Raw genomic sequence first — 452,625 nt, 5'->3', positions numbered from 1 at the left:
TCGACCCGAGCCAGGTGATGCTGGTGCGCGAACCCGGCGGCTATGACCAGTATGGCAATTGGACGGGCGACCAGTACGTGCTGCGCCTGCTCGGCTCGCACGACGAGCTGCGCTTCAACCCGGGCTCGATCCAGGAAATCCAGTTCGGCGACGGCACGGTGTGGGACCAGTTCGCCATCGACCAGGCCGTATGGCAGACGCAGCTGCAGCAGGGCACTGCGGGCAACGACTGGCTGTCGGGAACCGAGGGCCAGGACGTGCTGCTGGGCGGCGCGGGCAACGACCAGCTGATGGGTAACGGCGGCAACGATGTGCTCGACGGCGGTGCCGGCAACGACAAGCTCGAGGGCGGCGCGGGCGCGGATACCTACGTCCTCGCCGCAGGCGGCGGCTCCGACACGATTGTCGACGGGGCCTCCTACTGGATGGAGTCGAACCGCATCCTCACCGGCCCGACCATCGACCCGAGCCAGGTCATGCTGGTGCGCGAGCCCGGCGGCTACGATGCGTTCGGCAACTGGACAGGCGACCAGTACGTGCTGCGCCTGCTCGGCTCGCAAGACGAGCTGCGCTTCAACCCGGGCTCGATCCAGGAGATCCAGTTCGGCGACGGCACGGTGTGGGACCAGTTCGCCATCGACCAGGCGGTATGGCAGACGCAGCTGCAGCAGGGCACGGCGGGCAATGAGTGGCTGTGGGGGACCGAGGGCCAGGACGTGCTGCTGGGTGGGGCCGGCGATGACCAGCTGATGGGTCACGGCGGCAACGACGTGCTCGACGGCGGCGCGGGCAATGACAGGCTCGAGGGCGGCGCGGGCGCGGACACCTACGTCCTCGCCGCAGGCGGCGGCTCCGACACCATCTTCGACGGACCCTACTGGATGGAGAACAACCGCATCGTCACCGGGCCCACCATCGACCCGAGCAAGGTGATGCTGGTGCGCGAGCCCGGCGGCTATGACCAGTATGGCAATTGGACGGGTGACCAGTACGTGCTGCGCCTGATCGGCTCGCAAGACGAGCTGCGCTTCAACCCGGGCTCGATCCAGGAAATCCAGTTCGGCGACGGCACGGTGTGGAACCAGGTCGCCATCGACCAGGCGGTGTGGCAGACGCAGCTGCAGCAGGGCACGGCGGGCAACGACTGGCTGTCGGGCGCGGACGGCCGGGACGTGCTGCTGGGCGACGCGGGCAACGACCAGCTGATGGGTCACGGCGGCGACGACGTGCTCGACGGCGGCGCCGGGAACGACCGGCTGGAAGGTGGCGCGGGCGCGGACACCTACGTCCTCGCCGCAGGCGGCGGCTCCGACACCATCATGGATGGAGGCGCCACCTGGATGGAACAGAACCGCATCGTCACCGGGCCGACCATCGACCCGAGTCAGGTGATGCTGGTGCGCGAACCCGGCGGCTACGACGCGTTCGGCAATTGGACGGGCGACCAGTACGTGCTGCGCCTGCTCGGCTCGGATGACGAGCTGCGCTTCAATCCCGGAACGATCCAGGAAATCCAGTTCGGCGACGGTACCGTGTGGAACCAGTTCGTCATCGACCAGGCGGTGTGGCAGACGCAGCTGCAGCAGGGCACGGCAGGCGATGACTGGCTGTCGGGCGCGGACGGCCAGGATGTGCTGTTGGGCGGCGCGGGCAACGACCAGCTGATGGGTCATGGCGGCAACGACGTGCTCGACGGCGGCGCGGGCGACGACCGGCTTGAGGGCGGCGCCGGTTCGGACACCTACGTGCTCGCCGCAGGCGGCGGCTCCGACACCATCATGGACGGCGGCGCCACCTGGATGGAACAGAACCGTATCGTCACCGGCCCGACGATTGACCCGAGCAAGGTGACGCTGGTGCGCAAGCCTGGCGGCTACGACTCGTACGGCCAGTGGACGGGCGACCAGTACGTGCTGCGCCTGCTCGGCTCGCACGACGAGCTGCGCTTCAATCCCGGCTCGATCCAGGAAATCCAGTTCGGCGACGGCACGGTGTGGGACCAGTTCGCCATCGACCAGGTGGTATGGCAGACGCAGCTGCAGCAAGGCACGGCAGGCAATGATTGGCTGTGGGGCACGGAAGGGCAGGACGTGCTGCTGGGCGGCGCGGGCGACGACCAGCTGATGGGCAACGGCGGCGACGACGTGCTCGACGGCGGCGCCGGTAACGATCGACTGGACGGCGGTGGCGGCTCAGACACTTACGTGCTCGCCGCAGGCGGTGGCTCCGACACCATCTTTGACGGGCCCGCCAATTGGATGGTACAGAGTCGCATCGTTGTCGGCCCGACCATCGACCCCAGCCAGGTGATGCTGTTGTATCGTCCCGGCACCTTCGATCCGTACATCAGCGGCCCCCAGTCCGAGCAATATGTTCTGCGTATCGTCGGCACCAACGACGAACTGCGTTTCGCGCCGGGCGCAATGCAGGAGATCCAGTTCGGCGACGGCACCGTGTGGAACGCGCAAACGATGTCGATGATGGCCGTGACGGACGTCAATGACGCGCCGACCGGCGAGGTCACGATCGGCGGCGCTCCGGTGCAGGGCGAGACCCTCGTTGCGTCCAATACCCTGGCGGACGCCGACGGAATCCGCGAGCTTCATTACCAGTGGAGTGCCAACGGCGTCGCGATCGACGGTGCGATCGGAGACAGCTACACCCTGTCGCAGGCTGACGTGGGCAAGAACATTACCGTGACCGCCACTTACGTCGACGGCTTCGGGATGACCGAGAGCGTCACCGGCTTCACGATGTCGCCGGTGGCGAACCTGAACGATGCGCCCACCGGTGAGGTTCTTGTCGTTGGCGAGGCAATCCAGGGACAGACGCTCGCGGCCTTCCACACCCTTGCGGACGTCGATGGGCTAGGCGCACTTGGCTACCAGTGGAGTGTGGACGGCGTAGCAATCGCAGGTGCCAACGGGATCAGCTACACCCTCAAGCAGGGTGACGTGGGCAAGAGCGTTGTGGTCACCGTGAGTTATGTCGATGGCTTCGGCGCTGCCGAAAGCGTTGCGAGTGCGCCGACGGTTCCCGTCGCCAACGTCAACGACCAGCCGACCGGAGAGGTGGTCATCGATGGAACCGCGATGCAGGGCCAGACCCTGACCGCGACCAGCAACCTGGCGGATGAAGACGGAGTCGGGCTGCTCAGCTACCAGTGGAGCGTCGATGGTGCCGCAATCGCCGGCGCGACCGGAAGCAGCTACACGCTCGCCGCAAGCGACGTGGGCAGGACCATTTCCGTCATCGCCAGCTATGTCGATGGCTACGGTACGACGGAAAGCGTCAACAGCCTCGCCACGGCCCCCGTGCTACCCATCCCGAATCTCACCCTGACCGGATCCGGCGGCAACGATACGCTCTACGGCGATGGCGGCCACGACAGCCTCACCGGCCTTGGCGGAAGCGACACGCTGTACGGGCTGGACGGCAACGACATGCTGGATGGCGGCGCGGGGACGGACAAGCTGCTGGGCGGGGAGGGCTCCGACCTGTATGTGATCAACCTCGCGTCCGATCACCTGGCAGCGGAAATCTCCGACACGGGTGCGACCGGTACGGATGAAGTCCGCTTCACGTCGGCCTCCGCGAGCACCTTGAAGCTCTATGCGTCGGACACCGGCATCGACAAGGTCGTCGCAGGCACGGGCACGGGAGCCACGGCAAACACCTCGGGAACGACGGCCCTGAATGTGGACGCATCGGCGGTCCTGAACGGCCTGACGCTGATCGGCAATGCCGGCGCGAATACCCTGACCGGCACCGCCTACAACGACACACTCGACGGAGGCGCCGGCGCGGACAGGTTGACCGGCGGCAATGGAGATGACACGTACATCGTGGACAACGTCAAGGACGTGGTCTCCGAGGGCAGCGCGTCGGGAGGCTCGGACACGGTCGTGTCGAGCATCGGCTACACCCTGGGTACAAACGTCGAAAACCTCGTACTGACCGGGCAGACTGGCCTGAGCGGCACGGGGAACGCGCTGGCGAACCTCCTGTCGGGCAGCGACGGTGCGGACACCCTGAAAGGGCTTGCCGGCAACGACGTGCTCCGGGGCGGAGCCGGGAACGACGTGCTGGTGGGTGGTCTGGGGCTCGACGAACTGACAGGAGGCGCGGGCGCGGATGTCTTCCGCTTCGACAGCACCCTGGGTGCGACCAACATCGATACGCTGACGGACTTCGACGGCACGACCGACACGATCCAACTGGAGAACCAGATCTTCAGGAAACTCGCCGCGACCGGCAGCCTCTCGGCCGCGAACTTCGTCTCCAGCGCGACGGGCGAGGCCGCCGATGCCAACGACTACGTGCTCTACAACACGAGTACCGGCGGCCTTTACTACGACGCCGACGGCATTGGTGCGGGAGCAGCCGTTCAGATCGCAACGCTGACCGGCACGCCGACCCTGGAGGCCGGGGATTTCATCGTGACGTGATGTGCGGGACGCGGTTCGCCGGCCGAAACCGGTCGGCGAACCGCCATGTTACCGCGGTTACGCACACTGCCCCTGCACGCGGCGATGATGGCGGAGGCTCACGGCAAGAGCATCAACCAATGGGCCGCCGAGGTTCTTGCGCACGCAAGCTGAGTGCGCGGTCGGGTCTTCGATATTCTGCAGCGCCGCGTTTTCAAATTCTCGCCGACGAGCAGATCGTCAGGATCTTTCACTCCCGACTCGCTACGAGTAAAGGCCCGTAATTCGACCGCCGCTCACCACGCCGATTTCCTACTCTCAGGACTGTCCGCGTGCGTGCTGAGGTATTCGCGCAGGTGTTCGACGAAGAACGACACCTTCGCCGACAGGTTCAGTCGCTCCAGATACACCGCATAGATGTCCGCCGCCGGCGTCTCGTAGTCGGCGAGCACCTGCTGCAGGCGGCCGCTGCGCAGGTACTCGGCGATGTCCCAGTCGGAGCGCATCAGGATGCCGTGCCCGTCCAGCGCCCAGTTCAGCGCCACCTCGCCGTCGTTGGTGCTGAGCTTGCCGTGCACCTTCTCCGCCTCGCCCTCCTTGCCGCGCGCCAGCCGCCACACGCCGCACGCCGATTCGTTCTGCCGCACCACGATGCAATCATCGCGCCGCAAATCCGCCGGGACGTCGGGGCGACCGCGCGACTTGAGATAGGCGGGGGAGGCACAGAGCAGGCGGCGGTTCAGCCGAGTCTGATTCTCGACTTTATCGCGTAACACCATTGACGAAAATGCGAGGAAAAATGTATCGTTTGTAAAAGCTACTGTTGGAAATCAAACAAATGTGTCGGGACTCTCGCTCTCCTGCAGACAACAACGACCGGGCGCTTCGCCTGGTCGAAGCCGAGGCGTTTGTGGTTGCCATCGAAGGGGCGGTTGCCTGGCTCCAGCCCGAGCAGCGCAGCGGTTGCGGTGCATGCGCGGCGGCCTCGCTGTGCGGCGCTGCGACGCTGGCGCGTGCAGCGGGGGGCGGGCGGGCAGGGCGCCTGGCGGCGCGCTGCGTCCCCGTCGCGGCGGATCGGCTTGCCGTCGGTGACAGGATCGTCGTCGGGCTGCGCGACGATGCGCTGGCGCGGGCCGCGCTGACGGCGTACGCGCTGCCGTTGGCCGTGATGCTGGGGGCGGCGCTGCTGGCGGACATGGCGGGCGGCGGCGACCACATCATCGCCCTGGCGATGGCGGGCGGCCTGGCGGCGGGCCTCGCACTTGCACGTTGGGCCGGCGTGCGGGCGGCGGAGGGACCACGGGTACTGCGGCACGCAAGCGCGCTTGCGGGTGACACTGGCGGACAGAGGAACGCGGCATGAACGAATACCTGCTGCTGCTCCTGTCGACCGCGCTCATCAACAACGTGGTGCTGGTGAAGTTCCTCGGCCTGTGCCCGACGATGGGGGTTTCGAAGAGCATCGATGCGGCGCTGGGGATGGGGCTGGCGACCACCTTCGTGATCACGCTCGCCGCTGCGGCGAGCTGGATGCTCGAACACTGGCTGCTGGCGCCGTTCGAGCTCGGCTTCCTGCGCATCCTAAGCTTCATCCTGGTTATTGCCGCCGCGGTGCAATTCACCGAGATGGCGATCCGCAAGACGAGTCCTGCACTGTACGAGAGCCTGGGCATCTACCTGCCGCTGATCACGACCAACTGCGCGGTGCTGGGCGTGGCGCTGCTGAACGTGCAGCAGGGTTACGGATTCCTCAAGAGCGTGCTGTTCGGCTTCGGCTCCGCGCTCGGCTTCACCATCGTCCTGCTCATCTTCGCCGGCCTGCGCGAACGTCTCGCGCTCGCCAGCGTGCCCGCAGCCTTTTCGGGCGCGCCCGCGGCCTTCATCACCATAAGCCTGCTGAGCCTCGCCTTCATGGGCTTTTCCGGGCTCATCCCGGCCTGAGGAGAACACATCATGCTTGCCGCCATCCTCAGTCTCACGATCCTCGGAGCGGTGCTGGGCGCCGTGCTCGGTATCGCGAACCGCTTCTTCCATGTGGAGGGCAATCCTCTGGTCGAGGAAATCGAGGCGCTGATGCCCGGTTCCAACTGCGGTCAGTGCGGTTTTCCCGGCTGCGCCGGAGCGGCGGCGGCGATCGCGGCGGGGGACGCGTCTCCGGCGTGTTGCCCGCCCGGCGGGCGATCGCTCGCGGTGACGATCGCGCAGCGTCTGGGCGTGAGCGTCGAGCTCGGCGGCGCGGACGATCCGGGGCCGCTGGTCGCGGACATCGACGAATCGATCTGCATCGGCTGCACGCGCTGCATCCGCGCGTGCCCGACCGATGCGATCCTGGGTGGGCCGAAGCAGATCCATAACGTGCTGCGTGATGCGTGCAGCGGCTGCGCACAGTGCATCGATCAGTGCCCGACCGAGGCGATGGTGATGCAGCCGCTGCCGGTGACGCTGCAGCAGTGGTTCTGGCCGAAACCGGCGTTGCGAGCCTGAGGAGGAGCAGGGTATGGGCATTCTAGATCGATTCCTGCGCGCGGCGCATTTCAGCGGCGGCGTGCATCCGGACGACCACAAGCGTCCCGCCGCCGACGCTCCGTTGCGGGTGATGCCGCCGCCGGCCCGCGTGTACGTGCCCCTTGCGCAGCACATCGGCAGTCCGGCGCGTGCCATGGTCGCCGTCGGCGATCTGGTGAATAAGGGCCAGCGCATCGGCGAGCCGCAGGGCGCGGTCTCCGCGGCGATCCATGCGCCGACGTCCGGACGCGTGGTGGCGATCGGCGACATTACCGCGCCGCATCCGTCCGGCTTGCCGGTGCGCGGGATCACGATCGCGAGCGACGGCCGTGACGAGTGGTGTGAGCTGGAAGGCTGCGACGATCCGTTCGCGCTCGACCCGGCAGAGATCGGCCGGCGCGTCGCGCGGGCGGGTGTGGTCGGATTGGGCGGCGCGGCGTTTCCGTCGGCGGTGAAGATCTCTGGCGGACTCGGTGCGCGCGTGGAACTCCTGATCATCAACGCCAGCGAGTGCGAACCCTTCCTGTCCTGCGACGACCGCCTGATGCGCGACCGTGCCTCGGAGGCCGTCGATGGCATCGCGATCATGCTGCACGCGACGGGCGCGCGCGAGGCGCGGATCGGCATCGAGGACAACAAACCCGAAGCGATCGCCGCGATGCGGGCGGCCGCTGCCGGGCAGCCGCGCGTCCGCGTCGAGGTGATCCCGACGCGCTATCCAATGGGCTCGGAAAAGCATCTGATCCTCGTGCTGACCGGGCGCGAGGTGCCGGCGGAGGGGCGCCCGTCGGATATCGGCGTCGTCGTCCATAACGTCGGCACTGCGGTGGCGGTGCGCAACGCGGTGCGGTTCGGGCGTCCGCTGGTGTCGCGCATCGTCACGGTTAATGGCGCCTGCGTCCGCGAGCCGGGGAACGTCGAAGTGCCCATCGGCACGCTCGCCGCGGAGGTGCTCGCGTTCTGCGGCGGGATGCGTGCCGATCACGGCGGGCCCGCACGCCTACTGCTGGGCGGGCCGATGACCGGCATGCAGGTGCCGACGCTCGAAGTGCCGGTGATCAAGGGCACGGGCGGAATCCTGGTGCTCGACGCTGCGGAGGTCGGGGAGCGCGAAAGCGGTCCATGTATTCGCTGCGGCGATTGTGTGCGCGCCTGCCCGGTTGGCCTGCTGCCGCTCGAGATCGCTGCGCGGGTGCGTGCCGGCGAGGTCGACAAGGCGACGGGCTTCGGCCTTGCTGACTGCATCGCCTGCGGATGCTGCGCCTACGTGTGTCCGTCGCGCATCCCGCTGGTGCAGTACTTCCACCATGCGAAGGGAGAGCTCGCCGCGCGGGCGCGCGGCACGCAGCGCAACGAGACGATCCGCACCCTCACGCGGGCGAAAACCGAGCGGATCGAGCGCGAGGAACGCGACAAGGCCGACGCGCTTGCGCGGCGCGCGGCGGCATCCCTGGCGGCGGCGACACAGGCCGCTGCGGTCGTGGAGAAGGCTGCCGAACGCAAGAGCGAGGAATCCGGAGTCTGCGCATGAGCGGCCGCGAATTTTTCACGCCGGCACCGGCTCCGCATGCGCATGTCGGGGCGGATGTCGGGCGCACGATGCGGCGCGTGCAGCTGGCGCTGCTGCCCGCGACCCTGTTCGGCTTGTGGATCTTCGGTTGGCCGGCGGTGCATCTGTTCCTCATCACGATTGGGGCTACGCTCCTCATGGAAGGTTTCTGCCAGCGTCTGCGCGGCTGCGAGAGCCGGCTGTGGGACGGTTCGGCGCTGCTCACCGGCTGGCTGCTCGCGCTGTCCCTGCCGCCCTGGGCGCCGGGTTGGCTCGGTGCGCTCGGGGGCGTCATCGCGATTGCTATCGGCAAGCAGGTTTACGGCGGGCTGGGGCAGAATCTCTTCAATCCGGCGATGGTCGCGCGCGTGGCGCTGCTCGTGTCCTTCCCGGTGGCGATGACCAACTGGGTCGCCCCGGTTCCGCTCGGGTCCGCCGGTGCGCCGGGTTTCATGGATGGATTGCGCATCACGCTCGGCGCGATGCCCGTGCCCGACGCCGTTAGCTCGGCCTCGCTCCTCGGTCATGCCAAGACCGAGCTGTCGCGCGGCATCGACCTTGTGCAGGCGCTCGACGCGGCCGGGACGCTTTCGGCATGGCACGGCGCCCGACCGGGCAGCCTGGGCGAGACGGGGGCTTTGCTGCTGCTTCTGGGCGGACTCTACCTGGTCGCGCGCGGCGTGATCGGCTGGCACATTCCGATCGGCGTAATGGCCGGGGTCGCGCTCCCCGCCGCGATCGCGCACGCGATCGACCCGGCCCACTACCTTCCCGCGACGACGCATCTCGCCTCCGGCGCGCTCGTCCTCGGCGCGTTCTTCATCGCGACCGATTACGTCACCTCGCCGAACACGGCGTCCGGGCAACTGCTCTACGGCCTCGGCATCGGCCTGCTGACCTGGATCATCCGCAGCTGGGGCGGCTACCCGGAGGGGATCGCCTTCGCGGTGCTGCTGTTCAATGCGCTGACGCCGGTCATCGACCGCTATTGCCGCCCGCGGATCCTGGGGCGGACGCGCCGCGGTGCGCCGATCCGGGCCACGCAAGGGAGTGCCGAATGACTGCCCTGGAGAGACCGCGCGGTATCGCCGCGATCCGCGAGCGGCTCGGCTATCAGCCCGTCCTGCTCGCCGCGGCAGCCCTGCTGGCGGGCGCTGCGCTGACGTGGGCGCATGGCGCGACGAAGGCGCCCATTGCGGCCGCCGAAGCGAGCGACCTGCGTAGCACGCTCGCGCAGGTCATGCCCAAGGGTTTCGCCGACAACGACCTGTTGGCCGATGTGGTCGAGGTCGACGGCGCGCGCGGGCCGGTGCGGGTGCACGTCGCCCGGCGCGCGGGCGCTCCGGTCGGCGCCGTCTTCCGCATGGCCGAGCGCGGCTACGCCGGCGAGGTGGCGCTGCTGATGGCCGTCGATGCGGACGGGCGCGTCCTTGGCGTGCGCGTGCTGAAGCACGCCGAGACGCCGGGGTTGGGCGACAAGATCGATCGCGCGAAGTCGGCGTGGATCGACGGTTTCACCGGAAAGTCGCTCGCCGAGCCGGCACCTGCGCAGTGGGCCGTGAAGAAGGACGGCGGCGTTTTCGATGCCTTCGCGGGGGCGACGATCACGCCGCGCGCGGTGGTGAAGGCGGTCCGCGCCGGGCTGGAATTCTTCTCGGTGCAGCGCGCCGCAATCCTGGGAGGTCGCTCATGAGTCACGCACGCATCCTGCGCGAGGGGCTGTGGGGGAACAACGTCGTGTTTTCCCAGATGCTCGCGCTGTGCCCGACCATGGCGGTGACGACTACCGGCACCAATGCCCTCGCGATGGGGCTGGCGACCACCGCGGTGCTGGTGGTGTCGAACATGCTCGTCTCGATGATCCGCGACGTCGTCAGCACGCAGGTGCGCATCCCGGTCTTCGTCGTGCTGATCGCGACGCTGGTGACGATCGTCGATCTGGCGCTGAACGCGTGGGCGCACGAGCTGTACAAGGTGCTGGGCCTCTTCATCGCGCTGATCGTCGTCAATTGCGCGATCCTAGGGCGCGCGGAAGCGTTCGCGAGCAAGAACGGCGTCGCGGCTTCGGCCGTCGACGGCCTGGCGACCGGGCTCGGCTTCACACTGGCCCTGACGGTGATCGGCCTGATCCGTGAGCTGTTCGGCGCCGGGACGTTGTTCGCCCAGGCGAGCCTGCTGTTGGGGCCGGGTTTCGCGTTCCTGGAAATGCGCGTGCCGGCCTATGAGGGCGCCTTGCTTTTGATCCTGCCGCCGGGCGGTTTCGCGGTGCTCGGCTTGCTGCTCGCGGCGAAGCGTGTGTTCGAGGGGCGGCGGGCGCGGGCGGCCGCAGCGGTGCCCGTGGCGCAAGGCTGAAGGAGCTTGTCGATGCAGATCATGGTGGCGTATTCGGAACCGGGCCAGCAGGTATCGCTGCTGGTCGAATTACCCGAAGGCAGCAACGTCAAGGACGCCATCGAGCGTTCCGGCATTCTCGGGCTGTTCCCGCACATCGACCTCAAGCTGCAGAAGGTCGGCGTCTATGCGCGGGTGGTCAAGCTCGACGCCGCCCTCAAGGACGGCGACCGCGTCGAGATCTACCGTCCGATCACCTGCGACCCGAAATCCGTGCCGACGCGCAAGACGCGCAACAACGCGGAGGGGCCTGCGGCGGCCTGAGCACGCGCCTCTCGAGGGTTCCTCGCGCAGGGACCTACCTCAGTTGTTCTGCCCCGTCGCGAGCTTGGCCTGCGTGCGGGTTTCGAAGTCGCTCGCGTCGTGCCGCTCGTGAAGCTGCTCGCCGGGTTCGCCCCAGGTGCGATTGACCTTGCGCCCGCGCTGCACGGCCGGGCGCTCGGCGATTTCCCGCGCCCAGCGCAGCACATGCGTGTAGGTGTGCGCCTCGAGGAATTCCCCCGCCTCATACACCTGGTTCAACACCAGCCCGCCGTACCACGGCCAGATCGCGATATCGGCGATCGTGTAGTCCTCGCCGGCGACGTAACGTCGTTCGGCCAGCTGGCGGTTCAGTACGTCGAGCTGGCGCTTGGCCTCCATCGCATAGCGGTTGATCGGGTACTCGTACTTCTCCGGGGCATAGACGTAGAAATGGCCGAAGCCGCCACCCAGGAAGGGGGCGCTGCCCATCTGCCAGAACAGCCACGACAGGCACTCGGTCCGCCCAGCGAGCGTCTTCGGCACGAAGGCGTCGAACTTCTCCGCGAGGTACAGCAGGATCGCACCGGACTCGAACACCCGCTGCGGCGGAGTGACGCTGCAGTCGAGCAAGGCGGGAATCTTGGAGTTCGGATTCAGCGCAACGAAACCGCTGCCGAACTGGTCGCCTTCGGAGATGCGGATCAGGTGGGCATCGTACTCGGCCCCGGCGATCCCGCATTCGAGCAGTTCCTCCAGCATGATCGTGACCTTCACGCCATTCGGTGTCGCCAGCGAATACAGCTGCAAGGGGTGCTTGCCGACCGGGAGCGGCTTCTCGTGCGTGGGGCCCGCGATCGGGCGGTTGATGTTGGCGAACTTGCCACCACTGGGGGCCTCCCACTTCCAGACTCGTGGTGGTGTGTAGGTGTTGTCGCTCATCGGGATCTCCTTCGACGTTCAATTCTGACGCTGAAGTCTTGCGCAACTTCGCATTTAGAATATCGAACCCTCATCGACCCGGTGCTTCCATGAAAATTCCTTCGTCCGCTTTTTTCGTCCTGTTGCTGTGTTCGGCGTCCGTGCTGGCGCAGACGACAACCGCCGCGAAGCCCGCATCGATGCGCATGGCGCCAGTGCCGTTCAAGGGAACGGATTACAGCGGTGTCTATGACTGCCGCGGCATGGACAGCCATGAAGGGCCGTACAACGGCGTCGTGACCCTGGAGCTCGTGCCGTCGCAGAGCAACGGCGAGCATGGCGCCTATCGCTTCAAGCTCGAGGTGCCCGGATATGGCGAGTACCCCGGCCACGCTGCGGCGAAGGGCAGGGAGATGGGCATCTTCTTCGCGAACACCGATCCGGCGCCCAAGGATTACGGCACCGGGCTGGCGTCGTTCGCAAAGGGCAAGAACGGCAAGTGGACGTTCACGAAGTATTACTACCAGCCCGAATTCAAAGGCGGAAACTTCGGAAACGAAACCTGTTTCCAGCGCTAGTGCTCTGCGGCGCATACGGAAAACCGGGGCGAGGGCCCGCCCCGGTTTCGCGTCGCGCGGTGATTGTCGCGCGTCAGCCGGCCTTGACCGCGAGCACGGGGCAGTCCACCTTCAGCAGGAGATCCTGCGCGGTGCTGCCAAGGAACAGCTTGCCCACCGGCGAGCGTCTGCGCAAACCGATGATGACCAGGGATGCCTGCAGCCTTTCGACCATTTCCTCGATTTCCTCGACTGCGCTCTTGCCGCGCACGAACTGCTTGAATTCCGAGTCGATGCCGGACGACGCGAGCATCTTCTCGATGTCCTCCGCGTCGGCGGAATCGGCGAGCGAGGGGTCGGTCGCAGTGCCGCCCGGGCCGGCATTGACGACGACGAGATGCTCCTGGAAACGGCGCGCGAGCTCGATTCCCTTATCGAGGGCGGCGCGGCCTTCCGGGCGAGGGGCATAAGCGACGATGATGGTCATGGTTATTCCTCGTATCGTGTAACGGCAGGGTTGCCGGCCGGACCGCGGCGGGCGCGCCGGTCGGATTGCAAGCATCGTACAACACCGCATCGGAAACCGTATTCCTTTGTCGCGGGTCCGAAGCGATACGTATGCACCTTTTTTTCTCCGTTTCACCGTTTCACGATGAAAGCTTCTGCGACCATGACAATCAAGCAACTCTCCTGCGGCCTGCTGGTCGTCAATGAGCGCTCCGAGTTGCTTCTCGGCCACTCGACGGGAAGCAGTCACTGGGATCTGCCCAAGGGGCTCATCGAGGCGGGAGAAGCGCCGGCGAGCTGCGCACTCCGGGAGGCACGCGAGGAATTCGGTCTCGAGTTCGCAGCCGATCGCCTCGTCGATATCGGTCGCCACTTCTACTACCGGGGCAAGGACTTGCACCTGTTTGCGGTCGGCGCCACGTCGAACGAAATCCGGCCCGAGCTTTGCCGGTGCACCAGCTACTTCGCGCACTACGAAACCGGCCGGCAGGTTCCCGAGATCGACGCTTTTGCCTGGACCGCCGATGCGCAGTTGCCGTCCGTGCTGGCAAACAGCATGCGGCGACTGCTTCTCGATAGGGGGCTGCTTGCTCATGCTCGAACGCTGCTCAGGTCGAGCGGATGAGTTGAGCTCGAGCGCCTGTCCCGGACGCCCGGCGAAGTAAGGCCGGGCGCGTCTCTCAGGTCGTTTGCTTCCGGAGCAACAAATCGGCGCCTAGTGCATCGTCAAGCAATGGGAACAAACGGCGGGCGATAGTCCCACCGGTTTGTCCTCCGGGCGAACCGGTCCTTCGAACAGTGCGAGAAAGAAGTTCCCGAAGCGCTTGTCTCCGGTGATCTCCTCTCCGATCCAGGAGGGCAGGGCAATTTTCTGCCCCACGTGCGAGAGCTCGAGTTCGGCAATGACGAGCCCGGTGTGGCGGCCTTCGAACACGTCGACCTCGAACAGATGGTCGAGGTATTCGATCAAATATCGCGTCTTCTGAATGATGCGATTGCCACAGTGCTCGAGCAGGATGTGCCAGGCATCGTCGGTGGGGATCGGGTACTCGAATTCGTCGCGCACGAAGCCCTGGCGTGGACCCTTCAGCGTGAGATAGGAACGGTCACCGTGGATCCGCACGCGCGTCGTCATCGCACCGGATTCCTTTGCCACGTAGCCCTGGACGATGCGCTTGCCGACTCTGCCATCGAGGATCTGCGGATCCCGAACGAGAAACCGGCGCTCGATTTCTTGCCCCATGCCCTCGATCCCCCTTGCGATAAACCGGAATTCTAGCAAAGAAATACACCTTCATTGGTGCATTGCAATATGGTCGCAAATTGAATTCGGTTCGCGTCGTCGGCAAGTGTGCGACGTTTCCTGGTTCGCTCGAACAGCGCACGTTTGAAATCGGGGATCGGCGAGACGACGATGTCCGGTCCCGTTCTCGCCGGGGGCTGCCGAAGCCGCTTCACGCACGGGCCGTTTGCGATCCGGATGAAGGCATGCAGGAACTCGAGTTGCTGCGCCTGCCGATCGATGCGCACGTCGGGCGTTGGCAGGAGAGTCTGCAGCAAGGCGTGCCTCCGCGGGTACAGGTACGCCTCGAAGCGTTCGCGGTCGTCTAGGGCCATGCCGCGGACTGGTCCTCGGCGAATTCGTCGGAGCGAACCCGCCAGGATATGGCGTGAGCGGGGGTGCCTTGTTACATCGGTCAATCCCGCATAATGTGTTTATACGGTTTTCAACGGTTGCGAGTGAGGTCTTTGATGAAAGTATCTTCCGGCGCACGAGGCCGCAGCCGCGCCGATCGGGCCGCAGCACCAGATGTGCGTTCGAGTGGGAAGGGCGTGGAAGGGATCCCGGCCCCCGTCGCGGCGAGCGGTACGCCGACCGCGGCCGTTGCGGACGAGGCGGCGGCAAAGGAAGGGAAAGGCAAGAGGAACGGCCTCAGGAAACCGAAGCTGGTGCGTGACAGTTTCACGTTTCCCGAAGCCGATCATGCACGGCTCGGCGAACTCAAGCAGCGTGCACTCAAGTCCGGTCGCGAAATCAAGAAGAGCGAACTGTTGCGGGCGGGGCTGGCTGTCCTAGTGGCGATGCCGGACGCGGCCTTCCTCGCGGCGCTCGATGGCGTGGAGCGGATCAAGACCGGGCGCCCGGCCAAATAGCGCGTGCTGCCGTTGCGTTCCTGCCGGCGACGTTTCCGCGCAGGCTCTACGGTGCGAGCACGCGCACGACGATGTCTTCACCGAAGCCGTTGCGGAACAGCCTCTCGGTGACAACCGCCCGCTCTATCGGTGTGAGTGCCTGCGCGAGGGATTGCCCGACGTTGAAATGCCCCGCGCGAACGTGTTGTTCAATGTGACGAGCGGTTTCGAGGATCTTCTGGTGGCGGTTGGCAGGGCGCATTCCCGCCCCGTTGCCGTCGATGACCGTGAGCATCATTTGCGTGTGGAACCGCGGCCAGCCGGCCGGGGAGGTCGGGCCGCGACGGCAAGCCGCCGAAGCCTTTGCAGACGCCTCGTCACACCCTCCTTTACCGTCTGCGTCTGGTTGCTGAGATCAACCCTGTCCTGCGCGCGCTTCATCGTCCCGGTTGCATCGTCCGGCTGATGGCGGTTTATATCGTTAAAACAGTTTATACGCTTTTATCGCGAGATCAAGGGCGGTCGTCGTGACATTGCGGCGCAGACGTGTAGTGGGGATTCTCCGAGTTCGGCGAAAAAAATCCCTGCGCACCACCATCGGGTGCGCAGGGATCGACGTGAGCACGGTCAGTGGTGCCCGGGAAGCTTGCGGGTGGTTACCGCCTCAGACGGTGAGCGGTGGATGGGATCGTGCCCTATGCCGATTTCCTTGCCCGGCGCGAGCTTTCCTCATTCGATTCGGTCGGGCCTTCGCTGGCCGGTTCGCTCGCGCCGGTCGCACGCTTGGCGAGCTGGAGTGCGGACATCACGGCGGCCAGGGCGAGGTCCGTGCCGGCGGGTGCGGAGCGGGCCGCGTTGTCGATGCTGGTCGCGAGTTCGCGGTTGAATTCGGCGATTCGCGGCTCCATGAGCTGCAGGATCGCCTGTTGTCCCTCGCTGACGATTTCGTAGGCGCCGCGGACGCACGCGGTCGCATTGTCGATCGCCGACTGGCCAAGCCCCATGTCGTGCGTGAGGAGTTCGCCCGCCTTCTGCGGATCCAGCATCGTGGTGACCCGGCTGGCGCCATCCTGCAACAGGGTGCGAGAAGTCCCGAGGTTCAACGCCATCAGACGGGCGCTGGTGTCGAAGGCGATGTTGAACACGGCGGTCATCGTGTCGAGACCGGCCTTGCCGGAATCGACGATTTTTTCTGCGGTGGCGATCATTGCTTACTCCAGTGGCAATCGGTGGACAGCAGGTGGGAACCCCGGTGCGAGCCTGCGACGCAGGTGCACGTCCGTCTAGATAGCAGACCGATGTTATGGATTTGTTGTCGTCGGTCGGGGCGATACTTTCCAGGGGCCGCAATTCACGTCCCCCGGGGTATTGGTAGCCGCGATCATTGCGAGGCCCCGGAGCTGACGGGGTGGGGCTGGTTCATGTGGATTGTTCCGTCACCCTTGCGCGTGCACGGAACCGGGCGCTCGGAGTTCATCCATCGGAGGGGCACGACATTCCGCTGCATGACGGCCCGTGGGCTGCTGGCCAATTGCAGCAATGGGGGGAGGGGGCGTGGCCGGAGTCGATGTGCCTGAAAGCCTTGGCGCCGCCCGTTTGTAGCCCTCGCCAGGACCTTCATCGGCGTTCCGGAGGCCGGGAGCCCCCGGAACGCCTTCGCCGAATCACTTCACGTCGAAGCGGTCCAGGTTCATCACCTTGTTCCAGGCCGCCACGAAGTCGCGCACGAACTTCTCCTGCACGTCGTCCTGTGCATAGACTTCCGCCAATGCGCGCAGCTGCGAGTTGGAGCCGAAGACCAGGTCCACGCGGGTGCCTGTCCATCTGGGCACACCGGTCTTGCGGTCACGCCCTTCGAAGCAGTCGCCTGCATCCGAGGTCGGTTTCCACTCTGTTCGCATGTCCAGGAGGTTGAGGAAGAAGTCGTTGGTCAGCACCTGAGGCCGCAGGGTAAATACGCCGTGCGGCGAATTTCCCGCATTGGCACCCAAGACACGCAGGCCGCCGACCAGCACCGTCATTTCGGGGGCGCTCAGGGTCAGCAGTTGCGCCTTGTCCACCAGCATCTCCTCGGCCGACACCGTGCAGGCCGGCTTCCGGTAGTTGCGGAAACCATCGGCGAACGGTTCCAGCACGGTGAACGATTCCGCATCGGTCTGCGCCTGCAATGCGTCCCCGCGGCCCGGGGTGAATGGCACGTCCACCGGATGCCCGCCAGCCTTGGCCGCTGCTTCGACAGCAGCGCAGCCGCCCAGCACGATCAGGTCCGCCATCGAGACTTTCTTGCCGTCCGTCCGGGCGCCGTTGAACGTTTGCTGGATCCCCTCGAGCGTTGCCAGGACGCGGGCCAGCTGATCGGGCTGGTTCGCCTCCCAGTCCTTCTGCGGTGCCAGACGGATGCGCGCGCCGTTCGCGCCGCCGCGCTTGTCCGAGCCGCGGAAGGTGGACGCCGAGGCCCAGGCGGTGGAAACCAGTTCGGCCACCGACAAGCCCGAGGCCATGATCCTGGCCTTCAGCGCGGCGATGTCCGCGCTGTCGATCAGGGGGTGATCGACGGCGGGAATCGGATCCTGCCAGATCAGGTCTTCGGCCGGCACCTCGGGACCGAGGTAGAGGGCCTTCGGCCCCATGTCGCGGTGGGTCAGCTTGAACCATGCGCGCGCAAACGCGTCGGCGAAGTCCTGCGGATCCTGATGGAATCGCCGCGCGATGGGCTCGTAGATCGGGTCGAAGCGCAGCGACAGGTCTGCCGTGGTCATCATCGGCGGATGTTTCTTCGCCGGGTCGTGAGCGTCCGGAATCATGTGTTCCGCCTTGACGTCCTTCGCCACCCACTGGTGGGCCCCGGCCGGGCTCCTGGTCAGCTCCCATTCGTAGCCGAAAAGCATGTCAAAGTAGCCGTTGTCCCACTTGGTCGGATTCGGTTTCCACGCGCCCTCGATGCCGCTGGTGGTGGTGTCGCCGCCCTTGCCGGAACCGAAGCGGTTGATCCAGCCCAAGCCTTGCGCTTCGATGGGGGCTCCTTCGGGCTCGGGGCCGACGAGGGCCGGGTCGCCGGCGCCATGGGCCTTGCCGAAGGTGTGTCCGCCGGCGACGAGCGCCACGGTCTCCTCGTCGTTCATCGCCATGCGGGCGAAGGTCTCGCGCACGTCGCGACCGGAGGCCACCGGATCCGGGTTGCCATTCGGGCCTTCCGGGTTCACGTAGATCAGGCCCATCTGCACCGCGGCGAGCGGATTAGCCAGTTCGCGGTCCCCGCTGTAACGCTTGTCGCCAAGCCAGGTGTCCTCGTTGCCCCAGTAGATGTCCTCCTCGGGCTGCCAGATGTCGGCGCGTCCGCCGCCGAAGCCAAAGGTCTTGAAGCCCATGGATTCGAGCGCGCAGTTCCCCGCCAGGATCATCAGATCGGCCCAGGAGATCTTATTGCCGTACTTCTGCTTGATCGGCCAGAGCAGGCGGCGTGCCTTGTCCAGATTGCCGTTGTCCGGCCAGCTATTGACCGGCGCGAAGCGCTGGTTTCCGGTGCCGCCACCACCCCGGCCATCGGCGGTGCGATAGGTGCCCGCACTGTGCCACGCCATGCGGATGAACAGGCCGCCGTAGTGCCCCCAGTCGGCGGGCCACCAGTCCTGGGAATCCGTCATCAGTGCGTGCAGATCCTTCTTCAGCGCGCTCAGATCGAGTTTCCGAAACTCGGTGGCGTAGTCGAAGTCGGCGCCCATTGGGTTGGAAGCCGGTGCGTGCTGGTGAAGGATGTTCAGGTTCAACTGGTTCGGCCACCAGTCCCGATTCGACCGAACGCCAACCGTTGTACGTCCGCCATGCATGCCGGTAAAGGGACACTTGTTCTCGTTGTTCATGCGTGAGTTCTCCTTGCGACGGTGAGTGGGGCAGAAGCGTTACTCACCTTAGCCGCCCAGCATTGCACTTTCTATCGATTTCTATGCATCGGTGCGATAGTTTCAAGTCATCCCGGCCAAGTATGTGCCGCGCACGCGTCGGATGTATGGGGGGTGTCCTGAGAGCGCGGAGCGCTAGTCGCTCGCGCAGGAGGCGAGCACCGTCCGCAATGAGGGGAATCGCGGCTGAGGAGAAGCTCGGGAGGGGCTCGCCGTGAGCACTGTTCCGTTAGCGGAACGGACAGGCGGCAGGAGCAGGGGCCTTGCCGTTGAATCGGCTACGCCCGAAAAGACGAAGGCCCGCACGAGTGCGGGCCTTCGATTTGTTTGGTTGCGGGGGCAGGATTTGAACCTGCGACCTTCGGGTTATGAGCCCGACGAGCTGCCAGACTGCTCCACCCCGCGTCGGAGAAACAGAACTATAGCCAACTTCATCCCCGTATGCAAGAATTTTTTTGCGACGATCTTTTCGGCGATGTGCGCCGGTTGTCGCTTCGGGGGAATTGCCGGATAGTGCCGTGGCTTGGTGCGGAAGCTTGATTGTCCGCAATTTGAGCGGTTTCGGATGCCTGTGGGGGAGCTTCGATGCTGGCGCGGTTGTTGTTGCGTCTGGCGGGCTGGCGCGTGGTGCTGGTGCCGCCGCCCGGCCCGAAAGGGGTCGTGATGGTGTATCCGCACACGTCCAACTGGGACTTTCCGATCGGCGTGCTCGCACGTTCGGCGTCCGGTTTGAGGATCTCGTACGTCGCCAAGGATTCGCTGTTTCGTCCGCCGTTCGGGGCGCTGTTCCGCTGGCTAGGCGGCATTCCCGTGAATCGGCGCGTGAGCACGGGGTTCGTCGGGCAGTTGGTGCGTCGCTTTGCGGAGTCCGAGAGCCTCCTGATTGCGATTGCGCCGGAGGGAACGCGCGGCCATGTGCCGCACCTGAAGTCAGGGTTTTATCACCTGGCTCTCGAGGCGGGCGTGCCGCTCGGATTGGTGTTGATCGACTACGACCGGTGCGAGGCGGGCATCGGGGCGTGGGTGACGCTCACTGGTGATGTGGAGCGCGATCTTGCCGTGATCCGGGAGTTCTATGCAGGGCGGCGGGGCAAGCACCCCGAGAAAGCGGGGGAGATCCGGTTTCGCGACGGGCAGGGCTGAATCGCGTCGCCCATGAAGAAGGGCGACCGCCTTGCGGCTGGTCGCCCTTTTCTCTCGGTGGGGTTGGTTCTTTTCTTAGTTCAGTTGCTGGATGCCCGCGACTTGCCAGCCCTGGGTGCCTTCGACCGGCTTGGTGAGGTGCCAGAACTCGTCGAAGTTGACCGGAGTGGCACCGGCCTCTTCGCGGATCAGGCCGCGGAAGCGCACCGCGACGCGGTACCGGCGGTTTTCCTCGACGCATTCGACGACTTCGGCGTTGAGCTCCATCACTTCGGTCTGCTGCGGAGCCGTGCCGCGTTCGCTGATCTGCATCTGCAACTCGGCAAACATTTCCGGAGTCACGAATTCGCGCAGATCGTCGAGGTTGCCGGCGTCGTTGGCAGCCTGCAGGCGGATGAAATTCACCTTGGCCTGACGGGCAAAGCCTTCTGCGTCGAAACCTGCCGGCAGGGCGTTGCTTGCGGGCGCGGCGGCGGGCGCGGCGCTACCGTAGGCGGGTTGCGCTTGCGACTGCATCGGGATGCTGCCGCCACCGGCGCCCATGCCCGCGTACTGCATGGCGGGCTGCTGCGTGCGCTTGCGCATCAGCAGGCGGAAGACGGCGATCGCGGCGATCACGAGCAGGCCGATCATGAGCATGTTGGCGAACTCTTCGCCCATGCCGAGGTGCGACGCCAGGGCGGCCAGGCCGAGACCCGCGGCCAGGCCGGCGACGGGGCCGAGCCACGAGTTCTTGCGCGGGGCCTGGCCTGCGGCGGCGGCCGTCGGTGCGGTCGGGGTGTCCGCCGTGCGGGCGGTGGTGGTCGACGATTGCGCAGTGCTGCTCTGCGTGCCGATCGACTTGCCGCCGCCGAGGCGCTTGGCTTCGGCGTCGTTCGCCGTCAGGCCGACGCTCAGGACGAGCGCGCAGACGGTGAGCAGGAGTCGGGTGAGTTTCATAAGGGCAGGGCCTCCTTTGAGTGTTTGCAATCCTTGTCCCGCGGACTCCCTGAAGGGGCGCGGTCCGCCGCACCGGAGGGTGCATGCGACGCGTGCAGGATACGGGCACTTGCACTTCCGCGGAAGATGAATTTAAAGTATGTTTAGTCAGAAAAAAAGGAAGTTAAATGCAACCGCTCAACTATCGTCACCTTTATTACTTCTGGGTCGTCGCGAAGGAAGGGGGGATCGCGCGGGCGGCAGAGCGGCTCGAGATGGCGGTGCAGACGGTCAGCACCCAGGTGCGGGAACTGGAACGTTCGCTCGGCTACGCGCTGTTCAAGTCGGTGGGGCGGGGGATCGAGCTCACCGATGCGGGGGCGACGGCGGCGCACTTTGCCGAGCAGATCTTCCAGCTCGGCGAAGCATTGCCGGCGGCCGTGCAGGAGGCGGCAAATGCCCAGGGCGTGCGTCTCGCGGTGGGGATTGCCGATGCGTTGCCGAAGCCGGCGGTGCGGCACCTGCTGCAGCCGGCAGTGCAGACGCCCAACCTTCGGCTGCAGTGCCAGGAAGGCGATTTCGATGACCTTCTCGCCGATCTGGCCCTGCATCGCCTGGATGTCGTGCTGGCCGACCGGCCTGCTCCGGCGAATCCGAACCTGCGCGTGTTCAGCCACCGGCTCGGGAAGTCGTCGGTTGCGTGGTACGTGCGGGCCGACATCGCCGAGAAAATCGAACGCGATTTTCCGGCATGCCTCGCCGAGATGCCGCTGCTGTTGCCGACACCGGATTCGGCTGTGCGCAGCCGCCTGGACGACTGGCTCGCGCGTCATGGTATTCGGCCGCGTATCGTCGGCGAATTCGAGGATAGCGCCTTGCTGACAACCTTCGGCGAGAGCGGGCTGGGGGCGTTTCCTGCGCCGGAACTCTCGTCGGACGAGTTCACGCGCTCGCGCGGCCTGGCGCTGCTGGGGCGCTGTCCGGACGTGGTCGAGCATTTCTATGCGATCTCCGCACAGCGCAAGGTCGATCATCCGGTGATCCGCAGCCTGCTCGCCGGCGCGGAGCATACCACCGCATGAGTGCCCGCATCGGTGGGATCGCGATGGCCGGTCAGCTTGTCGTACTTATCCGGATGGGCTAAAAGGGATCATCGAGCGGGAGCCGGGGCGATGAGCAGCTGGGTGCGTTACTGGATGGCGGTGCTGAAGAGGACCGTGCGGCTGTGGCTGGATGCCCAGGTGTTCGTGCACGCGGCGGCGCTCGCCTTCTTCACGGTATTTTCGGTGGCCCCCGTCGTGATCGTGGCGGTGACGATCGTCGGCCTGGTATTGGGCGAGTCGGCGGCGCAGGGCCAGATGGCGCAGCAGCTGGAGGCGGCGATCGGCCCCCAGGCGGCACAGGCGGTGCAGACGGCTGTGAAGGCCAGCCGCATCCAGCAGAGCGGCATCCTTCCGACCCTGGCGGGTTTCGGTGCGATGCTGTTCGGCGCGACGACGGTGTTCGGGCAGATGCAGACTGCGCTCAATGCGATCTGGTGTGTGGCGCCGCGGCCGACGCGCAGCAGCATCTTCATCTACGTGAAGGGGCGCCTGCTGTCGATGACGATCGTGCTGGCGATCGGCTTCGTGCTGCTGGTGTCGCTGCTGCTGAGCGTGGCGGTGCGTGCGGTGGTCGAGTTCGCGAGCGATTGGGTGCCGATTCCGCCACCGCTGCTGATCGGGCTCGACTGGGGGGTGTCGTTATTGGTCGTAACGCTTTTGTTCGCGACGATCTTCCGCGTGTTGCCGGACGTCGTGCTGCGCTGGCGCGACGTGTGGCTCGGGGCGATGGTCACTGCGCTGCTGTTCGCGGTGGGACGCAGTCTGATCGCCCTCTACCTGTCGACGACCGCGACCGCGTCGACCTACGGGGCGGCCGGTTCGCTGGTCCTCTTGCTGATGTGGGTGAACTACTCGTCGCTGATCCTGTTGCTGGGCGCAGCGTTCACGCGCGCGAACGTGGAAGCGCGCGGGCGGGTCATCCGGCCGCGGATCACCGCGGTGCGCGTGCATCGCGAACTGATGCAGGACGATTGAAGCGGACGGGGTAATCTTCGCAGGGATCAATTCCCTTGCCGATGGGGCGCGCTAAGATCATCAAATGCCCTCCGACCGCCCACCCGTTCCGGATCTCCACTGCCGCCTCGTTCGCCTCGTTGCAACGCTGGAGCACGGTCTCGTCGAGCGTTCCCATGTCGTGCGCCTCGCGCTGCTCGCGGCGCTCGCCGGCGAACATACCCTGCTGATCGGCCCGCCGGGCACCGCGAAGAGCGAGCTTGCGCGCCGACTGCATCTCGCCTTTCGCGACGCGCGCTACTTCGAGCGTCTGCTGACGCGCTTCTCGGTGCCGGAGGAGCTCTTCGGGCCGTTGTCGATCCAGGCGCTCGAGCAGGATCGCTACGAACGCCACACGGCGGGTTTCCTGCCCGACGCGTCGATCGCCTTCATCGACGAGGTGTTCAAGGCCAACAGCGCCATCCTCAACGCGCTGCTGACGCTGCTCAACGAGCGTGAATTCGACAACGGCGCGGGGCGGCAGCGCTGTCCGTTGATCAGCGCGATCGGCGCGACGAACGAAGTGCCCGAGGATGAGGTCGCGGAGGCGTTCTTCGACCGCTTCCTGCTGCGGGTGACGGTTGCGCCGGTGAGTGCGGACGGTTTCACGGAGTTGCTGGGTGCCGATCCGTCGCGGGCCTGGCAGGCGCCAGGGCATGCGGAGGCGCTCGGCGCCGCCGATCTCGCCGCGCTCGATACCGTGGCAGGGCAGGTGGTGCTGCCTGCCGAAGTGACGGCGATGTTCGCCGAGTTGCGCGCACATCTTGGCGCGGCAGCGGTGTACGTGTCGGACCGCCGCTGGGTGAAGGCGGCGCGCCTGTTGCGCGTCGCTGCGGCGAGCGAGGGGCGGGGGGCCGTGTCCTTGTGGGATCTGCTGTTGCTGCCTTGGTGCACGGCGCCGGACGCGCCGCGCCAGGCCGCGCTGGGTGACTGGCTGTGCGCGCGGCTCGGGGTACGCGAGGCGTTCGCGCCGCCGCGCGTCACGCGCGTCGTCGAGGCCTTCGAGGCGCAGCTGCAGGCCGAGCGCAATGCCAACGACCTCGACTACGACGAGAGCGGCCGGCTGCGATTCTCCGCAGGCGATCTCGCCGACGAGATCGGCGACGCCAAGGGCGGGGCGCAGGCGCTGCGCCTGACGCACACGCGGCAGCGCCGCTACGGGCCGGCGCATATCGGCGCACGCACGCGGCAGATCGACGAACTGGTCGCACGCCTCGATGCATACGCGGCGGAGCTCGCCGCGCGGCGTCGCGACCTGGCCGAATACCGATCTCGCAGCCTGTGGCTGGATGCCGGGCTCGCAGGGCGTGCGGACGGGAGCCTCGCGGGGACGGCGCGCGTGCTGGCGGATCTGCGCGAGCGGATTCTCGCGGCACGCGCCGGCTTCGAGGCGCTACCGCGTCTGCCGGCGGGCGAAGGCGGCGAGGTTCCTGCGCCCGTGCCGCACGAACCGCTTCCTGCCGCGTGAAGTGCGCATGAACGCTCCTGCCGGTCCCGCGCCGCTGCTCTTTGCGCTGCAGGAAAGCCGGCTCGCGGCGCTGGACGGACTCGTGCGCGGCTTGTGGCTGGGCGGATTGACGAATGCGCAGGGCAGCGTGGAAGCGCGGCTTGCGGCCCTTGCGGAGCTGCGTGCGGCGCTCGTCTCGGGGCGGCTGCCGCCGTTCGAGGCGTGGCGCTGGCCGCCGCCCGCGATCGCGCGCGGGTTGGTCGAGGCGATGCAGGGCCTCGACCTCGCGCGCTATTGCCGGGATGAGGGCGAGCTCGCCGACACCGTGTTGATGAGTATCCTCTTCCATGTCGATTTCATCGTCGATTATCTCGACCGCGGTGCGGACGAGGCGCGGGCGGTCGGGATGGCCGTCGACGCCTTTTCCGCCGACTGGCAGGACCGTTGCGGCGACATGGACAAGCTGGCGGATGTCTTCGGCATGATCCCCGACGACGCCAAGAGCACGCGCTGGGACCGCATCCGCGGGCTGCTGCGCAGCGAAGGCTGGCAGGAGGTCGTGCGCATCCGCCGGCTGCTCGAGCGCCTGCCCGAACTCGCGGCGCTGATCCGGCGCCTGGGGCGCGCGGCGGAGACGGACGAGCCGGACGAAGCCGGGCGCGTCACCGTGCAGGAGATCGAGCAGGCGACCGCCCATTGCGCGGAACGCAGCACCGTGCGCGTTCCCGACATGCCCGGCGAGACGCGTGGGATCCACCGCGCCGATCGCATCGCGCGCATGTTGCCGGCCGAGGCGATGCTGCTCGGACACCCCCGCCTGCGGCTCGTCTGGCATGCCCGGCGCGCGGAGCGGACGCTGCTGTGCTACGAGGACGACGACCGCATGCAGGAGATCCGTCGCCATGAAGAGACGGTGCGGCGTCCGACGCCGCGTCCGCAGCCGGCGAAGCGCTTCGAGATGGGGCCGATGCTGCTGTGCGTCGATACCTCGGGCTCGATGCGCGGCGGCGCCGAGGCGGTCGCGAAGGCGGCGGTGCTCGAGGCGGTGCGCACGGCCCACACGCAGAGACGCGCGTGCCACGTATTCACCTTCGGCGGTCCGGGCGAGCTGGTCGACATGACGCTGCCGGTCGACGCGGACGGCATCGGGCGGCTGACGCGTTTCCTCGGCCAGGCGTTTCGCGGTGGCACGGACGTGTGCGGGCCGATCGAGGCTGCGCTGGCGAAGCTGGAGGAGGCGCGCTGGCAGCAGGCTGACCTGGTGCTCGTGTCGGACGGCGAGTTCGGGGCGACGGCTGATGTTGCCGCGCGCCTGCGGACGATGCGCCGCGAGCGCGGGCTGCACGTGCAGGGCGTGCTGGTGGGCGACCGTGAGACGATCGGTTTCCTCGAAGTGGCCGACGACATCTTCTGGGTGCGCGACTGGCGCCGCTATGGCGGCGTCGACACGGATTCGCCGCTCGATTCGAACAGCCTCACCGCCCGGTTCTTCCCCGGGGCGCTGCGCACGCAGGCGAACCGCGATTCCACGACCTCCGGGGCGACGGCCTCTGCCGCAGTGCGCGCGGGCCGGCACCGAGACGACCCTCAGCCGGAGAATTCCGCATGAACTTTGCCGAAACCTACCTCGCACAACTCGAACGCTTTGCGGCGTGCGGACCCCTGCCGCGGGTGCGTGCGCTGCATCTGCCGCCGGCCACCGTCGATCCGCTCCCGGGGGACCGCGGGGAGTTCTGCGCGCTGGAGCTCGATGACGGTTCGCTGGGGCTGTCCTACGTGCTGCTCGACGATACGCTGGCGCGCATGCGCGCCGGGGAGGGCGGCTTTGCCCTCGCGGGCGCCGATGCGCTCGAACTCGCCCGCGCCTATGTGGGCGGCAGCGGCATCATGCGTACGCTCGGTTTCGCCGCCGCGAATGCGCTGACGCGCTGCTTCTTCGACCGCGCCGGCTATCGGCCGGATACCAGCGCCGATTCGATCGGCGGGCTGGATCCGCAGCCGGGCGAGCGCATCGGCATGATAGGCCTGTTTACGCCCCTCATCGGCCGCATCCTGAAGTGCGGCGCGCAGCTCACGGTGGTGGAGCTGAAGGCGGAATTGGCCGGCGACCGGGATGGCTACCGCGTGACGCTCGACCCGGCGGAGCTGGCGGGCTGCGGCAAGGTGCTGTCGACGAGCACGCTGCTGCTCAACGACACGCTCGACCATATGCTGGGCTACTGTCGCGATGCGCGCTGGTTCGCGATGATCGGGCCGAGCGCGGGCTGCCTGCCGGACGCGCTGTTCGCCCGCGGCGTGACGCTGCTGGGCGGGAGCTGGGTTCATGACCGCGCGGGCTTCGTCGATGCGCTGCGCAGCGGCGGCGAACGAGGCGAGTACGCACGCAAGTTCGCCATCGCGGCGAACGCCTATCCGGGATTCGAGACCTTGCTGGCGAGAATCTAGCGGCCGTCGCTTTCCAGCGCCCGCGGGCCGGATTCGGACATCAGGCTGGCGATCAGGCTGCGCAGCCAGCGATTGCCCGGGTCGTGGTGGAAGCGCGCGTGCCAGTGCTGCTTGATCGTGTAATCGGGTAGCGGGAAGGGCACGGGCAGGACGCTGAATTCGCCGCGACCGCGCAGCAGCTCCCCCAGCCTGCGCGGCACGGTCATCAGCAGGTCGGTGTGCTCGACGACGAAGGCCGCTCCGAGGAAGTTCGGGATGTCGAGCACGATGCGGCGTTTGATGCCCTGGCGGGCGATTTCCTGCTCGATCACCTGGTGACCCGTGCCGGTGGTGCGGAAGACGGCGTGGTCTTCCGCCTCGAACTGTTCGCGCGTCAGACCCCCATGGATGCGTGGGTGGTCGGCGCTGGCGAGACACACGTACTGCTGGCGGAAGAGCGCCTGCTGATAGAAGCCCGCTTCCAGCGCGGGAATGAAGCCGACGGCAAGGTCGGCTTCGCCCGCCTCCAGCTTGCGGCCGGTGTCGTCGTCCAGCGGCGAGATCTGGATCCGGATGCCCGGCGCGGTGGCGCGCAGTTGGCCCCACAGGCGAGGCAGCAGCACCAGGTGGGTGATGTCCGTCATGCAGATGCGGAAGCTCCGCTCCGACGTGGCGGGGTCGAAGCTGCTGCGGTGGCCCAGCGCCGCGTCGAATGCGTCGAGCGCATGGCGGATCGGCTGCACCAGCTCGTCGGCGAGCGGCGTCGGCTCCATGCCGCTCGAGGTGCGTACGAACAGGGGATCGGAGAAATGCTCGCGCAGCTTGCCGAGCGCGATGCTGACGGCGGGTTGGCCCAGTTCCAGCAACTCCGCGGCACGGCTCACGCTCCGGGTCTTGTGGATCGCATCGAAGACTTGCAGCAGGCGAAGCTCGGGGGTGTTCATCGCGCGATGATTATTCGAAATTCGAATTCATATTATTCCATGCATTGCCTCGACGGAATATTTATCGATCGATAAATTGCGCTCCATCACAACGAATCGCTGCACGCTTTGATTTAGCGCAAAGGTTTTTCACCTAGCCGGCGGCGATATCCCGATGGAGGAGTCAGGAATGCAGGAACTTGGTCGTCTCGAAGATCTGCCGCTCGCCTACCGCGAGTCCCTCGGCGCACAGAACCTGGTGCCGCTGTGGCCCAGCCTGCGCGCGGTGCTGCCCCCGGGCACGCCTTCGCGTCGCACGCAGCCGGTGATGTGGTCATACGAGGCGTTGCGCCCGCTGCTGCTGCAGGCTGGCGAATTCACCCCGATCGAAAAGGCGGAGCGCCGCGTGCTGGTGCTCGCGAACCCCGGTCACGGTCTGGAGAAGATGCAGGCGAGTGCGGCGATCTACCTCGGCATGCAGCTGCTGCTGCCGGGCGAGTGGGCGCCGTCGCACAAGCATACCCCGAACGCGGTGCGCATGATCGTCGAAGGCGAGGGCGCCTATACGACGGTCGATGGCGAGAAGTGCCCGATGAGCCGCGGCGACCTGATCCTGACGCCGACCGGCCTGTGGCACGAGCATGGCCACGACGGCAAGGAGCCGGTGGTGTGGCTCGACGTTCTGGACCTGCCGCTGGTGTATTACACGGAAACCTCCTATGCCGTCGAAGGCAAGGAGCAGCAGGTGACCGGCACGCGCCTCGAGCGCAGCTACGTCCGCGGCGGTATCGTGCCCTCGCCGGTGTTCTCGCGCGGCAGCGCGCGCCGCTACCCGATGCTGCGTTACCCCTGGGCCGATGCCCGCGCCGCGCTGCTGAGCCTGGCCGAGTCGCAACCGGACGTCGAGGCTGTGCAGGTCGCCTATGTGAATCCTGAGAACGGCTCCGACTGCCAGAACATCCTCGGTTTCTCCGCCCTGATGCTGCGCCCGGGCGAGACGCTGAACCTGCCCGCGCGCTCGCCGGCGATGGTGTTCCACTTGATCGAGGGCAGCGCCGAGGTCGCGATCGAGGCCAGCCGCTTCGCCCTGTCGCCGGCGGATACCTGCTGCGCACCGGGCTATACGCCGGTGACGCTGAAGAACCGCTCCGCGAGCGAGCCGGCCTTCATCTTCGTGGCCGACGAAAGCCCGCTGCACAAGAAGCTGGGCGTCTACGAAGTGCGCGCCTGATGGATTCCGTTGCCGGCCGTGTTCCTCCCCCATGAAGGGGAGGGAGCAGGCGCGCAGCGCTCCAACTTTCTTAATTGCAACCAGGCTTATCGAAGTCCTGACATCGAGAGACTAAACAAATGTCCGACACCCAATACCTCTTCCCGCCCTCGCCGGTCTATTCCCTGCCGGTAAAAGGCATCGAAGCCCGCTACCCGGTGAAGCGCATCTTCTGCGTCGGCCGCAACTACCACGCCCATGCGGTCGAGATGGGGCGCCCGGTCGACAAGGCCACCGCACAGCCCTTCTATTTCACGAAGGCCGCCTCGACGCTGGTGCAGAACGGCGCGACCGTGCCTTACCCGACCGGCACCTCGAACTACCACTACGAGATGGAGCTGGTCGTCGCGATCGGCGCGCCGGGCTTCCGCGTCGCCGAAGCAGATGCCGAGCGCCTGATCTACGGCTACGCCGCCGGCCTCGACATGACCCGCCGCGACCTGCAGCTGGTGGCCCGCGAGCAGGGGCGTCCGTGGGATCTGGGCAAGGACTTCGAGCTGTCGGCGGTGTGCACCGAGATCGTGCCGATCGGCGACCTGGGCGTGCTCACGAGTGGCGCGATCAACCTGCAGGTGAATGGCGAGACCCGTCAAACCGCCGACCTGTCGCAGCTCATCTGGAGCATCCCCGAGCTGATCGCCGACCTGTCGAAGTTCTATCACCTCGAGCCGGGCGACCTGATCTTCACCGGCACCCCCGAGGGTGTCGGCGCCGTGAAGAGCGGTGACCGCATCACCGGCCACGTCGACTGCGTCGGCGACATCCAACTCACGATCGGCGCCGCCGAGTAAGGAATCGCCGGCGGAGCGGGTGCCGCTCCGCCGCCACTGAACGAGATGGAGGAGACACACATGACCGAGCAACAGCTTCCCGTAATCGTCGCCGGCGGCGGCATTGGCGGCCTCGCAGCCGCGCTCGCGCTGGTGCGCCAGGGCTTCCAGGTGCTGGTGCTGGAGCAGGCAGCCGAGATCGGCGAGATCGGCGCCGGCATCCAGCTCGGCCCCAACGCCTTCCACGCCTTCGACGCGCTGGGCGTCGGCGAGAAGGCGCGTGGTCGCGCGGTGTATACGGACGAGATGGTGATGCACGACGCGCTCGACGAGACCCTCGTCGGCCGCATCCCCACCGGCGAAGCCTTCCGCAAGCGTTTCGGCAACCCCTACGCGGTGATCCACCGCGTGGACGTGCATCTGTCGCTGCTCGAAGGCGCGCAGGAAACCGGCCGCGTCGAATTCCGCACTTCGACCCACGTCCAGCGCGTCGAGCAGGATGCGAACGGCGTCACGGTGTATGACCAGCACGGCAACGCCTTCCGCGGCGTCGCGCTGATCGGTGCGGACGGCGTGAAGTCGGTCGTGCGGGCGCAATACGTCAATGACCCGGCGCGCGTGACCGGACACGTCGTGTATCGCGCCGTGATCGACAAGAAGGATTTCCCCGAGAACCTGCAGTGGAATGCCGCGAGCATCTGGGTCGGCCCGAACTGCCACCTCGTGCATTATCCGCTGCGCGGCGGCGAGCAGTACAACGTCGTCGTGACCTTCCATAGCCGCGAGAAGGAAGAGTGGGGCGTCACCGAAGGCAGCCGCGAGGAGGTGCAGAGCTACTTCCAGGGCATCTGCCCGAAGGCGCGCCAGCTGATCGACCTGCCGAAGAGCTGGAAGCGCTGGGCGACCGCCGACCGCGAGCCGATCGGCCAGTGGTCTTTCGGTCGCGTGACCCTGCTGGGCGACGCCGCGCATCCGACGACGCAGTACATGGCGCAGGGCGCGTGCATGGCGCTGGAAGACGCCGTGACGCTGGGGGAGGCGCTGCGCGTGAAGGGCAACGAATTCGAGAAGGCGTTCGACCTCTACCAGCGCTCGCGCATCGCCCGTACCGCGCGCATCGTGCTGTCCTCGCGCGAGATGGGTCGTATCTACCATGCCAAGGGCGTCGAGCGCCTGGTGCGCAACGATCTGTGGAAGGGCCGCACGCCTGAGCGCTTCTACGACGCGATGGAGTGGCTGTACGGCTGGAACGTCGACAACTGCCTCGCCAAGGACTGAGTGGGGAAATGTCGATGAAGCTCTACAACTTCTTCCGCAGCGGCACCTCGCACCGCCTGCGCATCGCGCTGAACCTGAAGGGGATCGCCTATGAGTACGTGCCGGTCGACCTGCGCACCGAGGAGCACCTCGGTGCCGCCTTCAAGGCGGTGAATCCGCAGGCGCTGGTGCCGGCGCTAACTGAGGGCGACCTCACGCTGATCCAGTCGCCGGCGATCATCGAGTGGCTCGAAGAGCGTTACCCGACGCCCGCGCTGCTGCCGGGTAACGCGGAGGAGCGCGCCCGCGTGCGCGCGCTGGCGGCGATCGTCGGCTGCGACATCCATCCGATCAACAACCGCCGCATCCTCGAATACCTGCGCAAGACCCTGGGCTGCGACGAGGCGGCGGTGCTGGCGTGGTGCGGCACCTGGATCACGGCCGGCTTCGACGCCTTGGAAGCGCTGCTCGCGGCCGACAAGGCGCGCGGCGCCTTCTGCTTCGGCAACGCACCGACGCTCGCCGACGTGTATCTGATCCCGCAGGTCGAGAGCGCGCGGCGCTTCAATGTCGACCTGACGCCCTATCCGAACATCGTCGCGATCGACCGCGCCTGCGGCGAACTCGACGCCTTCCGTCGCGCTGCCCCCGCCGTGCAGCCGGACGCGAAGTGAGCCCCTTATTCCGATAACGAGCAGTTACAGCAGTTACCCCGAGGAGACTGAAATGCAAATCAAGAAGATGGTTCGCGCTCTGGTGGCCGGCGTCACCCTGTCCGTCGCAGCGGTCGGTGCCCAGGCCCAGGCGCTCAAGCTCGGCCACATCACCCCGCCGACCCATGTGTGGCACCAGGTGTCGGAGAAGATCTCGGCCGATCTCGCGACCGCCTCCGGCGGCAAGATGAAGATCGCCGTGAGCCCGCTGCAGAAGCTCGGCAACGAGGGGCAGATGATCAACCTGATGCAGGCCGGCGCGCAACAGTTCGGCGTGTTCACCGTCGGCGGGCTCGCCAACCGCGAGGAGTCCTTCCTCGGCTGGTCGCTGCCCTACGTGTTCAAGGACGTCGCGCACGCCACGCGCGCGGCGAAGACGCCCGCCGCGAAGGAGATGCTCAAGCGCCTGGAACAGCACGGCCTGATCGGGCTCGGCTACACCTTCGCCGGCATGCGCCACGTTTTGTCGGTGCAGCCGGTCGCCTCGGCGAAGGATCTCGCGAACAAGAAGATCCGCTCCTTCCCCAGCCCCGTGTACAACGACTGGTGGAACGCCAACGGCGCCGCGCCGACGGCGATGCCGCTGTCCGAAGTCGCGCCGTCGCTGACCACCAAGCTGCTCGATGCGGTCGACATCGACCTCGACGCGCTGGTCGGCCTCAAGTTCCACCAGCAGGCCCCGAACCTGACGCTCACCGGCCACATGGCCTTCCCGGCCGTGATCGTGGTATCGAAGAAGTGGTGGGATACCCGCAGCCAGGCCGAGCGCGACATGATCGCCAAGGTCGTCGCGGAGGCAGAGCAGTGGGGCTACAAGACCGCGATCGACGCCGACGTGGCCAACCTGGCGAAGGCAAAGGCCGACGGCGCGAACATCGTGAAGGCCGACATCGCCTCCTTCCAGGCGGTGGGCGGCAAGGTGCGCGACCAGTACGTCGCGAAGAACCCGCTGATCGCCGACTTCTACAAGCAGGCGAAGGATCTCTGATCCGCTCCTCCGGGACACTCATCGACATCACATAGCGACGCGCGGAACCGCCCGGGAGGGCCGTTCCGCTTCGCCGCGCCCCACACGGGAACCCATCCGATGTTTGCTCACATTCAGAAGGCCGACAAAGGCCTCGCCGCGATCGAGCGCGGCCTGGTGATCGCGCTCACGGCCACGATCGCCTGCATCATGGTCGCGCAGGTGTTCATGCGTTATTTCTTCAGTGCCCCGATCTTCTGGGCCGAGGAAATCTCGGTGCAGCTCCTCGTCTTCGCGACCCTCTTCGGCCTGTCGCTGCTGGTGCATCACGGCCAGCTCGTCACCATCGACTTCCTCCCGCAGGCGCTACGCCCGCGCGCGCGTCACGCGCTGCTCGCCGTGCTGGGGCTGGTCATGCTGGGCCTGTTCGCCTTCGTGTGCTGGCTCGGCCTCGACTGGGTCAGCCGTCCCGAGGTGCGCGTCGAGCTTGGCGCGACCACCCAGCTGCCCCGCTGGTACAACTACTCGGTGCTGCCCGCTGCGATGGCGGTGATGGCCTGGCACCAGTTCGCCGCCATCCTGCGCGACGCCCGCGCTGCCCTCAAGGGAGCCGTCAAATGATCACCCTGATCGTCTTCTTCGGCCTGCTCTTCGCGGGCCTGCCCATCGTCGGCACCATCCTCATCGCCGCGGTCGTGTTCATGGCCACCAACGACCTCGCGGTGCTGTACGATTCGATCCCCATCCAGCTCTACGGCGCGCTCGAGATCAACAGCCTGCTCGCGATCCCGCTGTTCCTGCTGGTCGGCGAGATCATGAACAAGGCGGGCCTCACGCAACGCCTCATCGCCGTCGCCGAGGTGCTGGTCGGCAGCATGAAGGGCGGGCTGGCTTACGCCAACCTCTTCACCAACGCGATGGCCGCGTCCATCCTCGGCTCGGCGGTCGCGCAGATCGGCGTGATGAGCAAGGTGATGATCCCGGCGATGGAGCGCACCGGTTACAACCGCGCGTTCTCCGGCGCCGTCACGGTGTCGGCGGGCCTGCTGGGCCCGATCATCCCGCCGTCGATGCTGATGATCATCTACGGTGTGGTCGCGGTGCAGCCCATTGCGCCGCTGTTCATCGCCGGCATCCTCCCCGGCCTTCTGATCGTCGCGGCGCTCGCGCTCGTAATCATGTGCTTCGGCATCTTCGGTCCCGGCCTGCCCGCGGGCGAGCGCGGCGATCGCTCGGCCTCGGTGAAGGTTCTGCTCGAAGGCCTGGTCCCGGCGCTGATTCCGCTCGTCGTCATCGGCGGCATCATGGCCGGCGTGATGACGCCGACCGAATCGGGCGCCATTGCCGCGGTCATGGCGCTTGTGTTGGGCTTCGTCTATCGCGAGATCGGCGTCCGCGATCTGGGCAAGATCCTCTTCGACGTCGGCACCAACACCGCGACCATCACCGGCCTCATCGCCGCGGCCTCGGTCCTGAGCTGGGTGCTCGCCTTCCAGGGCGTGCCCGATCTCGTCGTCGAGTATATGAAGAACCTGACCGATTCGCCCTTCGTGTTCCTGCTGCTGGTGATCGTGCTGATGCTGGTTCTCGGCATGTTCCTCGAGAGCATCAGCGTGCTGATCGTCGTCGTGCCGCTGCTGATGCCGGTCGTGACCAGCCTCGGCATCGATCCGATCCACTTCGGGGTCGTGTGCACGGTCGCGACGGTGATCGGCCTCGTCACGCCGCCGGTCGGCCCGGGCCTCTACATCGCCATGGTGCAGGCCGACATCCGCATGGGGGCGCTCTTCGCCGCGACGATTCCCTTCCTTGCAGCGGTGATGATGGTGCTCGTCGCGATCGCCGCCGTACCTGAGATCTCGACCTGGCTGCCGGCCATGATGAACGGCAAATGAGCCGCCTGACGACACAACGAACACAGGGGATACCCACATGACGACCCCGTCTGATGCTGCCAAGAAGGAACCGCTCCACGACTTCTCCGATTGCCACTCCGGCATCCTGAAGAAGCTGGACATGCTGGGCGAGCTGCCTGCACTGCTCGATCCCGCCGCCCGCGCGCGGGAGATCGCCGCGACCGCGCTGGAATTCTTCCGCGAGGCGATCTTCGAGCACCATCTCGATGAAGAGCGCGAGCTCTTCCCGGCGGTGCTGCAGAGCGCGGAGAAGGGCGCCGAGCACGACAAGGTGCAGGCGCTCGCGAAGCGCCTCACCGACGAGCACCGCGAACTCGAGACGATCTGGAAACGCCTCGAATCCGAGCTCAAGCGCGTCGCGAAGGGGCAGGACAGCCACCTCGACGCTGCCGAGGTCGAGCGCCTGGTGACGCGCTACCGTGCGCATGCCGACTTCGAGGAGAAGGAGTTCCTGCCGCTGTCGCAGACCATTCTCGGCCGCAACTCGCTCCATATGGCCGCGCTGGGGCTGTCGCTGCACATGCGCCACGCACCGAAGAAGCCCGCGACCTACATCTGAAAGGCCGGGCAGCGGCGGCGTATCGCGCCGCCGCTGCCCGGGAGCTGCCGGCACCTCAGCCGATGTGCTCCCACAGCGCCTTCTCCTCCTCGAAGCGATCCAGCTCGAGGCCTTCGAAATCCGAGCGCGCGACGATCGCGATCACCTTTCCCTTTTCCACGACGGGAAGGTGACGGAAGCCCCCGTCGCTCATCAGTCGCAACGCGTCGATCGCGTGGGCGTCTGGCCTGATCGTCGCCGGGCCCGTCGTCATCACCGCGTCGAGGTGGGTGTGCGTGGCGTCACAGCCCCGTCCCAGCGCGCGCACCGCGTCGCGTCCCGTGAAGATGCCGAGCAGGTGATGCGCCCTGTCGGCAACCAGCACTGCACCGACGTGACGCGCGCACATGCGCTCGCAAGCCTGTGCGACCGACGCATCGGGCGGCAGCATCAGCGGATCCTGCTCGCGAACGATCTCGGAAATGTAGCGATTGGTCATGGCGATTCTCCTGCAACTGGCAGTGAAGGCTCCCTCTGATTCAATCTAGCAGGTGAGGCTGGGGCCGCGCTGGCATGATTTCATTCAGTTTGTGTTCATCTTCAGAGGCATAGGGTAAGGGCCTGAACACTCAGGAGATCACCCATGCGCCCGAACCTGGTCGTGCCTGCCGTCGCCACGGCGCTTGCCCTTGCTTCCAACGTCGTCGCGGCCACATCTGGTTCCGCAGCGTTCGTCCCCGCATACCTCGCTCCCATCACGGCCGAAGCCGCCCGCAACTGGCGCCCCGACGAGCGTGTGCGTAGCGGCATCGATGACATGCGCGCCGCGATTGACGCGAACGCGTCGCCGCGCACGCAGGCGGCGATGGACGCGGTGCGGCTAGCCGAGCTGGGTCACACGCTCGAATTGCGCGTCGCCGCGATGATCGCGTGCTGCACAAAGGATGGAGTTGCATCGCGCCACCTGCACATGCTGCTCGTGGAAATGGCAGACGGCATCGCGCTGATGCAGCGTGCTGCCCACGCCGATGCGCGCCGCATGGGGCTGCTTAAGGTCGTCCAGGCACTGAATCTGTACGGGACGATGTTCGCCCATCCGGGGTGGCGCGCATTGGACGAAACGCTGGAAGTTTCGGCGCGGTGACGGGTTTGTCGCGCCAATTGGCGGACGCCGTCACGACCGTGCGGGCGTCCGCAGTATCCGGGCGGCGGGATGCCGCGCAATTCAATCAAGGATGTTAAATGAGGATTCGGATGATGAGGACTGTATCGGCAAGAGGACTATTCACCGCCTGCGCGATCACCGCCGCGGCACTGGCCGGGGCACCCCAGGCGTTCGCTGCGGACGCCCACAACCACGGCGCGAACGCGCCGGCGCTCAAGCTCAATGCGGGCAGCAAATGGCAGACCGATGCACCGCTGCGCGAGGGGATGGTGAAGATCCGTGCGAACGTCGAGCCGAAGCTCCACGCGATTCACGGCGGCCGGTTTACGACGGCGCAGTACGAGGCGATGGGCAAGGCGGTCGACGAGCAACTCGCCTACATCGTCGGCAACTGCAAGCTCGCGCCGGAAGCCGACGCGGTGCTGCACAACGTCATCGCGGAGCTGGCGGACGGCGCCGGAGTCGTCGGTGGCAAGCAGGCTGCCGGTGACCGCAGCAAGGGCGTCGTCCATATCGTCAATGCCCTCAACAACTACGGCCAGTACTTCGACCATCCGGGCTGGAAGCCCGTCCAGGCCGGCCACTGAGCGACGCTATCGCCCGGCCGTGCCGGGTGGCATGCTGAACCTCCCTCCGCCGCGGCAATCGAAGACGATGCCCGCGGCGGTTTGCCTGCTGCGCCGGACAAGAACGACAGGGAGGAAACAGCATGCTGATATTCCGGCAACTCTTCGATGCGCCGTCCTCGACCTACACCTACCTGCTGGGCGATGCCCTGAGTGGCGACGCGCTCCTCATCGACCCGGTCTTCGAGCAGGTGCGGCGCGATGCCGCGCTGCTCCACGAACTGCGCCTGAGCCTGCGCTGGACGCTGGAAACGCACGTGCATGCGGACCACGTGACCGGCGCATGGCTGCTGCGGCAGCGCACCGGCAGCCGCATCGCCTTGTCCTGCCGCAGCGGCGCACACGGCGCGGACCGGCTGCTCGAACACGGCGATCGCATCGCGTTCGGCGGGCGCCATCTCAAGGTGCGTGCGACGCCCGGGCACACGAACGGCTGCCTCACCTACGTGCTGGACGACCAGTCGATGGCCTTCACCGGCGACTGCCTGCTGATCCGTGGCTGCGGCCGCACCGATTTCCAGCAGGGCGACGCGGGGACGATGTACCGCTCGGTGCACGAGCAGATCTTCTCGCTGCCCGGCCGCTGCCTGCTGTATCCGGCGCACGACTACCGCGGGCTTACCGTCACCAGCGTGGACGAGGAACGCAACTGGAACCCCCGCATCGGTGGCGACAGCAGCGCGGACGATTTTGCGGGCTACATGAAGAACCTCGGGCTGCCGCACCCGAAGCAGATCGACGTCGCCGTGCCGGCCAACCTGAACTGCGGACGTCCGGCTGAAGGCCTGGTCGGTGCGGGCGATCCGACGTGGGCGCCGCTCACCTTCACCTTCGGCGGCATCTGGGAAATCCAGCCGCACGTGCTGGAGGAGGCGGGGGCCAGGGTGCAGGTGATCGATGTGCGTCAGCCCGACGAGTTCGACGGCTCGCTCGGCCACATCGGCGGTGCGAAACTCATTCCGCTCGATCAGCTCGCCGCACGCAGCGGCGAGATCGACAAGGCGCGGCCCGTGGTCGCCGTGTGCCGCTCGGGCGCGCGCTCGGCCCAGGCCGTCGTGCTGTTGCAGAGGGCGGGATTCGGCGAGGTGGCCAACCTCGCCGGCGGCATGCTGCGGTGGCGCGCCGAAGGCTGTCCCGTCGAGGGTGGGGCGGCCTGAGGCATTCGTCCGCGCCACCGGCCCTTTACGGGCTCAGCTTTTGTTGTGCTTGGTCTCGGTCTTGACGTTGGTGCCGTCTGCTGGGTTGAGATAGATCTCGACGCGGTCGCCGACGGTGTTCGTTCCCTTCAGTTCGTAGCAGTCACTCTTGGTGACCTTCGCTTTCTGGAACTTGAAGCCTGCATCGACCAACGTCCGCATCGAGTTTGCGGCGGGCTGCGGATCCTTCGCGGCGGCCGTGCACGTTGGGTCGGCGAAAGCGCTGGTTCCGATCAGCAGGGCGGCAGCGGCGAGGGTGAAGTGACGGATGTTCATGGCGGTCTCCTGTTTCCGATGCATGCCGGGGTGGCATGGGACACATTCTGCGAAAGCGAAGGTGAACCGTTCCTGAAGTCCGCGGCCCTGGGCCGTGGCCACCGCAAAACTTGTCCGGAAATGCGACAAGAGACGCAGGTGTGATACGGGAATTGTCCGGAAAATGTACGATTGCTCATTGCGCATGGAATCGGATGATGCATGTTGCAGTGCAGCGTGCATTTGAGTGCAGTTTGTGCACAATGATGCATGTATTGATTGGCGCGTTCATACGCACGCTTTTCCCGAGACAGGAAGGACGCACTTGAAACCGACCGACATCAGCAACCCCGATTACCTGCACAAGGTCGTCGACTGTCAGTGGGCCTGTCCGGCCCACACGCCCGTGCCTGAATACATCCGGCAGATCGCCGCGGGTGATTTCTCCACTGCGTACATGATCAACTGGCGCTCCAACGTCTTTCCGGGGATTCTCGGACGGGTGTGCGACCGTCCGTGCGAGCCGGCCTGTCGGCGCGGGCGCGTCGACAAGGAGCCGGTCGCGATCTGTCGCCTCAAGCGTGTCGCGGCCGACTTCAAGGATGACATCCACGACCGCCTGCCGCGGCCGCCCGAGAAGAAGAATGGCAAGCGCATCGCGTGCATCGGCGGCGGGCCGGCCTCGCTGACGGTGGCGCGCGACCTGGCGGTGCAGGGCTACCAGGTCACGGTGTTCGACAGCGGCTCGTCGCCCGGCGGCATGATGCGCAGCCAGATCCCGAAGTTCCGCCTGCCCGACAGCGTCATCGACGAGGAGTGCGGCTACATCGAGGCGCTGGGCGTCGAAGTGCGCCGCAATCACTGGATCGGCAGCCTGCGCGAAGTGCTGGCGCAGGACTGGGACGCCGTTTTCGTAGGCACCGGCGCCCCTCGTGGGCGCGACGCCGACCTGCCGGGACGCAACCAGGCCGCGGCGCACATCCACGTCGGCATCGACTGGCTTGCGAACGTCGCCTTCGGCCACGTCACCTCGATCGGCAAGCGCGTGATCGTGCTCGGCGGTGGCAACACCGCGATGGACTGTTGCCGCTCGGCGCGCCGCCTCGGTGGCGAGGACGTGCGGGTGGTGGTGCGCAGCGGCTTCGAGGAGATGAAGGCCTCGCCGTGGGAGAAGGAGGACGCGCTGCACGAAGGCATCCCCATCCACAACTTCCTCGTGCAGAAGGCGTTCACGTATGGCAACGGGCGCCTCACCGGCGTGCTGTTCGAGAAGGTGCGCGCCGAATACGACGACCAGGGCCGTCGTTCGCTCGTGCCCACGGGCGAGCCGGACGTGCATATGGAATGCGACGACGTCCTGATCGCCATCGGCCAGGAAAACGCCTTCCCGTGGATCGAGCGCGACATCGGCCTCGACTTCGACCGCTGGGGTCTGCCGGTGCTGAATCCGCAGACGCTGCAATCGACGCTGCCGCGCGTGTTTTTCGGCGGCGATGCGGCGCTCGGGCCGAAGAACATCATCACCGCGGTCGCGCAGGGCCACGAGGCCGCGATCTCGATCGATCTCTTCTGCCGCAAGCTGCCGCTGACGCAGCGGCCGCCGGCGACGATGAACCTCGTGAGCCAGAAGATGGGCATCCACGAGTGGAGCTACGACAACCAGGTGTCGGAAGACGCGCGCCGCAAGGTGCCGGTGAGGTCGATCGAGGAGGCATTGAAGGACATCAAGTCGGAGTTCGAACTCGGCTACGACTTCAAGCTCGCCTGTGCGGAGACGGCCCGCTGCCTCAACTGCGACGTCGCCACCGTGTTCAAGCCCAAGCTGTGCATCGAATGCGACGCCTGTGTCGATATCTGTCCCACCGAATGCATCACCTTCACGCAGAACGGCGAGGAAGACGAGCTGCGCGGCCGCCTCAAGGCGCCGTCGCGCGAGCGGGAGCAGGCGCTGTACCTCGCCGAGGGGCTCAAGACCGGGCGCGTGATGGTCAAGGACGAGAACGTCTGCCTGCACTGCGGCATGTGTGCCGAACGTTGTCCCACGGGCGCCTGGGACATGCAGAAATTCGAGGTGAACATCGCGCAAGCCGGCGCGGAGGTTTGAGATGACTACCCCAGCGATTCAACATACCAACGACTTCGTGATCAAGTTCGCGAACGTCAACGGCTCGGGCTCCGCCTCGGCCAACGAACTCTTCGCGCGCGCGATCATTCGCATGGGCGTGCCGGTGGCCCCGCGCAACATCTTCCCGTCCAACATCCAGGGCCTGCCTACGTGGTACGAGGTGCGCGTCTCGGAAGCCGGCTGGCTCGGTGCGCGCGGCGGTTGCGACATGATGGTCGCGATGAACCCGCAGACCTGGGACCGCGACCTTGCCGCGATCGACCGCGGCGGCTATCTCTTCTACGACTCGACCAAGCCGCTCCCGCCGTCGAAGTTCCGTGAGGACATCACCGTGCTGGGCATCCCGCTCACCGCGATGTGCAATGCGGAATACGAGGACGCGCGCCAGCGCCAGCTGTTCAAGAACATCATGTACGTCGGTGCCCTGATCGCGCTGCTCGACATGGAGTTCGCCGCGGCTGAGCAGCTCATCGTCGACCGTTACCGCGGCAAGGACCAGCTCATCAAGGCCAACGTCAATGCGTTGCGCCTGGGCTACGACTACGCGCGGCAGCACCTGCCGTGCCCCATCGGGCTGCGGGTGAAGCGCGCCGACGCGGTGGGGGATCGCATCATGATCGACGGCAACAGCGCCTGCGGCCTCGGTGCCGTGTTCGGCGGCGCCACCGTTGCGGGCTGGTATCCGATCACGCCCTCGACCTCGGTCATCGAAGCCTTCTCGAGCTACTGCCGCAAGTTCCGCACCGATCCCGACAACGGCCGAGCACGCTACGCCATCGTGCAGGCCGAGGACGAGCTCGCCTCCATCGGCATGGTCATCGGTGCCGGCTGGAACGGCGCGCGCGCCTTTACCGCGACCTCGGGGCCGGGCATCTCGCTGATGCAGGAATTCTTCGGTCTGGCGTACTTCGCCGAGATTCCCGCGGTGATTGTCGACGTGCAGCGCGGCAGCCCCTCGACCGGCATGCCCACGCGCACGCAGCAGTCGGACCTGCTCAATTGCGCCTACGCCTCGCACGGCGACACGCGCCATGTGCTGCTGTTCCCGCAGGACGCCTACGAGTGCTTCAGCCTCACCGCGCAGGCCTTCGATCTGGCCGAGCGGCTGCAGACGCCGGTGTTCGTGATGTCGGATCTGGATATCGGCATGAACGATCAGCTCTGTGCTCCGTTCGACTGGGACGACAGCCGGCGCTACGACCGCGGCAAGCTCATGACCTACGACGAGCTCGAGGCCGGCAAGGACTTCGGCCGCTACCTCGATGTCGACGGCGACGGCATTCCGTACCGCACCATCCCGGGCACCCATCCGACTCGGGGCGCGTACTTCACGCGCGGCACCACGCGCAACCCGTATGCGAAGTACAGCGAGGTCGGCACCGACTACGTGTACAACATGGAGCGCCTGCGCCGGAAGTTCAACACGGCCAAGGATCTCGTGCCGGCGCCGATCCTGACGAAGGCGGAGCAGCCCACACACGTCGGCGTCATCTACTACGGCTCCACGGCGCCCGCGATGGCCGAGGCCAGCGCGTTGCTCGCGGCCGACGGCATCCACGTCGATACGCTGCGTGTACGCGGCTTCCCCTTCAGCGACGCGGTGATGCAGTTCATCGCCGAGCGCGACGCGGTGTTTGTCGTCGAGCAGAACGAGAGCGCGCAGCTGCGCACGCTGCTGGTCAACGAAGGCGAGATCGATCCGAAGAAGCTCGTGCGCGTGCTGCACTACGACGGTTCGCCGATCACGGCGCGCTTCATCGCCGGCAAGATCGCCGACGCCCTGAACGACCGCAAGGTGAGCCCCATCGGACAACCCCAGCGCAAGGTGGCCTCATGACCTATCTCGCCAAACCCAAGCTCCTCGCGGCCGATGCGCCGCGCAACGCGCTCGGCTACACCCGCCGCGACTACGAGGGCGCGATCTCGACGCTGTGCGCCGGCTGCGGCCACGACTCGATCAGCGCCGCGGTCGTGCAGGCCTGCTTCGACCTCGACATCGAGCCGCACAAGGTCGCCAAGCTCTCCGGCATCGGCTGCTCGTCGAAGACGCCGGACTACTTCCTCGGCAACTCGCACGGCTTCAACTCGGTGCACGGGCGCATGCCCTCGGTGCTTACCGGGGCGGCGCTCGCCAACCGTAACCTGCTGTACCTGGGCGTCTCCGGTGACGGCGACTCGGCCTCGATCGGCATCGGCCAGTTCGCCCACGCGATGCGCCGCGGCGTGAACATGACCTACATCGTCGAGAACAACGGCGTGTACGGCCTCACCAAGGGCCAGTTCTCCGCGACCGCGGACAAGGGCACGAAGAGCAAGAAGGGCGTCATCAACAGCGACAACCCGATCGACCTCGCCGCGCTCGCGCTGCAGCTCGGCGCCACCTATGTCGCGCGCAGTTTCTCCGGCGACAAGGAGCAGCTCGTGCCGCTCATCAAGGGCGCGTTGCGCCACGGCGGACCGGCGTTCATCGACGTCATCAGCCCGTGCGTCACCTTCAACAACCACGCCGGTTCGACGAAGAGCTACGACTACGTGCGCGAGCACAACGCGGCGGTGAACCGGCTCGACGTGATCCTGCCCAAGGCGCAGATCGAAGCCTCCTACCCGCCGGGCAGCCTGCGCCGCGTCGTGCAGCACGACGGCTCGATCCTGCACCTGCGCAAGGTGGGCGTCGATTACGACCCCTCGGACCGCATCGGCGCGATGAACCACCTGCAGGAGCGTCAGGCGCTGGGCGAGATCGTGACCGGACTGCTGTACGTCGACAGCAGCGGGCAGGACATGCACACCCACCTCAATACGGTGGAGAAGCCGCTGAACCAGTTGGGCGATGCCTACCTGTGCCCGGGCAGCAAGGCGCTCGAGGCGCTCAACGCGATGCTGCGCTGAGCGGCGTCACCGGTGGCATAAGGCCGCAGTAGCGGCCGTGCCGGAGTAACTTCCTGCGAGGCCCCGTCCGTGGGAGCGGCTTCAGCCGCGAATGGGGCCTCACTTCCGGCGGAAACGCTGCTTCGCGGCTGAAGCCGCTCCCACAGGGAAAATCGCCGCCGCGCTGACGGCGTGGCGATTGATGCTCGGTACGCTCAGTCGGCGACGACTGCGTGCTGCTGGTCGCCCAGCCCTGCTATCGACGCGTCGACGCGATCGCCCGCACGCAGGTAGCGCGGCGGCGTCATGCCCATGCCGACACCAGCGGGGGTGCCGGTGAAGATGAGGTCGCCCGGCTCCAGCGTCATCACGCCGCTGACGTAGCTGATGATCTGCGCGGGGCTGAAGATCATGTTGGCGGAATGGCTGTCCTGCATGCGCTCGCCGTTGACCGTGAGTTGCATCACCAGCTCGCCGGGGCTGCGGAGCTCGTCGGCGGTTGCGAGCCACGGGCCGATGGGTGCGAAGGTGTCGAAGCTCTTGCCCTTGGTCCATTGCCCGCCGCGCTCGAGCTGCCAATAGCGCTCGGACATGTCCAGCCCGGCCAGGTAGCCGGCGACGTGGCCGAGAGCGTCGCCGACCGCCACGCGTCGCGCCGTCGTGCCGATCGCGATCACCAGTTCGAGTTCCCAGTCGGTCTTCTCCGAGCCGGGTGGCAGGACGATCGCGTCGTTCGGGCCGCAGATCGCGGTCTGCGCCTTCATGAACATGATCGGTTCCTGCGGGATCGGCAGGTTGGCTTCGCGCGCATGGTCGGCATAGTTCAGCCCGATGCAGACGATCTTGCCGATGCCCGCGAGCGGCGCACCGAGGCGGGTGCCCGCAGGCACCACGGGCAGGGTCTGCGGATCGAGTCCGCGCAGCCGCGCGAGGCTGGACGGCGACAGGGCCGCGCCGTTGATGTCGGGCAGCACGCCCGACAGGTCGCGGATCCTGCCTTCGCCGTCGATCAGACCGGGGAGCTCCGTGCCGGGAGCTCCGAAGCGAACGAGTTTCACAGCCATTCTCCTTGAAGGGCGAGGAGGCTGCGCGCGTCCGCGCGGCGGGCCTCACTCATGGTTGATCCAGCGTGCGAGGGGCTCGGCGATGCCGATGCAGGGCTTGGCTCCGGGGCGTGCGAAGGTGCCTTGCACGGCCTTGCGCGGATTCAGCGCGACCAGCGTTTCCGCCTGCTTGACCGCAGCCTCGACGCAGTCGACGACCGGCACCGGGATGCGGTCGCGCACGCGGCGGGCGAGCCCCGCGAGCGGCGCACCGGCGAGCACGACCACGTCGGCGCCGTCCTCGTTCACCGCCTGCTGCGCGAGTTCGACCAGCAGCGCTTCCTTCTCGTCCTGTACGTCCGAGATCGAGCGGAAACTGCCGCCCAGTGCGCGCACGCCGGCGCAGCGTTCGCGCAGGCCGTGCCACGCAACGCATTCGTGATACCAGGGTTCCAGCGACTGCGAGAAGGTCACGATCGCGAAGCGCTTGCCCAGCATGCACGCGGTCAGCATGCCCGCTTCGGCCAGTCCGATCACCGGGATCGGGAAGAGTTCGCGTGCGCCGCCGAGGCCGGGGTCGCCGAAGGCGGCGATCACCGCCGCGTCGACGCCGGTGTGCATCTCGGCCAGCATCTCGAGCGCGACGGCGCCGCCGATCACGGCTTCGGCGCGGGTCGCGATGTAGGGCACGCCGCGCGGAGCGGTCGCGGTGACGAGTTCGGTGCGCGCGCCGGCCACCCCCTTCGCCGCGTTGGCGATGCGGTCGGTGACGCTCTGCGAGGTGTTGGGATTCAGCAGCAGGATTTTCATTTTCGATTCATCCGATTTCACTTTAGGCCACTTCGCGGAACAGGCGACCCCAGCCCTTGATCGTGCGCGTGTCGATGCCGGCCATGCGCAACTGCTTCCACACGACGGTCGAGACCGTGTCGTAGAGCGGGATGCCGGTTTCGGCTTCGAGCTCGTCGGCGAGCTGGGCGGCGCGCAGGTTGGTGCAGAAGGTCGTGATCGCTTCGGGGCGGGATTTGGCGACTTCGCGCACCATCGTGCGCAGCGTGTCCTCGGCGACTTCGGCGAAGTCGAAATTGACGCTGATGCCGAGGTGCTGCTCGGACGGCACCTCGATGCCGAGCGTCGCGTAGTTGGCGACGATGCGCGCCTGCACATCGGGCACGTAGGGGGTCGCGAGGCCGAGCTTCTTCGTGCCGGTCTTGGCGAGGATCTCGTTCAGCGCGAGCACCGAGGTCGTCGCGGGGATGCCGGTGACTTCGGTGATGCGGCGGCACAGCTGCACGTCGCGCTCGAAACCGAGCCAGCCGGAGGATGTGCCGCTCCAGCCGATCGAGTCGACATGGGCGTCGGCGAGCAGCTTCGCCGCTTCAAGGATCTTCGTGTCGTCGAACTGGCCGAGGGCCTGGTCCTTGAGCGAGATCTCGGTGACGGTGAAGCGCGAGAAGTGGGCCGACACGCCGGGCACTTCGGTGACGATGGCGCTGGTCAGCGGTTCGAGGGAGGTGTTGGAGGAGGGCGTCAGCACGCCCAGGCGGATGCGTTTGCTCATGGGAATCCTCGTTGGCGTCCGGTCGGGGGGCAGGGAAGGGTGGGGCGCCGCGGCGGGCAATCACCGCGGCACCCCGGGGGAGATCAGACCGGAATCTTCTTGTCGTAGTCGATTAGCATCGTCGAGCAGATGAACAGGCCGGCACCGGCGGCGGCGAACAGCATCAGCGCCATGTAGTACGAGCCGGTCGCCTGGACGATCAGGCCGACGAGGATGGGTACGCCGATGCCCGCGCAGTTGCCGCCCAGGTTCATCACGCCGCCGAGGAAGCCGACGCGGTTGCGCGTGCCGAGGATGGACGGGACGCACCAGAACAGGCCGCACCAGCGCAGGAAGAACAGCGTGACCGAGAGCATCACGACGACGGTGACGGGATCGGTGATCTTCGCGACGCTGTAGATCGACACGGTGGCGATGATCGAGGCGATCCCGAACAGCGTGCGCAGCACCTTGCCCTGCGAGGCACCCTTTTCCTTCCACGTGTCGGCGATCCAGCCGCCGATCAGCTCGCCGACGAAGCCGGCGAAGAACATGATGAACACCGCGCCGCCCATCTGCTTGATGTCGAAGCCGTGCTGCTTGGACAGGTAGTTGGGCATCCAGGTCAGCAGGCCGTAGAACAGCGCGTTGAAGCACATCCAGCCGAAGAACATGCCCCACACCGAGCGGTAGCGGAAGAATTCCATGATCTTGCCGCTGGTCACCTTCGGCGATGCCGCGAGTTCCTTCGCGTGCGCTTCCTCGATGTAGTCGGCCTCGGCGTCATTGACCCCCGGATGCTCGCGCGGATGGTTGCGGATGTAGGACCAGGCCCAAAAACCGGCGATCACGGTGCCGACGCCGGCGATCACGAAGGCTGCGCGCCACGATCCCATCACGGCGATCAGGCCCGAGATCAGGATCGCGCCGAGCGCCGCGCCCAGCGGGGCGCCGCCGTCGAGCAGGGTCGCGCCGCGACCGCGTTCGTTCTGCGTCATCCAGATGGCGTTGAGCTTGCCGCCCGCAGGGTAGATCGGCGCTTCGGCGGCGCCGAGGCCCAGGCGCGTGATCAGCAGGCTGACCCAGCCGGTACAGACCCCCGCGATCGCCTGGAAGAAGCCCCAGCCGAGGGTGGCGCCCGCAATGACGTGGCGCGGGCCGTACTTGTCCGCGAGCATGCCGCCCGGGATCTGCATGAAGGCGTAGGTCCAGAAGAAGGAGCTCAGCAGCAGGCCCTGCGTCGCGGGCCCGATGTCGAATTCCGCGGCGATCATCGGCATCGCGACCGACAGCGAGGCCCGGTCGATGTAGTTGATCGAGATGAGGAACAGCATCATCAGGAAGATCCGCCAGCGGACCTTCGTCTGCGTTTCCGGTACGGCTGCCGCCCGGTCGAGGGCGATTTCAGCTTTCATGTGGTGTCTCCTTTCCACAGCTTGGATGAGTTTTGGCTATCCCGCCACGACCATGTGACCGTGCCGGCGCCTCCAAAGGGCTTGATGCCGCCTACGGGGAGCGAGTGCCGGATCGCGGCCTCGCACCATTTCTTTTTCTGGTTGCCGGTTCAGGCCCGAAGTGTCGACCGGATAGATCGCCGTTCGGGAATGACTCGTTACCGTCGTGCGATGAACTATAGGGCTGCTGCCAACATGAAGTCAACGAATTGTCGACAAAAAAGTTTATAGTTCGCTAACAATGAATTTGCGCCCGATGAGAGGGCGGAATGGGGGCTCGACAGATGGTTCAGAATGGTTCGGGCGCGCGAGAGCGCCCGCAGGACGTCCGCGACGCGAAGGTGGTGCGTCTCGGGCAGGAGCGCCGGTCGAAGGCAGCAGCGGGTGCGGACGCGGAGGCGATCTATCGCCGCATCCTTGCGGCGATCATCGAGCATCGCCTCGCGCCGGGCCGCAAGCTCGTCGAGGAGCGGTTGGCGGCGGTGTTCGGCGCGAGCCGGGCGATGATCCGGCAGGTGCTGGCGCGCCTGTCGCACGAGATGGTCGTGACACTGGTGCCGAACCGCGGCGCCTTCGTCGCCGAGCCCACGGTGGAGGAGGCGCGCGAGGTGTTCGAGGCGCGGCGGCTGATCGAGCCGGCGCTGGCGCGCAAGCTGGCCTTGTCGGCGACGCCCGTGCAGCTGGCGCGGCTGCGCGAGCTGGTCCTTGCCGAGGAGAAGGCGCGCGCGCAGCGCGATCGCCAGCTGGTGATTCGGCTGTCGGGCGAATTCCACCTGGAGATCGCGGAGATGGCCGGCAACGCGATCCTCGCGCGGCAGATGCGCGAGCTGACGCTGCTGACCTGCCTGATCATCATCCTGTACGACTCGCCCGTGGGGCGGGCGTGTCCGGAAGACGAGCATCGGCGCCTGGTGGAAGCCTTTGCGAAGCGCGACGGGGAAACCGCCGCCGCGCTGATGCTGCATCACCTCGACCACGTCGAGCAGTCGCTCGACATCAGTCTCGCCGCGCAGGAGGACGACGACCTGGAGCGGATCTTCTCCTGACGGGGAAGCGAACTCAGCCGGCCAGCGCGGCTTCCAGGTCGAGTTCCTCGGGGCGGCCGCGCGAAAGGTCGAGGCAGGCCTCGACGTGCTCGAGATGCTCGGTCATCAGGCGGATCGCGGCGGCCTCGTCGCCGTCGGCGAGCGCCTGCGTGATCTCGGAATGCTCCTGGTCGCGGCAGGCGGGCACGGAAGGGGCGTCGTAGAGGAAGATGATGAGGCAGGTGAGGGACGCCAGTTCATGCATCAGGCGCGCGGCCAGGGTGCTGCCGGAGAGCTCCGCGAGCAGCACGTGGTATTCGCCCGAGAGGCGGATGATGGCGCGGCGGTCGCGCGCGGCGCGGGCGGCTTCCTCGGCTGCGACGTGGGCGCGCAGGCGGGCGACGATCGCCGGGTCCTTCTTCGCGACGATGCGGTGTACGACCAGCGCTTCGAGCGGGCGACGGACTTCGAAGACCTCGCGCGCTTCCTCCACGGTGGGCTCGGCGACGAAGGCCCCGCGGTTCGGGTGCAGCACGACCACGCGCTCCAGCGCGAGGCGCGCGAGCACCTGGCGCACGCGTGCGCGGCTCGCGCCGAAGATCTTCGCGAGCTTGTCCTCGCCGAGCTTGGTGCCCGGCGGCAGGCGGTGCTCCATGATCGACGTGATGATGCGCTCGTAGATCTCCTGGTCCGACGCACCGCCTTCGCCCTCGTTCGCCGGCCGTTCATCGTGCAAGGGGGCGGGCGACGATGCGCGGCTGCCGCGCTGTTTGACCGTCTTTTTTTCCATCCTGTCGTCCTGCGCCTGAGGGGCCCGCAAAGCCGGGCCGAAGCTCGAATTCTACGATTCGCGCGGATGGAGCGGCAAGAAAAGCCCACGGCCTGTCTGCATTTCGAAGCTATTGAGTCGACGTTCGAGCTACTGGCTTCCTTGTGCGCAAGTCCGATCTGCCTTGTCTGGGTCGGTCGTGGTCGATGAGTTTTGCTTGCATGTCTAATAAAACATCGATAGATTGTCGACAAAATATAGATTTATATTGGACAGGCGTGTCGTTCCCAACAGTGGAGATCGCATTCGCCGGCCAGACCCCGATAAATATGGAGACAACAATGGACAGTTTCGACCTGGTGGTGCGCAACGCCCACGTCGTGACGGCGGCGGATGAGTTCGATTGCGACATCGGTGTACGCGACGGTGTGATCGCCGCGCTGGGCAGGAATCTGCCCGCCGGTCGCGAGGAAATCGACGCGGCCGGACGCTACGTGATGCCGGGTGGCATCGACGGGCACTGCCACCTCGACCAGCCGATGAGCGACGGCACGAAGATGGCGGACGACTTCTACAGCGGCACGCTCTCGGCGGCCTGCGGCGGCACGACGACGGTGCTGCCCTTCGCGTGCCAGTTCAAGGGCCAGTCGCTGCGTGCGGCGGTGGATGACTACCACGCGCGCGCAGGGGACAAGGCGGTGATCGACTACGCCTTCCACCTGATCGTCAGCGACCCCACCCCCGACGTGTTGCAGCGCGAACTGCCGGAGCTGATCAAGGAAGGCTACACGTCGTTCAAGATCTACATGACCTACGACGACCTCAAGCTCAACGACCGCCAGATCCTCGAGACGCTCGCGGTGGCGCGGCGCGAGGGGGCGATGGTGATGATCCACGCCGAGAATACCGACTGCATCGCGTGGCTCACCGAGCAGCTCCTCGCGGCCGGCCACACCGCGCCGCGCTTTCACGCGGCATCGCGGCCGATGCTGGTCGAGCGCGAGGCGACACATCGGGCGATCTCGCTGTCCGAGCTTGTCGACGTGCCGGTGCTGATCGTGCACGTGTCCGGCCGCGAGGCGGTCGAGCAGATCCGCTGGGCGCAGGGACGCGGCCTGCAGGTGTACGGCGAGACCTGCCCGCAGTACCTGTTCCTGACCAGCGAGCACCTCGAGGGCGACGACCTGCACGGCGCGAAGTGCGTGTGCAGCCCGCCGCCGCGCGACAAGGCCAACCAGAAGGTGGTGTGGGACGGGCTGGAGAACGGCGTGTTCCAGGTCTTCTCGTCGGACCACGCGCCCTTCCGCTTCGACGATCCGCAGGGCAAGAAGGCGGCGGGCGAGGATGCGTCCTTCGACCAGATCCCGAACGGCATCCCGGGGCTGGAGACGCGCATGGCGCTGCTGTTCTCGGAGGGCGTGCTCACGGGGCGCATCGATCCGCAGAGCTTCGTCGCGCTGACCTCGACCAACGTCGCGCGCCTGTATGGCCTGTATCCGCGCAAGGGCAGTATCGCGGTGGGCTGCGATGCGGATATCGTGATCTGGGACACCGATGTCGATGTGACGGTCCGCAACGAGATGCTGCACCACAACGTCGATTACACGCCCTACGAGGGCATGCATCTGAGGGCTTGGCCGGGCGTGACGATCTCGCGCGGCGAGGTCGTGTGGGTGGGGGGCAGGGCGCAGGCGCAGAAGGGACGTGGACGCTTCCTCGAATGCTCGAAGCCGCTGCCGGCGCGGCCGAAGAGCGAGCGCAGGCTGGTGCGGGAAGGGTGAGCTGCAGCCCGGCGCGCGCGATTCATCGTCGCGTGCCGCGCGTGGAGCGTTCCGTATCATGATGGACGACTGGCAAGCAAAGTCCGCCTCCGGTATCGTGGGGCGGACTTTTTTGCTTTGGGAACGGGCGCGATGCCGATGCGCAAACTCTACCGGGGCGGCGATCCGCGTCGCGCCCAGAATATCGTCGAACTGCGCGCGATGGCCGCGGCGCGCATCCCCAATTTCTGTTTCGAATACCTCGACGGCGGCGCGGATGACGAAGTGACGCTGCGCCAGAACCGCGCGAGCTTCGACGCGGTGACCTTCCAGCCGCGCACGCTGGTCGACGTGTCGGAGCGCGACCTCGGCTGCGAACTGTTCGGCAGCCGCATCGCGATGCCGGCGATCATCGCGCCGACCGGCTTCAACGGCCTGCTGTCGCACGAGGGGGACCTGATGCTCGCCGAGGCGGCGCGCGATGCCGGCATCCCGATGTGCCAGAGCATGGTGTCGACGGTGTCGCTGGAGCGCATCGTCGAGTCCGGGGTGCGCCACTGGATGCAGATCTATCCGTTCAAGGATCGGGAGAACCTTGCCGGGGTCGTGAAACGCGCCGAAGTTGCGGGCTCCGAGGCGATCGTGCTGACGACCGACGTCGCGGCCTTCGGCAATCGCGAGTGGGACCGGCGCAACTACCGCGCGCCGATGAAGCTCAACGTCGACAACCTGGTCGATGTCGCGACGCGCTGGCGCTGGCTCTTCGACGTGCTGATCCCGCACGGCATGCCGCGCTTCCGAAACCTGGGCGATTTCCTGCCGCCGGGGCAGGACAGCGCGCGCAACGCGGCGACCTTCCTGTCGAGCCAGATGGACCCGTCGCTGAACTGGGACGATGTGGCGTGGCTGCGCGAGCTGTGGCCGCGCAAGCTGCTCGTGAAGGGCATCCTGCGCCCGGACGACGCGCTGCGCGCAAAGCAGCTGGGCGTGGACGGCCTCGTCGTCACCAATCACGGCGGCCGCCAGCTCGACACCTGCGTTGCACCGATCGAGGTGCTGCCCGAGATCCGCGAGGCGGTGGGGCCGGAGATGACGCTGGTCATCGACAGCGGCCTGCGGCGCGGCAGCGATTTCGTCAAGGCGCGCGCACTGGGGGCGGATGCGGCGATGTCGGGACGGGCGACGCTGTACGGCCTCGCGGCGGCGGGCAGGCCGGGCGTGGCGCGGGCGCTGGAGATCCTGCGTTCGGAGATGGATCGAACGTTGGCGCTGCTGGGCTGCCCGGAGATGACACGGATCGGGCCGGACAGCGTGCGTTTTCCCCCGCGCTGAGGCGGTAGGGGGCGCTTGCGGCGCTCGCAACTTATTGGCGCCGTGCGCGCTCCGAACGCTTACACTCTCGCCCTTGCCGAAGGTCTCTGGCGTCTGCCGCGCTCTTCCGCATCGCGGCCGTTGTACGCTGCGCTCCTCGCCGATTCATTTCCCCGCCGCTTCCCAAAGGTATTCGATGCACCCGCTTCACGATATTGACGCACTCCTGTTGCTTGCCCTGGCGCTCGCTTCGAAGCGGCGCCCCGCCGAGCTTGTCGAAGCCATCGCCGCAGTCGATCTGCTGCAGGGGGCGATTCCGTCCGAGGCGAAGCTGGCCGAGTCTTTCGAACGCCTGGCGACGAACGGCCTCGTCTGCGCGGAGGGGGGACGCTTCACGCTGAGCGCGGCCTCGCAGGCGATCGTCACCGGCTTGCCGAAGAAGGCCGATACGGCCGAGCGTATCTTCGAAATCAGGCAGCGGCTCGGTGCGCATGTCGCGCAGGGCGAGCCGGCCGCCGTGGCCGTGCCGACGGCCGAGCAACTGAACGCCGCAATCCTGGCGCATCGCGCCTCGGGGCAGGGGGCGGGCAAGAACCTGCTGATGCCCAAGCCCAAGATCGCCGAAACCGAGAGGAAGCGCGCAGGGCACTGGCGCAAGCCGGCCGGCGCCGCGCGTCGGCGCAAGGGCTGAGGCGCGAGGTGAGCATGAGCGAATCGACCCCGCCGCAGGCGGATGCGGCCGCCCCGGACCCGACCACGGCCGCGCCGGGGCCGACGCTAGTAGGGCGGCCGTTCGGCGAGTTGCCGCTGTCGCCGGCGCTGCTGGCGACACTGGAGCAGCTCGAATACCGGACGATGACGCCGATCCAGGCCGCGAGCCTGCCGCTGGCGCTTGCCGGCCACGACCTCATCGCGCAGGCCAAGACCGGCAGCGGCAAGACCGCGGCCTTCGCGTTGACGCTGCTCACCAACCTGAACCCGCGCCGCTTTGCGGTGCAGGCGATGGTGCTGTGCCCGACGCGCGAGCTGGCGGACCAGGTGACGCAGGAGATCCGCCGTCTCGCGCGCGCTGCCGACAACATCAAGATCCTGGCGTTGTGCGGCGGCACCACCATGCGCCCGCAGCGGGCGAGCCTGGAGCACGGTGCGCACATCGTCGTCGGCACGCCGGGGCGCATCATGGATCACCTCGATCGCGGCAGCCTGAGGCTGGATGCGCTCAACACGCTGGTGCTCGACGAAGCCGATCGCATGCTGGACATGGGCTTCTACGACGACATCGCGTTCGTCGCCAGCCAGTGCCCGGTGCGGCGGCAGACCCTGCTGTTCTCCGCCACCTATCCCGAGGGGATCGAGCGGCTCGCGCAGCAGTTCCTGCGCAACCCGCAGCAGGTGAAGCTCGCCGAGCAGCACGAGGGCAGCAAGATCCGCCAGCGCTTCTACGAGATCAAGCACGACGAGCGACTGCAGGCCGTCGGCACCTTGCTCAAGCACTACCGCCCGGTCAGCACGCTGGCGTTCTGCAACACCAAGCAGCAGTGCCGGGACCTGGTCGAGGTCCTGCACAAGCAGGGCTTCCATGCGCTGACGCTGCATGGCGATCTCGAACAGCGCGAGCGCGACCAGATGCTGATCCAGTTCGCCAATCGCAGCTGTTCGGTACTCGTGGCCACCGACGTGGCCGCGCGCGGGCTTGACATCGCGCAACTCGAGGCGGTGATCAACGTCGACGTTACGCCGGATCCGGAAGTCCACATCCACCGCATCGGCCGCACCGGTCGTGCCGACGAGGACGGCTGGGCGCTGACCCTGTGCAGCCCGGCTGACAAGCGCCGCGTGGCCACCATCGCGCAGGTCACGGGCATCGAGCCGGAGTGGCATGGGCTGGGTTCCCTGCAGGGCGGCGACGAATCACCGCTGGTGCCGCCGATGGTGACGCTGCAGATCCTCGGCGGCCGCAAGGACAAGATCCGCCCCGGCGACGTGCTCGGCGCGCTGACCGGAGAGGCGGGCTTCACGCGCGAGCAGGTCGGCAAGATCACCGTGACCGACCAGACGACCTACGTCGCGGTCGTGCGTGACATCGCGCGCGAAGCCGTGCGACGCCTGTCCGCGGGCCGGCTCAAGGGCAAGCCGGTAAAGGTGCGCGCGCTGGGCGACTGACGCGTGTCAGGCGGCGGCCGACCACAGCGGTCGGCCGGTGGCGTCGAGGTGGCAGAGGTAGGCGCGCACATCGAACTCCAGCTGGTGGTAATCCGGCTCCATGTGCCGGCACAGCTGGTAGAAGGCCTTGTTGTGCTCGCGCTCGCGGATGTGCGCAAGCTCATGCACGACGATCATGCGCAGGAAGGCTTCCGGCATGTCGCGGAACACGGTCGCGACGCGGATCTCGCATTTCGCCTTGAGCTTGCCGCCCTGCACGCGCGAGACGCGGGTGTGCGTGCCGAGGGCGTGCTGGATCACGTGCAGCTTGCTGTCGAAGGCGACCTTGCTGAGTTGTCCCGCGTTGCGCAGATGGCCGGTCTTGATGTCCTGGACGTAGTCGTACAGCGCCTTGTCCGTTCGCACCTCGTGTGCCTGCGGGTACTTGCGCACCAGCAGGTCGGCGAGGCGATCCTGCGCGATCATGTCGCGCACCTGGGCGGCGAGGGTGGGCGGGTAGCCGGCGAGGTAGTCGGGGGCGGTTCGGGGACGCATGGGCTGTCGGGTGTCGCGAAGGCGAGATTGTACCGGTGACGCGGTCCCGCGCCTTCTTCTCCGGCAAGCTTACGAGCAACATGCTGCCGCCGGACCTTTCGCCGCGTTGCTTCAGCCTTGAGTGGAAGGGAACCGTACGGCGCTGTCCGTCAGCGCCTGCTGCATCGACGGCGCGAAGGGACTGTGCCCCGCGTCCGCGACGATCCGCAGCCGACTGCCTGGCACGGCATGCTGCAGGCGCCGCGCATTCTCGACCCGGCATACGAGATCCTTCTCGCCGTGAAGGATCTCGACCGGAAGCCCGCCGAGCCTTGCCGCGAGTTCCAGCAGGTGCGGCTCGCCAAGGAAGCAGTGGCGGCGCAGGTAATGCGCCTGCAACCGGTACTTCGCAAGCAGCGCCGCCTGCGCGTCTGCGTCCGGAAACACCGGCAGCGGGGCAGGGCAACCGCTGTCGAGTGTCGCCTCCCACTGCATCCAGCGTCGCACCGCTTCGGCCGCGACGATCGCATCGTTTCCCTGCACCGCATCGAACAGGCGGTCCGTCAGGGGAAGCTGCCGATCCCCGGGGGTGGCCGCATCGAGTGCTTGCCAGACTTGCGGGAACAATGCACCGGCACCGACGAAGAACCATTCCAGATCCGCAGGGCCGGTCAGGAAGATGCCGCGCAGGATCGCACCGAGGCAGGCTTCCCGATGCGCCGCGGCATAGGCGACGGCAAGTGCTGCCCCCCACGAGCCGCCCGTCACGAGCCAGCGCTCCACGCCAAGATGCCCGCGCAGCCGCTCGATGTCGGCGACGAGATCGGCCGTGGTGTTGTGCGCGCATTCCCCGCGCGGGGTGCTGCGTCCGCAGCCGCGCTGGTCGAACAACACGATGCGGAAGCGCGCGGGATCGAACAGCTGTCGCATGCGCGGCGAGCAGCCGCTGCCGGGGCCGCCGTGCAGCACGACCATGGGGAGTCCCTGCGGATTGCCGCATTGCTCGAAGTGGATCGAATGCCCGTCACCGACCGGCAGGCAGCCGCTTTGCCACGGTTCGATGGGCGGGAAAGGCGGCGATGCTGCGGGTCCGGAGGGCGGGTTGATGGCTTGCATGCACGGGATCCTAGCGCATTCCCCGAGCCTGGAATGCGCCCGGGCCGGGACGCGCCGGGGGCTGCCTTGGGTCTCATGAAAATCGCTAGGTGAAATTCCCCACTTTTTGGATTCGCGACTGCGAGGAGGTGGAGCATCCTCTGCTTCGACCCGGCAACAAGGCTGCGGTCGCTTCCTCGAACCACAATCGACGACACAGGAGACACATCATGAAATGGGAAACCCCCTCGGCTTGCGATTTCCGCTTCGGCTTCGAAATCACGATGTACATCGCGACGCGCTGAGCGTCCCCGGCATGGCCCGCGCATGCGGGTTCGTGCCGTCGCAGGAGGAGGTGAGAGCGTGAAGATCAGGGTGCTCGGTTCGGCGGCAGGGGGCGGATTCCCGCAATGGAACTGCAACTGCCGCAATTGCGACGGCCTGCGGCGCGGAACCGTGCGCGCCAGTGTACGCACGCAGTCGTCCATCGCGGTGAGCGGCGACGACGAGAACTGGGTGCTCTTCAATGCCTCGCCCGACGTCCTGCAGCAGATCCGAGCGTTCCCCGCGCTGCAGCCGGGGCGTGCGCTGCGCGATACGGCGATCCGCGCGATCGTGCTGATCGATGCGCAGATCGACCACACGACAGGGCTGCTGATGTTGCGCGAGCACCGCGCCGCGCACCAGCTGTGGTGCACCGCCGCGGTGCGGGAAGACCTCTCGGCCGGCAATCCGCTCTTCAATGTTCTGTCGCATTACTGCGGCCTCGACTGGAGGGAGGTGCCGCTTTTCGGTGCCTTTGCGATGCATGGCGTGCCTGGCATCGGTTTCGAGGCGCTCCCGCTCACGAGCAACGCGCCGCCGTATTCGCCGCATCGCGACCGTCCGCGGCCCGGTGACAACATCGGCGTGACGCTCGTCGATGCCAGGAGCGGGCGGCGGGTGTTCTACGCGCCGGGGCTGGGCGAGATGGAGGCCCACGTGTGGGCCGCGATGCAAATGGCCGACTGCGTGCTCGTCGACGGCACCTTGTGGACCGACGACGAGATGATCCGCCTCGGTGCCTCGCAGAAAACCTCGCGCGCGATGGGGCACCTGCCGCAGTCGGGGCCGGGCGGGATGATCGAATGGCTCGACCGTCTGCCCGCGCGTACCCGCAAGGTGCTGATCCACATCAACAACACGAACCCGATCCTCGATGAGGACAGTGCGGAGCGCGCGCAGCTCGCGGCGCACGGCATCGAGGTCGCCTGGGACGGCATGGAACTGTCGTTCTGAGCGTCTGTGGAAGGAGAGAGAAGCATGGATTTCGACGTCGCGATCGAGGATGCCGCCGCCCGTACCGGCATGGCCAACGAGCCGCCGCTGAGCCGCGAGGAGTTCGAGGCCCGACTGCGCGGCAAGAGCACGAGCTACCACATCCATCATCCCTTCCACGTGATGATGGCCGAGGGGAAGCTCACGCGCGCGCAGCTGCAGGGCTGGGTCGCGAACCGTTTCTACTACCAGATCGCGATCCCGGTGAAGGACGCCGCGATCATGTCGAACTGCCCGGACCGCGAGATCCGGCGCGAGTGGATCCAGCGCATCCTCGATCATGACGGTTACGAGATTGGCGGTATCAAGGATCCGGGCGGCATCGAGGCCTGGATCCGCCTGGGCGAGGCCGTGGGGCTCACGCGCGACGACGTCACGTCCTTGCGCCACGTCGTGCCGGCGGCGCGCTTCGCGGTCGACGCCTACGTCAATTTCGCGCGTCAGCGTTCGTGGCAGGAGGCGATCGCGTCGAGCCTGACCGAGCTCTTCGCGCCGCACATCCACCAGCAGCGCATCGACACCTGGCCCGACATGTATCCGTGGGTGGATACCGAGGGGCTGCAGTACTTCCGCAACCGCCTCACGCAGGCGCGGCGCGATGTCGCGCACGGCCTGCGCTTCACGCTCGACTACTTCAGCCGCAGCCGTGCGCTGCAGGAGCGCGCGCTGGAGATCCTGCAGTTCAAGCTCGACGTGCTGTGGGCGCTGGCGGATGCGATCATGCTGAGCGAGTGCAGGGTCGAGATCACCGGGCCGAAGGCATGAGCGCCGCCGAAGCCGGCCCGCGCGTGTCGCGCCGCTTCCGCCTGCAGTGGGAAGAGGCACAGAATGCCTGGGTGCTGCTCTATCCTGAAGGGATGGTGAAGCTCAACCAGAGCGCGGGCGAGATCCTGCGCCGCTGCGACGGCAGCCGCACGGAGGCGGCGATCGTCGCGGAGCTGGAAGAGGCCTTCGGCGCGAGCGGGCTCGCCGACGACGTCGCGAACTTCCTCGCGATGGCGCGCGCCCAGCAGTGGATCGAAACGTAGTGGAGGGACTCGCGATGTCCGGACCGAATGCCGCGCCGCAGCCGGGCCCGCCGCTGTGGCTGCTGGCGGAGCTGACCTACCGCTGTCCGCTGCACTGCGCCTTCTGCTACAACCCGGTCGATTTCGCGACGAGCGGGCCGGAGCTGTCGACCGACGACTGGCTGCGCGTGCTGCGCGAGGCGCGTGCCGCCGGCAGCGTGCAGTGCGGCTTCTCGGGCGGCGAGCCGATGCAGCGTGACGACCTCGAAGTGCTCGTTGCCGAGGCGCACCGACTGGGTTTCTACACCAATCTCCTGACCTCCGGCGTCGGCCTCACGCCCGAACGTGCGGCGGCGCTGAAGGCCGCGGGCCTCGACCACATCCAGCTCTCGTTCCAGGATTCGACGCGCGAGTTGAACGACTTCCTGTCGCACACCCGCACCTTCGATCTCAAGCAACGCGTCGCGGCGATGATCAAGGACAACGGCTGGCCGATGGTGATGAACTGCGTGATCCATCGCCTGAACATCGACTACATCGACCGCATCATCGAGATGGCGGTCGAGCTCGGCGCGGAATACCTGGAACTCGCGAACAACCAGTACTACTCGTGGGCGCTGCTCAACCGCGATCAGCTGCTGCCGACGCGCGAGCAACTCGAACGTGCCGAGCGCATCACCAACGAATACCGCGAGAAATACGGCGATCGCATCCGCATCTTCTTCGTCGTGCCCGATTATTACGAGACCCGCCCGAAGAAGTGCATGAACGGCTGGGGCAACGTCTTCCTCACGGTGACGCCCGACGGCACCGCGCTGCCGTGCCACACGGCGAAGATGCTCCCCGGGCTCGCCTTTCCCAACGTGCGCGAGATGGGCGTGCGCGAGATCTGGTACGAGTCGGAAGGCTTCAACCGCTACCGCGGCGATGGCTGGATGAAGGAACCCTGCCGCACCTGCCCGGAGAAGGAAAAGGACCTCGGCGGCTGTCGCTGCCAGGCCTGGATGCTGGCGGGCGACCCGGCGGCGGCCGACCCCGTGTGCGACAAGTCGCCAGCCCACCACCTGGTGACGGAGGCGCTGGCGAGAGCCGAGCGGGGCGAGGGCACGGCGATGCCGCTGGTGTTTCGGGATCCGGCCGCGTCGCGCCGCCTTGCCGCGGGCGAGGGATAAAGGCTTAGCGGCGTTCGCGATAGCGCCAGGAACCGTCGCGGTCGCTCCAGTAGCGGTGGCCGCCGTCATGATGGCGTTCGCCCCAGGAATGGTCATGGTGGCGGTAGCCGCCGTGGCCGACGGGGAGCACGATACAGCCGCCGAGCAGCGTGGCAACGAGGATTGCAGTAAGTAAGCGAGCCATGATTGACCTCCTTGTGAGTGGTCAACGCGCCGCCGGCAGGCACCGTGCACCGTCGCGCACGACTGCTTTGTAAGACTCTGTGTGAAGCCGCGGCCCGGGCGCGCGGCTTCGCGTCGTGCGGCGCCTATGCCGCGGACCGGGCGGGGCGATCGCCGCGTGCGGCGCCCAGCGCTTCGAGGTAGTCCAGTTCGGGGCCGACGGGAACGATGCCCGTGGGGTTGAGCGCCTTGATCGAGTAATAGCCCGCCTTGATGTGGTCGGGGCGGACGCTCGCCGCGAAGGCCGGGATCGCCAGCAGCCGCACGAGGTAGGCACGTACAGCCGGGTAGGCCGAGAGCGGGCGCAGGTTGCACTTGAACAGGCTGTAGTAGGCGAGCTCGAAGCGCACCAGCGTCACGAAGGCGCGGATGTCGGTCTCGGTAAGCCGGTCGCCTACCAGCCAGTCCGCCCGTGCGAGGCGGCCTTCCATCCAGTCCAGCGACGCGAACACGTCGGCGACCGCTTCCTCGTAGGCCTTCTGCGTGCCTGCGAAGCCTGCCCGATACACGCCGTTGTTGAAGCTCATGTACAGGCGCTCGTTGACCGCGTCGATCTCCTTCTGCAGTTCCGGCGGACAAAGATCGACGTCTCCGGTCGCAAGGGCGCCGAAGTCCTTGTCGAAGATGCGGACGATGTCGGACGACTCGTTATTGACGATGGTGCGGGTCTTCTTGTCCCACAGCACCGGCACCGTCGCGCGGCCGGTGTGCGTCGGGTCGGCCAGCGTATAGATTTCGTGCATGTAGCTCGCGCCGTTGACGGGGTCGAGGTCGCTGTCGTCGCGTCCGGTGAAGGCCCAGCCCTGATCGCCCAGGCGCGGGTCGACCGCGCACACGTCGATCGCGTTCTCGAGTCCCTTCAGGTGCAGCGCGATCAGCGTCCGCGATGCCCACGGGCAGATGTAGGCGACGTACAGCTGATAGCGGCCCGCTTCGACGGCGAAGCCCTTCGCGCTGTCGGGGCCGATCCGGTCGCGGAAACCCGAATGCTGGCGGATGAAGCGCCCGTCGGCGTCGCTTTGCTGCACCGGCTGCCACTTTTCCGCCCATTTGCCATTCACGAGCATGTTCTTGTCCTCTCTCTGTTGTGGGCATTGCCCTATGGGCGAAAAGGTATGGGATGCGCCGTGGAAGATAAACAGCGACGAGGGGGCATGACTGTTGCCCGAACAAGAACAAAACGTACGCATTGATGACGAATGCGGGTGCTTCGCGGACCTCGTTCTCACAAGATTATTGTTGCAAATAATGGAACATAAATTCGCAATTGGAGCTATTTAACTCAACTGTCTCGCCGCGTACAGTTCGTTCCACGGTCAGCAAGCGGTACGAAGACATGCGGCCATCCCCAACCCCAATCAATGGAGAAAGAAAATGAGCAACGGTTTCGTCAATCGCCTTCTCGCCACCAAAGCCGGCTGGGGTCCCCTGGCGCTGCGCATTCCGGTCGGCATCATCTTCGCAGCGCATGGCGCGCAGAAACTCTTCGGCTGGTTCGGCGGCTACGGCCTGCAGGGCACGGGGCAGTGGATGGAATCGATCGGTCTTGCACCGGGCCAGCTGATGGCCCTGCTGGCGGGCGGCGCGGAGTTCTTCGGCGGCCTCGCGCTGATCGTGGGCCTGCTCGTGCGCCCCGCGTCGGCCGTGCTGGCGTTCGCCATGCTGGTCGCGATCTTCAGCGTGCATGCGGCCAACGGGCTGTTCATGAAGAACAACGGCTACGAATTCGGCCTGGCGCTTCTCGCGGTCTCGATCTCGCTCGCGTTCAGCGGCGCGGGCCGGGCCTCCCTCGACGCCGTGCTGGCATCGTCGGACGGCAAGCACTGATTCCTTCCCGCAGCTGAACCGGGACACAAACATGAACGACGATACCGTCCTCGTCCGGAAACCGGCCGCCGCGCGGCGGCTGGTGCTGCTGTTCCACGGCGTCGGCGCGACGCCGCAGAACCTCCTGCCGCTCGCCGACGCCATTGCGCACGCCGATCCCTCCGCATGCGTCGTGAGCGTGCGATCGCCGGATCCGTGTGATTTCGGCATCGGCTGGCAGTGGTTTGCCGTGCGTGGCGTCACCGAGGAGAACCGCCTCGAACGTGTCGCCGCCGCGATGCCGCGCTTCGTAGAAACCGTGCGTGACTGGCAGAAACAATCCGGCGTCGGGCCGGACGCGACGACCCTGATCGGCTTCTCGCAGGGCGCGATCATGGCCCTCGAATCGACCCAGACCGCCGATCGACTTGCTTCGCAGGTGATCGCGATCGCCGGGCGTTTCGCGCAGCCGCCCAGGGTTCGGCCCGTGGCGGCCGTGCAGCTCATTCACGGCGAGGACGACACGGTAATCGAGCCGCGCTACAGCATCGCCGCGGCGGACCGCCTCGCGTCGATCGGCGCCGAGGTCGGACTCAACCTGTTGCCGGAGGTCGGGCACACGATCGACGCGGACGTCGTCGATCTCGTGTGTGCGCAACTGCGCAAGGGGTGACGGTGTAGCTATTGGTCAGCACCGTGTGCTCCGGTTGAAGCGCTTTACGTACAATCCAATAATCGTTAGATTGTGCGTATGAATCAGGCTGTCACCAAGTCATCCCTCTACGAGCACGTTGCCCGCATCGGCAGGGCGATCTCCAGCCCGAAGCGCCTGGAGCTCATCGAATTGCTGGCGCAGGGCGAGAAGACGGTCGAACTGCTCGCAGAACAGGCCCATATCGACATGCGGCTGGCCAGTGCCCATCTGCGTGCGCTGCGCGAAGCACGCCTGGTGGAAACACGCCGGGAGGGCAAGTTCATCCATTACCGGCTGAGCGGTCCGGACGTCGCTCGGCTCTGGCTTAACGTCCGTGAAGTGGCCGAGGAGCATCTGGTCGAACTGCGCGTGGCGCTGGAGCGGATGGCCGCCGCCCCCGATGCGCTCACCTCGGAGAGCCGGGAGTCCTTGCTTGCCAAGGCCCGCAGCGGCGACGTCGTGGTCATAGACGTCCGGCCGGAGGCCGAATATGCCGCCGGGCACCTCCCGCATGCCCGTTCGATGCCGCTCGCCGAACTCGAAAAACGGCTGGCCGAGCTGCCGGCCGGGAAGGAAATCGTCGCCTATTGCCGCGGACCGTTCTGCCTGATGTCGGACGAAGCCGTCCGACTGCTGCGGCAGCGCGGTTTCAGTGCGCACAAGATTTCCGATGGGGTGACCGAGTGGAGCGCAAACGGCTTGCCTGTCGAGAACTGAACTCAACGCAGAAGCCAGGGGGTTGCCATGAACACCTTGTTCATTCTCAACGATGGACCCTACGGAACGGAGCGCAGCTACAACGCACTGCGCCTGGCCCGTACGCTGGGCAGGATGGAGGGCGAGACGGTTCGTGTGTTCCTGATGGGGGACGCGGTCGGCTGCGCCAAGAGCGGCCAGAAAGTGCCCGACGGGTACTACAACGCCGGCGACATGGTCCGCATGGTGGGGGGCGAGGTGGCGCTGTGCGGCACCTGCATGGACGCTCGCGGCCTGGGCGACGACCAGCTGGTCGAAGGCGTGCGGCGCAGCACCCTGAAGGAACTCGCCGAATGGACGGCCGCTGCCGACAAGGTGCTGGTGTTTTGAGCGGCGCGAGCCAAGCATCGAAGGTCGAGCCATGAAAGGACGCGAAAGCGGCATGCCCGACGAGGCGTACTGGGCTTCGTTCTTCGACCCCGTGCGCATCCTGGATTGCCTTCTGCCTGCCCCGGGGGATGGCCGCAACCTGGTGGAGTTCGGTTGCGGCTACGGTACCTTCACCCTGCCTGCTGCCGCCCGGACACGGGGCCTGGTAACCGCACTCGACATCGAGCCGGGCATGGTGAGCCTGGTGCGACAACGCGCGCAGAGTGCCGGTCTATCGAACATCCGGGCGGAGCTGCGCGACTTCGTCGAGCACGGCACGGGCGTACCGGATGGCTCGCAAGACCATGCCATGCTCTTCAACCTGCTGCATATCGAAGACCCCGTCGCCTTGCTGCGCGAGGCTTATCGAAGCCTGCAGCCGGGCGGCGTCCTGTCCGTGATTCACTGGCGCAGCGACATCGAAACGCCGCGGGGTCCGCCCCTGGCGATTCGTCCTCGGCCGGATCAGTGTGCCGCCTGGATGGTCGAGGCCGGGTTCGATGCGGTCCGGCCGGTCGCGCTGGGCGACGCCGCGCCGTACCACTTCGGGATCCTGGCGCGGCGGCCGGCGCATGAGTAATCCGGCAATTGAATACTTCCGTTCGCCCTGAGCCCTTGGGCTGGGTTCAAGCCAGGCTGGTCGAAGGGCGGTGGCAATGTTCCGGGAAGCTCAACCCGCGCGCGGATCCGCCCCGCGCCGTCGATAAGTTCCGGGTGGTGTTCCCGTCCACTGCCGGAACGCCCGGTTGAATGCGGCCGGGTCGTCGAAGCCCAGCTCGGCCCCGATGTTGGCGATGGATTCATCCGAGCGCGAGATGCGCGCGATCGCCACGTCGCGGCGCAGCGCGTCCTTGATCGCCTGGAAGTGCGTGCCTTCGGCGTCGAGGCGGCGGGCGAGGGTGCGCGGCGAGATGTGCAGGGCGCGGGCGACGTCCTCCACCGTTTGTGGCGTGCCGAGGCGCGCTTCGAGCAGGTCGCGCACGCGGTGGGTGACCAGGCGTTCGCTCACCGAGACGTGGATCCAGTCCATCGGGGCGCTGCGCAGGAAGGCGGCGAGGGAGGCCTTGTCCTGGCGGACGGGGGCATCCATGAAGATCGGGTCGATGTGGAGCGCCGTGAGCGGGCGGTCGAAGCGCGCCGGGCCGGCGTACATGTTGATGTATTCGCCGGCATGCGGCGGGGGCGGGTAGGCGAGGTCGACGCGGGCTAAGAGAAGCTTGCGGTCGATCATCCACGACGCGATGCCCTGCACGAGCATCAGCATGAGTTCCAGGATCAGCACCCGTGCCTCGCCCAGGTCGGTCCGCTCGACCAGCGCGATGCGCGTGAGGCCGTCATCGTCGTGCATCTCGAACTGCAGGTCGTCCAGCATCAGCCGGAAGAAGCCGCAGAAGCGGTGCAGCGCGACGCGCAGGTTGGCGGCGTCGATCAGGCACAGGCACAGGAATTTGAGCGTGCCCGCGCGCAGGGGGCGCGAGAAGAAGAGAGGCGTTTCGTCATCCAGTTCGACCGCGAGCGTGCGGTAGAAGAGCGCGAACTGTTCGACGGTGACGCGCGCCGATTCCTGTTCGAGCAGCGCCGGTGCGATGCCGGCGCGGGCGATGCAGTCCCAGGCGAGCGCCCGGCGCTCTCCGAGCCGCTCGACGAGCTGTCCGATCATGTGGATCGGAACGGTGACGGATGGCCGGTTCATGCTTTCGTGATTCCACTTGAGTTGGCGAATTGGTGGCAGAAAATGTCAATCGATGGGCGTTTTCTGCCATCTACAAACGTCACCATACGCAATAGTATGGATCACAAATCGAGACATCTGAAACATTTAAGCCGTTGCCGGTGCGGCGATTGACGCGACGATGCGTCACGCTCTGGCAATTAAAGCACAGATGCGCCCGCCGCCCGCGAGGGGGTGGTTTCGAGGAGAGATCATGGATTTTCAGTTGAACGCGGAGCAGCGCGAGATCCGCGAGCTTGCGCGGCGTTTCTCCGACCGCGAGATCGTGCCGCGTGCGGCCGAGGCGGACCGCAGCAAGGCCTTCCCGGTCGAGGTGCATCAACGCGCGCAGGAGCTGGGCCTGCTCGGCATCAATCTGCCGGAATCGGTCGGGGGCGGCGGTCTGGGCTGTCTCGAGCTGGTGCTGGTGACCGAAGCCTTCTGCCGCGGCTGCCTCGGCATCGGCACTGCCTTGTGCGTGAATGCGCTGGCGACCGAGCCGATCGTGATTGCGGGCACCGAGGCGCAGCGCAGGCGTTATCTCGCCGCGGCGGCGCAGGGGGCGCTGGCGAGCTTTGCGATGACGGAACCGGGAGCGGGGTCGGATGTGGCCGGTATCCGGACGCGCGCCGAGCGCGTGTCCGGCGGTTACATGCTGACGGGCAGCAAGATCTGGATCTCGAACGCCAACCTCGCCGAGTTCCTTGTCGTCTTCGCCAAGACCGCACCGGATGCGGGCCACCGGGGCATGACGGCCTTCATCGTGCCGCGCGCAAGCCAGGGGCTGTCGGTCGGCGAGCCGCTGGGCAAGCTCGGGCAGTGCGCCGCGCCGACCTGCGAGGTCTTCCTCGACAAGGTGTTCGTGCCCGAGGACCACCGGCTGGGCGAGGAGGGCAGCGGCTTCGAGCTTGCGATGGCGGTGTTCGATCACTCGCGGCCCATGGTCGCGGCCTTCGGGGTCGGGCTCATCGAGCGCTGCATCGACGAGGCGCTGGCCTACGCAACGGAGCGCCGCAGCATGGGCAGGCGCCTGATCGAGCATCAGGCGGTCGCACACAAGCTCGCCGAGATGCGCATGAAGCTCGAGGCGGCGCGCCTGCTCACCTACCAGGCGGCGTGGCTGCTGGACCAGGGGCGGCCGAACACGATCGAGGCTTCGATCGCCAAGGCCTTCGCCGCCGACGCGGCGATGTGGGCCGCGACCGAGGCGGTGCAGATTTTCGGCGGCATGGGCTACTCGACCGAGTATCCGGTGGAAAAACTCTTCCGTGACGCCAAGGTGCTGCAGATCTACGAAGGCACGAGCGAGATCCAGCGCAACATCATCGCCCGGGAAATGCAGCGGGCTTGAACGACAGGAGCAATCGATGACCCAACCCTACCCCAACGAAGCGCTGATCCTAGGCGCCGTCCGCACCCCCTTCGGCCGCCGCGGCGGCGCGCTGCGCGAGACCCGTCCCGACGAACTGCTGGCGACGGCGGTCGGCGGCGTGCTGCAGCGCACCGGCTTGCCCGCCGATCGGGTCGGCGACGTGCTCGCGGGCTGCGTGAGCCAGGCGGGCGAGCAGGGCGCCAACATCGGCCGCCAGGCGGCGCTGCTGGCAGGCCTGCCGGCCGAGGTGCCGGGCGTGTCGATGAACAGGATGTGCGGCTCCAGCCAGTTCGCGGTGCATGCCGCGTCGCAGGCGGTGGCGGCGGGCGATCTCGATTTCGCAATCGGCTGCGGCGTCGAGAGCATGAGCCGGGTGCCGATGTTCCTCGACCTGACGCTGGGCAAGGGCGATTTCCGCGGCTTCGACGGCCTGCATCCCGACATCCTGCGCCGCTACGCGATCCCGCATCAGGTGGAGAGCGCCGAGCGCATCGCCGAGCAGTGGAAGTTCTCGCGCGCCGACATGGACGAGTTCGCGATCGAGAGCCATCGCCGCGCCGAAGCCGCGCGCGCCGCGGGCCTGCACGCCGAGATCCTGCCGGTGAAGGGCGTGGACAAGGATGGGGCCGCGATCACGCTGGCTCACGACGAAGGCATCCGCGCATCGATCGACGTAGACCGCATGCGCGGCATGGCGCCGGTGTTCCGTCAGCCGGGCGAAGGTGGGGTCACCGCCGCGAACGCGAGCCAGATGTCGGACGGCGCGTCGGCGGTGCTGGTGGGGCGTCGCGCGGCCGCCGAGGCGCTCGGGATCAGGCCGCGGGCGCGCTTCCGTGCGCGGGTGGCGATCGGCTCGGATCCGGTGATGCAGCTCACCGGCGTGATCCCCGCCGCGCGCCGCGCGCTGGAGCTCGCCGGGCTGTCGATCCGCGACCTCGACTGGATCGAGCTGAACGAGGCCTTCGCCAGCGTCGCGCTGTGCTTCGCACGCGAGTTCGCACCGGAACTCGACAAGCTCAACCCGTGGGGCGGCGCCATCGCCCACGGCCACCCGCTGGGCGGCACCGGCGCGGGCCTGATGGCGAAGATGCTCGCCGGGCTGGAGCACCGCGGCGGCCAGTTCGGCCTGCAGGTGATGTGCATCGGCCACGGCATGGCGACGGCCACGGTGATCGAACGGATCTGAAGCGACGACGCAAGTAAGCACACGAACGGGGGCGCAGCCGAGGCCCCGGTACAAGAATGGAGACGAGAGGATGAGTGCCGTGAAAATCGACGACCTGAACCTGAACGTGCGCCGGGCGGCGCGCAACCTGATCGGCGATGCATTCGCGCGATCGGTGCGCCGCAACCCGCAGCGCGAGGCGCTGCGTTTCGAGGCGCGCAGCTGGCGTTACGCCGAGCTCGACCGCGCGGCCAATCGCGTGGCCAACCGGCTGCTGGGGCTGGGCCTCGTCGCCGGCGACCGCGTCGCGGCCTACGGGCGCAATTCCGATGCCTACGTGCTGCTGTGGCTGGGCTGCGTGAAGGCCGGCCTCATCCACGTGCCGATCAACTACGCGCTGCTCGACGCGGAGCTGCGCTACATCGTCGACCAGTCGGGCGCGCGTGCGCTGTTCTGCGATGCCGACATGGCGGTGCACGTCGAGGCGCTCGGGCCGACGCTGGGCTGCGAATGGCGCGGGACGCTGCACGGCGGCAGCGGGCGGGACGTGCTGGAGTGGTCGCAGGGTGCGGGGGATGACGTGGCGCCGCACATCGACACGACGGACGAGGACATCGCCCAGCTCTTGTACACCTCCGGCACGACCGCCGCGCCCAAGGGGGCGATGATGAGCCATCGCGCGCTGCTGGCCGAATACACGAGCACGCTGCTCGCGACCGACATCCGCGGCGAGGACGTCTCGCTGGCCGCCTTGCCGCTCTACCACTCGGCGCAGATGCACGTCTTCCTGATGCCGCAGCTGCTGGTCGGCGGCACGACGCGGCTGGTGCAGGCGCCGCAGCCGGACCGCTGCTTCGAGCTGATCGAGCGCGAGCGCGTGACGTCCTTCTTCGCGCCGCCGACGGTGTGGATCGCCTTCCTGCGTCATCCGGGTTTCGACGCAGCGCGCCTCGCCTCGCTGCAGAAGGGCTATTACGGCGCGTCGATCATGCCGGTGCCGGTGCTGCAGGAGCTCGCGTCGCGCCTGCCGGGGCTGCGGCTCTACAACTGCTACGGCCAGAGCGAGATCGCACCGCTTGCGACCGTGCTGCGTCCCGAGGAGCACGCAGAGCGCCCGGCCTCGGCGGGGCGGCCGATCTTCAACGTCGAGACGCGCATCGTCGATGTAAACATGCAGGACGTCGCGCCCGGGGAGATGGGCGAGATCGTGCATCGTTCGCCGCAGCTCATGAGCGGCTACTGGGACAAGCCGGAAGAGACGGCCGGCACGTTTGCCGACGGCTGGTTCCGCACCGGCGACGTCGGCTACCTCGACGAGGGCGGCTATCTCTACATCACCGACCGCATCAAGGACATCATCAAGACCGGCGGGGTGGTGGTGGCGAGCCGCGAGGTGGAAGAGTGCCTGTACACTCACCCGGCAGTGGGCGAGGTCGCGGTGATCGGCCTGCCGGACGAACGTTGGATCGAGGCCGTCGCGGCGGTGGTTGCCTTGAAGCAGGGCGCCACGGCGAGCGCCGACGAGCTGATCGCGCACGTGCGCGAGAATCTGGCCGCGTTCAAGGTGCCCAAGCGGGTGTACTTCGTCGAGGACATGCCGCGCAACGCGTCGGGGAAGCTGCTGAAGCGCGAGTTGCGGGAGCGGTTCCGGACGTAATCGGGCGGCGGGTCCCGGGACGGAACGAGCTGCGCATTCGGCGGATGAAGCCGCTGCGCGGCTCATCCGCCCTGCTTTCTTGTGCGCTATCCGATCGAGTCGAGAAACTCGGCCACCAGATTGAGCACAACCGCGGGGCGCTCACGGTGGGGCACATGGTAGGTGTCTGGCAGGATCTCGACGCGCGACGGCCCGGAACTGAGGTTGCCGATCATTTCCGGATGGGTCGTGGTGCCATATTCGTCGTGGATGCCGTGGATCGCCAGGACCGGGCTGGTCACGCGCGGCAGCACGCCTTCGAGCGTCCATGCGGCGAACTCCGGATGCAGCCAGCTTTCGGTCCAGGCATCGACAACCCATCTCGCCTTGTCGCCGTGATAGCGCTCGAGCCGCTTCAGTTGCGTGTCGTCCCGGAACTGCTCCTTCGCCTCGGCGATGCTGCTCAGCGTCCGCTCTTCGGGAAAGACCTGCGCCGATTCGGTGATCAGCACTTCGCACTCCGCGCCGAAGGCGGCCGCGCAGTTCACGGCCATGCCGCCGCCGACGCTGTGCCCGAACGCGACGAATCGCCCGATACCGAGCTGCTCGCGCACGATGGGGAAATAGCTTGCTGCTTCGTCGGCGACGAAGTCCAGCGCCGGCAGGTCGCGGCGTGGATCGGAACGGCCGAAGCCCAGCCGGTCGTAGGCGAGGACCCGGCGTCCGGTGGCGGCGCTGAGTGCGGCGGGAAAGTCGCGCCAAAGCTCGACACAACCGAGGGAATCGTGGAACAGCACGATCGGGCTTTGCGGTCGGGGGTTGCCCGCCGCGCCCGGTGGCGTCCAGGAGCGGGCGAAGATCCGTCCTTGCGGATGCTCGATCCAATGGTCGCAGGAATGGATGCCGGGGGTGTTCAGGTCGGTCATTTAGAGGGCTCTCTCGGTTGGGCTGGTTGGGTGCATTCCGCGGACGACCGGAGGTGAATCCTGAGTCGCCGTGCCCCGCGTTGTTTGTTCCGATGATTGTAATTACGTTGACGTAAACGTCAATATATTGGTGCGATCGCTTGTCGGCTGCTCGTCAAGCCCACAGATGACGCAGAGCGCCCCTCGTGACGATGCCGATGATTTCATGCGCCGGGCTGCGCAGCTCCGTCCTTGTCGCGCCCGATCTCGTCGACGATCGCTTCGATATACGGATCCCGCAGGCCGCGGTCCGCCAGAGCGGTGTCGAGCGCATGGACGTAGTCGGCATTGGAGCCGACCACGCCGGCGGCATCGGCGACGATCCGGGCGACCGACGCAACCGTTGCATCCGGCTCGTAGAGCGGCTGCGTCGGATTGACGACGAAGACGATCGCCGTCACCGTGCGGCCGTCGTCGAGGAGGAGCGGCGCCCACAGCGGACGGTAGACGCCGCTGCACATCTCGCGCGCCCACAGCAGGCGCAGTTCGGTGGCGGCCTGGTCCTCATTCAGCCGCAGCGCCATGCCCCGGACTTGTCCGCCCGGCTCCAGCGCGAGCACCCGACCGGGCCGCTCCGGCGTGCCGCGATAGGAAATCGAGCGCACGCAGAAGCTGCGATGCCAGCCATCGAGCGTCGCGATGCGCTGCTCGTCGAAGGCGATGAGCGGGTTCCACATCAGTGAGCCATAGGCGAAGATCCACATCGCGCCACCGGGCCGCGCCTGCAGGGTCGTGGCGAGCGATCGATCGAGCTCGGCGTCGCTCCAGGTGAGATCGGAGGGCATGTCGAGGCCGTTGCGGAAGCTGCCATCGACGAGCTTTTCGCGGGTCAGGATCGTCATGGGCGGACGTTCCGGCATCGGGCCCTTGAAGTCAAGGGACTCGGGCGGGTTCGATGTCGAGCGTGATGAGCGGGCGGTCGAGGCGTGTGGGGCGGGGCAATCGGCGTCATCAAGCGGCGCCGGTCGGGGCGGTCATCTCCGCAGTCTGGAACCCGGCAGGGCGTCGGTGGCCGCATCTGCCGTGTCCGGGTCGGCAGTCAGCATCTGCGCGATGTCCGGATCGCGGCTGAACGCTTCCGAAAAGTAGTTCACGAAGCTGTTCACCTTCAGCGAAGGGCGGCGCGCGGGCTGGAAGACGACGTTGAGCGGCAGCGAGGGCGGGCGGTAGCGGGTGAGGATGGCTCTCACGCGGCCGGCGCGCAGGTCCTCGCCGAAGGTCCATAGCGGCGAGTAGCTGATGCCTAGCCCCTCGCACGTCGCCTGACGGATCGCTTCCGAGCTGTTCGACTGGAAGTTGCCGTCGACACGGATGGCGTGCGGCCGCTCCTCGGCGTCGCGGTAGTTCCATTCGTTGAGCGTAGCCAGTCCGGTGTAGATGAGGCAGTTGTGCTGCGCGAGCTCGTCCGGGTGCTGCGGTTCGCCGTGGGCTTCGAGGTAGGCGGGCGAGGCGAGGGTGGCGCGGTGGGCGGTGCCGATGCGGCGGGCGACGAGGCGGCTGTCCTTGAGCTCGCCGACGCGGAAGGCGACATCGATGCCTGCGGTGACGAGGTCGGTGAAACCGTCGTCGAGCTGCAGGTCGAGCTTGAGGCGGGGGTAGCGCGCGTAGAACTCGCGCAGGCGCGGCACGATGTGCAGCCGCCCGAACGCGGCCGGGGCGGCGACGCGCAGCACGCCGCCGACTTCATGCTCGGTGCGGCGCACCTCGATGTGCGCTTCCTCCAGCGTGTCGAGCACCTGCCGGCAGCGCTCGTAGTAGAGCTGACCGGCCTCGGTGAGCGAGTGGCTGCGCGACGAGCGCACGAGCAGCGGCGCGCCGACGAGCGCTTCGAGGGCCTGCACCTGCTTGCTGATGGCCGACTGGGTGGTGCGCGCCTCGCGCGCGACGGCGGAAAAATTGCCCGTCTCGACGACGCGGACGAAGGTTTCCATCAGGCGCATGCGGTCCATCGCGGCTCCGGTGTATTCCTGTAGGGAATAGATGCTATCACTACTGCTGGCTACTCCATCGGGTCAGGCATGGACATAATCGCAGCAAGTCGATCAGGCGACTGATCCGGTTTTCGATTGCAGTCAACGAAGGACATCCCCGCATGAACGCTCCGCACCCGCAGGCCGCCCGCAACGGCGGCGAATCCGATACCCGCAAACTGTTCCAGCCCGCACGCATCGGCGACATCGAGGTCGCCAACCGCGTCGTGATGGCGCCGCTGACGCGCAGCCGCGCCGATGAGGCCGCCGGCGACATTCCCGGCAGCCCGATGAACGTCGAGTACTACCGCCAGCGCAGCAACGCGGGCCTGATCATCAGCGAAGGCACGCAGGTCTCGCCCGTGGGCAAGGGCTACATGGCAACGCCAGGCATCTACTCGGACGAACAGGTCGAGGGCTGGAAACCGATCACCCAGGCGGTGCATGAAGCCGGCTCGAAGATCGTCGCGCAGATCTGGCACGTCGGGCGCGTCACGCACCCGGATCTCACCGGTGGTGCGCAGCCGGTCGCCCCCTCGGCAATCAGGCCGAACGTCGTCGCCTACACGCGCAACGGCAAGATGGAAGTGCCCGTGCCGCGTGCGCTGAGCGTCGCGGAGATCGCCGAAGTCGTGCAGGAATTCCGCCGCGCCGCGGCGAACGCGATCCGCGCGGGTTTCGATGGCGTCGAGATCCACGGCGCGAACGGCTACCTGGTCGACCAGTTCCTGCGCGACGGTGCCAACCAGCGCACCGACCAGTACGGTGGCTCGGTCGCGAACCGCGCGCGCTTCGCGCTCGAAGTGATCGACGCGGTGGTCGCCGAGATCGGCGCGGGCCGCGTCGGCATCCGCCTGTCGCCGGTCACGCCCGCCAACGACCTGTCGGACAGCAAGCCGCAGGCGGTCTTCGGCTATCTCGTCGAGGAACTGAACAAGCGCGGCATCGCCTTCATCCATTTCGTCGAAGGCGCCACCGGCGGCCCGCGTGACGTGCCGGGCTTCGACTTCGCCTGGGCGCGCAAGGCCTTCAAGGGCACCTACATCGCGAACAACGGTTACGACCGCGCGATGGCGATCGACGCGGTCGAGTCGGGCAGGGCGGACGCGGTGGCCTTCGGTCGCCTGTTCATCGCGAACCCGGATCTCGTGCATCGCCTGCGGCACGACACGGTGCTCAACGCGCCGAACCCCAAGACCTTCTACGCGCCCGGCCCGGAAGGCTACATCGACTATCCGGCGTTGGAGGCGATCGCGGCCTGATCCGCGTTTGCGGCATGGACGGGCCCGGGACGCGCACTCGATCGAGACTGCGCGCCCGGGCCCGTCGGCCATTGTGGCGTATGCTGCGGTAGATCGAAATCCGCCCGCCGGTCGTTTCGCGATCGAGATCGCTGCACGGGTCCGGCGGCGGCCAGCCTGGATCCATGACGGTGCCCTGCGAATGATCGAATCCCTGCTCCTGACGACCGTGCCCATCGTCACCTTCGATCGGCAGCGGCCGCTGACGAATGCGAGCGGGTTCTTCTTCGCGATGGATCAGCGCTTGTTCGTCGTCACCAGCCGCCACGTGCTGTTCGACAAGCCGACCCGGCACTTCCCGGACCGCATCGAACTCGAGCTGCACAACAATCCCGACAACCTCGCGGAATCGACGGGCTTCTCGATGCCGCTGTACCGCAACGGTCGAGCCTTGTGGCGCCAGGGATTCGACGCCGCGGGCAATATCGACGTGGCAGTTCTCGAAGTCGAGCGTGGGGCGCTCCCCGCACAGCTGGTTTACCGCGCCTTTATGCCCGCGCATCTGCCGGGGCTGCTCGACCGCGTCGAAATCGGCACTACGCTGCTGGTGGTGGGCTTCCCGCTCGGCTTTCACGACACCCTGCATCACATGCCGGTGGTGCGCCACGCAGTCGTCGCGTCGTCGTTCGGACTGCGCTTCAAGGGCGAGGGTTATTTCCTGACCGATGCGCGCACCCACCGCGGCACCAGCGGTGCGCCGGTGGTGATGCGAGTGGCCAATCCGCCAGCGAGCTATGGCGATCTGCCGTGGATGTTGCTCGGTGTGCATTCGGCGCGGCTCGACGTCGGGACGCGCGATCTCGCTCAGGACGAGGCGCTGGGCCTGAACTGCGCCTGGTACGCGGATATTCTGCTAACGTTGATCAAGTCCTGACCCATTGCAGCCGCAGGCGGGTAGTCCGGACCGGCCTTTGTCGCTCGACGTCGAGGGGCAATCATTGAGGGGGAACTGCGATGGCACAGGGACCGGCGGAGAGCTCCGTGGTGCTGCGACGTCTCCTTGCCCTTGGACGTGATTTCCTGCAGGCATCCGACCTCGGGGAAGTCCTCGAACTTGCGGGGCAGGCCATCCCCGATCTTCTCCATTCGGACGGGAGCCTCTTGGTCGTTCATGACGGCGAGCGCGAGTTCGTCACGGAATTCGGCCATCACCGACGGCCCATGCCGACGCAGGAAGCGTCGGCCTTGCTGCGGATTGCGCGACGCGCAATGGCCGACCGGACACCGATCCTGCTTCCAGAGATTGCACCGGATTCCGGCATGCGCGAGGACGAACTCGCTGCGCTTGGCATCGCAAGCCTGATCGCATATCCGTTCCCGCCCGTCAGGCCGATGGGGGCGCTGGTGTCGGTGTGGTATCGGCAGGGGTACCGCAAGGAACTCGCACGGCTGGTTCCGACCTTGCGCCTGCTTGGTGAGATCACGGGAGCCGCACTCGGCAACGTCAATTTCCGGAAAACGCTCGAAGACCGGATCGAGACAAAGTCGACCGAGATTGCAGAAGCCGCCCGTCTTCATGCGGTCGAGTTGCTGAGGCGGGACTCCGTGGAAGAGGAAATCCACAGGATCTCGGTGACCGACATGATGACGGGCCTCCTGAACCGGCGCGGCTTCTTCCTTCACGCCGAGCGCAGTTTCAAGCTTTCCCGTCGCCAGCGGGTGCCAAGTGCTCTCGTCTTCATCGATATCGATCGCTTGAAGGCGATCAACGACGCATATGGGCACGATGTCGGCGATGATCTCATCGAAGATGTGGCGCGCATACTGCAGCGGTGCTTTCGCGATGCCGACGTCCTTGCCCGCATCGGCGGCGACGAATTTGCCGTGTTCACGATCGATACCTCGCAGCCCGACGTGCTCCAGGCCCGGATACGACAGAGCCTCGCAGACTTCACGCCGCGGCCGGATTGTTCCTACCGGATCTCGTTCAGCACGGGGATCGTGCAATGTGATCCGAGCTCCGAACTGAGCCTGTCGGAGTATCTCCTGCGTGCGGATCAATTGATGTATGAGCAGAAGCGGAAACGAGTCTCCGACACTTGAGCTTGCCGCGGATTCGATCGTCTGCCGGCGTTACAAACAAATGGTGGACTCGCAGTAGTAAAGGGCCATACTCGATTTATCCCCCAAATCCGCCGCAGGCATCCGCCAGCGAGTGGCACATCCCGAGCAGCAGGATCAATGACAAGTCATATGTCAGGGTTGCTTGTTGCCGGAAGATTCAAGAAAGGAATCACAATGACCACCAAACCCCACACCAGCATTGAGCGATCCTTCGCGAACACGGTCGACGCCTTCATGGCATCGTCCCGCGTCTATCTGGATTGCACCGAGCATCTCACTCGCAGCACCCTTGCGGTTTCGCGTGCAGCGCTCGAGGAGTGTGTTGCGGCGACGAAAGCCGCCGCAAGCGGAAAACCCGCCGCTGACCCGGCCGGCTTGCCACTGGCGTTAGGGCAGTCGCTGTTGGAGAAGACCTTGGCGCTTGCCAAGGATAGCTACGAGACGGTGACGGCCGCACAACTCGAGTCTGCGCGACTGCTCGGTTATCAGCTTGCCATCCCCGCGATGACGTTCCCGGCGCCGGAAGCCTGGAAAGGGGCGTTCAATCTCTTCGAGCGCAGCTTGAGGGATCTTTCCGCAGCCGCGGTGGGATCATTCGGCGAAGCCGGTGAGGCCTGGACATCGTCCGTTGCGAAGTATCGCCACCTGAACAAGGCGGCCTGAGTCGGAGTTTGCGCGGCACGATCCGTTCCTGGATCGGGCCCGCGTCCGAAGTCCCGGCTGCACACGCAACATCCTCCGATTTGCCTCCGCGCCGTCGGAGGTCAAAAGCGCATCCTTGCGCCCGGACTGCCGCGACGAAGGTCGTGACCGCGTCCGGTGCCGGCGTCCTGCCGCCAGTCGGTGAGAGACGCTCCGTCTCCCTCTCCCTGTGTTACCCGATACCGCTGATCACGTTACAACAGTGATCGGCGTTCGCACGTCCTCGAGCGGACAGTGGGAGCACGAGTCAGCGGTGACTGCATTCTGCGATTCGATAATACCGAAGCAATTGACCATAGACGAATTTGTGTCTAGGATTCAAATCGTCCCCCACACCCACAGAGACCCCAAAACCATGACCACCAAGAAATTCGCCTCGCAGGCCGACCTCGAAGAAAAGAAGATCAGCTGGGACAAGCTCTCGGACAACGCCTATGCCTACACGGCCGAGGGTGACCCGAATACCGGCGTGATCATCGGCGACGACGGCGTGATGATCATCGACGCCACCGCGACCCCCGTCGCCGCGCAGGGCGTGATCGCCAAGGTGCGCGAGATCACCGACAAGCCGATCAAGTACGTCGTGTTGACGCACTACCACGCGGTGCGCGTGCTCGGCGCTTCGGGCTACAAGAACGAAGGCCTGGAGCAGATCATCGCGAGCCGCGACACCTGGGACCTGATCGTCGAGCGTGGCCAGCAGGACATGGATTCCGAGATCGGCCGCTTCCCGCGCCTCTTCCAGGCCGTCGAGAGCGTGCCGGGCCTGACCTGGCCGACGATGACCTTCGAAGGCGAGATGACCCTGTGGATGGGCACGCTCGAAGTGAAGATCAAGCAGCTCGGCCGCGGCCACACGAAGGGCGACACCATCGTCTATCTGCCCGCGCAGAACATCTGCTTCTCGGGCGACCTCGTCGAAGCGGACGCCGCCTGCTACACCGGCGACGCCTATCTCGCCGACTGGCCGCAGACGCTCGACAGGCTCGCCGCGATGAAATTCGACAAGCTCGTGCCGGGCCGCGGCCCCGCGCTGATCGGCCGCGAGGCGGTCGATGCCGGCCTCGCCTACACGCGCGACTTCGTCTCGACGCTGTACCGGAGCGCGCAGGAAGCCGTCGCGCAGGGCTTCGACCTGAAGGCGACGATGGCGCACACGCGCAAGAACATGGACCCGAAGTTCGGCCAGGTCTTCATCTACGAGCACTGCCTGCCCTTCGACGTGACGCGTGCGCACGACGAGGCGAGCGGCATCCGCGACCCGCGCATCTGGACCGCCGAGCGCGACCAGCAGATGTGGCACTCGCTGCAGGAGTGATCCTGCCGGAGCGGTCCGATCACTGGCCGCTCCGGGTTCCCTATTGAGGTGGCTGAACGATCAGCCGATCAGAGTTGCGCCCGCATGGGCGCCGGACTCCGGCCCAACGCACGTCCAGAGGCGGCGCCGGAGCGATGAAACACATGGAGGAGACACCCGTGCTGAGCACGTTCCAGTACCCGAAGTTCGAATACGTCCGCCCGCCGGAAATCGCCGAAGGGCGGGAGGGACACTACCCGGTGGTGATCGTCGGCGCCGGCCCGGTCGGCCTCACGGCCGCGATCGACCTCGCCCAGCAGGGCCAGAGCGTGCTGCTGCTCGACAACGACGATACGGTGTCGATCGGCTCGCGTGGCGTGTGCTACGCGAAGCGCACGCTGGAAGTGTTGGACCGCCTCGGCTGCGCCGAGGAGATGGTGCAGAAGGGCGTATCGTGGAATGTGGGTCGCACCTTCTTCCGCGAGGAGGAAGTGTTCAACTTCAACCTCTGCCCCGAACCGGACCACCACCGGCCGGGCATGATCAACCTGCAGCAGTACTACCTCGAAGACGACCTGATCAAGCGCGCGCGCCAGCTGCCGAATCTCGAGATCCGCTTCAAGAACAACGTGATCGGTGTGACGCCGGCCGAGGACCGCGCGACCCTGCGCGTCGAGACGCCGGACGGCGCCTACACCGTGCGCGCCGACTGGCTGATCGTCGCCGATGGCGCACGCAGCCCGATCCGCACGATGCTCGGCCTGGACATCGACGGCAAGATCTTCATGGACCGCTTCCTGATCGCAGACGTCGTCATGAAGGCGGATTTCCCGACCGAGCGCTGGTTCTGGTTCGACCCGCCTTTCCATCGCAACCAGTCGGTGCTGCTGCACCGCCAGGCGGACAACGTGTTCCGCATCGATTTCCAGCTCGGCTGGAACGTCGATCCGGAGGTAGAGAAGAAGCCGGAAAAGGTGATCCCGCGCATCAAGGCGATGTTGGGTGATGATCGCGAATTCGAGCTGGAGTGGGTCAGCGTCTACACCTTCCAGTGCCGTCGCATGAACAGCTTCAACCACGGCCGCGTGCTCTTCGTGGGCGACGCCGCGCACCAGGTCTCCCCCTTCGGTGCGCGCGGCGCCAACTCCGGCATCCAGGACACCGACAACCTCGTGTGGAAGCTCAAACTCGTGATGGACGGCAAGGCGCCGGCGACGCTGCTCGACACCTATTCGGAGGAGCGCTGCTACGCCGCCGACGAGAACATCATGAACTCGACGCGCTCGACCGACTTCATCACGCCGAAAAGCACAGTGAGCACGACCTTCCGCAATGCGGTGCTGGGGCTGGCGGAGCAATTCCCGTTCGCCCGTGCGCTGGTCAATTCCGGGCGCCTCTCGGTGCCGAGCTTCCTTGTCGGTTCGCGCCTGAACACGGCCGATAGCGATGTCTTCGCCGGCACCATGATCCCCGGAGCACCGATGGACGACGCCCCCGTCGCGATGGCCGACGGCACGCAATGGCTGCTCCGCGCCGTCGGGAACCGCTTCCAACTGCTGCATTACATCCCGGACGCAAGCGCACTCGACGCGCCGACTGCCCAGGCCCTGCGCAGCCTCGTCGACGCGCAGATCCCGGTCGAGGCGATAGTCGTCGCCGAGCGTGGAACCGCGCCGGCCGGCCTGAAGACGCTGATCGACGCAAAGGGCCGTGTGCGCGAGCGCTACGACCTGCGCGAAGGCACGAGCTACCTACTGCGCCCGGACCAGCACGTGGCCGCCCGCTGGCGGGTGCTGGACGTCGCCCGAGTGCGTGCCGCCGTGGCGCGCGCCACCTGCAACGCCTGATGGAGACTGCCATGGCCCTAAACACGCAACCGAACCTGCACGAACCCGGCAAACGCCATTTCCGCGCCTTTTCGCCCGGCGACGATTTTTACGAGGCACTGATCGACACGCACCGCGATCTTACGGACGAGCAGAGCGCGATGGTGAATGCGCGCCTGATCCTGCTGCTCGCGAACCATATCGGTGACATCTCGGTGCTGCGCGAGGCGATGCAGATCGCGCGCGAAGGCGCCTGACAAACGCTACGGAGACCGGAATGCTGATCCAGAAGATCCACCACGTGGCCTATCGCTGCCACGACGCGCTCGTAACCGCACGCTGGTACGAGAAGCACCTCGACATGAAGCTGATCCTGTCGATCGCCGAGGATGCCGTCCCCTCCACGGGCGAGGCCGACCCCTACATGCACATCTTCCTCGACGCCGGCATGGGCAACGTGCTCGCGTTCTTCGAGCTGCCGACCCGTCCACGGATGGGGCGCGACGAGAACACCCCGGCGTGGACGCAGCACCTCGCGCTGCAGGTCGAGTCGATGGATGTGCTGATGGCCGCCAAGGCACGCCTTGAAGCCGCCGGCATCGAGGTGATCGGACCGACCGACCACGCACTGTTCAAGTCGATCTATTTCTTCGACCCGAACGGCCACCGGCTCGAACTCGCCGCCAACACCGGTTCGCCGAAGATGCTGGAGGCGCTCGACAAGGTCAAATGGGACATGCTGGAAGAATGGGCGCAGACTAAGCGCGCGCCGAAGCACGCCGCCTGGATGCACGACGGACGCTACAAGGAGATGTTCAAGTGAAACTCGCGACCCTCAAGCAAGGCGGGCGCGACGGCACCCTCGTCGTCGTCAGCCGCGATCTCGCCCGCTGCCGCGCCGTTCCCGCGATCGCCCGCACGCTGCAGGCGGCGCTCGACAACTGGTCCGACTGCGAGCCGCAGCTGCGCCAGGTGTATGAGGCGCTCAACAGCGGCGCCGTCGATGCGCAGCCCTTCGACGAAGCCGCGTGCCATTCGCCGCTGCCGCGCGCCTACCAGTGGGCAGACGGCTCGGCCTACCTGAACCACGTCGAGCTCGTGCGCAAGGCGCGCAACTCGGACGTGCCGGAGAGCTTCTACACCGACCCGCTGATGTACCAGGGCGGCTCGGACAGCTTCATCGGCCCGCGCGACAAGGTCGTCGCCGACGAGAGCTGGGGCATCGACTTCGAGGCCGAAGTCACCGTCGTGACCGGCGACGTGCCGATGGGCGCGACGCCGGACGAGGCCGCGAAGGCGATCCGTCTCGTCATGCTGGTGAACGACGTGTCGCTGCGCGGCCTGATCCCGAACGAGCTCGCGAAGGGCTTCGGTTTCTTCCAGTCGAAACCGGCCTCGGCCTTCTCGCCCGTCGCGGTGACGCCCGACGAACTGGGCGATGCCTGGCGCGACGCGAAGGTGCATCTGCCGCTCGTTGTGCATCTCAATGAGCGCCTCTTCGGCAAGCCGAATGCCGGCGTCGACATGAGCTTCAACTTCGGCCAGCTCGTCGCGCACGTCGCGAAGACGCGCGAACTTGAAGCCGGCTCGATCATCGGCTCGGGCACCGTCTCGAACAAGGCCGGCAACCTGTGGGGCTCGTCGATCGAGCACGGGGGCGTGGGCTACTGCTGCCTCGCCGAAGTCCGCACCTGGGAAACGATCGAGCAGGGCAAGCCCGCAACGCCCTTCATGCGCGACGGCGACACCGTGCGCATCGAGATGTTCGACGCCGCCGGCTGCAGCATCTTCGGTCGCATCGAGAACACCGTCGCGAAGCTCGTCTCCTGATCGGGTGCGGTGCAATCAAGGCGGTGATCAATCACCTTCGTTCGTCCTGAGCCGCGTCGAAGGGCTCAGCCCGCAAGGTATTTGATCGCCGGGATAATCAATGTGATGCTGCAAGGATAGAATGGAGTGACACTAAAACGGATGGTGCTTCCCATGACCGACAAACTTGCCGCTCCGCTCTGGACCCCTTCCGCCGAACGCATCGCATCCGCCGGCGTCACGGCCTTCCGCCTCGCCGCCGAGAAACGCTGGGGGCGGTCGCTGCCGGACTACGATGCGCTCCATGCCTGGTCCGTCGCTTCGCCCGAGGAGTTCTGGGTGAGCGTCTGGGAGGGTGACAAGACCGGCGGTGGCGTGATCGGCGAGCGCGGCGAACGCGTGCTGGTGGATGGCGACCGCATGCCCGGTGCAAAGTGGTTCCCCGACGCGCGCCTCAACTTCGCGCAGAACCTGCTGCGCTCGCGCGACGCTCACGATGCGCTCGTGTTCTGGGGCGAGGACCGCGTGCAGAACCGCATGACCCACGGCGAGATGTACCGTGCCGTCGCCCATTTCGTCGCGGCGCTGCGCGACATGGGCGTGCAGAAGGGCGACCGCATCGCCGCCTACATGCCGAACATGCCCGAGACGGTGATCGCGATGCTGGCCGCGGCGAGCATCGGTGCGATCTTCACGTCCGCATCGCCCGACTTCGGCGTGCAGGGTGTGCTCGACCGCTTCGGCCAGACGGCGCCCAAGGTGCTGATTGCCTGCGACGGCTACTTCTACGGCGGCAAGACCATCGACATCCTCGGCAAGCTGGGCGACATCGTGCGCCAGTTGCCATCCGTGAAGCATGTGGTGGTCGTGCCGTACGTCCACGCCGAACATGATCTGAAGGGCATCCCGCATGCGCATATGTGGGCGGAGTACATCGCGCCGTTCCATTTCGTTGACGACATCGCCTTCGAGCAGCTGCCCTTCGATCATCCCCTCTACATCATGTACTCCTCGGGCACGACCGGGGTGCCGAAGTGCATCGTGCACTGCGCGGGCGGGGCGCTGCTGCAGCACCTGAAGGAGCATCGCCTGCACGCCGACGTCAAGCCCGGCGACCGCCTGTTCTACTTCACCACCTGCGGCTGGATGATGTGGAACTGGCTCGTGTCGGGCCTCGCCGCGGGGGCGACGCTGCTCCTCTACGACGGGTCGCCCTTCGCGTCCGACAACCAGATCCTCTTCGACTACGCCGACGCCGAGCACATGACGCACTTCGGCACCTCGGCGAAGTTCATCGACGCTGCGGCGAAGTTCAATCTGAAGCCGCGCGAGACGCACAGCCTCGCCTCCGTGCGTGTGATGATGAGCACCGGCAGCCCGCTCGTGCCGGAAGGCTTCGACTACGTCTATCGCGACATCAAGGCCGATCTGCAGCTCGCTTCGATCTCCGGCGGCACCGACATCATCTCGTGCTTCGTTCTCGGCTCGCCGGTGCTGCCGGTGTGGCGCGGGGAAATCCAATGCCGCGGGCTCGGCATGGCGGTCGACGTCTGGGACGACGAGGGCAGGCCGCTGCGCGAGGCCAAGGGAGAACTCGTCTGCACCAGGCCCTTCCCGGTGATGCCGATCGGTTTCTGGGGCGACGCGGACGGTTCGAAGTACCACGCCGCCTATTTCGACCGCTTTCCCAACGTGTGGTGTCACGGCGATTTCTGCGAGATCACCGAGCATGGCGGTCTCGTCATCCACGGCCGTTCGGACGCGACCCTGAACCCCGGCGGCGTGCGCATCGGCACCGCCGAGATCTACCGCCAGGTCGAGCGCCTGCCGGAAGTCGTCGAGTCGCTGGTGATCGGGCAGGACTGGCCGCCGCAGAACCCGAACGACGTGCGCGTGGTGCTGTTCGTGAAGCTGCGCGAGGGGCTCGTGCTCGACGACACCCTCGTCGCGCGCATCAGGCAGACCATCCGGGACAACACCACGCCGCGCCACGTGCCGGCGAAAGTGCTGCAGGTCGACGACATCCCGCGCACCAAGAGCGGCAAGATCGTCGAACTCGCGGTGCGCAACGTGGTGCATGGCCGGCCGGTGAAGAACCTGGAGGCGCTCGCGAATCCGGAGGCGCTCGGGTTCTTCCGCGATCGGGTCGAACTGACCGAATAGCGGCAGCAGTCGCTCCCCCGTTGCCGCCGTGCGGCGGTAACGGGGGCAGCTGATCGCCGTTCAGTGCTTGACGAGGGGGCAGCCGCCCTCGGCGAGCGGCTTGAATGCCTTTTCTGCGGGAATGGTGCGCAGGATGCGCAGGTAGTCCCACGGGACGGTGATCTCGGCCGGCTTCTTCACTTCCATCAGGTAGGTGTCGTGCACCATGCGGCCGTCCTCGCGCAGACGGGCGTTGCGCACTATGGGGTCGCGGATCGGTAGTTCGCGCATCTTCGCCACCACGGTCGTGCCCTTGTCGCTGCCGCTCGCCGCGACGGCCTTGAAGTAATGCGTGAGGGCCGAGTACACCCCGGCCTGCATGTCGTTCGGCATTGCCCCGGTGCGCGCGCGGAAGCGCTCCGACCAGGCGCGCGCCTCGGCGTCACGGTTCCAGTAGAAGGCGTGCGCGAGCTTGAGCCCCTGAGCCAGTTGCGGCTTCATCAGGTGCACGTCGTTGAGCGTCGTCGCGACCGCGGCGAGCGCCGTCTGGCCCTTGCTGACGCTGAGCAGGTCGTAGCTCTGGCGCACTGCGCGGATCATGTCGTCGCCGGCATTGACCAGTGCGATCACGTCGGCGCCCGACTGTGCGGCCTGACGGAGCTGGGCGAAGAGCTGCTCCTGCCCGAGCGCGTGCCGGGTTGCGCCGATCACGTGTCCGCCGTTGGCCGCGATCACTGCGGTCAGGTCGGCCTGCACGTTCTGGCCGAACGCGTTATCGACCGTGACGAAATACCACGAACGCGCCCCGCGCTGCGTGAGCTCGCGCCCGATCGCGGTCGTGAAGGCGTAGCCGTCGTACATCCAGTGAATGCCGGTGGGGGCGCAGGCGGAGCCGGTGAGGTCGGAAGTCATCACGCCGTTGTAGAAGACTACCGCGCCGCGCGAACGGTTCAGCTCCTGCACGGCGAGCGCTGCGGGCGAGGCGACAACGTCGGCGATCACATCCACGCCGTCGTCGTCCAGCCAGCGGCGGGCGGTTTCGACCGCCTGCACGACTTCGTTTCCGTGGTCGGCGACGACAAGCCTGATCGGCCGGCCGGCGACCTGCCCTCCGGCATCCTCGATCGCCATCCGTGCGGCTGTCTCCGAGCCGTGGCCGGAAATGTTGGCGTAGATGGAGCTCATGTCCGCGAGGAGTCCGACGCGCACTTCGTCGTCGGAAATCGCGGCCGTGGCCGGCCCCGCGTTGCAGCAGGCCATCGCACCAAAGGCTGCGGCGGCGAACAGGCCGATGCGGCGCGGCGGGCGCAGGGGCTTCGCGAGCTGAAAACTGGCGCCGCGCGTATTGTCCATCCGGGTATCCTGAGCGGAAAATAGCCGCGATGATAAAAGGGGTTTCCCCCGGGTACAACCTGCGAGCTGCTCGCCTGCCCGGAACATGAGGGATGTTCAGATTGAAGGACGATTCGAAGGGCGCGCAGCGCCTGCCGCTCATCATCTACATCGTGGCGGTGCTGGCGGGCGTGATGCTGATCATCGGCTTCGCGCGATTCAATACCCTGCATGAGGAGTTTCTCGGCGCGAACTTCAATGCCGTGCACGGTGCGCGCACCCTGCTGAAGGCGCGTTACTTCCTGGGCCATGCGCAAGAGCGCATCGAGCGTACCGAAGACGACGTCCTGAAGCGCAGCCAGCACCTGGCCCGTGCCGCGGAAGCGCTCGCGCTTGCCGAGAGTTACGGGGCGGAAGGCCTGGATGCAGCCCCCGGATTGCGTCGCGAGCTGCTTGCCCGGATCAGCCCGATCCACGAGGCGGTATCACGCGTCGCGCTCCTCGATCGCAATTCCGCAGACCAGCAGCTCGCCAAAGTCACCGTCGAGGTGCGCCGTCTTGCGGACGATTTCGAGGCGGCCGAACTCGACCGCTGGGGCATGCTGTCCTCCCTGAACGCGCAACTCGCCGAACGGATGGACGGCATGCGGCTGATCATCGGCGCGATCATCGCGGGTTTCGCGCTGCTCATGTGGGTGCTCGGCTGGGCCCTGCTGCAGGCGCGCCGGGCCGAGCTCGGCCTGCGACGCGCCAAGGACCAGCTCGAGGCCGTCCAGCAGACCACCCTGGATGCGGCCGCCGTCGGCATCGCCTACGTGGACGCGAGCAATCCTGCTGACCGCCGCATCACCCGCGCGAACCGCCAGATGGCCGAGATCTTCGGCCATTCGGAAGGCGGCCTGATCGGCCTCAGGACGGCGGACCTGTTTCCCGATGCGGCAACCCACGAACAGGTTGCCAGCCGGGCGCTGCCCGGGCTCATGGCAGGCGAAGTGCTGCGAATGGAAACGCAGATGCGGCGTCGCAGCGGCGAGGTGTTCTGGTGCGCACTGTCGTGCAAGGCGATCGATCCCGCGGATCTCGGTCGCGGTGTGGTATTGACCTTCGACGATGTCACCGAGCGCAAGTCCGTCGAAACGGAAGTGCGCGGTGCGCGCGAGCGAGCGGAGGCGTGCAGCAGGGCAAAAAGCGAGTTTCTCGCCAACATGAGCCACGAGATCCGCACCCCGTTTACAGGCATCCTGGGCGTGCTCGATCTGCTGCGTCACACTTCCCTGACCGACACGCAGGACCGGTACGTCCGCCTGGCAAACGACAGCGCCCGGCAGCTGCTCGACATCGTCAACGACATTCTCGATATTTCGCGCATCGAGGCCGGCAAGCTCGCGATCCGGCCGGAGAGTTTCGAGCCGCGTTCGCTGTTCGGCGACGTCGCGCTGATCCATGAGGCTGCTGCAGGGCGGAAGAACCTGCGCTTCAGGATCTCCTGGAGCGGGGACGTCCCACCACTGCTGCAGGGCGATCCGGTGCGGATACGACAGGTGGTCGACAACCTGCTGGGCAATGCCGTGAAGTTCACCCCGTCCGGCGGCGTGACCCTGAACGTCGGGTGGCAGTCGGAGGATGCTGCCGGCGGACGGCTCCGGGTGGAGGTGCGCGACACCGGGATCGGGATCCCGAGGCATTGTCAGGAGCACATCTTTGAAAAGTTCGCGCAGGCCGACGCTTCGACCAACCGCACCTTCGGCGGCAGCGGCCTGGGGCTGACGATCTGCCGCCAGCTGGTGGGACTGATGGGCGGCGAACTCGGAGTCAATAGCCGCGAGGGCAGGGGCAGCACATTCTGGTTCGAGCTGCCTCTGCTGCCGGGCGATCCGCTTCCCGCGCCCGTGCCGCGAGCGGTGCCGCACGCGGTCGCCACGCGACTGGCGGGTGTGCGCGTCTTGCTCGCGGACGATGTCGAAGTGAGCCTGGAGGTGCTCGGCGAATATCTGCGTGCCGGCGGCTGTGTCGTGCAGGCGGCCCGCAACGGCGACGAGGCCGTTGCGCTGGTGCATGAATGGAGGCCGGATCTGGTCCTGATGGACTGCCAGATGCCGGGTACGGACGGCTACGAGGCGACGCGCCGCATCCGTCTGGTCGAGGATCCGGCGCGCCGCACGCCGATCATCGCCCTCACCGCGTCCGCGATGACTGGGGATCGCGAAAAATGCATCGAGGCCGGCATGGACGACTACCTGTCGAAGCCCGTCGATCGCGACGTCCTGCTCGCGACGCTCGTCAGGTGGCTGCGGCGCGAGGCGGTGAAGTCGCCAGCGGTGGCGGAGTTCACCGGGCGGGTGCTGCTCGTCGATGACGATCCGGGTATCCGCGAAGCGAGCTGTGGTCTGCTCGAAGCGCTGGGCTGTGAGGTCAAGGTGGCCGCGTCGGGGCAAGAGGCGCTCGCAGTCGCACGCAGCGATGCAAATCTCGATCTCGTGCTGATGGACTGCCGCATGCCCGGCATGGACGGCTGGGAAACCAGTCGTGCATGGCGCGAGCACGAGCGCGAACGCGGCCAGACGCCCACGGCGATCGTCGCACTTACGGCCGGCGAGCGCGACGAGAGCCTGCAACGCTGTCGAGAGGCTGGTATGGACGACTTTCTCGGCAAGCCGTTCTCGCCCGACGAACTGAACGGACTGCTCGGGCGCTGGCTCGCCCGCGCTTGATCACCCGGGGCCGTCCGGCGCTTGCGCGGCTGGCCCGCGCCCGGCCCTGCCGGGTGCTATGGTGAAATGGATGGCCGCGCCCGCAGGCATCGTTCACGCATGACGACATGGCGCGGCCCCATATCGGGGAGGCGAGACATCATGAATCTGATAGCAGTCAGGATCGACAAACCCGAACCGATCAACTTCATCCTCGGCCAGACGCACTTCATCAAGTCGGTCGAGGACATTCACGAAGCCCTGGTCAATGCCGTGCCCGGCATCCGCTTCGGACTCGCGTTCTGCGAGGCATCGGGCGACTGCCTGATCCGCTGGTCGGGCACCGACCACGCAATGGTCCTGCTGGCCCAGACCAACGCCCACGCCATCGCCGCGGGTCACAGCTTCATCGTCTTCCTCGGCGAAGGTTTCTATCCGGTCAACGTCCTCAACGCGATCAAGCAGGTGCCCGAGGTGTGCCGCATCTTCTGCGCGACCTCCAATCCGGTCGAGGTCCTGCTGGCGGAGACGGGGCAGGGGCGGGGCATCATCGGCGTCGTGGACGGCTCGCCGCCGCTCGGGATCGAGGACGAGCAGAAGATCGACGCGCGCAAGAAGCTGCTGCGGCAGATCGGCTACAAGCTCTGAGCGCGGTAACGGCGGCGATCGCGCGCCGCGGTGGCTGTGGTCCGCGGGCCATTGCCGCGATGTGGTCGCATCAACCTTGCGGCGCACGAAGTGTCTAAATCTGGCGCTGATCCGCGAATGGGCGGCCAGCGGCTGACAGGGGCGTGCCATGGCGATGGACGAGCAATTGTCGGAGAGGGAAGAGATGCCGCCGACGCTTCCTTCGGCGGCAGGGTCGGAGCCGAGCGGCGCCCTGACCGTGCTGCGCGTGACACACGCCGCCGTGCAGGCCGCGATGGACGAGCCCGGACTGGTGCGTGCTGTCTGCCAGGCTATCGTCGATGTGGCCGCCTTCCGATTCGCGGCGATCGCTCGAGCCGATGCGGAGTGCGGCACGCTGCAGCGCGTCGCATCCTCCGCGCCCTTGCCGGACGACGTCGGGGAGAGCGGCTCCCCGCAGCTCGACGATTCGCCGTGGGGCCTTGCCGCGCGTGAAGCCCTGCAGGCCGGACGACCCTTCCTCGTCGCGGCCGGGCAGGCGTCGATTCTTGCACTGCTGCCGCTGCGTGATGCGACGCAGGTGCTCGGCGTGCTGCAGATCGCGTCCGCGCGCGTGGGCGACTTCACTGCTGGCTCCGTCGACCTCCTCCAGGAGGCGGCGAATGCACTCGCCTACGGCATGGTCGTGCTGCGCCGGGCCGAGCGTCACGCCGCGGTGGAGGAGGCCCTGCGCCGCGTCGACCGCGCACGCAAGACGCTCAGCGAGGCGAACCGCGCGCTGGTGCGCGCCACCGAGGAGCAGGGGCTGCTGCAGGACATCTGCCGGATCATCGTCGAGGATGGCGGTTACCGCTTCGCGTGGGTCGGCTACGCGCAGCACGACGAAGCGAAGAGCGTCGCGATCATGGCCTTTCACGGCATCGATCGCGCCTTCCTCGAATGGCAGCGTCTCACATGGGGGGAAGGCGAACGCGGACATGGTGCCACCGGCGTGGCGATCCGTACCGGCCAACCCAGCATCGGCCGCAGCATCCGCAGCGACGCAGCGCTGGCTCCGTGGCGTGACGAGGACCTGCGGCGCGGCATTGCGGCAGTCAGCGCATTTCCGTTGCGGCACGGAGACGAGATCCTGGGCAACCTGACGATCGCCGCGACCGAGGAGGACGCATTCGACGAGGCCGAAGCCAGCCTGCTCGGCGAGCTGGCGGAGGATCTCTCCTTCGGCATCGCCACGCTGCGCCTGCGCGAACGGAGCCGCCAAGCGCAGGAAACGATCAAGCGCATGGCCGAGGAAGACGCGCTCACCGGTCTGCCGAACCGTTGGAGGCTGCGCATGCGCCTCGGCACCGAAATCGACGCCGCGAAGTCGCACAGCGGTCCGTTGGCGCTGCTCGTGCTGGGTGTGAATCACTTCCAGGAGGTGAACGAAACCCTCGGCTACCAGCAGGGCGACGCGATGCTGTGCGAGGTCGCCACCCGCATCCGGCGCGTCGTCCAGGACGCTTCCGCCATCGCCCGCGTCGGCGAATCGGAGTTTGCGATCCTGCTGCCCCGTTCGGATGCCGCCGCCGCGTCGCGCACGGCGCAACGCCTGCTGACCGAACTGCTCGAGCCCGTGACGATCGGCGAGATCATGCTCGACGCGGGCGGCAGCATCGGCATCGCGGTGTTCCCCGGCCACGGCACCGAGGCCGACGCACTGATCCGCCGCGCCAACGTCGCGATGCACCAGGCGCGCCAGCAGGGTCACGGGCACGCGCTCTACACCGGTGGCCGCGACCGCGAATGTGCGCGCCGGCTCGCACTCATCGGCGACCTGCACCGCGCGATCGACAACGGCGAGATGCGCCTCTACTGCCAGCCCAAGGCCAGGCTTGCCAGCGGCGAACTGTGCGGCGTCGAAGCGCTGGTACGCTGGGAGCATCCCCAGCGCGGCACCCTGTGGCCCAATGAGTTCATCAGCCTCGCCGAACACAGCGGACTCATCAGCCCGCTCACCGACTGGGTCATGCAGGCCGCCTTCCGCCAGAGTTACGTCTGGCGCCAGGACGGGCTCAGCGTGCCGGTGGCCGTGAACCTCTCCGCGCGCGACCTGCGCGATCCCAAGCTGATCGAGCGCGTGCGCAACCATTTCGCGACCTGGGGCGCCGAGCCCGAGGACATCCAGTTCGAACTCACCGAAAGCGCGCTGATGCAGGACCCGCAGGGCAGCCTGGAGTGCCTGCAGCGCCTGAAGGATCTCGGCACCGCCCTGTTCATCGACGACTTCGGCACCGGCTACTCCTCGCTCGCCTACCTTCAGAGGCTGCCCGTCGACGCGATCAAGATCGACAAGTCCTTCGTGCAGGACATGCTGTCCAACACCGACTCGAACGTCATCGTCCGCTCGACCATCGATCTCGCGCATGACCTGGAACTGGAGGTCGTCGCGGAAGGGGTCGAGGATCGTGCCGGCTGGGAACACCTGTCGGCGCAGGGCTGCGACGTCGCGCAGGGCTACGTCATCAGCGAGCCGCTCCGCGCCGAGGCCTTCGCAGCGTGGCGCTCGGAACGCGCCCAGCGCGTGCAGCAGCGGCACTGAAGTGAAGACCTCAAGCCGGCCCACGGGCCCCGGAAAGCAAAAAGCCCGATCAAACTGACCGGGCTAACGCATTGACTTGATTGGTGCCGACAATCTGACTCGAACAGATGACCTACCGCTTACAAGGCGGTTGCTCTACCAACTGAGCTATGCCGGCGCGGGCCGGATTATAGCGTAACGATGGCGTCCTGAAAGCGCTGATAGATCGCTTCGACTTCCTCGCGGCAGTCGAGCAGGGCCTGTACCGCGGGCGCATAGAGCTGGGTGCCTGACATGCGTTCGATTTCCTGGAAGGCGTTCTCCAGCGTCCAGGCGGGTTTGTAGCTGCGCGCGCAGGCTAGGGCGTCGAAGACGTCCGCCGTGGCCACGATGCGTGCTTCGAGCGGGATGGCGTCGCCGGTGAGGCCGTGCGGATAGCCGCTGCCGTCCATGCGCTCGTGATGCGCGATGACGATGTTGCGCAGCATGTCGATGTTCGACAGCGAGGCGAGGCCGAAGTCGTTGATCAGCCGCTCGGCCATCTGCAGGCCGACGATGACGTGCCGGCGCATCTCCTCGCGTTCGGCGTCGTCTAGCTTGCCGGGCTTCAGGAGGATGCGGTCGGGCACTCCGACCTTGCCGATGTCGTGCAGGGCGGAAAACAGGAAGATGTTTTCCGCGTAGTCGTCCGTCTTGCCGTGGGAAGGCCCGATCTCGCGGGCGACGAGACGGGCATAGCGCGCCATGCGGTCGAGATGGGCGCCGGTCTCCAGGTCGCGCACGTGGGCGAACTGGCTCGCCAGGCGCAGCCCGCCCACCAGCATCTGCACCGTCGCCAGCTCCTGCGTCACGATCATGCCGATGAGATGGCCGTAGAGGAGGAGGTCGGCGACCACGGGATCGGTGAAGACGTCGCGTTCGCGTGCGTCGAAGAACAGGAAGCCGAGCAGCTGGTCGCTGCGCCGGATCGGCAGGGTGAGGCTGGACAGGAAACCTTCGTGATGCAGCCAGCGCGAGTGTGTCGTGTCGGATACGGGCAGCTTGCTGAGGTCGTTCACGACGCGCGCTTGTCCGCTTTCTGCAATCGCCAGCAGCGAGGGGACGCTGTCGATCGGACATTCGTAGCCGTTCAGCGGCGAGATTCCCGGGTCGTTGCTGGCGACGAAGGTCTTGAGGCGCCGCATCTCGGGGTCGTAGAGCGCGACGGCGATGCGCGCGATGGCCGGGTAGCGCTCGTGGATGCGCTGGTGCAGTTCGCGCACCTTGTCGCTGACCGAGGCGACATGCAGGTTTCCTGCCTGCCTAGCGGCGGATGCGGCGAATTCCTGCCAGCTGTCGGTGACGCTCATGATTTCCGTGTCTGCGGGAACGGGAATCAATTATCAGTTACGACCTGCGATGCCGCTACTACTTTTGACACATCCCCCTGCGCTGTCGTCCGGTGCCGCTGCGGTTCAGTAGCGGGCGCTGGTCGTGCGCAGCCGCTCGATATCCGGGATGTGGATCGTGCGCCCTTCGACGACGATGAGGCCCGCTTCGGCCAGCTCGTGCAGGATGCGCGAGAAGTGCTCCTGCGTGAGGTTGAGGCGCGAGGCGATCGTGCCCTTGCTGGTCGGCAGGCGGATCGATACGCGTCCGCACAGGCCCGGTTCGCCGCTGCTTTCCTCCTCGCGCAGCAGGTAGCCGACGATGCGTTCGCGGCCGGAGAGCAGCGAGTAGGTCTCGACGTCGGCGATGAGGTGATGCAGGCGCTGCGACAGCCCGGCGATGATGCGGCGGCAGAAGGTGGGGTCGCGGTCCATCTCCTCGAACACCACGCTCTTCGCGATGTGCAGCAGTCGGCTTTCGGTGAGCGCCTGCGCCATCACGAAGTAAGGCTTTTCCATGAACATCACCGCCTCGCCGAAGCTCTGGCCCGGGCGCATGATCTCGATGACCTTCTCCTGGCCTTCGGCCGACGTGAATGCGAGCTTGATCTGGCCGCACAGCACGAGGTGGAAGCCGTGGCAGGGGTCGCCGCGGTGGAAGAGCACATCGCCCTTGTCGACGTGCTGCTCGCGCACGCCGCGGGCGAAGCGTGCGAGTTCCTCGGGGGCAAGTCCCTCGAGGAGGGGCACATGAGCGAGCAGACGGCACACGTGTCCGGTGTCGTGCTCCTTGACGGTGAGCGGGGCCGACGTCTCGCGCTCGGTTGTGGTCACGGGCATGGCATCATCGTGTCAGTTGGGCATAGAACATCGGCAGGCGCGCGGGGAGCTCCTCCGGCTTGCGGATCACCGCGAAACCGGCGGGACCGAAGAGGTGCGGCAGGTAGCCTGCGCCCTCGCGGTCGATCGTGACGCAGAACGGCACGAGCCCTTGTTTGCGCGCCTCGGCGATGGCAACGCGCGTGTCCTCGATGCCGTAGCGGCCTTCGTAGAGGTCCAGGTCGTTGGGCTTGCCGTCCGACAGGATCAGCAGGATGCGGCGCGCGGCCGGTTCGTCGGCCAGCAGGGCGCTCGCGCGACGGATCGCGGCGCCGAGGCGCGTGTAGTAGCCCGGCTTGATGGCGCTGATGCGACCGCGGATGCGGTCATCGAAGCGGTCACCGAAGTCCTTCAGGCGATGGAAGCGGACCTGGCTGCGTTTTACCGACGAGAAGCCCGCGATGGCGAAGCGGTCGCCGGTCGCGCCCAGCGCTTCGCCGAAGAGCAGCAGCGCGTCACGGATCACGTCGATGACGCGGGCCTCGCTCGACACCCAGCTGTCGGTGGACAGCGAGAGGTCGGCGAGTACCATGCAGGCGAGGTCGCGTTCGCGCTTCTCCAGCGACAACCAGAGCTGGTCTGACGGGTGGCGGCCGACGGCGCGGTCGGTCTGCGCACGCACGATGGCGTCGACGTCGAGCTCGGCGCCGTCGACCTGCGCCTTGATCCAGCGCCGGCCTGGCTGTAGCGCTGCGAATTGCTGGTGCAGGCGCTTCGCGGTGCGGCGCAGGTGCTCGGGCAGGGGGCAGGGCTGGGCGTCGCGTGCGGCGAGTTCGACGAGGCGGACGTGATCTTCCAGCAGAACGCCCTTGCGGTAGTCCCATTCGGGCAGCGGCAGCCCGTCGCCGAGCACGACGTCGTCCTCGGCCGCGGAGGGCAGGTCGAGGTCGAAACGCACCTTGGAGGCGACGCGCTCCTTGTCCTGCGACAGCGACAAATGGTCGAGGTCGCGCGCCGCGTCGGCGGCGTTGGGATCGGGGTCGTCGTCGGCCGGGCGGTTGATGCGCAGGAATTCCGCAATCGCAAGCAGGCTCTCGGCGCGGAACATGAGCAGCAGGCCGTTCTTCTCCTTCGGCATGTCGACCTGCTCGGCGCGATGGGCGCGGCGTTCCGACTCCTCGAAGGCGGGCGGGCCGCCATCGGCGGTCTGTTCCGGATCGGCGCTGCCGCGGCGGGTCGCGCTGCTGGCCGGGGCGAGTGAGCCGGTGAGCCACAGCAGCACGGGGTGTGCGGGTGGCGTGCCCTGCGGCACGGCCGGGAGCGCGAACACGGTGCCCGGCGCTTCGAGTGCGCGCCGGATCGCGCGTTCGCGCTCGGCCTCCTGCGGGGGCAGTTTCTCGGGCTTTGGGCGCTTGGGTAGATAGGCTTCGACGAGCCGCCGGTAGCGCGGTGCGAGCCCCGGCCAGGCATGCAGCGCGGCACAGGTCGCGAACTGGTTGCGGCGGAAGTCGCGGTCGGCTTCGTCCTCGCCGTCGGCTTCGAGGCCCTCGTGCGCGGCGGCCAGCGCCGCAAGCCACAGGTAGAGGTCGCGGTTCAGCGACTTTTCGGGAAAGGCGTCGATCTCGGGCGGCAGCCGCAGCGTTGACGGATCCATCCGCGCGCGCGCGGTCCGGTCGCCCGCGCCGGCGATGCGCGCGAGAAAGCCGCGCCGTGCGCCATGCTCATCGTTGGTTGCCGCGGCCACGCGCAGGCCCGGATCGCCGCCCAGTGCCCGGAAGAACACGCCCGCCGTGCGTTCGATGTCCTTCAGCCGCACGACCGCATCGGGGTGGTTGCCGATCGCGGCGCGGGTGATCAGACGGTGCCAGATCTTGCCTACGGCTTCTTCCATGTCCTTGTCCTGGCTAGCGTTGCTTGCCGGAGCGGAATCCGGCCTCGTTCTGGCGCGCGGCCTCGTTGGTGACCCAATGCAGCAAAGAGCCCTGCGGATTGTCGCGCTGGCTCTGCTCGCAGGCCTCGACGCACTGCGCGCACTGCGTGCAGGTGAACATCAGGCGCTTGATGTTGCGTGGAGTGAGCCGCATCGGGCACACCGCGTCGCACGCCGACTGGCGGTCCGGCAGGCAGCTCGCGCAGTCGGCCGCGCGCTTCCGCTGGAAGCCGACGACCATCGCGTTGCGGTTGCTCATCCACGCGAGGCTCTGGAACAGCCCGACCGCGCAGGCATAGCGGCAGAAGAGGTGGCGCGCGAAGAGGAATTCGAGCGTCAGCACCGAGGTGCCGGCGGTGAGGAAGATCGTCTGGTTGCGCGTGAGCGCTCCGCCGAAGAGATTGCCGTAGACCTCGGCGGGAGGCAGCAGATAGGTCAGGAACACCACCGCCCACAGGAAGGCGAAGAATACCGCCGCGGGAACGACGACCAGCCACCAGCGCGCATCCGCGCGCCACGGCGTGCCGTCCGCCTTCCATGGCGGCAGGGGTTCCCTGACCCACACGCTGGGCTTGCCCGAGGCCTTCTGCATCAGCTTGTTGATCGTCTCGACCACGGAGAAGTGCGGGCACAGCCAGCCGCAGTACAGGCGCCCCCATTTCCACGCGACCCACAGGAAGGCCGCCGCGCCGACAAGGATGGGGACGAAGAGGCGGAACATCACATTCGCGCCCGCTTCGAGCGCACCGATGCGCCCGGCGAGGAAGTCGTCCAGGCCGAGCCGCCACTCCATGCCGAGCAGCCAGGCATGGCCCGCGTCGAGGTCGTAGCGGAGGATGTCGAACACCGGCGCAAGGACGAACAGCGTGAAGAAGCCGATCTGGAAGGCGATGCGCTTCTTCTGCGTGCGATTGTGCCCCATCGGCTTTGCGGTCGCGATGGGGATAACGCGCCGTGCGGGTCTGGTGTCGTCCCGTGGTGTTACGGGCAAGGGGGAGGGGAGCGGGGCGTTCATGGACTTACTCGTACAGATCCGGGCCGATGAAGGGGTACTGCCAGCTGCGGCCGAGAATCGCGTGATTCAGTCCGACGACGCCGAAGATCACCAGCGTGGCGTGAAAGGAAACGAAATACAGGATGCCGAGCACCCACGACCACGGGTCGTCGAATCCGCCCAGCAGGAAGATCCCCACGCTCACGCCAACCAGCATCGCACCGCCATAGAGGCTCGCAATCACCGTCTGCCGCAGGTGGTTGCGCACGACCAGCGAGGCGTCGTCGCGATGGCGCCGCCACAGCACGAGCAGGACGAGGAAGGCGAGCCCCGGCGCGACCAGTAGGTTCGCGAGGAACAGCGCCTCCGCGACAACCGCGAGTCGCGGCCCGGGCATCTGTTCCTTGAGGAGATCGGTTTCCTGGTCCGACATGGTCGCAGGCCGACTGACCCGGGGAAGTGTGTCAGCGCCCGAAGGTGGCCGACACGACCTCCATCAGTGCGTCGGCGACTTCCGGGTCGTCGGTGAGGCTCTCGACGATCGCCGCGCGGCACGCCGTCACCGGATCCATGCCGTCGCGCACCAGCAGCGCTGCGTACACCAGCAGGCGCGTGCTCGCGGCCTCCTCGAGATCCTGATCCTTCAGCGTGCGTAGCGCATGCGCGATCGAAACGAGGCGTTTCGCCAGGTCGGGGGCGCAGCCCGATTCGCCGACCAGGATCGCCTCCTCGCGTTCGCTCGCGGGGAAATCGAAGCGCAGGCTCACGAAACGCTGCCGTGTCGAGGGTTTCATGCCCTTCAGCAGGTTCTGGTAGCCGGGGTTGTACGACACGACCAGCATGAAGGACGGCGGCGCCGCAAGCAGCTCGCCGGTGCGGTCGATCGGCAGGATGCGGCGGTCGTCGGCGAGCGGGTGCAGCACGACGGTCGTGTCCTTGCGCGCCTCGACGACCTCGTCGAGGTAGCAGATGCCGCCTTCGCGCACCGCGCGCGTCAGCGGGCCGTCGCACCAAACCGTCTGGCCGTCGCCGATCAGGTGGCGGCCGACGAGATCCGCCGCGGTGAGGTCGTCATGGCAGGCCACCGTGTACAGTGGCAGGCCGAGGCGCGCGGCCATGTGTGCGACGAAGCGCGTCTTGCCGCAACCGGTCGGGCCCTTGATGAGCAGCGGCAGGCGGTTCTTCCACGCATGCTCGAAGACGTCGATCTCGTCGCCGGCCGGTTGGTAGAAGGGAACGTCGAGGTGGGGAGTGTCGAGCATCATGCGGCGAGTCCTTTCCAGTAGGCAATGCCGATCAGGGCGCACACGAGCGTCATCCACCCGAGCGCGAGCAGCGGCCACATCAGCGGGGCGCGGCGAAGCGCCATGTAGTCGAGGATGATCAGGGCCCCCTTGCCGAACGCGATCGCGAACAGCAGGCCGACGACGGCGGGGCCGGAACCGCCGTTCTCGCCGACGCTCCAGGTCACGATCGTCGCGGCGATGAGCACGACCCAGATCACCGTGGCGCGCAGCGGCGTGCCATGATCGGAGTGGTGCAGGGCGCGGGTCGGGGATTCATGGTTTCGCATGGTAGTCACAGCCCTCAACGCATCACATAGACCAGCGGGAACAGGATCAGCCACACCAGATCGACCATGTGCCAGTACGCGGCACCCGTCTCGATCCCGTTCATGTCGCCCGGACCGTAGCGCCCCTTGCGCGCTCCGTTCCACAGCGCGGCGAGGATCACGAGCCCCAGGATCACGTGCATGAAGTGGAAGAAGGTCAGAATCAGGTAGAACATGTGGAAGGTGCTCGACGACAGGCTTACGCCGGCCGCGAACTTCGCCACGTACTCGAACAGCTTCACGACCACGAAGCCCGCACCGCAGGCGAATCCGCCGGCGATCCAGGTCGCCGCGCGGCGGCTCTGGCCGGCCTCTGCAGCCTGCACCGCGCGTACGACGAGGTAGCTCGAAGTCAGCAGCAGGATGGTGTTGAGCGCCCCCGCATTGCGGTCCAGCGCCAGCTGCTGCTCGTTGAACAGCTCGACGTTGTTGGCGCGGGCGAAGGCGTAGGCGAGGAAGAAGGCGCCGAAGGCGAGCAGTTCGGCGAGGATGAAGAACCAGATCGCCAGGTCGCCGGGCAGGCGCCTGGCGGAACCGTCGGACGCGACGGCCGGGGCGGCAGACGGGCTCACGAGTGTTTGGACGCATGTATTCATGTGTCCCAGTCTAGGGAGAGTGCTAACGCCGAACCTTGATTCTGGTTAACTCACGGATTGGGCGAAAGAAAGAGTGGGGAATATCACCCAGTGCCCGTCCAAAACAAAAAAGGGGCGGCCGAAGCCGCCCCGCAACCGCTTCACGGCCCCGCGGAGGGCCGGAAGCGAGGATCCATCATGCATGGATCAGGGGTTTGCTCTCGCCCTTGACGAAGAAGCTCGCCAGGTAGGTCACGAGGCCCGCGGCGAACACGACGCCCGCCCACAGACGCATCCAGTAGAACAGCGAGACCTGGTCCTGCACCGCCATGAAGGGCATCGGGGTGTCGGAGACGCGCTGCAGCCAAACTTGCAGGATGCCGGCCGCGGTGAGGAACAGGGTGATGAAGACCATCGAGATCGTCATCAGCCAGAAGCCCCACATCTCGCACACCTGGGCACGCTCGTCGTTGGCGGCACGACCGCGCAGCAGCGGCATCGCGTAGCTGATGATCGTCAGCACCACCAGCACGTAGGCACCGTAGAAGGCCATGTGGCCATGCGCCGCGGTGATCTGCGAACCGTGCGTGTAGTAGTTCACCGGAGCCAGGGTGTGCAGGAAGCCCCACACGCCGGCGCCGAGGAAGGCCATCACGCCGGTGCCCAGTGCCCACAGCACGGCAGCCTTGTTCGGATGCTCGCGGCGGCGACGGTTCACCATGTTGAAGGCGAACACGGTCATCGCGAAGAACGGGATCGGTTCGAGCGCCGAGAACACCGAACCCAGCCACTGCCAGTATTCCGGCGTGCCGATCCAGAAGTAGTGGTGGCCGGTACCGATCAGGCCGGTGACGAGCGCCAGGGTGATGATCACGTACAGCCACTTCTCGATCACTTCACGATCGACGCCGGTCACCTTGATCAGCACGAAGGCCAGGATCGCCGCCATGATCAGTTCCCACACGCCTTCCACCCACAGGTGCACAACCCACCACCAGTAGAACTTGTCCTTGACCAGGTTGCCCGGGTTGTAGAACGAGAACAGGAAGAAGATCGCCAGACCCCACAGGCCCATCAGCAGCACGATGCTGATCACGGTCTTGCGGCCCTTCAGCATCGTCATCGTGATGTTGAACAGGAAGGCCAGCGCCACGATCACGATGCCGATCTTGGTCAGCAGCGGCTGCTCCAGGAACTCCCGTCCCATCGTCGCGAGGATGTTGTTGCCGGTCATCTCCGCGAGCGTCGAATAGGGCACCAGCAGGTAGCCGAGGATCGTCGCCGCGCCTGCGACAAGGAAGATCCAGAACATCAGCAACGCGAGCTTCGGGCTATACAGCTCGGTTTCCGCCTCCTCGGGAACGAGGAAGTAGGTGGCGCCCATGAAGCCGAACAGCAGCCACACGATGAGCAGGTTGGTATGCACCATCCGCGCCACGTTGAACGGAATTTCCGGGAAGAGGAAATCGCCGACGACGTACTGCAGACCCATGACAAGGCCGAAGATGATCTGTCCCACAAAGAGGCCGATGGCCGCTATGAAGTACGGCATCGCGACCGATTGCGATGAATATTTCATGGTTATGTATTCCCTTGAAGTTGTCGATCCGATGCGCTCAGCCTTCGATGTTGGGAGGCCATTTCTGGGTGTCGATTTCCGAGGTGTATTTCAGGAAGGCGACGATGTCGTCGAGCTCCTGCTCGGTCAGGTTGAAGTTCGGCATCTGGCGGCGTCCCGGCGTGCCGGTCGGCTGCGACTTGATCCACGCCTTGATGAACTCGGCGCCGCGACGCGGATAGACGTTGCCCAGCTCCGGAGCGAAGTAAGCGCCTTCGCCCAGCAGCGTGTGGCAACCGATGCAGTTGCGTGTTTCCCAGATATGCTTGCCACGCAGGACCGACTCCGTCAGGTTCGCACGGTTGTCGGATTTCGGCAGGCCGCTCATGGTGTCGAAACTCAACGCCACCAGCAGCAGGAAGAAAAACACCGCGCCACCATAAAAGATGTTGCGGGCCATCGCCTTTGTGAAGGTACCGCTCATGGTTTGTCCCTCATTGTTTTGTCATGCGTCCGAGTGATTGAGAAATAACCCGAAGGTTGCAGGCATTCTCGGCAGCGGGAGGGGAGCGCTCCATGATTTGAATCAATTTCGGGAATTCGGTCGGTTTATCCTCTCGAAGAATGGAAAACGGGGCCGGGACTGCGGGCGGAGGGTTGTCCTCCCGCGATCCCGGCCCCGCCGGAGCCGTGCAAACCGGATGACGCTCAGTACGTGTAGCCGACCATCATGCCGCCGCCCCAGTCCGGGCTGTTGTCGGAAAAACCCTTTACCCCATACACCTGCAGCTTCCATGCGGGGCTCAGCTTCTGGCTCAGGAAGAGGGAAGCCTCGCGAATCGGATCGCTGCCCGAACGCAGTCGCGCGCGCCAGTCGTAGGCTGCGCCGACGGTGGTGGCGGGGGCGAGCTTGTAGCCGAACCCGAGGGATGCGTAGAAGGGATTGCGCAGGTCCGAATCGCCCATGTCCTTCCAGCCCGCAGTGCCGAATGCGGTCACGGCGCCGAAGGACTTGGCTGCGTCGAACTGCAGCGCATAATCTGTCTTGTTGTTGCCCAGGCACTTGCTCTCCGCCGTGGGCATCTTCACCTTCGCCACGGCGTCGACCAGCAAACCGTTCGCGCTGCCGTCCAGCAGGTTGTAGCCCGCACTCGCAGTGATGTCGCCGAGTCCGGTCTCGGTGCCGGAGCAGTCGGTGCCGCGGATCGGATCCCCGTCCGGGCTCACCACTGCGTTCGTCACCCGCAGGTACGGGATCGTCATCTTGTAGGTCATGCGGCCGGTCTCGTACTTTGCCGCGATCGGCACGTACCACATCTCGCTGGTGGTATCCGTGCCGTAGTCGCCGGTCGAGTAATCCAGCCCGGTCGTCACGCTCAGTTTGCTGGCCTCGGTGCCCGTTCCGGCGTCGGTACCGGCGGCCACAGCGCTGCCGGACAGCAGCAGGGCCAGCAGGATGCGCTTGTGCTTCATTGGACTCTCCTCATTGTCGGGGGTCTTGTTCCTGGTGTGCTTCAGTCGTGTTCGGGGCGTTCGATACGTTCCGGCCGTTCCAGTTTCTCCGGCCGCTCCACGCGCTCGATGCGATCCGGCCGTTCGATACGCTCGATACGTTCGATGCGCTCGACCCGGCCGCTGCCGTCGAAGCGTTCGATGCGTTCGCGAGTCTCGATACGGTCGCCCGAGGTGCGTGTCTCGATGCGCTCGCGCAACAGCAGATCCCCGCTCGGGCTCACCTCGGTGCGTTCGATCCGCTCGCGTTCGATTTCGCCCGAGGGCGACAGCTCCCGCTCGATGCGCTCGCGCCCCGATTCGTTTTCGGTCTCGATGCGTATCCGCTTCTCGTCGATCTCGACCCGTGCCTTTCGTCCGCCGCGGTCCTTGTCGTCATCGTCCTTGCCGGATTTCTTGCCCGACCGGGCGCCTTCGCCGGCCTCGGCGACCCCGAAACCGTCGCGCACGATTTCGATGCGCGTGGCCTTGATCTTGCGCTCGCCGGTGAAAGTGCCGTGCACCCGGACGCGCGCGTCCTTGTCGGGCGTGCCTGCCGTGCGGTCCGCGAATTCGGTTCCGTCAGCCAGTTCCACCTCGAATCCGCTGATGTCCATGCGCCTGTCGGCGCGATCGAGCACCAGCCCTTCCACGAGCGCCTTGCGCACGCGTCCGGCGAAGGGGATCGTCGGATTCGCGCTCGTGTGCGACACCGCCAGCGCACTTCCCGTCCACGTGCCGCGAACCAGTGATTCGGTTACACCGTCCCCATCATCGCCCCGATGGCCGCCCAGCGCCAGGCCGCGCAAGGTGCCGTCGCGGTCGAGCGATCCGATGGCGCTCGCCTCGCGCAGCTGCGGCGCCCGCTCGACGCGCGTGGCAAGCACATCGCCGGACGCATTGCGGAATCCGCTCACCCGCACCATCTCGCCGACGTGCAGGCCCGCGTCGACCTTCGCTCCCTGCACGAGACGCACCGGCTGACCCATCACGCGCAGCGGTGCCCGGGCACTCAGGGTTCCCGTGACGGGACCCTCGTAGGCGTGGACGATCGCGATGGTGCGCGCTTCGAGGCCACGAGTCGAGCTGCCGGTCTCCATGGCGACGACTTGCCCGACCGCCAGGCGCGACACGCTTCCGCCGATACCGTTTTCGGTGACCGGGACCGAGTCGTCGTAATGCACCTCCACGCCATTCACGCAAATCGACGCAAAACCCGTGATCGTGCCCACGATACCCGTGCCCCCGGTTCCACCTTCGCGGGCCGGGGCGCCGGTCCCGCCGACCCCGCCCTGGGCGAGCGGAGCGCCGGTGCCCCCGATTCCCGATGCAAGCGGTGCTCCGGTGCCGCCGATGCCGGATGCCGCCGGGGCTCCCGTCCCGCCGACGCCGGATGCGGGCGCTCCCGTGCCGCCGATACCGCCTTCGCGCCGTGGCGCGCCCGTACCGCCGATGCCGCCGGGGTCAACGCACACCGGCGCACCAAAGGTCGGGACAATGCCGCACAGCGCGAGCGCGAGGCCCGCCGCCAGGTGACGCAGCAAATGGACGCGATCGCTCATGCGGGAATCTTCGGCGCGGCGTCTTCGGATGGCACCGTGGCCGCAGTCGCCTCGCTGTAGAAATACAGGCCTATCGTCACGCGCTGCCGCGCATCGGCGCTTCGCGCATCCTGCGCTTCGAGATCCGCAGCCAGCGTGTTGAAGGCAAGCAGCGCCTGCATCCCTTCGCTGGAGACGGCGTCCCGCAGGCGCGCGATGCTGGCCGCGGACAAGGCGTCGTAATGGACGCTGCGCTCGAAATACGGTGCCCCCTCGGTCGTCAGGTTATGCACCGCTGCGCAGGCATGGTCATGCACGTTGTGGCCGAAATACGCCGCCTTCTCATCGAAGCCTTTCTGTGGGACGAAGGCCGCAGTCTCAAGATGGACGTGGTCGTGTTCATCCACTCGCGCGATGCCGAGTCGCAGCCATTCGTCGAGCACCACGCGCGCCCGGATGTCCTTGCTGACGCGGGCGACGAGCGCGTCGAACGAACGCTCTCCGCCGGTGCTCGCGAGTCGCGCCAAGGGCGCGGGGTCGCCCGGTCGGGTGCAGAACGGCGGGGTGGTCTGCCAGGTGCTCACGAGGTGGGCTCCCAGTGATACGGCTGCGGGCAGATCGTCTCCCACATCCGGCGACTGGCTGCGCAGGCGCTTCACGTCCTTGCGATGCACGCCGGTCAGGAGGCTGATCCTGCTGTCGCTCGGCGCATTGGCGTCCAGGCGGAACTCCTGCTCGGCCACCTCGACGAAGACGCCCTTGAGCATGTCGGAAAAATAAGTATAGGTCACCCCCTTGCGCACCATCAGTCGCACCAGCGGCCGCATGACGCGCCTGAGCGCTTGCAGCAGCGAGGTCGGCGGAGTGGGGGAATGCATGAGGGCGTTTCTTCCGGGGTCAGGCGTTCATAGTGTAATCGGACGTGGGAAAAATTTCCATGCAATGCGGGGTTCGCTTCCCATCCCCGCCGCGGACTTGGGCCTGACCCCGCATGTGATCGCCCGGCGTGCCCCGACCGTGGTACGGGGAGCACGCGGGCATCCGATGGCGATCCCGATCAGTCGCGTACGCGACGCTCGATGCGCTCGAGCCGCTCGGGCTTCTCGGGGCGCTCCACGCGTTCGAGCCGCTCCAACCGCTCGAGCTTCTCGGGGCGCTCGGCGCGGGCGATGCGCTCCGCGTTGTCGGGCCGTTCGACCGCGGCACGGTGCGAGTCGCTGCGCGTGCGCGCGACTTCGCCCTCGGCGGTGGTCCGGCTGGAACTGCGTTCGCTCAGCACCGTGCCGTCTGCAGCCGTGCGCACCTCGGTGGTCGTCTGGCTCGCGAGGCCGCCGTCGGCGTTGAACGTCATTTCCTTGGTGCGCACGCGGGCCGGTGCGGCACCGGTGGCGCTCAGGGTGCGCGTGCGGGTCACCGTAGTTGTGCCATCGGCGTTGAGGACGGTCTCCACGCTGTGCTGGGGCATGGCGCCCTGCGTGCGGGAAACCGCTGCGCTCGCGGTAGCGTCCGTCGACACGGTGGTGTCGGTGGATTCGACTTCGGCGGCTGTCGTGGCGGTAGCCGTGACCTCCTGTGCGGAGGCGGGGCTGGTATGCAGCCCGAAGGCGAGGGCTGCCGCGGCGTAAAACGAAACGGAAATTCCGGGATGAAGTTTCATCGCTTTCTCCTCAGGTTTGCAGGTGGGAAAAAATCCCACATGTCCGAACTTTAGGGGCCGGTGGCCTTGAAGGTCAAGCGCGTGAAGGGCTGCAGATGTATCGGGATGTGATGCACGTCGACTGCGAGGACGAAAAAAAGCCCGATCGCGTGAGCGGCCGGGCTTCGCGAGCTTGCTGTCCGCGCGCGGGTCAGGCGGTCGCGAGCGGGATCTTGCCGATCTTCACCTGCCACTCCTTCGGGCCGGTGTTGTGCACGCTGGTGCCGTTGGAGTCGACGGCGACGGTCACCGGCATGTCCTGAACGTCGAATTCGTAGATCGCTTCCATGCCCAGATCGGCGAAGCCGACGACCTTCGCGCTCTTGATCGCCTTGGCGACGAGGTAGGCCGCGCCGCCGACCGCCATCAGGTAGGCCGACTTGTTGTCGCGGATCGCCTCGATCGCCGCCGGGCCGCGCTCGGCCTTGCCGACCATCGAGATCAATCCGGTCTGCTCGAGCATCATGCGCGTGAACTTGTCCATGCGCGTCGCGGTGGTGGGGCCGGCGGGACCGACGACCTCGTCACGCACCGGGTCGACCGGGCCGACGTAGTAGATCACGCGGTTGGTGAAGTCGACCGGCAGCTTCTCGCCCTTCGCCAGCATGTCCTGGATGCGCTTGTGCGCGGCGTCGCGGCCCGTGAGCATCTTGCCGTTGAGCAGCAGCACCTGGCCCGGCTTCCACGACGCGACTTCTTCCTTCGTCAGCGTGTCCAGGTTCACGCGCGTGGCGACCTTGGTGTCGGCCTGCCAGGTCACGTCCGGCCAGTCCTCCAGCTTCGGCGCTTCCAGCTTCGCCGGACCCGAGCCGTCGAGCTCGAAATGCACGTGGCGGGTCGCCGCACAGTTCGGGATCATCGCCACCGGCAGGCTGGCCGCGTGCGTCGGGTAGTCCATGATCTTGACGTCGAGCACGGTCGTCAGGCCGCCCAGGCCCTGCGCGCCGATGCCCAGCGCGTTGACCTTCTCGTAGAGCTCGAGGCGCAGTTCCTCGACGCGGGTCAGTGCCGCGCCCGAGGCGGCCTTGTCCTTCAGCTCGTGGATGTCGACCGGCGCCATCAGCGATTCCTTCGCCAGCAGCATCGCCTTCTCGGGCGTGCCGCCGATGCCGATGCCGAGGATGCCCGGCGGACACCAGCCGGCGCCCATCGTCGGCACGGTCTTCAGCACCCAGTCGACGATCGAGTCGGACGGGTTCAGCGCGTAGAACTTGGTCTTGTTCTCCGAGCCGCCGCCCTTGGCGGCACAGATCACCTCGACGTGGTCGCCCGGGACGATCTCGTAATGCACGACGGCCGGGGTGTTGTCCTTGCTGTTCTGGCGCTTGCCGGCGGGGTCGAGCAGCACCGACGCGCGCAGCTTGTTGTCCGGGTTGTTGTACGCGCGGCGCACGCCCTCGTTGACCATGTCCTGGACGCTCATCTTCGCGTCCCACTTCACGTTCATGCCCACCTTGAGGAACACCACGGCGATGCCCGTATCCTGACAGATCGGGCGATGGCCTTCGGCGCTCATGCGCGAGTTCGTCAGGATCTGCGCGATCGCATCCTTCGCGGCGGGGCTCTCCTCACGTTCCCACGCTTCGCCCAGAGCCTTGATGTAGTCGAGCGGGTGGTAGTAGCTGATGTACTGGAAGGCATCCGCGACGGACTGGATCAGGTCTTCTTCGCGAATCACGGTCATGGCGCATCTCCTGGTAAGGCCGGGTCACTCGGTAGGGGCGCAATTCTAGCAGCCCGCAGCCGGTGAAGTCCCACCGGAATGGGCAATGTTCCACGGCGGACGGGTGTAAGTCCTGTGTAAGATACACAGCCTTAAATGCCGACCAGATCGCGAAAGCAGCATCTTCAGCGAACGACTAACAAGACCGGCTCGACCGGTCGGCCCGGCAGGGCGCTTCAATTACTTTGAATAGTTGAGGAGAGGTCAGTATGTCGAACGAACAGCAGCCCCGTCTGTATTACCCGTCGGAAGAGATGGTCAAGAACGCCGCGGTGTCGGGCATGGACGCCTACCGCGCGCTGTGCAAGGAAGCCGAGGACGATTACGAGGGCTACTGGGCGCGTCAGGCCCGCGAATTGGTCGAGTGGAAAAAGCCTTTCACCCAGGTCCTGGACGAGAGCAACGCCCCCTTCTTCAAGTGGTTCGCCGACGGTCAGCTGAACGTCTCCTACAACTGCCTCGACCGCAACGTCAATAACGGGCTCGGCGACAAGGTCGCGCTGATCTTCGAAGCCGACAACGGCGAAGTCACCCGCGTCACCTACAAGGACCTGCTGGCGCGTGTCTGCAAGTTCTCCAACGCGCTGCGCGACATGGGCGTCAAGAAGGGCGACCGCGTCGTCATCTACCTGCCGATGTCGATCGAAGGCGTCGTCGCGATGCAGGCCTGCGCCCGTATCGGCGCGACTCACTCCATCGTCTTCGGCGGTTTCTCCGCCCAGGCGCTGCGTGACCGCATCAACGACGCCGGCGCCGTTGCGCTGATCACCTCCGACGGCCAGTTCCGCGGCGGCAAGGCGCTGCCGCTGAAGCCGATCGCCGACGAAGCGCTCGGCATGGGCGGCTGCGAGTCCATCAAGAACGTCGTCGTCGTCCAGCGCACCGGCGGTGCCTGCACGATGGTCGAGGGCCGCGACAAGTGGTTCCATGAGGTCTGCGCCAGCCAGGCCGAAACCTGCGAGCCGGAATGGGTCGATGCCGAGCATCCGCTGTTCCTGCTCTACACCTCTGGCTCCACGGGCAAACCGAAGGGCGTCCAGCATTCGACCGGCGGCTACCTGCTGCACGCGATCCTGACCATGAAGTACACGTTCGACATCAAGCCGAACGACGTCTTCTGGTGCACCGCGGACATCGGTTGGGTCACCGGTCACACCTACATCACCTACGGCCCGCTCGCCTGCGGCGCGACCGAAATCGTGTTCGAAGGCGTGCCGACCTACCCGGACGCCGGCCGCTTCTGGAAGATGATCCAGGACCACAAGGTCAACATCTTCTACACCGCGCCGACCGCGATCCGCTCGCTGATCAAGGCCGCGGAGAACACCCCGACCGTCCATCCGAAGAACTACAACCTGTCGAGCCTGCGCATCCTCGGCTCGGTGGGCGAGCCGATCAACCCGGCCGCGTGGGAGTGGTACCACGAGAACGTCGGCGGCGGCCGTTGCCCGATCGTCGATACCTTCTGGCAGACCGAAACCGGCGGCCACATGATCACCCCGCTGCCGGGCGCGACGCCGCTGGTGCCGGGCTCCTGCACGCTGCCCTTCCCGGGCATCATCGCCGCCGTGGTGGACGAGACGGGTACCGAAGTGCCGAACGGGCAGGGCGGCATCCTCGTCGTCAAGCGTCCGTGGCCGTCGATGATCCGCACGATCTGGGGCGATCCCGAGCGCTTCAAGAAGTCCTACTACCCGGACGACTTCAAGGGCCAGCTGTATCTGGCCGGCGACGGCGCGATCCGCGACAAGGAAACCGGCTACTTCACGATCACCGGCCGCATCGACGACGTGCTGAACGTCTCGGGCCACCGCATGGGCACGATGGAAATCGAATCGGCGCTCGTGGCACACGAGAAGGTTGCCGAGGCCGCGGTCGTGGGCCGTCCGGACGACCTGACGGGCGAGGCCATCGTCGCCTTCGTCGTGCTCAAGGGGGCGCGTCCGACCGGTGAAGACGCCAAGGCGATGATCAAGGACCTGCAGAACTGGGTCGGCCACGAGATCGGACCCATCGCCAAGCCCAAGGACATCCGTTTCGGCGAGAACCTGCCGAAGACCCGTTCGGGCAAGATCATGCGCCGGCTGCTGCGTCAGCTGGCGAAGGGTGAGGAGATCACCCAGGATACGTCGACCCTCGAGAACCCGGCGATCCTGGACCAGCTCAAGCAACCTGCGGGCTGACCCGGCATGACGGGAGACCGGTCCGCAAGAGGCTGGCTCCGCATAAGAATAATTGAGGCAAGCCGGCGCGAGCCGGCAGTGGGAGGAGGAGAAGGCGCGCGCAAGCGCGCCTTTTTTTTCCCGCCCGGAGGGACTGCATCCCGGGGCGCCCGGCGGGCAACGGTATACTTCGGGTAGCCATCGTCATCATGAGGGAGACATGATGCGCAGAGGTCTGGCTGGTCAGCGGCTCGTTGCGACGTTCCTGGGTGGGGCGTTGCTGTTCAATTATCCCGTGTTGTCCCTGCTCGACAGGTCCGAGCCCTTTTTCGGCATGCCGATGCTGTGGGCGTGCCTGTTCATCGTTTGGGCGGCGCTGATCGCGGTGGTTGCCTGGATCGCGGAACGTGGCGCGCGTTGAGGAGGCGGGGATGCTGTCGGGCACCGTCGTAGTCGCCGCATCGTTCGCCTACCTGCTGGTGCTGTTCGCGGTGGCCTGGTACGGCGACCGGCGGGCGGAGCAGGGGCGTTCGATCATCGCGAATCCGTGGACCTACGCGATGTCGCTCGCCGTGTACTGCACGGCGTGGACCTATTTCGGCAGCGTCGGGCGTGCGGCCTCCGGCGGGGTGTGGTTCCTGCCGATCTATCTCGGGCCGACGCTCGCGATGAGCCTGTCGTGGGTGGTGCTGCTGAAGATGATCCGCATCTCGCGCACCTACCGCATCACGTCGATCGCCGACTTCATCGCCAGCCGCTACGGCAAGAGCCACCTGCTGGGCGGCCTCGTGACCATCATCGCGGTGGTCGGCATGGTGCCCTACATCGCGCTGCAACTGAAGGCGATCTCCAGCGGCTATTCCGTGCTCACGGGCAGCGACAACAGTGGCGTCTTTCCTTTTGCCGCGGCGAGCTGGTTCAATGACGGCACGCTGTATGTCGCGCTGACGCTCGCGCTGTTCACGGTGCTGTTCGGCGCCCGCCACCTCGACGCCGCAGAACGCCACGAAGGCATGGTTGCGGCGATCGCGTTCGAGTCGGTCGTCAAGCTGCTGGCCTTCCTCATCGTCGGCGGTTTCGTCACCTGGAGCGTGTATGAAGGATTCGACGACATCTTCGCGCGCGCCTTCGCCGACCCCGAGCTCGCGGCCCTGCTGAGTCTCAGGACCGCGAGCTCGGCGGGCTACGGCGGCTGGTTCGCGCTGACGCTGCTCGCGATGCTGTCGGTGATCTTCCTGCCGCGCCAGTTCCAGGTGACGGTCGTCGAGAACGTGAACGAGCAGCACCTGCGTCGCGCGACCTGGCTTTTTCCCGGCTACCTGCTGCTGATCAACATCTTCGTGCTGCCGATCGCGCTGGGGGGACTGCTGTATTTCGGCCGGGGCACCGTCGATCCCGACACTTTCGTCCTTTCCCTGCCGCTGGCGCATGGCGAAAGCGCACTCGCGCTGCTGGCCTTCATCGGTGGTCTTTCCGCTGCGACGGGCATGGTCATCGTCGAGACGATCGCCGTGTCGACGATGGTGTGCAACGACCTCGTGATGCCGCTGCTGCTGAGCACGGAGCGCTTCAAGCGCAGCGACCATCCGGACCTCACCGGACTTCTGCTCGGCATTCGTCGCGGCGCGATCGTCGTCGTGCTGCTGCTGGGCTACCTGTATTTCCGCCTCGCCGGCGAGGCCTACGCGCTGGTGAGCATCGGGTTGATCAGCTTCGCCGCGGTCGCGCAGTTCGCGCCGGCGATGCTGGGTGGCATGTACTGGCGCGGTGGCACCCGCGAAGGCGCGCTCGCCGGCCTGCTGGCGGGCTTCGTCGTGTGGGCCTATACCCTGATGCTGCCCTCCGTGGCGAAGTCCGGCTGGCTGGACCGGGCCTTCCTCGACCAGGGACTGTTCGGATTCGATTACCTGCGCCCCGAACAGCTCTTCGGCCTGGCAGGGCTGGACAGCATCAGCCATGCGCTGTTCTGGAGCCTGACCGCGAACATCGCATGCTACGTGCTCGTGTCGCTCGCACGCGTGCCCACGGGGCAGGAGGCGACGCAGGCGACGCTCTTCGTCGACGTCTTCAGCCGCGGACAGGACGCCCCGGCGACCTTCTGGCGCGGCAGCGCGCAGGTTCAGGACCTGCAGCCGCTCGTGGCGCGCTTTCTGGGCGCGGAGCGGGCTCGTCGGATGTTCGAGTCGTACGCGCGCGAACGTGGTGTCGCCAGCATCGCCGAACTGAAACCCGACGCCGGGCTGGTGCAGTTTGCCGAAACGCAACTGGCCGGCGCCATCGGCAGTGCATCCGCGCGCGTGATGGTGTCGTCCGTGGTGCAGGAGGAGCCGCTCGGGCTGGACGAGGTGATGGATATCCTCGACGAAGCCTCGCAGGTGCGTGCGTATTCGCACGAGCTGGAGGAGAAGTCGCAGGCGCTGGAGGCGGCAACCGCCGAACTGCGGGCCGCCAACGAACGTCTGCAGGAGCTCGACCGGCTCAAGGACGATTTCATGTCCTCGGTGACGCATGAACTGCGCACTCCGCTTACCTCCATCCGCGCGTTTTCGGAGATGCTGCTGGACGACCCCAGGATCGACCTCAAGGACCGCAAACGCTTCCTCGGCATCATCGTCTCCGAGACGGAACGCCTGACGCGGCTGGTGAATCAGGTGCTGGACATGGCGAAGATCGAGTCGGGTCATGCCGAATGGCACAACACCGACATCGACATGCGCGAACTGGTGGCGCATGCCGTGGAGACCACCGAGCAGTTGTTCCGCGACCGCGGGGCGTTGCTCGAGCTGGACCTTCCCGACAGCGCGCCTCGCCTGCGCGCCGATCGCGACCGCTTGCTGCAGGTCCTGTTGAACCTGATTTCCAATGCGGCGAAGTTCGTGCCGACCGATGCCGGCGTGGCGCGTGTGCGGCTGACGTGCGATGTGGGCCAGGTCCGCGTGGATGTGACCGACAACGGGCCGGGTATCGCGCCGGAGCAGCTGGGGGTGATCTTCGAGAAGTTCCGCCAGGGCGGCGACGAGCGCTCGCGTCCGCAGGGCACCGGGCTTGGATTGCCGATCAGCCGGCAGATCGTCGAGCACTTCGGCGGCAGGCTGTGGGTGCAGTCAAGACCGGGAGAAGGTGCCACGTTCAGCTTCGTCCTGCCGCTGTCGCCCGAGGCCGGCAACGGCCCGGACCGCGCAATGACTTAGAATACGAGGAAGGAAAGGGGAGAGCATGGCCAAAAAAATACTGATTGCCGACGACGAACAGAACATTGTCATTTCACTCGAGTTCCTCATGAAGCGCGAGGGCTACGAAGTGAGCATCGCCAGTGACGGCGACGAGGCGGCGCGGCGCATCCGCTCCGAGAAGCCCGATCTCGTGCTGCTCGACGTGATGATGCCGAAGAAGAGCGGTTTCGAGGTGTGCCAGGAGGTTAAGTCCAATCCCGAGCTGCAGTCGGTGCGCATCCTGATGCTGACCGCCAAGGGGCGCGACACCGAGGTCGCGAAGGGGCTGGCCCTCGGGGCGGACGCCTACATGACCAAGCCGTTCTCGACCAAGGAACTCGTGGAGCGCGTACGCAGCATGCTCGCGGAGCACTGACGGATGACCGCTCGTGCGCGTTTCATCCTCGCGGTGTGCATCCTCGCGTTGCTGATGACGGGCCCCTTCGTGCTGACGGCCGGGTTGGTGTGGCTGGAAGCGGGCGAGGCCGACCGCGGGCGCCTCATCGACGCGGTCGTGCCGCACCTGCCGCTGGGTACGCTGATGACCATCGCCGGTTTCGCGGTCGGCATGGCGGTCGTGCGCAACCTGTTCCGGCAATATGTCCAGGGGCTCCTGCGCATGGAGGAGCACCTCAAGCTGATGCTCGGCGCGAATCACGAATTCCGCGTCAAGCCCGAGGGGCCGCCCGAGGTGCAGGCGCTCTCGCAGGCCGTGAACGCTTTGGCGCAGCAGCGCGACGAGTTGCTGCAGGATGTCGAGGCGCAGATCTCGCAGGCCAAGCACTCCGTCGAGGAGGAGAAGAACCGCCTCGCGGCCCTCATGTCGGAGCTCACGCAGAGCGTAGTCGTGTGCAACCTCGATGGCCGCATCCTGCTCTACAACCACCGCGCGCGGCAGCAGTTCCGCGCCTTGTCCGACGCGCCGGCAGTCGCCGGCGGTGGCGAGTTGATCGGGCTCGGGCGTTCGATCTATGCGGTGTTCGAGCGCAATCTCGTCAATCACGCGCTGGAAAGCATCCAGCATCGGCTGCGGCGCAGCGCGACCCAGCCGGTCGCGAACTTCGTCACGACCACGCGTGCCGGCCAGCTGCTGCGGGCGCAGATGGCGCCGGTGCTTTCCGTGACGCAGGGGGAGGGTGGCGAGCGGGCCATTACCGGCTTCATCCTCATGCTCGACAACATCACGCGCACCTTCGAGACGGAATCGAAGCGCGACCAGATGCTGCATACGCTCACCGAAGGCAACCGCGCCGCGCTCGCCAACGTGCGCGCCGCGGCCGAGATGCTCGAGTATCCCGATCTGCAGGAAGACCTGCGCGAGCGTTTCCGCACCGTGATCCGCGACGAGGTGCGGGCGATGAGCACGCGGCTCGACGAGACCGCCAACGAATTCGCCGACTCCCTCAAGGCGCGCTGGCCGCTCGAGGAGATGCTCGGGGCCGACCTCATCGCCGCCGTGCAACGCCGCATCGAGAACGTCGTCCGCTTGCCGACGAAACTGGAAGAGGTCGACGAGACGCTGTGGGTCAAGGTCGACAGCTTCTCGCTGCTGCAGGCGCTGACGTACCTGGCGAACCGCCTCTCGGACGAGTTCGAGGTGCGCGAGGTGCGTTTCCGCCTGAGCGCAGCGGGTCGCCTGGTCCACCTCGACCTCATCTGGTCCGGCCAGGCGATGAGCACCGAGACCGTGATGAGCTGGGAACTCGAGCCGATGCGCTTTGGCGACGAGAACAGCCCCCTGACGGTGCGCGACGTCATCGAGCGTCACGACGGCGAGATGTGGCTGGAGCGCGAGAAGGTCCGTCACCGCGCGTTCTTCCGCATCCTGCTGCCGGCGGCCGTGCCGCAGGAGCAGCTCGATGAGGCGACGATCCTGAAGGGCGAAAGCCGGCCCGAATACTACGACTTCGACCTCTTCAACTGGTCCGACAAGTCGCGCGCGCTGGACGACCGCCTGCTCACCGAGCTGACCTACACCGTTTTCGACACCGAGACGACCGGACTCAACCCCTCGCAGGGCGACGAGATCATCCAGATCGGCGCCACCCGCATCGTCAATGGCAAGCTGCTGCGCCAGGAGTCGTTCGAGCAGCTCGTGGATCCGTGCCGTTACCTGTCGCCGGAGTCGGTGCAGATCCACGGCATCACCCAGGACATGCTCAAGAACCAGCCCACCATCGAGGCCGTGCTGCCGGCATTCCATGCGTTCGCCGAGGACACGGTGCTGATCGCGCACAATGCGGCATTCGACATGCGCTTCCTGCAGCTGAAGGAGAAAGCGACGAGCATCCGCTTCGACCAGCCGGTGCTCGACACCTTGCTGCTGTCCGCGGTCATTCACCCGAACCAGGAATCGCACCGTCTCGAGGCGATCGCCGAACGGCTCAACCTGCCCATCCTCGGGCGGCACACCGCCCTGGGCGATGCGATCGTCACCGCAGAGGTCTTCCTGAAGATGATCCCGCTGCTCGCGGCAATGGGCATCCGCACCCTGCGCCAGGCGCGCGAAGCCGCGGAGAAGTCGTACTACGCGAGGGTGAAGTATTGAAGGCCGAACCCTCGCGGCGTGAATCCTCGGGATCTGCGTTGCGCCGCCCGAACGGACGACTGCCCGCATGACCGGACCGTCGCCCTTCGCGCGCCGCCTGCGCCGGTACTACCTTTGGTATACGCTCAGTTTCATCGGCTTCGTCGGGGTGCTGGCGATCGGCGAGCAGATGGGCATGTCGCCGGGCGTGATCGGGCATGTCTTCCTGTTCGCGACCATCGCGATCTACGCCGGCATCGGCGTGATGAGCCGCACTGCCGACGTGTCCGAGTACTACGTCGCGGGGCGCCGCGTGCCTGCCATGTTCAACGGCATGGCGACAGCAGCCGACTGGATGAGCGCGGCCTCGTACATCGGCCTCGCCGGCACGCTGTACTTCTCCGGCTTCGAGGGGCTTGCCTTCGTCACCGGGTGGACGGGCGGCTTCGTGCTCGTTGCGCTCCTGCTCGCCCCCTACCTGCGCAAGTTCGGTCAATACACGATTCCGGACTTCCTCGGGGCGCGCTACCAGGGCAACGCCGCGCGCGTCGTGGGCCTGGTCGCCGCCGTCATCGCCAGCTTCGTCTATCTGGTTGCGCAGATCTACGGGGTCGGCCTGATCACCAGTCGCTTCGTCAGCGTCGAGTTCGAGATCGGACTCTTCGTCGGCCTCGCAGGCATCCTCGTGTGCTCCTTCCTCGGCGGCATGCGGGCTGTGACCTGGACTCAGGTCGCCCAGTACGTGATCCTGATCGTCGCGTACCTCGTGCCGGTCACGATCCTTTCCTACAAGGTCACCGGCATACCGGTCGCGCCGGCCATGTACGGCACGGTGCTCGGCAATCTCTCCGAGAAGGAAAGCGAGCTGCTCACCGACGACGCAGAGGTGGCGGTGCGCAAGCAGTTCAAGCAGCGTGCCAGTGATTACGTTGCCAAGATCGAGCATCTGCCCGATTCGCTCGACGCGGAGCGGCGCGAGCTCATCGAGCGCCTCAACGCATTGCGCCTGAACAACGCCCCGGCGCGCGACATCGCACACATGGAGCGTGCGCTGCGCGATCTCCCGCGCACGCCCGAGCAGGCTCGCCAACTCTGGGAGCGGGCGCGGGTCGACGCGATAGAGCGGTCGCGCCCCCCGCCGCGGCACGCCCAGGCCCACCCTGGCGATACGCCGGAGCGGCGCGAGGCCGCACGCAACAACTTCCTCGCTCTGGTCTTCGTGCTGATGGTCGGGACCGCCGCGTTGCCTCACGTGCTCATGCGCTACTACACCACGCCCGGCGTGGTCGAGGCGCGCAAATCGGTTTTCTGGGCGCTGTTCTTCATCTTCCTCCTGTACGTCACGGCGCCGGCCTACGCGGTGTTCGCGAAGTGGGAGGTGTACAACAACCTCATCGGCACCAGCATTGCGATGCTGCCGAACTGGCTCGTCTCATGGGGCAAGGTGGGCATGGTGAACATCGAGGACATCAACGGCGACGGTATCCTCCAGTTGGCCGAACTCAGCCTCAACACCGACGTGATCCTGCTCGCGACGCCCGAGATCGCCGGCTTGCCCTACGTCATCTCGGGTCTCGTCGCCGCGGGCGGCCTGGCTGCCGCACTGTCAACCGCCGACGGCCTCCTCCTTACCATCTCCAATGCGCTGTCGCACGACCTCTACTACAAGGTCATCAACCCGGGTGCCAGCACGCAGCGCCGGCTGGTCATCGCCAAGTCGCAATTGCTGGTGGTCGCCGTGGTGGCCGCGTGGGTCGCCTCCTTGCGCCCGGACAACATCCTGTTCATGGTCGGGCTGGCCTTTTCGATTGCCGCGGCGGCCTTCTTCCCCGCGCTCGTGCTGGGGATCTTCTGGAAGCGCGCGAACCGGCCCGGTGCCGTTGCAGGCATGCTCGCGGGGCCGGCCGTAACCATCTACTACTTCGTCCGCACACACGCCTTCTTCGGCGGCTCGATGGAGAACGCGTGGTTCGACATCAGCCCGATTTCGAGCGGCGTGTTCGGCGTGCCGCTGGGTTTCCTCACGATCGTCCTCGTCAGCCTGCTCACTCCGCCTCCGCCGGCAGAGGTGCGGGCGCTTGTCGATTACGTGCGCTACCCGCGCCTGCCGGCCGATGATCCAGGCATCTTCACGGAGTCGAAGTAAGACCCGCGCGCTGCGCCTGCCCGGGGGAGTAGGGGAGATTTGCGGCGGACGGGAAATGATGGCGAAAGTGGGGTTTCTTATCGCGGGCGTTCTGCTACAATGCGCGCCTTCCACGGAGAGATGGATGAGTGGTTTAAGTCGCACGCCTGGAAAGCGTGTTCAGGGTAATACCCTGACGCGGGTTCGAATCCCGCTCTCTCCGCCAGAACAAAAGAAAAAGCCCTTGATTATCAAGGGCTTTTTCTTTTCAGGCGTCATCCGGTATGCCACTCAGTGTGCCATGGCAGGCTGGCTTCGGTTGAACGTGGTTGGATGTTTATGGACAACTGCCGTGAGTCTTTGTTGGGTGGCGAGTCCATTGGCTTGACCATCTTCAAGGGCGGCTTCTGCGACCTCGTCGGCATGGTGCGCGCCGGCATTGCGGACCCTGACTTCGCCAACAAGGCACGCGACGGCCGTCTCGGCGAAATCCGTCGCTGCATCGGCTGCACACGCTGCATCGACGAAGCGTCCGAGCCCGCGTATATCCCGTATACGCCGACCTGTTCGATCAACCCGACGATCGGCAACGAGCTGCAGTGGGAGGCCGACTTCCGTGCCGCCGACAAGCCCGGCCATGTCGTCGTGGTGGGCGGCGGCGCGGCCGGCTGTGAAGCCGCGCGGATCGCCGCCTTGCGTGGCCACAAGGTCACGCTGCTGGAGCAGGGCAAGCGCCTCGGCGGGCAGCTGCTCCTCGCCGCCAAGGCGCCCGGGCGCGATTCCTTCGGGACCAGGTGTATTTCGAGGAGAACTCGCTCGCGCGCCTCGGTGTCGACGTCCGCCTCGAAACCGCCGCCGACCTCGGCGCGTTGAAGGCGCTGCAACCCGACGCGGTGATCGTCGCCACCGAAATCGCCCGCTACTCCATCGGCATGGTGCTGAAGCGCATGGAGCGCTGCGGCGTGAAGGCGCACCCAAACCTAATCCTCCGCCGCATCGCGCCGGACGCGCGCGAATTCGTCTCCAGTTGGGGCGACCAGACCTATCGCATGGAAGGCTTCGACAGCGTCGTGCTGATGTACGGTACGGTGCAGCAGCCGCAGCTCTACGATGCGCTGAAGTCGGACGGCAGGGTCCTGCAGGTCTTCATCGCCGGTGGCGCCTGGGTGCCGCGCCGGCTGGCGGAGGCGACCCGGCATGGGGCGGCGGTGGGAATGATGGCATGACGCGCGTTCCGGCGCGAATCACGGAATCGCGCCGAGCGTCTCCCACACCCGCCGGATGCCCGCGGCGAGCCGGTCCACGTCCTCGTGCGTGTTGTACAGCGCGAAGGATGCGCGTGCGGTGCCGGTGATGCCGAGGCGCTGCATCAGCGGCATCGCGCAGTGGTGGCCGGCGCGGATTGCGATCCCGCTATCGTCGAGCAGCGTGCCGATGTCGTGGGGATGGATGCCGTCGAGCGTGAAGGACAGGATGCTGGCCTTTTCCGCAGCGCGCCCGACGATGCGCAGTCCGGGAATGTCGGCCAGCCGTTGCGTCGCGTGGTGCAGCAGTTCGCGTTCGTGCGCCGCGATGTGTTCGAGCCCGATGGCGCTCACATAGTCGAGCGCCGCGCCCAGTCCGACGACGCCCGCGATGTGCGGGGTGCCGGCTTCGAGCCGGTAGGGCAGCTCGTTGTACTCGGTCGCGTCGAAGCTCACCGACCGGATCATGTCGCCGCCGCCATGGCACGGCGTCATCGCCTGCAGGTGCTCCGTCTTGCCGTACAGCACGCCGATGCCGGTCGGGCCGTAGAGCTTGTGCGCGGAGAACGCATAGAAGTCGCAGTCGAGCGCGCGCACGTCGACCGGCAGATGCGAAATCGCCTGCGCACCGTCGAGCAGCACCGGTACGCCGCGGGCGTGGGCGAGGTCGATGATGCGCCGGACCGGCGTGATCGTCCCGAGCGCATTCGACAGGTGTGTCACGGCCACGAGGCGGGTGCGACCGTTCAGCAGCGCCGCATACGCGTCGAGGTCGAATTCGCCGGCGTCATCCACGGGGACCACGCGCAGCACCGCGCCTGCGCGCCGGCACGCCATCTGCCACGGCACGATGTTGGAATGGTGTTCCAGCGCGCTGACGACGATTTCGTCGCCGGCGGCGAGGCGCGGCTCGGCGAAGCCTTGCGCGACGAGGTTGATCGCGTCCGTGGCGCCGCGCACGAAGATGATCTCGGCATCGGCGTGCGCATTGATGAATGACCTGACCTTGTGGCGCGCCGCCTCGTGGGCGTCGGTGGCGCGTTGGCTCAGCGCGTGCACGCCGCGGTGCACGTTGGCGTTGGCAGTGCGGTAGAAGTCTGCCTCGGCGTCGACGACCGCGTCGGGTTTTTGCGTGGTCGCGGCATTGTCGAGGTAGGTCAGGGGCTGGCCGTTCACGCGCGTGCGCAGGATGGGGAAATCGGCGCGGAACTGCGCGAGATCGCGGCGGGGGGCGGTTTCGTCGCGGTTCATCGTGACCGTCGTCATCGCCTGTCCCTCCCGCGTGTCATTGCAGTCATCGGCCCGCCGCAGCGGCGCCGCTCCGTTCGGCCGTGCTGCGGATGAACGCCAGCACCTCACCGAGGAAGGAATCGCCGTCCGGCATGGCCGGGAAGTCCAGCGTCTCGGCGCAGCGCCGGGCGGGAAACGGAATGCCGGCCACGTCGGTGTCGTCACCCTCGGCATCCATCACCGGGACCATCGGATCGTATTGGGAAGCCATGGCGTTTCTCCTCGTGTGAATCGACGCAGCGTCGATGCGGTGGTACGTGAGCCGACTATAGCCACGCGCCGCCGTCGGCGTCCCCCCCATGCGGTATGGGTGGCCTCGCGCCGTTCGCATTCGCCCCCGCGGCGAATTATCCGAACTCCGGGGATAGGCGCCGTACGCGCCGGATAGCCGTCACGGGTCCGCCGCCGTTTCAATACGCGGATGCGCGGTCCATCCGTGCCGTGCGATCCACCCTGCCTGCATCTCGCGAAGGAGTGACTTCATGAGCAGTCGAATATTGCCGGATTTTGACCTGTTGCTTCCTCGGAGCATCCCCGAGGCGGTCGAGTTGCTGTCGACGCACCGTGAGCGGATCACCGTGATGGCCGGAGGTACCGACGTCATGGTTGCGATGAAGTTCGCGCAGTCGCCCGCCAAGCTGCCGGAATTCGTGATGAGCCTGGAGAACGTTCCGGGTCTCGGCTACGTGCTGTTCGACCCCGAAAAGGGCCTGCGCATTGGCGCCAAGGCGACCGTCGCCGAGCTGCTCGCGGACCCGGATGTGAAACGGCATTACCGCGCCCTGTGGCATGCCGCGCAGACCTTCGCGACCGGGCAGGTGCGCAACACCGCCACGGTGCTGGGCAACCTGCTGCGCGCGTCGCCCGCCGGCGACTGCAGTTGCGCGATCTACGCGATCGGCGGCGTCGTCGTGCTGCACGGGGCGTCCGGCCGCCGCGAGGTCGATATCGATGACTTCTGGCTGTCGTACGGCGTCACCGCACGGCTGCCGGACGAGCTCGCCGTCGAACTGATCCTGCCGCCGCCCGCAGCCGGTTCCCGCTCCGCCTTCAAGCGCATGACCCGCACGAGCGAGGACCTGGCGAAGCTCAACGTCGCGGTGCGGCTCGAGATGGAGGGCAACACCTGTGTCGACGCCCGCCTCGCGATGGGCTGCGTCGCGCCCACGCCGCTGCGGCTGACCAAGACCGAGACGTTGCTCAAGGGCCATGAACTCACGCCGGAGGTGCTGCAACGCGTCGCCGCGTCGGTGCCGTGGGAGATCAGCCCGATCGACGACAAGCGCTCCACTGCCGAATACCGCAAGCAGGTGTCGGGCGTGTTGCTCAAGCGCGCGATCCAGGAAGCCTGCGGCGCCGCCTGAGCCCGCGGCCGAAGAAGACGAGGAGACCAGAATGAAGAACCGGGACATCACGCTCCATATCAATGGTGAGGAGTACAGGCTGAACGTCGCCGTGAATCGCACGTTGCTCGACGTGCTGCGCGACGAACTCGGCATGACGGAGACGAAATACGGCTGTGGCACCGGCGAATGCGGCGCCTGCACGGTAGTCGTCGAGGGCAAGGCGATCAATTCCTGCCTGACGCTCGCCGCGACGATGGACGGCAAGCGCATCGCGACGGTCGCGGGGCGGGCGGACTTCGGCCGGCTCGACCACATCCAGCAGGCCTTCGTCGACGAGGCTGCGATCCAGTGCGGCTACTGCACGCCGGGCATGGTCATGAAGACGGCGAGCCTGCTCGCGACGAACCCCGACCCGAGCGAGGCCGAGATCCGGCATGCGCTGGAGGGCAACATCTGCCGCTGCACCGGTTACGAGAAGATCGTCAAGGCGGTGAAAAAGGCGGCGCAGACGATGCCGGGCCGTGCCGTGGCGGTCGAGCCCTGCAAGGAGGTCGTGCAATGAGCGAGCAAGCGATCGTCGGCACCAACGCGCCGCGCGTGGACGTGCGCGACAAGGCGACCGGGCAGGCGCAGTACGCGGCGGACATCCAGCTGCCGGGCATGCTGTACGGCAAGGTGGTGCGCTGCTGGGAACATGCCCACGCGCGCGTGAAGCGGCTGGATCTCTCGGCGGCGGCGGCCTCGCCGGGCGTCGTGCGCGTGATCGGGCCGAAGGACGTCACGGCCAAGCGCTACAACTCGTCGGTGCTCGACCTGATGGTGTCCGAGTCGATGCACGACATGCTCGGCGACATCGACGACCAGCCGATATTTACCGAGCATGTGAAATTCCAGGGCGATGCGATCTGCGGGATCATCGCGCGCTCCGAAGAGGCGGCCGAACGCGCCGCGGCGAGAGTGATCGTCGAATACGAGCCGCTGCCGGTGTACCTGACCGCGGAGGCGTCGCGGGCGCCCGGGGCGGTGCAGTTCACGCCGGAGAAACCCGGCAACCTGGCGTTCCAGCTGCCCGAGGCGATGTTCCCGAACCACGCGCTGGGCGGCGGCGATGTCGAGGGCGCGATGCGGGACGCGGACATCGTGGTCGAGGACGCGTTCTACGTCCCCAAACAGAAGCAATGCCAGATGGAGCCGCACGCCTACGTCGCGAAGGTCGACAGCGGCGGGCGGCTCACGTGCTGGACCTCGTCTCAGATGCCCAAGCTCGTGCAGCGCAAGCTCGCGAAGCTCTTCGACCTGCCGATGAATCTCATGAAGATCGTCCCGACCGTGATCGGCGGCGGCTTCGGCACGCGCCTCGGCATGATCTCGGAGCCGCAGGTCTGCGCGATGGCGCTGGCGGTGCCCGGCCATCCGGTGAAGCTGCAGACGCTGCGCGAGGAGGACTGGGTGATCTCGCCGAGCCGCCACCCGGGCAAGTACTGGATGAGGATAGGCTTCAAGCGCGACGGCACGCCGCTCGCGTGTGACGCGCGCTTCGAGAACTACAAGGGGGCCTACTACCTCGACGCCTCCGGCACCGCCTTCACGGCCGGCGCCTGGCTCGGGGGCATGTACCGCTTCCCAGCGCTGCGCTACCGCGGCGAGTCCTACTTCACGAACCAGGGGCTGACCGGCGCGTACCGCGGCTATGGCAATCCGCAGACCAACTTCGTGCTCGAACAGCTCATCGATCGGGGATGCGCCGAGCTCGGCGCCGATCCGGTCGAATGGCGCAAGAAATGGCACAAGGGTGTCGGCGACGACGGCTGGTGCCCGGGCGTGACCTATCCGTCGTGCGCGCTGGACGAGTGCCTCGACCGCGGTGCGGCGGCGATCGGCTGGACCGAGAAGCGGCGCAAGTACGCGAAGCAGGAGGGGACGATCCGGCGCGGCGTGGGCGTCGCGGTGATGAACCACACCAGCGGCGCGATGCCGATGCTGCTGGAGCACACCGCCTGCACCGTGAAGCTCAACGAGGACGCGACCGCCGAGGTCCTGTTCGCCTGCTCGGACATGGGGCAGGGCTCGCACACGGCGCTGAAGCAGATCGCGGCCGAGACGCTGGGCTTTCCGTTCGAGCATGTGCAGCTCTCGGGCGGCACGTCGGACGTCGCCGGCTTCGACATCGGCGCGCATGCGAGCCGCACGATCTACGTGGGCGGCGCGGCGGTGAAGAAGGCCTGCGAGGAGGCGAAGCGCCAGCTCTTCGAGCGTGCGTCGCTGCAGCTGGGCGTTCCCGCCGACGAACTCGACATCCGTGACAAGCGGATCTTCGTCAAGGCGGACCCGGCGCGCGGCATTGAGGCTGAGACAATCACACGCGCCGGCGTGTATCACTTCGTCGACCCCATGACCGGCGAACCGGGCGGGGTGCCAGGGCAGATCCAGGGCTACGTGAGCTTCTTCGCCCCGCACAACTCGCCGCCCTTCGGGGCGTCGTTCGCGGAGGTCGAGGTCGACACCGAGACGGGCGAGGTGCGCGTGATCGAGCTCGTCAATGCGCACGACATCGGCCGCGCGATCAACCCGGCCGCGGTCGAGGGGCAGCTCGAAGGGGGGATCCAGCAGGGGCTCGGCTTCGTGCTGAGCGAGGAGATGGACTACGACGCCAAGGGACGGGTGCAGAACAACAGCTTCACCGACTACAAGATGTTCGGCCCCGAGGACATGCCGAAGATCACGACGATCCTCGTCGAGGACGCCGATCCGGTCGGCCCCTTCGGCGCGAAGAGCGTCGGCGAGTCGGGTCTGGTGAGTCCGATCGGCGCGGTGGCGAACGCCATCTTCCACGCCATCGGGATCCAGTTTACCGAGGCGCCGATCACGCCGGAGAAGGTGTTGAAGGGCATCCTGGAGAAGGGCGTCAGGGATTACGCGAGCATCCGCCGCCGCTGAAGGCCTGCGTTCCGCCGGTGCACGGCCGCCTTCGGGCGGCCGTTTCGTTTCCATGACCCTTGACGCGCCGCAGCCCCCGATGCGCGCGCGAAACGATCCGTAGTCCGCGGATAAGCGCCGCAGTCCCCGGATAGCGGCCCCATCCCCTAAATCCTTACCTTTCCGATGTCGCGCGACGTCGGGAGGTGACCCCGATCTCAGAGCCGGAAGCGGAATCGGCCGAGTCGCAGATGCGCCGGCGCGCGGGTGTCGTGCGCGTCGGGACATCCAACCCCAGCCCAAGAGTTCGCCGCCCCCGTGCAGGGGGTGTCATTGCTGATCGCAAGGGGACTTCATGACTGGGATTGACCGCATCCGTACCTGGCTTCTGCCGTTCGCGCTCGCGCCGTCCGCACTGCTCGGCTGCAGCGCGTCGGCCAACCTCGCGGAGCTTGCCGAGACGCAGTCCGCACCGGTGTTGCGCTCCGACCAGTTCCAGGCCGCCGTCGCGAATCCGGGCGTGCTCGTCGCGGTCGGCGCGAACGGCGTCGTCGTGTCGTCGGCCGACGGCGGCAAGAGCTGGCGGCGCCAGGTCGTCGATGCCGGCGCATCGCTGATCGGCGTCGCGGTGTGCCCGGATGGTGGCTTCGTCGCCCTCGATTTCGGCCGCCGCGTGTGGATCGGCGACGCCGCGGCGACCACCTGGACGGCGCGCCCGATCACGAGCGAGGCGACGCCGCTCGCGGTCGCCTGCGACCCCACGGGGCAGCTGTGGGTCGTCGGCAGCGAGAGTTCGATCCTGTCGAGTGCGGACCGCGGCGCGACGTGGCGCGATGCGTCGCTCGGCGAGGACCAGATGTTCACGACGGTGCAGTTCGTCGATGCGCAGAACGGCGTCATTACCGGCGAGTTCGGCAGCTTCCTGACGACGCAGGACGGCGGCGCGAGCTGGCAGGCGGGCACGCCGATCCCGAACGACTTCTACCCGTATGGCGCGCTCTTCACCGATGCGCAGACCGGCTGGGTCAGCGGGCTCGCGGGCACGATCCTGCACACCAACGACGGCGGCGCGAGCTGGCAGAAGCAGCCGAATCCGACCGGCGCACCGATGTACGGTCTCGCCCGCCACGACGACCGCGTGTACGCGCTCGGCGCGAACGGGCTGGTGCTCGCGCTGGCCGACGGGCAGTGGCGCCCGGTGGAGGGCCGGCCCGCGCCCTACCTGCGCAGCGGCTTCTCGCTCGCGGGGCGCGGGCTGCTCGTCGCCGGCGGCGCCGGCACGCTCGACATCGTTTCCCTGACCCCTGCGACCGCGAAGTAAGGAGAGGCCGTGCGACACCAATTCACCCACGCGCTGCACGAACTCGAACTGAAGGTCTTCGCCTTCCCGCGCCTCGTGCTCGCGGTGATCCTCGCGGTCACGGCGTACTTCGCGCTGCAGATCCCGGCGCTGAAGATGCACACCGAGTTCGCCGACCTGCTCCCGCAGGGCCACGCCTTCATCCGCCTGCACAACGAGATCCGCGACACCTTCGGCGGGGCGAACCAGATCGTCGTCGCGGTCGAGGTCGAGGACGGCACGATCTTCACCAACGACACGCTGGCGCGCATCCACCGCGTCACGCAGGCCGTGGACAGCCTGTCGGGCGTGAATCACAACCTCGTCTCCAGCCTGACGCATAGAACGTCGCGCAAGATCTGGCTGACCGAGGACGGCGAGATGCGCTCGCAGCCGTATTACGACCCGCAGCGCCCGGCGCTGTCGGCCGACGAGCTCGAGGCGCTCGGCAAGGAGGTCCGCGCCAACCCGCGCATCTACGGCCTGCTCGTGTCGCCCGACGCCAAGGCGGCGCTCGTGAAGGCGCAGATGAACGAAGCGGGCGAGATCGACTACGAGAAGATCTTCGGCGAGCTGCAGGCGGTGCGCGCGAAGGAGCAGGCTGCCGGCACGCAGATCCACGCCACCGGCCAGCCGGTGCTGATCGGCTGGGTCTACACCTACCTGCCGCAGATCCTGCAGATCTTCCTTTACACGATGCTGCTGATGGTGGCCCTGCTGGTCGCGTATTTCCGCCGCTTCTACGGCGTCGCGCTGCCCCTCGTCGGCATCGCGCTGTCGTCGATCTGGGGACTCGGTTTCGTGTCGAAGATGGGCTGGAACCTCGATCCGCTGTCGCTCGTGATCCCCTTCCTGATCGCCGCGCGCGCGATGTCGCACAGCATCCAGCTCGTCGAGCGCTACTACGCCGAGCTGGCGACGTGCCGCGACGGCCGCGTGGCGGCCCGCGCGGCGTTCGAGGACCTGTTCCGGCCGGGCTCGCTCGCGATCACCGTCGATGCGATCGGCATCGCCGTGCTAGCGCTCGGCGCGGCGCCGATCAACACCAAGCTCGGCTACTACGCCGGTTTCTGGGCGTTCTCGGTGTTCTTCACGGTGCTTCTGGTCGTGCCCTTGCTGTTGTGGCTGCTGCCCGCGCCGCGCAATACCGAGAACCGGCGCGGCTGGGCGCATGCGGCGGTCGAGCGGGTGTTCGGCGCGGTGGCCGGGCGTCGCGCGGCCGCTTCTGTGCTGGCGGTCGCCGCGGTGCTGCTCGTCGTCGGCGGCGGCCTCGCCGCGCGCGTCAAGATCGGCGAGGCCGAGGCCGGTTCGCCGCTGCTGTACCCGGACCACGACTACAACGTGTCGTCCCGCGCGATCAACGCGCGCTTCCCGGGCTCCGAGGAGCTCTACATCGTTGCCCGAACGGAAGAGAAGGGCGGCCTGAAGCGGCCCGAGGTGCTGCGCGCGATCGAGCAGTTCCAGCATTACATGCTGCTCGATCCGGCGCTCGGTGGCACGAAGGCGCTGCCGGGTCTCGTGCGCGCGGTCAATGGCCTGATCCACAACACCGACCCGCGCTGGAACCAGATCCCCGAGTCGGCCTCGGCGGTCGGCGGGCTGCTCTTCGCCTACATGGCGGCGAGCCCCATTCCCGGCGCGCTCGCCGAGTTCCTCGACGCCGACGAGCGCGATGCCAACCTCGTCTTCTACTACAAGGACAAGCAGGCCGACACGATCCGGCGCGCGGTGCACGTGGCCGAGCAGGGCATCGCCAAGGTCGGCGCGGTCGAGGGTTTCGAGCTCCGCCTTGGCGGCGGCGCGATCGGCGTCAATGCCGCGATCAACGACGCGGTCGACGACGACAACCGCCTCATCGTGCCGCTCGTGCTCGTGCTGGCCTTCGTCTTCGTGACCTTGTCCTACGGCTCGCTCCATGCCGGTTGGCTGATGGTGCTGCCCATGCTGTTCGCCACGGTCATGACCTACGCCTACATGGGCGCCATGGGCATCGGCATCAACGTCAATACGGTGCCCGTCATCGCGGTCGGCATCGGCGTCGGCATCGACTACGCGATCTACATCATGAACCGCATCCGCGAGGAGATGGCCGTCTGTAACGACCTCGGGCGGGCGGTGCGCACCGCGGCGGGCACGACGGGCTTCGCGGTGGTGTTCACGGCGGTAACGCTGATCGCGGGCGTGATCATGTGGGTCCTCCTGTCCGATCTGCGCTTCCAGGCGGATTCCGCGCTGCTGCTGACGCTGATGCTGGTGCTCAACGCGCTTGCCGCGATGCTGCTGATGCCGGCATGGGTCGTGATGTTCAAGCCCGTCTTCATCACGAAGGCGCGGCTCGACGAAGACGGTGTGCTGCAAGTCGCGTGAGCGCAGCGGCCGACAACAACGAGGGGAGGACGAAGGTGAGGAAATCCGCAAAGAAGGATAGCCGCAACGCACCGCTTGCGGCGGGCATGCTGACGCTGGCCGTCGGCGTCGCGCACACGGGGGGCGCCGCAGCGGGCGACATGCCGAACGAGGAGGCGCGCGTCGACGTGGTCTACGAGAACGCGACCTTCGCGCGCCGCGACGTCGGGCTGTCGAAGTTCCGCAACACGCTGAAGATCGACATCGACCGACAGCTCGGCCGGCGCGGGGCGTTCGACGACGTGGGTGTGAATCTGAAGCTGCGCGGCACGTTCGACGGTGTCTATCGCCTCAACGAGGACACCTATGGCAACAAGGCTGGCGGCGCGGTACGGCTCGAGAACACCGTGGGCATTCCGGGGTCCAGTGTCGCGCACGGCGAGGGCCTCGGCAGTCCGACGAATCCGCTCACCGCGGGACTCGCGGGCCTGCCCGGCGGCGGCGCCTTTGGCTTCAACTCGACCGATCCCTCGGCGCCGCGCTACAACCCCAACGAGGGGATGGTCGTGCTCGGCGAACACCTGCACCGCACCGACGGAGGAGTCGCCTTCGCGGTGCCGGTGCGCCCGTGCGACAAGGACTCGCGCGGCTGCATCAAGGACTATCTCGATGCGACGCGCCAGGAACTGGAGTCGCCCGAGTTCAACGATCGCTGGGACTTCATCCGCGAGGCCTACGTCACCGGCTCCGTGCCCTTCGACGACGGTTCCAGCCTGTTCATGAAGGTCGGCAAGCAGCAGGTGGTGTGGGGGCGCACGGATCTCTTCCGCGTGCTCGACGTCATCAACCCCGTCGACTACTCGCGCAACAACATCTACGACGAGCTCCAGGACATCCGCATCCCGATGTGGATCATGCAGGCGGAGTACCGCGCGGGGGCCACCGAGACCTTCGACGACCTGAACTTCGCCGTGGTGTGGAACTTCGACAAGTTCCGGCCGCACAACATCGGCCAGTGCGGCAGCCCGAACGTGATCCTCGACGCGGGCTGCTTCATGCGCGGCATGAAGAACCTGTGGGACAACGGCGGCACCGTCGCGAACTTCGCGAACCTCGGTCTGCCGGGGCTCGCGGCGACCGACTTCGGCCCGAACCAGATCGGCATCCGCAAGGCGCATCTGCCGAGCTGGTCGCTGGCGAACACGCAGCTGGGCGTGAAGCTCGAAGGCCAGAAGAGCGGCGTCGGCTTTTCGCTCAACGCGCTGACCTACCGCTCGCAGCTGCCTTCGCTGCGCGGCGGCATCCCGGCGCGCAATCCCTTCGACCCCGTCGGCGCCGTCGACACGCAGCCGCAACCGCATCCCTATCCCTACCTGATCGCGTTCGACCTGCATTTCCCGCGTGTGAACCTGATCGGCGGCTCGATGGACCTGCAGGTGGATGCGATCAAGTCGGTGTTCCGGCTCGAGGCCGCACTGACCGAGGGCGAGGAGTTCCCGAACGGCCTGCGCAAGCGCCTGTTCTCGGAATCGCGCGTGTTCCGCTACGTGGTCGGCTGGGATCGGCCGACCTTCATCCCCTTCCTCAACAAGAGCCGCGCCTTCCTGATCTCGGCGCAGCTGTTCGGCCAGCACCTGCTCGATCACGAGCTGGAGGACCGGCCCTTCGGCAAGGTCGGTATGCCCGACTGGAAGGACAACAACATCTTCACGCTGCTCCTGAAGGGCTTCTACCTGAACGACCGCCTGAGCCCGCAGGTCATCATGGCCCACGACTTCCGGGGCGAGGCGACCACGATCGCGCCGTCGATCGACTGGCTCGTCAGCGACAACCTGAAGCTCACGATCGGCGCCAACGTCAAGGTCGGCCGCGGCGCGCGCAAGTTCGACGACTGCCGCACCTGCAACCCCTTCCATCCCTTCTCCGCCTCGCCGGGGCAGGGGCCGAACGACGGTTCGCTGGGCCTGGGCGGGTTCGAGCCGCTCGGCCGCTTCCGTGCCGGCCCGATCGGCATGGCGCAGGAGGAAGACGAGTTGCAGTTCGTGATGCAGTACAAATTCTGATCCGGAGGAGGACGACAATGACGATGAGGACAATGACATCGATGCTGCTGGCGGCCGGCGCGATCGGCACGGCGCAGGCCGCGACCGAGGCCGACGTCGACAAGAGCTTCGGCCCGTACAAGGCCGGCGTGCCCGCAGTGGCGGGCGTCAAGCCCGGCATGGTCATCGACAAGGGCAACGTCGAGGCGGCCAAGGCGGCGCTGATCCCGAGCATGGCGCAGTTCATCAAGAGCGGGCAGACCACTCTCGCGGTGGGCGAAACCTACTCGTTCGGCATCAGCAAGAACTACATCGACGCGACACGCAAGAACCTCAACAAGGTATCGCTGGGGAGCAACGTCGGCGATCTGGTCGGTTTCGTCGCCGGCCGACCGTTCCCGCAGGAGCCCGACGCGAAGGACCCGCGCGCCGGCGAGAAGGTGTTCTGGAACTTCCAGCACAACAACCGCATCGGCGACAGCTACACGATCTGGCCGTGGTACATGGAATACAAGAACATGGCGAGCGGCAAGGTCGAGCGCACGCTGAAGCAGGAGTACCACATCATCCAGTGGAAGCACCGCGTCGACCAGGAGCCGCGCCCGGAGGTCGAGCCGAACCCGTCGCAGCTGCTGCGCTCGGGCTACCTTAAGGTGCACGAGCCGCAGGACCTTAAGGACACGCAACTCCTGATCAGCCGCTTCTCGGACGACGCGAAGCTCGACGAGGTGTATCTGTACCTCGGCTTCCAGCGCCGCGTGCGCCGCCTCGCGTCGAACCAGGTCACCGACCCCTTCCTCGGCTCGGACCTGATGGTCGAGGACTTCGAAGGCTACAACGGCCGCATGCGCGACATGAAGTGGGAATACAAGGGCACGCGCGACCTGCTGGTGCCGTTCTACGCCCACAACAAGCAGAAGCTCGCCGAGGAGCCGAAGGAGGCGGACGGCTTCAAGTTCATCGACTTCGGCGGCGAAGGGGCGTGCTTCCCGAACGTGACGTGGCAGCTGCGCAAGACCTACGTGATCGAGTCGGTGCCGGTCAATCCCGACCACGTCATCAGCAAGCGCGTGCATTACGTCGATGCCGAGACCTATGCGCTGAGCCTGAACGAGATCTACGACCGCAAGGGCGAGCTGTGGAAGACCTTCATCATCGCCTACACCGATTCGGAGAGCCACATGCCGAAGAACGCCGGGCGCGGCGTGGCGATCAACGACGGCTTCAGCATCATCGACGTGCAGGCGAAGCACTGCTCGACCGGCAAGTTCAAGGTGCATCTGGACCAGGAGATGAGCCCGACGAAGCTCTTCTCGGTGCAATACATGCGCGGCAGCTGAGGCCGCGGCACGAGACCGAAAGGGGGCGCCGGGGGCGCCCTTTTTTCTTTGCAACGCCCCCGCCCGCAGCCCGCGCAAACATCTCGACAGTCCGGGGATAGGCGTCGTAATCGCGGGATAGTTCGGCGGGCGGGCGTGCCGTAACTTCAATGCTCGAAGCAGGCGCGCAATTCCACCGAGGAGCGGTAATGGAGACTCTCACGCAGCCCGTGCAGAACTCGATGAAACCGGGCAAGTGGCTCAATTCGAGCTGCAAGATGTGCATTCACTCCTGCATCACGCGGGTCCACGTCACCGAAGACGGCGTCGTGAACAAGATCGAGGGCAACCCGACGAGCCCGAGCAACAACGGACGCCTGTGCCCGAAGGGTAACGCGGCGATCCTGCGTCACTACGATCCGGCGCGCTTCCGCACGCCGCTGCGGCGCACGAACCCGGAGAAGGGGCCCGGCGTCGATCCGAAGTGGGTGCCGATCGGCTGGGACGAGGCGCTGGATCTCGTCGGCCGCGAGCTGAAGAAGACGCTGGACGAGGACCCGCGCAAGCTGCTGCCGGCGATCAACGACTTCCAGAAGCTCTTCCTGTGGGCCTGGCCCGCGGCGCTCGGCAACGCGAACTACCTGTCGTCGGTCGGCAACTTCTGCGGCGGCGGCTACCACCCGATGAATGGGTTCATCCATTCCGCCTTCGCCGCGGCGAACGACGTCAATTACTGCAACTACTGGATCAACAACGGCGGTGGCGACGGCTTCTCCTCGCACCTGCATACCGCCGCCCAGGCGAACCACGTCGCGAAGGCGCGCGTCGAGCGCAACATGCGGGTCGTCGTCGTCGAGCCGCGCCTGTCGATCGGCGCCGCGAAGGCGAACGAGTGGGTGCCGATCCGCCCGGCGACCGATCGGCAGTTCGCGCTGGGCCTCGCCCACGTGCTGGTCGCCGAGAAGCTCTACGACGTGAAATTCCTGAAGAAGGACACCAACGCTCCCTACCTCGTCGGGGCGGACGGGTACTTCGTGCGTAACGGCGAAGGCAAGATCTACGTGTGGGATGCGGTCGACAACTGCGCGCGGCTGTGGGACGACCCCGAGATCAAGGACTTCGCGCTCGAAGGCACTTACACCGTCGAAGGCAAGCCCTGCCGGCCGGCGTTCCAGAAATTCAAGGACATCCTCGCCGACTGCTCGCCCGAGCAGATGGAGGCGCTGACGACCGTGCCGGCGGCGACGACGCGGCGCATCGCGCGCGAGTTCGCGAAGGCTGCGCAGATCGGCTCCTATATCGAGATCGACGGCCGCATGCTGCCGCTGCGCCCCGCCGCGTACAACTACTATCGCGGCGCGCAGGGCCACAAGTACAGCGCGATGGCGAACCAGGCGTTCAAGCTGGTGAACTTCCTCGTCGGCGCGATCGACACGCCGGGAGGACACGTCGGGGTCACGCTGGATGACCAGATGCAGGACATCCGCGGCGGCTGCGGGCAGATCCAGGCCGGCGAGAACGGCATGATGCAGACGATGCCGCACCAGCTCCATCCCGAGGTGCCGTTCTCGTGGCCGCCGAACGAGACGCACCTGATGGGCTTCTTCCCGATCGGCGTCGATCCGGGGCACCTGACGCAGCACACGCTCGCGAACGCCGAGAAGTTCGGCCTCGACTACCGGCCCGACACGCTGCTGATGTGCCACTCGAACCCGCTGTGGAACCTGCCCGGCGACCGCGAGCAGTGGTACGCGCTGCTGCGCGAGATGCGCTTCATCGTTGCGATCGACATCCTGCCTAACGAATCGAACGAGTGGGCCGACGTGATCCTGCCGTCGCACGATCTGCTCGAGTCATGGAACATGACGATGATCGAGCCGCCGCACCACGAGGGCATGTGCCTGCGCCAGCCGGCGACGCCGCCGCTGTATGACACGAAGAGCGAGGAGGAGATCTTCTACGAGATCTCCGAGCGGCTCGGCCTGCTCGAGACCTGGAACGGCATCCTCAACTTCGTCAATGGCTTCCACCAGAAGCCGGAGCTGCTGCTCGAACCGAACCGCAAGTACAGCGACCGCGAGATCGCCGAGCGAAAGGGCAAGCTGTGGAACGGCAAGGATCTCGACTGGTACGTCGAGCACGGCCACGCGGTGACGCCGCGCCGCCCCGACAAGTGGTACCGGCCGTGGGACGGGCTGCGGTTGCATTTCTACATCGAGGACATCGTGCGCGCGCGCGACACGCTGCGCCAGAAGATGGAGGTGGCCGACGTGCCGTTCCGCCACGAGTGGGAGTGGGGCGACTACCAGCCGCTGCCGACGGCGGTGCCCGATCCGGTGCACCTGGAGCCGGCCGACTTCGACCTGTATGCGATCACCTTCAAGGACATCCAGATCAACTTCGGCGAGAGCATCGGCAATCCGTGGATCAACGACATCGTGTTCAAGGACCCGGTGCATACGGCGGTGCTGCTGAACCCGAAGACGGCGCGCGAACGAAAGCTGGACGAGGGCGACATCGTGCGCATCGAGTCGCCGTACGGCGCGATCGTTGCGAGGCTCGCGCTGTCCGAGGGCGTCCATCCCGATGCGGTGTGCGTGTCGAACGCGCTGTCGCGCGTGGCGACGCAGAACACCGGCGTGCGCCACGGCGGCGGCAACTTCAACCAGCTGCTGCCGGCGAACCTGCGGCACACCGACGCGTGCAGCGGGCAGCCGGAGACGGTCGCGAAAGTGAAGCTGACGAAGCTCGCTTCGGTGCCCGCGGAGGTCGCCGCTGGCAACTCGGTGTTCACCAAAGGGAGGGCGCACTGATGGCCACGTGGGGGATGGTTTTCGATCTGCGCCGCTGCATCGGATGCAATGCGTGCGCGGTCGCGTGCAAGCAGGAGAACAGCCTGCCCGACGGCGTGTTCTTCACCAAGACGCTGTCGGAGGAGGTCGGCGAGTATCCCGACGTCACGCGCAGTTACGTGCCGACGATCTGCAACCACTGCGAGGACGCACCGTGCGAGCGCGCGTGCCCGACGGGCGCGACCTACACGCGTCCCGACGGCATCGTCATGGTCGATCGCGACAAGTGTATCGGCTGCGGCACCTGCATCGTCGCGTGCCCGTACGACCAGCGCACGCGCCTCGAGCCGGAGATGCTCGACAAGGGGCTTTTCGGCGACGGGCGGCTGACGCCTTTCGAGGAGCAGGGCATCGGGCGCTTCACCGTGGGCACCGTCGTCAAATGCACGTTCTGCCATGAGCGCGTCGATGCCGGCCAGTTGCCCGCGTGCGTCGCGACCTGTCCGACCGAGGCGCGCATCTTCGGCGACCTCGACGACCCGACGAGCCGCCCGCGGCAGCTGATCCTGGAGCGCCGCGGGCGCCAGCCGCTGCCCGAGAAGAACACCAACCCGCGCGTCTTTTACATCGACTGAAGGGGATGCACATGATTGCGAGCAACCGGATCGCGGACGGCAGTTTCCGCGTCGGCGTCGGCCTGCAGAAGGCGTGGGGCGTGCAGATGGCCACGGCCTTCTTCTTCGGGGAAGCCGGCGCGGGCCTGTACTTCGTCGCACAGTTCTTCGACTTCGTGCTCGGCATGACGGCCGGGCTCCTCATGGTGCTGTTCGGCAAGGCCGGCGGGCACGTGCTGCACCTCGGGCAGCCCTTGCGCGGCTGGCGGGCGCTGACGAAGGTGCGCACCTCGTGGGTGAGCCGCGGGCTCGCGGCGATCGTGCTGTTCATCGTCGCTGGCGGGCTGCACATCATCGACGTTCGCGCCGGGCTGCTTCCCGCCGGCGTGTCGCAGCTCGTCGCCGCGCTTGCGCTAGCGGCGTGCTTCGTCATCATGATCTACCAGGGCTTCGCGATGTCGCATTCGTCGGCGATCACGCTGTGGAGCAGCGGCTTGATGCCCGTCGCGAGCCTGACCTATGCGCTGCTGAACGGCGTTCTGCTGACGCTGGTGTTCGGTTTCGGCGAGCCCTTCCTCGCGGATCGGCCCGACATCGTGAGGCTGCTGCAGGTGCTCGCGGTCGCGCTAATGCTCTACGGGCTGGTCACGGTGCTGAGCCTGCTGCACGGCGCGCGCCATGCCTCCGAAGGGGGGCGGCAGTCGGTCGCGCTGCTGCTGCAGGGCGGCTTCGCGCGCTGGTTCGTGCCGCTCGTGATCGGCGCGGGCTTCGTCGTCTCGGCGCTGATGATGCTGGCCGCGCCGCCGGACTTTGCGTGGATGCTCGCGGTCGCGGGCCTCGAACTCACCGGCTACTACGCCTTCCGCGTGCTGGTGTTCAAGGCCGGGGGCTACGATCCTGCGCTGAGCCTCGCGTACCGGTTCCGGCACTGAGCCGCGGCAACGGAGACGGCCGATGCATACGAGCATTGCCCGGATGTGGCGCGCGAGCGGCAGCCGCGCGGTGTCCGCGCTGCGCCTGACCGCCGGGGACGCGCGCGGCGAGGCGACCTGCCGCGTCATCGACGAGGACGCGCTGACGATCGACGTCGAAGGCGTCGGACGCTACACGCTGATGTGGACGCCGGCCGACGGCGACGACGACGGCGCCGCGGGCTTCGTCGCCGGGGAGGGGGTGCTGGGTGACGCGCTGGTGTCCGAGAGGGTGCCCGAGCGGCTGGCGCTCGCGGCGGGCTTCGCATATTCGGAAGGGATCATCGGCGGTCTCGCCGATATCGCGACGATGGCGGTCTGTCCCGACCGGCGCAAGGTCGTGCGAATACGGCTCCACGCGCCCGAGCGCGTCGCGGTCAAGCGGCGCGACGTGGTGGTCGCGAGCTCCTGCGGCGTGTGCGGCGGCCGCGAGGCGATCGAGGATGGCTTCGACGACTTCGCGCCGGTCGCGGCGCGGCTGCGCCTCGCGGCATCGGAGCTGACCGCCCTGATGGCGGCGATGCAGCGCCGGCAGCGCCTATTCCGCACCACCGGCGGCGCGCACGCCGCCGCGGTGTTCTCGCCGCAGGGCGGCATCCTTGCCGTCGCCGAGGACCTCGGCCGCCACAACGCCCTCGACAAGGTGGTCGGGGAATGCCTGCTGCGCGAGGTGCCGCTCGCCGGCTGCGGCGTGGTGCTGTCCTCGCGCCTGAGCTACGAGATGGTCGCGAAGGCCGCGCGTGCGGGCTTCGAGCTCGTGGCCGCCGTGTCCGCGCCGACCTCGCTCGCGATCGAACTCGCCGAACGCGCCGGCATCACCCTGTGCGGCTTCGTCCGCGGCGCTTCCGCGACCGTCTACACCCATCCGCAACGCATCCGCGACGGCGCCGGCGGGCACGAGTCCGCCCGCGCAACGGGCGCCGCGGTAGTGCCCTTCACGCTTGACGACTGAGGAGAGAAGCATGACCGCCAATGGCAACGTACTGACGCAGCTCGCCGCGGAGCTCGCCCGCGGCGCGATCAGGGTCGTCGACCTGACGCAGCCGCTCGGCCCCGATACGCCGGTGCTGGGACTGCCCCCGCCGTTCGCGAACTCGCCCGGCGTGAGCTTCGAGACGATTTCGCAGTACGACGACAAGGGCCCCGCGTGGTACTGGCGCACGATCCGCATGGGCGAGCACACCGGCACGCATTTCGACGCGCCGGTGCACTGGGTCAGCGGCAAGGACCGCGCCGACAACACGCTGGACACGATCCCCGCCGAGCGCTTCGTCGGCCCCGCCTGCGTCATCGACATCAGCCGCGAGGCGGCCGCGAACCCGGACTACCTGCTGACGCGCGACACGGTGCTCGCGTGGGAGGCGAAGCACGGGCGCATCCCGCCGAAGTCATGGGTGCTGCTGCGCAGCGACTGGTCGAAGCGCGTCGGCGTCGCCGAATTCCTGAATTGCCGCGAGGACGGGCCGCATTCGCCGGGCTTCGACCGCGGCGCGACCGAGTTGCTCGCATTGGAGCGCGACGTGCTGGGCGTCGGCGTCGAGACGGTGGGCACCGACGCGGGCCAGGCGCACAGCTTCGATCCGCCGTTCTGGACGCATCACATCATGCAGGGCAACGGCAAGTTCGGGCTCGCGAGCCTCGCGAACCTCGACCGCCTGCCGCCGACCGGGGCCGTCGTCGTCGCCTCGCCGCTCAAGCTCGTCGGCGGCTCCGGCAGCCCGCTGCGCGTGCTCGCGCTCGTACCGGCCTGACGGAGGTCGCATGTTCGAGGTGCGATTGCACGGACGCGGCGGCCAGGGGACGGTGCTCGCCGCCGGAATTCTCGCGAAAGCGCTGGTCGCCGAGGGCAAGCACGTCGTCGCGGTGCCGCAGTTCGGTTTCGAGCGCAGGGGCGCGCCGGTCGCGGCCTACCTGCGCGCGTCGGAGACGCCGATGCGGGCGATGACGAACATCTACGCGCCGGACTGCGTCGTGTGCATCGACTCGTCGCTGCCGCGCGTCGTCGACATCTTCGCCGGCTTGCGCGCCGGGGGCACGCTGGTGCAGGCGAGCCGCCTCGCGCCGCAGGACATCGCGGTGCCGGCATCGGTCGGGATGGTCGCCGCGTGCGATGCGGTGGGCATCGCGCGCGAGGTCTTCGGACGGCCGATCACCAATACCGTGATGCTCGGCGCGTTCGCCCGCGCGACCGGCCTCGTGTCGCTCGAGGCGCTCGAACGCGCGCTGGAGCAGACGAGCTTCCGCGACGGCGGCCTGGTGCAGAACCGGCGGGCGCTGGCGCTGGGTTACGAGCGCACCGTCGTCCAATCCATCTCCCGGCGGGAGGCGGCATGAAGAAGCAGGCGGTGCCGCTTTTCGACGCGAGCGCGATCCCGAAGACCCTGTGCCCGATCGCGACCGAGTACAGCCGCATGCTGCCGGGCGACTGGCGTTCGCTGCGCCCGGTCGTCGACCGCCGCAAGTGCGTGAAATGCGCGGTGTGCTGGCTGTACTGCCCAGTGCAGTGCGTCGTCGAGCGCGCCGGCTGGTTCGACATGATCCTCGCCACCTGCAAGGGCTGCGGCATCTGCGCGCGCGAATGCCCGCACGGGGCGATTGCGATGGTCGCGGAAGAGGAATGAGTCGAGTGTTGACGTAGGGCGGGAGAAGCGAAGCGCATCCCGCCAGCCACGGGTGGAGAGGAGTTCGACCGCTGTATGGCGGGATTCGCTTCGCTACTCCCGCCCTACATTCGTGCGGCATTTGCGCGCGAGGGCCAAACGGCACGATTTCGAAGATTCAAGAGAGGACCAACTGAGGGAATGACATGAGCGAGGTCATGGAAAAGACGGTTCCGACGGCGGATACGGCGGTTGCCAAGAAGGAACCGAAAATCCTCGTCTGCGACGGCAACGAGGCAGCGGCCTGGGGCGTCGTGCTGTCGCGGCCGGACATGGTCGCGGTGTACCCGATCACGCCGCAGTCCTCGCTCGCCGAATACGTCGCGCAGTTCGTCGCCGACGGCGTGCTCGATGCCGAGCTCGTCGAGGCGGAAGGCGAGCACAGCGTGTTGTCGGTGCTGCACGGCGCGGCGCTGGCCGGTGCGCGCACCTACACCGCGAGCTGCGGCCAGGGTCTCGCCTTCATGTTTGAGCCGTACTTCCGCACGCCCAACCTGCGCCTGCCGATCGTCATGTCCATCGTCAACCGCGACGGCATCACGCCGCAGTGCGTGTGGGGCGGCCAGCAGGATGCGATGACGGTGCGCGAGGTCGGCTGGGTGCAGCTCTTCTGCGAGACGGTGCAGGAGGTGCTCGACACCATCGTCATGGCCTATCGCATCGCCGAGGACCGCTCGGTGATGCTGCCGGTCAACGTCAATCACGACGGCAACTACCTGTCGAACGGCATCGTCCGCATCGAGCTGCCCGATCAGGCCGAGGTCGACGACTTCCTCGGCACGCCGGACGTCAATTGGCACGCGGCGCTCGACCCCGACCGGCCGATGGGCGTCGATCCCCTTACCGGCGGGGCGACGGGGCCGGGGCCGGCGCTCTTCGTCGGTTACCGGCGCGGGCATTGCGAAGGCATGCAGAACGCGCTGCGCGTGATCGTCGAGGTGCATGAGGAATGGGCGCGCCGCTTCGGTCGCCGCTACGCGCCGCTGGTCGAGGAATACCGGCTCGACGGCGCCGATCACGCCCTCGTGACGATCGGCAGCATGGCGGGCGCCGCGAAGGATGCGGTCGATGCCGCGCGCGACCGCGGCGAGCGCGTCGGCCTCATCCGCATCAAGACGCTGCGGCCGTTCCCGCTCGACGCGATGGTCGCGGCGCTCGACAAGGTGCGCGCGGTCGGCGTCGTGGACCGCGCCGTGTCCTACGGCTGGAACAGCGGCCCCGTGCATCAGGAGACGCTGGCGGCGCTGCAGCACTGTCGCCACCGCGTTCCCTGCCTGTCGCTGATCGGCGGCCTCGCCGGGGCCGACCTGACCCAGACGCATTTCGAGCGCGCGATCGCCGAAACCGCGAAGCTCCTGGACGCCCCCTGTCCGCGCGAGCCCGTGTGGCTCAACGCCGAGGATCGATGAATGGAACAGTTCGACTATGTCGTGCTCGGCGCGAGTCACGCCGGCCTCGAGGCGCTGCGGGCGATCCGCGCGCACGATGCGGACGGCAGCATCGCAGTGCTTGACCGCGAGGCGCGCCTGCCGGTGTCGCCGACGGTGCTGCCCTACGTGGTGTCCGGCAAGTGCGCCGAGGATCGCATCGCGCTGCGCGAGCGCAGTTGGTTCGACGCGCAGCGCGTCGACTACCGGCAGCAGGCGGCAGCCGCCGCGCTCGATACTGCGAATGGTCGGCTGCGCCTCGCCGACGGTCGCGAGATCGGCTACGGCAAGCTGCTGCTCGCGACCGGCGCCGCGCCCGCGCTCCCGCCGATCGAGGGCCTGTCGGACGTGCGCTATCACGTGCTGCGCACGCTAGCCGACGCGCTCGCGCTGCGGGATGCTGCAAATGAGGTTGCAAGCGTGGCGGGCCGTTCGGCGGGCCGGGCGGCCGTCCTCGGCGCGGGGCTGGTCGGCATGCACGCGGCCGAGAACCTCGTGCGCGCAGGCGCCCGCGTGACGATCGTCGAGATGCGCGGCCAAGTGCTGCCCGGCTACTTCGACGCGACGGCCGCGGCGCGTATCGAAGCGGTGTTCCGCGACAAGGGCGTCGAGGTGCTGACCGGCCGTCGTGTCAAACAGGTCGCGCGGCGCGGCGAGGGCTGCTCGGTGCTGCTCGACGGGGGCGAGGCGCGCGAAGCCGAGCTGCTGCTTGTCGCCGCAGGAGTGCGGCCGGAAGTCTCGTATCTCGCGGGCTCGGGCGTTGCGGTCGAGCGCGGCATCGTCGTCGACGAGTTCATGCGCACCGCCGCAGCCAATGTCTGGGCGGCGGGCGACGTCGTGCAAACCCCCAGCTTCTTCGGCGACGGCACCCCCGCGGGCGGCATCCTGCCGGACGCCGTCGAACAGGGCCGCACCGCCGGCATGAGCATGGCGGGCGATCCCGCGTTGCGTCCCTATCCCGGGGGCGTGTCGCTGAACACCTACGGCTTTTTCGGTCATCGTGCGCTGTCGGTGGGGCGCGACGCGCCCGCGGCAGCCGGGCCGGATTGGGAAGTGCTCGTGCGCGGTGGGGAGGGGGGCGACGCCTACCTCAAGCTCGTGCTGCGCGATGGCCGTCTCCAAGGCATCTTCGGCGTCGATGTGCTGTTCGACCCGGGGATCATGTGGGAGCTGATCCTGCGCCGCGTCGAGATCGGCACGCGATGCGATGCGCTGCTCGAAAACCCGCAAGACGCCGCGCGGGCGTTGATGTCCGGACTGTGGAGATGAGCCGATGAGCGCAACCCCGACCATCTCCTTCGACCCCGCGCGCTGCGACGGCTGCGGCGACTGCATGAGCGCCTGCGCGAGCGCGAAATCGACCAACGGAAACACGGCTCAGTCCCGCATCCGCATCGTGCGCGACGACGAGGCGGGCCACTGGGGCGTCGCGCAGTGCCGCCAGTGTGGCGACCCGCGCTGCGCATCCGTATGCCCGGCCGCCGCGCTCGCGAAGGGCGACGACGGCATCGTCGCGTGGGACGCCGAACGCTGCGTGAACTGCCTGATCTGCACCGCCGGCTGCACCTTCGGCGGCATCGCGTTCAGCGCCGACGAGGGCCACGTCGTCAAATGCGACCAGTGCAGCGACCAGCACGCCGGCGCCCCGCAATGCGTCGCCGCCTGCACGCGCGGCGCACTGCGCTACGTGACCGCGGCGAAGCTCTACAACCGCTGGGGCGAACTCGAAGACCTGTTCGTGCCGGGCCTGGGCGGCTGCCAGGGCTGCAACACCGAACTCATCATGCGCCACACGCTGCGGCGCGTCGGCCCGAACACCGTGCTCGCGACCCCGCCGGGCTGCATCCCGGGCATGGGCTCGGTCGGCTACAACGGCATGCTCGGCTGCAAGGTGCCGGTGTTCCATCCGCTGCTCACGAACACCGCGTCGATGCTCACCGGCATCCGCCGCCAGCACAAGCGCAAGGGCCGCAACGTCACCGCGCTCGCGCTGGCGGGCGACGGCGGCGCGGGCGACGTCGGTTTCCAGTCCCTGTCGGGCGCGGCCGAGCGCGGCGAGCAGATCCTCTTCGTCTGCGTCGACAACGAGGGCTACATGAACACCGGCGCGCAGCGCTCGGGCAGCACCACCTACGGCGCGTGGACCGCGACGACGCCCATCGGCGACAGTGCCCGCGGCAAGGCGCAGGACGCCAAGAACCTGCCGCTGCTGATGATGTGGCACGGCTGCGAATACGTCGCGACGGCCTCGACCGCGTTCATGGAAGACTTCTACGCGAAGCTGGAGGCGGCGCTCGAAGCGTCCGAACGCGGCTTCGCCTACCTGCATCTGTATTCGCCCTGCACGTCGGGCTGGCGCTTCCCGTCGGCGAGCAACATCGAGGTCGCGCGCACGGCCGTCGAGACGAACTTCGCGGTGCTGTGGGAGTACCGCCGCGAGCAGGGGCTGACGCTCTCGCGCGACATCGACGATCCGCTGCCGGTCACGGATTACCTCGAGCTGCTCGGCAAGTTCCGCCACCTCGACGCCGCGCAGATCGCGCACATCGAGCAGCACGTCGCGGAGCAGGCACAGGTGCTTCGCGAACTGGCCGGGATGCGACCGCGTGAGGGGAAGCGGATAGTTTGCCATCCATCAGACTCGATGGCAGTTGACCTGGATCAGTAACGGCCGACCTGCTTGGGCCTACTATGCACAAGGTCATATAGGGATACTGTATACAGTGTCCCGACGACCTCGCATGCACCTGCGTCCAGTGGGCGCGGCCCAATCACCCGAAGGAACAGGAGGTTCGACGACAGACGCTGACCAGGATGCGATGACGGCGCAGACCGCACGCGTCCGCACTCGTTCCGATGCCTTGCACCGACAAAAAGGCACGGAACCCACACCGGAGGAGAACCATGACCCAGGCGCTGATGACGTCGCTGGGAGGGCGCGATGCACTCTCCCGCTTCACGCTTTTCCACACGCAGGATCTCGACGAGGCCCGGAACCGCGTGGCGGGCGTGTTCTGCCCGCATGACCTGAAGTTCGCCGGCTGCGACAGCCGCGTAAACACCCGCATGCAGCACGCGCCCATACGCGGCGTGTCGGTAAACCGCCTCGGTTACGGGGCGACCGTCGCGATCGACGCGGGATGCCTGAACGATTTCCTGCTCGTGATGATGCCGATGTCGGGTCACGCCGACGTGTGCTGCGGGGGGCAGAAGATCCACTCCACGCCGGACCTCGCATCGGTCGTCACGCCGACGTTGCCGCTGACCGAGACCATCTATGACGAGTGCGACCAGCTCATGGTCAAGATCGACCGTCAGATGCTGGAAAACGTCTGCGCGCAGCATCTCGGCCACCCGCTGCGCAAGCCGCTCGAATTCGGGCTCGGCCTGACGATGTCGAGCCAGGGCGGCGTGAGCTGGCAGGCCCTGGTGTCCTACCTCGTGTCGGAACTGGAGCATCAGTCGCCGATGCTCGCCTCCTCGCTCGCCGCGGCGCAGATCGAGCACCTGCTCGTCACCACGCTGCTGATGATCCAGCCGAACAACTATCGCGACGAACTCCTGAGCCCGTCGCAGTCGATCGCGCCGCGCCATGTGCGTCGCGTCGAGGAATACATCGACGCGCACGCCGACCAGGACCTGACCGTCGGCGATCTCGCCGCGCACGCGAACGTCAGCACGAGCGCGCTGTTCGCCGGTTTTCGCGAGTTCCGCAACACTACGCCGATGGCCTACCTGAAATCGGTGCGCATGCAGCGCGTGCATGACGAGCTGCGCGATCCGGCGTCCGCCGACAAGACCGTGACCTGTATCGCGACGCGCTGGGGCTTCCACCACCTCGGTCATTTCGCCAACGCCTACAAGGCGAGGTTCGGAGAGTCGCCGTCGCGCACGCGGGAGAGGGCGCTGGCCTGATCCGATCCTGACCGCCTGAACATGCAATAAGACTTGCCCGCGCATGCGGGAGGAGTGCGCTCGTGCGCGTGAATCCGATGCTTTTCGCATCTACCGAATCCGCCTCGTCCGACCCATACCGGGTGGGGGGGGATTCGCCGGGAACGTCCCGCTACATTGACTCCACGTACAACGGCTCCGGCGATCCGGGCCGATTCGTTCGAGGAGAACAACATGACAGCACTGGGAAATGTGATGGCATTGGTTCAGGAGCTCCAGGAAGAGGAGGCCTCCATGACGGGAGAAACCTCGGAGCGCAGCGGCTTCGTCTTTCCCGCCGCCTGTTCCTGCGTGTGCGCGTCGTCGCTCGGCGACGTGCTCGGGTACATCCGCGAGATGCGGGGCGAGAGCCTGCGCGACTTCATCGCGACGCTGCCGCCGGTGCAGGCGCCGCGCAGCGCGGTCCCCGCCTGAAACGGCCGACCGACGATTGAACAACGATCAGAACGACCTTCCAGCTACACCAAATTGACGAGGAGACGACGATGAAGCGACCCGGCGAGCTCAAGCTGCCCCACCTGTTCAAGCCCGGCAAGATCGGCAAGTACGAGACCAAAAACATGGTCAAGTACGGCGCCTGCTGCGTGTCCAACTACAACACCCGCGACGGCTACATCACCCCGCGCGAGCTCGCCCGGACGCGCGTCATCGCCGGCACCGGCGCCGGCATCATCACCAACCAGGGCGCCTATCCCGATCCGCTCGGCGAGGGCAAGGCCTACTTCCGTCAGGTCGCGATCTTCGACGACAAGTTCTTGCCGCAGTTCGAGACCATCGCGCAGTACATCCATGACAACGGCGCGGTCGCGATCCAGCAGATCCTGCACGCTGGCCGCTACGGCGGCATCGACCTCGGCTACTGCATCCAGCCGTCCGTCGTGCCGCAGACGCTGCCGCACTTCCGCCCGCCGCGCGAGCTGACGAAGGAGCAGATCCGCGCCATCATCATGCAGCACGCCGACGCCGCCAAGCGCGCGATCCGCGCCGGCTTCGACGGCACCGAAGTCACGAGCTTCATGGGCTACCTGCTCGCGAACTTCAACTCGCGCTTCACCAACCAGCGCACCGACGAATACGGCGGCTCCATCGAGAACCGCGGCCGCTTCATGCGCGAGCTGATCGACTCGATCAAGCAGGCCACCCCCGAGCATCCGCTCGTCGTGCGCCTGAACGGCGCGGAGCTGATGGACCGCTGGGGTGGCAACAGCGAGGACGAGTGCTTCGAGCTGATGCAGCAGGCGGTCGACTGCGGCGTCGACATGATCTCGGTGACGGTCGGCTGGCAGGAGGCGCCCGAGTCGTCGATCGGCCGCGACGTCGCGCCCGGCCACTGGAACTACCTCTCGGCGAAGGCGAAGAAGCTCTTCCCGAACACGCTGATCACCTTCGGCAACCGCCTGCCCGACCCGGTCATGGCGAACCAGTGCATCGCCGACGGCGTCTTTGACTACTGGGAAGTGTGCCGCCCGATGCTCGCCGACCCCGAGCTGCTGCACAAGGCGGCCGAGGACCGGCTCGACGAGGTGCGCCGCTGCATCGGCTCGCTGAACTGCCTGTCGCGGCTCTTCCGCGATCTGCCCTACACCTGCGCGATGAACCCCACGCTGGGCCACGAGGTCGAGCCGGAGTACCACGTCACGCCCGCGGCGGTGAAGAAGAAGATCATGATCATCGGCGCCGGTCCCGCCGGCATGGAGGCCGCGATCACCGCGAAGCGCCGCGGCCACGACGTGACCGTGTTCGAGAAGGGCGATCGCATCGGCGGCAGCCTCGTCGGCTACGCGTCGAACGATCTCGCGCGCCCCGACGACCTGATCTCGGTGATCAAGTACTACGAGACGATGGCGCGCAAGATGGAGATCGACGTGCGCTTCAACACCGAGGCCAATGCGAAGTTCATGCGCAGCATCCTGCATCAGTTCGACGTGTGCATCGTCGCCGCCGGCTCGCGCACCGACATGAACGCGTACCGTCACCTCCCGGGCCACGAAAAGCTGGTCGATGCGCTCGACGTCGCGACCGGCAAGGCGAAGCCGGGCAAGCGCATCGTCATGGTCGGCGCCGGCAAGATCGGCCTCACGCTCGCCGAGTCGCTGTGCAAGCAGGGCCACGAGGTGGTTATCGTCGAGGAGGACAAGCGCATCGCCGGCGACGTCATGCCGTCCTTCAAGTGGCGCCACTCGGCGTGGATCGAGGAGCTCGAGATCCGCACGCTGACGTCGTCGATGCTCGTCGGCGTCACCGGCGAGGGCGCGATGATCCGCAACGCGAAAGGCGAGGAGACCTTCGTCGAGGCCGACACGGTGCTCGTGTCCGGGCCGCGCAAGGCGAACCACGACCTCTTCCACGAGTTCCAGTGGATGGTGGACGAGCTGCACGGCGCCGGCGACGCGGTGATACCGCGCGGACTCGACGCATCGATCCACGAGGGGTATCGGCTGGGCGTGCGGATCTGAGCACTCGATGAACAAGCGGCCGCCGGATGGCGGTCGCATCACCCCCAACACCGAGGAGAACGAGACATGCAATTCCTGCAACCGCCCGGCTGGGTTCGCCCGAAAGGCTATTCGAACGGTGTCGTCACGAGCGGCCGCATGGTGTTCGTCGCGGGCCAGGTCGGCTGGGACGAGAACGAGAAGTTCCAGACCGACGACCTCGTCGGCCAGGTCCGCCAGGCGCTCACCAACATCGTCGCGATCCTCGCGCAGGCCGACGCGCAGCCGTCGAACATCGTGCGCATGAACTGGTATCTCGGCGATGCGGCGGAGTACAACGCGCGGCTGGCTGAAATCGGCGCGGTCTATCGTGAGCTGATCGGCAAGCACTTCCCGGCGATGACGGCCTTGCAGGTCGCCGGCTTCGTCGAGCACGGCGCGAAGATCGAGATCGAAGTGACAGCGATGTTGCCGGCCTAGGAGCACGCGATGGAAACGGCCGTTGAGGTGCTCGACTGCACGGCGTGGAAGGCGATGCTGGATCGCGAGGGGCTCGCCGCGGCCGAGGCGTCCGTCGGTGTGCTGACGAAGGACGATTTCTCCGCGCGCAGCGGCCGGGTCCTCGTCTGGCGGGGCACCGCGTGCGGCGCCAGCGTCGCGCTGCGCGACTTCCGCGGAGATTTCGATGCCGACGTCGCGATGCTGCTCGTCGCCGATGGCGATGCCTTGGCTGCGGTGTTGGAGCAGGGCCTCGCGGAGGTACCCCAGCTCGTGCGTCGCGGCCGGCTCCATCCCTACATGCTGAGGTCCCTCGACGGGCTGGAGGCCGCCGGCCTCGCGGACTTCGTCGAGGACTTCGGACTCGTCTTTCCACGCCATTGAGCGGGGATGCGGGCGTGTCCGACGCAAACCATCGATCCGCCGCAAGGAGACTTCCCCCGCCCATGCGCCAGTGCAAGCGAATGCCGACCTCCCACTGATCGAGACCTGCCCATGCCCCCGCCGCCCAGCCCGGACTTCGATGCGATCGCCGCCGGCTCCCGCCCGGCGCTCGCGCGCGCATTGACCGCGATCGAGAACGATCTCCCCGGTGCCGACGCCTTGCTTGCGTCGCTCGCCGGCAGGGTCGGGCGCGCGCACGTCGTCGGCATCACTGGGGCGCCCGGCGCCGGCAAGTCGACCCTGATCAGCGCCTTGCTCGGCGAGCTGCTCGCGCGGGACAGGCGCGTCGCGGTCGTCGCCGTCGATCCCTCCAGCCCGGTGAGCGGCGGCGCGCTGCTCGGCGACCGCGTGCGCATGGGCACTCACGGCAGCGACGAGCGCGTCTTCATCCGCTCGCTGTCGTCGCGCGGCCAGCTCGGCGGCCTGTCGCGGAAGACGGCGCACGCGGTGGACCTCTTCGACGCGGCCGGCTTCGACGTCGTCGTCGTCGAGACCGTCGGCGTCGGCCAGTCGGAAGTCGAGATCGCCCGGCTCGCCGACACCCGCGTCGTCGTGTGCGCGCCGGGACTCGGCGACGAGGTGCAGGCGATCAAGGCCGGCGTGCTCGAAATCGCCGACATCCTCGTCGTGAACAAGGGCGATTCGCCGGTCGCCGCGGCCACGGTGCGCGACCTCGAAGCGCGCGGCGGTGCACGCGGCGAAGGCTGGGAGGTCCCCGTGCTGACCACGGTGGCGTCGAGCGGCGAGGGCGTGGCCGCGCTGGCGGACCGCCTCGCTTCCCATGCGCAGGTGGCGGGCATCGGTCGGCGCCTCAAAACCAGCAGCGCTGCGCCGGCGCCGTCGGCACCGTCGGCGCCGGCGACGGACGACCAGATCTTCGCGCAGGTCGAGCGCTGGCGGGCGGAGAGCCGCGGCGTCGCTCTCGCGACCGTCGTGCGCACCTGGGGCTCGTCGCCGCGCCCCGAGGGCAGCCACCTCGCGGTGGAGGAGGGCGGCGCCTTCGTCGGCTCGGTCTCCGGCGGCTGCATCGAGGGTGCGGTCATCGGCGAGGCGCAGGATTCGATCGCCGACGGCAAGGCCCGACTGCTGGAATTCGGCGTCAGCGACGAGCAGGCGTGGGAAGTCGGGCTGGCGTGCGGCGGGCGTGTGCAGGTGCTCGTCGAGCGCGTCGATGACGAGCTGTTTGGGCCGCTGCTGACGGCGCGGCGTGCGAAGCGGCCGGTCGCGCTCGTCACCCGGCTCGCCGACGGCGCGCATGCGCTGGTCTTCGACGACGCCGTCGCAGGCGAGCTCGCGCTCGATGACACCCAACTCGCCGAAACGCGCGCCCGCGTCGCGGCCAATCGCAGCGGTGCGCTCGCCGCGGGCAAGCACGCGAACGAGGAGCCGCTCTTCGCACGCTGCCACGTCGGCGCCCCGCGCATGATCATCGTCGGCGCGGTGCACATCACCCAGGCGCTCGCGCCGATGGCGGCCATCGCCGGCTTCGACGTCGTGGTCGTCGACCCGCGCCGCGCGTTCGCGACGCCCGAACGGCTGCCGAACGTCGAAGTGTCGACGGAGTGGCCCGACGAGGCGCTCGAACGCCTGCAGCCCGACGCCCAGACCGCCGTCATCACGCTCACGCACGACCCCAAGCTCGACGATCCCGCGCTGACGATCGCGCTCGCGAGCCCCGCGTTCTACATCGGCTCGCTCGGCAGCACGCGCACGCACGCGAAGCGCGTCGCGCGGCTCACGGAGGCGGGACTTGGCGAGGCGATCCCGCGCATCCGCGCGCCGGTCGGCCTCGACCTCGGCGGCCGCGCGCCGGCCGAGATCGCGGTCGCGATCCTCGCCGAGGTCATCCAGACGAGGCACCAGAAATGATCTTCGACGAATTTCCCCTCGCCGCCGCCCAAGGCGTGATGCTCGCCCACACACTGAAGCTCGGCGGGCGGACGCTGAAGAAGGGCCGCGTGCTGTCCGCGCTCGATCTCGATCTGCTCGACGACGAGGGTTTCTCGACCGTCACCGGCGCACGGCTCGACCCGGACGACGTCGCCGAGGACGCCGCAGCGGAGGAACTCGCTGCCTTGCTCGTCGGCCCCAACACGGAGACGCGCGCGCCGCGCGCCGGCCGCTGCAACCTGCACGCGTCTGCATCCGGCGTGCTGCGCATCGACGCCGAACGCATCGACCGCATGAACCTGCTCGACGAGGCCATCGCGATCGGCACCCTGCCGCGACATGCGGTCGTGCGTCCGAGTCAGGTCGTCGCCACCGTGAAGATCATCCCCTTCGCCGTGCCGCGACGCCTGCTCAACGCCTGCCGCGAAATCGCCGCCGGCACGCCACCGATCACCGTGACCGAACTCAAGCCTTGCCGCGCCGCGCTGATCCAGACCGAACTGCCCGGTATGAAGGACTCGATCTTCGCGGCCACGGTGAAGGTCACGCGCGAGCGGGTCGAGGCGCTCGGCGGGCGGCTCACGCTCGCGCTGCGCGGGCCCCACCGGCGCGACGCCCTCGAATCCATGCTGCACCAGGCGCTCGCGGCCGGCTGCGAGCTCGTGATGGTGTGCGGCGCCACTGTCGCCAAGGACCGCAACGACATCGCCCCCGCCGCGGTCACGGCGGTCGGTGGCACGATCGAGCACTTCGGCATGCCCGTCGAGCCCGGCAACATGCTCGTGCTCGGTCGCATCGGCGCCGTGCCCGTCGTGATCCTGCCCGGCTGCGGCCGCTCGCGAAAGAGCAACGGCCTCGACCTCGTCCTGCCTCGGCTGATGGCGGGCATCCCCCCGACACGCGAAGACATCATGCGCATGGGCGTCGGCGGGCTGATCCGCAGCGCGCCCGAGGAGGGCGACGACGCGAAGCCCGACAATGACGGGGCCCGCGGCCCCGCACGAGCTGCCGCCCACGTCGTGAACCGAAGCGGGACGTCTACAGTCCGATGATCGAAGCCCTCTACAACAAAGGCATCCGCGAGCTCGCCGACGCCGCCCACGGCGCCGGCCGGCTCGCTGCACCGACGGGTTCGGCGCTGCGCGACAGCCCGATGTGCGGCGACCGCGTGCGGATGGACGTCGAACTCGTCGACGGCCGCATCACGGCGCTCGCGCACGAGGTCAAGGGATGCCTGCTGTGCCGCGCGTCGGCATCGCTGATCGGCCTGCATGCGGTCGGCAGCACGCCGGCCGAGGTCGAACGGCTGCGCGCGCGCATGGCGGCGATGCTCACCGCGGGCGAGGTGTCCGGAATGCCCGAGGGCGCCGACGAGATCGCGCTGTTCGCGCCGGTGCAGGGGTACCGCAGCCGGCACGGCTGCGTGATGATCGCCTTCGAAGCCCTGACGATCGCCCTCGCTGCGGGCTGACACGCCCCTTCTGTTGCGGGATGTCCTGCACATTCCTTTCGGCGACGTCTTTCTCGTCGACGGCGCTTGCTGTGGTCTGCGTGGCTTATGCCCCGTTCCCCGCGTGCAGCTCAGCAAGAATGTCCAGGAAAAGCTCTGCGCGACGTGTGAGCGGGCGTGAGGCCTCGGTAATGGCACAGATCGAATTGCGATAGGACGGGCTATCGGGAAGGGCGCGCATTGGGTACCTCTGGGCGACGAGGTCCGCATAGTGCTCCGGCAGCAGTCCGGCATAATTGCCGGTGGCCACCAGCAGGCCAATCGCTTCCAATCCGCCCGCATCGGGGCCGCGCGCGAAGCCGTGGTCCGCCAGTGCCGCCTCGACAAACGGGTGGGGGCGGTACACGAGGGGCCGATCCTCGCGCCGCTCGGGCGCACTTTCGGTCGCAGCGTAGACGCGGTGAGTCTCTACGAACAGCGCCTGGTAGTCGAACATTCGTTCCTTCGCGTACATCCCTCGGATCGCGATCTCGACGCGGCGCTCGCGTAGCGCTTGGTTGAGATTGGCGAAGGTCATCACCGTCACGTGCGGTCGGACGTCTGGAGCCCGGCGCGCAAGCTCGCGCAAGGCTTCGGGGATCCGGCAGTCTCGGTGTGTGATCAGGTGTTCCACCATGCCTATTTCGAGCGAGCCCGATAGCACTCCGCGGACTGCATCGATCTCGGGCCGAATGCGCTCGAGCGACTTCAACGCGTTGGAGGCGAGCTCGAGCGCGACCATCCCAGCGGAGCTCAGCTTGAATCCTGAGGGGCCACGTTCGCACAGACGCACGCCGAGTCTCTCCTCGACCTCCCGCACATGCCGGCTGATCGAGGCTTTCGACATGTTCAGGCGATCCTCGGCGGCTGCAAAGCCGCCGGCCTCGGCCACGGCGCAGAAAACGCGCAGCGAGCGCAGGTCTCGTTCGGTGAAGGGCGGTCTGGGCATGGCATGAGAAAAGGTATTGAATTTTGAAACCATACCACTATAAAAATCATTTTTCATTGCCATTTGCGGCGACTAAAGTCACTTTCGTCGGCAGACCAATCACTAGAAGGAGGAGACGATGAAGATGATTTCAAGCAGGCGCCGCGCAATGCAGGGGGCGATCGCTTTCGCCGTCATGGCCTGTGTCCCGGCGATGGGCTGGGCAGAGGGCGGATCCCTCACGGATATCAAGAAGCGGGGGCAGCTGACCGTGGGCACCGAAGCTGCATATGAGCCCTACGAGTTCGTCGAGGACGGGAAGGTCGTTGGCTATGGTCGTGACATTCTCGAACACATGGCTGGCAAGCTCGGCGTGAAGCTCGTGCAGCTGAACCTGCCCTTCCAGGGCCTGCTGCCGGGCCTGATGTCGCGCAAGTTCGATTTCGTGGCGACCAGCGTCGGCATCACCGAAGAGCGCGCCAAGCGCTTTGCGTTCAGTGCGCCGGTGGGAATCGTGCACTCCATGCTCGCGGTAAAGGCGTCGAATGGCGCGATCGCGAAGCCGGAGGATGCGGTAGGCAAGACGGTCGGCACGCAGATGGGCTCGATGGCGCAGCCGATGATCCAGGATTTCGAGCGCGAGCTGAAGGCGAAGCAGGGAAAGGGCTTTGCCGAGCTGAAACTGTTCCAGGGCTATCCCGACGTCGGCGTGGCGCTGAGCAACGGTACGCTCGACATCGGCGTCGTGCCGTCGAACGTGTTGTCCGTACAGATGCGCCGTCAGCCGGGCGTGTTCCGCACGATCGGCGAGGTCGGGCAGCCGCGGCTGCTCGCGTGGGTCGCACATCCCCAGGATCCGGAAATCCGTACTTTCATCAACCAGACGCTCGCGGAACTTCGGGAGAGCGGCAAGCTCGCCGAACTGCAGAAGAAGTGGTTCGGCGCGCCCCTTGACCTGCCGACGACGGGCTACCTGCCTGCCGGCGCACTCTGAGCGGTGCCGTCATGATTGACTGGCTTACCGCGGACAGCGCCCTCATGCCGTTCTTCGACGGTCTGATCGAGGGTGCGGGCAACACCCTGCTCTCGAGCGGGGCCGCCTTCGCGATCGGACTCGCGCTGGGCGTCGTGGTGCTCGCGCTGCGGGTGGCCGGCGGGCCGCTCGGGCGCGTTGCCGTCATCGTGTACGTCAGCGCGATGCGCGGCACGCCGCTGCTGGTGCAGTTGCTGATCGCGTACTACGTGCTGCCGTCGCTGCTCGGGATCTCGATCTCGCCGCTCGCGGCGGGCGTCCTGGCGCTGGCCCTAAATACCACGGCCTATGTCAGCGAGATCCTGCGCGCCGCGCTGTCGACGATCCCCGCAGGCCAGACCGCGGCGGCGCGCGCGCTGGGCATGCGGCCGTGGCAGTGCTGGCTGCACGTGCTGTTGCCGCAGATGTTCCATCGCGCGCTGCCGCCGCTGACCAACGAGTTCACGGTGCTCCTGAAGGCGTCGTCGCTGTTGTCCCTGATCGCCGTGTCGGAACTTGCGACCGTTGCGCGCAACGCGACGCTGCAGAGCGATCTGCCGCTGCAGGTGTTTGCCGCGACCGCGGCCGTCTATTTCCTGATGCTGTGGTGCGCCTCGACGATCTCCCGCAGCGTCGAGCGCCGCTTTGCGAGACTTCTCCCCAATGTCCATTGATTTCGACATCGTCGCGCAGGCGACACCCGCCTTGCTGCAGGGCCTGAAGGTGACGGCGACAGTCAGCATGGTCGGCATTCCGCTGGGCATCCTGGCCGGCACGGTCGCCGCTTATATGGCCGATTCCGCGTCCAGGCCGCTGCGCATGCTGGCGCTCGGTTACGTCGAGCTGGTGCGCAACATCCCCTTCCTGATCCTGGTGTACCTGTCGTTCTTCGGCCTGCCCAAGCTGGGGCTGCTGGTGTCCGCATTCGGCATCGCGATCGGGGCGACCGCGTTCTACACCGGCGGCTACTTCTGCGAAATCCTGCGTGCCGCCTTACGCAGCGTGCCGCGGGGGCAGGTCCGTGCGGCCTTGTCGTTGGGCATGACCGGGTGGCAGGTGCAGCGCCATGTTGTCGTGCCGCAGATCTTCGGCTTCCTCATACCGCCCTCGGTCAGCCTGACGATCATGATGTTCAAGGACTCCGCCGTGTTCTCGGTGATGAGCCTGCCCGAGCTCACCTACCAAAGCAACCTGATGACTGCCGACACCTTTGCCTACCTGGAAGTCCTCACCACCACCGCGCTGATCTACTGGGGCTGCAGTGCAGTCTTCGACGCCTTCGGCCACGCGATGGAAACGCGCGTGCGTCGCTGGAGCCATCGCTGAGCGCCGCCCCTCACAACCCCGACAGGAAACCAAACATGGAACAATTGACCGTAGCGCCTCGTAGTGGGCACAAGACCTTGCTCTACTCGGAACTCGTCACCGACCTGAGTGGTCTGCGCGCCGACATTGCCGTACTGGGCATGCCGTTCGGCTCGGCCTACGGGCCGCGCGCCTTCACCAACGACCAGAGCAATGCGCCGCAGGCGATCCGCGAGGTCACCGACCGTATCGTGCGCGCCCCCGAGCACTTCGATTTCGACATCGACGGCCCGCTGCTGCAGGGGCGTTCGGACATCCGCTTCGTCGATTGCGGCGACGTGCTGCCCGACCTGGCGAAACCCGGCGACCACTATCGGCGCGTAGAGCTGGCTGTGCGCCAGATCCTCAATGGCGGCGGCCTTCCGATCGTGCTCGGGGGCGATCACGGCATCACGACGCCGGTGCTGCGTGCGTTCAGCGAGGTGGGGCCGATCACGCTCGTGCATATCGACGCGCATCTGGACTGGCGCGACGACGTCAACGGCGTGCGCGAGGGCCTGTCGAGCCCGATCCGCCGCGCCTCGGAGATGCCGCATGTGGCGCGCATCGTGCAGATTGGGCTGCGTGCGCAGGGTAGCGCGCGGCCGGAGGAATTCGAGGTCGCACGCCGCTACGGCGCCGAACTCGTGACCGCCTATGAGTTGCACGAGGTTGGCATGGACGCGGTGCTCGAGCGTATCCCGGACGGTGGGAACTACTACCTGACGATCGACGCCGACGGCCTCGACCCCACCATCATGCCGGCGGTCGATGGCCCGGCACCGGGCGGCGTCACTTTCGTGCAGGCGCGCAAGCTGATCCACGGCCTCGTGAGGAAGGGGCGCGTGGTCGGCATGGACATCGTCGAGATCCAGCCATCGAAGGACAACGCCTCGAAGCTCACCTGCGTCACTGCGGGACGCCTGATCGTGAATCTGATCGGTGCCGCGATCCGCGCAGGCTATTTCGACAAATGAGCGGACATGTGGAGGAGACCGCCGAGATGATTCAGATCAACAACATCGGCAAGTGGTACGGCAATTTCCAGGTGCTCGACGGCTGCACCACGCGTGTGCGCAAGGGCGAGGTCGTAGTGGTCTGCGGGCCGTCGGGTTCCGGCAAGAGCACGTTGATCAAGACCGTGAATGCCTTGGAGCCGATCCAGCAGGGCGACATCGTCATCGACGGTATTGCGATATCGGACCGCAAGACTAGACTACCCCGGCTGCGCGCGCAGGTTGGCATGGTGTTCCAGCACTTCGAGCTTTTCCCGCACCTGAACGTCACCGAAAACCTGACGCTCGCGCAGGTCAAGGTGCTGGGGCGCGACACTGGTGAGGCCAGGGAGCGCGGGCTGCGCATGCTCGACCGTGTCGGCCTGCTTGCCCACAAGGACAAATTTCCGGGGCAGCTCTCCGGCGGCCAGCAGCAGCGCGTCGCCATTGCACGGGCGTTGGCGATGGACCCGATCGTGATGCTGTTCGACGAACCGACCTCGGCGCTCGACCCCGAAATGGTCGGCGAAGTGCTCGACGTGATGGTGCAGCTCGCGGACGAAGGCATGACGATGATGTGTGTCACGCACGAGATGGGCTTCGCGAAAAGAGTCAGCGATCGGGTGATCTTCATGGATCAGGGCAAGATCGTCGAGGACTGTCCGACGACGGACTTCTTCGGCGAGTCCGAGGCGCGCTCGCCGCGGGCGAAGGAGTTCCTGTCGAAGATCCTTCAGCACTGACCGGGAGCTGACCGTGAGCGAGCCAAGAAGGGATCGGAGGTCGACGGGCGGACGCCCTCGCGTGGTGGTGCTGGGCACTGGCGGTACGATCGCATCATCTGCCGACAGTGCGACGCAGTTGCACGACTACCGCGTGACCGCGGGGGTGGAAGACATGTTCACTGCGATACCCGAACTGCATGCGCCCGCCGACCTGCGCGCCGTGAATTTGCTGCAACTCGACAGCCATGCGATAGACAGTGCGGCACTGTTGACGATCGCCCGCCGTGTCGCCAAAGAGCTCGCAGACCCCGAGGTGGATGGCCTGATCGTCACCCATGGCACCGACACGCTGGAGGAAACCGCCTACTTCCTCAACCTTGTGCTCAAGAGCACGAAGCCCGTCGTGGTGGTCGGGGCCATGCGTCCCGCCAGCGCCCTGAGCGCCGACGGTCCGCTCAACCTCTACAACGCGGTGCGCGTCGCCCTTGCGCCCGCCGCGCATGGCAAGGGGGTTCTGGTCGTGATGAACGACCGTTTGTTCGCCGCGCGTGACGTTGCAAAGGCGCATACCACCGCAGTCGAAGCCTTCGAGGCGGCTGAGGAGGGATGCCTGGGAAGGATTGCCTGCGGCGGGATCCATCTCTTCCATGCGCCGCTGCGTCTGCATACGGCAGCGACGTCGTTTTCGCTCGACCGACTCGCGGAGCTTCCGATGGCGGACATCATCTTCGACCATCAGGGCGCGGGGATTCACCACTACCACGCCGCGATCGACGCGGGTGCCCGAGGTATCGTCCTCGCCGCCACGGGGAACGGCAGCCTGTCACCGAGCGCCCGCTTGGGGGCCGAATTGGCAGCCCGTGCGGGTGTCGCCTTCGTTCGGTCAAGTCGGGTCGGCCGAGGGATCGTCACCCCGTCATTCGATGATGAAACCCTCGGGATGATCGCAGCTGGATCGCTCAATCCGCAGAAGGCTCGCATCCTGCTGATGCTCGCATTGACTCAGAGCCACGAGCTTCACCACCTGCGCTCTTGTTTTGAGCGCTATTAACGCAGTGTGTAGCCAAGTGCTGGGGAGTGTCGCGTCCTAGGGCGTGCCGGTCTTGCGCGGGAGGCTGGGCCTCGCCAGCAGCGCTCCGAACCTGGACAAGTAGGTCGCGAACGCCGCCGCCCACAGCAGCGCGGCCGCTGCGATCGCCAAGGAGCGGACTTGGGGCATCGACAGCGTGAGCCGCGCGATCGCTGCGGCGAACACGAGCGCGCAGGCGACGCGCATGGCCGTCGGCAGCTTGAGCGGGCGGCCGGTGTGGCGCAGGCTTACGCGGGTCATCAGGCCGAGCATCATCATGCCGAGGCTGCCGACCGTGAAGGCGTGTAGCCATGCGGTGTCGGAAACGAGGCCGGTGAGCGCCGCGAGAGCCTTGAGCGCGAAGGCGAGGATCAGCCAGGCGAAGCCGAGATGCATGACGAGGAGGAGGGGGACGTCGGCCACGCGCCAGCCTTGCCAGCGGCCGACGCGCCAGGCATGGGCGAGGGTGCAGGCGAGGGCGGCGAGGCCGACCCATCGGGCCGGCGCGCCGGCGAGGTCGAGCGCGGCGAGCGCGACGACGAGGCCGACGGCGGTGACGTCGAGCCACATCCGGAACGGCGCCTGTTCCCCGCGCCCTTTTTCGCGCAGCGCGTTGCCGGTGAAGACCGGCGTGAGCACGCCGCCCTTGAGCACGTAGAGCGTGAGAATCGTATAGACGCCGCCGTGCAGGGCGAGCGTGGCGAAGGCCGGATTGCCTGCGCTGATGCTGAGATGAAAGGCGAGGTTCGCGGCGAAGAAGGCCGCGAGAACCGGCAGCAGCAAGAGGTACAGGCGGTTCGCCGCCCGCAGCAGTTGCGGCGCGACGGTCGTGAACACCAGCGGGAACAGCAGGCAGTCGGCCACGGCCGCGACGCCGGCGGGCAGCAGCGGCAGTGCCCAGAAGGCGAGCCGGCCGGCGAGCCATGCGGCGACGATGAGGGCGAGGCGGGTGCCGTGGATTTCCTCGGTGCCGGCCCAGCTCGGCAGCGCTGTGAGCACGATGCCAAGGATGATCGCGGTGGAGAAGCCGAAGATCATTTCGTGACCGTGCCACAGCGCAGGCGGCATGTCTCCGACCGGACCGCTCCACCAGCCGGACCAGGCGCCGAGCCAGGCGCCCATCAGCAGCGGGGCATATAGCGTGCCGAGCAGGAAGAAGGGGCGGAACGCGCTCACCCATAGCGCTGCGGGAAACACGCGGGATGCGGTCGCGGACATTTCGTTGGCCGTGAAATTGTTTGGACCGCTTCAGTCTAGGGTCGATACGGGTCGAAGTTTCTGTCCGGCGTCAAAGGTGGGGAGGGTTGCGGCGGAGATTTCTTCAGGATTTGCCCGGCCGGAAGACGACGGGCCCGCGCACGGTGGTTCCGTGACGCGGGCCCGTTGCGGCCGTTTCGCGGGGCGAGGTCGGGCGGTGGCTTACTTCGCCAGCGTCCAGGCGCCGTCCCTGACGGCGATGAGCACGCGGCCGCGCTCGTCGAAGCCGCTGTGGTCGGTCGCGCTCATGTTGTAGATGCCTTGGGTGCCGACGAGCTCGCGGGTCTGTTCGAGGCTGTCGCGCAGCGCGGCGCGGAACTCCTTGGTGCCGGGTTTGGCGACCTTCGCCGCGGCCGGGATCGCCTGCTGCAACAGCAGGCCGGCGTCGAAGACGTTGGCGCCGAAGGTGGCGGGCTTGGTGCCGTGCGCCTTCTCGTAGGCCGCGATGTACTCGCTGGCGATCTTCTTCGACGGATGGCTGTCGGCGATCTCGGGCAGCACCAGCATCAGGCTCGCGGCGAGGATCGTGCCTTCGACCTTCTTGCCGCCGAGCTTGAGGAAGTCGGGCAGTGCGGCGCCGTGGGTCTGGTAAATCTGGCCCTTGTAGCCCTGCTCGACGAGCGTGGTCTGCGGCAGCACCGCGGGTCCGCCGGCGGCGGCGACGAGCACGGCGTCGGGTTTGGCGCTGAGGATCTTCAGGCTCTGGCCGGTGACCGACGCATCCTGGCGCTGGAAGCGCTCGTTGGCGACGATCTTCATGCCGTTCTTGTCGGCCAGCGCCGAGAACACCTTGTACCAGTTCTCGCCGTAGGGGTCGCCGACGCCGATGAAACCGACCGTCTTCACGCCGGACTTCACCATGTGGCCGACCAGCGCCGTGGCGATGATGTCGTCGTTCTGCGTGGTCTTGAACACCCACTTCTTCTTGTCGTCCATGGGCGTCACGACGGCGGCGGTGCCCACCGGCGCGAGCAGCGGCACGCCCGCGTCGGCGACGAACTGGATCACCCCCATCGCGTTGGGTGAGCCGGAGGGCCCGATGATCGCATCGACGTTCTGCTCCGAGATAAGCTTCTTCACTGCGGTGACGGAGGCGGTGGGGTCGCTCGCGTCGTCGAGCGGGATGTACTCGACGGTGAGATCGCCGATCTTCGCCGGCAGCAGCGGCACGGTGTTCTTCTGCGGAATGCCGACCAGCGCGGTCGGGCCGGTCGCCGACGACACGACGCCGATCTTCACCTGGGCGAGGGCGGATTGCGACGCGAAGGCGGCCAATGCGATGGCGAGGGTGGTGGCAGCTTTGTTCAGCTTCATCTTTCGTCTCCGTGGGGGCGGTGCTTGGGGTGAGGGCGCCTTACGGCGTCTGGTTATGGGGTGGCATCAGATCGTCAGCGTGCCGACGCTCGCGCCGCCGCAGACGTACAAGGTCTGGCCGGTCACGAAGCTGTTGGCGGGGTCGGCGAAGAACATCACGGCGCGGGTCACGTCGTCGGGGCGGCCGATGCGTCCGACGGGGATGTTCGCGGCGAGTTTCTGCTCGCGCTCGCTGCCGGCGGGGACGACGTCGTGGAACATGTCGGTGGCGATGGGGCCGGGTGCGACGACGTTCACGGTGATGCCGTGCGGCGCGAGTTCGAGCGCCCAGGTCCGCGCCATGCCGATCATGCCGGCCTTGGTCGCCGAATACGCGGTGCGCGTGGCAAGCCCCAGCGCGCCGCGCGAGGACATCAGCACGACGCGGCCGAAGCCGCGCGCCCGCATGCCGGGCAGCGCCGCCTGCATCAGGCTGATCGCCGCGCCGAGGTGGATCTGCGTGAGGCCGTGCAGCTCGTCCTGCGTGACGTCGGGCAGGAGCTTCGGCCAGATCACGCCGGCATTGTGGATGAGGTGGCTCACCGGGAAGTCGCGCGCGATCTCCTGCGCGGCGGCTTCGGTCGCGGCGGCGTCGAGGAGGTCGACCTGGACGTTCGTCAGCCGCGGGTGCGTCCAGTCGGCGGCGCGGCGGGCGACGGACACCACCTCGTAGCCCTCGTCCAGCATGCGCCGGCAGATATCGGCGCCGATGCCGGCGCTCCCGCCGGTGACGATCGCGACACGTCTTTCGCTCATCGTCATGTCCTCAGGTGCGCGGGGTCAGCGCGAGCACGCGCAGGGGGCTGCCGGAGCCGTTGCGGATCTTCAGCGGCGCGGCGAGGATCAGCGCGCCCTGGGGCGGCAGCTGGTCGAGGTTCGTCAGGCACTGCAGGCCGTACCGGTTGTTGCCGTGCATGAAGTAGTGGCACGGGTAGGGCGGGTTGAGGTGATGCGCCTGGCCGGCGTCGGTGCCGATGGATTCGGTGCCGAAGCCGTGCACGTTGCGTTCGCGGATCAGCCACGGGACGACCTCGGCGTCGGGGCCCGGCGAATGCGCGCCGTCCTCGGCCATGTTCAGGTATTCCTTCGCGCCGCTGCGCTTGGACCAGTCGGTGCGCAGCAGCACCCACGAACGCTCGGGGATGCGGCCGTGCTGCGCCTCCCACTTCTCGACGAAGTCGATCGTGAGCAGGAAGTCGGGATTCGCCGCGGCCTCGGCGGAGACGTCGATGACGCAGGCGGCGGCGATGAAATTGTCGACCGGGATGGAGTCGACGGCGTTGTTCGGCTGGTCCTTGCCGGTGATCCAATGCACCGGGGCATCGAAGTGCGTGCCGGTATGTTCCGAACACGAGAAGTTGTTCCAGTACCAGGCCGGACCGCGCTCGTCGTAGCGCGAGATCTCCTCGATGCGGAAGGGCCAGGCCTGGCCGAGTTCCGGCGGCAGGACGATGGTCGGGAATTCCGGGGTCAGGGTTTGCGTGAGGTCGACGAGTCGGATGCGGCCGGACAGCAGCTCGGCCATGAACTGCGCGAGGATGGCGGTGCTCACGGGGGGTCTCCTTCGGTGGGTGGGGTGCCCTTACGGGTCTGTCGTTGTGTGTTGTGGCGCGATCAGCCGCCGAGTTCGCGTTCGACGGCCTTGTGGTTGTCGCGCAGGCGCGCCCGCAGCTCCTCGGCGACGTCGCCGACGTAGAGGTCCTCGACGCCGTCGCGCAGCCCGCGGACGACCGCGGCGGCGACCGTGGACGGCGCGAGCTTCGGGGGCGGGGTCAGCTGCTCCCATTCATCGTCGATGGGGCCGGGGAAGACGTTCATGACCCGTATGCCGGCGCCGCCGAATTCGGCACGCAGGGTCAGGGCGGCGGACAGGGCGGCGGCCTTCGACGCCGACCACGCGCCGCGCGCGGGCAGGGCCGCGAGCGCATGTATCGACAGCAGGTTCACCCAGGCGACCGCGCCGTGCGTGCCGTCGGCTGCGCGGAAGCACATCGTCGGGCCGAAGGCCTGCGCGAGCCGCATCAGGCCGAGCACGTTGACGTCGAAGGCGTCGCGCGCGAGCCCGACGTCGCGCGCGTGCATGACCCCGCCGTCGCGCAGGTGGTCGGCGGTGTTGATGAGGATCTCGACCTTGGCGCCGATCGACGCGGCGAGCCGGTCGACCGAGTCGGTGTCGGTGACGTCGAGCGCGACCGGCACGAGGCGCGGATCGGAGGCGACAAAGGCGTCGAACCCGGCATCGGCCTTCCACGTCGCCGGATCGCCGACGAAGACGGTCGAGGCACCGGCGTCGAGCAAGGCCTTGACCATTGCGCGGCCGAGCGTGGAGCGGCCGTCGGTGACGAGCACGCGGCGGTGCTTCGGGTCGCAATGCGTCTCGCGCAGTTGGGGCGAATCGTTCATGTTCGGGGTGTCCTCCGCGGGCAGCGCGTGCAGCACGGCCTGGCCGCTACGGTCGAGTTTCAGGGCGAGGCGCACGCGGCCGGCTTCGTGGCAGTCTTCATGCACGTGGGCGACCACCGAGGGGCCGGCATCCATCTTCACGGTGCCGACGCGCCACGGCAGGCGCTCGCGGAAATACGCATCGTTGCTGTGGCGCAAGGTCGTCGTCGCGATCAGCGTGCCGCCGTTGGCGACTTCGCGCCAGTCGAGCCGTTCGGACAGGCAGCTGCCGCAGACTTCGCGCGGCGGGTATTGCACCGCGCCGCAGTCGGCGCAGGCCTGCATCTCGAAGCGCCCTTCGGCGGCGGCGCGGGCGAGGCCGAGGGCGGCCCGGCTGCGCGATGCGGGCGGCAGCGTGGGCAGGCGCGTGCGCGCGACGGGGTTCTTCCGTTTCGGTTTCGGTGCGGCGTCGGTCACTGGACTACGCTCCATTCCTTGAAGCTTGTCGGGCACGCAGAACGTAGGGCGGGAGGAGCGAAGCGCATCCCGCCGGACGAACGTCGGGGATCGTCAAACGCCGTTCTGGCGGGATACGCTGGCGCTCCTCCCGCCCTACGGAAACCATGACACCGGTCGGAGGAAGGCAGGGCGGAAAAACCGAAGGCGGGGAGGTGATATATGGCGGAAGGCGCCGCGCTTTTTCGCCCTGCGGCGCTATGGGTAATGCCCGTCATGCCGTCCCCCGTTCGAGGAGCGCCGCGCCGGAGCACAGGCCGCGGTCGTAGTTGATCATGCCGAAACCGGACACGAGTCCGATACGCGCGTTCGCGACCTGCATTGCGCCGGCGGCGTTCGTGAGCTGGCGCAGCGCCTGCACGAGCCCGAGATAACCGCCCGCCGCGCCCGCCTGGCCCACCGAGAGCTGCCCGCCGGAGGTGTTGAACGGGAAGGAGCCGTCGATCGTGAAGCCGTGTTCGCGCACGAAGGCGGGCGCTTCGCCCTTCGCGCAGAAACCGAGGTCCTCGAACTGCAGCATGTTGATCACCGGGTAGTCGTCGTAGGTCTCGACGAAGTCGACCTCCGCGGGCGCGACGCCGGCGTGCTCGTACAGCGCATCGCGGTCCATCGCCCAGCCGCCGCGGAACTGGATCGGGTCGTCGGGGTAGGCGTTGTGGCGCTCGATGGTCGAGCGAATGCGCACGCCGGGCAGCTTCAGGGCGCGCGCCCGTTCCTCGGTCATGACGAGGAAGCCTTCGGCGCCGGCGCAGGGCATCACGCAGTCGAAGAGATGGATGGGGTCGGTGATCGGCCGTGCGTCGAGGTATTGCGCGAGCGTCAGCGGTTTCTTCATCAGCGCATGCGGGTTCCTCAGCGCGTTGTCGCGCTGCGCGACGCAGAGCTTGCCGAAGTCCTCGCGCGTGGCGCCGTACTGCCGCATGTAGTGGTCGGTCAGCAGCGCGAAGCTCGCGTTCGGGCCGCCGGCGCCGTAGGGGTAGACGGCGTCCTGTGCGAAGCGCGAGAACTGGCTGACGGTGTGGCGGAAGGAGTCGACATGGTTGGTGTCGCCGGCGATGCAGGCGATGATTTCCGCGTCCCCGGCCTGCACCGCGCGCGCCGCGCGCCGCAGCGCCACCACGCCGGACGCGCCGCCCATCGGGATGTGGTCGAGCCAGCGCGGGCTCATGCCGAGGTGCTGCATCAGGCCGACCGCGGTATCGGGGCCGAGTGTGAAGCTCGAGACGCACACGCCGTCGATGTCGGCCTTGGCGATGCCCGCCTCGCGGATCAGCGCGGCGAGGGCGCGGCCGAGCCACCAGTGCGCGGCGTGCGTCGAGTAGCGCGCATAGGGCACGGTGACGGGCACCGCGGCGACGACGCCGTCGTAGGCGAGGCGTCGGCTCATGTGGCAGTCTCCTGGCGCTTCTTCAGCGCGCAGGTATCGACGCACTCGGGCGCGCCGACGAGCGTGGGCGCCAGCGCCTTCAGTTCGCCGCGCTGGATCTTGTTCGTGACCGTCAGCGGCAGGCTGTCGACGAAGGCGACATGGCCCGGCGCCTTGTAGTACGCCAGTTCGCCGAGCGTCCAGCGCACCAGTTCCTCGGCGGCGGCCTCCATCGCGCGACGGTCGGCGAGCGGCTGCTGGGGCACGATGCAGGCCATGACTTCGTCGCCGCGCACGGGGTCGGGCACCGCGGCGACGGCGACCGCCTTCACGAGCGGATGCTGCTGCAGCACGCTCTCGACCTCGACCGCGGCGATGTTCTCGCCGCTGCGGCGGATGACGTTCTTCTTGCGATCGACGAAATGCAGATGGCCGTCGGCGTCGCGGCGCACGACGTCGCCGGTATGGAACCAGCCGCCGGCCCAGGCTTCCGCGGTCGCGGCCTCGTCCTTCAGGTAGCCGGCGAGGAAGCCGTAGCGCGGGTCGTCGCCGGCGTGGCGCACGAGTAGCTCGCCGGGTTCGTCGATGGCCGCTTCGCGCCCGTCTTCGAGCATGACGCGGACTTCCACGTCGGCCTCTTCGATGCCGAAGCAGCTCGTGCCGACCTTGCGAGGTTCATGGTTCGCGATGACGACGGCGCCCGCGCCGGTTTCGGTCATCGCCCAGGCTTCGAGCAGGGGGAAGCCGAAGCGCGTTTCGAACGCGGCGTGCAGCGTGCGATCGACGCCCGCGCCGAAGCCGAAGCGCACCGAATGGGCGCGGTCTTCGGGCGAGGCGTCGGCCTTCATGAGCATCGCCGGCATGACGCCGAGGTAATGCACGACGCTCGCGCGCGCCTCCCGGACGTTGGCCCACCAGCGCTTGGGGTGGAAGCGGTCGAGGGGGACGAGGCAGCCGCCGGTGAGGAGCATGGCCATCGTCGAATACGCCATCGCGTTCATATGCACCAGCGGCAGCGGCGTGATCATGCGCTCTTCGCCGGGCATGAGGCGCGCGAGGCCGCCGATGTTGGCGTACCAGCGGCCGGCGTGCAGGAAGTAGCGGTTGGGCAGCATGCAGCCTTTGGGGCGGCCGGTGGTGCCGGACGTGTAGAGCAGGGCGCATTCGGTGAGTTCGTCGGGCACCGTGCCCGCGAGCGGCGCGGGGAAGGCGGCGGGCGGCGGCGTGTCGCCGTCGCTCATGATGCGCAGCGGGCGGCCGGCGCGTTCGGCTGCGGCGGCGAGATCGGCGTGGCGTTGCGGCAGGGCGACGGCGAGGGCGATTTCGGAGTGGCCGATGAGGTATTCGAGTTCGGCGGCGCGCAGGTCGGCGTTGATCGGGACGACGGAGACGCCGAGGGCGTTCAGTGCGAACCAGTGCAGGAAGAACGCCGGGCGGTTCTCGAGCAGCAGGCCGACGCGGTGGCCGGGGCCGTAGCCGGCGGCGGCGTAGGCGTCGCGGAGCGCGGCGATGCGCAGTGCCGCGTCGCGGTAGGCGAGTTCGCCGGGGGCGATGCCGTAGGCCGCGGCGGTGTCGGGCAGGGTGCTCAGGAAGGGGCGTTCGCCCCATTGCCCGGCGGCCGCTTTGAAGGCATCGAAGACGGTGGTGGTCACGAGGGCACTCACATGAAGAGCTGGATGTTGCCGAACGCGGCGTCGCAATTGACGAGGTCGACACGCTTGAGGCGGATCTTCAGCGCGCCTGCGTCTTCGACGAGGTGGTGCGTGGTCCAGCCGGCGAAGAGGGTCTGCTGGTCCTGGCGGGTTTCGACGTAGTGGAAGGCGGTGCGCACGATGTGTTCGCCGCCGGGGGCGGACGATTCGACTGTCGGCGCTTGCAGGAGGTGGTGGCAGCGGCTCTTGGGCTGCTGCGAGAAGGTGCGCTGGCCGGCGAGGCGTTCGACGCGCACGCGCAGCAGGAGTCTGTCTTCGTACATCAGCGAGGTGTGCAGGCGGGGGTCGGTCTGGCCGTGGGCGAGGGGCATCCAGTAGTGGCCGTCTTCTGTGAATAGGTTCAGCCAGTCCTCGAAGCGCTGCTCGTCGAGGAGACGGGCTTCGGCGTAGATGAAGTCGGTGAGGGTCTTGTGGGTAATGTCGAGGGTGGTCATTGGCTTGTTCCTCGTTCTGTTTGCGCTGTTTTCTTCGGGGCGAGGGCGGGAGGTGCCGCTAATCGGGCCGGCCGGGGTATTTGCTCCGCGGGCTGCGGAACTCGCTTAGGGCCGCGCTTCCGCGACCCTCGCTCAGACAGTCCTCGCCCGCTCCGCAAACACCCCGACCGTCCCTGAGGGCTGGGGTGCGGTCCCGTTTGCTTTGGTTTCTGCTCTACATGCTTTCCGTCATGAACTTTGCCCAGGCGCGGAACTGGTTGCGCATCTGCCATTCGTTGGTGCCGTTCGTCGCGACGTTCTTCTGTTCTTTCTCTGCGGGGTCGAATAACCTTGCGACGTTGATCCAGTCGCGGCCGCGCGATTGCAGGGCTTCCTGTGCGCGTTCGTACATTTCCAGGTCGTCGTGGCCGACGACGGAGGTCGGGGCGTTGATCAGGCGGTTGTACATGAGCGTGCGTTCGAGCAGCAGGTCGGGCGCGCCGACAAGGCGGAAGGTCCAGGATTCGACGAGGGTCTTGTTCGCGGCGATCGGCTTGAACAGGCGCAGCGTCTGGATCGGGCCCTTGACCATGATGTTCGGGAAATAGACGGTGTTGTGCCGTGTGTCGCCGAGGATGTGTTTGGCGCGTTCCTCGCCGTAGGCGGCGACCATCTGTTCCCAGTAACCGGGGGCGGGCGAATAGGCGGCGTGGATGGAGTCGGCGACGCCGGTGTGGCCGTGGCCGTTTTCCCACACGCGGATGCCCATGTTCTCGAAGAACTCGTAGGACGAGACGAAGGGCGCGAAGAGTTCGACCGCCATCGGCTTGGGCGTGCCTTCGGGCGCCTCCTGCCACACCTTCACCGCGGTTCCGGCGGAGGATTCGTGCGCCACCATCGGGTGACAGGTGTCGGTCTGGTTGTCGACGAGCATCTTCCAGTTGCAGTTGTGCATGTAGCGCAGCACGCCGCCGGCGACTTCGAGGCGGCCTTCGGGCGAGCGGTCGACCATGTTGTCGATCGTCGACAGCGATTCGCCGAAGTAGTCCTCGAACGAGATGCCCTGCGGGTTGAGCCGGCAGAACACGAAGTCGCGGTAGACCTTTACGTTCTCGACCGCGGCCATGCCGTGCTTGGCCTCGCAGGACTCTAAGCCGGTGTTCTCGTAGCCTTTCTTCAGCGGCACCGCGAGCAGGCTGCCGTCGGTCTTGAAGGTCCACGCGTGGTAGGGGCAGCGGAAGAACTTTCCGGTGTTGCCGCAGGTCTCGCCGGCGACCTTGACGCCCTTGTGCGGGCAGCGGTTGTACAGCACGCGGATCGAGTCGTCGGTGTGCCGCACCATCACGACCGGTTCGGTGCCGACGGTCGTCGTGTAGAAGTCGCCCTTGTTCGGCACCTGGCTGGCGTGGCCGACATAGACCCAGGTGTTCGCGAAGAGGTGCTCCATTTCGAGCGCGAAGACTTCCTCGTCGATGTAGGTGTCCTTGTGCACTTCAAGGTCGCGCACCAGTGCGCGCACCGCGTCCGGATTGCCCGTGTAGCGTTCCATCGTCTCCTCCTGCGAGTTTTCTCGTCTGTGGTCGTTCAGAGATCGAGCACCAGCCGCGCGCTCTTCGCACGCGAGATGCAGATCTGGATCAGCTTTCCTGCGGCCTTCTCCGAGTCCGTCAGGAAGTAGTCGCGGTGGTCCGGCACGCCTTCGAGGACGGTCGCGGTGCACACGCCGCATTCGCCGCGTTTGCAGTCGAACATCGGGTCGCAGCCGGCTGCCTCCATGACTTCGACGATGGTCTTGTCGGCGGGGACCGTGAGGATGCGGCCGGATTGGCGCAGTTCCAATTCGAAGGGCTGGTCGCCGGCGACCGGCGCCGCGGTGGCGAAGAGTTCGAAATGCACGTGCCCGGCGGGCCAGCCGCGCGCTTTGGCGCCGTCTATGGTCGCGTCGATCATGCCTTTGGGGCCGCACACGTAGAGGTGCGGGGCTTCGCCGCGCGTCGGTTTCACCGAGTCGAGCAGCGCGCCGACCTCGAGTCGGGTCATGGGGTCGTCGTCGGCGTGCAGCACGAGCGCGTCGCCGGCCAGCGCCGCGAGTTCGTCGACGAAGGCGAGCTGGTCGCGGCTGCGGCCGCTGTAGTGCAGTACGAAGGGGCGCCCGGCTGCCTTCAGGGCCGCCGCCATCGAGGCGACGGGCGTGATGCCGATGCCGCCGGCGAGGAGCACGACCGGGGCCTCGCCGGACGCGGGTGCGTGCAGCGGGAAATCGTTCTTCGGGCCGGTCACCGTGACGCGGTCGCCCGCCTTCAGCGCGTGCATGAAGCGCGAGCCGCCCCGGCTGGCGTCCTCGATGCGCACGCCGAGGCGATAGCGTGTCGGACGGTCGAATGCCGCAGCGTCGGGCGCAAGCTCGATCAGCGAATAGCAGCGCGGTTCGGCGAGCCCCGGCACCGCTATCTTCAGGTGTGCGCCGGCGCTGAAACCGGGTAGGGCGGCGCCATCGGGTGCGGCGAGTTCGAATGCGCGGATCAGCGGGGTTTCCGCGGTGACGGCGCGGACTTCAAGTTCGAATGTGCGCATGGGAACGCTCCTCGATAGGGTCACGGCTCAGGCCGCGACGCGGGGGGTGTCGATTCGTGCGCGGCCTCCGGCAGGAGGCGTGGCGCGGGCCCGCAGCAGCTGAGCGAGCTGTGCGTCGAGCGCCTTGCCTTCCTCGTCGGCGAGCGCGGCGTCGCGCAAGGATTTCAGCGTTGCCGCGGCCTCGGGCTGGCCGAGCAGTTCGTCGGCGGCCTGCATCAGCCGCGCGAAGCGGCGGTCGCCGCGGTCGTGCGTGCCGCTGTAGCCCTTGATGAGCCGCCGGCAGGCGAGCACCTCGACGGCGAGGGCATAGTCGGTCGCGACGATGCGGGTCGTGCGGGCGAGCCAATCGTCGATGTGCGTCGTCTCGATCGCATGGCGCAGCGTGCCGCGGCGGAAGCGGCGCAGGCCGGCGAGGCAGTACAGCCCGACGAACCACGTCAGCGTGCCCGTCTTCACGCGCCGGCCATGCTCGACGCGGCGGCGGATGAAGCCGCCGAGCGTCTTCGAGTTCTCGAGCCAGCGACCGAGCCGCAGCGGCAGCGTGCCGCAGATCTCTTCCAGGCGGGGGTGCATGAACTCGGTCGTGTAGACAAGCTGGTCGCTCTTCGCGCCGACTTCGCTGCGCACGCGCTCGAAGCGGCTGCCGCGCGTTTTCAGGTCGGCGACGCGGATCACATCGTCGTAGCTCATGGCGACCGCGACGTAACGGGCCGCCGCCTGCGTCAGCGCCCAGTCGCGCGCGTCGCCGCCGGCCTTCGCGTCGAGCGCGCGCAAGCCTTCGAGCGTGCGCAGATAGTCCTCGGCGTAGGCGACGTCCTGGTAGTCGATCAGTCGGCGCAGGCCCGCGACGAGCAGCGGCTGCGCGGCCTGCGGGAACTGCTTCACCGTGTCGAGCAGCGCCTGCACGCGCGGATGCGCGGCGCGATCGGGCACGGCGGGCAGCGGGCGCGAGGTGTCGATGCGCGCGGGCGCAGCAGGGGCCTGGGCCGCGGCGTCGAAGCCGAGCGCGAAGGCCTTCAGGCTCGCCTCGACGCCGACGCCGCCGTGGCGGATCGTCGCTTCGAACGCGTCGCGGGCGAACGGTAGCGCGCCGCTGCCGGCGATCGCACCGAACAGGCTCGCCGAGATCACGCTGCCGGCGCGCTCGGCCATCTGCTGCAGGTCGAAGCACAGCATGCGCTTCGCCGCTTCGCGTCCTGCATCGAGGACCTTGTTGGGATCGGCGATGCCGTTGCCCGGCGCCGCCTTCTCGGCGACCGCGTAGCTGCGATGCGTCGAGGCGATCAGCGTCGTGCGATCCGGGGAGACGAGGCCGCGCTGCATCGCGCGTCCGGCTTCCATCAGCTCGGCCGCGACGACGAGGTCGACGTCGCCAGGCGTGGGCATCATCGCGAGCACCGGCGGCCGCCCGGCGGCGTGCGCGGCTGCCTCGGGCAGCAGTTCGACGTAGTAGATCGTCGCCCCGGTGCGCTGCGCCACCCCCGGCACGGAGGTCGTCTGCGCCCACCAGCCGCCCGCTTCGGCCATCTCGACGATCCAGTCGGCGAGCACGCCGCCGCCCTGGCCGCCCATCGCGAGAATTGCGATCTTGATCGGCGTGCCGGAATGAAGGGTCACTTGGCTCATCGGAATCCTCACAGCGCGTGGCGTGCGAGCCGCGCCGCGCGGCGCCGCTGCAGCCAGCCGATGACCGCGCCGCGCACGCGCGCCTTGATGCGGTCGGCCGTCGTCGGGTTATGGATGATGTCGGCGCGATAGAAGGACGGGCACAGCACCGCGGCCTCGGCGACTTCGCCGCAGTTGCCGCAGCCGACACAGCTGTTGTCGACGTGAGCCACCGGGTCCTCCTTCAAGGGGTCGCCGCTGTCCTTTACCGACAGCGACGGGCAGCCCGACAGGCGAATGCAGGCGTGGTCGCCGCTGCACACGTCCGGATCGACGCCGAAGCGCTCCTTGACGACCCGCTCGCCGGCCTTCACCGCCTTGTTGAACAGCGGCTTCACGCGCCGCTGCTTGTTCAGCATGCATTCGGACTGGGCGATGATGACCTTGGGGCCGTCGGTGCTCGTCGTCAGCGCCTCTTCGAGCGTGTCGCGCAGGCGGGCGACGTCGTAGGTGCGGTCGATGGTGCGCACCCACTTGACGCCGGCGCCGCGGATCGCGGCCTCGATCGGATGCTTGGTCGCGCGGTTCGGGTTGTCCGCGCGCGACGACGGGATGTCCTGCCCGCCGGTCGCCGACGAGTAGAAGTTGTCGACGATGACGATGACGCCGTCGTTCTTGTTGAACACCGCGTTGGCGATGCCGGAGGTCAGGCCGTTGTGCCAGAAGCCGCCGTCGCCCATCACCGAGATCGAACGCTTGCCCGACTTCACGTTGAACGCCGAGCTCGACGCCGCGCCGAGCCCGTAGCCCATCGTCGTCGCACCGAGGTTGAACGGCGGCAGGATGGAAAACAGGTGGCAGCCGATGTCGCACGAGATGTGATGCTCGCCGAGATCGGCCTGTGCGAGCTTCATCGCCGCGAAGATCGGCCGCTCGGGGCAGCCGGTGCAGAAGCCCGCGGGCCGTGGCGGCACGACCGCGGCGAGATCGCGGATTCTCGGATGGAAGGTGACCGGCACCGCGGCGGGGGCCTGCGCCGGCACCGCCGCGGCCGGCGCGTGGGGTGTCAGGAAGGCTTCGATGCCGTCGCGCATGACCTGCGTCGTGTATTCGCCGGCCATCGGCAGCACGTCCTTGCCGCACAGCGCCGTCGTCACGCCCGCCCGGCGCAGGATGGTGTTGAGGTTCTGCTCGATGTAGTCGGGCTGCCCTTCTTCGAGCAGCAGCACTGCGCGCTTGTCCTTGCAGAAGGCGAGCACCTCGTCGTCGATGACGGGGTAGGTCACGTTCATCACGTACAGCGGGATGCGGCTGTTGCCGAACGCATCGGCGAGGCCGAGCAGCTGCAGCGCGCGGATCACGCCGTTGTAGAGGCCGCCCTGCAGGATCAGGCCGAGGTCGGCGTGGGCGTCGTCGCCGTCGAAGAACTCGTTGAGTTTCCGCTCGCGGATGAACTGCACGGCGGCGGGCCAGCGGTCGCGGACCTTCTCGTGCTCGTGCGCGAAGGAGGCGGGCGGCAGCACGATGCGGCCGGTGTCGCGGCGCGGGTTTTCGAGGGCGTCGGCGAGACTGAACGCGGGCCGGCGGTTCTCGCGCGTGATGAAGCGGCCATGCACGTGGCACGAGCGGATGCGCATCTCCAGCATCACCGGCGTGTTGCTCGCCTCCGACAGTTCGAAGCCGTCCTCGACCGCCTTGACGATGGATTCGAGATTCGGGCGCGGATCGAGCAGCCACATCTGCGACTTCATCGCGAACGCGTGCGAGCGCTCCTGCATGATCGACGAGCCTTCGCCGTAATCCTCGCCGATGATCACCAGCGCGCCGCCGGTGACGCCGCCCGACGCGAGGTTGGCGAGCGCGTCGGACGCGACGTTGGTGCCGACCGTGGACTTCCACGTGACCGCGCCGCGGATCGGGTACATCACCGACGCGGCAAGCGTCGCCGCCGCGGTGGCCTCGGAGGCGCTCGCCTCGAAATGCACGCCGAGCTCGTCGAGGATCTCCTTCGCGTCGGCGAGTACGTCCATCAGGTGCGAGATCGGCGAGCCCTGGTAGCCGGCGACGTAGCCGACGCCGGACTGCAGCAGGGCCTTGGTGACGGCCAGGATGCCTTCGCCGCGGAACTCGCTGCCGGCCGGCAGCCGAAGCTGCTCGACTTCCTTCGCGAACGAGCGCTCAGCCATGACACGGCTGTCCAGCGCTGGGGATGCGGGCGTCGCCGCACGGCCGTACTGAACGGCGCACGAGCGACGGCCTGACTGTTGGGGTCGGGGCCATCTTGTCTCCTCCGGTTTTCACCCGGTCCGGCGTCGCGTTGCCTTGATGCCGTCCGAAGCTTTGTTGTGGAATTTACTTTAGGTATGAAGCTTTCCGTTGTCAATGAAAATATGAAAATTCATGGAAAACGGAAATTTCCGTGACAGGGCAGGGATTTGCGCGATGCAGCAAACGCGGCGTTGGCGCGGAAAGGGTGCAGGAATGCACCGCACATGTGCAGGATCCACGGCGAGCTGACGCATAATCGACCCGAACATCGGCGGCGCATTCGTGTCTGCCGCGCCGGGCCGAGCCGGGAAGGATCCGGCGGTGAAGGGAGCAGCGATGACTGACGGGACAACAACGGAAAACCAAATTTCGACGCACGCCTCGTCACCCTTCGTCGACGGCTATCTCGCCTACCTGCTCGCGCAGGCCAGCAGCCGCATCTCGCGCGAGTTCCATCGCGAGGTCGAGGCGTCGGGCCTCTCGGTGACGGAGTGGCGCGTGATCGCGAGCCTGGCGGGCAGCGACGGTGAGAGCATCGGCACGCTCGCGCAGCTCGCGCTGACCAAACAGCCGACGCTGAGCAAGGTGGTGCAGCGGATGGAGGCCGAGGGACTCGTGGAGCGCAACGGCGCGCGCCGCGATCGCCGTCAGACGCTCGTGCGCCTTACGCGCAAGGGGCGGGAACTCGCCGATTCGCTATGCGCGCGCGCCTTGCGCCACCAGCAGGCGGTGCTCGAACCGTTCGGTCACGACAACGCGGCGCTGCTGATCGGCATGCTGAAAGACCTGATCGCGCTGCACCCGCCGGCGCCGCCGCTTGGCGACGGCGGGTAGCGGCGGCGGGCCCGAGCACGTTGTTCCTCCCCTTGAAGGGGAGGGAGCAAGCGTGCAGCACTCGACCGGCAATCACGTAATTGCCGGCCGATTCATCAATGCACGTTGCCGAACAGCTCGCGAAGCTTCGCGACGTACTGCGGGCTCGCCTGTTCGATGCCCTTCCAGCCCGAGTCGTAGGCGCGGGCGCGGAACTGTCGCACCTCGGCCTCGGGGATCGCGATGGTCTCGATCTTCGCGCCGGCCTGGCGCGCCTTCTCGGCCTCGGCTGCCTTCAGGTCCTTGACGTTCTCCGCTTCGACCCACGCGATCTGCTTCTCGAGGAACGCGCGCTGCGCCTCGTCGAGCTTCTTCCAGGTGTTCTGGTTCATGTAGAGGCCGACCTCGACGTTGTAGAAGCCCGGTTCGACGCGGTATTTCGTCTTCTCCTGCCAGCCGAGGTCGAAGATGCCCACCGACGGCCAGCCGTAGCCCTCGACGACGCCGCGCTCGAGCGCGGTGAACACCTCGCCCGGCGGCACCTGCAAGGGAGTGGCGCCGAGCGCCTGGAAGAATGCGCGATAGACCGGCACGCTCCTGAGTTTCATGCCCGAGAAATTGCCCGCGTCGACCTTCTTGTTCGTGTAGATGTGGTACTGCAGCCCGTCGGAGACGCGCGCGAGCCACACCATGTTGGCCTTGTCGCGGTGGATGCGGTCGAGCAGCGCGTAGCCGCCGTTGGCGCGAAGCTCCGCCATCGGCTTCTCGGCGAGCGAGCCGGCGAGCGCCTCGGGAACGAGGTTGGCATGGAAGACGCCGGTGGTGTTCGCCAGATCGACGACACCCGTGCGCACTGCATTGCCGACTTCGAGCGGCGGGATCGCCTCGGGGCCGCCGACGACCTGGATCTTCATGATGCCCTTGCCTTCGGCATTGACCTTGTCGACGAAGGTCCGGAAGCGCTGGTTGAAGAAGGTGTCGTGGCCGAACGCGCTGACGGCCTTGAGCGTGATTTCGGCGGCGCTCGCGCCGCTGGAGAGCAGCGCGATCAGTGCGGCAAAGGCGAGCTTGCGGACAGGGGTCTTCATCTCCTCGTTCTCCTTGTGTGGGTAATGCGGGTAGTGCATGAGGGAAGGCGGACTACTGCATCAGCCGTGGCAGCCCGACGGCCAGCCAGGGCAGTGCGACGATGAGGGCGAGCACGCCGATCTCGATCAGCACGAAAGGCGCCGCGGCGGCGTAGATCTGGCGCAACTGGATCGGCGGTGGCGCGACCGACTGCATCACCATCAGCAGCAGGCCGAAGGGGGGTGTCAGCAGGCCGAGCTCCATCGCGACCAGCATCAGCACGCCCAGCCATACCGGGTCGATGCCGGCGGCGTTGGCGAGTGGCATGAAGAACGGCAGCGTGATCATCATCATGCTGATCTGGTCGATGACGCAGCCGAGCACCAGCAGGATCGCCAGCATGCCGAGGACGAGCATCAAGGGCGAGAGTTCGAGAGAGCGGATGAGGCCCAGCGCGCCGCTCGTCGCACCCGAGAAGCTCAGGATCTGCGCGAAGGTCGTCGAGGCGACGAGCACGAACAGGATCACGACCGACACGCGCGCGGTCTCGATGAGCGACTTCCTGAGGGCGGCGAAGGTGAGTGCGCGGTAGCAGACGGTCGCGAGTACCGAGGCGACGGCGCCGATCGCGGCCGACTCGGTCGGCGACGCCCAGCCGGCTAGCATGCTGCCGACAACCGCGGCGAAGATCGAGAACAGCGGCACGACGTCGCGCACGAAGGGCTTCCAGCGCGTCCAGGCGTCGGGCGCGCGCGGCGCCTCGTCGAGCGGCGCGAGGCCCGGATCGATGCGGCAGCGGATCATCACGTAGGCGAGGAAGCAGACCGCCATCACGAGGCCGGGCAGGATGCCGCCGACCAGCAACTGGGCAATCGAGATGCCCGCGAGACTGCCGAGCATGACCGCGAGCGCGGACGGCGGGATCAGCATCGCGATGCCGCCGACCGCCATGATCGGCCCCATCGCGAGCGTCGGGTGATAGCCGCGCTTCAACATCTCGGGCAGCATCACGCCGCCCATCATCGCGGTGTTCGCGATCGTCGAGCCCGACAGCGCGGCGAAGGTCGTGCCGCCCAGCACCGACACCACCGACAACCTCCCCGGCAGCCGCGCGATCAGCCGCTCGATCGCCTCGATCGCGCGGAACGCGAGCCCGGTGTGGAACAGCACCTCGCCCATCAGCACGAACAGCGGGATCGGCGTGAGCGAAAAGCTCGTCACCGCGCCGACCGAATTCCTCACGAGCTGCGCGAGTCCGGCTTCGCCGCCGAGGAACACCCAGGCCCCGACGAGGTTCACGCCGAGGAAGGTGAACGCGACCGGTAGTCCGACCCCCATCAGCCCGAACATCAGGCCGAGCATCAATGCAAGCGCCCAGTACCATTCCATCTCAGTGCGCCTCCCGCGTCAGCAGATTGATGAAGCGGCGCGCGAACTCGACCGCGAGCAGCGCGCACGAGAACACCATCGGCAGGTTCAGCCACCATTCCGGGAACACCAGCACCTTGAACACGAGGCTGCCCTGGGCGGCCGTGTCATGTGCCACCGCAATGGTCTGCCACGCGAGGACCGCGCAGATCACGCAGCAGGCGAGGTCGGTCGCGAGCTCGAGACGGCGTCGCATCGGTGCCGACAGCGCGCGCAGCACGACGTCGACGCGGATATGGTCGTTCAGGTACAGCAGCCATGGCGCCGCGACAAAGGTCGCGACCATCAGGATGTATTCGGTCGCCTCGACGGCCCATGCGATCGACCCGAGGCCGACGTTGCGCATCACGACGTCGGCGCACACGAGCAGCGCCATGCCGCCGAAGAGCAGCGCCGCGAGCGTGCCGCAGGCGTTCATCAACTGGTGGTAGAACCGTCCGGGACGGGATCGGATCGTGACCCCGGTTCCGATTGCCGCTTGCTGTATGGCCATGCCGAACTCCCGCGAGTAGAGTGGAGCGAAGATATATCAGGCTTAAAATATTCAGTCACGAAGTTTTATTTCTGCGGTGCAGCAGCCGTCACCGCAGGGCGTCGGGGAATAGTGCGTGTTCGCGACGCACCGCACCTCCCCCACATGGGGGGGTCAAAGCGTCGGCCGATGTGGGGTAATACACCCAACGCGGAGCAGTTCGCAGCCCCGACGATCCGAAGCCTTCGGGTGCGCACTGGGCCGGCGTTTGACTAAGTACTTTAAGTATGAAATATTCGCGACTAAAATAGAGCGACACGACGCCCGGGGGTGTAGCCGGGCGTCCAGATGGAGGAGACCTGAGATGCGTATCGTCTGTATCGGTGGCGGGCCCGCGGGGCTGTATTTCGCGATCCTGATGAAGAAGCTGAACCCGGCGCACGAGATCCGCGTGATCGAGCGGAACCGCCCCTATGACACCTTCGGCTGGGGCGTGGTGTTCTCGGACGCGACGATGGACAACATGCGCGAGTGGGACCCCGAGACGGCCGACGCGATCCAGGTGGCGTTCAACCACTGGGACGACATCGAGCTCCATTTCAAGGGGCGCACGATCCGCAGCGGCGGCCACGGCTTCGTCGGCATTGGCCGCAAGATGATGCTCAACATCCTGCAGGCGCGCTGCGAGGAACTGGGCGTCGAGCTGGTGTTCGATCGCGAGGTCGAGTCGGACGCCGAGTTTCCCGACGCCGATCTCGTCATCGCGTCCGACGGCATCAACTCGCGCATCCGCAACAAATACGCGGAGGTGTTCAAGCCCGACATCGTCACGCGGCCCAACCGCTACATCTGGCTCGGCACGACCAAACTCTTCGACGCCTTCACGTTCTTCTTCGAGAAGACCGAGCATGGCTGGTTCCAGGCCCACATCTACAAGTTCGACGACAAGACGACGACCTTCATCGTCGAATGCCCCGAGCACGTGTGGAAGGCGCACGGCCTCGACACCGCCGACCAGGAGCAGTCGATCGCCTTCTGCGAACAGCTTTTCGGCAAGCACCTCGACGGCCACCGCCTGATGACCAACTCGCGCCACCTGCGCGGCTCGGCGTGGCTCAACTTCCAGCGCGTGAAATGCGAGCAGTGGCACCACTACAACGGCAAGAGCCACGTCGTGCTGATGGGCGACGCCGTGCATACCGCGCATTTCGCGATCGGATCGGGCACCAAGCTCGCGCTGGAGGACGCGATCGAGCTCACGCGGCTCTTCCGCGACGAGGGCGATACGCGCGAACACATCCCCGCGGTGCTGGAGCGCTATCAGGCGGCGCGCAACATCGACGTGCTGCGGCTGCAGAACGCCGCGTGGAATGCGATGGAATGGTTCGAGGTGTGCGGCGCGCGCTACTGCGATACCTTGGAGCCGGAGCAGTTCATGTACTCGATGCTGACGCGCTCGCAGCGCATCTCGCACGAGAACCTGCGCCTGCGCGACGCCGGCTGGCTCGAAGGCTACGAGCGCTGGCTCGCGCGCAAGGCCGGCATGACGGTGCGCGACGACGAGACCCCGCCGCCGCCGATGTTCACCCCGTTCAAGCTGCGGGGCCTGACGCTCGCGAACCGCATTGTGATGTCGCCGATGGCGATGTACTCGGCCGAGGACGGCGCGCCGACCGACTTCCACCTCGTGCATTTCGGCTCGCGCGCCTTGGGCGGCGCGGGGCTCCTGTATACCGAGATGACCTGCGTGTCGCCCGATGCGCGCATCACGCCGGGATGCGCGGGCATGTACAAGCCTGAGCACGTGAATGCGTGGAAGCGCATCGTCGATTTCGTGCATGGCAATTCGGATGCGAAGATCGGCATGCAGCTCGGCCACGCCGGCCGCAAGGGCGCGACGAAGCTCGCGTGGGAAGGCATCGACGAGCCGCTCGACGTGGGCGCCTGGGAGCTGATCTCCGCCTCGCCGCTGCCCTACCTGCCGCACTCGCAGGTGCCGCGTGCGATGACGCGCGACGACATGGAGCGCGTGCGCAACGACTTCGTTCGCGCCACGCGGATGGCGGCCGAGGCGGGCTTCGACATCCTGGAGCTGCACTGCGCGCACGGCTACCTGCTGTCGAGCTTCCTGTCGCCGCTGACCAACCGCCGCACCGACGAGTTCGGCGGCGATCTGGAGAACCGCGCGCGCTTCCCGCTTGAAGTGTTCAAGGCGATGCGTGCGATGTGGCCGACGAACCGCCCGATGTCGGTGCGCCTGTCGTGCCACGACTGGTTCCCGGGGGGTAATACTGCCGACGACGCCGTCGCGATCGCGCGCCTCTTCAAGGAGGCCGGCGCCGACATCATCGACTGCTCGTCGGGCCAGGTGTGGAAGGGCGACCAGCCGGTGTACGGCCGCATGTACCAGACGCCGTTCGCCGACCGCATCCGCAACGAGGTCGGCATCCCGACGCTCGCGGTGGGTGCGATCTCCGAGGCCGACCACGCCAACAGCATCATCGCCGCGGGCCGCGCGGACCTGTGCGCCATCGCGCGGCCGCACTTGGCGGACCCGGCGTGGACGCTGCACGAAGCGGCGAAGATCGGGTTCGGCGACGTCGCGTGGCCGAAGCAGTACCGCTCGGCGCGCGGCCAGTACGAGACCAACCTGCAGCGCGCCGCGGCCGCGGTCGCGGGCGGTAAATGATCAGGGGACTACCACGATGACAACCACCCCCGATCCCAATAGAGAAAAGACCGCCGCGCCGCTCGCCGGCCGGCATGCGCTGGTGACCGGTGCCGGCAGCGGTATCGGCCGCGCCTGCGCGCTCGAACTCGCGCGGCTCGGCGCAACCTTGACGCTCGTCGGCCGGCGCAGTGCAGCGCTCGAGGCGACTTGCGCGGAACTCGAAGGCAACGGTCATGGCCTTGCGGCTGCCGACATCACCGACTTCACCGCTGTGCGCGCCGCCTTCGACGCAGCTGCGGCAGCGCGCGGCCCGATCGCGATCCTCGTGAATAACGCGGGCGCGGCGAAAAGCGCGCCCTTCGGCCGCACCGATCCCGAGCTGTGGAGCGAGATGCTCGCCGTGAATCTCACCGGCACCTACCACTGCACGCATGCTGTGCTGGCCGGCATGCAGGCCGCGGGCTGGGGGCGCATCGTCAACGTCGCGAGCACCGCGGGGCTCGTCGGCTACGCCTACGTCGCGGCGTATTGCGCCGCCAAGCACGGCGTCGTCGGCCTCACGCGCGCGCTGGCGCTGGAGGTCGCGAAGCAGGGGATCACCGTCAACGCGGTGTGCCCCGGTTACACCGACACCCCGCTGATCGAAGGCGCCGTCGACAACATCGTCGCCAAGACCGGCCGCAGCACCGACGACGCGAAGGCTGCGCTCGCAGCGCGCAACCCGCAGGGCCGGTTGGTGCAGCCCGAGGACGTCGCGGCGACCGTCGGTTGGCTGTGCCTGCCGTCGAGCGACGCGATCCACGGTCAGTCGATCGCGGTCGCCGGCGGCGAAGTAATGTGCGGCTGACAAGCCGTTCCACCCATATAAGAACTATTCCGCGCGCGGATTTCGCGCGGGTCACCAAAGGAGAATGAGATGGCCGAACTGTCGATGCAGGACCACAAGCACCCCTTCAAGGACTATGCGGCACGCCATTTCCGCTGGGAGTGCTCCGACGACGGACGCGTCGCGACGATCACGCTGAACCGCCCGGAGAAGAAGAACCCGCTCACCTTCGACTCGTACGCCGAGCTGCGCGACCTGTTCCGCGGACTCGCGTATGCGAGCGACGTGCGCACGGTGGTCATCCAGGGGGCCGGCGGCAACTTCTGCTCCGGCGGCGACGTGTTCGAGATCATCGAGCCGCTGACGAAGATGACAATGCCCGAACTGCTCGCCTTCACGCGCATGACCGGCGACCTCGTCAAGGCGATGCGCCGCGCGCCGCAGCCGATCATCGCGGCGATCGACGGCATCTGCGCCGGCGCCGGCGCGATGGTCGCGCTCGCGGCCGATTTCCGCCTCGGCACGGCGGAAGCAAAGACCGCTTATCTCTTCACGCGCGTCGGGCTCGCCGGTGCCGACATGGGCGCCTGCGGGCTGCTGCCGCGCGTCGTCGGGCAGGGCAAGGCGACCGACTTGCTGATGACCGGCCGTGCGATGGGGGCCGACGAGGCGCTTGCCTGCGGCTTCTTCAGCGCCGTGCATGCGCCCGCCGAACTGCTCGGCAAGGCCCAGGCCCTTGCGAAAACCCTTGCCGACGGCCCGTGGTTCGCGCACACGATGACGAAGACCATGCTGAACCAGGAATGGGCGATGGGCATCGAGGAGATGATCGAGTCCGAGGCCCAGGCCCAGGCGATCTGCATGGTGACCGGCGACTTCGGGCGCGCGTTCCAGGCCTTCGCTGCGAAGGAAAAGCCGAAGTTCGAAGGCTGCTGAGATCATGGACCGCAGCTTCCTCGACCTGCCGTTCTTCGGCCCCGAGCACCGCGCGCTGTCGGACGCGATCTTCGACTGGGCGGCCGCGATGCCCCCCATCGATCATCACGACACCGACGCCGCGTGCCGACGCCTCGTCGCCGCGCTCGGCCGCGCCGGTTTCCTGCGCTACTGCGTGCCGGCCGCGTTCGGCGGCGCGCTGCCGGAGCTCGATTCGCGGGCGCTGTGCATTGCGCGGGAGACGCTCGCGTACCACGACGGGCTTGCCGACTTCGCGTTCGCGATGCAGGGGCTGGGCTCCGGCGCGATCACGCTCGCGGGTTCGCCTGAACTCCAGCACCGCGTTTTGCCGAAGGTCGCATCCGGCGAGTGGATCGCCGCCTTCGCGCTGACCGAGCCGGAGGCTGGTTCCGACGTCGCCGCGATCGCGACGACCGCGCGGGCCGACGGCGACCACTACGTGCTAGACGGCGAGAAGACGTGGATCTCGAACGGCGGCATCGCCGACGTGTATTGCGTGTTCGCGCGCACCGACGATGCGCCGGGCACGCGCGGGCTGTCGGCCTTCGTCGTGACGCCGGACATGCCCGGCTTCGAGGTCGCGGAGCGGCTCGACGTCATCGCGCCGCACCCGCTCGCGCGGCTGCGCTTCAAGGGCCTGCGCGTGCCGGCCGGGAACCGCCTCGGCGCCTCGGGCGAAGGCTTCAAGATCGCGATGCGCACGCTCGACATCTTCCGCGCCTCCGTCGCCGCGGCCGCACTCGGCTTCGCGCGCCGCGCGCTCGACGAGGCGCTCGCGCACGCGAAGGGTCGCGCGATGTTCGGCCACACGCTCGCCGACTTCCAGCTCACGCAGGCGAAGCTCGGCGAGATGGCGACCGACATCGATGCGGCGGCGCTGCTGACGGCGCGTGCCGCGTGGCAGCGGGACGTTGCGAAGCGCCCGACGACGCGCGAGGCGGCGATGGCGAAGATGACGGCGACCGAGAACGCGCAGCGCGTCATCGATGCCGCGGTGCAGATGCACGGCGGGCAGGGCGTGAGGGTCGGCGTCAAGGTCGAGTCGCTGTACCGCGAGATCCGCGCGCTGCGCATCTACGAGGGCGCGACCGAGGTGCAGAAGCTCATCGTCGCGCGCGAACTCATGAAAGAGCCGGCGCCGACTACGGCACGAAAGGCATCCCCCGAAGGAGACAAGCATGGTTCATAAGGTGATTCAGCCCGAGGGCTGGGCCGCGCCCAAAGGCTACTCGAACGGCATCGAGGCGCGCGGCCGCCAGATCTTCGTCGGCGGCCAGATCGGCTGGGACGCGCAATGCCGCTTCCCGAGCGACGACCTCGTGCAGCAGGTCTTCCTCGCGCTGAAGAACGCCATCGACGTCGTGCGCAGTGCCGGCGGCGGACCCGAGCACGTCACGCGCATGACCTGGTACCTCGTCGACAAGAAGGAGTACGTCGCCCGCTTGAAGGAGATCGGCCAGGCCTACCGCGAGGTGATGGGGCGCAACTTCCCGGCGATGACGGCGGTGCAGGTTGCCGATCTCGTCGAGGACGCCGCGAAGGTCGAGATCGAGGTCACTGCGGTGATCCCGGACTGACCCGTGTGCAGGGCGATTTTGCTTGAGCTCGAATTAATTCATGAGTAAAGTATTTTTGCCGATCCGGCCCCTTCCCGTTGTTTCCCCGACTCCGAGCCCGCATGTCCACGCCCGCCACCGCCCGCCCTTCGACCGATGCACGCGACGCCGAGCACGAGGCGCTGCGCGTCTGGCTGCGGCTGCTGACCTGCACGAACCTCGTCGAGGCGCAGCTGCGCACGCGGCTGCGGACGAACTTCGATTCGACGCTGCCGCGCTTCGACCTGATGGCGCAGCTCGACCGTCATCCGGAAGGGCTGAAGATGAGCGAGCTTTCGCGCCTGCTGATGGTGACCGGCGGCAACGTGACCGGGCTGACCGACAAGCTGGCCGAGGAAGGCCTCGTGGAGCGGCACGACGATCCGCGCGATCGGCGCTCCTTCACGGTGATGCTGACGCCCGAGGGGCAACGCCAGTTCGACCGGATGGCGCGCGAGCACGAGCAATGGGTCGTCGGCCTGCTGGCGGGGCTCGACCATGCCGAGAAGCGGCAGATGCTGAAGCTGCTCGATCGTCTGAAGGCGCATCTCTCGACGATGTCCGACTGAGGGCTGGCGCGCCGGCGGCGGCCCCGCCGCGACAGCGCAAGCGAAGCGGCGCAGCGCACCGCTTGCGACGGCCCTGCTGCGCCGACGCCGATCCGGCGTCCGCGTTTCTCCCCCTCATGGGGGGGCGCAGCGTGGCCGGAATCCGCCACCATCCTGAATTCACCTCATCAGGGGAGATGCCATCGTGACCAGTCACGTCGATACCTTCGCCCGCGACCGCCTGCCGCCGCCCGAGCAGCAGCCGGAATTCCTCTTCGAGCTGCCGTCGCTGCAGTTTCCTCCCCTGATGAACTGTGCCGTCGAGCTGCTCGACCGCCGCGTGGTCGGCGGCGAGGGCGAGCGCGTCTGCCTGCGCGCCCCCGGCGGCCTGTGCTGGACCTACCGCGACCTGCTCGGGCACGCGAACCGCATCGCCAACGTGCTCGTGCATGAGCTCGGCGTTGTGCCGGGCAATCGCGTCCTGTTGCGCGGGCCGAACAGCCCCATGTTGGCCGCATGCTGGTTCGCGATCATGAAGGCCGGCGCGATCGCGGTCGCGACGATGCCGCTGCTGCGCGCGAAGGAGCTCGGCCAGATCCTCGACAAGGGCCGCATCACGCATGCGCTGTGCGCGCACGCCCTGCGCGGCGAGCTCGACGAGGCGGTGGCGACGCGTCCGTCGGTCGCGCACGTGGTCTCCTTCGGCGACCCGTCCGGCGCGGGCCTCGAAGCGGCGATGGCGCGTCAGCCCGACGAGTTCGACAACGTCGCGACCGCCTCCGACGACACCTGCATCCTCGCGTTCACGTCGGGCACCACGGGACAGCCGAAGGCGACGATGCATTTCCACCGCGACGTCATCGCGGCTTGCCGCTGCTGGCCGCCGCACGTTTTGCGGCCGCAGCCGGACGACGTCTTCATCGGCAGCCCGCCGCTCGCGTTCACCTTCGGGCTGGGCGGCATGCTGCTGTTCCCGATGAGCGTGGGCGCATCGACGGTGCTGCTCGAACAGGCTTCCCCGCCACAGCTCCTCGACGCGATCGGCGAGTTCGGCGCGACGATCCTCTTCACCGCGCCGACCTCGTATCGCGCGATGGCCGAGGGCGCCCGCGAACGCCGGCTCGGTGCACCCCTGGGCGGACCGCTGGTGAAGTGCGTGTCGGCGGGCGAAGTGCTGCCCGCGGCGACACGGGCGCTGTGGAAGGACGCGACGGGCATCGAGATCATCGACGGCATCGGCGCGACCGAGATGTTCCACATCTTCATCTCCGCCGACGAGGAACACGCCCGCCCCGGCGCGACCGGCACCGTCGTGCCGGGTTACCGCGCCCGCATCGTCGACGACGAAGGGCGCGAAGTGCCCGCCGGCACCGTCGGCCGGCTCGCCGTGAAAGGGCCGACCGGCTGCCGCTACCTCGACGACTCGCGCCAGCGCAACTACGTCGGCGACGGCTGGAACTACACCGGCGACGCGTACTACATGGATGCGGATGGTTATTTCCACTACCAGTCGCGGCTCGATGACATGATCGTGTCGGCCGGCTACAACATCGGCGCGCCGGAAGTGGAGGATGCGCTGATGCAGCATCCGGCGGTCGCGGAATGCGCGGTCATCGGCGTGCCGGACGAGGAGCGCGGGCAGATCGTCAAGGCCTTCGTCGTGCCGCGCCCCGGCTACGGGGCAGGGGAGCTGCTCGTCCGCGAGCTGCAGGACTTCGTCAAGCGCACGATCGCGCCGTACAAATATCCGCGCGCGATCGAGTTCCGCGATTCGCTGCCGCGCACCGAGACCGGAAAACTGCAGCGTTTCCGGCTGCGCGAGGGGAAACCCTGATACCGGCAATCGCCGGATGAGAAAATCATAGCTGTCCGCAATCGAAGTTTGATGCGAACACATTAAAAGACTGGAGGAGACGAGAATGACCAGGAAGAAGGGAGCCAAAGTGGTCCGCAGCATTGCCGCCGTAGCGCTCGGCACGCTGACGCTCGGTGCGGCGCAGGCGGCCGAGAAGGTCAAGGTCGGGCTGATGCTGCCCTACACGGGAACCTATGCCGCGCTCGGCACCGCGATCACCAACGGCTTCAAGCAGTACGTCGCGGAGCAGGGCGGCACGCTGGGCGGGCGCGAGGTCGAGTATTTCGTCGTCGATGACGAATCCGATCCGGCCAAGGCGACCGAGAACGCCTCCAAGCTCGTCAAGCGCGACAACGTCGACGTGCTGGTCGGCACCGTGCACTCGGGCGTGGCGTTGGCGATGGCCAAGGTCGCGCGCGACACCAAGACGCTCCTGATCGTCCCCAACGCCGGCGCCGACGAGCTCACCGGCCCGCTGTGTGCGCCGAACGTGTTCCGCACCTCGTTCACGAACTGGCAGCCCGCGTACGGCATGGGCAAGGTCGCGGCCGAGCGCGGACACAAGAACGTCGTCACGCTGACGTGGAAGTACGCGGCCGGCGAACAGGCCGTGGGCGGTTTCAAGGAGGCCTTCGAGAAGGCGGGCGGCAAGATCGCGAAGGAACTCTACCTGCCTTTCCCGAACGTCGAATTCCAGGCCTACCTGACCGAGATCGCGAACCTGAAGCCCGATGCCGTGTTCGTGTTCTTCGCCGGCGGCGGGGCCGCCAAGTTCGTGAGGGACTACGATGCGGCGGGCCTGAAGAAGACGATCCCGCTGTACGCGTCGGGATTCCTCACCGACGGCACGCTCGATGCGATGGGAGGCGCGGGCGAAGGGCTGCTGACGACGCTGCATTACGCCGACGGCCTGACCAACGCGAAGGACACGGCCTTCCGCACCAAGTACGCGACGAGCTACAAGATGCAGCCCGATGTGTATGCGGTGCAGGGCTACGACGCCGCCCAGCTCCTGCGTGTGGGCCTGGATGCGGTGAAGGGCGGCAAGCTAGAGCAGCCGGCGATGATCAAGGCGATGGAAGCGGCGAAGATCGACAGCCCGCGCGGCGCGTTCACGCTGTCGAAGGCGCACAACCCGGTGCAGGACATCTACCTGCGCAAGGCCGAAGGCCGCGACAACAAGCTCGTCGGCGTCGCAGAGAAGGCGCTGGCGGATCCGGCGCGCGGCTGCCGCATGTAAGGCACCCGACCTTTCGGGACGAGCAAGGGGGGCGCGAGCCCCCTTCTTGTTTTCCAAGCGTGCAAACGACCCGTAGGGCGGATGAGCCGAAGGCGTTATCCGCCGCATGGCGGTGCACGACGGGCGGCATTCGGCGGAAGACGCAGCGCTTTTCCGCCCTACGGGTTATGCGACGACCGATTCGCGGCTTACTTCGCCAGCGTCCAGTTGCCGTCCCTGACGGCGATCAGCACGCGTCCGCGCTCGTCGAAGCCGCTGTGGTCGGTCGTGCTCATGTTGTAGACGCCCTGGGTGCCGACGAGCTCACGGGTCTGCTCGAGGCTGTCGCGCAGCGCCGCACGGAACTCCCTGGTGCCGGGTTTGGCGACCTTCGCCGCAGCGGGGATCGCCTGCTGCAGCAGCAGGCCCGCGTCGAAGACGTTGGCGCCGAAGGTCGCGGGCTTGGTGCCATTGGCCTTCTCATAGGCGGCGATGTAGTCGGCGGCGATCTTCTTCGACGGATGGCTGTCGGCGATCTCGGGCAGCACCAGCATCAGGCTCGCGGCGAGGATCGTGCCTTCGACCTTCTTGCCGCCGAGCTTGAGGAAGTCGGGCAGGGCGGCGCCGTGGGTCTGGTAGATCTGGCCCTTGTAGCCCTGCTCGACGAGCGTGGTCTGCGGCAGCACCGCGGGGCCGCCGGCGGCGGCGACGAGCACGGCGTCGGGTTTGGCGCCGATGATCTTCAGGCTCTGGCCGGTGACCGACGCATCCTGGCGCTGGAAGCGCTCGTTGGCGACGATCTTCATGCCATTCTTCTCGGCGAGCGCCGAGAACACCTTGTACCAGTTCTCGCCGTAGGGGTCGCCGACGCCGATGAAGCCGAGCGTCTTCACCCCGGACTTCACCATGTGGCCGACCAGCGCCGTAGCGATGATGTCGTCGTTCTGCGTGGTCTTGAACACCCACTTCTTCTTGTCGTCCATCGGCGTCACGACGGCCGCGGTGCCGACCGGCGCGAGGAGCGGCACGCCGGCGTCGGCGACGAACTGGATCACGCCCATCGCGTTGGGCGAGCCCGAGGGGCCGATGATCGCGTCGACGTTCTGCTCCGAGATCAGCTTCTTCACCGCGGTGACCGAAGCGGTCGGATCGCTCGCGTCATCGAGCGGGATGTACTCGACGCTGAGATCGCCGATCTTCGCCGGCAGCAGCGCCACCGTGTTCTTCTGCGGAATGCCGACCAGCGCGGTCGGGCCGGTCGCCGACGACACCACGCCGATCTTCACCTGCGCGTGTGCGGACAGCGATGCCGCCAGGACGAGTCCGGACAGCGCCAATCGAATGCCAAGCATCTTCATGTTCTGATGTCTCCTACGGTGTGCACCACAAGGACCTCTGGTCGCGCGTGCGGATCGGGTCCGCGCGCTCCTCTCGCCGTCGATGGTTTCCGGGGTTCGTGAATCGAAAGCGGCGCCCCTCCCGGTGGGGCGCCGCGTGACGCTTGGGCGCCTCCTGTCAGCCCGCGACGATTCCGCGTGAGTGCAGCAGCGCGATCTCGTCCTCGCTGCATCCGGCCTCGCGCAGCACCGCGTCGGTGTGCTGGCCGTAACGTGGTGCAAAGGGCAGCTCGCCGCCATCGGCACCGGCGACGTCGACCGCCATCGGCTGCATATGCACGAGCTTGCCGCCCGGCATGCGTGTGGTCGTCAGCCGCCGGCGGATCGCCTCCATGTCGCGCACGGCGGGGATGTCGTGGATGGGTGCGTGCGGGATCGTCGCGTCGCGGAAGTCCGCGACGATCTCGGCGGTCGGATAACGCTGCGTGACCCCTGCGACGTCGCGGTGGATCGCGTCGCGCTCGCGGTGGCGACCTTCGTTCGTCGTGCGCGTGGCGCTGCCGATCGACGCGAACTTCGGGATCTCGCACAGGCGCTTCCACTGCACGTCGCTGCCGATCGCCATGTAGATGAATCCGTCGGCGGTCGGATAGACGTTCGTCGGGATGAACTTGCGGTGCTCGTTGCCACAGCGCGTGATCTCGGACGGCTGGCAGTCGAAATCGAGCAGCGGCAGCGTCGTGATCAGCCACGACGCCGCGGCCTGCAGCATCGACACGTCGATGCGCGTGCCCTTGCCGCTCTCGGCGCGTTCGACCAGCGCCATCATCACGTTCGCATAGACCTCGTCGCCCGCCTTGAGGTCGATGATCGGCACGCCGGCAAGGGTCGGCGGCCCGTCGGCGGCGCCGGTGAGCTCCATGTAGCCTGCCATCGCCTGAATCACCGGGTCGTAGCCGGGCGCGTCCGGGTAGTCGGGGCCCATCGCCGAGATGCCGGCCCAGATCAGATCCGGATTTGCTGCGGCGAGCGTGTCGTAGTCGATGCCGAGCTGCTTGTAGCGGCGCGGCACGGTGTTGCAGCAGAACACGTCGACGTCGAGCTCGACGAGGAGGCGCCTCAACAGCGCCTGGCCGTCGGGCTCCTTGAGGTTGAGCGCGATCGCCTCCTTGCCGACGTTGGGCGCGATGAAATAGGTGCGCCGGTCGTCGTCGGCGACCTTGCCGCCGATGTAGCGGTTGGGATCGCCGGGCAGGCCGTCGCCGGCCGGCGTCGATTCGATGCGTATCACCCGCCAACCGAGCTGGGCGAAGCGCAGCGTCGCGTAGGGCATCGACAGCGCCTGCTCCATCGAGAGTACGGTGCGCGGCTTCATTCGGGTTTCCACGCGGGCCAGTGGGGTTTCGGCGCCGCGCCGCGCAAGGCCCGGTACACCGCTTCCGGCGTGAAGGGCAGGGCGAAGATGCGCACGCCGGTCGCGTTGTAGATCGCGTTCGCGGCGGCCGCGGCGATGCAGATCGCCGGGGCTTCGCCGACGCCCTTGGCACCCTGCGGACCTTCGCCATCCATCGACTCGACGAAGGTGATGTCCATCTCCGGGATCTCCGGCGCGGTCACGAGTTTGTAGTCGCGGAAGTTCGGGTTGCGCGTGACGCCGTTCTCGACGATCAGGTTCTCGGTCAGCGCGTAGCCCTGGCCCATCACGACGCCGCCCTCGATCTGACCTTCGAGGCCGAGGCGGTTGAGCACGCGGCCGACGTCGTGGGTGCCGGTGACCTTCGTCATCTTCACGATGCCGGTGTCGGTATCGACCTCGACTTCGACGACCTGGGCGGCCCACGCGTAGGCGGCTGAGACGTCGCCCTTGAAGGCCTTGTCCTGATGCACGCTCGGCGGCTCGTAGTAGAAGGTCGTCATGACGAGCTCGGCCTTGTCGGAGAAGTGCAAATTCCGCATCAGGCGCGCCAGCTCGACGACCGGTTCGCCGGTCTCGCCGACGACGACGAAGCCGCCGCGCAGATCGAGCGCTGCTTCGTCGCAGCCGTGCTTCTTCGCCGCCGCCGCGAGGATCTTCGCCTTCGCCTTGCGCGCCGCGCCGATCGCCGAGTTGCCGGCGATGAAGGTCGTGCGGCTCGCATGCACGCCGACGTCCCAGGGCGTGATCGCGGTGTCGTTATTGACCACGGTGACCGCCGAGATCGGCAGCCCCAGCTCCTCGCAGACCAACTGCGACAGGACCGTTTCCGAGCCCTGGCCGATCTCGGACGCGCCGGTGATCAGCGTGACGTTCGCGAAATCGTCGAGCTTCAGGATCGTGCCGCAGCCGTCCGACGGATAGATCTTCGCGCCGCCGCCGACGTGCAGCATCGACGCGATGCCGATGCCGCGCTTCACCGGTCCGGGTGCGTCGCGGTTGGCGAGGTTGTCGGCGTGCTTCTTCCGGTAGTCGCTGCGCTCGGCCGCGGTGGTCAGGCATTCCTTGAAGCCGCAGCTCTTGAACGTCATGCCCTGACCGGTGACTTCGCCGGCGTCCTGCGCGTTCTTCATGCGGAAGTCGAGCGGGTCCATGCCGATCTTCTCGGCCAGCATGTCCATGTGCTGCTCGATGGCGAAGGTCGCCTGCAGGTTGCCGTAGCCGCGGAAGGAGCCGGCGTACGGGTTGTTCGTGTACACCACCGTCGTGTGGTAGTCGCAGGCCGGCACGCGGTACAGCGACGAGAAGGTCTGCATCATCACGAAGGGCGTCGTCGCGCCCCAGGACGTGTAGGCGCCGTTGTCGTGCAGCGTGTGCACCTGACGGAAGGTCAGCGTGCCGTCCTTCTTGCAGCCGGAGCGCAGCGTCAGCAGCACCGGCTGGCGCGTGGGCGAGGCGAGGAATTCCTCTTCGCGCGTGAACACCATCTTCACCGGGCGTTTGGCCGCGCGCGCGAGGAAGATGCAGATCACCTCGAAGGGGTAGATGTCGAGCTTGGAGCCGAAGCCGCCGCCGATCGGCGGCTGGATGATGCGTACGCGGCTCGGGTCGATGTTCAGGTATTCGGCGAACTCGCGCTTGTGCAGGAAGGGCACCTGCGTGTTGGAGTACATCAGCAGGTTGCCGGAGGCGTCGAACTCGGCGATGACGCCCGACACGCCCATGCAGCAGTGCGTCACGTAGTGCAGCTGGAAGCTGTCCTCGACGACGACGTCGGATTCGGCTTCGGCCTGGGCGATGTCGCCGTGCGTGTAGTCGAAGCGCATCGCGATGTTGTCCGCCTTGCCGGCGAACGCGATCGGCGTTTTCGGCGGCAAGGTCTTCGGCTTGCCGTCGGCGTCGAGCGGGGCGGGGTGGAGCAGCGGCGCGTCCGGCTTGATCGCGTCTTCCGGTCCGGCGACGATCGGCAGGTCCTCGTATTCGACGCGGATCAGTTTCAGCGCGGCTTCGGCGATCTCGTCGCTGTCGGCGGCGACCGCGGCGATCTCGTCGCGCAGGCTGCGCACGCGTTCGCCCTTCAGCGGCAGGTGGTCGCGCGCGACGCCGATCGGCTGCTGGTCGGGCACGTCCGCCGCGGTGAGGACGACATGGACGCCCGGTAGCGCCTTTGCCGCCGAAGTGTCGATGCTCCTGATCTTGGCGTGCACGCGCGTGGAACGCAGGATCTTCGCGTGCAGCATGCCCGGCACGATCATGTCCTGGATGTAGCGCGTCTTGCCGGCGGCCTTTTCGGGCGCGTCCTTCTTCTGGATGCGCTGGCCGATCAGGGATTCGGCCGTGATGACGGGTTTTTCTGCGACGTTCATGCTGTCGTTCTCCTCATCGCCCGCCGCAGCAGGCGGATTCGACTGCGTCGACGATCTTCTTGTAGCCGGTGCAGCGGCATAGGTTGCCTTCGAGGCCGCGCTTGATTGCTTCCGCGTCGGCGTCGGGATGCGTGTCGAGGATGTGGGACGCCTGCATCACCATGCCCGGCGTGCAGAAACCGCACTGCACCGCGCCGTGTTCGACGAAGGACTCGCGCAGCGCGTCGGCCTTCGGGTCGGCCGCCAAGCCCTCGATCGTGACGATGTCGCGGCCGTCGAAATCGACGGCGAACATCAGGCAGGAGTTGCGCGTCTCGCCATCGACGCGGATCGTGCATGCGCCGCACTCACCCTCGCCGCAGCCGTACTTCGTGCCGGTTAGGCCGACGACGTCGCGCAGCATGTCGAGTGCGTTCATCGTGACGTCGATGGTGAGCTTTTTCGTGACGCCGTTCAGCGTGAATTCGATGTCATGCGTGAGCAACATGGTCGAGCATCCTTCTGGTCATGTTGTGGATCAGTTCCTTGCGGTACCACGCGCTCGCGCGCACGTCGTCGATCGGGCTCACCTCGTCGCGCGCGGCGTTCGCGGCCGTCTCGATCGTGTCGTCGTCGAGCCGGCGGCCTTCGATCGCCGCTTCCGCGCTACGGCCGCGCACCGGTGTGGCCGCGACCGCGCCGTAGGCGATGCGCGCCTCGGTGAGCGCACCGTCGCGCTTGATGCCGGCGATGCCGATCGAGATCGTCGAGATGTCCAATGCGGGGCGCGTGCCGAACTTGTAGAAGCGCGCGACGTGACCCGGTTTCGGCAGCGGGATGCGCACGGCGGTCAGCAACTCGTTCGCGGCGCGCTTCGTCCTGCCCGGTCCGGTGAAGAACTCGGCGAGCGGCACGCGGCGCGTCGCGACGCTGCCGTTGGGCTTCGACGCGAGCTCGACCTCGGCGTCGAGCACGATCAGCGGCACGAGCGTGTCGCCTGCGGGCGAGGCGTTGTTGATGTTGCCGCCCAGCGTGCCGGCGTTGCGGATCTGGTCGCTCGCGAAGTGATCGCAGGCCTCCGCGAGCACCGGCGCGTGCTGCGCAATGAGCGGATCGCGGAGGAGCTCGCTGATCGTGGTGAGCGCGCCGATGCGCAGGTGCTCGCCGTCGAGCGTGACGCCCTTCAGCCCCGCGATGCGGCCGATGTTCATCAGCGTCGGCTTGAACGCGATGCGCCCGGCTTTCGTCTGCGGCATCAGGTCGGTCCCGCCCGCGAGTATCGTCACCTCGCCCTGTTGCAGGATGCCGAGCGCCTCGTCGAGGTTCTGCGGCGCGGCATATCTTTCGATTGCTGTCATTGATCGTTCCTCAGAAGCGGATCGGTTCCTGGTACCGTCCGAACACTTTCACCAGTTCCTGCGTGATCTCGCCGACGCTCGCGTAGGCCTTCACCGCCTCGACGATCGCCGGCATGACGTTCGTGCCCGCCCGCGCCGCATCGCCCACCGCGGCGAGCGCACGAGTCACCCGTGCCGCATCGCGCTCGGCGCGCACGCGGTTCAGCGACTCGATCTGCACGCGCGCGTCGTCCTCGTTGTAGGGGTGGAATTCGACCGGATGCTCGTCTTCCTGGTCGTTGCGGTAGCAATTGACCCCGACCTTGGGGAACGCGCCGCTCTCGATGTCGCGCTGCATCTTGTACGCCTGCGCCGAGACCTTCGCCTGGATCGCGCCCTCGGACACCAGCTTGACGATGCCGCCCTGCGCGTCGGTCTCGGCGATGATCTCTTCCATCTTCTCGCGCATCTGGTTCGTCATCGTCTCGACGTAGTACGAGCCGCCGAGCGGATCGACCGTCTCGGTGAGGCCCATCTCGGCGATGAGGATCTGCATGGTGCGCAGCGAGATGCGGGCCGAATACTCCGTGGGGATCGTGTAGGCCTCGTCGTACGAGCACAGCGCCATCGTCTGCGTGCCGGAGAGCGCGCTGATCAGCGCGTAGTAGGCGCCGCGCACGATGTTGAGCTCGGGCTGCTCGAAGGTCAGCCCGCCGCCGCCGCCCGCCGCGATCATGCGCAGCCACATCGAGCCCGGTTTTTCGGCCTTGTACTCCTCCTTCATGATCTTGGCCCACAGGCTGCGCCCCGCGCGGAACTTGCAGACCTGCTCGAAGAGGTTGCCGAAGATGTTGAAGTTGTACGACAGCCGCCCGGCGAACTCGTCGACGTGGAGTCCCCGCGCGATCACCTCGTCGGCATAGGCGCGGGCGATGCAGAAGGCGTAGGCCATCTCCTCCGCCGGCGTCGCGCCCGATTCGCGGATGTGGTAGCCGCACACCGACACCGGGCTGTACTTGGGCGCGTGCTCCGCGCAGTACTCGATGGTGTCGCCGACGAGCTTGATCGACGGTTCGACCGGGAAGATCCACGTGCCGCGACCGATGAACTCCTTCAGGATGTCGTTCTGCGCGGTGCCGCGCAGCTGCTTCACGTCGTAGCCGCGCTTCTCGGCCATCGCGAGATACATCGCGATCGCGATTGCCGCGGCACCGTTGATCGTCATCGACACGGTGATCTTGTCGAGGTCGATGCCGTCGAACGCGATCTCGAAATCGCGCAGGGTGTCGACCGACATGCCCACGCGGCCGATCTCGCCCTGGGCGAGCGGGTCGTCCGAGTCGAGGCCGATCTGCGTCGGCAGGTCGAAGGCGACGTTGAGGCCCGTCTGGCCGTTCGCGATCAGGTACTTGAAGCGCTGGTTGGTGTCGGACGGATTGCCGAAGCCTGCGTACTGCCGCATCGTCCACGGCTGTTTGCGGTACATCTCGCGATGGATGCCGCGGGTGAAGGGATATTCGCCGGGCTGGCCGATCATCGCGTCGCCGCCGCTAGCCGCGACGTCGGCCGCGGTGTAGAGCGGCTGGACCTCGAGCCCGGATTCGTTGATGACGCGTTTCAGCGTCGGTTGGGCGCGGTCGTTCATGCGGCGTTCTCCCGGATGCTCTCGCGGATGCTTTCACGGATGTACGCGGCGATCGCGTCGAGCTTCGAGCCGGTGGGGAAGATCCCCTTGAAGCCGAGCTCGCGCAATGCGTCGTGATCCTGCGCCGGCAGGTTGCCGCCGATCATCCACAGCTTGTCGCCGAGGCCGTTCGCTTCGAGCAGCGGCTTGAGCTTCCTGCAGAAGGGCAGGTGCGAGCCCGCCATCGATGAGAGCGCGATGACGTCGACGTCCTCGTCGAGCGCGATGCGGCTCACCTGTTCCGGCGTCTGCCGCAGGCCGGTGTAGATGACCTCGAAGCCCGCGTCCATCATTGCCCGGGCGACGACTTTCGCGCCCTGGTCGTGGCCGTCGAGGCCGGGCTTCGCGAGCAGTACGCGGATGCGGCGTTGTGCGGTGTCGTTCATGCGCTCACCTCCTTCGCAATGACGAGTTTGAGGATTTCGCTGGTGCCGCCGCCGATCAGCGTGAAGCGCACGTCGCGCAGGTAGCGCTGCACCGGGTATTCCATCGCATAGCCGTAGGAGGCAAGCACGCGCGCGGCCTGGTCGCAGATCGAGGCGGCGGTTTCGGTCGCGAAGAGCTTCGCCATCGCGGCTTCCTTGTGGTGCGGACGCCTGGCGTCGCACAGCCACGCGGCGCGGTGGACGAGGGCGGTGGCGGCCTCCAGCCCGGTCGCCATCTCGGCGAGCTTCAGCTGGATCGCCTGGAAACGGTTGATCGGCTTGCCGAACTGCTGGCGCTCGCCGGCGTAGCGCACCGCCTCGTTGAGCGCCGCGCGCGCGATGCCGAGCGCCATCGCGCCGGTGATGATGCGGATCTCGGCGAGCGTCTTCCTCAGGTGCCCCTCGCCGTCGCCTTCCTCCTTCGACAGGCGGTGGCTGTCCGGCACGAAACAGTCGTTGAAGGCGACTTCGGAAGTCGGCAGCGCCCACACGCCCATCTTGTGGATCTCGCGGCCGACGCCGAGGCCCTTGAACTCCTTCTCGACGAGGAAGATCGTCAGCTTCTTCTCGTCGCCGGCGCGGGCGAACACGGTGAAGAAGTCCGCGACCGGGGCGGAGGTGATCCACGTTTTCTGGCCGTTGAGGACGTAGCCGCCGTCGACCTTCGTTGCGGTGGTCGCGATCGATTCGAGGTCGGAGCCCGCGTTCGGCTCGGTCATGCAGATCGCGCCGATCCTGTCGCCGCGAAGCGCCGGCTTGAAGAGGCGCTCGATGATGTCGGCGTTGCCGAGGAGCTGCAGGAATTTCGTCCCCATCAGCGACTGCATCGCGACTGCGCCGGCGAGCGACATCGAGCCGCGCGCAACCTCGGTCAGCGCGAGACAGAACTCGGTCAGCGCGAGCCCGGTGCCGCCGACCGATTCCGGATAGCGCATGCCGAAGAAGCCGAGCTCGCCGAGTTCGCGGAACAGCGCCCTTGGGAACGCGTGCGCCTCGTCGAGCGCCGCCGCCTGCGGGGCGATGCGCTCGTCGCAGAAGCGCGCGAACGTGTCCCGGATCGCGCGTTGTTCGTCGGAAAGATCGAAATCCATCACGCGACCTTTTCCGGCTCGTAGCCGTACAGCTCGCGCGCCGCCGTTTCCGAGATCACGCCGTTGCGGATCTCGTCGGCGAGCAGCTTGCGGTCGCGCCGCTTCGGATCGCCGTAGCCGCCGCCGCCGCTCGCGACCTGATGGTAGATCGTGCCCTTCGGCACGCCGGTGATCAGATCCTTGTTTTTCGGCACGACGGTCTGGCCGTCGGGGTAGTGCAGGCGGATGAAGTTGAGTCCGCCCTCTCCGCCGCCGAAGAGGCCGAACGCCGGCTCGAAGTCGCCGTCGCCGAAGGTCACGAGCTGCGTGTCGTCGGAGCCGATCTCGAAGATCGTCTCGACGCCGAGCCCGCCGCGCCATTCGCCGGCGCCGGCCGAGTCGGCGAGCAGCTCGTGGCGGATCAGCCGGTGCGGCGTCTGCTGCTCGAACATCTCGTAGTCCTGGTCGAGCACGCCGCCCGAGGCGTCGATCATGCCGATGTGGTCGTAGCCGTCGGTGCCGAGCATCGCGCCCGAGCCGCCCTTCAGGCCCATGAAGCCGATGTCGACGTATTTCTCGCCGGTCTTCGGATCGATGCCGGTCGTGAGGCTCGCGAGCAGGTTGTTCCAGCCGGCGGTCACGCGCTCAGGCATCACCGGGGCGAGCGCGCGCTGGATAGCGTCGGCGTTGGGTGGGCACAGGTGGTTGCCGAAGGTCGTCGCCTTCGGGTAGGCCGCGTTGAGGATCGTGCCTTCCGGGATCACGATCTCGATCGGCTGCACCATGCCCTCGTTATGCGGGATGTCGGGGTTCACCATCTGCAGCAGGGTCAGGATCGTCGCCGACGCGCTCGACGTGAAGGTGCCGTTCACGAAGCCGTTGGTCTGCGCATCGGTGCGCGAGTAATCGAAGCGGATGGCCTTGTCCTGCACCTCGATGTCGACGCGGATCGTGAATTCCGAGCCGACGTGGCGCCCGTCGTAGAACACCTTGCCTTCGCCCGAGTAGCGGCCGTTCGGGATCTTCGCGATCTCGGCCTCCATCATCCGGCGGGTGGCGTCGAACAGTGCCTGCTTGTGCGCGTCGTAGCTCGCCACGCCGTACTTCGAGATCAGCTCGAGAAAGCGCCGCTCGCCTACGGTGCAGGCCCCCATCTCGGCCTTCATGTCGTGCTGCACGATGTCGAGGCGCACGTTGGCGAAGATCAGGTTCCACACGTCCTTGCGCAGCTTTCCTTTCTCGACGACCTTCACCGGCGGGATGCGCAGCGCCTCCTGCCACACCTCGACCGCATTCGGGTTGTAACCGCCGGCGACATTGCCGCCGATGTCGGCCTGGTGACCCTTGACCGCAGTCCAGGCGACCAGCTGGCCCTCGAAGAACACCGGCTTGAACACCGCGACGTCGTTGTTCTGGTTGCCCAGGCTGAACACGTCGTTGTGGAAGATCACGTCGCCCGGATGGAGGTCGTCGCCGAAGTAGTCCTTGATGTACTTGCACACCGGCGCCAGCGAGAAGGCGAGGATCGGCAGGTTCTCGGTCTGCTCGAGCATGTTGCCGTCGCCGTCGTAGAGGCCGGTGACGTAGTCCTTGGCCTCGCACAGGATCGGCGAACGGGTCGTCTGCTCCATCGAGATGCTCATCTCGTCCGTGATCGAGCGGAAGGTCCGGGCGTACACGGACAGCAGGATGGGATCGATTTTCGCGTTGCTCATACCAGCGCCTCCTTCATGTCCTTGATGCACGACGCCACGAGGTCGGCACGGCCTTTCTGGAACAGTGCGAACGAGCCGAGCGCATCGACGACGCAGTCGAAGGACGCCGACACGAAGATCGCCGTCGTCTCCTGCTCGATCATGGCCGGCCCGTCGATGCGGTTGCCGTGCCGCATGAGGTGACCGTCATAGACCGGCACTTCGCGGAATTTCCGCGTCTCGGGGATATACACGGCGCGCCGGCCCTTGAGCGCGTGCGCCGCGTCCTCGCCCGCCCAGGACTCGTGGCGCGCGACCGGCTTGTCGGTGACGCCGATCGCCTGCACGCGCACGTTGATGATCTCGACCGGCGTGTTCTCCGCTTCCAGCGAGTAGCCGTACAGGCGGTTGTGCTCGGCGTGGAACGCGCGCGCGATGCCCTGCGCATCGGCGGCGGCGATCAGGGCCTGCGGCACGACGAAGGAGACCTCGTGGTACTGCTTCACGTAGCGGCAGTCGAGCTTGACGTCGAAACGGCGGCGTCCTTCGGGGATGCGCTCCTCGTCGAGCTGACGGGCGCCTTCGACGGCCATCGCGGCGATGATGCCCTCGAGCTTCGTCCAGTCCGCCGCATCGAGCCGCGACACGAAAGTGCGCACGAAATCGTGCTTGAGCTCGCTCATCAGCATGCCGAACGCGCACAGCACCGAGGATTCGCGCGGCACGATCTGCAGCGGGATCTCGAGCTCCTCGCAGATCAGGCACGAATGGATCGGGCCGGCGCCGCCCGCGGGGATGAAGGGGAACTCGCGCGGATCGAAGCCGCGCTTGATCGTCACCTCGCGCACCCCCTGCGCCATGTTGTTGCACGCGACGCGGTACATGCCGGCCGCGGCCTCCTCGATGCTGAGCCCCATCGGCTGCGCGATGTGTTCGTCGATCGCGGCGCGCGCGGCGGCCACGTCGAGCTTCATCTTCCCGCCGGCGAAGAACGCCGGGTCGAGGTAGCCGAGCACGACATTCGCGTCGGTCGTGGCCGGCAGCCGGCCGCCCTTGCCGTAGCACGCCGGGCCCGGATCGGCGCCCGCGCTTTGCGGCCCCATGCGCAGCAGGCCGCCTTCGTCGAGCCAACCGATCGAGCCGCCGCCGGCACCGATGGTGTGGATGTCGAGCATCGGCAGCGCGATCTTATGCCGCGCGATCTCGCCGTCGTTCTTGATCATCGGCGCATCGACGGCGACGGACGCCTCGAAGCTCGTGCCGCCCATGTCCGTCACGATGCACTTGTTCTGGCCGTGGATGCGCACGTAATGCAGGCCCGCGCCCGGGCCGCCGGCGGGGCCGGACAACAGCGTCAGCGCCGCCTTTTCGCGCGCGAGTTGAGGCGAGATCACGCCGCCGTTCGACTGCATGATCAGCAGCAGCCCGTCGAAGCCGATGCCCTTGAGTCGCCCGACGAGCTGGTCGAGGTAATGGTTCAGCTTCGGACCGACGTAGGAGTTCAGCGCCGTCGTGCTGACACGCTCGTAGAAGCGGATCGATGGCAAGAGATCCGTCGATACCGACAGGTAGGCGCCGGGCAACTCGCGGCGCACGAGTTCGGCCGCGGCCTGCTCGTGGGCCGGGTTGGCGAAGGAGTTCAGGAAGCAGATCGACACCGCCTGCACGCCTTCGCTGCGGAAGAGTTCGATCGCGCTTCGCACCGCGTCGAGGTCGAGCGCCGCGGCCTCGTTGCCGTCACGGTCTACCCGCCCGGGGATGCCCGCCCGCAGGTAGCGCGGCACCAGCGGCTTCACGTTGGTGTAGCGGTTGTTGTATTGCTCCTCGCGCACGCCGCGGCGCATCTCCAGCGCGTCGCGCACCCCTTCGGTCGTCAGCAGGCCGCTCTTCGCGCCTGTGCCGGTCAGGGTCGCGTTGGTCGTCACTGTCGTGCCGTGCACGATCGTGTCGATCGTCGGCGCGAACGCTTCGAGCGTCATCGGCGGATGCATGCTCGCGGCGATCTCGGCGAGCCCGTTTACCACCGCGATCGAGGGGTCGGACGGTGTCGACAGCGTCTTGAAGATCGCCGGCTCGGCGCCGTCGCGGGTGACGACGAAATCGGTGAAGGTGCCCCCGACGTCGATTCCGATTTTCAATGTCATCAGATGTGCTCCATGAACGTTTTGCGCGCGACCAGACGCCGCACTTCGTCCTTGCGGACCTTGCCCAGTGCGGTGCGCGGGAGTTCGTCGACGAACAACACTTCCTTCGGCAGCTTGTAGCGGGCGATGCGGCCTTCGAGGAGCCCGAGCACGCCGTCCGCATCGAGCGTCGAGCCTGCGTGGGTGACGATGACCGCGACGACGGATTCGCCCCAGCGCTCATCGGGGCGGCCGACGATGGCCACTTCGGCGATGTCGGACGACTCGGCGAGGAGGTTCTCGATCTCGGCCGGATAGATGTTTTCGCCGCCGGAAATGATCATTTCCTTCTTGCGGCCGTCGACCCACAGCCAGCCGTCGGCATCGAAATGGCCCATGTCGCCGGTGTGGAACCAACCGTCCCGCAGCGCCTCGGTCGTCGCCTGCGGGTTGTTCCAGTAGCCGGTCATGACGTTCGGACCGCGCACGAGGATCTCGCCGCTCGCGCCCGTCTTCGCGTCGGTGCCGCCTTCGCCCGCGACGCGAACGCTGCAGTGACGGGCAGGGCGTCCCGCCGAACCCGCGTGCGTGAAGGCGTCGGCGGCCTTCACGTAGGCGGCGATCGGGCTGGTTTCGGTCGATCCGTAGATCTGCACCAGCGGGATGCCGCGTTCGTGCACCGCGCGGAAGAGCCGGTCCGGCACGATCGTCGAGCCCGTGGTGATCATGCGCAGGCTGGAGAGATCCGCCTTCGGCCAGCGCGGGTGCGCCATCATCGCCTCGATCTGCGCCGGCACGAGCACGGTCAGCGTGATGCGCTCGCCCTCGATCGCGTCGAAGGTCGCATCGACGTCGAAGCGCGGGTGCAGGACGACGGTGCAGCCGCGCGACAGGGCGGGCGTGGTCTGGTTGTTGAGCCCGCCGACATGGAACAGCGGCAGCGTCGTGAGGATGCGGTCCTCGGTGACAAGGCCGTGGAGGTCGGCGCTGTTCGCGGCGTTCCACGCCAGCGCGTCCTGCGTCAGGAGCGCGCCCTTCGCCCTGCCGGTCGTGCCCGACGTGTAGCAGATCAGCAGCGGCGTATCGGGGCCGACGCGCGGGTCCTGCGGCACGGGCGCATCGCCGCGCCGCATCAGGTCGTCGAAGGCGATCCAGCCTCGCGGCGGTGCGCCGAACGCGACGAGCGTCACCGCGCCGAGTTCATCGCGGAAGGCGTCGATCTGCTCGGTGAAGCGCGGCTCCGCGAGCAGCACCTTGGGCGGGCAGTCGGCAAGCAGTTGCCGGTGCTCGGGGCCGGCGAGCCGCCAGTTGAGCGGCATGAAAAGCGCACCCAGACGCGCACAGGCGAACAGCGCGGCGAGCGTTTCCGGGCGGTTGTAGCCGAGAAACGCCACGCAGTCGCCGCGCTCGACGCCGGACGCGTGGAGTGCCGACGCGAGTCGCTCGATTTCCGCGGCGAACGCCGCGTACGTCAAGTCGCGCTCCGGGAAGCGAATCGCCGTCTTGTCGGGCGCGAGCCCGGCCTGACGGACGATCCATTCGGACAGGTCCATCCCCATTCCTCCTCCAAGTTCGGTCACGGGCGCTTTGCGCGCCTCTTCTGACTCGTTCGAATCCGGTTGGGGATGCTGCGTCCGGGCGCTTTGCGCCTCTCGTGTCTCCCCCGGAGGGGGAGTGATGCCGCGTGCTGCGTTGGTCCTAATCCGGCAATCAAACATATGACGTCTGCTCGATCCACCTTGTCCCTCCCCCTTCAAGGGGGAGGTTAGGAGGGGGATGGGTTTCTGCTACCTCTGTTTAACCCATCCCCACCCCAGCCCTCCCCTTGAAGGGGAGGGAGCGACCGTGCAGTACTCAACCTGCTATCACGCAATTGCTTGCCGGTTTAATGAAGCGGTGTTCCTTACCGGTCGCCGACCTCGACGACGACCGCCATCGCCGTGTCGCCGGCGGCGCAACCGGTGAAGAGGCCGTAGCCGCCGCCGCGCAGCGCGAGTTCCTCGACGAGCTCGATGATCGCGCGCGTGCCCATCGGCGCCTGCGGATGACCCCACACGAGCGAGCAGCCGTAGTTGTTCATGGCGTCGAGCTGCGCGCCGGTCTCGCGCGCAAAGACAATGTCGTTCACCGCGAACGGGTTGTGCGTCTTGATGGCGGTCATGTCGGCGATGCCGCGGCCGGCCTGGTCGAGCGCGCGCCGCGCGGCGGGAATCATCGCCTCGGGCATGTACGCGAGTTCCGTGCGTGCGAGTCCGAAGCCGTGAAGCCGCACGGCGATCGACGGATCCTTCGACAGCGCTTTCGCCCGCTCGGGCGTCGTCACGAGAATTCCAGCGTTGCCGTCGGCCGGATGCGTCTGGGCGCCGAACGTGACCGTCCCGCCCTCGGCGGCCGGCTTCAGTTTCGCGAGGCCCTCGGCCGTGGAGCGCGATGCACCCTCGTCGCCGTCGAGCGTGCCCGCGATCTTGCGGAAATCGCCGCTCGGCACCTCGAAGGGCAGGGTCATGAAGCGGCGCAGGAAGGCGGAATCGTCCTTCAGGGCGTCGTCGTATTGCGCTTCGCGTCGCAGCACGAGCTCGTGCTGCTGCGAGGTCGTGACGCGATGCTTTGCGGCGACGTTCTCTGCCGTCTGCACCATCGAGTGGCCGCCGAGCGGGTCGCAGCCGAAGTTGTCGAGCACCCAGTCCTCGGATGAGCCCGTGCCGCCGGCCCCGCGCGGATTCGGGTAATAGAGGTGGGGGCCGTTCGAGGTACGGTCGCAGTTCACGATGAGTGCGACGTCGGCCATGCCGGCCTCGATCTCCTGCGCAGCGGCGAGGAGCGTACGCACGCCGGTCGCGCAGGCCTGCATCATCGTCGGCCCGCCCGCGCGCGTCGCGCCGACGAGGCCGGTGAGCCACGGCAGTCCGTAGAACGCGTGCTGCTGCGGCACCGAAAATCCCAGGACGCCGTAGTCGATCGTCTGAGGGTCGATGTTCCTTTTCGCAAGCTCGTTCTTCGCCACATGTGCGGCGAAGCGCACGCTGTGTAGCGACGCGAAGCTGCCCTGCCAGCGCGCGAAGGGCGTGCTCCAGTAGGCGCCGTACGGAATTTCGGCCGTGTAGCGGGTCATCGTCTGTGGTCTCCGGTATTTTTTCTTCTAGCGCACGAACGGCCGAATGACCCGGGTCAGGCCTGGCCGTCGTCGGTGAGGCCGACGGCGGCGATGAACGCCCGCTTCGCCTCGACGAGGTGTTCGAGCATGGCCGTCGCGGCGGTGTCGCCGTCCCCCGCGGCCAGTGCGGCCGAGATGCGGTTCAGGCCGCGCAGCACGATTGTGCGGATCTCCGGGTCGTCCAGCGTCAGCGTGCGGATGCGCTGCATGTGATCGGCGTACTGCTCGACGATGCGCACGAGTCGCGGATTCGGCACCAGGGCGAGCCACGCCGCACGGAAGCAGATCGTCGCCTCGCGGAACGCCGCGGCGTCGCCGGCCTTGTGTGCGCGGACGATCGCCGCGAGCGCGTCCTCGATGCCGCGGCGGTGCTCGGCTGAGCGCGTGAGCGGGGCGATGCTGCGGATCGCGGCCGGTTCGATGAGGAAGCGGATCTCGTAGATGTCGTTGACGTCCTGCAGCGTCAGCGCCGGCACGACGAAGCTTCGGTTGTCCGAGACGAGCAGGCCTTCGCTCGCGAGGCGCCGCAGCGCTTCGCGTACGGGGGTGCGCGAGACGCCGAGCTTTTCGGCGAGCTGGACTTCCTGCAGCGGCTGGCCGGCGAGGATCTGACCGCTGCGCAGATGATCGCGCAAGGTGTGATAGACCCGTTCACCGAGAGCGAGGGGGCGTTCGACGGGCTGAAGCGTGGAGACCATTTTCGGAGCCTTTGATGTTCGTTGTTTGCAGCGGCTTTCGAGTTGATGTGTACTGTATACAGTATTTTTTAGGGTGTAAAGTACATCCTGTCTTCTCGGGTGGAATCGGCTGCGACACCGACTTCGTCGATCCCGCATTCGAAATTGTCCGCCACCGAAAGCCGCTGCAGCAGTTTGCCGGCACGGCGGCGCCTTGGCTATGATGGATATCCAATCAATTAGGTGACGCGCATGAGTCCTGATGCCAGCCATGAAGAAGAGCGTCGTGTCCCGGACGTCGAGGCCGCGATCCTTCGACTCGCGCGCGACGAGCCCCAACTGGGCCAGGCGGCGGTGTCGGCCCGGCTGCGGCGCGACGGATTCGTGGTTTCGCCTTCGGGAGTGCGCTACATCTGGCAGAAGCACGATCTCGAGACCGCGGTGAAGCGCTTGCGGGCGATCGCGCAAGCGTCATGCGAGGGCGTGGCGGCGCTCACCCACACGCAGCGCGGCTTGCTGGAACGCGGGGCGCTCGCCGCGCAACTCGTCACAGGCGACGCCGCGACGGACGGTGAGCCGCTCGACCGCCGTCAGGTGATCCTCGACGCGGCAGCGGCGCTTTTCGCCGAGCAGGGCTACGACAGCACCTCAATTCGCGACATTGCCGGCCGGGTCGGGCTGTTGCCGGGGTCGATCTACCATTACTTCGCATCCAAGGACGAGCTCTATCTCGCCGTGCATGGGGAAGGCTTCCGGCGCCTGATGGCCGCCGTTGCAGAGGCGCTGACGGCTTCCTGCGACCCCTGGGAGCGGCTCACTCGCGTCTGCCAGGTGCACATCGCCGCGATCACCAGCGGCAGCTACATCGACCGCGTCACCGGCCACAGCCTTGCGATGACCGGCAACCCCGAACTCTTCGCGAAGATCCGGCCGATGCGTGAAGCCTATGAGAATGTCTACCGTGGGCTCATCGACGAGTTGCCGCTCGCACCGCATGCCGACCGCAGCCTGCTGCGGCTGATGCTCCTGAGTTTCCTGAACTGGGTGCACGTCTGGTATCGCCAGGGCCGGCGTTCGACCGACGAGATCGCCGCGGCCATGGTGGACACGCTGCGCCGCGGTGTGGAGTCGCCCGGCCTTGCATCGAAAGTTCAGCCCTCTTCCTGAAGTTATCCGTCGATCTCGGTGGCGTCGTTCCATTACCGGCGCCCGGAGTGGTTGCTTTTTTTCTTCAGTGCACAGGATACTGTATACATTAAAACGAAACGGCGGCTAATGTCCGCCGATCGCCCTGAACGGGTGCCCCAGAGGAGTTCGCCGGCCGGCGCCGTGTGGCCGGCCGATAAGGATGCGCGCCGCACCGACGGCTCGCCGCTTGAGACTACCGAAGGAGGCTCCCTGATGGTCACCCGTTTCGCCAATCCGCTGCTCGCCACGCCGCAGCGCCCGCTGCCGCGCACCGTCGCGATTATCGGTGCCGGCACGATCGGCCCGGATATCGGCTATTACCTGAAGAGCGCATTGCCGGGCCTGAAGCTGATCCTCGTCGATGTCGCCCAGGCGGCGCTCGACCGTGCCTTGCAGCGCTTCGCCGATTACGCGGCGAAAGCGGTCGCGAAAGGCAAGATGAGCGAGGCCGAAGCTGCGGCGGTCACCGCCGGCGTCGTTGGCACGCGCGACTATCGCGACCTCGCGGAAGCGGACTGGGTGCTCGAGGCAGCGACCGAGAACCTTGCGCTGAAGCGGCGCATCTTTGCCGACGTCGAGGCCGTCGTCCGCGCGGATGCGCTGATCACGTCGAACACCAGCTCGCTGCCGGCCGCGCAAATCTTTTCCGACTTGAAACACCCCGAGCGCGCGACCGTCACGCACTTCTTCGCGCCGGCCTGGCGCAACCCGGTCGTCGAGGTCGTCCGTTGGGCGCGCACCGATCCGGCCGTCGTCGAATACCTGCGCTGGGTATTCTGTACGACCGGCAAGGTGCCCCTCGTCACCGACGACGTCGCGTGCTTCATGCTGGATCGAATCTTCGACAACTGGTGCAACGAGGCCGGATTGCTGCTCGACCGCGCAACTGCGGCGGAGATCGACAGCGTCGCGGGCGAGTTCGTGCACGCCGGGCCGTTCTTCGTGCTGAACCTCGCCAATGGCAACCCGATCATCACCGAGACGAACACGCTGCAGGCGGAACTCGAAGGCGAGCACTACCGTCCGGCCCCGGTGTTCCGTTCGGTCGAGCGCTGGCTGACCGTGCCTCCCGGCAAGCCCGTCAGCGTCGCGGACGACATCACGGCGACGGTGCGCGAGCGTCTGCTCGGCGTGCTGTTCTCGCAGACGGTGGACATCCTCGACCGCGACATCGGCGAGCCGGCCGACCTCGATTTCGGCTGCCGACAGGCGCTCGGGTTCAAGAAGGGGCCGCTCGAATTGATGCGCGACCTCGGCGACGGCGAAGCCGGCCGCATGCTCGCGCGTTTCTGCAACGAGCGGCGCGGCATGCCCGCCCCCCGGAAGCCGCTCGGCGACTACCAGGGCTTCCTGCGCCATGTGCTCGTCGACGACATCGGCGACGTCAAGGTCATCACGCTGCGCCGCCCTGAAGCCCTGAACGCGCTCCACGATGAATTGACCGACGAGATCCTGTCGGTCATCCGGTACTTCGAAGAGGACCCTGCGGTGGCGGGCTTCGTCCTCGTCGGCTACGGCAATCGCGCCTTCTGCGCCGGCGGTGACATCGGGCGCTTCGTGAACATGCTCGGCGATGCGCCGTCGTCCGCGCAGTACGCCCGCGACTGTTCGCGCCTGCTGGTGCATCTCGACCGCATGAAAAAACCGGTTGTCGCCGCGATCAACGGCATGGCGCTGGGCGGCGGCTTCGAGCTGGCGATGCGTTGCCACGGCATCGTCGCGCTGGCGAGCGCCTGGATGCAGATGCCCGAGATCACACTCGGCATCGTCCACGGCATCGGCGCGATGGTCGTGCCGTACCGGCGCTGGCCGCAGGCGTCGGCCGAGTTCCACGGCATGCTGCGCCGGGCCGAGCGGCTGAAGGCGACGCGGGCGTTCGAGCTGGGCATCGTCGACGGGCTCGCCCGCGACTACCCGGAACTCATCCGCGCGGCCGTCGCCCGGGTCAAGGCCCTGGAGGGCAAGGTGGGCGGCATCCCCGACGGCGCGGTGCAGATCGCGCCGCTCGACCCCATCGCACCCGTTGCCGCCACCGGTCAGCCGCTCAGTGCGGAGGTCATCGGCATCCTCGAGCGGGCCGTCGAGGCCGCGGCGGCCGCGCCGACCTTCGAGGAGGCGCTGGAAATCGGCTACCGGGCCTGGGGCGACAGCGCCTGCACCGCGGCCGCCCGCGAGGGCATCACCGCCTTCCAGGAAAAGCGCAAGCCGGATTTCACGAAGACGCCGTGAGGGGCCGGGCCATACCGGGTGGGGGGGGCGCCTGCAGCGGCGCGTGGATACATTGAGCCCATGACCACGCGCATAGGAGACAGGACGATGACAGACCTCAGCAGCGCGATCGCGTTCGTCGGCGAGGTCGGAGCGAAGACACCCGCTCCGGCGCGGCCGGCGATGTTCGAGCGCGAGGTGCTGGTGCGCTTCGCGCACTGCGACCCGGCCGGAATTGTGTTCTACCCGCAGTATTTCGTGCTCCTCAACGGGCTCGTCGAGGACTGGCTGACGGACGGGCTCGGCACCTCGTTCGCGGATCTGATCATGACGCGCCGGCTCGGAATCCCGACGGTGCGCATGGACTGCACCTTTACGCGGCCGAGCAGGATGGGCGACGCGCTCGTGCTCGGGCTCACCGTCACGCGCATCGGCGAAAGCTCGATCGGTCTAGACGTGCAGGGCCGGGTCGGCGACGAGTTGCGCCTGCGGGCCCGGCAGACGCTCGTCACGATGGACCTCGAGACGATGAAATCGGTGCCGATTCCGCCAGACATCCGTGCCTGCCTCGGGCGCTATTGCCAGCCCGTGCCGGAACTCGCGGCCAATGCTCTTTCCCTGCCCGCCGACGGCAACCGGCCGGCCATTGACGGAGGCAAGCATGCAGATTGAACTGGAAGCGGACGCGCCGGCGACGGCCGGGGATCCCTTCGGCGACATGGCGCCGTGGCAGGCGATGCTCGACCGGTACGCCGTGCTCTTCACCGACATGGTCGAAGGCTCGTCGGTCGGATTCGTGCCGCGGAGCGGCTCCGGCATACAGCCCGGCAAGCATGTCGCGGGGCTCGTCGAGGCCGCGGGCGAGGTGCCGATGATGAAATGGCTCAACGACGGCAGCGGCATGTCGGCAGGCGTGATGCGCTATGCGGGCTTCCAGGAGGCGCGTGTGGATCTGCTCTTCGTCGCCGACGACGCGGCGCTCGAAGCGATGCGCGCGAGCCTCGCCGGCGACACCTTGTCGCTGATCAAGCGACTAATCCGGCAGGGGCATATCATGTTCTTCGTGCTGCGCACGAAATTCGAACTTCAGGACGCGGGCTACGAGGAATTCCTCGACACGCTCGGACTTGCCTTCCTCGGAGCCTGCCGATGATCTTCCACAATCCCGCCGGCGCACCGGAGCTCGCGTGCGAGCAGTGCGGCTGCCGCTGGTTCGACCGCATCAACGACACCTGCTACGAATGCGGCACCAAGGTGAGCGACGAATCGATCGCCGAGTTCAATGTCGCGGTCGAGCGCTTCCGCGCGCGCGAAACCGCCCGCGCCGACGCGCCGGGGGCGCCTGTCGATCCCGCCGCCCGCTAGGATCAGCCGCATGGAGCTCGCCGAACGCCGATGAAGAAGACCGCCACCGCCGTCCCGTATCGTCTTGCGTTGAAGACGATGCCGCCGCATTCGGCGCGCCAGGCGGTCGCCCCGCCGCGGCTGCTCGCGCGGCTGCGCGAAGCGGTCGAGCAGCCGCTGGTGGCCGTGACTTCGCTCGCGGGCTTCGGCAAGACTTCGCTGCTCGTGCAACTGCGCCGCGAACTGCTCGCGCCCGGCGCCGCGGTCGCGTGGCTGACCATCGAGGCCAGTGACGACCGGGCGAGCGTCGCGCCCGCGGTCATCGCGTCGCTGAGCACCGCGCTCGGGCTCGAGATGCCCGCGCGTGCCTTCGACCAAGTGGGGCAGGCCGGTGCGGACCTGTGGGCCGCGAGCGAGCTGCTCGTGCAGATGCACGAACTCGCCCGCCCGACCTGGCTGCTGATCGACGACCTGCACCAACTCGCCGACCGCGACGCGATCGATTTCATCTACTACCTCGTCACGAACGCGCCGTCCAACTTCCACGTCGTCGTCAGCTCGCGCACCGACCCGCCGTTCCCGGTCGAGGAACTGCGCGCGCACGGGCTCTACACCCAGTTCGTCACCGAGGACCTGCGGCTGCGGCTGGAAGACACGGTCGGCTTCCTGCGCCGGCGCCTCGGCGACGAGGTCGACATCGAAATCGGCGCGCGCCTGCACGAGCGCACCGAAGGCTGGCCGATGGCGCTGCAGATCGTGACCTCGGCGATGGCCCGCCGCAGCGACATCGCCGGGACGGTCGCGAGCCTCTCTGGCGCGACCGGGGACGTGGCGCGCTATTTCTCGCAGTTCGTGCTCGAAAGTCTCGACGAGGGGGCCGTCGCGATGCTCGTTCGCGCGTCCCTGCTCGAGACCCTGCATCCGGGGCTGTGTGCAGCGCTCGGAGGCGGCGTCGACGCGGCCGAGATCCTCGTCCGGCTGGAGCAGCAGACCGGCCTCGTGACGTCGGTCGATGGTGGCGACGTCTACCGCATGCATCCGTTGTTCCGCGAGTACCTCGCGAGCCTTCTCGCGGAGCTGCCGGCCAGCGAACGCAGCGCGCTGCACGCCAAGGCGGCGGAATGGTTCGCGGCGCACGACATGCTCGAGCACGCCGCCGAGCACGCCTTCCTCGGCGGCCTGCGCGCCGAGGCGATGGACTGGATCGAGAAGCGCGTGCGCTATCTCGGCGTGCAGGGGCGCATCGTCGAGGTGCTCGCGTGGCTCGACCGCCTGCCGCCGGAGGAGATCGCGCGGCGCGAAGGCATCCAGCTCACGGCCGCGTGGGCCTGCGCGCTGTGCTACCGGCCGCAGGACGCCGAGCGGCTCACCGACGTGATCCTCGCCCGACCTGGCGTGACGCCCGAGGTCGTGCTGCAGGCGAACATCGTGCGGTCGGCCGCGGCGATCCATTGCGACGACTACCAGCGCGCGCGCGGCTGCATCGACACCTACGACCCCGCGCTCGGCCCGCTCTACTGCAACACGCTTTCCTTCATCGCCATCCACAGCGGCTTCCCCGAGCGCGCGCGCTACTACCAGCAGATCTCCGACGGCCACGGCCGCGTTGCGCGCAGTTTCTACGATTCGATCTACGGCGCGTTCGCGGTCGGGCTGAGCTATCTGATCGAAGGCCAGGCGAAGGAAGCGGCGGGCGTCTTCGCTGCGGCGCTCGAACGGGCGGAAAGCGTGACGGGCTGGCGGTCGTTGCCGGCCGCGATCCACGCGGCAGGGCTCGCTGCGGCGAACTGGGAACTCGGCGCCGAGGACGAGGCGCGCGCGCTGCTTGCGAACCGTCTCGACCTGATCGAGCAGGCGGCGTTGCCGGACGCGGTGATCCTCGCCTACCTGACGCTCGCGCGCTACGAGAGCCAGAAGGGCAGCGAAGGCAAGGCCTTCGACGCGCTCAACAGCCTGGCCGCGATCGGCGAACTGCGCGGCCAGCCGCGCCTCGTCGCCGCGAGCCTCGGCGAACAGATCCGCCAGCACGCGATCCGCAACCGGCTCATGTCGTGCCGCATGCTGATGAACGGCCTGGACGCGATCGCCGCCGACCCCGCGCGGGCCGACCGCGGGCTCGAGGCCGAGCTGCGGCTGATCCGCGAGATCGCCGCGGCGCGTGTCGCGCTGCTCGATCACGACTACACGGTGGCCCTGGCCGCGCTCGATCATGCCGCCGAGATCGCCGCGCGGCTGCGGCGCGGACGCGACCAGATCGCGGTGCGCATCGTGCGCGCAAGCAGCCTGCGCGATGACGACGAGGGCCCGCCGCTGCTCGCCGAGGCGCTCAGTCTCGCCGAATCCTTCGGCCTCGTGCGCGTGCTCGCGGACGACTGGCCGGCGGCGCTCGACGTGCTGCCGGAACTCGACCGCTCGGGCTGCGGTGCCGCCGCCGGCGTATCGCCTGCCTTCGTCGACCGCGTCACCGAGCGTTGCCGCGTCGGCTGGGTGCCGAAGGCCGCGGCGCCGAAATCGGCTGCCACGAACCAGCGCCCCGCGCAGCTGTCGGCGCGCGAAATGGAAATCCTGGCCGCGCTGGCGCACGGCCGCACGAACAAGGAAATCGCCAACATCCTCGACGTCGGTCCCGAGACGATCAAGTGGCACATGCGGAATCTGCTGTCGAAGCTCAACGCCGCGAACCGCCGGCATGCCGTGGATCGCGCGCGGCTGCTGGGAATCCTGGACTGAGCCGGCGTCGCGGTGATCCTGCATGCGTTGGGCGTCGCGGAAGAAACCGTGATGGCGGACTATCTCCTTTCGGCGCGCATTCGCCGGATTGCCGACGCCGGGCGGTGCGCCGCCACCGCAAGGATCATCCGGCGCGTGACCGAACGGGACGCGACCGACGACATGGTCGATGCGATCCCCGACTATCTGAACGCTGCGCTGGATGCCGGACGCGAACGCTATTGCGTTTCCGCCCCTGTCGGAGAAAGGGTGGCCAGAACCGGCAGGTGATCGGAGCCCACGTCCGGCCCGACCGCGTGATCGGTGGCGGTCCAGTGTCGCGAGACCATCACGTGGTCGATCGGAAGCCCGATGAGTCCTCGCAACGAGGCCGGCCACGTTGCCTGCAATCCCCCGGTGAGCGTGAATCCGTGGCGCCGCGGCACCCGAAACGCCGACGACCAGGGCGTTGCATTGAAGTCCCCGGTGACGATGGTCGGGTGGTCGGCGTAGCGCGCGGTAATGTCGGCCAACACCTGATCGCGCCGGACCTGATCGGCTGCACTGATCGGCGGCATCGGATGGACGGCGACGACGGTGACCGCGGTGCCGTTCCAATCGATCACGGCCTCGATCCGCGGCGTGGCGCCGCCGCCGTCCACCACCGCATGGCGCACAATCGGATGGCGCGACAGCAGTGCGATGCCGAACGGGTCCCAGCGCGGGCGCACCAACTGATGCGGATAGGCGTCATCGAGTCCCAGCCGCTGGACGAAGGTATCGGAGATCTCGAGAATCGCGAGCACGTCGGGCTGCGTCGCGCCGACCCACCGTACCAGTCGGTCGGGGGACTCGTTATCGACATGCACATTCGCGGCCGCAACGACCAGTCCATCACCGCCCACGGTTCCGCGCACTGTCGCCGGCATGGCTGTGAGCCACGGCAGCGGCACCAGCGCGGCCACCATCACCCAGCGCCGGTGGCCAAACGCCAGCACCGGTAGCGCCAGAATCAGCCCCACGAGAAAGAACCATTGCCAGTGCACGGCCAGATCCAGCCCCCAGGCGAGCGTGTCGGGCCACGATGTCTCGAAGGCAGAAACCAGAGGGAGGAGCAGGCCTGCGAGGCACAGGGCGGCGAGGGCTTTCGCGCGGCGTTGCAGGCCGCCATGGCGAAGAATGGACAAGTGCATGCGCATGGAGCTGGCATGGTACGGCAATCCGACACGAGGGAGGGCCTGGCAGTGCTGCCGGGCGCAGACTCCGGGGAAACCCGCTCATTCCCTGCGCCCCCCGCCCGGGAAAATCCTTTTGCGATGCGTGCCTGCTCGACGAACTCATCATCCAGCTCGGCTCGGTCACGCTGGGCCGGGGCAAGCAGTTGTTCCCGCGACGCGTGCCGAGTCCGACGCTGCGGCTGACTTCAGTTCGTCAGGTGGGGGGCATGGTCGAGCTGCGCTACGGGATCGGCAATTAGCACCGCTCCGCGATTCCCGGCCTGGTCGCAATCGGCGCAAAATTGTCCTGCCACGGACGCCCGCGCGGTCAGCGCCGCAAGGCGCCGCGGGTGTGAAGGTGCGCCGCACTCGCCAGCGTACGGTCGGAAGAGATCGCCCGACACAGTGGGGCGCGCATAGCAGCCGGTGTAACGCCCGGCCGCCCGTGGCCTCTTCGCAAGGTGGTTTTCCAAGGGGGCGCCCGTCCTGTCGGCGATGACGGGCGCGGCATCGGGCAACCCTGATTTCGCCGCAGCAGGCGTGGCGCTTCAGATCGCTCCGGCGGATCGCAGCGCGGCGATGGCGGCTTCGTCGTAACCGAGTTCGCCCAGCACGCTGTCGGTGTGCTCTCCCAGGGCGGGGCCGATCGTTTCGGCGCCGCCGGGGGTGAGCGAGAGCCTGGGCACGACGCCCGGCATGCGGCACTCGCGCCCGCCGGGCAGGGTCACCGATTGCAGCATGTCGCGCGCAAGGAATTGCGGGTCCGCGAACATGTCGGCGACCGAGTAGATGCGCGATGCGGGCACCTCGGCGGCGGCGAGGGCGGCAAGCACGGCGGCTTCGTCGTGTTCGGCGACCCAGGCGTCGATCAGCGCGTAGAGTTCGTCGCGCCGCGCGTCGCGCCCGGCGTTGTCGGCCAGCGTGGGATCCTCGGCCAGGTCGCCGCGACCCATCGCCAGCATCAGCCGGCGGAAGATCGCGTCGCCGTTGGCGCCGATCGCCACGTGTTTGCCGTCGCGCGTCGTGTGCGTGTTCGACGGCGTGATGCCCGGCATGATGTTCCCGGTGCGTTCGCGCACGAAGCCGAACACGTCGAATTCCGGCACCAGCGACTCCATCATCGCGAACACCGCTTCGTACAGGGCCACGTCCACGACCTGGCCCCGGCCGCCATTCACCTCCTTGTGACGGAGCGCCATCAGCGCCCCGAGTGCCCCCCACAATGCGGCGATGGAATCGCCGATCGAGATGCCGGTCTTCACCGGGGGGCGATCCGGAAAGCCGGTCACGTAACGCAGGCCGCCCATCGATTCTCCGATGGCGCCGAAGCCCGGTTGCTGGGAGAGCGGTCCGGTCTGCCCGAATCCGGACAGGCGCAGCATCACGAGGCCGGGGTTGATCGCCGACAGGGCGTCCCACCCCAGGCCCAGCTTCTCCAGCACGCCCGGACGGAAGTTCTCGACGACGATGTCGGCCTCGGCAATGAGCTTGCGAACCACCTCGACGCCCTCCGGGTGCTTGAGGTTCACCGTCACCGACTTCTTGTTGCGCGACTGCAGGTACCACCACAGCGAGGTGCCTTCGTAGAGCTTGCGCCACTTGCGCAGCGGATCGCCGCCGTCGGGCGATTCGATCTTGATCACCTCCGCCCCGAATTCGCCGAGGATCCGCGCTGCAAAGGGCCCGGCGATCAGCGTACCGAGTTCGACGACCTTGATCCCGGCGAGAGGTTTGGCGGTGGCGCTCATTGCGAAGTGTTCCTCGTGGGTGGGCCGAAGGCGCTCGGCGGAATGCGCAGGGTAACCGCATTCCTGCCGTGGCGTGGTGGGAAAACCATACGAGGATGACGGCGCCATGACGAGCCGGGTCGCGTCGAGCGACCCGGTTCCGCTCCGCGCTGACCGCTCAGGCCGTTTTGCGCGCCCGGCGTTCGTCGCGGCGGCGGCTCATGTCGGCGACGTCGGCGCGTTGAGCGTGAGCACGCCGGTGTACCCCTGAGCGAGGAAGTCGATGCCGGGGCGGCCGGCGTAGGGGCTGTCTGCGCCGAAGGCTGTCACGCGGATCGAGATGATGTCCGGCTTGTGCTTCCTGACCTGCTCATGGTCCAGGCCCAGCTTCGACAGCGCCGGCTCGCGGATGTTGCCTTTACCCCTTCGGGCACGCCGACGCCGGGTACGCCGACGCCGGGTACGCCGACGGTAGCATAGGTGTTCCAGTCGAAGACGCCCGGTTCCACCGTGCCGACGACGCCGATGCCGACCAGCCGTCCTTCTGCGCGGGTTTGCGCCTGAGAGGCTCTCATCGCCCGGTAGTCCGCGAGTTCGAGCACGCGGTCGAGCACCGCGGCGCAATTTCCGCTGTCGTACTCGTTGCCGCTCGGCACGGTGTAGGGGAACTGCTCCGGGCGGATGTAATTGCGGCGGCGCAGTTCGGCCGGGTCCAGGGCGAGTTCGCGCGCGGCGACGTCCATCAGCGATTCGAGGACGAGATTGTGCGGCGGTGGACCGAAGCCGCGGTAAGGGTCCTCGTCCAGCCGATTTTTCGCTTCGATTCTTCAAGTCCGATAGACACCTATGTGCAGCCTCTCCGCACCCCCTGCCACGGTCCTGTGAGCACGGATTTCACGCAAAGGGTCTGGTGGAATCGGACGTCAGGTCTGGAAGTGACCCCAAGCCTCCGGCCATCGCTTGTTCGTGGTGGTGCGGACAGCGGCCCGACGGAATGACTGTTGTGCCGTCCGGCCCTGCTGACCGGGGGCGCCTGCGACTTCGTCGCCGCAGGCGAAGCCGCTGAACCCGCGCGGGCATGTCGGGAACCCGTCGGGCAACGCTGACCTGACCGCCGCTTTGTAGTAGCCTTGCCCACTTTTCCGCCCTCCGGGCGGCGGTTTTTCGGATGGCGCAAGGCTTGTCGCGTACGCATATCAACGGTTCCGGGCTGGTTCGCGCTCTCGGCGGGCTGACGGCCGCTGATGTGCCCGCATCCAGGCAGTCCTTCGCCGACCGGCTCGGCCAATGGCTGGGCTTCGCCGACGCGCTGACGCTGTATTCCGCGCTGAATGCCGATGCCGCGACTCCCGCCGTCGCGACGTCGCACGAGGCAGCGGCGCTGCAGCAGGCGATGGCGCGCGTGCGCGACGCCCTGGCGGAATCGATCACGATCGATGGCGTGTTCAGGTCGGGACCGGCGCGGATCGAACTGCCGACGCCCGGCCCGAGTGTTCCGGCGGAGAAGGCTGCCGATTTCGCGCCCTACCATCGCTACTATCTCGCCCACCAACGCGACATGGCGGTGCGCATCGGTCCCTTGCGGGCAATGGTTCGCACGGCTCTGCAGGCGCGATCGGGCGCTCTGGGTCGGCTCGCCGCGCTCGATGCGGTGATGGACCAGGCGCTGGCCGTGCGCGAACGCGAGCTGCTGGCGACCGTGCCGGTACTCCTCGGCAGGCGCTTCGAGCAGCGCTACGAGGCGCATCGCGCGACGCTCGCGGAAACCCGGACGGCGGATGATTCGACCCGGTGGATGCTGCCGGGCGGGTGGTTGGCGGAATTCTGCCGGGAGATGCAGTCCGTGCTGCTTGCGGAGGTCGATCTTCGGCTGCAGCCGATCGCAGGGCTGATTGCAGCCCTCGACGAAGCGGCGGCAAATGAGATGACGGGAATGCAATGAATCGAACAATCTGTGTGGCGACCTTCCTCGTGGGGCTGTTTGCCGTGTTCTGGGTCGGCGCCGGTTACGTGGGGTCCAGCGTGCTGGCGCTGGCGATGACGGCGATCATCGGGGCGGTGTATGTGACCGGCGCCGTGGAACTGCTGCGCTTCCACCGCACCACGGCTGCGCTGGCGCGGGCGCTGGACGGAATTCCCGCGGATCTGTCGCATCCGGGCGAATGGCTGCGCCAGTTGCCGCCGTCCGTGCAGAATCCGGTGCGCCTGCGTATCGAGGGCGAGCGCGCTGCGCTGCCCGGTCCGGCCATGACCCCCTTCCTCGTCGGCCTGCTGGTGCTGCTGGGTATGCTCGGCACCTTCCTCGGCATGGTCGTGACGCTGAACGGCGCGGTCATCGCGCTGGAAAACACGACCAACCTCGAGGCGATCCGTGCTTCGCTCGCGGCGCCGGTGCGTGGCCTGGGGGTTGCATTCGGCACCTCGGTGGCGGGTGTCGCGGCGTCCGCCATGCTGGGCCTGATTTCGGCCGTGTGCCGGCGCGAGCGGCTGCAGGTGGCGCAAGTGCTCGATACCCGCATCGGCACCTCGCTACGCGGCTTCTCGCATGCTCATCAACGCGAGGAAACCTTCAAGGCGCTGCAATCGCAGGCGCGGGTACTGCCCGAACTGGTCGACAAGCTGCAGGCGATGATGGAGCAGATGGAGCGGCAGGGAAGGGAGCTGAATGAGGGCCTCGTGTCCCGGCAGGAAGGCTTCCACCGCGACGCGCGGGTGATGTACTCGGAACTGGCCGCGTCGGTGGACAAGTCGCTCAGGGTCAGCCTGACCGAAAGCGCCCGGCTCGCCGGCGAAACGATCCGGCCCGTGGTGGCCGAGACGATGGCAGGCATCGCGCGCGAGACGAGCGCGCTCCAGGCGCGCGTGGCCGACACGGTGCAGACACAGCTCGACGGAATCTCGGCGCGTTTCGACGGCAGCGTCACCCGGGTCGCGGAAACCTGGAACGCGGCGCTCGCGAGTCACGAGCGCGCCAGCGAGAACCTGAACCGGCAGATGCGGGATACGCTGGGCGCCTTCGCGGAGACCTTCGAGCAGCGCTCGGGTGTGCTCCTGAGTTCGGTCGAAGAGACTCATGTCGGCCTGCGCGCCGATCTCGCCGCAACGACGACGGCGCTGGCGCAGGAGACGAGCACGCTGCACACGCGGCTGGCAGATACGGTCGAACGGCAGCTCGACGGAGTGGCGGAGCGTTTCGGCGGGACGGTCGCCACCGTGGCCGATACGTGGGCCACCGCGCTCGCCAGCCATGAGCGCGCGGGCGAACGCCTTACCGCCGAACTCCACAAGTCGCTCGAAGCCTTCGCCGAGACATTCGAACAACGCTCGGCGACCTTGCTCGCTGCGATCGGCGAGACCACGGCCGCACAGCACGCGCAGCAGGCCGCGACGGACGAGGCGCGCCTCGCCGCGCATACCCGGACGCTGGAGACGATGGCGGCATCGCTGCAGCAGGAATGGCACGAGGCCGGCGCGCAGACCCTCGCGCGGCAGGAGCATATCTGCAGGACCCTGGGCGAAACGGCGCACGCAATCGCCACCTCGGCGCAGACGCAGGCCCGCGACACCATCGACGAGGTCGCCCGCCTCATGCATACGGCTGCCGAAGCACCCCGCGCCGCGGCGGAAGTCATCGGCCAGCTGCGACAGGAACTCTCCGCGAGCATCGCGCGCGACAACGGCCTGCTCGAGGAGCGCAGCCGCATCATGGAGACGCTGGGGACTCTGCTTTCCGCGATCAATCACGCATCGACCGAGCAACGCTCGGCGATCGACGCGCTGGTGGCTTCCGCGACGGAACTGCTCGAGCGTGCCGGAACGCGCTTCTCCGCCAGCATCGAGGCGGAGTCGGCGCGCATCGCCGGCGTCGCAGGCGAGATCACCGGCGGTGCGGCCGAGGTGGCCAGCCTGAGCGAGGCCTTCGCTCTCGCGGTGCAGCTCTTCAGCGAGTCCAACGACAAGATGATGACGACGCTCGCACGCATCGAAGGGGCGCTCGACAAGTCCCTGACGCGCAGCGACGAGCAGCTCGCCTACTACGTTGCGCAGGCGCGCGAGATCATCGACCTGTCGATCATGTCACAAAGGCAGATCGTCGAAGACCTGCAGCAGCTGCCCGGCAGGCAGGCGTCGCTCGCCGGCGAGGTGTGACGATGGACGAGTTCGACGGCGCCATCGAGCATTCCACCCCGGTCTGGGCGGTTTTCGGCGACCTGATGTCGGGCCTGCTGGGAGCCTTCGTGCTGATCCTCGTCGGGGTTCTCGGCGTACAGCTGGACCTGGTGACCAGCCTGGAAGCGGAAGTGCAGAAGCGCCGCATCGAGGAACAGCGCCGCGAGGCTCTGGAGAAGGCCCTCGCCGTGCCGCTTGCCGCGGGGCGCGTCACGCTTAACAACGGCCGCATCGGCATCAGCGGCAGCGTGCTGTTCGCGCTCAACTCGGACGAACTACAGCCGGAAGGCCGCCAGCTGCTGAAGAGCCTCGCGCCGCCGCTGGCCGCCTTCCTGTCGGTCAACGACGAAATGCTGATGGTGAGCGGCTTCACGGACGACCGGCCGGTGCGCGACACCAACCGGCAATTCGCCGATAACCTCGAACTGTCCGCGCAGCGGGCACTGACGGTGACGCGCGCACTGATCGACGAAGGCATCCCGTCCTCGTCGGTGTTCGCCGCCGCCTTCGGCCAGGAACAGCCGGTCGCGTCCAATGCCGACGCGGAAGGACGCTCGCGCAACCGGCGCGTCGAGATGGCGCCGGTGCCGAAGACCGGCAAGGCGGGTGCCGGGGGCAATGGCTGAGGCGGGGTCGAGCGGGGCTCCGGCGGTCGGTCTGCGACCCGGCGCCGATACCGGCGCGCTGATCGAAGCCCTGCGGGCGCAGAACGCCGAGCGCTTCGATCCGGTGGGTTTCCGCTTCATCGAGACCCTGGCGCGCCGTGCCGCAGCCTGCAGCGACGCGGCCCGAGGTGTTCTGGAACGCCGGCTGGCGAAAGCCCTGTCCGACTACCGCGAGCGTCTCGACGCCGCCGGACTCCGGGCGGGCGATGCGCTTGAACGCGGGATCGCGCGCTTCCCCGAGTCCGCCGACACCTTGCGGCAATGCCGCGAAGCCGGCGACCTCGCCGGCCTGCAGCGCCTGCTCGCACGGCTGGCCGGGCAGGGCGGCCTCTCACCCCTGAGCGGACTGCTCGCCCACATCTGCCGGCATACGCCCGAGGGGGCAAGCGGCGACGCAGCGCACGGTGGCCATCGCGCCGGTGCCGCATTTACCGCGCCGCCGGAACTCAAGTCCCTGAGCTATTTCCGCAGCACCTGGTCCCGCCTCAGTCTCGACCGTCAGCTATCCGACGCCTTCGCCCAGGCCCCCGAGAACGCCGGTCCGCTCAATTCCCACCATCTGGTGCTGCAGGCGCTCGGGCAGATGCGCGACATCTCCCCCGAATACCTCAGGCAATTCATGTCCTACGTCGACGCCCTGCTGTGGCTCGACCAGGCGGACAGCAACCGCATTCCCGTACGCAGCAGCGTGACCCGCAAGAGCACTGTTCGAGGCGAGCGCGACAAGAAGCGCAAGTAAGCGGTCGGCGATTCGTGACGGGTAACCTGCCACGGCTCGCCGGAATCCTAGTAATCTATTCAAATGGTTGCGACCGCACACGACGACTGCCTGCCCGATATTGTCGATCTGCTGCTCGACGCCGTGTTTCTCGTCGACACAGACGGACGCATCGTCTATGTAAGCGCGGCATGCGAACGCATGCTCGGTTACACCCCCCAGGAAATGATCGGTCGGGAGCTGTTCGCGTTCCTCGCCCCCGAAGACCGGGCGCGGACCGTCGCAGAGGCCTCCGAGGTCATCGCCGGACGAGCGCGGATCGGGTTCGACAACCGTTACGTGCACAAGGATGGCCACCGCGTCCACCTCATGTGGTCCGCGCGCTGGTCCGAGCGGGACAGGCTGCGCATCGGCGTCGCTCGCGACGTCACCGAACTCAAGCATGCCGAGGCCATTCAGCGCGCCACTTACGCCATCTCGGAAGCGGCTCATGCGGCCGAGGACCTGGACGTCCTCCTGCGCGGGATCCATCGCATCATCGCGAGCCTGGTTCCGGTAGCCGGACTTGCCCTCGCGACCTGCGACAACCGCACCGGGAAGCTCAGCTTTTCCTACCAGCGCGACCGTCACGGCCATCCCTTGGCCCTTTACGAACCCGTCGCCTGCGAGTTCTGCGCGCAGGTCATCTGCGGCGGCCGTCCACCCTACCTGGGCGACCTGGCACAGGCTGCATTATCGGGAGATGCAGCGGCCTCCGCCGGCGATGGGGGCTGGCTCGCGATGCCGCTGATTGCGCATAACGATACGATCGGGGTTCTGGTACTGAAGGTCGATTCCGGGGTCAGGTATTCCGACAAGGACAAGGAGCTGCTGCATTTCGTCGCCGACCAGGTCGCGATCGCCATCGACCGCGCCCAACTGCAGGCCGATCTGCGGCGCGCTGCGCGTTTCGACGAGTTGACCGGACTGCCGAACCGGCGCCTCTTCAACGAACGCATCAAGTCGGTCCTTGCCCGATGTGCCCGCAGTCAGTCCGGCCTTGCGGTGCTCTACATCGACCTCGACGATTTCAAGCAGGTCAATGATTCGCTCGGACATGCGAGCGGCGATCTGCTGCTGCAGGAGGTCGCCCGCCGGCTTCAGCGATGCGTGCGCGGGACCGACACGGTGGCCCGCCTCGGCGGCGACGAATTCGTCGTGCTGCTCGAGGACGTACACACGCCCGAGGATGCCCGCGCCGTCGCGGACAAGATCCGGGAAGCAGTGAGTCACCCGATCGACCTCGATACCTGCGTCCTGCGCACGCAGGCAAGCATCGGCATCGCCGTCTATCCCGAACACGGCCAGGAAGTCGAGCGGATCCTGCAGCACGCCGATGCTGCAATGTACGCAGACAAACGGAACAGATCCTCTCAGGCGATGTAATCGGGCGATGGACGGGCCGGGGGTGGTCTTGCTCCTCCGTCGGAAAGCGCAATCCGGGCTAGCCGGACCGCCCGCGCCGCCGAAAACCTAGGTACGCGCCCGGATCGTGTTGCCCGCACTGACGAAATTCCCGCCGCCCAGGTGATGGATCGTGTGCAGGGCGGCGTTCCCGCTGTCGAAAGTCCAGTGGCCGTTGGCGAACACGTGCGCGTCGGCCGCGGCGGCGACCACCTCGGCAAAGCACGTGTCGTAGGCATCCTCGGTGTGCCGTTCCGGTATCAGGCGGCATTCTAGCCATGCCGAACAGCCGGCCTCGATCACCGGCATGCCCAGTACCGGCCCCGTCTTGGCGTCGATGTCGTAACGCGCGAACTTGTCCAGATCGCGGCCGCTGGCGTTACCGACCGCATAGGTCAGATCGACGAGCGCGGTACCCGGTATGCAGATACCGAATGCGCCGGTCTTCGCGATCAGTTCGCGCGTATAGGTGTGCTTGTCGATGACGATGGCGATGCGCGGCGGGGTGAATTCGACCGGCATCGACCAGGCGGCGGCCATGATGTTGCGCCGCGACCCGTCTGCCGAAGTCACCAGTACCGTGGGGCCGTGGTTGATGAGCCGGCTGGCGTGCTCGAGCGCGACCGGCCGGAAGTCGGATATGTGGTTCATTCTGGGTATCCCGGTTGGACGAAGTGCACGGGACACCGGCGGCGTCCGCGTTCGACCGAACTTGGTACCGACGGCGTCGATCGACGCACTATATCGCCCCTGCGGGACGGCGTGTCGGCACCGCGCCGATGTCAGTTCCGGCACTCGACGCGCCGTCGGTGTGCGGGGCGGGGGAATGATTTTTATCATTCAGGTCGCCGCTGCGTGGACCTACATTGCTCCCGCACCCCAAACGAACTGCCCGCGAGAGAGAAAAGCCATGACATACGTGGTCACCGAAGCCTGCATCAAGTGCAAACACACCGATTGCGTCGATGTCTGCCCCGTCGACGCGTTTCGCGAAGGCCCGAATTTCCTCGTGATCGATCCGAGCGAATGCATCGACTGCACGCTGTGCGTCGCCGAGTGCCCGGTCGATGCGATCTATGCCGAGGACGACGTGCCGGTCGATCAGCGCCACTTCGTCGCGCTCAACGAAGAACTCGCCAGGGTCTGGATCCCGATCGTCGAGGTCAAGCCCGCGCCCGCGGACGCGGGCGTGTGGGCCAAGGTGAAGGACAAGCTCGGCCTGCTCGAACGCTGAGGGCCGCTGCGGGCTTTGCACTGGTCAGGAGTCGACGATCCGCTCCAGCATGTCGGGGCGCATGATCTCGATCCGACCGGGCCGCGACGCGATCCAGCCGGCCTTCTGCCAGCGGCTCAGGATGCGGATCACGGTTTCGACGCGGGCGCTCACGAGCTGGCTGATCTCCTCGCGGCCGAGATGCACGTCGACGATGATGCTGCCCGTGGCGGTCGGCCGGCCGAATCGCCCGATCAGATAATGCATCAACGCAGCGAGGCGGCGCGGTACCGATCCGGCGCTGACGATGTCGATCTTCGCGCGCAGCGCGACGGTGTGTCGCAGCAGCGCCCCGTTTATCGCGCGCGAAACGGCGATCGAGTCGCCCAGTGCGCGGCGCAGTGCCTCCACACGGATCGACAGCACTTCCGCCGGCTCGCCGAGTGCGATCGCGTCGGCCGGAAACGCGCCGCCCTCCAGTGCGGCCGCCAGGCCGACCGCCTCGCCGCGCCGGAACAGACCGACCAGGATGCCTTCCCCGGTCGGGGTCATCCGGCGGATCTGGACCACGCCCGATTCGATAAGCGCGAACCAGCTCGCGTGCTCCCCGGCGAACCACAGCGATTCACCCGGATCCAGACGGCGCGGGCGCGCACCTTGCGCAAGCTGGCAAAGTTCGGCCCGCCCGACTTGCGAGAACAGTTCGAGCGTGCCGAGTCGCCGTGCCAGCGCGTCAACGTGCGCTCCTCCCGGCGCTTCGCAGGCGTCGGTCGGGGGATGAAGGAGCGACAAGGGGGCCGCGTGTCCCATGATGGTCTCGGAGCGTTGATTGACGGCACGTGCACGCACGTCGCGCAAGCGTCGTCAATCCGACTATAGCGGGGCTTGCAAAAGAGTCAATAAAAATGCATCTTTGCGCCGTGTCCTCAACTTTCCACACATCCGTTCCTTCATCCGACGCCATAGGGCGGATTCGGACTAGGATGGAATGAGCATTCTCCTTCGTGGTGTCCCATGTCGATGAATGATCGTCGCCCCGAGCCGCGGCATATCCGTCCCGCACAGGTCATGGACGCCGTATCCTGCGGGCTGCGTGTGTTCGCCGACACCGCGCCCCTCTCCCTGCTGTATGCGGGCGGTTTCGCCGTCTTCGGCGTGGGGCTCATTTCGCTGCTCGCAACGGTCGGGCTGGCGCCGATGGCATTGCCGCTGGTGGGTGGCTTCCTGATCGTCGCCCCGGCGCTGCTGGCGGGCTTCTTTGCCATGTCGGCGGCGCGGAGGAATGGCCGCAAGCCGACGTGGCGGGATGTCGGCGGCGGCTTCCTGCGATCGCCCCCCGCTCTGTGGGGCCTCGTGCTCGTCTGCCTGTTCCTCTTCGTGATCTGGATGACCGATGCCGGCATCCTCTACAGCTTCATGCTGGGCCGCAGCTACACCGGCTGGAAGATGCTGTTCCCGTTTTCGACGGAACTCCTGCGCTTCCACGTGGGCGCGATCGTCGCCGGAGGACTGTTCGCGGTGATCGCGTTCTGCATCACGGCTTATGCCGTTCCCCTGCTCATCGAGCGCCGCGCGAGCCTGGTCGTTGCCGTGAGTGCCAGCGTCCGCGCGATCTTTCGCAGCATCCCGGCGAATCTCACATGGAGCCTCATGCTCGGGGGCACGATCATCGTGTCGATCATCGTACCGCTGCTGCTGACCGTGACGCTGCCCGTCACCGCGTTCGCGACCGAATGCCTGTACCGGACGGTGTTCCCCGATGAGTCCGGTTGAGTCCGCGTGCGCAGGTTCGCGTCTCCACCCCTTGCAGGAGGAATACATGCCCTTCATCCACAGTCGACCGGCCGTACCGCGGCCGCAGGGGAGCCAGCGTTGAGTACCGACGTCACCGACATCAACCGCCTGCTTGTCGAACAGACCGCGGACGCCGTCATCTTCGCCGACAGGGAAGGGCGGATCCGCATCTGGAATGCCGCGGCGGAGGCGCTGTTCGGCTTTCCGCACATGGAGGCGATCGGGCAGAGCCTCGATCTGATCATTCCCGAGCGGCTGCGCGCGGCGCATTGGGAAGGGTTCCACCGCGCGGTAGCCAGCGGCCGTACCCGCCTCGGCGGTCGTGCCGTGATCACGCGATCGACGACTGCCGCCGGCGCCACGATCTATGTGGAGATGAGCTTTGCGCTCGTTTCGGACATGCGCGGCGACGTGCTGGGGTCGGTCGCCGTGGCGCGCGATGCGACGCAGAGGCGCGAAGATGAAAGGCAGTTGCAGCAGCGTATCCGCGCGCTGGAAGCGGAAACCGCGGTGCGTGCGTCGGGGCCGAAATAGGCATGAATCGGCCGCGGAGGCGGCCCGGGATCAACTGGCGGGAAGAAATGGAGCAATGGTTTGCGGCACATCTCGGTGATGCAATGCTGGCCGGCGATGAGCTGGAGCGCGTATGCACGCTCTTCGACCAGCAGCGCGAGCGGAACGCGACGACGGCGGTGTTGATGCGCCACGAAAACTTCGGCCGCCTGCATTGCGAGCTTGTGCTCTACTTTCCGCCAGAGCTGGCGGAACTCGCTGCAGCCGTTGGGGCGCAAGCCTGCGGCAGGCCGGGCCTGTCGGGATTGGGCGTCGCCATCGGATCACCCCGGCGCCTGGCAGAACTGGCCGCCAGCGATTGATTCCGCAATGCGGCGCCTTTGCCATCCCCCGATTCGTTGCGATGGGCGTGTCATGAGTTCTTAACCTCTGCAGATTACCGTGCGCCTGCGAGCGGCATCGCGTAATCCCACAGAGGAACTCTCAATGAACGATCTGCAAACCCTGCGTCCCGACAGCGACGACGAATCCACCAACACCTCGACCAATCCGGACTTCGACAGTATCCTGCAGGCGCGCCTGTCGCGGCGTCAGCTGCTTGGCGGCGGCGCAGGCGCCGCCGCGCTGGCGATGCTCGGCGGCGTTTCGCCGGCTTTCGCGGCCACATCCGCGCAGGGGGCTGCCGCTCCCGGCCGCAAGCTGCCGAAGCTCGCCTTCAATCCGGTGGCGAAGAGCCTCGCCGATGCCGTATCCGTACCGGAAGGTTACCGTTATACCGTCCTCTATCGTCTCGGCGACCCGATCGACAGCAGCGTGGGCGAGTACCTCAACGACGGCACCGACCCGGCCGAGAGCTTCGCGTTGCGCGCCGGCGATCACCACGACGGCATGCACTACTTCGGCCTCGGTCCGAACGCCAAGCACCACAAGAACGAGTCGGATCGCGGCCTGCTATGCCTGAACCACGAAGCGATCACGCCGGCCTTCCTGCATCCCAACGGCCCCACCATCGTCGGTGGCGTGCGCACGGTTGCGGAGGAGGTGCTGCGCGAGTTCTACGTGCATGGCGTGAGCGTGGTCGAGATAGCGCGCGAGGGCGGCGAATGGCGCTACCTACGCGACTCGCACTTCAATCGCCGCATCCATACCCTGACCGAGATGGAGCTGTCCGGCCCCGCCGGCAAGACCCCGTACATGGTCACGAAGTACTCGCCCGACGGCAGCCGCACGCGCGGCACCGTCAACAACTGTGCGAGCGGACACACGCCGTGGGGTACCTACCTCACGTGCGAGGAAAACTGGGCCGGCTATTTCCGCCGCATCGAGGCAACAGACAACCCGAACCGCAGCGCCAGGGAAGTGACCGCCTTCACCCGCTACGGTGTCCGCGGCACCGGCCGCGAGCTGTGGGCGACCGTCACGCCCGATACGCCGGACGAGCTCTACGGCCGCTGGAACGCGATGAAGCTCGGCACCTCGACCGACGGCAGCGACGACTATCGCAATGCGCCCAACACCTACGGCTGGGTCGTCGAGATCGACCCGTTCGACCCGCAGGCGACGCCGAAGAAGCGCACCGCGCTCGGCCGCTTCGCCCACGAAGGCGCGTGGCTGGGCCCCGTTCGCGTCGGTCACCCGCTGGTGTGGTACATGGGTTGTGACTCGCGCAACGAGTACATCTACAAGTACGTTTCGAACGCCGTGTGGCACCCGGACGACGCCAACGGCGGCATGGCAGCGGGCGACAAGTACCTCGACGACGGCAAGCTCTACGTCGCACGCTTCGATGCCGACGGCACCGGCCAGTGGGTCGAGCTGGGCTTCGGTGTCGGCAACGTGTCGCCTGCGAACCCCGCCTATGCGTTTGCCGACCAGGCCGACGTTATCGTGCATGCCCGTCTCGCGGCCGACGCGGCCGGCGCGACGAAGATGGATCGTCCCGAATGGGGCGCCGTGAATCCACGCAACGGTGAAGTCTACATGGCCCTCACCAACACCAATGCAGCGAGCCGGCCGCTCTCGCGCCTCGATGCCGCCAATCCGCGCTTCTACAACGACCGCAAGACCACGGGCCAGGACCAGCGCGGCAACCCCAACGGCCACATCATCCGCTTTGCGGAAGCCGGCGGCGACGTCGCCGCGACTTCGTTCAGGTGGGACGTGTTCCTGTTCGGTGCGCGTGCGACGGCCGATGCGGCGAACGTGAACATCTCCGGCCTGACCGATGCCAACGACTTCTCCAGCCCCGACGGCCTCTGGTTCAGCCAGGCGACCGGCGTGCTGTGGATGGAGACGGACGATGGCGCCTACACCGACGTCACGAACTGCATGCTGCTCGCGGCGGTGCCGGGCGAGGTCGGCGACGGCGGTCCGCGGTCCATCGTCAGCAGCGACGGCACGAGCACGCGCACGGTCGATACCCACGTCGGCAAGCCGCTCGGCGAGGAAAACCTGCGGCGCTTCCTCGTCGGCCCGAAGGAGTGTGAGATCACCGGCGTTGCGGAATCGCCGGACGGCAAGGCGCTGTTCGTGAATATCCAGCATCCGGGCGAAGACACGCGTCCCGACTTCGCCGCAGGCAGCTTCGGTAGCCACTGGCCGGATGGCGGCCTGTCACGTCCTCGTTCGGCCACCATCGTCATCACGCGCGCGGACGGTGGGCGTATCGGCGTCTGAGGCGGGAGTCCTGGCGGGCGCCGGCGGCGCCCGCGCCACAAACGAAAAACGCGGCCAGGCCGCGTTTTTCGTTCAACGGTCCGGCTCGGGCCGGACGACACCGTCGGTCATGCGTTGGCCGGGCGGCCGTACATGCGCAGGATATTCTGGAAGCTCCGGTGGCGTTCGTTCGGATCGTACTTGCTGAAGATCTTCTCCTGGCGCACGCGGTTGAACGGCGGCAGGGCGTCCAGAATGGCGCGGCGCTCGATCAGGATGCGCTCGCGCATTCGGTCGTTCACGAAGACGAAACGGACGGGGTCGTAGAGGCCGTCTTCACGCTCGCGGTGGAAGCCGGGTTCGGCCGGCAGGAAGTTCTCTTTGGTGTGGCTTTTCATGATCGTCGGTGGATTGGTGCTATTCGGTCTTGTTCTTTCGGGGAATTTTACCCGCTAATCGTTACGAACATATTTCCCGCGCACTTCCCGGCGGCATATGCCGCCGGGTGATCATGGCATTACTGCAACACAGCCGCCGTGACAGGGCTGCGTCTCGCCCGCTCAGACGGTGGGTTCGATCGCCTGCGCACCGGGTACGACGCGATAACAGGGGTTGTATTCCGTCCCCGGCAGCTTCATGCGCCCCTGCGCGACGAAGGAGGCGAGCAGGGCGTCCATCGGCCCCATGATCTCCGGATCGCCGTGGATCTCGAACGGACCGTGCTGCTCGATCTCGCGGATGCCCTCGTTCTTGACGTTGCCTGCGACGACGCCGGAGAAGGCGCGCCGCAGGTCGGCCGCGAGCAGGTGCTTCGGCTCGCCGCGGTGCAGCCGGAGGCGCCGCATGTTCGCGTGTGTCGGCCGGAAGGGCTGCTGGAACTCGTGTTCGATGCGCAGCAGCCAGTTGAAGTAATAGGCGTCACGATGTTCCTTGCGGAAGGCGCGCACCCTGCCGATTCCGCCATGGATCTCGCGCGCGACCGCGGCGGGGTCGTCAATGATGATGCGGTAACGGCTGCGCGCCTCGTCGCCCAGCGTCTCGCCGATGAAGCTGTCGATGCGGCGGAAGTACTCTTCGGCGCTCTTCGGCCCGGTGAACACCAGCGGGAAGGGCTGGGCGGCATTGGCCGGATGCAGCAGGATGCCCAGCACATAGAGGATCTCCTCGGCCGTGCCGACGCCGCCGGGGAACACGACGAAGCCGTGGCCCGCGCGCACGAAGGCCTCCAGGCGCTTCTCGACGTCGGGCAGGATCACCAGGTCATTGACGATGGGGTTGGGCGATTCGGCGGCGATGATCCCGGGCTCGGTGAAGCCGAGATAGCGCGGCTTGCCGATACGCTGCTTGGCGTGTCCGATCGTCGCGCCCTTCATCGGCCCCTTCATCGCCCCCGGGCCGCAGCCGGTGCAGATGTCCAGCCCGCGCAGGCCCATCTCGTAGCCGACGCGCTTGGTGTAGTCGTACTCCTCGCGGCTGATCGAGTGCCCGCCCCAGCACACCGCGACGCTGGGCTGGATCACCGGCTGCACGATCCCGGCATTGCGCAGGATGTGGAACACCGCGTCGGTGATGCCCTCCGAGTTGCCGAGGTCGAATCGGCCGGGGGCTGCGCCGCCGGTGTCTCCGTTCGCATAGACCACGTCGCGCAACACCGCGAACAGGTGTTCCTGGATGCCCCGGATCATCAGCCCGTCGACGAAGGCGCTCGCCGGCGCGTTGCGGATGTCCAGCTTGATGCCGCGCGAGCGCTGGATGATCTCGATGTCGAAGTCCGGATAGCGCGCGAGGAGTTCCTTGCCGTCGTCGAGCGGATTGCCGCAGTTGAGCACCGCGAGGGCGCAGTTGCGGAAGGTTTCCCGCAGTCCGCCCTGGCCCTGGCTGGAGAGACGTGCGGCTTCCGTTCGCGACAGCACCTCCATGCGTCCGGTGGGCGAGACCTGGGCGTCGACGACTGGGAATCTTGCGGATGAAGGCTTGCTCATGGAATGGGATCTCGTGCTCGGGATTGATCGGCCGCGCGGGACGGTGGTCCCGTCCGTCGCTCCGGAACCGTGCATGGTAGGCGTGTCGGTGGCGAAATGCATGCCGGCAACGCCGGCTGCGGCTCCGCAAGCCGACCGCGTCAGCGGCGGATGTCGAGGTGCACGACCAGGTTCGCCTCGTGTGTGCGCCAGCGCAGCGGGATCGCGAAGGGAACACCCGTGGCGCGCGGGACCGACGGCGGAAGCGTGCGCAGGCGGGCCGACGGCGGCGAGATCGCCAGTTCCTCGCCGAAGTGGCGGCGTGCGCGGCCCGACATCATGTTGGCGATCTCGCCGACCACATCGAGGCAGCGGTCCACCGAATGCTCGCGTTCGCCGATCGCCTGCAACACCTGCGACAGCATGCCGTGGGGCGCCGAAAAGGTGATGCTGCCGCGAAAGCCGCCGGACACGTCGATCATCCCGTTGAAATCGCTCCACAAGGGGGCGGAGCTGCCATCGAGCAGGTAGGCGGTGCGCACGACGGCCGATTCGTGCGTCATGTTGAGGAAGAAGGCCGAGATGGCTTCGGAAAAGACCTCGATGTCTTCGTGGTTCAACGCGCGGAAATTCAACTCATCAGCTCCAGCAGGGCGACAACCAGTTGTTCTTCGGAAAAGGGCTTGTGCAGGAAGCCGTGTGCCCCCTTGCTGATGGCGCGCAGCGCCGTGGCCTTGTCGCTCAGGGCGGACACCACCATGATGCGGGCGCCCGGCAGGACCTCGGCGAGCCGTTCGATGCAGGCCTCTCCGTCCATGTTGGGCATCGTGAGGTCCATCGTGATGAAGTCGGGCTTCCTCGACAGCGCGATGGCCAGCGCCTGTTCGCCGTCGCCGGCGAGGCCCACCAGGTCGATCGGCGGCAGGCGCTCGTCGAGCATCTGCCGTGCGATCAGATTGCGGATGACCATCGAGTCGTCGACGATCAGTAGCCTTGCCTTCATGCGGGACTCCATTGCAGGGTGAAGCGCGTGTAGGCGCGCGGAGTGGACGCGAGCCTCAGCCGGGCGCCGGTCTCGCGTGCCAGCGCCCCGACGACATCGAGGCCCATGCCGCGGCCGGCGTGTTCGCTGACGGACGCCGCAGTGGAGACGCCCGGGGCGAAGAGCGTTGCGACCACGTCGCGGTCGCTCATCGCGGCGACCTCGGCGGCCGGCCGGTGCCCGTCTTCGGTCAGTCGGCGGCGCAGGGCATGCACGTCGATGCCGCGCCCGTCGTCGGTCACGCTGAGCTCCAGGCCCCCGTCCGCCGAGCGCGCCAGTTCGATGCGCAGGCGGCCTTCCTCCTGCTTGCCCGCGTCCCGCCGCTCCGCCACCGCCTCGATGCCATGCACGACCGCGTTGCGGACCAGTTGGGGCAGGCCTTCGCGCAACAGGCGATGGACCGCCTCGGGAATCGCGCCGACCTGCGGGAGCGAGGTTTCGATGCGCACCTTCTTGTCGAGGTCGGATGCAACCGCCAGCGCGAGCCGCTGGATGCGCTGCATCGTCTGGAGGACGGCGTCATCTCCCGGATGGGTCGCGCCGGCCTGTGCGCGGGCGTCGGCTGCAGGCTGTGCGAAGGCCGCGAGGCGCGAGATCACCGCGTCGATCTTCGCCAGCTCCTGCATCAGGTGGCCGATCCCGGTGGCAACCGGGATGAGGTCGTCGCCGGTCAGCGTCCTGCGATGGCGCAGCGCGCCCAGCTCGTCCTCGAAGCGGTGGGCCTGCGCCGCGACCGCGCCGATCGCGAGCGCCGCCGCCTCTCCCTTGATCGAATGCACCTCGCGGAACACCTTTGTCACCGTCGTCAGGTAGGCGCGCGTGTCCGGGGTGACGTCGCGCAGGGCGGCGTTCAGTCCGTCGAGCTTCGCCCGCGCGTCGTCGAGGAAGCGACGCACGTCCGCCGGATCCTTGTCCAGCACGTCGAGCAGCAGGGCCACCTCGCTGCGGGCACGTTCCTCGGCGTCCGCGAGTTCGCGTTCCAGCCTGACTTCCTGGCTCACGTCGGCCACCGCGACCAGCATCCCCGTGATGCCACTCCGCGCGCCGTCGCGCACGGGCTGGAACGTGAAGCTGAGATATTTCGCGCGCGAGCCACCGGCTTGTCCGAGCTGCACCCGCTGCAGCGGATTGAGGTCGGCCAGCAGCGCCGGCTTCACCCGTTCGTTGAGCAGCAGCCCGATGTACTGCCGGGCGGAGTCCATCGTTTCCGGCGTCACCAGTGCCGCCAGGGTCACGAGAAAATTGTCGCCCGGCGCCAGCGGGTGGGGAAACACCCGGGCGAGGTGTTCCGAACGCTGCGTCCCGATCGTGCCGTTGCGGTCGATCAGGAACAGGCCTTCGCGCACCGTGCGCAGGATGTCCGTCGTCTCGCGCCGCGCCTGCTCCGCTTCCCGGTCGCTGCGGCTCAGGCGGCGCGCAACGTGCACCACGACGAAGGCGAACATCAGCAGCGCGACGGTGATCGCGCCGGACTGCAGCACCCGCATCGAGCGCGCACGATCCGCCGCGAGGCGTTCCTGTTCGCGCGTCAGGTCGTCGGCGAGCTGCAGCAGGCGGACGTTGCGCGTGTTGCTCAGCGTGACCGCGGCCTCGACTGCGGCCCGCTCGGGCGTGGCCGAGGCCAGCAGCGCGATCGCCGCATCCCGCAACGGCTGCCACTGCCGGTCGAGCTTGTTCGCCAGGTCGAGCGCTGGGCCGTCCTGCGATTCCGCCGCAAAGGCCTGCACTTCGGCGAGCGCCAGGTCGAAGGCCAGGTATGCCTCCGAGATCTGCGCCTGGCTGGTCTGTATCGGGTCGCCCGCAGCGGATTCATGCGATAGTGTCAGCACCGCCTTGGCGAGCTGCTGCGAGTAGCCGCGCAACTTGCCGCCTGCGTTGATGCCCCTGGCGTCGCGCTCGACGTTCTGCAGCAGGACGTAGTTGAGCGTATAGACCCCGACGCTCACGAAAAAGAAAGCAGCAACGGCAATGACGAGCACGCGGTATTTGCCGGGCAGGAAGGATTGCAGCGAGGGCATCCGGGGCGACCGTGGGAGTGGGGCGGAGGTCGCGGAGGCTACAGTTCGGTTGTTACATTTTCGTGTCGGGACGCTACAAGTCCCGCGCCGCGCGGGAATCGAAAATAATTCCTTTCGGGTGTGAAATATTTTATGGCCGGGCAGTCAGGTTTATGGTTGATGCATTCCTGAATATCCCGGTAATATCCGCTTACAAGTTCCATCGCCGATTGCGACAGCCTCCTGCCGCAATCGGCAAACGGCGAAAGTTCAGATGTCCACAAATCCGTCCTGGAAGCAGTTTACCGTCGAGCGCCTGGCGCGTGAAATCGGCGTATTGGGCGAAATCATCGTCGATGATGTCCTTTTCGATCTGGGCTTCGAGGATGGCGAGCTGCCCCCGCGCCAGCTGATGACCTTCCTCGCCCGGTTGCAGCGCGAGCTCCCCGAGACCGTCGATCGCGACGGGATCATCAAGGAACTGGTCGCCGGACTCCTCTCAACTCCAAATTCCTGACCGTCATGACCATCCGAAACAAGCTGATCCTCGGTTTCTCCGTGCTGCTCGCGTTCATCTTCGTTCAGGGCGCAGCAACCTTCTTCTACGGTTCGCGCACCCAGGACCTCGTGGATACGGCGGTGAACAGGAACTTCATCGCCGCGACCGAGATCACCGACCTCCTCGCGTCGGCGCAACAGCTGCGGCGCCAGGAGAAGGAATACCTGATCTACGTAGGCAACGTCGACGGGCGCAATGCCGTGCTCGAAGACTGGAACGCCACGCATGCGCGCATCCTCGGCCAGCTCGAAGCGATGGTCGCCAACAGCAAGGGCATCTACCTTCCCGCCGACAGCACCGCATTCGCGCAGTGGAAGGGCGCGCTCGACGGTTACCAGAAGGAATTCGCACGCATCGTCGAAGGTTTCAGCTACGACGTCTCGATGCTTGACGAAGGCGATACGGCTGGCGGTTCGCAGACCTACAACAAGGCTGTGCGCGCCAACGAGGAGCTGCGCCCGGTGGTCGATCGCTTCAACAGCGTCCTGATCGAAGGAGCCACGAAGCTGGCGCGCACCCGAGCCGAAGAGTCGGCCCATGCCTACCAGCGCATCCGCAGCAACTTCAATGTCGTCGATTATGTGAACATCGGCTTCGCCGTGGCCGGCCTGCTGCTTGCGGGCGGCCTTCTCGCGACGATCCCGGGGTCGATCACCCGTCCGCTCGAGTCGCTGATCGAATCGGCCGACAAGATGAGTCTGGGCGACCTGGGCAAGAAATTCGAGGCTGGCGGCGTCAAGGACTTCGAGCGGCTTGCCGCTTCGCTCGAGCGCATGCGCGTGACGATGGAAGCGATGATCGTCCGGCTCAAGGCGCGCTCCCGCTGACAACCGACACCTCGCTGCACATTACCGCATCATCCGGCAACTCTTGAGACAAGGAACTCCCATGCGTATCGCTCTCCGCCCGCTGCTCCTCGCCCTGGCCCTCGGAACCGCCCTGGCGCTGCCTGCCCACGCGCAGCAGCAGTCGGCGTCGGGTGCCGTCGCCACCAAGACGACCACACGCACCGCCGCCGCCAAGCCCGCTACGGGCGACCTCGCTGCCGGGGATTACGTGATCGACGTCGCCCACTCGCACGTCTATTTCTTCATCTCGCACCTCGGCGTCAGCCGTTTCATGGGGCGTTTCGACGACATCAAGGGCACTTTCGTGATCGGGCAGAAACCGGCCGAAAGCGCCGTCAGCGCCACGGTGCCGGTGGCCAGCGTCAACACCAAGCACCAGAAGCTGGAAGACCACCTGAAGAGCCCCGACTTCTTCGACGTGGCGCAATTTCCGACCATGAGCTTCGAGTCGACGCGGGTGAACTGGAACAACCGTGGCGAGGGTGTCCTGTCGGGCAACCTCACGATCCACGGCGTCACCAAACCGGTCGATTTCAACCTGAAGCTGACGGGCGCAGGGAAGGGGCCGCGCGGCGACACCCGTGCCGGATTCGAAGGTACGACGACGATCAAGCGCAGCGATTTCGGCATGACCTATGGCCTGCCGCGCGTGGTCGGCGATACCGTCGAGATCGCGCTGTCGATCGAAGGCATCCGCCAGTAAGCGTCGGCTGCCGGTGCGGCCCGGGAGGCCGCATGGATTGCATTCGGTATCACGTTCGGCCCTGCCATCCCGCAGGGCCGAATTGTTTTGCGGGCCACGGCCGTGGTCCCGCGGCAGTAACGCTCAGTACTGGGTATTCAACTCGTCGACAACGAGCTGCTTGAGTTGCTCGTAGCCGAAGCTGGGCATCGGGCGGCCGTTGACGAAAAACTCCGGGGTCTTCGTCACGTTGAGCGTGCGCGCGTCGGCCAGATCCTGCCGGACGATCGCGTCGATCGCCGGGGAGGCCATGTCGGCCTTCAGTCTTTCGATGTCGAGGCCCACGCCGTTGATGAAGTTCCACACCATGTCGGGCTGCGGGTTGTGGTGCGAGGCCCAGTTGGGCTGGGCGGCAAACAGCGCCTCGAGCGTCTCCCAGAACTTGCCCTGGAGCTTCGCCGCTGCCAGCAGCTTCACGACCTGCTCCGAACCGTCGTGGAACGGCGCGTAGCGCACGCTCACGCGGATGCGTCCGGGCGCCGCGGCCATCAGCTGCTTCACATAGGGGTAGAAGTCGCGGCAGGTCTCGCAGGCCGGATCAAGGAATTCGACGATGTGCACGCGCGCTTCGGCTTCACCCAGCGTCGGCGAGTGCTCGCGCACGAGGATTGCGCGGTTCTGTTCGGCGACCTCGTCGCGGCGGGCACCCTTCTCCGAGTCATGGACGAGCGTGGCGGTGGCGAAGACCGCGACCATCAGGGCGGCGGCGATCCCGAAAATGTACTTCTGGTTCATCTGGACATCCTGCGTTGGGCAAAAAGAAGCAAACCGGCGATCAGCGTGAAGGCAATCAGCGACAGCATCGGAATGGTCAGGAAGCCGAGCCATTCGATCTGGATCTCCCTGCACGAGACGCCGCGCGAGCAGGGCTGAATGCGCTCGGGAATCACGCCCGCGACGAGCAGCACGTGGAACAGGGCGACCAGCCAGCCGGCGAGCGTCAGCGGCAGCGCGTAGCGGAGCACGCCGCGATCGAGGGGGAACATCCCCGCGGGCAGGATCAGCACGAGCGGGAACATGGCGATCCGCTGCCACCAGCACAGCACGCAGGGCGGCAGCTCCATGACCTCGCCGAGGAAGAGTGCGCCGAGCATGGAGGAGGCGGCCACCAGCCACGCCCCGAACAGCGGCGTCCAGCCCGGCTGGGCTGCCTGGGAGGGTTCAGCTCTCATACGAGATCAGGACGACGTCGGCGGCCTGTTCGCGTAGCGGAATCAGTGCCTGATAGACGGGCGAGTTGAACCAGCCGTTGAGCGAATCGATGTCGGGGAAACGCAGCACCACGGTATCGGTGTGCGCATGCTCGCCGCCCAGCACGGTCACGCGCTTGCCGCGCAGCACCAGCTCTCCGCCCCAGCCCTCCAGCGTGCCGGGGACGCGCGAGCGGTACTGGTCCCATTTGGCGGGATCCTTGATCGTGATGTGGCCGATGACATAGGCCGGGGCTTTCTGTTTCATCCGGTGTCCTGGTGGCAGAGGAACGAGGGGCCGCCGCGCGGCAAGGCTGCGCCGGACCGGAAGGTCACGGCAGGAAGGCGCGGATTATATCCGAGTCATAGCGACGTCATTGGTTCCGCGTCCGTGACCGGCATGGCGTCTCGTTCGGTGCGGTGCAAACGATCCAGGTACGTGCGCGGGTGCCGGGACGGCATATCGCGTTGCGGCGGTGCAAGATGGGTTGTATAGGTGATGAGGTTATATGGAAATAAGGTTTTATGCGTTGTCATACATCCTGGCATGGGCTATCGTCGGAGCCTTCTCCTCACATCGCCCGCTATCGGATTCAGCATGAAGAAACTGACCAGCCTGTTGCTCGCAGCCGGATTCGCCTTCGCCACCGGCGCGTCCGCCCAGTCCAATCTGCTCAACGTCTCCTACGACGTGGCGCGTGACGTCTACAAGGATTACAACCCGCTGTTCCAGAAGCACTGGAAGGAGAAGACCGGCGAGACCGTCGAACTGCGCCAGTCGCACGGCGGTTCGTCGAAGCAGGCGCGCGCAGTGGCCGACGGCCTCGAGGCCGACGTGGTGACGATGAACCAGGCCACCGACGTCGATTTCCTCGCCGAGAAGGGGCTGGTCGCCAAGGATTATCCGAAGAAGTTCCCCGACAACGCCTCGCCCTACACCTCGACGATGGTGTTCATCGTGCGCAAGGGCAATCCGAAGGCGATCAAGGACTGGAACGACATCGCCAAGCCCGGCACCCAGCTGATCATCCCGCACCCCAAGAACACCGGCAACGGCCGCTATTCCTATCTCGCGGCATGGGGCTACGCGCTCAAGCAGCCTGGCGGCAACGACAAGGCGGCGGCCGAATTCGTCGGCGCGATGCTCAAGAACGCGCCGCTGTTCGCGTCGGGCGGCCGCGATGCGACGACCACCTTCATGCAGCGCAAGATCGGCGACGTGCTCGTCACCTTCGAGTCGGAGGCGGAGCTGATCGCGAAGGAGTTCGGACGCGGCGAATTCGAAGTCGTCTACCCGAGCCTGTCCATCCTGGCCGAGTTCCCCGTTGCGATCGTCGAGAAGGTTGTCGACAAGAAGGGCACGCGCAAGGTGGCGCAGGCCTACCTGGAGTACCTGTGGTCGAAGGAGGGGCAGGAGAATGCCGCGGCGAATTACCTGCGCCCGCGTGACGCCGAAGTGCTGAAGAAGCATGCGGCGCAATTCCCTGCGATCAAGACCTTCACCGTGGATGAGGTGTTCGGCGGCTGGAGCAAGGCGGCGCCCGCGCACTTCAAGGACGGCGGCAGCTTCGACCAGATCTACGTTCAGAAGTAAAATCCCGGGCCTTTCATGCGCAGCGGCCCCATCGCGGGCCGCTGCGCTTTTCGATTCCCACGACTGACGGTTAGATTCTCGACATGTTTCCCACTCCCGCCAAACGGGATGGCGTCCTGCCCGGCTTCCGCCTGGGGCTGGGCTACACGCTGACCTACCTCACCCTGCTGGTGCTGATACCGCTCGGCGGCATGATCCTCATGACCGGCAAACTGAGCTGGAACAATTTCTGGGAGATCGCCACCGCGGAGCGTGCGCTGGCGTCCTACCGGGTCACCTTCGGCGCGTCCCTGTTCGCGGCGACGGTGAATGCCGTGTTCGGCCTGATCGTCGCCTGGGTGCTGGTGCGCTATCCGTTTCCGGGCAAGCGCTTCGTCGACGCCCTGGTCGATCTGCCGTTCGCGCTGCCGACGGCGGTCGCCGGCATCACGCTCGCGACCCTGTACGCGGAGAACGGCTGGGTCGGGCAATTCCTCGCCAAGTTCGGCATCAAGGTCGCCTTCACGCCGCTGGGCATCGTCGTCGCGCTGATCTTCGTGACCCTGCCTTTCGTCGTCCGCACGCTGCAGCCGGTGATCGAGGACATCGAGGCCGAGGTCGAGGAGGCCGCGGCCTCGCTAGGCGCGACGCGCTGGCAGACCTTCGTGCGGGTGTTGCTGCCGGGCATCTTCCCAGCCTGGCTCACCGGCTTCACGCTCGCGTTTTCGCGCGCGATCGGCGAGTTCGGCTCGGTGATCTTCATCGCCGGCAACATGCCGCTGATCTCCGAGATCACGCCCTTGCTGATCATCTCCAAGCTCGAGCAGTACGACCTGCTGGGCGCGACGGCGCTTGCGGTGGTGATGCTGGTGATCTCCTTCGTGATGCTGCTCGTGATCAACCTGCTGCAATGGTGGGCGGCCAACCGGCACGCCAAGGGCAGCGATGCCGAGCCGGCCGAGGCGCTCGCACCCGGCGCACTGGTGGAGGCCCGTCCATGACCGTTCGCCGTGCCACCGCCGAGCCGCGCTGGGTCCGCCTGCTGCTGACGGGTGTCGCCCTCGGCTTCCTCTTCCTGTTCCTCGTGCTGCCGCTGATCGCGGTGTTCTGGGAGGCCTTCGCGCAGGGTGCGCAGACCTACTGGGAGGCACTCAAGGATTCCGAAGCCCGTTCCGCGATGCTGCTGACGCTGACCATCGCCGCGGTCGTGCTGCCTTTCAACATCGCGTTCGGCGTCGCAGCGGCGTGGGCGATCGCGAAGTTCGAGTTCCGCGGCAAGAGCCTGCTTACGACCCTGATCGACCTGCCGTTCGCGGTGTCGCCCGTCGTCGCCGGCCTGATCTTCATCATCCTGTTCGGCGCCCAGGGTTTCTTCGGCTCGTGGCTCGCCGCGAACGACATCAAGATCATCTTCGCGCTGCCCGGCATGGTGCTCGCGACGCTGTTCGTGACCTTCCCCTTCGTCGCGCGCGAGCTGATCCCGCTGATGCAGGCGCAGGGGCGTGACGAGGAAGAGGCGGCGATCTCGCTCGGCGCCTCCGGCTGGCAGATGTTCTGGCGCGTGACGGTGCCGAACATCAAGTGGGGCCTGATGTACGGCGTGATCCTCGCCAACGCCCGGGCGATGGGCGAGTTCGGCGCGGTGAGCGTCGTCTCCGGCCACATCCGCGGGGAGACCAACACGCTGCCGCTGCATGTCGAGATCCTCTACAACGAATACAACCAGATCGGCGCCTTCGCCGCGGCCACCGTTCTCGCCTTCCTGGGCCTGGTGACCCTGGTCGCGAAGACCGTCGTCGAGTGGCGCATGCGCAAGGAAACCGAAATGCTGACCGCCGATCTGCCGCCCGAAAAAACCGAACTGCCGCCGACCGTGGCCACGGAACGCCCATGAGCATCGAAATCCGCAACATCAGCAAGCGCTTCGGCAACTTCGTCGCGCTCGACGATCTCTCCCTCGACATCCCGACCGGCGAGTTGGTCGCGCTGCTGGGGCCTTCGGGCTGCGGCAAGACGACGCTGCTGCGCATCATCGCGGGCATGGAGACGCCGGATGCCGGCTCGGTGCTGTTCGGCGGCCAGGAGGCGACCCACGTGCATGCGCGCGAGCGCCAGGTCGGCTTCGTGTTCCAGCATTACGCGCTGTTCCGCCACATGTCGGTGTTCGAGAACGTCGCCTTCGGGCTGCGCGTGCGCCCGCGCAAGGAGCGCCCGAGCGAGGCCGAGATCCGCGAGCGCGTGATGGGGCTGCTGAAGCTCGTGCAGCTCGACTGGCTCGCGCAGCGCTACCCCTCGCAGCTTTCGGGGGGCCAGCGCCAGCGCATCGCGCTGGCCCGCGCGCTGGCGGTCGAGCCCAAGGTGCTGCTGCTGGACGAGCCCTTCGGGGCGCTGGACACCAAGGTGCGCAAGGAACTGCGTCGCTGGCTGCGCCGCCTGCATGACGAGATGCACATCTCCTCGGTGTTCGTGACGCACGACCAGGAAGAGGCGCTCGAAGTCGCCGACCGCGTCGTCGTGATGAACCGCGGCCATATCGAGCAGATCGGCTCGCCCGACGAGGTCTACTCCAGCCCCGCGTCACCCTTCGTCTATCAGTTCCTGGGCAACGTGAACGTCTTCCACAGCCGCCTGCATGGAAGCTGGGCGGAGGTCGAGCGGGAAGGGGAGGCCCCCACGGCGGGGTCGATCGCCTTCGTGCGCCCGCACGACATCGAACTCGACGTGGCTCCGCTCGCCGGTGGCATGACGGCGGGAGTGCGCCATGTGCATCGGATCGGGCCGCTTGTGCGCGTAGAACTCGAGCACGACGGTGAGACGATCGAGGTCGAGCTCACGCGCGAACGCGCGGCGAGCCTAGATCTGCCGGTTGGCAAGACCGTCTGGATCAAGCCGCGCCAGGCCAAGGTGTTCGCGACCGAAGCGACGGCGCCCGCGGGAAGGCAGCCCTTCCTGTTCTGATCCCCGGTCGGGGCTGCTAGCTCGTCATCCCCTGAGCGATGGCAACGATGTAGACCATATACAGCGCGAGCAGTATGACGCCCCTGCGGCGGCTGATGAAGCCGTCGCGGGGCGGCCAGGTGACGGCAAGCGCGATCAGGCCGCAGACGAGGGCGACGGCGACTTCGCGCCAGTCGGCTTCGATCGGGTGGATGATGGCCGCGACCGCGACGATGAGCAGTCCGTTGAAGATGTTGCTGCCGAGTATCGTGCCCAGGCTCACCTCGTCGTGGCCGCGCAGCTTCGCGATGACGGTGGTGGCGAGTTCCGGGGTGGACGTGCCGATGGCGACGAGGGTCGCGCCGATGATGAACTCGTCGATGCCGTAGGTCGTCGCGATCCCCTTCGCGGAAATGACGATGATGTTCCCTGAGAGGACCAGGAATCCCAGCCCGACGACGGCGGACGCGATTGCCGCACCGGCACGTGGGGCGCCCATCACGGCCTCGGCCGCGCTGCGCTGACGGCGAGCCTCGATCACGGCGGCACTTAGCCAAGCAAGGAAAAGGGCCAGCAGCAGCAGGCCGTCGACGCGCGACAGCACGCCGTCGAGGAACAGCACGCCGGTGATCACGGGCACGAGCAGTGCGACGGGAAAATCGCGCCTGAGACTGTCGCGCGGGCTCTGGATGCCGGAGATCACCAGCGCCAGCGCGAGGATCAGTGCGACATTGACGACGTTGCTGCCCAGCGCGTCGCCGAGCGCGATCTGTGGGGTTCCGTCGAGCGCGGAATTCACCGACACCGACAGTTCCGGGCTGGAGGTCGCGAATGCCGCGACCGTGGCGCCGATGATGCCCGGCGAGATGCGCGCCCAGTGGGCGAGGCCGACGGTGCCGCGCACGAAGAGTTCGCCGCCGATGCCGGCGGCCACGACGCCGGCGAGGAGCCCCAGATAATCGTTCATCGAAACGGTACCCCGGTCATGGATACGAAGATACCGGAATTTGCTGCTCCGTATTTGATTGCCGGCCTAATATTCGGCGAGATCAAAATGCGGATTCCATACCACTTCCCACAGATGGCCGTCCGGGTCCGCAAAATAGCCGGCATAGCCGCCCCAGAAGGTGTCTCCCGCCGGTTTCACCGTGCGTGCGCCGGCCAGCCGGGCCTGCTCCATCACCGCATCGACTTCCTCCCTGGTCGCGACGTTGTGCCCGAGCGAACTCTGCGTCGAGGAGGGGCCTCCAACCGCCAGTCCCGCATCGTGCGCGAGGCTGCTCCTGGGCCAGAGCGCCAGCTTGACGCCGTGCTGCAGGTCGAAGAACGCGACGGCGCCATGTTCGAACTCGGTGCCGATGATGCCTTCCGTCGGAAGGCCAAGGCCGTCGCGGTAGAAGCGCAGGGCGCGCTCAAGGTCGTCCACCGCGAGGGTCAGGACCGTGAGTCTGGGTTGCATGTTTTTCTCCTGATGCTTGGGGCGCGTTACCGGGCCACAAGGCTTAGCGTGTGGCGCCCTTGTCGCGGATCAGTTGGGCAACGCGTGTCCCTTCCGGCGTGTCGAGCCGGTTTGCCAGCGCGAGCGCGGTTTCGCCCTTGCGCGTGGTCGCGAAGATGTCCGCCCCGCGTTCGGCCAGCAGCTCGGCGATGTCGAGGACGCCGCCCGACAGGGAAAGGAGGAAGGGCGTGTTGCCCAGCGGATCGCGCACGTTCACCTGGGCCCCGCGGAGGATGAGTGCTTCGGCGATGGTCCGGTAGCCTTGGGTCGGCTTGCCGCAGGCGACGAGGAGCGGTGTGAGCCCGAGGTGGTCGCGGGCGTTCACGTCCGCGCCGGCGTTCACGAGGATGCTGGCGATTACGGTGAAGCCGCGCTTCAATGCGAAGAGCAGCGGCGGTGTGCCGTCCACGTCGATGCCGTGGAAGGGGAATCGGGCGCGCACGAAGAGGTCGATGAGTTCGCGATCGCCGGCGCGCAAGGCGGCAAGGAACGCCTCCCGGTCGACCGTGACACCGCGCTCGGCAAGTTCCCGGACCGCATGTTCGCGGCGCTCGGCCTGGCGGAAGGTCTCCAGTTCGCGGAATTCGCGCAGCGTGATGATGTCGGCGAGCACCAGGGGCGGGAAGCCCTGCCGTCCGCCGCGCTTGTCGATCAGCAGATCACTGAAGTAATCGTGGATCTCGGGCGTGTCCCACAGGAACTCGATGCGCGTGAGGATGCGGTCGAATTTCTCTTCGAGATGGACCGGATACCTGTCGCCAAGGCTCTCGAAGAGGGGGTGTTTCATGGGGGAGCGTCCCGTCGCCGGTTGTTCGCGATTTGCGGACGACGTGCGAGCTCGGGGAGCCTGTGGATCGCTGACGTCGTGCTGCGAGGTTGCGAGAATGGTTTGCATTCTCGCACACCTGCGGAGGAGCGGTATGCGGACGATGGCCGGCGCACGAACCTTCCTGGGGCAGTAGGCCCGCAGCGCGTCCCGCCGATCCGGTCAAGCCGAATGCAGTTGAGCGCCGCATGCCGGGATACGCATTCGGCCGCTCCCGCCCTGGGGGGCCATGTCGCGCGGGTTGCGCTACCTGACGGGGCCGTCTCCGGTGTCCGAATGCTTGCGTAACGCCGCCGACCGTGAGTTCAACGTCCCTTGAGTTTCATGACTCCGAGCGCATCCATGACGATCTTCTCGTAGATCGGTTCGGATTTGCCCTTGCGCACCTTGTACATGAAGTACTTTTCGAACGCGACCTTGGCCAGATGCACCCACTTTCCTTCGGAGACCCAGTTGACGTTGCGCGGCGGGATCTGCGGCAGGGCGATGAATGCCGCGCCCGAACTGCCGAAGTCCGCGAGGCAGACGGCATTCCATGTCGCCTTTTCGCCCGGTTCGTGGCCGTCGAGGGCGGCGCGGATGTTCTTCGCGGTCGCGGTGACCATCGACTCGATCATGAAGCCGGTCTTCGGCGTTCCGATCGGTACCGGGGTCGTCTCGACGGGCGGGATCGCGACGCACACGCCGATCGCGTACACGTTCGGATAGGCCGGGTTGCGCTGGTAGGCGTCGATCGGCACGAAACCGCGCGGGTTGCTCAGGCCCTCGACGCCGAAGACGGCGTCGACGCCCTTGAAGGCGGGCAGCATCATCGAGTAACGGAACGGCAGCTCGTGTTCCTTCTTCGGCTTGCCTTCGTCGTCGTGCTCGGTCACGAACATGTTGCCCTCTTCGACGCGCGTCACCTTGGCGTTGCAGATCCACTTGATGTGCCGCTCGCGGAACATCGATTCGAGCATGCCCTTGGAGTCGCCGACGCCGCCTAGCCCGAGGTGGCCGATGTAGGGCTCGGAGGTCACGAAGGTCATCGGTACGCGGTCACGCAGCTTGCGCTTGCGCAGATCGGTTTCCATGATGAATGCGAACTCGTAGGCCGGCCCGAAGCAGGAGGCGCCCTGGACGGCGCCGACGACGATGGGGCCGGGGTCGGCGATGAAGTCCGACCAGACGCCCGCCGCGGTCGTGGCGTGGTCGACGTGGCAGATCGACTGCGTATGCCCGTCGGGCCCGAGGCCGGGAATCTCCTCGAAGGCGAGGCGTGGTCCGGTCGCGATCACGAGATAGTCGTAGTCGACGAAACTGCCGTCGGCGAGCTCGACCTGATTTCGTCCGGGATGCACGCGGGCGGCAGCCTGCTGGATGAAGCGGATCTTGCGCGCGGCCAGCAGGGGGGCGATTTCGAGTTCGATTTCGGCGCGCTTGCGCCAGCTGACCGCGACCCAGGGGTTGGACGGCACGAAATGGAAGGTCGCCGTGTTGGCGATCACCGTCACCTCGTCCCCGGGGCGTGCGAGTTGCTTCATCTCATAGGCCATCGGCATGCCGCCGATGCCTGCGCCGATGATCACGATATGAGCCATTGTCTCCTCCGTTTGTCGATTGCGGGCGCCCGGTGACCGGGTCTGTCGGCGACGGAGGGAGCCAGCGATTGCGCTTTCCCTCCGACTGCATCGGCGCGCCCGAAGGGCGCGGCGTGCACGAACCGATAGTAACATTAGAATAGTCTAATGTTTTAATCGGTGACGTGGGTTACAAAGCGAAGAGGGGCAGTAGACGATGCGGCTTTCGGCTCGGCCTCGAGCGCGACGGGCGTGCGTCAGCGTCGAAATCGCGGTTCCCCGCCCCGGCTGTGCGGCCGCGCGAGTGCAGGGCCGGGGCGCGATACCGTGCGGATCAGGCCCTCACGGCGTCCAGCAGCTCCCGGACGCCTTGAACGCGCTGCTTGAGGTTCGGCAGGCTGGCCTTGCGGATCAGGCGGTCGGGGCCGGACATCTTGGTGTTGCGGTCCTTCTGGATCAGCATGATGACCTTGACCGGGTCGATCGGCGGGTTGGGGCCGAACTGCACGCTGATCTGCGCGTCGCTGGCGTCGAGCTTGGCCACGCCATAGGGCTTCACGAGCAGGCGCAGGCGGTGCGATTCGATCAGGGCCTGGGTTTGCGCCGGCAGTTCGCCGAAGCGGTCGATCAGCTCTTCCTGCAGGTTGCGCAGCTCGTTGTCCGCTTCGCAGTTCGCGAGACGCTTGTAAAGCGTCAGGCGCTCCTGCACGTCGGGGCAGTAGTCGTTGGGCAGCAGGGCCGGCGTATGCAGGTTGATTTCGGACACCACTTCCAGCGGCTGGCTCAGGTCCGGTTCCTTGCCCGCCTGCAGGTCGCGCACCGCGCGCTTGAGCATCTCGGTGTACAGGCTGAAGCCGACCTGCTGGATCTCGCCGGACTGGTTTTCACCGAGCACCTCGCCTGCGCCGCGGATCTCCAGGTCGTGCATCGCGAGGTAGAAGCCGGAGCCCAGCTCCTCCATCATCGTGATCGCTTCCAGTCGCTTCTGCGCCTGCGCCGTCGGCTTGGCGTGGGCGTCGGTCAGCAGGTAGGCGTAGGCCTGGTGGTGGCTGCGCCCGACGCGGCCGCGCAGCTGGTGCAACTGGGCGAGACCGAAGCGGTCGGCACGGTTGATGATGATGGTGTTGGCGGTGGGGATGTTGATGCCGGTCTCGATGATCGTCGTGCACAGCAGCAGGTTGGCGCGTTGGGACGTGAAGTCGCGCATCACGCGCTCGAGCTCGCGCTCGGGTAGCTGGCCATGGCCGACGACGATGCGCGCCTCGGGCAAGAGCTCGGCGAGGTCGTTGCGCACGTTCTCGATCGTCTCGACCTCGTTGTGCAGGAAGTACACCTGGCCGCCGCGCTTAAACTCGCGCAGCACCGCCTCGCGCACGATGCCCTTGCTGTGGCGCTGCACGAAGGTCTTGATCGCGAGGCGCTTCTGCGGCGCGGTGGCGATGACCGAGAACTCGCGCAGGCCTTCGAGCGCGAGGCCCAGCGTGCGCGGGATCGGCGTCGCGGTCAGCGTCAGGATGTCGATCTCGCTGCGCAGCGCCTTGAGCGCCTCCTTCTGGCGCACGCCGAAGCGGTGCTCCTCGTCGATGATGACGAGGCCGAGTCGCTTGAACTGCACGTCCTTTTGCAGCAGGCGGTGGGTGCCGATGATGATGTCGACCTTGCCTTCCGCGAGTTGCTTCAGGGCTTCGGCCTGTTCCTTGGCGCTCTTGAAGCGCGACAGCTCGGCGATGCGGATCGGGAAGTCGGCGAAGCGGTCGGAGAAGGTCTGGTAGTGCTGTTCGGCCAGTAGCGTGGTCGGCGTCAGCACGACGACCTGCTTGCCGTCGGCGACCGCGATGAAGGCCGCGCGCAGGGCGACTTCGGTCTTGCCGAAGCCGACGTCGCCGCACACGAGGCGGTCCATCGGGCGGCCGGATTTCATGTCGGCGATGACGGCGTCGATCGCGCCCTGCTGGTCGGGCGTGGTCTCGAAGCCGAAGCCCTCGGCGAAGGCGTCGAGGTCGTGCTGCTTGAAGTCGAAGCGGTGGCCGGGGCGGGCGGCGCGCTGCGCGTACAGGGCCAGCAACTCGGCGGCGGTGTCGCGCACCTGCATGGCGGCTTTGCGCTTGGCCTTGTCCCACTGGCCGGAGCCGAGGCGGTGCAGCTCGACGGCCTCCGGGTCGGCACCGGCGTAGCGCGAGATCACATGCAGCTGGGCGACGGGCACGTAGAGCTTGTCGCCGTTGGCGTACTCGAGGTCGAGGAATTCGGTCTGCCCCTCGCCGAGGTCCATGTGAATCAGGCCGAGATAGCGGCCGATGCCGTGCGATTCATGCACGACCGGGTCGCCGGGCTTGAGCTCGGAGAGATCGCGCAGCCAGCCTTCCATCGTCGCGGCCTTGCGCGTGTCGCGGCGGGCGCGGGTGCGCGTCGTTGCGGCGTACAGCTCGGACTCGGTGACGATCGCGATCTTCGCTTCGGGCAGCAGGAAGCCGGTCGCGAGCGGGCCGACCCCCAGGGCTAGCGGCTCGGTCGAGGTGAGGAAGCCGGCGCAGTCCGCACTTGCCGCCGGTTTCAGGCCGTATTCGGCGAAGAACTCGGAGATCGTCTCGCGGCGGCCCGGGGCGTCGGCCAGCACCAGCACCCGTCCGCCGGCCATGGCCCAGTCGCTTTCGAGGAAGGCCTTGAGGCGATGCAGCGGATCGGTCGCCTTGCGCTCGACCGATAGATCGGGAAGCGCCAATGCGGCAGCAGTTGCCGCGTCGGCATCCGGCGCGGCGATGTGGATGCGCGGTCGATCCTTCAGTGCTGCGTAGAACGATTCCTGGCCGAGGAACAGCGCGTCCGGCGGCAGCACCGGGCGCGTACGGTCGCCCTTGAGGAAATCGTGGCGCGAGCGCGTGTCGCGCCAGAACTCCTCGATCGCCGCCGGAACGTCGCGATGGAGGACCACCGCGGCGTCGGCCGGCAGGTAGTCGAACAGCGTCGCCGTGTCGTCGAAGAACAGCGGCAGGTAGTACTCGATGCCGGCCGGCGCGATGCCGTTCGACACGTCCTTGTACAGCGACACGCGCGAGGGGTCGCCCTCGAAGGTCTCGCGGAAGCGGCTGCGGAAATGCGTGCGTCCCTTCTCGTCCATCGGGAATTCGCGCGCGGGCAGCATGCGGATTTCCGGCACCGGATAGACCGTGCGCTGCGTGTCCGGATCGAAGGTCTTGATGCTCTCGACCTCGTCGTCGAAGAGGTCGATGCGGAAGGGCAGCACCGCGCCCATCGGGTAGAGGTCAACCAGACCGCCGCGTACCGAGAACTCTCCCGGGCTCACGACCTGCGTGACGTGGGTGTAGCCGGCCACCGCCATCTGGTTGCGCAGCTGGTCGACGTCCAGTTTCGCGCCCTGCTTCAGGAAGAAGGTATAGGCCGCGAGGAATGCGGGCGGCGCCATGCGATACAGCGCCGTCGAGGCCGGCACGAGGACGATGTCGGCCCCGCCGCGGCTCACCGCGTACAGCGTCGACAGGCGCTCGGAGATGAGGTCCTGGTGCGGCGAGAAGCTCTCGTAAGGCAGGGTTTCCCAGTCGGGCAGCAGGTGCGTGCGCAGGCCCGGCGCAATCCACGCGATCTCGTCCTGCAGGCGCTGGGCATCGAGCGGATTGGCCGTGACCAGCAGCAGGCAGCGCCCGCGGGAGGCGAGCTGCGCGATCGCGACCGCATCGGCGGAGCCCGCGAGGGCGGGGAGGTCGAGGCGTGCGCCGGGTTTCGGAAAGGCGAGTGAGGCGAGCTGCGGAATCAGGGCGTCGAGCGGTCGGGACATCGGGCTGTTGCGGCCGGGCCGCGGACGGACGTGTGGGAACGGGGGAAGCGAGGGGCGAATTATAGGGGATGCGAGGACGCGGATTGATCTGCCGTTCCGCCGGATGCCGTTCCGGCGGGGGCGCCGTCGTGGATGCGTTGCTCGACGGGGCTGGGTGCCGGCAGCCTCTCACGCAGCCAGTTCGCCGCAAGCTCGCCGAAGCGCTCGATGGCGCCGGGCTCACGGAATTCGTCCGCAACGCCGGTGAGCACATGCCAGTCGTTGGGGCAGCGCAGGTGTTCGAAGGCCTGACGGATCATGCCGGCCTGCGGGTCGTCGTTGCCGACGACCATGCGCAGCGGCACGGCGAGGGTGTTGAGCGGCGTCAGTCCGGCAAGGTCGGGACGGCCGGCGCGGCACACGATGGCGGACATGCGGTCGGCAGTCTTCCACCCGGCACGGATCGCCGCCCCGCACGCGGTGTCCGATGCGACCAGTCCCACTCCCAGCCCGGCGAGCGGGGGCTGATGGCCGATCCAGTCGAGCACGGCCACCACGCGGTTTGCCATCTGCGGCACGTTGAAGCGCGCGTCCGGGTCGCGCGTTTCCTCGTAGGTGGTGAGCAGGTTGATGAGCAGGGTCGCAAAACCCGCTCGCTGCAGCTCGCGCGCCACGCGCAGGTCGCGCGACTGCGCGAACGGGCTGCCGGCTGGCCGCAGCACGACCGCGAGGCCGGCCACGTCGGGCGCATGGACCAGTTCGCCGCTGAGCCAGATGTGCTCGAAGGGGATGCTGATGTCAGTGGTTCGCAGTTTCACGGTCGGGCGAGTCCGGATCAGGTTCTGGCGTTTGTGGTGGGCTGGCGGTGGATGGCGACCGGGATGCGGCGCGAACCGAAGGGCGATGAGTAGTGGCCGAAACGGCCCGCGAGTGCCGTGCCGCACTTGCGGCAGGCGCCCTTGTCGTCTAGCGCATAATCGAGGATCTCGTACCAGTCGCGTTCGATGACTGGGGCGCCGCAGTGGGTGCAGCGTGTGATGCCTCCTTCGCGGTCATGCACGTTGCCGGTGTAGACGTGCTTCAGCCCCTCCGCGAGCGCGATGCGGCGGGCGCGTGTCAGCGTCGCAGGCGGGGTGGCGGGGATGTCGGTGAGCTTGTAGTCGGGATGGAAGGCGGAGAAATGCAGCGGCACTTCGCCGCCCAGCTCCTTCGCGACCCACTGCGACAGCGCGCGGACCTCGTCTTCCGAGTCGTTGAGCCCCGGGATCAGCAGCGTTGTGATCTCCACCCAGACGTCGCTCTCGTGCACCAGCCACTTGAGCGTGTCGAGCACCGGCTGCAGGTGTGCGCCGCACTCCTTGACGTAGAACTCGTCGGTGAAAGCCTTGAGGTCGACGTTGGCAGCGTCCATGTGGGCGTAGAAATCGGGGCGCGCGAGCTCGGTGATGTAGCCCGCGGTGACGGCGACGGTCTTGAGCCCCAGTTGATGGCAGGCCTTGGCAGTGTCGATCGCGTATTCGGCAAAGATCACCGGGTCGTTGTAGGTGAAGGCCACGCTGGCGCAGCCCCAGTCAGCGGCCGTGCGGGCAATTTCCTCGGGCGAGGCCGCGTCCATCAGGCTGTCCATGTCGCGCGACTTGGAGATGTCCCAGTTCTGGCAGAACTTGCACGCGAGGTTGCAGCCGGCCGTGCCGAACGAGAACACGCTGGTGCCGGGGTAGAAATGGTTGAGCGGCTTCTTCTCGATCGGATCGATGCAGAAGCCCGAGCTCCTGCCGTAGGTCGTGAGGACGATCGCGTCGCCCTCGCGCATGCGCACGAAGCAGGCGCCGCGCTGGTCGGCATGCAGCCGGCAGTAACGCGGACACAGGTCGCACTGGATGCGGCCGTCGTCGAGATGGTGCCAGTAGCGCGCCGGGTAGTTCATCTCACCGCTCCTTCCACTTGCGCACCGTGTAGGTCGCCGCCATCAGGTTCGGCGCGGGGCGATCCGGTGCAAGGCCGGCCTTCTGCTTGAGCGCGGCGAGGAACATGTGCGGTTCCGGGAGCTGCTCCCATACCTGCGGCAGGAAGGTCGCGCTGCGACAGCCGGAAAACAGCAGAACCCCATCGACGCCGGGACGCAGCTTGCCGATCAGCTCGCTTTCATCGGAGAACTCGACGAACTCGGGCGACGACAGGAGCGAAACCTCGATGTCGACCTTGTCGAGTTCGTCGCGCGACATCGGCGGAAATCGCGGATCCCGTGTAGCGGCGCCTACCGCATTGAGTACGACATCTTCGCCCAGCGATCGTTGCGCGCGCACGCTGCCGATGCAACCGCGCAAATCGCCACCGCGCTTGAGCGTCACGAAGGTTGCCCCCCGTTCGCCCAGCCGCGGGTCGCCGTCAGGCGGGGTGCGCTCGGCGCCCAGCTCATGCGCGATGGCGTGGCGTGCGCGGGCGAGCAGGATCTGGCCGAGTTCAGTGTCGGGCGGAAGCGGCATGGCTGGTCGATTCGCAAAAGGCGATGCTGGTGTAACCGACCACGCGCGAACGGTCGCCCGCCGTGTCGCCGGAATTGCGCAGGTCGAGGAGGTGCGGTTCCACACCGTGGCGAGCCGCGACACGCAGCAGGCCGTTGATCGGCATCGCGCCGCAGGCCTGGTCATGGTCGAGGCCCGTGCGCAGTTTCAGGATCTGGTCGACCGAGCTGCGGTCGGTGCAGCAGGCCTGCGCATAGGGCTGATAGTGCGAGAGGTCCGAGCTGATTACGATCAGCGTTTCCGGCCCGCCCCACAGGGTGTCGAGGAGCTCCGCCACCTGCTCGGCGCTCGCGCCGCCCACCAGCAGGGGAACGAGCTCGAACGCGTCGAGGATGGTCTGCAGGAAGGGGAGCTGGACTTCCAGGCAATGCTCCAGCGCATGCGGGCGGTCATCGACCACGACATCGGCGCGCTGCTGCAGCGCGAGCCAATCCTTGCGGCTGATCGGCACCGGTCCGAGCGGCGTCGAGAACACCTGCGCAGCCGGCAGTGCGAAGGATGCGACCGGCACGCGGTGGGCCGGCCCCAGCATTACCACGCGCCGCACCACGTCGCGTAGTCCCGCCGCCACCGCGTAGGCGCTGGCTGCAACGGGACCGGAATAGACATATCCGGCATGCGGGACGATGAGCGCCTTGGGCGCGGAGACCGCCTCCAGCGGCACGGCGGTCGAGAGCATTTCACCAATCTGGGCCTGCAGCACGTGCGGATCGTCGGGATAGAAGTAGCCGGCGACCGCAGCGGGGCGAATGGAGGCAGTGGCCATGGAATTCCTTTCGGGTGAGGGCTGGGCCGGATTCGTGGTTAAGTCTTTGCTGATGAATTATAGGCTTCCCGGAAACATTGCGAGCCAGGCGATCCCGCCGCCCAGTCCGGCCGCGACCGCGCCCATGCCGCCGAGAATCTTCATCCCCAGCGGCCGTCCTCCGACCGCGACGGCAATGCCGGTCTTGAACACGAGGTTGGCGATCATCGCCAGGCAGATGGCGATCACCGTGACGTCGAGCGCGAGTTTGCCGAGATTGAAGAGGCGCATGCTCGACAGCGCGATGGCATCCATGTCGGTGAGGCCCGACACCAGCGCGAGGGCGTACATCCCCTGCTTGCCTGCGATCTCGGAGAGCCAGGCGGAGATGAACAGGACTACGGCGTACACCGCGCCGAAGCCGAGCGCGGCGCGCAGTTCGGTCGGGTTGCGCGTCTCGGGCATGAAGGCCTGGCCGCTCGTCTGTTCGCGCCAGTACCAGAACAGGCTGAGCGCGCCGAGGAGCAGGGCAGGGGTCACCGCAATCGCCAGCGATGTCACGACGCCCGGCGCCACCACCGCGGCGATCACGGTGACGCGCACCATCATCACAAGATTCGCGAGCACGATTACGAGCGCCGCCATCGGCGCGGTGGGCGGGGTTTCACGCGCATTGCGCGCATAGATCAGCGTCGTGGCGGTGCTCGATGCGAGGCCGCCGGCAATGCCGACGAAGGCCGCGCCGTAGCGCGCGCCCACCAGGCGCAGCGTCGCGTAGCCCGCGAGGCTCAGGCCCGAGATCAGCACCACCATCCACCACACCTGGCGGGGGTTCACGGCGTTGTACGGGTCGAAGGTCTCGTCCGGGAGGAAGGGCAGGATGACCAGCGACAGGACGGCGAACTGGAAAATCGAGATCCATTCCTTCGCCTCGAGCCGCGTCGCGACGCCTCGCAGTTCGGTCTTGAAGTACAGCAGGATGGTGGTCGCCACCGACAGGATCACCGCCACCATCGCATGCCCAAGCCAGACGGCGACACCCAGGCAGTAGCACACCAGCAGCGCCGCCACTGAGGTCGTTCCCGGATCGACCGGGTCGGGGTGGCGCAGATAGGCAGCGATGATCATCACGCCGATGATCGCCATGCCGACAACCACCGGGGCGATGGAGGCGAGGTGGTCGCCGAGCATGCCGGCCAGCGCGCCCAGCAGGCCGACGAGGCCGAAGGTGCGGACGCCAGCCCGCGCCGATGCGACGCGTTCGCGTTCGAAGCCGATCAGCAGGCCGATGCCGATCGCGATCAGAAAGGCCTCGATCTGTGCGAGATCGACCGGTTTGGCAAAAGGCACCTGGGCTCTCCTTTCGCACATTCCGTGCGGGTTTCGGGGGCGGCGGCGTTCCTTCGTTACATGTTGCCACTGTATTCCAATCGCCCGCGGCGCGCACGCGGAGGGCGGAGTTTCGCCAGTCCTCGCGCGGCACGGTTAGAATCCGCGCCATGCAGAAATTCACTCCCCGCCATTTCGCGATCGTCCCGGCTGCCGGCAGCGGCAGCCGCATGGGGGCGTCGCAGCCAAAGCAGTATCTCGAGCTGCTCGGCAAGCCGCTTATTCGCCATTCGCTCGAAGTGCTGTGCGCGACGCCTCAGATCGACAAGGTCTTCGTCGTGCTGTCGGTCGGCGACGCGGAGTGGAAGCGCCACGACTGGTCCGGCCTCGGCCCCAAGCTGGTGCCGCTGTTCTGCGGCGGCGCCACGCGCGCAGACAGCGTGCTCGGCGGCTTGCGCGCGATCGTGCGCGAGGCGGAGCAGTCGGACTGGGTGCTGGTGCATGATGCCGCGCGCCCCTGCCTCGCGCGCTGGCACATCGACAAGCTCATCCGCGAGCTGGCTCACGACGAGGTTGGCGGCATCCTCGCGGTTCCCGTCGCCGACACGCTCAAGCGCGCGGATTCGCACCGTCACGTACTCGAGACCGTGCCGCGCGACAGCCTGTGGCAGGCGCAGACGCCGCAAATGTTCCGCTACGTGATGTTGCGCCGCGCGCTGGAGGCCGCGAGCAACGTCACCGACGAGGCCAGCGCGATCGAGGCCGCCGGCCTGCGCCCCCGGCTGATCGAGGGCGACGCCACCAATCTCAAAGTCACCTATCCGCTCGACCTGCACCTGGCCGAGTGGATCCTCACGAACAGGGATTCACGCTGACATGAAAGTACCTTTCCGCATCGGCCAGGGCTTTGACGTGCATGCACTGGTGCCGGGGCGCCCGCTCATCGTCGGTGGCGTCACGATTCCCTACGAGCGCGGTCTGCTCGGCCATTCCGACGCCGACGTGCTGTTGCATGCGCTGACCGATGCGTTGCTCGGCGCGGCGGGCCTGGGCGACATCGGGCGCCTGTTCCCTGACACCGACCCGCAGCACGCGGGCGCAGACAGCCGCGTGCTGTTGCGTGAGGCGTACGCTGCGGTGCGCGATGCCGGCTTTGCGGTGGTGAACGTGGATGCCACGGTGATCTGCCGCGCACCGCGGATCCTGCCGCATGCTCCGGCGATGGTCGCGAACATTGCCGCGGATCTGGGGATCGACGAGGCGGCGGTGAACATCAAGGGCAAGACCACCGAAAAGCTCGGCTTTACGGGACGCGGCGAGGGCATCGCCGCCCAGGTCGTGGCGCTGCTCGTGCGGGATGACGCGGCCGGCTGAGACCGCATCCGGCGCGCCGCCGCGCGCGCGGGTGTTTTTCGCCCTCTGGCCCACGGCGGCGATCGCGCGCCGGTTGCACAAGGAGGGCGAACGCGTGCACACGGCCACCGGCGGCCGGCGCATGCGCCGCGATACCCTGCACCTGACGCTCGCCTTCATCGGCGACATTCCGCGCGAACGCCTCGACGACTTGCGCGCGGCGGCGGACAAGGTCGCCTTCCCGCCGTTCACCCTTCAACTCGACCGCATCGCCGGCTGGCGCCACAACCACATCGTGTGGGTCGGGGCGACCGAGGTGCCCGCGGAGCTGGAGTCGCTGGTGAGCCAGCTCAACGCGGCGCTTGCCGCAGGCGGCTTTCCGGTCGAGCGACGCAAGTTCGCCGCGCACGTGACCCTGCTGCGCAACGCACGCGGCGAGCTGGCAGCGTCCGAACTCGATCCGTCGATAGTGTGGCCCGTAGGTGAATTCGTGCTGGTCGAGTCCGACCTGCGGCCCGAGGGCGCACAATACACCGTTGTCGCAACCTGGCCCTGCGTCGGCGGGGCTCGGGACTGAGCCACCGGGCGAGGAGGGGCCGGCAAGCTCGCCGCCGGCAGCCTAAAATGAATAGTCGGCGAACGCGCAAGGGGCGCCGCAGGGAGGGTTTCCGGATCCCAATATTGCCAAGGGCGACGCACAAGAATTGCCCGCACCTGATGACCAGGAGAGACTGCCATGGCAATCCCGTCGAAAGTCCACGAGTTCATGATGGAGCACGGTCTGCGCTATGACGTGCTGAACCATCCCCATTCACACAGCAGCATGGATACCGCGCATCAGGCGCGCATTCCCGCGAGCAGTCTCGCGAAATCCGTCGTCCTCGAAGACGATCACGGCTACCTGATGGCCGTGCTGCCCTCGACCGAGCACGTGCAGCTCGGCATCCTGAGCCGGGCGATGCACCGCGAATTGCGGCTCGCGAGCGAGTCCGAGCTCGCGTCGTTGTTCGAGGACTGCGAAGCCGGCGCGGTGCCGCCGCTGGGTTCCGTCTACGGCATGCGCATGATCGTGGATGAAAGCATCGCCGATCAGGAGGAGATCTATTTCGAGGCCGGCGACCACGAGAAGATCATCCAGATGAGCCGCAGCGACTTCATGACCATGATGGAAATGGAGAATGCCGAGCGCATGCATTTCAGCGGGCGCCAGTGGCGGCATTGACGTGACGGCGCGCGAGCCGCGCAGATGAAAAAAAAGCGGGGCGCCAAGCGCCCCGCTGCTCTTCGGGACCGCTCTTCGCGGTCCCATCGTCTCCTGAAGAGAGACGGTCGAAGAATCGGCCGGAATCAGACGAACAGGCAGGACGCGAGGCGTTCGCGCAGCACCGGTTCGGGTTCCTTGGTGTAGTCCTTTTCGAAGCGATCCGTGATCAGTTGTGAGGTCGGGGTGTCGAGCACCGAATTGAGCATTCCCATGAATGCGGGCGGTGCGAAGACGATGGCCCGGCCGAATGCGTTCGTGGCTCGTCCCTTGTATAGCTCCTGTGCAATCTCCTGCGCAAAGACCTTGGCCTCGTGGACCTTGGGCTGGGTCTGCGCCTGCTTCGAACCCGATGCGTTGCCTGCCGAGGGCGAGGCCCCCGCGCGATCGGTAACGAGTTCGGAATTCTTCTGTCGACTTTCGGGATGGATCAGCTCCTTAACCAGCGTCAGGCCCTTGTTGGGACCGAGGTTCGCGTACAGTTTGGCCAGGCTGGCATTGGCAACCAGAATCCAGGTAATCGCCATGAATCGTCCTCCGGGATTTGAGTCGAGTCGAACGTACAGCACGCTGCGGCTGCAGATGCAGCGATTCCAGCTTAGACCGGCTGTCACGGGATCGCAATCGAATTTCGTCTGCGAAGTTTGCTGCGCTTCGTGAAACGATTGCGTTACGCGGATTCAAAGGAATTTCAGCACATCTGACATACGCCGGAAAACCGGAATGGAATATCCGGCCTTCCTTCACGGCGATTCGGCGCCCGCATCCTGCGGCGGTTCGCCATACACGCGCCGCTCGCCGGCCGCGGGGTCGGCGCCGTAGAACTGCCGCAGCTGTTCGTAGATCGCCGGGAAGTCCTCCTGCAACAGGCAGGGGGCCTCGAAGAAGCCCTCGGACGCGACGGCGAAGAACTCGCCCGGACTTTCCGAGCCGTAGGGGTCGAGCGCGGTGTCCTCGTGCGCATCGACCTGCCGGCAGAAAAGTTCGTAGCCCGCCGAGAACGCCGCCGCCCAGGCCTTGCGCGACATTCCCGCGGGCAGCAGGGGCAGGCCGTCGACCTCGCCGTTCTCCATGTCCAGCTTGTGGGCGAACTCGTGGATCACCACGTTCACGCCTTCCGGCGCATCGGCCTCGTCGTGCCACGACACCAGCACCGGGCCGCCTTCCCAGGCTTCCCCCAGCACCTCGTCGTCGTATTCATGCACGACTCCGGTCTCGTCCATGATCTTGCGCGGGATGACGAAATCCCCCGGGTAGACGATCACGCCCACCCAGCCACGGTAGGCGCGCAGCCCGATGCGCAGCACCGGCAGGCAGGCCTGCAGGGCGATCGTGACGATGACCTCGTCGGTGAGCGCGAAGCCGTGGGCGCCGTAGAACTGTTTCTCGGCGATGAAGGCGCGCGCCAGTTCGCGCAGCCGCCTGCGGTGGTCCGCCTCGAGGTAATCGAGGAAGGGCAGGCGCCCCTCGGCGCGTTCCCACATCTCGTCCGACACCGTCACCGCATCGAGGCGGCGCGCCCTGCGCCAGCGGCGGAAACGCTCGAGGATGCCGATCATCGCGTCAGCGCCCCGGGCCGCGGGTGGCGAGAAGGATGCCGGAAAACACCAGCGCGATCCCCGCGAAGTGGTACCACAGCGGCCGCTCGCCGAGAAAGACCGCGGCCAGCAGGGTGGTGAACACCGGCATCAGGTGGATGAATTGCGCACCGCGGTTCGGGCCGATGGCCGCCACGGCGGCGTTGTAGAACACATAGCCGAGGAAGCCCGGGAAGATGCCCGTGTAGAGGATGCCGGCAATCGACGCCGTGCTGATGGCGATCGTCTTTCCGGAGGTGATTTCCCACAGATAGGCGGGGATCAGCGGCAGGAGGCCGACCAGCGTGAAGGCGGCGAGCAGCAGCATCGGATCCACACCGGCGGGGCGTCGCTGCAATCCGACGGTGTAGATGCCCCAGGTCATCACCGCGAGCAGCATCCACAGGTCGCCGAGGTTGAGGCTCAGCCCGAGCAGGGTCTCCATGCTGCCGCGGCTCACGATCGTCATCACGCCGGCGAAGGACAGCACGACCGCCAGCACCTCCAGCCGCCCAAGGCGCCTGCCGAGGATCAGGAAGGCCAGCACGATCGTCGCGATGGGCGTGAAGGAGTTGAGCAGGGTCGCGTTCGTTGCGGTCGTGTACTGGAGCGCGATGTAGGCGAAGGTGTTGTAGCCGCCGACGCCGACGAGGCCCAGGAACACGACCGTCGGCCAGCGCGCCCGCAGCTGCGGCCACTGGCTGCGCAGATGCGGCAGTGCGAACGGGAGCATCAGCGTGAGCGCGATGGTCCAGCGCCAGAAGGCCAGCGCCAGCGGCGGGACCGCGCCGTGCAAGCCGCGGCCGACGATCATGTTGCCGGACCAGAACAGCACGGTGAGGGTGAGCAGGAGGTAGGGGTTGGCGAAGGTTCTTTTCATTATGCGTGCGCGCCCGGGGCGAGTGGCGGCTCGTCTGCGTGGCGCATCCGTCGGGCCGCAGATGATCTCACAACGCGCGGGTGTGGCGTGCTCCGCGCCGTGTTGGGGGCCCGTATGGGATAATCCGCGCATGGTTTCCGTCACGCATGCAATCTCCCAGTCCGAGTCCGCGGCCCCCATCGATCTGCTCGCCGAAGGGCTGAGCACGGAGGAGCGCGCGGCCATCGTCGATGCCGTTGCCCTGGCCGAGGGCGTCTATGAAGGACATTTTCTCGGTACCGGCGAATCCGTCTGGACCCACGCGATCGGCATGGCGCTGATCGTGGCCTCGCTGCGTCTCGACGTGGAGACGCGGGTCGCCGCGATCCTGTTCGCCGTCGGGGACTACATCGAGGACGCCACCGACCGGATCGCGGAAAAGTTCGGCGAGCCCGCCGCCCGCCTCGTCGATGGGCTGCGCCGCCTCAACGGCCTGCGCCTGCTCACGCGCATGACCGCCACGGCGACGGCGCCCGAGATCCGCGCCCAGACCGAAGTCCTGCGCAAGATGCTGCTCGCGATGGTCGAGGACATCCGCGTGGTGCTGCTGCGGCTCGCGTCGCGCACGCAGACGCTGCGCTATTTCACCGAGCACAAGGTCGACGTCCGGGCGGACGTCGCCCGCGAAAGCCTCGACATCTACGCGCCGCTGGCGAACCGTCTCGGCGTGTGGCAGCTCAAGTGGGAGCTCGAGGACCTCTCCTTCCGCTTCATCGAGCCGGAAACCTACAAGCGCATCGCCAAGATGCTCGACGAACGGCGGGTCGAGCGCGAGGAGTTCATCCAGTCGTCGATCGAGCGCCTGCAGAAGGAAATCGCCGCGGTGGGCATCAAGGCCGAGGTCTATGGGCGGCCCAAGCACATCTACAGCATCTACAACAAGATGCGCGCCAAGCGGCTCGACTTCTCGCAGGTGTACGACATCCGCGCGCTGCGCGTGCTGGTCGACAACGTGCGCGACTGCTACACCGTGCTCGGCATCGTGAATCAGCTGTGGCAGCCCATCGGCCAGGAGTTCGACGACTACATCACGAACCCCAAGGGCAACAACTACCAGTCCCTGCACACCGCGGTGCTGGCCGGCGACGGCCGGGCGCTGGAAGTGCAGATCCGCACCTACGAGATGCACCGCCACGCCGAACTCGGCGTCGCCGCGCACTGGCGCTACAAGGAAGGCAGCAAGAGCCACGGCAGCGATTACGACGAGAAGATCGCGCTGCTGCGCAGCCTGCTGTCGTGGCGCGACGAGGTGACCGATTCGGCCGACTGGGTCGAGAAGTTCAAGCGCGCCTCGCTCGACGATGCGATCTACGTGCTCACGCCGCAGGGCAAGGTGGTGGACCTGCCGCGCGGCGCCACGCCGATCGACTTCGCCTACCGCCTGCACACCGACCTCGGTCACCGCTGCCGCGGCGCCAAGGTCGACGGCCATCTCGTCCCGCTCAACACGCAGCTCGAGAACGGACAGACCGTCGAAATCACTTCCGCCAAGGAGGGCGGCCCCTCCCGCGACTGGCTGAACCCGACGCAGCATTACGTCGCCACCAGCCGTGCGCGCAACAAGATCCGCCAGTTCTTCAGCCAACAGGAAGAGGAAGAGCTGCTCGCGCGCGGGCGCAGCTTCGTCACGCGTGAACTGCAGCGCGAGCGCCAGTCGCGTGCCAACATCGACGAGCTTGCGGGCAGGCTTGGCTTCAAGAACGCGGAGTCCATGTATCTGGCCGCAGGGCGCGGGGAAGTGGGCGCGCGCTCGGTGCAGATGGCGCTACGCGAGGGCGAGGCGCCCGAAGCGCCGACGCCGGAACCCGAGATCGTCATCGGCCGGCGCCACACCGACGAGTCCAACGACAAGGTGCTGGTCGTCGGCGTGGGCAAGCTCATGACCTCGCTCGGCCGCTGCTGCAAGCCCGCGCCGCCGGATGCCATTGAAGGATTCGTCACGCGCGGCCGCGGCGTGTCCATCCACCGCATCGATTGTCCCGACTTCCAGCGCCTGGTGCGCGATCATCCCGAGCGGGTCATCAAGGCGGACTGGGGCGAACAGGCCTTCAACAGCCGCGAATCCGTGTTCCCGGTCGATGTGGTCGTCCAGGCGGCGGACCGCCAGGGCCTCCTGCGCGACATCTCCGAGGTCTTGTCGCGCGAAAAACTGAACGTGATTGCGGTGAATACGATCACGAAGAAGGGGACGGCGTTCATGCGCTTCACGATGGAGGTCCACAGCGTCGCGCAGGTGCAGCGCGCGATGGCGCTCATTCGCGAAGTGCGCGACGTGATCGACGTGCAGCGCAAGTGATGTGCGTTTCCGCTGCAGGCGCAGCGAGTGTGGTGTGGTCCTGATGCAGAGTACCTGAGCATGAATTCAGTCGACTGGCGTCGCCCGGACAGGCTGCATGCAAGCGTGGCGAAGTTGCTCGCCGGGTTCGTGCTCGTACTCGCGGCCGCAGTCGCCTTGCTCCACCCCGGAATCGTGCGTGCGCAAGAGGGGGCTGGCGGAGGCGTCGCGGACGACGCCGTCGAGTTCGCCGTCCTGTCCTTCAGCCCGCTGCAGGAAACCCGTGAGCGCTGGCAGCCGCTCGTCGATTACCTGAACGGCACGGTCGAGGGCGCGCGTTTCGTCCTGCGCGTGCATCACCTCGACGAACTCGTCGCGGTGCTGGCGGATGGGCGGATCGACTTCGTGCTCGTGAATCCGGCGCTCTATGTGCAGCTCACCTACCAGCATCGTCTGTCATCGCCACTCGTCACGCTGGTGAACAAGGAGGACGGCGTATCCGTCAGTGCCTTCGGCGGTGTCATCTTCACCCGTGCGGACCGCTCCGACATCGACTCCTTCGATGATGTCGGCCGCGTGCGCGTTGCCACCGCAGGGCGCGCCGCCTTCGGCGCCTACCAGATGCAGGTGGCGGAGTTGCTGCGCGCGGGCGTACGGCCGCCGCAGGAGAAGCTCCTTGTCGAGACGGGGCAGCCGCAGAGCAGGGCGATCGATGCAGTGCTGGACGGGCGCGCCGATGTCGGCTTCGTCCGTTCGGGCCTGATCGAGTCGCTCGCCCTTCAGGGGCGGCTCGACCCGGCGCGGCTCAAGCTCATCGGCACGCGTCAGTATCCCGGATACCCGTTTCCGGTGAGTACGCGCCTGTACCCGGAATGGCCCGTCGTCGCCATGCCGCAGGTACCCCATGACCTCGCGCGGCGTGTCACCGCGGCGCTGCTGGCCCTGCCTCACGACGGCGAAGTCGCGGACACGCTGCAGATTTCCGGCTTCACGATTCCGGGCGATTACCGGCCGGTAGACGACCTGCTGCGCGGATTGCGCCTGCCGCCCTTCGACCGGGCGCCCGAATTCACGTTCGTCGACGTCTGGCGGCGGTGGAAACCGTACGCCGTCGCACTGCTGTTGGCGGGCTTTGCGCTCGCCGCGTTCGCGACCTTCCGCCTCGTCCGGATAAATCGCCGCCTCGCCCGCGCCCAGCAGGAAAGCCAGCGCCTCGCGGCGAATCTGTCGCAGGCGCAGTCGGTCGCACAGATAGGCAGCTGGAATCTCGACGTGCGGAGCGGCTCGCTCCTGTGGTCGGATGAGACCTACCGGCTCTTCGGTGTCCGCCCCGGGACGCCCGTCCGATACGAGGATTTCCTGCAGTGCGTACATCCCGACGACCGGGATGCAATCGACCGCGCCTGGCAGGCCGCGCTGACAGGGGCTCCCTACGACGTCGAACACCGCATCCTGCGCAACGGCGGCGTCGCGTGGCTGCAGGAGCGCGCAGATTTGCGCCGCGACACGGACGGCAAGCTTCTGGGCGCCATCGGCACGGTCCAGGACGTCACTGCGCGCAAGCTCGCCGACGAAGAGCTGCGCAAGCTGTCGCTCGCCGTCGAGCAGAGCCCTGAATGCATCTTCATCACCGATCCGGCCGGAACCATCGAGTACGTGAACGACGCATTGGTCCGCATCACGGGTTTTTCCCGTGAGGAGGTGCTGGGACGCAATCCGCGCATCTTCAAGTCGGGCAAGACCCCGAACGAGACCTTCCGCGAGATGTGGTTGACGCTGCAGCGCGGCGAGATCTGGCAGGGCGAGATCGTCAACCTGCGGCGCGACGGCAGCGAGATCATCGCGTACTCGATCATCGCGCCGGTGCGTGAGACCGACGGCACGGTCAGCCACTACCTCGCAATCCAGCAGGACATCACCGAACGCAAGCAAGCGGCCGAACGCATCCATCATCTCGCCTTCTACGACGAGCTGACCGGCCTGCCCAACCGCAGCCTGCTGATCGATCGCCTCACGCAGGTCCTCGCTTCGCGCCAGCACCAAGGCTATCGGGAGGCCTTGCTGCTGTTCAACATCGACCGCTTCCAGGTCGTCAATGACGCCCGTGGCAGCGTACTCGGCGATGCGCTGCTGAAGGCCGTGGCCGCGAGACTGCGCGAGGTCGTGCGTGAAGGCGACACCGTGGCGCGCATGGCCGGCGACGAGTTTGCCCTGATGCTGCCGGTGGTCGACCGCACGGCCGAGGCCGCGAGCCGGCATGCGCTGCAGGTCGCCCGCAAGATCCAGTCGGCGCTGGAAACCCCATTCGAGCTCGGCGGGGAGACCGTGCGTATCACCGGCAGCATAGGCATCACGCTCTTCCCCGAGGAGGACAGCGACACGGCGAGCGAAATCCTGCGCCGCGCCACCACGGCCCTGCATCGCGCCAAACAGGGTGGCGGCGGTCACCCGGCCTTCTTCGAAGCCAGCATGGGTAAGTCCGCCGCCGAGAGCTTCCGCATCGAGCGCGAATTGCGTGCCGGCATTCCGCGCGGCGAGCTTCGACTATTCCTCCAACCGCAGTTCAGCGCCGCGGGCGAGGTGGTGGGGGCGGAGGCGCTGGTGCGCTGGCAGCATCCGGAACGCGGTCTGGTTCCGCCGGGGGTTTTCGTGCCGGTCGCCGAGGAGTCCGATCTCATCGTCGAACTGGGCGTCTGGGTCATGAACGAGGCTTGCCGGCTGGTGGCGGTTGCGGACGCGGCCGGCCTGCCTCTCGCGCTATCCGTGAATATCAGTCCGCGGCATTTCCGCAAACCCGAATTCAATTCCTGGGCGCGAAGTGTGCTCGACCGGACCGGTGCGCCTCCCGAGCGGCTCACACTCGAGATCACCGAGGGATTGATCATCGACAACGTGAGCGACGTGGTCGCGAAGATGCGCGAATTGTCCGCCCTGGGCATCCACTTTTCGATCGACGATTTCGGCACCGGTTACTCTTCGCTCGCCTACCTGAAGCGCCTGCCCATCGACGAACTCAAGATCGACAAGACGTTCGTGCAGGATGCGCCGCACGACCCCAGCGATGCCGCGCTGGTGGAAACCATCCTCGCCGTTGCTCGCCAGTTGCAGCTGAAGGTGGTCGCGGAAGGGGTGGAAACGGCCGAGCAGGCGGAGTTTCTCAACAGCCGCGGCGAGGTCGTGCATCAGGGGTATCTGTTCGGCCGCCCGGCGCCTGCCGACGAGTGGCTCGCGCGCTGGGCAGCGGACGCAGGCGCCTGACGCAGGCGCCACGGCCCGAGCTGGGCGACCGTCTCCGGCAGCCCTCGCCGGCCTTCAGTCGCCCTTTGCGAGCTCGGCCAGCAGGATGGTCTGTGCCGCGCGATGTACGCCGCGCGGCGTCTTGTGCCGGTAGCGGCCATCTTCCAGCATTTCCCACGCCTGGCAGTTGTCGCCCAGGTAGGCGCGCAGCCCCTCCTTGATCACGCGGCGCTTGAGGCGCGGGTCGAGCACGGGGAAGGCGATCTCGATGCGGCCGAAGAAGTTGCGGTCCATCCAGTCCGCGCTGGACAGATAGACCTTGTCCTCGCCGCCCGCGCGGAAATAGAAGATGCGGTGGTGTTCCAGGAAGCGCCCGACGATGGAGCGCACGCGGATGTTGTCCGAAAGGCCCGCAACGCCAGGTCGCAGCGCGCACGGACCGCGCACGATGAGGTCGACTTCGACGCCGGCCTGCGACGCCGCGTAGAGCGCCTCGATCGTTTCCGGTTCGAGCAGCGCGTTCATCTTCGCCATGATCTGTGCGCGTCCGCCCTGGCGCGCGATCTCCGCTTCGGCCTTGATCGCTTCGACCACGTTGCGTTGCAGGGAGAATGGCGCCTGCCACAGATGCTTCAGGGTGGATGCCTGACCCAGGCCGGTCAGCTGCTTGAAGACCTCGGCGACGTCCTGGCCGATCTCCTCGTTGCAGGTGAGGAGCCCGAAATCGGTGTAGAAGCGCGTCGTGCGCGGGTGGTAATTGCCGGTGCCCAGATGCACGTAGCGGCGCAGCGCCCCGTCCTCGCGCCGCACCAGCATCAGCAGCTTAGCGTGGGTCTTGTAGCCGAACACGCCGTATACGACGTGGGCGCCCACTTCCTCGAGCTTGTTCGCCCAGGTGATGTTGGCCTCCTCGTCGAAGCGGGCGCGCAGCTCCAGCACCACCGTCACTTCCTTGCCCTTCTGGGCGGCGCGCACGAGATGGTCCATCAGCACCGAGTCGGTGCCCGTGCGGTACACCGTCATCTTGATTGCGAGCACCTGCGGATCGTCCGCCGCCGCCCGCAGCAGCTCGATCACGGGGCTGAAGCTCTGGAACGGATGGTGCAGCAGGATGTCCTGGCGCCGGATCGCATCGAAGATCTCGACGCGCTGTTCCAGCGCCTTGGGCAGGCGCGGCAGGAAGGGCGGGTAGTTCAGGTCCGGACGGTTCACCCAGTCCGGCACCTGCATCAGGCGCACCAGGTTCACGATCCCCGGCGTGCGGTACAGCTCCTTCGGCGTGAGACGGAAATGCTGCAGCAGGAAGGCGGCCATCTCTTCCGAGCAGTTGTCCGCCACTTCCAGCCGCACCGCATCGCCGAAATGGCGCTGCTGCAGTTCGCCCTTCAGCGAGGCGCGCAGATCCTTCACTTCTTCCTCGTCGACGAAGAGGTCCGAGTTGCGCGTCACGCGGAACTGGTAGCAGCCGTTGACGTGCATGCCGGAGAACAGCTCGCCGACGTGGCGGTGCAGGACGGAGGACAGGAACACGAAGCTGTACTCATGCTCGCAAATCTCCGAGGGCAGGCGGATCACGCGGGGCAGCGCACGCGGCGCCTGCACGATCGCCGCGCCCGAATCACGACCGAAGGCGTCGAGGCCTTCCAGCTCGACGGCGAAATTCAGGCTCTTGTTCAATACGCGCGGGAACGGATGCGCCTGGTCGAGACCGATGGGCGTGAGCACGGGCATCACTTCGCGCATGAAATAGTCGCGCACCCATGCCCCCTGCGCCTCGCTCCACAGGCTGCGGCGCAGGAACACGATGCCCTGAGCCTCCAGCGCCGGCAGGATGTCGTCGTTCAGCAGGGCGTATTGCTCGGCGATCAGCGCATGGACTTCCTGGCTCACGCGGTCGAGCAGCTCGTTCGGCAGCAGGCCGTCGGAGCCCGGGGTACGGCTGCCCAGCCGGATCTGCTCCTTGATCCCCGACACGCGAATCTCGAAGAACTCGTCGAGGTTGCTCGACACGATGCACAGGAAGCGCAGCCGTTCGAGCAGCGGCACCGTCTTGTCCGCCGCCTGCGCCAGCACCCTGCGCTGGAATTGCAGGAGCGACAATTCGCGGTTGATGAAGTGGTCGGTGGGGAATTGTTGCTGACGGGCGGGCCTGTGCATTGTTGCGGATCTTGTGCGCGGAAGTGATTGCACGATTATGTGACATTTGCGTTGCCAAATCATGACGCAGTGCGATCAGCATGAATCGCCGCGTGGCGGCCGAGGTCGCAGCGAACGCCTGTGCCGGGCGACTCCCGTGTGCGGTGATAGAATGCCCCCTTGCCTTGTAGCCGTCGCCTTCGCCCCTACCCATGATGCACGAGCTGATCGCCGCGATCGATCTCGGATCCAACAGTTTCCGGCTACAGGTCGGAAGGATCGTCAACGACCAGATCTATCCGCTCGACGGGCTGAAGGAAGCGGTGCGCCTCGCGGCGGGCCTGTCGTCCAACAAGATTCTCGATGCTGCGGCCCAGCAGCGCGGCCTGGCCGCGCTGCAGCGCTTCAACGAGCGCCTGCGTGGTTTCGACGCCGATTCCGTGCGTGCGGTGGCGACGAACACCCTGCGCGTGGCGAAGAATGCGCCGGGTTTCCTGGTGCAGGCCGAGGCCGCGCTGGGCGTGCCGATCGAAGTCATCGCCGGCCGCGAGGAAGCCCGGCTCATCTACGTCGGCGTCGCCCACACGCTGCCCGACCCGCACCGGCAGCAACTCGTCGTGGACATCGGCGGCGGCTCCACCGAATTCATCATCGGCAAGAGCTTCGAGCCCATCCTGCTCGAATCCCTGTACATGGGCTGCGTCAGCTACAGCCTGCAGTACTTCCCGGACGGAAAGATCGACAAGCGCGGGCTGAAGGACGCAGAGATGGCTGCCAGCCGCGAGCTGCAGGCAATCGCCCACGCGTACCGCGAAGTCGGCTGGGAAGTGGCCGTGGGGTCGAGCGGTTCGGCCAAGGCGCTGGTCGAGATCCTCGAGCAGAACGGCTTGTCCGACGGCGGCATCACGCGCGAGGGCATGGAGCGTTTGAAAGCCATCCTGCTGCGCGCGGGCAGCCTCGACCGCCTGCAGCTCGCCGGCCTCAAGGGCGACCGCCTGCCGGTCCTGCTCGGCGGCTTCGCGATCATGTCGGCAGTGTTCAAGGAATTCGGCGTCGAGCGCATGGTGTTCTCGGAAGGGGCGCTGCGTCTGGGCGTGCTGTACGACCTTCTCGGGCGCTATCACCACCACGACCTTCGCGACGCCACGGTGTCGGCATTCGTCGCGCGTTACGGGGTGGATCGCCGCCAGGCCGACGAGGTCGCGAACACCGCGGCCCACCTCTTCGCGGGGCTCGTTCCCGAAAGCGTCCATGGTGAGGGTGCGCATCCCGACCTGCGTTACCTGCGCTGGGCGGCCCTGCTGCACGAGATCGGCATATCGGTGGCGCATTCGAGCTATCACAAGCACAGCGCCTACATCCTTGCGAACGCGGACATGCCCGGGTTCTCGCGCATGGACCAGGGTCGGCTCGCGCGCCTCGTGCTTGCGCATCGCGGCAAGCTCGAGCGCGTGGCGGCGCTCGATCCCGACAGCCCCGACTGGCTGCTGATCCTCTGCCTGCGCCTTGCGGCCGTCATCCACCGTGCGCGCGACGGCCGCGGCGTACCGCCGATCCAGCTCCGGCGCGATGGCCGCGGCTTCATCGTGACGGCGAAGGAGGGCTGGCTCAAGCAGTTGCCACTTACCGCGGCGGCGATCGACGAGGAGCAGCGGCAATGGTTCTCCGTCGGGCGCAGCCTTGTCCTGCACACGCACACAGGCCGCACGCTCGCCGCCTGAGGACTGAATGCGCAGCCCCGAGATCGCCACCGACGCGGCGACGGCGCCCGGCACACGCGGCCTGGTGCGCCTGCAGGGCGACTGGACGCTGCGCGCGCTTGCCCAACGGCTGAGCACCTTCCGCCAACAGCTGGCGGGCAGGCGCGACGACGTGGCCTGGTCACTGAACGGCATCTCGCGCCTCGACAGCTTCGGCGCCGCGCTGATGTGGCACGCGTGGGACAAGCGCTGGCCCGAACGCATCGAGATCCCGGAGAACCTGCGCGCGATCATCGACCGTGTGGCAGCCAGCGCGGAGTCGCCGCTGCCGCGGGTGCCGCGCTTCAACCTCGTCGACGCCGTCATCGTCCTCGGCAGCACGCTGCTCTCGTTCCGCGATCACGCGCTCGACTTCACCCGCCTGCTCGGCCAATTGTGCCTCGATCTCGCTTACCTGCTGCGCCATCCGGCGGAATGGCCCCTGCGCGAGATCTCTGCCAACGTGTACAAGGCCGGCTTCAAGGCGATGCCGGTGGCAGCGCTGGTGGGTTTCCTCATCGGCGTCGTCATGTCCTATCTTTCGGCGCTGCAGCTGCGCGCCTTCGGTGCGGACATCTTCATCGTCAATATCCTCGGGCTCGGCATCATTCGCGAGCTCGGGCCGGTGCTGGTGTCGGTGTTGGTCGCCGGCCGTTCCGGATCCGCGATGACCGCGCAGCTCGGCGTGATGCGCGTCACCGAGGAGATCGACGCCCTCTCCGCGATGGGGATCTCGCGCACCATCCGCCTCGTCCTGCCCAAGGTCATCGCACTGACCCTGGCGATGCCCTTGCTGGTCTTGTGGACCTCATCGGTCGCGCTGCTCGGGGGCATGCTGTCGGCGTGGCTGCAGCTCGATCTCGGCATGGCCTTCTTCGTCGAGCGGCTGCCCCAGGTCGTGCCGCTCGCGAACCTCGTGATCGGTTTCGCCAAGGGGGCCGTGTTCGGGCTGATGATCGCCCTCGTGGCCTGCCATTTCGGCCTGCGCGTCAGCCCCAACACCGAAAGCCTGTCGTCCAACACCACTGCCTCGGTCGTTTCGTCGATCACCGTCGTGATCCTGATCGACGCGCTGTTCGCGATCGCCACACGCTCGATCGGGGTGCCGCGATGAACGCGAAGCCGGTGATCGAATTGCGTGGCATCGTCACGCGCTTCGGCGCCACTCTGGTGCATGACGGCCTCGACCTGACCGTGCAGCGCGGCGAAGTCGTCGCCTTGGTCGGCGGTTCCGGCAGCGGCAAGACCACCCTGCTGCGCCACATCATCGGCCTCACGCGGCCGGCCGCGGGGGAGGTGTCGGTGTTCGGTGCGCCGCTGTTTTCCGGCAGCGTCCGCGAGCAGCGCATGCGGCGGCGCCGTTTCGGCGTACTGTTCCAGCACGGTGCGCTGTTTTCCGCGATGAACGTTGCCGAAAACATCGGCTTCCCGTTGCGGGAACTGCGCCTCGCAACCGACGCCGAGATCGCCAACCTAGTCGCCCTGAAGCTCTCGCTGGTCGAACTCGAACCGGCGACCGCGCTGCTGATGCCCGCGGAGCTCTCGGGCGGCATGGTCAAGCGCGTTGCCCTCGCGCGGGCCCTCGCGCTCGAGCCCGAACTGCTGCTGCTCGACGAACCGACGGCGGGCCTGGATCCGGACCGCAGCATGGCTTTCGTTGAACTCGTTCTCAGCCTGCAGCGCCAACTCGGACTTACCGTCGTGCTTGTGACCCACGACGTCGATACGCTCGCCGCGTTGGCGACGAAAATCGCCATACTCTCGGATCGGTGCATCCTGAGCTGCGCCTCGCTCGAGGAAACAATGGAACTGGACCACCCCTTTGTCGACGGCTTCTTCCGCAAACCCTTCGGCCTGCGCGCAGGTGTCCGGAGCGGAGGAGCGCGCTGATGGAAAATCGCGCACACGCCCTCGCGGCGGGACTCTTCGCCATCGTTCTCGGCGCCGCGCTGCTCGCCTCTCTGTGGTGGTTCTCGGACGACGGCGATTCGCAGCGCACCTACATCCTCGAGTCCGCCGGCACCGTCACGGGCCTGAACCTCGAGGCACGGGTGCGCTATCGCGGCATGGCCGCCGGAAAGGTGTCCGACATCGCCATCGACCCCGAGGATCCGCGCAAGATCCTCGTCCATATCCGCCTGCGCAGCGACATTCCGCTGACGAAAGGCACGCGCGCCAGTCTCGCCTACCAAGGCGTCACAGGGCTCGCCTACGTCCAGCTCAACGACCGTGGCGAGAATCCGGAACCACTGGTGGGGGAGGGCGAAGAACCACCGCGGCTCAAGATGGAACCGGGGACGATGGAGCAACTCACCGACACCACCCTCGACGCCGCGCGCAGGCTCCGACTGGTGGCAGACAAGCTCGGCGAGCTGGTTACCGACGAGAACATCCGGCGGATCGGAAACACGCTGCAGAAACTCGAATCCGCAGCGGCCGGGGCCGACCGGACGCTCGCCGACGCGCCGAAGACGCTGGCATCGATCCGCGCCGTGCTCAACCAGGAGAATCTCGCGCGGCTCTCCAACACCCTGCAGAACCTCGAGCGCGCGAGTGTCGATGCCGGTCCGGCCATCGGCGAGCTCAAGGTCCTGATGGCGAAGTTGAACGGGCTCGCCGAGCGCGTGGATGCCGCGACCACAGTTACCGGCGAGCGTGTGGCCGAAGAAACCCTGCCGCAACTCAACGCGCTGCTCGAGGAACTGAAGGGAACCTCACAGCGCATCGGGCATCTCGTCGAGGAAGTCGACGCCACGCCGCAAATGCTGTTGCTCGGTCGCGCGCCCGTCGCAGCCGGCCCCGGTGAGACCGGATTCAATGCCAAGGCGTCCCCGGCCCGATGAATCTTCACGGAACTCTCATGACATCTCGAGGCTGGAAGCGCGGAGTGAGGATCCTCGCCGTGCTCTGCGCAGGTCTTGCGCTGGGTGCATGCGGCGGTCTGCCGCAACGGCGGACCGTGCCTGCCATCTATGATCTGGGCCTGGCCGAAAGCGTTTCCCCGATGCCTGCCGTCCTGCCGTCGAAAATCGAAGTCCGTGCCCCGTCCTGGCTCGCGACGGCGGCGATGCAGTACCGGCTCGAGTACCGTCAGCCCGCGCAACGCCAGGCGTTTGCCGAAAGCCGATGGGCCGCCCCGCCTGCCGAAATGCTGGAGCGGCGGCTGCTTCAGGCGCTGTCCTCACCGTCTTCCACGGGCGGTGGCTGCCGCCTGCGCCTTGAAATCGACGAATTCAGCCAGGCCTTCGACGCCCCCGAATCGAGTGCCGCGGTCATCAGTGCGCGCGCTGAACTGTTGCCGTCGCGCGGTGAAAATGGGCTTGCCCGGATGAGCTTCGAGATGCGCGAGCCGGCATCGAGCGCCGACGCGAAGGGGGGTGTCACGGCATTCCGCAAGGCGGGCGACCGGCTGACGAACGAAATCGCCCGCTGGATGGGCGGTCCCGCAGCGGGGGCGTGCCGTCGCTAGCCCACCGTGGCCCGGGCTGCGCACATCCTCCGTTCCACGGCAGGATCGGGCAAAATAAGCAGTTCATTACACACAAAGATCACGGGAGAGATGACGATGAGCGCACTGCCTCAGCAATCCGACAACGCACCGCTGCTGCTGCGCCGAGACGAGGGCGGCGTTGCTTACCTGACGCTGAACCGGCCCGGCCAGTTCAACTCCCTCTCGCAGGCGATGCTCGAAGCCCTGATCGCCGAGATCGACGCGATCGCGAAGGACGCGAGCGTGCGCGTGGTCGTTCTGGCGGGCGAGGGCAAGGCCTTCTGCGCCGGGCACGACCTGAAGGAGATGCGCGGCAACCACACGCTGCAGTTCCAGCAGGACCTCTTCCGCCTGTGCGGCAAGTTCATGGTCAAGCTCACCGAACTGCCGCAGCCCGTCATCGCCCGTGTCCACGGCATTGCGACCGCGGCCGGCTGCCAACTGGTGTCGATGTGCGACCTCGCCGTTGCCGCTGACGTCGCGCGCTTTGCCGTGTCGGGCATCAACGTCGGCCTCTTCTGCGCAACCCCCAGCGTCGGCCTGTCGCGCAACATGGGGCGCAAGGAAGCCTTCGAGATGCTCGTCACGGGCGACTTCATCGACGCAGCGGAAGCGCAGCGCCGCGGGCTGGTGAACCGCGTCGTGCCGCTCGAGGCGCTCGATGCCGAGGTCGCGAAGCTCGCCGCCGCGATCTGCGCCAAGTCCCCGCTCGCGATCCAGATGGGCAAGCAGATGTTCTACCGTCAGCTCGAGATGGGCATGGAGGCCGCGTACCAGATGGCAGCTGAGACGATGGCGTGCAACATGATGAGCGAGGACGCCGCCGAGGGCATCGACGCCTTCATCGCCAAGCGCAAGCCGGAGTGGCGCGGGCGCTGAAATCATGCCGAACCGCGTTCCCGTAGGGCGGGAGTAGCGCAGCGCATCCCGCCAAGCGGCGCTCGCTCCCCCGCCGACGCCTTGGTATGCCGCAATGCTCATCGACACCCACATCCACCTCGACGCGGCGGAGTTCGATCCCGACCGCGAAGCGGTGATCGCCGCAGCGCGTGCGGCCGGAGTGGGGCGCTTCGTCGTGCCGGGGGTCGAGGTCGCCAACTTCGACAAGGTCGCGGCCCTGTCGGATGCGCATGGCGACATCGTCCATGCGTTCGGCATTCATCCGCTGTATGTCGCTGGCGCCTGCACGGACGATCTCGACGTCCTGCAGGAGCGGCTCGCAAATGGGCGGGCCGTGGCGGTCGGGGAGATCGGCCTCGATTTCTACGCGGAGAATTTCGACCGCGCCACGCAGGAGCAGTATTTCGTCGAACAGCTCAAGCTCGCCCGCCGCTTCGGGCTTCCCGTCATCCTGCATGTCAGGCGCGCGGTCGACGACATCCTCAAGCATCTGCGCCGGATCGAGGTGCCTGGTGGCATCGCCCACGCCTTCAACGGCAGTCGCCAGCAGGCCGATGCCTTCATCGCGCTGGGGTTCAGGCTCGGGTTCGGCGGGGCGATGACCTTCGACGGCTCGCGCCGAATCCGCAACCTCGCGGCGACGCTGCCATTGGATTCGATCGTGCTCGAAACGGATGCGCCGGACATCCCCCCCGCCTGGGCGCAGGGAGGGCGCAACGAGCCGGCCGATCTGCGTCGCTTTGCCGAGGTGCTGGCCGGATTGCGCGGCCTGTCCGTTGCCGAAATCGCCGAGGCCACGGGACGCAACGCCTGCGCCGTCCTCCCCGCGCTGGCGCGCGGCTGAGCTGAGGGCTGGTCAAAATGAGCAGCCCGCGAGCCGCGGCGTCCGGGTTTCTCAGTCGCTGGTCGCGGCAGCCTTGCGCTTCATGCTTGCCGACTGCGCGATGAGCTCTGCGATATCGCGTTTCAGGCGTGTCACGTCGCTGTCGAACTTGTCGTAGATCATCAGCGAGATGCCGAACACATAGGCGTAGAGCAGCATGCAACGGCTCGACGCTTCCTCCATCGGCACCCCGCACGCGAGGAACAGATCGCGAGCACAGCGCAGGCGGATGTCGTCAACTTCGGCGACGATCGCCGCCGCGTCGGCGTCGCGGCGCGCCCAGTCGCGTACCGCGAGCTCGATCGCGGCTCCGCGCCGGCTGCGGCTCGTGCTATAAACATCGATGACGTGGTAAATCTGCTCCAGCTCCCTGCCGGGCTGGGCGCGCGTCTGCTTGACGATGTCGCGGATCCGCCCGTCCTTCCACACCTGGAGGACGGCCAGCAGCAAATCCCGACGATCCTGGAAGTGCCAGTAGAAGCTGCCTTTCGTGACCTTCAGGCGTTTTGCGAGCACTTCCACGCGAAGTCCGGCGATGCCCTCTTCGGCGAGGACCTCGGTGGCGGCGCTTACCCATGCATTGCGGTCGAGCTGGACGCGCGGTTTTAGAGGCTTGTTTTCCATACTACCTAGTATTGACTAAAGGATGACCATACGGTACCGTATGCACTCCATACCCATGCGTATGGAACGATTTTTTCGGTCGGCGGTCAAGTGTTCATCGCAACGGCGTATTTTTGGTCTGGTGGCGGTAACATGATTCCCTTTCCACAATTTCGACCGACCTAACACGCAAAGGAGCGCGGCATTGAAGATCCTGGTACCCGTCAAACGCGTAGTCGATTACAACGTCAAGGTGCGAGTCAAGGCTGACGGCACGGGCGTCGATATCGCGAACGTGAAGATGTCCATGAACCCCTTCGACGAGATTGCCGTCGAGGAAGCCGTGCGGCTGAAGGAAGCCGGCGTTGCGACCGAGGTTGTCGCGGTGAGCTGCGGTGTCGCGGCCTGCCAGGAGACGATCCGCGCCGCGATGGCGATCGGTGCCGACCGCGGCATCCTGGTCGAGAGCGACGCCGACCTGCAGCCGCTGGCAGTGGCAAAGCTGCTGAAGGCGCTGTGCGACAAGGAGCAGCCGACGGTCGTGATCTGCGGCAAGCAGGCGATCGACGACGACTCGAACCAGACCGGCCAGATGCTGGCCGCGCTGATGGGCTGGCCCCAGGCGACGTTCGCCTCCAAGGTTGCGCTCAGCGACGGCGTCGCCAACGTGACGCGCGAGATCGATGGCGGTCTCGAGACCCTCGAGATGAAGCTGCCGGCGGTCATTACCACCGACCTGCGCCTCAACGAGCCGCGCTATGCGACGCTGCCGAACATCATGAAGGCGAAGAAGAAGCCGCTGGAGACCGTGAAGCCGGCGGACCTCGGCGTCGATGTCGCGCCGCGCCTGGCGACGCTGAAAGTCGCCGAGCCGCCCAAGCGCAGCGCCGGCGTGCGCGTTGCGGACGTCGCGCAACTGGTCGACAAGCTCAAGAACGAAGCGAAGGTGATCTGAACATGGCGATCCTGGTTATTGCAGAACACGACAACGCGAGCCTGAAGGCCGCCACCCTCAACACCATCTCGGCCGCTGCCAAGCTCGGTGGCGAGGTTCACGTGCTGGTCGCGGGCGCCAACTGCGGCGGAGCGGCCGAACAGGCGGCGAAGGTCGCCGGCGTGGCGAAGGTGCGCGTCGCCGACGCCGCCCACTACGAGTCGCAGACGGCCGAGAACGTCGCCGCGCTGGTGGTCGCCAATGCGGCGGGCTACACCCACATCCTCGCCCCCAGCACCGCCAACGGCAAGAACGTCGCCCCGCGCGTCGCTGCGCTGCTCGACGTGGCGCAGATCTCCGACATCGTCGCGGTGGAGTCGGCCGACACCTTCGTGCGCCCGATCTACGCCGGCAACGCGATGGCCACCGTCAAGTCGTCGGATGCCGTGAAGGTGATGACCGTGCGCACGACCGCCTTCGAGGCGGCCGGGCAGGGTGGTTCGGCTGCGGTGGAAGCCGTGGCTGCCGCTGCCGATCTGGGCCTGACCAGCGTCAAGGGGCGCGAGCTCACCAAGAGCGCGCGCCCGGAACTCGGCGCCGCCAAGATCATCGTCTCGGGTGGCCGCGGTCTGGGCAACAGCGAGAACTACCACAAGCTGCTCGAGCCGCTCGCCGACGCCCTGGGCGCCGCGCTGGGCGCCTCTCGCGCCGCGGTCGATGCGGGCTACGTACCGAACGACTACCAGGTCGGCCAGACCGGCAAGATCGTCGCGCCGCAGCTCTATATCGCCGTCGGCATCTCGGGCGCGATTCAGCACCTCGCGGGCATGAAGGACTCCAAGGTGATCGTCGCGATCAACAAGGATCCTGAAGCGCCGATCTTCCAGGTGGCGGATTATGGCCTGGTCGGCGATCTGTTCGAAGTCGTGCCGGAGCTGGCCAAAGCCGTCGGCTGAATGCTTTAGAAATATAAAAAAGTTGCACAAGGACTGCGCCCGAACGGGCGCAGTTTCACAATAAGCAGGTCTCGGGAGAAGAACACATGAGTCAATACACTGCGCCGATCCGCGACATGCAGTTCGTCATGCGCGAGCTGGCCGGCCTCGACGAAGTCGCGAAATTGCCCGGATGCGAGGAAGTATCCGCGGATCTCGTGGACGCGATCCTCGAAGAGGCGAACAAGTTCGCCAGCGGCGTCCTCGCGCCCCTGAACCGGATTGGTGACCAGGAAGGTGCCAAGTGGGACAACGGCGACGTGCGCACGGCGCCGGGCTGGAAGGATGCCTACAAGCAGTTTGCCGAAGCGGGCTGGACCGCGCTCGCATGCGAACCCGAATTCGGCGGCCAGGGCCTGCCGAAGCTTGTCGCGACCGCAGTGATGGAAATGTGGAAGGCTTCCAACATGGCCTTCTCCCTGTGCCCGATGCTGACCAGCGGCGCGATCGAAGCGATCACGCTGCGCGGCACCGACGAGCAGAAGGCAGCCTATCTGCCGAAGATGGTGAGCGGCGAATGGACCGGCACCATGAACCTGACCGAACCGCAGGCCGGTTCCGACTTGGCGGCCGTGCGCACGCGCGCCGAACCGCAGCCTGACGGCACCTACAAGATCTTCGGCCAGAAGATCTTCATCACCTACGGCGAACACGACATGACGGACAACATCGTCCACCTCGTGCTCGCCCGTCTGCCGGACGCCCCGGAAGGCGTGAAGGGCATCTCGCTCTTCGTCGTGCCGAAGTTCCTCCTCAATGCCGACGGGACCCCGGGTGCGCGCAACGACGTGCACTGCGTGTCGATCGAGCACAAGCTGGGCATCCACGCGAGCCCGACCTGCGTACTCGCCTTCGGCGACCACGGCGGCGCCATCGGCACCCTCGTCGGCGAGGAGAATCGCGGTCTCGAGTACATGTTCATCATGATGAACGAAGCGCGCTTCGCCGTCGGCATGGAAGGCGTGGCGCTGGCCGACCGTGCCTACCAGCACGCCCTCGCCTATGCCAAGGATCGCGTCCAGGGCACCGAGATGGGCGTGCGCGGCGGCCCGAAGGTCTCGATCATCCATCACCCGGATGTGCGCCGCATGCTGATGTCCATGAAGTCGCAGACCGAGGCCATGCGCGCGCTGGCCTACGTCGTGGCTGCGGCGAACGACGCGGCGCACCGTGATCCGGACGCCGCGGTGCGTGCGGAGAACCAGGCTTTCGTCGACCTCATGATTCCGGTCGTCAAGGGCTGGTCGACCGAGAATTCGATCGACATTGCTTCGACCGGTGTGCAGGTGCATGGCGGCATGGGCTTCATCGAGGAGACCGGTGCGGCGCAGCACCTGCGCGATTCGCGCATCACGACGATCTACGAGGGCACGACGGCGATCCAGGCTAACGACCTTATCGGCCGCAAGACGGCACGCGAAGGCGGCGTCACGATCAAGGCCCTGATCGCGGAGATCCGCGGCGTGCTCCCGCAACTCGCCGAGCACGGCAGCGACGATGCGTTCGTGGCGATCCGCAAGTCCCTCGAGTCCGGTATCGTCGCGCTGGAAGCAGCGGTCGAGTACGTGCTCGCGACCTACGGCAAGGACATCAAGGCCGCTTCCGTGGGCTCGGTGCCCTTCCTCAAGCTTCTCGGTATCGTCGCGGGCGGCTGGCTCATGGCGCGTGCCGCACTGGTGTCGTCGAAGCGCATCGTGGAAGGCTCCACGGACGAGTTCTACAAGACCAAGATCGTCACCGCGCGCTTCTACGCCGACCACGTCCTGTCACAGGCGCAGGGGCTGTCCTATGCGGTCGTGAATGGCGCTGCAGGTGCACTCGCGCTCGACGAGGCACAGTTCTGACGACGCAGTGGAGGAGGGCGGCAGCTCTCCTTCGTGCGCCGGACCCCGGAATGCAGTGACGTAAAAAAGGGCCGCCCCGAGTGATCGGGGCGGCCCTTTGCGTTTCAGCTCGGGATGCTTACTGGACCTTCGCCTTGGCGCGCAGATCCATGATGTGCTTCTCGATCTTCTGTTGCTGCAGGCGCTGCTCCAGCTGCGGCTTCACTTCCTCGAAGTCGGGTGCCTTCAGGTCACGCACGTCGTCGAGCTGGATCACGTGATAGCCGAAGTCGCTCTTGACCGGCGTGTCGCTGTACTTGCCCTTCTCGAGCTTGACCATGGCATCGGAGAACGGCTTCACGAACATGCCCGGATTGCTCCAGCCGAGGTCGCCGCCGTTGTCCTTGGAGCCCGGATCCTTCGACTGCTTGGCCAGCGCGTCGAACTTCTCACCGGCCTTCAGCTTCGCGATGATCGCCTTGGCCTCGTCCTCGGTCTCGACCAGGACGTGGCGGGGCTTGTATTCCTTGGCGCCCATCTTGCTCTTGACGCTGTCGTATTCCTTTTTCAGGTCGGCGTCGGTGATCGGATTGGCCTTCACGTAGTCCTGGATGTAGGCGCGCAGCAGCACGGCCTGGCGGGCGAGGTCCATCTGGGCCTGCACTTCGCTCTTCTTGTCGATGCCCTTCTTGGCCGCTTCCTGGGCCAGGACTTCGCGGCGGATCAGTTCCTCGCGCACGGCGTCGCGGAGTTGCTGGTTGTCGGGTGCGCCCTGCGCACGCTGCTCGTTGAACATCACGTCCGCGCGCGCAGCGGGAATTGCCGTGCCGTTCACCGTGGCGGCGGGGCCGGCCGCATAAGCTGCCTGGCCGATCAGGCCGGCCATGAGACAAAGAGCGAGACGGCTGGGAAAGCGAATCATCAAAGTTCCTTCCTGTTGGGTTGAGTGTTGGCCTCTTCGGCCGTCAGGGCGCGAATGGCAAGGGCATGGATGCGGGTGCGCATCAGCTCGCCCAGCGCGCCGTATATGAGTCGGTGGCGTGCAACCGTATTCTTGCCGATAAATGCGTCCGACACCATCGTCATGCGGTAGTGTCCTCCGCCGCCTTTTGCGCCGGCGTGTCCGGCGTGCAGGGCGCTTTCGTCCTCGATCTCGATCGAGAGCGGATTCAGCGGCGCGAGCCGGTTCCTGATCTCGTCGATCACGGTCACGGCAGGACCTTCTTGTACGGGCGGACGCTGGTGCGCGCGAAGACGCCATTCGTGACGTAGGGGTCTGCCGCGAGCCAGGCTTCGGCGTCGGCCTGCGAGGGGAATTCGGCGATCACCAGGCTGCCGAAGAAGCCGGCCGGGCCGGGGTCGGGCGAGTCGATTGCGGGCATCGGGCCGGCGACCACGAGCCGTCCCTCGTCACGGAGCTTTTCGAGGCGTGCGAGGTGTGCGGGGCGCACCGCCATGCGGGCGTCGAGTTGGCCCGGGGCGTCTTCGCCCGTCAGCACGTATAGCATCAGCTGGTTTCCTCCTGGATGTGTTTGGAGAGGTAGAGGCCCTGGGCCAGGACGAACAGCAGCATCAGGCCCATGCCGCCGAAAAGCTTGAAATTGACCCAGGCTTCTTCGGAAAAGTTGTAGGCGACGTACAGGTTGAGCACGCCCATGCCGATGAAGAACGCCGCCCAGGCATGGCTGAGGCGCCCCCACACCGGCTCGGGCAGGCGCACCTGCGCTTCGAGCATCTTGCGGATCAGGTTGCGGCGGAACAGCAGCTCCGAACCCGCGAGCGTGATGCCGAACAGCCAGTACAGCGCGGTCGGTTTCCACTTGATGAAGGTGGGATTGTGGAAGAACAGCGTCGCGCCGCCGAATACGACGATGATCGCCAGGCTGACCCACAGCATCGTGTCCACCTTGCGGTGCCGCAACCATACCCAGCCGATCTGGCCGATCGTGGCGAAGATCGCGACGGCGGTTGCAATGAGGATGGGTGCCTGTGTGGCCTCGATGCCCTCGCCGAGGACCCGGGTGGCGAGATCGTGCGCCGCGGCCGGATCGTGTCCGGCGAACTTGTAGGCGGCAAAGAAGAGGATGACGGGAAGCAGGTCGAAAAGAATCTTCATGCGCGGGGATTATAGCGAGTCGGCGCCGCAATCGGTTCGCTCTACTCGCGTCCTGCCTCACTGCCGGCGGCGAGTACTCTGCCGCGCCGGGGGCCTTCGAGCGGCAGGTGGATGATGGCGCGCAGACCGCCGCCGCTGCGGGCGCGCAGTTCGAGCCGGCCCTCGTGGGAGGCGATGATGCGTTCGACGATGGCGAGGCCGAGGCCAGCACCCTTGGTATTCGAGCGGGCCGTCTCGAGGCGCGTGAAGGGATGGCGCATGCGATCCATGTCCGCCTCGGGAATGCCCGGGCCACGGTCGGCGACTTCGATCAGGGCTTCGTCGCCGCGGCTCGAGAGGATGAGGCTGATGGGACTTTCCTCGCCGGCATAGCGCACGGCGTTGTCCATCAGGTTGCGGACCGCGCGGCGCAGCGGCAGGACGCGCACCGGTACCGGAAGGCTGGGCGGCGTGTCGAGGCGCACCTTGATGCCGCGCAGCCGGTAGGGTTCCGCGATGTCGGCGAGCAGGCCGGCGAGGTCTTCGAGCTGCAGGGGTTCCTGCGGCTCGCCGCGGCCGAAATCGAGGAACTGGCCGATGATGCGATCCATCTCCTCGACGTCGGTGACCATCGCGCGGACATCGGTGTCGGGGGCGCCGGACATCTCTATGCCGAGCCGCAGGCGTGCAAGGGGGGTGCGCAAGTCATGTGAAACGCCGGCGAGGATGAGCGCGCGGTCGGCGTCGGTGCGGGCGAGGTCGCCGGCCATCTGGTTGAACGCCCGTGCAACCGTGGCAATCTCCAGCGGCCCGCTTTCCGGCAGGTGTGGCGGGGTGCGCCCGCTGCCGACGACGCGTGCCGAGCGGGCCAGGTTGCGCAGCGGGACGCCGATGCGCGAAACGATCATGTAGGCGCCGATCAGTGCGGCGAGGAGCGCGCCGCCGCCCCACACGAGCCATTCCAGCGCTCCGGTCTGTTCCAGTCGCTCCGGCGGGAGCATCAGCCAGAAGTCCTGCTCGTCGTCGGGGTCGAGGCGGAAGCTCACCCAGAATCCGTCCAGCGCTTTCCAGCGCGAGGCGAAGCGGGTGTGGGTGCCGAGCTGGCGGCGGACCTCGTCGGTCAGCAGTTGCATGCCGCGCGTGTCGGGCAGCGGCTCGAGTTCGTCGCTGGGTTCGGCGGGGTAGATGCGCATGCCTTCCAGTGCGGCCAGCTCTATCAGCAGCTCGGTGCGCCGTTCCACCTCGGCATTGATGAGCGCCGCGCGCGTCAGGTTCACGACGCTGGCGACCATCTGGGCCAGGCTGCGCGCGCGCGCCGGCTCCTCGAAATGGCTGAAGATCTGCGACCAGGTTGCGAGCGCGAGCGTGAGGAGCAGGGCGATGAGGAAGAATGTCTGCCACAGGAGCGTGCGCGGCAGGAGCCGCGCGAAGCGCGACTCCTGGTTCACGGGGGTAGCCGAAGGCTCCCCCGCTTCCGGCACGGACAGCTCAGGCTTCGTTGGCAGGCTTCGATTCATCCGGCACGAACACGTATCCGAAGCCCCACACGGTCTGGATGTAGCGCGGCTTGGCCGGGTCTTCCTCGACGAGCTTGCGCAGGCGGCTCACCTGCACGTCGATCGCGCGGTCGAATACACCGTATTCGCGGCCACGCGCCAGTTCCATGAGCTTGTCGCGAGACAGCGGCTGGCGGGGATGCTGGAGCAGGACCTTCAGCAGGGAGAACTCGCCGGTGGTCAGCGAGATCTCCTCGCCGTCGCGCACGAGCGAGCGCACTCCGAGGTTGACCTGAACGTTGCCGAACCTGACGACCTCATCCTCGATCGTCGGCGCTCCGGGCAGCGTCGGCGGCTGCCGGCGCATCACCGCGTGGATGCGGGCGACGAGCTCGCGCGGATTGAAGGGCTTGGCGAGGTAGTCGTCGGCTCCCATCTCCAGGCCGATGATGCGGTCGACGTCGTCGCCCTTGGCCGTGAGCATGATGATGGGGATGGCGTTCTGGTCGGCCCGCAGGCGGCGGCAGATGGCGAGACCGTCTTCGCCGGGAAGCATCAGGTCCAGCACCATCACGTCGTAATGCTCGCGGTGCAGGGCACGATCCATGGACGCGGCGTCCACGACGGCCTTCACGGTGAAGCCCTGTTCCTGGAGGTATCGCGACAGCAGCTCGCGCAGGCGGGCGTCGTCGTCGACCAGCAATACTCGATATCGGATCTTGGTGTTCATGGTGCGAATCCTATCCTGTTACATTTTTGCGTGCCAGCGCTCGCCGCGGCGATTTCCGCGGAACGGGTAACGTTTCGTAAGGGCTTGGGATATACGCAACACGCCCTTACACGTTGCCCTCTAAATCTTGGTCCGGACGCGCCGTAAATACCAATATAAAGGTATGGTTTCACCGTCCGCATCTGCAACGAACACCGCCCGCAGCGATCATGGCAAAAAGCTGTTCAACTTCCTGTACGGCATGCTCCACCGGCGACTGCGTGTTGCCGGGGGGACGGGCTTTGCGTCGTATGACGGGCGGCGTCATGCTCCTGCTCGTGTTTGTGTCGGCACTTTGTGCCGGCCCGGTGTTCGCACGCGAGAGCTCGCCGTCGCGTTCGGCGAAGGAAAGCGTGACCGCGCCGGGGTACGCGAGCGCGCGCGACAAGCGGCGCGCCGAGTTGCGCCGGGCGCTAGTGAGTGGTCCGGAAAGCTCGCGTTCTGCTGCGCAGGAGCCGCGCCGCCTGTCGCGCGAGCAGCGCGAGACGCTCTACCAGGAGCTGCGCCAGGCGATGCGGGATGCGAATCGCCCGCGCAGCGTGATGGAGCGCTGAGCGAAGCTCGTCCGGGTTCCCGTCGCATGCATGCCCGCCAGGGGCGCTGCGCAGATGGGCCGCTGCCGGTAAAATGGGCGGCTTATGAAAATCCTCTCGATCGAGACCTCGTGCGAGCACGCGAGCGTCGCCCTGTTGTTCGACGGCGAGACCGTGGAACGAAGCCTGGAAGGGCATTCGAATCATTCCGAACGCCTGCTGCCCACCCTGAAGATCCTGCTGTCGGAGGCCGGCATTGCGCTGGGTTCGCTCGATGCGGTGGCGTTCGGCGCCGGACCGGGGGCCTTTACGGGTTTGCGCCTCGCATGCGGCGTGGCGCAGGGGCTGGCGATGGGGGCGGACCTCGGGGTCGCGCCGGTATGCAGCCTCGAAGCGCTGGCGCTGCAGGGGGCGGGGAATGAAATCTACGTCGCCACCGATGCGCGCATGGGTGAGGTGTATTCGGCGGCATGTCGGATTGTCGACGGACTCCCGGTCATGCTTGCGCCGCCGACGTGCTGTCCGCCCGAGATGCTGGCCTTGCCAGCCGGGGGGCGGTGGGCCGGAGTCGGATCGGCCTTCGCGGCGTACGGCGACCGTATCCCGCGCGAACTGCTGGAACGACTGGCCCCACTGCAGGGGGATGCGGTACCGCGCGCGGCGGATGTTGCGCGGCTGGCGGTGCGCATGGTGGAAGGCGGGGCGCTGGTCGCGGCCGAGGTCGCTGCGCCGCTGTATGTGCGGGACAAGGTTGCGCTGACGACCGCCGAGCGCCTTGCGCGCGGAGGGCGGGCGTGACCGCGGGATTCGCTTTCGTGCCCATGACGGACGAGGATCTGCCGTGGGTGGTCGAGAACGAGCGCGAGCTGCATGCGTTTCCGTGGAGTGAAGGCAATTTCGCGGATTCCCTGCGCGCCGGCTACAACTGCTGGGTGATGCACAACGGCGGAGGTCCCGTTGCCTATGCGGTGCTGCTGACGGTGATCGATGAGGCGCATCTGCTTAACATCAGCGTGACGCGTGGGGCGCAGCGCGGCGGGATCGGCGGGAAATTGCTCGACTACCTGTTTGCGGTGGCGCAGCAGGGCGGGGCGACGCAGTTCTTTCTCGAGGTGCGCCCTTCCAATACGGCTGCACTTGCGTTGTACGAGGGGCGCGGTTTCGTCGCGGTGGGGCGACGCAAGGGGTATTACCCGGCGCCCGGAGGCGGGCGCGAGGATGCGATCGTGATGAGGCGCGAACTGTGAGGCACGCGCGGCGTGATGCCGTGCTCCGCGAGATGGGCCTCGCGCCCGTCTGGCGCTTGCGTGCAGGGGGCGCGGAAGAGCGCGCGGACGACGGCGTGGTACAAGCCGTCGAGACCCTGCCGGAGCCGGTCGCAAGCGCTCCGGACCTCGGCAGCGCGGCGTCGCCCCTGTCCGCACCGCCGCAATCGGCGGCACTGTCGCCGGCACCTTCGTCGGAACATGAGGTGCGTCCTGCAAGGGTGGTGCTTCCCGTCCGCGATCCGGTTCCGCGCCCGACGGCGACCGCTGCGGCATCGTCATCGGCACGACGCGAGGAGGTCGATCCTGCCCGGGCCGGTCGCATCGCGCGGATGGATTGGGACGAGCTCGAGGCCGACATTCGCGCCTGCGGGGCGTGCCGCCTGTGCGAGAAGCGCAGGCAGGCCGTTCCGGGTGTGGGCGATCGCGGGGCGGAGTGGATGTTCGTCGGCGAGGGGCCAGGTTCGGAGGAGGACCAGCGCGGCGAACCCTTCGTCGGTGCCGCGGGCAAACTGCTCGATGCGATGCTGGCGGCGATCGGACTGAAGCGCGGCGAAAACGTGTATATCGCGAATGCGGTGAAATGCCGGCCGCCGCACAACCGCACCCCGCAGGCCGACGAGATCGCGACCTGCCATCCTTATCTCGCGCGCCAGATCGAGCTGGTGCGGCCGCGCGTGCTGGTTGCGCTGGGCCGTCCCGCGGCGCTGGCGCTGCTGGATGCCGAGATCAGCATCGGCGCGTCGCGTGGCCGGGTGTTCCGGCGCGGCGATACGCCCGTGGTCGTGACCTACCATCCCGCGTACCTGTTGCGGAACCAGGCCGACAAGGCGAAGGCGTGGGAGGACTTGTGCTTTGCGCGCGGCCTGGTCCAGGAGCTCGCCGGGCAACCCTGACGGGCGCCGGACGGGCCGCGTGGGCGGCCCGTGTGCCGATCAGTGCTTGTGGTCTTCGAGCAGCGCGACCGAATCGACTTCGCGCTGGTTGAGCTTGTGACGGCGCAGCACGAGGTACATCGTCCCGGCCACGAACAGGCCGAACATCACGATGACCACGGTGATCGACAGACCCGACATGATCAGCAGGGCGTACAGGCCGGTCATGATCAGGATGGAGAGGTTCTCGTTGAAGTTCTGCACGGCGATGGAATGGCCGGCACCCATGAGGATGTGGCCGCGATGCTGGAGCAGGGCGTTCATCGGCACGACGAAGAAGCCCGCCAGGCAGCCGACGACGACCATCAGGATCATGGCCAGCGTGGGCTGGGTGACGACGACCATGACCATCACTACCAGGCCCATGGCGATGCCCAGGGGGATGACCTGGACGGAGCGGCGCAGGCTGATCATGCGCGCGGCCAGGACGGAGCCGAGCGCGATGCCGACGGCGACGACGCCCTGCATCATCGACGCCTTGGAGAGGTCGAAGCCGAGGTTGTGCTCGGCCCACTTGATCACGATGAACTGCAGCGTGGCGCCGGCGCCCCAGAAGAGGGTGGTGACGGCGAGGGAGATCTGGCCGAGTTTGTCGCGCCACAGCAGCTTCATGCAGTGCACGAAATCGTGGACGAGGTAGACCGGGTTGTTCTTGAGCGGCTTGTGGTCGACGCCGGTGTCGGGGATGCGCAGGTTGAACGCGGCTGCGGCAAGGTAGAGCAATCCGACGATGGCGATGGTCGACTGGAGGGCGTTGCCGCTGACCATCGGCAGGCCGAGATTGGCGATCCAGTTGCCGACGTCGGGACGGATCAGCACGCCGCCGATGACCGTGCCGAGGATGATGGCGCCGACGGTGAGGCCTTCGATCCAGCCGTTGGCGACGACGAGCAGGCGGTGGGGCAGGTATTCGGTGAGGATGCCGTACTTGGCCGGGGAGTAGGATGCAGCACCGAGCCCGATGACGGCGTAGGCGAAGAGCGGATGCGCGCCGAGGAGCAGCATGAGGCAGCCGCCGATCTTGATGGTGTTGCTGATGAACATCACCCGCCACTTGGGCATCGAGTCGGCAAAGGCGCCGACGAAGGCGGCGAGCGCGACGTAGGAGACGGTGAAGAACAGCTTCAGCAGCGGTTCGTACGTTGCCGGGGCGGACATCTCGCGCAGCAGCGCGATGGCGATGATCAGCAGCGCATTGTCGGCCAGCGCAGAGAAGAACTGCGCCGCCATGATGATGTAGAAGCCGAGCGGCATCGGGTGGGAGACGGCCGTCTGAAGGTGAAGCGCGGTTTATATCACGACATGTGTCTGTTTGTTGTGATTTGGCTCATTGCCACGATTCGTGCGGAGATGTCAGGTGATTGTCAGACATACCACGTAGCGCATGAGCTGTGCTTTAATGCAGTGCATAAACGAGACTTATGGAGTTGCCGTGGCTGATCGCAGACTTCAGGTATTCAGCGCCGTGGCCAAGTACGGTTCCTTCACCCGGGCCGCGGAACATCTTTTCATGACCCAGCCGGCCGTGACCTTCCAGATCAAGCAGCTGGAGGAGCATTTCAACACGCGCCTGCTCGAGCGCGGGCACGGGCGCGTGAGCCTGACGCCGGCCGGGGAGGTGGTGCTCGCCTACGCGGACCGGATCCTGGATCTGTCGGACGAGCTCGAGTCGAGGGTGTCGGAACTGACCGACGAGCTCGGCGGGGCGCTCAACATCGGGACCAGCACGACGATCGCGGCGTACTGGCTGCCGCAGCTGCTGGAAGGCTTCAAGCGCAAGTATCCGCGCGTGGTGCCGCGCGTGGTGGTCGGGAACTCGCAGCTGACCGAGGATCGCGTCGCGTCGCGCGAGCTCGACCTCGGGCTGATCGAGATCGTTTCGGAACAGCCGGCGATCGAGCGCATGACGGCGACGCGCGATGAACTGTTCGTGATCTGCTCCCCGAGGGATGCGCTGGCGAAGCACAAGAGCCTCAGCGCCAAGGTGCTGAAGGATCATCCGCTGATCACGCGCGATCCTGGCAACGCGATCCGCGTGCTGGCGGAGGATTTCTTTGCCGCCGCGGGCATCGGCATCGACGAGCTGACGATCTGCGCGGAGCTGGGAAGCCTTGCGACGGTAAAGCATCTGGCGGCCGAGGGCATGGGGTTCGCGATCGCGTCGCGCGCGGCGATCCAGCGCGACATCCGCGAGGGGCGCCTGATCGGGATTCCGCTGGAGCCACGGCAATACACGCCGCTCGAGGTGATCGTGCCGCGCGACAAGTTCCGTTCCCGACTGATCACGACCTTCGCGGAATATGCAGTCGCGGAGTTCAAGCGCATGGCGGCCGATGACGTGAGCGCGTGATGGCGAAGGCGAAGACGAGCTTCGTCTGCAGCGAGTGCGGGGGGCAGGCGCCGCGCTGGCAGGGCCAGTGTCCGCAGTGCAAGGGCTGGAACACGCTGGTCGAGACAGTGATCGAGGCGACGGCGCCGGGCAGCAGCCGGTTCGCGGCCTTGGCCGGCACGACGGGCAGGCTGCAGTCGCTCGCGGAGCTGGAGCCGCGCGAGGAGCCGCGCACGCCGACGGGGATCGAGGAATTCGACCGCGTGCTCGGCGGCGGCCTGGTTTCCGGTGGCGTGGTGCTGATCGGCGGCGATCCCGGCATCGGCAAGTCGACGCTGCTGCTGCAGGCGCTGTCGGCGCTCGCGACGCAGCAGGCGGCGATCTATGTGAGTGGCGAGGAGTCGGGCGAGCAGGTGGCGCTGCGGGCGCAGCGCCTGCAGCTCGATCCGGCGGGGCTGAAGCTGCTGCCGGAGATCAATCTCGAACGCATCCTCGCGACGCTGAAGGAGTCGAAGCCGCGCATCGCGGTGATCGACTCGATCCAGACGGTGTATTCGGAGGCGCTGCAGTCGGCGCCGGGTTCGGTCGCGCAGGTGCGCGAGTGTGCGGCGCAGCTCACGCGCTTCGCGAAGCAGAGCGGCACGAGCCTGATCATGGTCGGCCACGTGACCAAGGACGGCACGCTCGCGGGGCCGCGCGTGCTGGAGCACATCGTCGATACGGTGCTGTACTTCGAGGGGGATACGCATTCGAGCTTCCGCCTCGTGCGCGCGTTCAAGAACCGCTTTGGCGCGGTGAACGAGCTGGGCGTGTTCGCGATGACGGAGCGCGGCCTGCGCGGCGTGAGCAATCCGTCGGCGATCTTCCTGTCGCAGCACAGCCAGCAGGTGGCGGGCAGCTGCGTGCTGGTGACGCAGGAGGGTACGCGGCCGCTGCTGGTGGAGATCCAGGCGCTGGTGGACGGCGCGCACAGCCCGAATCCGCGCCGCCTGTCGGTGGGACTCGAGCAGAACCGGCTGGCGATGCTGCTGGCGGTGCTGCATCGCCATGCGGGCGTGGTGTGCTTCGACCAGGACGTGTTCGTGAATGCGGTGGGCGGCGTGAAGATCGCCGAACCGGCGGCGGACCTCGCGGTGCTGCTGGCGATCGTGTCGTCCTTGCGCAGCCGGGCGCTGCCGCGCGAGCTGGTGGTGTTCGGCGAGGTGGGCCTGGCGGGCGAGATCCGGCCTGCGCCGCGCGGGCAGGAGCGCCTAAAGGAGGCGGCGAAACTCGGCTTCACGGTCGCAATCATCCCGAAGGCCAATGCGCCCAAGCAGGCGATCGCCGGCATGCGGGTGATTGCGGTGGACCGGATCGAGGAAGCGATCGAACAGGCGCGCGAGATCGAAGCCTGAGGTCCGTCGCCGGGCGCGATGGGGCGCCAAGGCGATCGCACGAGTCCGGGCAGGGCGCGATGAAATCCCGCCACATCGGGCGCAGACATCGCCCCGCGGCGAGCCTCATCACGATCGCGGGATTTCGTCCGCCCTGCGTCCCCGTGCGGGATGAGGCAGATCTGACGGGTGTACATCGTATTTTTCTTATACTAAGCTAGTAAGCAATTACTTACTAGCAAGGTGTCGCGATGGACTCACCGCGCATCCGGCGCTCGACGGAACTCAGGCGAGCCGAGATCGTTAAGGCCGTGCTCGAGCTGGCGGCCGAAAGCAGCCCTGCGGACGTCACCACCGTACGCATTGCGGCCGCCATGCAGCTGACGCAAGGGGCGGTTTTCCGCCATTTCCCGACCAAGGAAGCGATCTGGCTGGCGGTGGCTGACTGGATCGAAGAGAACCTGCTGGGAGCGGTCGAGGAGGCATCGCTTTCTAGCAGCGAGCCGATAGAGCAGCTCCGTGCGATGTTTCGCGCGCATATCGGTTTTGCCGTTGCTCACCCCGGCGCGCCGCGCCTGATCTTCCACGAACTGCAGCAGCCGGGCGACAGCGCGGTGAAGCGGCGCATCCGGGCGCTGCTAGGCAGTTACCGGGGCACCTTGTTGCAGGTCCTGAAATGCGCGAGGGAGGGGGAAGTCGTCGGGCGTGAGCTCAATGTGGAGCACGCCGCGACGCTGTTCGTCGGTGCGATCCAGGGACTGGTGATGCAATCGATGCTCGCCGGAGGGATGCGCGGGGTGGAAGAGTCGGCGGATGGGGTGTTCGAGGTCTATCTGTCGGGGATCGCGGGGAGGCGGGCATGAGGCGGCCGATGGTGCGAATGGTGGGGCTGTCCATCCTCGGGCTCGGCCTGCTGGCAGGTTTCATCCTGTTGATGGTTCGGAGCGGACCGTTCGCGCCAGTGCGGGTGACGATGGCGACGGTCGAGCGCGGGGCGTTCGAGAACGCAGTGTTCGGCGTCGGCACGGTCGAGGCGGAGAGGAGTTACGCGATCGGGCCGACGGTTCCGGGGCGCGTGCTCGCGGTGCACGCGGACGTGGGGAGCGAGGTGCGGGCGGGACAGTTGCTCGCGGAGATGGACCCGGTTGAACTGGACGCGCGTCTTTCGGCGTCGAGGGCGGCGTCGGCACGCGCCGTTCATGCCCTGGATGCGGCGCAGGCGCAGGTGCGCGATGCCGAAGTGCGGCAGGCGCTCGCGGGGCGGAACGCGCGACGCTATGCGTCGCTCGGCGAGCAGGCCTTCTTCAGCGATGCGGCGGTGGAGGCGAAGCGGCAGGAGGCGGATTCCGCTGGCGCCCAGTTGCAGGCTGCGCGGGCGCAGCTCGACGCGGCGCGAATGGATGTGGCGCGGCTGGAGGCCGAGCGGGTGGCGGTGGAGCGGCAACGGGCGAATGTGCGCCTTGTGGCGCCGGTGGCGGGGGTGGTGACGGCGCGCGATGCGGAGCCGGGAACGACGCTGGTGGCCGGGCAGACGGTGCTGCGCATGGTCGATCCCGCGAGCGTGCGCGTGCGGACGCGGATCGACCAGGGGCGCGCCGGCGGCGTGCGTGCCGGGCAGGCGGCTGCGATCGTGCTGCGTTCGCGGCCCGGGGTGAGCTTGCCGGGCCGGGTTTCTCGTGTCGAACTCAATGGCGACGCGGTGACGGAGGAGCGCATCGTGCAGGTCGTGTTCGATGAGGCGCCGCAGGATTTCGCCTTCGGGGAGCTGGCCGAGGTGACGATCGCGACGACCCGCGGCGCGGAGGTGCTCGCGGTGCCCGGGGTGGCAGTGCATGATCGCGGCGGACGGCGCGGCGTATGGACCGTTGCGGATGGGGCAGCGGCGTTCGTGCCGGTGCGCACGGGGGAAACCGCGCTCGACGGGCGGGTCGCGGTGCTCGACGGACTGCAGGCGGGCGACCGCGTCGTCGTCCATAGCGAGCGCGAACTGGAGGCGGGTGACCGGGTGAGTCCGACCGAATCGCTGGTTCCGGTGCAGCGATGATCAGCCTTGCGGGACGCGACATTCTTCACCACTGGGCGAAGTACGTCTTCACCGGCGTCGGGCTGGGCCTGCTGATTGGCGTGACGCTGTCGATGGCGGGGATCTATCGCGGCATGGTCGATGACGCACAGGTGCTCATGCGCGGCAGCGGCGCGGATATCTGGGTGGTGCAGCAGGAGACCTTGGGGCCCTATGCGGAGCCGTCGAACCTGCGCGACGATGTGTACCGCGCGATCGTGGGAATGCCGGGAGTGGCCGAGGCGTCGAACGTGACCTATCTGACGATGCAGATCCGGCAGGGTGAGCGCGACGTGCGCGTGATGGCGGTGGGCTTCGAACCGGGGCACCCTGGCGAGCCGCCCTTCCTTGTGGCCGGCCGTCGCATCGTGCGCAGCCATTACGAGGTGGTTGCGGATGTGCGCACGGGTTTCCGACTCGGCGAGCGGGTGCGGATCCGGCGGCACGAGTATGAGGTCGTGGGGCTCACGCGGCGCATGGTGTCGTCGAGCGGGGATCCGATGGTGTTCCTGTCGCTCAAGGATGCCCAGGAGGCACAGTTCCTCAAGGACAACGATGCGATCGTGAACGAGCGCGCGCGCACTGCGGCGAATCCGGCGCTGAACCGTCCGGGCGTGCCGGGACTGCTCGATGCGATCCTGGCGACGCAGGCGGCCAGCCGCAGCGTGAATGCGGTGCTGGTCAGGGTCGCCGACGGCCATGATCCGGAGCGGGTGGCCGATGACATCCGCCGTTGGAAGCATTTGGAGGCGTACACGCGCGCGCAGATGGAGGAGATCCTCGTCGCGAAGCTGATCGAGACCTCGGCCCGGCAGATCGCGACCTTCCTGGTGATCCTCGCGATCGTGAGTGCGGCGATCGTGTCCTTCATCATCTACACGATGACGCTGGGCAAGGTGCGCGAGCTGGCGGTGCTGAAGCTGATCGGCACACGCAACCGCACGATCGCGGCGATGATCCTGCAGCAGTCGCTCGGGCTCGGGCTGATCGGATTCGTGATGGGCAAGACGGTGGCGACGCTGTGGGCGCCGTATTTCCCGAAGTACGTGCTGTTGCTGCCGGGGGACGCGGTGCGCGGGCTGCTGGCGACCATGGTGGTGTGCGCGGTCGCAAGCCTGCTGGCGATCCGGGTCGCGCTGAAAGTCGATCCCGCGACGGCGATCGGGGGCTGACGTGGACATGCCGGCGATCGAGGTCAGGGGCTTGAGCAAGCGTTACGGCGAGGGGGATGCCGCGGTCGATGCGCTGAAGGGCGTCGACATGAGGATCGCGCCCGGCGAGGTGGTCGGTCTGATCGGGCCGAGCGGTTCGGGCAAGAGCACGCTGCTGAAGTGCCTCGGGGCGGTGATCGAGCCGACGGCGGGATACATGGCGTTGGGCGGGCGGACGGCGTTCGACGGCGGCTGGAAGATTCGCGACCTGCGCAGCCTGCGGCGCGACAACATCGGTTTCGTGTTCCAGGCACCGTATCTGATTCCCTTCCTGGACGTGACCGACAACGTCGCGCTGTTGCCGATGCTGGCCGGCAAGTCGAACCGCGAGGCACGTCGGCAGGCCGTCGAGCTGCTCGAGGCGCTCGACGTCGGGCATCGCGCGAAGGCGGCGCCGTCGGAACTCTCGGGCGGCGAGCAGCAACGCGTGGCGATCGCGCGGGCGCTGGTGAACCGGCCGCCGGTCGTGCTCGCCGACGAACCCACCGCGCCGCTCGACAGCGAGCGTGCGCTGAACGTGGTGCGCATCCTCAACCGGATGGCGGAGCAGTATCGCACCGCGATCATCGTCGTGACGCACGACGAGAAGATCATCCCGACCTTCCGCCGCCTGTATCGCATCCGCGACGGACGAACCTACGAAGAGGCGGGCGAGGGGCGTGGGGTTTGACAAGGCGGCAATCAAATGCCTCCGTTCGGGCTCAACCCTTTGACTTCGTACAGGACAGGCTCGGGGCGAAGGGGGTGATCCATTCGGTTGCCGCGTTGATCATGGCGGGTCATTCCCCACGTCCGCCGTGCCAGATCGACAGGAGCAGCGCCACTCCGCCCGCCACGGCCCCGGCGAAGCCCAGCAGCCCCAGCGTATCCAGCGCGGCGAAACCGGGATCGCCCACCACGGTCATGACGATCGCCGAGCCGATGATCAGCGCCGCGGTGACGATCCCGATCGTCATGCGCGTGGCCGCACGGTCGACTTGATCCCCGAGGCGTTTGAGCGAAACGATGTCGACCTGCACCTGGAGTTTGCCGCGCCGCGCCGAACGCAGGAGCTGGCTGAGGTCGCGTGGCAGGCCCGTGACGAGATCCATGGCCTCGGCCAGTGTGCGCCAGCCGCGTTTGGCGATCGCGGCGGGGGCGTGGTGGGCGAGCAGCACGCGCCGCAGGAAGGGGGCGGCTTCGGCGCCCATGTCGAAGTCGGGATCAAGCTGGCGCCCCATGCCTTCCAGCGTGATGAAGGCCTTGATCAACAGGGACAGGTCCGAGGGCAGGGCGATTCCATGCTCGCGCAGGATCATCACGAGGTCGGACAGCATCGCGCCGAGGTCGAGTTGCTTCAGGGGAACGCCCTTGTACTGGTCAACGAAGGTGTCAATCTCGTGGCGCAGGCGTTCCGGCTCGGTTTCCGGCGCTTCGGAGTCTCGCCATTCGAGCAGGACGTCGGCGACGGTGGCAGCGTCGTTCGAGACGAGGCCGTTGAGCAGCATCGCGAGCTCGTAGCGGCGCGTCTCCGAAAGCCTGCCGACCATGCCGAAATCGATGAAGGCGATGCGGTTGCCGTGCAGGTAGAACACGTTGCCGGGGTGGGGGTCGGCGTGGAAGAAACCGTCCTCCAGCATCATCTTCAGCACCGCGGATGCGCCGCGTCGGGCGAGGAGCTTGCGTTCCAGCCCGGCGGCATCGACCGCGGCCAGGTCGCGGCCGGGGATGCCGTCGACGTAGTCCTGAACATTCAGGCGCTCGCCGCACCACTGCCAGTGCACTCGCGGGATGACGATCTCCGGGTGGCCGATGAAGCTCGCCGCGACGCGTTCGGCGTAGCGGCACTCGGCGGCGAAGTCGATCTCGCGGCGCAGCGACAGCGTGAACTCGCGCACGACCTGGCAGGGACGGTAGCGGCGCAGGTCGGGCGCTTCGGCCTCGATGATCTCGGCGAGGCGGGCGAGCAGCCGCAGGTCGGCCTCGATGGTCGGGCGAATGCCGGGCCGGCGCACCTTGAGGATCACCGGACGGCCGTCATGCAGTCGGGCGCGGTAGACCTGCGCGAGGGAGGCGGCAGCGAGCGGCTCGGTGTCGAGTTCGGCGAAGGCGCTTTCGGGCGATTCACCTAGATCCTCGGTGAGCTGCGCTCGCACCTGGTCGAAGGGAACGGCCGGGGCGGCATCCTGCAGACGGCCGAATTCGGTAATCCAGTCCGGGGAAAACAGGTCGACGCGGGTGGCGAGAATCTGGCCGAGCTTGATGAAGGTCGGGCCGAGTTCTTCAAAGGCCCGGCGCACGCGTGCTGGGGGTTCGAGGCGCGCCAGTTCCTCGGGCTCGGTCCAGTGCAGCGCCTTGCCGGCGCGCTCCAGCGTGTCGGCAAGGCCTATGCGGCGTACGAGATCGCCGAAGCCGTAGCGTATGAGGACGGCGGCGATGTCGTGGGCGCGTGTCAGCTCACGCGCGGCGCCGAGCGCTTTCCACAGCATCAGCCTTGCGGATCGCCCGGTCCGCCCTTGTCGTTGTCGGAACCGGCCGGGTGCAGCCGGTCGGCGATGCCCCTGAGCATCCCCGAGGCGAGTGCGGCGAGCAGGCCCGCCTCGTTGCGCAGCGTCTGGACGCCGCTTTGCAGCTGCTCGCGCGTGAGTTCCGCGACGGCGCGCGTGAGGTCGGCTCCCGCGTTCGCGACTCGGCCGCCGACCGCGGTACCGCTGTTGCGCGCGTGCTCGGCGAGTTCGTGCAGTGTGGAGCGCGCGAGCCCGGTTGCGCCGCGTCCCGCGTCGGCCAGGGTGCGCAAAAAGTTCGACTCCATTGCCCCCAGCTGGTCGAGTGTGCCGCGGATTTCCTGGCGCGAATACTCGCTGCCGCGTCCGACGGCTTCCTTCACGGCGAGCAGTGTCGCCTGGGCGGCGGCCGCGAGGGCCTCGTCCAGCCCGCGCACCGCTTCGCGGATGGCGTCGGTGCGTTCGCGGTCGGGGCGCTCGATGCCTTGTTGCGCGCCCCTGAGCACGGCATCGGTGACCTGTTTGAGCGCGTCCGTGTCCAGCTTGCCGTGCGACAGTGCCCCAAGCGTGATCGTCCGCACACGTTCGGCCACCTTGGCCGGGTCGCCGTCGATCGCGGCACCTACGTCGCGTTCGATGTTTTCGAAGTCCTGGTTCATGACTTTCCCCCGTTCGTACGGCGTCCGGCGGGGCGCCGATGCTATTGCCACATATTTAAAGTATGGCCTCCGGAAACGTGGATGGCGATGGAATTTTTGACGTTATCCAGTCAGCAAGGGCCTGTTGCCGATCGTGCCCCGGGGTCTTCGTGGCTTACCATTGCGCACTTGACCGCTATGACCGTCCTGGTGCTCCCTGCCATGTCCGATTCCGCCTCGCCCGTCTTCTCGGGCCTCGAGCCTGCGCCCGTGTGGGCACATTTCTCCACGCTGTGTCGTATCCCGCGCGCGTCCAAGGCGGAGGGTGCGCTGCGTGACGTGCTGCGCGATCGCGCTGTGTCGCACGGACTGGAGGCGTCGGTCGATCCGGCGGGCAACCTGCTGATCCGCAAGCCCGCGAGCCCTGGCTGCGAAGGGGCGCCGGGCGTCGTGCTGCAGGCGCATCTGGACATGGTGTGCCAGAAGACGGCCGATTCGGAGCACGAATTCTCGCGCGATCCCATCCGCGTGCTTCGGGACGGCGACTGGTTCACCGCCGCGGAGACGACGCTCGGTGCCGACAACGGCATCGGCGTGGCGCTGATCCTCGCGGTGCTGGAGGATGATTCGCTCGTGCATGGGCCGCTCGAGGCCTTGCTGACGGTGGATGAGGAAGCCGGAATGGGCGGTGCGCAAGGGCTCGACGCCGATGTGTTGCACGGGCGGCTGATGTTGAACCTGGACACGGAGGAATGGGGCGAGTTCTACATCGGCTGTGCGGGGGGGCTGGACGTGAATGTTCGCCGTGCGGGGCGGGCAGAGCAGCCGCCGGTCGGGATGGAGCAGTGGCGGGTAGAGCTGCACGGCCTGCGCGGCGGGCATTCGGGCGTGGACATCCATGAGGAGCGGGGCAACGCGATCAAGCTGCTGGTGCGCGTGCTGCGCGATCTGGAGCGCCGATTCGACCTGCGCCTCGGTGCGCTCGAAGGCGGTTCGGCGCGCAATGCGCTGCCGCGCGATGCGCACGCGCGGGTGGCGCTGCGGCACGGCTGCGGCGATGAGTTGAGGCGTGTCCTCGCGGAGTGGCAGGCGCGGCTGCGCGAGGAATTGCGGGGCGTGGACGAGGGTGTGAGTTTGCGGGCGGTGCCTGTCACGGCAGTCGAACCGGTGATGTCGGCGGCGGAGCAGGCGGTGTGGCTTGCGTCATTGCATGCGGCGCCGCATGGGGTGCGTCGCCGCAGTCCGAGCGTGGCGGGCGTCGTCGAGACGTCGAACAATCTCGGCATCGTCGCGCTGGGGCCGGATGGGGGTTCGTGCAGTTTCATGGTGCGCTCCCTGCTGGACGGTTCGGCGGTCGCGCTCGGCGACGAGATCGTTAGTCTCTTCGCGCTGTCGGGAACGGCGGCCGAGGCATCGGGGCACTACCCGGGCTGGGCGCCGCAGGCCGACTCGCCGCTGCTCGCGCTGTGCCGCGACGTGTATCGGCGCGAGCACGGGGTGGAGTCGCACGTGCAGGTGATCCATGCCGGGCTCGAATGCGGGCTCATCGCGGCGAAGTACCCCGACATGCAGATCGTCTCCTTCGGCCCCACCATTCGCGGCGCACATGCGCCGGGCGAGCGTGTCGAGATTGCTTCGGTGGGGCGTGTGTGGCACCTGCTGGGCGCGATTCTCGCGGCGATTGCGGGACGGCGTGCGGAGGAAGCGTGAATCCGGAGCACCTGGAAGCGCTGGTAAGCACGGCGATGCCTTTTGGCAAGTACAAGGGGCGGCTGATCGCCGATCTGCCGGGGCATTACCTGAACTGGTTCGCGCGCGAAGGCTTCCCGCCAGGCAAGCTGGGACAATTGCTTGCGTTGATGCACGAGCTGGATCACAACGGCCTGTCCGGATTGCTGGCGCCGCTGCGAAAGTGATTGTGGCGTTGTCGAATTCGAAAGCAAGGACCGGAGTGCGCCCGGGGGCACGCATGCCTACAGTGTGGTTCACCGGATTCTGACGAGGCGATGAAAATGTCCAGGCAAATCGAGGCGCGTGCCGCCGCGACGGCGGCCGATCCGCGCTGGGCGGCGGTGCAGGCGCGCGATGTGACGGCCGACGGGGCGTTCTGCTACGCGGTGCGGACTACCGGCGTTTACTGCCGGCCGTCGTGCGCGGCACGCACGCCGCGGCCGGAGAACGTGGAGTTCTTCGCGACGGGCGAGGACGCGCTCCGCGCGGGATATCGCGCGTGCCTGCGTTGCGTGCCGGACGGGCCTTCGCTCGCGCAGCAGCATGCCGAGACCGTTGCCGCCTTGTGCCGGCAGATCGAGCAGGCGGAGACGCCGCCGACGCTGGAGGAGCTAGCAGGACTCGCGAACATGAGCGCCTTCCATCTGCACCGCGTCTTCAAGGCGGTCACCGGGACAACACCCCGCGCCTATGCGAAGGCCTGCCAGGCGGAAAGGATGCGGGCGAAGCTCGACGGCGGGGCATCGGTGACCGATGCGCTCTACGCGGCGGGCTACGGTTCGAGCGGGCGCTTCTATGAAGACTCCGGGCGGACGCTGGGCATGACGGCGAGCAGCTACCGCGCCGGCGGCGCGCGGCAGCGGATCCGTTTCGCGGTCGGGCAGTGCTCGTTGGGGGCAATCCTCGTCGCGAGCACCGTGCGCGGCGTCTGCGCGATCCTCATCGGCGACGATCCCGACGCGCTCGTACGCGACCTGCAGGACCGCTTCCCGCGCGCCGAGTTGCTTGGCGGCAATGCGGATTACGAACGCACCGTGGCAACGGTGATCGGTTTCGTCGAGGCGCCGAAGCTGGGACTGGACCTGCCGCTGGACGTGCGCGGTACCGCTTTCCAGATGCGCGTGTGGCAGGCGCTGCAGGAGATCCCGGCGGGTGAGACCGCGAGCTACACCGAGATCGCGCGGCGCATCGGCGCGCCCGCGGCGGTACGTGCGGTCGCCGGCGCATGCGCGGCCAATCCGCTCGCAGTGGCGATTCCCTGCCATCGTGTGGTGCGCAGCGACGGCGGCTTGTCCGGTTATCGGTGGGGCGTCGAGCGCAAGCGCCTCCTGCTCGCGCGTGAAGCGGGGCAATGACGCGACAGGCCGCCGTCGCGCTCGCGCTCCCTGCCGGCTTCCGTCCCGGGGACATCCTCGCGTTCCATCGGCGCGACACGCAGGAGCTGGCCGAACGTGTCACCGGGGATACGCTGTGCAAGGGCCTGCTGTGGGACGGGATCCCCGCCTGCCTGAATGTGCGTTTTGCCGACAGGATGGCGAGCGCGGACATCGTGCTCGACGCGGAGCCGGCGTGCGACCTCGAGCCCCGCTTCACGACGATGGTGCGGCGCATGCTGGGGCTGGAACAGGCGGTCGAGGCATTCGAGGTCCGCTTCCGCGACGATCCGGCCATCGGCTCGCTGATCTCGGAGCAGAAGGGACTGCGCGTGCCGGTCACGACAACGCCTTTCGAGGCGCTGAGCTGGGCGGTGACCGGCCAGCAGATCAGCGTCGCGGCCGCCGTGTCGCTGCGGCGACGGCTGATCGCCGCCGCCGGGATCCGCCACACGTCGGGGGTTTTTTGCTACCCGGACGCGGCACGGCTTGCGCATTTTGCGGAGGACGACCTGCGCGCCGCCGGCTTTTCGACCGCGAAGGCGCGCACGCTGCTGGCGCTCGCGCGTGGGGTTGCGGGAGGGGAGCTGCCCCTCGACGCGTGGGCGCAATCGGCATCCGTCGAGGAGATTCGTTCCGGCCTGCTCGCGGTGCGCGGTGTTGGTCCGTGGACCGTCGATTACGTGCTGTTGCGCGGTTTTGGCTGGCTCGATGGGTCCTTGCACGGGGATGTCGCGGTGCGTCGGGGGATCCAGGCGCTGCTGGGAACGGAGGGCAGGGTGGGCGAAGCCGAGGCGAAGGAGTGGCTCGCCCGCTATGCGCCGTGGCGAGCGCTGGTGGCGGCACACCTGTGGGCGGGGAAGGCTGTCGCGTATTGACGGGCGTGTGCCGGTGGATCTATTTGTAGCAATGGACAGCAGCGAACGCAGAGTCCGTGCGCCTCTCATCCATGCCCCTTCTCGCCGTGGCGGCGCCCCGCGGTTTACCATGCATGAATCGCCGTCTGCCGGCTGGTTCGATTACGCTGACATGATCTCGTATCTCAACACGATGGACCTCGCGATGCGCGAGCGCGACAGGGAGGGAGCCCGCGGCCGATGACGGAACCGGCATTCATCCACATCGAAGGCCCGCAGGTGCGCCTGCGGGGCGACTGGACGATTGCGAACTACGCCGCCCTCGCGGCCGACATCGCACGCCTGCGCCCCCGGGTCGCCGATGATGCCGACGTCGATCTCGGCGCCGTCGGCGCACTCGACACTGCCGGTGTCAGCCTATTGCACGACCTGCTGGGCAAGGATCGGCTCGCGGCGCTGGCCGATGGTGGAAGCCCGCTGCCGCCCGAACGCCGTGCCCTGCTCCAGGCCGTGGTCGGCGTGATCGACGCCGCCGCGCCCGTGCCCCGCGCCGCGGGCTACGCCTTCGGCGACATCATGGAGCGCGCGGGCATCGGCATGCTTGCGTTCTGGCGCCACGTTATCGACATTGCCGGATTCATCGGCATCACGCTGGAGACCTCGTTCCAGGTGATGCTGCGCCCGCGGCGCTGGCGCATCACCTCGCTCGCGGCGAACCTCGAACGCACGGGCCTCGACGCCGTGCCCATCGTCGCGCTGCTGACCTTCCTTGTCGGCGCGGTGGTCGCCTTCCTCGGCGCCACGGTGCTGGCCGGTTTTGGCGCGAGCATCTTCACCGTCGACCTCGTCGCGTTCTCCTTCCTGCGCGAGTTCGGGCCGATGCTCACCGCGATCATCGTCGCCGGCCGCACGGCGAGCGCCTTCACCGCGCAGATCGGCTCGATGCGCGCGAACGAGGAGATCGACGCGATCCGCGTCGGAGGATTGAGCCCTGTCGAGCTGCTCGTCGTGCCGCGCGTCGCCGCGCTGTTGCTGGCCCTGCCGATGCTGAGCTTCATCGCGATGATCTCGGGCATCGTCGGCGGCATGCTGGTGTGCGCGATGACGCTCGAGATCTCGCCGACGATGTTCCTGTCCGTGCTGGAAAGCCACGTCGGGCTGCGTCACTTCATCGTCGGCATCGCCAAGGCGCCGATCTTCGCCTTCCTGATCGCGGTCATCGGCTGCCTGGAAGGCTTCAGGGTGGAGGGTAGCGCGCAGTCCGTCGGCGAGCACACGACCTCGGCCGTCGTGCAGTCCATCTTCATCGTGATCGTCGTCGATGCGGTGGCGGCGCTCTTCTGCATGGAGATGGGCTGGTGACCAACATCATCGAAGTGCGCGGCGTGCGCAACCAGTTCGGTCGCCAGGTGGTGCACGATGGCCTGGACCTCGACGTGCGGCGCGGCGAGATCCTGAGCGTGGTGGGCGGCTCGGGTACCGGCAAGTCCGTCCTGCTGCGCACTATCGTCGGGCTCAACCGCCCTGCCGCCGGCAGCGTCAGCGTGTTCGGCGAGGATCTGCTCGGCCTGCCCGTGCTGCGGCGTGCCGCCGTCGAGCGGCGCTTCGGCGTGCTGTTCCAGAAGGGGGCACTGTTCTCGTCGTTGACCGTCGCGGAGAATGTCGCCCTGCCGCTGATCGAGCATGCCGGGCTCAATGCCGCGGACGCCGGCCGGCTCGCCGCGCTGAAGATCGCGCTCGCGGGTCTGCCCGCCAACGCGGGCGAGAAGTATCCGGCAGACCTCTCCGGCGGGATGATCAAGCGCGCGGCCCTTGCGCGCGCACTTGCGCTCGACCCCGACATCCTGTTTCTCGATGAGCCGACCGCAGGGCTGGACCCGATCGGTGCGGCCGCGTTCGACGCCCTCATCCTGACCCTGCGCGACGCGCTCGGCCTCACGGTCTTCATGGTCACGCACGATCTCGACACCATCTACACCATCACGGACCGCGTCGCCGTGCTCGCGCAGAAGCGTGTGCTCGTGAATGAACGTCTCGATGTCGTCGCGGACTTCGATGATGAGTGGATACGGGAATACTTCCACGGTCCGCGCGGACGCGCCGCGGCGCAGGCCGTTTCTCCGGCGCATGGCGTGCCGCACAAACCTTCCCATGGAGGGCAGACCTGAATGGAAACACGCGCCCATCACATATTGATCGGCTTCTTCACCCTGCTGGTGGTCGGTGCGGCGCTGATGTTCGCGCTGTGGCTCGGCAAGGCCGACAGCGACAAGCAGTTCCGCACTTACGACGTGGTATTCCAGGAAGCGGTCACCGGCCTCTCCAAGGGCAGCACGGTCGAGTTCAACGGCATCAAGATCGGCGACGTGTCCAGCCTGCGGCTCGATCCGAAGGATCCGCGCCGCGTGTTCGCGCGCGTGCGTGTCGATGCGGAGGCCCCGGTGCGCAGCGACACCCGTGCGCGCCTGGTTCCTGCGGGGATCACCGGCATCTCGATCATCCGCCTGAGCAGCGGCGACGATCCGGCGAGCAAGCCGCTGGAGGGCGAGGCCGGCCAGGTGCCGGAGATCGTCGCCACGCCGTCGCCGCTCAGCAAGCTGCTTGCCGACGGCGAGGACGCCATGCTCAACGCCAACCAGGTGCTGCTGCAGGCGCGTGAGCTCTTTTCCGCACAGAACGTGGAGAGCGTCGGCCGCATGCTGCAAAGCCTGGAGCAGGCTACCGGGGCGATCGCCGCCCAGCGTGAGGACCTCGGCCGCGCACTGAAGGAGCTGGCCGGGGCGAGCGAGCAGGCGAACGCGACGCTGGCCGAAGCGTCGAAGCTCGCCAAGGCAACCAACCGGCTCGTCGACGAACGCGGCGTGCAGACCTTGCAGAGCGCGCAGAATGCGATGGCCGCCTTCGAGCGCGCGATGCAGAACGTCGACGCGCTGCTCGCCGAAAACCGCGCGCAGCTCGCCACCGGGGTACGGGGCGCGGCGGAACTGGGGCCCGCCCTCACAGAACTGCAGGACACCCTCGTGTCGGTGCGGACGATCGCCCGGCAGCTCGAAAACCGCCCCACGGACTACCTGCTGGGCAATGAAACGATGAAGGAGTTCAAGCCATGACCACCGATTGCCAGAGCGCCCGACGCGGCGGGGTCGGGCTGCGCTGTGCGGCAGGGCTGGCCGCAACACTTCTCCTCGGCGCGTGTTCCGTGCTGCCGACGGCCGAGCCCGTCGACACCTACCTCCTTCCCGCCGCCCCCGAGCCTGCCGCCGCGCCCGCCACACCGCTCCCCGTTTCGTTGCGCGTGGCCAAACCCGCCAGTGGCGTGCATCTTGCCGGACAGCGCATCGTGGTCATGCCGCAGAACAACCAGGTCAGCGTGTATCAGGGGGCGAGCTGGAGCGAGCCCGCGCCGGTGCTGCTGCGCGACCGCCTGATCGATGCCCTGCGCGCGGATGGCCGGATCGCCGCGCTGAGCAGCGACGAGGCCCGGCTGCAGGCGGACTACGAGATCGTCAGCGACCTGCGCGCCTTCCAGAGCGAATACCGCGGCGGCGTTCCGGAGGCGGTCGTGAGGCTGGATGCGCGCCTGGTGGAGCGCGAAAGCCGGCGCATTCTCGCAAGCCGGACCTTCACCTCAGGCGAGCGCGCAACGGCTAGCGATGTCCCGGCCGTAGTGAATGCCTTGGGGGTGGCGTCCACGCGCCTGGCGACCGACCTCGCAAGGTGGGCGGTGGACGAAATCCGGCGGACCCCACCACGGCAGTAATGCCCCCCGCGCGTGGGGTGGCAGGGCCGGACGCTACTTGCGATGCGATTCCTGCCACTTGTCCAGCGAAACCAGCACCCTGTCGAGCAGGATGTGCAGGTGCTCCCAGTCCTCGCTGCTCAGATCCGCGAACATCTCGCGCTCGAGCCCGCGGCCGATCTCTTCGCCTTCGCGCCACACCTGCATGCCGATCTCCGTCAGCGCGAGATGCTGCTGGCGGTTGTCGTTCACGTTGGGGCTGCGCGTGATGAGGCCGCGATCCTCGAGGAACGCGATGTTCTTCGACAGCAGCGTCTTGTCGAGGACCAGCATGTTGCCGAGGTCTTTCGCCGTGATGCCCGGGTGATCGTGAACGAGCCGCAGCACGCGCAGCTCGCGGACGCCGAGCCCGAAGGCCTTCTTGTAGTACGTGTTGCCCGCCTTGATCGAGATGGTCTTGATCAGGTCCAGCTTGTAGGTGAGATAGGGCGCGTTGGTGTCGTTCATCATGATGCGTTGCCGGCACGATGTCGCCCGGAATGCTCCGTTGGCGTTAAAAAAGGGCAACTCCATTATGACGGAGTTGCCCCGGCCGGAACAGCGCGAGCCGTGAATAGCTGGCCTCAGCGCAGGAACGATTCCGCAAGGGCGACCCAATATGCGGCCCCGACCGGGAGGTTGCGGTCGTCGAAGTCATAGTGGGGGTGGTGGACCATCGGCGTGTCGCCGTTGCCGATGAAGCAGTAGGTGCCCGGCTTGCGCTGCGCGAAGAAGGCGAAGTCCTCGCTGCCCATGAAGCGCGGCCCGTCGGTCACGACCTTGTCGGCCCCGAGCAGCTCCTTTGCCACGTTGGCGGCGAACGCCGTGTGCTCGGCGTCATTCACCAGCACGGCGCCGGGCGTGCCTTCGCGGAGTTCCCAGGTGACGCCGTAGCACTCGGCCTGCGCAGCGGTGATCGAGCGCACCTTTCCGAGCACCAGTTCGCGCGTCTCGGGGCGGCTCGAGCGGATGCTCAGGCGCAGCAGGGCGGACTGCGGGATGACGTTGCCGGCGTCGCCGGCGAGGAATGCGCCGACCGATACGACCGCGGAATCGAGCGGCGCGACGTTGCGGGACGTGATCGTCTGCAGCGCCATTACGAGCGACGCGCCGGCGACGACCGGATCGATGCTGCGTTCGGGCATCGAACCGTGGCTGCCCTTGCCGGTGAGTTCGATCTCCCAGTTATCGACCGCCGCCATCACCGGGCCGGTCGTGAAATGGATCTTGCCCAGCTCGAGCCCGGGCATGTTGTGCATGCCGAACACGGCGTCCATCGGGAAGAGCTCGAACAAGCCGTCCGCGATCATCGCCAGCGCGCCGCCCATCACTTCCTCGGCTGGCTGGAAGATCAGGCGCACCGTGCCGTTGAACTTGCGGGTACGTGCCAGGTGCTGTGCCGCACCGAGCAGCATCGCGCTGTGGCCGTCGTGACCGCAAGTGTGCGAGCGCCCCTCGACCATGCTGCGGTGATCCCCGGCTGCCTTCTCGGCAACAGGCAGCGCGTCGATGTCGGCGCGCAGGCCGATCGCCTTCGTGCCGTCACCGGCGCGCAGGGAGGCGACGATGCCCGTCTTGCCGATGCCCGTAGCGACGTCGTAACCCCACGAGCGGAGCAGGCTCGCGATGTATTCGGCAGTGTGGCGCTCCTCGAAGGCCAGTTCCGGATAACGGTGCATGTGGTGGCGCCAGCCGGTGATCTGTTCCCGGTCGTTCGAGAGTTCTTGCAGCAGCGTGTTCATGACTTCACCTCTGTAGGTGGCAGGGGGTGGCTTTCCAGCTTCCGGGTCGTGAGGTCGTGTCAGGCGGGGACCGGGGAGGGGTTGGGGGAGAAGTCCCCGCCTGCACGAAACCGGTGTGGTGCTCAGTTTTTCTTTGCGGCCGGCACGCAGATCAGCACCGAGACGATCGCAATCACGCAGGCGACGACGCCGGTCATGATCCCGCCGAATGCGGCGCTTGCGAGCCCGTCGGGGTTGGTCGAGATCATCGTGCCGTACACCACTGTGGCGATCGCCAGTCCGAAGCTGCCACCGAGCGAGCTCGCCATCTTGTAGATGCCGGATGCCGAACCGGCCTTTTCCGGGGGTGCTTCGCCGACCGCGATGTTGGTCGAAGGGGTGGCCGAGACGCCGAAGCCCAGACCCATCAGCGCAAGGCCGACCGCCACCAGCACGAGATACAGGGTGCCGTCGATGAAGGTCAGCGCCTGCAGGCCGATACCGATTGCCGCGAGCGTGCAGCCGACAAGCATCGGGCTGCGTGCGCCGAACTTGCGGCCGATCTTCTCGCCGACGCGGATCATCACGAGCGTCGCAGCGGTGTAGCCGAGGGTCAGCATGCCGGCATCGAAGGGAGTGAGGCCGCGGCCCTGCTGCAGGTAGGTCATCAGGATCATCAGGCTACCCAGCGTCGAGTTCAGCATGAAGTTCGAGATCACGGCACCGTTGTAGGAGCGGCGGTTGAGCAGCGAGAGATCGACCAACGGCGACTTGCGGCGTTTTTCGTAGATGGTGAAGGCGAGCAGCACGACGAAGGCGATGACGAAGCCGCTGACGATCAGCATGTCGGTCCAGCCCAGCGAACGGCCCTTGGTGATGCTCAGATTCAGGGTCAGCAGGCCCACGACCAGCAGGGCGAGGCCGATGAAGTCGAAGCGCTGGTCGCGCGGCCCGTGCTCGTTCTTGCTTTCCGGCGTCTCGGCCATCGCGTACAGGGCGATCAGCGCGACGGGGATCACGAGCCAGAAGGACCAGCGCCAGCCGAGGTAGGACGCGACCGCGCCACCGAAGATGTTGCACAGGCCACCGCCGCCCCACGACGAGATCGACCAGAAGCTCAGCGCGCGCAGGCGTTCCGGGCCGGTGTAATAGGCATTTACCAGCGCCAGCGTGGAAGGCATGATCATCGCGGCGGCGATGCCCTGTAGCGCGCGGCCGATCGTCAGGATGGTGGTGTTTTCGGCGAGGCCGCACACTGCGGCGCCGATCATCGCAACCACCAGGCCCGCGCGGGCGACCTTAACGCGTCCGATCTTGTCGGCGATACTGCCGGCCGGGACGATGAAGACGCCCGACATCAGGGCGGTGATGCTGATCGGCAGGCCCAGTTCGTCGGCCGTGATGCCGAAGGCGCTGCTGATCGTCGGCACCAGGGCCGTGATAGCGAGTGCAAAGAGCCAATAAGTCGATACGCCGAGACACATGCCCAGGATCAGGCGATTGGTACCCCGGTAACCGGATGCCAGGGCATCTACTGACGCCCGGGTCGTGGCTAGTGCATTGGACATGATGCTCACCTTTAGTTTTGGCTGACTCGATTCGCTGCCGATGCGTGCGGCGCTTGATGCGCTGGTGCAGTCGGCGCTCGGGTGTCGAGGCTTAAGTTGCATGCTTCAACAGTTGCAAAACTAAACCAACAAGTTGCACGAAGCAACTAATAGTGAGTATGTGTTGACAATTGTCAAAAGAGCGTGCGGCGGCGTGGGGGCACGAACGGGTGGCGCAGGTCGTGGATAGGCGTCGAGCCGTCCCTGACCGCAGCGAGAAGAGGCTCGGCATTCGTGCCCGAAAGGCGTGGGACCTGGCGGCGCTTGAGGGCTTGCCGGCGGAAGAGGGAACCGCGTGCGGGAATGAAACGCGCGGGTGGTGCAGGCGCCGGAGCGGGCGCCTGCAAGGTGGGCTCAGGCCGCTTCGAAATGCTCCAGCATGAGCTGCAGGCTGGTGACGCCGTTGTATTCGTTCGGCGCCAGCCGGAAGGCCGCGCGGATCTGCTGCGGCGCGCCCTCGGCGAAGTTGAAGCGGATGCCGTCGAAGCGCACGTTGTTCTTCGACAGCTGAAGCTTGAGGTGCTTGTCCTTCAGCAGGCGCTGGTTGTCGACGCGGAACACGTCGTCGAACAGCGGTGCCGGGAAGCCTTGGCCCCAGATGTCCTGCTCGATCAGCCGTGCGGCTTCCAGGCTCATGTAACCGGTTTCGAGCGGCCCGTCGGTGTCCAGCGTGCGCGTCAGGTCGGAGGGTGCCACAAGGGACTGCACCGTCTCCTCGAACACGCGCTGGAAGCGGTCGTAGTCCGTCTCGCGGATCGTCAGGCCCGCGGCCATCGAGTGTCCGCCGAAGCGCAGGATCAGGTCCGGGTGTTGCTTGCTCACCAGATCGAGGGCGTCGCGCAGATGCAGGTTCTGGATCGAACGGCCGGAGCCCTTCAACTGCCCCTCGTCGCCGCGGGCGAAGGCGATCACCGGGCGGTGCAACCTCTCCTTGATCCGGCCGGCGACGATCCCGATCACGCCCTGGTGCCAGTCCGGCTCGAACAGGCTGACGGTGGCGCAATTGCCCGGATCGAACTCCGCCAGGCGCACGAGCGCTCCTTCCTGCATGTCCTGCTCGATGCTGCGCCGTTCGCGGTTGAGCCGATCGAGTTCCTGCGCGATGTTGAGTGCCCGGCCCATGTCGTCGGTGATCAGGCATTCGATGCCGAGGCTCATGTCCGACAGGCGGCCAGCGGCGTTCAGGCGCGGACCGAGCCCGAAGCCCATGTCGAAGGTGCTCGCACGCGTGGCGTCGCGGCCGGCGACAGAGAACAGCGCGCGGATGCCGGGCTGCATGCGGTCGGCGCGCATCCGCGCGAGGCCTTGCGACACGAGGATGCGGTTGTTGTGGTCGAGCTTGACGACGTCCGCGACCGTGCCAAGGGCCACGAGATCCAGCAACTCGCCGAGGTTCGGCTCCTGGCGCCCGGCAAACGCGCCGCGTTCGCGCAATTCGGCGCGCAGCGCGAGCATGGTGTAGAACATCACGCCGACGCCGGCGAGCGACTTGCTCGGGAAGTCGCAGCCGGGCTGGTTCGGGTTCACGATCACGTCGGCGTCGGGCAGCGTGTCGCCCGGCAGGTGGTGATCGGTGATCACCGTCGCCATGCCGTAGCTGCGCGCCGCAGCGACGCCCTCCACGCTGGCGATGCCGTTGTCGACGGTGATCAGCACGTCGGGCTCCATGCGTGCGGCCAGCTCGACGATGGCGGGCGTCAGCCCGTAACCGTACTCGAAGCGGTTCGGCACCAGGTAGCCGACGTCCGCACCGAAGGCCCGCAGGGCCCGCACACCCACTGCGCAGGCGGTTGCCCCGTCGCAGTCGTAGTCGGCGACGATCACCATGCGTGCGCCGGCCTCGATTGCATCGGCCAGCAGCTCGGCCGCTTCGCGCGCCCCCTTCAGGGCCGCGGGCGGGAGGAGCGCCTTGAGCGAGTAGTCGAGCTCTTCGCGGCGCGAAATGCCGCGCGCGGCGTAGATGCGGGCCAGCAAGGGGTGGGTGCCGGCGTCGATCAGGCGCTGCATGGAGCGGGGCGGGATCGCCCGCGGCTGGATTCGGGTCATCGTGTGCCTGGGGCGTGAGGAGGGGCGAGGTCGGCCGTGCCACCCGGCAGCGCCGCGGCTGCGGGTGCGATCGACTTCAGCAGGGTGTCGAGCGAGAGGGGCTTGCGCCAGAATTTCCATGCGTCGGTGGCGCGCAGCTCGAGCGTGAGCGTTCCGCGGTCGCCCGGCGCGGTGAGCTTCAGTGCGCGCAGGCGCTTGCCGCGCAGGGCCGCCGCGAGCGGCGCGAACCAGTCCTGCTCCAGCATCGTCAGCCGCTTGCGCCAGCTGTCGATGTCGAGATGCCGCGCAGGGAGCTGCAGATCTTCCAGCACGACCAGCGAGTCGCCTTCCAGGGCCTTGGCGCAGTCGGGCGCGCCAACGGTGGTTCCGGCGGCGAGGGCGAAGCCGCGCACGAGCGGGTCGGCGGTCTGGACCATGCTCGCGCCCGGTTGCGCGGCGGCGCGAAGCGTGCCCGCGCCCCAGAACCACAGGCTGTTCGCCGGCCTGCGACCGGCCGCCTCGCGCGCCTGATTGACCGGATGGTTGTGCAGCACGACCTGCAGCTCGTTCATCGTGCGCTGCCACAGGCGCGCGTCGTCGCCTTCCGGAAGGAAGTCGCGGATGGGGCGGCCGACAACGTCGTGCAGGGGAAAGAAGCGCGTGCGGGTCGGCGCCTTCAGGCGCAGGTACCAGCGGTTCGGCGTCGCAGCCTCGAAGCTTCCGAGGTCGCCGAAGGTGTCGTTCAACTCCGCGACGAGCGCCGCAACCTCTTCCGGCCGCAGCTCGTCGGCCGGAAATTCGCCGAGCAGCAGGTGCTCGCGTGCGAACGAGAGGTTGACCGGGTCGGCGCACAGCCAGTCCGTGTCGGCTGCAGCTGCGGGGAGCGCGGGTTCGCCGAGCCGGCGCAGGGCGGCGAGGGGAAGCGCTCCGGCATCGGCAGGGTAGCCCATCAGACGCGCGAGCTGCGCATCGAGCGGCTCGAAGGGCGCGAAGCTGCGCCGTCCCCGGCCGAGCAGCCATGCGAGCGAAGTCAGTTGGAGGCCCGAGGCGGGCCCGAGGGCGGAGACCGCCGGCCAGATCAGGCCGGGGACGACAAGATGAATCTGCATGGGACGCCGGGTGAAAATCCGCGGCGCAGAGTCTAGCACACCGGCCCGTCCCGCCCGAGCGCGGCACGCCGCGCGCAGGCGGAGTCCGGGGGGCTTAAGCCTTCTTCGCCCAGGCCATGCAATAGCCGTTCGGAGAGATCTCGGTGTCGTTGGGGAAGACCTTACAGCCACCCGGGGCGGTCGGCGAGGCGCCCGGGACGAACAGGTTGCAGTTTTCGCACTTCTTGTCGCCTTCGGGCGTGTCCTTGTATTTCATCGAAGTGCGAATGCCTTCGTTCTTCGCTGCCAGGGCGACGATCGGAATCATTGCGAGGGTCATGCCACCCATCTTCAGCATGTTGCGGCGGGACTGATTCATCGGACTCTCCTGTTATCGCCCAGGTCGGGCGATATGTATTATCCATATGGAATTTATATATTCCAATTGAATTGAATGTCGAGTCGCCCGCATGCGCGTGGTGCAGCGCTATCAGCCGGGTGATCTGCCCCGGAAACGATGCGGGCGCCGCGGGACCATCGGTGCTGGTCCGGGGCGCCCGTCAGGTATCGGGATGCGCTTGCGGCATCCGCCGCGGCTTACTTCCCGCGAACGAGGACCAGCGAGGTGGTCGCGAGGCGAACCAGGTCCTCCGCGACGTTGCCGACGAACAGGCGCGCGAAGCCGCGGCGCCCGTGCGTTCCGGCGACGATCACGTCAGCCTGCCAGGCATTGGCGCCCTCGACGATCCACTCGGCAACGCGCTTGTGCGCCAGTTCGATCTTGTCGTCGCTTTCGAGCAGCGCCGAGTCGGCCAGCACGCCGGCGTCGGCGGCCTTCTTTACCGCGGCTTCGAGCAGGGCGTTGCCGGCCTTGCGCATCGCTTCCTCGACCTGCGCGACATCGAGCAGGGCCTCCAGCCCGACCGTGCTGCGCACCGGGGCTTCGTCGGCGACGTGCACGATGCGCAGGGCAGCTCCCAGAGCCTTGGCGAGCGTGATTGCTTCGTCCAGGGCGGCATTGGAGGTCGCGCTGTCATCGACCGCGACCAGAATCCTCTTGTACATGTGATGCTCCGATGAATACGGGATGATGGGTTTTCGCGCAGGGCCGGCGCCGCCCGCTAACGGGGCGCCGGCCGCTGTCGCCGACCTTTACGGCGTGGGTACCAGCAGGGTGAAGGGCGGCACGTACGCCTGCAGGGTCACCAGCAGGCCGACGAGGATGGCCAGCGCGATCGAGTGGAAGAACACGTAGCGCAGGATGTCGCCTTCGTGGCCAAACCAGCGGGTGGCGGTACTCGCCACGACGATCGATTGGGCATCGATCATCTTGCCCATCACGCCGCCGGAGCTGTTCGCCGACGCCATTAGGATCGGGTTCAGCCCGAGTTGTTCCGCCGTGACCTTCTGCAGGCCGCCGAACAGCACGTTTGCCGCGGTGTCCGAACCGGTCAGCGCCACGCCCAGCCAGCCGAGCAGGGTGCCGAACAGCGGGTACAGCGCGCCGGTGTTGGCGAAGGCGAGGCCCAGCGTCGCGTCGAGGCCCGAGTAGCGGGTGAGGTAGCCGAGGCCCAGCATGATCACGATGGTCAGCAGCGACATCTTCACCAGCTTGATCGTGCGCCAGTAGACACCGAAGAGCTGGCCCAGGCTGAACTTCATCAGCAGGCCGGAGACGATCGCGGCGATGAAGATGCCGCTACCGGTCGCCGACAGCCAGTTGAAGGTGTACACCGCCGCCTCCTTGTGCGGGGCGGCCACGACCGGCGGAACCTTCTCGATCAGGTTGTGCAGGCCGGTGAAGGGGATCTTGAACACCGAGAGCGTGTCAAGCCACTTCTTGAAGTCCGGGATGCCCCAGATGAACACGAAGACGGTGAGAACAACCCAAGGCATCCATGCGGCGATGATGGCGCGGCGGTCGGGGCGCACGTTCGACGCGGGCGTGGCGGGCTCCTGCGGCACCTGGCTCGCCGAGTCGTCCTTGCGGCCCTGCAGCGCGGTCGAGGTCCACACCTTCTTCGGCTTCCACACCTTCAGGAAGAGGATCAGCGTCACCATCGATACGATCGCCGCCACCACGTCCACCAGCCAGGGACCGTGGAAATTCGACACGAGGAATTGCGGGATCGCGAACGACACGCCGGTCACGAGGATTGCGGGCCAGATCTGGATCATGCCGCGGAAACCGGCGAATGCCCAGATCAACCAGAACGGCACCAGCACCGAGAAGAACGGCAGCTGACGGCCGATCATCGCGGAAAGCTGATGGAGGTCGAGGCCCGTGACGGCGGCCAGCGCGATCACCGGCGTGCCGAGTGCGCCATAGGCCACCGGTGCGGTGTTGGCGATGAGGGCGAGGCCCGAAGCGGCCAGCGGCGAAAAGCCGAGGCCGATCAGGATCGCGCCGGTCACGGCGACGGGGGTGCCGAAGCCCGCGGCGCCCTCGAAGAACGCGCCGAAGCTGAACGCGATCAGCAGCAACTGCAGGCGGCGGTCATCGGTGATGCCGGTGAGGCTTTGCTGCAGCACCTTGAACGATCCGTTCTCGGTCGTGAGCTGATGCAGGAAGATGATGTTGAGCACGATCCAGCCGATTGGCAGCAAGCCGAACATGGCGCCGTACAGCGTGGCATTGCCTGCCATTGCGGCCGGCATCCCGAACACGAAGATCGCGATCAGGAGTGCGCTGCCCAGGCCCAGTGCGGCGGCGACGTGGGCTTTCATGTGCAGGAAACCGAGGCCGACGAGCATCACGACGACGGGAATCGACGCGACTGCGCTGGAGAGCCAGATGTTGTTGAATGGATCGTAAAGCTGTTGCCAGACCACGTTGGTGTGCCCCCTTAATTGTTTGAAGGACCGTGAACGTCGTTCCCGGTGCGCGGCAAACGATACGAAGAAGTTGTCTGACAAGCTACGGGGGTATTCCCTGTCGGGGGAAACCCCAATGGAATTCCGGCCTGCTCGTGGGGCGGCGGACACGCGAGTTCCCAATTCCGCCGCGCACAGGGCACAATGCCGGGTTTCCCGAAAAAGCAGACGGTTTCCGCCCCAAGCTATGCGATACGAATTACTGGTTGGGCTGCGTTACACGCGGTCGCGAAAACGTGCGCAGGGCCGCAATCGCTTCATCTCCTTCATTTCGCTCGTGTCGATGCTGGGCACTGGCCTGGGCGTTGCGGCGCTGATCGTCGTGCTGTCGGTGATGAACGGTTTCCAGGAAGAGTTGCGCACGCGCATCCTGGGGGTCGCGTCGCACATCCAGATATCGGGCCCCGGCGGCGAGCTGGAATCGTGGCAGCAGGTGGCGGACGACGCGAGCCGCCATCCGGACGTGCGGGCAGCGGCGCCGTATGTGCAGGAACAGGCCATGCTGTCCTTCGAGCAGGCGGTGCACGGCACGCTCGTGCGCGGGGTGCTGCCGGACGCCGAGGACAAGGTCGCCGACTTCGCCCGCCACATGCGCGCGGGCAGCTTCGGCGCGCTGCAGCCCGGGCGCTTCGGCATCATCCTCGGGCGCGACCTGGCGTTCGCGCTGCGCGTGCAGGTCGGCGACAAGGTGACCCTGATCGCACCGCAGGGACTCGTGACGCCCGCCGCAGTGCTGCCGCGCGTCAAGCAGTTCGAAGTGGTGGGCATCTTCGAAGCGGGCATGTACGAATACGATTCCGGACTGGCGCTGGTGCATATGCAGGACGCTCAGGTGTTGTACCGGCTGGACGAGCGCGTGAGCGGCGTGCGTCTCAAGCTCGACGATCTCTTCGCCGCGCCGCGCGTGGCGCGGGAACTGGTCGGATCGATGGAGGCGGACCTCGCCGTGAGCGACTGGACGCGCAGCCACGCCAACTTCTTCCGTGCCGTGGCGCTGGAGAAGACGATGATGACGATCATCCTCTTCCTGATCGTCGCGGTCGCGGCCTTCAACATCGTCTCGACGCTGGTGATGGCGGTGCAGGAAAAGTACGCGGACATCGCCATCCTGCGCACGCTGGGCGCGAGCCCGGGCTCGATCATGGGGATCTTCGTGCTGCAGGGCGCGATCATCGGACTCGTGGGCCTCGCGGGCGGCGTGATCGGCGGCCTGCTGCTGGCCAACAACCTCGACGTGATCATCCCCGCGCTCGAGACCCTGACCGGCGCGACGCTGTGGAACAAGGAAATCTATTACATCAGCGAGCTGCCGTCGAAGGTGCTGACGTCGGACGTCGTCACTATCGTGTCCGTGTCCTTCGTCCTGACCCTGGTTGCGACCCTGTATCCGAGCTGGCGCGCGAGCCGCGTCAATCCGGCGGAGGCGCTGCGCTATGAGTGAGCCGATGAACGAAACCGTGCTGGCCTGCCGTGGCCTGACCAAGAGCTTCCGCGAGGGCGCCGACGCCGTGCGGGTGCTACACGACGTGACGCTGGAGGTGAAGCGCGGCGAGCGGCTGTCCATCGTCGGGGCCTCCGGTTCGGGCAAGAGCACGCTGCTGCATCTGCTGGGCGGGCTGGACGTGCCGGGTGCGGGCTCCGTCGAGCTGATGGGGCGCGAGTTCTCCCGCATGTCGGACGCCGAGCGGGGGGCGGCACGCAACGAGAGGCTGGGCTTCGTGTACCAGTTCCATCATCTGCTGCCCGAGTTCTCGGCGCTCGAGAACGTCGCGATGCCGCTCTACATCCGGCGCCTGGACCGTGCCGAAGCGGAAGCGCGCGCCGAAGCCATGCTCAAGGAAGTCGGGCTCGGCCACCGCCTAGACCACGCACCGGGCGAACTCTCGGGGGGCGAGCGCCAGCGCGCCGCGATCGCGCGGGCTCTGGTGACGCAACCGGCCTGCGTGCTGGCGGACGAGCCCACCGGAAACCTGGATCGCAAGACTGCCGAGGTGATCTTCGACCTGATGCTGAGCCTCAACGAGCGGCACGCGACCAGCTTCGTCATCGTCACGCACGACGAGGGGCTTGCACGCCGCACGCAGCGCACCCTGCGCCTCGAGGACGGACGCCTGCTCTGATCGCGTGCGGCGGCTGCCTGGCGGCTTTCAGGAGCCGGAGCTGCGCCGCGCGCGGCGGCCGTGCCAGGCGCGGATCAGCCACACGCGCCAGGCCGCCTTGACGCCGATGTAGCCGACGAGCGAAAAGATCGCCGCGAGCACGATCAGCCCCAGCGCCAGGGGCTTGCCCAATCCCACCATCCAGTCCGCCAGCGCGCCCAGCCATTGGGCGAACTGCAGTTCGCCCATGTCCGGCGGCTGCACGAAGCCGTTGGTGCTCATGCCCATCACGCGGCTGCCGACGCCATATGCGAGCACATACAGGGGCACGATGGTGAGTGGATTGGAGTACAGCGTGGTCACCACCGCGAGTGGCAGATTGACGCGAAACATCACGCATCCTGCTGCTGCCGCGAGTGCCTGGAAGGGGCCTGGAATCAAGCCGCAGAACAGGCCCAAAGCGATCGCTCCCGCAGCGGAGTGGCGATTCAGGTGCCACAGGCGCGGGTGGAGCAGGGAGTTGGCGAAGGGGCGCAGCCAGCGGTTGCTGTGCACCGATTCGTGATTCGGCAGGAAGCGTTTGATCGTGTTGCGCATTCTCGCTGTGGGCGTCGAAGTCCTGTTTGTCGTGGCGACGGCCGTCCGGATCGCTCGGCGCGCGGCCCTTGCCCGCGCTCGCTTCTGCGCGCATGATCCGGGTTTATGCAAATGGCAATTTTCGCGTTCGCTGCGGGCGTCTGGGCCGGGCAGTACCAGGCGCAGTTGCCGTCGCATTCCTGGCTCGCCGCACTATCGGGCGGTTTGACCGTCATCTGCGTCGTCGCGTTTCAATGGTACAAGTCCGGTGTCGCGCGCGCGAACCTGTTTCGCGCACTGATCGTGGCGATTGCGCTGGCCATCGGGTTCGCGTGGTCGAGCTGGCGTGCAGTGTGGCGGCTCGCCGACGAACTGCCAAGAGCCGTCGAAATGCGCGACGTGGAGCTGACGGGTTTCGTGGCCGAGTTGCCGGAGCCGGGCGGGCAGGGGGTGCGCTTCGTCCTTCAGGTCGAAAAGGCGTCCGCCGCTGTCCCCGAACGCGTGCTCCTGTCGTGGTACGCAGGCGAACGGGGTGAGGGCGCGGTGCCGTCGCTGCGGCCCGGCGAGCGCTGGCGCTTTACCGCCCGTCTCAAGCGGCCCCACGGCCTCGCGAATCCCGAACTTTTCGATTACGAGGCGGCGTTGCTCGAACGCGGAATTCGCGCCACCGGCAGCGTGCGCGCCTCGCCCACGCCGGTCCGTATCGACGAATTCGTGGTACGGCCGGCAACGCTCGTGCACCGCCTGCGCGACGCCATCCGCGCGCGTTTCAACGCCGCGCTGCCGGGTGCCGACTATGGCGGGGTGCTCGTCGCGCTGGCCGTGGGGGATCAGCGTGCCATCCCCGACGAGCAGTGGACCGTGTTCCGCAACACCGGGATCAGTCATCTCATAAGCATATCCGGGTTGCATGTATCGATGATCGGCCTGCTCGTCGGCTGGCTTGCCGGAAAGGCATGGCGCCGGTCGCAGCGGCGGATGTTGCGGGTTCCGGCCATGAAGGTGGCCGCAGCCAGCGGGCTTGCCGCAGCGGCCGTCTATGCGGTCCTTGCCGGCATGGGCATCCCCACGCAGCGCTCGCTGATCATGATCGCCGTAGTCGCGGTGGCGATCCTCGGCGGGCGGGCGCCATCCGGCGGTATCGTGCTCGCGCTCGCATTGCTGTGCGTGCTCCTGTTCGATCCGTGGGCGGTGCTGGCGGCGGGGTTCTGGTTGTCCTTCGGCGCCGTCGCTATCCTGATGTTTCTCCTCGGCGGCCGCGTCCGTGCGGAGAAGGGTTGGCGCGCGGCGGTGGCGGGCCAGCTCGGCATCACCCTCGCGATGATCCCAGGGTTGGTCATCCTGTTCAATGGCTTCTCCATGGTTTCGCCGCTCGCCAATGCACTGGCGATCCCGCTGGTGAGCTTCGTCATCACGCCGCTCACGCTGCTGGCCGTCGTCCTGCCCTTCACGAGCCTGCTGGAGCTGGCGCACTGGTTCTTCGGCGTGCTGATGGTGGTCCTCGAATGGCTGTCGGCCCGGCCCTTCGCGATGTGGTCGCAGGCCGCGCCGCCCGGCTTCCTCGCGGCAACGGCGCTCATCGGCGTCGGGTGGCTGATGCTCCCGCGCGGCACGCCGGGACGTGCGGCGGGGGCGCTGGCCATGCTGCCGATGCTCGCATGGGTGCCCGAGCGACCCGCTTACGGGGCGTTCCGCATGACCGTGCTGGATGTCGGCCAGGGGACGGCGGTGCACGTCCGCACGGCACGTCACGAACTCGTCTACGACACCGGGCCGGCCTACCGTCAGGGTGGAGACGCGGGGATGCGGGTCCTGCTTCCGTATTTCGGTGCCGCAGGTGTCAGGCGCATCGACCGCCTCGTCGTCTCGCACGACGACCTGGACCACTCGGGCGGCCTCGCGACCCTGCTCGCCGCCGGCGTCGTGAGCGGGGTGATGGCCAACTTCGATCTGCCTGCGCCTTCGGACGGTCGGCTGCAACCGCCCCGGCGCCCATGTCTGGCGGGCGACGGCTGGTCCTGGGACGGTGTGGACTTCCGTGTCCTTCATCCCGACGAGAGGGAACTCGACACGAGTTCGGACAACGACGCCTCCTGCGTGCTGCGAATTTCCGCGCATGGCGGCTCCGTGCTGCTGGCAGGCGACATCGAGCGTGCCGCCGAGCGGCGTCTGCTCGCCCGGGCGGGCGAATCTCTGGGCAGCGCCGTCGTGGTCGTGCCGCACCACGGGAGCAAGTCCTCGTCCGGCGAGCCGTTTATCGCGGCCGTCGCCCCGCGTGCAGCGATCCACTCGGCGGGCTACCTCAATCACTTCCATCACCCGCATCCGGGCGTGCTGGAGCGCTGGTCGGCGGCGGGTGCGACGAACTGGCGCACCGACGGGCAGGGCGCGATCCTTGTCGATGTCGGTGCGCGCGGAATCGAGATCACCTCCTGGCGCGATGTTGCGAGGCGCTACTGGTACGGGAGGTAGGCGTTCGTCCTGTTACACTTGAGAGCCCTGCCGAGCACACCGGGATTCCGATTCAATGAGTCTGCTAGATACCCTGCGCCGTCTGCTGAGGCCCGAACCGCACCCTTCGCGCGCCGTGCAGCCCGTGGTGGACCGGCCGTGGCATGGCGTGCGAGAACGCTCGGTGCAGTGCATCGGTCCGCACGGGTTTCATCGCATGGCGTATGTGGAATGGGGCGACCCGGCCAACCGCAAGGTGCTGGTCTGCGCGCACGGTCTCACGCGCAACGGGCGCGACTTCGATTTTCTCGCCCGGGCACTGGCGGACGACTACCGCGTGGTGTGCCCCGACGTGGTGGGGCGCGGTCGCAGCGACTGGCTCGGCGTGAAGTCCGACTACGGCTTCCCGCTGTACGTTGCGGATATGGTGACGCTGCTGGCGCGGCTGGATGCCGACACGGTGCATTGGGTCGGAACATCGATGGGCGGGATCATCGGCATGCTGCTCGCCAGCAGGCCGCACACGCCGATTTCGCGGCTCGTCCTCAACGACGTCGGGCCGGTGATCACGGCGGCCTCGCTGCGACGCATCGGCGAATACGTCGGGAATGCGCCGAAATTCGGCAGCATGGCCGAGGCCGAGGCCTGGATCCGCGTCGTGAGTGCCCCCTTCGGTCCGCTCACCGACGATCAGTGGCAACACCTCACGCGTTATTCGGTGCGTCCCGTCGAGGGAGGTTTCGCGATGGTGTACGACCCCGGGCTGGGCGATGTCTTCCGCGCGGCACCCGTCGTGGTCGATGTCGATCTGTGGGATGTGTACAAGGCGATCCAGTGTCCGACGCTTGCGATTCGCGGCGCCGAATCGGATCTGCTGACCCCCGAGACCTTCAGCCGGATGGGCGACACCGGGCCGCGGGCGCGCCTGGCCGAGATACAAGGGGTGGGGCACGCGCCGGTGCTGATGGACCATGAACAGATCGCGCTGGTGCGCGATTTCCTGCTCGAACGATGAGGCGCACGGTGCAGGAGGCGGGCACACGATGAGCAGCATCTCGACGCTCGACTGGGTTGCGCTCGGCTGGTTTCTCGCGGCCTGGGCGGGCTATGGGTGGCTATCGGAAAACAGCCGCTGGTCGCAGCGCGGCCTGATGGGCGTAAGCCATCGCTTCCGGCTCGACTGGGCGCGCGAGATGCTCGCACGCGACATGCGCGTCAGCGATGCGGCATTGGTGGGCAACCTCATGCAGAGCGTGTCCTTCTACGCGAACACCACGATCTACATCATCGCCGGTCTGCTCGCCGTGCTCGGGGCGCTCGACCAGGCGATGCGCTTCACCGCCGACCTGCCTTTTGCGCGCGCCACCTCGCGCGAGCTGGCCGAACTGAAGCTGCTGCTGTTGCTGACCGTGTTCGTCGTCGCCTACTTCAAGTTCACGTGGTCGCTGCGCCAGTTCAACATGCTCTCCATCCTAATCGGCGCGAGTCCGACGAATCCCGACGGGGCAGGGCATGAGCGCATGGTGCAGCGGGTCGCGATGGTGAACTCGCTGGCCGGCGACGAGTTCAATCGCGGTATCCGCGCCTACTATTTCGGGCTTGCGGCAGTTGCCTGGTTCATCCAGCCCTGGCTCTTCCTGTTCCTGACCGCGCTGGTGGTCGTGGTGCTGTACCGTCGTGACTTTGCTTCGTCGGTACTGGTGGTGCTCGACCGCGACGGCGCCTGAGGCGGCCGCGCCCGGCCCGGACGAATCAGTCGTCGCTTGCCGGGCGCGCCAGTCTCAGTGCAGGTGGCGGGGCGCCTGTTCGCCGTGCTCGTCAGGCATCTCCGCGTGCACGATCTCGCCCTCCGGTGAGGGGTAGAGCGGTGCACCGCAGTCATCGCAGTATTCGAGAGGGAAACGGTGCTCGAGGTTCACGATTTCGGTGACGCCGCAATCGCGCAGCACCGCCTCGATTTCGGCGTGCGAGTCGGTCGTCTCGTCTTCTGCGCCGAGCAGCGGCCACACAACGCCGTGAACGACTTCTTCCTTGCCACGCAGGGTCAGCCCGACGCGGTACTCCTCGAGTTCGCGGTCGTAAAAGGGCGCGATCACGGCGCGGACGTTCGCGGCCGGCGTATCCAGCTCGGCGCCGAGGAAGGCCACCGAGGCGCGGATCGCATACGGGCGGCTGTCCTTGTCGGCCTGGCGGCTGGCAGCGAAATACGCTTCCGGCAATACGACTTCCATTGCACAGCCCGGCAGCAGGGGGGTGAGGCAGGCACCACCCTGCATGCGCCACTGCGTCATGCATTGCTCGCGCGTACGGTCGGACTGTTGCCAGGCGAACAGCGCCTCGCCCTTGGGTACGGCGATTGCGGCGAGCAGGTAACGCGTGTCGGACAGGAACTGCGCCGTTTCGGGCATACCTTCGGTGTCGATGCGCAGGTCCTTCCCGGCGACGGCAGCACGCCCTAGCTCGGCGGCGAACGCGGCAGTGGCGCAGTAGCCCTGTGGCAGCTGGTCGGGGCTGAAGAGGAAGTCGGCCAGCGCCAGTTTCACTTTGTCGGCGAGGACGTGGGCCTGCAGGTGCACCCGCAAATTCGCCAGAACGGCCGCGGAAACGGTGCTGGACGGGATGCGATAGCGCGACCATGCCAGCACCGGTGCGGCGATGAGCAGGATGTCGTGATCCGGGGAGATGCCGGACGCGCTCTCCGCACGCGACTCGATGTAGTCGGCGAGTTCGTCGTAGGCGCGCGGGTCGGCGGCGTACAGATGGTCGAGCGCAGCATTCAGGGTGTCTTCGCCGCCTTCCTCGAGAATGCGGTCGAGGCTCTCGCACAGCAGCCGGTCCCAGTAGCGGTCTTCCGCGCGGCTGCCGGATTCGGCAAGGCCCGTTGCGAGCCAGATCAGGTTTTCGGCGTCGCGGCCCAAACCACCGCGGCGTTTTTGACGGGGTCTCTTCATGGAAATTCCTGTTTGGGGGATCTTGCAGCGCCTGCGCAGTTCAGTACGCAGGTTTGTTGAGCCTTACGGCCTGTAGGATGGTAGCCGAAATCTCCTCGATCGATTTCGTCGTCGAGTCGAGCCAGGGGATGTTCTCGCGGCGCATCAGCTTCTGCGCAGCCTCGATCTCGAAGCGGCAGTTCTCGATTGCGGCGTATCGGCTGTTCGGGCGGCGCTCCTGGCGGATCTGCGAAAGGCGCTCGGGCGCGATCGTGAGGCCGAACAGCTTGCCACGGTGGCGGTGCAGTTCGCCGGGCAGCTTGTTGCGCTCGAAGTCCTCGGGGATGAGGGGGTAGTTCGCGGCCTTCACGCCGAACTGCATCGCCAGATAGAGGCTGGTGGGCGTCTTGCCCGAGCGCGACACGCCGACGAGGATCACGTCCGCGTCGGCGAGTTCTCCGTCCGTCGAGATCCCGTCGTCGTGCGACATGGCGAAGTTGATCGCCTCGATCCGCGCCTTGTAGTCCTGGCTCTCGGCGATGCCGTGGAAGCGTCCCACCGTGTGGGTCGAGCGCTGGCCGAGTTCGGCCTCCAGCGGCACGATGAACTGCTCGAAGAGGTCAACGAACAGGGCATCGACGTCGCGTAACCCGCTTTCGGGGTGCGGATTCACGAGCGTGCTGAAGACGATCGGGCGGACGCCGTCGGCCGCCCGTGCCTCGCGGATCTGCCGGGCAGCGTCGAGTGCCTTGTCGAGGTCGTCGACGAAGGGGATGCGGACCTGGCGCAACCCGGAATTCGGGAACTGCGCGAGCAGGCTGTGGCCCAGCGTTTCGGCCGTGATGCCGGTGCCGTCGGAGATGAAGAATACGGTCCGGGGAGGATTTTCGCTCATGGTGGGGGCCAAAGATCGTTACATACGGGAAAACCTGTCATGCGGCAAAGCAGCAAAATTCGCTAAAATCACATTTTGCTTTCTCCCCAACGAAACCGGAAGGCCATTCATGACCCGTTATGTCATCCCCTTCACTGAACTGCGCATGTCGGACGTAGAGCAGGTCGGTGGCAAGAACGCCTCGCTCGGCGAGATGATCAGCCAGTTGCCCGCCAGTGTGCGGGTTCCTGGCGGATTCGCCACCACTGCCGATGCGTTCCGCGAGTTCCTCGCCCATCAGGGGCTCGCGGAGAAAATCCGCGCTGCGCTCGATGCGCTGGATGTGGATGACGTCGAAAAGCTGGCGAAGACCGGCGCGCAGATCCGCCAGTGGGTTGTCGACACCCCCTTCCCGGCCAAGTTGGAAGAGGAGATTCACGCAGCGTACAACGCACTGACCGCGGAAGGCGAGGGCAGTTTCGCGGTGCGCTCGTCGGCGACCGCCGAGGACCTGCCGGACGCGTCGTTCGCCGGCCAGCAGGAAACCTTCCTGAACATCCACGGCTACGAGAACATCCTGCACGCGATGAAGGAAGTGTTCGCGTCGCTGTATAACGACCGTGCGATCGCCTACCGCGTGCACAAGGGCTTCGCGCACGCCGACGTGGCGCTGTCGGCCGGCGTGCAGCGCATGGTGCGCTCGGATACCGGTGCCTCGGGCGTGATGTTCACCATCGACACCGAATCGGGCTTCGACAACGTCGTGTTCATCACGGCCTCCTACGGCCTTGGCGAGACCGTCGTGCAGGGCGCGGTGAATCCGGACGAGTTCTATGTGCACAAGCAGACGCTGGCGCAGGGCAAGCCCGCGGTGATCCGCCGCAACCTCGGCTCCAAGCTGATCAAGATGGTCTTCGCCGACAAGAAGGAAGCCGGCAAGTCGGTGCGCACCGTCGACGTGCCCGAGGCCGACCGCGTCAAGTTCTCGCTGACGAACGAGGACGTGCTCGAACTGGCGCGCTACGCCGTGGTGATCGAGCAGCACTATGGCCGCCCGATGGACATCGAATGGGGCAAGGACGGCCAGGACGGCAAGCTCTACATTCTCCAGGCGCGCCCCGAGACGGTGAAGAGCCAGTCCAACGGGCTGGTGATGGAGAAGTACCGCCTCAAGCAGTACGGCAAGGCGCTGACGCACGGCCGCGCGATCGGCCAGAAGATCGGCGTCGGCACCGTGCGCGTGGTTGCCGATGCGTCCGAGATGAGCCGTGTGCAGGCGGGCGACATCCTCGTCACCGACATGACCGACCCGAACTGGGAGCCGGTGATGAAGCGCGCCAGCGCGATCGTCACCAACCGCGGCGGCCGCACTTGCCACGCAGCGATCATCGCGCGCGAGCTGGGCATCCCGGCCATCGTCGGTTGCGGCAACGCGACCGAAGTGCTGTCGGAAGGCGACTCGGTGACCGTGTCGTGCGCCGAGGGTGACACCGGCTACGTCTATCGCGGCAAGCTCGATTTCGAGGTGATCACGACGGACATGGGCAACCTGCCCGAGATCCCGGTCAAGATCATGATGAACGTGGGCAACCCGGAGCTCGCCTTCGAGTTCGCGCAGATCCCGAACGGCGGCGTCGGCCTTGCGCGCCTCGAGTTCGTCATCAATAACATGATCGGGATCCACCCGAAGGCGATCCTCGAACTGAACCAGGTCCCGGCCAGCCTGCGCGACGAGATCCTGCGCCGGTCGCGCGGCTACGCGACGCCCAAGCAGTTCTTCATCGAGAAGCTGGTGGAAGGCGTGGCGACGATCGCTGCGGCCTTCTATCCGAAGCCCGTCATCGTCCGCATGTCCGACTTCAAGTCGAACGAGTACCGCAAGCTCCTGGGTGGCGAGATCTACGAGCCGGAGGAAGAAAACCCGATGCTGGGCTTCCGCGGCGCCTCGCGCTACATCGCGCACAGCTTCCGCGACTGCTTCGAACTCGAGTGCATCGCGATGAAGAAGGTGCGCAATGAACTGGGGCTGACCAACGTCCAGATCATGGTGCCCTTCGTGCGCAACGTCGAGGAGGCCGCCGGCGTCGTCGACCTGCTCGCGCAGCATGGCCTCAAGCGCGGCGTGAACGATCTCAAGCTCATCATGATGTGCGAGATTCCGTCCAACGCCCTGCTGGCCGATCAGTTCCTCGAGCACTTCGACGGCTTCTCGATCGGCTCGAACGACCTGACCCAGCTCACGCTGGGCCTGGACCGCGACTCGGGCCTGGTCGCCCATGCGTTCGACGAGCGCGACCCCGCCGTGAAGCAGCTGCTGTCGATGGCGATCAAGTCCGCCAACCGGCTCGGCAAGTATGTCGGCATCTGCGGCCAGGGGCCGTCGGACCACGCCGATTTCGCCGAGTGGCTGATGGACGAGGGCATCCAGACGATCTCGCTGAACCCGGATACGGTCGTCGATACCTGGCTCAAGCTGTCCGAGCACGCGGGCAAGTAAGACCGCTCCCGGCGGAAACAGGAACGGCGGCCGCGGCCGCCGTTTTCATTCTTGCGCCGCGCGCGTCAGAGCGCGGCGGCGATGCGCGTGCCCTGGTCGATCGCTCGCTTTGCATCCAGCTCCGCCGCAATGTCGGCGCCGCCCGCCAGATGGACCTCGACTCCCACAGCCTGCAGCGGTCCCTGCAGCTCACGCAGCGGATCCTGGCCGGCGCACACGACAATCGTGTCGACGGGCAGGAGCTTGTCCTCGTCGCCCAGCCGCACATGCAGGCCGGCGTCGTCTATCTTCGTGTAGCTGACGCCGGCAAGCATCTTCACGCCCCGCCGTCCAAGCAGTGTGCGCCGGATCCAGCCGGTCGTCTTCGCGAGGCCGTCGCCGACCTTGCTCGGCTTGCGCTGCAGCAACCACAGCTCGCGCGTGCGCGCTTCCTCCACGGGCGGGCATAGGCCGCCACGCGCCGCGTAAGTGGCGTCGATCCCCCATTCGCGGCGGTAGTGCTCGATGGGGTCGTCGGCGAGATCGGCATGCGTGAGCAGTTCGCTGACGTCGAAGCCTATCCCGCCCGCGCCGATCACCGCCACCTTGCGCCCCACCGGCTTGCGGCCGGTGATCACGTCGATGTAGCTGGCGACCATGGGATGGTCGATGCCGGGAATGTCCGGCGTGCGCGGCGTGATCCCGGTGGCAAGCACCACGCTGTCGAAGCGGCCGGCGAGCTCCTCCGCGGTGACGCGGTGGTTGAGACGGATCTCCACCCCTGCCTTCTCCAGGCGCCGGCCGAAGTAGCGCAGCGTCTCGGCAAACTCCTCCTTGCCGGGAATCCGCTTTGCGAGGTTAAACTGGCCCCCGATCCGCTCCGTTGCCTCGAACAGCGTCACGGCGTGGCCGCGTTCGGCCGCAGTGGCGGCAGCTGCCATGCCCGCGGGGCCGGCGCCGACGACGGCGACGCGCTTCCGCGCCGGCGCCGGGGCGATCACCAGCTCCGTCTCGCGGCAGGCGACCGGGTTCACGAGGCAGGTGCAGGGCCTGGCCTCGAAGATGTGGTCGAGACAGGCCTGATTGCACGCGATGCAGGTGTTGATCTCGTCGCCGCGCCCGGCGGCCGCCTTGGCGACGAAATCCGGGTCGGCGAGGAAGGGGCGCGCCATCGACACCATGTCGGCATCGCCGCGGGCGAGAACCTGCTCGGCGACCTCGGGCGTGTTGATGCGGTTCGAGGTGATCAGCGGGATGCCGACCTCACCCTTCATGCGGCGCGTGACCCAGCTGAAGGCGGCTCGCGGCACCATCGTCGCGATCGTCGGAATGCGCGCCTCATGCCAGCCCACGCCGGTGTTGATGAGCGTCGCTCCGGCGGCCTCGATGGCCTTTGCGAGCGAGACGATCTCCTGCCACGGTGCGCCGCCGTCGACCAGGTCGAGCATCGAGATGCGGTAGATGATGATGAAGTCGGGGCCAACGCGTTCCCGCACGCGCCGCACAATCTCGACCGGGAAGCGATGGCGGTTCTCCATGCTGCCGCCCCAGCGGTCGGTGCGGTGGTTGGTGTGCAGAACCGTGAACTCGTTGATCAGATAACCTTCGGAGCCCATCACCTCGACGCCGTCGTAGCCGGCATCTCGCGCCAGCGCAGCGCAGCGGGCGTAATCCTCGATGGTGCGTTCGATGTCCTCTTCGCCCATCTCGCGCGGCGTCACCGGCGAAATGGGCGCCTTGAGGGCCGACGGTGCCACCGAGCCGCGGTGATACGCGTAGCGGCCCGTGTGGAGGATCTGCATGCAGATGCGTCCGCCCTCGGCATGCACGCTCTGCGTGATCAGGCGATGCTGCGCGACTTCCTCGTCGTTCGTCAGTGCGCTTGCGCCGGGGAAGATCAGGCCGTCCGAATTGGGCGAGATACCGCCTGTCACGATCAGGCCGACTCCGCCGCGTGCGCGCGCCGCGTAGAACGCGGCGAGCTTCTGGAAACCGTTGCCGGACTCCTCCAGCCCGGTGTGCATCGAACCCATCAGTACGCGATTCTTGAGCGTGCAGAAGCCCAGATCGAGCGGCTGGAGCAGGGTCGGGTAGGCGTTCGCGGCGGTCATTCGGGTCTCCTCGGATTTCGATTCTTGGGTGTCGGAACGTACGGTTCCGTATTGTGCCGTCCGCGTGATGATAGTGCCTGCAGTGGGGGCGGACCAGTGGGTCGCGCTTGAAGCATCGTGAGCCGCAAAGCCGCGTGAATGGCGGATCGGGCTGATTCGGGGGTGATCGGGGTGGTTCCTGCTTGACGCATCGTATTGATTTGGTGATAGAATTCGCCGCCTTTGTTCCGGCGTTTTGGATTTGCACGAATGGATTTGGCCGGGATCCGTTTTCGCCCATCGCGCGCGTAGCGTGTGCGATGCCTGGTCAATGTCTCTGCTTGGAGGAGACGGATGGCTTTTGTCATTCTTTCCGCCGGAACGCTAACGCAGTCGAAAGTGCGCACGATCAGCGCACGGGCGTTCCTGGCTGGTGCGAGCATCGCGGTCCTGGCCGCGCTCGGTGGCGGGTTCGCCCTCGGGTACGGCTTCCAGTCGCCCGCGAACTCCGCCGCATCTCAGGAAGGTGCTGCCGACCCTTCCGCGAGCCCTGAAGCACGTCTGCTCATCGGCCGCTTCGGCGAGCTCGCGGGGCGGATGGTGCAGCTCGAGGCTGAAGCCAAAGGGCTCGCCAACCGCATCGGTGTCCTGAGGGATTTCGAAAGCCGCCTCAGCGAGAGCGCCGACGCGGAAAGCAAGTCGGGCCGCATTGCCAAGACGCCCCCGGCGTCGTCCGGTGGCCCGCTGCTCGATCCGAGCGCAGCGTTCGTGCCTCGCGTCACCGATCCGGTAACTGCGCTGCTGCGCTCGCCGCTGATGTCCGACTCGGACGGCGCCGGCAAGCTCTCCGACGAACTCGAGCGAATGGAGCGCGACATCGAACGCGTCAGCGAGACCTTCGCCCATCTCGACGGCCTTGCAACCTCGTTCAGCCTCGCGCAGATGGCATTCCCCGGGCGCGCGCCGGTTCCCGATGTCGAGGTGAACTCCAATTTCGGCAACCGGCTCGACCCGTTCCGCAACCGTCTCGCGTTCCACAGCGGTGTCGATTACCCGGCCCCGCGCGGCACGGCCATCGTCGCCAGCGGTGGCGGACGCGTCGTCTACGCGGGCCATCGCGTCGAATATGGCAAGACCGTCGAGATCGATCACGGTGGCGGCCTCGTGACGCGTTATGCCCATGCATCCAAGGTCCTGGTCACGCCCGGGCAGATCGTGATGCCGGGGCAAAAGATCGCGGAGGTCGGGTCGACCGGCCGCTCGACCGGTTCGCATCTGCATTTTGAAGTCATCAAGGATGGCCTCGTGGTCGATCCCGCTGCCTATCTGGCGCGATTCTGAGTGGAGCCGATGAAGCCGTCGCGGCGTTCGCCGAATCACGACCTGACGCGTAATGAATATGCACTGAGTCCGGCAAGCCGCGGTGTCGGCCGCATGGCGTTCGTGCTCGGGGCCATGCTGGTGGTGGTGCTGGTGGCGGTCGTCGGGCTGCGATTCTTCGAAAATAATCTTGCGCCGACGTCCTATCTTTCCGATGTGCGTGCGGAAAACCTCGAACTAAGGAAGGAGCTTGCCAAGCTTCGCCTCGAGCTCGAGGTGGAGCTGGCGACGCGCAGCGAGCTGGAGCGACAGGTCGCAACGCTCAATGAACAACTGAAGCAGGTTGGCGACGAACTGGCGTTCCTTAAGTCCGCTGGGGCGCGCAAGCCTGAAAAATGATCCGCCGTGCCGGGCAGGCGGGGGACTGGAAAGGGGAGACGGAAACGATGTTCTTCGGACGCAAGGGCAAGCGCACGATCGAGATGACCAAGCTTTCGAGTCTGGTTGCGGACAATCTCGAGATCGTCGGTGATGTGATCTTCTCTGCCGGGCTGAGGGTCGACGGCCGCATCCAGGGTAACGTGATCAACAAGGAAGGCGAGCGCAGCCTGCTCGTGCTCAGCGAGAAAGGCTCGATCAACGGGCGCGTGCGTGCCTACGACGCCGTGATCAACGGCGTGATCGAGGGCGATCTCGAGGTCGAGCATTTCCTCGAACTGCAGGCGAACGCGCGGATCTCCGGCAACATCATCTACCGTCAGCTGCAGATGGAATGCGGCGCGGTCGTCGATGGCAAGCTGGAAAAGCTCGAGGATGGTGCCTCGGGCGCGAAGAATGTGATCGAGCTCACCAGCTCCACGCCGGCATCGGCCGCTCGCTAGCCGGGGCACACGCCACCGGCGAATCAGGCAGCGCTTCCGCGCTTGTCGTCGCGTGCCGCAAACTGGTCCGCGGTTGACGTGTCCTCCTGCAGCCAGCCCAGCCGCAGGAAGATCATCCACGCCGCCCAGGCTGCGAACCACGTTGCATAGAAGCTGAAGACGATATCGCTCAGGAAATGCCCGCCCTGGGCAATCCTGCCAAGGCCGAAGAGTGTTCCGACTGCGAGGCCGATCAGGGTCCAGCGCCGCCGGGCGGCGACCCCCCCGAGAAATCCGAGGCTCACCAGGTAATAGCCGGCGGAGGCGTGACCGCTGACGAAGGAGCAATTGTTGTCGCACTGGTCGGACGGTTGCGTCGCGGGCGTGAACGCCTTGGTTCCGCCGAACTGTTCAACCTTGTAAGGGCGTGCGCGGCCCCAGTAGTCCTTCAGGGCGACGTCGATCAGCAGGCCCGGGCCGAGAAGCAGCGCGGCGATCAGGTAGGCAACCTGGATGCGACGTTTCTGCCCGGTCGCCCCGCGCTGCATCGAGTAGGCGAAGAGTGCGATGAACAGGCCGATGATGGTCGCCTTGGACATCAGCGGGATGCCGCGGTAGAGCGATTGCACGAGCGGGTTGTAGTCGCCCGAGAAGCCGCGCGCGGAGTCGTAGAACGCGCGCGATACCGCGAGATCGAGCTCGGGCCACACCGTGAACACCACGGCGCAGACGGCCATGGTCAGGGCCATCCAGACGGTCAGCCGATTCATGCGGAGGCGCCCCGGCGGCGCAGGGGAGTCGTTCGCGGGGATTGCAGCGGCGGGCGTTCTGGGAGCATGCGGTACTTCCTTCGTCGATGCCGGTTCTGGCATGGCGCTCAATCGGGCAGCTTGCGCACGAGTGCGACGCCGCCCTTGCGGTAGAGGATGTCGACGCCGCTGGCCGGAACACGGTCGGTGCGCGTGATCGCGAGTTCGCCCGCAGTGGGGGCGCGGTCAGGTGTCACGGCCTGTCGATAGACGCTGAAGCTCGGGGCGTAGTAGCGCCATGCGACGACGGGCTCTCCGGTCTTGCGTGCGAGCAGTCCGGCTTCCTTGACGGGGCCTTGCAAGACCGCGCCGGCCCAGGGGGCGACCACCCCCGCGAGGACGATGACCTGGATGACCGCGGCGGCGCCGACCTTCATCCACGCTGCGGCGTTCCAGCGCAAGGCCAGCCAGATCCACGCAAGCAGCCCGCCGACGACGACCAGGTAGTATTCGGGGGTGGCCTCGGTCAGCGCGAGCGCGAGCTGGGCACGGTAATACTCGTTGCCGGCCGCGCTGGCGGCGAGCGCGTCGAAGATCAGGGGCAGGAACGGCAGCAGCGCGAGAAACAGGGTCGGGGCGAGCAGATGCAGCGGGGCCCGGCGCAGCTCGTTGCGGTGGACGGCGATCAGCAGGAACAGCGGCGTCGAGCCGTAGAGCACGTAGTGCGGGAGCTTCGTGCCGGACAGGGAAAAGAAGGCGACGACGAAACCGGCCCAGATCCACAGGAAGCGGCGCACCCCGGTATCCAGGTCGCCGCGTATCTGGCGCAGGGTGCCGAACAGCGGTCCCGTCCACGGCAGCAGGAGCAACGGCACGGCAATCACGTAGTAGAAGAGGCTGCCGGCGTGGCCTTCCAGCGTGCCGGTGAAGCGCTCGACGTTGTGCTTGAGGATGAAGCCGTCGATGAAGGCCTGTCCGTGAATCGCCAGGGCGGCGGCATACCAGGGCACGACGATCGCCGCGAGGATGACCAGCCCGACGGGGTCGAACACGGCGCGCGCCCAGCGTTTCCATTCCCCGCGGCTCGCGCAGTACAGCAGGCTCACGGTGCCCGGGACGATCAGTGCGATCGGGCCCTTGGTCAGTGCGCCCAGCGCGATCCACACGAAGCTGCGCAGCAGCGGGGCACGACGGCCGGATTCGAGGTGCCGCCAGGCATCGAACAGCGCGAGGGCTAGGAGCAGGTTGAGCAGGGCGTCGGCCGTCGCGGCGCGCGCGATGGCGAAGGGGCCCAGCGCGGTCGACGCGACCGCGAGTGCCGCAAGGGCGGTGCTCGCACCGAAGCGCTCGCGCGCGAAATGCCAGGTCGCATAGCTCCACAGCACCCCGGCTACCGCTGAGGGCAGGCGGAAGCCCCATTCGGTGGGGCCGAACAACAGGTAGCCGAGCGCCTGCAACCAATACACGAGGATCGGCTTGTCGAAACGGTTCTCGCCATTGAGGTAGGTGGAGAGGAAGTCTCCGCGCTCGAACATCTCGCGCGTGGCTTCGGAGAAGGCCCCTTCGTCGACGTCGAACAGCGGCGCGCCGCCCAGTCGCAGGAAGAAGGCGGCGAACGGAAGCAGGAAGATCGCAAGGGCCAGCGACGCGCGCGGCTGGGGCAGGGAAGCCGCGGGTGTGATCATCGGTCGCCTTTCCTGTGCCATCCGTCTACGTCGTCGAGCGCAGTGCGCGGCCGCGCGAGATAGGCGCGGGAGCTGCCCGATTCGTAATACACGCGCGCCAGCAGTTCCGCGAGCACGCCAGAGGTCACCATCTGCACGCCGGCGATGACGAGGAAGAAGCCGCCGAAGAGCAGCGGCCGGGTGCCGATGTCCTCGCCGAGGAAAAGCTTGAGGGCGAGGAGATAGCTGAGGATGAGTGTGCCAAGCGCACCGAGGCCGATGCCGATGCCGCCGAAGAAGTGCCCCGGGCGCGTGCGGTAGCGCATGAAGAAGTAAACGAACACCAGATCGAGCACTACCCGGAAGGTGCGCGAGATGCCGTACTTAGACTGACCGAAGACGCGCGCATGGTGCGTCACGACTTCCTGGGCGATGCGGCGCGGGGTCGTTACGGTCGCCAGCCAGGCGGGAATGAAGCGGTGCATCTCGCCATACAGGCGCACGCTCTTGATCGCGCTGGCGCGGAAGACCTTGAGGCTGCAGCCATAGTCCTTGAGGTGCACGCCGGTCATGCGCGCGATGAGGCGATTGGCGATGCGCGAGGGGATCTTGCGCAGCAGCAGTCCGTCCTGGCGATCCTTGCGCCATCCTGCCACGAGGTCGAGATCCTCGCTCAGCAGTCGCTTGACCATGCGCGGGATGTCGATCGGGTCGTTCTGAAGGTCGCCGTCCATGGTGACGATGACGCTGCCGCGGGCGGCGTCCAGTCCGGCCTGCATCGCCGCGGTCTGCTTGAAGTTGCGCATCAGTTCGACGATACGCACATGCGGGCCGTACTTGGCGGCGCAGCGCGCGAGTTCCGCGGGTGTCGCGTCGGAACTGCCGTCATCGACGAGCACCACTTCCCAGGGGCAGGGATAGGGGCCCAGCGCGAGGTGGATGCGTTCGAGCAGCGGCTCGACGTTTTCAGCCTCGTTGTACATCGGCACGACGACCGAAAGGGTGTGCTCGGGCATATCCGCGGGAATCTGCGGTTCGGCAGGCGGCAAGGGCGACTTGTTCATGCGGATCAGTGTCTTCAGGAAAGATGCGGGCGATCGGGGTCTCTGGCGGAAGCGGCGCGCGCCGGCACGAGCCAGGCGAGGGCGCCGGATGCTACCGCACAGGCGATGACGAAAAGGTGAAGGGCGAGAGCGGCCTGCAGGCCGCTCGCGAACGGGACGCCGTTCGGCAGCATCGCCGCCGCGGCGCCCGCCTCGTAGGTGCCGAATCCGGCGACCCCCTGGACCGGGAGGATGGCGGCAAGTTCCGCGCCCAGCGCACCGGCCGCGCCGACGGAAAGGGCCGCCGGGACCAGGGAGGCGAGGAGCCAGGCTTGGGTGGCGAGCTTCACGGACCAGTTCGCGAGCGTCCAGATCCAGCCGAAACGCGCGTGCCGTGTCGAATCGGCGAAGGCATTGCGCAGCTTGGCGAGTTTCGCCGCCGCGCCGCCGCGCTCGGCCCAGGCGTGCGGGGCACGCGCCCAGCGCGGCAAGTACCACGCGAAGGCGACCAGGGCCGTGATGCCGGTGAGGCGCAGGGGCAAGGGCAGGCCCGGCCAGACGGCGACGGCCACGACGGCGACGACGAAGGCGTCCTGTAGTCGAAACCAGAACAGCGAGGCGAGGGCGCGGGCCAGCGGTGTGCCGAAGTTGCGTCCGAGCAGGACGGGGAAGGCGGCTTCGCCGCCGCGGAAGGGCACGACGTTGACCATCGCGTTGTGGATCAGCACGATGCGCAGGCAGGTTCCGAAACGGCCTCGCGCATCGGAGCGGAACTCGTCGTACACGCGGCCCGCGCGCAGGGCATAGCTGGCCGCAAAACCGGCCAGTGCCAGCGTCGCGGCGAGCGGGTCGAGGCGCCGGAACGCATCGCCGAGACCTTGCCAGCGGCCGTCCCATGCGAGCCATGCCAGCAGCGCGAGGCTCGCGGCGATCGCAAGCAGGCGCTTCATGCGTCGGCCCTTTGTGGCTGGGGGCCGCGTGCGAGCGCGAAGGCGATGCCGCCGAGGCCCCAGGCGCACAGCACGTACTGAATCCAGCGCCCCTCGGGATAGCCCAGTTCCTCGAAGAATATCGAGATCGAGAAGGCGGCAAGCAGGGCGGCGAGCACGCGCCAGCCCGTGCGCCTCTCCCAGAAGCGCCAGTGCGAGGACCACCACACTCCGAACGCGCCGCAGAGCCAGCCGCCGGCCGCGCCGGCGAAGATGTCGAGCGGCCAGTGCGCCCCGACTGCAACGCGGGAGAAGGCGACGGCCGAGGCAAGCGCCAGCGCGGACAGGGCAACCAGTCGCCGGCCCGATTGCACCGCGCACAAGGCCGCCACGGCTGCGAAACCGAAGGCCGTGGCAGAGTGGCCGGACGGGAATGAGCCGGTGCGCAGCACTTCGCCGATCACGTTGAAGTTCTCCGGGCCCAATACGGCCGCGGGCCGTGCTTCGTCGAAAAATTCCTTGGCGCCATGCGTGTAGAGCGCGCCGGCCGGAACCGCCAGCAGGGCGGAAGCCGCCCAGCGCGGATGCCAGGCGAGGAAACCGGCGAGCACCGCGAAAGCGCCGGAGGTTGCGCCGAGATTGGTCAGTCCGGCCCACACGAAGGCAGGCAGCGCCGCCGCCGCGCCGTTCCAGCCCAGGAACCACTCGCTGTTGCGTCCGCTTGCCAGCGTCGCCAGCGCACACAGCGCGAGGATGGCGGCGGGAACCGCGATCCAGCAGGCGCTTTCGCGCGAGCGACTGGGCGAAGGCAAGGGGTGTGTGCTCATCAGGCTGCGTCGGACAAAACACATAATTCTACCCGATCTGCGCGCGCAAGCCCTGAACGGGTCGGCTGTGCACGCGGGCAGGGCGCCGCCGCGAGGGTTGCGGGGGAGGGAAACTACCTGCGGGAGCGGGCGCGACCGTCGGGTATAATTCCGCTCTTTCCGCACGTCGAACACCTGTTCGCGTCCTTCCCGATCCTTCGCACCGACTCAAATGGCCGAAATTCTCAAGCTGCGCGGCGCTCCGGCGCTCTCTTCCTCCCGCCTGGAGCGTCTCTCGCGTACCGTTGCCGAAGCGCTGCCCAAACTGAAGGGGCTCGCAGCCGAACACTGGTACCTCATCGAGATCAAGGAGCCGTTGAACGTCGCGGAACTCGAGCGGCTGGTCGATCTGCTGGGCGCGGTGCCCGCGACGCCGCAGGCGCCGGCGGGAACACCCGTCGTGGTCGTGCCGCGCCTTGGCACCATCTCGCCGTGGTCGTCAAAGGCCAGCGACATCGCCCGCCAGTGCGGTTTCGACAAGGTCGTGCGCATCGAGCGCGGTATCGCCTATTCTCTGGACGTGCGGGGCGGCCTCGACGACCGGCAGTTCGCCGCGGCGCTCCCCCTGCTGCATGACCGCATGACCGAATCGGTGCTGCAAAACGTCGAGGCGGCCGAGGCGCTGTTCCATCACTACGAGCCCAGGCCGCTGACGACTGTCGACGTCATCGGCGGCGGCCGTGCCGCGCTCGTCGCGGCCAACGGCGAGTTGGGTCTTGCGCTGTCCGACGACGAGATCGACTACCTCGTCGACAACTTCACCCGCATGGGGCGCAACCCGACCGACGTCGAGCTGATGATGTTCGCCCAGGCGAACTCGGAACACTGCCGCCACAAGATCTTCAACGCGGACTGGGTCATCGACGCACGCACGATGGACAAGACCCTGTTCGGCATGATCCGCGAGACGCACAAGGCCCATCCCGAAGGGACGGTCGTCGCCTATTCGGACAACGCCTCGGTCATCGAAGGCGCCGTCATCGACCGTTTCTACGCTGACGCGGACGGCCAGTGGCGCTTCCGCGCGGAAGAAACCCACATCCTCGCCAAGGTCGAGACGCACAACCATCCGACCGCAATCTCGCCCTTCCCGGGCGCGGCGACCGGCGCGGGCGGCGAGATCCGCGACGAAGGCGCGACGGGCCGAGGCTCCAAGCCCAAGGCCGGCCTGACCGGCTTCTCGGTGTCGAACCTGAACATCCCCGAATTCGTCCAGCCCTGGGAAAAGCCCTACGGCAAGCCCGAGCGCATCGCTTCCGCGCTCGACATCATGATCGAGGGACCGATCGGCGGCGCGGCGTTCAACAACGAGTTCGGGCGTCCCAACCTCGCGGGCTACTTCCGCGCCTTCGAGCAGGAAGTGCAGAGCGAGGTGCGCGGCTACCACAAGCCGATCATGATCGCCGGCGGCGTCGGCAGCATCCAGGCTCAGCAGTCGCACAAGGTGCAGTTCGCGCCCGGCACGCTGCTGATTCAACTCGGCGGTCCGGGCATGCTGATCGGTCTCGGCGGTGGTGCGGCGTCCAGTATGACGACCGGCACGAACACCGCGGATCTCGACTTCGCGTCGGTCCAGCGTGGCAATCCGGAAATCGAGCGCCGCTGCCAGGAGGTCATAGACGCGTGCTGGCAGCGCGGTGAGGCGAATCCCATCCTCGCGATTCACGACGTCGGGGCCGGCGGTCTGTCGAACGCGATGCCGGAACTGGCCGATTCCGCGAGTCTCGGTGCGCATTTCGAGCTGCGCGAAGTGCACATCGAGGAGCCGGGCATGAGCCCGCGCGAGATCTGGAGCAACGAGTCGCAGGAGCGCTACGTGCTCGCGATCGCGCCGGAGAGCCTGGACGAATTCCGTGCCATCTGCGAGCGCGAGCGCTGCCCCTTCGCGGTGCTCGGCAAGGCGACGGCCGACGGTCACCTCACCGTGAGCGACCGCCATTTCGACAACAAGCCGGTCGACATGGAAATGCAGGTGCTGCTCGGCAAGCCGCCGAAGATGACGCGCAACGTGTCGCGCCGCGCCGTGCACGTGCCGCCCTTCGACGTGACCGACGTCGACCTGAAGGAGGCCTGCCTGCGCGTGCTGCGCCTGCCGACCGTGGCCTCCAAGAGCTTCCTCATCACGATCGGTGACCGTTCGGTCGGCGGCATGACCGCGCGCGACCAGATGGTCGGCCCGTGGCAGGTGCCGGTGGCAGACGTTGCGGTCACCGCCATGAGCTTCCACGGCTACAAGGGTGAAGCCTTTGCGATGGGCGAGCGTACGCCGGTTGCCTGTCTGGACGCCGTGGCGTCCGGGCGGATGGCGGTGGGCGAGGCGATCACGAACATCGCCGCGGCGGACATTTCCGACCTCGGCAAGGTGAAGCTGTCGGCAAACTGGATGGCGGCCGCGGGGCATCGCGGCGAGGACGCGAAGCTCTACGACACCGTCAGCGCCGTGTCGCAGTTCTGCCAGGCGGCGGGGCTGTCGATTCCGGTCGGCAAGGACTCGCTGTCGATGAAGACGGCGTGGAGCGAGGAGGGCCAGGACAAGCAGGTGGTCGCGCCGCTGTCGCTCATCGTCACCTCCTTCGCGCCGGTCGAGGACGTCCGCCGCACGCTTACGCCGCAACTTAAGTTCCCCGAAGGCGTCGAGACCGAGCTCATGCTCATCGACCTCGGCAATGACCGCAACCGCCTCGGCGGCTCGGCGCTGGCGCAGGTGTTCGGTTCCGTCGGCGAACATGCGCCGGACGTCGATGCGGAACAACTGGCGAAGTTCTTCGCGCTGATCCAGCAGTTCCGCCGTGACGGGCTGCTGCTCGCTTACCACGACCGCAGCGACGGCGGCCTGTTCGCGACGCTGTGCGAAATGGCCTTCGCGTCGAAGTGCGGCCTGTCGGTCGTGCTCGACACGGTGTGCTACGACCGGTACATGAACGACGTGGATGGCCTAGACAAGAAGCCGGACACGATCAAGGGCCGCCTCAACGACCGTCTGTTCGGCGGGCTGTTTGCGGAGGAGCTCGGCGCGGTGATCCAGATCCGCCGCGAGGATCGCGCGCGCCTCACCACGCCGCTGCGCGAGGCGGGGCTCACCTACCACTTCCTCGGCGAACCGAACGAGCGTGATGAACTGCGCTTCTGGCGCAACGCCAAGCTCGTGTTCAGTGCGCCGCGCGCGGAACTCCATCAGGCCTGGTCGGAAACGAGCTACCGCATCGCGCGCCTGCGTGACGACGCCGACTGCGCGCGCGAGGAGTTCGAAGCCCTTGCGGACCTCTCCAACCCCGGCCTGAGCGTCGTCACCAGCTTCGACCCGGCCGAGGACATCGTCGCGCCCATGCTCGCGACAGGCGCCCGTCCCAAGATCGCGATCCTGCGCGAGCAGGGCGTGAACTCGCAGGCCGAGATGGCCGCCGCTTTCGAGCGCGCAGGCTTCGCTCCGTTCGATGTGCACATGTCCGACCTGCAGGCGGGCCGCCGTCACCTGTCCGACTTCCACGGCCTCGCGGCCTGCGGCGGCTTCTCCTACGGCGACGTCCTCGGTGCGGGCCAGGGCTGGGCGAAGTCGATCCTGTTCAACGCGGCGCTGCGCGAGCAGTTCGAAGCCTTCTTCGGGCGCAGCGACACCTTCGCGCTGGGCGTGTGCAACGGCTGCCAGATGATGGCCAACCTGGCCGCCATCATCCCCGGTGCCGAGCACTGGCCGACCTTCCACCGCAACCGCAGCGAGCAGTTCGAGGCGCGTTTCGTGATGGCCGAGATTCCCGAGAGCCCGTCCATCCTCTTCGGCGGCATGGCGGGCAGCCGCATGCCCATCGTGGTCAGCCACGGCGAGGGCAGGGCGGTGTTCGCCCGGGAGGCGGATCGCGGCAGCGTGATCACCGCTGTCCGCTATGTCGACAATCACGGCAAGCCGGCCGCGACTTACCCGTTCAACCCGAACGGTTCGCCCGACGGCCTGGCAGGCGTCACGACCGCGGACGGCCGCTTCACGATCATGATGCCGCACCCGGAGCGCACCGCGCGCACGGTGCAGATGAGCTGGCATCCCGAGTCGCTGGGCGAGGATTCGCCGTGGATGCGCATGTTCCGCAACGCGCGGCGTTGGCTGGGCTGATCGGCCGGACGTATAGTCGGGCCCAAGGGCTGCCGAAGCGTGATGCAGTTGGCAGCCAACTTCTTTTTTGCGCTTGACTGCAGTCAAGGGAAACGGGAGCCTCGTGGCTAGAATGCCTGCGACACGAGGCCTCCATACGCCCATGCATATCAAGCGCTCGACCCGCACCCTGACGGCATGGATCGCGTTGTTCGCGATCCTGCTTGGTGCCGTCATGCCGGCCATGAGCCACGCGATGTCACGGCTCACCGGCGACGAAACGCGCTGGGTCGAGGTGTGTACCGTTGCCGGTACCAAGCTGGTGGCGGTTGATGATTCCTCCGGCAGCAGCAAGGGCGGCAATGCCGATCTGTTTCCCGCCGAGCGGTGCGCTTTCTGCGCCACGCATGGCGGCACGCCGGCCCTGCCCGCGCCGCATGTGATGCCCTTCGCGCTGGAAGCGGCGATCGACGAGTTTCCCAAGCTCTACTTCCATTCCCCGCGCCCGCTGTTTGCGTGGGTCAAGTCGCCACCGCGCGCACCGCCACTCCTCGCCTGAACACATTTCGCCCCGACCCGCCTGGCTGTCACTGGAAAGGCGCGGTTTCCATGGGGCAGATTTCCCGTCATTTTTCAGTTTGGTTTGCGGCGCTTCGATCCCCGTTGCGGGCTCGTCGCCGCATCGCGATCCGTGCGCGCCGCTGCCGTGTTGTCGGCGGCTGTCGGCCCGATCGCGCGCTACGAAGGAGTGGAAACATGAAGCAATACATCGCGGCAGCCGTGTCCCTGTTCGTCCTTTCGCAACCGGTGTGGGCAGACGTCAAGGTCGATGATCCGTGGGTGCGCGCGACCGTGCCGCACCAGAAGGTCACCGGAGCCTTCATGCGGCTTACCTCATCGGAGGATGCGAAGCTGGTCGCAGCCGGCTCGCCGGTCGCGGGAACCGTCGAGATCCATGAGATGGCGATGGAGAAGGACGTGATGAAGATGCGCCCCGTCGCCGCCGTGCCACTTCCCGGCGGCCAGGCCGTCGAACTCAAGCCCGGCGCGCACCACGTGATGCTGCTGGATCTGCGCAAGCCGCTGCAGCCGGGCGACACCGTACCACTGGTGCTGACGGTGGAAGGGCGCAACGGCAAGCGCGAGACCATCGAAGTTCAGGCGCCGGTGCGTCCTCTGGGCACGATGGGAGGCGCTGGCCATGAGCGCTGAACGAATCCGCGCGCTGGTCGCGTTTTCGTGTGCCTGTGCCATCGGCGGGGTATCGGCGGCAGATGGCGAGACCATCCTCGAACAGGTGACCGTCACCGGCACGCGGGAAAAGGAGCGCCTGGTCGAGACCCCGGCGTCGGTCGGAGCCGTCAAGGCGGAGGCGATTGCGGCGGACAAACCGGCCCACCCCGCCCAGGTCATGAACCAGATCCCCGGTGCCGCGGTCGCCGTCACCAACGGCGAAGGACACACGACCTCCATCCGTCAGCCCTTCACGACGAGTCCGGTGTACTTGTTCCTCGAGGACGGCATTCCCTCGCGGTCTCCGGGTTTCTTCAATCACAACGCGCTGTACGAGATCAACGTGCCGCAGGCGGGCGGCATCGAGGTGAACCGCGGTCCGTCGTCCGCGCTGTACGGATCGGATGCGATCGGTGGCGTCGTGAACGTGCTGACGCGCGTTCCGCCGACGAAGCCCGAACTCGGAGGCTCGGTGGAGATCGGCGAGCACGGCTGGCGGCGGGCGCTCCTGAGCGGCGGCTCGGGTTATGCGAACGGCGGCTTCCGTGCCGACCTCAATCTCTCCGCGACGGACGGCTGGCGCGACGACACCGCCTATGACCGCAAGAGCGGGACGCTGCGCTGGGACCACTTCATAGGCGACAACACTTCGCTGAAAACCGTGCTCGGCTTCTCGGAGATCGACCAGGACACCGGGGCGAATTCGCCGCTTGTGCGCGAGGACTACAAGCACGATCCGACGCGCAACTACCTGCCGATCGCCTTCCGCAAGGTCAGCGCGCTACGCGTCTCGACGAGTCTGGAGCACGAGACCGCGGATTCCCTGCTGTCGATCACGCCCTACTTGCGCGACAACAGCATGGACCTGCTGGCGAGTTTCGCCCTCCGTTTCGACCCCAGCCTCGCCGAGACGCAGAATCAGTCCTACGGCCTGATGGCCAAGTGGCGCCAGGATTTCGTGCCGATGCGCGTGCGCCTGATCGCGGGTGTCGATCTCGACGTCAGTCCCGGGTCACGGCGCGAGAATCGGGTCAATGCGACGACGCGTGGCAGTGGTGCGAACCAGGAGTTCATCGACTACACGGTGGGGCCGCGCATCTATGATTACGACGTGGAGTACCGCGGCATCTCGCCCTACCTGCATGGCGAGATCTCGCCCACGGAAAGGTTGCGCCTGACTGCGGGCCTGCGTTACGACGACATGCGCTACACCTTGCGCAATGACTTCACCGCGGGTGCCGTTCAGGTTGGAAGCAGCTTCTATGGGCAATCTGCCGACAGTACGGTGAGTTTCCGCCGCGCGACGCCGAAGTTCGGCGCTACCTACGCGCTCGATCGCGACACCCACCTCTTCGCCTCGTATAACCAGGGTTTCCGCGCGCCGTCCGAATCGCAGCTGTTCCGCCCATCGCGTGCGACGAGTCGTGCATCGGCGCTGGCGCTCGCGCAGTCCGCGCTCGAGCTGGAGGCCATCCGGGCCGAACAGTTCGAGCTCGGCATCCGCGGGGTGGTCGCCGGCGTGTCCTACGATCTGGTCGCCTATGATCTCACCAAGCACGACGACATCGTGAGCCAGCGCGATCCGGAGACGACGCAGACGATCACGACCAATGCCGGCAAGACGCGGCACCGGGGTATCGAACTCGGGCTCGGTACGCCCCTGCACCGCACCGTCAGACTCGACGTTTCGATGTCGTACGCGTGGCACGAGTTCGAGGACTGGGAGACGTCGCAGGGCGATTTCGGTGGGAACGAACAGGCCAGCGCGCCGCGCTTCATGTCGAATACCCGCCTGACCTGGACCCCGACGACTGCAGTCCGGGCTCAGGTCGAATGGTCGAGGATCGGCTCCTACTGGCTCGATGACGCGAACACCGTTAAGTATGGCGGGCACAACCTCTTCAATCTGCGGGGGAACTACGCGCTCAATCCGACGTGGTCGCTGTTCGGCAGCATCCAGAACCTGACCGACAAGCGTTACGCCGAAAGCGCGCAACTGTCGACGCGGAGTACGCCGGTCTATTCGCCAGGCCTGCCCCGGACCGTGATCGCAGGGGTGGAGGCGAAATGGTGAGCGTCGCAACCCCAAGGACTGCGGCCCGGAAGGCGTTGCTGGCGTTGCTGGGGATCCTGGCCATCGCCAATGTCGACGTGGCCCACGCTCAACCGGCTCAGCACATGCATGGAGTGGCTGGCACCAAGCCTGCGAGACCGGAGCTGGGAACGAGCGCGGCCTTCGCTCCCGATGGCGCGCTGTACGCGGTGACCAAGGATGGTCAGCATGTGTTGCTGCATCGCAGTCCGGATGACGGCCGCAGCTGGGATGCGCCGGTCGTCGTCAACGCGGAGCCGGAGCCGATCTCGGCCGACGGGGAAAATCGTCCCAAGCTCGCCTTCGATGCGGATGGCGCGGCGCTGGTGTCCTGGACCCGGCCACTGGCGAAGCGCTTCACCGGCGAGATCCGCTTCGCCCGTGCCGATGACCGTCGTCACTTCACGGCGCCCGTCACGGTGCATCGCGATCGCCAGGAGATCACCCATCGCTTCGAGTCGCTCGCCGTGACCGGTGCCGGCAAGGTCGTCCTGGCATGGATCGACAAGCGCGACCTCGAGCTAGCCCAGGCGGCGAATCGTGACTACCGCGGCGCGGCGATCTACGCGGCGGTGTCGGACGACGGCGGGCGCAGTTTCCGGCCCGAGCAGAAGATCGCCGACCATTCCTGCGAATGCTGCCGCATCGCAATCACCGGGGATGCGGATGGTCTCCCGCTGCTGATGTGGCGCCATGTCTTCGAGCCCAACGAGCGCGATCACGCGATAGTGAAACTGGGCGCGGACGGGGCGCCGGGAAGTGTCGCGCGCGCCACCTTCGACCGTTGGAGCATCGACGCCTGCCCGCATCACGGCCCCTCGCTCGCCGTGGCGCCGGATGGCACGCGCCACGCGGTGTGGTTCAACGAGAAGGACGGGGAAGGGCGGGTCTTCTACGGCCGTCTGGGCGATGGCCGTGTGGAGGGGCAGCGCGCGCTCGGCGGCGAGCGGGCGGCGCATGCCGACCTTGCGGTCGTTGGGCGGCGCGTCGCCGTCACCTGGAAGGAGTTCGACGGCGAGCGCACCCTCCTGCGTTCAGAGGTGTCGGCGGATGGCGGCGCCACGTTCAGTCCGCGGGCGCTGGCGGCGACCGAGGGCGCGTCGGACCAGCCGCGCCTGATCCGTCGCGGCGACGCGCTGCTCGTGTTCTGGCGGACGGAGACCGAGGGCATGCGGGGGTATTGGCTGGAATGAAGATCCGAAACCTCATTGCGGCGCTGTCGTGGTGCCTCGCCGCGGCAGCTTCCGCGGCAGAATTCCAGCCCCTAGATCGGGTCGCAGCGGCCCGCATCGTGGATCCGGCGAGCCACACGGTTCCGACGATCGTTGCCCTGTGGTCGTCGGAGTGTGTTCACTGCAAGAAGAACCTCAAGCTCTTTTCCGAGATGGCCAGGGGAGATCGCCGGTTCAGGCTGGTCACGGTGGCAGTGGAGCCGCAGTTTGCCGGCTTGGCCGAACCGCTGGACCTGCTTTCCGTGCCCGGGCAGCGTTTTGCCTACGGGGTTGATTCGCCCGAGGCGCTCGGTTACGCGCTCGATCCGAAGTGGCGCGGTGAGTTGCCGAGAACGATCTTCTTCGACGGGAAGGGCGGCAAGTCCGCCCTGTCCGGCGTCGTTACCGAGGCAACGGTCCGATCGGCCCTCGGTCTGCAGGCGAACCAGAAATAACGTTGGGTGGACAATAAAAAGGGCGGCCGAAGCCGCCCTTTGCCGTCGCTGGCCCCGGGGGCGGGGATTACATTCCCTGGTAGATCGGTCCCTCGCCGCCCTGCGGCACGACCCAGTTGATGTTCTGCGTCGGGTCCTTGATGTCGCAGGTCTTGCAGTGCACGCAGTTCTGCGCGTTGATCTGCAGGCGCGGGTTCTGACCCGACTCGTCGCGCACGATCTCGTACACGCCCGCCGGGCAGTAGCGCTGCTCGGGGGCATCGTACTTGGCGAGATTCACCGCGATCGGCACCGACGCATCCTTCAGCTGCAGGTGGCAGGGCTGGTCTTCCTCGTGATTGGTGTTCGACAGGAACACCGAGGAGAGGCGGTCGAAGGTGAGCACGCCATCGGGTTTCGGGTAGTCGATCTTCGGGCACTCGGACGCGGGCTTGAGCTTGTCGTGGTCGGAGCTGTTGTGCAGCGTCCACGGCGCCTTCCCGCCGAACACCTTCTGGTCGATGCCGAAGAGCAGCGAACCCATCCACAAGCCCTTCTTCATGTAGGGCTTGAAGTTGCGCGTCTTGTGCAGTTCCTCGAACAGCCAGCTGCTCTTGAACGCCTCGGGGAACGCCTTCAGCTCGTCGCGGCTGCGCTCGGCCGTCACGGCCTCGAAGGCCGCCTCGGCGGCAAGAGCGCCGCTCTTGATCGCGGCGTGGCTGCCCTTGATGCGCGCGGCGTTGAGGAAGCCCGCGTCGTCGCCGATCAGCGCGCCGCCCGGGAACACGAGCTTCGGCTGGCTCTGCAGGCCGCCCGCGGCGATCGCGCGCGCGCCGTACGCCAGACGCTTGCCGCCTTCGAGATACTTGCGGATCTCGGGGTGGGTCTTGTAGCGCTGAAACTCCTCGAAGGGCGAGAGATGCGGGTTGGTGTAGTTGAGACCCACCACGTAGCCAATCGCGACCAGGTTGTCCTCGAGGTGATAGACGAAGCCGCCGCCGTAGGTGTCCGAGGGCAGCGGCCAGCCGGTGGTATGCACGACCACGCCCGGCTCGTGACGTTCGGCGGGGACTTCCCACAGCTCCTTCAGGCCGATGCCGTAGGTTTGCGGATCGACGCCGTTGCGCAGATTGAATTTCGCTTCGAGCTGCTTGCCCAGGTGCCCGCGACAGCCTTCGGCGAAGAGCGTGTATTTGGCATGCAGTTCCATCCCCGGCTGGTAGGCGGGGCCCTGTTCGCCTTCGCGCGTGACGCCCATGTCGCCGGTGGCGACACCCTTAACGGCGCCGTTCTCGTCATAGAGGATCTCGGCCCCGGCGAAACCGGGATAGACCTCGACGCCCAGCGCTTCGGCCTGTTCGCCGAGCCACTTGGCGACGTTGCCCAGGCGCACGATGTAGTTGCCGTGGTTGAGGAAACAGTCCGGCAGCAGGCCGTTCGGGACCTTGCGCCCGCCCGTCTCGTTGAGGAAGATCACGCGATCTTCGGTGACCGCGGTGGTCACCGGCGCGCCCTGTTCCTTCCAGTCGGGGATCAATTCGTTCAGCGCGCGCGGATCCATCACCGCGCCCGAGAGGATGTGCGCGCCAATCTCGGCGGCCTTTTCGATCAGGCACACGGAGACGTCATTGCCCTTCTCGGCGGCCAGTTGCTTCAGCCTGATCGCCGCCGCAAGCCCCGCAGGGCCGCCGCCGACGATCAGGACGTCGAATTCCATCGATTCGCGTTCCATTCAGTTCTCCATTTGAATACGCGGATATTGGTTTTGTGCATCGCGGAGATGCAGTTTAATACATGCGCAGCCCCGCACGGGCATGCCATTCGCCGCCGTGATGCGTGTATAACATACGGTACCGTATGTTAGAGTGTCTTGTCGAGCCAAACCAGAGGAACCCACTCAATGGAAGAGATACGGAAGTTGGTCCATACCACCCGCATTCCGGTGCGCTGGGGCGACATGGACTACTACGGGCACGTCAATAACACGGTGTATTTCCGCTACTGCGAGCAGGCGCGCGTCGAATGGATCGAGCAGCTCGGCTTCGGCGTCGATCCCAATTGCGGCTCGGGTCCGGTCGTGATCAACGCCAGCTGCACCTTCCTGCTGCCGATTAACTATCCGGCCACCGTGATCGTGAAGATGTATGCGGGCGAACCCGGCCGGAGCAGTGTGATGACCTGGTATGAACTCTTCGTCGAGGGCGAGGAGCGCCTCTACGCGGACGGCGCGTCCAAGGTCGTGTGGATGGACATGGCCACGAACAAGTCGGTGCCCCTGCCGGAAGGGCTGCGCGCTTTTCTCTGACGCGTCCTTGTCGGCCGGTTCGGGTAGAGTCGGGGGTGAGGATGATGCATGCGTGGCCGATCCGGGTCGAAGGGTATCTGGCTGCCGGTTTAACAGGGAGATCGGATGATGCTGATGAACTGCGAAAAATCCGTCCTGCTGATTGTGGACGTGCAGGAGCGGCTCGCGCCGGCAATCGCCGAGAGCGAGGTCATTGTGCGCAATTGCGCGTGGCTCGCCGGCGTCGCCGCGCGCGTGGGGGTGCCGGTGGTCGTTACGGAGCACTTCCCGGACAAGATCGGCGGCACGGTTGCGGAAGTGAAGGGCGCCGCAGTGGCCGCAGGCGCGCAGTTCGTCACCAAGCAGCATTTTTCGGCTGAGGCCGACGGATGCCTCAGGGGTACGACAATCGACGACAGGCGGCAGGTCGTGGTGTGCGGAACGGAAGCCCATGTGTGCGTCCAGCAGACCGCGCTGGGCTTGCGCTGGGCGGGCCGCGACGTCTTCGTGGTGGCGGATGCCGCCGGCTCGCGGCGAGCGAGCGACCGCGATCTGGCTTTTGCACGCATGCGCGGTCACGGCATCGAGATCGTGTCGCGGGAAATGGTCGCCTTCGAATGGTTGCGCCGCGGCGGCACCGAGCTCTTCCGCAGCGTGAATCGCGACTTCATCCGCTGATCTCCGGCGGAAACAGCGGCTCGTCGTCCGGCGTGCGCCACTGGCGCGGCACCTTGCACCAGGTATCCGTGTAGCGCGCCGCCTTGTCTGCCGCGCTTCGCACGAGGCAGCGCGCAGGCACCCCGAACGCGTTCGCGACGATCCAGCCATGCAGGCTGGTACCAACGTACGCGTGAGCCCCCGCGAGCAGGGCGCAGATGTCCAGAACGCGGGGCGACTCGAGGATCGCCAGCGGAGCGTTCGCCCCGAGCCGGTCGGCAAGACGCTGCAGTGTATCGCGGTCGTCATGCCACGGCGCCAGCCCGGCGCGGAACAGTGCGATGCCGCCGTCGCGTGCGTCCGATGCGCTGAGCAGGGAGCGCGCGACGCGGTCGAGCGTCGCATCGTCTCCCCATTCCGCGCCGAGTTGCACCGCGATCCATGATCGCAGGCGGGCATGCAGCGCCGCGATCTCGCCGCCCCGTCCGCGCTGCCGTATCGTCGTACGGAAAAGTCCGGATGTCGCCGCGGCCGGATCCGGCTGGAGATCGGGGGCGAGTCCGGCATGGCGAAGTGCGTTCAGGGTCGTGCTGTCGCGGACACCGAGCGTGGTCGCGCCCTGGAGCGCTCCAAGGACTTCATTGCGCTCCGCGGCCGTCAGCGCGTCGAATGCGACGCCGCCCACGGCGCGGAAGTGGGTGCGCCAACGGGCGGGGAGTGCTTCCCGTGCGACGACGTAGGGTATGCGGCGCGCGGTCCCGAGGACGGACTGCGCCCACGCCGCGCGCGCATCCGCGTTACGGTCATGCAGGGCCACGATGCGTGGCACGTCTGCCGGCGGCTGGAGCATCACGGCCGCTTCCCAGGCGGTGGTGGTGAGCAACTCGCCGCCGACGTGCACGAAGTCGGCGTCCTCGTTCCCGTAGGCGGCGATGGCGTCGGCCAGCGCCAGGGTGCGGAACCCATCGGCCGCGTGCAGGTCGCGTGCGGCAAGTCCTACGAACACGATTTCGCTGCGAGCGCCCGCTGCCGCACACCGGGCGAGCAGCAGGTCGCCGAAATTGTGGCGGTCGAAGGCTCCGAACAGGATCAGGCGCCGTCCGTTCGCCGGCGCAGCCTGGCGTGTCGCGCTCGTCATGGTGGTCACGATCCCACCGTTTTCGGCCGTTGGAAAGGGCAGGTGCCGCACATCGCTTCCGGCCCGCGGGCCTCTTCGGTTATCATCGCGCTTTCCCGCAGCAACGTTCCCATGACCAAATACGTCTTCGTTACCGGCGGTGTCGTGTCCTCTTTGGGCAAAGGCATTGCAGCGGCCTCGCTGGGGGCCATTCTCGAATCCCGCGGCATCAAGGTTACCCACCTCAAGCTGGATCCGTACATCAACGTCGATCCGGGCACGATGAGCCCGTTCCAGCATGGCGAGGTCTTCGTGACCGAGGACGGCGCCGAGACCGACCTCGACCTGGGCCACTACGAGCGCTTCACCAGCGCGCGCATGAGCAAGCGCAACAACTTCACCACCGGCCAGATCTACGAGTCGGTGATCAAGAAGGAGCGCCGTGGCGAATATCTCGGCAAGACCGTCCAGGTCATCCCGCACATCACGGACGAGATCAAGCAGTACGTCAAGCGCGGCGCCGAAGGTGCCGACGTGGCGATCGTCGAGGTCGGCGGCACCGTGGGCGACATCGAGTCGCTGCCCTTCCTCGAGGCGATCCGCCAGATGGGCATCGAGGAGGGCCGCAACAGCACCTGCTTCATCCATCTGACGCTGCTTCCCTACATCCCGACCGCAGGCGAGCTGAAGACCAAGCCGACACAGCATTCGGTGAAGGAGTTGCGCGAGATCGGCATCCAGCCCGATATCCTGCTGTGTCGCGCCGACCGCTCGATCCCGGCCGACGAGCGCCGCAAGATCGCGCTGTTCTGCAACGTGATGCCCGAAGCGGTCATCGAGTGCCTGGACGCCAACTCGATCTACAAGATTCCCGGGCAGCTGCACGACCAGATGCTCGACGAGATCGTCTGCCACAAGCTCAACATCCTCGCTCGCGCGGCGGACCTGAGCGTGTGGGACAAGCTCGTCCATGCGCTTGAGAATCCGAAGGAGACCGTCGACGTCGCCTTCGTCGGCAAGTACGTCGACCTCACCGAGTCCTACAAGTCGCTCATCGAGGCGCTGAGCCACGCCGGGATGCACACCGAGAGCAAGGTGACGATCCACTACCTCGACTCCGAGGACATCGAGCGCGATGGCTGCAAGGCGCTCGAGAAGATGGACGCCATCCTGGTGCCGGGCGGCTTCGGCAAGCGCGGCACCGAGGGCAAGATCGCGGCCATCCGCTACGCGCGCGAGAACAAGGTTCCCTACCTGGGCATCTGCCTGGGCATGCAGCTCGCCGTGGTCGAGTTCGCCCGCGACGTGGCCGGCATGGCCGGGGCGCATTCGACCGAGTTCGAGCGCGACACCCAGTATCCGGTGATCGGCCTGATCACGGAATGGCAGGATCGCACCGGCAAGGTCGAGAAGCGCAGCGAAAGCTCCGACCTCGGCGGCACGATGCGCCTGGGTGCACAACTGTGCCACCTTGCGGACGGATCCCTGGCGCGCGATGTCTATGGCTCTGCCGACGTCGTCGAGCGCCATCGCCACCGCTACGAAGTGAACAACAAGCTGCTCTCGCAACTGGAAGAAAAAGGCCTGGTCGTCTCCGGCCGTGCGCCCGGAACCGACCTGTGCGAGATGATCGAACTGCCGGCCGACGTGCATCCCTGGTTCGTCGGCTGCCAGTTCCATCCGGAATTCACCTCCAACCCGCGCAAGGGGCATCCGCTGTTCACGGCCTACGTGAAGGCGGCGCTGGCGCGCAAGGCGGCCGCTGCGGCGGCCTGAGGGAGTCGCGATGAAACTCTGCGGATTCGAGGCCGGGCTCGACAAGCCCTTTTTCCTGATCGCTGGTCCCTGCGTGATCGAGTCGCGCGACATGGCCTTCGAGACGGCCGGCGCGCTCAAGGAGATCTGCGCTGAGCTGGCGATCCCCTTCATCTACAAGTCGTCGTACGACAAGGCCAACCGCAGTTCGGGCAAGTCCTACCGTGGCACGGGCATGGAGAAGGGCCTCGAGATCCTCGCCGACGTGCGCAAGCAACTCGGCGTGCCGGTGCTGACCGATGTGCATGCGATCGAGGAAATCCCGGCCGTGGCGGCCGTCGTCGACGTGTTGCAGACGCCGGCCTTCCTGTGCCGCCAGACCGACTTCATCCATGCGGTCGCCGCGAGCGGCAAGCCGGTGAACATCAAGAAGGGCCAGTTCCTCGCGCCGGGCGACATGAAGAACGTCGTGGACAAGGCGCGCGAGGCCAACGGCGGCGCGGACACCATCATGGTGTGCGAGCGCGGTGCATCCTTCGGTTACAACAATCTCGTGTCGGACATGCGCAGCCTTGCGATCATGCGCGAAACGGGTTGCCCGGTCGTGTTCGATGCGACGCACTCGGTGCAGCTCCCCGGCGGCCAGGGTACGGCTTCGGGCGGGCAGCGCGAGTTCGTGCCGGTGTTGGCGCGTGCGGCCATGGCAGTGGGTGTGGCGGGGCTCTTCATGGAGACCCACCCCGATCCCGCAAAGGCCCTCTCGGACGGCCCGAACGCATGGCCGCTGCCGAAGATGAAGGCGCTGCTGGCGACGCTGAAGGATATCGACAGCCTGGTGAAGCGCCACGGCTTCATGGAGCTGGCCGGCTGAAGCAGTTGCCGGTGTTGCGATCAACTTATTTTTGACCCCTTGAAGGACAGGAATACCAATGAGTGCAATCGTTGATGTCATTGCCCGCGAAATTCTCGATTCGCGCGGCAACCCGACCGTCGAAGCGGACGTTCTGCTCGAATCCGGTGTGATGGGCCGTGCGGCTGTGCCGTCGGGCGCCTCCACCGGTTCGCGCGAAGCCATCGAACTGCGTGACGGCGACGCCGCGCGCTACCTGGGCAAGGGGGTTCTGCGCGCGGTCGAGAACGTCAACACCGAGATCTCCGAGTCGATCATCGGCCTCGACGCCGAAGAGCAGGCCTTCATCGACCGCACCCTGATCGAGCTCGACGGTACCGAGAACAAGTCGCGCCTGGGCGCCAACGCGATGCTGGCCGTGTCGATGGCCGTCGCCAAGGCCGCGGCCGAAGAGGCCGGCCTGCCGCTGTACCGCTACTTCGGCGGTTCGGGCCCGATGGCGATGCCGGTGCCGATGATGAACGTCATCAACGGCGGCGCCCATGCGAATAACAGCCTGGACATCCAGGAATGCATGATCATGCCGGTGGGCGCGACCAGCTTCCGCGAAGCGCTGCGTTGCGGCGCCGAGATCTTCCATCACCTGAAGAAGCTCACCGACAAGAAGGGCTATCCGACGACCGTGGGCGATGAGGGTGGTTTCGCGCCGAACGTCGGCAGCACCGAGGAAGCGCTGAACATGATCCAGGACGCCATCTCCGCTGCCGGCTACGAGCCGGGCCGCGAAGTGGTGCTGGCGCTCGACTGCGCAGCCTCCGAGTTCTACAAGGACGGCAAGTATGTGCTGTCCGGCGAGGGCCTGACCCTGAGCTCGGAAGGCTTTGCCGACTACCTCGCAACGCTGGCCGACCGCTTCCCGATCGTGTCGATCGAGGACGGCATGGCGGAGAACGACTGGGCCGGCTGGAAGACGCTGACCGACAAGCTCGGCCGCAAGATCCAGCTCGTCGGCGACGACCTGTTCGTGACCAACACGAAGATTCTCGAGCAGGGCATCAACCAGGGCATCGCCAACTCGATCCTCATCAAGATCAACCAGATCGGCACGCTGTCGGAGACCTTCGCCGCGGTCGAGATGGCCAAGCGCGCGGGCTACACCGCCGTGATCTCGCACCGTTCGGGCGAGACCGAGGACTCGACCATCGCCGACATCGCGGTGGGCCTCAACGCGATGCAGATCAAGACCGGTTCGCTGTCGCGTTCGGATCGCATCTCGAAGTACAACCAGTTGCTGCGCATCGAGGAAGATCTCGGCGATACCGTCAGCTACCCGGGCCGTCGCGCCTTCTACAACCTTCGCGTGCGCTGAGCGTCCCGCGTTCTGCGGCGGCCCGTAGGGGCCGGCCGCAATGATTCAATGCACAAGGCCGGCGATGAATTCGCCGGCCTTCTTTTGATTACGAGCAGATCTTCGTCCCTTTATGCGCTGGCCTCTGGTCATCCTCGTCCTGCTGGTTGCACTCCTGCAGTATCCGCTCTGGCTGGGCAAGGGCGGCTGGTTGCGGGTGTGGGACGTCGACCGGCAACTGCAGGAGCAGCGCGAGAAGAATCGCGAGCTGGAGCAGCGCAACGCGGGCCTGGAAGCCGAAGTGCGCGATCTCAAGTCCGGCAACGAGGCGATCGAGGAGCGCGCACGCTTCGAGCTCGGGCTGACCAAGCCCGGCGAAGTTTTCGTTCACACCCCCCGGCAGAAGCCCTGACGGCGGCTGCCCCGGGGGGAGTGCCATCTGCTCAGAGCACTTCGGCGATCGCCTCGCGTTGCAGCAGTTCGCCCTCGAATTCCACGAGCTCGGGGCCGAGCGCGTCACGCGCAGACACCATTCCGACAGGCCGGCCGTCACTCACGACGGGTACGTGCCGGAATCCGCCTTCGAACATCAGGTGCAATGCGTGGCCGAGTGGCATTTCGGGCGTTGCGGTCATCACATGCGTGGTCATCGCGTGCGCAACAGGGGTCACCTGGGGGGCCAGTCCCGCGGCCAGCACCCGCACGAGGGCGTCGCGTTCGGTAAAGATCCCGATGAGGCGGCCGCCTTCGGTGAGCATGATGGATCCGACCTTGGCGGCGGCCATCAGGCGTGCGGCTTCGCTCACGGTCAGGTCCGCCGGGCCCGTGAGGATGGGGCGCCCGGCGATGACCTCGCTGATCTTTCGTGTATGCATGATTCTGCTCCTGCTGAAGGGTGGGTGAGATGCTTCCTGTCAGCGTCGGCGGGTGCAGCGCCGCCCCAGGTTGTAGGCGCCCGGGCCGCCTTGTTCAACTGTCCGCCAGGAGCGTCCTGGCACCGTCGAATCTGGATCTGAAATAGGGGCTGTCGAGCCGTTCGACGCGTACGCGCCCGCGGCTCGATGGTGCGTGCACGAACCTGCCTTCGCCCATGTAGATGCCCATGTGCGAGTAAGGCCGGTTCATGGTGTTGAAGAACACGAGGTCGCCCGGCTGGAGCAGCGCGAGGCTGACCGGTCGTGTCCGGTCGGCGATCTGAGCGGCGTTGTGCGGCAGGCGGCGGCCGGAAACCTGTTCGACGATGTAGGACACCATGCCGCTGCAGTCGAGGCCCGCATCGGGGTTGCGGCCGCCGAAGCGGTAGCCGGTGTCGAGCAGTCCCAGCGCAAAGATGACCATCTCGCGCGAATGCTCGGGGTCTTCGAGGACGAAGTAGTCGGCGCTGACCGGCCCGGAAGGGATGCGCGGCGCGGCGGAGGTTTCGGGGCGCGGGGCCGGGACGCTGCTGCAGGCAGCCACGAGGGCTGCGATCGTCGATGCCGTCAGGGCATGAAGCAGCTTGCGAACGACCATGGAGCCCCCCTGCACGTTATTCCCGAACGATAGGGGAATTTGCCTGCGGGTGTCCAGTGGGTGTTCGGGCTGCGGCGGTTCGCGGCGCGGTGTCAGAGCGAGGTCTTGCCGGTGGCCCGGCAGGCCTGGCTGTCGGGAAGGCCCGGTCGTTCGAGCGTGGCCTGGTCTCCGCTGGCCGAGAGCAGCGTATAGCCGTCTGAATACTTCCCTCCGCCGGCCGTCTTCTCGCCGGTGAGGGCGAAGATGCCCGCGCCGGTGCGCAGGCGCACGTGACCGTCCAGGTACTCGACGGTGAATTGCTCGCCGCCGGGACAGGTGTAGCTGACAACCCGCGATCCTTCGCTGGTCCAGGCGGTGCCGGCGAGGGCGCCGGCGCCGATGAGAAGTGCGGATAGGGCTGCCAGATGGCGATTGAGGTGCATGAAGTGTCTTTCAGAAGCGTGCGGCGGGTGGTGCCGCGTTAGTCCGTCAGTTCGATGGTTCCGCTGACGGTGACGATGATCTCCGTCTCGCCGGCTTCGACGGGCATCGGCGTGGCCTCGGCGGCGAATGCCACCGCAGCGCGTGCGGCGGGGAAGGGCGGGCGGGGGCTGCCGCCGTGGGTGACGGCGAGGTGGCGAATGCGCCACGGCTTGTTCAGGGTGGCGGCGATGGTTCCGGCGCGCTCTTGGAAAGCCCGGATTGCGTCGGTGGCGGCGAGGTCTGCGGTGCTCTTGCGCGTTTCGGGCGAGGGCTGGACGGTCAGGCCCGCGAGTGCGAGCGTTCCCTGGAGCTTGCCGAGGAGTTCGGTGAGGGCGGGGAGGTCCCTGCTTTCGAGCTGGATATCGGAGCGCATGCGCCAGCCCTCGATGCGCCGGCCTTCCTTGCCATAGACCGGAAAAGTGGTGGTTCCGGCGGATTTTGCCTTGACGGTGGCATGACCGCGCACCTGTTCCAGCGCTGTCGCGATCGTGCTGTTCACGTGGCGTGCGAGCGCGCCGGGATTGCGGTCGTCGGCCTGGAAATAGAGGCTTGCGATGGCGAGATCGTTGGGGGCCGCGCGGCGGGCATCGGCCGACAGCTCGACGGTCGTCCCCTCGCCGGCGGGCTTCTGCTCGGCCGCATGGCTCGATGTGGAGACGAGCAACGGAAGCAGGAGGGCGAGCAGGCAGCGGTGCATGGCCGTGTGTTTGTGCATATTCCGTGCGGAAGGCGTCAAGCCGCGAAGTGTAGCGCGCCGGCGCGCGGCATCAAGCTTTCCATGCAGGCGCGTTGTAATTGTGTGTAAGGCGATGGGGCCGGAAATGCGGCAAAGAGGGCGCTCAGAGCAGGATATCGTTGTGCGAGAGGGCTACGAACCCGACGTTGATCGCGAATTCGGGTTTCGCATCGGCGTCCAGGTTGCCGTACAGGATGCCTCCGGCGAACTGGAGCTGGCCAGGCGCGTAAAAGGCCGTTCCGGCGGCCACGAAGATGGCATCGAAGGCGTCGTCCCCGGCGGTGAGGGGGTTTGCGTCGATGCGGGAAAGATCGAGGAGATCCTCGCCGATCGTGAAATCCGTGATCCGGTCCGCCTTGCGGGCGCTGGCTCCGCTATCGGTAGCGGTGTCGAAGCGGAAAATGTCCTGACCTGCGCCGCCGGTCAGGATGTCGAGGCCCCCGGCGCCGATCAGGGTGTCGTCGCCGCCGCGTCCTTCGAGGGTGTTGCGTCCGGTATTGCCCACGATGACGTTGTCGCCGTCGTTGCCGCTGCCGTTGGCGCGTGCGCGGCCGGTGAGGGTGAGATGTTCTAGATCGGCACTCAGGGCAAAGGATACGGAGCTGCGCACGGTGTCGATGCCGCCCAGCGCGCCGTTCGACTCGATCACGACGTCGTTGCGGTTGTCGACGACATAGGTATCGTCGCCGTTGCCGCCGTTGCCGCCGTGCAGCCGGTCCGCGCCGCGACCGCCGTCGAGCAGGTCGTGGCCGAACCCGCCGTCGAGCGTATCGGCGCCGCCCAGGCCGAACAGCTGGTCGTCGGCATCTGTGCCGCTGAGGACGTTGGTGCGGCCGGTGCCCGAGACGGTAATCCCGGGAGCGGGCGCGGCGCGCTGCCCGCCGGTGAGTTCGCCTGCGCTGCGGTTGGTGCCGTCGGCGAAGCGGAAGTATTCGATGCCCGTGATGGTGTCGATTCCGCTCCACTGGCTCTGGAACGTGAAGGCCCCGGTGGTGGAGTCGTAGATGATGGCGTAGCTGCCGAGGTCCGCGTCCAGGATGGCCCAGTCGACTCCGCCGCCGCCGTCGAGGTAGTCGTTGCCGCCGCGGCCGAGGAGTTCGTCGTCGCCGTCGAGGCCGTAGATCGTGTCGTTTCCGCCGCCGCCGTCGAGGCGGTTGGCGAGGGTGTTGCCGCGGATCGTGTCGGAGCCGTCGCCGCAGACGACGTTTTCGATGTCCGTCGAGTACGCGATGGCGATGTTGTTGGTCATGTCGTTGCAGGAGCTGTAGGCTCCCGGCGCGATATCGACCGTGCTGCCCGTGGACCAGCCGCTGAGGTTGAGGGTGTCGTTACCGCCCGCGTCGTAGATCGTGAGCACGGGGTGGGGATTGCGCGTGAAATCGAGGATCGCGGCCATCGCGCCGGTGACGTTGGCGCCGAAGCCATAGGTGGTGTCGCCGCTGCGGGTCGTGCGGTCGGCGCCGTACATGCTCTGGATCGCCAGCACGTCGCTGAGCATGGGGGTCTGGGGCTGGTGGAGCTGACTGTCGGCGCCTATCCAGTCGGCCCATGCGATCTGGCCGGTTCCGGCCGACCAGGAGCCGTGGGTCGGGCCGAAATAGGACATGACCGACAGCACGGTGCTGTCCTGGTAGCTGGTCGGTGCGGGCGCGTAGCCGTTGTAGTCGCCCATGTGGTCGAGCCCCAGGGCGTGCCCGATCTCGTGGACGTAGGTCATGTAGCCATAGCTGCCGATCTCGGGGTCGGCGAGCGAGGTTTCGCCGGCCCTCAGCCAGACGCTTCCGAAGGTGGGGAAGTAAGCGTGGGCATAGTCGGTGCTGAGCGTGATCCCGAATTCGATGTCGGACGAGGTGCCGGACACTTCGGCGAACGAGGGGGCGATCAGTTCGTCCCACGAGGCGAGCGCCAGTTCGGCGTAAGCCTGCTGGGTGGAGCCCAGGGGCTGGAACGAGCTGCCTTCGTCCGTCCAGAACAGGTTGGCGGTGGTGACGGGAAACGCGTAGGTGACGGTGCTGCCGACCCAGTGATAGCCCGAATCGAGCTGTTCGATGATCTGCTGCGTCGAGAGTGCTGCCAGCGCCATGCGCGCCTCCGTGTCCGTGCGGGATGGTCGGCCGGACAGGCGAATCGGTCAGGGCGCCGCCGGGGCGACGCCCGCCGCTTCGCGCAGCCCTCCGTCGGGAGGGTATTTTACAGGCAAACCGTGCGGGATTCGGCTCCGTAGTTTCCGCTCGTGCCCGCTTGCCGGATCGGTCAGCCCTCAAGCACGGCGTGGAGATCCGCAGCCGCGGCGTTCATGTCGTCCATGAGGGATAGATAGGGCTCGCCGAGCTCGGCGCGGGCCTGCGCAGCGGCGTCGAAATCCTTCTTCATCCACTCGAAATGTCCACCGGCCATGACGTTGCCGATGTACACGATGTCGGTGAGATTGCGCGGGTACTCGGGTACGGGACGGGGGTGGTCGTGGTCGCGCGTGGCGATGGCGATTTCCTCGGGGATGCCGAGGGAGAAGAGCAGGGACTCGCCGATGCTCTCGTGCCACTGGTAGACGAGGTGTCGGACGGTATCGGGCCGTTCTCGCAGTTCGTCATACTGCGAGGCGCGATAGAGCATGTAGCTGGCGCCCAGATCATGTACCAGCCCCGCGAAGAGCGCCTGGTCGGCGGTCACGCGGCCGAATTTCCGTGCGAGGACGGAACAGGCGGCAGCGGTGGTCACGGAGTGTGTCCATAGCCGCCGGGATATGCCGTCGAAGTCGGTCAGGTCCTTGGCGAGCAGAAGCTGCCGCATCGCGATGCCGAGCGCCAGGGAGCGCACCGACTTCGTGCCGATGCGCATGATCGCGGACTGGAGGTCCTTGCAGGGCGGGCCGTCGCGGCGGTTGAGCACGGAATTGGCTGCGCTCAGCAGGCGGGTGCTGATCATGGGGTCGAGGCTCACCGCGGCGCTGATCTTCTCGATCGGCGCGTCGGGGTCGTCGAGCAATTCGCGCAGGCGGATCGTGACGTCGAAACAGGTCGGGAAGACCAGTTTGCGGGACATTTCGGTGGCGATGTCTTCCAGCATGCGGAAACGCTGGGCCTTGAGGGCATCGCCGGTCTTGTTTTCTTCGCGTGTGGGGGACATGGGGAGTTGGGGTGGTTTGTCGATCGTCCGCGTCAGGTGACCGTCTTCGGGCGGAGTCTGCCGTCGCGGGCGGTGAAAGATCATGAGCTTCGAATGAGGCGCAAGTCCGTGACGAATTCCTGCGCTTCGCCGATGGCGATTTTGGCAAAGAATGGATGCAAGGGGTTGAGAAGGTAGTTGGTTTCCGACGGGATCACCGCACTGGGGACCGCCAGTACGGCGGCGGAACCGCCCTTCGCCCAGTCGCTGCCAATGTCCTGCAGGTGTGCGCGCGCCGCAGGGCTGCGCCAGTCGTCCGGGAGCGTGTCGGCGGCGATTCGGTCGATACGCAGCCCGCTCGGGATTCGTGCCGGGATGACCACGTAGCGGGCGTGCAAGGGTTCGTCCTGAACGAGCATTTCGAGCATGGCGAGGGATTGTGTGGCGGCCGTATACACCAGCGGAACGCCCTTGCGGTTCCAGCGTCCGCCGTAGAGGCGGGCACCCTCGCCGGAGAACGCCGACGCCGCGCAGCGCGCCGTCAACAGGCGCCAAACGGTGAGCATCAGGCGAAGACGCCGTGCTCGATGCGGCCCAGGGTGTCGAGGACGCTCTCGGCGCCGATGTCGGTGTCCATGAGCGACAGCGGCACGGCACTGCCGAGGGTGGTGTTCGGCGATTTGAGCCAGTGCATGGCGACTTCGGGATCCTCGAAGACCTCCTGGGCGCGTTCGGCGACCCGTGCGAGGCGCACCAGCTTGGCGGATTCCTCGCTGTTGAGGGTGCCTTCCCGCTTGCGGCGGGCGAGGGTGCGCTCGGGAATGCCGAGGGCTCCGGCAAGCTCGGCCTGCGTGACGTGCAGCGTCTTCGTTGCCGAATCGACCGCCGCAGACGAAATGCCGCGGCGGATGAGCGCAACCCAGTCGAGCGCCGTCCGCGGCCTTGCGTGCAGCACGCCCTGACCGCCGAGCACGGATTCGATCGAGAGCGACGCGGGGGGCGCCAGGGCTGCGGCGGGGGTATTCATGGTGAACTCCATCGACGCCATCTGGCTTCAATTATAGGCAAATTTGGCGCGTCTGGACGTTCAGGGTGCCTGGTCGGGCGGTGTCGCGAGCACTTGTTCGAGGAAATCGCGCAAGCGCATGCGAAAGCCTGCGGCGTTGGGGTGGCCGCCGCCACCGTAATGCTCGGCGATGCGCGCGACGTTCACGACATTGCAGCCGCGCAGTGACGCCTTCACGAAGCCGTCGCCGCCCAGTTGCCAGACGAGGCCGAAGGTGCGCGAGCGCTCCGCCAGCCGTCCGCCGAGCTCGGATGCAAATGCCGCGCTGGCGTTGATGGCGAGGCCGCTCACCCGCATGTCGGACGCTGCAGCGGGGGCTCCGGGAGCGAGGTTGGCCTGCAAGCCTACGGACATGACCAGAGAACTGGAGGCGAGCCGATCGACCTCGATGGCGAGAAAGCGATCGACGGCTTCGCCTTCCTCGAGCAGGGCGCGATGGGCGGGTGAAGACGCGCCCTCGCTTGCGCGCACGATGGGATCCCAGGTGCGGAAATGGAAATCGCGCATGCGCAGTGCGCGGCAGAAGGGACGTGTGCCGGGGAGGCCGAAGCGCCACATGTCCTGGTCCTCGATGTGCGCGATCGCCTCCGGGACTGCCGTGTCCGGGTGGAAATATTCCCATGCGAGCCTGGCGCCGGATCGTTCGAGGTCGAAGATCACTGTCAGGTTGCGGGAGGCATCGTGAAAGCGCTCGCCGCCGCTCCCCTCGTCCGACTGCAGCAGTTCCGCCCAGGCAGCGCGGGCGCTCGCGTGGTGATCGATCTGGCAGACCGAGCGGGCCAGGCTGGCCATGCGTTCGAGCTCGGCGCGGGAAAACGAGAAGTCGAGGATGAAGACGTCGCGCCCGGTGACGTCTTCGGCCTGCCAGTCCATGCCGTAATGCATCGGCTGGTAGCGCGCTGCATCGCCCAGGTGGCGCCAGGCGGCATAGGCGGCGCCGAAGCCGTCGAGGCAGTCGGCGTGGTAGTAGATGGTGGCTGGTGTGCTCATGGTCCGTTCCATCATGCCACAGGGCGCCTGGAAGGGACCGGCCGCGGCGGGGGATCAGGATGCGCTGCGCACCAGCGCAGCCAGCCGCCTCAGCCCGACATCGGCCTGCTCCGCGGTCGCATGGCTGAAATTGAGCCGCAGCTGGCCGCAGGCTTCCGTTTCGTGCGGCAGGAAGGGCTCGCCCGGCATGAAGGCGACGTTTGCTTCTATCGCCTTGGGCAGGAGCGCGCGGGTGTCGATCTTGTTGCGCAGCGTCAGCCAGTAGAAGAGGCCGCCGGGGGGCGTTCGCCAGGTGGCGATGTCGCCGAAATGTCGGCGAAGCGCCTGCTCGAACGCGTCGCGGCGGAGGCGATAGCTCGCGACGAGGGCGTCGATGCGCGCATGGCGCGCGGGATCGTTGAGCTGCTGCAGCACCACCCACTGGCTGACGCGGTTGCTGTGCAGATCGGCAGCCTGTTTCAGGCGCGTCAGGAATGGGAGCAATTCGGGCGAGGCGGCAAGGTAGCCCAGGCGTAAGCCGGGGGCCAGACTCTTCGAAAAGGAGCCTTGGTAGATCCACGGCGCCCGCTGCAGCCGCGCGCACAGCGGTGTGCGTTCGCACGGATCGTAGGCGAGGTCGCGATAGGGGTCGTCCTCGAACACGGGGATGTGTGCCTCGTCGAGGCTGGCGGCCAGGGCGGCGCGCTGCGCGGCGTCGAGGCAGCGCCCGCTCGGGTTCTGGAAGGTGGGGATGACGTAGGCGAAAGCGGGCTTGTCGCGCGCGAAGCTGGCCGTATCGGGCGCCTCGGCATCGTAGGCATGCAGGCGTGCGCCGAAGAAGCGGAACACCTGGAGGGCAGCGAGATAGGTCGGGGATTCGACGGCGACGGGCGTCCCGGGGTCGATGAACAGCTTTGCGACGAGATCGATCCCCTGTTGCGACCCGGAGACGATCAGCACCTGGTCGGCGCTGCAATCCAGTCCGCGCGCGCGCAGATCTGCGGCAATCCATTCGCGCAGCGGCCGTTCTCCCTCGCTTGGGCCATACTGCAAGGCGTTCAGGGGCATGGCGTCGAGCGACAGGCGCGGAAAACTGTCTCCGGAGGGCAGGCCGCCAGCGAAGGAGATCATCCCCGGGCGATCGACGACGGCGAGGATTTCGCGGATCGGCGAGGCGTGCAGGTCGCGGGTGCGGGCGGAAAATGCGGGAAGGGAGGAAAGGGCGGCGGTCATCGTGGTATCCGATAAAATGTCAATAATATTGACCTATGGACAAGGTAATGGCTCGCCTCCTAGTATGTCAACATGGTTGACTTAAATATCTCCCGCGCACCATCAGCACCCGAATCCGACGATGCACGGCTGCGCAAGGCGATCGAGCTGCTGTATTTCGGCTATCGTGCCTTCACCGCGCCGCCGGATCGCATTCTCGAAGAGCGTGGCCTAGGGCGAGTGCATCACCGCATCCTGTATTTCGTCGGCCGTAATCCGCAGATTTCGGTGAATGCCTTGCTCGGCGTGCTGGGCGTCACCAAGCAGGCCTTGAACGCCCCGTTGAGGCAGTTGGTCGATATGGGGCTGGTCGCGACCGATACTGCGGCGCACGACCGGCGTGTCCGTCAGTTGCAGCTCACCGTCGAGGGTGAAGCGCTGGAGGCACGCCTTACCGGCGCACAGATGGTCCAGCTGGAGGCTGCGTTTGCCCGAGGCGGCGCGCAGGCCGAGGCGGGGTGGCACGCGGTCATGGAAGCCCTCGTCGGCGCGGGACGATAGCCGACCCGCGCGGTGGATGCGTCGGACGCGTTCGCCGGGTGATAATCGTCCGCAACGCGACGCAGCCAGGGGTATTGTCAAGCGAACAATGCAGTGCGGGCATGGACAAGCGACGGGCACACGATTTGCACGGACTGCGGAGCCGGATTTTCCTGAATCCCAGATGACTTTCGATACCGTTGGCTGGATCGTTGCCGGCATCGCCGTGCTGCTCACCGGCATCTCCAAGTCCGGCCTCGGTGGTGCCTTCGGCGGACTTGCCGTGCCCTTCATGTCGCTGTGGATCACGCCCGGCCAGGCCGCCGCGGTGATGTTGCCGCTGCTCGTGTTCATCGACTGGATCGGCATCGGCGCGTACTGGGGCAAGTGGGACAGGCAGGAAATCCGCGTGCTGCTTCCAGCCGCCGCGTTGGGCATGCTGGTCGGCTCGCTGGTGTTTGGCTGGATGCCGGAGAAGGCGGTGAAGGGCTGCGTCGGTGCAATCGCGGTGCTGTTTTCACTCGACCGGATCTTCGGTCTGCGCGCGCGGCTGAAGCTGGCCGGGCCGCCCGGGACAGGGATGGGGCTGTTCTGGGGCGCGGTGTCGGGCTTCACGAGCACGATCGCGCACGCCGGTTCGCCGCCGCTCCTGGTGTATCTGCTGAACCGCGGCTTGCCGAAAGGCACGTTTGTCGCGACCACGGTGATCTTCTTCACCGCCGTGAATGCGGTGAAGATCGTGCCCTACGTCGCGCTGGGGCTCTTTTCGTGGGAGACGCTGAAGGTTTCGCTGCTGCTTGCGCCAGTCGCACCCGTGGGAGTGTGGATCGGTCTCAAGGCACTGAAGCGCATTCCGGAGCGTGCCTTCCACGTCTTTGCGACGGCGATGCTGGGGCTTTCGGGCGTGAAGCTGCTGTGGGATGCGTTCGCGTGAGCCTCAGGCCGGTGCAGGCTACAGCCTCGTCGCTGAGCTGTTCCAGCCGGTGCGGGAATTGACGTAGGCGATGGCCGTCCCTCGGACCTAGGACGGGTAGAATTCCGCCGCAACCATAAGAACAACTCACGGTTCGGCGGGATTCCATCCCACCCTACGGTTCCCGACAGGATTCTCCCCGCATGAACGCCCCCGCCGCACACCACCCGATACGCGGCATCCTCTACCTCATGGGCGCGCTCGCGCTCTTTGCGCTGCTCGACACCGTATCGAAGACGCTCGCGTCGCGTCACCCGGTCGCGGTCGTGGTGTGGGGGCGCTATTTCGCGCATTTCGTGATCACCCTACTCGTGTTCTTCCCGCGCTACGGAACAGGCTTGTTCAAGAGCGCGCGACCGGGCTTGCAGGTCATGCGCGGCCTCACCCTTGTCGGCGTCACGGCCGGGGTCATCGCCGGGTTCCAGCGCATGCCGCTGGCCGAAGTCACGGCGCTAGTCTTCGTCACGCCCTTCCTCGTGATGATCCTCGCGGTGAGCTTTCTCGACGAAAAAATGCCACGCTGGCGCTGGATTCCGGTCTTCATCGGCTTCTCCGGTGTGCTGCTGATCGCCCGCCCGTCCGGCAACGCCTTCAATATCGGTGTGGTGTTCGTCCTGCTCGGAGCCGTGTGCTATGCGATCTACCAGGTGTTGACGCGCAAGCTGAGCGCCGTCGACCGCTCCGTCACCCAGCTGTCCTGGACTGCCCTCGTCGGTGCCGCGGCGACGTCCTTGCTGCTTCCGAAATATTGGGTCCCAGGAGCGTTCGACCTGGTCGACGGGTTGCTGATGGGCTCGCTCGGCGTGCTCGCAGCGAGCGGCCATCTGCTGATGATCATGGCGCTGCGCGCGGCGCCGGCCACCACGCTGAGTCCATTCACCTATGCGCAGCTGGTGTGGGCGACGTTGTTGGGCTGGCTGGTGTTCGGCGACCTCCCCGACGGGTTGTCCCTGACGGGAATGGGAATCATCGTCGCGTCAGGCGTCGTGGTCGCGTATTCGGAGCGTTTCAGCCGCAAGGCGTGAGCGCTTGCGCGACCGTTCGCCGACGGGCTCGACTATCGCCGTTCAGGTCGCCGTCCGCCGCCACGTGATGCAGCGGTTGTTGGCTGGCATCTCCGCGTCTTCGGTGAGCATCATTCCCGCGACTCGTGCCAGCGCATCGACCGCCTCGAAGTCACGGATGCCGCGTCGCGGATCGTCCTGCCTCAGTGACTCGTCGAACTGCGCATTGCTCGCGCTCGTGAAGCGTCCGCCGTAGTTGAACGGACCGTAGCAGCAGAACAGCGCCCCGGGCGCCATCAGGGCGGGGAACAGGGTGAAGAGGCGTTCGACCTCGGGCCAGCTCATGATGTGCAGGGTGTTGGCGCTGAAGATCGCGTCATAGCGGAGGGACAGCGTCGGGGGCGTATTGACGTCGAACGCGATTGGCTCGGGTGTATTGGGCAGGCGCGCTTCGGCGAGCCATAGGCGGATTCCGGGCAGGTACTGGGGCCGGTCGGACGCCTGCCAGCTCAGGTGGGGCAGGGCGGCGGCGAAGTGGACAGCGTGCTGCCCGGTCCCGCTGCCGATCTCGAGAACTCGCTGACGGTCGGCGAAGTGTCGCCGCAGCGCGGCGAGGATGTGTTCGCGATTGCGTTCGGTGGCCGGTGCGTGAGGTTTTTCCATCGTGGTGGCGGTGGTCCATGCGAATGGGGCGGACGGCGTCATGCGGCACCGGCGTCCGGTTTGCGAAACGGAAGATGGCTCCTGACGTCGTCATGATAGGCGGCAATGCCCAGCTTCTGGCGTTCGAGATGCGGGGCGATCGCGCGGCGTATGTCCGGATCGGGGATCCAGTGCGCCGAGCGCACGATCTGCGGCATGAAGCCGCGGGCGATCTTGTGTTCGCCGCCTGCGCCCGGTTCGAAACGGGTCAGACCGTGGCGCAGGCAGTAGTCGATGCCGCGATGGAAGCACAACTCGAAGTGCAGGCTATCGATCTGGCGGCTTGCTCCCCAGTAGCGGCCGAACAGGGTATCGTCGCTGCGAAAACACAGAGACAGCGCGACCGTTTCATCGCCATTGCGGGCCGTGAATACGACCATGCGATCGCCCAGTGTCGTCGCGAGCTCGGCGAAGCATTCAGGGCTGAAGGCGGCAAAATTGCCGAAACGGTCAAAGGTGGACTTGTAGAGCGCGTGCAGGTCGGGCCATTCGCCCCGGTCGATCTCGTCGCCATGCCGGACGACGATGCGCAGCCCCGATTCGGCTGCGCGTCGCCGCTCGGCGCGCACCTTGCGCCGCTTTTCGGCCGAGAAGGACTGCAGGAAGCCGTCGAAATCGCCGAAACCTGCGTCGGACCAGTGGTATTGCACGTCGTGGCTCACGAGCAGTCCCCTGGCCGCAACGGCGTCGAGGTCCGCAGGGGCTGCCAGCGCGACGTGCCAGGTCGAAAAGTGGTTCTCGGTAGCGATCCCTTGTGCGGCGGCGATCAGCGCGTCGCGCACCGCGGCGCGGTCGGTGGCGCCCGGGGCGATCAGCAGCCGCGGCCCCGCTACCGGCGTGTAGGGCAGGCCGGACACCAGGCGCGGGTAATAGCGATGGCCGAAGCGCTCCCATACCGGTTTCCAGCTCCAGTCGTAGATGAAGTCGCCGTGCGAGTGCCCCTTCAGGTAGAGCGGCAGCAGGCCGACGATCGCGCCTTCTTCGCTCGCGACGAGGTGCAGCGGCTGCCAGCCGGCATCGGGCACTGCGACGCCATGTTCCTCGACGATGCGCAGGAAGTCGCCGTTCAGGAAGGGATGTCCCGGTGGGCACAGGGCGGTCCAGGCTTCGCGGGGAATGTCGGCAGCGCCGTCGGCGATGCGGATCGTCAGCTTGCTCATGCGTGAAATGGCGGGAATGCGGATGGGCGGCCCAATTGGACAGCGGCGCCGGTAATCGTTCCGGGCGCCGCGTGGTTCCAGCATACCGCGCCGGACGCGCAGGTGCTGCGTGCGTGCGCGGGCAGGCTGGCTGATGCGGCGCGCGCCCTTGTCGTATGATTACCCGATGCAGATCTTTCGCGTCAGCCTGAACCGCCTCGTGCAGGAATCACACGACTTCGACGCCGTCGTCGCGATCGACGTGCTCCGTTCCTTTACCACCGCGGCCTACGCCTTCGCGGCGGGCGCATCCGAGATCCATCCCGTGGGGACGGCCGCGGAGGCCGAGATCCTGAACGAACTGCTGCCCGACGCGCTGACGGTCGGCGCCTTGCCCGGCGGGCGTCCGATGCCCGGCTTCGACCTGGGGAACTCGCCCTCGCGCGTCCATGACCTGAAGCTCGCCGGACGGCCCGTGATCCTGTCGACCGCGGCGGGCGTGCAGGCGCTGCTGCGCTTTCGCAGCGCCCCCCGCCTGTTCGCGGCGAGCCTCGTGTGTGCCGGGGCGACCTTGCGTGCGTTGCGTGCACTCGCGCCGGAACGGGTCGCGCTGATCACGACGGGCGAATGGATCGATCGCGATGGCGACGAGGATATCGCCTGCGCGGATTACCTCGCGGCCGGTCTGCAGGACGAGCCGATCGATATCGACGCGCTGGCGCAGCGCGTGCGAGATTCCGACTTCGGCCGGCGCTTCATCGCGGGCACCGACCCTGCGCTGCCACTGGCCGATCTCGAACTGTGCACGCGGGTCGATCGCTTCGATTTTGCGATGCCGGTGACGCGCGGGCGCCATGGCCTGGTGATGCGTCCGCTTCCCGACCGCATCTGATCGTCGGTGATAGGGCGGTCGCGCCAGGCAACGACGCGCGCTCCGGGTGGATCCGCCGGGCCTATTGTCCCCGCTTGCGCCGCACGGTCACGCTCTCGCCGCCGATTCCCCAGTTGTCGGTGTCTATCTCGTCGATGACCACGACCGTCGTTTGCGGATTCTTGCCGAGAACGTCCTGCAGCAAGCGCGTGACGCCGCTGATCAGTTCGGCCTTCTGTTCGGGCGTTGCGCCCTCGCGGGTGATCTTGATATTTACGTAGGGCATGTCTGGCAATTGGGCTTGTCGATCCGGGTCCGAGCGTATCAGCGTTGTTGCATCATGAAAATTGAAAATTTTTGAATGAAATCATCGCAAGGGGAGATGAAATGGTCGGCTCTCCCGATCTCGCACTGTCTGTTGAGGGAAGTTCGCTCCGGCCAGTGTGACGAGCTGTTTTGCGCATGTCATCCAAAAATGCCTTTGTGCTATTCTCGCCGCTTTCTGGCAACAGCTCTCTTGCGAGGCGCATGGCATGGCGATAATCAATGGATCTTCCTACAACGACTGGCTCATCGGAACTGCGGAGAATGACACAATCGATGGCGGTGCCGGTGACGACGAACTGGTCGGCATGGACGGTGGCGACACCTACGTGATGTCGAGCGGCGGCGGTCACGACCGGGTGGTCGACTACGGTGCGCCGTGGGATGTGGACACGGTGTCGGTGCAGGGCATCGATGCCGCGCAGGTGCGCCTGGTGGCGGACATGGCGACGGGGGACCTGCTGATCCGCGCGGCCAGCGGCGAGGAGATGCGCATCGTCGGCCAGGTCAGCGGCGGCATGGGCATCGAGCAGATCGTGTTCGCCGACGGCACGACGTGGGGCCCGCAGGAGATCGCCAACGCGACGGCCGAGTTCCGCGGCACGGAGGGCAACGACGTGCTGATGGGCACGCAGCGCGGCGACTGGATGGACGGCGGTGCCGGTGACGACGAGCTGCACGGCATGGACGGTGCGGACACCTACGTGATGTCGAGCGGCGGCGGCAACGACCGGGTGGTCGACTACGGTGCGCCGTGGGACGTGGACACGGTGTCGGTGCAGGGCATCGATGCTGCGCAGGTGCGCCTGGTGGCGGACATGGCGACGGGCGACCTGCTGATCCGCGCGGCCAGCGGCGAGGAGATGCGCATCGTCGGCCAGGTCAGCGGCGGCATGGGCATCGAGCAGATCGTGTTCGCCGACGGCACGACGTGGGGCCCGCAGGAGATCGCCAACGCGACGGCCGAGTTCCGCGGCACCGAGGGCAACGACGTGCTGATGGGCACGCAGCGCGGCGACTGGATGGACGGCGGTGCCGGTGACGACGAGCTGCACGGCATGGACGGTGCGGACACCTACGTGATGTCGAGCGGCGGCGGCAACGACCGGGTGGTCGACTACGGTGCGCCGTGGGACGTGGACACGGTGTCGGTGCAGGGCATTGATGCCGCGCAGGTGCGCCTGGTGGCGGACATGGCGACGGGCGACCTGCTGATCCGCGCGGCCAGCGGCGAGGAGATGCGCATCGTCGGCCAGGTCAGCGGCGGCATGGGGATCGAGCAGATCGTGTTCGCCGACGGCACGACGTGGGGCCCGCAGGAGATCGCCAACGCGACGGCCGAGTTCCGCGGCACGGAGGGCAACGACGTGCTGATGGGCACGCAGCGCGGCGACTGGATGGACGGCGGCGCCGGTGACGACGAGCTGCACGGCATGGACGGTGGCGACACCTACGTGATGTCGAGCGGCGGCGGTCACGACCGGGTGGTCGACTACGGTGCGCCGTGGGACGTGGACACGGTGTCGGTGCAGGGCATCGATGCTGCGCAGGTGCGCCTGGTGGCGGACATGGCGACGGGCGACCTGCTGATCCGCGCGGCCAGCGGCGAGGAGATGCGCATCGTCGGCCAGGTCAGCGGCGGCATGGGGATCGAGCAGATCGTGTTCGCCGACGGCACGACGTGGGGCCCGCAGGAGATCGCCAACGCGACGGCCGAGTTCCGCGGCACGGAGGGCAACGACGTGCTGATGGGCACGCAGCGCGGCGACTGGATGGACGGCGGCGCCGGTGACGACGAGCTGCACGGCATGGACGGTGGCGACACCTACGTGATGTCGAGCGGCGGCGGTCACGACCGGGTGGTCGACTACGGTGCGCCGTGGGACGTGGACACGGTGTCGGTGCAGGGCATCGATGCTGCGCAGGTGCGCCTGGTGGCGGACATGGCGACGGGCGACCTGCTGATCCGCGCGGCCAGCGGCGAGGAGATGCGCATCGTCGGCCAGGTCAGCGGCGGCATGGGGATCGAGCAGATCGTGTTCGCCGACGGCACGACGTGGGGCCCGCAGGAGATCGCCAACGCGACGGCCGAGTTCCGCGGCACCGAGGGCAACGACGTGCTGATGGGCACGCAGCGCGGCGACTGGATGGACGGCGGTGCCGGTGACGACGAGCTGCACGGCATGGACGGTGCGGACACCTACGTGATGTCGAGCGGCGGCGGCAACGACCGGGTGGTCGACTACGGTGCGCCGTGGGACGTGGACACGGTGTCGGTGCAGGGCATCGATGCTGCGCAGGTGCGCCTGGTGGCGGACATGGCGACGGGCGACCTGCTGATCCGCGCGGCCAGCGGCGAGGAGATGCGCATCGTCGGCCAGGTCAGCGGCGGCATGGGCATCGAGCAGATCGTGTTCGCCGACGGCACGACGTGGGGCCCGCAGGAGATCGCCAACGCGACGGCCGAGTTCCGCGGCACCGAGGGCAACGACGTGCTGATGGGCACGCAGCGCGGCGACTGGATGGACGGCGGTGCCGGTGACGACGAGCTGCACGGCATGGACGGTGCGGACACCTACGTGATGTCGAGCGGCGGCGGCAACGACCGGGTGGTCGACTACGGTGCGCCGTGGGACGTGGACACGGTGTCGGTGCAGGGCATCGATGCCGCGCAGGTGCGCCTGGTGGCGGACATGGCGACGGGCGACCTGCTGATCCGCGCGGCCAGCGGCGAGGAGATGCGCATCGTCGGCCAGGTCAGCGGCGGCATGGGGATCGAGCAGATCGTGTTCGCCGACGGCACGACGTGGGGCCCGCAGGAGATCGCCAACGCGACGGCCGAGTTCCATGGCACCGAGGGCAACGACGTGCTGACGGGCACGCAGTACGGCGACTGGATCGACGGCGGCGCGGGCGACGACCAGCTGGCTGGTGACTGGGGCGATGACGTGCTGATCGGCGGGGCTGGTGCCGACGTTCTGCAGGGCGGGCAAGGTTCCGACATCTACGATGTGGACAATGCCGCCGACAAGGTTGTCGAGGTCGACGCGAACACGGTGACCGGCGGGGTCGATACCGTCCGCAGCCACCTGTCCTCCTATACTCTGGGGGCAAACATCGAGAACGGCGCGATACTTGCGTCGGGCAACGCCAACCTTACCGGCAATGCGCTGAACAACGTGGTCGAGGCGGGCGCCTTCAACAACGTGATCGACGGGGGCAAGGGCGTCGACACGGTGAGCTACGCAGAGGCCGGCGCCGGAGTGAGCGTGGGCCTGAACACGACCCGTGCCCAAGTTACGGGTGGAAGCGGCTCCGACACGCTGCTGCGGGTGGAGAATCTCGCAGGATCGGCATTCGGCGACAAGCTGACCGGCAACGGCGCATCCAACCTTCTCGAGGGGGCTGCGGGTAATGATTACCTGGCCGGTCTGGGGGGGAGCGACGTCCTGTCGGGCGGCGCGGGCGATGACGTGCTGGTCGGTGGCCTGGGGGCTGATCGGCTGACCGGCGGTGAGGGGCGCGACGTGTTCGACTTCAACACGCTGACCGAGACCGGGACGAGCAGCACGGCCTGGGACATGATCACCGATTTCGAATCCGGTTTCGACCGTCTGGACCTGTCCTCGCTGGATGCCAACCAGGCCACATCGGCCAACGACGGGTTCTCCGAGATGTTGGCAGCCGGTGCGTCGTTTACCCAGGCTGGGCAGCTCATGTATTCCAACGGGGTCCTGTACGGCAATACGGACGGCGATTTGGCGGCGGAGTTCGCCATTGGGCTGTCCGGGGCGCCGGAGCTGACGATGTCCGATATCGTGATTTAACCCCGCAAGCGGGCGTGGAGTACCGATCCACGCGGTGAGTCGGGCGGCGGCAATGGGGCGTGCGAATTTGCCTCTTGCCGCCGCCTGTTTTTTTACGACAAGAAAGCCTCGATGACCGCTCCACCGGGTGCGGAGCGAAGCGCCGGCTATGCTGTGCCGAGGGGCGGGGTTTGAAAAGGGCTTCAGGCATGAGACCCTCCACGCTTTAGTGGCTGGAATCGCTCAATTGGAAGAGAACTTCTTCATCGACCCCGAAGCCGTCGTGCCAGCGGAGGACGATGCCGAGAACGACGACGCGCTGCTCGACGTTGCCCGCGAGCTCCATCAGTGGCTACAGAGCTTCAACGCGCGCCTTGTACACAACGAGGGTGCGGTGGCGATCGAGGTCTCCGGCGAGGTCGAGGCCGGCGGGCGGCGTTACCCTTACCGGCTGGTGCCGGAGCGCTGTGTACTGGCGCGGGTGCAGAAGTGGCGCAAGCTGCCCGAGGAGAAACACCTCGCACTGGTGCGCGAGCGGCTGCACATGTCGTCGGTGGCCGAGTTCGAGGCCGATGTGCGTGCCTTCGTCGCCGGTGTGCTGCAGCGGGCTCAGGCCGAAGGGCTGGATGCCTCGCGTTTCCTGCGTGCGCTGGAAACCGGCAAGGAGCTGGCGAGCCGGCGTTTTCGCATCGTCGAGGACCGGCTCGCGGAGGCGGCCGTGCGCCGCCGCGCGGAGACGCTGGCCGAGGCCGCGCGCGATACGGTCAAGCTGACGCGCTATCCGGAGTCCTTCGAGACGGCGTTCATGATGCGGCGCCGTTTCGTCGCGATTCTCGGGCCGACCAACTCGGGCAAGACGCACCAGGCGATGGAGGCGCTGGCGAAGGCCGCGACCGGCGTGTATCTCGCGCCACTGCGCCTGCTCGCGCTGGAAAACTACGAGCGCCTGGCCGATCGTGGCGTCGCGGTGAGCCTTGTCACCGGCGAGGAGCGGCGCATCACGCCCGGCGCGACGCATGTCGCGAGCACCATCGAGATGCTCGACACCTCGCGTCCGGTGGAAGTCGCAGTGATCGACGAGATCCAGATGCTGGAGGATCTCGAGCGCGGCTCGGCGTGGACCGCCGCGGTGTGCGGGGCCGCCGCGAAGACGGTATTCCTGCTTGGCGCGCTGTCGGCGCGTCCGGCGGTGGAGGCGCTCGCCGAGCGCCTCGGCTGCGAGCTGGAGGTGCGAACGCTCGAACGCAAGTCGCCGCTGGAGATGGCGCCGCGTGCGGTCGGCAACATCGGGCAGTTGCGCCGCGGCGACGCGGTGATCGCGTTCTCGCGCCGCGACGTGCTGAACTGGGCGACCAACATTGCCGAGGCCGGGTTCCGCGTCGCGACGATCTACGGCAACCTCTCGCCCGAGGTGCGGCGTGCGCAGGCGCAGCGCTTCCGTGACGGCGAGGCCGACATCGTCGTCGCGACTGACGCGATCGGGATGGGACTCAACCTGCCCGTGGCGCGGGTCGTGTTCTCCACCGCGAAGAAGTTCGACGGCATCTCGGAGGACATCCTGCCGCCCTGGCTCACGCACCAGATCGCCGGACGGGCAGGGCGCTTCGGCCTGCACGAGGCGGGCCTCGTCGCGGGTTTCGACGATCACACGCACCGCATCGTCGGGCGACTGATGAACACGGGAGCCGATCCGTTGTCGAGCCGGGGCTTCTATGTGACGCCCTCGCTGCACCACCTCAAGAGCATCTCGACGGCGACCGGCGAGCGCGCGCTCGCGCGCCTGCTGGAGCTCTTCTCGCGCAACATCGACCTCACCGACGATTTCTTCCTGCCGGGGGACCTGACCGAGCAGATCGAGCGCGCGCGCTGGCTCGATTCCTTGCCCTTGTCGCTGGAGCATCGCTTCACGCTGTCACTGGTGCCTATATCGACCCGCGTGGAATCGCTGAACCAGGCGTGGCAGGAATGGGCGCGTGCGCTTTCGAAGGAGCGGACCTCGCACCTGTCGATCGAGCCGGTGGGGGCAGGGCGCTACGCGCTGCAGGCAGCCGAGGATGCGTGCAAGAAATACTCCGCCTACGCGTGGCTCGGCTATCGCCTGCCCGATCATTACCCCGACGCGGAAGTGGCTGTCGCGCTGGCGCGCAGCATGTCCGAGACGGTCGACGACATGCTTGCGCGCCAGCATGGACGACGGCGGGATTCGCGAAGCCGGGGCGGTGGCCGCGGCAAGCCTCGCAGGGAGGGCACTGCGCAGCGCAAATCGGGCGGCCGTCCGCCGCGACGCTGATCCGGCCGGGCAGGGCGTACGGGGCTGGCTGTGGCTTCAGGCCGCTTTTGCGTCGGCGGCACGTTCCTCGAGCAGCTTCACCAGGCTGTAGAGCACGCGATTGACCGGTGTCGCGATGCCCAATTCCTTGCCGCGGCGCAGCACGAAGCCGTTCAGGTGGTCGATCTCGCTGCGCTTGCCGCGCGCGAGATCCTGGGCTGTCGAGGAGTACTGCATCGGCATCGTCTGCGCAATCCGCTGCACTGCTGCCCAGCAGTCGCCCGGCACGGTGATGCCTTCTGCCCAAGCCAGGTCCAGGCATTCCTGCACCGCGTCGCGCATGACGTCCTCGACGGCATCCCCTGCGACCAGGCGGCCATAGGGCAACTGCGTGATCGCCGACAGTGCATTGTAGGCGCAGTTGAGGATCAATTTGGCCCACAACGCGCCGACGACGTTTTCCGAGACTTCGACGGGCACGCCTGCAGCGCCGAATAGTTCCACCAGGCGGCCGGATGCGTCGGACGGGCCGATCACGAGCTCGCCACGGCCGTGATGTTTTACATGGCCCGGGCCCGCCATCTCGGTCGCAACATAGACGACCGCGGCGCCGACCTCGCGTCCGAGCAGGGCCTGCAGCCGCTCGGCGTTGTCCACGCCGTTTTGCAGGCTGAGAACGATCGCCTCGGGGGCGAGGTGCGGCGCCATCTCGGCTGCTGCGGTCGCGGTGTCGGTGGATTTCACGCAGCACAGAACGAGCTGTGCCCCGCGCACGCCGTCCGCGCCGGTGCTCGCCCTGACCGGCACGCGTGCCTGGAAGTCGCGCGTGTCGAGCAGGAGGCCGTCGCGCGCCACGGCTTCCACGAGCGCAGGGCGGCCAACCAGTACGACCTCATGACCCGCGCGCGCCAGCAATCCGCCGTAGTAGCAGCCGACCGCGCCAGCACCCATCACTGCAATCCTCATGAGCATCCCTCCGTTGTGTCGGTGGCGCTCGCGGAACGTGAACCGGTGAATCCGCGTCCGCGGCAAGGTCGACATGTTAGCCCCATGCTGCGCGGTGATCACGAATCGGCTGTTCGCCGGGGATGCTTGCGAGGGGGCGCGATGAGCGGATGTATCGATGTGCAGGGCGTTTTCGGAGTGCGCCGCCTCGCTCCGGTGCGGTTAAGGCACCGCTTGCCGCTGGCCGGAAGGGCGGTCGCGAAAAAGCGGGGAAGCGCGCGGCGCAATCTGATAGTGTTCCGTTCCGCACTGCGAGCCCCGGCAGGAGTCCGCGTTCCGTGCATGCTGCCGCGTCCGCAACGCATCGGATGACGCGGCCCGATTTCCAATCGCACTCATCGATGAATACGCAGCGCATCTCCCGAGTCATCCCCGTCGTTTCCGTCCTTGCCGCCGTTCTCGGCGGATGCGCCGCCGTCTCCGAGCCGCCGGCGGTGCAAGCACCTGCACCGGTCGAGATGCGACTGCCCGACACTCTTCCATCGACCCCCATGCCCCCGGCGCAGGGCCCGGTGCCGGCAGTCCCGGGGGAGGGTAGATTCGTGCCGGGCTTCCCGCCGCGCGTGCAGGAGCAGGACGCACGCAGGTTCGTCTATGCCTTGCTTCCGCCCGGTGTCACGCGTGAGCGGGAGGAATGGGCCGCGGACATCGTCTCGGCGTTCATGGGGTTGCGTCTGGTTCCGAGCGCGGAAAACTTCTGCGCGTCGATCGCGGTCATCGAGCAGGAGTCGAGCTTCCAGGCGGATCCGGTGGTCCCCGGCTTGTCGAAGATCGTATGGCGCGAGATCGAAACTCGCCGCAAACGCTACCTGATCCCGAAGATGGCGCTGGACGCCGCGCTGTCCCAGCCGTCCCGTAATGGCAAGACCTATCGCCAGCGCATCAATGCGCTGAAGACCGAGCGCCAGATGAGCATCCTCTACGGTGACATCATCGACGAGCTGCCCGGCGGCAAGCTGTTGCTGAGTGGATACAACCCGGTGCGCACCGGCGGACCGATGCAGGTCAGCGTCGCCTTCGCGGAGGCGCATGCACGGGAGAAACCCTACGCCGGGGCGACAAACGGCAAGGTGCGAGAGGCGGTGTTCACGCGCCGCGGCGGCGTGTACTTCGGTATCGCGCACCTCCTAGATTACCCGGTTTCGTACAGCAGCCGCCTTTACCGTTTCGCCGACTTCAATGCCGGCCATTACGCGAGCCGCAACGCGGCCTTCCAGCTCGCCCTGGGCAAACTCGCCGGTCAGAAGCTGGTGCCGGACGGCGATCTGCTGCGCTACGAGGACGGCCGCCCGAGCGCCGTGGCGAGCGCGACGCAGAAGGCCGCATCGAGGATTTCGCGGCGCTTGCGCCTGAACGAGGTGGAGATCGAGACTGCTCTGCGTCAGGAGAAGGAGGAGTCCTTCGGCCGGACGAAGCTCTATCAGCGGGTCTATGCGCTCGCGGACGAAATGGCGGGGAGGGCGGTGCCGCGCGAGGCCTTGCCGCAGATCCGCCTGAAGAGCCCGAAGATCACCAGCAAGATCACGACGGGCTGGTTTGCCGACCGGGTGAATACGCGCTATCGCTCGTGCATGAACCGCGCTGCCGCGGTGCCCGATCTGCAGCCGGCGTGGTCGAACGGCACCAGGCTGTAGGCGGCTGGCCCGCGCCGGTCGGGCGCGGGGCCGGCGCTGGTGCCTAGCGGTCCGCGAAACGCGGGGCGCGCTTCTCGACGAAGGCCGCCATGCCTTCCTTCTGATCCGCGAGCCCGAAGGTCGCGTGCAGCGTGCGTCGCTCGAACAGCAGGCCTTCGTTGAGCGGCCCTTCGAAGGCACGGTTGACCGTTTCCTTCATCATCATGAGCACCGGGAGCGAGAACTCCGCGATCTTCGCGGCGGCCGCGAGCGCTTCGTCGAGCACGCTCTCGGGCGGGAAGAGGCGCGCAACGAGCCCGCTGCGCTCGGCTTCCTGCGCGTCCATCAGGCGACCGGTCAGGCACAGGTCCATCGCCTTCGTCTTGCCCACCGCGCGTGGCAGACGCTGCGTGCCGCCGGCGCCGGGGATGGTGCCGATGCGGATTTCCGGCTGGCCGAAGCGCGCATTCTCTGCCGCGAAGACGATGTCGCACATCATCGCCAGCTCGCATCCGCCGCCCAGGGCGACGCCCGACACGGCGGCGATCGTGGGCTTGCGGAAGGTCTTGAGGCGTTCCCAGTTGCGCGTGATGAAGTCGCCCTTGTACGCGTCCATGTAGTCCATCGCGCGCATCGCGGCGATGTCCGCCCCCGCTGCGAAGGCCTTCTCGGAACCCGTCAGTACGACGCAGGCGATACCTGGGTCGGCCTCGAAGCGGTCGAGCGCCGCGCCGATTCCGCTCATCACGTCGTCGTTGAGCGCGTTGAAGACTTCCGGCCGATTGATGCGGATGAGGCCGACCTTGCCGCGCGTTTCGGTGAGGACCACCGAGTCCATCTTGTCGTCTGCCGTCGCCATCACTGCTCCACGGTGAAGGATCTGGCGGCTTCGCGCAGTTTGAACTTTTGCAGCTTGCCGGCCGGCGTGCGCGGCAGGTCCTCGACGATCTCGATGCGCTCGGGGTAGTACTGTTTCGCAACCTGCTGCTTGTCGAGATATGCGGTCATGTCCTCGAAGCTGAACGTGCAGCCGGGCTTCAGAGATACGAAGGCGCAGACGCGCTCGCCCAGGCGCCGGTCCGGGTAGCCGACGACCGCGACGGTGGTGATCGACGGATGCCGGTAGAGCAGGTTCTCGATCTCGACGACGGGGATGTTCTCGCCGCCGCGAATCACGATGTCCTTGCTGCGGCCGTTGATGCGGATGTAGCCCTCGCCGTCCTGATAGGCCATGTCACCCGTGTCGAACCAGCCGTCGGTGGTGACGCCATTGAGCCGTGGACGCTTGAGATAGCCTGCGAAGAGCGACGAGCCGCGGATCAGCAGCTCGCCCGTCTCGCCCGCCGACAGTTCGGCGCCGTCCGGACCCACGATGCGGACCTCGATGCCGGGGAGCGAGCGCCCGTCGGAGACCCCCGATTTTTCGAGCGCGCGCGCCGGTTCTGTCACCGTCACGGCGCCGCACTCGGTCATGCCCCAGGCGGAGCAGACGGTCAGACCCATGATGTCCCACGCCCGCTGGATCACGACCGGGGGAATCGGCGCGCCAGCGCAGTTGAACTTCGCGAATTGCGGCGAAACCGGCGAACCCGCCTCGACCGCCGCGCACAGGTCGGATACGAAGGCAGCGGAGGCCATGCTGAAGGTCACGCCTTCGTCGCGGACGATCTGCAGCGCGCGCGGCGCGTCCCAGATTTCCTGCAGGACCGTCGTGGCGTTAAGCAGCACCGGCAACATTGCGAGATAGCCATAGCCGGTGAGGTGCGCCATTGGCGAGGCCCCGAGGATGATGTCCGCCGGGCTCAGCTCCATCGTCGAGATGTAGGCGTGCAGGTTCGAGAAAAGCGTGTTCGAAGTGTGCATCACGCCTTTCGGCTCGCCGGTGGTGCCGGAGGTGTACATGAGTAGCGACACGTCGTCGGGTGCGAGGCCGGGGCCGGACAGAAGCGGTGGCGTGTCCTCACGCAGAAGCAGGCGGTCGAACCTGTCATCGCCGTCGCCATCGACGACCACGACCTGCTTCAGATGCGGCAGGCTCGGCTGCAGCTCGCGCGCCATCGCGGCGTGGTCGAACTTGCGGAACACGGTGGGGACCACGAAGACCTTCGATTCGGCGAAGTTCAGCATGTAGCTGAGCTCGTGCTGCCGGAAGATCGGCATCACCGGGTTCGCTGCCGCGCCGATGCGCGCGCAGGCGAGCGCCAGCGCGACGAACTCCCAGCGGTTGGGCAGCTGGAAAGTGACAACGTCACTGCGACCGACGCCGAGCGCGACGAGACCGCGGGCGATGAGGTCGACGCGGCGGTCCAGCTCGCGATAGCTCAGGCGGACGGGCTCCGGCTGGCCGTCGCGATAGCCGACGACGGCCAGCTTCTCGGGGCAGTTTTCGAGCGCACGCCGGAAGTGCACGTCGATCGTTTCGTCGCGCCAAAGGCCGGCAGCCTTCATCGAGGCCATGCGGTCGGCCAGCAGGACCGGGTCGAAATTCATGTCTTCTCTCCTCACACCGCGGGATCCCCGCGCAAGCTTACGTCATGTAGTGCGAGACCCGGACCCCATTGACCGGACCATTTCCCGCGGGGGAGTGGATGCGGCGCTGAAAAGCGCCTGCATCTCCCCGCGGCCCCTGATCCAGGGACGCGTCTCTCTCCTTGATCTCGGCCCCGGCGTTTACCGGCGGCGACGCAAAGCTATTCTCTCGAGGTCGATAAGTCAATAGATTGCTACGCCGTTGCGACGCGAGATCTGCAGCTGCAGATTCCGGCAATCGGGCCAAAACCGATAAAGTCCCGTCCCGTAGGCTTTAAACGACTTCTTTGCGATCTTTATGGCTAGCCGTGCAAATGATTCGATACGTCAAGCTATTGACACAAAAGTTTCCGGATCCCTAGAATGCGCAAAACCTACCAAGGAGGAGCAGCGATGGATTTCAGTCTCAGCCCCGAGCAGCAGGCGCTCGTCGTTACAGCAAGCCGTTATGCCCGCGAGCGTCTCGCTCCTGGCTACAAGGCGCGTGAAAAGGCCGAGCGCATCGAGCGCGAGGTGATCCGCGAGATGGGCGAACTCGGTTTTCTCGGGCCTGAGCTGTCGGAGGCGCACGGCGGACTGGGCGTCGATTGCGTGACCAGCGGCCTGCTGCTGGAGCAAATCTCGTACGGCGACTTCAATGTCTCGTACGTGAACCTCCTCACCTCGCTGTGCGGCCAGATCGTCGCCAGCTACGCACGGCCGGACATCGCGAAGGAATGGCTGGGCCAGGTCATCGCCGGCAAGAGGGCGATCGCCATCGCGCTGACCGAACCGAGCGCGGGCTCGGACGCGGCGCGCCTCAAACTGAAGGCGACGCGCGACGGCGATGTGTGGGTGCTCAACGGCGAGAAGACCTCGATCTCGATGGCGACGCAGGCGGACGTGGCGGTGGTCTTCGCCCGCACCGGAACCGAGGCCGACCGCGCCCGCGGCATCAGCGCCTTCCTCGTGCCGATGGATCTGCCGGGCATCACCCGCACGGCCTTCGACGACATCGGCACGCGCCCAGTGGGCCGCGGCTCGATCTTTTTCGACGACGTGCGCGTGCCCGCCGAAATGATGCTCGGCGACGAGGGCAAGGGCTTCGTGCAGGTGATGCAGGGCTTCGACTACAGCCGCGCGCTGATCGGCATCCAGTGCATGGGCGTGGTGCGCGCCTCGCTCGACGAGACCTGGCGCTACGTTCAGGAACGCGAAGCCTTCGGCAAGAAGATCGGCGACTTCCAGGGCGTGTCCTTCCCGCTCGCGGAGGCCGAGACGATGTACGAAGCCTGCCGCGCGCTATGCCTGAAGACGTTGTGGCTAAAGGACCAGGGGCTGGAACACACGGCCGAGGCGGCGATGTGCAAGTGGTGGGCGCCCAAGGTGGCGTGCGAAATCATCCACCAGTGCCTGCTCACGCACGGCCACGGCGGCTACGCGAGCGACTACGACTTCGGTCAGCGCTATCGCGACGTCATGGGCCTGCAGATCGGCGACGGCACCGCGAACATCATGAAGATGATCATCGGCCGCGAGAAGATCGCGGCCCACCAGGTTTAAAGCTTCGCCATGTTCCGCTGCAGGAGGCTCACGTAATGGATGAACTGCAGGCGGTCGTCGAACGAGAAGCCTTTCAGTGCCTGGTCGTAGAAGTCGTGGATGGGATCGGCGAGCTTGACCCACAGCTCCTCGCCCTTGGGACTGAGCCTGACCTTTACGGAACGGCGGTCTTCCTCGCTGGTGGCGCGTTCGATCAGGCCGTCGCGTTCGAGGCGGGTGAGGATACCCGACAGGTTCTGGCGGCTGACGAGCAGGAAGCGCGACAGCTCGCCGACGCCCATGCCTTCCTTGGCCTTCGGGCGGGAGAGGGCGCCGAGTACGGACCACTGCTGGGTCGTCACGCCGAACTCGTCGAGCGCCTGCGTGCCCTTGGTGTGCAGCGTGTTCGCGGCCTGGAAGAAACGGAAGAACAGCCGGTTGCTGATCTCCATCGTGGCGAGGTCCTTGGCAGCGGAAAGGTCTTTCATCGGGGCGTCATGTCGTTTGCGAACGGCGCCCATTGAAGCGCAAAGCAGGGCCCGGACGCAACGGGCCGAATTGATGGTTACCCAACAGGAGGAAGCAAAATGAGAGGTCTGGAAGGCAAGGTCGTGATCGTGACGGGTGGTGCCGGTGGCATCGGTTCCGCAATCTGCCGCCGCTTCGGCGAGGAGCGCGCCAGCGTCGCGGTATTCGACATCAACCGTGAAGCGGCCGAAGCCATCGCGGCGGAAATCCGGTCTGCCGGTGGCAAGGCACGCGCCTATCCGGTCGACCTGACGAGCCAGGATTCCGCGATCACTGCGGTGACCGCCGCGGAAAGCGAGCTCGGCCCGATCGACGTGCTGGTGAACAACGCCGGCTGGGACAAGGCCGGCAACTTCCTCGATACCGAAAAGCCGCTGTGGGACAAGATCGTCGCGATCAACCTCTACGGCGCGCTGTACATGCACCATGCTGTCGTCAAGGGCATGCGCGATCGTGGCCGCGGCCGGGTGATCAACGTCGCGTCCGACGCCGGCCGCGTCGGGTCGTCCGGCGAGGCGGTGTACTCCTTCTGCAAGGGCGGCCTGATCTCGTTCTCGAAGACGATGGCCCGCGAACTCGCCCGCCAGCAGATCAACATCAACGTCGTGTGCCCCGGCCCGACCGATACCCCGCTGCTCGACGACATCTGCGGTGAAGGCGAGCGCGGCGAGAAGCTGCGCACCGCCTTCACCCGCGCGGTGCCCTTCGGCCGCCTCGGCCAGCCGGGCGACCTGCCGGGCGCGGTGGCCTTCCTCGCGAGTGATGACGCCGCGTTCATCACTGGTCAGGTGATGAGTGTGTCGGGTGGTCTGACGATGGCGGGTTAAGCCCCGAAGAACACACTGCGGTCAATTACGTGAAATCAGGCTGAGCGCGGCACGGAATTCCTCCCCCTTCAAGGGGGAGGTTAGGAGGGGGATGGGTTTCGGCGACGTGCGCTTAACCCATCCCCACCCCAGCCCTCCCCTTGAAGGGGAGGGAGCCACAGTGCCTTGCCAGCCCCCCCACATCTCAAGGAGCACACCATGGAATACCAGGACATTCTCTACACCAAGCAGGACGGCATCGCGACGATCATGATCAACCGCCCCGCGCAGTACAACGCGTTCCGCGCGCAGACCTGCGAGGAAATGATCCACGCGCTGAAGGACGCCGACTTCGACCGCAGCATCGGCGTGGTCGTGTTGACCGGCGCTGGCGACAAGGCCTTCTGCACCGGCGGCGACCAGGGCACGCAGGACGGTGGCTACGGCGGCCGCGGCACGATCGGCCTGCCGATCGAGGAAGTGCAGAGCGCGATCCGCGACATCGCCAAGCCCGTGATCGCCCGCGTAAATGGCTACGCGATCGGCGGCGGCAACGTGCTCGTCACCATTTGCGACCTCGCGATCGCCTCCGACAAGGCCCAGCTCGGCCAGGCGGGCCCGCGTGTCGGCTCGGTCGACCCCGGTTTCGGCACTGCGCTGCTGGCACGCGTCGTCGGCGAGAAGAAGGCACGCGAGATCTGGTACCTGTGCCGCCGCTACACCGCACAGGAAGCGCTGGCGATGGGCCTCGTCAACGCCGTCGTGCCGCACGACCAGCTCGACGCCGAAGTGAAGAAGTGGTGCGACGAGATCGTGGAGAAGAGCCCGACCGCGATCGCGCTGGCGAAGAAGTCGTTCAACGTCGATACCGAGATGATCCGCGGCATGGGCGGCCTGGCGATGCACGCGCTCAAGCTCTACTACGAGACGGCCGAGTCGGCCGAAGGCGGCAATGCCTTCCGCGAGAAGCGCAAGCCCGAATTCCGCAAGCACCAGAAGTAAGCAGCCAGCGGATGCGTAGGGCGGGAGGAGCCGAAGGCGGATCCCGCCATGGGCGCGCAGGGCGGCATCCCGACGGTTGTCTGGCGGAATGCGCTGCGCTACTCCCGCCCTACGTCCGACCAATCGCCGAATTGGCCAACAAGCACAACGCAACACCGGAGAGGGAAACGACATGATCCGCGACCAGGAGACACTCAACATTCTTCTCGACACGATCTCGCGCTTCGTGCGCGAGCGCCTCGTGCCGCAGGAGGCGCACGTCGCCGAGACGGACCAGATCCCGGCGGAGCTCGTCGCCGAAATGAAGGAGCTGGGACTCTTCGGCCTGTCGATTCCCGAGGAGTTCGGCGGCATGGGGCTGACGATGGAAGAGGAGGTGCTCGCGACCTTCGAGATCGGCCAGACCTCGCCGTGCTTCCGCTCACTCTTCGCCACCAACAACGGCATCGGCGCCCAAGGCATCGTCATCGACGGTACGCCCGAGCAGAAGCGCGACTGGCTGCCGCGCCTCGCGTCCGGCGAGATCATCGGCTCCTTCGCGCTGACCGAACCCGACGCCGGTTCCGACGCCGGCAGCCTGCGCACGAGCGCACGCCGCGACGGCGATTACTACGTGTTGAACGGCACCAAGCGCTACATCACCAACGCGCCCGAAGCCGGCATCTTCACGGTGATGGCGCGCACCAACCCCGAGAAGAAGGGGCCGCATGGAATTTCCGCGTTCATCGTCGAGAAGGGTGCGCCGGGCCTGTCGCTCGGACCGATCGACAAGAAGATGGGTCAGAAGGGAGCACACACCTGCGATGTGATCTTCGAGGACTGCCGCATCCCCGCCGCCAACGTGATCGGCGGCAAGGAAGAGGTCGGCTTCAAGACCGCGATGAAGGTGCTCGACAAGGGGCGCATCAACATCGCCGCGATCTGCGTCGGCGTCTCCGAGCGCATGTTGGCCGATGCACTGCGCTACGCAATGGAGCGCAAGCAGTTCGGCAAGCCGATTGCCGAGTTCCAGCTGATCCAGGCGATGCTGGCTGACAGCAAGGCCGAGGTCTATGCCGCGCGCAGCATGGTCATCGACGCCGCCCGCAAGCGCGACCAGGGGCTGGATGTCGGCACCGAAGCCGCATGCGCCAAGCTCTTCGCTTCTGAGATGTGCTGCCGCGTCGCGGACCGCGCGGTGCAGATCTTCGGCGGCGCCGGGTATCTGTCGGAATACGGCATCGAGCGCTTCTACCGCGACGTGCGCCTGTTCCGCATCTTCGAGGGCACGAGCCAGATCCAGCAGCTCGTGATCGCCCGCAACATGATCAAGGCAGCAGGCGAATGAACGCGCGCGTGCGGGAAGATCCGGTGGTGTCCTTCGGGGGCGACGAGGCGGCGCTGGACTGGCTGATCTCGCGCCGCCGCTCGGTCCGCGCCTTCCTGCCCGTGTCCGTCGATACGGGCACGATCGAGGACCTGCTGCGGGTCGCCGCGCGCGCGCCTTCGGGCAACAACATCCAGCCCTGGCGCGTGCACGTCGTGACCGGCGAGAACCTCGAGAGGCTCGTTGACGGTGTGTGCGCGGCCTTCGACCAGGGCGAGGCCGGTCACGTCGCCGAGTACGGGTATTACCCCGCCGAGTTCTTCGAACCTTATCTCGGGCGGCGCCGCCGCAGCGGCTGGGGCCTGTACGCCCGCCTCGACATCGAGAAGGGTGACCGGGAACGGATGCAGGTTCAGACGCGGCGCAACTTCCGCTTCTTCGACGCCCCGGTCGGACTCGTCTTCACGATCGACCGTCGCCTCGGGCAAGGGAGCTGGATCGACTACGGCATGTTCCTGCAGAACGTGATGCTGGCAGCCGAGGCGCGCGGGCTTTCGACCTGCGCACAGGCCGCGTGGATCCCGTATCACAAGATCATCGCCGAGGTGCTTGGCTTCGGCGAACACGAGCAACTTCTATGCGGCATGGCGCTCGGCTATGCCGACCTCGATGCGCCCGAGAACGCGCTCGTGACCGAGCGCGCGCCGCTGTCGGAATTCGTGGTCTTGCACGGCGAGGCCGCCGTTGCCGAACTTTAAGGTTTTTCAGCGGGCCGCCTTTGCTGAGCGTCCCGCCTCCGGTGCAGTTCGTCCTGCTCCCTTCTCCCAAACTCGCCGGAGTTCAGGCCGGCTCGACGTCATCGCGTCGAGCCGGATTTTTTCCTCACCCTCTTTGCTTCTGCTCGCTGAGCGGCACGATCTCGGGCATCACGATGCGCTTGCGTCCCGGTTCCACCGCCGTCAGCGCGTCGGTCTCCTCCATCGTCGCGAGGCAGCGCACCGTGAGGTTCTGGTAGATCCCCGTCCCGCGCACCTTCCACGCCATCTCCTGTTCGCTCAGCGCGCGCACGACCTTGGCCGGCACGCCGGCTACCAGCGAATTGGCCGGCACTTCCATGCCCGCCTTCACGAAGCTGCACGCGGCGACGAAGCTGTTCTCGCCGATCACCGCGTTGTCCATCACCACGGCGTTCATGCCGACCAACGCATTGCGCTTGATCGTGCAGCAATGCAGCACGGCGCCGTGGCCGATGTGCCCGTTCTCTTCGACCACCGTGTCGTGCTCGGGAAAGCTGTGGATCACGCAGGTGTCCTGCACGTTGACGCCCGCCTGCAGGATCAGGCGCCCGAAGTCGCCGCGCAGGCTCGCACAGGGGCCGACATAGCAACCGGGGCCGACGATCACGTCGCCGATCAGCACGGCGGTCGGATGCACGTAGGCCGTCGGGTCGACCACCGGCACGACGCCGTCGATTGCAAATACGCGGGGAGTGTTCATCGAAGCTCCTTGTTCGCCCGGCGTGGGCTCGTGGGGTGGGGTGGATCCGGTGTTCTTGTTTCGGCGTCATGCGTTGCATCACGCCTTGAAGGCATTATATTGCCCGGGAAGTTCGATTCTAGGGGTTTATCCCTTCGCGGAAAAGCAGTATCGTGCATTTCCCAACACATTCAGAAGAACGGTTCGCAGTGCGGACCCAAGGAGAGAGCGAGATGGAAGCAGTAGTGGTCGAACGACCGAGTCCCCAGGTTGCGGTCGTGCGCATGAACCGGCCGGAGGCGCGCAACGCCTTGAACCAGCAGGTGCGCAAGGAACTGGCCGAACACTTCACCGCGCTCGGGCGCGACCCCGAGGTGCGCGCCATCGTGCTGACCGGCGGTGACAAGTACTTTGCCGCCGGCGCCGACCTGCGCGAAATGGTCGAGGCCGGTGCGATCGAGATCATGCTGCGCAACACCCATCTCCTGTGGGGCGCGATCGCGAGCTGCCCGAAGCCGGTGATCGCCGCGGTGAATGGTTTCGCGTGGGGCGGCGGCTGCGAGCTCGCGATGCACGCCGACATCGTCGTTGCGGGCGAGGGCGCGTCCTTCTGCCAGCCCGAGGTCAAGGTCGGGATCATGCCCGGCGCCGGCGGCACCCAGCGCCTGGCGCGCGCGGTAGGCAAATTCAAGGCGATGAAGATGGTGCTGAGCGGGCAACCGGTGAGCGGGCGCGAGGCGGGCGAGATGGGCCTCGCCAGCGAGGTCGTGCCGGATGCCGACGTGCAGTCGCGCGCGATGGAGCTCGCAACGCAGATCGCCGCGCTCCCGCCGCTTGCGATCACTCAGATCAAGGAAGTGCTGCTCGCGGGGCAGGATGCCTCGCTCGATGCTGCGCTGATGCTCGAGCGCAAGGCCTTCCAGTTGCTGTTCGCAAGCCGTGACCAGAAGGAAGGCATGCAGGCCTTCTTCGACAAGCGTCCGGCTGGTTTCGAGGGGGTTTGAGCGATGTTCGATGCAATGCGGAATGACCTGACGCTGGGTGTCGTCGGCACCGGCCTGATGGGGCGCGGGATCGCGCAGATTGCCGTGCAGGCGGGTGTGGCGGTGCGGCTTTTCGACACGCGCGCCGGTGCGGCAGCCGAAGCCTGCGACGCGGTGGGCGGCATGCTCGCGAAGCTCGCCGAGAAGGGCAAGATCGACGCGGCGGACGCACGTGCCGCGACCGAACGCATGACCGTGGCCGCGAGCCTCGCTGAACTCGCCGGTTGCGATGTCGTGGTCGAGGCGATCGTCGAGAACCTCGACGCGAAGCGCGGCCTGTTCCGCGACCTGGAAGAGGTCGTGTCGGACGACTGTGTGCTGGCGACCAACACCTCCTCGCTGTCGGTGACCTCGATTGCGGCAGCCTGCCGCCGTCCGGAACGGGTCGCGGGTCTGCACTTCTTCAGCCCCGTACCGCTGATGAAGGTCGTCGAGATCATCGACGGCGTGCGCGGCGATCGCGCGGTGGGCGATGCGCTGATGGCGCTGGCGCGCCGCATGGGCCACACGCCGGTGCGCGCCTCCGACACGCCGGGCTTCATCGTCAACCACGCCGGGCGCGGCTATCTCACCGAGTCGCTGCGCGTGCTCGGCGAAGGCATCACGGACTTCGCGACGCTGGACCGCATCCTCAAGGAGTCCGTCGGCTTCCGCATGGGGCCGTGCGAGCTGCTCGACCTCACAGGGCTGGATGTCTCGCATCCGGTGATGGAGTCGATCTACGATCAGTACTACCAGGAGCCGCGCTTCCGCCCTTCGCCGATCACGCGGCAGCGACTCGCAGGTGGACTGCTGGGGCGCAAGAGCGGGCAGGGCTTCTACGTGTACAAGGATGGCAGCGCCGAGCCGGTGGCGATGCCGTCGGTGCGGGCCGTCGCACCGCAGCCGCTGTGGGTGAGCCGGCGTGATGCGGCACTCCACGCACGCGTCGTGGCGGCGCTGGACGCGCAGGGCGTCGCGCTAGACCGCGGCGATCGTCCGGCCGATGGCTCGGTGTGCATCGTGCTGCCGGTCGGCACCGACGCGACCACCTGCGCGCTCGCCGAGGGGCTGGACGCGAAGCGTACGCTGGCGCTCGACCCGCTGTTCGTCGAGAAGCATCTGACGCTGATGACAACACCGGTGACGGCAGCGGAAGCGCGCGATGCCGCGTGGGCCGCGCTCGCCGCCGGGGGCAGGACGGTGTCCGTCGTACGCGACAGCGCCGGTCTCGTCGCGCAGCGTGTCGTTGCCACCATCGTCAATATCGGCTGCGACATCGCGCAGCAGCGCGTCGCATCGCCCGAGGACATCGACTCGGCCGTGCGTCTGGGCCTCGGCTACCCGAAGGGTCCGCTCGCGCTGGGCGATTCACTCGGCGCTGCGGCCATCCTCGCGATTCTCGACGGCATGCACGAGTTCTACCGCGACCCGCGCTATCGCCCCAGCCCCTGGCTCACCCGCCGCGCGCGCCTCGGCGTGTCGCTGACGACGCCTGACAACTGACAGGCACAACCTTCACCAAAGGAGATTCCATGCTCGACGCCTACCTCTACGCCGGTCTGCGTTCCCCGATCGGCCGCCACGCCGGGTCGCTCGCGCCGGTCCGCCCGGACGACCTCGTCGCGACGGTGATCCGCGAAGTCGTTGAACGTTCGCCCTTCGCGGCGGCGGATATCGAGGACGTGGTCCTCGGCTGCGCCGCGCAGGCCGGCGAGGATTCGCGCAACGTCGCCCGCCACGCAGCGCTGCTCGCGGGCCTGCCGACCCACATCGCCGGCCAGACCGTGAACCGCCTGTGCGGCAGCGGCCTCGCCGCGGTGCTGGACACGGCGCGCGCGATCACCGCCGGGGAGGGCGACTTGTACGTTGCCGGTGGCGTCGAGAGCATGAGCCGCGCGCCCTTCGTCGTAGCGAAGGCCGAATCGGCGTACAGCCGCGACTTCAAGGTGTTCGACACGACCATCGGCGCACGCTTCCCCAACCCGAAGATCGTCGAGCAGTTCGGCAACGACAGCATGCCGGAGACGGGCGACAACGTCGCCGCCGAGTTTGGCATCTCGCGCGAGGACTCCGACCGTTTCGCCGCCGCGTCGCAGGCGAAGTACGCCGCCGCGAAGGAAGCCGGTTTCTACGCCGGCGAGATCCTGCCGATCTCGGTGCCGACTGGCCGCAAGACTCCGCCGCTGGTGGTCGCCGAGGACGAGCATCCGCGCCCCGAGTCGACCTACGAATCGCTGGCGAAACTGAAGTCGCTGTTCCCGAACGGCGTCGTGACGGCCGGCAACGCCTCCGGCATCAACGACGGTGCGGCGGCGCTGCTGATCGGCAGCAAGGCTGCGGGCGAGAAGGCCGGTGCGAAGCCGATGGCGCGCATCCTCGCCGGTGCGGTTGCGGGCGTCGAGCCGCGCATCATGGGTGTCGGTCCCGCCTACGCGATCCCGAAGGCGATCGCACGCGCCGGACTCACGCTCGCCGACATGGACGTCATCGAGATCAACGAGGCCTTCGCGCCGCAGGTGCTGAGCTGCTTGAAGCTGATGGGTGTCGCGTTCGACGATCCGCGCGTGAATCCCAATGGCGGCGCGATCGCGATCGGCCACCCGCTCGGTGCGTCGGGTGCCCGCATTGCGCTCTCGGCTGCGCGCGAGCTGGAGCGGCGCAAGGGCCGCTATGCGGTGGTCAGCCTGTGCATTGGCGTCGGCCACGGCATCGCGCTGGTGATCGAGCGCGTCGCTGGCGAGTGAGCGTGGCACCGATCGCCTCCCGCTCGACGGTGACCAAGCTTCCCGTAGGGCGGGAGGAGCCGAAGGCGCATCCCGCCACGCGCCCGTGGAGCACGCCCCCGGCGGCGATGGCGGGATGCGCCTTCGGCTCCTCCCGCCCTACGGACGGCCCCCGTCGAGCAACGGAGCAATCGAGTAAGCTTGCCGTTCCGCCAGCGCATTCGCATCGAGGTCGAGAATTGACGGATCGTTCTGCAGCCCCCTCCGGCATCGTCGGCATCCTGCTCGCCGCCGGGCAGGGCTCGCGCTTCGGCAGCAACAAGCTCTGTCATCCACTCCCCGACGGCACGCCGGTCGCGCTGCGCAGCGTGCTGAACCTGCGCGAGGCGCTCGGCGAGGTGCTGGCGGTCGTGCGTCCGGAAGATGCGGTGTTGCGTGCACACTTCGATCAGGCCCTCATTCCCTACGTGCAGTGCGCTGACGCGGGCGAGGGCATGGCGGCCACGCTTGCCTGCGGGATTCGCGAGACGCACGAGGCTGCGGGCTGGGTCATCGCGCTGGGCGACATGCCCTACATGCGGCCGGACACGGTCGCTGCGGTCGCCGGGAGGATCTGCGACGGCGCGTTGCTCGCCGCGCCGTTCTTTCAGGGCCAGCGCGGCCATCCGGTCGGCTTTGCGGCGGCGCTGCGCGACGAACTGTTGGCGCTGGAGGGCGACGAAGGCGCGCGGCGCGTGATCCTCGCGCACAAGGAGCAACTGCGCCGCATAGACTGCGACGACCCGGGCATCCTTGCCGACATCGACGTGCCGGCTGACGTGCGTCCCTGAGGCACGCCGCGACGGGTCAGTCGTCCAGCAGCGCCTCGGTCAAGGCAGCAGGACTGGCGAACGCGCGCCAGTGCGTCGCCATTTCCTCCGGCACCAGGCTGCCGTAACCCCAGGTCGCCGCGAAGAACGGGAGCTTGTTCGTGTCGGCCGATTCACCGTCCTCGCTGCGATCTCCGACGTAAACGGAGACGTGATCCGGGATGTCGTGGTCGGCCATCAGCCGCGCGATCATCGCCGCCTTGGTCGGCAGGCGCGGCTCGAAGAGATCCAGCGCGTACACGGTCTTGAAGTAGTCGCTCCAGCCGAGGTGGTCGAGGATCAGGCGGGTCGGATGCAGGCGCTTGTTGGTCGCGATCGCGAGCGTGCGGCCGCTCGCCGCGAGGCGTTGCAGCATCTCGCCGACGCCCGCATAGGCCGCGGTCTCCCGGTAGCCGGTCGTGTCGTAGCTCGCCTTGAAGTGGGCGGCGAGTTCATCAATGACCTGCGGGTCCTTTGTTCCGGCGAGTATCTGCAGCGTCTCGATCAGCGGCGGGCCGACGATGGATTCGTCGATCGTCACGGCCGGCGCACGGCCGGCGGCGGCGAAGGCCTGGCGGTAGCTCGCGAGGATCGCCGGGGCGGAGTCGATGAGCGTGCCGTCGAGGTCGAAGAGGACGTACTGGAAGCGGGGCATAAGTAAGGGGGCGTCTGCGGTCAAGGCGGCATTTTACGGTGCTTCTCGGGGCGATGCGGCGATGTCCGAACCTGTCTCGCCGGAAAGGCGCTTCCCTTTTTCGCCCTGTGATTCGCGCGTGCCATGCGAGATTGGCGTGGGGGATTGCTGTGGGAGCTTCAGCCGCGAGTCGGCGGTGTTGCGCGCGTTGCGGCCTCTTCGCGGCTGAAGCCGCTCCCACGGAGCTTGTCCCGCAATTTTGCGGCTTCGCGACTCAGAGAACCGGGAGTTTCTCCGCCGGCACGCGCTTGGGCCGGAACTGTCGCGTGTCGCGGTAATACGCAGCCGACTCGTTCTCTCGCGTCACGCCCGGAATTCCAAGCAGCGGCAGCGGTGCCAGTTCGCGCGGCGTGCGCAGCAGCCCGGCATCGAGCAGTTGCGCGGCGAGCCACGCGTCCGTTTCGGTCTGTCGTTCGGCGGCGGGGCGCGCCAGCCACCCCGCATCGACGACGCGGTACAGCGCCTTCGCGCACAGCCCGAAGAAAGGTTCGCGCAGCTGCTCCCAGGTGCCGTGGCCGAAGACCATGAAGCGGGTACTCGCGATCAGCCGCGCGCGCCGCGTCCAGAACGCATCTTCCCATGCATGGGCGGCGAGAAAGGCGGGAATCTCCGGGTCGCTCGACACGACGACGATGCCGCATTCGTCGAACTGGGTCAGCGCATCGCGCCGCGGCCCGCGACCGGGTAGTCCGGCCGCCGTGCGTGCGTCGCGCTCGCGGCGATGGAGGATGTTGCAGGCGGATTTCGCGCGCGGCCAGACGCACCACGCGAGCGCGTTGAAGAAGTCGTGCCAGTCGTCGGCGCGGGTCGGCACCTCGCCGGTGGCGAAGATGTGCTCCTCGTAGGCGAGGGCTTCGGCGGGTGGCCGGACGAAGCGGATCGGCTGCCCGGCCCCGCTCGCGGTGCCCGGCGCGACTTCGCGCAGCAGCGCGTCGAGCTGCGCGGTGCCGGGAAGCTCGGACGCGGTGAAGCGTTCCAGCAGCGCCGCGATCGGTTCGAAGAGCGCGTGGACGGCCAATGCCGCGGGGGGCGATTTCCCTGTGGGAGCGGCTTCAGCCGCGAATGGGCTGAGCAGAGGGAAATGCCGCCGATTCGCGGCTGAAGCCGCTCCCACGCAAAGCTCAGGCCCGCAGTTCGCGCGCGTGTCGTGGTCGGGTCCGGCCGTCATCGATCTCCTGTATTACTTCATGCTGATGCGTTTCACCCCGGCGACGAAGCGGGCCAGCGTGGTGGACAGCACGCCGCGCGGGATCGTTACCTCGATCAGCTGGAAGCGGCCGCGCGTGGCGATCGCTTTGTCGAGCGCTGCCTTCAGTTCGGCCCGCGTGGACACCCGCACGCCGTCGCCGCCGAGGCCCGCGGCCATCTCCGCGAATCCCCAGTGGCCGAGGTCGTTGAAGCCCGATTCCGGCTGGAAGGTGCGCAGCATCTCCCAACTCGCGTTGTTGAACAAGAGCACGATGGGGTCCCAGCCGTAGCGCTTGCAGTTGCCGAGCTCCCAGCCCGTCATCTGGAAGGCGCCGTCGCCGACCAGGATCAGCGGGCGCTGGCCGCTGGTCGCCTGAAGGCCCAGCCCCGCGGGCACGCCGAAGCCCATCGTCGCGTAGTAGCCGGGGGCGAGCAGCGCCGTCTGTTCGATCTCCATCGCGGTGAACAGGCAGTCGCCGATGTCGGAGGCGATCGGAAGCTTGCCGTGTTCGGCGAAGAGGTCGTTCACGGCCTTGGCGATGTCCGTCGGAGCGATCGTTTCGGCATCCGCGACGAGGCCCCTCGGGTACTGGTGCGGCGCAACCGAGAAGGCCTTGTCGGCGCTGGCCTTCACGCGTGCGAGCATCTCGTCCACGAGTTCCGCGAGCGGGATGTTGGCGTACATGTGGTAGCCCAGCGTGACCTGGCCGTTGTGTGCCTGGATGGTCTTGCGCAGGTCGATACGGGTCTCCGACACCGCGAAGTTCGTGTCCGAGATGATCTCGCCGAGCAGGAAGAGTCCATCCGAGCCTTCGACGAGTTGCGTGACGTCCGGCAGTCCTGCGACGCCCATGTAGGTGCCGACCAGCGGCGCATCGCAGTCGGTGAGCAGGCCGCGACCCATGAAGCTGGTGACGACCGGCAGGCCGAGGCGGCGCGAGAGGTCGGCGACCTTCTCCTCGAGGCCGAAGCGGCGCACCTCGACGCCCGCCATCAGGACGGGAGTCTTCGCGACGTCGAGCCGGCCAAGGATCTCGTCCACACAGGCAGCCAGCGCGTCCCGGTCAATCGCTCGTGGCGCCTCGCGGACGACTGGCGCGCATTCCTCGCGCACCATGTCGCGCGGGATCTCGATATAGACCGGTTCCGAGTTGCGCAGGCAGCTGGCGAGCACGCGGGCGATGTCGGCCGGCGCGCGTGCGGCGTCGTCGAGCTTTACCTGGTCGCAGGTGATCTCCTTGAAGATCTGCAGTTGCGAGTCGAGCGTCTTGGCCTGATGGTGCAGCAGCAGGCCCGAGCTCGCCTCGCCCTTGCCGGGGCCGCCGGAGATCACGACGACCGGCGACTTCTCGGCGTACGCGGCCGCGACGGCATTGACCATGTTGAACGCGCCCGCGCCGTAGGTGACGGCTGCGACGCCGAGTCCGCCGCGCATGCGCGCGGTCGCGTCCGCCGCGAAGCCGACCCCCGGCTCGTGCGAGAGCGTGTACAGCGGCAGGATCTGCGATTCCTCGATGATGCGGAAATACGGCAAGGCGAAGTCGCCGGGGATACCGAAGATCTCATGGGCGCCATGGTCCTTGAGCGCGTGCAGCAGGGATTCGACCAGGTTCATGGGTTGCTCCTCCTATGTGTTGTTGTCGAGCATTATTGCGCGCACCTTGCGCACATTGCGTTCGTTATGTGCGCATAATTGAGTATTCCGTGCACGAAATTCGTATGAGGACAAGAAACGATGCAACAGATCGTCGTGGATAAGTTCGACCTGCAGATTCTCGATGCGTTGCAGCGCCGCGGCAACGCCACCAACAGCGCACTCGGGGAGGAGATCCATCTCTCGGCCTCGCAGATCAGCCGGCGCATCAGCCGCATGGAACAGGGCGGCATCATCGCGTCCTACGCGGCGCTGCTCGATCCTGCCGCGGTCGGGCTGGACGTGTCGGCTTTCGCGCAGGTGACGCTGGAGCGGCACGGCGAGTCGCGCAGCGATGCCTTCGAGCGCGCCGTGGCGGCGCTGCCGGAGGTGGTGGCGTGTTTCTCGGTGAGCGGGGATGCCGACTACGTGATGCACATCGTCGCGCCGGACCTGGTGGCATTCTCCGACGTGATGATGAAACGCATCATGCGCCTGCCGGGACTCGCGCACCTGAAGACCAACATCGCGTTGAAGAAGGTGAAGCAGACGAGCGTGCTGCCGCTCGATCACATCATGCACGCGCCGCAGCCGCGGCGGCGGATGCAGTTCGCGTCCGCCTAGCCGACCCAGTGGCGCACGCGCCCGGTGTCGAGGTGCACGAAGTCCGACTCCGGGTAGTAGCCTACGCCGCCCGCTTTCAGTGCAAGCGCGGCGTCGCGCAGCGCGGCGGTGTCGAAGCCGGGGACGCGCACGTCGATCGCGCGGCCGTCCATGTGCAGGCTGCGCGTGGCGACGCCCTTGCCGTCGGCCTTGTGCAAGCGCTCGTTGGTCGCCGGCGAGCGGAAAGCCGAGATGATTTCGAAACTTTCTCCACCGCACGCCGTCCCCAATGTATGGAGAATATCGAGCAGGCGGGGGTCGATGCGGGCGACATCCCCGGTGCGGAAGTCGCGCATCAGCCAGTCGATCCGCTCGAGCGCCGACGGTAGGTAGATCCCGCCGCTGCGGTAGACGACGCGCAGGCTCTCGTCGGTATGCGTGTGACGAAAGCATAACTCGCAGTCGGGTTCGTCGAAGCTTGCCTGTGCCGGGCCGAAGTTCAGGCCCAAGGGCAGGGTGGCAAGACCTTTCAGCAGGAGCCGGCGGTGCGCGGCGGTGCGGAGGTGTTTCGACATGGAGATGCGGGAAGTGAAGCAACCGGAGAAGGGCGCAATCGTAAACCGGGCGGCACGACTTGGGCTGGTGATCGGGCGGGTGTTACAAGTTATCGCGTTGGTCCTGGTCGTGGCCGCCGGGATGCCAAACTCGGTGGCCGCGGGGGAAGCCGGCGACGAGCTGGTGCGGCAGGCCCTGCGCGATCGCATCGTCGCGCTGCGCAACAACGGCGAGTTGCGCCCAGCTGGCGGGGAGATCGCCGCGCGCAGGCTGATCCCCGAGTTCTATGCAATCCGCGACTACGCACCGGTCTGGAGCAACCCGGATCGCCGGCGTGCTCTGCTGCGGGCGGTCGACGACAGCGCGAGTCACGGCCTCGATCCGTCGGATTACCAGTTCGACCTTTTGCGCACCCTCGCCGATGACGGCGTACGCGATGCCGGCAGGCTCGCCGACCGCGATCTGTTGTTCACCGAAGCGCTGCTCAGGCTCGTCTATCACCTGCGCTTCGGCAAGGTCGATCCGCGCGAACTCTACGAGGGGTGGAATTTCTCGCGCTCGCTGGGGGCGGTCGAGCCGGTGCAGGCGCTGGAGGCGCTGGTCCGCGCCGAGCCGCTGGGCCCCGCGATCGAGCTCTATGCGCCGCGGCTGGAAGCCTACCGTCAGCTGCGCGCGGCCTTGCTGGCGTACCGGGCGATGGAAGTGCTGGGCGGTTGGCCGTCGGTCCCCGCCGGCGCCACGCTGCGGGCGGGCGACCGCGATCCGCGGGTCCCGATCCTGCGCGAACGGCTCAAGGCGAGCGGCGACCACCTGCAGCCACCGCCGCATGATCGCGAACTCTTCGACGAGGCCTTGCGCGAGTCGGTGGTCGCGTTCCAGGCACGCCACGGACTCGAGCCGGATGGGGCCGTCGGGCGCAGGACGTTCGCCGCGCTGCACGTCGACGTCCGCCGCCGCATCGACCAGATCCGCGTCAATCTGGAACGCCTGCGCTGGATCGCACAGGACGTTGCCGGCGACTACCTCCTCGTGAACATCGCCGGCTTCAATGCACGCCTGTACCTGGATGGAAAACTCGCGTGGCAGTCGCGCGTCGTGGTCGGGCGGCCCTATCGCAAGACGCCCGCGTTCCGCGCCGAGATGCAGTACCTCGTGTTGAACCCCGAATGGGTGATTCCGCCGACGATCCTGAAGGAGGACGTGCTGCCCAAGGTGGCCCGCGAGAGCGGATATCTCAGGGAGCACGACATGCGTGTCGTCACGAACGCGGGGAAGGATGTCGATCAGCGCGAGCTCGACTGGACGCGCTACCGCGAGGGCGGCTTCCCGTACCAGATCGTGCAGGCGGCGGGGCCCGACAATCCGCTCGGCCGGATCAAGTTCATGCTCCCCAACCCCTACTCGGTGTACCTGCACGACACGCCGACAAAGAAACTGTTCGAGCGTAGCGAACGGGCTTTCAGCTCGGGCTGCATCCGGCTCGAGCGACCGATGGAACTCGCGGTGCTGCTGCTCGACGACCCTGTGCAGTGGACTGCCGAGGCGCTGGAAGGGGAGATCGCTAAGGGCGAGACGCGCAACGTTCAGATCGGCCGAAGGGTGCCCGTGATGATCCTCTATCACACGGCCGAGGTCGGCGAGGACGGACGCACCTATTTCCACCCCGACCTGTACGACCAGGATACCGCGGTGCTCGAAGCGCTCGGGCGCCCGTTCCGCTTCGGCGCGGTCGGGCGCAGCAGGTCGGCGAAGTAAGCCCGCAACAGGCAGCCACTCCGTCAGGTCGGCTTCACAAGGTCCGCGATCACCGCACCGAGGAAGCGGCCCGCCTCGCCGCCCGTCACGACACGATGGTCGAAGGTGAGGCTCAGCGGCAGCACGCGATGCACCGCCGGCTTGCCGTCGAACGCGACTACCGCCTCATGCACGCGGCCGGCCCCGAGGATCGCCACCGTGGGCGGCACGACAATGGGTGCGGCGTACTTGCCCGCGATCATGCCGAAGTTCGACAGCGTGATCGTATTGCCCCGCATCTCCTCGGCCGGGATCTTGCGCGCCGCGACGTCCGCGCGCATGCGGTCGAGCCCGGAACGCAGGTCCGCCGCATCGCGGTTCGCGACGTCGCGCAGCACTGGCACGAAGAGCCCGTCGGTGAGGTCGACGGCGATGCCGACGTCGATCTTCTTGAGCACGCGCCGTCCCATCGTGTGACTCTCGTACCAGGCGTTGAGGCCGGGCTCGGCCTTGCAGCCGGCAACCAGCGCACGAATCAGGCGGATCGTGATGTCGGTGCCGGCCGGCCAGGCATGAATGTCGGCGTCGTCGATCACGGTCGCTGCGGCGACCTCGTTCTGCGCAAGCGCCATGTTCTGCGCCATCGCCCGGCGCACGCCGCGCAGGATCTCTGGCGGGCCCACTTCGGCGAGGATCTTCGCGACGCGCTGCACGTCGGCGAGCGTGATGAGCCCGTCGGGCCCGGATGGCGTGACCATCGACAGGTCGACGTTGAGCTGCCGCGCCTGCGCGCGCACTGCCGGGGTCGCCTTGATCGCCGCGGCCGGCCGCCCGACCGCGGCGGGCGCCTCCTGCTGCACATTCGTGCCGACCTTCACCTCGCCGACTACCGTGCCGGCATCGGCATCGCCCGCGACGCCTTCGAAGCCGATCAGCGGCGCACCGACCTGCACGATCTGGCCCGCCGCACCGAACAGCTTCTCGATGCGTCCGTCCCACGGGGCGGGAATCTCGACGATGGCCTTTGCCGTCTCGACCGACAGCAGCGGCTGGTCGGTCTTCACCTCGTCTCCCGGCTTGACGTGCCATTCGACGATCTCTGCTTCCTGCAGTCCTTCGCCCAGGTCGGGCAATTTGAAGATCTTCATGCGCCCTCCAGCGTTTTCCTGACCGCCGCGACGATGCGCTCGACGCTCGGCATGTACTGGTGTTCGAGTCGCGACAGCGGCACCACGACGTCCCACGCCGTGACGCGCTGCACGGGGGCGAGCAGCGAATACAGCCCGTGCTCGGCGAGGTTCGCCGCGATCTCGGCGCCGAAGCCGCCGGTGCGCGTCGCTTCATGCACGATCACGCACCGCCCCGTGCGCGAGACCGATTCGAGGATGGTCGTCATGTCGAGCGGCTTCAGCGTCGCCACGTCGATCACCTCGGCCATCACCCCTTCCTGCGCGAGTGCCTCGGCCGCGGCCTGGGTTTCGTTCAGCATCGCGCCCCAGCTCACCAGCGTGACGTCGGTGCCTGCGCGCAGCGTGAAGCACACGTCGAGCGGCAACGACTCGCCATCGTCCGTCACTTCCTGCTTGAACAGGCGGTACAGCCGCGTCGGCTCGAGGAAGATCACCGGGTCCGGGTCGCGGATCGCGGCCAGCAGCAGGCCGTAGGCACGCGAGGGCGAGGAGGGGATCACGACGCGCACGCCCGGCAGGTGGGCGAACAGGGCCTCGGGGCTCTCCGAATGGTGTTCCGGCGCATGGATGCCCGCGCCGCAGGGCGAGCGCACGACCAGCGGGCAGGACAGCCGGCCGCGCGTGCGGTTGCGCAGGCGGCCCGCGTGGTTCCAGATGTGGTCCATCGCCGGGTAGATGAAGCCGGAGAACTGGATCTCCGCGACGGGTTTCAAGCCCTGCGCCGCCATGCCGATCGCCGTGCCGACGATGGCGGTTTCGGCGAGCGGCGTGTCGATGACGCGCTCGGGGCCGAAGCGGTCCTGCAGCCCGACCGTCGCGCGGAATACGCCGCCGTTGATGCCGACGTCCTCGCCCAGCACGACCACGGATGGATCGTGCGCCAACTCCCAATCCAGGGCGCGATTGATGGCCTCGACCAGATTCAGTTCAGCCATGGCTGCCTCCTCCGTCGTGCGATGCAAACCACTGCGCCGCCTCGCGCTGATCCTGCAGGGCGGCCGGCAGCGTCGCGTACAGGTGATCGAACATCGCCACAGTGGTGGGAGGCGGAATCGCCAGGTAGGCCTCGACCGCGGCATTGACCTGGTCAGCGCATTCCTTGAGCAGCCGCTCTTCCTTCCCCGGGTCCCACGCGCCGATGCGCGCGAGGTAGTTGCGCAGCCGCCGGATCGGCTCGTTCGCCCATTGTTGCTGCACGGTGTCCGCATCGCGGTAGCGGGTTGCGTCGTCGGCGGTGGTGTGGTCCCCCAGGCGGTAACTGATCGCCTCGATCAGGGTCGGTCCGCCGCCCGCGCGCGCCTTCTCGACGGCCTTGCGTGCGGCGTCATGCACGGCGATGACGTCGTTGCCGTCCACCTGCACGCCCTCGATGCCTGCCGCGATGGCCTTCTGCGCGAGCGTCGGCGTCGCGGTCTGGTGCTCGCGCGGCACCGAGATCGCCCACTGGTTGTTGTTGATGACGATCAGCAGCGGGGCGCGCCATACCGCTGCAAAGTTCATCGCTTCGTAGAAGTCGCCCTTGGATGTCGCGCCGTCGCCCAGGAAGCACGCCGCGACGCGCGCCTCGCCGCGCAGCCTGAAGGCATACGCGACGCCGGCCGCATGGCACACCTGGGTGCCGATCGGCACGCAGATCGGGAAGTCCTCGCGCGGCACCGCAAAGTCGCTGCCGCGCTCGTCCCCGCCCCAGTACAGCAGGCTCTCGGCCATGGTTACGCCACGCATGAACTGGGCCGCGTGGTCGCGGTAGGACGGCACCAGCACGTCCTCCTTGCGCATTGCGCCGGCGACGCCGACGCCGATCGCCTCCTGGCCGAGCGCAGAGGCGAAGGTGCCGATCTTGCCGGTGCGCTGCAACGCGATCGCCTTGGTATCGAAGGCGCGCGTGAGCTGCATCGCGCGGTAGAGGGGGATCAGATTGGCGGGATCGAGCGCGAATGCGGGAAGTTCCTGCGTCGCCTCGCCCTCCGCATCGAGAAACCGGGTGAATTCGACTTCGAACCGGGCAGCGATAGCCATGGCCAGTCTCCTCGTTCGTCGTTTTTCTTGACCCTGTCAAGTTTCAGTCTAATGCATGCCTGCTTTCGGACGCGCGGCGATGGCCCGTCCCGGAGGAAAGACGTCACGCCGACGCCGAGATTCGACGCGATGCGGTACTGCGGCGATGGCGCGCCCGATAAGTCGACCGTCGCCGCGCGCGGCAGTTTCCCGCTCATGGCGCGATCTACAAAACCGCGAAATGACGAGCATTTCCCAGCCTCTTCATGACGTGACGCTGGGGCGATGTAGATAGAATGTGATACGTGGCTATTGGTGGGCGTGCGATTGGCTTCACGGCGCCAATCGCACGGCGCGCGGGGTTCGGCCCCGCGGCAGCCCGAAATTTTCTTGCCCTTGCATCGGGCGAAGGTGGAACGAAATGCTGCGGACTTCCGATATCAAGATCTGGGTTCGACTGACTGCGTCGATCTGGGCGCTGCTCATCGTCGTCTGGGCGGGAATGATCTTCTGGGACAGCCACAACAGCCGCAAGCTCGCGGTCGAGCAGGCGATGGACTTTTCGCTAAGCATGCACGACTCGGCGCTCGCCGGGCTGACGGCGATGATGATCACCGAGACGATGCACAAGAAGCACGTGCTGCTCGACCAGATCAGCCATCTTGCAGCAATCCGTGAGCTGCGCGTGGTGCCGGGCGAGCTGGCGCGCGAGGGCGTCGAAAGCTCCAAGGACGAGGGCAAGCCGCGCAACGACCTCAAGCCGAACGAGCTCGAGGCGCAGGTCCTGCGGACAGGCGAGCCCTACATCGAGGTCCGCGAGGACGACAAGGGGCCGTACCTGCTGGCGATCCGTCCCACGAAGAACGTCACCAAATACCTCGGCAAGAATTGCGTCGAATGCCACGACGCGCCGGAGAACGCGACGATCGGGACGATCGGCATCAAGATCTCGCTCGACAAGATGCATGATGCGATCACGGCCAAGCGGCTGGAGTCCTTGGGCATCGCGCTCGTCGCGAGCCTCGTGGTCCTTGTCTTCATCTGGTCCTTCATCCGGGGTGCCGTCACCGGGCCGCTGGAGCGCATGGTCGCGGGCCTGCGCGCGATCGTCTCGGGCGAGGGCGACCTCACGCGCCGCCTGGACGTGCGCGGGAGCGACGAGATCGGCGTTGCCTCGGCGGTGTTCAACGAGATGATGGCCAAGATCGCAGGATTGGTGCGCCATGTCGGCGAATCGGCGGCGCAGGTGTCGAATGCCGCGGCCGAGTTGGTCGTGCGTGCCGATCAGGTCGTCGCGTCGTCGCAGAACCAGAGCGCAACTTCCGCAACGACGGCCCAGGCGGTCGAGCAGATGGTAGCGAGCATCGCCACGGTCGCCCGCAGCGCCGAGGAAGTGCGCAAACTGTCGCGCGAGAGCCTGCGCCGGTCGGACGAGGGCAACGCCAGCCTCACGACGCTGGATGAACGTGTCGGGATGGTGGAGACCACGGTGCGCGACATCGCCGATTCGGTCGGTCAGTTCGTGTCGAGCACGACAGCGATCACGCATATCACCAGCGAGGTCAAGGAATTGGCGGAACAGACCAACCTCCTCGCGCTCAACGCGGCCATCGAGGCGGCGCGGGCGGGCGAGCAGGGCCGAGGCTTTGCGGTCGTCGCCGACGAGGTGCGCAAGCTCGCGGAGAAATCGGCGTCTTCGGCCAACGAGATCGACGCCATCACGCACACGCTGGGCAAGCAGTCCGAGCAGGTCACGCGCGCGATTGCGGACGCCATGGATCACATCGCCACCAGCCGCGAGTCTATGATGACGGTGAATGGCGTGCTTGCCGCCGCCAGCGAATCGGTGGCCGCCGTCGGACACGGCCTGGACAACATCGCGGCGGCGACGCAGGAGCAGGAGCGGGTGAGCGCCGACGTCTTCTCGGGCATCGAGACGATCAAGCAGATGGCGCAAGGCAACAGCGAGGCGGCAAGCCAGACGGCGGCGGCAGCCCGCAACATGGGCGCGTTGGCAGGGGAACTGCAGGGGGCGGTGGGCCGCTTCCATACCTGATCGCCGGCGCCCGTCCGGCATGGGGAGGAGAGGGCGATGAGCGACGGGTTCGGTTTTGCGGACGATCTCGGTCCGGCGAAGATCATCCATGTCCATGAACCGGGCATCGACCTGAAGGCGGTTCTGGTGGTCGACAACGTCGCCAGCGGACCCGCGATCGGCGGTGTGCGCATGGCGCCGGACGTGAGCACGGAAGAATGCTTCCGGCTCGCGCGCGCGATGACCTACAAGAATGCTGCGGCGGGCCTGCGCCATGGCGGCGGCAAGGTCGTGCTCTACGGGGACCCGCGAATGCCGCGTCCCGACAAGGAGCGCCTCCTCCGCGGACTTGCATGTGCGCTGCGCGACATTCGCGACTACATTTTCGGTCCCGACATGGGTACCGACGAAACCTGCATGGCCTGGGTGCGCGACGAGATCGGCCGGGCCGTGGGCCTGCCGCGCGAGCTCGGCGGCATTCCGCTCGACCAGATCGGCGCGACCGGCTGGGGCGTCGCCCACGCGGGCGAGGTGGCAGCCGCAGCCTGTGGCCTCGACCTTGCGGGAGCACGCGTGGTGATCCAGGGCTACGGGGCGGTCGGTCGGCACTCGGCCCATTTTCTCGTGCAGAAGGGGGCCATCGTCGTAGGCGCCGCTGACTCGGCTGGGGCGCTCTGGGACCCGCACGGAATAGACCTTGCCGTGCTGGACGTGCTCAAGGCCGAAGGCCGGTCCGTGCTCGACTATCCGGGTGGGCAGAAAGGTGCAGCGGACGCCGTGATCGATGTCGAATGCGACATCTGGATTCCTGCCGCGCGTCCGGACGTGGTGCACGAAGACAACGTCGGGCGCTTGCGCACGCGGCTCGTGCTGCAGGGCGCGAACATCCCCTTCACGCGCGCAGCCGAGGAATACCTGCATCGCAAGGGCGTCCTTTGCGTGCCGGATTTCATCGCGAACGCGGGCGGAGTCATCTGCGCGGCAGTCGAATACGCGGGCGGGAGCCAGGCCACCGCGCTGGCGACAATCGCGGAGAAGGTGCGCGAGAATACGCGCGCGGTGATCGAGGCCGCGTCGGCACAATCGATACTGCCGCGCGAGGCGGCAATCGGACTGGCGACGGCACGGATCCGGAAGGCCATGTCCTTTGGTCGGTGGCGTTCGGCGTGAACGGAGCACCGGAGCCAGGAACAGGTATTGGAGTCATGGATGGGATTAAACGCTGAGTATTCGCCAGTCGCGCCCGAGCGCAAGGACGTCGACGCGCTGAAGGATGCGACGGTGCTGGAGTTCGGGACCGGATGGTGTGGCTTCTGCCGCGGGGCGCAGCCGCTGATTGCGGAAGCCTTCGCGGCTTATCCGCAGGTCCGTCACCTGAAGATCGAGGACGGCCCCGGCCGACCGCTGGGACGATCATTCCGGGTGAAGCTGTGGCCGACGCTGGTCTTCCTGCGTGACGGCGTCGAAGTCGCGCGTATCGTGCGCCCCGGCAGCGCCGCGGAGATCACCGAGGCGCTGCGAGAGCTGCAAACGGCACCCGCGAAGGAGTAGGGGCGCCTCCTGCGTCAGTCAGCGGCCCGGTATGCGGAGGTCGATGCGACCGTCGCGCGTCGGGGGGCACCAGTAATAGCCGCCCGTGACCGGCTGGCTGAAGCGGAACAAGGCATCGACGATGCCGTCGTCGAGCCCGGCCATGCGGCGGAGTTGCGCCTCGAACGCGTCGAACGAGTGCCCGAACGCGACGAACACGAGCCCGGACTGCGTACCGTCCGACCAGGGCATGGAGCGACGCAGCACGAAGGCCTCCGGGTCGAAGCTCTCCTGTGCGGTACGCTTCACGTGGGCGGACGCGGGTGCGTCCTCGAGTTCCTCGTTGTCGCTCTTGCGCCGGCCGATGATGTGGTCCTGCTCGTTTCCCGGCAGGCGCTCGAAGTGGTCGAGATCGTGTCGCCAGTGCTGAATGGCGGCGAAGCTGCCGCCGTGCAGCGCGTCGGCACCCGACGAGGTGAAGGCGACGGCCATCGCCTCGTCGCCTTCGGGGTTCTCCGTACCGTCCTCGTAGCCCGTCAGGTCGAGCCCGCTGCCGTAGCGGAAGGCGTCCGTCGCCTGCACCAGGCGCAGGGCGGGGGCGAGGGCCGCCTCGACGCGGCGGCTGCGATGCAGGAGTTCGCCGCGATCGTCTCCGCGCAGCCAGCACCACATGCCGTGCTGGGTCGAGGGGATATCGACCGGGCTGCCGCCCAGGGTCGGGAAAGGGCGCAGGCCGTCGATATGGCCACCCGCGGCGCGGACCAGCGATTCGCCAAGGCCGATGACGGTGGCGTCGCCATCGGCCAGCGGCGCCAGCCGGTTCAGCGCATCGGGCAATTGGGCGACCGACTCCAGGGCGAAGAAGAGGTGGCGTGCCAGGGCTGGCACCGACTTCATGATTCCGGACTGGTGTCGGGGCGTGTCGGGGGTCTTGTCGTGGGTCATGTCGTCTCCCGGTGGGACAAGGAAAGGAGGCGCGGCGACGCGGGCACGCGCATGCTGCCGGCAAGAGTAGCGCATTCGACGGGCGTCCTGTAAGGCGCACCGCACGCCGCACTGCGCCGCCGCGCTTGCTCATCCGTGGAGCAGGAAGCGAAATTCCTGCGGGATGAACGACTTGCGCGCGTCATCCAGTCGCGGCCCACAGGCTTATCCACAGCCGCTGGGGACAACTCGCCTCATTTCCACATCGCGCGCATCCGCTCCGAGAGGTCGAACGCGATGCGGCGCGATTCCGCGGTTGGACGCGGGGCAAGCGCCGGGGGCGGCCAGGAGGCCTGCTCGAAGCGTTCGAGTATCCGGTTGGGGATGAAACGCGTGCGGCTCGCGTACACGTGGCGGTCGCCGCGTCCCGGCTGCTGCGACACGTGGAAGCGCTGCGGCACGATCAGGTCGAGTGCGTCCTTGGCCCGCGTCATCGCGACGTAGAGCAGCCGGCGCTCCTCTTCGATCTCGTTGCTGCTGCCGGTCGCGAGGTCGGAGGGCAGGCAGCCGTCGACCGCGTTCAGCAGTGTCACGGCCGACCATTCCTGCCCCTTCGCGGAGTGGATCGTGGATAGGATCAGGTAGTCCTCGTCGAGCAGGGGGATGCCGGCCTCGTCGCTCGTCGCGCTGGGCGGGTCGAGCGTGAGCTCGGTGAGGAAGCGCTCGAGGTTCGGGTAGGTGGCGGCGATCCGCGCGAGCTGTTCGATGTCGCCCGCGCGGATGGCGGCATCGTCGTACAGGCGCGCCATTTCTCCCACGTACCATTGGCAGATCGGCTCCAGGCTCGCCGGCCATGTCGCGGCTGCGACCGATTCCAGCAGCCCCGCAAACGCGGTCCAGGTGTCGCGTGCCGCCTCGGGGACGGGCTGCTCGGCGAGGAGCAGGCAGCCGGGTGCCGCGTTGGCGATGTTGTCGAGGACGCGTCCCGCCGTCTTAGGGCCGATGCCGGCGTGAAGCTGAATGGCGCGGAAGCCCGACACGCGGTCGCGCGGATTGATGGCCCAGCGCAGCACGGCGAGCACGTCCTTGACGTGTGCCGCCTCGAGGAACTTGAGTCCGCCGAACTTCACGAACGGGATGTTGCGCCGTGTGAGCTCGACCTCGACGCGCGCGCTGTGATGGGATGCGCGGAACAGCACGGCCTGCGACTTGAGCCGCGCGCCCTCCTCGCGGCGCGCAAGCACGTTCTCCACGACGCACGCCGCCTGGTCGGCATCGTCGCGTACCGAGATCAGGCGCGGTTTCCGCCCCCCCCCGCGCTCGCTCCACAAGTCCTTGGTGAAGCGCTCGCTCGCGAGCGCGATGACTGCGTTCGCAGCTTCGAGGATGGGTTCGGTCGAGCGGTAGTTGCGGTCCAGCGTGACGTGGTGCGCCGGCGGATCGAAATGGGCGGGGAAATCGAGGATGTTGCGTACCGTCGCGCCGCGGAAGGCGTAGATGGCCTGCGCGTCGTCGCCGACGACGGTGAGGCCGCGTCCGTCGGGTTTCATCGCGAGCAGGATGGCCGCCTGCAGACGGTTCGTATCCTGGTATTCGTCCACGAGCACGTGGGAGAAGCGCTCACCGATCTCCGCGGCGAGATCGCCGTCGGTGATCATCTGTGCCCAATAGAGCAGGAGGTCGTCGTAGTCGAGGACCTGCTGCGCCTGCTTGGCCTCGACGTAAGCCAGAAAGAGGCGCTTGAGGTCGGCTTCCCATTCGCTGCACCAGGGGAAGGACCGCTGCAGCACCTCGCCGAGGGGCGCCTGGGTGTTGATCGCGGCGGAGTAGATCGCGAGGCAGGTTCCCTTCATCGGAAAGCGCTTCGCCTTGGCGGACAAACCCTGTTCGTGGCGAACCAGGTTCATCAGGTCGGCCGAGTCCTCGCGGTCGTGGATCGTGAATCCGGGTTCGAGCCCGATGCGGCCGGCGAACTCGCGCAACAGGCGCGCACCGATGGCGTGGAAGGTGCCCGACCATTCGAGGGACGCCGCGGCGAGCCGCGGGCGGGATTTCGCCAGCTGCGCGACGATGCGGGTGACGCGGCGGTTCATCTCGTCGGCGGCGCGGCGCGAGAAGGTCAGCAGCAGGATGCGGCCGGGATCGGCGCCGCAGGCCAGCAGGTGCGCGACGCGGTGGGCGAGGGTGCTGGTCTTGCCCGAACCGGCGCCGGCGATCACGAGGAGCGGACGATCACGGTCGGCGGACTCCGGCTGCGTGCCGAACAGCACAGCCGCCTTCTGGGCTTCGTTGAGGTGCCCCAGGCAGGCGAGCGGGTCCTCGATCGACGTTGCGTTCTCCATCTTCAGCGGCATTCGGGCAGGACGCCGACGGCGGACCCGGGCGATGGCGTGGCGACGCCCGCGTGTTCACCGGCGTCGGGTTCGGAGCGCTGCAGCCACGGGGGAATGCGCGGAGCGTCGCGCAGCGCGAAGAACACCGCTTCGTCGCAAGCCGGACAGATGCGGTACTCGGCGAGATCGCTGTATGCGCGCTCCATCGCGTGCGGATTCACGGGAGCGTGGCAGTGGGGGCAAATGAATCGGGCTGACATGGCATGATCCTCTTATGACTGAAACTATATACAGTCTTCAGGCCGATGCAAGCCCCGTCTTGATGGTCGCGCCGGCGCGGGGAAAGCCCCGGCATGTGAGTGCGCAGCGGAGGGTAGGCGTGTAAGATTCCCGGTTTTCGGGCATCCATCCAGTCATCATTTTCCGTGCTGCCATCTTGCCCACGAGCCTAGCCAATCGCGTCGCTCCCGCCTTCTATCGCTGGCTTTCATGGCTCGCGGCAGCCGCGGTGCTGCTTGTCGGCACAGCCGTCGGGCTGGTGCTCGGCTCGCTCGATGCCGCGCGGGCGCTGAGCGAGGCGCGCAGTCGCACGATCGCGGAACTCGCCACTGTTCAGGCGCAACTCGACGGGGTGCTCAAGCAGGCGATCATCGGCGGCGACGGAATTGTCCACCTGATCCAGCATATGGGCGACCTGCCGCCACATTTGTTCGATGCGATGGCAAAGCAGACCATCGCCGACCAGCGCCTGATCCGCAACATCGCCTATGCCCCCGACAACGTCATCGCACGTCTGTACCCGTTAGAGGGGAACGAGAAGGCGCTGGGCATCGACTACCGCAACATTCCCGAGCAGTGGGTGACGGTGGAGCAGTCGATGCAGTCGGGGTTGCCGGTGCTGTCCGGTCCGGTGCAACTGGTGCAAGGCGGGCGGGCGGTGATCATCCGCTCCCCGGTGGTAGTGCGCGAGGACGGGATCAGCGCTCGCAGCGGCTACTGGGGCACCGTGTCCATCGTCGGCAACATCGAGAACATCCTGGCCGACGGCGGGGTCACCGGCTCGCAGGTGCTGCGCATCGCCATTCGCGGCAAGGACGGGCGCGGCGAGGAAGGCGAAGTGGTCGGTGGCGACCCGGCCGTGTTCGCGGACGATCCAGTCAAGACGCGCCTGGGTGTCCCCGGCGGCTCCTGGGTTCTGGCGGCGACGCCGCAGGAGGGCTGGCCGAGGCGGGCGGCGTTCCAGTCCCAGTACTTCGTCATCGCCATCCTGAATTCGCTTCTGCTCGCATGGCTGGCGAATCTCCTCGTCGCACGCATCACTGAACGCAAGCGCTCGCAGGATGCGCTGCAACTCGCTTCGACGATCGTCGAATCCACGGCCGACGGCGTCGTCGTCACCGATCCGCGCGGACTCATCATCGCCACCAACCCGGCCTTCACCGAAATCACCGGCTATACGGCCGAGGAGGTCAGGGGGCGCACGCCGAGCATCCTCAAGTCCGACCGCCAGGCAGAGGACTTCTACGGCCAGCTGTGGGCCTCCATCCTGACGGCGGGCGAGTGGCAGGGCGAGATCTGGAACCGGCGCAAGTCCGGCGAGGTGTATCCGGAGTGGCTCACGATCAGCGCGGTGCGTGGCGCGGGCGGGGAGATCCGCAACTTCGTCGGCGTGTTCTCCGACATCTCGGCGATCAAGCGCACGCAGGCCGACCTCGAGCGGCTGGCGCATTTCGATCCGCTGACTTCGCTGCCGAACCGGGTGCTGTTCCATGACCGCATGCAGCATGCTCTCGATCGCGCGCAGCGCTATCGCCATCGCGTTGGCGTGCTGCTGCTCGATCTGGATGGTTTCAAGACGATCAACGACAGCCTCGGTCATCCGGTCGGCGACCAGCTGCTGCAGCTCGTGGCGGAGCGGCTCGGCACCTGCGTGCGGGTCGAGGATACGGTCGCACGGCTTGGCGGCGACGAATTCGCGGTGATCCTGTCGGAACTGGGGGATGGTGCCGATGCCGTCGAGGTGATCCGGCGCATCCTCGCGGCGATCCAGATGCCGTTCGAGATGGCCGGCGGCACCGGGATGGTGACCACCAGCATCGGCATTGCCGTGTTCCCCGACGACGGGCCGAACGTAACCGAGCTGATCCGCAATGCGGATGCCGCGATGTACGAGGCGAAGGGGGCGGGGCGCAACACGTACCGCTTCTATCAGCGCAACATGACCGCCGAGGCGCAGAAGCGCCTGCACACCGAGAGCGCGCTGCGCCGTGCGATCGACCGCAACGAGTTCGAGGTGTGGTTCCAGCCGCAGTTCAGCCTGGAGGATGGTGCGTACCTTGGCGCGGAGGCACTCGTGCGCTGGCGCGACCCGGAACGCGGGCTCATTCCCCCGGGCGACTTCATTCCGCTTGCCGAACGCAGCGGTCTCATCATCCCGCTCGGCGAACAGGTCCTGGATCAGGTAGGTGCCGCAGCGCGCGGCTGGCTCGACGAGGGGCTGGAGATCGGGCGGCTCGCGGTCAATGTGGCCGGGCCGCAGATCGACCGCAGCGACATCGTCGCAACGCTGCGCGCGGTGATGGGGCGCTGGCGCCTGCCGCCGTCGGTGTTGGAGATCGAGATCACCGAAACCGTGATCATGGAGAACCCCGATCACGGCCGACGCGTGCTCAACGACATCATGGCGCTGGGCATCACCACGGCGATCGACGATTTCGGAACGGGCTACTCTTCGCTGGCCTACCTGAAAAAGCTGCCGATCGGCACGATCAAGCTCGACCGCGCCTTCGTGAACGACCTGCCGGACGATCCCTCCGACATCGCGATCAGCCGCGCGGTCATCGCTCTGGGCCACAGCCTGGGATTCAAGGTCATCGCCGAAGGTATCGAGACGGAAGCGCAGCGCCGCTTCCTGCGCGAGGAAGGATGCGACGAGGGGCAGGGCTTCCTGTTCGCACGGCCGATGCCCGCGGCGGAGTTCGGCAAGTGGCTGCGGGCGGTGTCGACGCTCACGTCTTGACCGGCTGCTCCTGCAGCATCAGCTTCACCGCGAGGATGCCCGGCTCCTCCGACGCCTTGATGGTGAAGCCGAACACCTTCAGCAGCTTCAGCATCGGCTCGTTTTCCGCCATGACTTCGCCGGCCAGCACCCGCAGGCCGCGTTCGCGGGCGTAGCGGATCACCTTCTTCATCAGGGTCGAGCCGACTCCGTAGCCTTTCATGTCGGAACGCACGAGGATGGAGAACTCCGCCGTGTGATTGTCGGGGTCGGCCACGGCGCGAACCACGCCCAGCGTCTCCGGGCGGCCGGAGTCGTCGCGCCCGCTGGCGATGAAGGCCATTTCGCGGTCGTAGTCGATCTGGGTGAGACGCGCCATCTCCGTGCGCGGCAGCGTCCCGATGTAGTGGAAGAAACGGAACAGGATGTCTTCCGGCGTCACGCGCGACAGGAATTCGTAGTGCGTGGGTTCGTCTTCGGGACGAATCGGGCGCAGGACGACCTTGCGGCCGTCGCGCAGCGTCGCCGCTTCGGCGAGGTCTTCGGGATAGGGGCGGATCGACAGTCGTTGGGGGTTCGGCGGTGTCGTCGACAACTGGATGTGCGCATCGACGGCCAGAACCCCCTGGTCGTCCACGAACAAGGGGTTGATGTCGAGTTCCTCGATCTCGGGGATGTCGACGATGAGCTGCGAGATCCGGGTCAGCAGCTGCGCCACGCCGTCGCGATCGGCTGCCGGATGGTTGTGGTAGGCATGGAGCAGCCCCGCCGCGCGGCTGCGGTTGATGAGGTCGTGGGCGAGCGGCAGGTTGAGCGGCGGCAGACCGATGGCGAGGTTGCGGTACACCTCCAGCCCCCGCCCGCCTTCGCCGAACACGATCATCGGCCCGAACAGCGGGTCCGTGACGACGCCGACGATCAGTTGCCGGGTGTGGGGGCGCGTTTCCATCGGCTGCACGGCGAAGCCGCTGATCCGCACGTCCGGCCGCGCGGCGGCGACGCGTGCGAGCATGGCCTGGGCTGCCGATTCCGCGGCCTCCGGGGTCTCGAGGTCCAGCGCGACGCCGCCCACTTCCCACTTGCGGCGGATGTCGCGCGACATGACGGTGACCGCAACGGGCATGCCGAGCTCGGTGGCGATGGCGGAGACGTCCTGCGGTGTCGCGGCCAGGTGCGTCTGCACGACGGGGATCTCGTACGCCGCAAGGATGTGCTTGGCCTCGGGCTCGGTCAGGCGCGTGCGGCCTTCGGCGATGGCCTTGCGCACGACGGTGCGCGCGCCATCGACGTCGGGGCGGAAGTTCTCCGAGGTGGAGGGGGGCGCCTGCATCAGCACTTCGCGCGTGTGCCGGTGATTGACCATGTGCACGAAGGCGCGTGTGGCGTTTTCCGGCGTGTCGAAGGTGGCGATGCCGGAATCCGCGAACAGCTTGCGCTCGGCGGCGGCGGTTTCGTCGCCGATCCAGCAGGTGAGGAGGTTGCCGCCGACGCTGCGGATGGTCTTGATCACCGATTCGGCGACCTCCATGCTGGGGGTGAGTGCGTTTGGCGTGTGGATCACCAGGATCGCGTCGCCATCCTGCTCCTCGCACAATATCTTCAGCACATCCTCGTAGCGCTTGGGCGGCGCATCGACGCGGATGGCGATGGGGTTGCGGCCGTTCCAGTCGGGCGGCAGCAGGCGGCGCAGGCGCGTGAGGGTGTTGGGGTAGAGGTCAGGCAGCGCGTAGCCGCCGAGATGCAGGCTGTCCTCGGCCATGATGCCGGCGCCGCCGCCGTTGCTGATCACGACGAGGCGGTCGCCGTGGATCGGGCGCGAGCGCACGACGGTCTCGACCGCACCGAAGAGTTCGTTCAGATGGTCGACGCGCAGGATGCCGGCGCGGCGCAGCACGGCGTCCGCCACGTCGTCGCTGCCGATCAGACCGGGGCTGTCGAGGAACAGGGGGTCGCCGATACCCGGCAAGGCGCGCTGCGCACGTCCGGCCTTGATCGCCACCACCGGCTTGTTGCGGGCCGCCGCGCGTGCGGCCGCCATGAAGCTGCGGCGTTCGCGGATCGACTCGATGTACATGAGGATCGCGCGCGTGCCCGGATCGCTGCCGAGGAAGTCGAGCACCTCGCCGAAACCGATATCCAGCGCATCGCCGAGCGAGACGAAATGCGAGAAGCCGATCTTCCGCGGCATGGCCCAGTCGAGCACCATCGTTCCGACGGCGTCGGACTGCGAGACGAAGCCGATGTTTCCCGACAGTCCGCCGACCTGGGAAAAGGTCGCGTTCAGGCCTGCCTGGGGCACCATGACGCCGAGGGTGCTGCCGCCGAGGATGCGGATGCCGTGACGGCGGGCGATCTCGAGGATGGTCACGTCGAGCGGCCGCCCGTCCGTGCCCAAGGTGGTGCCGAGCTGGCTCGCCATGACCATGGCCGCTCGCGTGCCGCGTTCGCCGAGCTGTTCGAGGATGCCCGGGATGGCCGACGGCGGGGTGCAGATGATCGCGAGGTCGGGCGTGCGCGGCAGGGCGGCGACGTTGGGATAGGTGAGTACTCCGGCCACGGCGTCGCGCTTGGGGTTGACCGGCATGATCGCACCGCCGAATCCGCCCGCCAGGAGGTTGCGCATGACCACGCTGCCGATGCGCCGGGGGCGGGCGCTGGCGCCGATCACGGCGATCGACTGGGGGTTGAAGAGGCTCTGCAGGTATCTGAAGCTCATGTTCGGAACGGGCGGTCGGGTTTGTCGATGGCGGTCAGCGCACGCGTTGCCACAGCATGGCGTGCGTGACGATGTACTGATACTTGCGTGCGTGCTCGCGGATCACGAGGGGTATTTCGGCTTCGCGGCGCAACTCGAAGCCGTCGGCGCCGAGGAGCGCCTTGAGGGTGTCGGCGCTGCGCACGGCACGTTCGCCGTCCATGTAGCCGCCGAGCCAAGCGCCGCGGGGTGTGAATTGTTCCAGCCAGGTGTAGGGCGACAGGATGGCGACGACGCCGCCCGCGCGCACCAGCCCGCGCGGCCCGCCGAGGCGCCCGAGCAGCGACCTGGGGCTCGGCAGGCGGCACAGCAGGTTGGCGAGCAGCACCGCATCGTAGTCCGTGAGTTCGGCGGGCAGCGAGCAGGCGTCGGCCTGGCGGAACGCGACACGGCTGCGGTCGATGGCCGGATCGACGCGCGCCAGCAGCGGGTGGGCGAGTTCGCCTTCGTCGCGGCAGGCGTATTCGAGGACGCCTCGATCGCGCAAGGTGGCGGCCGCATCGATGAAGGAGCGGCTCAGGTCTATGCCGAGGACTTCGCCGAACATGTGTGCGAGTTCGAAGCTCGCGCCGCCGACGGCGCAACCGACGTCGAGTGCCCGGCCGCCAACGATCCCGAGTTCGCGTGCGCCTTCCATCAGCCAGCGCGCTGCACGCAGCGGGAACTGGCAGGCATCGCGGGGCCCGGACGCGTGCGGCATCTGCTCCTGCGGGCTGCCATAGTGCAGCAGCAGGTACTCGTTGGTGATCCCGGCGCTTTCGTAGGCCTTGCCCGGCGCGCCTTCCGCATCGAGACGCACGGCACCGCCGTCGTGGGCGGCCTGCACGACGCGAAAGCCCGCGTGCTGGAAGAAGTGCGGGCGGAAATGGAAGCGCGACCACACGCTGGCCTCGTCGCCGGTCGAGATCCACGAACCGCCGAGGATCATCTGGTGCTCGCCGTCGTAGCAGGGGCTGCTGAAGTCGTCGTAGTACGGGTGGACCTGGGCCCCGGGCAGCGGATTGAACTGGTCGCCCAGCCACTGCCACACGTTGCCGAAGACGTCGCGGAAGCCTTTTGCCGTGAGCGCGCCGGCGGTGACGGGGGAGGAGGAGCCGCAGCCGAGGTTGAGGTTGAGGCCGCGTTCGTGCAGCAGGGCCGCACCGTCCGCGGCCATGACCGGATCGTCGGTGACGGCGGCGACGGGGTCGCGCAGGGCATTGTGCTCTGCTTCGCTCGGCAGGCGGCAGGGCTGGCCCAGGCGCGCGCTCAGCCACGCACAATACGCGCTGGCCTCGTGCCAATTGACTTCGGCGGGCCAGTTCCAGCGCATGTCGATTTCCTCGAACAGCGTGCGCAGGCGGAAGCGGTGGGATCCTGCGGGGCCGTCGGGCACCCAGAACGTGGGCCACTTGATGTTGCGGTAGGTGCGCCAGGACCAGCCGGTTTCCGACCACCACTGGCGGTCGCGGTATCCGCCGTCGGCGACGAACTGCCAGAACTCTCCGTTGCTCACGAGGCTGCGGCCCGCGCGGAAGGGCTGCACATCGACTCCGCGGCTGCCGTATTCGTTGTCCCAGCCGTAGGAGGGCCATTCGGCGGGTTTGCCGAGCTGCAGGCGGGTCGCAGCGACGGGGAGGAGTTCCATTTCCGGATAGTCGCGTCCGGGAATCGGCGGGAATGCCGCGGGGCTCGCTGCGGAGGAATGTGGCGGCATCCATCCCGCTGGCCGCCGGACGAGCCGCAGCGGCAGCTCGTGGATCAGCACGGACGAGGTCTCGAGATGGATGCGCTCGTGCTCGAACCCCATGAACAGCGCCCACAGGGGATCGTTCTGCGTGATCGGCGGATGGCCTTCGGCGAGTCCGGGGTGCTCGTCGATGACACGGCGCACCAGCGCGTACACTGCCTTGCGGTAGGCGTGGGCCTCATCGAACGCGGGCCAGCGCATCGCGTTCTTCGACATGTCGTCCCAGCGCATCTCATCGACGCCGGTTTCGAAGATGCGTTCGAAATACGGGTTGAGCGGCGCAGGGATCAGCCCCGCCACGCGCAGCTTGTTCACGTAGAGCGCAGGGGGGTGGCAGTAATAGAACACCATCGGATGTCGCAGATGATGGTACGGCGGGCGATAGAAGGCTTCCTCGCCGATCAGTCCGGAGAACAGCAGCTCGGTGAGCGTCCAGCCGTTGTCGAAGTAGGCACGGACCTGCTCGCGGGTGCAGGTGGCCAGATTCGGTAGCGGCAGCGAGGTGAGCACGCCATCGGTCGTCCTGCCCGGGCAGCGCTCGGGCGGCAAGCCGGTCCACCAGTCCGGGCTTCGGACGGGGCCAAGGCGTTCGTCGAAGCGTCCTTCAATATTCTGTCGCCAGCTTTCGTCGGTCAGGTCGTCGGTCATCTCGGATCGCCCTCGCTGGTGGTCCCCGCCCGAAAAGACGGGCCGCTACGCATTCGCCATCGGTGGAGGCCCCGCGGAGCCTCATCCGGCGAGGATACCCCTGGAGCAGGCTGCACGCCAACGGCTGCCTCGTGCTGCGGGCGTGACGAGGCGCACGCAGCGGGCGTGATCTAAAGTTAAGTCACCGAACGGCGTGTCCAATCATGGTCGACGGTCGGCGCTTCGAGGAGACAGCGATGGAACAGCGGAAACTTGCACTGATCGTCGGCGCGGGGCCGGGGCTCGGACGCTCGCTCGCGCGCCGTTTCGGCGCGGCGGAAATGAATGTGGCGCTTGCTGGCCGCAACCTCGATCGGCTGGAGAACCTCAGCGTCGAATGCGCGGGGATCGGCCGCGGCGCGCATGCCTACCGCTGCGATGCGGCGCGCGAGGAAGACGTACAGGCGCTGTTCCGCGCCGTGCGCGCCGACTACGGGTGCCCCGATGTCGTTGTCTACAACGCGGGGGCTTTCGTCGCGCGCGGCATCGTCGAGACCAGCGCCGAAGAGTTCGAACGCTGCTGGCGCGTCGGCTGCCTGGGCGGCTTCCTCGTCGGTCGCGAGGCGGCCCGGGCGCTGCTCGAACGCATCGAACAGGGCGGTCCCGGCGGGACCATCCTGTTCACCGGGGCCACGGCGAGCCTGCGCGGGAGCGCGGGTTTCCACAACCTTGCGGTCGGCAAGTTCGGCCTGCGCGCACTTGCGCAGAGCATGGCGCGCGAACTTCAGCCCAAGGGTATCCACGTGGCGCACGTGGTGATCGACGGCCGGATCCGGCCGACGGCCGTCGTCGAGCATACCGACACCCACGACGACGACGCGCTGCTTGCCCCCGACGCGATCGCCGAGGCGTATTTCCAGCTGTATCGGCAGCCGCGTAGCGCGTGGACGCAGGAACTGGACCTGCGCCCATGGGTGGAGCGGTTCTGAGGGTCAGGCGACGGTTTCGCTGTCGAGCGTCGGGTAGTCCGTATAGCCTTCGGCTCCGCCGCCGTAGAAGCGGTCCGTGCGCGGCGGGGTGAGCGGGGCGTTCTCGCGCAGGCGGCGGACAAGGTCGGGGTTGCTGATGAAGGCCTTGCCGAATGCGACGAGATCCGCCTTGCCCTCGGCCACCGCCTGCATGGCCAATTCGCGCGTGTAGCCGTTGTTGACCATCCACGCGCCGGCAAAGCGGCTGCGCAGCGCGTTGAAGTCGAACGGACGGGCGAGGTCCGCGGGTTCGCGCTTGCCACCGGTTTCGCCCTCGATGACGTGGATGTAGGCGAGCCCCAGCGGCGCGAGCCGTTCGACGACATGGTTGTAGAGCGCTTGGGGATCGCTGTCGCGCGGGGTGCCATTGCCGCTGGTCAGGGGGCTGAGACGGATGCCCGTGCGGCCGGCACCGATCTCGCCGCACACGGCGTCCATAACCTCCAGCAGGAGGCGCGCGCGGTTCTCGATGCTGCCGCCGTAAGGGCCGTTGCGATCGTTCACGCTGTCGCGCAGGAACTGTTCGAGCAGGTAGTTGTTGGCCGCATGGACTTCGACACCGTCGAATCCGGCCTCCATCGCGAGACGGGCTGCGCGCCGGTAGTCGGCGACGATGCCCGGAAGTTCGTCGTCCCGCAGGGCACGCGGCGTGGAGACGGGAACGAAGCCGTCGCGGGTGAAAGTCTTGGCCCCGCTTGCGGGGCGGTCGGTGCTCGATACCGGCGCAGCGCCCTCGGGCAGCAGCGAGGTGTGCGAGATGCGACCGACGTGCCACAGTTGGATCACGATGCGTCCGCCGGCGGCATGCACGGCATCGGTGACCTTGCGCCATCCTGCGACCTGTTCGGCGCTGTGGATGCCCGGGGTGTCGAGATAGCCGTGAGCCATCGGATTGATCGGACTGGCCTCGGTGACGATGAGGCCGGCGCTGGCCCGCTGGCGGTAGTACTCGACGGTGAGCGGGCCGGGCACGTTGCCGGGGAGGGCGCGGTTGCGCGTCAGCGGCGCCATCACGATGCGGTTGGACAGGTCGATGTCGCCGATGCGAACGGCGTCGAACAGGCTTTTCATGCGGGGGCTCCTGGGCGTGGGTCGCCGCTCGATCCGACTGGCATCAGCGGCGCGATGACCGATTCCATGACTTTAGCAATGCCTGAACAAGTTGAAAATCCGACGATTGCGTGACAATCAGTTTTCCGATCGGAAACGATGGCGCGCAGCAGGGGATTCCCCCGCGCGGGGGCGTCTCCGGAAGGCGGACGGACTACTGCGCCAGCGCGCCATCACCGCGCCTTGCAACTTGTCCGGCGGTGTGTGAAGATTCGCCCCTTGTCATCTTCTGGCGGCGTTGTAACTGCATGTTTTGTAATGAAAAACATGCAAGATTGCGAGGTTTCCGGAATGCCCGGAATCTCGTCCTTTCCCGTGCGGGGAGATCTTCTTCGCCGCTTGCGATCCTCTCCCGTCCTGCGCCCGGGGCGAGCGCCGATTCGCACGGGGCTTCCGACTGCCGTCGTTCATTCCGGGAATCCATTGCCCCTGTGCAGGAAAGCTTGATGTGCTGATGAGTCTGGTTCGCGGTTTGTCCCTGGCATACATGCCGATGTCGTCCGTCCGGGAATGCGCGCCGCAGTGGTGGGATGAGGTGCTCGGTGTCGCGATCCTTGGCGAGGGGGATGCGGGCTGCGTGCCGTCCGGAGTTCCGCTCGCCCGGGTCGCGACCCCCGTGCTGGCCGGACCGCGCTCCGTGTGCGAGGTGTGGCGTGCCGGCAGGCCGACAAGGGCAGGCGTGCACGGACGGGTGCGTTATCGCTGCACGGAGAGCATGCTGTTCGGGGCCATCGCGCTGGACGAGGGCGAGATGCCTGTGGACGCGGACGGCGTTTCTGCACTGCAGCGGGCCACCCGCGCAGCGTACCGGGAGGTGTTCGATCTGCTCGACGAGGCGGGTTATCCCGCGCTCTTCCGTGCCTGGAACTACTTTCCGGCGATCAATGCCGTGATCGACGGCAGCGAACGCTACTGGCAGTTCAACGCCGGCCGCCAGGACGCCTTCGGGGCCGGCGGCCGCAGCACGATAGGCAGCGTGCCCGCTGCGTGTGCGCTCGGTTCGGCGTCGGGGCCATTCACGCTGTACTTCATCGCGCTGCGAGATGCGCCGCAGGCGATCGAGAATCCGCGCCAGGTGTGCGCGTATCATTACCCCCGGCAGTACGGTCCGCGCAGCCCGACCTTCGCGCGCGCGAGCCTCGCGCCGTCGCTGACATCGCCGACGCTGTTCGTATCGGGCACGGCAAGCATCGTCGGGCACGAAACCCTGCATCGGGGCGACGTCGTCGCGCAGACGGCCGAGTCCTTCCGCAACATCGAGGCGGTCCTCGGCGAGGCGCGGCGGGCAGCTCCGGCAGGCATCGCGCTCGCTCCGGGGGATCTCGCGTACAAGGTCTATGTGCGCCACGCGGGCGACCTCGACGCCGTGCGGAGATGTGTTCGCGAGCATCTCGGCGATGCGGTGCCGGTGGTGTACGTGCAGGCGGACGTGTGTCGCGAGGACCTGCTGGTGGAAGTCGAGGCCTCGGGCGGACATGCGATGGAGGATTGGCGATGAGGGCAGGAGCGGGGAGCCGGTGGCTGCAGCGCGGACTGCTCGCCGCGCTGCTGGCGCCCGCGTTCGCTCCGGTCGCCGCGGCGGCGGAAAAGCCCCTCTGGGAACTCGGTGCGGGACTCACCGTGCTGCAGTTTCCCGCCTACCGCGGTTCGGACGAGGATCGGTTGTTCGTGCTGCCCGTGCCCTACGTGGTTTATCGTGGCGAATTCCTGAAGGCCGACCGGCAGGGGATCCGCGGCACCTTCTTCGACAGCGACCGCGTCGAGCTGAGCCTCAGCTTGGGGGCTTCCCCACCGGTCAGCAGCGATCGCGTGAAGGCGCGCGAAGGCATGCCCGACCTGAAGCCGACCGTCGAGATCGGACCCTCGCTCGATGTGCGGCTGTGGCGTTCGGCCGACGAGCGCCTGCGCCTGCGCACGCGCCTGCCCTTGCGTGCGGGCTTCACGGCGGAAGGCGGCCCCGAATCGACGGGCTGGCAGTTCACTCCGCAGCTCAACCTGGACTGGCGTGATCCGGCCGGACTGGGCGGCTGGACGCTCGGCGTGATCGCCGGCCCGGTCTATGGAGACCGGCGGCAGCACCGCTATTTCTACACGGTCGAGGCGAGCGAGGCGACGCCGCAGCGTCCGGCCTACGACGCCCGTGGCGGCTACGGCGGCACGCAGGTGCTGGCGGCGTTGTGGAAGCGCTATCCGGGGTTGTGGGTCGGGGGTTTCGTGCGCTACGACAGCCTCGCCGGCGCGGTGTTCGAGGACAGCCCGCTGGTGAAGCGCAAGGACTATTTCGCCGCCGGTTTCGCGCTGACCTGGGTGCTCGGCGAATCCTCGCGTCGAGTCGAAGCGGATGAGTAGCGGCGGCCGGACGCGGCAGGGGGCGCTGCGGCGCGTGCGCGAGTATGTGCTGCTGTACCTCGGCCTCGGTTACCTGGGAGTGATCTGCCTGCTGTGGACGCCGTTCGCTATGGTGTTCTACCCGCTGCTGCCGGCGCGCGCCGGCCGGCGCCTGGGGCGCTTCGTCATCAACCGTGGGTTCAACAGCTACATCCGCTTCCTGACCCTCATCGGCGCATGCCGATTCGACCTTGCGGCGCTCGACAAGCTGCGCGGGCAGGGGCCGCTGATCCTTGCGCCGAATCACCCGAGCCTCCTGGATGCGGTAATGGTGATCTCGCGCCTGCCCGACGTCGCCTGCATCATGAAGGCCGGGCTCATGGACAACATCTTCTTGGGCGCCGGCGCACGCCTCGCCCGTTACATCCGCAACGATTCGCCGCTGCGCATGGTGGGCTGCGCGACGAACGACCTGTCGGCGGGCAGCTTCCTGCTGGTATTCCCCGAGGGCACGCGCACGACGCGCATGCCCGTCAATCCGCTGATGAGCAGCGTAGGGCTGATCTCACGGCGCTCGGGGGTGCCGGTGCAGACGATCTTCATCGAAACCGATTCGCCCTATCTGTGCAAGGGCTGGCCCCTTTTCCGCAAGCCGGAGATGCCCGTCGTGTACCGTGTGCGGCTCGGGCGCCGCTTCGATCCGCCTTCCAGCGTGCAGCCTTTCATGGCCGAACTCGAGCGCTATTTCGTTGCCGAACTCGAGGATGCCGTTCTGCCGCGACCGCCGGAGAGGGACGGTGGCACAATGTCGTCGTCCACGATCTGAACCCTGTTTCGCACGCTGCCATGACGCCCCATCAGGTCACACTGCCGAAATCCGCGCCGCTACCCAGTCCGGTCGAGGCGCCCACCGCCACGCATCTGGTGCTGATCCCGAGCTACAACCCGGGGCCGAAGGTGTTCGAGACGGTGCGCGCCGCTCGGCACCAGTGGATGCCCGTATGGGTCGTCGTCGATGGCAGCACGGACGGCACCACCGACGGCTTGCGCCGCATGACCGAGGAGGATCCGGGCCTGCGCGTGATCGTCCTGCCGAAGAACTCGGGCAAGGGAGCCGCAGTGCTGCATGGCATCGAGCTGGCTGCGAAGCAGGGCTTCACGCACGTACTGACGATGGATTCGGACGGCCAGCATCCCGCGGAGCTGATCCCCGACTTCATGGCGGCGTCGGCGGCACGACCGGACACGATGGTTCTCGGCCTGCCCGTCTTCGACGCCAGCGCCCCGGCGCTGCGCGTGCGCGGTCGCAAGCTGTCGAACTGGTGGGCGAACCTCGAGACGCTGTGGATGGGGATCGGTGATTCGCTGTTCGGCTTTCGCGTGTATCCGATCGCCCCGCTGGCCAAGGTCATGCACGGCCAGCGCTGGATGCGCCGCTTCGATTTCGACCCCGAGGCCGTGGTGCGCATGGCGTGGCTGGGGGTGCGGCCGGTGAATCTGCCGGCGCCGGTCAAGTACTTCCGCCCCGACGAAGGAGGCGTGTCCCATTTCAACTACGCGCGCGACAACCTGCTGCTGACATGGATGCACACGCGCCTGTTCTGTGGCTTCCTAGTACGCCTGCCCGTCCTGCTCGCGCGACGCTTCAGATCATCCCGCCGTTGATCGAGATCACCTGGCCGGTGATGTAGGCGGCCTGGGTCGAGGCAAGGAAGCCGACCAGGTCGGCGACCTCTTCCGGCTTGCCGGCGCGCTTCATCGGCACGATGCGCGCGATCGCATCCGCGTCGAAGGCGTCTTCGCTCATCGCCGTGTCAATGATGCCGGGCGCGACGACGTTCACCGTGACCCCCCGGCTCGCGAGTTCCTGTGCGAGCGATTTGCTGGCCGAATGCAGGGCGCCCTTGGCGGCCGCGTAGTTGGCCTGGCCGCGATTGCCGGTGATCGCCGCCACCGAAGAGATCGTGATGATGCGCCCCCAGCGCGTGCGGAGCATCGGCATCGTGAGCGGCTGGGTGACGTTGAAGAAGCCGTTCAGCGACACGTCGATGACGCGCTGCCACTGGTCGGCGCGCATGCCGGGGAAGACGGCGTCGTCGTGGATGCCGGCGTTATTGACGAGGATCTGCAGCGGGCAGTCAGCACCGATCGCGTCGAGTGCGGCCGCCGTGGCGGCGGCGTCGGTGACGTCGAACGCGACGGCCTCGGCGCTGCCGCCCGCGCTGCGGATTTCGTCGGCGAGGGCCTCGGCCTTGTCGGCATTACGGTTCGCATGGATGAAGACGTGGTGGCCGTCGCCGGCGAGACGGCGGCAGATCGCCGCGCCGATGCCGCCGCTTCCGCCGGTGACGAGTGCGCGTTTCAAGATGGGCTCCCGCTGGGGCCGGCGCCCAGGGCGCCCGCGTCGAGGATCACCGCGGCACGGCCGGAAACGAGCACGTGGCCGTCCGCGGCGACGGTGAAGGAGTAGAGGATCTGGTTGTCGTTGCCGGTGATGCGCTCGGCATCGATGTAGAGGTCTGATGTCACCGTATCCAGCCGTTCGACCGCGATCTCCACCCCGCGCACGCTCGCGAGGTAACCCGCGCGCGGGGCATCCCCGGCGTTGGCGACCAGGGCGCCATGCACCGCCATCGCCTGCGCGGCATACTCGATGGCGCTCGTCGCAGGCAGGCCGTCAGCATCGCGCAGCGGGTTGTCGGCGTCGCGGTGACTGGTCGCCCGGCAACGGATCGCGTCGGCATCCCATGCTTCGACGCTGGCGAGCAGGCACATCCTGCCGTGGTGCGGAATGCGTGCGGCGATGCCGTCGTGGTCGAGGGTGGTTGGCAGGGTCATGCCGTGTAGTCCACCGCGAGGCGGGCGTGGGCGAGGTAGTCGAGCACGACACGGCCGCTGCGGCGTGCCGCGATCGCCGCTAGCAGCGGAAGGCTGCGTGCGGCGGGAATCGAGCACCGCAAGGCGTCGAGGGCCGGGTCGGCGAGCGTGTCGGGCGGGGCGTCGGTGAGCTTGGCGGCGAGGCGTCCGCAGCTGTTCGCTTCCCGCTCGGGGGTCAGCAGCAGGGCGACGCCGAAGGCATCCGGGATGGGGCGGGCCGCCCGCAGCGGCTCCGGGTAGTCTGCGTCGTAGGCGAGCAGCAGGCAGGGCTGGCCGTCGAACCGGACCTGGGCGAGCGCTTCAAGGAGGCCCGCGCCGAAGCTGCCGTCATAGGCGCACAGTACGGCCGAGGGGGCGGTCGCGCCGGTGGCGATGCCCCAGTAGCCGGCGGCGGCGTTATGCACGGAATTGTGAAAACGCGTCGGCGAGATCTGGCGGTCGTCGGATGCGAGGGTTTCGCAGATCTGGTGGCAATTGACCCCGTCGCCCCCGGAGGACGAGAACACCGTTGCAAGCCCGGACGGATCCATACCGGCCGCTGTCGTCGCCTGCAGGCCGATACCGAGCGCGAGCTTCACGACCCGCACGGCACGCCGGCGTTCGGCCGGCGGCAGTTGCTCGGGGGCGTTGAGTACGGTCTTTTCGGGGCTCCACGCGGCGTCGCCCGCGAGGATCGCGGCGCAGGCCGGCCAGTCGGCCATGCCCGGCCCGATCAGGCCGATGCTGCGGATCCAGGCCGCGGGCGGATTCGTCATGGTGGGCCTCATGCCGGGCTGCCGAGGATGAGGCTGCAGTTCGTGCCGCCGAATCCGAAGGAATTGCTGAGAACGCGGCGTACCGGTTGCCGACGCGTCGCGAGTACGTAATCGAGCCCCTCTTCGGGATCGGTGGTGCCGGCGCCCGCCGGAACGAAGCCGTCGCGGATCGCGAGCGCGGCTATCACCGCCTCGATGCCGCCGGCGGCGCCGAGGGTGTGGCCGGTTGCGCCCTTGGTCGAACTGCAGGGCGTCGCGTCGCCGAAAAGCCCCTTCACCGCCTTGCCTTCGGCGGCGTCGTTGCTCGGCGTGGCCGTGCCGTGGAGGTTGATGTAGTCGATGTCGCGCGCAGCGAGGCCGGCACGCGCCAGCGCCGCATCCATCGCCTGGCGCGCACCGCGGCCCTCGGGGTGCGGCGAGGACATGTGGTAGGCGTCGCTGGACTCTCCGTAGCCGAGCAGCAGGATCGCATCGCGCGGCATGGAGGCCGGCACGGGCTCGACCAGCGCGAAGGCGGCCCCTTCGCCGATCGAAATACCGTCGCGGGCGCGATCGAAGGGCCGGCAGGCCCGCGACGAAGTGAGCTCCAGCGAATTGAAGCCGTACAAGGTCGTGAGGCACAGCGAGTCGACGCCTCCGACGAGGGCCGCGTCGATCAGCCCGCTCGCGATCATGCGCGCCGCGGAGGCGAACACCTTGGCGCTGGACGAGCAGGCGGACGAGACGACCACCGCGGGTCCCTTCAGTCCGAACCAGTGCTGCACGAAGTCGGCGAGCGAGAAGGTATTGTGCGTGCCGGCGTAGTTGAAAGTGGCCGGGAGGGCGCCGGTGTCCGGGGCTCGGTGGCGGTAGGCGAGTTCGGTTTCCAGGATGCCCGAGGTGCTCGTACCGAGGAACACGCCGATGCGATCCGCGCCGTGGCGGGACATCGCCTCGCGGACCGCATCGGCGAAGCCGTCCTGCACCAGGCCGAGCTGCGCGAGCCGGTTGTTGCGGCAGTCGAAGCGCGCCAGCGAGGCGGGGAGCACTTGGTCGTCGGTGCCTTCGACCTCGCCGATCCATGTGGGCAGGGATACGGTCTCGAAGTCGCAGGGCTTGAGCCCGGAGCGGCCGGCGAGCATCGCTTCGCGCAGCGGCTCCAGTCCGCGTCCGAGGCAGGACGAGGCGGTGTAGGCGGAAATCAGCAACGGATGCACGGTGCCTCGGCGGCTCGAAAAGAAAGCATTTTATCAAAAGGTCGGAGTGGCTCGCGGACGGCTCGTTGCGGCTCGGCAGCAGGCGGAGGAGCGCGGTCGTTTCGGGAGCCCCCGGGGCTCAGGGAATGGCTGAAGCGAGCGTGACCGGCTCGAGGCCCTCGCGCGCAAATCGCACGAGCAGGCGCGGCAGCACCTCGAGAATCACCGGCGCACCCGTGCTCGTCCGGGCGGCATTGCCGTCGTGCAACAGCAGGATGTCGCCCGCGCTGAGGTTCTCCGACAGGCGCCGGCGGACGATCGCGGCGTCGCCCGTACGGGTGTCGTAGGCGCGTCGCGTCCATGATGCGAGTTGCAGGTCCAGGCGGGCGAGGACCGGTTCCAGGAACGGGTTGCGCAGGCCCGCCGGGGCGCGGAAGAAGCGCGGCTGCCGGCCGCAGACGTCGGCGATGGTGTCCTGCGCGGCGCCGATTTCGCGCGCCAGCCAGCGCGGGCCGCGCAGCGAGAAAGTCTTGAGGTGGTGTTCGCTGTGGTTCTCGACGGCGTGGCCGCGCGCGACGATCTCGCGCGCAAGTGCCGGATGCTCGCGCACGAGCCGGCCGATGACGAAGAAGCTCGCGCGGGCGCCATGGGCGTCGAGGAGATCGAGCACGTACGGCGTGACCTCCGGGTCGGGGCCGTCGTCGATCGTGAGCGCAATCTCCCTCCGCGCGACCGCGGCGGCTGGCAGTCGCGTCCAGTTCGTCCCCAGCAGGGTGCAGCGCGGAAACAGCCCGGCCGCGGTGAGCAGGCCGTGGTTGGCCGCGACGGCTGCGGCGGCCCACGGCCAGGCGTCGGGTCGCAGGGCGATGCCCGCGGCCGCTGCGGCGTGCAGTGCGGCCGAAAAGCGGATCAGGGTGCCGGGGCGCCAGGGACGGGGCATGAGGGCGGGCGGGCGAAGGCGGCGGCGAAGATCAGGGCGAGGAGGGCGCCGGGGCCGACCGTGCCGCCAATCGCCTGCAGCACGGGAACCGAGGAGAATGCGAGGACGCCGAAGCCGGCGACCGTCGTGAGGTTGGCAAACAGCATCGACGCGAGGGTCGCGGGCGGAGGGGCGTCCTCGTCGCCCTTGCCGTCGAAGAACAGCGCGTAGTTGGAGCCCACTGCGACGATCAGCAGCAGGCCGACGAGGTGCAGGATCGTCAGCGCCACGCCGGCGAGCACGAGTCCGGCCACGACCGTCAGCACCGAGGCAGCGAGCGGCAGCAGGACGCGCAGGACGCGCCGCGGCGAACGCAGAGCGAGCGCAAGCAGGGCGATGACCGCTGCGACGCCCGCAAGCGACAGCATGATCGCCTCGCGCAGGTAGCCCGCGTAGAGCTGCCCGGATTCGCTCTTCATGTCGATGAAGAGCGGGGCGGCCTCCGCCGCCGCGTCGAGCGCGAGGCGCACGGTAGAGGGGTCGATTTCCCCCGCATGCGCCCCCTCGACGGGCGCGCGCAGCGGCAGCAGCGCGGTCCACTGCGCGCCCTGACGCAGGAGCAGCGAGTCGACGGCCATCGCGAAGCTCGTTCCGTCGAGGTCTGCGCGTGTCAGAGGGGGGCGCTCACGCGCTGCGGAGATGTCTTCAACGAAGGGTCCGAGGCGGCTGGCCTGCAGGGGCAGCTCCGCGGTCGCGCTCGTGAGCCGTTCGCGCAAGTCCTGCGGCTCGGGGAGCGCGGAGCGGCGTTCGAGCTGTCGGGCCCGGGACGGCAGATACAGCGACGGGCTTTCGAAACCGCCGATCTCCCCGGCATCGACGAGCGCCTGCAGCCGCGCGGATACCGCCTCCGCCTTTTGCAGCGTGGCCTCGGCATCGTTTGCACGGACGACGATCATGTAGCGCAGGTCCGGCGCGCCGAGATCGCTGCGCAACATGGCGTCGACCGCCTGCGCCTGCGGCGGCACCGGGCTCAGGGCCGCGAGTTCGTGATTCCAGATCCGGCCGTGCTGGGCAAACACGAAGGCTCCGGCCAGCGCCGCCAATCCGGCAAGGATCCAGCGCAGTCTGCGCACTGCTGTGACGACGCGCTGAAGTCGCAGTCCGAACGGGGTCACGTCACGGATCGCGAATCCTGCAGGCAGCAGGTGCGGCAGGATGTAGCGCGTCGCGAGCGCAGCGACGATCAGGCCCGCGATCGAATACAGGCCGAGCTGCGCCAAGCCGGGAAAGCCGGAGAACATCAGCGCGCCGAAGCCGCAGATGGACGTCATCACCCCGAGCCGTATGGTCGGCCAGAAGGTGTTGCGCCCGGTGTTCGTCGCTGTCGAACCGGACTGGACGAAGAGGTAGATGGCGTAATCGACCGCCTCGCCGATCAGGGTGGTGCCGAAACCGAGGGTGACCCCGTGCATCACGCCGAATCCGAGGCTGACCGCGGCGATGCCGGCCAGTGCCCCGGATATCACCGGCAGCAGCCCGAGCAGGAGGGCTGTCGGCGAGCGGTAGATGAAGAGCAGGAGCGCAACGATGATCCCGGCCGACACCAGGGCGAGGCGCGTCACCTCGCTCTCGATGGTGGATCGCGAATCGACCGCGAACACGGCGGCGCCGGAAACCAGCAGCTTCAGATCGGTCCCGGAAGGTAGTTTCGATGCCTCGCTCGCAAAGGCACTGCGCAGGGAATCGATCGCCGCCTGCTGGCCGTCGAGATCCGAGCCCGAGGCGCGGGTCTGCACGAGCAGCAGGGCGCGTCTGCCGTCCCGCGAAGCCCATACACCCTCCTGCATCGCGGGGCGGGATCCACCATCGAGCCGTTCGAGCAGTTGCATCAGTTCGCCGGTGGGGTCGCGCGGCAGCAGCGACTTCGTGAACATGCCGAGCGGCGAGGCGAGGAGGTCGACCGATTCCGCGATCGCTTGTTGCAGACCGGACGACGTGAAGCGCTCCGCGGTCACGGCGGGGCTCAGCACATAACGGTGCATGAACAGCAAGGCATGGTCGCTCTCGCGATGGACGGGCTCGCCGTTCGCGACCATGCCGAAGGCCGCATCGGCGCGCAGCTTGGCGGCGAGCGCACGCGAGAGTTGCGCCCGCTGTGCTGCGTCGCCGCCCTCGATGCCGGCCAGCAGAAGGCGGGATACCATGCCGTCGCGCAACTGCTCGACCAGTACCCGCTGCTCTGCGGTGGGCGCTTCGGGCAGGAAGGCCGAGAGGTCGGCCGTGAAACGCGTCTGGCTGACGACGGCAGCACAGGCAGCGACGAAGGCCAGCCACAGCAGCAGTGCCGGCAGGAAACGGCGTGTCACCGTGCCTGCCCCAGCGCCACGATCTCCATGACCGAGCGGTCGCCGTCCGCCTGGAGGATCTCGATTTCACGCAGCAGCCCGCGTGTGCCGGTGATGTTGATGCGGGTCACGACCTCGGCCATGCGAGTGTCCCGCGGCAGCAGGGTCAGGGTCCAGCGTTCCACATTGCCGGCAAGATGCAGCGCATAGGTGCGCTCAAGCGTATCGCGGTCCCCGGCCAGCGTCGCGCGGATGCTGTCGATGAAACCGGCGACTTCGCCGTAGTCGGACAGGCGCACGTTGAACTGCTTCTTGCCACGCGTCACGCTCAGGTTGTTGCCTTCGAGGACCAGCGCTTCGGGACGCGGCTTGAGGGTGATCTTCTCCAGCCGGTCGGGCGCCTGGAAGCGCAATTCGCCGGACGATTCGACCGGCTGGTCGAGCACGGCGAGATACTTCCGTTCCTGGAAGGTGGCCTGTCCGCTGCGGTGCTTGCCCAAGGCCTGCATCAGCTGGGCAACCGTCCACGACTCGGCCGCTATGGCCTGCGGGCCGTGCAGCAAGGAAGCCGCGGCGAGCAGGGCGGCGACGAGGAGGCGCATGGATGCAGCTTTGAACACGGATACTCCAGGGGCGGTCAATGCGTCGCGCGGCGTCGCGCACTGCGCCAGAAATCGAAAAAATTGAACCAGTTGTACGGTGCCTGTCCGGCGTAGTGCGCAAGGCGTGCGGCGTAGCGTTCGACTGCGTCATCGATCAGCCGTGCCCGGTTCTCGCGCGTTGCCGCGGAGAAATCGGCGAGTTCCTCGAAGTGCACGTCGTAGCGGTTGCCGCCGCGATACAACCCCACCATCAGGATCACCGGCCGCTTGAGCATGGCCGCGATGCGCCACGGGCCGACCGGAAACTCCGCGGGCTCACCGAAGAAATCGACGGGCTGCGACGGGTCGTCGCCCAGGCTGCGGTCCGCGAGCACGCCCACGAGCGAGCCGTCATCAAGGCGCTCCTTCAGTTGCAGCATCGAATCGAGATGCCCCATCGGAATGATGTCCGCGCGTGCGGCCGGATTGATCGCGGCCAACGTGTCGTTGATCTTGCGCGCATTCTCCTCGTACATGACCATCGCCACCCGCATCCCGGGTTGCTGACGCGCGATCGCGCGCATGACCTCGAAGCTGCCCAGGTGCGCCCCCATCAGGAACACGCCCTGGCCACCATCCACCGCTGCCCGCACGAGTTCGCCCCCGTGTACGCGGATGTCGAACAGGTCGAAACGGTCATTCACCAGATAAATGCGGTCGTGAATCGTGCTCGCGAAGCTGAAGATGTGCCGGAACCGCTCCATGGCGGCAGGGCGTCGGCCCAGCGCATGTCGGAGCCATTCTCTCGAGGCCTTCCGGGCGGCCGGCGCGAAGAGCAGGAAGTAGGCCGAAATCAGCAACAGCACTGCGCGTCCCACGCGGCGGCCGAGTCGCAGCGAGATCCATGTCATCAGCCGCAGCGTCGCGTAGTTGCTGCGTTCCGGACGGCTCGCCCATTCGGCGGTTCCCCGCCGGGGCGTTGCGCTCGACGCGTCGCTCACGCCGGATCGACTCGCAGGACGCCGGTCGCGACGCAGTCGTCCCCGGCAAGGATGTCGAAGCGCCAGTTCGTTCCGGATTCGGTAAGGCGGATGCGCAGTTCGGTATCCGGGCCGACCGGGCGCAGGAATTTGGCGGATGCGATACCGCAGGGCGGTACCTGGCGCCCGAGGGCATCCGCGAGCGCGCGGGTCGCCAGGCCGAGTAGTACCACGCCCGGCACGATCGGCCGGCCAGGGAAGTGGCCCGCGAAAGACGGATGATCGGCGGGAATCCGCACGCTCGATTCGTGAATCATTCGCTGCCGCCCAGCGTGCGGCGCAGTTCCTCCAGTGCCGCGCGCGGAAGCTTGCCCGTCGCGTTGCGCGGCAGCGCGTCCGCGAAGATCAGCGGGCGCGGCAGGAACAGGGGATCGACTCGCTCGCGCAGGGCTTGCAGCAGCGTCGCGCGGTCGAGGCCCGGCGCCACGACGACCGCGGTCAGGCGCGTCACCCCGTCGGTCTGTTCGTCTTCGGGCATGAAGTAACTGCCATCGACGACACCCGGGATCGCATTCAGCTGATGGTTCAGGTAACCGAGTGAGCTGCGCTTGCCAGCGATATTCACGAGGTCGGCCGAGCGCCCGTGCAGCAGGAAGCGATCGTCCGCGGTGGGCTCGATGATGTCGCTCAGCATCGTTGGCGTCTCGACATGGCCTCCGTGGGCCCACACCTTCCCGTCTTCAACAGTGAGCGCGAGACCGCGCATCAGCTGCCATTCGGCCGTTTCGGCCGTGCGCCGGGTGGCCGTCTGGCCGGTTTCGGTGCAGCCGTAGATCTCGATCAGCGGGCACTGCAATTGCGCCTCCAGCGCTACCGCGAGGTTGCCCGACAGCGGAGCGGTGGCGGATACGACGAGGTCCGCAGGCGGCACCTCGGTCCCTGCGCTCAGCAGCGTACGCAGGTGGAACGGCGTGGAGACCAGGACGCGCGGACGGGGAACTGCGGCCAGCGCGTCCGCGATGTCCGCCGGATAGAACGGCCGCCCCGACCAGATCGCGCCGCCGGACAACAGCGCCAGCAGCACGGTCGATTCGAAACCGTACATGTGCTGCGGCGGGACGGTGCCTATCAGTGTGAACGGCTTGTCGACCAGCCCCAGCCTGTCGGCCTCTGCCGCGATGTTGCGCACGAGCGGCCCCCAGGTCTTCGGGTGCGGCATCGGCGTGCCGGTCGAGCCGGACGTGAACACATAGGCCACGACCTGATCCACGTCGATCATCGGCACCGCGCCACCTTCCGGCGAAGCGGCCACCGGGGACTCGATGAAGTGGTGTTGCGGCAAGTCGATGTCGCAGGCCGGGCTGTCGGTCAGGCAGAACGTGTCGGGCGCGAACATCTGAAGTTGCCGGACGGTCTCGGGGGTATGCGTCGAGGGCAGCAGGCTGATCTTGCGGCCCACCAGCGTCGCGGCCAGCCCGACGGTGAAGCGGTAGCGATCCGCGCACACGTTCAGGACGTGTCCGCCCGCGGGCAGCGAGGATGCGAGGCGCTCAACGTCACCCAGGAAGCGTTCGACCGTCACGGGGCCGTCGTGCCGCCAGGCGACCACGGCATCCGGTTTGGTATGGGCGAGGAGCGGCAGTGTAGCGGAAGCGGGGTGCGTCATTGCTCGTTAACAGGTTTTGCGGTGGGCGACGCGCGCCGGTACGCGCGGACGGCGTCCAGGATGCTGCTGCGATCTTCGGGGAGCAGCCTGAGGCGCACGAGGTACTCGGCAAGGAACATCAGTCCGACCAGCGGCATGGTCAGGAGATTGGCGAAGGCGGACCACGTCTCGATGGAGCCGAACGCGAACAGCAGGCAGGAAATCGCCGCAGTCGCGCCGAAGAAGATCGTCCATGCGACCGTCACCTGCCGTGTATAGCGAGCGAGCGCGGGGCTGACGGTGGCGTGCATCGTGCGTGCGATGCGCGTGCACATCGGTTCGCGCCCGGCCGCGAGCGTGCGTCCGAAACCGATCCCCAGCAGGACGTTTGTGCCGACGTGCTGGACCAAATAGAGCCAGCCGACGTTGCGCGCAAGCGTCGGCCACGCCAGCGTCAGCACCAGCGTGGCGGCAGCAAGCAAGCCGAGCAACACGGTGCGTCGCGACGATTGCCAGGCGAAAGCCGCGGCAATCGCCGCGAAGGGTGCGATCGCAAGGAGCGCCCCCCAGGACGACTCATCGACGAGCGCACTCGTGTAATGCGCAGCGACCGCCCAGGCGACTACGGCGACGCCGATCGCAAGTCCGCGCCCGACGCGGACGAGTGAGGGCGTCATTTCGTGCGGTTGGCCGCGACGTACTCGGTGAGGCTGCGCAGGGAGCGGAAGATCTTGACGTTGTCCTCGTTGTCGGCGCGCAGCTGGAAGCCGTAACGCTTCGAGACGACGAGCGCGACCTCGAGGATGTCGATCGAATCGAGGCCCAGTCCTTCGCCGAACAGGGAATCGTCGGCCGGGATGGATTCGGGAGCCATGTCCAGGTTCAGGGCTTCGACGACGAGGCCTGCTACTTCGAGGCGCAGTGCATCGAGATCGGCGGAAGAGGGGGTGGCAGCTTGGGTCATGAATCGGCGGAAATGCGTTGAATTCGCGGCGACGCGCTTTTCGCAGGGCGATGCGCGCGCTGGTCGCGAGACTGCCGAAGTGTCGCCCGGGAGAGGTCGACCGCGGTAGCGCCTCGCGATTGCAATTTGTTTGTGAAAACCCTGCAGTTTATAGGATTGACTCGTTCCGCGCAGCCGCTGGGGGGCGCATCCTGCGCGGCTGAAGCACTGATCCGTTATCATGAAGCGATGGCGCTGCGGCCGCGGATGCGGTTGCATCCGGTAACAGTACAGAAAACGGAGGGGGCACGGCACAGGTGACCGTTCCCTCGACAGGATGGATCCTCACGGTGAGCAAGGCATTTACCAAGGAAGGCGACGGCCAGGACGATGACGACGACGTCCCTGCGGCGGTCCGCCTGCCCCCGGGCACAAAGAACTACATGACGCGGCGCGGCTACGACGCATTGCGCGTCGAGCTCGACCAGTTGGTGCGCATCGAGCGGCCCAAGCTTGTCGAAACGGTCGCATGGGCCGCATCGAACGGCGACCGCTCCGAGAACGGTGACTACATCTACGGCAAAAAGCGCCTGCGCGAGATCGACCGCCGCATCCGCTTCCTGATCAAGCGCATCGAGTCGGCCGAGGTGGTCGACCCGGAGCGCCAGCAGGGCATGGAGCAGGTTTTCTTCGGCGCAACCGTGACCGTGCTCGACGTCGAGGACGGCGACGGCGAGGGCGAGCAGACCTGGCAGATCGTCGGCGTAGACGAGGCTAACGCCAGCGCCGGCCGCATCAGCTGGATTTCGCCTCTTGCCCGCGCGCTGATGAAGGCGCGCGAGGGCGACGTCGTACGCTTCCAGAGCCCGGCGGGGCTGCGCGAGATCGAGGTCGTCGAAATCCGCTACGAGTGATCGATTCCGGCAGCGCTTGAAATTCCCGGAATGCGCCCCATATGCAGGCGCATTCCTGTGACAACGGAGTTTCAAACGATGACGACCGCCGCTGGCGCCCAGACCCTCAATTTCCAGGCCGAGGTGAAGCAGCTCCTTCACCTGATGATCCACTCGCTGTACTCCAACCGCGAGATCTTCCTGCGCGAGCTGGTTTCGAACGCGTCGGATGCCTGCGACAAGCTGCGCTTCGAGGCCCTCGACAAGCCCGAGCTGTTCGAAGGCGACGGCGAACTTTCGATCCGCATCTCCTTCGACAAGGATGCGAAGACCGTCACCGTCGCCGACAACGGCATCGGCATGAGCCGTGACGAGGCGATCGCGCACCTCGGCACCATTGCCAAGTCCGGCACCAAGGAGTTCTTCTCCCAACTCACCGGCGACCAGAAGAAAGACGCCCACCTCATCGGACAGTTCGGCGTGGGCTTCTACTCGGCCTTCATCGTTGCCGACAAGGTCACCGTCGTCACGCGCCGCGCAGGCCTCCCTGCCTCGCAGGGCGTTAAATGGGAATGCTCGATGGTGGGCGATGCCGCCGGCGAATACACGGTCGAGGCGATCGACAAGGCCGTTCGCGGCACCGAGATCACGCTGCACCTGCGCGACGACCAGGACGACCTGCTTTCCGGCTGGAAGCTGCGCAGCCTGATCCGCAAGTACTCTGATCACATCGTCCAGCCCATCCTGATGAAGAAGGAGGAGTGGGACAAGGACAAGAACGAGCAGGTCACGACCGACGAGGACGAGACCGTCAACCAGGCCAACGCGCTGTGGACGCGCTCCAAGGGCGACATCAGCGACGACGAGTACAAGGCCTTCTACAAGCACGTCGGCCACGACTACGACGAGCCGCTCGCGTGGAGCCACGCCCGAGTGGAAGGCCGCCACGAATACACCCAGCTGCTGTACGTCCCGGCGCACGCTCCCTTCGACATGTGGGACCGCAACGCTCGCCACGGCATCAAGCTGTACGTGAAGCGTGTCTTCATCATGGACGACGCCGAGAAGCTGATGCCGACCTACCTGCGCTTCGTGCGCGGGGTCGTCGATTCGGCCGACCTGCCGCTCAACGTCTCGCGCGAGATCCTGCAGGAAAGCAAGGACATCGACACCATCCGTGCCGGCTGCACGAAGAAGGTGCTGGGCCTGCTCGAAGACCTCGCCACCAGCGACGAGGCTTCCGATAAGGAAAAGTACGCGACCTTCTGGAAGGAATTCGGCAAGGTGCTGAAGGAAGGCGTCGGTGAGGACTTCGCGAACAAGGAGAAGATCGCCGGCCTGCTGCGCTTCGCCTCGACGAAGGACGACACCCCCGACGAGACCGTCTCGCTCGCCGACTACATCGCCCGGATGAAGGAAGGCCAGGACAAGATCTACTTCGTCACGGCCGAATCGTTCAATGCCGCGAAGAACAGCCCCCACCTCGAGATCTTCCGCAAGAAGGGCATCGAAGTGCTGCTGCTGTCCGATCGCGTCGACGAGTGGGTGATCGGCAACCTCACCGAGTTCGACGGCAAGCAGCTCGTCTCCGTCGCCAAGGGCGGCCTGGATCTCGGCAAGCTCGAGGACGAGGCCGAGAAGAAGGAAGCCGAGAAGGCCGCCGACGAGTACAAGGAGCTGCTCGAGAAGATGAAGGCGAGCCTTGCCGAGCGTGTCAAGGACGTGCGCGTCACGCACCGCCTGACCGATTCGCCCGCCTGCCTCGTCGCCGACGAGCACGACATGGGGATGAACCTCGCGCGCATCCTGAAGGCTGCCGGCCAGCAGGCGCCGGTATCCAAGCCCATCCTCGAGATCAACCCGCAGCACCCCGCGGTGATGCGCCTGAAGTACGAGGAGAAGCAGTTCGACGACTGGGCAGCGGTGCTCTTCGACCAGGCGCTGCTCGCCGAAGGCGGCACGCTCGACGATCCGGCGACTTTCGTCAAGCGCATCAACCAGCTGATGATGGCGATGAGCGGCAACTGATCCGCACGCGCCGCCACTCAGGCATCGCCGGAGCCGCCCGCCCTGCGGGCGGTTTTCGTTTACGACGCGTCCGCCTTTTCGCGCGCGGCGGCGTCCCGCCCGACCTCCGCTTGCGCGCGCTCCAAGGCAGGAACCGCCAGCGCGTCGTAGAGGGCGCGAGGCGACACCGATCTGGAGAAGCCGTATGCGATGACGGATGCGGCCATCAGCGGAATCAGCATCTCGTGATTTGCGGTCATCTCCATCACGATCACGAAGGACGTGATCGGTGTGAGCGTCATGCCCGAAAGGAAGGCGACCATGCCCAGGACCATCAGCGCCGGCCCTTCCTCACCGGGATTCAGCGCCGCCAGCGTCGAGCCGAGTCCTGCCCCGACTGCAAGTGCAGGGGCGAAGACTCCACCGGGAATGCGGCTGACGAAGGCGAGCCAGATGACCAGCATCTTCGCTGCGAAGAAGTAAACCGACAGCGGTGCGGTTCCTTCCAAAGCCGCCTTGGACTCGGCATAGCCGGTCGCGTAAGTGGCACCTCCCGTCACGAGTCCGATGAGCGCGGTCGCGAGCCCGCAGCCGGCTGCGAAGGCGATCGGGCGTTCCGCGGCGAAATTGCCCACGCGACCGGGCAGGCCGCGTGCGGAAGCAACCAGCAGTCGGCTGAAGGTGCCACCCAGGATGCCGCCTGCCGCGCCGCAGATCAGCACCGGCCAGATACCCGCGGGCCAGCTGAGCGCCGCCGGCGTACGGCCGAAATACGTGTAGTTTCCAAGGATGCCGAGCGACATCAGGCCCGCGAAGATCACCGCCGTCAGCGTCGTGCTATTTGCGCGGAAGGCATGATGGCGGCACATCTCCTCGATCGCGAACATTATTCCGCCCAGGGGCGTATTGAATGCAGCCGCGATACCCGCTCCGCTACCGGCAACGATTAGGTTGCGGCTCGATGCAATACGACCGAAGCGTCTCCCGGCCAGTGAATGCATCACCGAGGCGCCGATCTGCACCGACGGCCCTTCTCGACCGATGGATGCCCCCGAGAGCAGTCCGCCGAGAGTCAGAATCAGTTTGGCGCCTGCGATCTTCAGCGACAGCAAGCGTCCGCGCACCTCGGCATCGGGGCTGAGCGAAGCGGCAATCGTTTGCGGGATCCCGCTTCCCTGGGTGGCGGGAAAGAAACGCCGGGCGACCCATGCCATGCCGGCAAATCCGGCGGGAGCAAGGGCGAGCGACAGCCAGGGCGAGCTTGCAATGATCCTTGCGTGCAATTCGATCGCGTGCTCGGCGCCGATTGCGAAAACGATGGCGAAGAGTCCGGCGAGGAGTGCTGCGCCGACGAGGAGGGCGCGCCGGCGCCAGTGGCCGAGCGAGATCAGGGGGCTCGCGTAGCGGCGGCTCGATCGCGCGATGTGGCGGAAGGTGCGAGCCGAACGTTTTGCATCGGTTGGAGGGAGGTTGGACGACACGATGGCCCGTTGGAGTTGAAGTCCGCAACTGCTGGATTTGTTGGGGTTCGCCGGCGCTTCCGCTACGATATCCCGAAAGATCGTAGGGAAACCCGAAGGGGTTTCACAATATTTACACAAATATTTTTACCGGGATCTCCCGGATGTTGCAAAAAGGGGTCTCGTATCGTGAGCAAGTCCGCCGACCGCAGTCAGCCGAGCCAGGTGAGCCCGCTGTCCGTCCTGCAGCGTTTCCGGGTGTTGATTCGCACGGCTCAGCGTCATTCCCAGTGGGTCGAGAAGCAGAGCGGCGTTACCGGCGCCCAGCTATGGGCAATGCAGGAATTGCTCGAGGAGCCCGGCCTGCGTGTGGGCGAACTTGCCAAACGGATGGCCCTGCATCAGTCGACCGCCTCCAACATGATCGACAAGCTCGAGACCAACGGCCTGGTCGCGAAGGCGCGCAACAGTGCCGACCAACGCGTCGTGCGGCTGTCGCTGACGCCCGCGGGGCGCGAATTGCTGGCGCGGGCGCCGTCGCCTGCCCGCGGAGTCCTCCCGGAGGCGCTGCGGCTGCTCGATGCGTCCTCCCAGGCACGGCTCCAGGAAGAACTGGACGGACTGTTGCAGCAGATCAAGGGCCTCGACGAGGGCTTCGGCATGCAGCCCTTGCCCTTCACAGAGTAAGTCGCGTCTTACGCCGCGAACTCGTTTAAGTCGTCAGGTCTTCTTCGACAGCTGCCGCATCGCGCGCTCGAGACCTTCGAGCGTCATCGGGTACATGCGCTGGGCCATGATGTTGTTGATGATCTCGATCGACTGCCGATAAGGCCACAGCCGTTCCGGTTCGGGATTGAGCCACGCGGCTGCCGGCCAGGCGTCGAGCAGGCGTCTTATCCAGTCGGCGCCCGGTTCGCGGTTCATGTGCTCGATCGAACCATGTTGATGCAGGATCTCGTACGGGCTCATCGTCGCGTCGCCGACGAAGATCAGCTTGTAGTCCGGGCCATACTTGTGGATCAGGTCATGAACCGGGATCCGCTCCGCGTGGCGGCGATGGCTGTCGCGCCACACCGACTCATACACGCAGTTGTGGAAGTAGAAGTGCTCGAGGTGCTTGAATTCCGCCCGGCAGGCGGAGAACAACTCCTCGCACGCCTTCACGTGGTCGTCCATCGACCCGCCGACATCCAGGAACAGCAGCACCTTTACCGCGTTGTGGCGTTCCGGCCGCATCATCAGGTCCAGCCAGCCGGCATTGCGAGCGGTCGCGGCGATCGTGCCGTCGAGATCCAGCTCGTCCGCGGCGCCCTCGCGCGCGAAGCGCCGCAGCCGTCGCAGCGCGACCTTGATGTTGCGCGTGCCGAGCTCCAGTGAATCGTCCAGGTTGCGGTACTCGCGCTTCTCCCACACCTTGATCGCGGTACGGTTACCCGCGGACTCGCCGCCGACGCGGATGCCCTCGGGGTGATAGCCGCCGTTGCCGAATGGCGACTTGCCGCCGGTGCCGATCCATTTCGAACCGCCCTGATGGCGTCCCTTCTGCTCCTCGAGGCGCTTGCGGAACTCCTCCATCAGCTTGTCCCAGCCGAGCTTCTCGAGCTGTGCCTTTTCCTCGTGCGACAGGTGCTTCTTCATCATCGCCCGCAGCCACTCTTCCGGCAGCTCCTTCTCGAGGCCGGGGATCTCCGTCACGCCCTTGAAGTACGCGGCGAATGCCTGGTCGAAACGGTCGTAGCGCGACTCATCCTTGACCAGGCAGGTACGAGCGTAGAAGTAGAAATCGTCGATCGCATGGCCGCACACGCCATCGCGCAGACCTTCCAGAAGCGTCAGGAACTCCCGCGTGGACACGGGCAGCTTGCTCGCCTTCAGATGCAGGAAAAAATCTATGAGCATGGTCCTCGTCCTTCGTCGGGCCTTTCAGCCCTTGATCTCGAATCGACGCCTGACCGTCAGCGATTGTTGCGCGCCATGAATACGAGCCGCTCGAACAGATGGAGATCCTGTTCGTTCTTCAGCAGCGCGCCGGCAAGCGGCGGCACGACCGCCCGCTGGTCCTGTGCGCGCAGCGCCTCGGGCGGGATGTCCTCGGCCACCAGCAGCTTGAGCCAGTCGATCAGCTCCGAGGTCGAAGGTTTCTTCTTCAGGCCCGGTACATCGCGCAGCCCGAAGAACACCTCGAGCGCCTCGCGCAGGAGATCCTTCTTCAGGTCCGGGAAATGCACGTCCACGATCCGCTGCATCGTGTCCCGGTCGGGGAAGCGGATGTAATGGAAGAAGCAGCGGCGCAGGAAGGCGTCCGGCAGTTCCTTCTCGTTGTTCGACGTAATGAATACGATGGGCCGGTTGCGCGCCTGGATGGTCTTGCGCGTCTCGTATACATGGAATTCCATGCGGTCGAGCTCGCGCAGCAGGTCGTTGGGAAATTCGATGTCCGCCTTGTCGATCTCGTCGATCAGCACCACGCACGGAGTTTCGGATTCGAACGCCTGCCACAGCACGCCCTTGACGATGTAGTTGGCGATGTCCTTGACCCGGTCGTCGCCCAGTTGCGAGTCGCGCAGGCGCGAAACCGCATCGTATTCGTACAGACCCTGCTGGGCCTTGGTGGTCGACTTGATGTGCCACTGCAGCAGCGGCAGACCCAGCGCCTCGGCGACCTGTTCGGCCAGCATGGTCTTGCCCGTGCCGGGTTCGCCCTTGATCAGGAGCGGTCGCTGCAGCTTGATTGCCGCGTTCACTGCGAGCATCAGGTCGGGGGTGGCGACGTAATCGCGTGATCCTTCGAAACGCATGGGGGGTCCTCTCGTTGGCGAACCCCGATTATATGGGCTCCACCAACCAAGGACACTAAGTGTTCAATGCCGCGGACGGTAACGGCCACTCGAGATGGAAGCTTGCCCCCCGGCCGGGCGCGCTTTCGGCCCGGCACCGCCCCTGCATGCGCGCGACAGCCTTGCGCACGATCGCCAACCCGATCCCCGTGCCGGGATATTCGTCGTCCCGGTGCAGCCGATGAAAGATGTCGAAGATGCGCTCGTGGTGGCTCATGTCGAAGCCGATGCCGTTGTCGCGCACGGAGACATGGAAGCCGTCGTCGTTCCGCTCGCATGCGATGACGACGCGGGGCCTGGCCACCCTTGCCGAAAACTTCAGCGCATTGCCAAGCAGGTTCCGCAAGGCCTGGATCAGTCCGCTGCGGTCCGCCAGGAGCGAGGCGCAGGACGGCGCAAGCTCCACCGTGGCACCGTTGGCGCGAATCTCCTCGTCGAAGTCCGCGATCAGCTGTGTGACGAGCTCGCGCACGTCGATCTCCTCGAAGGCCGTCGGTCCGCGTTCGATGCGCGAATATTCGAGCAGATCGTCTATCAGGAGACCCATGCGCTCGGTCCCCTCAAGAATCTTCTCAAGACAGGAATGCCCGTCGTCGGAGAGCCGGCCGGCTTCGCTGGAAGCGAGCAGGCTGCCATAGCCGTTGATCGCACGCAGCGGCGACTTGAGATCGTGCGCGACGGCGTATGTGAAACATTCCAGCTCGCGGTTTGCCCCGCGCAGCGCCGCATTGGTGCGCGCCAGTTCGTCGCGCGACCGTTCAAGGTCGCGGTACAGCCCGAGCGTGCGCATCGCCGAGCGCAGCTTCGCCTCGAGGATCTCGAATTCCACCGGCTTCACCAGGTAATCATCGCCGCCGGCGTGAAGACCCTCGACCAGATTTGCACACCCGCCGAGTACGGTCATGTAGATCACCGGCACCCAGCGGCCGCCGCACATCGACTTGATCCGCCGGGTCGTCTCGAACCCGTCGATGCCCGGCAGCATGACGTCCATGAGCACAAGATCGGCGGGCGCTGCCGCGAACAGATCGAGCGCCACTTCCCCCGATTCCGCGACCCTGACCTTCTGTCCGAGGCCCTGCAGCAGCATCGCCATGCGTTCGCCCTGGAGGGGATCGTCCTCCACGAGCAGGATGGAAAGTTCGGGTAGCGCTTCCATGTCCGGCAGTGCTCCTCGGGAAAGCCCACGCGGAACGTCAGCGGGGCGGGCAGGGCGCAACGGCGCTGGTGGCCGGGGCTACATCAGCGGAGTTTACACCGCCTCAACCCGCGCGGCGCAGCACGCAGCTGACATAAGCCTCGCCGTCTGGCTGCCGGTTGTTCCGCTGCGCATCGAACATCGTCTCCCCGAGACACTCCAGCACGTCGTGCAGGGCGGCGTGCCGATCGCCCCGGCGAGCCTGGCAGGACTCGAACGCGGCGCGCAAGCCGGGGGGCTGGTCGATTGACAGCTGCTCCTCGATCGCCAGATGCAGCGACAGATGCAGGAAGGGATTGAGCTGCCCGCCCTCGGGAGGAAACTCCCTGGTGACCGCTTCCGGGTCCTCAAGCAGCGCGTGATATTCCGGGTGGAGCAGGATAAGGTCGTTGGCCATGTGCTCGATCGGGGTCAGGACCTCCTTCGCGCGATATTTACGCCAGCTATCGATGAAGAAGGTACGGACCTGATCGCGGGATGGATTGAACATTTGCTCTCGATTGTTGGAGGGTTAGGCGGTCTTATCGCGGAAATCGCACAAGTCGCGCACGAGGCACTCGCCGCATCTGGGCTTGCGCGCGGTGCAGACGTAGCGGCCGTGCAGGATGAGCCAGTGATGAGCGTCCCGCAGGAATTCCTTGGGCACGCGTCGCATCAGCGCGTGCTCCACGGCGAGGACATCCTTGCCGGGCGCCAGCCCGGTACGGTTCGCAAGGCGGAAGATGTGCGTATCAACGGCCATCACCGGCTCGCCGAACACCGTGTTCAACACCACATTAGCGGTCTTGCGTCCGACGCCGGGCAGCGCCTCCAGCGCGGTGCGATCGCGCGGCACTTCGCCGCCGTGGCGTTCGAGCAGCAGATGCGACAGTGCCACCACGTTCCTTGCCTTGTTGCGATACAGGCCGATCGTGCGAATATGCGCGGCGACACCTTCCTCACCCAGCGTGATGATCGCCTCCGGGGTCGGGGCGTCAGCGAACAAACCTCGTGTCGCGAGGTTCACGCTCTTGTCGGTCGCCTGGGCGGACAGGACTACGGCCACCAGCAGCTGAAAAGGGGATCCGTACTCGAGCTCGGTCGTGGGATGCGGATTTGCTTCCGCAAGACGGCGAAAGAACTCGCGGACGGACTCCCGCTTCATGCTCGCTGCCGGCCTCAGGCCGCCGACGCCGGCTGGTCGGCGGCCGGTGCGGCGGGCTCCTGTGTCGCGGCCTTCCTTTTCGCGGCGCGTGCACGGATCACGTTCGACAGCGCGATCAGGCACGCGAGCGCGAAGAAGGCGCCGGGCGGCAGGATGCCGATCAGGAAGCCGGGATAGTCGGGGCCGAACACCGAGATCGCCGATAGCCCGGGGAAGATCATCTCGATGCCCGCGAACAGCGTGCCATTGCCGGCGAGCTCCCGCAGACCGCCAAGCACCGCCAGAAGCCACACGAGGCCCAGTCCCATCATCACGCCGTCGACGGTCGACGAAACCGGATCGTTCTTCGCCGCGTAGGCTTCGACGCGCGCAAGCACGATGCAGTTCGTGACGATGAGCGGTATGAAGATGCCAAGCACGAGATAAAGATCGTGGAAATACGCATTGAAGGCCAGATCGACCACCGTGGTGAGCGCCGCGATGATCAGGATGAACACCGGGATCCGGATCTCGTAGGGGATGAAGTTCCGCAGCGATGCCACGGCGAGGTTCGACACCGCCATCACCACCACGGTGGCCAGCCCGAGGCTTGCCGCGTTCACCACGCTCGTGCTCACGGCGAGAATCGGGCACAGGCCGAGCAACTGCACCAGGCCCGTGTTCTGGCGCCACAGGCCGTTCCAGGCCGATTCGCGAAAGCTTTGCAGATTCATTCAGCATTCTCCGTCAGAGTCTTCCGCCAGCCGGTGCGGCGAACAGCGCGTCGCGGTTGCGGATCGCGTAGTCGGCGGCGCGCGCGGTCGCGTTTGTCACCGCACGCGCGCTGATCGTCGCTCCGCTGCGGTAGGCGAAGTTTCCGCCGTCGCGCTTGACCTTCCACTTCTCCAGGCCGACGTCCGCGAACGACACCCCCGCGAACTGCCCGATCCAGGGCTGCGACTTGTTGCGATCCTTGTTCGGATCGATGTAGTCCCCCAGCCCCGGGGTTTCCTTGTGCGCCGTGACCCGGACGCCGCTCACCCGCCCGTCGACACCGACCGCGACCACCAGCTGGATCCGGCCCGCGTAGCCGTCCGGCGCGACGACCTCGAGCACCATGGCGGCCGGTTCGCCGGCCCTGCGCGCGCGGTAGATGTGTCCGCCCTGATCGAGCCCCAGTTCCGGCGTCCGGCCGAGCGCGACGGAATCTTCCAGCAGCGCGTTGTCGTAGGCGGAGGGCGGCAACACCTCGCGGATCAGACGCATCTTGCCTTCGAGCGCAGAGGCCTCGATGGCCGGACGGGTGAGCTGGAATGTCGCCGACATGAGGGCAGTGAAGACCACGGTGAACAGCACCATGATGCCGGCCGTGCGCACCGAAGTGCGCGCTGCAGTGTAACGGGCGCTCATCGTGCCTTGTCTCCCCTGTGCCCGAAGACCTGCGGTTGCGTATTCATGTCGATCAGCGGAACGCAGATGTTCAGCAGCAGCACCGCGAAGGCGACGCCCTCGGGGAAGGCGCCGAAGCTGCGGATGATGTAGGCCACCAACGCAATGGAGGCGGCGAAGATCAGCTTGCCGCGAGGCGTGGTTGCGCCCGAGACCGGATCGGTGACGATGAAGAACGCGCCCAGCATTGCGCCGCCGCTCGCGAGGTGGAAGAGGGGGGACGCGTAGTGCGCGGGATCGACCAGCCAGAAGGCCGCCGAGATCGCAGCGAGGGCACCGAGGAAGGCCGCAGGCATGTGCCACGTGATGATCCCGCGTGCCAGCAGGTACATGCCGCCCAGGGCATAGGCGGGCGCCAGCCATTCCCAGCCGCGCCCGCTCACGAAGCCGAAATTTCCGCCCTGGGCCATGATGGACTCGACGGTCGCCCCCGCGGTCCGGAGGCCGGTCTTGATCGTGTCGAGCGCGGTGGCGCTGGCGATGGCATCGAGCTCGCGCGCCCCGCCCAGCACCAGCCCCAGCTGCGTGGCGAAGTCCAGCTGGCCGGCGGCCGGCCATTGCGACATCAGCGCAGGGAAGGCGACGATCATCGCGCAGTAGGCGACCATCGCAGGGTTGAACGGGTTCTGTCCGAGCCCTCCATAAAGGTGCTTGACCGCCACGATCGCGATGAGGACTCCCAACGCGGTCGCCCACCACGGCAGGATGGGCGGGAAGCACAGCGCCAGCAGCCACGCGGTGACCACCGCCGACAGGTCGGAGAGTGCCGGCGCCAGCGGTCTGCCCCGCAGCTTGAGCACCAATGCCTCGCCGGCCAGCGCGGCTATCGTCGCGATGGCGAGGTTGACGAGCACGACCGCAGCAATCTGCGAGGCGTAAACGACGATGGCGGGGATCAGCGCGATGAGGACCGCCAGCATCACCCCCTGGACGCTGGCCGGTTTGCGGATATACGGAGAATTGATCATGTCAGGGCGCCTTGTCGGCGTCTTGCTGGTTTAGCTTGTCGCGGCGGGCGTCGATATCGGCGATTTCCGCCTGGACGTCGGTGCTCAGGTCTTCGGTGTTCCTGGGCGTGACGGCGGCCTGCTGCTGCTTGGCGCGTGCCAGCGCAGCCGCGATCAGCGCCTTCTTCGGATCTTCGGCCTCGGCCGGTGCTGGCGCGGGCTCTCCCGTGTCGGCGAGCTTTGCACGCGTTTCGGCGGCCTTTGCGGCGAGCTTGGCCGCCTTCTCCTCCTTCTCGCGCTCCTGGCGGAAATTGCGGAATTCGAAGCGTTCCCGCGCCTGATCGGATGCCTGCCGTTCGCGTTCCCTTGCCCAGATTTCGCCCTTGGCGAAGCGGTAGTAGTCGACCAGCGGGATGCGCGACGGGCACACGAAGGCGCAGCAACCGCACTCGATGCAGTCGAACAGGTGGTATTCCTGCGCCTTGCCGAAGTTCTTCGCACGCGAGAACCAGTACAGCTCGAAGGGCTGCAGCTCGGCCGGGCAGGCACGCGCGCAGGCGCCGCAGCGGATGCACGGCAGCTCGGGCGGGGGAGGCGGGAAGAGTGCCGGCGAGGCCGAGATCACGCAGTTCGTGCCCTTGGTGACCGGCACGGAGAGGCTCTGCAGCTCGGTACCCATCATCGGGCCACCCATGATGTAGCGGTCCGTATCCGCTTTGGGGCCGGCCAGCTCCAGCAGCTCCGCAACCTGCGTGCCGAGCAGCACTTCGTAGTTTCCGGGGCGCGCCACGTTGCCGGTCAGCGTCACGACACGCGAAACGAGGGGCTCGCCGAAGCAGATTGCGCGGTGCACGGCGTGGGCCGTTCCGACGTTGAAGCACTGGACGCCGAAATCGGTGCCGAGCTTGCCCTGCGGAATCTCGACGCCGGTCAGCACTCGGATCAACTGCTTTTCACCTCCCGCCGGGTAGAGCGTGGGAACGGGGACCACCGCAATGCCGTCCCCGAGCGTGCTCGCCGCCACCTGCATTGCAGCGATCGCCTCCGGCTTGTTGTCCTCGATGCCCACCAGCACCTGCTTGGCCCCGATCAGCTCGCGCAGGATCATCGCTCCCGACAACACCTCGGGCGCACGCTCGCGCATCAGGCGATCGTCGCAGGTGATCCAGGGCTCGCATTCGGCCCCGTTGATCACCAGCGTCTCGATCCCGCGGCCGCCGCCGACCTTCACGTGGGTCGGGAAACCGGCGCCACCCATGCCGACGATGCCGCAGCCGCGCAGCCAGGCAAGCGCCTCCTCGCGCGACACTGTCGGCAAGTCGAGGGGCGTATGGTCGATCCAGCGGTCCTCTCCGTCCGGTTCGATCACCACGGAGAGGGTTTCTAGGCCCGACGCGTGCGCCATCGGGTACGGCGCGATCTCGACGACGGTCCCGGAGGTGGAGGCGTGCACGCTCGTTCCGAGGCCGCCTTCGCCCTCGCCGATGTGCTCGCCCTTGAGCACTTTCTGCCCGGGTTGGACCAGGCACCGTGCCGTCGAGCGGATGCTCTGACGCAGCGGGATGACCAGCCGCTTCGGCATCGGAGCCTTCTGGATCGGTGTCCCCGACGATTCGTTCTTGTGCGATTCGGGCTTGACCCCGCCCTTGAAGCCGAAAAGGCGGGTGATCATGCGACAGACCTCAGTTCATGCACCGGATATTTCCATTTCCAATTTTCAACGGTCTCCGCGACCGGAACCATCGAGATGCAGTCGACCGGGCAGGGCGCAACGCACAGTTCGCACCCGGTGCACAGCGGTGCCACCACGGTATGCATCTGCTTCGCCGCGCCGAGGATCGCATCCACCGGACAGGCTTGAATGCACAGGGTGCACCCGATGCATACCTGTTCGTCGATGCGCGCGACCGATTTCGGTTTCTCGGTGCCATGCTCCTCCGAGAGCGGCTTGAATTCGCGGCCCAGCAGGTCGGCGAGCTTGCGGATACCCTCTTCGCCGCCCGGCGGGCACTGGTTGATGTCGGCTTCCCCGTTCGAGATGGCTTGCGCGTACGGCTTGCAGCCGGGGTAGCCGCACTGGCCGCATTGCGTCTGGGGAAGGATCGCGTCGATCTTCTCCACCAGCGGATCGCCTTCGACCTTGAAACGGATCGAGGCATAGCCCAGTGCTGCGCCGAGCACGATGGCGATGCCTGTCATGATGAGGATGGCGGTCAACATGGAGTGTGTGCCAGGTTCGGGGCGTCGGGGAACAGTCCGCTGCCGGAGTGCTCCGCCTGCGCCGGATCAGTTTGGGGTAGGGGTTCGGAGGCTTGGGCTAGTGAAATCGGTCCAGCCCGGCAAAACCCATGAACGCCAGGCTCATGAAGCCTGCCGTGACCATTGCGATCGCCGTGCCGCGAAACGGCGTGGGGACGTCGGCGCCATCCAGGCGTTCGCGAATCCCGGCGAACAGGATCAAGGCCATCGTGAAGCCGATCGACGAGCCGAAGCCGAACAGAAGGGACTCCAGCAGATCATGCCGCAGACCGACGTTCAGCAAGGGGATGCCCAGCACCGCGCAGTTGGTCGTGATCAGCGGAAGATAGATGCCGAGAACCTGGTGAAGGACCGGGCTTGTCTTCTGGATGACCAGCTCGGTGAGCTGCACGATCGCCGCGATGACAACGATGAACGAAAGCGTGCGCATGAATGCGAGATCGAACGGCTCCAGCAGATAGTGATCGATCAGGTAACTCGTTCCGCACGCCAGGGTGAGCACGAACGTCGTCGCTGCGCCCATGCCCACCGCCGTCTCCAGCTTCTTGGACACGCCCATGAAGGGACACAGCCCGAGAATCCGGACAAAGACGACGTTGTTCACCAGAACAGCGCCGATGATGATGAAGATGTAGCTGGTCATGTTCGAGAACCGGTTGATATCCGCGGAATTATGTCCCGCCGTTATGTCCCGCTCAACCCTGAACGGGTTATAGGCATATGCCTTTTGGGGCCATCGGGTGGCACTGTCAGCGGTCCGCGCCGAAATCGGCCGTTGCGCGCACGCACTCCTGCACGAGCGAGGGGCCGCGATAGATCAGGCCGCTATAAACCTGCACCAGTTGCGCCCCGGCCTCGAGCTTGGCCCGAGCACCCCGTCCGTCCAGCACGCCCCCGGCGGCGATGATCGGAAGTTCGCCGCCGAGCGCCTGCGCAAGCTGGACGACGACCGCGGTCGAGGCCTCGAACACCGGCGCACCGGACAGGCCGCCCTGCTGCTCGCCGTAGCGCACGCCCTGCACCTTCTCGCGCGAGATCGTGGTGTTCGTCGCGATCACCCCGTCGATACGATGGCGCCGCAGGGCATCGGCGATGTTGGTCACCTGGGCAGGCTCGAGATCCGGTGCGATCTTCAGCGTCAGCGGCACATAGCGTCCGTGCTTGTCGGCCAGCCGTGCCTGCCGCTCCTTGAGCCGGCCGAGCAGGTCGTCCAGTTCGGATTCGCCCTGCAATTGGCGCAGGTTCTTGGTGTTCGGCGACGAAATATTGACCGTCACGTAGCTCGCCAGCGCATAGACCTTGTCGAGACAGGCGAGGTAGTCGTCTGCGGCGTTCTCGATCGGCGTGTCGAAGTTCTTGCCGATATTGATGCCCAGAATGCCCTTGAACTTCGCCGCGCCGACATTTGCGACCAGCGCGTCCACACCGTGGTTGTTGAAACCCATGCGGTTTATGATCCCGCGCACCTCCGGGAGGCGGAACAGCCGCGGGCGCGGATTGCCCGGCTGCGGACGCGGAGTGATGGTGCCGATCTCGAGGAAGCCGAAACCGAACCGCGCGAGCCCGTCAATGGCCTCGCCATTCTTGTCCAGCCCGGCCGCGAGGCCGATACGGTTGGGGAAGCTGAGTCCCATGACCTCGACCGCATCGGACGGCGCCGGCTTGCCAGCAGGAAGGATGCGTCCGGCAAGGTTCAGGGCAGCGAGGGAAAATTCGTGGGCGGTTTCCGCATCGAGCGAAAACAGGATGGGGCGGGCGATGTCGTATAGCATCCGCGAATTCTACCGTTTCGCGCCGCGCCTCGCCCCCCGGATTTCCGAAGAAAGCGCGTGCCAGCGGACGGCAGCTACGCCGCGTGCTATTCCGAATCAGAATCCGTCGATGGATCCAGGGGGCGCCATTCGCCCCGGATGCGTCCTTCCAGAGGGTGGAAGCGGATCTTGTAGGTCATTTTCCGGCTGTCCTTGATCCAGTACCCCAGATAGAGATAGGGCAAGTGCAATCGGCGGCACACTTCGATCTGCCATAGCACGCCATAGGTCCCGTAGCTCGCCTTTGGGTCGTCGGGATCGAAGAACGTGTAAACGCTGGAGAGACCGTCGCTCAGGCGGTCGATCACGCTGACCATGCGCAGGACACCCTGATCGCGGAACTCGACGACACGCGTATCCACCTGGCTCTGCAGCAGGAAATGCGCGTATTGCTCGCGATTGTCCTGGTCCATTCCACCGCCTGCGTGCCGCGAACCCTGATAGCGCTGATACAGCGCGTAGTGCTCTTCGGAAAAGGAGAGATCCCGCTCGCGCGCCTCGAGCGTGCAGTGCCGCGCCCAGCTACGCCGCTGGCTGCGGTCCGGAACGAAGGCATCGACGGGAATCCGCACCGGCACACAGGCGCGGCAATGATCGCAGTAGGGGCGATAGGTGAACATGCCGCTGCGCCGGAAGCCGTTACGGACGAGCTCGCTGTACACGGCAGTGTCGATGAGGTGTCCCGGGGTCGCGACCTGCGAACGTGCCACCCGTTCCGGAAGGTAAGAGCAAGCATAAGGGGCCGTCGCGTAAAACTGGATCAGTGCGTACGGATAGTCTTTCTGCATGTCTGCGAGTATGTGATCAGAACAATCCCCGGCCCGCGTCCGGCGGCCAACGCCCGGGCCCGTCCCCCTCCCGCGTCCAGACTTCCAGGCCGGCGCGGAACTCGGCGCGCGCGATCTCGAAGGCTCCGAGCGAGAGCAGATGGGTGGTGGTCATCTGGCAATCGATCACCGCAAAATTCCTCGACGCGAGGTAGCGGGCGAGGTGCGCAAGCGCGACCTTGGATGCATCCGAGCGGCGGCTGAACATCGATTCCCCGAAGAATGCCCTCCCGAGCCCGATGCCGTAAAGCCCCCCCACGAGCTCGCCATCGCACCACGCTTCGACACTGTGTGCATGGCCGAGTTCGTGCATGCGGCGATAGGCTGCCTGGATCTCCTCGGTGATCCACGTCCCCCCACCGGGCTCCCGCGGTGCCGCGCACGCAGCGACGACATCGGAAAACGCCGTATCGAAGCGGATCTCGAAGCGATGCTGGCGCAAGGTTCGGCCGAGCGAGCGGGAAATTTTCATCCTCGACGGAACGAGCACCAGTCGGGGGTCCGGACTCCACCAGAGTATCGGTTCCCCCGCGCTGTACCACGGGAAGATTCCCTGTCGGTACGCGGCGAGCAACCATTCCGGTGCAAGTTCGCCCCCCGCGGCGAGCAGGCCGGGTGGGTCAGCCAGCGCCGATTCGACCGGAGGAAACCGCGGACTGCCGGTGAGCCAGGGAATCATCGCCGGCGCTCATTGCGCCCGGATCGGGCCGACCAGTGGGCGCTCCTTCACCGCCTCGTCCGACCCTTCGTGAAAGGTGACGACATGATCGACGTCCAGTCGGATCCCGATCCGCTCGCCGAGCGCGTGATTGTGGTGACTCGGCACCAGCGACAGCACTCTTGCTCCGCTCTCGAGTTTCAGCGTATAGAGGATGTCGGCCCCGCGGAAAGCCTTGTGCACCACCTCCGCCTGCAGCGTACTCGTGTCGTCGTGCACGATGTCGTCCGGCCGCAGGAGCACCGACACCGTGCAGTCGCGGTCGCAGTTGCCGCAGCCGATGCCGCACTCGACGGGAATTGCGCTGTTAAGCGTTCCGAGTTCGACCCTGACCTCATGGTCGTTGAGCACCAGCCCCTGAAGGAACACCCCCTGTCCGATGAAGTCGGCGACGAAACGATTGGCGGGCCGGTGATAGAGGTTGTACGGCGTATCCCACTGCTGGATGCACCCCTCGTTCATGATCCCGATCTCGTCTGCAACCGCAAAGGCCTCGTGCTGGTCGTGCGTGACCAGAATCGCGGTCGTGTTCGTCGCCTTGATGATGTCGCGCACCTCGTAGGACAGGCGTTCGCGCAGCTCCACGTCGAGGTTCGAAAACGGTTCGTCGAGCAATAGCAGGCTGGGGCGGGGGGCAAGTGCGCGGGCGAGGGCGACCCGCTGTTGCTGGCCTCCCGACATCTCGTGCGGGTATTTGTGCCCCTGGCTGGCCAATCCGACGACGCGCAGCAACTCCGTGACACGTTCGCGACGTTGCTGGGCTTCAAGGTGACGCAAACCGAACTCGATGTTCCCGGCAACCGAAAGGTGGGGGAACAGCGCGTAATCCTGGAACACCATTCCGATACGCCGCCGCTCGGGCGGAACATGCAGGTCGCTCCCGCTCACCACGGCGCCATCGAGCCGGATCACCCCGGACATGACCGGCTCGAAACCGGCTATGCAGCGCAATACGGTTGTCTTGCCGCAGCCGGACGGCCCCAGCAGGCAGCCGATGCTGCCCTTTTCGAGGCGGAAAGAAAGATTACGGACAACCTGATGACCTCCGTACGCGAGATCGATGCCGGCCAGCTCGAGGTGGGACATGGAGATTCCGATACAGCGTTGAAAAGTGCGATGGCCATTATTGCATCGCGGTAAGCGAAATGGGATGAATTATAATTCTCGATAACCTGCCGCGTGGAATGGACCTCGCGGCGTGACCCCGTCGGGAGCGAGATGAGATTTCTGGAAGGGCTGGGAAAGTTGCACGAGCGCTGGTCGTCCCTGACGGCCGGGTCGCTGCTGATCTCCGTTTTGATCACGATGCCGGTGATCTCCGTCTTCTCGAACGTGTTCGTGGGAGGTACCGCGGGGACATGGAGCCACCTGTCGTCGACCGTTCTGCCGGAGTTCATCCGCAACACGCTGATCCTGTGTATCGGCGTCGGCCTCGGCGTATCTACGATAGGCGTCGCGACGGCCTGGCTGACCACCATGACCGAATTTCCCGGGCGTCGCTTCTTCCAGTGGGCACTGGTCCTGCCGCTCGCCGTCCCGGCATACGTGATGGCCTATGTGTACACCGATTTCCTCCAGTTCGTCGGCCCCCTGCAAACCGGGCTGCGCGAGGTCTTCGGATGGAAGGCGGGAGACTACTGGTTCCCCGACGTCCGCACCGCGGGTGGTGCGGTCGCGATGTTCATGTTCGTCCTGTACCCCTACGTCTACCTCCTGGCTCGAACCGCTTTCCTCGAACGCGCGTCCGGAATGCTGGAAGCCGGGCGCTCCCTTGGGCTCGGCCCCTGGAGCTGCTTCTTCCGCGTCTCCCTCCCTCTGGCGCGACCTGCGGTTGTTGCCGGATCCGCCCTCGCGCTGATGGAAACGCTGGCGGATTTCGGAACCGTCTCCTACTTCGGTGTTCAGACCTTCACGACCGGCATCTACCGCGCCTGGTTCTCGCTCGGCGATCGCGTCGCCGCCGCGCAGTTGTCCGCGGTGCTGCTGGCCTTTGTCGTGCTCGTGCTGGTGCTCGAGCACGCCAGCCGCGGACGGGCCCGGTTCAACAACACCTCTCGCCAGCAATCAGCGCCGACCCCGGTCCGGCTGTCGCGTCCGCTGGGCCTTGTCGCCGCGCTGGCGTGCTTCATGCCGCTCCTGCTCGGTTTTCTCTTGCCCGCCTTCCTGCTCGTGCGCATGGCGCTCGTTGACGGCGACGCGCAGTTTGGCGCTCGCTTCGTGCAACTGGCGCGCAACAGCTTCGTGCTCGCCCTCGTCACGGCACTCCTCGCCGTGCTGCTGGCGATCCTCCTCGGCTATGCCGCACGGCTGTCACGCACGCACCTTCCCCGCGTTCTGAATCGCATCGTAGGACTCGGTTACGCCGTGCCGGGTTCGGTTATCGCGGTGGGGGTGCTTATCCCTGTCACGCGGCTCGACCACGCGATTGCGGCCTGGTGGGAGGGGGTGACGGGCGTCAATCCGGGGCTTGTGCTGACCGGTGGAATCGCCGCCCTGGTGTATGCTTACCTGAGCCGTTTCCTTTCCGTCGCCCTGCATACGGTTGAAAGCAGTCTCGGCAAGATCACCACGAACATGGACGACGCTTCGCGCAGCCTCGGTATCGGGAAGTGGGCGACGCTGCAACGCGTCCATGTCCCGATCCTGCGGGGCAGCCTCCTTACTGCCGGTCTGCTCGTGTTCGTCGACGTGATGAAGGAATTGCCGGCGACCCTGGTCATGCGGCCGTTCAACTTCGACACCTTGGCGACGCAGGCGCACACGCTCGCGTCGGACGAACGGCTGGCCGAGGCATCGACCGCTGCCATCACGATTGTCGCCGTTGGCCTGCTGCCGATGTTCATCATCTCGCGCCAGATTGCGCGCGGGAACCGGCGCACAGTCGAGGAAACGGAAGTCTAGATTGCGTTTCGAATGAGAAAGATTGCGGAGGTTAGGGGATGACAGTCAAGATATTGTTGTGGTGTGATGATTTGATTAACCGCATGCGCCTCGAGTCCGAGTGGAAGGCCTCGGGTGCGACCATGCTCAAGAAGCGCGGCACGGAAACGCCAGACTGCATCGTGGTCGATCTTGCGGTGCGTAATGCTTGCGATCACATCACGCAGTTGCGTGCGAACTTTCCCGAAGTCGATATCATCGTTTTCGCTCCGCAATATGATCCCGAGGCATTCGAGGCGGCCAAGCAGGCTGGGGCGACCGAGGTCGCCGCGCGCGGATCGATCGTCGAGCGAGTGTCACGTCGTTTTCCGAAGTGAACGACTCGCCACAAGGCCAAGGCGCCCGCAGTACCCGCTGCAGGCGAGACTTTTTGAGCAAGAACAAGAGCGTGCAAGCCCGAACGATGGGATAATTCGACCATGAATGCACCGCAATCGACCTCTCCGCGTCGTCGCCTGCAGGAACTGCTGGCGATACCCGACAACCAGCGCTCCGACGCCGAATGGGACGAGCTCAACGAACTCGAGATCAGCCTTGCCCCCGGGAATCGTGAGGGCGCGCCCGACCCGAACCTCAGGCGCCCGACCCCATCGACCGGGCTGGGCGTCAAGCCGGCCCGCGGGCCGCGCCAAGGGGGCCGTCCGCAAAAGCAAGGCGGACAAGGCAAGCCTCCCGCGCAGCAAAAGCCGGCAGCCCCCCCAAAGAACGCCACTCCTGCGGCCCCAAACGCAGACGAGGTGCCGGCCAAGAAGCCTGCACGCAAGTTTCGCAAGCGTTCCCCGAAGCCGAATACGACACCGAGCCCGCAATCCGAGTAAGGAGGTCGGTCTGCAATATGCTCGTTTCGGGCGCGTTGCGGGGGTAATACAAAAAATGACGCCTTCCGGTCAAACCGGAAGGCGTCATCCTTTTCCCTTCTCGCTCTTGTCGAAATTAAGTCTGCGACGGAGCCTCCGCCGCAGACTTAACGATCAGCGGAAGCCCGCGCGGTCGTAGATCTTCTGCGCTTCGGCGGTCGTGCTGGCGAGTTCGCCGATCGGCAGCGTGTCCGCCTTGAACTTGCCAAGTGTGTCGAGCGCAGCGTTGCTCACCTTGACGTTCGCGACAACGGGCCACTCGTTGTTGCCGTTGGCGAAGTAGGCCTGCGCCTCGTCCGACGCCAGATACTCGAGGAACTTGACCGCGGCACCCTTGTTCGGGGCGTTCTTCAGCATGCCCGCGCCCGAAATGTTGATGTGCGTGCCCCAAGTATTCTGGTTCGGCCAGACGGTGCCGATCTTCGCGACCACGGCCTTGTCCTCGGGCTTGTCGGAATTCATCAGGCGCGCAAGATAATAAGTGTTGGCGATCGTCACGCCGCACTCGCCAGCCGCGACTGCCTTGATCTGGTCGGTATCGCCGCCCTTCGGGGCACGAGCGAAATTCGCGACCACGTTTTTGGCCCAGGTTTCGGTCGCTTCAGCGCCGTTGTGCTTCACCAGGGCCGCCCCGAGGGAAATGTTGTACGGGTGGCTGCCCGAGCGCGAGCAGATCTTGCCCTTGAGTGCGGGGGAGGCGAGGCTTTCGTAGGTCTGAACATCGTCCGCCTTCACCGAATCCTTGTTGTACACGATCACGCGAGCGCGCGTCGAATACGCGTACCAGTTCGCGGCACGCAGATGCGCGGGAATCCGCTCTTCCAGCACCTTGGACTTCACCGGCGCAAAGATCCCGAGTTCGTCTGCCTTGGCCAGGCGCGATGCATCGACGGTGATGAAGACATCAGCCGGGCTGTTCGCACCCTCGTTGCGGATGCGCTCGAGCAGCTCATCTTCCTTGGCTTCGATCCGGTTGATCTTGATCCCGGTCTGCTTGGTGAAGTTTGAATACAAGGCCTCGTCGGTCTGGTAGTGGCGCGCCGAGTACAGGTTCAGCTCCGTGTCGGCGGCGATGGCCTGGCCGGACAGGGCACCGATGCCGGTGAGGATGGAAGCGATCAGCGTCTTTTTCATCGGGGGTTTCCTTGTTTCGTCATGAGGTGATGGCGCAATACTATCGAGAACAATTCTTACTTGCAAATAGTTCGCATTGCAGGCACTATAGTTGCGAATGATTCGCAATAGCGACGAGGAATAACATGGATGCACTGATTGTGGGAGCTGATCGCCTCGGCAACATTCCGAATGTCCTGTCGGAATTCGGGATCCGCATTGCCGGGCACGTAAGCGGCCGGGAAACGGCTCACCAGCGCCGTAGTGCGACTCTGCCGGCCGGGATAGGAATGGTGATTCTCTTCACCGACTTCCTCGGACACAACGTAATGCAGCGTTTCCGTGAAGCGGCAAGCAAGGAAGGTGCGGCGGTCGTGTGTTGCCGGCGATCCGTATGTGCGCTCCAGCAGGCACTCGGAAAACGGGTGGATCGGAGCAACTGCGCGGCTTGCCGTGCAGACTGCGCCAAGCACTGAAGTGCCGCGGAGGAGGGCGCCTCGACGCCTGCCGCGTTACTTACAGGCAGGTGAATTCGATGACGTCGTGACTTTCCGCGGTGGATCTGCCAAGGGCGATACGCCCGCGTTTTCGCAGCACGACTTCCTCGTGCGAAAGTATGAACTCGCGTTCACCGTCAATGGCGACGAAGGTGCCGTTACTGCTCCGGTCGACAAGAACGAACTTGTCGCCACGCAGTTCGATGTAGGCATGTTCCCGCGAGGCGCGCGTGTCCGTTACGCGGATCTCCGAAGAACTTCCGCGCCCCAGTCGTGCGCTCGGAGCCTGAGCGTTCAGGGTCATTGAACGGTCCGCAATGCTCAGTCGCAACTCCGCTGCGTCTTCAGCACCGAGTTGCACGCTCTGAACCACGGTCAGATCGCCCGCGGATTCACACACCAATTCGAACGGCGCCGTCAGGCGCGACACCCCCCGCAGGCTTCTGCTCTGGAGCGGATGCATGAGATTGCGCCATTCCGGCTTGAGCGCAAGGACGCTTTGTTCGGATGCAATTGCACGCCCGGGTGTCGCCAGTTCGAGCAGACGGGCCGCCACATTCACCGTGTCGCCAAAGACGTCCTCGTCGCTAACGATCACCGTTCCGGTATGGAACGCGACGCGCACCGCCATTTTATGCCCCGACACGCGAGGCAGATCCTGAACGACGTAGTGAATCCGTATCGCCGCCTCGGGCGCGTTGTTCGCGTCGGGAAAAACGGCGAGCAGTCCATCCCCGGTGTTCTTGATTACCCTGCCGCCGCAGGCCAGGATTTCCTGTCGCATCCCGAGCAGGCATTGCTCGACCAGGCGGTAGGCGGCGGCGTCCCCGGCGCGCTCGTAAAGCTGCGTGCTGCCGGCCAGGTCGGCAAAAAAAACGGTACAGGTCTCAGGGGAGGTTTCGGGAGCCGACATCGTTTCATTATAAGGAAAGGCGGACATGTGCGACGCACAATCGAATCCGGAAATCGCCGGATTTGGGGGCGGATCGCGCAATCCGCTATAATCCGGGCATTAAAGATCCGGATCGAAACCCCGTTCCGGCTCATTCTCTGCCGGTTGTCGCGGTCATCCCCGACGTCGCAGCGAAAGCGTCATCGCCTCCCCGGCTTTGCATATTTCCGATTGTCTGGAGCGTTCCGATGTCGCGCCATTGCCCTTGTGGGCGATGGGCTCGAATGCCGCGCCACGGACGGTCGTCGTGCGGGCTGATGCTGACCGTCGCGCCGCCGGATATTGCCTGTTTTCGAGGAGTTGAAATGGCGAAGGAAGAACTGCTGGAAATGGAAGGTGTCGTGAATGAGGTACTTCCCGACACGCGCTTTCGTGTGACCCTCGAAAACGGCGTGGAAGTCCAAGCTTACGCTTCGGGCAAGATGCGCAAGCATCGTATCCGCATCCTGGCCGGCGACAAGGTCAGCGTCGAACTGTCACCCTACGATCTTACCAAGGCGCGCATCAGCTTCCGCCACAAGGAGGAGCGAAGCGACGCGCCTCCCCCGCCGCCGCGCCAGTACCGCGGTCGCTGAATCTTTCGCTTTCCCGGCCGGTCGAATGCGCGCCTCGCGGGGAGCGCCAGCTTTCTCGCTTCTTGATACGGCGCAACATGGACAGCGCCGAAGAATCGCGTCGCACCGGCGAAACGGCCCGCAGCCCCTCGATCGCGGAGGCCGCGGCTTGTTTCTGACCTGAAAGCCCCGATTCGCGGGGCGCGCCTTCAACCGAAGAAGCGCCGTTCAGCTTCATCCCCGATCGCCATCCCGGTCGCCTTGGCGCGCGATAGCAATTCCCAGAAATACCGATACGAGGCCCGATCGTGGAGCTTGCCCTTGTGCTGGGTCGGCCCCCAGCCAACGGCCTGGGCATTGACGAGAATCTCGACCGCGGCTTCGACCTCCGAGAAGTCTGGGCGCATCGCCTCGACGATGGGCCGGATCTGGTTCGGATGGATGCTCCACATGCGCAGGTAGCCGAACTCGCGGCGCGCACGGTCCGCATCCCCACGTATGTAATCGAGATCCTTCAGTTCGGTGGTGACGTTGTGGGACGGGACGACGCCATTGCCGAGCGCCGCGGCGGCGATCTCGACTTTGGCCCGGACCACCAGCGGGTGTGTGAACTGCCCGGGGCTGGTCATCGCGCTTCCGGGGATCGCTCCATGATGTCCGGACACGAAATCCATGAGGCCGAAGTCGAGTGACTCGACGCTATCCAGGGCAGCGATCTCCCATGCTTCGCGTAGCGCCCCATGCGTCTCGATCAACACGTGCACCGGAATCGCCTTGTCTATTCCGTGCGACGCTTCGACCGCGCGCAACGCCCGGATCTGTTCCGCAGCGTCACGCGCGGAGCGAACTTTGGGCAGTGTGACGAACGCCAGGCGGCGCCCCGCCAGCCCGACAAGAATTTCGAGGTCCTGCTCCCAATGTCCGTGCGTGATGTCATGAATGCGTGCACCGACGCGACCGAAACGATTGTCTCCTGACAGAATCATTTCGGCAGCCATCGTCGCATGCTCGGCCTCGGCCCCGGCATGAGCACCATCCTCGCAGTCGCAGGTCACATCGAAGATCGGCCCGAGCTCCTGCTGCAACTGCAGAGCCTTTCGCATGAGCTTCTCCGAGCCCGCGTAGTGATCGACGGCGGGTAGCGCCGGAAAGGGTTTTTCCCCGGCAAAAAGAACGTCGGCAGGGTGTTGCATGACTTTGTCCATATGCGTGTCGAGGGGTCCGATTCTGCTGAAACCGCCGCACAAAAAAAAGCCGCGGCGCTCAGCCGCGGCTTTCTTGAAGTGTTGCGCCCGCTGATTACTTCAGCATGTCGGCAACGGCAGCGCGCTCGTCTTCGAGCTCGGCGAGGGTCTTGTTGATCTTCTCGCGCGAGTATTCGTCGATCTCGAGACCCTGGATGATCTTGAATTCGCCGTTCTTGCACTCGCAGGGGAAGCCGAACACGACGCCGGCCGGGATGCCGTAGGAGCCGTCGGACGGAACGCCCATGGTAACCCAATCATCGGAGCCGAGGGCCCAGTCGCGCATATGGTCGATGGCGGCGTTCGCAGCCGAGGCCGCGGACGACAGGCCGCGTGCGTCGATGATCGCCGCGCCGCGCTTGCCGACGGTCGGCAGGAACACGTCGTTGTTCCAGGCGTGATCATTGACGAGCGCCTTGACCGAATCGCCGTTCGAGGTGCAGAAGCGGTAATCGGCGTACATCGACGGCGAGTGGTTGCCCCACACGACCATCTTCTTCAGGCTCGAGACCGGACGGCCCGTCTTGCCGGCGAGCTGCGACAGGGCGCGGTTGTGATCCAGGCGCAGCATGCCGTGGTAGTTGTTCGGGTTGGTGCGGCCGACCTTCTTGGCAGCGGCGGCGGCAATGTAGGCATTGGTGTTGCAGGGGTTGCCGACGACGAGGACCTTGACGGTCTCCTTGGCGTTCTCGGCAATCGCCTTGCCCTGAACGGTGAAGATCGCGCCGTTCGCGGTCAGCAGGTCGGCGCGCTCCATGCCGGGGCCGCGCGGACGGGCGCCGACGAGCAGGCAGTAGTCGGCATCCTTGAATGCGACGTTCGGGTCGTCCGTCGCGACCATGCCGGCGAGCAGCGGGAAGGCGCAGTCTTCCAGCTCCATCATGACGCCCTTGACCGCCTTCTGGGCCTGCGGCAGATCGAGCAGTTGCAGGATCACGGGCTGATCTTTGCCCAGCATTTCGCCGCTGGCGATGCGGAACAGCAGGCTGTATCCGATCTGGCCGGCAGCGCCGGTGACGGCGACACGGACGGGGGCTTTGCTCATCTGAGTACTCCCTCTAAAGCGAATTGAAGAGAAGACGGTTTTGATTGTAGATCTTGCGCCCGCGATTGCAGCTCGGCGTTCGACTATGGAATCCGCGAAAGCGGTTTCCGGGGCGGGAGGATGGTAGAAGCAAGTCCAGTGCGTGTCAATTAATGTCACTTGTCTTATATAAGACATTAGACTGATAATGGACGTTCGAAAAAATTTGTGATGAAATGCGCCCATGGCACAGGAATCCCCAACCTTCAGTCCGCTTTACCGGCAGATCAAGAGCTTGATTCTTCAGGCACTTGAGTCGGGCGAATGGCGTCCCGGGCAGGTGATTCCGAGCGAGCAGGAGCTCGCCTCGCGATTCAGCGTCTCGCAGGGGACGGTCCGAAAGGCAATCGACGAGATGGCGGCCGAGAACCTTCTCGTGCGGAAGCAGGGCAAGGGCACCTTCGTTGCATCGCACAACGATCCGCGTGCGCTTTTCCGATTTCTGCGCCTCGTGCCGATGGATGGGGATCTCGCTCACCCGCAGAGCGTGCCGATGGACTGCTGGCGCGCCAAGGCGGGCCAGGAAGCGTCGCGCATGCTCGGCATCGAGCAGGGCGAGCCCATCATCATCGTACGACGCCTGCTCAAGTTCGCGCAAAAACCGGTGGTCATCGACGAGATCTATCTACCGGGCGAGATTTTCCAGGGGTTGACCCTTGAGGTGCTGCAGAGCTGGAACGGATCGCTCTACAGCCTGTTCGAAACGCGCTTCGGGCTGCGCATGATTCGCGCGCAGGAGCGGATCCGTGCAGTGGCGGCCGACCGGTCCACCAGCGAGACATTGCGCGTGCAGGAAGGCACTCCGCTTCTGTCGGTCGAGCGCGTCACATACACCTATGGCGATAAACCGGTCGAATGGCGGCGCGGCCTCTATTCGACGGCCGAGCATTTTTATCTGAATGAGCTGAATTGAGCGGGCGGGGCGGCGGAATGCATAGCTTCCGCGTATATAATTCCCGCGCTTTGCAAGTTGGGAGAACCGCGTCGGGCAACCGTCGCTAAACTAGGGGTAAAACAATATGTCAGAAGCCATA

At 66.9% G+C, this 452,625-nt stretch carries 420 protein-coding genes, 3 tRNA genes and 1 pseudogene (2 of these 424 running past the window's edge); 229 read left to right on the top strand and 195 right to left on the bottom strand.

The annotated features are described in order from the left end of the window. Positions 1 to 4,448, top strand: partial view of a hypothetical protein gene (locus U5817_RS15980; RefSeq protein WP_407278018.1) — the 3' portion only. It extends 946 nt beyond the left edge of the window; the window shows 4,448 of its 5,394 coding nt (coding positions 947-5,394); its start codon lies beyond the left edge, outside the window; its stop codon occupies positions 4,446 to 4,448. 45 nt (positions 4,449 to 4,493) lie between these two features. Continuing rightward, a complete protein-coding gene (locus U5817_RS15975; protein ID WP_211167002.1) occupies positions 4,494 to 4,601 on the top strand; it encodes a toxin-antitoxin system HicB family antitoxin in 108 nt (35 codons plus the stop codon). A 122-nt stretch (positions 4,602 to 4,723) separates the two neighbouring features. Here the strand turns inward: U5817_RS15975 and U5817_RS15970 are convergent, their stop codons facing one another. Further along, positions 4,724 to 5,206, bottom strand: a complete 483-nt coding sequence (locus U5817_RS15970; protein ID WP_407278017.1) for a LysR substrate-binding domain-containing protein — start codon at positions 5,204 to 5,206, stop codon at positions 4,724 to 4,726. Between the two features lie 131 nt (positions 5,207 to 5,337). Here U5817_RS15970 and U5817_RS15965 point away from each other — a divergent pair, with 131 nt between their 5' ends. The 8 genes from U5817_RS15965 to U5817_RS15930 are packed head-to-tail and all read left to right on the top strand — an operon-like array spanning position 5,338 to position 11,136. Then, the gene (locus tag U5817_RS15965) at positions 5,338 to 5,790 is read left to right on the top strand and encodes a SoxR reducing system RseC family protein (protein ID WP_407278016.1); all 453 of its coding nucleotides are present in this window, start codon (positions 5,338 to 5,340) and stop codon (positions 5,788 to 5,790) included. Then, on the top strand, positions 5,787 to 6,368 hold the full coding sequence (rsxA, locus tag U5817_RS15960) for an electron transport complex subunit RsxA (protein ID WP_169125872.1): 582 nt from the start codon (positions 5,787 to 5,789) through the stop codon (positions 6,366 to 6,368). Before U5817_RS15965 ends, rsxA (U5817_RS15960) begins: the two co-directional genes overlap by 4 nt. A 12-nt stretch (positions 6,369 to 6,380) precedes the next feature. Further along, positions 6,381 to 6,911, top strand: a complete 531-nt coding sequence (locus U5817_RS15955; protein WP_407278015.1) for an RnfABCDGE type electron transport complex subunit B — start codon at positions 6,381 to 6,383, stop codon at positions 6,909 to 6,911. A gap of 13 nt (positions 6,912 to 6,924) precedes the next feature. Beyond that, positions 6,925 to 8,463, top strand: a complete 1,539-nt coding sequence (gene rsxC, locus U5817_RS15950; protein WP_407278014.1) for an electron transport complex subunit RsxC — start codon at positions 6,925 to 6,927, stop codon at positions 8,461 to 8,463. Further along, entirely contained in the window at positions 8,460 to 9,542 is a 1,083-nt protein-coding gene (locus U5817_RS15945) for an RnfABCDGE type electron transport complex subunit D (RefSeq protein WP_407278013.1), read from the top strand. Before rsxC (U5817_RS15950) ends, U5817_RS15945 begins: the two co-directional genes overlap by 4 nt. After that, positions 9,539 to 10,174, top strand: coding sequence for an electron transport complex subunit RsxG (gene rsxG, locus U5817_RS15940; RefSeq protein WP_407278012.1), 636 nt, complete (start codon positions 9,539 to 9,541; stop codon positions 10,172 to 10,174). The genes U5817_RS15945 and rsxG (U5817_RS15940) overlap by 4 nt, the downstream gene beginning before the upstream one ends. Next, positions 10,171 to 10,833: an electron transport complex subunit E gene (locus tag U5817_RS15935; protein ID WP_407278011.1), complete on the top strand. Its 663-nt coding sequence runs from the start codon at positions 10,171 to 10,173 to the stop codon at positions 10,831 to 10,833. The genes rsxG (U5817_RS15940) and U5817_RS15935 overlap by 4 nt, the downstream gene beginning before the upstream one ends. Positions 10,834 to 10,845: 12 nt before the next feature. Beyond that, positions 10,846 to 11,136: an RnfH family protein gene (locus tag U5817_RS15930; protein ID WP_169125867.1), complete on the top strand. Its 291-nt coding sequence runs from the start codon at positions 10,846 to 10,848 to the stop codon at positions 11,134 to 11,136. Between the two features lie 39 nt (positions 11,137 to 11,175). Here the strand turns inward: U5817_RS15930 and yghU are convergent, their stop codons facing one another. Continuing rightward, positions 11,176 to 12,054 carry a glutathione-dependent disulfide-bond oxidoreductase gene (gene yghU, locus U5817_RS15925; protein ID WP_407278010.1) on the bottom strand — a complete coding sequence of 293 codons (879 nt, stop codon included), beginning with the start codon at positions 12,052 to 12,054 and terminating at the stop codon, positions 11,176 to 11,178. Between the two features lie 89 nt (positions 12,055 to 12,143). Between yghU and U5817_RS15920 the strand changes: the two genes are divergently transcribed. Next, positions 12,144 to 12,611, top strand: a complete 468-nt coding sequence (locus tag U5817_RS15920; protein WP_407278009.1) for a hypothetical protein — start codon at positions 12,144 to 12,146, stop codon at positions 12,609 to 12,611. Positions 12,612 to 12,684: 73 nt separating this feature from the next. Here the strand turns inward: U5817_RS15920 and U5817_RS15915 are convergent, their stop codons facing one another. Beyond that, positions 12,685 to 13,077, bottom strand: a complete 393-nt coding sequence (locus U5817_RS15915; RefSeq protein ID WP_169125864.1) for a universal stress protein — start codon at positions 13,075 to 13,077, stop codon at positions 12,685 to 12,687. A 183-nt stretch (positions 13,078 to 13,260) separates the two neighbouring features. Here U5817_RS15915 and U5817_RS15910 point away from each other — a divergent pair, with 183 nt between their 5' ends. Further along, a complete protein-coding gene (locus tag U5817_RS15910) occupies positions 13,261 to 13,722 on the top strand; it encodes an NUDIX hydrolase (RefSeq protein ID WP_407278008.1) in 462 nt (153 codons plus the stop codon). 90 nt (positions 13,723 to 13,812) lie between these two features. On the opposite strand, the gene U5817_RS15905 is transcribed toward U5817_RS15910, so the two are convergent. Both U5817_RS15905 and U5817_RS15900 read right to left on the bottom strand, forming a co-directional pair. Further along, the gene (locus U5817_RS15905) at positions 13,813 to 14,340 is read right to left on the bottom strand and encodes a CYTH domain-containing protein (protein WP_407278007.1); all 528 of its coding nucleotides are present in this window, start codon (positions 14,338 to 14,340) and stop codon (positions 13,813 to 13,815) included. A 32-nt stretch (positions 14,341 to 14,372) separates the two neighbouring features. Then, a complete protein-coding gene (locus U5817_RS15900) occupies positions 14,373 to 14,714 on the bottom strand; it encodes a hypothetical protein (protein WP_169125861.1) in 342 nt (113 codons plus the stop codon). A gap of 216 nt (positions 14,715 to 14,930) precedes the next feature. Between U5817_RS15900 and U5817_RS15895 the strand changes: the two genes are divergently transcribed. Next, complete coding sequence (locus U5817_RS15895) at positions 14,931 to 15,251, top strand: hypothetical protein (protein ID WP_169125860.1); 321 nt, start codon at positions 14,931 to 14,933, stop codon at positions 15,249 to 15,251. 46 nt (positions 15,252 to 15,297) lie between these two features. Here U5817_RS15895 and U5817_RS15890 read toward each other — a convergent pair whose 3' ends face one another. The 4 genes from U5817_RS15890 to U5817_RS15875 form a co-directional block, all read right to left on the bottom strand. Further along, the gene (locus U5817_RS15890) at positions 15,298 to 15,528 is read right to left on the bottom strand and encodes a hypothetical protein (protein ID WP_169125859.1); all 231 of its coding nucleotides are present in this window, start codon (positions 15,526 to 15,528) and stop codon (positions 15,298 to 15,300) included. A gap of 397 nt (positions 15,529 to 15,925) precedes the next feature. Beyond that, positions 15,926 to 16,438, bottom strand: a complete 513-nt coding sequence (locus tag U5817_RS15885) for a phasin family protein (protein ID WP_407278006.1) — start codon at positions 16,436 to 16,438, stop codon at positions 15,926 to 15,928. 456 nt (positions 16,439 to 16,894) lie between these two features. After that, positions 16,895 to 19,090 carry a catalase/peroxidase HPI gene (gene katG / locus U5817_RS15880; RefSeq protein ID WP_407278005.1) on the bottom strand — a complete coding sequence of 732 codons (2,196 nt, stop codon included), beginning with the start codon at positions 19,088 to 19,090 and terminating at the stop codon, positions 16,895 to 16,897. Between the two features lie 367 nt (positions 19,091 to 19,457). Then, positions 19,458 to 19,534 (bottom strand) — tRNA-Met (locus U5817_RS15875). A 180-nt stretch (positions 19,535 to 19,714) separates the two neighbouring features. On the opposite strand from U5817_RS15875, the gene U5817_RS15870 reads away from it, so the two are divergent. Continuing rightward, complete coding sequence (locus tag U5817_RS15870; RefSeq protein ID WP_169125856.1) at positions 19,715 to 20,272, top strand: 1-acyl-sn-glycerol-3-phosphate acyltransferase; 558 nt, start codon at positions 19,715 to 19,717, stop codon at positions 20,270 to 20,272. Positions 20,273 to 20,347: 75 nt separating this feature from the next. On the opposite strand, the gene U5817_RS15865 is transcribed toward U5817_RS15870, so the two are convergent. Further along, positions 20,348 to 21,211, bottom strand: coding sequence for a Tim44 domain-containing protein (locus U5817_RS15865; protein ID WP_407278004.1), 864 nt, complete (start codon positions 21,209 to 21,211; stop codon positions 20,348 to 20,350). Positions 21,212 to 21,378: 167 nt separating this feature from the next. Here U5817_RS15865 and nhaR point away from each other — a divergent pair, with 167 nt between their 5' ends. From nhaR to U5817_RS15840, 5 genes are all read left to right on the top strand, one after another. Continuing rightward, the gene (gene nhaR, locus U5817_RS15860) at positions 21,379 to 22,272 is read left to right on the top strand and encodes a transcriptional activator NhaR (RefSeq protein ID WP_407278002.1); all 894 of its coding nucleotides are present in this window, start codon (positions 21,379 to 21,381) and stop codon (positions 22,270 to 22,272) included. A gap of 90 nt (positions 22,273 to 22,362) precedes the next feature. Beyond that, positions 22,363 to 23,268 (top strand): YihY/virulence factor BrkB family protein, encoded by a 906-nt coding sequence (locus tag U5817_RS15855; protein WP_407278001.1) that lies wholly within the window; start codon positions 22,363 to 22,365, stop codon positions 23,266 to 23,268. A gap of 64 nt (positions 23,269 to 23,332) precedes the next feature. Then, positions 23,333 to 24,754 (top strand): AAA family ATPase, encoded by a 1,422-nt coding sequence (locus U5817_RS15850; RefSeq protein ID WP_407278000.1) that lies wholly within the window; start codon positions 23,333 to 23,335, stop codon positions 24,752 to 24,754. Between the two features lie 7 nt (positions 24,755 to 24,761). Then, positions 24,762 to 26,342 carry a VWA domain-containing protein gene (locus U5817_RS15845; RefSeq protein WP_407277999.1) on the top strand — a complete coding sequence of 527 codons (1,581 nt, stop codon included), beginning with the start codon at positions 24,762 to 24,764 and terminating at the stop codon, positions 26,340 to 26,342. Then, positions 26,339 to 27,178 (top strand): Rossmann-like domain-containing protein, encoded by an 840-nt coding sequence (locus U5817_RS15840; protein ID WP_407277998.1) that lies wholly within the window; start codon positions 26,339 to 26,341, stop codon positions 27,176 to 27,178. Before U5817_RS15845 ends, U5817_RS15840 begins: the two co-directional genes overlap by 4 nt. On the opposite strand, the gene U5817_RS15835 is transcribed toward U5817_RS15840, so the two are convergent. Then, positions 27,175 to 28,101, bottom strand: coding sequence for a LysR family transcriptional regulator (locus U5817_RS15835; RefSeq protein ID WP_407277997.1), 927 nt, complete (start codon positions 28,099 to 28,101; stop codon positions 27,175 to 27,177). The two genes, U5817_RS15840 and U5817_RS15835, sit on opposite strands and share 4 nt — an antisense overlap. A 169-nt stretch (positions 28,102 to 28,270) precedes the next feature. On the opposite strand from U5817_RS15835, the gene U5817_RS15830 reads away from it, so the two are divergent. The 8 genes from U5817_RS15830 to U5817_RS15795 all read left to right on the top strand — a co-directional run bounded on the left by U5817_RS15830 (position 28,271) and on the right by U5817_RS15795 (position 35,532). Further along, positions 28,271 to 29,311, top strand: coding sequence for a cupin domain-containing protein (locus U5817_RS15830; RefSeq protein WP_169125848.1), 1,041 nt, complete (start codon positions 28,271 to 28,273; stop codon positions 29,309 to 29,311). A 119-nt stretch (positions 29,312 to 29,430) separates the two neighbouring features. Further along, a complete protein-coding gene (locus U5817_RS15825) occupies positions 29,431 to 30,141 on the top strand; it encodes a fumarylacetoacetate hydrolase family protein (RefSeq protein ID WP_407277996.1) in 711 nt (236 codons plus the stop codon). A 60-nt stretch (positions 30,142 to 30,201) separates the two neighbouring features. After that, on the top strand, positions 30,202 to 31,398 hold the full coding sequence (locus tag U5817_RS15820) for a 3-hydroxybenzoate 6-monooxygenase (RefSeq protein WP_407277995.1): 1,197 nt from the start codon (positions 30,202 to 30,204) through the stop codon (positions 31,396 to 31,398). A gap of 14 nt (positions 31,399 to 31,412) precedes the next feature. Beyond that, complete coding sequence (gene maiA / locus U5817_RS15815; protein ID WP_407277994.1) at positions 31,413 to 32,051, top strand: maleylacetoacetate isomerase; 639 nt, start codon at positions 31,413 to 31,415, stop codon at positions 32,049 to 32,051. 52 nt (positions 32,052 to 32,103) lie between these two features. Then, positions 32,104 to 33,078: a TRAP transporter substrate-binding protein gene (locus U5817_RS15810; RefSeq protein ID WP_407277993.1), complete on the top strand. Its 975-nt coding sequence runs from the start codon at positions 32,104 to 32,106 to the stop codon at positions 33,076 to 33,078. 99 nt (positions 33,079 to 33,177) lie between these two features. Next, complete coding sequence (locus U5817_RS15805) at positions 33,178 to 33,678, top strand: TRAP transporter small permease (RefSeq protein ID WP_407277992.1); 501 nt, start codon at positions 33,178 to 33,180, stop codon at positions 33,676 to 33,678. Then, a complete protein-coding gene (locus U5817_RS15800) occupies positions 33,675 to 34,952 on the top strand; it encodes a TRAP transporter large permease (RefSeq protein ID WP_407277991.1) in 1,278 nt (425 codons plus the stop codon). Before U5817_RS15805 ends, U5817_RS15800 begins: the two co-directional genes overlap by 4 nt. A 37-nt stretch (positions 34,953 to 34,989) precedes the next feature. Beyond that, positions 34,990 to 35,532 carry a hemerythrin domain-containing protein gene (locus tag U5817_RS15795; RefSeq protein ID WP_169125842.1) on the top strand — a complete coding sequence of 181 codons (543 nt, stop codon included), beginning with the start codon at positions 34,990 to 34,992 and terminating at the stop codon, positions 35,530 to 35,532. A gap of 55 nt (positions 35,533 to 35,587) precedes the next feature. Here the strand turns inward: U5817_RS15795 and U5817_RS15790 are convergent, their stop codons facing one another. After that, a complete protein-coding gene (locus U5817_RS15790; protein WP_407277990.1) occupies positions 35,588 to 36,010 on the bottom strand; it encodes a cyclic nucleotide-binding/CBS domain-containing protein in 423 nt (140 codons plus the stop codon). Between the two features lie 144 nt (positions 36,011 to 36,154). Here U5817_RS15790 and U5817_RS15785 point away from each other — a divergent pair, with 144 nt between their 5' ends. From U5817_RS15785 to U5817_RS15775, 3 genes are all read left to right on the top strand, one after another. Next, on the top strand, positions 36,155 to 36,655 hold the full coding sequence (locus tag U5817_RS15785; protein WP_407277989.1) for a hypothetical protein: 501 nt from the start codon (positions 36,155 to 36,157) through the stop codon (positions 36,653 to 36,655). Positions 36,656 to 36,765: 110 nt separating this feature from the next. After that, on the top strand, positions 36,766 to 37,263 hold the full coding sequence (locus U5817_RS15780; protein WP_407277988.1) for a hypothetical protein: 498 nt from the start codon (positions 36,766 to 36,768) through the stop codon (positions 37,261 to 37,263). A 122-nt stretch (positions 37,264 to 37,385) separates the two neighbouring features. Beyond that, on the top strand, positions 37,386 to 38,459 hold the full coding sequence (locus U5817_RS15775; RefSeq protein ID WP_407277987.1) for an MBL fold metallo-hydrolase: 1,074 nt from the start codon (positions 37,386 to 37,388) through the stop codon (positions 38,457 to 38,459). Between the two features lie 33 nt (positions 38,460 to 38,492). On the opposite strand, the gene U5817_RS15770 is transcribed toward U5817_RS15775, so the two are convergent. After that, a complete protein-coding gene (locus tag U5817_RS15770; protein ID WP_169125837.1) occupies positions 38,493 to 38,774 on the bottom strand; it encodes a PepSY domain-containing protein in 282 nt (93 codons plus the stop codon). Between the two features lie 304 nt (positions 38,775 to 39,078). Here U5817_RS15770 and U5817_RS15765 point away from each other — a divergent pair, with 304 nt between their 5' ends. Genes U5817_RS15765 through U5817_RS15755 form a run of 3 tightly spaced genes read left to right on the top strand, consistent with a single transcriptional unit; the run spans position 39,079 to position 43,767 of the window. After that, the gene (locus tag U5817_RS15765) at positions 39,079 to 40,857 is read left to right on the top strand and encodes an FAD-dependent oxidoreductase (protein ID WP_407277986.1); all 1,779 of its coding nucleotides are present in this window, start codon (positions 39,079 to 39,081) and stop codon (positions 40,855 to 40,857) included. A 1-nt stretch (position 40,858) separates the two neighbouring features. Further along, complete coding sequence (locus U5817_RS15760) at positions 40,859 to 42,715, top strand: 2-oxoacid:acceptor oxidoreductase subunit alpha (protein WP_169125835.1); 1,857 nt, start codon at positions 40,859 to 40,861, stop codon at positions 42,713 to 42,715. Continuing rightward, complete coding sequence (locus U5817_RS15755) at positions 42,712 to 43,767, top strand: 2-oxoacid:ferredoxin oxidoreductase subunit beta (protein ID WP_407277985.1); 1,056 nt, start codon at positions 42,712 to 42,714, stop codon at positions 43,765 to 43,767. The genes U5817_RS15760 and U5817_RS15755 overlap by 4 nt, the downstream gene beginning before the upstream one ends. 194 nt (positions 43,768 to 43,961) lie before the next feature. On the opposite strand, the gene U5817_RS15750 is transcribed toward U5817_RS15755, so the two are convergent. From U5817_RS15750 to U5817_RS15735, 4 genes are all read right to left on the bottom strand, one after another. Next, complete coding sequence (locus U5817_RS15750; protein ID WP_407277984.1) at positions 43,962 to 44,810, bottom strand: fumarylacetoacetate hydrolase family protein; 849 nt, start codon at positions 44,808 to 44,810, stop codon at positions 43,962 to 43,964. 45 nt (positions 44,811 to 44,855) lie between these two features. Continuing rightward, on the bottom strand, positions 44,856 to 45,599 hold the full coding sequence (locus U5817_RS15745) for an aspartate/glutamate racemase family protein (protein ID WP_407277983.1): 744 nt from the start codon (positions 45,597 to 45,599) through the stop codon (positions 44,856 to 44,858). A gap of 22 nt (positions 45,600 to 45,621) precedes the next feature. Then, on the bottom strand, positions 45,622 to 46,350 hold the full coding sequence (locus U5817_RS15740) for an aspartate/glutamate racemase family protein (protein ID WP_407277982.1): 729 nt from the start codon (positions 46,348 to 46,350) through the stop codon (positions 45,622 to 45,624). Positions 46,351 to 46,433: 83 nt separating this feature from the next. Then, the gene (locus tag U5817_RS15735) at positions 46,434 to 47,744 is read right to left on the bottom strand and encodes an MFS transporter (protein WP_407277981.1); all 1,311 of its coding nucleotides are present in this window, start codon (positions 47,742 to 47,744) and stop codon (positions 46,434 to 46,436) included. Between the two features lie 323 nt (positions 47,745 to 48,067). On the opposite strand from U5817_RS15735, the gene U5817_RS15730 reads away from it, so the two are divergent. After that, the gene (locus U5817_RS15730; RefSeq protein WP_407277980.1) at positions 48,068 to 48,829 is read left to right on the top strand and encodes a GntR family transcriptional regulator; all 762 of its coding nucleotides are present in this window, start codon (positions 48,068 to 48,070) and stop codon (positions 48,827 to 48,829) included. A 13-nt stretch (positions 48,830 to 48,842) separates the two neighbouring features. On the opposite strand, the gene U5817_RS15725 is transcribed toward U5817_RS15730, so the two are convergent. Then, entirely contained in the window at positions 48,843 to 49,598 is a 756-nt protein-coding gene (locus U5817_RS15725; RefSeq protein ID WP_211166950.1) for a GntR family transcriptional regulator, read from the bottom strand. Between the two features lie 320 nt (positions 49,599 to 49,918). Between U5817_RS15725 and hydA the strand changes: the two genes are divergently transcribed. From hydA to dbpA, 4 genes are all read left to right on the top strand, one after another. Continuing rightward, positions 49,919 to 51,358, top strand: a complete 1,440-nt coding sequence (gene hydA, locus U5817_RS15720; RefSeq protein WP_407277979.1) for a dihydropyrimidinase — start codon at positions 49,919 to 49,921, stop codon at positions 51,356 to 51,358. Between the two features lie 132 nt (positions 51,359 to 51,490). Beyond that, the gene (locus U5817_RS15715; RefSeq protein WP_407277978.1) at positions 51,491 to 52,669 is read left to right on the top strand and encodes an alpha-hydroxy acid oxidase; all 1,179 of its coding nucleotides are present in this window, start codon (positions 51,491 to 51,493) and stop codon (positions 52,667 to 52,669) included. 175 nt (positions 52,670 to 52,844) lie between these two features. After that, entirely contained in the window at positions 52,845 to 53,339 is a 495-nt protein-coding gene (locus tag U5817_RS15710) for a hypothetical protein (protein WP_407277977.1), read from the top strand. Positions 53,340 to 53,353: 14 nt separating this feature from the next. Continuing rightward, positions 53,354 to 54,811, top strand: a complete 1,458-nt coding sequence (gene dbpA, locus U5817_RS15705; protein ID WP_407277976.1) for an ATP-dependent RNA helicase DbpA — start codon at positions 53,354 to 53,356, stop codon at positions 54,809 to 54,811. A 6-nt stretch (positions 54,812 to 54,817) separates the two neighbouring features. On the opposite strand, the gene U5817_RS15700 is transcribed toward dbpA, so the two are convergent. Both U5817_RS15700 and pip read right to left on the bottom strand, forming a co-directional pair. Then, positions 54,818 to 55,345: a M48 family metallopeptidase gene (locus U5817_RS15700; RefSeq protein WP_407277975.1), complete on the bottom strand. Its 528-nt coding sequence runs from the start codon at positions 55,343 to 55,345 to the stop codon at positions 54,818 to 54,820. A gap of 111 nt (positions 55,346 to 55,456) precedes the next feature. Continuing rightward, positions 55,457 to 56,440 carry a prolyl aminopeptidase gene (pip, locus tag U5817_RS15695; RefSeq protein ID WP_407277974.1) on the bottom strand — a complete coding sequence of 328 codons (984 nt, stop codon included), beginning with the start codon at positions 56,438 to 56,440 and terminating at the stop codon, positions 55,457 to 55,459. A 209-nt stretch (positions 56,441 to 56,649) separates the two neighbouring features. Between pip and pqqA the strand changes: the two genes are divergently transcribed. The 5 genes from pqqA to pqqE are packed head-to-tail and all read left to right on the top strand — an operon-like array spanning position 56,650 to position 59,915. Continuing rightward, positions 56,650 to 56,724, top strand: coding sequence for a pyrroloquinoline quinone precursor peptide PqqA (pqqA, locus tag U5817_RS15690; protein WP_076601006.1), 75 nt, complete (start codon positions 56,650 to 56,652; stop codon positions 56,722 to 56,724). 58 nt (positions 56,725 to 56,782) lie between these two features. After that, positions 56,783 to 57,697, top strand: a complete 915-nt coding sequence (pqqB, locus tag U5817_RS15685) for a pyrroloquinoline quinone biosynthesis protein PqqB (protein WP_407277973.1) — start codon at positions 56,783 to 56,785, stop codon at positions 57,695 to 57,697. A 24-nt stretch (positions 57,698 to 57,721) separates the two neighbouring features. Continuing rightward, positions 57,722 to 58,501: a pyrroloquinoline-quinone synthase PqqC gene (pqqC, locus tag U5817_RS15680; protein WP_407277972.1), complete on the top strand. Its 780-nt coding sequence runs from the start codon at positions 57,722 to 57,724 to the stop codon at positions 58,499 to 58,501. After that, positions 58,498 to 58,764 (top strand): pyrroloquinoline quinone biosynthesis peptide chaperone PqqD, encoded by a 267-nt coding sequence (gene pqqD / locus U5817_RS15675; protein WP_407277971.1) that lies wholly within the window; start codon positions 58,498 to 58,500, stop codon positions 58,762 to 58,764. The genes pqqC and pqqD overlap by 4 nt, the downstream gene beginning before the upstream one ends. Before the next feature lie 14 nt (positions 58,765 to 58,778). After that, positions 58,779 to 59,915 (top strand): pyrroloquinoline quinone biosynthesis protein PqqE, encoded by a 1,137-nt coding sequence (gene pqqE, locus U5817_RS15670; protein WP_169125822.1) that lies wholly within the window; start codon positions 58,779 to 58,781, stop codon positions 59,913 to 59,915. 4 nt (positions 59,916 to 59,919) lie between these two features. On the opposite strand, the gene U5817_RS15665 is transcribed toward pqqE, so the two are convergent. Together U5817_RS15665 and U5817_RS15660 are read right to left on the bottom strand one after the other, a co-directional pair. Continuing rightward, positions 59,920 to 60,099: a hypothetical protein gene (locus U5817_RS15665; RefSeq protein WP_169125821.1), complete on the bottom strand. Its 180-nt coding sequence runs from the start codon at positions 60,097 to 60,099 to the stop codon at positions 59,920 to 59,922. A gap of 124 nt (positions 60,100 to 60,223) precedes the next feature. Beyond that, entirely contained in the window at positions 60,224 to 61,204 is a 981-nt protein-coding gene (locus U5817_RS15660) for a glutathione S-transferase family protein (RefSeq protein ID WP_407277970.1), read from the bottom strand. Between the two features lie 307 nt (positions 61,205 to 61,511). Between U5817_RS15660 and U5817_RS15655 the strand changes: the two genes are divergently transcribed. The 5 genes from U5817_RS15655 to U5817_RS15635 all read left to right on the top strand — a co-directional run bounded on the left by U5817_RS15655 (position 61,512) and on the right by U5817_RS15635 (position 64,342). Further along, positions 61,512 to 61,964, top strand: coding sequence for a DoxX family protein (locus tag U5817_RS15655; RefSeq protein WP_407277969.1), 453 nt, complete (start codon positions 61,512 to 61,514; stop codon positions 61,962 to 61,964). Positions 61,965 to 61,995: 31 nt separating this feature from the next. Continuing rightward, on the top strand, positions 61,996 to 62,616 hold the full coding sequence (gene ypfH, locus U5817_RS15650; RefSeq protein ID WP_407277968.1) for an esterase: 621 nt from the start codon (positions 61,996 to 61,998) through the stop codon (positions 62,614 to 62,616). 78 nt (positions 62,617 to 62,694) lie between these two features. Further along, a complete protein-coding gene (locus U5817_RS15645; protein ID WP_407277967.1) occupies positions 62,695 to 63,354 on the top strand; it encodes an ArsR/SmtB family transcription factor in 660 nt (219 codons plus the stop codon). A gap of 27 nt (positions 63,355 to 63,381) precedes the next feature. Continuing rightward, positions 63,382 to 63,723 carry a DsrE/DsrF/TusD sulfur relay family protein gene (locus tag U5817_RS15640; RefSeq protein ID WP_169125816.1) on the top strand — a complete coding sequence of 114 codons (342 nt, stop codon included), beginning with the start codon at positions 63,382 to 63,384 and terminating at the stop codon, positions 63,721 to 63,723. 31 nt (positions 63,724 to 63,754) lie between these two features. After that, entirely contained in the window at positions 63,755 to 64,342 is a 588-nt protein-coding gene (locus tag U5817_RS15635) for a class I SAM-dependent methyltransferase (protein ID WP_407277966.1), read from the top strand. A gap of 90 nt (positions 64,343 to 64,432) precedes the next feature. On the opposite strand, the gene U5817_RS15630 is transcribed toward U5817_RS15635, so the two are convergent. Beyond that, complete coding sequence (locus tag U5817_RS15630; protein ID WP_407277965.1) at positions 64,433 to 65,455, bottom strand: AraC family transcriptional regulator; 1,023 nt, start codon at positions 65,453 to 65,455, stop codon at positions 64,433 to 64,435. 232 nt (positions 65,456 to 65,687) lie between these two features. Here U5817_RS15630 and U5817_RS15625 point away from each other — a divergent pair, with 232 nt between their 5' ends. The 3 genes from U5817_RS15625 (at position 65,688) to U5817_RS15615 (ending at position 69,667) form a co-directional block, all read left to right on the top strand. Beyond that, entirely contained in the window at positions 65,688 to 66,824 is a 1,137-nt protein-coding gene (locus tag U5817_RS15625) for an acyl-CoA dehydrogenase family protein (protein ID WP_407277964.1), read from the top strand. A gap of 16 nt (positions 66,825 to 66,840) precedes the next feature. Beyond that, positions 66,841 to 68,031, top strand: coding sequence for a thiolase family protein (locus tag U5817_RS15620; RefSeq protein ID WP_407277963.1), 1,191 nt, complete (start codon positions 66,841 to 66,843; stop codon positions 68,029 to 68,031). A 70-nt stretch (positions 68,032 to 68,101) separates the two neighbouring features. Further along, positions 68,102 to 69,667 (top strand): acyl-CoA synthetase, encoded by a 1,566-nt coding sequence (locus tag U5817_RS15615; RefSeq protein ID WP_407277962.1) that lies wholly within the window; start codon positions 68,102 to 68,104, stop codon positions 69,665 to 69,667. Positions 69,668 to 69,753: 86 nt separating this feature from the next. On the opposite strand, the gene U5817_RS15610 is transcribed toward U5817_RS15615, so the two are convergent. The 3 genes from U5817_RS15610 to U5817_RS15600 form a co-directional block, all read right to left on the bottom strand. Beyond that, positions 69,754 to 70,572, bottom strand: a complete 819-nt coding sequence (locus tag U5817_RS15610) for an alpha/beta fold hydrolase (RefSeq protein WP_407277961.1) — start codon at positions 70,570 to 70,572, stop codon at positions 69,754 to 69,756. 203 nt (positions 70,573 to 70,775) lie between these two features. Next, positions 70,776 to 71,453 carry a gamma-glutamylcyclotransferase gene (locus U5817_RS15605; RefSeq protein WP_407277960.1) on the bottom strand — a complete coding sequence of 226 codons (678 nt, stop codon included), beginning with the start codon at positions 71,451 to 71,453 and terminating at the stop codon, positions 70,776 to 70,778. 132 nt (positions 71,454 to 71,585) lie between these two features. Next, positions 71,586 to 72,560 (bottom strand): LysR family transcriptional regulator, encoded by a 975-nt coding sequence (locus U5817_RS15600; protein WP_407277959.1) that lies wholly within the window; start codon positions 72,558 to 72,560, stop codon positions 71,586 to 71,588. A gap of 143 nt (positions 72,561 to 72,703) precedes the next feature. Here U5817_RS15600 and U5817_RS15595 point away from each other — a divergent pair, with 143 nt between their 5' ends. From U5817_RS15595 to U5817_RS15550, 10 genes are all read left to right on the top strand, one after another. Further along, complete coding sequence (locus U5817_RS15595; RefSeq protein ID WP_407277958.1) at positions 72,704 to 73,843, top strand: alkene reductase; 1,140 nt, start codon at positions 72,704 to 72,706, stop codon at positions 73,841 to 73,843. Positions 73,844 to 74,024: 181 nt separating this feature from the next. After that, positions 74,025 to 74,756 (top strand): serine protease, encoded by a 732-nt coding sequence (locus U5817_RS15590; RefSeq protein ID WP_407277957.1) that lies wholly within the window; start codon positions 74,025 to 74,027, stop codon positions 74,754 to 74,756. 107 nt (positions 74,757 to 74,863) lie between these two features. Continuing rightward, on the top strand, positions 74,864 to 75,925 hold the full coding sequence (locus U5817_RS15585) for a diguanylate cyclase domain-containing protein (RefSeq protein WP_407277956.1): 1,062 nt from the start codon (positions 74,864 to 74,866) through the stop codon (positions 75,923 to 75,925). A 195-nt stretch (positions 75,926 to 76,120) separates the two neighbouring features. Beyond that, positions 76,121 to 76,609, top strand: coding sequence for a phasin family protein (locus U5817_RS15580; RefSeq protein WP_407277955.1), 489 nt, complete (start codon positions 76,121 to 76,123; stop codon positions 76,607 to 76,609). Between the two features lie 394 nt (positions 76,610 to 77,003). Further along, on the top strand, positions 77,004 to 77,966 hold the full coding sequence (locus U5817_RS15575; RefSeq protein ID WP_407277954.1) for an MBL fold metallo-hydrolase: 963 nt from the start codon (positions 77,004 to 77,006) through the stop codon (positions 77,964 to 77,966). A gap of 158 nt (positions 77,967 to 78,124) precedes the next feature. Continuing rightward, positions 78,125 to 79,792, top strand: coding sequence for an FAD-dependent oxidoreductase (locus U5817_RS15570; protein ID WP_407277953.1), 1,668 nt, complete (start codon positions 78,125 to 78,127; stop codon positions 79,790 to 79,792). An 11-nt stretch (positions 79,793 to 79,803) separates the two neighbouring features. Beyond that, the gene (locus U5817_RS15565; protein ID WP_169125801.1) at positions 79,804 to 80,028 is read left to right on the top strand and encodes a DUF2783 domain-containing protein; all 225 of its coding nucleotides are present in this window, start codon (positions 79,804 to 79,806) and stop codon (positions 80,026 to 80,028) included. 20 nt (positions 80,029 to 80,048) lie between these two features. Beyond that, positions 80,049 to 80,594, top strand: a complete 546-nt coding sequence (locus U5817_RS15560) for a VOC family protein (RefSeq protein ID WP_169125800.1) — start codon at positions 80,049 to 80,051, stop codon at positions 80,592 to 80,594. Next, complete coding sequence (locus U5817_RS15555) at positions 80,591 to 81,601, top strand: fumarylacetoacetate hydrolase family protein (RefSeq protein ID WP_407277952.1); 1,011 nt, start codon at positions 80,591 to 80,593, stop codon at positions 81,599 to 81,601. The genes U5817_RS15560 and U5817_RS15555 overlap by 4 nt, the downstream gene beginning before the upstream one ends. A 153-nt stretch (positions 81,602 to 81,754) precedes the next feature. Beyond that, on the top strand, positions 81,755 to 83,743 hold the full coding sequence (locus U5817_RS15550) for an acetoacetate--CoA ligase (RefSeq protein WP_407277951.1): 1,989 nt from the start codon (positions 81,755 to 81,757) through the stop codon (positions 83,741 to 83,743). Between the two features lie 60 nt (positions 83,744 to 83,803). Here the strand turns inward: U5817_RS15550 and U5817_RS15545 are convergent, their stop codons facing one another. Then, on the bottom strand, positions 83,804 to 85,075 hold the full coding sequence (locus tag U5817_RS15545) for an ABC transporter substrate-binding protein (protein WP_407277950.1): 1,272 nt from the start codon (positions 85,073 to 85,075) through the stop codon (positions 83,804 to 83,806). A gap of 92 nt (positions 85,076 to 85,167) precedes the next feature. Here U5817_RS15545 and U5817_RS15540 point away from each other — a divergent pair, with 92 nt between their 5' ends. The 3 genes from U5817_RS15540 to U5817_RS15530 all read left to right on the top strand — a co-directional run bounded on the left by U5817_RS15540 (position 85,168) and on the right by U5817_RS15530 (position 90,952). Then, positions 85,168 to 87,765 (top strand): response regulator, encoded by a 2,598-nt coding sequence (locus U5817_RS15540; RefSeq protein WP_407277949.1) that lies wholly within the window; start codon positions 85,168 to 85,170, stop codon positions 87,763 to 87,765. Positions 87,766 to 87,906: 141 nt separating this feature from the next. Beyond that, positions 87,907 to 88,392 carry an adenosine-specific kinase gene (locus U5817_RS15535; protein ID WP_407277948.1) on the top strand — a complete coding sequence of 162 codons (486 nt, stop codon included), beginning with the start codon at positions 87,907 to 87,909 and terminating at the stop codon, positions 88,390 to 88,392. A 148-nt stretch (positions 88,393 to 88,540) separates the two neighbouring features. Next, entirely contained in the window at positions 88,541 to 90,952 is a 2,412-nt protein-coding gene (locus U5817_RS15530; protein ID WP_407277947.1) for an EAL domain-containing protein, read from the top strand. A gap of 81 nt (positions 90,953 to 91,033) precedes the next feature. Here U5817_RS15530 and U5817_RS15525 read toward each other — a convergent pair. The 16 genes from U5817_RS15525 to U5817_RS15450 form a co-directional block, all read right to left on the bottom strand. Next, positions 91,034 to 91,109: transfer RNA gene (locus U5817_RS15525), tRNA-Thr, on the bottom strand. 10 nt (positions 91,110 to 91,119) lie between these two features. Next, positions 91,120 to 92,280, bottom strand: coding sequence for an HD-GYP domain-containing protein (locus U5817_RS15520; RefSeq protein ID WP_407277946.1), 1,161 nt, complete (start codon positions 92,278 to 92,280; stop codon positions 91,120 to 91,122). Positions 92,281 to 92,385: 105 nt separating this feature from the next. Next, on the bottom strand, positions 92,386 to 93,138 hold the full coding sequence (locus U5817_RS15515; RefSeq protein WP_169125793.1) for a Crp/Fnr family transcriptional regulator: 753 nt from the start codon (positions 93,136 to 93,138) through the stop codon (positions 92,386 to 92,388). Between the two features lie 4 nt (positions 93,139 to 93,142). Then, entirely contained in the window at positions 93,143 to 95,008 is a 1,866-nt protein-coding gene (locus U5817_RS15510; RefSeq protein ID WP_407277945.1) for a nitric oxide reductase activation protein NorD, read from the bottom strand. A 13-nt stretch (positions 95,009 to 95,021) separates the two neighbouring features. Further along, positions 95,022 to 96,062, bottom strand: coding sequence for a 4Fe-4S binding protein (locus tag U5817_RS15505; protein WP_407277944.1), 1,041 nt, complete (start codon positions 96,060 to 96,062; stop codon positions 95,022 to 95,024). A 4-nt stretch (positions 96,063 to 96,066) separates the two neighbouring features. Next, positions 96,067 to 96,474 (bottom strand): hypothetical protein, encoded by a 408-nt coding sequence (locus U5817_RS15500; protein WP_407277943.1) that lies wholly within the window; start codon positions 96,472 to 96,474, stop codon positions 96,067 to 96,069. A gap of 31 nt (positions 96,475 to 96,505) precedes the next feature. Continuing rightward, a complete protein-coding gene (locus U5817_RS15495; RefSeq protein WP_407277942.1) occupies positions 96,506 to 97,306 on the bottom strand; it encodes a CbbQ/NirQ/NorQ/GpvN family protein in 801 nt (266 codons plus the stop codon). Further along, positions 97,303 to 97,614, bottom strand: coding sequence for a cytochrome C oxidase subunit IV family protein (locus tag U5817_RS15490; RefSeq protein ID WP_169125788.1), 312 nt, complete (start codon positions 97,612 to 97,614; stop codon positions 97,303 to 97,305). The genes U5817_RS15495 and U5817_RS15490 overlap by 4 nt, the downstream gene beginning before the upstream one ends. A gap of 14 nt (positions 97,615 to 97,628) precedes the next feature. Next, entirely contained in the window at positions 97,629 to 98,249 is a 621-nt protein-coding gene (locus U5817_RS15485; protein WP_407277941.1) for a cytochrome c oxidase subunit 3 family protein, read from the bottom strand. Between the two features lie 175 nt (positions 98,250 to 98,424). Next, positions 98,425 to 99,807, bottom strand: a complete 1,383-nt coding sequence (locus U5817_RS15480) for a cbb3-type cytochrome c oxidase subunit I (RefSeq protein ID WP_169125787.1) — start codon at positions 99,805 to 99,807, stop codon at positions 98,425 to 98,427. A 37-nt stretch (positions 99,808 to 99,844) separates the two neighbouring features. Beyond that, positions 99,845 to 100,270, bottom strand: coding sequence for a c-type cytochrome (locus U5817_RS15475; RefSeq protein ID WP_407277940.1), 426 nt, complete (start codon positions 100,268 to 100,270; stop codon positions 99,845 to 99,847). A 224-nt stretch (positions 100,271 to 100,494) separates the two neighbouring features. Next, positions 100,495 to 101,259: a hypothetical protein gene (locus tag U5817_RS15470; RefSeq protein ID WP_407277939.1), complete on the bottom strand. Its 765-nt coding sequence runs from the start codon at positions 101,257 to 101,259 to the stop codon at positions 100,495 to 100,497. Between the two features lie 41 nt (positions 101,260 to 101,300). After that, positions 101,301 to 102,839 carry a DUF5666 domain-containing protein gene (locus U5817_RS15465; RefSeq protein ID WP_407277938.1) on the bottom strand — a complete coding sequence of 513 codons (1,539 nt, stop codon included), beginning with the start codon at positions 102,837 to 102,839 and terminating at the stop codon, positions 101,301 to 101,303. Continuing rightward, positions 102,836 to 103,696 (bottom strand): DUF6502 family protein, encoded by an 861-nt coding sequence (locus U5817_RS15460; protein ID WP_407277937.1) that lies wholly within the window; start codon positions 103,694 to 103,696, stop codon positions 102,836 to 102,838. Before U5817_RS15460 ends, U5817_RS15465 begins: the two co-directional genes overlap by 4 nt. Positions 103,697 to 103,875: 179 nt before the next feature. Continuing rightward, complete coding sequence (locus tag U5817_RS15455) at positions 103,876 to 104,475, bottom strand: hypothetical protein (protein ID WP_407277936.1); 600 nt, start codon at positions 104,473 to 104,475, stop codon at positions 103,876 to 103,878. Positions 104,476 to 104,665: 190 nt separating this feature from the next. After that, positions 104,666 to 106,198, bottom strand: a complete 1,533-nt coding sequence (locus tag U5817_RS15450) for a fumarate hydratase (protein ID WP_169125782.1) — start codon at positions 106,196 to 106,198, stop codon at positions 104,666 to 104,668. A gap of 248 nt (positions 106,199 to 106,446) precedes the next feature. Between U5817_RS15450 and acs the strand changes: the two genes are divergently transcribed. The 9 genes from acs (at position 106,447) to U5817_RS15405 (ending at position 117,489) form a co-directional block, all read left to right on the top strand. Next, a complete protein-coding gene (acs, locus tag U5817_RS15445) occupies positions 106,447 to 108,420 on the top strand; it encodes an acetate--CoA ligase (RefSeq protein ID WP_407277935.1) in 1,974 nt (657 codons plus the stop codon). A gap of 202 nt (positions 108,421 to 108,622) precedes the next feature. Next, positions 108,623 to 108,820, top strand: coding sequence for a hypothetical protein (locus U5817_RS15440; protein ID WP_407281082.1), 198 nt, complete (start codon positions 108,623 to 108,625; stop codon positions 108,818 to 108,820). A 10-nt stretch (positions 108,821 to 108,830) separates the two neighbouring features. After that, positions 108,831 to 111,590, top strand: coding sequence for a sensor histidine kinase (locus U5817_RS15435; RefSeq protein WP_169125779.1), 2,760 nt, complete (start codon positions 108,831 to 108,833; stop codon positions 111,588 to 111,590). A gap of 25 nt (positions 111,591 to 111,615) precedes the next feature. Then, positions 111,616 to 111,987, top strand: a complete 372-nt coding sequence (locus U5817_RS15430; protein ID WP_169125778.1) for a response regulator transcription factor — start codon at positions 111,616 to 111,618, stop codon at positions 111,985 to 111,987. A gap of 3 nt (positions 111,988 to 111,990) precedes the next feature. After that, positions 111,991 to 114,159, top strand: a complete 2,169-nt coding sequence (locus U5817_RS15425; RefSeq protein WP_407277934.1) for an exonuclease domain-containing protein — start codon at positions 111,991 to 111,993, stop codon at positions 114,157 to 114,159. A 67-nt stretch (positions 114,160 to 114,226) separates the two neighbouring features. Continuing rightward, entirely contained in the window at positions 114,227 to 116,284 is a 2,058-nt protein-coding gene (locus U5817_RS15420; protein WP_169125776.1) for a sodium:solute symporter family protein, read from the top strand. Between the two features lie 114 nt (positions 116,285 to 116,398). Continuing rightward, a tRNA-Ser gene (locus tag U5817_RS15415) sits at positions 116,399 to 116,489 on the top strand. 107 nt (positions 116,490 to 116,596) lie between these two features. Continuing rightward, entirely contained in the window at positions 116,597 to 117,136 is a 540-nt protein-coding gene (locus U5817_RS15410; protein WP_407277933.1) for an FAD-dependent oxidoreductase, read from the top strand. After that, on the top strand, positions 117,133 to 117,489 hold the full coding sequence (locus U5817_RS15405) for a hypothetical protein (protein WP_407277932.1): 357 nt from the start codon (positions 117,133 to 117,135) through the stop codon (positions 117,487 to 117,489). Before U5817_RS15410 ends, U5817_RS15405 begins: the two co-directional genes overlap by 4 nt. 18 nt (positions 117,490 to 117,507) lie before the next feature. Here the strand turns inward: U5817_RS15405 and U5817_RS15400 are convergent, their stop codons facing one another. Next, complete coding sequence (locus tag U5817_RS15400) at positions 117,508 to 118,773, bottom strand: SufS family cysteine desulfurase (protein WP_407277931.1); 1,266 nt, start codon at positions 118,771 to 118,773, stop codon at positions 117,508 to 117,510. Between the two features lie 28 nt (positions 118,774 to 118,801). Next, positions 118,802 to 119,008 carry a hypothetical protein gene (locus U5817_RS15395; RefSeq protein WP_169129864.1) on the bottom strand — a complete coding sequence of 69 codons (207 nt, stop codon included), beginning with the start codon at positions 119,006 to 119,008 and terminating at the stop codon, positions 118,802 to 118,804. A 271-nt stretch (positions 119,009 to 119,279) separates the two neighbouring features. Between U5817_RS15395 and U5817_RS15390 the strand changes: the two genes are divergently transcribed. From U5817_RS15390 to U5817_RS15270, 25 genes are all read left to right on the top strand, one after another. Then, a complete protein-coding gene (locus U5817_RS15390) occupies positions 119,280 to 120,161 on the top strand; it encodes an FAD binding domain-containing protein (RefSeq protein ID WP_407277930.1) in 882 nt (293 codons plus the stop codon). A gap of 31 nt (positions 120,162 to 120,192) precedes the next feature. Continuing rightward, positions 120,193 to 120,705: a (2Fe-2S)-binding protein gene (locus U5817_RS15385; protein WP_169129862.1), complete on the top strand. Its 513-nt coding sequence runs from the start codon at positions 120,193 to 120,195 to the stop codon at positions 120,703 to 120,705. Continuing rightward, a complete protein-coding gene (locus U5817_RS15380) occupies positions 120,702 to 123,080 on the top strand; it encodes a xanthine dehydrogenase family protein molybdopterin-binding subunit (RefSeq protein ID WP_407277929.1) in 2,379 nt (792 codons plus the stop codon). The genes U5817_RS15385 and U5817_RS15380 overlap by 4 nt, the downstream gene beginning before the upstream one ends. Before the next feature lie 334 nt (positions 123,081 to 123,414). Then, positions 123,415 to 124,380 carry a YCF48-related protein gene (locus tag U5817_RS15375; RefSeq protein WP_407277928.1) on the top strand — a complete coding sequence of 322 codons (966 nt, stop codon included), beginning with the start codon at positions 123,415 to 123,417 and terminating at the stop codon, positions 124,378 to 124,380. Between the two features lie 9 nt (positions 124,381 to 124,389). Next, complete coding sequence (locus tag U5817_RS15370) at positions 124,390 to 126,765, top strand: efflux RND transporter permease subunit (RefSeq protein ID WP_407277927.1); 2,376 nt, start codon at positions 124,390 to 124,392, stop codon at positions 126,763 to 126,765. A 35-nt stretch (positions 126,766 to 126,800) separates the two neighbouring features. Further along, entirely contained in the window at positions 126,801 to 128,807 is a 2,007-nt protein-coding gene (locus U5817_RS15365) for a DUF1302 family protein (protein WP_407277926.1), read from the top strand. Between the two features lie 17 nt (positions 128,808 to 128,824). Next, complete coding sequence (locus tag U5817_RS15360) at positions 128,825 to 130,126, top strand: DUF1329 domain-containing protein (protein ID WP_407277925.1); 1,302 nt, start codon at positions 128,825 to 128,827, stop codon at positions 130,124 to 130,126. A gap of 188 nt (positions 130,127 to 130,314) precedes the next feature. Next, positions 130,315 to 132,918, top strand: coding sequence for a molybdopterin-dependent oxidoreductase (locus U5817_RS15355; protein ID WP_407277924.1), 2,604 nt, complete (start codon positions 130,315 to 130,317; stop codon positions 132,916 to 132,918). Beyond that, positions 132,918 to 133,532: a 4Fe-4S dicluster domain-containing protein gene (locus U5817_RS15350; protein WP_407277923.1), complete on the top strand. Its 615-nt coding sequence runs from the start codon at positions 132,918 to 132,920 to the stop codon at positions 133,530 to 133,532. The genes U5817_RS15355 and U5817_RS15350 overlap by 1 nt, the downstream gene beginning before the upstream one ends. An 11-nt stretch (positions 133,533 to 133,543) precedes the next feature. Next, entirely contained in the window at positions 133,544 to 134,443 is a 900-nt protein-coding gene (locus tag U5817_RS15345) for a DmsC/YnfH family molybdoenzyme membrane anchor subunit (protein WP_407277922.1), read from the top strand. Between the two features lie 22 nt (positions 134,444 to 134,465). Then, entirely contained in the window at positions 134,466 to 135,434 is a 969-nt protein-coding gene (gene fdhD / locus U5817_RS15340; protein ID WP_407277921.1) for a formate dehydrogenase accessory sulfurtransferase FdhD, read from the top strand. A gap of 10 nt (positions 135,435 to 135,444) precedes the next feature. Continuing rightward, positions 135,445 to 136,233: a cyclase family protein gene (locus U5817_RS15335; protein WP_407277920.1), complete on the top strand. Its 789-nt coding sequence runs from the start codon at positions 135,445 to 135,447 to the stop codon at positions 136,231 to 136,233. 10 nt (positions 136,234 to 136,243) lie between these two features. Further along, on the top strand, positions 136,244 to 136,816 hold the full coding sequence (padE, locus tag U5817_RS15330) for an NADH-dependent phenylglyoxylate dehydrogenase subunit gamma (protein ID WP_407277919.1): 573 nt from the start codon (positions 136,244 to 136,246) through the stop codon (positions 136,814 to 136,816). Then, entirely contained in the window at positions 136,813 to 137,103 is a 291-nt protein-coding gene (padF, locus tag U5817_RS15325; RefSeq protein ID WP_407277918.1) for an NADH-dependent phenylglyoxylate dehydrogenase subunit delta, read from the top strand. The genes padE and padF overlap by 4 nt, the downstream gene beginning before the upstream one ends. Positions 137,104 to 137,288: 185 nt before the next feature. Next, positions 137,289 to 138,551 carry an NADH-dependent phenylglyoxylate dehydrogenase subunit alpha gene (gene padG / locus U5817_RS15320; RefSeq protein ID WP_407277917.1) on the top strand — a complete coding sequence of 421 codons (1,263 nt, stop codon included), beginning with the start codon at positions 137,289 to 137,291 and terminating at the stop codon, positions 138,549 to 138,551. Beyond that, entirely contained in the window at positions 138,552 to 139,838 is a 1,287-nt protein-coding gene (gene padH, locus U5817_RS15315; RefSeq protein WP_407277916.1) for an NADH-dependent phenylglyoxylate dehydrogenase subunit epsilon, read from the top strand. A 4-nt stretch (positions 139,839 to 139,842) separates the two neighbouring features. After that, positions 139,843 to 141,237 (top strand): NADH-dependent phenylglyoxylate dehydrogenase subunit beta, encoded by a 1,395-nt coding sequence (gene padI / locus U5817_RS15310; protein ID WP_407277915.1) that lies wholly within the window; start codon positions 139,843 to 139,845, stop codon positions 141,235 to 141,237. A 236-nt stretch (positions 141,238 to 141,473) separates the two neighbouring features. Next, positions 141,474 to 142,484: a helix-turn-helix domain-containing protein gene (locus U5817_RS15305; RefSeq protein WP_407277914.1), complete on the top strand. Its 1,011-nt coding sequence runs from the start codon at positions 141,474 to 141,476 to the stop codon at positions 142,482 to 142,484. Between the two features lie 213 nt (positions 142,485 to 142,697). Then, the gene (locus U5817_RS15300; protein ID WP_407277913.1) at positions 142,698 to 142,937 is read left to right on the top strand and encodes a hypothetical protein; all 240 of its coding nucleotides are present in this window, start codon (positions 142,698 to 142,700) and stop codon (positions 142,935 to 142,937) included. A 71-nt stretch (positions 142,938 to 143,008) separates the two neighbouring features. After that, complete coding sequence (locus tag U5817_RS15295; RefSeq protein ID WP_407277912.1) at positions 143,009 to 144,979, top strand: FAD-dependent oxidoreductase; 1,971 nt, start codon at positions 143,009 to 143,011, stop codon at positions 144,977 to 144,979. Between the two features lie 66 nt (positions 144,980 to 145,045). Further along, on the top strand, positions 145,046 to 145,438 hold the full coding sequence (locus U5817_RS15290) for a RidA family protein (RefSeq protein WP_018992080.1): 393 nt from the start codon (positions 145,046 to 145,048) through the stop codon (positions 145,436 to 145,438). Positions 145,439 to 145,447: 9 nt separating this feature from the next. Beyond that, the gene (locus U5817_RS15285; RefSeq protein ID WP_407277911.1) at positions 145,448 to 145,840 is read left to right on the top strand and encodes a hypothetical protein; all 393 of its coding nucleotides are present in this window, start codon (positions 145,448 to 145,450) and stop codon (positions 145,838 to 145,840) included. 111 nt (positions 145,841 to 145,951) lie between these two features. Then, positions 145,952 to 147,769 carry a methylmalonyl Co-A mutase-associated GTPase MeaB gene (meaB, locus tag U5817_RS15280; RefSeq protein WP_407277910.1) on the top strand — a complete coding sequence of 606 codons (1,818 nt, stop codon included), beginning with the start codon at positions 145,952 to 145,954 and terminating at the stop codon, positions 147,767 to 147,769. Beyond that, positions 147,766 to 148,842, top strand: coding sequence for a molybdopterin-binding protein (locus U5817_RS15275; RefSeq protein ID WP_407277909.1), 1,077 nt, complete (start codon positions 147,766 to 147,768; stop codon positions 148,840 to 148,842). The genes meaB and U5817_RS15275 overlap by 4 nt, the downstream gene beginning before the upstream one ends. Then, a complete protein-coding gene (locus U5817_RS15270; protein WP_169207445.1) occupies positions 148,839 to 149,261 on the top strand; it encodes an iron-sulfur cluster assembly scaffold protein in 423 nt (140 codons plus the stop codon). Before U5817_RS15275 ends, U5817_RS15270 begins: the two co-directional genes overlap by 4 nt. Before the next feature lie 85 nt (positions 149,262 to 149,346). Here U5817_RS15270 and U5817_RS15265 read toward each other — a convergent pair whose 3' ends face one another. After that, a complete protein-coding gene (locus U5817_RS15265; protein ID WP_210147933.1) occupies positions 149,347 to 150,285 on the bottom strand; it encodes a LysR family transcriptional regulator in 939 nt (312 codons plus the stop codon). A gap of 61 nt (positions 150,286 to 150,346) precedes the next feature. Between U5817_RS15265 and U5817_RS15260 the strand changes: the two genes are divergently transcribed. From U5817_RS15260 to U5817_RS15235, 6 genes are all read left to right on the top strand, one after another. Further along, entirely contained in the window at positions 150,347 to 151,201 is an 855-nt protein-coding gene (locus U5817_RS15260) for a transporter substrate-binding domain-containing protein (RefSeq protein ID WP_169207444.1), read from the top strand. 11 nt (positions 151,202 to 151,212) lie between these two features. Then, a complete protein-coding gene (locus U5817_RS15255; protein ID WP_169207443.1) occupies positions 151,213 to 151,893 on the top strand; it encodes an amino acid ABC transporter permease in 681 nt (226 codons plus the stop codon). Beyond that, on the top strand, positions 151,883 to 152,545 hold the full coding sequence (locus U5817_RS15250) for an amino acid ABC transporter permease (protein ID WP_169207442.1): 663 nt from the start codon (positions 151,883 to 151,885) through the stop codon (positions 152,543 to 152,545). Before U5817_RS15255 ends, U5817_RS15250 begins: the two co-directional genes overlap by 11 nt. A 35-nt stretch (positions 152,546 to 152,580) precedes the next feature. Beyond that, positions 152,581 to 153,540: an agmatinase gene (locus tag U5817_RS15245; protein WP_407277908.1), complete on the top strand. Its 960-nt coding sequence runs from the start codon at positions 152,581 to 152,583 to the stop codon at positions 153,538 to 153,540. A 26-nt stretch (positions 153,541 to 153,566) separates the two neighbouring features. Next, on the top strand, positions 153,567 to 154,301 hold the full coding sequence (locus U5817_RS15240) for an amino acid ABC transporter ATP-binding protein (protein WP_407277907.1): 735 nt from the start codon (positions 153,567 to 153,569) through the stop codon (positions 154,299 to 154,301). A gap of 61 nt (positions 154,302 to 154,362) precedes the next feature. Further along, positions 154,363 to 155,334 carry a type II asparaginase gene (locus tag U5817_RS15235; RefSeq protein ID WP_407277906.1) on the top strand — a complete coding sequence of 324 codons (972 nt, stop codon included), beginning with the start codon at positions 154,363 to 154,365 and terminating at the stop codon, positions 155,332 to 155,334. A gap of 36 nt (positions 155,335 to 155,370) precedes the next feature. On the opposite strand, the gene U5817_RS15230 is transcribed toward U5817_RS15235, so the two are convergent. The 12 genes from U5817_RS15230 to U5817_RS15175 all read right to left on the bottom strand — a co-directional run bounded on the left by U5817_RS15230 (position 155,371) and on the right by U5817_RS15175 (position 170,716). Further along, entirely contained in the window at positions 155,371 to 156,570 is a 1,200-nt protein-coding gene (locus U5817_RS15230) for an NnrS family protein (RefSeq protein ID WP_407277905.1), read from the bottom strand. A gap of 201 nt (positions 156,571 to 156,771) precedes the next feature. Next, on the bottom strand, positions 156,772 to 157,923 hold the full coding sequence (locus U5817_RS15225) for an ABC transporter substrate-binding protein (protein WP_407277904.1): 1,152 nt from the start codon (positions 157,921 to 157,923) through the stop codon (positions 156,772 to 156,774). A 66-nt stretch (positions 157,924 to 157,989) separates the two neighbouring features. Continuing rightward, positions 157,990 to 158,718, bottom strand: a complete 729-nt coding sequence (locus U5817_RS15220) for an SDR family NAD(P)-dependent oxidoreductase (RefSeq protein ID WP_407277903.1) — start codon at positions 158,716 to 158,718, stop codon at positions 157,990 to 157,992. A 10-nt stretch (positions 158,719 to 158,728) separates the two neighbouring features. Beyond that, positions 158,729 to 159,514: a cyclase family protein gene (locus U5817_RS15215; protein ID WP_407277902.1), complete on the bottom strand. Its 786-nt coding sequence runs from the start codon at positions 159,512 to 159,514 to the stop codon at positions 158,729 to 158,731. A 62-nt stretch (positions 159,515 to 159,576) separates the two neighbouring features. Beyond that, positions 159,577 to 160,821, bottom strand: a complete 1,245-nt coding sequence (locus U5817_RS15210; protein ID WP_407277901.1) for an SDR family NAD(P)-dependent oxidoreductase — start codon at positions 160,819 to 160,821, stop codon at positions 159,577 to 159,579. A gap of 253 nt (positions 160,822 to 161,074) precedes the next feature. Beyond that, on the bottom strand, positions 161,075 to 162,247 hold the full coding sequence (locus U5817_RS15205; protein ID WP_407277900.1) for a thiolase family protein: 1,173 nt from the start codon (positions 162,245 to 162,247) through the stop codon (positions 161,075 to 161,077). Next, positions 162,244 to 163,878 (bottom strand): AMP-binding protein, encoded by a 1,635-nt coding sequence (locus tag U5817_RS15200; RefSeq protein ID WP_407277899.1) that lies wholly within the window; start codon positions 163,876 to 163,878, stop codon positions 162,244 to 162,246. The genes U5817_RS15205 and U5817_RS15200 overlap by 4 nt, the downstream gene beginning before the upstream one ends. Before the next feature lie 8 nt (positions 163,879 to 163,886). Continuing rightward, positions 163,887 to 164,372 carry an aromatic-ring-hydroxylating dioxygenase subunit beta gene (locus tag U5817_RS15195; RefSeq protein ID WP_407277898.1) on the bottom strand — a complete coding sequence of 162 codons (486 nt, stop codon included), beginning with the start codon at positions 164,370 to 164,372 and terminating at the stop codon, positions 163,887 to 163,889. 214 nt (positions 164,373 to 164,586) lie between these two features. Next, a complete protein-coding gene (locus U5817_RS15190; protein ID WP_407277897.1) occupies positions 164,587 to 165,900 on the bottom strand; it encodes an aromatic ring-hydroxylating dioxygenase subunit alpha in 1,314 nt (437 codons plus the stop codon). A gap of 35 nt (positions 165,901 to 165,935) precedes the next feature. Next, on the bottom strand, positions 165,936 to 166,925 hold the full coding sequence (locus tag U5817_RS15185) for a PDR/VanB family oxidoreductase (RefSeq protein ID WP_407277896.1): 990 nt from the start codon (positions 166,923 to 166,925) through the stop codon (positions 165,936 to 165,938). A 27-nt stretch (positions 166,926 to 166,952) separates the two neighbouring features. Continuing rightward, positions 166,953 to 168,551 carry an indolepyruvate oxidoreductase subunit beta family protein gene (locus U5817_RS15180; RefSeq protein WP_407277895.1) on the bottom strand — a complete coding sequence of 533 codons (1,599 nt, stop codon included), beginning with the start codon at positions 168,549 to 168,551 and terminating at the stop codon, positions 166,953 to 166,955. Between the two features lie 8 nt (positions 168,552 to 168,559). Then, the gene (locus U5817_RS15175) at positions 168,560 to 170,716 is read right to left on the bottom strand and encodes a thiamine pyrophosphate-dependent enzyme (RefSeq protein WP_407277894.1); all 2,157 of its coding nucleotides are present in this window, start codon (positions 170,714 to 170,716) and stop codon (positions 168,560 to 168,562) included. 418 nt (positions 170,717 to 171,134) lie between these two features. On the opposite strand from U5817_RS15175, the gene U5817_RS15170 reads away from it, so the two are divergent. After that, positions 171,135 to 171,632, top strand: coding sequence for a MarR family winged helix-turn-helix transcriptional regulator (locus U5817_RS15170; protein ID WP_407277893.1), 498 nt, complete (start codon positions 171,135 to 171,137; stop codon positions 171,630 to 171,632). A gap of 95 nt (positions 171,633 to 171,727) precedes the next feature. Here U5817_RS15170 and dctP read toward each other — a convergent pair whose 3' ends face one another. Genes dctP through U5817_RS15155 form a run of 3 tightly spaced genes read right to left on the bottom strand, consistent with a single transcriptional unit; the run spans position 171,728 to position 174,600 of the window. Further along, on the bottom strand, positions 171,728 to 172,699 hold the full coding sequence (gene dctP / locus U5817_RS15165; protein ID WP_407277892.1) for a TRAP transporter substrate-binding protein DctP: 972 nt from the start codon (positions 172,697 to 172,699) through the stop codon (positions 171,728 to 171,730). A 52-nt stretch (positions 172,700 to 172,751) separates the two neighbouring features. Then, positions 172,752 to 174,068, bottom strand: a complete 1,317-nt coding sequence (locus tag U5817_RS15160) for a TRAP transporter large permease subunit (protein ID WP_407277891.1) — start codon at positions 174,066 to 174,068, stop codon at positions 172,752 to 172,754. 1 nt (position 174,069) lies between these two features. Next, a complete protein-coding gene (locus U5817_RS15155) occupies positions 174,070 to 174,600 on the bottom strand; it encodes a TRAP transporter small permease (protein WP_407277890.1) in 531 nt (176 codons plus the stop codon). A gap of 343 nt (positions 174,601 to 174,943) precedes the next feature. Here U5817_RS15155 and U5817_RS15150 point away from each other — a divergent pair, with 343 nt between their 5' ends. From U5817_RS15150 to U5817_RS15115, 8 genes are all read left to right on the top strand, one after another. Then, positions 174,944 to 177,268: a bifunctional salicylyl-CoA 5-hydroxylase/oxidoreductase gene (locus U5817_RS15150; protein WP_407277889.1), complete on the top strand. Its 2,325-nt coding sequence runs from the start codon at positions 174,944 to 174,946 to the stop codon at positions 177,266 to 177,268. A 16-nt stretch (positions 177,269 to 177,284) separates the two neighbouring features. Next, positions 177,285 to 178,097, top strand: coding sequence for an SDR family NAD(P)-dependent oxidoreductase (locus U5817_RS15145; RefSeq protein ID WP_407277888.1), 813 nt, complete (start codon positions 177,285 to 177,287; stop codon positions 178,095 to 178,097). A gap of 69 nt (positions 178,098 to 178,166) precedes the next feature. Further along, entirely contained in the window at positions 178,167 to 179,012 is an 846-nt protein-coding gene (locus tag U5817_RS15140; protein ID WP_407277887.1) for an enoyl-CoA hydratase family protein, read from the top strand. Positions 179,013 to 179,016: 4 nt separating this feature from the next. After that, positions 179,017 to 180,222 carry an acyl-CoA dehydrogenase family protein gene (locus tag U5817_RS15135; protein WP_407277886.1) on the top strand — a complete coding sequence of 402 codons (1,206 nt, stop codon included), beginning with the start codon at positions 179,017 to 179,019 and terminating at the stop codon, positions 180,220 to 180,222. Next, on the top strand, positions 180,212 to 180,610 hold the full coding sequence (locus U5817_RS15130) for a RidA family protein (protein ID WP_407277885.1): 399 nt from the start codon (positions 180,212 to 180,214) through the stop codon (positions 180,608 to 180,610). Before U5817_RS15135 ends, U5817_RS15130 begins: the two co-directional genes overlap by 11 nt. Positions 180,611 to 180,711: 101 nt before the next feature. Further along, complete coding sequence (locus tag U5817_RS15125; RefSeq protein WP_407277884.1) at positions 180,712 to 181,197, top strand: MarR family winged helix-turn-helix transcriptional regulator; 486 nt, start codon at positions 180,712 to 180,714, stop codon at positions 181,195 to 181,197. A 184-nt stretch (positions 181,198 to 181,381) separates the two neighbouring features. Next, positions 181,382 to 183,010, top strand: coding sequence for an AMP-binding protein (locus U5817_RS15120; RefSeq protein WP_407277883.1), 1,629 nt, complete (start codon positions 181,382 to 181,384; stop codon positions 183,008 to 183,010). A gap of 85 nt (positions 183,011 to 183,095) precedes the next feature. After that, positions 183,096 to 184,271, top strand: coding sequence for an ABC transporter substrate-binding protein (locus tag U5817_RS15115; protein ID WP_169125449.1), 1,176 nt, complete (start codon positions 183,096 to 183,098; stop codon positions 184,269 to 184,271). A 188-nt stretch (positions 184,272 to 184,459) separates the two neighbouring features. Here U5817_RS15115 and U5817_RS15110 read toward each other — a convergent pair whose 3' ends face one another. The 13 genes from U5817_RS15110 to U5817_RS15050 form a co-directional block, all read right to left on the bottom strand. Then, on the bottom strand, positions 184,460 to 185,608 hold the full coding sequence (locus U5817_RS15110) for an ABC transporter substrate-binding protein (RefSeq protein WP_407277882.1): 1,149 nt from the start codon (positions 185,606 to 185,608) through the stop codon (positions 184,460 to 184,462). A 157-nt stretch (positions 185,609 to 185,765) separates the two neighbouring features. Further along, on the bottom strand, positions 185,766 to 186,962 hold the full coding sequence (locus U5817_RS15105) for a CaiB/BaiF CoA transferase family protein (protein ID WP_407277881.1): 1,197 nt from the start codon (positions 186,960 to 186,962) through the stop codon (positions 185,766 to 185,768). Beyond that, a complete protein-coding gene (locus tag U5817_RS15100; protein WP_407277880.1) occupies positions 186,959 to 189,367 on the bottom strand; it encodes a xanthine dehydrogenase family protein molybdopterin-binding subunit in 2,409 nt (802 codons plus the stop codon). Before U5817_RS15100 ends, U5817_RS15105 begins: the two co-directional genes overlap by 4 nt. Before the next feature lie 13 nt (positions 189,368 to 189,380). Then, positions 189,381 to 189,854, bottom strand: coding sequence for a (2Fe-2S)-binding protein (locus U5817_RS15095; RefSeq protein ID WP_407277879.1), 474 nt, complete (start codon positions 189,852 to 189,854; stop codon positions 189,381 to 189,383). Further along, a complete protein-coding gene (locus U5817_RS15090; RefSeq protein ID WP_407277878.1) occupies positions 189,838 to 190,704 on the bottom strand; it encodes an FAD binding domain-containing protein in 867 nt (288 codons plus the stop codon). The genes U5817_RS15095 and U5817_RS15090 overlap by 17 nt, the downstream gene beginning before the upstream one ends. A gap of 10 nt (positions 190,705 to 190,714) precedes the next feature. Beyond that, positions 190,715 to 192,328 carry a methylmalonyl-CoA mutase gene (locus U5817_RS15085; RefSeq protein ID WP_407277877.1) on the bottom strand — a complete coding sequence of 538 codons (1,614 nt, stop codon included), beginning with the start codon at positions 192,326 to 192,328 and terminating at the stop codon, positions 190,715 to 190,717. Beyond that, the gene (locus U5817_RS15080) at positions 192,325 to 192,753 is read right to left on the bottom strand and encodes a cobalamin B12-binding domain-containing protein (RefSeq protein WP_050415549.1); all 429 of its coding nucleotides are present in this window, start codon (positions 192,751 to 192,753) and stop codon (positions 192,325 to 192,327) included. Before U5817_RS15080 ends, U5817_RS15085 begins: the two co-directional genes overlap by 4 nt. Continuing rightward, a complete protein-coding gene (locus U5817_RS15075; RefSeq protein ID WP_407277876.1) occupies positions 192,750 to 193,883 on the bottom strand; it encodes an acyl-CoA dehydrogenase family protein in 1,134 nt (377 codons plus the stop codon). Before U5817_RS15075 ends, U5817_RS15080 begins: the two co-directional genes overlap by 4 nt. Beyond that, a complete protein-coding gene (locus tag U5817_RS15070; protein WP_407277875.1) occupies positions 193,883 to 195,577 on the bottom strand; it encodes a hydantoinase B/oxoprolinase family protein in 1,695 nt (564 codons plus the stop codon). The genes U5817_RS15075 and U5817_RS15070 overlap by 1 nt, the downstream gene beginning before the upstream one ends. After that, the gene (locus U5817_RS15065; protein WP_407277874.1) at positions 195,574 to 197,700 is read right to left on the bottom strand and encodes a hydantoinase/oxoprolinase family protein; all 2,127 of its coding nucleotides are present in this window, start codon (positions 197,698 to 197,700) and stop codon (positions 195,574 to 195,576) included. Before U5817_RS15065 ends, U5817_RS15070 begins: the two co-directional genes overlap by 4 nt. Further along, entirely contained in the window at positions 197,700 to 199,232 is a 1,533-nt protein-coding gene (locus U5817_RS15060; RefSeq protein WP_407277873.1) for an acyl-CoA synthetase, read from the bottom strand. The genes U5817_RS15065 and U5817_RS15060 overlap by 1 nt, the downstream gene beginning before the upstream one ends. A 350-nt stretch (positions 199,233 to 199,582) precedes the next feature. Beyond that, positions 199,583 to 200,791, bottom strand: coding sequence for a thiolase family protein (locus U5817_RS15055; protein WP_407277872.1), 1,209 nt, complete (start codon positions 200,789 to 200,791; stop codon positions 199,583 to 199,585). 56 nt (positions 200,792 to 200,847) lie between these two features. Further along, the gene (locus U5817_RS15050; RefSeq protein WP_407277871.1) at positions 200,848 to 201,531 is read right to left on the bottom strand and encodes a GntR family transcriptional regulator; all 684 of its coding nucleotides are present in this window, start codon (positions 201,529 to 201,531) and stop codon (positions 200,848 to 200,850) included. A gap of 231 nt (positions 201,532 to 201,762) precedes the next feature. Here U5817_RS15050 and U5817_RS15045 point away from each other — a divergent pair, with 231 nt between their 5' ends. The 7 genes from U5817_RS15045 (at position 201,763) to U5817_RS15015 (ending at position 209,250) form a co-directional block, all read left to right on the top strand. After that, the gene (locus U5817_RS15045) at positions 201,763 to 202,677 is read left to right on the top strand and encodes a TetR/AcrR family transcriptional regulator (RefSeq protein WP_169125436.1); all 915 of its coding nucleotides are present in this window, start codon (positions 201,763 to 201,765) and stop codon (positions 202,675 to 202,677) included. 234 nt (positions 202,678 to 202,911) lie between these two features. Then, positions 202,912 to 204,927 carry a 3-hydroxyacyl-CoA dehydrogenase NAD-binding domain-containing protein gene (locus U5817_RS15040; protein WP_407277870.1) on the top strand — a complete coding sequence of 672 codons (2,016 nt, stop codon included), beginning with the start codon at positions 202,912 to 202,914 and terminating at the stop codon, positions 204,925 to 204,927. 87 nt (positions 204,928 to 205,014) lie between these two features. Then, entirely contained in the window at positions 205,015 to 205,578 is a 564-nt protein-coding gene (locus U5817_RS15035; protein WP_407277869.1) for an acyl-CoA thioesterase, read from the top strand. Beyond that, a complete protein-coding gene (locus U5817_RS15030; RefSeq protein ID WP_407277868.1) occupies positions 205,568 to 206,059 on the top strand; it encodes a hypothetical protein in 492 nt (163 codons plus the stop codon). The genes U5817_RS15035 and U5817_RS15030 overlap by 11 nt, the downstream gene beginning before the upstream one ends. Further along, a complete protein-coding gene (locus tag U5817_RS15025) occupies positions 206,056 to 206,271 on the top strand; it encodes a cysteine protease (protein ID WP_407277867.1) in 216 nt (71 codons plus the stop codon). Before U5817_RS15030 ends, U5817_RS15025 begins: the two co-directional genes overlap by 4 nt. A gap of 30 nt (positions 206,272 to 206,301) precedes the next feature. Beyond that, entirely contained in the window at positions 206,302 to 208,980 is a 2,679-nt protein-coding gene (locus U5817_RS15020) for a LuxR C-terminal-related transcriptional regulator (RefSeq protein ID WP_407277866.1), read from the top strand. A gap of 12 nt (positions 208,981 to 208,992) precedes the next feature. Continuing rightward, the gene (locus U5817_RS15015) at positions 208,993 to 209,250 is read left to right on the top strand and encodes a tyrosine-protein phosphatase (protein ID WP_407277865.1); all 258 of its coding nucleotides are present in this window, start codon (positions 208,993 to 208,995) and stop codon (positions 209,248 to 209,250) included. Here U5817_RS15015 and U5817_RS15010 read toward each other — a convergent pair. From U5817_RS15010 to U5817_RS14990, 5 genes and pseudogenes are all read right to left on the bottom strand, one after another. Beyond that, on the bottom strand, positions 209,199 to 210,158 hold the full coding sequence (locus U5817_RS15010; RefSeq protein WP_407277864.1) for an endonuclease/exonuclease/phosphatase family protein: 960 nt from the start codon (positions 210,156 to 210,158) through the stop codon (positions 209,199 to 209,201). The two genes, U5817_RS15015 and U5817_RS15010, sit on opposite strands and share 52 nt — an antisense overlap. Before the next feature lie 566 nt (positions 210,159 to 210,724). Then, positions 210,725 to 211,924, bottom strand: a complete 1,200-nt coding sequence (locus U5817_RS15005) for a CaiB/BaiF CoA transferase family protein (RefSeq protein WP_407277863.1) — start codon at positions 211,922 to 211,924, stop codon at positions 210,725 to 210,727. Positions 211,925 to 212,122: 198 nt separating this feature from the next. Next, positions 212,123 to 212,284, bottom strand: coding sequence for a CoA transferase (locus U5817_RS15000; RefSeq protein WP_407281080.1), 162 nt, complete (start codon positions 212,282 to 212,284; stop codon positions 212,123 to 212,125). Beyond that, positions 212,230 to 212,646: a hypothetical protein gene (locus U5817_RS14995; protein ID WP_407281146.1), complete on the bottom strand. Its 417-nt coding sequence runs from the start codon at positions 212,644 to 212,646 to the stop codon at positions 212,230 to 212,232. Before U5817_RS14995 ends, U5817_RS15000 begins: the two co-directional genes overlap by 55 nt. After that, positions 212,647 to 212,709 (bottom strand): annotated as a pseudogene (locus tag U5817_RS14990) (hypothetical protein); the annotation flags it as partial. 362 nt (positions 212,710 to 213,071) lie between these two features. Between U5817_RS14990 and U5817_RS14985 the strand changes: the two are divergent. The 5 genes from U5817_RS14985 to U5817_RS14965 all read left to right on the top strand — a co-directional run bounded on the left by U5817_RS14985 (position 213,072) and on the right by U5817_RS14965 (position 218,881). After that, complete coding sequence (locus tag U5817_RS14985) at positions 213,072 to 213,845, top strand: DUF3348 domain-containing protein (RefSeq protein WP_407277862.1); 774 nt, start codon at positions 213,072 to 213,074, stop codon at positions 213,843 to 213,845. Further along, positions 213,842 to 216,052 (top strand): DUF802 domain-containing protein, encoded by a 2,211-nt coding sequence (locus U5817_RS14980; protein WP_407277861.1) that lies wholly within the window; start codon positions 213,842 to 213,844, stop codon positions 216,050 to 216,052. The genes U5817_RS14985 and U5817_RS14980 overlap by 4 nt, the downstream gene beginning before the upstream one ends. Before the next feature lie 2 nt (positions 216,053 to 216,054). Then, complete coding sequence (locus tag U5817_RS14975; protein WP_169125426.1) at positions 216,055 to 216,699, top strand: OmpA family protein; 645 nt, start codon at positions 216,055 to 216,057, stop codon at positions 216,697 to 216,699. Continuing rightward, positions 216,692 to 217,477, top strand: a complete 786-nt coding sequence (locus U5817_RS14970; protein WP_407277860.1) for a DUF2894 domain-containing protein — start codon at positions 216,692 to 216,694, stop codon at positions 217,475 to 217,477. Before U5817_RS14975 ends, U5817_RS14970 begins: the two co-directional genes overlap by 8 nt. 63 nt (positions 217,478 to 217,540) lie before the next feature. Beyond that, a complete protein-coding gene (locus tag U5817_RS14965; RefSeq protein WP_407277859.1) occupies positions 217,541 to 218,881 on the top strand; it encodes a diguanylate cyclase domain-containing protein in 1,341 nt (446 codons plus the stop codon). Between the two features lie 87 nt (positions 218,882 to 218,968). Here the strand turns inward: U5817_RS14965 and U5817_RS14960 are convergent, their stop codons facing one another. Then, positions 218,969 to 219,550, bottom strand: coding sequence for a flavin reductase family protein (locus tag U5817_RS14960; RefSeq protein WP_407277858.1), 582 nt, complete (start codon positions 219,548 to 219,550; stop codon positions 218,969 to 218,971). Positions 219,551 to 219,809: 259 nt separating this feature from the next. Here U5817_RS14960 and fdxA point away from each other — a divergent pair, with 259 nt between their 5' ends. Continuing rightward, positions 219,810 to 220,133: a ferredoxin FdxA gene (fdxA, locus tag U5817_RS14955; protein ID WP_169125423.1), complete on the top strand. Its 324-nt coding sequence runs from the start codon at positions 219,810 to 219,812 to the stop codon at positions 220,131 to 220,133. Between the two features lie 24 nt (positions 220,134 to 220,157). On the opposite strand, the gene U5817_RS14950 is transcribed toward fdxA, so the two are convergent. Then, a complete protein-coding gene (locus tag U5817_RS14950; RefSeq protein ID WP_407277857.1) occupies positions 220,158 to 220,922 on the bottom strand; it encodes a Crp/Fnr family transcriptional regulator in 765 nt (254 codons plus the stop codon). Between the two features lie 210 nt (positions 220,923 to 221,132). On the opposite strand from U5817_RS14950, the gene U5817_RS14945 reads away from it, so the two are divergent. The 4 genes from U5817_RS14945 (at position 221,133) to U5817_RS14930 (ending at position 225,095) form a co-directional block, all read left to right on the top strand. After that, positions 221,133 to 221,885, top strand: a complete 753-nt coding sequence (locus tag U5817_RS14945; RefSeq protein WP_407277856.1) for a DUF2189 domain-containing protein — start codon at positions 221,133 to 221,135, stop codon at positions 221,883 to 221,885. Between the two features lie 99 nt (positions 221,886 to 221,984). Further along, a complete protein-coding gene (locus tag U5817_RS14940; RefSeq protein WP_407277855.1) occupies positions 221,985 to 222,440 on the top strand; it encodes a PAS domain S-box protein in 456 nt (151 codons plus the stop codon). Between the two features lie 47 nt (positions 222,441 to 222,487). Continuing rightward, positions 222,488 to 222,781, top strand: a complete 294-nt coding sequence (locus U5817_RS14935; protein WP_407277854.1) for a hypothetical protein — start codon at positions 222,488 to 222,490, stop codon at positions 222,779 to 222,781. 124 nt (positions 222,782 to 222,905) lie between these two features. Further along, entirely contained in the window at positions 222,906 to 225,095 is a 2,190-nt protein-coding gene (locus tag U5817_RS14930) for a PhoX family protein (protein WP_407277853.1), read from the top strand. A gap of 107 nt (positions 225,096 to 225,202) precedes the next feature. Here U5817_RS14930 and U5817_RS14925 read toward each other — a convergent pair whose 3' ends face one another. The 5 genes from U5817_RS14925 to U5817_RS14905 all read right to left on the bottom strand — a co-directional run bounded on the left by U5817_RS14925 (position 225,203) and on the right by U5817_RS14905 (position 230,095). Beyond that, positions 225,203 to 225,472 carry a hypothetical protein gene (locus U5817_RS14925; protein ID WP_169125419.1) on the bottom strand — a complete coding sequence of 90 codons (270 nt, stop codon included), beginning with the start codon at positions 225,470 to 225,472 and terminating at the stop codon, positions 225,203 to 225,205. A 162-nt stretch (positions 225,473 to 225,634) separates the two neighbouring features. Continuing rightward, positions 225,635 to 227,056, bottom strand: coding sequence for a nucleotide 5'-monophosphate nucleosidase PpnN (ppnN, locus tag U5817_RS14920; protein WP_407277852.1), 1,422 nt, complete (start codon positions 227,054 to 227,056; stop codon positions 225,635 to 225,637). Between the two features lie 140 nt (positions 227,057 to 227,196). Next, positions 227,197 to 227,670 (bottom strand): chemotaxis protein CheX, encoded by a 474-nt coding sequence (locus tag U5817_RS14915; protein ID WP_407277851.1) that lies wholly within the window; start codon positions 227,668 to 227,670, stop codon positions 227,197 to 227,199. Continuing rightward, on the bottom strand, positions 227,667 to 228,038 hold the full coding sequence (locus tag U5817_RS14910) for a response regulator transcription factor (protein ID WP_407277850.1): 372 nt from the start codon (positions 228,036 to 228,038) through the stop codon (positions 227,667 to 227,669). The genes U5817_RS14915 and U5817_RS14910 overlap by 4 nt, the downstream gene beginning before the upstream one ends. Next, positions 228,035 to 230,095, bottom strand: a complete 2,061-nt coding sequence (locus U5817_RS14905; protein ID WP_407277849.1) for an ATP-binding protein — start codon at positions 230,093 to 230,095, stop codon at positions 228,035 to 228,037. Before U5817_RS14905 ends, U5817_RS14910 begins: the two co-directional genes overlap by 4 nt. A gap of 253 nt (positions 230,096 to 230,348) precedes the next feature. On the opposite strand from U5817_RS14905, the gene U5817_RS14900 reads away from it, so the two are divergent. The 3 genes from U5817_RS14900 to U5817_RS14890 all read left to right on the top strand — a co-directional run bounded on the left by U5817_RS14900 (position 230,349) and on the right by U5817_RS14890 (position 232,184). Continuing rightward, positions 230,349 to 230,591, top strand: a complete 243-nt coding sequence (locus U5817_RS14900; RefSeq protein ID WP_169125414.1) for a hypothetical protein — start codon at positions 230,349 to 230,351, stop codon at positions 230,589 to 230,591. 5 nt (positions 230,592 to 230,596) lie between these two features. Further along, positions 230,597 to 231,460 (top strand): MCP four helix bundle domain-containing protein, encoded by an 864-nt coding sequence (locus U5817_RS14895; RefSeq protein WP_169125413.1) that lies wholly within the window; start codon positions 230,597 to 230,599, stop codon positions 231,458 to 231,460. Between the two features lie 61 nt (positions 231,461 to 231,521). Beyond that, positions 231,522 to 232,184, top strand: a complete 663-nt coding sequence (locus U5817_RS14890; protein ID WP_169125412.1) for a YceI family protein — start codon at positions 231,522 to 231,524, stop codon at positions 232,182 to 232,184. 123 nt (positions 232,185 to 232,307) lie between these two features. Here U5817_RS14890 and U5817_RS14885 read toward each other — a convergent pair whose 3' ends face one another. Genes U5817_RS14885 through U5817_RS14875 form a run of 3 tightly spaced genes read right to left on the bottom strand, consistent with a single transcriptional unit; the run spans position 232,308 to position 233,681 of the window. Beyond that, positions 232,308 to 232,958 (bottom strand): DsbA family protein, encoded by a 651-nt coding sequence (locus U5817_RS14885; protein WP_407277848.1) that lies wholly within the window; start codon positions 232,956 to 232,958, stop codon positions 232,308 to 232,310. After that, positions 232,955 to 233,395 (bottom strand): disulfide bond formation protein B, encoded by a 441-nt coding sequence (locus U5817_RS14880; protein WP_407277847.1) that lies wholly within the window; start codon positions 233,393 to 233,395, stop codon positions 232,955 to 232,957. The genes U5817_RS14885 and U5817_RS14880 overlap by 4 nt, the downstream gene beginning before the upstream one ends. Beyond that, entirely contained in the window at positions 233,385 to 233,681 is a 297-nt protein-coding gene (locus tag U5817_RS14875; RefSeq protein ID WP_407277845.1) for a DUF1330 domain-containing protein, read from the bottom strand. The genes U5817_RS14880 and U5817_RS14875 overlap by 11 nt, the downstream gene beginning before the upstream one ends. Positions 233,682 to 234,011: 330 nt before the next feature. Between U5817_RS14875 and U5817_RS14870 the strand changes: the two genes are divergently transcribed. The 4 genes from U5817_RS14870 (at position 234,012) to U5817_RS14855 (ending at position 237,944) form a co-directional block, all read left to right on the top strand. Continuing rightward, entirely contained in the window at positions 234,012 to 235,007 is a 996-nt protein-coding gene (locus tag U5817_RS14870; protein ID WP_407277844.1) for a sulfate ABC transporter substrate-binding protein, read from the top strand. A gap of 83 nt (positions 235,008 to 235,090) precedes the next feature. Continuing rightward, positions 235,091 to 235,987: a sulfate ABC transporter permease subunit CysT gene (gene cysT, locus U5817_RS14865; protein ID WP_407277843.1), complete on the top strand. Its 897-nt coding sequence runs from the start codon at positions 235,091 to 235,093 to the stop codon at positions 235,985 to 235,987. After that, the gene (gene cysW, locus U5817_RS14860) at positions 235,984 to 236,880 is read left to right on the top strand and encodes a sulfate ABC transporter permease subunit CysW (protein WP_169125406.1); all 897 of its coding nucleotides are present in this window, start codon (positions 235,984 to 235,986) and stop codon (positions 236,878 to 236,880) included. The genes cysT and cysW overlap by 4 nt, the downstream gene beginning before the upstream one ends. Beyond that, complete coding sequence (locus tag U5817_RS14855) at positions 236,877 to 237,944, top strand: sulfate/molybdate ABC transporter ATP-binding protein (protein WP_407277842.1); 1,068 nt, start codon at positions 236,877 to 236,879, stop codon at positions 237,942 to 237,944. Before cysW ends, U5817_RS14855 begins: the two co-directional genes overlap by 4 nt. Positions 237,945 to 237,960: 16 nt before the next feature. Here U5817_RS14855 and U5817_RS14850 read toward each other — a convergent pair whose 3' ends face one another. The 10 genes from U5817_RS14850 to U5817_RS14805 all read right to left on the bottom strand — a co-directional run bounded on the left by U5817_RS14850 (position 237,961) and on the right by U5817_RS14805 (position 250,198). After that, positions 237,961 to 238,890, bottom strand: coding sequence for a calcium/sodium antiporter (locus U5817_RS14850; RefSeq protein WP_407277841.1), 930 nt, complete (start codon positions 238,888 to 238,890; stop codon positions 237,961 to 237,963). A 66-nt stretch (positions 238,891 to 238,956) separates the two neighbouring features. Beyond that, on the bottom strand, positions 238,957 to 239,382 hold the full coding sequence (locus tag U5817_RS14845) for a VOC family protein (protein ID WP_407277840.1): 426 nt from the start codon (positions 239,380 to 239,382) through the stop codon (positions 238,957 to 238,959). A 43-nt stretch (positions 239,383 to 239,425) separates the two neighbouring features. Next, positions 239,426 to 240,208 (bottom strand): ankyrin repeat domain-containing protein, encoded by a 783-nt coding sequence (locus U5817_RS14840; protein WP_169125402.1) that lies wholly within the window; start codon positions 240,206 to 240,208, stop codon positions 239,426 to 239,428. 344 nt (positions 240,209 to 240,552) lie between these two features. Beyond that, positions 240,553 to 241,827 carry an NAD(P)/FAD-dependent oxidoreductase gene (locus U5817_RS14835; RefSeq protein ID WP_407277839.1) on the bottom strand — a complete coding sequence of 425 codons (1,275 nt, stop codon included), beginning with the start codon at positions 241,825 to 241,827 and terminating at the stop codon, positions 240,553 to 240,555. A gap of 313 nt (positions 241,828 to 242,140) precedes the next feature. Then, a complete protein-coding gene (gene mfd / locus U5817_RS14830; RefSeq protein ID WP_407277838.1) occupies positions 242,141 to 245,599 on the bottom strand; it encodes a transcription-repair coupling factor in 3,459 nt (1,152 codons plus the stop codon). Between the two features lie 59 nt (positions 245,600 to 245,658). After that, the gene (locus U5817_RS14825) at positions 245,659 to 246,396 is read right to left on the bottom strand and encodes a dienelactone hydrolase family protein (RefSeq protein WP_407277837.1); all 738 of its coding nucleotides are present in this window, start codon (positions 246,394 to 246,396) and stop codon (positions 245,659 to 245,661) included. Between the two features lie 17 nt (positions 246,397 to 246,413). Next, complete coding sequence (gene amrS, locus U5817_RS14820) at positions 246,414 to 247,505, bottom strand: AmmeMemoRadiSam system radical SAM enzyme (protein WP_407277836.1); 1,092 nt, start codon at positions 247,503 to 247,505, stop codon at positions 246,414 to 246,416. Between the two features lies 1 nt (position 247,506). Further along, positions 247,507 to 248,064 (bottom strand): AmmeMemoRadiSam system protein A, encoded by a 558-nt coding sequence (gene amrA, locus U5817_RS14815; protein WP_169125398.1) that lies wholly within the window; start codon positions 248,062 to 248,064, stop codon positions 247,507 to 247,509. Then, the gene (gene amrB, locus U5817_RS14810) at positions 248,042 to 248,869 is read right to left on the bottom strand and encodes an AmmeMemoRadiSam system protein B (protein ID WP_407277835.1); all 828 of its coding nucleotides are present in this window, start codon (positions 248,867 to 248,869) and stop codon (positions 248,042 to 248,044) included. The genes amrA and amrB overlap by 23 nt, the downstream gene beginning before the upstream one ends. Positions 248,870 to 248,926: 57 nt before the next feature. Further along, positions 248,927 to 250,198 (bottom strand): MgtC/SapB family protein, encoded by a 1,272-nt coding sequence (locus U5817_RS14805; protein WP_407277834.1) that lies wholly within the window; start codon positions 250,196 to 250,198, stop codon positions 248,927 to 248,929. Positions 250,199 to 250,347: 149 nt separating this feature from the next. Between U5817_RS14805 and ispD the strand changes: the two genes are divergently transcribed. The 4 genes from ispD (at position 250,348) to U5817_RS14785 (ending at position 252,752) form a co-directional block, all read left to right on the top strand. Further along, complete coding sequence (ispD, locus tag U5817_RS14800; RefSeq protein WP_407277833.1) at positions 250,348 to 251,052, top strand: 2-C-methyl-D-erythritol 4-phosphate cytidylyltransferase; 705 nt, start codon at positions 250,348 to 250,350, stop codon at positions 251,050 to 251,052. 1 nt (position 251,053) lies between these two features. Beyond that, the gene (gene ispF, locus U5817_RS14795) at positions 251,054 to 251,551 is read left to right on the top strand and encodes a 2-C-methyl-D-erythritol 2,4-cyclodiphosphate synthase (protein WP_407277832.1); all 498 of its coding nucleotides are present in this window, start codon (positions 251,054 to 251,056) and stop codon (positions 251,549 to 251,551) included. Beyond that, a complete protein-coding gene (thpR, locus tag U5817_RS14790) occupies positions 251,535 to 252,107 on the top strand; it encodes an RNA 2',3'-cyclic phosphodiesterase (RefSeq protein ID WP_407277831.1) in 573 nt (190 codons plus the stop codon). Before ispF ends, thpR begins: the two co-directional genes overlap by 17 nt. Positions 252,108 to 252,266: 159 nt before the next feature. Further along, on the top strand, positions 252,267 to 252,752 hold the full coding sequence (locus U5817_RS14785; RefSeq protein WP_169125393.1) for an aminoacyl-tRNA deacylase: 486 nt from the start codon (positions 252,267 to 252,269) through the stop codon (positions 252,750 to 252,752). 125 nt (positions 252,753 to 252,877) lie between these two features. Here U5817_RS14785 and U5817_RS14780 read toward each other — a convergent pair whose 3' ends face one another. The 3 genes from U5817_RS14780 to U5817_RS14770 form a co-directional block, all read right to left on the bottom strand. Continuing rightward, a complete protein-coding gene (locus U5817_RS14780) occupies positions 252,878 to 253,318 on the bottom strand; it encodes a host attachment protein (RefSeq protein WP_169125392.1) in 441 nt (146 codons plus the stop codon). 216 nt (positions 253,319 to 253,534) lie between these two features. Continuing rightward, positions 253,535 to 254,350, bottom strand: a complete 816-nt coding sequence (locus tag U5817_RS14775) for a zinc-dependent peptidase (RefSeq protein WP_407277830.1) — start codon at positions 254,348 to 254,350, stop codon at positions 253,535 to 253,537. A 4-nt stretch (positions 254,351 to 254,354) separates the two neighbouring features. Next, on the bottom strand, positions 254,355 to 255,248 hold the full coding sequence (locus tag U5817_RS14770; RefSeq protein WP_407277829.1) for a DMT family transporter: 894 nt from the start codon (positions 255,246 to 255,248) through the stop codon (positions 254,355 to 254,357). Positions 255,249 to 255,378: 130 nt separating this feature from the next. Between U5817_RS14770 and U5817_RS14765 the strand changes: the two genes are divergently transcribed. Continuing rightward, the gene (locus tag U5817_RS14765; protein ID WP_407277828.1) at positions 255,379 to 257,583 is read left to right on the top strand and encodes a RelA/SpoT family protein; all 2,205 of its coding nucleotides are present in this window, start codon (positions 255,379 to 255,381) and stop codon (positions 257,581 to 257,583) included. 60 nt (positions 257,584 to 257,643) lie between these two features. After that, entirely contained in the window at positions 257,644 to 260,820 is a 3,177-nt protein-coding gene (locus U5817_RS14760; RefSeq protein WP_407277827.1) for an EAL domain-containing protein, read from the top strand. Positions 260,821 to 260,874: 54 nt separating this feature from the next. On the opposite strand, the gene ppk1 is transcribed toward U5817_RS14760, so the two are convergent. Continuing rightward, the gene (gene ppk1 / locus U5817_RS14755; RefSeq protein ID WP_407277826.1) at positions 260,875 to 262,956 is read right to left on the bottom strand and encodes a polyphosphate kinase 1; all 2,082 of its coding nucleotides are present in this window, start codon (positions 262,954 to 262,956) and stop codon (positions 260,875 to 260,877) included. A 191-nt stretch (positions 262,957 to 263,147) separates the two neighbouring features. On the opposite strand from ppk1, the gene ppx reads away from it, so the two are divergent. The 7 genes from ppx (at position 263,148) to U5817_RS14720 (ending at position 269,908) form a co-directional block, all read left to right on the top strand. Beyond that, the gene (gene ppx, locus U5817_RS14750; protein ID WP_407277825.1) at positions 263,148 to 264,656 is read left to right on the top strand and encodes an exopolyphosphatase; all 1,509 of its coding nucleotides are present in this window, start codon (positions 263,148 to 263,150) and stop codon (positions 264,654 to 264,656) included. A 7-nt stretch (positions 264,657 to 264,663) separates the two neighbouring features. Beyond that, entirely contained in the window at positions 264,664 to 265,788 is a 1,125-nt protein-coding gene (locus tag U5817_RS14745) for an ABC transporter permease (RefSeq protein WP_407277824.1), read from the top strand. After that, on the top strand, positions 265,785 to 266,564 hold the full coding sequence (locus tag U5817_RS14740; protein ID WP_407277823.1) for an ABC transporter ATP-binding protein: 780 nt from the start codon (positions 265,785 to 265,787) through the stop codon (positions 266,562 to 266,564). Before U5817_RS14745 ends, U5817_RS14740 begins: the two co-directional genes overlap by 4 nt. Next, the gene (locus U5817_RS14735) at positions 266,564 to 267,517 is read left to right on the top strand and encodes an MlaD family protein (protein WP_169125383.1); all 954 of its coding nucleotides are present in this window, start codon (positions 266,564 to 266,566) and stop codon (positions 267,515 to 267,517) included. Before U5817_RS14740 ends, U5817_RS14735 begins: the two co-directional genes overlap by 1 nt. A gap of 44 nt (positions 267,518 to 267,561) precedes the next feature. Beyond that, on the top strand, positions 267,562 to 268,143 hold the full coding sequence (locus U5817_RS14730) for an ABC-type transport auxiliary lipoprotein family protein (RefSeq protein WP_407277822.1): 582 nt from the start codon (positions 267,562 to 267,564) through the stop codon (positions 268,141 to 268,143). Between the two features lie 96 nt (positions 268,144 to 268,239). Next, positions 268,240 to 269,043, top strand: coding sequence for an enoyl-CoA hydratase (locus U5817_RS14725; RefSeq protein WP_169125381.1), 804 nt, complete (start codon positions 268,240 to 268,242; stop codon positions 269,041 to 269,043). 94 nt (positions 269,044 to 269,137) lie between these two features. Beyond that, positions 269,138 to 269,908 carry a TatD family hydrolase gene (locus tag U5817_RS14720; protein ID WP_169125380.1) on the top strand — a complete coding sequence of 257 codons (771 nt, stop codon included), beginning with the start codon at positions 269,138 to 269,140 and terminating at the stop codon, positions 269,906 to 269,908. Positions 269,909 to 269,959: 51 nt separating this feature from the next. Here the strand turns inward: U5817_RS14720 and U5817_RS14715 are convergent, their stop codons facing one another. Continuing rightward, positions 269,960 to 270,571, bottom strand: coding sequence for a TetR/AcrR family transcriptional regulator (locus tag U5817_RS14715; protein ID WP_169125379.1), 612 nt, complete (start codon positions 270,569 to 270,571; stop codon positions 269,960 to 269,962). A 184-nt stretch (positions 270,572 to 270,755) separates the two neighbouring features. On the opposite strand from U5817_RS14715, the gene U5817_RS14710 reads away from it, so the two are divergent. The 3 genes from U5817_RS14710 (at position 270,756) to U5817_RS14700 (ending at position 274,323) form a co-directional block, all read left to right on the top strand. Further along, entirely contained in the window at positions 270,756 to 271,505 is a 750-nt protein-coding gene (locus U5817_RS14710; protein WP_407277821.1) for an electron transfer flavoprotein subunit beta/FixA family protein, read from the top strand. Between the two features lie 2 nt (positions 271,506 to 271,507). After that, positions 271,508 to 272,440: an electron transfer flavoprotein subunit alpha/FixB family protein gene (locus tag U5817_RS14705; protein WP_407277820.1), complete on the top strand. Its 933-nt coding sequence runs from the start codon at positions 271,508 to 271,510 to the stop codon at positions 272,438 to 272,440. Between the two features lie 86 nt (positions 272,441 to 272,526). After that, positions 272,527 to 274,323 (top strand): acyl-CoA dehydrogenase, encoded by a 1,797-nt coding sequence (locus U5817_RS14700; protein WP_407277819.1) that lies wholly within the window; start codon positions 272,527 to 272,529, stop codon positions 274,321 to 274,323. A gap of 118 nt (positions 274,324 to 274,441) precedes the next feature. Here the strand turns inward: U5817_RS14700 and U5817_RS14695 are convergent, their stop codons facing one another. The 6 genes from U5817_RS14695 to ompR are packed head-to-tail and all read right to left on the bottom strand — an operon-like array spanning position 274,442 to position 278,623. Further along, the gene (locus U5817_RS14695; RefSeq protein WP_169125375.1) at positions 274,442 to 275,224 is read right to left on the bottom strand and encodes a peptidylprolyl isomerase; all 783 of its coding nucleotides are present in this window, start codon (positions 275,222 to 275,224) and stop codon (positions 274,442 to 274,444) included. Continuing rightward, positions 275,224 to 275,514 carry a BolA family protein gene (locus U5817_RS14690; RefSeq protein WP_169125374.1) on the bottom strand — a complete coding sequence of 97 codons (291 nt, stop codon included), beginning with the start codon at positions 275,512 to 275,514 and terminating at the stop codon, positions 275,224 to 275,226. The genes U5817_RS14695 and U5817_RS14690 overlap by 1 nt, the downstream gene beginning before the upstream one ends. After that, entirely contained in the window at positions 275,511 to 275,810 is a 300-nt protein-coding gene (locus U5817_RS14685) for a YciI family protein (RefSeq protein ID WP_169125373.1), read from the bottom strand. The genes U5817_RS14690 and U5817_RS14685 overlap by 4 nt, the downstream gene beginning before the upstream one ends. After that, positions 275,810 to 276,418: a septation protein A gene (locus tag U5817_RS14680; protein ID WP_169125372.1), complete on the bottom strand. Its 609-nt coding sequence runs from the start codon at positions 276,416 to 276,418 to the stop codon at positions 275,810 to 275,812. Before U5817_RS14680 ends, U5817_RS14685 begins: the two co-directional genes overlap by 1 nt. A 41-nt stretch (positions 276,419 to 276,459) precedes the next feature. Continuing rightward, entirely contained in the window at positions 276,460 to 277,845 is a 1,386-nt protein-coding gene (locus U5817_RS14675) for an ATP-binding protein (RefSeq protein ID WP_407277818.1), read from the bottom strand. A gap of 40 nt (positions 277,846 to 277,885) precedes the next feature. After that, positions 277,886 to 278,623 (bottom strand): two-component system response regulator OmpR, encoded by a 738-nt coding sequence (ompR, locus tag U5817_RS14670; protein ID WP_169125371.1) that lies wholly within the window; start codon positions 278,621 to 278,623, stop codon positions 277,886 to 277,888. A gap of 305 nt (positions 278,624 to 278,928) precedes the next feature. Between ompR and U5817_RS14665 the strand changes: the two genes are divergently transcribed. The 4 genes from U5817_RS14665 to U5817_RS14650 all read left to right on the top strand — a co-directional run bounded on the left by U5817_RS14665 (position 278,929) and on the right by U5817_RS14650 (position 281,356). Continuing rightward, positions 278,929 to 279,216: a hypothetical protein gene (locus U5817_RS14665; protein WP_169125370.1), complete on the top strand. Its 288-nt coding sequence runs from the start codon at positions 278,929 to 278,931 to the stop codon at positions 279,214 to 279,216. A gap of 84 nt (positions 279,217 to 279,300) precedes the next feature. Further along, positions 279,301 to 279,993 carry a tRNA (adenosine(37)-N6)-threonylcarbamoyltransferase complex dimerization subunit type 1 TsaB gene (gene tsaB, locus U5817_RS14660; protein WP_169125369.1) on the top strand — a complete coding sequence of 231 codons (693 nt, stop codon included), beginning with the start codon at positions 279,301 to 279,303 and terminating at the stop codon, positions 279,991 to 279,993. Between the two features lie 23 nt (positions 279,994 to 280,016). Next, positions 280,017 to 280,442 carry a ribosomal protein S18-alanine N-acetyltransferase gene (gene rimI, locus U5817_RS14655; RefSeq protein WP_169125492.1) on the top strand — a complete coding sequence of 142 codons (426 nt, stop codon included), beginning with the start codon at positions 280,017 to 280,019 and terminating at the stop codon, positions 280,440 to 280,442. A gap of 32 nt (positions 280,443 to 280,474) precedes the next feature. Further along, positions 280,475 to 281,356, top strand: a complete 882-nt coding sequence (locus U5817_RS14650) for a uracil-DNA glycosylase family protein (protein WP_407281077.1) — start codon at positions 280,475 to 280,477, stop codon at positions 281,354 to 281,356. 39 nt (positions 281,357 to 281,395) lie between these two features. Here U5817_RS14650 and lplT read toward each other — a convergent pair whose 3' ends face one another. Then, complete coding sequence (lplT, locus tag U5817_RS14645) at positions 281,396 to 282,649, bottom strand: lysophospholipid transporter LplT (protein ID WP_169125368.1); 1,254 nt, start codon at positions 282,647 to 282,649, stop codon at positions 281,396 to 281,398. 178 nt (positions 282,650 to 282,827) lie between these two features. Between lplT and U5817_RS14640 the strand changes: the two genes are divergently transcribed. The 6 genes from U5817_RS14640 (at position 282,828) to U5817_RS14615 (ending at position 289,040) form a co-directional block, all read left to right on the top strand. After that, positions 282,828 to 283,745 (top strand): LysR substrate-binding domain-containing protein, encoded by a 918-nt coding sequence (locus U5817_RS14640; protein ID WP_407277817.1) that lies wholly within the window; start codon positions 282,828 to 282,830, stop codon positions 283,743 to 283,745. Beyond that, entirely contained in the window at positions 283,745 to 285,118 is a 1,374-nt protein-coding gene (gene radA / locus U5817_RS14635) for a DNA repair protein RadA (RefSeq protein WP_169125366.1), read from the top strand. Before U5817_RS14640 ends, radA begins: the two co-directional genes overlap by 1 nt. A 230-nt stretch (positions 285,119 to 285,348) precedes the next feature. Then, positions 285,349 to 285,960, top strand: coding sequence for a TetR/AcrR family transcriptional regulator (locus tag U5817_RS14630; RefSeq protein ID WP_169125365.1), 612 nt, complete (start codon positions 285,349 to 285,351; stop codon positions 285,958 to 285,960). Further along, on the top strand, positions 285,957 to 287,141 hold the full coding sequence (locus U5817_RS14625) for an efflux RND transporter periplasmic adaptor subunit (protein ID WP_407277816.1): 1,185 nt from the start codon (positions 285,957 to 285,959) through the stop codon (positions 287,139 to 287,141). Before U5817_RS14630 ends, U5817_RS14625 begins: the two co-directional genes overlap by 4 nt. Further along, positions 287,138 to 288,331, top strand: a complete 1,194-nt coding sequence (locus U5817_RS14620) for an ABC transporter permease (RefSeq protein ID WP_169125363.1) — start codon at positions 287,138 to 287,140, stop codon at positions 288,329 to 288,331. The genes U5817_RS14625 and U5817_RS14620 overlap by 4 nt, the downstream gene beginning before the upstream one ends. A gap of 7 nt (positions 288,332 to 288,338) precedes the next feature. Then, positions 288,339 to 289,040 carry an ABC transporter ATP-binding protein gene (locus U5817_RS14615; RefSeq protein WP_407281076.1) on the top strand — a complete coding sequence of 234 codons (702 nt, stop codon included), beginning with the start codon at positions 288,339 to 288,341 and terminating at the stop codon, positions 289,038 to 289,040. Between the two features lie 109 nt (positions 289,041 to 289,149). On the opposite strand, the gene U5817_RS14610 is transcribed toward U5817_RS14615, so the two are convergent. Then, positions 289,150 to 290,838 (bottom strand): ABC1 kinase family protein, encoded by a 1,689-nt coding sequence (locus U5817_RS14610; protein WP_407277815.1) that lies wholly within the window; start codon positions 290,836 to 290,838, stop codon positions 289,150 to 289,152. Then, positions 290,838 to 291,512, bottom strand: coding sequence for a DUF6781 family protein (locus U5817_RS14605; protein WP_169125360.1), 675 nt, complete (start codon positions 291,510 to 291,512; stop codon positions 290,838 to 290,840). The genes U5817_RS14610 and U5817_RS14605 overlap by 1 nt, the downstream gene beginning before the upstream one ends. Before the next feature lie 201 nt (positions 291,513 to 291,713). Between U5817_RS14605 and U5817_RS14600 the strand changes: the two genes are divergently transcribed. The 8 genes from U5817_RS14600 (at position 291,714) to U5817_RS14565 (ending at position 299,212) form a co-directional block, all read left to right on the top strand. After that, a complete protein-coding gene (locus tag U5817_RS14600) occupies positions 291,714 to 293,201 on the top strand; it encodes an aminoacyl-histidine dipeptidase (RefSeq protein WP_407277814.1) in 1,488 nt (495 codons plus the stop codon). Next, complete coding sequence (locus U5817_RS14595) at positions 293,198 to 293,407, top strand: DUF3820 family protein (protein WP_407277813.1); 210 nt, start codon at positions 293,198 to 293,200, stop codon at positions 293,405 to 293,407. Before U5817_RS14600 ends, U5817_RS14595 begins: the two co-directional genes overlap by 4 nt. Positions 293,408 to 293,503: 96 nt before the next feature. After that, entirely contained in the window at positions 293,504 to 294,577 is a 1,074-nt protein-coding gene (gene ada, locus U5817_RS14590) for a bifunctional DNA-binding transcriptional regulator/O6-methylguanine-DNA methyltransferase Ada (RefSeq protein WP_407277812.1), read from the top strand. After that, entirely contained in the window at positions 294,574 to 295,473 is a 900-nt protein-coding gene (locus tag U5817_RS14585; protein WP_407277811.1) for a DNA-3-methyladenine glycosylase family protein, read from the top strand. The genes ada and U5817_RS14585 overlap by 4 nt, the downstream gene beginning before the upstream one ends. Positions 295,474 to 295,692: 219 nt before the next feature. Next, the gene (locus tag U5817_RS14580; RefSeq protein WP_407277810.1) at positions 295,693 to 296,814 is read left to right on the top strand and encodes an ABC transporter permease; all 1,122 of its coding nucleotides are present in this window, start codon (positions 295,693 to 295,695) and stop codon (positions 296,812 to 296,814) included. Next, positions 296,811 to 297,620 (top strand): ATP-binding cassette domain-containing protein, encoded by an 810-nt coding sequence (locus tag U5817_RS14575; protein WP_339380074.1) that lies wholly within the window; start codon positions 296,811 to 296,813, stop codon positions 297,618 to 297,620. The genes U5817_RS14580 and U5817_RS14575 overlap by 4 nt, the downstream gene beginning before the upstream one ends. Beyond that, positions 297,621 to 298,562: an MlaD family protein gene (locus tag U5817_RS14570; RefSeq protein ID WP_169125354.1), complete on the top strand. Its 942-nt coding sequence runs from the start codon at positions 297,621 to 297,623 to the stop codon at positions 298,560 to 298,562. After that, complete coding sequence (locus tag U5817_RS14565) at positions 298,559 to 299,212, top strand: ABC-type transport auxiliary lipoprotein family protein (RefSeq protein ID WP_407277809.1); 654 nt, start codon at positions 298,559 to 298,561, stop codon at positions 299,210 to 299,212. Before U5817_RS14570 ends, U5817_RS14565 begins: the two co-directional genes overlap by 4 nt. Before the next feature lie 33 nt (positions 299,213 to 299,245). Here the strand turns inward: U5817_RS14565 and U5817_RS14560 are convergent, their stop codons facing one another. The 8 genes from U5817_RS14560 to U5817_RS14525 form a co-directional block, all read right to left on the bottom strand. Beyond that, positions 299,246 to 299,701 carry a MarR family winged helix-turn-helix transcriptional regulator gene (locus U5817_RS14560; RefSeq protein ID WP_407277808.1) on the bottom strand — a complete coding sequence of 152 codons (456 nt, stop codon included), beginning with the start codon at positions 299,699 to 299,701 and terminating at the stop codon, positions 299,246 to 299,248. Positions 299,702 to 299,814: 113 nt separating this feature from the next. Next, complete coding sequence (locus U5817_RS14555) at positions 299,815 to 300,972, bottom strand: M20 aminoacylase family protein (RefSeq protein WP_407277807.1); 1,158 nt, start codon at positions 300,970 to 300,972, stop codon at positions 299,815 to 299,817. A gap of 122 nt (positions 300,973 to 301,094) precedes the next feature. Beyond that, positions 301,095 to 302,519 (bottom strand): MFS transporter, encoded by a 1,425-nt coding sequence (locus U5817_RS14550; RefSeq protein ID WP_169131144.1) that lies wholly within the window; start codon positions 302,517 to 302,519, stop codon positions 301,095 to 301,097. 393 nt (positions 302,520 to 302,912) lie between these two features. Next, complete coding sequence (gene recJ / locus U5817_RS14545; RefSeq protein ID WP_407277806.1) at positions 302,913 to 304,604, bottom strand: single-stranded-DNA-specific exonuclease RecJ; 1,692 nt, start codon at positions 304,602 to 304,604, stop codon at positions 302,913 to 302,915. After that, a complete protein-coding gene (locus U5817_RS14540) occupies positions 304,601 to 305,692 on the bottom strand; it encodes a hypothetical protein (protein WP_407277805.1) in 1,092 nt (363 codons plus the stop codon). Before U5817_RS14540 ends, recJ begins: the two co-directional genes overlap by 4 nt. 94 nt (positions 305,693 to 305,786) lie before the next feature. Further along, on the bottom strand, positions 305,787 to 306,050 hold the full coding sequence (locus tag U5817_RS14535; RefSeq protein WP_169131150.1) for a high-potential iron-sulfur protein: 264 nt from the start codon (positions 306,048 to 306,050) through the stop codon (positions 305,787 to 305,789). Positions 306,051 to 306,268: 218 nt separating this feature from the next. Beyond that, positions 306,269 to 306,736: a universal stress protein gene (locus U5817_RS14530; protein WP_169131153.1), complete on the bottom strand. Its 468-nt coding sequence runs from the start codon at positions 306,734 to 306,736 to the stop codon at positions 306,269 to 306,271. Positions 306,737 to 306,823: 87 nt separating this feature from the next. After that, the gene (locus U5817_RS14525; RefSeq protein WP_407277804.1) at positions 306,824 to 308,503 is read right to left on the bottom strand and encodes an L-lactate permease; all 1,680 of its coding nucleotides are present in this window, start codon (positions 308,501 to 308,503) and stop codon (positions 306,824 to 306,826) included. A gap of 229 nt (positions 308,504 to 308,732) precedes the next feature. Between U5817_RS14525 and U5817_RS14520 the strand changes: the two genes are divergently transcribed. Both U5817_RS14520 and lolD read left to right on the top strand, forming a co-directional pair. Continuing rightward, positions 308,733 to 309,986 (top strand): lipoprotein-releasing ABC transporter permease subunit, encoded by a 1,254-nt coding sequence (locus U5817_RS14520; protein ID WP_407277803.1) that lies wholly within the window; start codon positions 308,733 to 308,735, stop codon positions 309,984 to 309,986. Next, the gene (gene lolD, locus U5817_RS14515; RefSeq protein ID WP_407277802.1) at positions 309,979 to 310,665 is read left to right on the top strand and encodes a lipoprotein-releasing ABC transporter ATP-binding protein LolD; all 687 of its coding nucleotides are present in this window, start codon (positions 309,979 to 309,981) and stop codon (positions 310,663 to 310,665) included. The genes U5817_RS14520 and lolD overlap by 8 nt, the downstream gene beginning before the upstream one ends. 27 nt (positions 310,666 to 310,692) lie before the next feature. Here lolD and U5817_RS14510 read toward each other — a convergent pair whose 3' ends face one another. Then, on the bottom strand, positions 310,693 to 311,241 hold the full coding sequence (locus tag U5817_RS14510; RefSeq protein WP_407277801.1) for a DUF2062 domain-containing protein: 549 nt from the start codon (positions 311,239 to 311,241) through the stop codon (positions 310,693 to 310,695). 111 nt (positions 311,242 to 311,352) lie between these two features. Here U5817_RS14510 and U5817_RS14505 point away from each other — a divergent pair, with 111 nt between their 5' ends. From U5817_RS14505 to U5817_RS14495, 3 genes are read left to right on the top strand one after another with little or no spacing between them, the layout of a single operon-like run. Beyond that, entirely contained in the window at positions 311,353 to 313,692 is a 2,340-nt protein-coding gene (locus tag U5817_RS14505; protein WP_407277800.1) for a DNA internalization-related competence protein ComEC/Rec2, read from the top strand. A 55-nt stretch (positions 313,693 to 313,747) separates the two neighbouring features. Continuing rightward, positions 313,748 to 314,686 (top strand): alpha/beta fold hydrolase, encoded by a 939-nt coding sequence (locus U5817_RS14500; protein ID WP_407277799.1) that lies wholly within the window; start codon positions 313,748 to 313,750, stop codon positions 314,684 to 314,686. 28 nt (positions 314,687 to 314,714) lie between these two features. Next, positions 314,715 to 315,398, top strand: coding sequence for a DUF599 domain-containing protein (locus U5817_RS14495; protein WP_169131164.1), 684 nt, complete (start codon positions 314,715 to 314,717; stop codon positions 315,396 to 315,398). 54 nt (positions 315,399 to 315,452) lie between these two features. Here the strand turns inward: U5817_RS14495 and U5817_RS14490 are convergent, their stop codons facing one another. Further along, positions 315,453 to 316,622, bottom strand: a complete 1,170-nt coding sequence (locus tag U5817_RS14490) for a DUF2863 family protein (RefSeq protein ID WP_169131166.1) — start codon at positions 316,620 to 316,622, stop codon at positions 315,453 to 315,455. A 40-nt stretch (positions 316,623 to 316,662) separates the two neighbouring features. Beyond that, on the bottom strand, positions 316,663 to 317,496 hold the full coding sequence (locus U5817_RS14485) for a pyruvate, water dikinase regulatory protein (protein WP_169131168.1): 834 nt from the start codon (positions 317,494 to 317,496) through the stop codon (positions 316,663 to 316,665). Between the two features lie 109 nt (positions 317,497 to 317,605). On the opposite strand from U5817_RS14485, the gene ppsA reads away from it, so the two are divergent. After that, complete coding sequence (gene ppsA, locus U5817_RS14480) at positions 317,606 to 319,972, top strand: phosphoenolpyruvate synthase (protein WP_407277798.1); 2,367 nt, start codon at positions 317,606 to 317,608, stop codon at positions 319,970 to 319,972. 65 nt (positions 319,973 to 320,037) lie between these two features. Here the strand turns inward: ppsA and U5817_RS14475 are convergent, their stop codons facing one another. Next, entirely contained in the window at positions 320,038 to 322,062 is a 2,025-nt protein-coding gene (locus U5817_RS14475; RefSeq protein WP_407277797.1) for an NADPH-dependent 2,4-dienoyl-CoA reductase, read from the bottom strand. A 333-nt stretch (positions 322,063 to 322,395) separates the two neighbouring features. Between U5817_RS14475 and U5817_RS14470 the strand changes: the two genes are divergently transcribed. Genes U5817_RS14470 through U5817_RS14460 form a run of 3 tightly spaced genes read left to right on the top strand, consistent with a single transcriptional unit; the run spans position 322,396 to position 324,242 of the window. Beyond that, positions 322,396 to 323,382: a M23 family metallopeptidase gene (locus tag U5817_RS14470; RefSeq protein ID WP_407277796.1), complete on the top strand. Its 987-nt coding sequence runs from the start codon at positions 322,396 to 322,398 to the stop codon at positions 323,380 to 323,382. Then, entirely contained in the window at positions 323,383 to 323,760 is a 378-nt protein-coding gene (locus U5817_RS14465; protein WP_407277795.1) for a hypothetical protein, read from the top strand. A 47-nt stretch (positions 323,761 to 323,807) separates the two neighbouring features. After that, a complete protein-coding gene (locus U5817_RS14460; protein WP_169131176.1) occupies positions 323,808 to 324,242 on the top strand; it encodes a polymer-forming cytoskeletal protein in 435 nt (144 codons plus the stop codon). A gap of 23 nt (positions 324,243 to 324,265) precedes the next feature. Here U5817_RS14460 and U5817_RS14455 read toward each other — a convergent pair whose 3' ends face one another. From U5817_RS14455 to U5817_RS14435, 5 genes are all read right to left on the bottom strand, one after another. Further along, complete coding sequence (locus tag U5817_RS14455) at positions 324,266 to 324,991, bottom strand: phosphatase PAP2 family protein (protein ID WP_407277794.1); 726 nt, start codon at positions 324,989 to 324,991, stop codon at positions 324,266 to 324,268. A 107-nt stretch (positions 324,992 to 325,098) separates the two neighbouring features. Next, on the bottom strand, positions 325,099 to 326,655 hold the full coding sequence (locus tag U5817_RS14450; RefSeq protein ID WP_407277793.1) for an ArnT family glycosyltransferase: 1,557 nt from the start codon (positions 326,653 to 326,655) through the stop codon (positions 325,099 to 325,101). Continuing rightward, positions 326,652 to 327,698 carry a glycosyltransferase family 2 protein gene (locus U5817_RS14445; protein WP_169131182.1) on the bottom strand — a complete coding sequence of 349 codons (1,047 nt, stop codon included), beginning with the start codon at positions 327,696 to 327,698 and terminating at the stop codon, positions 326,652 to 326,654. The genes U5817_RS14450 and U5817_RS14445 overlap by 4 nt, the downstream gene beginning before the upstream one ends. 14 nt (positions 327,699 to 327,712) lie before the next feature. Continuing rightward, a complete protein-coding gene (locus U5817_RS14440; protein WP_407277792.1) occupies positions 327,713 to 328,627 on the bottom strand; it encodes a lysylphosphatidylglycerol synthase transmembrane domain-containing protein in 915 nt (304 codons plus the stop codon). Next, the gene (locus U5817_RS14435) at positions 328,624 to 329,433 is read right to left on the bottom strand and encodes a phosphatase PAP2 family protein (protein ID WP_407277791.1); all 810 of its coding nucleotides are present in this window, start codon (positions 329,431 to 329,433) and stop codon (positions 328,624 to 328,626) included. The genes U5817_RS14440 and U5817_RS14435 overlap by 4 nt, the downstream gene beginning before the upstream one ends. Before the next feature lie 211 nt (positions 329,434 to 329,644). Between U5817_RS14435 and purL the strand changes: the two genes are divergently transcribed. The 6 genes from purL to U5817_RS14405 all read left to right on the top strand — a co-directional run bounded on the left by purL (position 329,645) and on the right by U5817_RS14405 (position 338,547). Beyond that, positions 329,645 to 333,577, top strand: coding sequence for a phosphoribosylformylglycinamidine synthase (purL, locus tag U5817_RS14430; protein ID WP_407277790.1), 3,933 nt, complete (start codon positions 329,645 to 329,647; stop codon positions 333,575 to 333,577). 142 nt (positions 333,578 to 333,719) lie between these two features. After that, a complete protein-coding gene (locus tag U5817_RS14425; RefSeq protein ID WP_407277789.1) occupies positions 333,720 to 334,115 on the top strand; it encodes a DUF2946 domain-containing protein in 396 nt (131 codons plus the stop codon). Between the two features lie 197 nt (positions 334,116 to 334,312). Next, positions 334,313 to 334,768, top strand: a complete 456-nt coding sequence (locus tag U5817_RS14420) for a copper chaperone PCu(A)C (RefSeq protein ID WP_407277788.1) — start codon at positions 334,313 to 334,315, stop codon at positions 334,766 to 334,768. Further along, positions 334,758 to 336,863, top strand: a complete 2,106-nt coding sequence (locus U5817_RS14415; protein ID WP_407277787.1) for a TonB-dependent receptor — start codon at positions 334,758 to 334,760, stop codon at positions 336,861 to 336,863. The genes U5817_RS14420 and U5817_RS14415 overlap by 11 nt, the downstream gene beginning before the upstream one ends. Next, positions 336,857 to 338,074 (top strand): exo-alpha-sialidase, encoded by a 1,218-nt coding sequence (locus U5817_RS14410; RefSeq protein ID WP_407277786.1) that lies wholly within the window; start codon positions 336,857 to 336,859, stop codon positions 338,072 to 338,074. Before U5817_RS14415 ends, U5817_RS14410 begins: the two co-directional genes overlap by 7 nt. Beyond that, positions 338,071 to 338,547 carry a hypothetical protein gene (locus U5817_RS14405; RefSeq protein ID WP_407281074.1) on the top strand — a complete coding sequence of 159 codons (477 nt, stop codon included), beginning with the start codon at positions 338,071 to 338,073 and terminating at the stop codon, positions 338,545 to 338,547. The genes U5817_RS14410 and U5817_RS14405 overlap by 4 nt, the downstream gene beginning before the upstream one ends. Before the next feature lie 67 nt (positions 338,548 to 338,614). Here U5817_RS14405 and U5817_RS14400 read toward each other — a convergent pair whose 3' ends face one another. Next, on the bottom strand, positions 338,615 to 340,258 hold the full coding sequence (locus U5817_RS14400) for an electron transfer flavoprotein-ubiquinone oxidoreductase (RefSeq protein ID WP_169131198.1): 1,644 nt from the start codon (positions 340,256 to 340,258) through the stop codon (positions 338,615 to 338,617). Between the two features lie 168 nt (positions 340,259 to 340,426). Here U5817_RS14400 and U5817_RS14395 point away from each other — a divergent pair, with 168 nt between their 5' ends. Both U5817_RS14395 and U5817_RS14390 read left to right on the top strand, forming a co-directional pair. Beyond that, positions 340,427 to 340,831 (top strand): acyl-CoA thioesterase, encoded by a 405-nt coding sequence (locus U5817_RS14395; protein WP_407277785.1) that lies wholly within the window; start codon positions 340,427 to 340,429, stop codon positions 340,829 to 340,831. Positions 340,832 to 340,939: 108 nt separating this feature from the next. Continuing rightward, positions 340,940 to 341,488, top strand: coding sequence for an isochorismatase family protein (locus U5817_RS14390; protein ID WP_169131224.1), 549 nt, complete (start codon positions 340,940 to 340,942; stop codon positions 341,486 to 341,488). Here the strand turns inward: U5817_RS14390 and U5817_RS14385 are convergent. Next, positions 341,478 to 342,605 (bottom strand): polysaccharide pyruvyl transferase family protein, encoded by a 1,128-nt coding sequence (locus U5817_RS14385; protein WP_407281072.1) that lies wholly within the window; start codon positions 342,603 to 342,605, stop codon positions 341,478 to 341,480. The genes U5817_RS14390 and U5817_RS14385 overlap by 11 nt on opposite strands. A gap of 111 nt (positions 342,606 to 342,716) precedes the next feature. Here U5817_RS14385 and U5817_RS14380 point away from each other — a divergent pair, with 111 nt between their 5' ends. From U5817_RS14380 to ftsB, 4 genes are all read left to right on the top strand, one after another. Further along, positions 342,717 to 344,360, top strand: a complete 1,644-nt coding sequence (locus U5817_RS14380; RefSeq protein ID WP_169131204.1) for a CTP synthase — start codon at positions 342,717 to 342,719, stop codon at positions 344,358 to 344,360. 10 nt (positions 344,361 to 344,370) lie between these two features. Next, complete coding sequence (kdsA, locus tag U5817_RS14375) at positions 344,371 to 345,210, top strand: 3-deoxy-8-phosphooctulonate synthase (RefSeq protein ID WP_169131206.1); 840 nt, start codon at positions 344,371 to 344,373, stop codon at positions 345,208 to 345,210. A gap of 58 nt (positions 345,211 to 345,268) precedes the next feature. After that, positions 345,269 to 346,558 carry a phosphopyruvate hydratase gene (gene eno, locus U5817_RS14370; RefSeq protein WP_407277784.1) on the top strand — a complete coding sequence of 430 codons (1,290 nt, stop codon included), beginning with the start codon at positions 345,269 to 345,271 and terminating at the stop codon, positions 346,556 to 346,558. 112 nt (positions 346,559 to 346,670) lie between these two features. Continuing rightward, positions 346,671 to 346,949 carry a cell division protein FtsB gene (gene ftsB / locus U5817_RS14365; RefSeq protein WP_169131210.1) on the top strand — a complete coding sequence of 93 codons (279 nt, stop codon included), beginning with the start codon at positions 346,671 to 346,673 and terminating at the stop codon, positions 346,947 to 346,949. A 31-nt stretch (positions 346,950 to 346,980) separates the two neighbouring features. Here ftsB and U5817_RS14360 read toward each other — a convergent pair whose 3' ends face one another. From U5817_RS14360 to U5817_RS14315, 10 genes are all read right to left on the bottom strand, one after another. Next, complete coding sequence (locus U5817_RS14360) at positions 346,981 to 347,412, bottom strand: cyclic nucleotide-binding/CBS domain-containing protein (RefSeq protein WP_407277783.1); 432 nt, start codon at positions 347,410 to 347,412, stop codon at positions 346,981 to 346,983. A 94-nt stretch (positions 347,413 to 347,506) separates the two neighbouring features. Continuing rightward, positions 347,507 to 348,049, bottom strand: a complete 543-nt coding sequence (locus U5817_RS14355; RefSeq protein WP_407277782.1) for a C40 family peptidase — start codon at positions 348,047 to 348,049, stop codon at positions 347,507 to 347,509. A 92-nt stretch (positions 348,050 to 348,141) separates the two neighbouring features. After that, on the bottom strand, positions 348,142 to 348,471 hold the full coding sequence (locus tag U5817_RS14350) for an MliC family protein (protein ID WP_169131216.1): 330 nt from the start codon (positions 348,469 to 348,471) through the stop codon (positions 348,142 to 348,144). A gap of 38 nt (positions 348,472 to 348,509) precedes the next feature. Next, positions 348,510 to 349,226, bottom strand: a complete 717-nt coding sequence (locus U5817_RS14345) for an SIMPL domain-containing protein (protein WP_407277781.1) — start codon at positions 349,224 to 349,226, stop codon at positions 348,510 to 348,512. A 124-nt stretch (positions 349,227 to 349,350) separates the two neighbouring features. Then, positions 349,351 to 351,330 (bottom strand): M10 family metallopeptidase C-terminal domain-containing protein, encoded by a 1,980-nt coding sequence (locus U5817_RS14340; RefSeq protein WP_407277780.1) that lies wholly within the window; start codon positions 351,328 to 351,330, stop codon positions 349,351 to 349,353. Between the two features lie 170 nt (positions 351,331 to 351,500). Next, a complete protein-coding gene (locus U5817_RS14335) occupies positions 351,501 to 352,373 on the bottom strand; it encodes an HDOD domain-containing protein (RefSeq protein WP_407277779.1) in 873 nt (290 codons plus the stop codon). 80 nt (positions 352,374 to 352,453) lie between these two features. Beyond that, positions 352,454 to 352,918 carry an RES family NAD+ phosphorylase gene (locus U5817_RS14330; protein WP_169132750.1) on the bottom strand — a complete coding sequence of 155 codons (465 nt, stop codon included), beginning with the start codon at positions 352,916 to 352,918 and terminating at the stop codon, positions 352,454 to 352,456. Further along, the gene (locus U5817_RS14325; RefSeq protein ID WP_169132751.1) at positions 352,918 to 353,379 is read right to left on the bottom strand and encodes an antitoxin Xre/MbcA/ParS toxin-binding domain-containing protein; all 462 of its coding nucleotides are present in this window, start codon (positions 353,377 to 353,379) and stop codon (positions 352,918 to 352,920) included. Before U5817_RS14325 ends, U5817_RS14330 begins: the two co-directional genes overlap by 1 nt. Before the next feature lie 60 nt (positions 353,380 to 353,439). Beyond that, a complete protein-coding gene (locus U5817_RS14320; RefSeq protein ID WP_407277778.1) occupies positions 353,440 to 354,408 on the bottom strand; it encodes a phosphoesterase in 969 nt (322 codons plus the stop codon). A gap of 54 nt (positions 354,409 to 354,462) precedes the next feature. Continuing rightward, entirely contained in the window at positions 354,463 to 355,620 is a 1,158-nt protein-coding gene (locus U5817_RS14315) for a PLP-dependent aminotransferase family protein (RefSeq protein WP_407277777.1), read from the bottom strand. A 72-nt stretch (positions 355,621 to 355,692) separates the two neighbouring features. Between U5817_RS14315 and U5817_RS14310 the strand changes: the two genes are divergently transcribed. The 3 genes from U5817_RS14310 to U5817_RS14300 all read left to right on the top strand — a co-directional run bounded on the left by U5817_RS14310 (position 355,693) and on the right by U5817_RS14300 (position 358,137). Further along, positions 355,693 to 356,160, top strand: a complete 468-nt coding sequence (locus U5817_RS14310; RefSeq protein WP_407277776.1) for a MarR family winged helix-turn-helix transcriptional regulator — start codon at positions 355,693 to 355,695, stop codon at positions 356,158 to 356,160. A gap of 163 nt (positions 356,161 to 356,323) precedes the next feature. Next, positions 356,324 to 357,073, top strand: coding sequence for a sulfite exporter TauE/SafE family protein (locus U5817_RS14305; protein WP_407277775.1), 750 nt, complete (start codon positions 356,324 to 356,326; stop codon positions 357,071 to 357,073). Between the two features lie 182 nt (positions 357,074 to 357,255). Further along, the gene (locus U5817_RS14300) at positions 357,256 to 358,137 is read left to right on the top strand and encodes a DMT family transporter (RefSeq protein WP_407277774.1); all 882 of its coding nucleotides are present in this window, start codon (positions 357,256 to 357,258) and stop codon (positions 358,135 to 358,137) included. Between the two features lie 42 nt (positions 358,138 to 358,179). On the opposite strand, the gene U5817_RS14295 is transcribed toward U5817_RS14300, so the two are convergent. Continuing rightward, entirely contained in the window at positions 358,180 to 358,821 is a 642-nt protein-coding gene (locus U5817_RS14295; protein ID WP_407277773.1) for a DUF938 domain-containing protein, read from the bottom strand. After that, positions 358,818 to 359,978 carry a GNAT family N-acetyltransferase gene (locus tag U5817_RS14290; protein WP_407277772.1) on the bottom strand — a complete coding sequence of 387 codons (1,161 nt, stop codon included), beginning with the start codon at positions 359,976 to 359,978 and terminating at the stop codon, positions 358,818 to 358,820. Before U5817_RS14290 ends, U5817_RS14295 begins: the two co-directional genes overlap by 4 nt. A gap of 166 nt (positions 359,979 to 360,144) precedes the next feature. Between U5817_RS14290 and U5817_RS14285 the strand changes: the two genes are divergently transcribed. Continuing rightward, positions 360,145 to 360,849 carry a 2-phosphosulfolactate phosphatase gene (locus tag U5817_RS14285; protein ID WP_169132758.1) on the top strand — a complete coding sequence of 235 codons (705 nt, stop codon included), beginning with the start codon at positions 360,145 to 360,147 and terminating at the stop codon, positions 360,847 to 360,849. Positions 360,850 to 360,910: 61 nt separating this feature from the next. Here U5817_RS14285 and U5817_RS14280 read toward each other — a convergent pair whose 3' ends face one another. Continuing rightward, entirely contained in the window at positions 360,911 to 361,114 is a 204-nt protein-coding gene (locus U5817_RS14280; RefSeq protein ID WP_169132759.1) for a 4-oxalocrotonate tautomerase family protein, read from the bottom strand. A 247-nt stretch (positions 361,115 to 361,361) separates the two neighbouring features. On the opposite strand from U5817_RS14280, the gene U5817_RS14275 reads away from it, so the two are divergent. Both U5817_RS14275 and U5817_RS14270 read left to right on the top strand, forming a co-directional pair. Continuing rightward, complete coding sequence (locus tag U5817_RS14275; protein ID WP_407277771.1) at positions 361,362 to 364,979, top strand: M10 family metallopeptidase C-terminal domain-containing protein; 3,618 nt, start codon at positions 361,362 to 361,364, stop codon at positions 364,977 to 364,979. 226 nt (positions 364,980 to 365,205) lie between these two features. Continuing rightward, positions 365,206 to 367,248, top strand: a complete 2,043-nt coding sequence (locus tag U5817_RS14270) for a helicase-related protein (RefSeq protein WP_407277770.1) — start codon at positions 365,206 to 365,208, stop codon at positions 367,246 to 367,248. A gap of 36 nt (positions 367,249 to 367,284) precedes the next feature. On the opposite strand, the gene U5817_RS14265 is transcribed toward U5817_RS14270, so the two are convergent. After that, positions 367,285 to 368,193 (bottom strand): ketopantoate reductase family protein, encoded by a 909-nt coding sequence (locus tag U5817_RS14265; RefSeq protein ID WP_407277769.1) that lies wholly within the window; start codon positions 368,191 to 368,193, stop codon positions 367,285 to 367,287. A 581-nt stretch (positions 368,194 to 368,774) separates the two neighbouring features. Here U5817_RS14265 and U5817_RS14260 point away from each other — a divergent pair. Beyond that, positions 368,775 to 369,866, top strand: coding sequence for a DUF1615 domain-containing protein (locus U5817_RS14260; protein ID WP_407277768.1), 1,092 nt, complete (start codon positions 368,775 to 368,777; stop codon positions 369,864 to 369,866). Between the two features lie 43 nt (positions 369,867 to 369,909). On the opposite strand, the gene U5817_RS14255 is transcribed toward U5817_RS14260, so the two are convergent. Further along, entirely contained in the window at positions 369,910 to 370,704 is a 795-nt protein-coding gene (locus tag U5817_RS14255; RefSeq protein ID WP_407277767.1) for an enoyl-CoA hydratase, read from the bottom strand. Then, positions 370,704 to 372,335, bottom strand: coding sequence for a cyclohexanecarboxylate-CoA ligase (gene aliA / locus U5817_RS14250; protein ID WP_407277766.1), 1,632 nt, complete (start codon positions 372,333 to 372,335; stop codon positions 370,704 to 370,706). The genes U5817_RS14255 and aliA overlap by 1 nt, the downstream gene beginning before the upstream one ends. A gap of 432 nt (positions 372,336 to 372,767) precedes the next feature. On the opposite strand from aliA, the gene aliB reads away from it, so the two are divergent. Beyond that, on the top strand, positions 372,768 to 373,916 hold the full coding sequence (aliB, locus tag U5817_RS14245) for a cyclohexanecarboxyl-CoA dehydrogenase (protein ID WP_407277765.1): 1,149 nt from the start codon (positions 372,768 to 372,770) through the stop codon (positions 373,914 to 373,916). Here the strand turns inward: aliB and U5817_RS14240 are convergent. Then, positions 373,913 to 374,383: a MarR family winged helix-turn-helix transcriptional regulator gene (locus tag U5817_RS14240; protein ID WP_169132513.1), complete on the bottom strand. Its 471-nt coding sequence runs from the start codon at positions 374,381 to 374,383 to the stop codon at positions 373,913 to 373,915. The genes aliB and U5817_RS14240 overlap by 4 nt on opposite strands. 99 nt (positions 374,384 to 374,482) lie before the next feature. Here U5817_RS14240 and badH point away from each other — a divergent pair, with 99 nt between their 5' ends. The 4 genes from badH to U5817_RS14220 all read left to right on the top strand — a co-directional run bounded on the left by badH (position 374,483) and on the right by U5817_RS14220 (position 378,295). After that, positions 374,483 to 375,250 carry a 2-hydroxycyclohexanecarboxyl-CoA dehydrogenase gene (gene badH, locus U5817_RS14235; protein ID WP_407277764.1) on the top strand — a complete coding sequence of 256 codons (768 nt, stop codon included), beginning with the start codon at positions 374,483 to 374,485 and terminating at the stop codon, positions 375,248 to 375,250. Between the two features lie 198 nt (positions 375,251 to 375,448). Further along, on the top strand, positions 375,449 to 376,231 hold the full coding sequence (badI, locus tag U5817_RS14230) for a 2-ketocyclohexanecarboxyl-CoA hydrolase (protein WP_407277763.1): 783 nt from the start codon (positions 375,449 to 375,451) through the stop codon (positions 376,229 to 376,231). A gap of 172 nt (positions 376,232 to 376,403) precedes the next feature. Further along, entirely contained in the window at positions 376,404 to 377,558 is a 1,155-nt protein-coding gene (locus tag U5817_RS14225; RefSeq protein ID WP_407277762.1) for an acyl-CoA dehydrogenase family protein, read from the top strand. Then, positions 377,555 to 378,295, top strand: a complete 741-nt coding sequence (locus tag U5817_RS14220; RefSeq protein ID WP_407277761.1) for a nitroreductase — start codon at positions 377,555 to 377,557, stop codon at positions 378,293 to 378,295. The genes U5817_RS14225 and U5817_RS14220 overlap by 4 nt, the downstream gene beginning before the upstream one ends. Positions 378,296 to 378,419: 124 nt before the next feature. On the opposite strand, the gene paaY is transcribed toward U5817_RS14220, so the two are convergent. Then, positions 378,420 to 379,034, bottom strand: a complete 615-nt coding sequence (gene paaY / locus U5817_RS14215) for a phenylacetic acid degradation protein PaaY (protein ID WP_169132508.1) — start codon at positions 379,032 to 379,034, stop codon at positions 378,420 to 378,422. A gap of 212 nt (positions 379,035 to 379,246) precedes the next feature. Here paaY and U5817_RS14210 point away from each other — a divergent pair, with 212 nt between their 5' ends. The 4 genes from U5817_RS14210 to U5817_RS14195 all read left to right on the top strand — a co-directional run bounded on the left by U5817_RS14210 (position 379,247) and on the right by U5817_RS14195 (position 383,591). Beyond that, positions 379,247 to 380,017, top strand: a complete 771-nt coding sequence (locus tag U5817_RS14210) for an enoyl-CoA hydratase (protein WP_169132507.1) — start codon at positions 379,247 to 379,249, stop codon at positions 380,015 to 380,017. 3 nt (positions 380,018 to 380,020) lie between these two features. Next, positions 380,021 to 381,541, top strand: coding sequence for a 3-hydroxyacyl-CoA dehydrogenase (locus tag U5817_RS14205; RefSeq protein WP_407277760.1), 1,521 nt, complete (start codon positions 380,021 to 380,023; stop codon positions 381,539 to 381,541). Positions 381,542 to 381,570: 29 nt separating this feature from the next. Further along, the gene (locus U5817_RS14200; RefSeq protein ID WP_169132505.1) at positions 381,571 to 382,782 is read left to right on the top strand and encodes a 3-oxoadipyl-CoA thiolase; all 1,212 of its coding nucleotides are present in this window, start codon (positions 381,571 to 381,573) and stop codon (positions 382,780 to 382,782) included. Positions 382,783 to 383,000: 218 nt separating this feature from the next. Then, positions 383,001 to 383,591: an NTP transferase domain-containing protein gene (locus U5817_RS14195; protein WP_169132031.1), complete on the top strand. Its 591-nt coding sequence runs from the start codon at positions 383,001 to 383,003 to the stop codon at positions 383,589 to 383,591. 16 nt (positions 383,592 to 383,607) lie between these two features. On the opposite strand, the gene U5817_RS14190 is transcribed toward U5817_RS14195, so the two are convergent. From U5817_RS14190 to ipdC, 3 genes are all read right to left on the bottom strand, one after another. Beyond that, the gene (locus tag U5817_RS14190; protein WP_169132032.1) at positions 383,608 to 384,264 is read right to left on the bottom strand and encodes an HAD family hydrolase; all 657 of its coding nucleotides are present in this window, start codon (positions 384,262 to 384,264) and stop codon (positions 383,608 to 383,610) included. Between the two features lie 253 nt (positions 384,265 to 384,517). Continuing rightward, positions 384,518 to 385,321: a DUF3025 domain-containing protein gene (locus tag U5817_RS14185; RefSeq protein ID WP_407277759.1), complete on the bottom strand. Its 804-nt coding sequence runs from the start codon at positions 385,319 to 385,321 to the stop codon at positions 384,518 to 384,520. Positions 385,322 to 385,483: 162 nt separating this feature from the next. Next, entirely contained in the window at positions 385,484 to 387,106 is a 1,623-nt protein-coding gene (gene ipdC, locus U5817_RS14180; protein WP_407277758.1) for an indolepyruvate/phenylpyruvate decarboxylase, read from the bottom strand. A gap of 120 nt (positions 387,107 to 387,226) precedes the next feature. Between ipdC and U5817_RS14175 the strand changes: the two genes are divergently transcribed. Further along, a complete protein-coding gene (locus tag U5817_RS14175) occupies positions 387,227 to 387,748 on the top strand; it encodes an Lrp/AsnC family transcriptional regulator (RefSeq protein ID WP_169132034.1) in 522 nt (173 codons plus the stop codon). Here U5817_RS14175 and U5817_RS14170 read toward each other — a convergent pair. After that, the gene (locus U5817_RS14170) at positions 387,745 to 388,302 is read right to left on the bottom strand and encodes a DUF882 domain-containing protein (RefSeq protein WP_169132035.1); all 558 of its coding nucleotides are present in this window, start codon (positions 388,300 to 388,302) and stop codon (positions 387,745 to 387,747) included. The two genes, U5817_RS14175 and U5817_RS14170, sit on opposite strands and share 4 nt — an antisense overlap. Here U5817_RS14170 and U5817_RS14165 point away from each other — a divergent pair. Then, on the top strand, positions 388,301 to 390,037 hold the full coding sequence (locus U5817_RS14165) for a murein L,D-transpeptidase (RefSeq protein WP_407277757.1): 1,737 nt from the start codon (positions 388,301 to 388,303) through the stop codon (positions 390,035 to 390,037). The genes U5817_RS14170 and U5817_RS14165 overlap by 2 nt on opposite strands. A 23-nt stretch (positions 390,038 to 390,060) precedes the next feature. On the opposite strand, the gene U5817_RS14160 is transcribed toward U5817_RS14165, so the two are convergent. The 3 genes from U5817_RS14160 to pdhA are packed head-to-tail and all read right to left on the bottom strand — an operon-like array spanning position 390,061 to position 393,225. Further along, a complete protein-coding gene (locus tag U5817_RS14160) occupies positions 390,061 to 391,164 on the bottom strand; it encodes a dihydrolipoamide acetyltransferase family protein (RefSeq protein WP_407277756.1) in 1,104 nt (367 codons plus the stop codon). Further along, positions 391,161 to 392,141, bottom strand: coding sequence for an alpha-ketoacid dehydrogenase subunit beta (locus U5817_RS14155; protein WP_407277755.1), 981 nt, complete (start codon positions 392,139 to 392,141; stop codon positions 391,161 to 391,163). Before U5817_RS14155 ends, U5817_RS14160 begins: the two co-directional genes overlap by 4 nt. Beyond that, complete coding sequence (gene pdhA, locus U5817_RS14150; protein WP_407277754.1) at positions 392,134 to 393,225, bottom strand: pyruvate dehydrogenase (acetyl-transferring) E1 component subunit alpha; 1,092 nt, start codon at positions 393,223 to 393,225, stop codon at positions 392,134 to 392,136. Before pdhA ends, U5817_RS14155 begins: the two co-directional genes overlap by 8 nt. A 400-nt stretch (positions 393,226 to 393,625) precedes the next feature. Here pdhA and U5817_RS14145 point away from each other — a divergent pair, with 400 nt between their 5' ends. From U5817_RS14145 to U5817_RS14135, 3 genes are read left to right on the top strand one after another with little or no spacing between them, the layout of a single operon-like run. Next, the gene (locus U5817_RS14145; protein ID WP_169132039.1) at positions 393,626 to 395,260 is read left to right on the top strand and encodes a methyl-accepting chemotaxis protein; all 1,635 of its coding nucleotides are present in this window, start codon (positions 393,626 to 393,628) and stop codon (positions 395,258 to 395,260) included. Positions 395,261 to 395,296: 36 nt separating this feature from the next. Further along, positions 395,297 to 396,409, top strand: a complete 1,113-nt coding sequence (locus U5817_RS14140) for a Glu/Leu/Phe/Val family dehydrogenase (RefSeq protein ID WP_407277753.1) — start codon at positions 395,297 to 395,299, stop codon at positions 396,407 to 396,409. Between the two features lie 39 nt (positions 396,410 to 396,448). Further along, positions 396,449 to 396,790 (top strand): thioredoxin family protein, encoded by a 342-nt coding sequence (locus U5817_RS14135; protein WP_169132041.1) that lies wholly within the window; start codon positions 396,449 to 396,451, stop codon positions 396,788 to 396,790. Positions 396,791 to 396,808: 18 nt separating this feature from the next. Here U5817_RS14135 and U5817_RS14130 read toward each other — a convergent pair whose 3' ends face one another. The 3 genes from U5817_RS14130 to U5817_RS14120 form a co-directional block, all read right to left on the bottom strand. Further along, positions 396,809 to 397,714: a Dyp-type peroxidase gene (locus U5817_RS14130; protein ID WP_169132042.1), complete on the bottom strand. Its 906-nt coding sequence runs from the start codon at positions 397,712 to 397,714 to the stop codon at positions 396,809 to 396,811. Between the two features lie 233 nt (positions 397,715 to 397,947). Then, positions 397,948 to 400,047: an ATP-dependent helicase gene (locus U5817_RS14125; protein WP_407277752.1), complete on the bottom strand. Its 2,100-nt coding sequence runs from the start codon at positions 400,045 to 400,047 to the stop codon at positions 397,948 to 397,950. Further along, a complete protein-coding gene (locus U5817_RS14120) occupies positions 400,038 to 400,286 on the bottom strand; it encodes a hypothetical protein (RefSeq protein WP_169132044.1) in 249 nt (82 codons plus the stop codon). The genes U5817_RS14125 and U5817_RS14120 overlap by 10 nt, the downstream gene beginning before the upstream one ends. Positions 400,287 to 400,462: 176 nt before the next feature. Between U5817_RS14120 and U5817_RS14115 the strand changes: the two genes are divergently transcribed. Next, positions 400,463 to 403,045, top strand: coding sequence for an EAL domain-containing protein (locus U5817_RS14115; RefSeq protein WP_407277751.1), 2,583 nt, complete (start codon positions 400,463 to 400,465; stop codon positions 403,043 to 403,045). Here U5817_RS14115 and U5817_RS14110 read toward each other — a convergent pair. Next, on the bottom strand, positions 403,035 to 405,740 hold the full coding sequence (locus tag U5817_RS14110) for a GNAT family N-acetyltransferase (protein ID WP_407277750.1): 2,706 nt from the start codon (positions 405,738 to 405,740) through the stop codon (positions 403,035 to 403,037). The genes U5817_RS14115 and U5817_RS14110 overlap by 11 nt on opposite strands. 34 nt (positions 405,741 to 405,774) lie before the next feature. Continuing rightward, positions 405,775 to 408,156 (bottom strand): 5-histidylcysteine sulfoxide synthase, encoded by a 2,382-nt coding sequence (ovoA, locus tag U5817_RS14105; RefSeq protein ID WP_169132047.1) that lies wholly within the window; start codon positions 408,154 to 408,156, stop codon positions 405,775 to 405,777. Positions 408,157 to 408,392: 236 nt separating this feature from the next. Between ovoA and U5817_RS14100 the strand changes: the two genes are divergently transcribed. Next, positions 408,393 to 409,124, top strand: coding sequence for an SDR family NAD(P)-dependent oxidoreductase (locus U5817_RS14100; RefSeq protein WP_407277749.1), 732 nt, complete (start codon positions 408,393 to 408,395; stop codon positions 409,122 to 409,124). A gap of 3 nt (positions 409,125 to 409,127) precedes the next feature. Here U5817_RS14100 and U5817_RS14095 read toward each other — a convergent pair whose 3' ends face one another. Further along, positions 409,128 to 410,234, bottom strand: coding sequence for an alkene reductase (locus U5817_RS14095; protein WP_169132049.1), 1,107 nt, complete (start codon positions 410,232 to 410,234; stop codon positions 409,128 to 409,130). A gap of 493 nt (positions 410,235 to 410,727) precedes the next feature. On the opposite strand from U5817_RS14095, the gene U5817_RS14090 reads away from it, so the two are divergent. From U5817_RS14090 to U5817_RS14075, 4 genes are read left to right on the top strand one after another with little or no spacing between them, the layout of a single operon-like run. Continuing rightward, positions 410,728 to 411,771, top strand: a complete 1,044-nt coding sequence (locus U5817_RS14090; RefSeq protein ID WP_246262411.1) for a hypothetical protein — start codon at positions 410,728 to 410,730, stop codon at positions 411,769 to 411,771. Next, positions 411,768 to 412,622 (top strand): MipA/OmpV family protein, encoded by an 855-nt coding sequence (locus U5817_RS14085; RefSeq protein ID WP_169132050.1) that lies wholly within the window; start codon positions 411,768 to 411,770, stop codon positions 412,620 to 412,622. The genes U5817_RS14090 and U5817_RS14085 overlap by 4 nt, the downstream gene beginning before the upstream one ends. Further along, a complete protein-coding gene (locus U5817_RS14080; protein ID WP_407277748.1) occupies positions 412,615 to 413,427 on the top strand; it encodes a lysophospholipid acyltransferase family protein in 813 nt (270 codons plus the stop codon). The genes U5817_RS14085 and U5817_RS14080 overlap by 8 nt, the downstream gene beginning before the upstream one ends. A 20-nt stretch (positions 413,428 to 413,447) precedes the next feature. Next, positions 413,448 to 414,266, top strand: coding sequence for a glycosyltransferase family 2 protein (locus tag U5817_RS14075; protein WP_169132052.1), 819 nt, complete (start codon positions 413,448 to 413,450; stop codon positions 414,264 to 414,266). Here the strand turns inward: U5817_RS14075 and fabG are convergent. From fabG to U5817_RS14015, 12 genes are all read right to left on the bottom strand, one after another. Then, positions 414,247 to 414,966, bottom strand: coding sequence for a 3-oxoacyl-ACP reductase FabG (gene fabG / locus U5817_RS14070; protein ID WP_407277747.1), 720 nt, complete (start codon positions 414,964 to 414,966; stop codon positions 414,247 to 414,249). The two genes, U5817_RS14075 and fabG, sit on opposite strands and share 20 nt — an antisense overlap. Beyond that, positions 414,963 to 415,439 carry a hydroxymyristoyl-ACP dehydratase gene (locus U5817_RS14065; RefSeq protein ID WP_407277746.1) on the bottom strand — a complete coding sequence of 159 codons (477 nt, stop codon included), beginning with the start codon at positions 415,437 to 415,439 and terminating at the stop codon, positions 414,963 to 414,965. The genes fabG and U5817_RS14065 overlap by 4 nt, the downstream gene beginning before the upstream one ends. Further along, positions 415,436 to 416,233: a beta-ketoacyl synthase chain length factor gene (locus U5817_RS14060; protein WP_407277745.1), complete on the bottom strand. Its 798-nt coding sequence runs from the start codon at positions 416,231 to 416,233 to the stop codon at positions 415,436 to 415,438. Before U5817_RS14060 ends, U5817_RS14065 begins: the two co-directional genes overlap by 4 nt. 8 nt (positions 416,234 to 416,241) lie before the next feature. Beyond that, a complete protein-coding gene (locus tag U5817_RS14055; RefSeq protein ID WP_169132056.1) occupies positions 416,242 to 417,429 on the bottom strand; it encodes a beta-ketoacyl-[acyl-carrier-protein] synthase family protein in 1,188 nt (395 codons plus the stop codon). Positions 417,430 to 417,547: 118 nt separating this feature from the next. Further along, positions 417,548 to 418,348: a polysaccharide deacetylase family protein gene (locus U5817_RS14050; RefSeq protein WP_407277744.1), complete on the bottom strand. Its 801-nt coding sequence runs from the start codon at positions 418,346 to 418,348 to the stop codon at positions 417,548 to 417,550. Continuing rightward, positions 418,318 to 420,693, bottom strand: a complete 2,376-nt coding sequence (locus U5817_RS14045) for an MMPL family transporter (protein ID WP_407277743.1) — start codon at positions 420,691 to 420,693, stop codon at positions 418,318 to 418,320. Before U5817_RS14045 ends, U5817_RS14050 begins: the two co-directional genes overlap by 31 nt. Further along, positions 420,690 to 421,292: an outer membrane lipoprotein carrier protein LolA gene (locus tag U5817_RS14040; protein WP_407277742.1), complete on the bottom strand. Its 603-nt coding sequence runs from the start codon at positions 421,290 to 421,292 to the stop codon at positions 420,690 to 420,692. The genes U5817_RS14045 and U5817_RS14040 overlap by 4 nt, the downstream gene beginning before the upstream one ends. Positions 421,293 to 421,309: 17 nt before the next feature. After that, a complete protein-coding gene (locus tag U5817_RS14035) occupies positions 421,310 to 422,254 on the bottom strand; it encodes an acyl-CoA synthetase (RefSeq protein WP_407277741.1) in 945 nt (314 codons plus the stop codon). Next, positions 422,251 to 422,550, bottom strand: a complete 300-nt coding sequence (locus tag U5817_RS14030; protein ID WP_407277740.1) for a 3-hydroxylacyl-ACP dehydratase — start codon at positions 422,548 to 422,550, stop codon at positions 422,251 to 422,253. Before U5817_RS14030 ends, U5817_RS14035 begins: the two co-directional genes overlap by 4 nt. After that, entirely contained in the window at positions 422,547 to 423,899 is a 1,353-nt protein-coding gene (locus U5817_RS14025; RefSeq protein WP_407277739.1) for an AMP-binding protein, read from the bottom strand. Before U5817_RS14025 ends, U5817_RS14030 begins: the two co-directional genes overlap by 4 nt. After that, positions 423,896 to 424,555 (bottom strand): hypothetical protein, encoded by a 660-nt coding sequence (locus U5817_RS14020; protein ID WP_407277738.1) that lies wholly within the window; start codon positions 424,553 to 424,555, stop codon positions 423,896 to 423,898. The genes U5817_RS14025 and U5817_RS14020 overlap by 4 nt, the downstream gene beginning before the upstream one ends. After that, entirely contained in the window at positions 424,552 to 424,842 is a 291-nt protein-coding gene (locus U5817_RS14015) for a phosphopantetheine-binding protein (protein ID WP_169127636.1), read from the bottom strand. Before U5817_RS14015 ends, U5817_RS14020 begins: the two co-directional genes overlap by 4 nt. 329 nt (positions 424,843 to 425,171) lie before the next feature. Between U5817_RS14015 and greB the strand changes: the two genes are divergently transcribed. Beyond that, positions 425,172 to 425,735, top strand: coding sequence for a transcription elongation factor GreB (greB, locus tag U5817_RS14010; RefSeq protein ID WP_407277737.1), 564 nt, complete (start codon positions 425,172 to 425,174; stop codon positions 425,733 to 425,735). A gap of 78 nt (positions 425,736 to 425,813) precedes the next feature. Beyond that, on the top strand, positions 425,814 to 427,742 hold the full coding sequence (htpG, locus tag U5817_RS14005; protein WP_407277736.1) for a molecular chaperone HtpG: 1,929 nt from the start codon (positions 425,814 to 425,816) through the stop codon (positions 427,740 to 427,742). A gap of 59 nt (positions 427,743 to 427,801) precedes the next feature. Here the strand turns inward: htpG and U5817_RS14000 are convergent, their stop codons facing one another. Then, complete coding sequence (locus U5817_RS14000; RefSeq protein ID WP_407277735.1) at positions 427,802 to 429,202, bottom strand: chloride channel protein; 1,401 nt, start codon at positions 429,200 to 429,202, stop codon at positions 427,802 to 427,804. A 168-nt stretch (positions 429,203 to 429,370) separates the two neighbouring features. Here U5817_RS14000 and U5817_RS13995 point away from each other — a divergent pair, with 168 nt between their 5' ends. Continuing rightward, positions 429,371 to 429,868 carry a MarR family winged helix-turn-helix transcriptional regulator gene (locus U5817_RS13995; protein ID WP_339379998.1) on the top strand — a complete coding sequence of 166 codons (498 nt, stop codon included), beginning with the start codon at positions 429,371 to 429,373 and terminating at the stop codon, positions 429,866 to 429,868. Between the two features lie 33 nt (positions 429,869 to 429,901). Here the strand turns inward: U5817_RS13995 and U5817_RS13990 are convergent, their stop codons facing one another. The 15 genes from U5817_RS13990 to U5817_RS13920 all read right to left on the bottom strand — a co-directional run bounded on the left by U5817_RS13990 (position 429,902) and on the right by U5817_RS13920 (position 443,436). Next, on the bottom strand, positions 429,902 to 431,080 hold the full coding sequence (locus U5817_RS13990) for a vWA domain-containing protein (RefSeq protein ID WP_407277734.1): 1,179 nt from the start codon (positions 431,078 to 431,080) through the stop codon (positions 429,902 to 429,904). Positions 431,081 to 431,136: 56 nt separating this feature from the next. After that, the gene (locus U5817_RS13985; protein ID WP_169127628.1) at positions 431,137 to 431,979 is read right to left on the bottom strand and encodes a MoxR family ATPase; all 843 of its coding nucleotides are present in this window, start codon (positions 431,977 to 431,979) and stop codon (positions 431,137 to 431,139) included. Positions 431,980 to 432,034: 55 nt separating this feature from the next. After that, on the bottom strand, positions 432,035 to 433,177 hold the full coding sequence (locus U5817_RS13980) for an ATP-binding protein (RefSeq protein WP_169127626.1): 1,143 nt from the start codon (positions 433,175 to 433,177) through the stop codon (positions 432,035 to 432,037). 103 nt (positions 433,178 to 433,280) lie between these two features. Continuing rightward, positions 433,281 to 433,706 (bottom strand): DUF1841 family protein, encoded by a 426-nt coding sequence (locus U5817_RS13975; protein WP_169127624.1) that lies wholly within the window; start codon positions 433,704 to 433,706, stop codon positions 433,281 to 433,283. A gap of 21 nt (positions 433,707 to 433,727) precedes the next feature. Continuing rightward, positions 433,728 to 434,360: an endonuclease III gene (nth, locus tag U5817_RS13970; protein WP_169127622.1), complete on the bottom strand. Its 633-nt coding sequence runs from the start codon at positions 434,358 to 434,360 to the stop codon at positions 433,728 to 433,730. Between the two features lie 14 nt (positions 434,361 to 434,374). Next, positions 434,375 to 435,073, bottom strand: a complete 699-nt coding sequence (locus U5817_RS13965) for an electron transport complex subunit E (protein WP_169127620.1) — start codon at positions 435,071 to 435,073, stop codon at positions 434,375 to 434,377. Between the two features lie 13 nt (positions 435,074 to 435,086). Continuing rightward, complete coding sequence (gene rsxG / locus U5817_RS13960; protein ID WP_407277733.1) at positions 435,087 to 435,749, bottom strand: electron transport complex subunit RsxG; 663 nt, start codon at positions 435,747 to 435,749, stop codon at positions 435,087 to 435,089. After that, on the bottom strand, positions 435,746 to 436,756 hold the full coding sequence (locus U5817_RS13955) for an RnfABCDGE type electron transport complex subunit D (RefSeq protein ID WP_407277732.1): 1,011 nt from the start codon (positions 436,754 to 436,756) through the stop codon (positions 435,746 to 435,748). The genes rsxG (U5817_RS13960) and U5817_RS13955 overlap by 4 nt, the downstream gene beginning before the upstream one ends. A gap of 1 nt (position 436,757) precedes the next feature. Beyond that, positions 436,758 to 438,407, bottom strand: coding sequence for an electron transport complex subunit RsxC (rsxC, locus tag U5817_RS13950; RefSeq protein ID WP_407277731.1), 1,650 nt, complete (start codon positions 438,405 to 438,407; stop codon positions 436,758 to 436,760). Beyond that, positions 438,404 to 438,955, bottom strand: coding sequence for an electron transport complex subunit RsxB (gene rsxB / locus U5817_RS13945; protein WP_169127612.1), 552 nt, complete (start codon positions 438,953 to 438,955; stop codon positions 438,404 to 438,406). Before rsxB ends, rsxC (U5817_RS13950) begins: the two co-directional genes overlap by 4 nt. Before the next feature lie 97 nt (positions 438,956 to 439,052). Continuing rightward, positions 439,053 to 439,637, bottom strand: a complete 585-nt coding sequence (gene rsxA / locus U5817_RS13940) for an electron transport complex subunit RsxA (RefSeq protein ID WP_169127610.1) — start codon at positions 439,635 to 439,637, stop codon at positions 439,053 to 439,055. A gap of 106 nt (positions 439,638 to 439,743) precedes the next feature. After that, the gene (locus tag U5817_RS13935) at positions 439,744 to 440,766 is read right to left on the bottom strand and encodes a quinone-dependent dihydroorotate dehydrogenase (RefSeq protein ID WP_407277730.1); all 1,023 of its coding nucleotides are present in this window, start codon (positions 440,764 to 440,766) and stop codon (positions 439,744 to 439,746) included. A gap of 86 nt (positions 440,767 to 440,852) precedes the next feature. Then, positions 440,853 to 441,593 (bottom strand): arginyltransferase, encoded by a 741-nt coding sequence (locus U5817_RS13930; protein ID WP_169127606.1) that lies wholly within the window; start codon positions 441,591 to 441,593, stop codon positions 440,853 to 440,855. A gap of 16 nt (positions 441,594 to 441,609) precedes the next feature. Next, the gene (gene aat, locus U5817_RS13925) at positions 441,610 to 442,311 is read right to left on the bottom strand and encodes a leucyl/phenylalanyl-tRNA--protein transferase (RefSeq protein ID WP_407277729.1); all 702 of its coding nucleotides are present in this window, start codon (positions 442,309 to 442,311) and stop codon (positions 441,610 to 441,612) included. 9 nt (positions 442,312 to 442,320) lie between these two features. Next, entirely contained in the window at positions 442,321 to 443,436 is a 1,116-nt protein-coding gene (locus U5817_RS13920; protein WP_407277728.1) for an ABC transporter ATP-binding protein, read from the bottom strand. Positions 443,437 to 443,568: 132 nt separating this feature from the next. On the opposite strand from U5817_RS13920, the gene U5817_RS13915 reads away from it, so the two are divergent. From U5817_RS13915 to U5817_RS13905, 3 genes are all read left to right on the top strand, one after another. Beyond that, positions 443,569 to 445,251, top strand: coding sequence for an ABC transporter permease (locus tag U5817_RS13915; protein WP_407277727.1), 1,683 nt, complete (start codon positions 443,569 to 443,571; stop codon positions 445,249 to 445,251). Between the two features lie 38 nt (positions 445,252 to 445,289). Next, positions 445,290 to 445,607: a hypothetical protein gene (locus tag U5817_RS13910; protein WP_407277726.1), complete on the top strand. Its 318-nt coding sequence runs from the start codon at positions 445,290 to 445,292 to the stop codon at positions 445,605 to 445,607. 102 nt (positions 445,608 to 445,709) lie between these two features. Then, positions 445,710 to 446,108, top strand: coding sequence for a hypothetical protein (locus tag U5817_RS13905; RefSeq protein WP_169127601.1), 399 nt, complete (start codon positions 445,710 to 445,712; stop codon positions 446,106 to 446,108). Between the two features lie 153 nt (positions 446,109 to 446,261). Here the strand turns inward: U5817_RS13905 and U5817_RS13900 are convergent, their stop codons facing one another. After that, the gene (locus tag U5817_RS13900) at positions 446,262 to 447,281 is read right to left on the bottom strand and encodes a Fe(3+) ABC transporter substrate-binding protein (protein ID WP_169127599.1); all 1,020 of its coding nucleotides are present in this window, start codon (positions 447,279 to 447,281) and stop codon (positions 446,262 to 446,264) included. A gap of 125 nt (positions 447,282 to 447,406) precedes the next feature. Here U5817_RS13900 and U5817_RS13895 point away from each other — a divergent pair, with 125 nt between their 5' ends. Next, entirely contained in the window at positions 447,407 to 447,736 is a 330-nt protein-coding gene (locus U5817_RS13895) for a DUF2325 domain-containing protein (protein WP_169127597.1), read from the top strand. A gap of 40 nt (positions 447,737 to 447,776) precedes the next feature. Here the strand turns inward: U5817_RS13895 and U5817_RS13890 are convergent, their stop codons facing one another. Beyond that, complete coding sequence (locus tag U5817_RS13890; protein ID WP_407277725.1) at positions 447,777 to 448,751, bottom strand: FHA domain-containing protein; 975 nt, start codon at positions 448,749 to 448,751, stop codon at positions 447,777 to 447,779. 263 nt (positions 448,752 to 449,014) lie between these two features. On the opposite strand from U5817_RS13890, the gene infA reads away from it, so the two are divergent. Further along, entirely contained in the window at positions 449,015 to 449,284 is a 270-nt protein-coding gene (infA, locus tag U5817_RS13885; RefSeq protein ID WP_169127663.1) for a translation initiation factor IF-1, read from the top strand. A 188-nt stretch (positions 449,285 to 449,472) separates the two neighbouring features. Here infA and U5817_RS13880 read toward each other — a convergent pair whose 3' ends face one another. Together U5817_RS13880 and U5817_RS13875 are read right to left on the bottom strand one after the other, a co-directional pair. Then, the gene (locus tag U5817_RS13880) at positions 449,473 to 450,468 is read right to left on the bottom strand and encodes an HpcH/HpaI aldolase/citrate lyase family protein (RefSeq protein WP_407277724.1); all 996 of its coding nucleotides are present in this window, start codon (positions 450,466 to 450,468) and stop codon (positions 449,473 to 449,475) included. 94 nt (positions 450,469 to 450,562) lie between these two features. Beyond that, positions 450,563 to 451,552 (bottom strand): malate dehydrogenase, encoded by a 990-nt coding sequence (locus tag U5817_RS13875; protein ID WP_407277723.1) that lies wholly within the window; start codon positions 451,550 to 451,552, stop codon positions 450,563 to 450,565. 223 nt (positions 451,553 to 451,775) lie between these two features. On the opposite strand from U5817_RS13875, the gene U5817_RS13870 reads away from it, so the two are divergent. After that, complete coding sequence (locus U5817_RS13870) at positions 451,776 to 452,504, top strand: GntR family transcriptional regulator (RefSeq protein ID WP_169127591.1); 729 nt, start codon at positions 451,776 to 451,778, stop codon at positions 452,502 to 452,504. Between the two features lie 106 nt (positions 452,505 to 452,610). Further along, positions 452,611 to 452,625: the beginning of a succinate dehydrogenase, cytochrome b556 subunit gene (gene sdhC / locus U5817_RS13865; RefSeq protein ID WP_169127589.1), read on the top strand. Its footprint extends 375 nt past the window's final position; only the first 15 of its 390 coding nucleotides appear in the window; the start codon lies at positions 452,611 to 452,613; its stop codon lies off the right edge, out of view.

Origin of the sequence: Aromatoleum evansii, from assembly GCF_045689615.1 — a bacterium.
GTDB lineage: Bacteria > Pseudomonadota > Gammaproteobacteria > Burkholderiales > Rhodocyclaceae > Aromatoleum > Aromatoleum evansii.
This window is presented reverse-complemented; position numbering and strand designations above follow the sequence as displayed.

Bases quoted from the DNA above. Each gene is read 5' to 3' on its own strand.
- U5817_RS14075 (WP_169132052.1), top strand. From the start codon at position 413,448: ATGACGCCCCATCAGGTCACACTGCCGAAATCCGCGCCGCTACCCAGT.
- U5817_RS15625 (WP_407277964.1), top strand. From the start codon at position 65,688: ATGGATTTTCAGTTGAACGCGGAGCAGCGCGAGATCCGCGAGCTTGCG.
- U5817_RS14570 (WP_169125354.1), top strand. From the start codon at position 297,621: ATGGAAACACGCGCCCATCACATATTGATCGGCTTCTTCACCCTGCTG.
- U5817_RS15595 (WP_407277958.1), top strand. From the start codon at position 72,704: ATGAACGCTCCGCACCCGCAGGCCGCCCGCAACGGCGGCGAATCCGAT.
- badH (WP_407277764.1), top strand. From the start codon at position 374,483: ATGAGAGGTCTGGAAGGCAAGGTCGTGATCGTGACGGGTGGTGCCGGT.
- U5817_RS15575 (WP_407277954.1), top strand. From the start codon at position 77,004: ATGACCACCAAGAAATTCGCCTCGCAGGCCGACCTCGAAGAAAAGAAG.
- ovoA (WP_169132047.1), bottom strand. From the start codon at position 408,156: ATGACCGACGACCTGACCGACGAAAGCTGGCGACAGAATATTGAAGGA.
- U5817_RS14410 (WP_407277786.1), top strand. From the start codon at position 336,857: ATGGTGAGCGTCGCAACCCCAAGGACTGCGGCCCGGAAGGCGTTGCTG.
- U5817_RS15760 (WP_169125835.1), top strand. From the start codon at position 40,859: ATGACTACCCCAGCGATTCAACATACCAACGACTTCGTGATCAAGTTC.
- U5817_RS14960 (WP_407277858.1), bottom strand. From the start codon at position 219,550: ATGAACCACATATCCGACTTCCGGCCGGTCGCGCTCGAGCACGCCAGC.
- lolD (WP_407277802.1), top strand. From the start codon at position 309,979: ATGAGTGAGCCGATGAACGAAACCGTGCTGGCCTGCCGTGGCCTGACC.
- U5817_RS15110 (WP_407277882.1), bottom strand. From the start codon at position 185,608: ATGAAGATGCTTGGCATTCGATTGGCGCTGTCCGGACTCGTCCTGGCG.
- U5817_RS14380 (WP_169131204.1), top strand. From the start codon at position 342,717: ATGACCAAATACGTCTTCGTTACCGGCGGTGTCGTGTCCTCTTTGGGC.
- U5817_RS15560 (WP_169125800.1), top strand. From the start codon at position 80,049: ATGCTGATCCAGAAGATCCACCACGTGGCCTATCGCTGCCACGACGCG.
- U5817_RS14325 (WP_169132751.1), bottom strand. From the start codon at position 353,379: ATGAATACCCCCGCCGCAGCCCTGGCGCCCCCCGCGTCGCTCTCGATC.
- ppnN (WP_407277852.1), bottom strand. From the start codon at position 227,056: ATGAGCAAGCCTTCATCCGCAAGATTCCCAGTCGTCGACGCCCAGGTC.
- U5817_RS14160 (WP_407277756.1), bottom strand. From the start codon at position 391,164: ATGAAGATCTTCAAATTGCCCGACCTGGGCGAAGGACTGCAGGAAGCA.
- U5817_RS15920 (WP_407278009.1), top strand. From the start codon at position 12,144: ATGAAAATTCCTTCGTCCGCTTTTTTCGTCCTGTTGCTGTGTTCGGCG.
- pqqE (WP_169125822.1), top strand. From the start codon at position 58,779: ATGTCCGGACCGAATGCCGCGCCGCAGCCGGGCCCGCCGCTGTGGCTG.
- pip (WP_407277974.1), bottom strand. From the start codon at position 56,440: ATGCAAGCCATCAACCCGCCCTCCGGACCCGCAGCATCGCCGCCTTTC.
- maiA (WP_407277994.1), top strand. From the start codon at position 31,413: ATGAAGCTCTACAACTTCTTCCGCAGCGGCACCTCGCACCGCCTGCGC.
- U5817_RS14510 (WP_407277801.1), bottom strand. From the start codon at position 311,241: ATGCGCAACACGATCAAACGCTTCCTGCCGAATCACGAATCGGTGCAC.
- U5817_RS15730 (WP_407277980.1), top strand. From the start codon at position 48,068: ATGGTTCAGAATGGTTCGGGCGCGCGAGAGCGCCCGCAGGACGTCCGC.
- U5817_RS15020 (WP_407277866.1), top strand. From the start codon at position 206,302: ATGAAGAAGACCGCCACCGCCGTCCCGTATCGTCTTGCGTTGAAGACG.
- U5817_RS14980 (WP_407277861.1), top strand. From the start codon at position 213,842: ATGAATCGAACAATCTGTGTGGCGACCTTCCTCGTGGGGCTGTTTGCC.
- dbpA (WP_407277976.1), top strand. From the start codon at position 53,354: ATGAGCGAATCGACCCCGCCGCAGGCGGATGCGGCCGCCCCGGACCCG.
- dctP (WP_407277892.1), bottom strand. From the start codon at position 172,699: ATGAAGACCCCTGTCCGCAAGCTCGCCTTTGCCGCACTGATCGCGCTG.
- U5817_RS15605 (WP_407277960.1), bottom strand. From the start codon at position 71,453: ATGACGATCCTGACCCGCGAAAAGCTCGTCGATGGCAGCTTCCGCAAC.
- U5817_RS15870 (WP_169125856.1), top strand. From the start codon at position 19,715: ATGCTGGCGCGGTTGTTGTTGCGTCTGGCGGGCTGGCGCGTGGTGCTG.
- U5817_RS14110 (WP_407277750.1), bottom strand. From the start codon at position 405,740: ATGAGCTTCAGATACCTGCAGAGCCTCTTCAACCCCCAGTCGATCGCC.
- U5817_RS14680 (WP_169125372.1), bottom strand. From the start codon at position 276,418: ATGAAGATTCTTTTCGACCTGCTTCCCGTCATCCTCTTCTTTGCCGCC.
- U5817_RS14630 (WP_169125365.1), top strand. From the start codon at position 285,349: ATGGACTCACCGCGCATCCGGCGCTCGACGGAACTCAGGCGAGCCGAG.
- U5817_RS14880 (WP_407277847.1), bottom strand. From the start codon at position 233,395: ATGAGAGCTGAACCCTCCCAGGCAGCCCAGCCGGGCTGGACGCCGCTG.
- rsxG (WP_407277733.1), bottom strand. From the start codon at position 435,749: ATGAGCGCCCGTTACACTGCAGCGCGCACTTCGGTGCGCACGGCCGGC.
- radA (WP_169125366.1), top strand. From the start codon at position 283,745: ATGGCGAAGGCGAAGACGAGCTTCGTCTGCAGCGAGTGCGGGGGGCAG.
- lplT (WP_169125368.1), bottom strand. From the start codon at position 282,649: ATGCCGCTCGGCTTCTACATCATCATGGCGGCGCAGTTCTTCTCTGCG.
- padH (WP_407277916.1), top strand. From the start codon at position 138,552: ATGGAACAGTTCGACTATGTCGTGCTCGGCGCGAGTCACGCCGGCCTC.
- U5817_RS15040 (WP_407277870.1), top strand. From the start codon at position 202,912: ATGGTCACCCGTTTCGCCAATCCGCTGCTCGCCACGCCGCAGCGCCCG.
- U5817_RS14770 (WP_407277829.1), bottom strand. From the start codon at position 255,248: ATGAAAAGAACCTTCGCCAACCCCTACCTCCTGCTCACCCTCACCGTG.
- U5817_RS15865 (WP_407278004.1), bottom strand. From the start codon at position 21,211: ATGAAACTCACCCGACTCCTGCTCACCGTCTGCGCGCTCGTCCTGAGC.
- U5817_RS13900 (WP_169127599.1), bottom strand. From the start codon at position 447,281: ATGAAAAAGACGCTGATCGCTTCCATCCTCACCGGCATCGGTGCCCTG.
- U5817_RS14165 (WP_407277757.1), top strand. From the start codon at position 388,301: ATGGAGATGCGGGAAGTGAAGCAACCGGAGAAGGGCGCAATCGTAAAC.
- U5817_RS14315 (WP_407277777.1), bottom strand. From the start codon at position 355,620: ATGACCGCCGCCCTTTCCTCCCTTCCCGCATTTTCCGCCCGCACCCGC.
- U5817_RS15545 (WP_407277950.1), bottom strand. From the start codon at position 85,075: ATGGACAATACGCGCGGCGCCAGTTTTCAGCTCGCGAAGCCCCTGCGC.
- U5817_RS14760 (WP_407277827.1), top strand. From the start codon at position 257,644: ATGAATTCAGTCGACTGGCGTCGCCCGGACAGGCTGCATGCAAGCGTG.
- U5817_RS15505 (WP_407277944.1), bottom strand. From the start codon at position 96,062: ATGAACGCCCCGCTCCCCTCCCCCTTGCCCGTAACACCACGGGACGAC.
- U5817_RS15150 (WP_407277889.1), top strand. From the start codon at position 174,944: ATGCGTATCGTCTGTATCGGTGGCGGGCCCGCGGGGCTGTATTTCGCG.
- U5817_RS13910 (WP_407277726.1), top strand. From the start codon at position 445,290: ATGACAGTCAAGATATTGTTGTGGTGTGATGATTTGATTAACCGCATG.
- rimI (WP_169125492.1), top strand. From the start codon at position 280,017: ATGACGGACGAGGATCTGCCGTGGGTGGTCGAGAACGAGCGCGAGCTG.
- U5817_RS14445 (WP_169131182.1), bottom strand. From the start codon at position 327,698: ATGAACAAGTCGCCCTTGCCGCCTGCCGAACCGCAGATTCCCGCGGAT.
- U5817_RS14225 (WP_407277762.1), top strand. From the start codon at position 376,404: ATGATCCGCGACCAGGAGACACTCAACATTCTTCTCGACACGATCTCG.
- U5817_RS15565 (WP_169125801.1), top strand. From the start codon at position 79,804: ATGGCCCTAAACACGCAACCGAACCTGCACGAACCCGGCAAACGCCAT.
- U5817_RS15630 (WP_407277965.1), bottom strand. From the start codon at position 65,455: ATGAACCGGCCATCCGTCACCGTTCCGATCCACATGATCGGACAGCTC.
- ftsB (WP_169131210.1), top strand. From the start codon at position 346,671: ATGCGCTGGCCTCTGGTCATCCTCGTCCTGCTGGTTGCACTCCTGCAG.
- U5817_RS15030 (WP_407277868.1), top strand. From the start codon at position 205,568: ATGCAGATTGAACTGGAAGCGGACGCGCCGGCGACGGCCGGGGATCCC.
- yghU (WP_407278010.1), bottom strand. From the start codon at position 12,054: ATGAGCGACAACACCTACACACCACCACGAGTCTGGAAGTGGGAGGCC.
- tsaB (WP_169125369.1), top strand. From the start codon at position 279,301: ATGAAAATCCTCTCGATCGAGACCTCGTGCGAGCACGCGAGCGTCGCC.
- U5817_RS15795 (WP_169125842.1), top strand. From the start codon at position 34,990: ATGACGACCCCGTCTGATGCTGCCAAGAAGGAACCGCTCCACGACTTC.
- U5817_RS14390 (WP_169131224.1), top strand. From the start codon at position 340,940: ATGCTGATGAACTGCGAAAAATCCGTCCTGCTGATTGTGGACGTGCAG.
- U5817_RS14890 (WP_169125412.1), top strand. From the start codon at position 231,522: ATGCGTATCGCTCTCCGCCCGCTGCTCCTCGCCCTGGCCCTCGGAACC.
- U5817_RS15905 (WP_407278007.1), bottom strand. From the start codon at position 14,340: ATGGGGCAAGAAATCGAGCGCCGGTTTCTCGTTCGGGATCCGCAGATC.
- U5817_RS15350 (WP_407277923.1), top strand. From the start codon at position 132,918: ATGGCCACGTGGGGGATGGTTTTCGATCTGCGCCGCTGCATCGGATGC.
- U5817_RS14310 (WP_407277776.1), top strand. From the start codon at position 355,693: ATGGTTGACTTAAATATCTCCCGCGCACCATCAGCACCCGAATCCGAC.
- U5817_RS14605 (WP_169125360.1), bottom strand. From the start codon at position 291,512: ATGAACCAGGACTTCGAAAACATCGAACGCGACGTAGGTGCCGCGATC.
- U5817_RS15460 (WP_407277937.1), bottom strand. From the start codon at position 103,696: ATGCATTCCCCCACTCCGCCGACCTCGCTGCTGCAAGCGCTCAGGCGC.
- U5817_RS15005 (WP_407277863.1), bottom strand. From the start codon at position 211,924: ATGAGCGCCACCGCCAAACCTCTCGCCGGGATCAAGGTCGTCGAACTC.
- U5817_RS14665 (WP_169125370.1), top strand. From the start codon at position 278,929: ATGCTCCTGCTCGTGTTTGTGTCGGCACTTTGTGCCGGCCCGGTGTTC.
- U5817_RS15390 (WP_407277930.1), top strand. From the start codon at position 119,280: ATGAGCAGTCGAATATTGCCGGATTTTGACCTGTTGCTTCCTCGGAGC.
- U5817_RS15435 (WP_169125779.1), top strand. From the start codon at position 108,831: ATGCTGTCGGGCACCGTCGTAGTCGCCGCATCGTTCGCCTACCTGCTG.
- U5817_RS15125 (WP_407277884.1), top strand. From the start codon at position 180,712: ATGTCCACGCCCGCCACCGCCCGCCCTTCGACCGATGCACGCGACGCC.
- U5817_RS15665 (WP_169125821.1), bottom strand. From the start codon at position 60,099: ATGGCTCGCTTACTTACTGCAATCCTCGTTGCCACGCTGCTCGGCGGC.
- U5817_RS15850 (WP_407278000.1), top strand. From the start codon at position 23,333: ATGCCCTCCGACCGCCCACCCGTTCCGGATCTCCACTGCCGCCTCGTT.
- U5817_RS15185 (WP_407277896.1), bottom strand. From the start codon at position 166,925: ATGCGCACATTCGAACTTGAAGTCCGCGCCGTCACCGCGGAAACCCCG.
- U5817_RS15700 (WP_407277975.1), bottom strand. From the start codon at position 55,345: ATGCGTCCCCGAACCGCCCCCGACTACCTCGCCGGCTACCCGCCCACC.
- recJ (WP_407277806.1), bottom strand. From the start codon at position 304,604: ATGACCCGAATCCAGCCGCGGGCGATCCCGCCCCGCTCCATGCAGCGC.
- padI (WP_407277915.1), top strand. From the start codon at position 139,843: ATGAGCGCAACCCCGACCATCTCCTTCGACCCCGCGCGCTGCGACGGC.
- U5817_RS14435 (WP_407277791.1), bottom strand. From the start codon at position 329,433: ATGAGCACACACCCCTTGCCTTCGCCCAGTCGCTCGCGCGAAAGCGCC.
- U5817_RS15425 (WP_407277934.1), top strand. From the start codon at position 111,991: ATGACCGCTCGTGCGCGTTTCATCCTCGCGGTGTGCATCCTCGCGTTG.
- ispD (WP_407277833.1), top strand. From the start codon at position 250,348: ATGCAGAAATTCACTCCCCGCCATTTCGCGATCGTCCCGGCTGCCGGC.
- U5817_RS15160 (WP_407277891.1), bottom strand. From the start codon at position 174,068: ATGGAATGGTACTGGGCGCTTGCATTGATGCTCGGCCTGATGTTCGGG.
- U5817_RS14300 (WP_407277774.1), top strand. From the start codon at position 357,256: ATGAACGCCCCCGCCGCACACCACCCGATACGCGGCATCCTCTACCTC.
- U5817_RS15220 (WP_407277903.1), bottom strand. From the start codon at position 158,718: ATGAGCGAAAGACGTGTCGCGATCGTCACCGGCGGGAGCGCCGGCATC.
- U5817_RS14425 (WP_407277789.1), top strand. From the start codon at position 333,720: ATGCATATCAAGCGCTCGACCCGCACCCTGACGGCATGGATCGCGTTG.
- U5817_RS15885 (WP_407278006.1), bottom strand. From the start codon at position 16,438: ATGATCGCCACCGCAGAAAAAATCGTCGATTCCGGCAAGGCCGGTCTC.
- U5817_RS14400 (WP_169131198.1), bottom strand. From the start codon at position 340,258: ATGGAACGCGAATCGATGGAATTCGACGTCCTGATCGTCGGCGGCGGC.
- U5817_RS14885 (WP_407277848.1), bottom strand. From the start codon at position 232,958: ATGAACCAGAAGTACATTTTCGGGATCGCCGCCGCCCTGATGGTCGCG.
- U5817_RS15380 (WP_407277929.1), top strand. From the start codon at position 120,702: ATGAGCGAGCAAGCGATCGTCGGCACCAACGCGCCGCGCGTGGACGTG.
- U5817_RS14460 (WP_169131176.1), top strand. From the start codon at position 323,808: ATGTTCTTCGGACGCAAGGGCAAGCGCACGATCGAGATGACCAAGCTT.
- U5817_RS14080 (WP_407277748.1), top strand. From the start codon at position 412,615: ATGAGTAGCGGCGGCCGGACGCGGCAGGGGGCGCTGCGGCGCGTGCGC.
- U5817_RS15060 (WP_407277873.1), bottom strand. From the start codon at position 199,232: ATGGACCTGTCCGAATGGATCGTCCGTCAGGCCGGGCTCGCGCCCGAC.
- U5817_RS15095 (WP_407277879.1), bottom strand. From the start codon at position 189,854: ATGTTGCTCACGCATGACATCGAATTCACGCTGAACGGCGTCACGAAA.
- U5817_RS14135 (WP_169132041.1), top strand. From the start codon at position 396,449: ATGGGATTAAACGCTGAGTATTCGCCAGTCGCGCCCGAGCGCAAGGAC.
- U5817_RS14345 (WP_407277781.1), bottom strand. From the start codon at position 349,226: ATGCACAAACACACGGCCATGCACCGCTGCCTGCTCGCCCTCCTGCTT.
- U5817_RS15135 (WP_407277886.1), top strand. From the start codon at position 179,017: ATGGACCGCAGCTTCCTCGACCTGCCGTTCTTCGGCCCCGAGCACCGC.
- U5817_RS14650 (WP_407281077.1), top strand. From the start codon at position 280,475: ATGGGCCTCGCGCCCGTCTGGCGCTTGCGTGCAGGGGGCGCGGAAGAG.
- U5817_RS15535 (WP_407277948.1), top strand. From the start codon at position 87,907: ATGAATCTGATAGCAGTCAGGATCGACAAACCCGAACCGATCAACTTC.
- U5817_RS14615 (WP_407281076.1), top strand. From the start codon at position 288,339: ATGCCGGCGATCGAGGTCAGGGGCTTGAGCAAGCGTTACGGCGAGGGG.
- U5817_RS15910 (WP_407278008.1), top strand. From the start codon at position 13,261: ATGACAATCAAGCAACTCTCCTGCGGCCTGCTGGTCGTCAATGAGCGC.
- U5817_RS14580 (WP_407277810.1), top strand. From the start codon at position 295,693: ATGACGGAACCGGCATTCATCCACATCGAAGGCCCGCAGGTGCGCCTG.
- U5817_RS14625 (WP_407277816.1), top strand. From the start codon at position 285,957: ATGAGGCGGCCGATGGTGCGAATGGTGGGGCTGTCCATCCTCGGGCTC.
- U5817_RS14385 (WP_407281072.1), bottom strand. From the start codon at position 342,605: ATGACGAGCGCGACACGCCAGGCTGCGCCGGCGAACGGACGGCGCCTG.
- U5817_RS15640 (WP_169125816.1), top strand. From the start codon at position 63,382: ATGAACACCTTGTTCATTCTCAACGATGGACCCTACGGAACGGAGCGC.
- U5817_RS15945 (WP_407278013.1), top strand. From the start codon at position 8,460: ATGAGCGGCCGCGAATTTTTCACGCCGGCACCGGCTCCGCATGCGCAT.
- U5817_RS15790 (WP_407277990.1), bottom strand. From the start codon at position 36,010: ATGACCAATCGCTACATTTCCGAGATCGTTCGCGAGCAGGATCCGCTG.
- U5817_RS15335 (WP_407277920.1), top strand. From the start codon at position 135,445: ATGACCGCCAATGGCAACGTACTGACGCAGCTCGCCGCGGAGCTCGCC.
- U5817_RS15750 (WP_407277984.1), bottom strand. From the start codon at position 44,810: ATGGCTGTGAAACTCGTTCGCTTCGGAGCTCCCGGCACGGAGCTCCCC.
- U5817_RS15050 (WP_407277871.1), bottom strand. From the start codon at position 201,531: ATGGTCTCCACGCTTCAGCCCGTCGAACGCCCCCTCGCTCTCGGTGAA.
- U5817_RS15495 (WP_407277942.1), bottom strand. From the start codon at position 97,306: ATGATGCTCGACACTCCCCACCTCGACGTTCCCTTCTACCAACCGGCC.
- U5817_RS13935 (WP_407277730.1), bottom strand. From the start codon at position 440,766: ATGCTATACGACATCGCCCGCCCCATCCTGTTTTCGCTCGATGCGGAA.
- U5817_RS14855 (WP_407277842.1), top strand. From the start codon at position 236,877: ATGAGCATCGAAATCCGCAACATCAGCAAGCGCTTCGGCAACTTCGTC.
- U5817_RS15130 (WP_407277885.1), top strand. From the start codon at position 180,212: ATGGTTCATAAGGTGATTCAGCCCGAGGGCTGGGCCGCGCCCAAAGGC.
- U5817_RS15855 (WP_407278001.1), top strand. From the start codon at position 22,363: ATGAGCAGCTGGGTGCGTTACTGGATGGCGGTGCTGAAGAGGACCGTG.
- U5817_RS15465 (WP_407277938.1), bottom strand. From the start codon at position 102,839: ATGAGCGATCGCGTCCATTTGCTGCGTCACCTGGCGGCGGGCCTCGCG.
- U5817_RS14715 (WP_169125379.1), bottom strand. From the start codon at position 270,571: ATGGAAAACAAGCCTCTAAAACCGCGCGTCCAGCTCGACCGCAATGCA.
- U5817_RS15835 (WP_407277997.1), bottom strand. From the start codon at position 28,101: ATGAACACCCCCGAGCTTCGCCTGCTGCAAGTCTTCGATGCGATCCAC.
- U5817_RS15780 (WP_407277988.1), top strand. From the start codon at position 36,766: ATGATGAGGACTGTATCGGCAAGAGGACTATTCACCGCCTGCGCGATC.
- U5817_RS15930 (WP_169125867.1), top strand. From the start codon at position 10,846: ATGCAGATCATGGTGGCGTATTCGGAACCGGGCCAGCAGGTATCGCTG.
- U5817_RS14610 (WP_407277815.1), bottom strand. From the start codon at position 290,838: ATGCTGTGGAAAGCGCTCGGCGCCGCGCGTGAGCTGACACGCGCCCAC.
- U5817_RS15385 (WP_169129862.1), top strand. From the start codon at position 120,193: ATGAAGAACCGGGACATCACGCTCCATATCAATGGTGAGGAGTACAGG.
- U5817_RS13930 (WP_169127606.1), bottom strand. From the start codon at position 441,593: ATGCAGAAAGACTATCCGTACGCACTGATCCAGTTTTACGCGACGGCC.
- U5817_RS15735 (WP_407277981.1), bottom strand. From the start codon at position 47,744: ATGAAAGCTGAAATCGCCCTCGACCGGGCGGCAGCCGTACCGGAAACG.
- U5817_RS14560 (WP_407277808.1), bottom strand. From the start codon at position 299,701: ATGATGAACGACACCAACGCGCCCTATCTCACCTACAAGCTGGACCTG.
- U5817_RS14740 (WP_407277823.1), top strand. From the start codon at position 265,785: ATGAACGCGAAGCCGGTGATCGAATTGCGTGGCATCGTCACGCGCTTC.
- ppsA (WP_407277798.1), top strand. From the start codon at position 317,606: ATGACCCGTTATGTCATCCCCTTCACTGAACTGCGCATGTCGGACGTA.
- U5817_RS15550 (WP_407277951.1), top strand. From the start codon at position 81,755: ATGACCGACAAACTTGCCGCTCCGCTCTGGACCCCTTCCGCCGAACGC.
- U5817_RS15515 (WP_169125793.1), bottom strand. From the start codon at position 93,138: ATGCCCGTGACCACAACCGAGCGCGAGACGTCGGCCCCGCTCACCGTC.
- U5817_RS14965 (WP_407277859.1), top strand. From the start codon at position 217,541: ATGGTTGCGACCGCACACGACGACTGCCTGCCCGATATTGTCGATCTG.
- U5817_RS15245 (WP_407277908.1), top strand. From the start codon at position 152,581: ATGGAACAATTGACCGTAGCGCCTCGTAGTGGGCACAAGACCTTGCTC.
- ompR (WP_169125371.1), bottom strand. From the start codon at position 278,623: ATGAACACCAAGATCCGATATCGAGTATTGCTGGTCGACGACGACGCC.
- U5817_RS14585 (WP_407277811.1), top strand. From the start codon at position 294,574: ATGACGCGACAGGCCGCCGTCGCGCTCGCGCTCCCTGCCGGCTTCCGT.
- U5817_RS14735 (WP_169125383.1), top strand. From the start codon at position 266,564: ATGGAAAATCGCGCACACGCCCTCGCGGCGGGACTCTTCGCCATCGTT.
- U5817_RS15375 (WP_407277928.1), top strand. From the start codon at position 123,415: ATGACTGGGATTGACCGCATCCGTACCTGGCTTCTGCCGTTCGCGCTC.
- U5817_RS15775 (WP_407277987.1), top strand. From the start codon at position 37,386: ATGCTGATATTCCGGCAACTCTTCGATGCGCCGTCCTCGACCTACACC.
- U5817_RS14555 (WP_407277807.1), bottom strand. From the start codon at position 300,972: ATGAACACGCTGCTGCAAGAACTCTCGAACGACCGGGAACAGATCACC.
- U5817_RS13905 (WP_169127601.1), top strand. From the start codon at position 445,710: ATGAATGCACCGCAATCGACCTCTCCGCGTCGTCGCCTGCAGGAACTG.
- U5817_RS15590 (WP_407277957.1), top strand. From the start codon at position 74,025: ATGATCGAATCCCTGCTCCTGACGACCGTGCCCATCGTCACCTTCGAT.
- U5817_RS14785 (WP_169125393.1), top strand. From the start codon at position 252,267: ATGGCAATCCCGTCGAAAGTCCACGAGTTCATGATGGAGCACGGTCTG.
- badI (WP_407277763.1), top strand. From the start codon at position 375,449: ATGGAATACCAGGACATTCTCTACACCAAGCAGGACGGCATCGCGACG.
- U5817_RS15655 (WP_407277969.1), top strand. From the start codon at position 61,512: ATGAGCAACGGTTTCGTCAATCGCCTTCTCGCCACCAAAGCCGGCTGG.
- U5817_RS15085 (WP_407277877.1), bottom strand. From the start codon at position 192,328: ATGAACGACCGCGCCCAACCGACGCTGAAACGCGTCATCAACGAATCC.
- U5817_RS15045 (WP_169125436.1), top strand. From the start codon at position 201,763: ATGAGTCCTGATGCCAGCCATGAAGAAGAGCGTCGTGTCCCGGACGTC.
- nth (WP_169127622.1), bottom strand. From the start codon at position 434,360: ATGAAGCGGGAGTCCGTCCGCGAGTTCTTTCGCCGTCTTGCGGAAGCA.
- U5817_RS15955 (WP_407278015.1), top strand. From the start codon at position 6,381: ATGCTTGCCGCCATCCTCAGTCTCACGATCCTCGGAGCGGTGCTGGGC.
- U5817_RS13990 (WP_407277734.1), bottom strand. From the start codon at position 431,080: ATGCTCATAGATTTTTTCCTGCATCTGAAGGCGAGCAAGCTGCCCGTG.
- U5817_RS15025 (WP_407277867.1), top strand. From the start codon at position 206,056: ATGATCTTCCACAATCCCGCCGGCGCACCGGAGCTCGCGTGCGAGCAG.
- U5817_RS14495 (WP_169131164.1), top strand. From the start codon at position 314,715: ATGAGCAGCATCTCGACGCTCGACTGGGTTGCGCTCGGCTGGTTTCTC.
- U5817_RS15400 (WP_407277931.1), bottom strand. From the start codon at position 118,773: ATGACGACGGTCACGATGAACCGCGACGAAACCGCCCCCCGCCGCGAT.
- U5817_RS14170 (WP_169132035.1), bottom strand. From the start codon at position 388,302: ATGTCGAAACACCTCCGCACCGCCGCGCACCGCCGGCTCCTGCTGAAA.
- U5817_RS15845 (WP_407277999.1), top strand. From the start codon at position 24,762: ATGAACGCTCCTGCCGGTCCCGCGCCGCTGCTCTTTGCGCTGCAGGAA.
- U5817_RS14455 (WP_407277794.1), bottom strand. From the start codon at position 324,991: ATGAATCGGCTGACCGTCTGGATGGCCCTGACCATGGCCGTCTGCGCC.
- U5817_RS14870 (WP_407277844.1), top strand. From the start codon at position 234,012: ATGAAGAAACTGACCAGCCTGTTGCTCGCAGCCGGATTCGCCTTCGCC.
- U5817_RS14050 (WP_407277744.1), bottom strand. From the start codon at position 418,348: ATGCCCCGTCCCTGGCGCCCCGGCACCCTGATCCGCTTTTCGGCCGCA.
- U5817_RS14765 (WP_407277828.1), top strand. From the start codon at position 255,379: ATGGTTTCCGTCACGCATGCAATCTCCCAGTCCGAGTCCGCGGCCCCC.
- U5817_RS15035 (WP_407277869.1), top strand. From the start codon at position 205,015: ATGACAGACCTCAGCAGCGCGATCGCGTTCGTCGGCGAGGTCGGAGCG.
- U5817_RS15635 (WP_407277966.1), top strand. From the start codon at position 63,755: ATGAAAGGACGCGAAAGCGGCATGCCCGACGAGGCGTACTGGGCTTCG.
- U5817_RS13880 (WP_407277724.1), bottom strand. From the start codon at position 450,468: ATGGACAAAGTCATGCAACACCCTGCCGACGTTCTTTTTGCCGGGGAA.
- U5817_RS15355 (WP_407277924.1), top strand. From the start codon at position 130,315: ATGGAGACTCTCACGCAGCCCGTGCAGAACTCGATGAAACCGGGCAAG.
- U5817_RS15180 (WP_407277895.1), bottom strand. From the start codon at position 168,551: ATGAGCCAAGTGACCCTTCATTCCGGCACGCCGATCAAGATCGCAATT.
- ipdC (WP_407277758.1), bottom strand. From the start codon at position 387,106: ATGAACCTGGTCGAATCCCTGCTGCACGCGCTCAAGGACCATGGCGCC.
- U5817_RS14155 (WP_407277755.1), bottom strand. From the start codon at position 392,141: ATGGCTGAACTGAATCTGGTCGAGGCCATCAATCGCGCCCTGGATTGG.
- U5817_RS14705 (WP_407277820.1), top strand. From the start codon at position 271,508: ATGGCGATCCTGGTTATTGCAGAACACGACAACGCGAGCCTGAAGGCC.
- U5817_RS15145 (WP_407277888.1), top strand. From the start codon at position 177,285: ATGACAACCACCCCCGATCCCAATAGAGAAAAGACCGCCGCGCCGCTC.
- U5817_RS14700 (WP_407277819.1), top strand. From the start codon at position 272,527: ATGAGTCAATACACTGCGCCGATCCGCGACATGCAGTTCGTCATGCGC.
- U5817_RS15360 (WP_407277925.1), top strand. From the start codon at position 128,825: ATGACGATGAGGACAATGACATCGATGCTGCTGGCGGCCGGCGCGATC.
- cysW (WP_169125406.1), top strand. From the start codon at position 235,984: ATGACCGTTCGCCGTGCCACCGCCGAGCCGCGCTGGGTCCGCCTGCTG.
- U5817_RS14905 (WP_407277849.1), bottom strand. From the start codon at position 230,095: ATGCCCTCGCTGCAATCCTTCCTGCCCGGCAAATACCGCGTGCTCGTC.
- U5817_RS14350 (WP_169131216.1), bottom strand. From the start codon at position 348,471: ATGCACCTCAATCGCCATCTGGCAGCCCTATCCGCACTTCTCATCGGC.
- U5817_RS14775 (WP_407277830.1), bottom strand. From the start codon at position 254,350: ATGATCGGCATCCTCGAGCGTTTCCGCCGCTGGCGCAGGGCGCGCCGC.
- kdsA (WP_169131206.1), top strand. From the start codon at position 344,371: ATGAAACTCTGCGGATTCGAGGCCGGGCTCGACAAGCCCTTTTTCCTG.
- U5817_RS14500 (WP_407277799.1), top strand. From the start codon at position 313,748: ATGAGTCTGCTAGATACCCTGCGCCGTCTGCTGAGGCCCGAACCGCAC.
- U5817_RS15080 (WP_050415549.1), bottom strand. From the start codon at position 192,753: ATGAACGACACCGCACAACGCCGCATCCGCGTACTGCTCGCGAAGCCC.
- U5817_RS14240 (WP_169132513.1), bottom strand. From the start codon at position 374,383: ATGAAAGACCTTTCCGCTGCCAAGGACCTCGCCACGATGGAGATCAGC.
- rsxC (WP_407277731.1), bottom strand. From the start codon at position 438,407: ATGATCACCCGCCTTTTCGGCTTCAAGGGCGGGGTCAAGCCCGAATCG.
- U5817_RS15010 (WP_407277864.1), bottom strand. From the start codon at position 210,158: ATGCGCATGCACTTGTCCATTCTTCGCCATGGCGGCCTGCAACGCCGC.
- U5817_RS15830 (WP_169125848.1), top strand. From the start codon at position 28,271: ATGCAGGAACTTGGTCGTCTCGAAGATCTGCCGCTCGCCTACCGCGAG.
- U5817_RS14935 (WP_407277854.1), top strand. From the start codon at position 222,488: ATGGAGCAATGGTTTGCGGCACATCTCGGTGATGCAATGCTGGCCGGC.
- U5817_RS14535 (WP_169131150.1), bottom strand. From the start codon at position 306,050: ATGAATCAGTCCCGCCGCAACATGCTGAAGATGGGTGGCATGACCCTC.
- U5817_RS14850 (WP_407277841.1), bottom strand. From the start codon at position 238,890: ATGAACGATTATCTGGGGCTCCTCGCCGGCGTCGTGGCCGCCGGCATC.
- U5817_RS14280 (WP_169132759.1), bottom strand. From the start codon at position 361,114: ATGCCCTACGTAAATATCAAGATCACCCGCGAGGGCGCAACGCCCGAA.
- rsxA (WP_169125872.1), top strand. From the start codon at position 5,787: ATGAACGAATACCTGCTGCTGCTCCTGTCGACCGCGCTCATCAACAAC.
- U5817_RS14130 (WP_169132042.1), bottom strand. From the start codon at position 397,714: ATGACCCACGACAAGACCCCCGACACGCCCCGACACCAGTCCGGAATC.
- U5817_RS14220 (WP_407277761.1), top strand. From the start codon at position 377,555: ATGAACGCGCGCGTGCGGGAAGATCCGGTGGTGTCCTTCGGGGGCGAC.
- htpG (WP_407277736.1), top strand. From the start codon at position 425,814: ATGACGACCGCCGCTGGCGCCCAGACCCTCAATTTCCAGGCCGAGGTG.
- U5817_RS14125 (WP_407277752.1), bottom strand. From the start codon at position 400,047: ATGCCGCTGAAGATGGAGAACGCAACGTCGATCGAGGACCCGCTCGCC.
- U5817_RS15975 (WP_211167002.1), top strand. From the start codon at position 4,494: ATGTTACCGCGGTTACGCACACTGCCCCTGCACGCGGCGATGATGGCG.
- U5817_RS15840 (WP_407277998.1), top strand. From the start codon at position 26,339: ATGAACTTTGCCGAAACCTACCTCGCACAACTCGAACGCTTTGCGGCG.
- U5817_RS14285 (WP_169132758.1), top strand. From the start codon at position 360,145: ATGCAGATCTTTCGCGTCAGCCTGAACCGCCTCGTGCAGGAATCACAC.
- amrB (WP_407277835.1), bottom strand. From the start codon at position 248,869: ATGGCCACTGCCTCCATTCGCCCCGCTGCGGTCGCCGGCTACTTCTAT.
- U5817_RS14530 (WP_169131153.1), bottom strand. From the start codon at position 306,736: ATGTACAAGAGGATTCTGGTCGCGGTCGATGACAGCGCGACCTCCAAT.
- U5817_RS15300 (WP_407277913.1), top strand. From the start codon at position 142,698: ATGACAGCACTGGGAAATGTGATGGCATTGGTTCAGGAGCTCCAGGAA.
- U5817_RS13915 (WP_407277727.1), top strand. From the start codon at position 443,569: ATGAGATTTCTGGAAGGGCTGGGAAAGTTGCACGAGCGCTGGTCGTCC.
- U5817_RS14355 (WP_407277782.1), bottom strand. From the start codon at position 348,049: ATGGTCGTTCGCAAGCTGCTTCATGCCCTGACGGCATCGACGATCGCA.
- ppx (WP_407277825.1), top strand. From the start codon at position 263,148: ATGATGCACGAGCTGATCGCCGCGATCGATCTCGGATCCAACAGTTTC.
- U5817_RS14925 (WP_169125419.1), bottom strand. From the start codon at position 225,472: ATGAAAAGCCACACCAAAGAGAACTTCCTGCCGGCCGAACCCGGCTTC.
- meaB (WP_407277910.1), top strand. From the start codon at position 145,952: ATGCCCCCGCCGCCCAGCCCGGACTTCGATGCGATCGCCGCCGGCTCC.
- U5817_RS15065 (WP_407277874.1), bottom strand. From the start codon at position 197,700: ATGACATTGAAAATCGGAATCGACGTCGGGGGCACCTTCACCGATTTC.
- aat (WP_407277729.1), bottom strand. From the start codon at position 442,311: ATGATTCCCTGGCTCACCGGCAGTCCGCGGTTTCCTCCGGTCGAATCG.
- U5817_RS15725 (WP_211166950.1), bottom strand. From the start codon at position 49,598: ATGGAAAAAAAGACGGTCAAACAGCGCGGCAGCCGCGCATCGTCGCCC.
- amrS (WP_407277836.1), bottom strand. From the start codon at position 247,505: ATGAACTACCCGGCGCGCTACTGGCACCATCTCGACGACGGCCGCATC.
- U5817_RS13955 (WP_407277732.1), bottom strand. From the start codon at position 436,756: ATGATCAATTCTCCGTATATCCGCAAACCGGCCAGCGTCCAGGGGGTG.
- U5817_RS13965 (WP_169127620.1), bottom strand. From the start codon at position 435,073: ATGAATCTGCAAAGCTTTCGCGAATCGGCCTGGAACGGCCTGTGGCGC.
- U5817_RS15070 (WP_407277875.1), bottom strand. From the start codon at position 195,577: ATGAGCAACGCGAAAATCGATCCCATCCTGCTGTCCGTGTACGCCCGG.
- U5817_RS14840 (WP_169125402.1), bottom strand. From the start codon at position 240,208: ATGAAACACCCCCTCTTCGAGAGCCTTGGCGACAGGTATCCGGTCCAT.
- U5817_RS15270 (WP_169207445.1), top strand. From the start codon at position 148,839: ATGATCGAAGCCCTCTACAACAAAGGCATCCGCGAGCTCGCCGACGCC.
- hydA (WP_407277979.1), top strand. From the start codon at position 49,919: ATGGACAGTTTCGACCTGGTGGTGCGCAACGCCCACGTCGTGACGGCG.
- U5817_RS15230 (WP_407277905.1), bottom strand. From the start codon at position 156,570: ATGTCCGCGACCGCATCCCGCGTGTTTCCCGCAGCGCTATGGGTGAGC.
- fdhD (WP_407277921.1), top strand. From the start codon at position 134,466: ATGCATACGAGCATTGCCCGGATGTGGCGCGCGAGCGGCAGCCGCGCG.
- U5817_RS15075 (WP_407277876.1), bottom strand. From the start codon at position 193,883: ATGGATTTCGATCTTTCCGACGAACAACGCGCGATCCGGGACACGTTC.
- U5817_RS14140 (WP_407277753.1), top strand. From the start codon at position 395,297: ATGAGCGACGGGTTCGGTTTTGCGGACGATCTCGGTCCGGCGAAGATC.
- U5817_RS15250 (WP_169207442.1), top strand. From the start codon at position 151,883: ATGTCCATTGATTTCGACATCGTCGCGCAGGCGACACCCGCCTTGCTG.
- rsxA (WP_169127610.1), bottom strand. From the start codon at position 439,637: ATGACCAGCTACATCTTCATCATCATCGGCGCTGTTCTGGTGAACAAC.
- U5817_RS15805 (WP_407277992.1), top strand. From the start codon at position 33,178: ATGTTTGCTCACATTCAGAAGGCCGACAAAGGCCTCGCCGCGATCGAG.
- U5817_RS13920 (WP_407277728.1), bottom strand. From the start codon at position 443,436: ATGTCCCACCTCGAGCTGGCCGGCATCGATCTCGCGTACGGAGGTCAT.
- U5817_RS14085 (WP_169132050.1), top strand. From the start codon at position 411,768: ATGAGGGCAGGAGCGGGGAGCCGGTGGCTGCAGCGCGGACTGCTCGCC.
- U5817_RS15175 (WP_407277894.1), bottom strand. From the start codon at position 170,716: ATGGCTGAGCGCTCGTTCGCGAAGGAAGTCGAGCAGCTTCGGCTGCCG.
- ispF (WP_407277832.1), top strand. From the start codon at position 251,054: ATGAAAGTACCTTTCCGCATCGGCCAGGGCTTTGACGTGCATGCACTG.
- U5817_RS14745 (WP_407277824.1), top strand. From the start codon at position 264,664: ATGCGCAGCCCCGAGATCGCCACCGACGCGGCGACGGCGCCCGGCACA.
- U5817_RS14210 (WP_169132507.1), top strand. From the start codon at position 379,247: ATGGAAGCAGTAGTGGTCGAACGACCGAGTCCCCAGGTTGCGGTCGTG.
- padF (WP_407277918.1), top strand. From the start codon at position 136,813: ATGAAGAAGCAGGCGGTGCCGCTTTTCGACGCGAGCGCGATCCCGAAG.
- U5817_RS14505 (WP_407277800.1), top strand. From the start codon at position 311,353: ATGGCAATTTTCGCGTTCGCTGCGGGCGTCTGGGCCGGGCAGTACCAG.
- U5817_RS14320 (WP_407277778.1), bottom strand. From the start codon at position 354,408: ATGAGCACACCAGCCACCATCTACTACCACGCCGACTGCCTCGACGGC.
- U5817_RS15255 (WP_169207443.1), top strand. From the start codon at position 151,213: ATGATTGACTGGCTTACCGCGGACAGCGCCCTCATGCCGTTCTTCGAC.
- U5817_RS14720 (WP_169125380.1), top strand. From the start codon at position 269,138: ATGCTCATCGACACCCACATCCACCTCGACGCGGCGGAGTTCGATCCC.
- U5817_RS14200 (WP_169132505.1), top strand. From the start codon at position 381,571: ATGCTCGACGCCTACCTCTACGCCGGTCTGCGTTCCCCGATCGGCCGC.
- U5817_RS15105 (WP_407277881.1), bottom strand. From the start codon at position 186,962: ATGAAGCCGCGCACCGTACTCTCGATGGAGCAGGCGCTGTCGATGCCC.
- purL (WP_407277790.1), top strand. From the start codon at position 329,645: ATGGCCGAAATTCTCAAGCTGCGCGGCGCTCCGGCGCTCTCTTCCTCC.
- U5817_RS14275 (WP_407277771.1), top strand. From the start codon at position 361,362: ATGGCGATAATCAATGGATCTTCCTACAACGACTGGCTCATCGGAACT.
- U5817_RS15195 (WP_407277898.1), bottom strand. From the start codon at position 164,372: ATGACCACCCTCGACATTACCCACAAGACCCTCACCGACTTCATCTAC.
- nhaR (WP_407278002.1), top strand. From the start codon at position 21,379: ATGCAACCGCTCAACTATCGTCACCTTTATTACTTCTGGGTCGTCGCG.
- pqqC (WP_407277972.1), top strand. From the start codon at position 57,722: ATGGATTTCGACGTCGCGATCGAGGATGCCGCCGCCCGTACCGGCATG.
- U5817_RS15155 (WP_407277890.1), bottom strand. From the start codon at position 174,600: ATGGCCATACAGCAAGCGGCAATCGGAACCGGGGTCACGATCCGATCC.
- U5817_RS14340 (WP_407277780.1), bottom strand. From the start codon at position 351,330: ATGGCGCTGGCAGCACTCTCGACGCAGCAGATCATCGAACAGCTCGAT.
- pdhA (WP_407277754.1), bottom strand. From the start codon at position 393,225: ATGGCTATCGCTGCCCGGTTCGAAGTCGAATTCACCCGGTTTCTCGAT.
- U5817_RS15540 (WP_407277949.1), top strand. From the start codon at position 85,168: ATGTTCAGATTGAAGGACGATTCGAAGGGCGCGCAGCGCCTGCCGCTC.
- U5817_RS15345 (WP_407277922.1), top strand. From the start codon at position 133,544: ATGATTGCGAGCAACCGGATCGCGGACGGCAGTTTCCGCGTCGGCGTC.
- amrA (WP_169125398.1), bottom strand. From the start codon at position 248,064: ATGCCGCTTCCGCCCGACACTGAACTCGGCCAGATCCTGCTCGCCCGC.
- U5817_RS15645 (WP_407277967.1), top strand. From the start codon at position 62,695: ATGAATCAGGCTGTCACCAAGTCATCCCTCTACGAGCACGTTGCCCGC.
- U5817_RS14835 (WP_407277839.1), bottom strand. From the start codon at position 241,827: ATGGCTCATATCGTGATCATCGGCGCAGGCATCGGCGGCATGCCGATG.
- U5817_RS15710 (WP_407277977.1), top strand. From the start codon at position 52,845: ATGCACCCGCTTCACGATATTGACGCACTCCTGTTGCTTGCCCTGGCG.
- U5817_RS14930 (WP_407277853.1), top strand. From the start codon at position 222,906: ATGAACGATCTGCAAACCCTGCGTCCCGACAGCGACGACGAATCCACC.
- U5817_RS15440 (WP_407281082.1), top strand. From the start codon at position 108,623: ATGCGCAGAGGTCTGGCTGGTCAGCGGCTCGTTGCGACGTTCCTGGGT.
- ppk1 (WP_407277826.1), bottom strand. From the start codon at position 262,956: ATGCACAGGCCCGCCCGTCAGCAACAATTCCCCACCGACCACTTCATC.
- infA (WP_169127663.1), top strand. From the start codon at position 449,015: ATGGCGAAGGAAGAACTGCTGGAAATGGAAGGTGTCGTGAATGAGGTA.
- U5817_RS14725 (WP_169125381.1), top strand. From the start codon at position 268,240: ATGAGCGCACTGCCTCAGCAATCCGACAACGCACCGCTGCTGCTGCGC.
- U5817_RS15140 (WP_407277887.1), top strand. From the start codon at position 178,167: ATGGCCGAACTGTCGATGCAGGACCACAAGCACCCCTTCAAGGACTAT.
- padG (WP_407277917.1), top strand. From the start codon at position 137,289: ATGAGCGAGGTCATGGAAAAGACGGTTCCGACGGCGGATACGGCGGTT.
- U5817_RS14060 (WP_407277745.1), bottom strand. From the start codon at position 416,233: ATGACGAATCCGCCCGCGGCCTGGATCCGCAGCATCGGCCTGATCGGG.
- U5817_RS15745 (WP_407277983.1), bottom strand. From the start codon at position 45,599: ATGAAAATCCTGCTGCTGAATCCCAACACCTCGCAGAGCGTCACCGAC.
- U5817_RS15900 (WP_169125861.1), bottom strand. From the start codon at position 14,714: ATGGCCCTAGACGACCGCGAACGCTTCGAGGCGTACCTGTACCCGCGG.
- U5817_RS13895 (WP_169127597.1), top strand. From the start codon at position 447,407: ATGGATGCACTGATTGTGGGAGCTGATCGCCTCGGCAACATTCCGAAT.
- U5817_RS15970 (WP_407278017.1), bottom strand. From the start codon at position 5,206: ATGGTGTTACGCGATAAAGTCGAGAATCAGACTCGGCTGAACCGCCGC.
- U5817_RS13985 (WP_169127628.1), bottom strand. From the start codon at position 431,979: ATGCGTTTCGAAGGATCACGCGATTACGTCGCCACCCCCGACCTGATG.
- U5817_RS14205 (WP_407277760.1), top strand. From the start codon at position 380,021: ATGTTCGATGCAATGCGGAATGACCTGACGCTGGGTGTCGTCGGCACC.
- U5817_RS14490 (WP_169131166.1), bottom strand. From the start codon at position 316,622: ATGAAGAGACCCCGTCAAAAACGCCGCGGTGGTTTGGGCCGCGACGCC.
- U5817_RS15115 (WP_169125449.1), top strand. From the start codon at position 183,096: ATGACCAGGAAGAAGGGAGCCAAAGTGGTCCGCAGCATTGCCGCCGTA.
- U5817_RS14970 (WP_407277860.1), top strand. From the start codon at position 216,692: ATGGCTGAGGCGGGGTCGAGCGGGGCTCCGGCGGTCGGTCTGCGACCC.
- fdxA (WP_169125423.1), top strand. From the start codon at position 219,810: ATGACATACGTGGTCACCGAAGCCTGCATCAAGTGCAAACACACCGAT.
- U5817_RS14695 (WP_169125375.1), bottom strand. From the start codon at position 275,224: ATGATTCGCTTTCCCAGCCGTCTCGCTCTTTGTCTCATGGCCGGCCTG.
- U5817_RS14265 (WP_407277769.1), bottom strand. From the start codon at position 368,193: ATGAGGATTGCAGTGATGGGTGCTGGCGCGGTCGGCTGCTACTACGGC.
- ada (WP_407277812.1), top strand. From the start codon at position 293,504: ATGTCCAGGCAAATCGAGGCGCGTGCCGCCGCGACGGCGGCCGATCCG.
- U5817_RS14550 (WP_169131144.1), bottom strand. From the start codon at position 302,519: ATGTCCAATGCACTAGCCACGACCCGGGCGTCAGTAGATGCCCTGGCA.
- U5817_RS15265 (WP_210147933.1), bottom strand. From the start codon at position 150,285: ATGAAAAATGATTTTTATAGTGGTATGGTTTCAAAATTCAATACCTTT.
- U5817_RS15260 (WP_169207444.1), top strand. From the start codon at position 150,347: ATGAAGATGATTTCAAGCAGGCGCCGCGCAATGCAGGGGGCGATCGCT.
- mfd (WP_407277838.1), bottom strand. From the start codon at position 245,599: ATGTCCCGACCGCTCGACGCCCTGATTCCGCAGCTCGCCTCACTCGCC.
- U5817_RS14470 (WP_407277796.1), top strand. From the start codon at position 322,396: ATGGCTTTTGTCATTCTTTCCGCCGGAACGCTAACGCAGTCGAAAGTG.
- paaY (WP_169132508.1), bottom strand. From the start codon at position 379,034: ATGAACACTCCCCGCGTATTTGCAATCGACGGCGTCGTGCCGGTGGTC.
- U5817_RS15620 (WP_407277963.1), top strand. From the start codon at position 66,841: ATGACCCAACCCTACCCCAACGAAGCGCTGATCCTAGGCGCCGTCCGC.
- U5817_RS14600 (WP_407277814.1), top strand. From the start codon at position 291,714: ATGTCCGATTCCGCCTCGCCCGTCTTCTCGGGCCTCGAGCCTGCGCCC.
- U5817_RS14450 (WP_407277793.1), bottom strand. From the start codon at position 326,655: ATGATCACACCCGCGGCTTCCCTGCCCCAGCCGCGCGCGTCGCTGGCC.
- U5817_RS14950 (WP_407277857.1), bottom strand. From the start codon at position 220,922: ATGGGACACGCGGCCCCCTTGTCGCTCCTTCATCCCCCGACCGACGCC.
- U5817_RS14100 (WP_407277749.1), top strand. From the start codon at position 408,393: ATGGAACAGCGGAAACTTGCACTGATCGTCGGCGCGGGGCCGGGGCTC.
- U5817_RS14995 (WP_407281146.1), bottom strand. From the start codon at position 212,646: ATGGACGTCGCCGCGCGCGAACTCGCCCTGGACCCGGCCGAACTGCGC.
- U5817_RS15520 (WP_407277946.1), bottom strand. From the start codon at position 92,280: ATGAGCGTCACCGACAGCTGGCAGGAATTCGCCGCATCCGCCGCTAGG.
- U5817_RS15800 (WP_407277991.1), top strand. From the start codon at position 33,675: ATGATCACCCTGATCGTCTTCTTCGGCCTGCTCTTCGCGGGCCTGCCC.
- aliA (WP_407277766.1), bottom strand. From the start codon at position 372,335: ATGAATTTCGACCCGGTCCTGCTGGCCGACCGCATGGCCTCGATGAAG.
- rsxB (WP_169127612.1), bottom strand. From the start codon at position 438,955: ATGTTGACCGCCATCCTCATCATGACAGGCATCGCCATCGTGCTCGGC.
- U5817_RS14090 (WP_246262411.1), top strand. From the start codon at position 410,728: ATGAGTCTGGTTCGCGGTTTGTCCCTGGCATACATGCCGATGTCGTCC.
- eno (WP_407277784.1), top strand. From the start codon at position 345,269: ATGAGTGCAATCGTTGATGTCATTGCCCGCGAAATTCTCGATTCGCGC.
- U5817_RS15240 (WP_407277907.1), top strand. From the start codon at position 153,567: ATGATTCAGATCAACAACATCGGCAAGTGGTACGGCAATTTCCAGGTG.
- U5817_RS15470 (WP_407277939.1), bottom strand. From the start codon at position 101,259: ATGAAGCACAAGCGCATCCTGCTGGCCCTGCTGCTGTCCGGCAGCGCT.
- U5817_RS15715 (WP_407277978.1), top strand. From the start codon at position 51,491: ATGCCGATGCGCAAACTCTACCGGGGCGGCGATCCGCGTCGCGCCCAG.
- U5817_RS13870 (WP_169127591.1), top strand. From the start codon at position 451,776: ATGGCACAGGAATCCCCAACCTTCAGTCCGCTTTACCGGCAGATCAAG.
- U5817_RS14145 (WP_169132039.1), top strand. From the start codon at position 393,626: ATGCTGCGGACTTCCGATATCAAGATCTGGGTTCGACTGACTGCGTCG.
- U5817_RS15275 (WP_407277909.1), top strand. From the start codon at position 147,766: ATGATCTTCGACGAATTTCCCCTCGCCGCCGCCCAAGGCGTGATGCTC.
- U5817_RS15490 (WP_169125788.1), bottom strand. From the start codon at position 97,614: ATGCGAAACCATGAATCCCCGACCCGCGCCCTGCACCACTCCGATCAT.
- U5817_RS14565 (WP_407277809.1), top strand. From the start codon at position 298,559: ATGACCACCGATTGCCAGAGCGCCCGACGCGGCGGGGTCGGGCTGCGC.
- U5817_RS15420 (WP_169125776.1), top strand. From the start codon at position 114,227: ATGACCGGACCGTCGCCCTTCGCGCGCCGCCTGCGCCGGTACTACCTT.
- U5817_RS14875 (WP_407277845.1), bottom strand. From the start codon at position 233,681: ATGAAACAGAAAGCCCCGGCCTATGTCATCGGCCACATCACGATCAAG.
- U5817_RS15485 (WP_407277941.1), bottom strand. From the start codon at position 98,249: ATGAATACATGCGTCCAAACACTCGTGAGCCCGTCTGCCGCCCCGGCC.
- ypfH (WP_407277968.1), top strand. From the start codon at position 61,996: ATGAACGACGATACCGTCCTCGTCCGGAAACCGGCCGCCGCGCGGCGG.
- U5817_RS15225 (WP_407277904.1), bottom strand. From the start codon at position 157,923: ATGAAGCTGAACAAAGCTGCCACCACCCTCGCCATCGCATTGGCCGCC.
- U5817_RS14330 (WP_169132750.1), bottom strand. From the start codon at position 352,918: ATGCTCACCGTTTGGCGCCTGTTGACGGCGCGCTGCGCGGCGTCGGCG.
- U5817_RS15580 (WP_407277955.1), top strand. From the start codon at position 76,121: ATGACCACCAAACCCCACACCAGCATTGAGCGATCCTTCGCGAACACG.
- U5817_RS15455 (WP_407277936.1), bottom strand. From the start codon at position 104,475: ATGAAACTTCATCCCGGAATTTCCGTTTCGTTTTACGCCGCGGCAGCC.
- U5817_RS15290 (WP_018992080.1), top strand. From the start codon at position 145,046: ATGCAATTCCTGCAACCGCCCGGCTGGGTTCGCCCGAAAGGCTATTCG.
- cysT (WP_407277843.1), top strand. From the start codon at position 235,091: ATGTTTCCCACTCCCGCCAAACGGGATGGCGTCCTGCCCGGCTTCCGC.
- U5817_RS15820 (WP_407277995.1), top strand. From the start codon at position 30,202: ATGACCGAGCAACAGCTTCCCGTAATCGTCGCCGGCGGCGGCATTGGC.
- U5817_RS14540 (WP_407277805.1), bottom strand. From the start codon at position 305,692: ATGCAGATTCATCTTGTCGTCCCCGGCCTGATCTGGCCGGCGGTCTCC.
- U5817_RS14475 (WP_407277797.1), bottom strand. From the start codon at position 322,062: ATGACCGCCGCGAACGCCTACCCGACCCTGCTCCAGCCGCTCGATCTG.
- U5817_RS15430 (WP_169125778.1), top strand. From the start codon at position 111,616: ATGGCCAAAAAAATACTGATTGCCGACGACGAACAGAACATTGTCATT.
- U5817_RS15090 (WP_407277878.1), bottom strand. From the start codon at position 190,704: ATGACAGCAATCGAAAGATATGCCGCGCCGCAGAACCTCGACGAGGCG.
- U5817_RS14120 (WP_169132044.1), bottom strand. From the start codon at position 400,286: ATGTCAGCCCGATTCATTTGCCCCCACTGCCACGCTCCCGTGAATCCG.
- U5817_RS15740 (WP_407277982.1), bottom strand. From the start codon at position 46,350: ATGAGCAAACGCATCCGCCTGGGCGTGCTGACGCCCTCCTCCAACACC.
- U5817_RS15395 (WP_169129864.1), bottom strand. From the start codon at position 119,008: ATGGCTTCCCAATACGATCCGATGGTCCCGGTGATGGATGCCGAGGGT.
- U5817_RS15305 (WP_407277914.1), top strand. From the start codon at position 141,474: ATGACCCAGGCGCTGATGACGTCGCTGGGAGGGCGCGATGCACTCTCC.
- rsxG (WP_407278012.1), top strand. From the start codon at position 9,539: ATGACTGCCCTGGAGAGACCGCGCGGTATCGCCGCGATCCGCGAGCGG.
- katG (WP_407278005.1), bottom strand. From the start codon at position 19,090: ATGAACAACGAGAACAAGTGTCCCTTTACCGGCATGCATGGCGGACGT.
- U5817_RS15770 (WP_169125837.1), bottom strand. From the start codon at position 38,774: ATGAACATCCGTCACTTCACCCTCGCCGCTGCCGCCCTGCTGATCGGA.
- U5817_RS14520 (WP_407277803.1), top strand. From the start codon at position 308,733: ATGCGATACGAATTACTGGTTGGGCTGCGTTACACGCGGTCGCGAAAA.
- U5817_RS15410 (WP_407277933.1), top strand. From the start codon at position 116,597: ATGTTTATGGACAACTGCCGTGAGTCTTTGTTGGGTGGCGAGTCCATT.
- U5817_RS14975 (WP_169125426.1), top strand. From the start codon at position 216,055: ATGGACGAGTTCGACGGCGCCATCGAGCATTCCACCCCGGTCTGGGCG.
- U5817_RS14015 (WP_169127636.1), bottom strand. From the start codon at position 424,842: ATGACCCAAGCTGCCACCCCCTCTTCCGCCGATCTCGATGCACTGCGC.
- U5817_RS14780 (WP_169125392.1), bottom strand. From the start codon at position 253,318: ATGGCGATTACCTGGATTCTGGTTGCCAATGCCAGCCTGGCCAAACTG.
- U5817_RS14910 (WP_407277850.1), bottom strand. From the start codon at position 228,038: ATGAAGGCAAGGCTACTGATCGTCGACGACTCGATGGTCATCCGCAAT.
- U5817_RS14845 (WP_407277840.1), bottom strand. From the start codon at position 239,382: ATGCAACCCAGACTCACGGTCCTGACCCTCGCGGTGGACGACCTTGAG.
- U5817_RS15500 (WP_407277943.1), bottom strand. From the start codon at position 96,474: ATGTCGGACCAGGAAACCGATCTCCTCAAGGAACAGATGCCCGGGCCG.
- U5817_RS14620 (WP_169125363.1), top strand. From the start codon at position 287,138: ATGATCAGCCTTGCGGGACGCGACATTCTTCACCACTGGGCGAAGTAC.
- U5817_RS14095 (WP_169132049.1), bottom strand. From the start codon at position 410,234: ATGAAAAGCCTGTTCGACGCCGTTCGCATCGGCGACATCGACCTGTCC.
- U5817_RS14895 (WP_169125413.1), top strand. From the start codon at position 230,597: ATGACCATCCGAAACAAGCTGATCCTCGGTTTCTCCGTGCTGCTCGCG.
- U5817_RS15475 (WP_407277940.1), bottom strand. From the start codon at position 100,270: ATGAGCGGTACCTTCACAAAGGCGATGGCCCGCAACATCTTTTATGGT.
- U5817_RS14900 (WP_169125414.1), top strand. From the start codon at position 230,349: ATGTCCACAAATCCGTCCTGGAAGCAGTTTACCGTCGAGCGCCTGGCG.
- thpR (WP_407277831.1), top strand. From the start codon at position 251,535: ATGACGCGGCCGGCTGAGACCGCATCCGGCGCGCCGCCGCGCGCGCGG.
- U5817_RS15810 (WP_407277993.1), top strand. From the start codon at position 32,104: ATGCAAATCAAGAAGATGGTTCGCGCTCTGGTGGCCGGCGTCACCCTG.
- U5817_RS14190 (WP_169132032.1), bottom strand. From the start codon at position 384,264: ATGCCCCGCTTCCAGTACGTCCTCTTCGACCTCGACGGCACGCTCATC.
- U5817_RS14395 (WP_407277785.1), top strand. From the start codon at position 340,427: ATGGAAGAGATACGGAAGTTGGTCCATACCACCCGCATTCCGGTGCGC.
- U5817_RS14065 (WP_407277746.1), bottom strand. From the start codon at position 415,439: ATGACCCTGCCAACCACCCTCGACCACGACGGCATCGCCGCACGCATT.
- U5817_RS14335 (WP_407277779.1), bottom strand. From the start codon at position 352,373: ATGTCCCCCACACGCGAAGAAAACAAGACCGGCGATGCCCTCAAGGCC.
- U5817_RS14485 (WP_169131168.1), bottom strand. From the start codon at position 317,496: ATGAGCGAAAATCCTCCCCGGACCGTATTCTTCATCTCCGACGGCACC.
- U5817_RS15295 (WP_407277912.1), top strand. From the start codon at position 143,009: ATGAAGCGACCCGGCGAGCTCAAGCTGCCCCACCTGTTCAAGCCCGGC.
- U5817_RS15935 (WP_407278011.1), top strand. From the start codon at position 10,171: ATGAGTCACGCACGCATCCTGCGCGAGGGGCTGTGGGGGAACAACGTC.
- U5817_RS15660 (WP_407277970.1), bottom strand. From the start codon at position 61,204: ATGCTCGTGAATGGCAAATGGGCGGAAAAGTGGCAGCCGGTGCAGCAA.
- U5817_RS15450 (WP_169125782.1), bottom strand. From the start codon at position 106,198: ATGACCGTGATTCGCGAAGAAGACCTGATCCAGTCCGTCGCGGATGCC.
- U5817_RS14440 (WP_407277792.1), bottom strand. From the start codon at position 328,627: ATGAAGCGCCTGCTTGCGATCGCCGCGAGCCTCGCGCTGCTGGCATGG.
- U5817_RS15170 (WP_407277893.1), top strand. From the start codon at position 171,135: ATGACTGACGGGACAACAACGGAAAACCAAATTTCGACGCACGCCTCG.
- U5817_RS14295 (WP_407277773.1), bottom strand. From the start codon at position 358,821: ATGACGCCGTCCGCCCCATTCGCATGGACCACCGCCACCACGATGGAA.
- U5817_RS15915 (WP_169125864.1), bottom strand. From the start codon at position 13,077: ATGACCATCATCGTCGCTTATGCCCCTCGCCCGGAAGGCCGCGCCGCC.
- U5817_RS14255 (WP_407277767.1), bottom strand. From the start codon at position 370,704: ATGGCGACGGCAGACGACAAGATGGACTCGGTGGTCCTCACCGAAACG.
- U5817_RS15785 (WP_407277989.1), top strand. From the start codon at position 36,155: ATGCGCCCGAACCTGGTCGTGCCTGCCGTCGCCACGGCGCTTGCCCTT.
- U5817_RS14175 (WP_169132034.1), top strand. From the start codon at position 387,227: ATGCAACAGATCGTCGTGGATAAGTTCGACCTGCAGATTCTCGATGCG.
- U5817_RS15615 (WP_407277962.1), top strand. From the start codon at position 68,102: ATGAGTGCCGTGAAAATCGACGACCTGAACCTGAACGTGCGCCGGGCG.
- U5817_RS15100 (WP_407277880.1), bottom strand. From the start codon at position 189,367: ATGAACGTCGCAGAAAAACCCGTCATCACGGCCGAATCCCTGATCGGC.
- U5817_RS15480 (WP_169125787.1), bottom strand. From the start codon at position 99,807: ATGAAATATTCATCGCAATCGGTCGCGATGCCGTACTTCATAGCGGCC.
- U5817_RS14025 (WP_407277739.1), bottom strand. From the start codon at position 423,899: ATGACGCACCCCGCTTCCGCTACACTGCCGCTCCTCGCCCATACCAAA.
- U5817_RS14985 (WP_407277862.1), top strand. From the start codon at position 213,072: ATGGCGCAAGGCTTGTCGCGTACGCATATCAACGGTTCCGGGCTGGTT.
- aliB (WP_407277765.1), top strand. From the start codon at position 372,768: ATGGATTTCAGTCTCAGCCCCGAGCAGCAGGCGCTCGTCGTTACAGCA.
- acs (WP_407277935.1), top strand. From the start codon at position 106,447: ATGTCGAACGAACAGCAGCCCCGTCTGTATTACCCGTCGGAAGAGATG.
- rsxC (WP_407278014.1), top strand. From the start codon at position 6,925: ATGGGCATTCTAGATCGATTCCTGCGCGCGGCGCATTTCAGCGGCGGC.
- U5817_RS14030 (WP_407277740.1), bottom strand. From the start codon at position 422,550: ATGATTCACGAATCGAGCGTGCGGATTCCCGCCGATCATCCGTCTTTC.
- U5817_RS15285 (WP_407277911.1), top strand. From the start codon at position 145,448: ATGGAAACGGCCGTTGAGGTGCTCGACTGCACGGCGTGGAAGGCGATG.
- U5817_RS15755 (WP_407277985.1), top strand. From the start codon at position 42,712: ATGACCTATCTCGCCAAACCCAAGCTCCTCGCGGCCGATGCGCCGCGC.
- U5817_RS13980 (WP_169127626.1), bottom strand. From the start codon at position 433,177: ATGGAAGCGCTACCCGAACTTTCCATCCTGCTCGTGGAGGACGATCCC.
- U5817_RS14020 (WP_407277738.1), bottom strand. From the start codon at position 424,555: ATGACGCCCTCACTCGTCCGCGTCGGGCGCGGACTTGCGATCGGCGTC.
- U5817_RS14420 (WP_407277788.1), top strand. From the start codon at position 334,313: ATGAAGCAATACATCGCGGCAGCCGTGTCCCTGTTCGTCCTTTCGCAA.
- U5817_RS14405 (WP_407281074.1), top strand. From the start codon at position 338,071: ATGAAGATCCGAAACCTCATTGCGGCGCTGTCGTGGTGCCTCGCCGCG.
- padE (WP_407277919.1), top strand. From the start codon at position 136,244: ATGTTCGAGGTGCGATTGCACGGACGCGGCGGCCAGGGGACGGTGCTC.
- U5817_RS15610 (WP_407277961.1), bottom strand. From the start codon at position 70,572: ATGACCGACCTGAACACCCCCGGCATCCATTCCTGCGACCATTGGATC.
- U5817_RS15510 (WP_407277945.1), bottom strand. From the start codon at position 95,008: ATGGAAGAAGCCGTAGGCAAGATCTGGCACCGTCTGATCACCCGCGCC.
- U5817_RS15055 (WP_407277872.1), bottom strand. From the start codon at position 200,791: ATGACCCGCTACACGGCCGAAATTCCGTACGGCGCCTACTGGAGCACG.
- U5817_RS14685 (WP_169125373.1), bottom strand. From the start codon at position 275,810: ATGCTATACGTGCTGACGGGCGAAGACGCCCCGGGCCAACTCGACGCC.
- U5817_RS15190 (WP_407277897.1), bottom strand. From the start codon at position 165,900: ATGGAACGCTACACGGGCAATCCGGACGCGGTGCGCGCACTGGTGCGC.
- U5817_RS14305 (WP_407277775.1), top strand. From the start codon at position 356,324: ATGACTTTCGATACCGTTGGCTGGATCGTTGCCGGCATCGCCGTGCTG.
- U5817_RS15825 (WP_407277996.1), top strand. From the start codon at position 29,431: ATGTCCGACACCCAATACCTCTTCCCGCCCTCGCCGGTCTATTCCCTG.
- U5817_RS14360 (WP_407277783.1), bottom strand. From the start codon at position 347,412: ATGCATACACGAAAGATCAGCGAGGTCATCGCCGGGCGCCCCATCCTC.
- pqqD (WP_407277971.1), top strand. From the start codon at position 58,498: ATGAGCGCCGCCGAAGCCGGCCCGCGCGTGTCGCGCCGCTTCCGCCTG.
- U5817_RS13975 (WP_169127624.1), bottom strand. From the start codon at position 433,706: ATGTTCAATCCATCCCGCGATCAGGTCCGTACCTTCTTCATCGATAGC.
- U5817_RS15530 (WP_407277947.1), top strand. From the start codon at position 88,541: ATGGCGATGGACGAGCAATTGTCGGAGAGGGAAGAGATGCCGCCGACG.
- U5817_RS14945 (WP_407277856.1), top strand. From the start codon at position 221,133: ATGAATGATCGTCGCCCCGAGCCGCGGCATATCCGTCCCGCACAGGTC.
- U5817_RS14290 (WP_407277772.1), bottom strand. From the start codon at position 359,978: ATGAGCAAGCTGACGATCCGCATCGCCGACGGCGCTGCCGACATTCCC.
- U5817_RS15600 (WP_407277959.1), bottom strand. From the start codon at position 72,560: ATGGACCGCATGCGCCTGATGGAAACCTTCGTCCGCGTCGTCGAGACG.
- U5817_RS15205 (WP_407277900.1), bottom strand. From the start codon at position 162,247: ATGAGCCGACGCCTCGCCTACGACGGCGTCGTCGCCGCGGTGCCCGTC.
- U5817_RS15890 (WP_169125859.1), bottom strand. From the start codon at position 15,528: ATGATGCTCACGGTCATCGACGGCAACGGGGCGGGAATGCGCCCTGCC.
- U5817_RS13875 (WP_407277723.1), bottom strand. From the start codon at position 451,552: ATGAGCAAAGCCCCCGTCCGTGTCGCCGTCACCGGCGCTGCCGGCCAG.
- U5817_RS14415 (WP_407277787.1), top strand. From the start codon at position 334,758: ATGAGCGCTGAACGAATCCGCGCGCTGGTCGCGTTTTCGTGTGCCTGT.